Source organism: Chlamydiales bacterium (assembly GCA_016185065.1).
In the GTDB taxonomy this organism is placed as follows: domain Bacteria; phylum Chlamydiota; class Chlamydiia; order Chlamydiales; family Rhabdochlamydiaceae.
This window is the reverse complement of record JACPOL010000008.1, coordinates 173,015-634,387: the sequence shown is the minus strand read 5'-3', so window position 1 is coordinate 634,387 and position 461,373 is coordinate 173,015. Positions and strand designations below refer to the sequence as shown.

Below are 461,373 nucleotides of genomic sequence, written 5' to 3'. Positions count from 1 at the left end.
ACAGGTCTTCAGTCACAAAGTTCATAAACGGGCAGGAGAGCACCGAGCGTTTTGTTTTCGACTCATTTAAAAGACCGGTAGCCCAGACGGATGCTCTTGGATTTCTAGTTGAAACTCTCTATGACGAGAACGAGCGCAATGCTCAGGGACAGCGGGTTCTTAAGAAGAGAGTGATCGACGCGCGGGGAGTCTCCACTACCACGCTTCACGATGCGCTTGGCCGCGTGACTCAAACCGAGGGAAGAGGCGCATCTGATGAGCTTCTCTCTCTGGAAAAATTCTTTTACGATCTGGGAGGCAAGTGCTGCAAGCAGGAGAGCACTCTCATTTCAGCGGCAAGACCACTCTCTACCGTTACGACGGTGTGGGAGCATGGCGTCATGGGGAGGCTCTTAAGTTTAACAAAGGCTGCTGGGAGTGTAGATCAGCGCGTTGAGAGATATAGATACGATGAGGCGGGCCTCCTTCGAGAGATCATCAAGCCCGATGGAGTGCATCTTATTCATGAGTATGACGCTCTCGGCCGCAAGGTGCGCCTCTTCTCTTCAGACCAGTCGATCGACTACGCCTATGCCTACGATCCGCTTGGACGCATGGTTTCAAATGAGAACCTGCTGAACCATAAAGCGACCACCCGCATCTATGATAGAAGGGGTTGCCTCACCCAAGAGGTGCAGGAGGGCGGAGCCTCAATTGCTTACAAGTACGATCCGCTGGCTCGCCGCACAGCTCTTCTCTTGGCAGATAGATCTTCGGTTAGCTACCACTATGACGCTCTCTACCTCAGAGGGGTAGAGCGTTTGAGCGCAGATGGCGATCTCCTCTACACGCATAAGTACACCGAGTATGATCAGGCGGGCAATCTTCTGAGCGAAGAACTCGCAGCTGGAGTGGGAGCGCAAACCCGCACAGTTGACATGTTAGGAAGAGCAGTCTCGCTCTCCTCGCCCTATTTTACCTACGCGATTAGCGAGTTCGACCCCTCGGGAAACATTCTGCAAATCAAGCGGGCAGAAGAGAGGCGTTCATTTGCCTACGACGGACTCTCGCAGCTTACACGCGAAAAGGATCACACCTACGTCAGCGACTCGCACCAGAATAGGCGCGTGCAGGATGGAGTGGCCCACACTCACAACGCATTAAATGAACTTCTGAAAACCGAAGAGGAGCACTTCTCCTACGATGCGAATGGTAATCCCATCTTGCAGCAGATGAAAGAGGAGCAGGTTCGCTATTACTACGATGCGCTCGACCGCCTCATCCAGGTGATCTCTCCCGAACGCTACTGGGTGATTTTTACATATGATGGACTTCATAGACGCACCTCTAAGGTCAGCTACCTCAAAGAGGCTGGCACGTGGAAAGAGAGCCAGAAGCTCTACTTCCTCTACGATGATCAGAATGAGATTGGAGCGATGGATGATGCGCACACGCTCTGCCAGCTGCGCATTTTAGGATCCGTCCCCAGAGCAGAGGCCGGCGCGGCAGTCGCTCTCGAGCTCGACGGCCTCCTCTTCATTCCCCAGCACGACCTGCTGGGGAATGTTGTAGGCCTCATCTCTCCCCAGACCCGCACCCTCGTCGAGAAGTATGACTACACCGCCTTTGGGGAGGAGATCGCAAACACAGAGGCCCCAAGATCCCCCTGGCGCTACCAGTCCAAACGGACAGATGAGGAGACACACCTCGTCTACTTTGGCCGCAGATACTACATGCCCTCCCTAGGCCGTTGGCTCACAACCGACCCCAAGGGATACACCGCCCTCAGCAGCCTCTACGCCTTCTGCAGCAACAACCCCCTAACCCGCTTCGACCTCTATGGTCTCGAGGACCTCCTCGAAAAGGATCTCCCCCAAAAAAGCGAATCCCGCACCCGCTCTTTCCTCTCCTCCCTTGCTTCCTTTGCTAGAAATCTCTATGCTTTTGCCACCGAAACCTCCGGCACCTATAGCACAGATCCTTCTTCTAAACCTTCTGGTGCTATGTATGTAAATGGGATCTTAACTACACAAGAACAAGCATTCACTGCGGCAAAAACATTTAGCGAGCTCGGAAATGGAATTCAAGTCACTCTTATGCATAACGCATCTAATGGGCCTTTTTTTGATATTGAAAACTGCATAGAAGAATACATGGGAAAGATAACGAGAGAGCAGATCCTCTTGAAAAAAGAATGGGAAGGGTTTGTCGAAAACAATCCTCCTGGCGCAGAAATGCTAGTGGTTAGTTCGAGCGGAGGAAGTATCATTGTGCATGGTGCTTTGCAACGCTCTTCTCCTGAAATTAGAGATAGAATTACTTCGATATCGGTTGGAGGAGGGAAAATTATTCCTCGAGGGTTGTGCCATAGATCATACAACTACATGAGCAAGCGCGATTTCGTCTCAAGAATAGACGCCACTATCCGTTCTGAATATGCGGATCAGTTGATTGTGCTTGATCCACATGAGGATGCGCCTTTTCACGATCACTCAATTTTGAGTCCTACGTTCAGGAGTGTGATTGAAGGCCATATTAAGGACTATCAGATGGGGAATCGAAGGGAATGAAAAAGATCTGCTCTTGGATAGTTATTCTTCTGCTTACAACATTTTTTAGCTGCTCTTTCTTTCATAAACAGAGAAAAGATTCTAAAATTGTGGACCAAATGAATCTTGAAACTGCGAAAAAACTCAAAAGTGAAAAAAAACTCCATCTCGTAGGTGATGGGGCCCAGATGATGACAGATATTAAGATGCTGGCATTGAGTTTTTCATACTACCATGATGTGGATCAAAAAAAAGCGAGAGAGCTACTCCTTTCTGCAATTCATGAGTATCTTGCTGTTATAAATAAAAATGAGCAGATACAACCCTACCTTTACAACCGTCCATTCACAGCTAATAATGTTGAAATTAGAATTTTTGTTCGAAAGCCAGATCATTCAGATATTGACAGAGGAAAGATCTGCGCTGCGTCTGCTCTAGAGGGTGCTATTAGATACGATATTAGAGATCCTGAGACTGATCGCTTGAGGACGATTGCCACCGAGACCTACGAAGAGGCATTGAGTAGAGCTCAGTTTTGATCGAGCGGATAAGCGAGATCCCTGGAGTGCGGCGCTCTGCGCCGCCCTGGTTTTCAGGATTAAAAAAACAAGATCCGCTTCGCTAGCAGGATCGTCGCTGACCGCGACGGCAGGATTTCCGGAATTTCCCTATCCTGCCGCCCCCGGCGCTTAGCAAGGGGGGCGATCCTGCAAGCGAAGCGGATCCTGTTCTGCTTCTCTTCCAAATCTTACCAAATCAAGGCGGCGCAGAGCGCCGCACTCCAGGGATCTCGCTTTGCTCGATCAGGGGCGGGGAGTTGTGGACTCGCTACCGCGGCTCTTTTGTGTTTGGAGGGCGTGTTTTCCCCACGTTCCGCTGGCGCTACACGCGGGGCTAGCGCCTTATGCCACTTCCGTGGCTCGGAATTGTTTATCAAATTAAAATTATATTTAAGTGTTTTTAATCTCTTGTTTTTATTGAATTTTTTTTATATAATTTAGTTTTTTAAACAATAGGATTAAATATGACAACAGAAAGTGGATTAAACGCGAAACGAACTGAGGATGCTAGTCGCTTATTAACGGCAGCGTTTCCTCAACGTGCTCAAACACAAGGAGTTGCTGCAGCAGTCGCTGAGCATGTAGGAGATGCATTTATGCGGACTGTTATTTCAGAGCAACTGCTAACTTCGACTGAGGGAACTTCTATTTCCTCTCATTCTCCAATGTTACGCAAAGTCGTTGATGAAAAATTACTAGATGATTCTTCTTTTCTTATAGACTTTTTTAAAAAAGCCTTTGGCAGGGAGCCTACGCAAGCTGATATTGATCTCTTGAAAAGGTCCTACCGTTCAAGAAAAGAGCATGAAGAAGACAAGATGCAGAGAAAATATCCTGATGGAGTGAGCAGCGAAAAATTTCAAAAGATGGCCGATAAGAGCCTTCAAAAAAGAGTCAAAGAACTTTCTAAAGAAGGCGTGATAGAATGCTCTAATGGATGTGATACTTGGGCCAAAATATTCCCAAAATGCACAAGATGCTTCAATGTGGCGTATTGTTCAAAAGCGTGCCAAAAAGCGCACTGGCCCGCACATAAGGCTGCGTGTGTTATTCCGGCTGGAGCAGGAGCCAAAACAGCTGGTGCCGGTGCTGGCGCTGGCTCGAAAAGCCAAACTCTCTCTTTAACCCAAAATTCCAAAAACCGGCGCTCCTCAGAGCGCCGCTTTTTTTATGCTTATTACCAGAACCGCGGAAGCGGTGAAAGGGACCTCTTTCGCCGCTGCCGCGGCTCTTTTGTGTTTGGGGGCGCGTTTTCCCCACGTTCCGCTTGCGCTACACGCGGGGCTAGCGCCTTACGCCACTTCCGTGGCTAGGAGTGGGATCTCGCCTGCGCGCTTCAGAAAAGAGAGCGGGTGGCTACTTTGTTGATTTTTCCCAATAACGATCGTTTAGGCCTTGGTGGTCTGATACTCCCTTATTTTGAATGGCCTTTATGCACTCCTCAATGCTTGTAACGACTACAAGAAGATCGAGGTGTTTCTGCTTGAGAGCCTTCTTCTCTACCATGACCTTAAATTGTTCAAGTAGGTGGTCCCAGTAGTGGTCTGTGTTCAATAAAATGATCTTCTTTTCCATGAGACCCCACTGCTTAGGAACCATGAAGTCCATAAGTTCATGTAGAGTTCCGAAGCCGCCAGGTAAAATCACCATTGCATCGCACTTTTCTTGGAATACTTGAAGTCTCTCATGAATGGTATCTGTCCACACTAAATTGCATTCTGGAATCTTGGGATGGCGAACGTTATAGTTTTTAAATATTGCTGGGATAACTCCCTTCGAGTGAAGCGGATCTGCTTTTTTCGTAAATCCATTTACAACAGCACTCATGAGTCCAGTGTTGGCGCCGCCTGTGATGAGGCCGTGTCCCGACTTAGCAAGCGCTGAGCCAAGTTCAAGGGCCTGCTCTTTGTAGAGATCTGGAATTGCTTCGTCTGAGCCGCAAAAGACACCGACCATGTGTTTGGATGCGGCCGATGCTTGTAAAAAGGTCATAGGCAGCAGGCTAAAAATCGAGAGAAAAATTACTGAGAATGCTTTTCTACTTGTCATATCTCTCCTTGTTACGAGGATTTTGGGGGCAGAGTACTGCGGCGGAAGGCGCCGCGGAGTGCGGCGACGGCGACATCGAGCGACTCTTGGGCTTGGGAAGAGGCGCGTGCGCCGCTACCTGCGAGGTGGCCGATATCCCACTGAGTGTAGATATTGGTTCTTACTCCTGCGGCGCGCAGGCGGTCTGCGTACTTCTGGCCATCTGCACGCAGGTCATCCTTTTCAGCTAAGAGCACGAGAGCTTCGGGAAGTCTGCTAAGATCTTTCGCAAGGATGGGCGAGACGTAGGGGTTGTTTGCATCGGCAGGATTTGCGAGGTATTGAGTAGCATACCAGCGGATGATATCCACCTTGTCATTCTTTCTCTCTAGGGTGCCGCCGCCGGTAAGGTCGGGGGAGGGATTAATCAACACTTGTAGATTGATGGGAGGGCCGCTTCGGTCTCTAGCCAGGAGGCAGAGGGCTGCAGTGAAGTTGCCGCCGGCGCTATCGCCAACGACGGCGAGTGCCTCTTTTCTTCCCCGGAGCTCACTTGCGTGTTCTACCGTCCATAAAAGCGCCTGATAGCACTGCTCAAGGGGGAGGGGAAATTTGCCTTCAGGCGAGTTGAGGTAGCCGACAGAGACTACTACTGCCTGTGCTCCTCGGCAGAGATAGCGAGCTAGGTTGTCGTGCGTGTCTAGACTTCCTGCAACCCAGGCGCCTCCATGGATAAAGAGGATTATCGGAAGCTCTTTGGAGGAGCTATCTGGCGTATAGATGCGCAAGGGGACGGAGACTCCTTCTCGCTCTATCGTTAGATCCTTCGAAGAGTAGACCTCAGGCTGTTCTGCCGGGATCGACATGATCTTCTCATTGATCTGCTTGCGCACATCGTGCGGATCTATCTCCCAAATCGTTGGCTGATTAGATGTGCACTGGGCAAGCGTTATCGATCCAAGCAGAGAAAGTGAGAGTAGCAATCGACTCTTCATTGTGTTACTCCGCGGGTTCTACTTTGTAGTCGAGGATGAGGCGGTCTTTCTCTTTGCGCCCAATGAGCAGGAGGTGACTGTGGGGCGGGATCTTTCCTGCGAGGAGGGCGTTGGCAAAGAGGTTGACGACCTGGGATTGGATGAGCCGCTTGAGAGGGCGTGCGCCAAAGTCTGGGTCGTAGCCCTTCTCCGCGAGGTATTCGACGACTTTGGGCTCCCACTTGAGGGTGATGTGTCGTTCGGCAAGTCTGTCTGCAACGTGCTCGAGCTGCAGGACGACGATCTTTTCCATGTCTTCGAGCTTGAGGGGCAGGAAGGGGAGGATGTCGTCTAAGCGGTTGATGAACTCGGGGTTGAAGTGGGCTTTGATGACGGGGTCTAGGATCTCCAAGAGCTCTTCTTTCGTGTCAGCATGCTTCTTCAGAAGAAGATCTGAGCCGAGGTTGGAGGTCATGATAAAGAGGGCGTTTTTGCAGTTGACCCTGCGGCCTTTGCTATCTGTGATGTGTCCCTCATCAAAAATTTGCAGAAGAATATTGTAGACGTCGCGGTGGGCCTTTTCGATCTCATCGAGTAGCACAACGGAGTAGGGTCTGCGTCTAAGGGCTTCTGTGAGCTGTCCTCCCTCTTCATAGCCAACATATCCCGGAGGAGAGCCTACAAGGCGAGAGATGCTATGCTTCTCCATGTATTCGGACATATCGAGCCTGACGATCGCCTCTTCGTTATTAAAGAGCTGCTCGGCAAGGGCTTTTACAAGTTCTGTTTTACCGACTCCTGTGGGGCCGACAAAGAGGAAGGCTCCGATGGGTCTATTTGGGTCATTGAGTCCTGCGCGCGACCTGCGGATCGCTTCAGAGACTGCTCTGATCGCAATGGGCTGTCCGATGACGCGCTCTTCTAGAAATTTTTCGAGATGGAGGATCTTCTCTGCCTCTTTCTCGAGCATTTTTTCAACGGGGACGCCGGTCCATTTTGCGACGATCTGAGCGATGAGGTTCTCGTCGACCTCCTCTTGCAGTAAGCGCTCGGGAAGTTTATTCAGTTTATTCTGCGCCTCTTCGATCTGCTTTTGCGTAGCGGGGATCTGGCTATAACGGATCTCGGCGACTTTATTGTAATCGGGTTTGCGTTCGGCTTCCTCTTCTTGGAAGCGGAGCTTTTCAAGCTCGTCTTTCTTCTCTTTGAGGATCTGTATGAGTTTTTTCTCCTCGTTCCACTTTCCGCGGAGTATCGAGAGCTCCTCTTTGCGCTGAGCGATCTCCTTTTCTGCCTCTTTTGCTTCGGCATCCATGCCTTCACGTTTGAGCGCCTCTTGCTTGACGATTAAAGAGGCGAGCTCGCGCTCTTTTCTCTCGATGGGTAGAGGGAGGCTTCCGATCTGCATGCGGATGAGGCTTGCTGCTTCATCGATGAGGTCGATCGCTTTATCAGGAAGGCGGCGGTCTGTGATGTATCTAGCGGATAGGGTGACTGCGGCATGGAGAGCAGCTTCAGTAATCCGCACGCCATGGAAGATCTCATACCTCTCTTTGAGTCCGCGTAGAATGGCAATCGCATCTTCAACGGAGGGCTCAGAGACGAAAACGGGCTGGAATCTGCGCTCAAGTGCGGGGTCTTTTTCAATGTATTTCTGATACTCTCCGAGGGTTGTGGCTCCAATGCAATGGAGCAGGCCTCGTGCGAGCGCGGGCTTCAAGAGGTTGGCTGCATCCATCGATCCTTCTGTTGCTCCCGCTCCGATTAGAGTATGAACCTCGTCGATGAAGAGGATGATATTGCCCTCGCTCTTCTCGATTTCAGTGAGGATTCCTTTGAGCCTCTCTTCGAACTCACCGCGGTACTTGGTTCCGGCAATGAGGCTGCCCATGTCGAGGGCCATGAGCTCTTTGTTCTTAAGCGAGTCGGGGACGTCATCTTGGATAATCTTATGGGCAAGGCCTTCTGCTATGGCTGTTTTTCCAACGCCAGGCTCGCCGATGAGCATCGGGTTGTTCTTTGTGCGGCGCGAGAGGACCTGCATGGTTCTTCTGATCTCTTCATCGCGGCCGATGACGGGATCCAGCTTTCCTTCTCTTGCGAGGTTGGTTAGATTTTTGCAAAATTTTTCTAGAGCTTTCAGATTGCCTTCGGAGTTGGGGGAGTCCATATGTCTTGAACCTCTTAGATTTTTAATTTCAGCTTCTACATCTTTGAGGGTTTTTTTCGAGAGCTTTTTCCAGGAAGCGAAGGGCTCGATGGGCTTCTCCCAAAAACTTAAAAAGAGGTGGTCGCTGCTGATGTAGGTGTCTTTCCAGGCTTTGGCTATTTTTTCTGCTTCTTGAATTCTCTGCTGCAGGCCCATTGAGGCTCTCGGCTCGCTCGGAGAGCCTGTGTAGGTTGGTAGCGTCTTCATCGCTTCTTCAACCTGCCTGAGTAGCAGTGATGGATCCGATCCAACGACTTTGCAAATGGAGACAAAATATCCTTCAGAATCGAGGAGAAGAGCTCTGAGAAGATGGTTTTCAGTAATTTCAGTATGCCCCTGCGTCTTTGCATAGGAGAGAGCTTCTTGGATCGAGTTTACAACCGCTTCTGAAAATTCCTGTGTCATAAGAGAACCCCATTAAGAAAAAACTTGTCAAAGTTTTCAGAATAATAGCACATTAGGACAAATTAATTCTCTGGTTGAGGTGTCCATATGAAGAAGCTGCTCTCGTTAACGATTCTCGCGTTTTTCTATTTTTCCCAAGTTCAAGCAGAACAAGAAATTTTTCCGAAAAAAATTCAGAAGCAGAGTCTGTTGCATAAAGCAAAGAGCATCTACTCCCAGTTTGGAGAGGAGGGAATCCTAGAGGAGATCTTAAAACGTCTGGATATCAAGAGCGGCTTTTTTGTGGAGTTTGGAGCTGCCGATGGACGCTACCTTTCAAATACGAGATTTCTTGCCGAGAGGGGATGGAGAGGTGCATTCATCGAAGCGTCGCCGAGTCTTTTTGAGAAAGCAAAGGAGAATTGCAGGGATATTCCGCAGGTTATGCTGATCAACGAGTTTGTAAGCTGTGATCCCTTGGATTGCAGAGGAAAGATGTTCGATCTGATAGCTGCTCAGTACTTTCCAAAAGAGGAGATCGATGTTCTCTCGATCGATATCGATGGCTCAGACTATCTGATTCTTGAAACGCTGAGATGCAAACCGAAGATCATCATTGTCGAAGGGGGCGTCTACTGGTCGCCCCATTTGACGACTCGAATTCCCGATGAGGTTGCAGCTCAAGATCTAAATCAGCCTCTGCCAGTTGTTTTTGAAGAGGCGAAAAGGTTAGGGTATAGGCCCGTCTGCTTCACGATAAATACTTTTCTGGTAAGAGAGGATCTCTATCCCGTATTCCAAAAGATAAAAAACGATCCAGTAACCCTCTGGACAGACTCCTGGATCTACTATAGCAAGCACTATCCGGGGCATATTGAATGGGTGAGAAATGCTCGAAAGACTCATCCTCTGATCCGACAGTTTGATCACCTGCTGACTCCTCCTTGACTATATATTCTCGCTTGGGTACATCGAGACAATGCCTATAACAAGACTTCTCTGCGCACTTCTATGTTCTATGCAGATCTGCCTGATTGCAGAGGTTCGCATTGTAGCGACGGAGAATTTTTACGGAGAGCTCGCAACCCAGATCGGTGGGCCTTACGTCAAAGTGCTCAGCATCATGAGCAATCCAAATCAAGATCCTCACCTTTTTAGCAGCAATGCAGATGTAGCCAAAGGGGTTGCAGATGCCCAGATGCTGGTCTACAACGGCATCGGCTACGACGCCTGGATGAATAATTTAATTTCGGCGAATTCAAAGAGGAAGAGAGTGACCATCTGCGTAGCTGATCTTGTCGGAAAGAAGATGGGAGACAATCCCCACATCTGGTACGACCCTGCTACGATGCCAGCCTATGCGAAGGAGCTTGCGGTAAAGCTGGGGGAGTTGGACCCCGAGCATAAGGAGTACTTTAATCAGAGGCTCGGCGAATTTAATACCAGCTACACTGAAATAACAGATCAGATCGAGCGGATGAAAAAGAGTTACGCAGGGAGTCCGATCTGCGCAACAGAGCCCGTGTTTAATTACATGGCAGACGCCCTTGGTCTGAAGATGTTTGGAGAGGGGTTTCAGCTGAGTGTAATGAATGACACCGAGCCAAGTGCTAAGAATATCGCAGATTTTGAAAACAGGCTTAAGACGCGCGCAGTGAAGGTGCTTATCTACAACAACCAGGTCTCTAATCCGATCACGGAACGGATGCAGAATCTGGCAAGGCAGTCGAAGGTTGCAGTTGTTGGCATAAGCGAGACGCAGCCGGTGGGAAAAGATTATATCCAGTGGATAACGGGTGAATTGGATCAACTAGAAACCGCCTTGAGAGAGGAGCGCTGATTGGGTTCAATTTCATTTGAGAAGGTGACCTTTTCATTTCATCATAAAGCGATCTTAAAAGAGGTCTCTGGCGAGATTCGTCCAGGCGAATTTATTGGGATTTTTGGTCCAAATGGCGCTGGCAAAAGCACTCTTTTGCGTCTGATTTTAGGGCTCATCAAGCCTGAGAGCGGAACTCTACTCGTAAACAGTAGACCGCCAGAGACTGGCAATTGCGATATCGGGTATATGCCGCAGGTAAGAAGAGAGGCGCAGATGCTGCCCCTATCGGGAAGATCATACCTCGCTGCCACCCTGCATGGAACGGGATGGGGAGTGCCTCGCGTATCAAAAGAGGATGCTGAACAGATCGAGCGGGTGATCGAGCTCGTCGGCATGAGGGATTACGTAGATAGGCCCTTCTTTGAGTGTTCTGGAGGGGAGAGGCAGAGGCTGGCTCTTGCTCAGGCCCTTCTGGGAAAGCCCAATATTCTTCTTCTGGATGAGCCGCTGAGCAACCTCGATCCTCACCAGCAGGAGAATATTATCAACCTGGTTCAATCGATCCAGAGGCAGCTCAAGATCACTGTTCTATTTACCGCACACGATATCAATCCACTGCTTCATATCATGGACCGAATCCTCTATCTCGGAAATGGCAAGATGGTAATAGGCGCGGTAGAGGAAGTTGTAACAAGCGAGATACTGAGTGAACTATACAATACCCACATAGAAGTGGTTCACTCAGGCGATAATATTTGGGTCATGCACAAAAATACAGGCTGTTTTAACGTACACCACCCCCACTTCAATGATGGATACCACACTCACAACAAGTAGTCTATTTGCCTACGAGTTCATGCGCAATGCGTTCATTGCGGGTACGCTTGCTGCTATCGTCTCGGCAATTGTCGGCTATTTTATCGTGCTACGCAGCCAGAATTTTGCAGGCCATGCACTAAGTCATATCGCCTTTGCCGGCGCAGCAGGCGCGGGACTTGTCGGCCTCTCTCCGAGCACGGGTCAGCTTATTTTAACTCTGCTTGCCGCGATTGGAATGGGGAGCATTGGCGAAAGGGCGTCAAAAAGCGATGTGGCCATTGGAGTGACGCTCGCTTTTTCTTTGGGACTTGGGGTTCTCTTTCTCCACTTTTATACAAACTATGCTGGACAGGCGATGGCGATCCTGTTTGGCGATCTATTCGGTGTATCTAACCATCTAATCAACATGATGCTGATCTATTCGGTTGTCAGCATTGTGGGGATTGCTCTACTTGCAAAACGCATTCTTTTCGTGAGCCTTGAACCTGAACTTGCCGAAGCAAAAGGTCTCTCTCTTCGCCTGGTCTCTATTCTATTTCTTATGCTAGTGGCAGTTGCTGTAACAGAGGCGAGTCAGGTGGTGGGGATCCTACTGGTATTCACCCTTCTGATCGGCCCTGCGGCCGCAGCGCTCTGCTGCACGCGTAGGTTCTGGAGCGGGATCTGGCTCTCAATTGGAATCGGCATCGCTGTGGTCTGGGCGGGTATTATTCTTGCATACTTTACAAACCTGCCGGTCTCGTTCTGGATCAGCGCTCTCAGCTTTGGCACCTACATTGGCCTCCGCCAGCTCTCCCTTTAAAAGAGGAGAGAAGGGAAGAGAGGAAAGGGAGGAGAATTTTACACAGAGATCACAGAGAAAGAAGAGAAAAAAATTGCCGCGAAGCGGCAGAGCATCCATCTTTTCTGCGGAGAGCAGAAAAGACGATCTTCTCCTCTTTCTCTCTGTCTCTGTGATCTCTGTGTAAGTTTCTAGCTTCTTCTACTGGTACTTGACCTGTTCGGAGAGGTTCTCTTTGGTGATGAAGAGGGGGCCGGTGAAGATAGCTCCCTTCTGCGCCTTTTCAAAAGAGAATGATTCGGGTGGGGTGAACTTAAAGCCGGTCTTTTCTTGGAGTTTTTTGATCACTTGATCGACATCGATTACGCCAGATTTATAAGAGGCTATAGCAACAGCTAAGTAGCCTTCCAGATAGGGCTGCTGAGCGACAGCGAACAGAATCTTTCCAGCTTGGATTCCATCGCGGACATGATCCGATAGATCGAAGGTTGCAAAAGGAAGCTCTCCATACTTGCCATGCTCTTTTATCGCATAGATAGACGGAAGGGCAGCAGTGGCGCTCATCGCAATGATGCCATCGATATCGAGGTCGATAGAGAGTGTTGTGGCAATAAGGGCAGCAGCAGTGGAGGGAGAGTTGTCGCGGATCGCAACTGTTAAGGCGGTTTTACCGGCCTTCTTAAATGCGCTTTTAACTCCTTCAATCTCTCGTTTATCTGAGATGTCGGTTTCAATGTCATGTACGCAGAGCAAGCGGCTTACTCCAGCCTTTAACATCCGCTCGCCTGCGATAACTCCTGCTTCAAAAGAGTCCTCTCCAATAAAGGTATTGATGCCGAGACTCGCATACTCATCAAAGCCTGAGCCAATTGCGATGACTGGAACTCCTTTTCCCTGAGCCTCTTCAATACTTGGCCTCAGAAGTTCTGAATCCGGTATCGAAATGATTAGTGCACTTGGACTAGCTTTTAGTGCTTTAGAGATATAACCAGGCATATTTTTAACTTGAGGATCGAAGAGTCCGTAATAGACCGGCTTAATTCCCATGTCGCTTCCAGCAGCGTTCATCCCTTCATAAACAAGGCTCCAGAAAGAAGAGGTTCCGCTGCTATGGGTACAGACTGCAACGGTTTTCTGATCTGCGTGCGCAGCAGAAGCAGAGAGGAGAGTCAGCAGGGCGATCTGGATAATACTATTTATCAAAAATAACTTCATTTTATGACTTCCCCGGCAATCCCATATTTTAAACCCGCTTGCATCGCTCAACTTGTTCAAGTTGAGCTGCTTCAGCGCCGACTGCGTCTGGTTTAAACTCTGGGCGCCGGCTTTGTCAAAAATGCAGTTATTTTTGATAAATGGTATTACTTTTTTTATCATGTGAGCCTAGTAGTATAAGAGTAGAAGAACGACTCCAAGGGCAGCTCCTATTGCAAGGAAAATCAAGCTGCAGATTCCCGAAACCATGGCCCTCGCTGCTAAAGGGAAGGTCGTATTGTCCATGTACATAGCAGCCTCATCGCCGCTCATCTTATTGTTGATCAACTTATTTAGAGCTGTCTCTGCGGCATGCGCCTCTTTCATCGAAAGGGCATTGGTAAAAATCAGGGTAACAGCAGAAGTGAGGCAGCCGAGCATAAATACGATGATTGCCGAAACGCACAGCCAGTGCACAACAGGGGGTTCATTTCCTGTACGGAAGATGCCCAGGATAAATCCGATGCCGCCGGCATTGCCAAAGAGTAGGAGCTGCAGCGAGGAGGCGAGGAAGCGGTACATGGTCCCGCGTCTATTCGAAAGATTCTCCTGAAGCTTGAGCTTCCAAAAGGTGGCGTCCTGAACGGTCAGTGAGTTTTGATCACTCATTTTTATTCACCTGTATTTCAGACGGTGTAATAGGGGCGGTTGTAGTAGGTAGCTCCTGGTGCATGGGCCTGTGGTATAGCTCTTCGTGGCCACCGGCTCCTGGTGCGCGGTCGGTAGATGTCTCATAAATAGTTGGAGGAAGGAGGAGAGCTGGAACTTCTGCTTTTTTCTCCTTTTTACCCTTCGCTTTTTTTGCTACTCCCTTCGGCGGAGAGACCTGATCCATTAGGTTCATTTCCAGCTGAGCGCCCTGGCCAGGTCTAATCACGTAAACATCGGCTTGAGAGACAACCTTGCTCATTGTTTTAAAATACTCCGAGAGCATCGTCTCTTCGGGATCTCGTTTATTCTCGGTGAGGAGGAAACGGAAGCGCTCCTCTGCTCCATGAGCCAGTTTAACGCGGGTGTAGGCGTAGGCTTCGGCATCTAACATGACGCGCTCAGCAAGTCCCTGGGCTTCGTTAATCGTCTCGGTCTTATACTTTTCTGCCTGGTTAATCGAGAGGTAGCGCTCCTCCTTTGCCATGAAGACGTCTTGGAAGGCGGGAACTGCAGCGGGAGGGGGCATCACCCAGTCCAGGTTAAGAGATACGAGTTCGACACCAAGCTCTAGAGGTTCGATGAGGATCTTCAAGTTTTTCAGCAGTTTTTCTTGTACGATCTCCTTATCGCTCCCGAGTAGACTATCGACATTGTAGCTGCTGATGGAGCCGATCAGAAGCTCTTGGAGGTGATCGAGGATGATCTGCTCTGGAAACTCCGACTGGAAGAGGTAGTGGGGAGAGCTGCTTATCTGGTACTGGATCGAGCAGCGGATGTCGATCAGGTTCTCATCTCCAGTAAAGTACTCTTTTCCCGAGATCTCTTTATCCTCTTTACTACCGGTTAGTTCGAATGTGTGCACCTTTTCCGCATCCACAATGATCACCCGGTCGATTCCCCATGGAAAGCGGAAGTTAAGCCCCGGCTCTCTCATCTCGCCGACATACCTTCCAAAGCGGCGCACGACACCGATCTGTCCGATGCTGACGCGGTAGGGGACATCGCAGAGACTAAGCAGAATAAAGATCCCTAAACCGATGAGAGCGGAGCGAACCGGATGATTGCGCATCCGAGCAAAGAGAGAGCGGATAAAGATGACATTTTTGGGCAGTTGAGTACTCATGAGCCGCTTCTAGTTTTTTTGTAGTTGTTGCGCTTCGGTCCCATTGAAATATTTTAGCAGAGGGGAGTTCGATTCCAGGAAGACGGTGCTCTGCGAACCTATAATCGCCTCATAAGATTCTAAGCTGCGGATGAATCGGAAGAATTGAGGGTCCTGCGCATAGGCGTCACCTAAAATTTTGAGGGCTTCTGCTTCACCTTCCCCGCGGATAGCTGTTGCCTTCGCATGAGCTTGTCCCAAGATCCTCTCGTGTTCGGCAACTGCCTGAGCTTCGATGGTTAGAGCCTCTTCAATACCCTGAGAGCGGTAGACTGCGGCGATCCGCGCTCTTTCAGCATTCATACGCTGAATAACACTGATGCGGTTCTGGATTGGAAGGAGGAAGGATTTTATTCCCACTTCATTAACTTCTATACCAAATGAACGAGCGAGCTGGCTAACTTGGGCTTCTGTTTTCGCTAGAATCTTGTGAATTTCGATATCGCTCGATTCTAAATTGATAAAGGCTTTGAACGGATAGCCGCCAACGGTGTTTGCAAGGGCTGCGATCGCAATATCACTTAGGCGACTCTCTGCTGTCGCGCGGTTCTGCATAGAGGAGACAAATTGAACGGCATCAGTGACCTGCCAGATCATGAAGGGGTTAACCATCACGTTGTTCTCGTCGTAGGTGAGGAGCGACTGAGGAGAGAGGTCGAGTACGAGGAGGCGCTTATCGACGCGGACGACCTCGTCGATCGGCCAGGGGAACTTCAGATGAAACCCCGACGTACGCACCTTCTCTAGAGGCCTTCCGAAACGGGTGACGACCCCCCATTGTGTTTCGTCGATGGTAAAGATAGCTGAGTAGATTGCAAACATGACCAAAATGATCAGAACGATATTCAGCGCCAGCCGCTTTTTAGATCTGGGCAAAGATTCATGATGATTTTTTGGATCCATGATTACTCTCTTCTTTTTTGCTTTTTTCTTCTTTGTACGAGGTCTCTTCTTCCGTATTTACCAGCGCATTTTTCCAGAGCGAGAACTTCTGTGGAGGGTAGCCAGGTGGCAGTAGGTAGAGCTCCTGTTTAGAGAGAGCCCGTTCGCTTGTCTCCAGCCACAGGAGCTCTTCGAGGAGCTCTCGATATCCTGAGACGATCTCTGCACGGGCTTTGATGCTGATCGTTTTCCCTTCTGCTTTAAGTCTCTCTGAAAGGGCGAGGGCGGTGGCTCTTTGGACTTCTACTTGGGCGTCACCGCGAGTCCGCAGCACAGTTTCGGTTAAAAATTTAAGCGCTTTTAAGTCGGCAGTTTCTCGATCTTCGCGCGCTGAAACCACATCTCTAAATGAGAAGAGGGTCTCCACAGGAGGATGTAAGTTGGTCACGTTCACAGAGATTAGGTGTGCGCCCAACTCTTCAAGCTTTGAGGTCAGATCCTTGGAGATCATCTGGTTGTACTCTTCGCGATCTGCACTCAGCAGCTTCATGATGGCGCCCGAAGCTGTTGAATCAAAAATACTCTTACGCAGTAGGTCCGCAATCACGACCTGCTGATCGCTCACTTGATAGAAGTACTTATAGGGGTCGCTGATCGAATATTGAACGGATGCTGAGATATTTAAGAGGTTCTCATCGCCAGTAAAAAAGTCGGAGCTGATGGGTTCTGAATAAGAGAAGACCGGGTCCGCCTTAGCTTCGAATGCAGTGGGCATCTGGTGCTCTTTTTCTTCAGCTTCTGCCACCTGTGCAAGTTTTGAAGAGAGCTCCGGCTGAGTGTGTTTTCCTGTTGCCATTTCGGCAAGAGGCACTCCTATCGTAACCTGATAGGGGTGAGCGTGGTACCAGAGGTCCATCTTGGCAAACGGCGCAGGAGGAATGTAGTGGAGTCCGGGCTTGAGATTGCGATCAGTTACCTTGCCAAAGATCTTCACATACCCCACCGCTCCAGGTGGAACAGTTGTCAGGCCAGAAGCTAGATAGACGAGAAAGGCGATTGGCAGCGCATAGAGAAGAGAGCGCCCTCTTACTGGAAGAAGAGCTCTCATGTTTTCTAATAGCTCTTGAAACTCTCCGCGTAGGTTGCCCTTCCAACTTCTCCAGATGATCAGTGTAATTAAAGCAGAGGCGCTTGCCCACTGGATGATACCTGTGATGCTTCCATGAGTCGGCGAGACGTTGGCAACGACATGCAGGTCGAATGCGTGTAGAATCCTATCGAAGAGCATACCAGATACCACGCCTCCGACCATCACACTAAAGAGGTAGACATTGAGAAATCTCGCGCCAAAATAGCGTCCCAAGATCGTGATCGTCGTCGTGTTGGTTGCGGGTCCTGCAAGTAGAAAGACCATTGCAGCGCCGGGACTCACTCCTTGATAGATAAGGGCAGCTGCGATGGGAGTGCTCGCGGATGCACACACATAAAGAGGCATTCCTGCTGCTAGCATAAGAAGATAAGAGAAGAACCCCTGTCCTAAGCCATATTTGGCCAGATTTTCTGGAAGAAGAAGGAAGATCAGGAAGGCGAAGAGCATACCGATAATGAGGCCGGGCAGCACCTCATCGGCGAGCTGCTTGTATGAGTAGTTAAAGATCCGGCTCCAGATCTCTCTAAGAGGAAGTACAGGACCTTCTTTGGGCGTAAGAGTCTCCTGAGTTTGCGGGGGAAGTGAAACCTCGGGTCTATACCAAGAGTAGAGGGATGAGCTATGAGAAACTCTATGCCACACTCTCTTAGGGGCGTGGACTAGGGAGTTTTTCAAGCAGTGGAAGCCGACAAAGTCGGGCTCATTCTCTTCTAGGTGCTCTGCAAGCTCGCAGCTGTGATGCTCGTGATCGTGAGGGTGGGAGCATTTAATTGGCTGATCGCTTTTGAGTGGCTGGTCCGCATCTGTGAGAAGCCCGATGCCAAAAAAGCCTCCGATAATTCCCATGCAATAGGCAAAAATCGGTCGCGCGATGGCCATTGCCGGGCCGAGCAACCCGAAGGTGACCATGATCGCATCAACCGCAGTTTCGGGAGTCGTGATCAGAAAGGAGATGATCGCGGGGCGGCTGGCTCCCTTCCGTTTTAACTCGACTCCTACTGGCGCCACTCCACATGTGCAGACAGGGATGGTGATCCCAAGTGCTGAGGAGATAAAGACCCCCTTCATTCCAGGATCGCCCACCATCGCTGAGATCTGTTTTTTTGAGACGAGGACGTGGAGGAGCCCTGCAAAAAAGAGGCCCATGAGGAAGAAAGGAGACAGCAGTAGAAACATGTTCCACAGCTGGAAAAAAGAGTAAATGATTTTATGCAGCATAATTTAAATGCAAACCCCGCCTTAAGAGTCACATAAATTAGCCTGCTTAAATTGTCAAATTTTTATTTTAATTCTTTTTAGAGGGTGAATTGGAGGCGGAGGGTGAAGACGGTAGCGTTGGGCAGGCCTTTACCGCCGGGATGCACAATGTATTGAAAGTCTGGCTGTAGGAAACCCCAGAAGGCGAATTCGTAGACATAGAATGCTTCGATTGCTGTTTCGAATCGCTCAGTGTATTCCGCTTCTTTAGCCCGCGTGAAATTTACACTGCTGATGCCAATTCCAAGCATGTCTTTAGGACGCTTACGAGGAAGGCCTTGCCAGATCGCTCCTGCTGCGTAGTAGTTATGTGCAGGGCTGATTTTTGGGTCTGCCCATCCATAAAGAAGAAAAATTGCCCCCTCTTGTTCGGGATCGTGATAGACGACCTGGTCTAAAGTCGCATAGCCGCCGCTTGTCCCTCTTTTTTTGCCCCCGCTGAATCGCTCGAACTTAGCTGTGCTATTCCATCCGCCAATCCCTAACGTGCCCTTATAGACGGAGTTGAACTCCCAAGATCCATCCAGCTCGCCAATTGTAAATGCGTGGCTGCCCAGATGGTCAAAAAAACGTCCGATCACGCCATGCTTCCCCGTAGAGTAGCCGTCGGCTAAAGAGCCGTCAAATAGACCTAGGGTGAGAGAGAGGTTGTTTAAAAAGCCGAACGATGCCAGAGCTGACATTGCTGGATGAGGATAGACTGGAAAAAAGGCAATTGTAGGGATCGCTGTAAAGGCTCCATTGATAAAAAACTGGGCGTGCTCCACCACGGTGAAGTGGTCATAGGCGTCGCTCTTGCCTAGTTGCAGCCAGTAGCGCTCGTCATAAAAGCCCTGTCTATACCAGAGGGCGTAGATCGTATCGAAACCGGGCGCTTCCATCTCATCGACAGGAACGAATGAACCAACTTGTTTCGAGGGCTGCTTCCCATGGTGGCTGAGAAACTGAGCGACAAAAGTGCCGCCTGAATAGTGAAAGAGAGGTTTGCTTTTTACTACTGCCCCAGCGGAAAAAACGTATTCAGGATTGCCCAGTGCGTCAGAGCGCTTTCTGCCGCCGTGCAGGTTCCATGTATCGTCTAGTTTAAGATAAGAGACGATATCGATTCCATACTTCTTCAAATACTCGCGTCCATTGCCCCACTGACCAGTCATCCCAAAGCGATCTTCTGCGATCGTCTCTTCGGAAAAAGCAAAAACGGGGAGGAGGAGGCAGGTGAGCAGTTTTTTCATTTTTTCTAGAGGGTTTTTCGGGGGAGAGATATACGCTTTCTTTTTTTTGAGCAATAAATATTGACCGATAGGCTAAATTCTACGTTTTTTCAAAACAAGGAGTCTTTTATGAGAAACTATATTCTGATTGCAGTCACACTTTTTGCATGTTCTACCATTTCTGCCGAAGAAGCAGAAAGAGTAGAGTCTCTCTCTTCAAAAGTAATTATGAAGGATTCAACTGGATATTTTGTTCTCTCCGATAAAAGCTGCTGGAAGGCGATCGGTTTCTCCAGAAGATGGAGAAGCTTGAGCGAGTGGTGGAACAATGTCCAACTGGCGCCTGAAACCCATGAGTGCGTTCCCAACGACTGGTATTTAGGTACTGAGATCGAGGTCTATCCGAAACGCGATAATATGCAGGTCAAAGAGGCCGATGCAGCCAACCAAGATGCAATTAAGCAGTGCACCCATATGTTTGTGAACAGCAGGACAGGGCAGGTTCTGTTTGCGATCGCATTAGAACCCTCCGTATGCATCATTCAGCTCCATAAAGAGGCTTATCAAGATGGCCATGCTGTCGGTTTTAATGAGGGCCGGATGAAGAGCACAGAAAATGCTAGAGAGATCCGCAACGCCGCCTATACAGAAGGTCATACTATCGGCTACCGCGAAGGCTTCCGCGCTGCCATCGAAGGTGAGCAGCCTGGAGCTAGTGGGTTGAATAATAGACGCTAAAATGATACGAAGAGAGCATGGCTAAAAAATACGATGAGAGTACCGTTGTATCCCTAGACGCGCTGGCGCATATCCGTCTGCGCTCAGGGATGTATATCGGCCGTCTCGGCGACGGTTCGCATCCTGACGATGGGATCTATGTCATGCTCAAAGAGGTCATCGACAACGCTGTCGATGAATTCATCATGAGGAATGGGACAAAGATCGTCATCGAGCTAAATGAGAAGACATCGACCGTCTCAGTCCGCGACTGGGGTCGGGGGATTCCGCTCGGTAAGGTGATCGAGTGCGTCAGCCAGATTAATACTGGTGCAAAGTATAACGATGATGTCTTTCAGTTCTCCGTCGGATTAAACGGCGTTGGAACAAAGGCTGTCAATGCTCTCTCCTCTCATTTTGTCGTTAGAAGTATGCGCGATGGCGAATTTGTCGAGGCGCGCTTTTCAAAGGGGATTCTTCAAGATAAGAAGAAGGGAAAGACGAAAGAAGAGAATGGCACCTGGGTAGAGTTCACTCCTGATAGTGAGATCTTTAAGAAGTTCGCCTTCCAGAAAGAGATGATCATCAAGAGACTCTGGCACTACGCCTATCTCAATACTGGCCTTACTCTGATTTTCAATGGGGAGGAGATCCGTTCTGAAAACGGGCTTCTCGATCTTCTCAATGAAGAGGTCAAAGAGGATCGCCTCTATGAACCTCTGCACTACCGTGGCAAAAATGTCGAGTTCGCCTTTCTCCACTCTTCAAGTTACGGAGAGACCTACTTCTCATTCGTAAACGGTCAGTACACCCAAGATGGTGGTACCCACCTTTCAGCCTTCCGAGAGGGGATACTGAAAGGGGTTAATGAGTACGCGAAGAAGAACTTTCAAGGGGTGGATGTACGAGAGGGGATCGTTGGGACTATTCTGATTAAAGTGAAAGATCCCGTCTTCGAATCTCAGACCAAGAACAAGTTATCTAACAATGAGATCCGCGCTCCCATTGTACAGGAAGTTAAGGATGCTGTTCAAAATCTGCTTTATAAGCATGAAGAGACTGGCAAGAAGATTGTCGAGCGAATCTTATTTAATGAGAAGCTTAGAAAAGAGCTAGCAGCTGTAAAGAAAGAGGCAAAAGAGAAGCAGAAGAAGATCTCTTTCAAAATTCCGAAACTGCGCGATTCTAAATTTCATTTTGGCGATGGATCAAAAGAGGGAGAGAGGTCGGTGATCTTTCTCACAGAGGGCGAGTCCGCCTCTGCCTCGATTGTCATGACGCGCGATCCTCTTACACAAGCCGTATTTTCTCTACGGGGCAAGCCTCTCAACGTGCATGGAATGAAGCTGGAGCAGCTCTATAAGAATGAAGAGATGTACAACCTCATGTCAGCCCTCAATATCGAGGATGACCTATCCAATCTGCGTTACAATAAGGTGATCCTCGCCACCGATGCGGATGTCGACGGGATGCACATTCGCAATCTGCTTGTCACCTTCTTTTTAACCTATTTTGAAAGCCTTGTATTGAATGGACACCTTCATATTCTTGAAACGCCTCTCTTCAAAGTGAGAAATAAAGAGAGAACGATCTACTGCTACTCGGAAGAGGAGAAAAACAGGGCTGCCGAAGAGTTGAAAAGAGGGGTTGAGATCACACGCTTTAAAGGCCTGGGAGAGATCTCTCCAGATGAGTTTAAACAGTTTATTGCAAAGGATATACGTCTACTTCCCGTCATCATCCAAAATCTCTCAGACGTAAAACCGACGCTCGAATTTTACATGGGCAAGAATACCCCGGCTAGAAAGGCCTTCATTATGCAAAACCTGGTGAAAGAGAATGGATGATCTAAAGCACCAGATGAAGGATCACTTCGTCAAATACGCTTCATATGTGATCCTCGACCGCGCAATCCCAAACGTCGTTGACGGGCTTAAGCCCGTACAGAGGCGTATACTCGAAATACTTTGGAGACAGAGCGACGATAAGCTACATAAGGTCGCAAACATCGTCGGTCAGACGATGCAGCTGCATCCTCACGGAGACGCTCCAATCTACGAAGCGCTTGTCAGCTTAGCGAATAAGGGGTTTGTTCTAGATCGGCAGGGGAATTTCGGAAATATCTATACTGGAGACCCCTCCGCTGCTGCGCGCTACATCGAAACACGGCTTTCACCTCTTGCGAGAGAGACGCTCTTCAATCCCGATATCACAGAGAAGATCCCCTCCTATGACGGCAGAAATTTTGAGCCGGTCACACTCCCAGCAAAGATCCCTCTGCTGCTGCTCCAAGGCGCCGATGGAATTGCAGTCGGAATGGCAACGCACATCCTGCCTCACAACTTCACAGAGCTCCTCGAAGCTGAGATCGCCTGCCTCGAAGGTAGAAATTTTAAGATCTTCCCCGACTTTCCAACTGGCGGAATCATGGATAAGAGCCAGTATGATAAGGGAAAAGGAAAGGTAAAGCTACGCGCCAAAATCGAGATCAAAGATCCGAAGACTCTCGTGATTCGAGAGATCTGTTACGGAACCACAACAGAGAGCCTCATCCGCTCTATCGATGAGGCGGCCAAGAAGGGCAAGATCAAAATTGAGGCGATCAACGACTACACAGCACAAGAGGTCGAGATCGAGATTAAGCTGCCAAGGGGACAGTATGCGGAGGAGATCCTCGATGCCCTCTATGGATTTACCGAGTGCGAGGTCTCTTTAAACTCCCAAATCATCGTCATCAAAGATGATCTTCCTTGGGAGACGGACGTCCATGAGATTCTCTCTTACAATGCGAATAAACTCGTCGAGTTTTTAAAGAGAGAGCTCGAAATAGAACGCGACAGATTACAAGAGAAGATCTTCTACAAGACATTAGAGAGAGTTTTCATTGAGAACAGGCTCTACAAGAAGATCGAGACGGTAAAGACGCTCGAAGGAATCCACGAAGCGCTCCAAGAGTCGTTAAAGCCCTACCGAAGAAAGCTTTTAAGAGAAGCCACTCACGATGATCGCGAGAGGCTCCTTCAGATCCCCATCCGTCGCATCTCTCGTTTCGATATCGATAAGAATCAAGAGGAGATCTCCATACTCCAGCAGACTCAGCATGAGGTTGAAAAGAGCCTAAGAAACGTGAAGAAGTATGCGATTAACCACTTAAAGGCGCTTATTGAGAAGTTTGGAAGCCAATACCCCAGAAAGACGCGCGTCAAAGCAATCGAGGAGATCGACCGCAGAGCCATTGCGACAAAAGAGATCAAGGTGGGTTTCGATCCACAGGCCGGTTTTGTGGGAACGAAGGTCTCTGGACCCATCCAATTCTCTTGCACCAATTACGACAAGGTTCTCATCTTCTTTAAAGATGGCACATATAAAGCGATCAATATTCCGGAAAAGCAGTACTTTGAGAAGATCGCTTGGGTTGAGATCGCCGACAAGAAGACTGTTATCAATGTCATCTACAAGAATAAAGAGACCGATCAGGCGTGGGCTAAACGCTTCATCGTCGAGAAGTTCATTCTCGATAAGGTCTATCGCTACCTAGACGAAAAAACAGAGCTTCAGCACATCTCAAATAGCCCAGAAGCAGCCGTTGAACTCCACTTTGCTCCTCAAGCCCGCCAGAAGGTGCAAAAGCAGGTATTTGCACTCAAGAATGTTCTTGTAAAAGGAGCTCAGACGCGAGGCATCCGCATCGCGACACAAAAAGTCAAAAAGGTGACAAGAGCCGATTAAAACAGGCAAAGGGAGTGAAGTGCTCGCTTGCATAGGCTCGGGCTCGAGATGAGAGCTCTCTGCGCAGTGTAGGTGAGGAGGCGAGCCTCTGGATCGCCTCTGCAAACTCCACTGCCGTATTCGCAACGAGAAATGAGCGTCCCGCCTCCTGCAATAATCCATCGGCTCCTACGCTCGTCGTTACAAGCGGCACACCATGAGCAATCGCCTCCACTGTTTTGATCTTGAGCCCTCCACCTCCGTAGAGCATCGGATTAATTGCGATGTCGATTGTCGGATAGTAGCTGGCAAGAGAGGGGAAGAGCCTCCCTTTAGAGAGATGAGGAAGAAACGCGGAAAAGGGCGAGCAGAGAAAGGCTCCTTGAATCAGACACTTTTGAGAGAGAGGGCCTAGAAGAGGGAGTACAGCATCGTGAAACCACTGGATGCTATCGACATTTGGCCATGAGGGACCACCGAAGAAGCTGATCGATTCCACCTCCTCGCGAATTAGAGGCTCCACTTCTGGAACTACGGGGTGAGGGCAGTAGAGCAGCCTATCTCTTTCGATGTGCACCGCTATCTTTTCCAGCTCTTCTTTCTGCATAAAGATCAGTTTGTCGAAGCGGCGCATGCGCTCGATCTCCTCTTCAAAGGTGATGGCGCTGCAGGCGCGATTAAACTGCTGAAAGCTCGCAGCTCTTTCTGAGATCAGATCGTGCACATCAAGATAGAGGGGAGACTTAAGCCCCAGATCGACGATCCAGTCGAGATGCAGCTTCTCGACGATGATAAAGTCGTGCTCTACACGTTTAAGAGCGTCTAGGCTGCCCTCCTCTTCAAGATAGTAGAGAGTGAGCTTGCAGTGGTTTTGTAAGAAGTCGTGAAGCGCAGAGATCCTTGCATTTTGGCCAGTGCCCGCCTCCCAAAATGCGATATCTGTGACAAGGCCTACGTTTTTCACACGTTCTTCCTGCCGCCATCGATGACGAGATCTGCCACTGTTTTGCCCTCAGTAATCACCGCTTTCCTACCCACCAACCTTCCTGCCAATTCTCCCTCCAGTGATAGGATTTTATTTCCCATACATATTGATATGTCGTATTTTGGTCGCGACTATTTTACGACACATCGTATTCTGATCGGAGATAAGTCGTTATAGTTCAGTAATATAAGATAATTAAAATAAATATTTTATATGTTTAGAAGGTTGGCTTACTTGCGATGATGCCAATGCCTTCTCTCCCATCGAGACAGAGGGTTGGAATAGTTTTGCGCCGATCGATGTATTCGACCTTTTCAACAAGAAACCCCGCCGACTCTAGAGCCTTTCGAAGTGGTCTCTCATCCATCACATGTAAGAAGGGATTGAGATTGCTCGAAAGCCCTGGGGCATTAGAACCGTAGTTTTCTACATACCCTGGCCACGAGATGCCATCTGCCCACCTCTCTTCGTAGACGGAGACAAACTCGGTTATATTTCCTTGATAGGGTGTAGAAGTAACAATAAAGAGTTTACCTCCAGGAGCAAGCCAGCTGAAGATCTTCTTCAGTCCCTCTTCGATCTCTTCTCCGCGAAGGAAGTGGAAGACCCTGCATATAAGAACTCCTCCAAGGCTATTAGGCTTAAAATCAAGCTCTTGTGGAAAGCGCTTCTGATTTAGATAGAGGCGCTCTCGATTTTTTTTATCGACCTGCTTTTGGAGAATAAGAAGATTTTCTGAGCCGATATCATCAGCGATTACTGCGCAAGTAGAGTGGTCGAGCGCTGGGAGTGTCGCAACGCCATAGGCGGCTCCAATATCTAAAACAGGGTAAGAGCTTGTCTTAGCAAATTCGATAAAAGCGCTGCTGATCGGGTCTAAGTGAATTAACATAAACCCTCCGCCAAAATTCAACGTCTTCACAAGACCAGAAGGGGAAGCTGGAGGTATCTCCAGATCTCTACTCAACGCATCGAGTTTTATATCCGTGGCACAAACTCCGTAAGGGTGTTCTGAAAAGGGTAGTTCAGCAGCGTTCCCCTGAAAAGAAAAAGTAGAAGCGATTACTGATAGCAATATGTAAGATAGTTTCATTACAATTCTCCCAAACGAGTAAGTAAAGATGAAGACGATTGAAACACAGAGGCTGATTTTACGGGAGTGGAAACCGGAAGATTTAATTCCTTTTGCTGAGATCAATCAAGATCCTAAAGTCATGGAGTGTCTTCTAAAACCTCTCACTCTAGAAGAGAGTGCTGCAATGATGGAGAGGATGCAAAATCATTTTAAAGAGCACGGTTTTGGACCCTTTGCATGCGTTGTTAAAGAGACAGATGAGTTAATCGGGTTTGTAGGTTTATACGTACCAAACTTTGAAGCTCACTTTACTCCTTGTGTAGAGATCGGTTGGCGTCTCTCTTCAAAAGCATGGGGAAAGGGCTACGCAACGGAGGCTGCGCGCGCGGTGCTAAAGGCCGCTTTTGGGGAGTACGGACTTCGGGAGGTTGTCTCCTTCACTGTTCCAAAAAATTTGAGATCGATTGCAGTCATGGAAAAGATCGGAATGAAGCGCGATATGAAAGGGGACTTTCTCCACCCCAAAATTCCTGCAGGACATCCTCTACACCAGCACATTCTCTATCGCATCACCAGAGACGAGTACAATAAACAATTTGGGTGATCAAAATTTTTGATAGCTGATATAACTCAACAGCAAAAAGGAGTTTTTTATGGAGTGTATGCCAAAAGTAGGTGAATTCTGCTGGACAGAGCTTGCAACATCAAATCTTCAAGCTGCAAAAGACTTTTATGGCAAGACTTTTGGATGGAAGTTCATCGATAAAGAGATGGGTGATGGAACCTATACGATGATCAAACGAAGCAACAAAGAGTTTGGCGGGATCTGGTCTATCCCAAAAGGGAAAGAGAAAGAGATTCCTCCCCACTGGATGTCCTACATTCTGGTTGAAAATCTAGACGAGTCGCTGGAGAAGGCGCGCAAAAACGGTGCCTCGATAGTCAAGCCCGCCTCAAAAGCTGGGGATTTTGGCCTTTTTGCTGTGATTGCAGATCCAACAGGAGCCTGTGTAGCTCTCTGGCAACCATTAAAGTGCTAAATTAAATGTCTGATGAGCTGGAAGATAAGGTCGTAGCTTACAAAGAGCTCTCTAGGCAGATCAATGAACTAGAGAGGCAGCGAAAGGCGCTCGGTGCAGAGATCTTGCCTATGCTTCCGAAGGATGCAAAAACTTTCTATATAGCCGACTACCGCGTCCAGCGCTACGCGAGGCTATCTATTAAGATCTCTCTAGAAGATGCAAAGATGTTTAGCGCCACCAAGGTGGAAGAGGTCGTAGATAAAGCAGAGATCAAACGCTTGCACAAGTTAGGACACACCCTTCCCGATGTGCAAGAGATAGAATCGCTCATGATTTTGCATTCAAAGAGAGATAAGGCGGCTTCAGAAGAACTTCCTGCTGAGACCCACTAAAAGAATGAGGCAGGCGAGAAGCATTGACACGCCTCCAAGAATTAGAGGAATGCCATAGCTCAAATTTAGGAGCCCTCCTCCCAAAAATGGAGTGATGGCAAAAGCGAAGGCTTGGAGGGATTGAAAAACTCCCAAAGTTTCACCCTGCTGATCCGGCGAGGTTAAATCTGAAACGATTGCAGTTCCGATTGGAAAAATCAGTGCAATCAGAAACTGCTGAATGCCGATGTTGACCCAGTAAGATTCGATCTTTGCGCCGATTAAAAGGAGAAGGAAGAACCCCAGAGCTCCTAGAGAGCCGAAGAGAATAGTAGAGGCTTTAAATCTATTCAGAATTGGCCGAATAAGCACACCGCTGCTCACGACGTAAACGAGAGAGCCGAAGGCGTAGAAGTTGCCAATCTGTGATACGTTCAACCCGTAGTTCTTGATCCATGTTACTGGAATAAACTCCCAATAAAACGACCAGCCAAAGCAGAAGATAAAAAAGACAGAAAATATGATGCGAAATTTGGGAGAGAGCGTGGTCTTCCAGAGATGGTGCAATTGAGCTGCAAAGCGGACCGCGCTGCGCTTCTTCTCAACCAGAGTCTCAGAGAAGAAGAGGGTGATTAAGATGTAGTTTGCCACCGTCAAAAAACCCGCAAAAATAAAAGGGATCTCAAAGCCTGAGCTAGATAACTTTCCTCCAACAAACGGCCCTACAGCGAACCCGATTCCATTTGCCATTGCGACGAGTGCAAAATTCTTTGTTTTCACAGTTTTAGAGCTAAAATCGGCAATGGAAGAGTTGATGACTGCGATGTTTCCCGCTCCGATTCCCGTTGCAATGCGCCCGAGGATGAGAAGAGAAAAAGATCTCTGCCAAACCCCCAGTACAGATAAAAGAGCGCCAACAACGATGAGCAGAGTTGTCATCTGCATGACGGGCTTGCGCCCCTTGCGGTCTGAAAGTCCTCCAATAAAAGGAGAGCTAAAAAATTGGGCGAGAGGGCATGCGGCGAGAAGGATTCCTAAAAGAAGACCTCTTAGCGCGTTTGAAGCTGAACCGAGAAAGATCGCATCTTGATGAAAAATAGAGGAGGCGAAAATGGGATAGACAAGACCGTAGCTCATCCAGTTGAGGAAGGCCCCAAAGCAGAGGACAAAAAGAGAGATTGCAATGAGAGGCTTGGGCTTTGACATATACTCTCCTAGAAATAAGAGAGAGGCGATTTTAATTCTACTTTCACGAAAAAATAAAAACGGATACCTTCCAAAAAAAATTGGAAGGAGAAGATTATGAAGATATTAGACCTCTTTCGAAATTCGCTTTGTTCGGAAAAATTGAGGATTTTTGTGCAGATTTGCCGCAAAATTTTGAGAGCATGTGTAAACACATGGTCGAAAAATTTTGTGGCAAAGATGCCAAAAAGACCAATTTTAACGAGCAAATGGAGTTTCGAAAGAGGTCTATTACTGCTTCTGCTGACAACTGCTAGCTTCACCTCACTCTGTGCTGCTGCTACACCACCGAAGCCCTCTGATGCAAAGGCCCTTGGAAAAGAGCTGATGAGCAACCTGCCTGGGATATTTTCTCTCGATCAAGATAACAAAGAGAGGGTGGGAAGTTATGAGGTGCCAGCTCTCCGAAATGGAAACTGGGTCCTCAGAGCGCAGCCGATACCACTTGTAGATAGTTTCTCAGAGCAGACGGGTGCGGTCACAACGCTCTTTGTGAAAGTGCAGGATGAGTTTGTGAGAATTTCTACTACCGAGCCAGGCGAGAAGGCTGGCGCCGCTCTATCCCACTCTCATCCCGCCTACAAGAAGATGATCGGAGAGCTGCGCTACACCGATAAGGTCACCCTAGCTGGTAAAGAGTATATGGCCGACTACGACGTCTTCCGCGATAGACAGGGAAGAGTGATCGGCGCCTACCTCGTCGCGATCCCCATCGAAAAATAGCTATTTACGCATGCAGGCGCGCGCGACTACCCAGATTGCCGCCAGTCCGAAAGAAGTATAGAGAAGGTGCTGAACCATGGGCATGGTAATAAACACCCACATGAGCCCATTGAAGTCGGCGACACCCACCGTTCCCCAGTTTAACCCAGCAATAATTAAGAGAGCCTTTGCAATGCCATCCACTATCTTCATACTACCTCTACATTTTCTCTAGAGATAATAGGTAAGGGTGTGGATGTCAATTACAAGTTTATTCAGCCTCATTTTGGTCGGAGGGAAGTGGCTTATGATCCCAAACAGAGCAGATGGTTTTTTTGCTATTAATCTCATATTTAGAGATGCAGCCCTCAGCTTTAAGAAAATCTAGCGCTATCTCTACGAGGCTCTTGCCACCTGCAACCCGAGCATTCATCGCGTGTCTCATACTGGGGCTGTATGTAGAGGGAAACTCAAGAGGCCCAATATAAGTTAAGGAGTGGAATTCAAAGTATCCCTCTGAATTTCTCTCGTACGGGTCTCTGAGTTTATTAACTATGCAGTCGAGCACATCTTCCAACTTGATTGCTCTAGAGAATGTCTTCACTACCATCTCTTCATCATCTGGCTTTTCTAATACGGGATGTTCAAAGACGCCCTCCACAGGAGTCGTTAGATCTAGCTTATCTGCTGAAGGTAGAGTTCTCCATTCAAAGTAGGGATCGATCTCAACTATCTTTGCAGCTTCTGGCTCGATCTCCTTCTCTTCAGTTTTTACCTCTTGCTCAGGCTCAACTTCTTGCTCATCTGGTTCTTGCTCTGCGTGAAGGATCGACTTATCGTCCCAGACAAAGTATCGGTTATAGCTCTCTTCATCTCTTTCATATCTAACGATAATGCCTTCGTGTTGAAGCGCTTCAAAAACGATCTCCGCAAAATTTCTGCCATCGCCTCCCGTTGCGTTCACTGTAAATCGAAAGTCGAATCCAACTCTTGCAAGATGGAGATGATCGAAGGTAAATGTGCCACCTTGGTCATCATCGTTTCTGTAGAGTCCACACTTTAGGTAGCGAATGAAAGAATCGAAGACCTCTTCTAATCTTATCTCTCTCGTGAACCGTTTTTGCACACGAAACATGTTTTCAATCACTTCCGAAGTGAAGGTGCTTGGTACAGGAGTTGTTAAATCAAGCGCTGCAACTGAAGGGAGGCTTCTCCAGTCAAAGTTCTGGGTAGTTGGTACTTTAAAAAAGTCGTTGTAGGTGGAGCGCATGATCAGTTTCACAATAAACACGATGAGCGGGATCACAAGGGTAAAACAGAATGCTACTTTTAAAACGGTGGATAATGACCATTCGAAGGGCTCAGCATCGTAAATGTTTATTATGTAGTAATTAGCAGCAGAGGCAGGACCTGATTTGGGATCAACAACTGCAACTTTGTCGCTGAAAATACTGAAGAAGGCGTCCGCTTCCTGCAGAATCGCCTCTCCCCACGATAGCTGCTCCATCGGCCAGCGAAAGAGGATCGGCATTCCAAAAGTTAGTGCATCAGTCATGTTATGCTCTCATTGTTGTTGTTTTGTGACTTGTGGTCCCAGACAGTATACTGGTCATACTGGCTATCTTTCTCATACTTAACGATACAGCCCTCGCTTATGAGTGTATCAAAAACGATCTCAGCAAAATTTCTGCCATCGCTTCCTTTTGCATGAATTGCATATCGAAAGTTGCACCCCATGTTTGCAAGACGCAAATCATCGAAAGTAAATGTGCCACCCTGATCGTCATCGTTCCTATTGTACTCAGATTTCAGGTAACGAATGGAATAATCGAACACCTCTTCTAATATTACTCGTGAGGTGAACTGCTTCAGCTCAGCTCTGCCATTCTCAAATACTTTTCCGGTGTATGTGCTTGTTACAGGCGTTCTTAAATCAAGCGCTGCAACTGAAGGGAGGCTTCTCCAGTCAAAGTCTCGATCAATAGTGACTTTTTTAGGCTGGGAGTGCTTCTGTTCTCCTTTAGCAGATCCAGAAAGTAATATAAAAGAGTCTTCATAGTGAGTGCGCATCGCAAGTTTCACGATAAACACGATAAGAGGGATCACAAGGGTAAAGCAGAAAGCTACTTTCAAAACGGTAGAGACAGACCACTCGAAGGGTTCAGCATCTTCTATTTTTATAGGCCAAAATCCATCGGTTATCTTGGTGGTATCTACAACTGCAACTTTGTCGCTGAAAATACTGAAGAAGGCGTCTGCTTCTTGCAAAATCGTCATTCCCCAATCGAGCTCTTCATCTTCATCTAGGGTTTGAAAACGGATTGGTATTCCCAAAGTGAGTGCGTTAGTCATGTTTCCCTCTTAATGAGCTTTTCTGTTTTAAAGAAGATATATTATAACCAATTTTTGCATAAAAAACGCACAAAAAAGAGCCTCTCTTCGCTCGCTCAAAGAAAGAAAACACTTGTCTTCTTATTTATTATTTTAAAGGCCCTTCATAGCTATTAAATACTTCATTAATTTCTGTGACTAGAAGCTCGTCGTTGCAGCGCAGAATCACGAGGGTATTCCATACGCCCGCCTTTTCGGTATGGACGAGAAAGCGCACAACAACAGTTCGCTCGTCTTTTCCTGGGATAACATCAAGCGATTCAATGCTCCAGAACCCTACCTTTTCTCCTGTCGACAGCAGCTGGGGGAGAAACTTCTCCCGCCTTTCGAACCAGAGGGCGCCATTGACAATCTTTTTGCAATCAGGCGAGCAGAGGGATAGAACATCCTTTTCGTGCGAAAGATTCTGACTTGCACCAATGCGATTTAGGAGTGCGATATACTCCTGACCTACGCTTTTAACTGTTTTCACATTCTCTTCCTCAACTTGTGTGATATTGATAACTTGCGGCAGGGATAGATTTTTTTCGCCAGCTTGAAGAGAAGCAGAAACTAGCAAGCAGGCATGAAAAACGACAAATCTCATAGGGCCATCCAATTTAAAAAAATTCGAGGAATATTAAGAGAGAATAAGTTAGAAGAGAATAGGAAAATAAAAAGGCAGGGGAGTTATGAGTACAAAGGATAGTTTTGGGAATCCTCTCAGTGAAGGGGACTCTGTACAGGTTATCAAAGATCTAAAGGTAAAGGGATCTTCGATGACCCTGAAGAGGGGCACCAAGTTTAAGAACATCCATCTGACTGACAACGAAGAAGAGGTGGAGTGCCGCGAAGGTAAATCCACCATTGTTCTCAAAACCTGCTTCTTGAAAAAAGCCTGATATCCTGGCTCTGCGCAAAAATGCAGAGAGTATCGAGGCTTGTCTTAAATTCGCGTTTTCTCGTAATTTTTGCGCATGAAAAAAATATCTTTAGCATGCGCTCTGCTCACGAGCGCATCTCTTTTTGCAACAGACGCTCCTTCGCTGATCAACTCGTATAATCCGGCTGTTAAGGATGGCGCAAACATCTGGATAGCGGTGGACCTTCTCTATTGGAAGCCTTGGGAGCGAGCACTAGTTGCAACGAACAAGGCCTCCGATGTTTTTACTACAGATAACTTCACTAAAGCCCCTGTGATTCATCCCCATTTCGAATGGGACCTAGGCTACCGCGTAAGAAGTGGCTATCTCTTCTCTTGCAACGTCTGGGACGTAGAGGGGAGTTGGACCCACTTCGCCTCGCGCGTTTCTCAGCATCGTTCATCGCATGGAAGTGCATTCATCGGCATGTTCCCTATCTGGTCTCTTGCTGATGATGTGATGGCAGGTGACTATGTCTTCGAGTCCGATCTGAAGTGGAAGATCACTGTAAATCTGCTCGATGTGCAGTTTGGTAGATATCTGAAAGTGTTTCCGAGGCTTGAGGTGAAGCCCACATTTGGGGTGCGCTCTGCGTGGATTAAGCAGCACGGCGATATCACTTATGCTGGAGGAATGTTTTTAATTGGCATCTTGCAGCCAGGCGTCTCTCTCAATGGCACCGATTTTATCAAGATGGAGAACAACTACTGGGGCATGGGCCCTCGCTTGGGCCTTGCACCGAGAGTTATTCTAGGTAGAGGCTTTAGCCTAAACGCAGATGCGGCGCTATCTGGCCTTTACGGCTTTTTTAAGATCAGACAGAAAGAGACCTATCTCGACACCACCCGTTTTTCCAATCACGAGCACCTGAATCGTTTCCGCTGGATTGGAGATCTCGCTGCTGGGGTAGAGTGGAAGGCTCCTCTCTGCCAAGAGCGCTATGCTCTCACCTTCAAAGCGGATTGGGAGTACCACATTTTTTTTCGTCAATTTGAACTAAAAAAAGACGATTTTGACCTCATTCCCAAAAATCGAGATCTCTCTATGCAGGGCGTCACTTTTTCCACGCGCTTCGATTTTTAAACTTAAAGGATCCACATGAGAACACTTCTCCTCCTGCTCTCTACACTTTACATAGGAGCGGCTAATGCTCTTCCTGCGCAAGTGATCATCGTCCGGCATGGAGAGAAGAACACTGTAACTGGAGAGCTCACTGGTGCGGGCATAGAACGCGTAGAGGCGCTCTCTTCCTACTTAACGCAGCCAAATAACGGGCCCGGTTTTGTCGGGTTGGCGGGCCTTAGTAATGTGGTCCTCTTCAACTACGGCCTTCCCGCTGGCCTCTTTGCAGCCAGGCCTGTGCACCACTCCGATGACTTCACCGTCCGCTGTATTCAAACTCTTGTGCCAACAGCGTTAAAGCTTAATCTTCCGATTCATTCGCCCTACGGGCCAGGGCAAGAGCAGCAGCTGGTGCAGGCTATTTTCAATGAGCCCAGCTATAACGGGAAAAATGTCGTGATCTGCTGGCACCACACCTTCATCGCCGCACTGATCGAGGCCTTCGGATACACTCCACCCGCAGGCATTCTCCCCAACTATCCCAACCGCTTCGATCTCGTCTGGGTGATGACCTTTCCAGCGCCGGTTCCATCCGTCGTCCTAAACCCAATTCTGCAAGAGCTTCTCTTCGGCGATCCCACCACGTTTCCGTAACTTGATCCGAGTTGAAGTAAATTCTTGCGTGCACTCATAATAAAAAAAAATTATTCACGTTTTTTCAAGTGGAGCACATGATGCGTAGATTGGTCTCTATTTTCTTCTGCTTTCAAATTGCCTCTCTACTAGCCGTCTGTCCAACGCCACTTGCGCCGCTGCCCCAGCTTCCAGTGCCAGCTGTTGTTCCGCCTCCCGTGGCAACCTGCTCTACTCCAACGCCAGTTACTGTAACCGGCTACATGCCGATTACCTTTGTGAATAATAGCGGGCTTGCCGCCTCGGATATCTACATTTCCGTACTGGTAAATTCAAGCACGCAGTACCTTTCGTTCAGCGGCCCAACGCACAAGTTGGCAACAATATCCAACTTCACTCCAGTTACCTATCTTTCAGCTCCGCAGTACTCTTATCCATTAAGCTTCTTTGAACTTATTGCTCCAAATACCTACACCTTCTACATTCCGAATGATGGGAATAATGGCGTGCCTGGCAGCAATGTCATGACCTCTTCTAGAATTCTGCTCTCTTTGCAGCAGCCCTTGACCTATTTTATTAACAACGTAGGTGCTCTGGAGCTGCCTGCGGAATTTGATGCGACGAATGATAACTACTACATTCTGAATGATAAGATAGAGTTTGATTTGGGGAGTAATGCGCTCAATCGTCTGAATCTAAATCTTACAGGCGTTGATTTTTTTGGCCTTCCTCTATCTGTCCAAGCTAACTACATGTTCTTCTTCGGCAGCTCATTTACCAACGCTTGTGCTGTAACGGGTATGCCACCCGCTGTGAGTCTTGCAGACGTGTTTACGCAATATAACACGGCGTTAAACTCGCTCTCTTCTCCCTTTAATGGATACTGGCAGAGCTTGATAGCGACCTACACCAATCCTCCCTCGTCTGGAGGAGCTGTTTGCAATCTGCGAATCTATGCACCGGCAACTGCGATGGGAAGCACTCAGACTCAGTCCAATCCAAGCATGGTTACCTTTCCTACAAACTACTTTCTGAATACAGCTTCTTCCAACCCCGCCTGTACCTGGTTTAACGCGGTCTGGAGTGGTAAAACGCAGTCGGGAGCACAGGCCTTTTATCAGCAGAATCCAACACCTTATCTTGTTCTCGATGCGACGACAGCTGCCGGTGCTGCAACTGCAAAAGGGTGCGAGGTCGGTGACGGGAGCTTTAGATTTTCGATATCGGGCGGTCCTGACGCAGGAAATGTAATTATTTTTCCTTCTCCTACAAGCTCAAAGGCGTTTTTCACAGGTGCTGTAAGCGATTATGAGCCAGCAATTACCGGGAACGCATCAGCTGCGACGATGGCACAGGTGTTCAAGGTCTTTGCCACGTCCATTATTTCGGGATTTTTTCCCATTAATTGCCAGTATCCAACCCCGATTACAATAACTAACACCTATGTGCAGAACAACTCCTCCAACTACTTTCAGAACAATTCTAGATTGGACGGCCTGTTAACTAGCTGCCCATGCGTGGACAACACTCCCTGGTATGATTTCTACTCTCGCACTCTGCTGACGATCGGCACACCCAATATTTTTTATACCTCTGCCTACTCCGATTTTTTGGGCACCGATGGGACAATTGTCATCGTCAATTTAGCCACGAACAACTCTGCAGCTACAATCACTGTTAATCTGAACGATCTATCCACGGGAGTTAACTTCCCAGATCCCTACTCAGATACAGCCTCCTACAACATCACAGTTAATATCCCGAGCACAGTGACCGCGCTATTTGGGACGTCAGCATCAGGCCCATTTGGAGCGATTCCCCCAACTGCCAATGGAAATGCATTTTTCCTGCAAGTCACCTATAACTCTGGAGTCTATAACGGCCAGACATTTGTGACTCAGATCGCACCGCTGGCGCAAATTTACCATCCGATACTTCCAGGGCAGGGAGTTGTTCTAACCAATGGTACAAACACAACGGTAAACTTAGGCGCAAGCCCATGAAAAATATCTTCCTCTTTACAACTTAGAGGGCGTCTGCAAAGTCAGAGACTTTGATTTTTTAAGAGTTTTTGGCAGAATTTAAATTGTCTTTCGCAGGACATACTTGAGAAAGTAGGCCAAGAAAGACAATTTGAATTCCGCCGAAAAGACTAAAAAAGCATGTGTCTGCCTTCGTAGACACCCTCTTAAATTAAGGAAATAAAAATGCGTTTTAGAACACTTGCACAATCTGTTTTCTCAACTTCTCTTCTTGCTACTTCGCTTGTCTTAGGTGATCAGTCTGGATCTGGAGTAAAAGATACGAAGATGCAGACTGGGTACAACTCTCCGTGCCGTATCAGTGTGGATAGACCCTATGATTTTTTCCTTTCCGGCAGCTTTATCTACTGGCAGCCAATCCAAGAGAATATGCAGTTGGGAGTTGTCTCTAAGACAAGTTCTCAGGACCTGGTCAACGGCCATGAGATCGATTTGGACTTCGACTATAAGCCCGGATTTAAGGTGGGCTTGGGAATGAATTTCAGCCGTGATAATTGGGATACCTTTATCGAATACACCTGGTTCCGAGCAACCGAACATGTCCGCAAAAAACTCAATCCAAATAACACTCAGACCACCCTTCTTCCTGCGTGGCAGATCCCCGACTTTCTCAATCCCAAATACAGTTCGGGATCTGAAAAGTGGAAGTTGAGGATGGATCTAATCGATTGGGATCTAGCCAAGAGTTATAAAATTGGAACAAAGCTCTGTTTGCGCCCCTTCTTTGGCGTGCGCGCAGCACTCATCGATCAGAAAGTAAAAGTGGATTATGTAAACGTCACTTCTTCCGCTCTGCTGATTTCGCCCTCTACTTCCATTCGCCAGTCGTCTGATTCTTGGGGAGTTGGGCCAAGAGCGGGTCTGAGTTCTCATTGGAAGTTCTGCAAAAACTTTAGGCTGTTCAGCAGCGGAGAGGTAGACATTCTCTTCACGCAGTATGACCTAAAGAGTTCTCAAACGGGAGATCCAACCGTTGCAAACCGCTATATTGTGAAGAAAAATGATGCGAACTACTTAAGAACACACCTCGAACTTAACCTCGGTTTGGGATGGGGAAGCTACTTTGCAAGCGATAGATACCACGTCGATCTCTCAGCAGGCTATGGCTTTCAAGTCTTCTTCGATCAGAATATGTTCCGCAATACCAGCAACACTGATGCAGTTGGTAAGGGCACTTGGCCAAACGGTAACCTCTACATCCAGGGGCTCACAACCTCCCTACGCTTCGACTTCTAGCCGCTCTACTACCAAGCCGGGAGGGAGACCTTCCGGCCGTTCAAGAATACTTCATTATTAAAACAGTAGGCGTATAGAGTGAGATTTAGAATCAAAGAGGATTGCCATGGACACTACTCTTATGCACCCCTACTCTACCCACCTGGTTCCCTCTGTGGCTGCAGCTATCCATACTGGGATGCTCTGGCCTAACTCTTCGATTCTAGAACTTGGATGCGGCCACTACTCGACGCCGCTCCTTTCATCGATTGCTAAAGCGCAGGGAAGAAATTTTGAGCTAATCACCTCGGACCCTGAGTGGGCTAGGCGATTTCAAAATGATGCTAACGAACTGCACTTAATAGAATTTTCTACGTGGCCCGACTTCTCATTCAAAGGGGAGTGGGGCATGGTTCTTGTGGATAACGAAGAGCTTGTCATCGATAGATTTGCGCAGCTGTTCAAATTGAGTGAGAAAGCTAAGGTGATAGTCTTCCACGATGCAAATCGCATCGAAGAGCAGGGGATAAGCTGGGGTTTAATTCATACCATCTACCGGCACATCCATTTTTACGATCGCTACTCTCCAAAAACCGCCATCCTCAGCAACTACGTCGATCCGAGCCTCTGGTTTTAAAGCGATGAACAGCCTTTCGCCGCAATCCCGTTTCTTTAGGGCCGGGTCTAGGCGGGATTCATATTCTCCTTTATCTTTAGCCGAAGAGAATCTCTTTTCTTTAGAAAGGAGTTCTTTAAAGCAGAGTAGTAGAGCTATTCGCTGCCAGGATATCTTACGATTACGCCGACCAGCTGGGGTACATGGACGAGCAACCTTTGCTTCTCTAGCCTTTCTGTTAGATCGAAGAGGTCGTCGTCACTAGCTTCACGGACTAGATGTCCACTCGGTGAGGTGACAAAAATAAACTCCACATGAAAGCCGTTGCGTGTAAGAAGTTCAGAAAGCGTTCTGGTGCTGTACATACGGACCCAGCTCTTTGAAACTTTCACACTTCCTTCAGGAATCTGTTTGAGAAGATCTTTGTGTGCTTCGAATGCTTTTAGAATTTTAGGCCGAAGAGTCGTATCTAGCTTGTTAAATGCCTCATTATCTACTTGCCATTTCGAGCCTAACTCTTTTTGATATAGGTATTGAGTCTCTAATTTTTTCGTCACTAGATCATCTGAGCAGCTCTGTACATCATAATAGAAGCGCGCAACAGGGCCTCGTTTGCTGTCAGTGATAACGCCTTGCTCCAAACAAAAAGATGTGGCGTTAGGAGAGCTCTTTGATAGGTTTCTCATTTGCGCATCGTGATAGATCGCATTAACAGTAAATATAGCGCGTGCACCTGGCCTTAGCACCTTTTTAAGCAGTGCGAAGAACTCCTTTTGTTCTTCATCGTTTAAAAAGTGGATGAGGTTTCTACAGAGAACAAGGCCCACTTTTTTTGCTAGTGCAGGCTTAAGTTTCAATAGATCGAAGCAGCTTCCGCCGATCGACTCCAATTTTTTAGCCACTTTTGAAGGAAGCGACTTTCTCGTCTTTTCAAACTCGACAATCTCTTCAGGGCAGATATCATTTAAATAGACGCGCACTGCTTCCGAAAATGCTAAAATAGCGCTGTTTTCTCCTGCTGCCCCTGCAATCTCGAGAACAGTTTCTCCTCTAGCGAGCTGCATTGCATAAGCGAGGATCTCTGGGTGCATAGAAAATGCGCTGCCATACTTTGCCTGAGCAATTAAGCGCATGGGAGCCTCATAGATCCCTGCTGCAATTGCTCCTGCCGAGGTTAGGTGAGCTGGCGCTCTGCACTGGGGTGCGAAATACTCTTTCAAAACATTCCTATCTTTGAAGTTAATAGCCCGAGGCATGTTTAGATAGAGAGCTAGAAGGTCGACCTCTTCATCGGAGAGGTAGTCCGCAACAAGGTGCCTGTGGTGGCGCGTGAGCATACTCTCCCTACCAAAAACTTCTACTAGAAGCTCAACGATGGATACTACCTGCTCCTGATCGCTTTTTAACGCGGGGAGAAGCTGGGGACCGTTTGAGGGATCCTGGAGGAGTCTGGCTTCAACGAGCAGAGAGATCATCTTTTCACGGGAAGTAGAGGGTAGGCCAACCGTTTGCTGTTCGAGAGATTGTGAGGTAGAGGCCTTTCTTTCGCCTACAAATGAAGTCATGATACCCTCCAATTAGAATATTGGGTTTGTTTTGATAGAGAGATTTTACAATTACTCAGTATTATTTTGCATGGTTTTTTGTTCTTAATAATTTATTAAAAACATTCTTAGATCTGCAGATTTTTGCGCGCGCTTTTGCAGAAATTTTAATTGGGAAAAACTTTCGGTTTAAAGTAAGCTACCTTCAAATTAGTTATTTAATAGTGATTTTATGGTCGAATTATCTTTAGAAAGTCGGTTTTCTTTAAAAGAAAATATTTGTGTTAAGGTTTTAGAAAAATTTGGGGATGTAGGGCAGTATGCTATTCCAGCAGTGATAGCAGGGCATGCTCTGCTTACAGGTAGCGCGACTGAAGCGATCGCAATGGGGGTGCTAGGCTACGTTCAAAAGTTGGAAGTGTTTTCAATAAAACACCATTTTCCTAGAAACCGCCCTGAACCTTATGTTTTCGGCAAGGTCAGTCGAGAAGATACTGAATCTTTTCCTTCTTCGCATACAGGTGGAGCGTTTTTGGGGGCTGGCTTAGCGTGCGGTCTATATGGTTTAACAAGCCCTATTACTGTAACAACAATTGCACTTGCATCCCTAGTGGGAGTAAGTCGTTGTCTGAGTAAGAAGCACTGGCCAACAGATGTAATAGGCGGAGCTGCTATAGGCAGCATTCATGGACTAGTCGCAGCTGGTTGTAGGCAGCTCTTCTTTTTTTGATTGGGAAAAATAGAAAAATCTATTTAATCTCAAATAAAAAAGGAGAGGGTATGGCGATTATCGATCAGATTAACGAGGGCATCAAAGAGGCGATGAGAAGCCGAGATCAGACAAGGCTTAACACGATGCGTATGCTCAAATCAAAGATACTCGCAGTGGACGCCCGCGCAGGCCTCTCTGATGCTGAGGTGGTAAAGCTATTCAAAACGTATTACGGCAGCCTCCAAGAGGCTCTAGAGCAGGCTCAGGGAGCAAATCGCCCCGATATCGCAGATCAGCTAAAGAGCGAGCTCGTAATCATTCAAGAGTTCTTACCAAAAGCTCCCTCTCCTGAAGAGACTAGAAAAATTGTCATGCAGGCCATTGCCGAATCTGGAGCCAAGTCGAAAAAAGACCTTGGCCTTGTAATGAAAGCCGTTAGGCAGCTGAACAGCTCTGTCGATGGAAAGCTAGCCAAAGAGCTAGCAGACGAGCTTCTCTCTGACTAGATTTAAGTACCGTCGGGGTATTTTACGATGACGCCAACTAGCTGAGGTGCATGGTCTGAGGACCCTTCCTTGGTAAGCCTTTCTGTTAGATCGAAGAGCTCTTCGTCACTAGTTTCATGGATTAAATGCCCCTTCTGTGAAGTGACAAAGGTGAACTCCACATGAAAGCCGTGACGTCTAAAAAGCTCAGGGAGAGTTCTGGTGCTGAACAGAGCGTGCCAACTCCTTACTGCTTTCACGTATCCTTCTGGAACCTCATTAAGAGCCTTTCTGTATTCTCCAAATGCTTTTATAATTTTGGGGCGAAGAGCTTTATCCAGCTTGTTAAATGCCTCATTATCTACTTGCCATTTCGAGCCCAACTCTCTTGAGTATAGCACTTGACCCTCAAAATTGTGGGAAACTAGATCCTCTGAACAGCTCTCTATGCCATAATAGAAGAGCTCAAGGGTGGTATGATTCCTGTCAGTAATCACGCCTTGCTCAAAGCAGAATGATGTGACATCTGGAGCTCTTTTTAATTGCTCTCTCATTTGCGCATCGTGATAGACCGCATTAGCAGTAAATATGGCGCGTGCACCAGGCCTTAGAACCTTTTTGAGCAGAGCAAAGAACTCCTCTCTCAGTTTGCCGTTAAAAAAGTGGATCACGTTTCTGCAGAGAAGAAGGCCCACTTTGTTTGCTAGTGCAGGTTTTAGTTTCAATAGATCGAAGCAGCTTCCACCGATCGACTCCAATTTTTTACCCGCTTTTAAAGGAAGAAACTTTCTTATCTTTTCAAACTCTGCAATCTCTTCAGGACAGATATCATTTAAATAGACGCGCACTGCTTCCGAAAATGCCAAAATGGCGCTGTTTTCCCCCGCTGCTCCTGCAATCTCGAGAACAGTCTCTCCTCTAGCAAGCTCCATTGCATAAGCGAGGATCTCGGGATGCATGGGAAATGCGCTGCCATATTTGGGCTGAGCGATTAAACGCTTGGGAGTCTGATAGAACCCTGCTGCAAGTGCTCCTGCCTTGGTTAGGTGATCTGGCGCCCTGAACTGAGGTGCAAAATACTCCTTTAAAACAACCCTATCTTTAAAATTAATAGCCCGAGGCATGTTTAGATAGAGAGCCAGAAGGTCGACCTCTTCATCGGAGAGGTAGTCTGCTACAAGGTACCTAGGATGGCGTGGAAGCGCGCTCGCGCTACCAAAAAACTTTGCAAGAAGCTGGGTAATTGATGCGACTTGACTCTGGTCACTTTTTAACGCGGGGAGAAGCTGAGTGCTGTCCGAAGGAGCTTGAAGAATCCGTGCTTGAACTAGCAGAGAGACCATCTTTTCACGGGAAGTAGAAGGTAGGTCAACCGTTTGCTGTTCGAGAGATTGTGAGGTAGAGGCCTTTCTTTCGCTTACAATTGAAGTCATGATACTCTCCAATTAGAATGTAGTATTTGTTTTGCTGGAGAGATTCTAACATGATGAAACATTGTTTTGAATGTTTAATGTTTGAAATAATTGTTACTATATTATTTATTGGAAGTTGTGAAATAACAATTATTTTGAGAAGGGGAAGTGGTTTTGTAACTTGATTTTACAAAGCGTTCGAGAGTTTTTGAGTAGAGGATCTAAAACTTTGCAAATCGTTCCTCAGATGAGGGAATTCCTGTTCCATTTTCTTTTGAATGAGCAGGAGTTCATTCTCATCAAGCTCGCAATCATATGCATGCCAGATGAATTGACGGAAGGCTCTGATTTTATCTAGAAAAAGGAAGCTCTGGCGTGATACGACTGCAGGACGAATCTTGGGGACTTCGGTATTCATGCGGGATAGAAGTTCTTTATGGAAGTTGCTCATCGTGTCAATATGGTTTTCAAACGACTTTACAATCTGTTTCATGAGATCTTCAAGGGCAGTATAAAATTGCTGAACTCTCATCGCGAATAAGAAGCGATTTTCGTATATCGATACATCGACACGCACGATTTCCTTGTGGAGTCTATCGACGAAAACAAGTTGTTTATCGAAATATCCTAGCAAAATTGAATACTTTTCCATGCTAGCTAGACTACCTTAAAACCTCCCTTTAAAACAAACTCTTGAAATGAACACGTCTCGAAGAGGATTATTTCCACTTTTCTGCCTAGTTTTCTCTCTAGTTTAGCCCAGAAATCAAAACGATCATCTTTGTAGTTTTTGAGTACAATATCGACATCTGACCTAGACGAAAACCCAAAAGGTTTTAGGATAGACCCAATTAAATAGACTTCGACAGAGGATCCCTTAAACTCCTTTTCGAGGATCGCAACCACTTTCGGAAGCACGGAAGTTCTTTCTTCCTCTCTTTGCTGTTTTTCTCTTTCTTCCCGGGCCAGAAGAAAGTTCTTAGCTTCTTCGCTATCAAATTTGTTGTTCATGCTATTTTGTGTTATAGCACAAAAGGACTTTATCAAAATATCCAACATTTAAAGTGTTATTTTAATGCTGATTTTGGGTTCTTGTTTTTAAAGGATTTTTATTGTAGAATCGTCCCTTGCCCAAGGGGAGGAATAATATCATGGAAAGCTCGAGTGGAAATGCGCAGCTTGGTTCTAAATTGCTAATTACTTTTCCTAAAAGTAATGAAGATCATAGGCTGCAATTGGTAGGGATTAATGGCGCTATTTTTGCCATTGTTTACTCTCCTTTGGAGTCGCAAGGGCCGATCCGTTTGAGCTGTGAAGAGTGGAGCCTTGTTCTTTTAGCTCCTCTGAAAAGCAGGTCGAATATTCTAGTTTCAGCAACCAATGTCATCTGTCTTAGTGAGATCGCCTCAGAAGAGGGGAGTGTGAACATACACGCTTCTAATCGACTGGTAAAATTTGCAGGTTTATTCAAATCTCCCAAGGAAGTTTGCGAAATGGGTGAGTGCGGCGAGTACCAATTTGTCGATGATCCCGGAGCCTTTCTCTATTACTACCGACTGTTTGAGGGTATCGTCAGCAGTGCGCATGGTGGCAGCCCCGATGCGCTTTCTCAAGCGCAGCAGCAGGTTATCACAGGCCTCTGCACATTAGCAGATAAGATCGAAGGCAAGCCCGAGAATCTGGATCTCCAAAAGGTCTTCGACATTTGGAACATCCCTCACAACTCATTGCAAAAAAATTTATATTAATTCACTATTACCTCTCTTTAAGAAATCCGGCTTTTTTCGAACTGGCGGATATAAAACGGAGGGAGTGGAATGGAGCAGAAGAAATCAGGGCGCGACTATGAATTTGGAGGACCGATTGGCAATTGCATTATCATCGCGTTTTCACACTGCCTAGTCTACTATCTTTGGATCTGTCTAACCTACTATAACGGCACTCTTGCTTATCCCTCCTCTCTTCAGGATTTTCTTCCATTTCTCGGCAGAATGGGTCAGCATATCAGTACGGGCGCTGCCCCCACCTATTCTGCAGCAGTGATATATCTCGGTTTTATAGGAGTTCAATTTGCGCTTGCTTGGATCGTGCCGGGAATTCTGATCAAGGGCCTTCCTGTTCCTTCTGAAAACAACCAACAGCGAACCTATCTCTGCAATGGAATCGGGTGCTGGTATGTAACCTTGGCGCTTGTTGTGCTTTTGCAATATACAGGACTCTTTCCTATTTCAAGATTAGGGGATGAGATGGGATCCTTGATTACCATCGGAATGATTTCAGCCAATTTCTTGGCCGTCTGGTTGTATCTCGTTGGAACCTTCTCTCGTAGTGGAAATTCCTCTTCTGGTAATCCAATTTACAATTTTTTTATGGGAGTCATTCTCAACCCACGGATTGGGAAAGTCGATCTCAAGTTTTTCTCTGAAATCCGTATCCCTTGGATTTTGCTCTTCTTGCTTACCTTGTCTGCTGCTGCAAAACAGTATGAGCTCTACGGAATGATCTCTGGGCCTATGGCCTTCATGATTGTGGCGCATGGACTCTACACAAATGCTTGCATGAAAGGAGAAGAGTGCATCCCGACCACATGGGATATCTTCTATGAAAAATTTGGGTGGATGTTGATCTTTTGGAATTATGTCGGCGTCCCTTTTGTCTACTGCTTTCAATCGTTTTATATTTTAAAGAACAACCCTCAACACTCCTCTCTGTTCATGTGGAGTCTATTCGCAACTCTGTTTTTAGCGTATTATGTTTGGGATACCGCAAACAGTCAGAAAAATCGCTTTCGCATGCAGTTAAGAGGAACCTTTTTTTCACGAAAGACATTTCCTCAACTGCCATGGGGAACACTCAAAAATCCTAAAGCCCTTGAGACGGCTTCCGGAGATCTGCTCCTAGTTGATGGCTGGTACAAATATGGAAGAAAGATCCACTACACTGCAGACACGGTGATGGCTATCACCTGGGGCCTTAGCTGTGGATTTGGAAGTGCGCTGCCCTATCTCTATCCTCTCTTTTTTATCAGCATGATCGCTCATCGCTATCATAGAGACCGGGTCCGCTGTGCAAAAAAGTATGGGAAAGACTGGGAGCGTTACTGTGAGACAGTTCCCTATAAATTCATTCCCTATATCTACTAAAAAAGCGGAAGCTTTTAAAGAACTACTTCCTAAAGAAAGGAGATCCTCTTCGGTTTAAGGATAAAAGAGAATATGAATCCCGCCTGGACCCGGCCCCAAAGAGCCGGGATTGCGGCGAGGGGCCGTTCATTTTCCGTCCGTTTTTCTTTAACCGGCTTTCACGGTTACAGTAGCGGGAGAGCTATCCCCTGAGCTGTTCACAGCGATCACTTCGTAGGTATATGTTTTGCCCTTTTTTCGATGGTGATCTTGAAAGGTCAAAGGAGAGGTGCTCGCCACTGTGCCGATCTGGGTGCCATTTCTTAAAATTTTGTAGCTTGTGACGCTGCTAGAGGGGCTGGCAGTCCAGTTTAAAACGATGAAGTAATCAGATTCTGTTAAGAAGATGTCTTTTCTTGCTTTCGCAGAGAGGTGCATGGGAGCTGAGGGAGCTTGGAGCCCTTCAAAGATGGTGAGTGCAAAAAGATCAGCACCAGGAACAGGAATCGTCGCTTCTACCGTGTTGGTCGTTGTATCGATGATGAGAACTCCACCTCCATTTCGAAGAGGTGCAACCAGCTGGGTTTTGTCAGGAACAAAAGCAATGTTATCGCATCTATTTCCAAGAGGAATAGTGGCAATAACCGCATTTGAACTAGTATCAATGACGCTCATCGAGCCATCTGCGGCAACTACATAGACCTTTGTCCCATCTGGAGATGAGAGAGCAAAAAGGGGAAGTCCTCCCACTCCAACTGTGGCCACAACTGCATGTGAAGTGAGGTCGATCACAGATACGTCATTAGAGTTAAAGTTGACGATGTAAGCTCTATTTTCTAAAGCCGAAAAGGTTGTAAACAGCGGTTCTCCTCCCACATCAATTGTTGCAACTACAGCATTAGTCGTTGCAGAGAGAACGTTTACTGCGGCTGCATTAAGGCAGGCAACATAGACCTCCTCCCCGTTAGGAGTAGTTTTTATTCCATAAGGAAAGGCCCCTACTGGCGTTGTTGTAATGAGTGCATTCGTTGCGGCATTGACGATAGCAACAGAGTTGTTGTCTATGCTGATAAAGGCCTTTCCCTTCGCATAGGTGATAAATTCAGATGTCGATCCGACATCGATAGTTGTGATCAAGGTGTCTGTTATTGTATCGATAACGACGATATTGTTATTGGTAGTGCTGTAGTTTGTGACAAACACTTTAGATCCGTCAGGTGTGACGGCAGGAAAAAAAAATGCAGCTCCCGGAAGAGAGACAGAAGCAGTGACAGTGTTTGTTCTGGTGTCGATTACATCCACAACACCGCTATCTAAGGCGACATAGACCTTCGCCCCATCGGGAGTGATGGCAATTCCTGGATATTCTGAGGTTGAGGAGACGTTGATCGTGGCGATCACGCTATTTGTTACTGTGTCGACAGCATACACGCTATTACTCGAAGAAAAATCGGTTATATACGCGACGGGGTCCTGCGCGTGAAGATCGTTTCCCACAAGACTCGAAACGTAAAGCGCCATGAGTGGAATGCAGCGTTTCATCTTCTCTCTCCATTTTTTCTAAAAAAATATTGTGTTTTCAAATGATAAAAGGTGCAAGCAATTTCTAAAACAAAAGTTGACAGCAAGCGAAGTCCATTTTCCGTCCGTTTTTCTTAGCGGCGCTTTTCCAATAAAAAAGGCCGGGCTTTTGGCCCGGCCTGTGTATTGGAGGTGGAGAGAAGCCCTCGCGCTAGGGGCGGTGCCCCAAGTCTGCCGGGCCGGCAGTCTCGCTCTGTTTCACTTCGCTCAACTCGATTCTCTCACGCAAGGCAAACTGTTGCCTTGCTCACCTCCAATAAAAAAGGCTAGGTATTAACCTAGCCTTTTGGATTGGAGGTGGAGAGAATCGAACTCTCGTCCTTAGCAAACTCCCTATTAGCGCCTACATGCTTAGCGTCTTTAGTTGTACATTGGCTCTGATGAAAGACACCACACTACGAGCCAACGCTCTTCTTCTTGTCTCGGACTCTCCCTCGAAGAAGGGAAGAAGTCGGGAGATCCACACCAGGGTTGATGACGACAGTTCTAACGCTCCTGGTCAGGCATCAGACTATCGGACGCTAAAGGCGGTTAGACCTTAAGCAGCCTCTAGATAAGAAATTTCTTCTTTATCAGTTCTTGTTTAACCGGATTTTTTAGGAGGCCAACCGATCATCCTCCGCATGCCACTAATACTTTGTTTCCAAGTCGAAACCTTTACACCCCCACAACAGATCTTATCAAAATCTCCAATAAAGTGCGAGGGGGAGTTTAAAAACGATTTTTTACACATGCAAACAGCTTGTTTTTAGAGGTTTGAAGAGTGTAATGGGGATATTTTAGGCTTCTAACAAATTCTATTAAAACGGTAAAATAGATGGTCTAACTTATTGAAAACAACAAAGGTACAATAATGGCGTCAAATATTCATGGGCTTTTTGACAGAGTTCCTAGCCGAGATGATGTGGGTCAACTTATTGGAGGATTAGCGGATTTATTCATTCAGGCTGGAAAAGAGGTGCGTTCAATACATTTCATTACAAAAGAAGTTATTGGGAGCAGCACTGCCCTCACTTCAGCGCTTTTTGCGGCCTGTGGGCCGGTGAGCGAAGGGGATTTTATGACTCCTCGAGGCAAGTATGTAGAGGTTGGATTTATCTCCTTTGTTTCTACAATCTACAACCTTTTTCTTAGCGGAATCTTTGCGATCGCTTATCTGTTCACTCGTATTACGAATGGAGAGAGCGAAAGAATGGGATTCTTGTGCAGAAAATTTCTTGTAATCGCTGGGGCATCAAGCGCGCTTATTGGAGCAGGTGTTGTGGGGGTGTTTAGTCCAGAATATGGAAAAAATACTGTTCAGGCGGTATACAATGCAATTTTCGAGGGTGCCACGCCTCTTAGAGACTTTCTGCTCTGGTCAGAAGGGGCTCCTCGTCCCGCTGCGCCAGGTGGACCCAGGGGAGGATATGTCCTCGGAGGCAGATAGCCTTAAACTGACTTGCTAGCTTAAAACTCTAAAGATCGGCTACGATTAGCCGATCTTTTTTTTATTTTATGGTTATATGTTTGAGACGGAGACTCACGAGACTTTTCCTGGTAGAGAGGAGAAGGTTTTAGAATTCTGGAAGCGGGAGAAGATTTTTGAAAAGTCTCTTGCACAGAGAGAGGGGGCTCCGCTCTTCTCTTTTTACGATGGGCCTCCATTTGCAACGGGGCTTCCTCATTACGGCCACATTCTGGCTGGCACGATCAAAGATGCTGTTCTTCGCTACTGGACGATGAAGGGGTTCTATGTGCCTCGCCGCTTTGGGTGGGACTGCCATGGTCTGCCTGTGGAGAACGAGATTGAGAAGGCGAAGGAGCTCTCTGGTGCTGTCGCCATTGAGAAGTTTGGACTCGCTGCTTTTAACGAGGAGTGCCGCAAGATTGTTCTGCGCTACACGCAGGAGTGGGAGCGCACTGTAGACCGCATGGGCCGCTGGGTGGACTTCCGCAATCCCTACCGCACGATGGACAAGGATTTCATGGAGTCGGTCTGGTGGGTCTTCGGACAGCTCTACGGCCGCAACCTGGTCTACGAAGGTTTCAAGGTGATGCCCTTTTCTGCAAAGCTGGGAACGCCGCTGTCTAACTTCGAAGCGAATTTAAACTACCGCGATGTGGATGATCCTTCGCTTACGCTGATGTTCACCCTGAAGGATCAGCCAGATACAAAAGTGCTGGTCTGGACGACGACGCCCTGGACTCTACCGATGAACCTGGCACTGATTGTGAGAGGGGATCTCGACTACGTAAAAGTGAAAGAGCTCAAAAGTGGAAGCCACTATATTCTCGCAAAGTCGCGTCTCGGTGAGTACTTCAAAGATCCGGAAGCAATTGAGATTTTAGCGACCTTCAAGGGTGAGTCTCTTGCAAAGCTAGCTTATATTCCGCTCTTTCCCTACTTCGACACAAAGAGAGATCCACGCGCTTTCCACATTCTTGTCGACGATTGCGTGACAGCGGAAGATGGAACGGGAGTTCTGCATGCAGCGCCCGGCTTCGGCGAAGCGGACTTCTTTGTCTGCACCCGCGAGGGGATCGAGGTGGTCTGCCCTGTAGATCACAACGGAAGATACACACACGAAGTGCCCGACTACGAGGGGATCTACGTCAAAGATGCAGATAAAGAGATCATCAAGAGGCTGAAGCAGGAGAATAAGGTCTTTCATCACGGACAGATCCGCCACCGCTACCCCTTCTGCTGGCGCTCGGATACTCCGCTGATCTACAAAGCTGTAAAGACCTGGTTTGTCGGCGTGGAGAAACTAAAGCATGAGCTCATCGCATGCAATGGAGAGATCCACTGGGTGCCGGAGCATATCAAAGAGGGACGCTTTGGAAAGTGGCTCGAGAATGCGCGCGACTGGGCGATCTCTCGCAATCGCTACTGGGGCACACCTATTCCGATCTGGCGGAACGATAGAGGCGACTGCATCGTTATTTCAAGCGTTCAAGAGCTTGAAGAGCGCACGGGAAAGAAGATCGACGATCTCCATCGCCACTTTATCGACGACTTGACCTTCGAAGAGAATGGAAAGACCTTTAGAAGAATTACCGAAGTTTTTGACTGCTGGTTCGAGTCGGGCTCGATGCCCTACGCGCAGAACCACTTCCCCTTCGAACAGAAGGAGAGCACGATGCAGGGCTTCCCCGCCGACTTTATCGGCGAGGGGCTCGATCAGACGCGCGGCTGGTTCTACACACTAAACGTTCTCTCTGTTGCGCTATTTAAGAAGCCCGCGTTTAAGAATGTGATCGTGAATGGAATCATCCTGGCCGAAGATGGCAATAAGATGTCCAAGCGTTTGAAGAACTATCCGGAACCAGAGATCGTCTTCAACCAGTATGGAGCAGATGCGCTTAGGCTCTATCTTCTAAATAGCCCTGCAGTTCAAGCGGAAGATCTGCGTTTCACAGAACGCGGCGTTGAGCTTGTGATGCGCCAGGTGCTAATTCCACTCTGGAACTCCTACCACTTCCTTGCGACCTACGCTGAGATCTACGCATGGAAGCCGAAAGAGAAGAGCTCGCTCTCTCCGAAGGCGGATATCGATCGCTGGATTCTCTCTCTTCTGCAGAAGCTGACGCAGCAGGTTACAAGCGCGATGAATGAGTATACGCTTGGAAAGGCGGTGCTGCCGTTTGTCGAGTTCATTGAGCAGCTCACAAACTGGTATATCCGTAGGTCGCGCCCGCGCTTCTGGGCGGATGAGGCGTCGCAGGATCGCGATGAGGCGTTTGGTACGCTCTACCATGTGCTTCTAACTGTGTCTCAGATTGCGGCTCCTTTTGTTCCCTTCTTGAGTGAGGCGATCTATCTGCGTTTAAGGCATGAGAAGGCGCAGCCTTCTGTGCATCTAAACGACTTCCCGCTTTACGACTCTAAACTGCGAGATGAGTCGCTTGAAAGAGAGATGGCCTCCGTGCAGACCGTGGTAAGTTCAGGACATGCTCTGCGTAAAGAGCAGAAGATGAAGGTGCGCCAGCCTCTTGCGAATGCGCATGTGATCTGCTCGGATGAGGCTGTTCTTTCTGCTTTGAAAAAGCAGGATGGACTCATTGCAGATGAGCTCAATGTAAAGAAGGTAACTTTTCTGCCTGATGAGTCCTCCTTTGTGGCCCTTGCTGCGAAGCCAAACTTCCGCATTCTGGGCAAAAAAGTTGGCAAGCTGATGCGCGAGGTGCAGAAGGCGATCGAGGCGTTCGATCAGAAGGCGCTGAAGACTCTCTTCCGCGGCGAGACGTTAACACTTGAGATTGAAGGAGAGAAGATCGAACTCACGCCTGAAGATATTAGCGTTGAGCGCAAGGTGCGAGAGGGGATCGTCGCTCTCACAAGCGAAGGAATTACTGTTGCACTCGATCTAGAGCTCTCTCCGGAGCTTCTGATGGAAGGGCTTGCGCGCGAGCTGATCAGCAAGATCAACGCGATGCGCCGCGATCTAGGCTTTGCTGTGACAGATCGCATCTCCATCACAATCCAGACGACAGACCGAGTGAAGGCCTGCTTTGAGCAGTTCCGCGGGATCATCGTAAACGATGTGGCGCCGCTTTTTCTTAAAATCGACTTGTCGATTTTCCCAAAGAGAGATCGCCAGGTCGATCTCGAGAAAAGCGGCGCCGAGTCGCCGCACTCCAAAAAAGAATTAGAATTTGAGGGGGAGCTTGTTGCGGCGGTGGTGGACGATGCCCCAAGCGCCGAGGAGGATACCTGCGACTGTCCAGACGACAGCTCTTGGTAGATTCATGAAAGGGTAGGGGGGCTGGTTTGGAGCTCCCCAACGGGCGCCAGGTGGCCAGAAGATGAAGCTCGGTCCACCGCGAAGATTGCCCTGCGGAACAAAGCCGAAGTCGCGGCTGTCAGCGCTCATCGCGTGGTTATCACCAAGCGCAAGATACATCTGTGCAGGAACTGTTAAACCATACTTAGAGATCAGCTCTTGATTTAGCGATCCATCCTCTTTCAGAGGAGCTCCCAGATCTATGAAGGGCTCGTAAGAGGGATTCACAACCTGCTTCTCATGCTCTCTTGCGAGGAAGTCGATTAGAGTTGAATCCTCTTTTCTAAAGATGGGAGCGCCGAGAAGGAAGAGGTCTCCACCTCGGAAGTAGGCGTAGCGCGAAGGAAGGAGTCTCTGCTGTCTCGTCTGCGGAGCAAAGTGCATATCCATCTCGATTCCCACGTTGTAAAAGAGCTGAACTCTCTCTGGCGAGAAGGAGTAGATAGGGTGAGATGGTGGTAGCTCTTCTGTGATTCCCTGCCACTTTACCTCGTATGCTTTTCCAAAGTAGAACTCATAGCAGCCGTCGGGAACGCCAGGTAGCTTTGGCAAAAAGGGGTTGCCGGCTATTTTTCTCTGGTCGAAGCCGTAGCGCATCGCAACGCCATCTTTTACACGGAATCGAGCTGTGTACATGTTATCAAAAATTGCGCGCACTTGGGCTTCGGAAAGAGGAATAATAGAGGAGCTTAAGCCCAGAAGTGGACGGATTCTACCATACTCATCTCGTCCGATGCTAAGAGAGCTCAACGTGGGGTGGTGCTTGATTTCAAGATAGAGTGGCGCTTCAGGAAGGTTTTGCAGAGACTGGTCTGTGCACTGGAGGAGCTGCTCTTTTGTGAGAAGGCGCGTCATTCCATAGTTTTTAAAACCCCAGAGATCTCCATACGAGGAAACGGAGTTCAGCATCTCGCCTCGCGGCTGGCTCGCGCCTGAAACATAAAGCCGTGCAACGGGCTCATTCATCTGATGGAGAATAATCGGAGTATAGACTCCCTGAACAGGGGAGTGGGGCGTTGTAACCTTACCGTCGAAGTGGAGGAAGGGGATGTGCTCGATCTTAGCGAGTTCTGGGCTCTGAAGCTGAGAGGAGATGTCGCTGCCATTTTTATCGAAGCCATAAATCTTGCCGCCATAAAAATAGAGAGTATCTCCCGGTCTTCCCATGAGGCGTTTGATATACTGCTTCTTTCCAGGAAAAAGGTAGAAGTAGAGAGTGTCTACATCGCGAATGTCCATATCTTCGCCAGTAAAGATGAAGATGCTGCCTCGCTGCACGAGTTCAGGATCGAAGTAGAGCTGTTTTGTGGTGAGCGGAATGTTGATGCCGAAATCTGTTTTCGAAACGACGAGCCGGTCCTGCTCTTTCAGTGTAGGGCGCATCGATCCGGAAGGAATCTCGTAGAACTCAAACCAGACCTGGCGCACGAGTATCGCAACGACAAGTGCAAATCCGAGCGCGAAAACGAGATCGCGTAGCTGTGCGCTTGAGCTCTTTTTTAAGTGCTGCTTTGCGAGAATTTGCACATGCAGAGCAAGTGCGTGTGCTTCGACGCGGTCTTCTTGGAGAATCTTCTCTTGTAGTTCGAGCAGAGCCTTTTCAAGTTGGCTAGAAACAGAGGTGGGCAAGTTTTTTCGGCGGCGCATGTACTGGTGATAGGTGTGACGCAGCACCGCTCGCGATTTTTTGAGAGAAGAAGTTCTGTTAAAGATTGACATAAGGCCACGCATTGTAAAGGATTTTTCACCATTTCGCAAGGAGATCTACCAAAGAAGGGAGTCGTCGCTCTCAGCATAGAGGTGTGGATCCTGCTCGGAAGCGAGAATCCAGCGATACTTGTGCCCCTTTTTGAGAATAGGCTCGAGTGTTTTTAAAGGGGTTGTAAGGAGAAGCTCCTTTTTCTCATTTCGCGTTAGAGAAAAAGGGATCTGTTTTGGAGGCTCAACATAATCGTCTAGATCGAGAGCGTAAAGCGTGAGCTGAGAAAAGGGGTATGTGGACTTCAGAGAGAGTTGCAGAGTATCTCCAGTTCGTTTTCCTGTATCGATGAATGTAGGAGGTCTGTGAGGGACGGCCATTGTAACTGGAGAGAGAGAGCCCCGCCCACAGGCAACTGAACGGATTTTAAGGGTGTAGTGTCCATTGCTCGTTTCGATCCAAAAGGGGAAGGGGAAGTCGGGAAGAAAGTAGAGCTCGAGATGACATGCAGCAAGTTGTGACTGATCGTCTGGCCAGCGCGCGTTAAAAACTTCCAGCGTCGGTTTTTTTAGCTTGCTTCCTTCAAATACTACTGGGGGAGTCCAGAGCGCGCGCATATCCTCCTCGCCCTTCTGGGGAGAGGGACCCACTCTTTTGCGCTGCTCTTTGGGAGTGGCTGTGAGAGGAAGAGCGAGCATTTTGGGGAGAATTGGTTCTTCGACGTTCATCCACCCTTTTTGTGAAACGGAAAAACACTCTAGAAGCTCTCCAGTTTCAAGGTCGATCTCATAAAGCAGCCAGGCGCTATGTCCAGGAGCTCCTTTTCTTAGCCAGTCTGGCCAGGAGGTGTCTGAAGTTTCGAGAGTCGACTCAGGCACCGTCACCTCTTCGAGAACAAGGTGAGTCTGGCTCTTTTCACGTATTCTAAGAAGAGAGAAGCTCTTGTCCTGAACTGTGACGATGTAGTCGCCAGGCGATCCCTTTTCCAACTTTGCCTTTAAAGTTGGAGTGGCGCTCAGCTGCGCGCAGGATATGATAAGCAGCAGGATGAAGAGTCTCATAGAAGACCAGGATAGCAGATCACCTAATAATCCAAGGAATCAAAACTAATTTTTTACAAAGTGACAGTTGTGGGCCATTTAGTTAGACTGGTGTGAAAAACTAGAGGGCATGGCGTCACAATGCAATTGAATTCAATCTACGGTCTTTCGCTTGCGCTTCTAACCGATCTATATGAGCTAACGATGGCCTATGGCTACTGGAAAGAGGGGATTGCAGAGCGCGAGTCGGTATTTCATCTCTCTTTTAGAAGAAAACCTTTTAAAGGCAGTTTCGCTGTTGCAGCTGGGCTTAAAACCGCTGTCGAATTTATACAGAATTTTCAGTTTGACGAGAGCGATCTATCTTATCTAGAGGGGCTCCGAGGCAGCAGTGGAAAACCACTATTTGAGCAGGGCTTCCTCGACTATTTAAAAAATTTCTCCTTCTCCTGCGATCTAGATGCGATGCCAGAAGGGACCCCTGTATTTCCCTATGAGCCAATTCTTCGCGTTCAAGGGCCGATTATTCAAGCGCAGCTTCTGGAAAGCGCACTTCTTAATATCATCAATTTTCAATCGCTGATTGCAACAAAAGCTGCAAGGATCTGCTGGGCTGCAAAACCCGATCCTGTTGTTGAGTTTGGACTCCGCAGAGCTCAAGGTATCGATGGAGCTCTTTCTGCGAGCCGTGCAGCATTTATTGGCGGCTGCGAATCCACTTCGAGTGTTCTCGCTGGAAAGCTCTACGACATCCCCGTTCGGGGAACACAGGCGCATAGCTGGGTGATGGCATTCGACGATGAGGAGAGCTCTTTCAGAGCCTTTGCAAAAGCTCTTCCCGATAGCTGCATGTTCCTGGTGGATACTTATGATAGCGTAACGGGCGTAAAAAACGCGCTTACGGTTGCAAAAGAGCTGAGAAAAGAGGGTGTCGAGATGCTAGGAGTGAGACTCGACTCAGGGGATCTCGCTCACTTAAGCATTCAGATCCGTAAGATGCTGGACGATGCAGGCTTTCCTCATGCGAAGATCATGGCAAGCAATGAGCTCGACGAGCAGATCATCAGCGATCTCAAGCACCAGGGCGCTAAGATTAGCATCTGGGGTGTTGGAACCAATCTCGTTACAGCAAAAGATCAATCTGCACTGGATGGAGTTTATAAGCTCTCTGCAATCAGAGATGAGAAGGGCGACTGGCAGTATAAGCTTAAAATTTCTGAGCAGATCGCCAAAGTCACGGATCCTGGCATTCTACAGGTGCGACGCTTTTACAATAAGAGCGGGGCCTTTGCCGACATGGTTTATGATCCAGCTAGGTTACCAAAAGAGGGGCAGGTCTTTTTAGATCCAGCCGACCCAACGCACTCGAGCAAGGTGCGTCCAGAGATGGAGTATAAAGATCTTCTCGTCCCGATCATGCGCAAAGGAAAAGAGGTATACAACCACCCCTCATTAAAAGAAGTGCAGAGCTACTCTCAGCAGGAGCTGGACCGCTTCCATCCCGCTATTCGCAGGTTTTTAAATCCGCAGCCCTACTTTGTGGGAATGGAAAAATCTCTGTATGAGCTGAAAGTAAAAATGATCGAAGAGATCAAAGAGAAGCTCTCATGAGGGCTCTACTCATCGTAGATATGCAGAACGATTTCATGCCTAAAGGGCCTCTAGCAGTGCCTAATGCCGACCGCACTGTCTCTCTCATCAACTCTCTAATGCCCAAATTCTCTCTGGTCATCGCCACGCAAGATTGTCACCCTGCCGACCATGTGAGCTTTGCGCAGAATCATCCAGGAAGGAAGCCTGGAGAGATGATCAAGGTGAGAGGGATCGAACAGATTCTCTGGCCTGTCCACTGCGTTCAGAAGACCCTTGGGGCTGAGCTCACAAAAGATTTAGATAGGAGTAGGATTGAAACAATTTTTTATAAGGGCACTGATAAGTGGATCGATAGTTATAGCGCTTTTTTCGATAATGCCCGCAAAAGGTCCACAGGTCTCTTTGACTTTCTGAAGTTGAAGGGGGTGACCGAGCTCTTTGTATGCGGAGTTGCAACTGACTACTGCGTTCTCTATTCTGTGATCGATGCCCTCGATCTCGGCCTTTCTGTTACTGTCATAACCGATGCCTGCTCTGGGATCGATCTCTCCCCCGGGGATGTCGATGCCGCCTATGCGACTATGAGCGAAAAAGGAGCTCATCTGGTCACTTCAAAAGCCCTCTTTTGATTTTTTTTCACTCTGCCTCTTTTAATTCTTTCATTTTTTTTCGAATCTATCTTCAATATACGCATTGCTTTTTTGTAAGGATCCTTTTCGAAGAGAAAACCAGAATAAAAAATATTTTTTTAGGCTAGCTTCATGAGTCAAAGCACAGTAGCAGTAGGAAGGCAGAGCCTTTCTAAAATTATTTCTGGAACTCTAATGATCGCAGGATCTGCGATCGGCGCAGGAATGCTTGGAATTCCTCTGCTGACAGCAGAGGCTGGCTTCTGGCCCTCTCTCGTCATCACCGGGATCGTCTGGCTCTTCATGCTATGCACAGGCCTCCTCTTTTTAGAGGTGACGCTCTGGATGCCGGGAGGATCGAACATTCTCTCGATGTCTCAGAGATTTCTTGGCAAGAAGGGCAAGGTCATTGCTGGGTTCATGTTTATCTTTCTCTACTACAGCCTGATGGTCGCTTACTTTGCAGCTGGAGCCCCTCTTGTATCTGGATTTATCAATGCTACCTTTGGCCTAAATTTATCTGGCATTCTTAGCTACGCTCTATTCGGAGTGATTTTTGGAGGAATTGTAGCGATCGGGGCCAAAGCGATTGAACGCGTCAGCGTATTCTTAACTATAGCAATGGTTGTCGACTATTTCATCATGGTGGGAATGGGCTGTTCCGACGTCGATATGGGCAATTTTCAAATTAGCGAGTGGTCTGCTGTCGCCTTCTCTCTTCCAGTTCTTTTTAGTGCGTTTGGCTACCACAATATTATTCCTTCTCTATGCGACCACATGAGCCGCGAGCGGAAGACGCTAAAGCTCTCCATTATTCTGGGAACCTCCGTTCCCTTTCTGATCTATGTCGCATGGCAGTGGCTTGTGATTGGAGCAATTCCACAAGCAGCAGTACTTGCTGCTCGCGAAGCGGGACAGCCCGCTACTCAAGCGCTTCAATCGATCTCTGGTGGCTCTTCCATCTTTCTCGTTGGTCAATACTTCGCCTTCTTCGCGATCGTGACATCGATGCTTGGCGTCGCTTTCTCTCTCGTAGATTTTATTGGGGATGGACTCAAGGTTAAGCGTGAAGGACCCTCTCGTCATTTTCTGGTGTTTCTTACCTTCTTCCCGCCATTTCTCTGTGTGGTGTTTGATCCCACGCTCTTCGATCGAGCGCTCGGCGTTGCTGGGGGATTTGGAGAGGCCTTTCTAAACGGCCTTCTTCCTGTGATGCTCGTCTGGATGGGTCGTTATGCTATGAAGCTCCCATCCGATGATGCGCTTCCTGGAGGGAAATGGACTCTTGGGCTTCTTCTGCTCGTAAGTCTTTTTGTTATCTGCCTCGAGCTCTTCCTAATCTTCTCCCACTAGGAGAAATAGGTTCTTTTTTGGAGTGCGGCGACTCGGCGCCGCTTTTCTCGAGATCGACCTGGCGATCTCTCTTTTGGGAAAATCGACAAGTCGATTTTAAGAAAAAGCGGCGCCGAGTCGCCGCACTCCAAAAAAGAACCTCTCTGACACAAAATTCCCTTATTATCGGGTTAGGGTGAGGCTTCTTTTCACGGGTGAAAGGGTGCAGGTGACATAGTCTAGGAAGCTGAGCTTTGGCTGTGTGGAGAGCTCGCTTAGATAGTCGGTGCACTTCTCTGTCGTAAGAGGGGAGGCGAGCGCCTCTCCCGGTTGTCTCACTTCTATCGACTTCAAAGCAGGAAGAGTTTTAACCAGAGTCGTCATCGCAATCTTATACTTGCCAGCCTCATCGCGGTTGATGATAAGCGTCTGCACATTGGGGAAGTTCTGCCCAATCTCCGCTGTCTGCTCTTTGCGCAAGGTGGCCATCAGGTTGAATTCCAGAGAGGTGACATGCGCCGAGGAGAGGCGCGGGATGCGGAAATTGCCGCAGACAAATTTATGCACTGGAGGGAAACAGAGAAGTAGTGTTCTCACTCGAACCTGCTCTCCTTTCAAGGCTGCAGCGAGGATTTTAAGCGCGCTGCACGGAACATTTTCAGAGAGTGAAAGAGTTTGTAAATTCAATACTGAGACTGCTCTCATTAAATTTTGCGCAATCTCAATGTCCTCAGTTGGATGCAGAGTTTTTCCAAAAGAAAACATACGTAGATTTAGATGACGGCCTCCAAGAGCTGCTAAGTATTCCCTAGCAAAGGGCTCTTCATTTTCTACGCGATCTTTTCTCGACTGGTTCATGAGGAGTTCGTCAGTCGAGTAGGAGTGCCTCTTGCTGCTCCACTCTCTGCAAACGGTTAGAGCCGTGCAGGTTGTTCTAGGATCGAGATAGGTAAAAACTGTTTCTATTGTATCAAAAGGTAGTTCGGGTGTCGCTCGAGAAGGTTTCAGTGTGGTGCTGGTCATAAGAGTAGTGCAAATTTTAGTAGATAGAACGCTAAATTTTAAATTTGCGAACAATTATGGTCAACTAAACTATTTAGAAATGCGAAGATTTCTTTTGTAACCTGAAATTTTTAATTTGCTTCAAATTAAAAACTTTAATTACGCAGGTATTCAAAGAGAGAGACCTGCTCTACGGCAGTATCCGGTGTGTAGGACTGGGTTTTGTAGTAGGTGTAGGCAGCCTGTTTTTGTGCAGGTGAGAAGCGTATGTAGCGCTTGCGGTGAAAGTCAGAGAGGTTCGAAGCGAACTCTTCTTCTGAAACGATCTGCGGCTCCGGTCTCTTGTAGAGTTCGCTTGCAGGTGTCCAGCAGTTTCTGTGTCCAGCTGAGAGAGAAGAGAATAGCAGTGTCAGAGTAAGTAGTGTTAAAAGGCGCGTTTTTTTCATATTAACCTCTTTTTTTTCGGATTGTATTTAAATTCTATTATTTTATCCAGCTTCCGTCCCAGTAGTGAATCGCATAGGATTCATCCTCTGCCCAGGTCTCTTTAACTGATCCTTGGAAAGTCCCGTTGCGCTCCGCAGAGGGAAGTGGATAGAAGTAGCTTGAAGGAAGAGCGACATTTTTGTGCGTATCATCGCTCATTGAAGCGAGAAAGATCCGCGTTACAAGACCTGGTCCCGTGCGGGACTGGATGAGATCGAAGTTGTCTCGTGGACCTTCTCCAGAAATCGACTCTATGCACTTTTTAAGAATAGGATGCCTTGGAGCAGCAGCGATAAGCGCATTTGAAAGGCGAGGAGACTGAAACTTTTTTTCGATGCTTTCAAGTCCGATGTAAAAGTCGCAGAGCTGGTGGAGGAGATCCATCGGCCGGAGGCATTCAAAATCGGTATCGACATAGAGTCCTCCAAACTGGTAGAGAATCTCATAGCGAAGGATGTCCGCCTTTTCTCCCCAGTTGACAGCACTCTCAAAGAGATCGCGGTTTTGCATCTTTAGCGCTTTAGCGCTCTCATCTGTCCAGAGCCTGTACTCCCAGTCGGGATGGTGCTTCAGCCAGCTCTTTTGAATCTCTTTATACTTTTCTGGGAGAGGGCCGCCTAACCAGATCTGGTGGATGATCTTGGGAATCCGCGTCTCACCAGTCGCTTTACCATCCAGAATATTTCTCTGGTAGAGCTCTCTGAGCGTCTTCCAACGCGAATCTTTACGGAGTTTTTTAGAAATAATCTTAGTGACAAAGGAGGGGTCGCGTTTTGCCATGCTCGCTTCAAAAGGGATGAGGCGCTCCTGCTTTAGAAAAATGTTGTGCTCGACGTTGCGCATGAAGTAGAGCGAGGCGGCTCCTCCCACAACAAAGAGAAGAATGGATGCAACCTTCCAATAACGAATCATTTTCATTGAAGTAGCCCTCGGATTTCAGCTTGAAAAATTGCGTAGGCGAGGAAGGGGTCGCGCAGGGGGATCTTCTCCTCTTCATCTTGCTTATTAATGATGATAAGGTAGCCCTGTTTAAAGCCCTTTTTAATTTCTGCTAAAGAGAAGGCGTCGATCGACGCGATCGCTTCCGACTCTTCAGGTGTCGCTTTATCTTGCTTTACCACTTGGGCCATAAAAATAGGCACGATCGAATTTGTAAATCCCGTGTCAACTGCCATTTCCCCAAGATTGTGTAGTTTTGATATCTGCATTCCGGTCTCTTCTTTGACCTCTCTTCTCGCGGCATCCTCGCTGCTCTCACCAGTATTAATCCCTCCGCGGGGCAGCTCATACTCCCAAGAGCGTGTCGCGTGCCTGTAGTTGCGATTTAGCGCGATCTTACCATCTGCAAGAAGAGGCATGACAGCGATGCCAGCGGGGCCCGAAAGAGACTTCACCCAGAGGAATCTCCCGTATACTCCCTCTTTACCAGAGGGGAATTTCACAGGATCATTAATCCAGATCCAGTACCTATCCTGAGCGACAATCCCGACCTTGCGGCCGCTGCTTTTTTCAATCTCTTGCATGCGAACAGGATCGCGCACGATCTCAATTTCTCCCTGCGTAGCATCTCCATCCGGACCAAGTGCAGCGGGGTACTTGTCTAGAAGCCGGAAATAGCTTTCTGAAGCAGTTGGCTGGCTTGCAGCGCACGAAGAGAGTGCAAAAAGGAGATAGGGAAGTAAAAAGCGCATTTGAGTCCTCCGAAAGAAGGGGTATTTTCATAAGAAGATCTTAAAAAGTAAAGTCGAGTTATAAGTTGTTAATAATAAGAATGATATGGTCAAATTATTTGTTTAAAAAATGTTTAAAATAATTAGTTTATATGATATAATTAATTTTAAATAACGAAGGATGTGTGATTATGACAGGTTTTATTAAGCAAGAGACCCTAATTGAGCCAGGTCTCTCTTTAACGCCAATTAAAACAAAGACCGAGGCCGAGCTTCTGGCAGACAAGGCTTCAGATGCTGCCCAGAGAGCGCTCGATGCAACTCCCGTAGCAAAAAATACACAGGGTTCAGTCTTTACTTTCGACCCTCCTGAAGCAATAGCGGGCGTAACTGAGCTCCACACGGCTTGTGATAAAGGCGATATAGAGCGCGTGAGAATGCTGCTCAGCACAGACTTCGGCAGATCGATGGTAAACGCCTTAGATGCCCAGGGCCTCTCTCCGCTTCACTACGTGGTCTATGGAATTAATAGAAAATCGACTTGTGATCAGCGAAGAGCCTCTTTAAAGCTTGTGAGTCTTCTTCTTCAACGCGGAGCGTTAGTGGATCAGCGAGACGGTTTTAAAAAGACACCTCTGATGCACGCCTGTGAAATGGGCTGGGTTGAAGCGGTTGAACTCTTTACCTCTTTTGGCGCCGATACAAACTTGAGTACAGGAACGGGAGAGACCCCTCTCATATTATGCGTAGAAAATGGTGAGGATGAGATCATTCCAATTCTGATAAAGCATGGTGTTAAAGTAAATGAAGTAGATCCCATTCTAGGACGGACGGCGCTGAGCGTAGCCTGCAAATGCAACTACACGTCGATAGTCAGGGTGCTGCTCGCAAGCGGTGCGGACCCGAGTCTTGGTATTTCTGAAAAGGAGCATCAGCCCTTTCCTCCTCTGCTCCTGGCCTGCATGAACGGGAATTTAAAGATGGTAAAGCTTCTTGTGGAAGCGGGTGCGGACGTCAATGAAGGGTTCACCCGTGCAAAAGAGGCTCACACTGCCTTTTCTGCAGCCTGCGGTGTCGAAAAGAACGATGAGGTGATTCAGTACCTGATTAAAAGCGGCGCCCGTCCTGAGCTTGGGTCTGCTACAGGTGAGTTAAACAAGGTGATTGCAAAGCATCCTCAATACCAGAAGTATTTGAAATCTGAAAAAGATGCTCAAGCTCTCTATGCAAAGAGAGTTGCTCTATCCAATTCTATTGGTAATCGCGCAGGTGCAAGCATCGCCTATGAAGCCTGGTTTTCTCAGATCTTCTTTCACGATTTCGCAGAGACATTAAGAACAGCTGAGATCGATGCGCGTATTTCGCTCAAAGAGGTTTCGCGGGCTTTTTCAAGGGCTTCGCATCGCACCTTAAATCCAGTTACAACAACAGCCCATATCCAGCGCGGAGAGCTTGTGATCATTCCTGCAGGATGGCACGGTCACGCCATCTCTCTGGTTTTTTACAAGGGGTATCTTGCAGTGATAAATCGAGGTGAGGGAAGCGAGGATCATAGCACGGCTGAGTTTTACAAGATTGATAATAGATTGATGAATCAGAAGCTTCTTGCAAACATCGTGAAAATGAAAGAGACGGGCTCCGTAAAAAAAGGAGTAAAGCTCTACTACCAGGATCTGCCTAAAGCGCTCTCGCCATCTTCAGACGGAGAGATTGTGCGCGATAAGCTCTGTCTTGAACTCAGTAAAGAGGTGGCTCTGCCCTCACAAGAGGTGGGAAACTGTCCTCAGGCCTCAGCCGAAGGGACGATTCCCGCTGCACTCGCACTTCTTGGAACCGTGGGTAACTACCGCAAATCGCTTGAGCCCGAAACTCTTGCTGCAGTGATGAAGACAACGCATGAGATCACGCTGAAGAAGAGATTAGACTATCTCGAAGCCTACCTTGCCGCTCATACAGAAGAGAGCACTGTTGACACCTACCTAGTAAAGACCGCATGGGCAAAGATCATGAGCGATCTGAAACGCAACCCAGTATCTCTTGCTAGCTATCCGCTCATCAAAGAGAGGCTCTTCGATCCAGAAACGCGCACATTTAGGCAGAAGGCTTCCGCCTCTATCCGTTCTGGCCTTTCAAGGCTCAGAAACGGGCTTGAAGGCGCCCTCGTGAGCGTAGTAGAGCAGATGGTTCCTGCCTACTAGTGTAGCTTACTGGCGATCTCGATGAGAATCCCATTCGGATCGCGGACGTAGCCGACTGTCTGTCCCCAGGGCTTCTCTTTTGGAGGGGCAAGCGGCGCAGCACCTGCCTTCACAGCCTTCTCATATGCTTTTTCAACGTTATCTGCAGTGAAGGTAATTTCGCATGCAAATGGTCGTTTTTTAGGGTCGTGTTTAAGGCACCCTTCTGGAAGGTTGCTCTCTGCAAGCTCTTCCGCTGCAAAGGCGATTGATGTCGCGCCCGTCTCGAGCTCGGCATAGGCGCCGCTCTCATGAAGAAATCTCGTTTTAATGCCAAATGCGCGCGCATAAAAATCGATGGTGCTCTGCACCTCTTTCACGTAGAATATCATGTGAGAAAAACTAATCATTGTGAACCTATGTCTAAATTAATTTCTGAGCTAGAGAGAGCCTTTGCAGCAGCTGCAGATCCCCAGAGCGCTAAAAAACAGTCCGCCTATCTTCGCAACTTATTCCCTTTTTGGGGAATTCCAAAACCGCAGCGCGCGCTAATCGAGAAGAAGATTTTTGCAGAGATCAAAATGAGAGATTCGGAAGAGCTTGAGCGCACTCTTGCGCTTCTCTGGCAACGAGATGAGAGGGAGTTTCAGTATACGGCGATAGCACTTGGAAAGCGGTATAAAAAATTCTGGAGCCTCAAGACGCTTGATCTCGTTGAAAAGATGATTCGAGAAAAGTCCTGGTGGGACACTGTTGATGATCTCGCCGCGAATCTAGTGGGGCCTCTTGTAAAGGCGCATCTTGAGCTCGCTTTGCGGATGGACGCTTGGATAGAAGATCCCTATCTCTGGATTCGACGCACAGCTCTAATTTTTCAGTTAAGATGGAAGAAGGAGACCGACACCACGCGGCTCTTTGGCTACTGCAAAAAGACAATGCATGAGAAGGAGTTCTTCATGAGAAAGGCGATCGGATGGGCTCTTCGCGAGTATTCCAAGACGGAGCCCAAACAGGTCTCAATATTTATCAAAGAATCTAGCACGCTCCTCAGTCCTCTCAGCATCCGCGAAGGCTCTAAGTATCTATCCTGTTAGAGGATGGGGTCGGGATAAAGGCTGACTTGAGAGTTTAAGAAGGTCATCTGCTTCAACGTCACAATTGAAAATTTGCCGTTTTTAATCTGTTGGCCAAGATTGTTTAGCCGGATTCCGAACGCGCTGCTTTGAGCATCAAAAGTGCAAGCCTCATCTGTAGACGCAGCTTTTAAGAACTTCATATGAGCGTCTATCGCTACGGATGCAGCATTCCAGATCTCATCTTTCGAGCAGAAACTTGATCCGATGCACTGAGAGTAGAGTAGGCCATAACGCGGTTGTTTCCTAATGAACTGCTTCCTTAACTCCTCAATTTGCAGGTTAAACCTAATTTCAGCGATATCGTTTGAGAAGAGAGTGGTATCTTGGGCTGCCGACTTAGCTAGCTCTTCCTTCCTTCTTATTTTCAATAGCCGGAGAAGCTCGATGTAGCTATCTCCGTATTGTGGTGTCAAACTAATCGCTCTTCTTAAAACTTTCTCTGCGAGAGCTAAATCATACGGAATAAAATAGGGGCTATCCGCAGCAGGCCTTGTTTTTGTTGGATTCATTAAATAACGTGCATATTCGCAGAGAAGCTCTCCAGACTTACTTAGAAAATTCTCTGGACTCTCCACGAGTTTAAGAATCTGGCAGAGCTGCAGATTTTCATTGGGCCTCTCCCCTTGTAGAAGTTGGGAGAGAAGAGCCCAATACGCTCCCTCATTCATGTGATCTTTCTGACACAAAGCCACGGTCTTTAGCGCCTCTTCATTTAAGCCTTCGCATGCGAGAAAGAGGATGAGCTGTTTTTTTACAACCCAGAGCTGCTGTCGGATAGACCGCGCGGTTTTTACTTGAGGAACAAACCCTCGAAGATGCTGCTTAGCTTGATCCGTCCGCCCGTGTAGCTCGTAAAGAGCAGAAGTTCCTGCAATGCACACCGCTTGCTGGTTGATAGGCACATCTCTACTTTGTGTGATTTTTGAGAGAAGCGGAGAGATCTCTGAAAAAGGGGCTCCTTTCAAAGTGAGAAGAGCTGCGTGCTGGAGATCGACCTTCCATTGGGCGCTAGCAGGTGCGTGGAGTCTGGCGCTTTTAAGAGCTTTAAATGCTTTATCCCAATTCATGTTTTTTGCGTAATGGTCGGATAGAAGAAGAGGCCAGTTTAAGAGGTCTTCGGCGCTCACAGACTTTGTTGCAACCTCAATTACAGCAGCGGAAGATGTTTTTAATGCGTTATGGATGTGGAGCAGAGCTGCAGAGTGAGCATAGACTCTTTGAGCCAGGCGAGGCAATTTCTCTATGTAATCGATAGCGGCTTCATATTTCTGAGCCAGGACTCTATCGACAATCCCTCTATTTTCTACGTCAGTCAGCGAAGTTTTCTCTCGACCTATGGGGCTCGACTCTAAAGAGAGTGCAAAGCTAGATGGAGATGCAGCGCCCTCCCTTTCTGGGGAAGATCCTCTTGAGGGAGTGCTTTCTGAGGAACTTTGGGGGGAAAAGAGAGGGGAGGTAGACCTGCTGGAAAATGGGGAGTAGGTCGGAGAAGAGGCATTTTGCACAGGGGTGCGTGAGATGACACGGCTAAAAGCTCTCTGTACCAGAGGCTTCTCATCCGGAAAGAGGGCTTTGGCCATGAGCTGCCTCGGCGCAGCATCTGGTTCCTCCTGAGACTTTGTCTCCTCTTTTTTGGCTTTAAAGAGCGTTCTACGATCAACAAAAAAGGTAGGAGCATCCTGCTTTGAAGAGTCGGGAGGAAAATTTTGATCATCGATGATCTGTAGAGAGCTGAGAGGCGTAAGGAATTGCAGTTGAAGAGGTCGAGTTGGAGTTGTTGACATTTTTTTTATCCAGAATGTTTTTGAAAACCAATACTAATGTTTGTTGATAAAAACAAACAATATAGAAAATTAAATTAACTAAATTAAAAAATATGGATTTAATTTAAAAATTTAATAAATATGCAGTAAAAAATAGACTTGCAGTAAAAAGCTGTAGGAAATAAAAAGTTTTTTTACGCTTTGAAAGAGGTTGCGCATGAAAAATGGGATATTTAGATCGACAACGTTAAGCCTTGGAACACTGATTTTCTTGGGAACCAATCTCTCTGTTGAGGCGCTGCTGGCTCCTCGCGTCTCTGGCGGAAACGCGGAAGTGGTGGCAAGAACTTTAGATGAGATTAATCCCGCAGCCGGAACCGATCTAGGAAATATCGTGGGGATATTAAATGGGCTGAGCAATGCCGGGCTAAAAGTTGCGCTAAATCAGATGCAGCCCTCTCTTTTCAACGCGATGGCACTTTCACAAGAGAATAACAGCATTCGCGTCTCTTCAGCGGTAGACAAGCGGATGGAGAAGCTCTACCTCACAGACTGCACGCGTGATTGCAGTCCCAATAAAAGGATCGCTTTTTGGGGAGATCTCTTTGGAGATCTGGCTAAACAAGAGAGCATTCAGAGTCAGACTGGATTCCATACAAGCACAGGCGGAGGCCTTGTGGGGATGGACTACGGCTGCCTGAGCAATTTTTTTGTAGGCGCAAACCTGGCCTACACATGTAGCGATGTAGATTTCAGAAGCTCTGCAGGAAGCGGACACATCAGTAGCTATTACGGTGGTATCTACTCAACCTGGTTTAACGAGCTCGCCTACGCTGACGCCTCATTTATCGGGGCATACAACCACTATAGAGCTTCGCGCAAAATTGAGTTCACAGGGGTAGATCGAAGGGCAAAAAACCAGCACAATGGGGGAGAGTTCGATGCTCGCATAGAGGCTGGAATCTTCTTTCCGTTAAAGGGGTTAGATCTCCGACCCTTCGATACACTTGAATATATCTACGTCCACGAGGGGAGCTTCTCCGAAAAAGGAGCTCGGAGTTTAAATCTCGATGTAAAGGCAAAGACATCAACACTACTGCGCAATGAATTAGGTCTTGGAGCCGCAACGTGCTTTACCTTTAACAGATGGAGCCTAGCTCCTGACGTGAAGCTCAGCTGGATTCGCGAGGTGCGTTTTGGTGGTGGCCGCACAAGAGCAGAATTCGATGATACAGATGTCTCATTCGGAGTAAATGGGATGAAACCCATTCGAAGCCTACTGGGCACAGGAGCAGGTCTCACAGGCCTGTTTTTGCAAGAGAGACTCGCAGCTACCGTTCGTTACAACGGTGAGTTTCAAGAGCACTATTGGGACCAGAATATCAATCTGCAGGTCTCTTTCGCGTTTTAAAAACTTTAGTTTTTTTGAAGGATTGAGAAGGCATTTGCTTTTTCAACGGTTATTTTTATTGAAAAATTAGGAGAGCTATTAATGAACAGAAGATCGCTGACACTTAGCATTGCGACGCTTGCACTGCTCGGTGTGTATTTCCCCACTGAAGCTGCCCAAATCAACTGGAAATCGCTACCTGTAAACGGAGTATTAGATAGCAGCAGCAACTGGGCTACAGGAGTTGTTCCAGGAGCATCGGATCAGGTTGTCTTTTCAACCTCATCGATTACAAATCCGACAACAACACTCAATCTCCCCGTTGGAGAGTTTCACTTTACAAGCAGCGCGCCATCTTACCAGTTCTCTCTGGTGGGAGCGCACGCGTCGCTACGCTTTTCTCAAGCTGGGGTGACTTCAGATCCCGGAGCTGTCCTTCAAAGATTTACCGTTCCTAGTGGGGGGCAGATCTTTTTTAGCAATAGCGCCTCTGCAGACTCTTCTGCAGCCGGGATTGTAGACTACGTGATTCAGAGCGGGGATATTCAATTCACAGATGCGAGCCATGCTGGCAAAGCCACTTTTGATTTGAGCAATTCGGGAGTCGTGAGCTTTCATGGAACTGCGTCTGCAGGAGAGGCGCGTTTTAACAGCGTAAATGCCGGGCAGATCATCTTCGGAGATAGCTCCTCTGCGGGGAGCTCCGAGATCAATGTCACGACAAGTTCGGGTTCTCAGAATAACTTCATCCAATTTCTTGAAAATTCAACTGCCGGTGATGCGACGCTGACTCTAAGCGGGAATAACTGTCTGGTCCAGTTTCTTCAATCGGCATCTGGAGGCAGCTCCTCTATTAATCTCAATTCAAATGCTAGCTTGCAGATTCTGCAAAACAATAGATTTGGTTCGATTAACTCAGATGCTACGAGCAGCATTCAGTTTGCGCACCGCACGCTCCAAACAGGGAGCGATAACAGCGATGCGACGCTAGCGGGGGTTCTCAATGGCGGGAATTTAACAAAGGTGGGGACAGGAGTCCTGAATATCACAGGAAATAACCCCTCTTTCGAAGGAACCGTTACTATCAACGACGGAACGCTTGCGCTTGCTGGAAATCTCGGAGGCGCAACAGGCGGCAGTTTTGTTGTGAACTCCACTGGAAGACTCCGCATCGATCAGAATAGTACACTCGGATCACTTGCAAGTGATGCCACTGGCAGCGTTGACTTTCAGAATTTTAATCTCCAAGTAGGAGGCAGTGGAAGCAGCACGACGGTTGCTGGGCCCTTTGTTGGACCCGGAAATCTAACGGTAGTCGGCGGCGGTCGATTGAATGTCACCGGAAATAATCCAACATTTTCTGGAGAGGTTACAGTCGATGGAGGAAAGCTTGCTCTGAATGGAGCGCTTGGCGGCAATTTTTCCGTGAAGAGTGGCGGCGTTCTATCAGGCACGGGCGCAGCTCATGGGCCGGTTGTAAACCGAGGAGTCGTCTCACCAGGGAATTCGATTGGAACGCTCTCTGTGGGCTCCTATGACGCAGCAGCAGGATCCATAACAATGATAGAGGTTGGGGAGACAACTGCTTCTAAAGTTGCAGCGACAAACGCACTGGGTACAGGGATAGTGACGATTGAAAATGGAGCTGAACTATCTCTTATTTTTGAACAGGGAGTGATCTACCATCCAGATACGGTCTACCCAATCATCACCGCGACAAATGGATTCACCGACGCAACCCATTTTTCGACAGTAACGGGACTTCTTCCAGGTTATATTACCGAGGTGAACTACCTGCCGAACGAGGTGCAGCTCGCACTCGCTCGCTTTCATTTTGCGGAGATGGATCCTATGGGGGATGCTCCAGAGATTACCGCTGTTCTCGATGAGTTAAATCTTCCTTTTGGTTCCGATCTCTCCAGCGTGATCGGCGCTCTTCAAGTTTTAAATGGTGTAGATCTCAGAGAGGCTCTCGATCAGATGCGCCCCGCGCTTCTGAATGCGCTTGCGCTCTCTCAAGAGAATAACAACACACGTGTGACGCAAGCCATTTCGAGCAGGATGCAAGAGCTCTATCTCACCAAGTGCACACGGACATGCGACCCAGTAAAACGAGTTAGCTTCTGGGGCGATCTGTTTGGCGATTTCGCCAAGCAGCAGGCGATTCAGAAACAGGTGGGCTTTAACGCAAACACTGCTGGACTAGTCACAGGAGTCGACTATGGCTGCTTGAATAACTTCTTTGTGGGTGCAAGCGCAGCGTACACCTACACGGATATCGACTGGAAAGCGTCGCGAGGTAACGGAAGCATCAGCAGCTACTATGCCGATCTCTATACAGCCTGGTTTAATAGTTTTGCCTATGCCAATGCTTCTCTTCTCGGCGGCTTTAGCCACTATGAGGCTTTCAGAAAAATTGACTTTTCAAACTTTCATCGCAAAGCAAAGAACAATCATAATGGCGTCGAGTATGATGCGCATATCGAGGGGGGCTTTCTCTTTGGCTTTAAAGGGATAGAATTCAGACCCTTTGACTCTCTAGACTACATCTATGTACACGAGAGGGGCTTCTCGGAAAACGGAGCTTCAGGCTTTAATCTCAAGCTTAAGTCGAAAACCTCGAATATGGTGAGGAACGAGCTGGGGCTTGGTATTGCAAGATGCTTCGCCTATCAGAAGTGGAGCCTGATTCCAGATCTTAAGCTTAGCTGGATAAGAGAAGTTCGCTTCAAAGGCAAGCACTACAGTGTGAAGTTCAAAGATGCAGGCGACTCATTTACCGTGTCGGGAATGAAGCCCAACCGCTCTCTCTTTAGCCCAGCGCTTGGACTCTCTGGGCTCTTCTTGGATAAGCGGCTTATCGCCAATCTGCGATACGACGCTGAAATCCAGGAAGACTACTGGGATCAGAACGTCAACGCCCAGCTCTCCTACGCCTTCTAATCATGAGCCCTCTTTGTGGAAGAGGGCTTGCGCAATTTCGGCCTCCTGCTTAAATTTATTATTTTTCAGGAGGCTTTCTCATGTTCAAAAGACTATGTGTAGTTTTATTGCTTCTCATCGCTGGGTTGGATGCAAAGCAGAAGATCTGCCTAAACATGATCGTCAAAGATGAGAGCAAGGTGATTACCCGCTGCCTAGACTCGGTAAAGCCTCTGATCGACTACTGGGTGATTGTAGACACTGGGTCGACGGATGGGACGCAAGAGATCATTCGAAAGCATATGAAGGGCATTCCTGGAGAGCTTCACGAGAGGCCATGGAAGAACTTTGGAGAGAGTCGCAGCGAGGCCTACGATCTGGCAAGAGGGAAGGGGGACTACATCCTGTTCATGGATGCAGATGACACTCTGGAGTATAAAAGAGGATTCAAGTTTCCAGAACTTAAGCACGAAATCTATGACATGTGGAGGGGATCCAAAGAGTTCTCCTATTTAAAGCCTCAACTTGTGAAGGGGGATCTGCCCTGGAAATGGGTTGGAGTTACCCACGAGTATCTGGGCGGAGATTTTCCTCACGTAACTGACGTTCTGAAAGATATCAGATACGTTTCGGGAGATGGAGGAGCACGCTCCAGTGATCCTAAGAAATTTCTCAAGAACGTGCAGCTCCTAGAAGATGGCCTGAAAAAGGAGCCATGGAATAGCCGCTATGCTTTCTATTTGGCAGAGAGCTATAGAGACGCTGGAGAGAAGGGGAAGGCTCTTGAATGCTACCAGAAGAGAGTAAACATGGGAGGTTGGGAAGAGGAGATCTTCTGGTCAAAGCTTCAGATCGCGCACTTGATGAGAGACATCGGCCTTTCACCCCACCTTGCCATTGAGGCTTATAAACAGGCGCACGCCTATCGTCCGCACCGGATGGAGCCGATCTACTATCTCGTTCAGCTCTATTGCGATCAGGGCGACTATAAATCTGCATATGAGTATCTCAGGCTCTGTGATTTCATCCCAAGGCCAGAGCAGCGCGACGCTCTCTTCAATGAGAATTGGATCGAGGATTACGGCCTTCTCTTTCAGAAGTCGATCTGCTCATATTATGTTGGCAACTATCAAGAGTCGATAGACCTCTGCGACAAGCTTCTGAAGATATCAAACCTGCCCGCCGAGCTGCGCAAGCAGGCTAAAGCAAACCGCGTCTTTCCCGTTGAGAAGCTCCGCGAAAAGAAGACAGCCAAAGCAGAGTAAGAGATTTTCTTTCTTTGACCGAACGAAGAGAGGTCCCTGGAGTGCGGTGCTCTGCACCGCCTTAATTTTTTAAGGTTTCACTGGCGATTCTGCTTAAGAAAAACCCAGGGCGGTGCAGAGCACCGCACTCCAGGGATTTCGCTTCGCTCAATCAAAGAGTAAAAAGTGTTTTTGGAAGAATCGGGAGAAGGCAGAGCCCATTTGGCTGAGTTCCAGGGTGGGATTTGTTCTAATCATGTAGATGTCCTGAGTCAGCTGCTTTTCTAAGAAGACCTCTTCATTTTCATACTGGTGATTTATGATGATTAGGCCGAAATCTAGCTTTGGAAAACGCTTCTTAAGTGTCTGATAGAGTTTAAGAGAAAAGTCCTCATCGATTTCAAGGGTATGAGTGAACTTGAAAAAGCGGTGGGGATCTTCGAGAGAATAGGTAGATGCCTGTCTGATGAAGAAGACCTTTCCTTTATAATCACTTAGGCTTCTAAATCTCTCGATCCTTCTCTGATATTTGGATCTCATCTTTTCTAGGTTTGCAGCGTAGCGCCCCTCTCTCCAGTCTCCCTCATGCAAGAATTCGAGGTGGTAGTAGTTGTGCAAGAGCGGGCCTCCACCGATCTCGTAAACAACAAGATACTTCTCATTTAGAAAAACGAGAAAATCCTCCTCTATGATTTCAAGGAGCCTCTCTCCATCGACGGAGCAGATCCAGTCGAAGGGGAAAGCTGCCTTTCTCAATCCGCATTCTTGCAACATCAGTACGGGCCGGCAGTGGGAACCCAAACTGACAAATAGAGGCTGCTGCAGAGCGTTAGCTGAGATAGTTGTGATAAGAAAAATAGAAAAGAGAATCCAACTACTCATATTTCGCTTCGATGTCGAACCACTCTTTGGGACACGCATCTTGTGTTGGAAAACCCTTAATCCAGAGGCTGGGGCATATGACGATCTTGTTCGGGTTCTGATTTAGCCAGGCGCTCCACCAGCCAAAGCTCGAGTTGGTGATGATATTATGTTTACAAAAGCTCAAGAGATAGAAGTCGATGTAGTGTGGCTCATTTTCAATAAAAACCACATTTTTCACCCAGTGAGGGATGCTCTTCTTTGCGAAATCCAAGTTATTGCTGCTCACCACAAATAGTGCGGATTTAGGAAATACGGCCATCGCCTTTTCCAAGTAGTCTCTCCCATACTGGGGATAGAGATCTTCTGTAGGAAATTCAAACTTGTAATAGCGGAGCTGCACGCCCACAGTGTTTGGATGCTCAAAGAGCCACTGGTACTTCTGCTTCATATAAGCAAGATCGTCTGGATGAGGAGCAAAGAGCTCCAGGAGGCGCTCCCTGTGGTGAGCAAAGTACTTTTCCGACTGAAAATACCCGATCATCCGCATGTTGGGCTGATAGGGGATAGGAGTGTAGGCATAACTCGGCTCATTCCATTCAAAAGAGATATTCTGGTGTGGAGGCCTTCGATTCACTCTGAAGAAGACGCGCTGGTAGACAGGAGAGGAGGATCTGAAGCTAGGAAAGTAGGGATCAACTCCATTATCCCATGCGAGGGCGCTTGCAGCGGCCACTTGGAAGAGGTTATTTCCTAGTTGTCCATAGATATTGGCAATGACGAAGCCCTTCTCTTCTTCCGCTCTGCAAAAGCTAGAAATGCATAGGAGGGCAGCTGCGATAAGCTTAAGCTTCATGGTTCTCCAGAGAGAGGCGCTTGTTTCCAGAACGTCTCGCAGATCTCAGGGTAGTTTGTCCGGATAAAGTGCTTGATAGTGTTATCATGCTCTTTATTGAACTCGTGATAATGCTGCCAGATATCGCGCTCTTCGATGCCAAAGCTCTTATTTCTCGGGAGGCGGATCTCGTGGAAGAAGTTCTCGTCTCTCATGGTATAGTGGTTGATGCGTATGAACCTGTCACAAACAAAGCGATCGATAATTAAGTCATGAACATAATAATCAACGTTATCTAAGTAGATCTCTTTATGCCTTATCGGCTCTCCGTCTCCATTCAAATATTGATCCTCTCCTAGAAGAGTGTAGTGGTGGATATTCCAGATGTCATTGACATCCGAATACTGGACGCGGTCTGGTTTTACGATGCTCTTTCCCACAGCATTTCGCGGATGCCACCTCTCTGCACATGCAGTGAGTTTAAAGAGGATAGGCTCATCCTCTTCCAGATAGACCTTGCCAGTCCCGAAGACGTTCCAGTTGATGTAGACGCCTGAAGCATGAGAGAAGTGTTTGGATAGACACTCCGTTACGGTTTTCTCTTCTTTTGGCAGGAGAAACTCATCGATATCGATAAGAGCAAGCCACGTTGTAATGCCGCTACTTCTTCCAAGTGCATCGCGATACGCCATGCGCTGATAGTGGATAAAGTCGAGGGGAGTCGGAATCGGCCAGTTGATGATTTCGACAAGCCCCTCTTCAATGTAGGGCTTGAGTACCTCTTCCCAGTTGTCTCTGCTCGAATCGTTATACATCCAGAAGTGCTCAACACCGACCATTTTGTGGTATTCGATCCACTCTTTTAGATAGGGCCCCTCGTCGCGAAAAATTGCAGCAATTGAGAGTTCGTACGTGGAGGAAAAACAGGTAGAATTTCCGAAAATGAAGAGAAGAAGAGAAAGAAATAGTGATTTCATGGATAAAAATTGACGAAGAAATTTTTTTTTGTCAATTTGTTCCGTATTAAAGAACTCCTTCCTAAAGAAAGGAGATTCTCTTCGGCTAAGGATAAAAGAGAAAATGAATCCCGCCTAGACCCGGCCCTGAAGGAGCCGGGATTGCGGCGAGGGGCCGTTCAAGAGGTAAAAATAACATGTTCAATCGATCACTCGCAGCGCTAGTACTCAGCTCTTTTTTTACACTTCTCTCAGCAGGAGAGAGCATCACAGGTGCAGATAGAATCTATCGGGAGACCTGTCTTAAAGCTGTTCAAGATGGCTACGTCTTTCAAAACTTTCGCTCTCTTTCAGATTATGCGCACGTTTTAGAAGTAGGTGCAGGAGGAGATTTTGCGACACATCTTCTTCAGAATGGTTCGAAAGAAGTTCTGGAAAAGATGCCGGCATTTCAAAGATTAGAAGAGTTCGGAAATCCTGCAGTTAACTTCTATCCAGGAATTGGGAGTTTTTCTGGGACAACTCTGCGCTACATTGCGATTGCAGACCAGATGCAAAAGTTCTTCTCTCTGCCCGAGAATGCAACAGCAGTGGAGATTGGAGGAGGCTTCGGCGGGCAGTGCTTCATCCTCTCTCAGCTCCAAAAGTTCTCGAGCTATTACATCTATGACCTTCCCGAGGTTACACCCCTCGTTGAAAAGATGATGCGCTCCCTCTCAGTTTCTCATGTGATCTGTATGCCAATCCAGGCCAATATCAATGAGGAGAAGATCGATCTTTTCATCAGCAACTACGCCTTTTCCGAGTGCGATCGCCAAACTCAGCTCGACTATTTTGAACGAGTGATCAAAAAGGCAGATCGTGGATATCTCATCTATAACCAGATCGCAGAAAGAGTCTATAGGCTCGACTCCCTCTCTCCCGCAGAGTTTATCAATCTGTTAAGAAAGAATGGCGTCCAGGCAAGAATCTACAGCGAACCTGTGCTTACCGATGTCGACAATCTCGTTATCATCTGGGATAAGACGCGATGAGGGTTTTGTTATGCTTTCTGCTCTTCTCTTCCACGATTAATGCAGATAAAATAGACATTCTTGCAAATTTTACACTAGATGAGCTCTGTCCTGGGTCTCAAATTGCTGAGACGACGGGGTTTGATACGCTCTCTTGCTACATGCCGTTTAGCAGATATATCTATTCGACCTACTCGCCAGACGTGAAGAAAATTTTTCTTATGAATAATTTCTGGTCTGTTTCCGAAGTAGCAAGTCTGCCAAAAAAGAAGTTGGTTCTTTTTATTTGGGAACCCGGGGGTGTCTCTCCAACCTATTGCAACTTCTTTTCGCGGGTTTATACCTACAATGATAATCTTGTGGATGGAGTGAAATACTTCAAATTCTTCTACCCTGTCTTAACTCCCATGTGCTCCGATCTTCCAACCTTCGATCAGAAGAGACTCTGTGTGATGGTCGCTCATAGCAGCACGAAGGAGCGCGTTGATATGGTCAGATTTTTCGAGACCAAACCCGAAGATGAGTTTGAATTTTATGGGCTAAATCCGATCACTCTTAGCGATAGATATCGTGGAGGCATTCCAGGTCATCCTCTTAGCCAGACGAAGTTTGAAGTAATGAAGCAGTTTCGCTTCTGCGTATGCTTTGAGAACTCATTTATCAACGGCTACATCACAGAGAAAATTTTTGCTTGCTTCGCAGCAGGATGTATTCCGATCTACTTAGGGGCACCGAACGTAGAAAAATATATCCCTAAAGAGTGCCTTATCGACTACCGCGACTTCCGGGACAACGAGGAGCTCTACAGCTTTATCAAAACGATGCCAGAAGAGGTCTATGAGCGTTATCTGAGCAACATTCGAAAGTACCTTGCGAGCGAGAAGGCGCATCTCTTCTCCTCTGAACACTTCAGTGAAACCATTAAAAAAGCTGCGCTAGCAACTGGTCGGTAGTATGCGATTTTTGATCTGCTGGATCGTTGGTGTAATGACGCTCGTGTTTGGGAGCGCAACTTCATACGCCGATATTTATAATGAGGAGGGTGATCTTTTACATAGTGCAGATCCTATTGTCGTCACATTAGGTTGCGATTGCATGATTGCACTGCAGCTTAGAGCCGCAAATTTGCGAAGCGCAGCTTTTCCCTTTGACTGGAACTTTTCCTTTATTATCGACAGAGTTGTCGAGCTCCTCGATGAAGATTTTGAGCACTACTTATCTCCCAACTATCTATGTTTAAAAAAATCTGAAGTTATCAATACTCGTTATACGATCGAGTTTAAACATGACGGCCAGTTTTTCGATCCAGGAAGCGGGAAGATCTCGAATGAGATTTATGACAAGTACCAGCGAAGAATTGCTAGGTTCAGAGCACTAAAAAATTATCCTGGAAAAGTGATTTTTATGCGGTCCGCCTTTGATTACCACCGCTTTCCTTTTCATGATTATGGAGATGAAAGAATGGGTAAAATCGATGCGAAAGAGGCTGAGGCTTTAAGAGATGCATTAGCTCGATATTTTCCCAATCTCAACTTTGTTCTTGTTGTGGTGAATTATGATAGATCGCTTGCTGCTCCAATATCAGGAATCGACAGGGTTATCGAGTACAGAATTTCTTCGTATCATAAGCGAAAAAGTTACGAGCGAATTTTAACCGAACTTCTCTCTCCCAACTTATTTCCCTAGCTTTAGAGGTACGAGAGCTTTTTTTAGGGCTTCTTTGTCGAGTGTTGCGATCCACATCTCGCAATCGTCTTTGCCGTAGGCCACGTGGATGTGGGAGCCTGATGTGACAAATCCTCCTGGAAAGATCACCCTTTTTAAATGGTTGGATTTTGTGTAGAAATCCTTGCCGACAATCGGAAGCGTTGTGATCTGGGTGAGTCCAAAGGGAGGAGACGCTGAAAAGGTGTATGCCCCCATGAAGTAGTGCCAGCACTCTTCGCCCCATGAGACGTCTGAGTGGGCAAGGATGCCGGAGTGGAAGAAGGCGAGATACTCACCATCCACTAACATGGCTGGGGTGCTTCCTCGGAGGGTCCCAAACTCCCAAGTGATTGGAGCTTCGGTCTCGTATATGCGGTAGCACTCTCCACTTTTTAGATTTGGGTAGATGATCTCATGGGGATTGATCATATAGCTGAAAAGCAGGGTCTTATTCCACTCAAAAGGGGTCCAATTTTTTTGCCAAAATTGCTGATTGTATTTTTCTGTGTGGATGAGTTTGAGAGGAAGAGAGAGAGAGTCTGCTTTTTTCATACTTTAGCTCGGCGATATACATGTCGCGCCGGTCGCCATAGGTTGGATTTACTTTTTCTGTGCCGTCGTTGAATACGAGAAAGATCCTGTTTCTGTAGGAGAAGATCCGTGCATCTTCAGACTGAGAGATGGTCTTGCTGTACAAGGGGCGTGTAGTGAGGATCTCAGGACGGGAGATGGGTTCAAAAGAGCGGTCTAGAAGGACGACTCCAATATAGGCGAGCCAGGGCCTCGATTCGAGGTCTGGGCAGTGCCTGAAGCTCATCAGATACCCATCTTCCACTTCAAAAATTGAGGGGTTAAAGGCATTTGGGTAGTTTTCTAGTTCGATCTTTTTTGTCGCTACAACGATCTTCTGTTTTTCTGAGATGTGCTCTAGAGGAAGGAGTGCATGCGCGGCAGAGCAGAAGAGCGAGAAAACTGTTAAGAGAAGAGTGAAATTCATAAATTTAATTAATTCTGAGTGTGTTTAAAAAAAGTGGCTCCGCCACCCTCTGCTATCGGATAGAGCATCGATCTGATACTTTCCAGATTAAGGGAGCAGAGATAGGCTTCGCGGTCTTCGATTCCCACGGCTAAGAGAAGTTCTGTTGCGGTGTGATTTAACGACATGCTGCAGCAGAACTCGACGCCATTATGCAAGAATGTAAAGAGCTTCGAGAGCTTTTTAACTTTCAAGTTTTTGTCGAGATAGAGGAAGCGGTGCAGATAGCAGCGGTGGTAGTCGGCCGTCAGGATAACTTCATGCGTGAGCATTAGGTATCCATCGTCGAATTCTATCGGTGCCGCAGATCCTCTGAAACGGCCAAAATCACTGGCGTACTCTTCACTCACAACAGTTTTGCACTCTCCACTCTCCAAATCGGGCTTGTAGATGATGAAGGGGTCATAGGAGTAGATGAGCAGCAGTTCGCCATTCTTGATGAAGGGGAGCCAGTTCTTTTCACATCTGTAAGGGTCGGGTCCCTTTAGAGGAAGAAGCTTTTCGACTTGAATGACACCTTTCTCAGCACGATCAGCTAACTTGCAGAGAGAGATTTGAAAGTTTCCAGCAGGATTTGTATCCGAAGTTGTGCAGGTAAACCAGGAGGCCTGGTTATATCCAAAGATGCGGCAGTCATCCATTCCTTCGATATTGAAACTGTGTATGCGTTCACGAGGTAGATTCTCGATAATCTCATCCTGCGAGAGGAGCTTTAGATCTCTATCGTAGCGCGCAAGAAAGTTTCTCGTTTTAAAGATGCCGGTCTCATCGATCGTATTGAACTCTTTTGCTCCCACTTGAGTGTAGTTCACTGTTCTGCAGATAACCTCATATCCCGCTTCTGTCTTTCGAATAGAGGGGTTCATGGGATAGTAGCGCTCATCAGATCCCTTCTGAATAAGAGGTCTTTCGATAACAATAGGTTGGAAGCGCGCATGGGGAATGTTCTGAATATAGAAGAGGAGGTTCCTATAGGCCTGGTCTTTGCTCTGCCATGGTGCATTTTTCTTTAGTATGAGATCGTTTGCTGCATCGCCGCCCTCTTCTTTAAATCGCGTATAGTAGGCTGCGATCGAGATCTCCTCAGCTAGCTGGTAGTCTGAGAAGGGGGGCCAGCCAGAGAGTTGGAAATCGTGTCTTGGAATGCGAGCTCCATGCTTTGCGAAGAGATAGGCCAGATCGTTCTGACCCTTATGGCGATAGTAATTTGCTACTTTAAGCAGAGAGTCGGCACGCCCGGGGTTGTACCTAAATGCATCTAGGTACCAGAAGAGGGCGGGCTCCCACTGTCCCATCTCCTGATAGCACTCGCCGATCATATACCTTGAACACCAGGCCTCGTCGAACATTTCAGACCCGTTCAAGCGCATTTTATACCAGCCTATTGCGTCTTCGTAATGTTTCAAGGCTTTGTGTGTTTGTGCGAGATAGAACTGGTAGTGGAGGTTGTCGGGTTCATCCTGTATGCCTCGAACGAGGAGGGCCAGCTCACGCTGGAGCCTTTCTGCTTTGTAAGCAGGCGAGCCATGGTCTTCTATCGATAGAGTATGTAATTTTTCACTCTTATAGCTTCCCTTATGATCCCAATATCCGTGCACAGCGCCGATACTCTCCCAAACAAGCGAAGCGCGCAAGAGATGGGCATTAAAACTGCAAACCGAGAGAGTAGAAGACTTTTCAAGTAGGAGATATGCGTCTTCTTTTAGAGCCTCTTTTTTAAAGCCGGATCCTAGATTCAGCTTCATGTCTGCATTGAGATCCAAAAGGTAGGTGCTCCCTAACGGAAAACCAAGAGTCTTAACCACCTTCTGCGCAGCTTTTATCGAGAGAGTCTTGTCATGTGCTATGTTGCGCTGCTTTCCTTTGTGAATCGTGCCTGGAATACCCGTTTCAAGCAGAAAGTCCTCGACGATCCTAAGAGTCTCATCGGTGGATCCTAGATCGCAGATCGAAATGCAGTCGACGATATCTTTGACGCTATTTAAACAGTGCTCAATCACCGCCTCATCATCTTTTACGACCATCGTCAGGCAGATCTTTTTTTCAGGTTGAGAGGGGATGTCGGATCTAAGGTGAGGTTGAAAAACAAGAGAGAAGATAAGCAGCAGATAGGAAATTTTTTTAGACATAGGTCATTTTCGATTTCTGGTACATTCGAGTGCATATTTTTTTAAGTCTTGAGCGATCTCTTTATACTCTGGACTGCGGCTTACCCAAGCGGTTGTGCCGGCTCCTTTTGGGATGTAGATCTCTTCATAGTTGTCAGGGGTCTGAATCCGGCCATACCCGTAGATGTCATCCTTTTCGCCTGTTAGTCTGCAGTGCGTATTGCACGCCAAGACAACGGGGACTTTCCCAAGCAGTAGCTGAACAAGATCTCCTCTAATATAGCTGCCGCTATCTACAAAAGCCGCATCGATATGATTAGAGCGCATCAGGTTGAGAATAAAGGCATTCAGCTCGACTAAATAGAAGTCGTCGATGGGCGCATAATTTTTATGAGTAGCGGCTTGATAAGAGTTCGCCTTGTAGACGCTCTCCGAGCCCTGATGCTTGTAGGGCGCCCAGCTGGTATCTCCGATATAACCGGTAAAAAAGGCGAGAGGAATCCAGTTAGAGTAGCCCTTGTAGTGTTCCAGAAAGTTTTTCATTCCTTCTGGGCCGTAGCCGTTAGTGATGAATTCAACTGAGATCACCTTATTGCAAGAGTCTAGAAAACTCTTCGTCGCAAAACCGACCCCGAATTCAAGGAAGGTTCTCACCTTCAATTTTTTAAAGAGCCTCTGAAAGTGGTGCGTGTAGTCGATGTACTCTGCTCTATCCCCAATCTTAGCAAGCCAGGCGGGATCGATTTCAGTTGGCTCTCCAGCAGATAGCGCGCTGCTTCCAATGAGAAGAGAGAAAAGAGAAAATTTTCTAAAGACCTTTAGCATATTTTTTTAGAGAGAGTATGAGGTTTTTGAATGGCTCTTTCTTAACGATCCAAGCGGTAGTTCCACTGCCGTGAGGGAAGTAGATCTCTTCATAATCTTCAGGCACTCTAATGCGCGAGTATCCATAGACATCTTCTGTATTTCCTGCAGCGCGACATGAGGTGTCGTGTGCGAAGATCACGGGGACTTTCCCAAACAGAAGTTGAACGAGATCTCCACGGATGATAATCCCTTCATTGATGAAGGCGACATCTATCGGATTTGTCTGTGTTAATTTTAGAATAAAAAGATTGAGCTCCGTCTGGTAAAAACTATCAAAAACCGCGTAGCTCTGGTGTGTGGCCGACTGGTAGGAGGTCGCTTTATAAACACCCTCAGTCCCTCTGTGCTTGTAGGGAGCCCAACCCATGTCTCCCTGGTAGCCCGTGAAGAAGATGACCGGCATCCAGTTCTCGTAGTTTTCATAGAGCTTAAGAAAGTTTTTAATCCGCTCAGGACCATAGCCGTAGGTGATAAACTCCACTGTAATAACGTCGTCGCAAGAGTCGAGGAAGTACTTCGAAGCGTAGCTTACTCCAAACTCCAAGAAGGTGCGGACATCTAGCTCTTTGAAGAGCTTTTTAAAATGAAGGACGTGATCTGTAGATCCCGAATCATCACCCATCTTCACAAGACGGTCATAGGTGATCTCGTCTGCTGTTTTAATCTCTGCTGGAGCTGCAAAAACTCCTCCACAAACCAGCAAAAATACAGAAACTAGTTTTCTCACAATATTTACCTATTTTTTATCTAAGTAGAAGGGGCCACCATTATCCGAAAGCGCTTTTGGTAGGTTGGAGACGACATCGTCCCAAACTGCATAGAGATTAATTCCACGTGGAAGGATGTAGTCCATGTCGTAGGGAAGAAAGATCTGATGGGCATGGAAGAACTGAAGCAGTTTTTTCATTCCGCTTCTGCGGACGATCATCGAGTGGGCCCCATAGCGTGCGCCGATCTTGTAGAAGTCGGAGCTTACGCTCGCTTTTAGCGCATAGTTATTGCTCTGCGAGAAGAGGGCGTAGTCTGGGCGTCTTGCGGCCCACCAGGTCGTGGCATAGTTCCCATTCGCGTCGCGCAGATCTCGGTCTGTAAAGAGCACATCCCAGTTCTCTTTTCCCACCTGCGCATCAAGCCTATCGATTAGATCGGAGAGAATCCGCGGGTCGCGTCTCACTTCAATGTCATCTTCCATCACCCAGATCGTCTCATATCCCGAATCGTATGCGTCCTGAAGAATCGAGATGTGACTTAAAGCGATTCCAATTGTTCCCCTTGCCATGCAGTGGCAAAAGTAGGTCTGGCCATATTTGCAAAGGTTATCGTGGACGGGCATGTAGTCGCCAATCGGAAGGTAGCTCGTAGCCATGAAGTTTCCCTCCATTTCTGGAGAGAACTTAAGGCCCACATCGTTAATCGTATCAAGGCTCAGCTCCCACCCGTTCACAGCAGAAAAACGGTAGGGGACAATTCCGAATGGAACTAGCTGGTTCAGCGACATCCTCCACTTTTCTGGCCTCTGATCCATGTTGATCATGTAGATGAAGTCGATATTGCGCATCTCATGGACTCCCTCCTCTTTGCCCAGAGGTTTCTTCAGATGCTCCTGTAGATCCGCACAAACAAGTGAGGATGTAAGCATCAAGGCGACCAAGAAGGAGGAGTGAGATCTTTTCATACGGCTCTATTTAATAAATTTTGTGGAAGGCACATACTCGCGATTTTTCTGATCTTGTCTATGTCCACCATTCGGCCCATTTCCATAGGTAGGCTTCCGGTAGAGCTTCTCCACGTCGTTGACGTTCTTGAAGAAGAGGTTCTTCTCTTCTAAAATATCGTCGCGGACGAAGAATAGGTTAACCCCTGCGCTCTCTGCATAAACCAGGGAGTAGCCTTTAGATCTTCCCAAATTGTAAAGAGCGAGAATACTAGCGCCAAAGTAGTTGTCCCCACCTCCTGTAAAAAAGGGGCGGTATTTGACGATCTTGTCCTGATCTGGCAGGTGGTAGCCGTTATACTCGATTACGACAACAGCAGGTCTGTAATGCTCATCTAAGGCGTTCCAGATATAGAAGTCGTTATAGTCGATATCGATGGAGATCAGATCTAGATCGAAGGGAACCCCATACTTTCGCATCAGATCATTGATGTTCTCGGCAGTGATGAACTCCTTTCTCTGCTTATATTCGGGGATTTCAAAGGTTCTATCTATTAAAAGACAGTCCCAGCCCTGTCTTCTGAGAAGGTAGGTGTTGCTCCCTGTAATTCCATCATAGGCCCCGAGCTCTACGCAGAAGCGCGAGTTTGGCTTGATGAGTTGAAATAGCTTAGCGAGAACCCCATCTTCGCCATTTTGGCTAAAAAAGGATCTCTCATAGAGGCTGAGATCGATCTCTTCAGCGCTTGCTGAAAGAGTAGTGGTAACAAACAGAAGAGAGAGGAGAAATTTTTTCATGTGTAGACCTATCTTTTCCTAAATAGAATACAGTTGCCATTATCGATCAGCTTGACTGCGTCGCACTCTTCCATCAGAAGATCAATCGCAGGCTGCACCTCTGTCCAGAGAGTGTCGTTAATCCAGATATACCCACCAGAGCGCACTTTAGGCAGGTAGAGCTGAACATCTCTTGTAAAGCCAGCTTCGCTGTGGTTGCCATCTAGATACAGAATGTCGATCTTGTTAAGAATGGGAGCAGCTCTTTCAGAGGTAGAGCGGATAGTGATGCACTGCTCTTCCAGTCCGAACATCTTCACCATTCCGAGATATGAGGCGTAGATGCGATCGAAGTTCACCTTGCTCCACCAGTTTACGTGAGCTGCTGCCGCTTCGGGATCCATATTTTTGATCGTCTCACCTTTATCCCAGGGATCGATTGCTACTACGACGCCTTTTCCTAAAAACTGGAGCGCAGAGGCTACAGGAAATATAGATGAGCCGCCAAACACTCCGACTTCAACACAGATCTCAGGCTTAACTTCAAGGACGAGGTCGATAAAGCTTATCGCCTTTTCTACAGTGCACCAGCCGTGTAAAGAGGGGAGGGTGCTGCAGACCTGCTGTTTAACCTCTTCTTCTGTTCGCTCTGCATGAAGAGCCGAAGATGCGCAGAAGAAAATTAATGCTAATGATGCGAGTTTTGATCTTTTCATGGTTTCACCCAAATTCCCCATACGCACGAGTCGCTAAATTCTGCAAATTTTATGCAGTGCTCATCTAGCCACTCAACTGCGCGTGCTGTTGTGTATTTATTGTTTTCGTACCAGGTCATATCGTCGAAGATAATCCAGCCTCCGCTGTTGACATAAGGCACCCACTTAAGCACATCAAAATAGGAGGTCTCATCGGAGTGGTTGCCATCGATATGCAAGATATCGATGTTTTCGATAGGTGGAGCTTCCATAGAAGAGTTTCTGATTAAAACAACTTGCTCTTGCAGCCCAAACTGTTCAACTTTTTGGATGAGACCTTGCATGATCGCCTCATGGTCGACAGAGGCCCAGAAGTGCTTGTTCTCTTCATTTTGCACCCACTGTGTCGATTCGAAGTTACTCCAAGGATCGATTCCATAGATCTTGCCCTCGCGAAGAACTTTCAAGGCGTATGCCATTGGGATTACCGACTTTCCTCCATAGACACCAATCTCAACGATCACTTTTGGCTTTGTCTTAAGAACCATGTCAACAAGGATGGTCCCCTTCTGAGGAGAGCACCAGCCTGCCATCTGGTTCATTAAACTCAGTGCATGCAGCTTGATCTCTGCATTAGAATCGCGGTTGTTGACTTTGGCAACATATTCGAAGTGCGAAGCGGGCTGTCCATTTTCTGGCAGTGCCTGATCCATGTTTATCTCCTGTTTCTGTAATTTGGAACGCCATTGTCTGAGAGCGCTCTCGGTTCTGTAGATACGAGGTCACTATTCACACAATACAATCGAATGCCTGGTGGCAGAGTATAGTCCATATCGAAAGGAAGGTAGACGTGGTAGTTTTTAAAAAAGCGCAGCAGCTTTCTCATTCCTGATCTTCGGACGATCATCGAATAGGCTCCATAACGTGCCCCTACTTTTGTAAAATCTTCGCTAACAGTTTGTCTCTGACCAAATTTATTTGGGTTAGGAGGAACGCAGTTTGGTCTCCAAGCATATGAGGTGCAGATCACATACTCGCCTTCAGTGTTCTTGGTATCTCGGTCGGTAAAGAGAATATCCCATCCATCTTTGCCCACAACGTTATCCAGTTTTTCAATAAGATCAGAGATGAGGTGGGGATTTTGGATCACTTCGATATCATCTTCCATCACCCAGATCGTCTCATAGTCTGAGTCGTAGGCATCTTGAAGAATGGAAAGATGGCTGAGCACAATGCCAATTGCTCCTGGGGATAAGAAGTGGCCAAAATAGGTCCTGCCCGGAGTACTGACCATTTCATATTGCGGCTCTCTATTGTTCTCAAGAAGGTAACAAGTTCCCATTTGTCCACTTGACATCCAGGGCTCATACTTGACTCCCACATCATTGATCGCTTCGAGTGAAAGCTCCCAGCCGTTAACAGCAGAAAAGCGGTAGGGGTCGATTCCATAAGGAGTGAGCTGCTTTAGACAGCTCGCCAGCTTTTCCGGACGCTCATCGAGATTAATCATGTAGATAAAATCGATATTTCTTATCTGGTGCGAGCCAGACTTATCCGAAATCGGTTTGAAATAGTCTTCAATCTCGCCACAGAAGGCGCTGCAATTCAATGCGGTAAGCAGTAGAAGAGCGCGAATCATTGTTTATGGCTTTTTGTAATTTGGGGCCCCATTGTCAGAAAGAGCTCGAGGTTGTGTAGAGATCACATCATCGATCACAGTAAACAGACGGATTCCTTCCGGCTGGGTATACTCCATGTCGAAGGGTAGGAAGATGTGGTAGTTTTTAAAGAAGCGCAGGATCTTCTTCATCCCTGACCTGCGCACGATCATCGTGTAGGCTCCATAGCGCGAGCCGATGCGCCTGAAGTCTGGGCTCATATCTTTTCGATCTGCAAATCGATAGGGGTTTACAGGAGCAAAGTTTGGCCTCCAGGCGTATGAGCTGCAAGGGACGTAAGCTCCTTGGCTGTTTTTAGTGTCTTGGTCTGTAAAGAGAATATCCCACCCATCTTTGCCGACGAGAGCATCGAGCTTTTCAATTAAATCAGAGAGCACATGAGGATTCTGAATTACCTCGATGTCATCCTCCATCACCCAGATCGTCTCATATCCCGAGTCGTAAGCATCTTGCAGGATCGAAAGGTGGCTGAGTGCGATGCCGATGGCTCCTTTCGACATGCAGTGGGAAAAGTAGGTCTTTCCAACCTCTTCAACGATAAAGTGCTGTGGAGTCCCGTCGCCGCCAATGGGGTAGCAGGTGCCCCACTTTCCGCTTGTCATCCACGGCTCATATTTAATGCCCAGTTCATCGATCTGCTCTAAAGTGAGCTCCCAACCATTAACAGCAGAGAAGCGATAGGGGAGGATGCCATAAGGCTCAAGCTGCTCGACACAGGAGGCGAACTTTTCAGGTCTCTGGTCCAAATTGATCGTGTAGATGAAGTCGATATTTTTCATCTTGTGAACATCGGACTTATTGAGCGCTGGCTTGAAGTGGTCTTCGATATCGGCGTGCAAGCTGCTGAAACATAGCGCAAAAATAGGAAGCAGAGCTCTCATGTTATCTCCCCTTAAAAAACAGAGTGGCCATGCTAGATTAAAATGGAAAATTACTGAAAGAAAAAATTTAGTAGTAGGCCGAAAGACCTCTGTTATCTCTGTGTGAAAACTCTTCGTTTTACTCCCACTTCCAAGTGGAGTTGAAGCCCATGCGTTTCAGCATTTCGGGAATGAAGCGATGGATCACGCGCTCTTGATCTTCAATCTCATAGTTCCCTTGAAGAAGCTCTCTCGTTCTACTATCAGAGAGCATGCGATTGTCGATATACAGCTTGTTTCTTGCAGCCGTAAATTGAAGGTATCCCATGTAGCGATTCGCATAGTGGTTGATGCGTACGTCGCTTCCATTTAGCGCGATGGCTTCCTTCTCATCGATGAAGTTGCACTTGTAAGGAGCCCAGGAAAAGCTAGTAACAAGCGCTGGCTTGAAGATCGTCTTCTCAACGCTCTTTTGAATATTCATCTCTGGCTTGCCGATCATCTCCACTGTTTCGATAACCAGATTTCTCTTGGGAACGATGTCGATTCTCGATGCATCGAAGAAGTCACTTCGGAGAGTTACGCCTGGGTATTCGCTGTATTGCTCGAGAAGATCTGTAAGCTTCATCGATTGGATGGGAACGAGAAACTCGCTGATATCTAAGATTGCAAGCCATTCGGTCTCATTCTTCGCTGTGCAATGGATCGCATTCTCGTAGACGGGAATCTGTGTTGAAAGCGCCCACTTGTAGGCGTTTTCTTCATCGACTTCTCCTAAAAAATCTGGCCAGTATACCAGAGTTACAATCCCTTTTTTGATATAGGATTTAAGGATGTTAGGAGAGCGGTCTACTGTGTTGTTGCTATATAGGTAGAAGTGGTCTACACCGACAAGGAGGTGGTACTCAAGCCACTCTTTTAGATAGCGCGCCTCATTCTTAAAAATCGCACAGACAGAGAGATTATACTTTTTCGCATCGGCTGCTGCTTCATCAGCGGCCTCTTCGGCATACATCGATACAGAAAGGAGAAGTGATCCGAAAAGTGCGATTGAGAACTTTTTAAACATGTCTCTCACTGGCGAGTTTTTCAATTCTGAATTTTATTCATTCGTTAGAGTATCAAGCAATAAAATTTTTAGTAAGAGCTTTGTTCTTCTTAATTAATTTCCCTGGTCCGTGTATAAGAGGTCTACTTTGTGCGGAGTTAGCGCATGCGTTGGATGCTTCTCTTTCTGTTCTTGTTAGGGAGTTTGTCGGCAAAAGAGTCGAAGAAAGCCCCCATCTTTGTAAGTTTAGGAGCTGATTGCGAAGTCGCCAATCTGCTGAGGGAGAATCAGCTCTATCCAAAGAGCTATCCCTTCGACTGCATACGCATGTTAAACAACCAGTGTCTCATTCGAGTGCTTGATGAGGATTTCTTTCAATTTCTCGATGAGGAGTGCTGCTTTCAACACCCATTTCACAACTCGATCTTTGCCAACTCTCGCTTTGAGATCGAATTCGAAATGGATAGACCGTTTGATAGTGAGTGGCAAGATTTCGGAAGCTTTAGGCACCAGATAGAACATCTCGACTGCCATTTTAAGAAGAGAATCTCTCGCTTTAGAAAGCTCGCACACTCTTCTCGAAGAGTCTTTTTCATCCGCGCTGCCTTTGATTCTGACGGTGGCGTAGCGCCACTCTGGGGAAGCGAAAGTCATGTAAGAATCAACGATGAACAGGCCTGGTCTTTAAGAGAAGCCCTCGACCGCTTCTTTCCCAATTTGAGATTTACCCTCGTTGTGATCAACTTTACTGAAGAGAGCGCTCCTAAGATCAGAATATTAAATGGAATCATCGAGTGCAAGATCCGCAGATTTCATAAGCGCGAGGATTTTAAGCGCCTATGTAATATTCTTCTTAATCTGCGTAAATCTCACAGATCCGATCTGGCGTTCTGATGAAACTTTATCTCTTGGGGTTCACTCTTCTTATTGGCGCTCTTAATGCTGAGAGCCCGCCGCTTTTTGTCAGCTTAGGATCTCACTGCGAAGTCGCTGTGAAGTTAAGAGAAAACGGTTTGAGATTGAAGGCCTACCCGTTTGATTGGATAACAACTTTTGATGCGAAGGGATTCATACAGCTGCTCGATGAGGATTTTCAACATTTCGTATCTGAAGAGCAGATCATCCAACATCCATATCGGCCCGACTATTTAGAAAACACTTGCTATCAGGTTGAGTTCAGGCACGAGTGGCCATTTCTCGATCACGAGAGTAGCATTCTAAGATTTGTCCAGCAGCTAAGCTACATCCAGAACAAGTATGAGAGGCGAATTGATAGATTCAGGCAGCTTGCAAGCTACCCGGGAAAGGTCTTTTTCATCCGAACCGCTTTTGATTTTGAGAATGACCCTCACTCCTACTGGGCTCAAGAGAGGCATGCGCGCATTACAAAAGAAGAGGCTGAGGCTCTCAAAGAGGCGCTACAGCGCTACTTTCCCTCTCTAGATTTTACCCTCGTGATCATAAATTATACCGAGGAGTATGCGCGCGATATTACGGGAGTAGACAGAGTTATCGAATGCAAAATACGCAAGTCCGACAAGCATGGTGACTACCGCAGGCTCTTCGAAGCCCTAAATCTCTTCGCCCAACCCATGGATAATTGACTCTAGATTTTTTTTTGTGGAGAAAGGGAGATTTACACAGAGATCACAGAGACACAGAGAGGGATGAGAAGAAAAAATGCCGCAAAGCGGCAGAGCATCCATTTTTTTCTGCATCGCAGAAAAGATGATCCTCTCTTCTTTCTCTGTGTCTCATCTTTCTCTGTGTAAAATCTCTTTTTCTTTCTAAAAGAAGAAGCGGCGAGGGCGATTGATGTAGGTGAAGGCGACTCCAGCGATCACTGCGAGAATGCCAATGATCAGCATGACCGTATCTGGTGCGTCGTGTGCTACTGGTTTCATCTGAGGGGTGCCGCCGAAGAAGGTGATGAGCGGGTTCCACATCGGGTTCTTCGTGAAGAAGTTTGTGATCTCCTCACCAGTTCCCTTGACAGCATTGAATCTGTGCATCCCGCGTATAGCAAGGGCGATGAGGGCGATGCCTATGGCGAAGAGGAGGCCGCCCAGAAGGCTTTTTAAGTTTAGATAGGCTTTCATGCGAGTGGTTTTCTCAAAATGTACATTTTTGAATCTTTATCAAAGCCTTCACGGACGAATTCGACCTTATACCCCAGCTTTTCATAGAAGGGGTGCGCTTCCCAGTCCATCGTGCTAACCGAGGCGAAGGTGCAGCCTCTCTTCTTGCCGAGCTTTTCAGCCTCGTGGAGAAGCTGCGTGCCCCATTCTCTCTTTCTGTGGTCAGGGGAGACCCAGAGGGAGTCGATCTCGAGGCATCCGTAGAGGGTGTGACCAGTAACGCCAGCTAAGACCTTGCCCTCAGAGTCCTTAATCAGAAAAGCGAAGGGGACGATCTTGGCCATCTCCTTTGCTTCCATCGACTCTAGGTTGATCCCTTCGAGGATGGCATTCTGCTCATCTGTAGATGCGCACTCTTTAAAGCGAAGCTCGTAGGTCTCTTTCTTTGCCATAAAATGCCCTCTAAACATAATAATTAATTAAGTTTGTTATTAATTACAATAATTATTTTTTAGTTTACAAATTAAACTATAATTATAATAATGAAAATATAGATACTAACGCTTATTAAGGAGCGAAAAAATGATCATGGAAATAATAGTGGGGGCGATCGCTCTTACCTTTGCTCTCCTGGTAGTTTTTCTGATCCTTACTTTGCAAGACACGCGCAAGACGCTGAAAAAGACCGACCGAATTCTCACCGACCTACACAAGACACTAGAGGCGATCTCTGAACCCTCAGCAGAGCTGATTCACAACGTGAACAAGCTCACTCTCGACATCAAGAAGAAGTCGGAGGGTCTAGATGTCGTTTTCCGCCCGCTCTATGCGATGAAGAAAGAGGCCGCAGAAGGCAAGAATAGTTATGAAAAAATCTCTGAAATCGTCGGATGCATTGCAGATGGCATCAGACTGTTTAGCAGGGTCAAAGATGAGATAAAAGACTATGTCAAATCAAGATAAAGATTCGAAACTCTTCGTCGGCCTTCTGGTTGGGGGAGTGATTGGGATTGGCGCACTCTCCATCTTCTTGGCAACAAGACGCAGCGGAGGCTCATCTCTAAACACAGTAGGCGAGGCGATCGCCCGCGTAGGGGAGATCCTGGATAGCCATGGCATCAATGAACCCGACTCGCTCAAGTCTGTTGAGAAGAAGATCCACAGACACGAGAGCAGCGTCTCAGAGGTTCTGGAATGGGTAGCTACAGGCCTGCATCTCTGGAAAAAATTCAATAACTAAGGTTCAACTAGGGTTTTTATGTTTAAATCAAGACAGCACTCTTACGCCGATTTCATCGAAGGCATGCTCATCGGGGGCTCCCTCGCAGCATTCACTACCTTCATGTTTGGCACAGAAAAGGGAAAGAAGCTCCAGAAAGAGCTCGTCCAGAAGTATAAGAAACTGGGACACAAAGTAGAGCGCTACCGAGGCAGCCTCGAGCGCGCTGTGAAAAGTCCCGCAGCTCGTAAATTAAAGCGCGCTGTCAAGAAGGCGATTGAGAGCAGACCAGCTCGAAAAATCGCCCGTAAAACTGCACGCAGAACAGCAAGACGCACAAGACGCGCAAGCCGATAATTAGTATGAGCGGAAAGGATAGGAGGCGGGCAGTGTCAGGAAAGATCCTCTGCCAGTATCGGGATGAGTCCATTTAACCTGTACTTCATCGTGTATCCTTTCTAGCTCACTATCATCTGCTGTTTGTACTGCTCTTGCAAAGTACATAGAGAAGGCGTTGTAAAGCACCCTCCAGTCGCGCTGTCCGGTCCCTTCTTCATAGAAGGGCTTTGCATGCGCATGGGGGATCTCATATCCCAGCCCGCCACGAGGTTCTCGCCCTGCGCTCCAGCAGTCCGCCCTTGCACTTCCCTCTCCTCCTGTCCAGAAGGCTCCTCGAACCAAGTGGTAGGCAAGCGGCAGCGTGTAGAATGTTGTGTAACAGTAGGAGTCTAGTCGCGATAGAGCATAGGCTTTCGTTCGTTCATCTCCTGAGTTCTTTAGCCTTTTTGTGAATTCGGCAAGGTCCTCAACAGTAGAGTTGCTGATCGCATACGCTACTTTCATGAGCGCATCAGCCGCCTGTAAAACCTCCTCCTGGTTCCAAGCCTCTTCTGGAGTGTACTTGCTAAGCGCAGCAAAAAATGCGGGTTTTTGTACCTCTTGATACATGCGGAACATTCGTGAGATCTCTGGGTTTGTAGGTCCATGAGGCACGCTTGAGCCGAAGTCATAAGGGCGTATATCTGGACGCTTTCCCAACTCTTGCTTCGCAAAGACGACCGCATTATATGTAACATCCCCTAACTTGGATCGCTGAGGTATGGAAGTTGAGACCAGCTCTTGCATTCTCTGGGCCATCTGATCTTGCGCTCGTATGCTAGGTTGATCTGCGCGCGGGAAGATGCAATCGATAACGTGGTAGACCGCGAGGGGCACTCCAAATGTCAAGATGTGGAAGACAACAACCGCAATTTTTACCAGCAGCTCCTGATCCTCGCAGAGCGGGGAGACAAAGAGGTGCTCCATGATCGTATGGTTGCTAATGCACTCCGGACAGCTTAGAACTTTAGACATCTCTTCTCTCCTGTTTTTTTATACTGTAAGCATCTGGATCGAGCTCGAATGAGTTTACACCCGTGTCAGGCTCCGACCAGTTTTGGCTATAATGACTTAAGAACTCTACTCCCTGGCCATCTGAAGTGCGCAAGGCTATGGCTACTTCCAAGCTGTAGCTGTTGTAGAGCATTCTCCATCGATTTTGCATTGTGCCTGGCTGATAGAAAGGTTTTGCATGGGCATAAGGGATGTTTTCGCTAGGCTTTAACCTCCCTTTCGTGATCACCCAGATGGTTCGAGCGTGACGGTAGGCGAATAGAAGCTGTTGGGATGTCAGGTTTAGGTAAGAGTCCTTCTCTGTCAAGGTCCTTGTGCTACTCCAATAGATTCCCTGTGTTTCCAGTTTTTCTAAGAATGCAGGAATATCCTGAATGGTGAGATGGGCAAGCGCATATGCCACTTTGATGTAAGCGTCAGCGGCTTCCAAAACCTCTTGCTGGCTCCAAGCGGTTTCGGGGGTATATTTGATAAGTGCGGTATGAAATGCAAGGCTGTGTACATCATTGCACATGGCGTACATTCGAGAGATCTCTGTATTGACCGGCGTGTGTGTTTTATTAAATTGAAAGGGAGCTATGTCGGGAAGTCTTTCCAGTTCTGCTCTTGCAAAAGCGATAGCGCTTTCGCAGATCTCTCCGCACTCTCTCTCCTCTTGAATAGAACAGAGAGCAGCCTCTTTCAATCTCTCGGTTAGCCGGGTCTTCTCATCTGAACGCGGCGCAGGAGAGGCGGGAAAGATGCAATCGATCACATGGTAGACTGCAAGTGGCACTCCAAACGTCAAGATGTGGAAGACAACAACCGCAATTTTCACCAGCAACTCTTGATCCTCGCAGAGAGGGGAGACAAAGAGGTGCTCCATGATCGTATGGTTGCTAATGCACTCGGGACAGCTCAGAACTTTAGACATCTCTTATCCGAATTTTCAAGTTAGGTTGGCGTCGTGTCAGGTGAAGAGAGAACGATTTCACGTTTGTATCGGGGCTAGACCAGTTTATGTGTCGCCTATCGTATAAGTTCTCAACTTCATTGGTTGTACCCACTCTTAACGCCTCAGCAATCTCCATGCAGTAGCTGTTGTAAAGTAGTCTCCAACCATGCTGTGTGGTGCCCGGTTGAAAGAAGAGCCCTACATGTTGTTGCGGAATTTGCTGGAGCTGACCATAGGCAAGCTCTCCTCTCTCATTGAGCCCGATTGCTCCACGAGCCCAACGGTAGGCGAAAAGTAGTCGATAGAGAGTGCGATACTGGTACGAGTCTTGTTCTGATAGCGCATTCCCCCTACTTCTTCTTTCAACTGTGTAACGTTGATCTTCTGGACGACGCTCGTTTTTCGCAGTCTCATCCACATACAACTTTTCAATAAAAGCGGGAAGATCTTGGAGCGTAAGATGGCCAATTGCATAGGTCGTTTTGATACAAGCATCCGCGGCTCTTAAAACGCCCTCTTGGCTCCATGCGGTTTCAGGAGAGTGTTTGGCAAGTTCAGCCTTGAATGCTGGTAGGTGTACTTCATAGAAAAGGGTCCACAGTTGAGAGATCTCAGCATTAACTGGCTGCCGCAGATGTCCCCAGAAGCTTGCAAATACCACTGGTTTAAGCGTCGGATATTTTGAGAGCTCTGTTCTGGCGAAGGTAAGCGCTTCCTGACGGATACGCTCTCTCTCACGGTTCTGCTCAACAGAAAGCAGCACAGTTTCTTTTAATCTCAGAGCTAGTTGGGCCTGCTCATCTAATTGAGGTGCGGGAGCGGCCGGACAGATGCAATCGGTGATATGGTAGACGGCAAGTGGGATCCCAAGAGTCAAGATATGGAAGACGACAATGGCAATTTTTTCCAGTAGATCTAGATCGTCGCAAAACGGGGTGACGAACAGGTGGTCCATGATCGCGTGGTCATTAGAACAGCTCAGAACTTTAGACATCTTTCCTCCAGAATTTCCAACGATTATACCACAGAAAGTCGTGCGCATGCACCACTAAAAATTTTTGTTGAAGTTGAGTGTGAAAAGGTTAAGTTATTACTTTAGAAGGGGTCTGTACTGGGAGCAATCCAGAATGACCTGGTGCTGGTGTCTGGCTCAGACCTGTGGATGACATAAAGTTTTTTCTTTATTTTTTAGGAGAGGCGCTGCTTCCTGCGAGGATGCCGCCATCGACGGTTATCTCTGCGCCTGTGATGTAGCTAGACTCGTCTGATGCGAGAAAGAGGGCAGCGTAGGCCACCTCTTCGGGCGCTCCTAGTCTTCTCATCGGGATATCCTGTGCGATGCGCGCAAGCTGTTTTTCGCGATCCTCTTCTTTGTTCAGCATCTCTTCCCACATCGGGGTTAAAATAGCGGCTGGATGCAGAGAGTTGCAGCGAATAGGATACTGCTTCTGACAGCAGTAGAGCGCGACGCTCTTGGTGTGATTTCTGACACTGGCCTTGCTGGCTGCATAGGCAGCGGCTCCAGGTATGCCGACCACGCCTGAACGCGAGGAGAGGTTTACAATTGCTCCTCCCTTGGTTTTCATCGCCTGAATCGCGTATTTGCAGCCGAGAAAGGTTCCTTCGGAGTTGATCGCCTCTACCTTTCGCCAGCTCTCAAGAGAGGCCATTTCTGGGTCTTGTGGGCCGAACCCCTCCTGAAAGCCGGTGATACCAGCGTTGTTGATCAGGATATCGAGCCTTCCCTTCTGCTTTAGGATCTGGCCGGTGATCTGTTTCCACTCTTTTTCCGACTGAACATCGAGGTGGACGTAGCAAGCTCCCGGGCCTATCTCTTTTGCTAAGGCTTCACCCTGAGCATCTTGAATATCAGAGATAAAGACGAAGGCTCCTTCGCGGGCAAAGAGCTCTGCGCACGCTTTTCCGATCCCTTGGGCGGCTCCGGTAATGAGAGCCACTTTTCCTTGAATTCGACCTGCCATACAGATCCTCATAACAGTAAAAAATAAATTTAAAAAGACTTATCTTAAGTTATTTAATATCAATAAGATGCGTTTTTAAAACATTTATTGATATTAATTAATATTTTAGTTATAATAGTTATAAATTTTTTAAATAAGAAGGTAATTATGACTTCCTCCGGTTTACGTGTTGTTGCAAAAGAAGCATTAAAAGCAGAGGTTCATCAGCTTGGACGAGTTCAACGCGGTTACATGCGGATAAAAGGCGTGCTAAGAAGCTGCTTTAATATCCTCACCTCCTTAGGGGAGGTTGTTATTATCGGCAGCGAAACCCCAGTCAGAGCAACAGCCGGGAAGGCCTTTCGCAGCGCCCTAACAGCTATTGTAAGAGATATTCAAGTAGATGGGTATAATGACTTTGGTAGAATTCAGAGGTCTGGATCAAGAACTACGATTAGTTCAGGTGGCGGGCTTGTGAATTTCCCTCTCATCCGCACTCTCCAATCCGACGCTCGTTATGGAATGGGACTTAAAGGCGGTGTGGTTCTGCTTGGGCCCGATGTAAGCGGAGTCCTTACCTCTCCAAAATCCTTCTCTTTTTCTGAAGATCTACAGATCTCTTGTGCTGCGCCTCTCTTCTTCGATTCTGAAGTCGTGCAAAGAATGGCGCTCCGCTTAGAAGACCCGCGCGAGAGAAGATCTATCCATGCACTTGTAAGCAGACACGAGTATGGCCGCTTTCACGGTGTACAGGCACTTGCCTTCATAAAGATGAATGGCAATCTCATCATTCAAATTGCAGAGCTCGCAACCTTCTATTTGGCAAAAGCAGCAGGCGATAGCGCTGCCAAGAATTATGAGATCGATCCTGCAACTTGGACCTTCGCGATTCTCACTGGCTTATGTGCCAAAGGAGTTTCAGAACTAGTAGGCGCGATTCTTACACGTGCGCTCTGCTACCGCGCCGACCGCATGGCAGTGGGTGTGACGAGGGATCCGAGATCGGCTGTCGAGTCACTCAAGATCTTAAAGGCGATTCCACAAGAGAGAAACTGGGCTGAAAGAGCTATTCTTCCTCTGGAAATTTTATTTACCAGTAACTCCAAGAAACTCATGCTTCTCCCTTCCATGGAGAGCCGCATCAAAAATCTAGATCCTCAAGGGGAGTATTCCGAGTGGGAGATCCCGAGCCTCGCATCATTAGAACTCGCAATTAGCGATGAAGAGCAGCTGAAGGTTCTCGTTGCGATGAGGCAGGATCTCAATCAGGAGCTTGCTATTGCTCTAGCTCTTAAACAGAATGGAAGCCTTCTATTAAAACTCGGCCGCAGCGAAGCAAAGCGCCTCTTAAAAGCGCTTCTGCTCGGCTACTTTGTCAGATCCCACTTTGGATTGAAAGCGGTGGCTATCGCTTCTATGGCAACGATCCTTACAAACCTCTATCCAGGACTCTTAGAAGAGACTAGCGTGGTCATTCCTCCAGCTGCACAGCGCGCTCTTAATCTCTCTCCTTCTATCAGAAGTTGGGGAGAAGAGCTCGATGTCAGCAGAATTGCAAAAGAGATGGGCATCAAAAAACAGATTCAAGTGCGCAGTCGCTCTCAAGGTGGCTGTGGTTCACAGCAGACTTGTGAGGCAGAGAGTGCATATGCTGCCAGAGGAACTTCTATGGGTCCTGGGCGAGCGCTAGTCTTCTCTTCTTCCACCCCAATGCCTGCTTTTTATAAAAGGTTTATTCTACGACATGAACTTGCGCATATTAAGCATGGCGACACTCTGATGGTCGACCTGGCATATCTCGTCACCACGCTTGCTGCAAATACGCTTCTCGACGCCTGCGGCTGCGCTCCAACTGGAGTCTTCGAGGCTGCACAGCAGGGCATGCTGATCCGTTTCGCTGCACAAGGATCGCAAACTTTAGCGCTAACTAGAATTGAAGCGCGCGCAGATAGATTCGCTCTTCTCTCCACTCCGCAAGAAGAGAGAGCTCAGCTACGTGTAGAGGGAGAGAGCTCGATTAAAGAGCTCCAAAAAATGCTGCTTCAAGTGCGAAATGATCCGTCAGCTCCGCTTCTGATGCGTCTATTTCGTAAGATTCAGATCTCGCGAGAAGGCGACCTCCGTTTTAATTTCACACACCCTTCGTTTTCAGAAAGACGAAAGATGTTCGCTGCACTGTAGATCTCATTTGATTAAAGAACTCCTTCCTAAAAAAAGGAGATTCTCTTCGGCTTAAGGATAAAAGAGAATATGAATCCCGCCTAGACTCGGCCCTGAAGAGCCGAGATTGCGGCGAGGGGCCGTTCAACAAAGAGAGGTCCTCGGAGAGGCGCTCGGAAAAAGAAATGGACACAAACGGACGAAGAACGGACACGCGCCCAAGAAAGAAATTCTTTTCCCCACTCTCGCCCGCCTGTCCATTTCCTGTCCGTTCTTCGTCCGTTTGTGTCCATTGACGTCCATTTTTCTTTGCGGGCTTTCTCCTTTTCCGAGCGCCTTTCCAGCTAGATCTTGTTAAAATAAATTTTATCCTTTAGACTCTGGCGTTTCCAGATGTTTGGAGGATATATGATTAGATCTCTTTTTTTCTGTTTTGCGCTGTGCACAACTTATCTTATCCATGCGGAACCTATCAAGGTTCCTACGGAGCTGTATAAAGGCGAAAGCGATAAAGATAGCCCCGGATTGTACCCTCTGATTGGCCACCTCACATTTCGCAAGATGTGCGATCTGCGCATCGACCAGCATACCGAGTGGTTCGATCCAGAGATGGTGAGACAGGGAGATACGATCTACCTCAACCTCTGGTATCTAGGCTGGTTCGCAAACGAGGTGCACGACAAGATCAAGGTTCCCTATATTCTCGTCTGCGGAGATGTCGGCGCTTGGCAGCCCGATCCTGCAGTGAAGAAGCTCCTCTTTGATCCCAAGCTGGCAGCCTGGTTTTGCCGGAACATCATCTTTAGCAACCATCCAAAGGTCTTTCAACTCCCCACGGGACAGGATCTCGATCTCTTTATTGGGGAAAAGGCACGAGTTGAGCTGCTCAGAGCCATTTCTAGAAAAGCTATCTTCTCAAAAGACCATCTCCTCTACATGAGTCACTTCCCTCGGCCCTATGGCGATCGAGATAAGATCGTGAAGCTCTTTGAGGATAAACCCTACTGCTTCAGCAGAAACACAAAAACAGCCGACCGCGAAAGTTCAGACAATTACAACGGTTGGGGAGGGACAAGCAGACCCCAATTTTACGAAGATATCTCGGCTTCTAAATTCGTTCTTTCTCCTATTGGCTTGGAAATGGACAGTATCAGAACTTGGGAGGCTCTTGTTTTAGATGCGATCCCTATTGTCGAACACACCTTCTTGGATCCTATTTACGAGGGTCTGCCCGTTGTTAAAGTTCACAACTGGGAGGAGATCGATGAGCAGTTCTTAGCGCAAAAATATGAAGAGCTTCAAGGAATGAGCCTTGAGAAGGCGCACTTCGACTACTGGCGCGATCTCATTCAAGGCGTTCAGAAGAGAGTGAAAAATGGCGATCTCTCTTTCGCCAGGTTGGAAGCAACTCAGTTCAGCCCTCTTGATCAATACGATCTAAGAATGGTTCTAAATGAGTATGGAAAAGGAGAGCCACTTAGCCTGATCTACAAGGGGAGTTTAACGGGTGTGCGTCCATTGCAGCTCGCCTACTTCCTCGAATTTGTCTCTACGGTCTACGTCTATGATCAGTGGATGGACCAGGAGCAGTTTGTCTCATTATGGAACCATCTCAACGAGAAGCACCTCTGGATTAATAGAGGAAAGGTGACCATCTTTAAGGAAGATGAGTTTAACAAGATCTTTTCAATGGGAAAGCCCTACCCCATTTTTCTCGATCTGACCCACTTTAGAAGCAGCGTCTACATCGACTTTGCCACCTTCCGCCACAGCTTGCAAAAGGATCTAAAAGACATCTACGTCAGATCCTATCCTGGAAGCCTGATCTGCGGAAATATGGCAGGCGACGAGTATGTGAGCGAAGTGCTGGAGCGCTTCTCCAAAGACACAGGCGTCACCATCCAAAGAAAGGGCTCTATCTGGTTCTTTAACCGGTAGGAGCTTGTAGTTAAATTAAGAGGGTGTCTGCGACATCCTCTTAAGAGGATTTCTTTTCAAAACTATTCCGTTTTCGGGTTATCCTATTTGTCCTTTAACAAACATTGAGGGACAATTATGTCAGTTGCACCAGCCGCAAAGAGAGCTAAAGTTGAGGTGTCAGCATTTGATCGTCTGCCAGTTGCCTTACTTGGGAAGGTGTTCGCTTGTATTGGGCAGCCCGAAATCACAGCCACGCTATCAAAAGCTTGCAAAAAGGCCACTTACATTCTTGGAGAAGTTGATAATTCGACTTATTACGTGTTGTGGAGATCGTATGAACGTGCTCCTGCTTTAAGAGGGCGTATTACAGCAATGCTAGAAGAGCTGCCCGCTGAAAAGAGATCTTATGAGCGTGTACCATTTCTTTATACATTGCTTTCTTCCGAAATGGCTCCAGTTTTTGGCCTTTCTCCTAAGATTGCGCTCTTCTCACCTGCAAAAACAAGAGTGCTTAATCTCTCCAATTTACCACGTTATGTTGAAGCAGTAGATCTTCACGTCTTTCTGCTCAAATTTGTAACCAGTTTGAAAGAAGGAAAGGAATTTCTAAAGCAGATACATGCCATGAACGATATCTTTGAAAGAGCGGCTGTGATTGAAGTCTGGCTGGAAAAAAATAAAGGCGAGCTTGCTGCAATCGAAGAGCTTGATCTACAAAATTCAAACCTCAGCCATCTGCCAAGACAAATTGGTCTATTCACAGGGCTAAAAAAACTAGATCTAAGTGAAAATCAGCTCGGTCTGGTTCCTGATGAGATCGGAGAGTGCAGAGCTCTGGAAATTCTCGACCTCTCGGACAATTTTTTAACAAGTCTAACGCCTCGAATCGCCCTCCCACTTTTACGCATACTTCTTCTGACAAATAATAGATTGAAGGAGATCCCCAAAGATATTGGCAGATGCACTCAACTGTTTGAACTTTGTGCAGGACTTAATGAATTGACTGCGATTCCAAAAGAGATTGCAGGCTGTGAGGCAGTAGAAGAGCTCGAGTTTCAAGACAATCAGCTTGAAACAGTCACGCCTGCAATTGGCAGTTTAGTTCATCTGAGACATCTCAATTTAAATGGTAATAAAATCAGAACGCTTCCACCTGAAATCGGAGGATGCGTGAAACTCCAAGGGATTCTTATTCAGCGGAATCCTCTTGAAATCAGCCGTGCGCAGATCATCCAGCTGCTTTCTAAGAAAGGCGGAATTTTCCTGGAGTGCCCCGAATAGAATGCATTCCCTATCTCTTCTTAAAAGAGAGCGGCGTCACCTCCAAAAAAGGGCTCTATCTGGTTCTTTAACCGCTAGATACCAAAAAGTCGTGGCTCAAAGATAGGCTCACTGCTATATAGCGGTGAGTCTCTATTTTAACCTGGACGCTTATGGACTACTTGCCTTCGTGGGTGATTTTCATCCTCACAATTTTGATTTCTGTATGCCTGTTTGAAGGAGGTTTCCGGTTAGGAAATTATCGAAGGAAGCGCTCCAAAGCAGAGAGCAAAGCCCCCCTCTCTTCAATCATGGGAGCGACGTTGGGGCTGCTCGCATTCACACTCGCATTTACATTTAGCCTAGCTGCTTCGCGGTTTCTTGAGAGAAGGGACCTGGTCTTAACCGATGCGAATGCAATTGAAACAACTTACAGACGCGCAGAGTATCTTCCAGAGCCCAATCAGACGATAATCCGCGATCTTCTTAGAGAGTATGTCGCTATTCGGAATCCGAGTGGTGATCTTGCGCAATTAAAGCAGATAATAGAAAGGTCTGAACAGCTGCAAAATAAGCTCTGGGCTCAGGCCGTAGTCATTGCAAAAAGTAGTCCCAACTCGGTTGTTGCAGGGCTATTTATCCAATCCCTAAACGAGATGTTTGACCTGCACGCAAAGCGTGTGATGACCGGGGCAATAATACGCATTCCCGATTTGATTTGGGCCATGCTCTGTTTTGTAGTTGTCCTCTCCATGGTTGGAATGGGCTACTACTCGGGACTTACAGGGGCCAGGAGCGTGATAATTAACCTTGCGATGATCCTCACCTTCTCCGGAGTGGTATTTCTTATCGCGGATCTCGATAACTCTCAAGGCGGATTTGTAAGAGTGAGCCAGCAGCCGATGCTCGACCTCTTAAAAAAGATCTCGCCTTCTTGATGCCGAGGACTAGATAAGTAGTATGGGTCGAAAAAGGAGATTAGCTTACCTTTTCTGGTCTATTGTAATTTTGGTGAGGGAATGGGTGCAGCAACTGTACCGGGTGGGTTTTTATACCAGCCTGGATCATTGTAATTTGTAATTCCATCTCTGACTTTTAAGATGGTGAACATTCCGCCCATGTCGATTGCGCCAAATGGCCCCGGAGAACTTTCAGAAGAGGGGCCTTTCATTCCCGTCATCTCCATGCTAGAGCCTCCGTTCTTACTATGACTCATACCGCTTGTTGTGTGGTGAGTTTTATGACAGTGCAGAGCCCAATCACCCGGCGCGTTTGCAACGAATTCAATATCATGAGTGTTTCCAACCACAACATCCAAAGTGGTTCCTAAATGTTGGGCGCTTTTGGGAATAGCCCAGCCGCCAAATCCGGTGATGTTAAAAGCATAACCATGAAGGTGCATTGGATGATTATCCATGCTCAAGTTCGCAAAACGGATGCGCACTTTTTCACCCTTTTTAACAACAAGAGGGTCTGTTCCCGGATAGACGCGTCCATTGATCGTAAAATAATTAAAATCCAGCATCTCCATGGGGTTTATTTCGCTGCTGCCCTCCGGAATGGCCCACTCGTGCAAAAAGAGTGCAAAGTCTCTGTCCACAGACTGCTCGCCGCTATTTTTGGGGTGAATGATAAAGAAACCCATGAGCCCTAACCCTAACTGCTTTACCTCGTCGCAATGGGGGTGGTACATATAGGTTCCATGCTGTTTCAGTGTGAACTCATATTGAAAGGTCTCTCCAGGCATAATTGGGGCTTGGCTTAAGCCGCAAACACCATCCATTCCGCTCGGCAGAAGGATACCATGCCAGTGAATTGAGGTTGGTTCAGGGAGATTATTTGTAACGAGGATTCTCACCTTGTCGCCTTCTACAGCCTCGATCATAGGTCCTGGGCTTCGTTTGTTGTATCCCCAGCAGTTCACAACAAGACCTGGGGCAAACTCCTGCTTTACAGGTTCTGCAACTAAGCGGAATACCTTCACATCCTTGTCCATGACATAGGGGAGAGTCTCTCCGTTGAGCATAGTTACAGGCGTATACTTAGCTTCGAGCTGAACAAAAAATAGAAAAACCGAGATGATAGTGAAAATGACTCTCATATTCTCTGTCTAACAAAGAACCCTAAATTTGTTGACTACTTTTTAAAGGTGTAAATAGGAAGGAAAAGATAGATATGATCTCCCCTCGTCACCCGGAAATGATGGCGTACATAAGTGAATTTCCTCTTTTTTCAGAATATCATGTAAAAAAAGTTCCCTGTTCTGGATATGAGGGATACTTCTATATCGATGCGATAGAAGATCACATTAAAAATTCGCTGGAGGAGGGATACGCTTGGGAGACTCACATCTCCAAATTAATCTCTAAGTGTGCACGTAGAGGGAGTGTTGTTCTGGATGTAGGGGCTCACATTGGAATCCACGCTTTAACAATGGCCCACTGCGTTGGAGAGCTAGGTCGTGTTCACGCATTCGAGCCGCAGCCCAAAATCTTTCGCGAGCTCTTTTTAAATATGAAGTTGAATGAGATGGAAAATGTCTCATGCCACTGGGCTGCTGTAGGGGATACGACTGGAACTATCGAAACCCATCCCTTTACACCAGGCAATGAGGGCGGCACTTCGTTAATTGCATCGAACCTCACCGGGGGCAACTGGACATACAGAGCTGCTGGAGGAACTGGAGTGTTTGTGGACTTAATCACGATCGATTCTCTCCATCTCAATGACGTTTCGCTCATGAAGATCGATGTTGAGGGGATGGAAAATGCTGTCATCGATGGAGCAAGAGAAACAATCTTAAGAAACAGGCCTATGATAATTCTTGAGATTATGGGCGGTTCCACTCTCAAAACAGCGCCAGCAGAAATCGCTGACCAGATCGAATTCTCCAAACGCAAAGTAGTCGATCTAGGTTACAACCTCACTCACATCTTCGGTTGGGACTACCTCGCAATCCCTAAGTGAGATCTCAAAAGATCTCGCTTAGAAAGTTTATGGTGGCACTCCAGGCTCTTGCAGCGGATTCTGGATTGTATTGCAAGCCAGATTCAGGCACATTTACGTTTGGCGAGGCGAACGCGTGCAACGTGTTGCCATAGAGATGTACTTGCCAGTCGATTTTAGAATCGTCCATTTCTCTTTCAAAAAGCTGCAATTCGCTTAAACGCACTTGTGGATCGTTATACCCGTGAAGGATGAGAATTTTGGCCCTTATTGGTCTGATCAGTTGAGAGGGCGGGGGATCAAAATGCCCATAGAAGCTTACCACGCCTCTAATGTCTGCTCCGCTTCGAGCAAGGTCGAGCGCGCACAGGCCGCCGAAGCCAAACCCAACTGCTGCAATCCTCTTGCTGTCGACGTAGGGGAGTCTGGAGGCCACATCAAGCGCTTTCAGTACTCGTCTTTGAAGGAGAGCCCTATCTTCAAGAAATGGCCTCTTTAATGAGGCGTTCTCTTCTTTCGATCTTCCTAGAATGCCTTTTCCATACATATCGAGCGCAAAGCTTGCATATCCTGCCTCGGCAAGTGCTCGGGCCTTTTCGCAGATAAACTCATCCCTTCCTCTCCATCCGTGACAAAGCAGCACAAGGGGCCGCTTTTCCTCAGACGAATAAGCAGCAAAGCCCTCTAGGGCCGCACCGCCATCCTCATATGCAACTAACGCTGAATGCATGTACTATCTCCAAAATTCGAGCGGATTTGCTTCTTCGTTTTGATGTTTTCTAATTGGGATTTAAACAGGGTTTGCATTATCAATAAAGCATGGTTTTGCGACATGTGAAGTCCCATCTTTTTCAAGCACTTCCTAAAGAGTCTGAAGATGTTAAGCAGATTCTGTCGGATTATCTTAAGTGCGCAGAAAAACCCATCGAAGAGATCTATCAGAGCCTTGGCACGTCGGAACAAGGGCTTGAGCACAGAGAGGAGAGGCGTCGACTTAAGCTTCATGGTCCAAATGAGATCTCTCATGAGAAGCCTCTATCTTGGTATGTTCTGCTGCTCAAAAATTTCACCAATCCCTTTATTGTCCTGGTCCTGGTTCTAGGATGTATCTCTGTGTTGTTCCGGCAGTATGATGCAGCTTTTATTATCGCATTCATGGTTGTTATCAGCGTGCTGATGCGCTTCATTCAAGAGTACCGTTCTAATAACGCTGCAGAAAAATTAAAAGCGCTTGTCAGCACCAAAGCGACGGTGATTCGACACAATGGCGGAGGCTCTAAGAGCTTCGAAATCGATATGAAGCAGCTCGTGCCAGGAGACATTGTGCACCTTTCGGCCGGTGACATGGTGCCTGGCGATGTAAGATTGATCTCCGCCAAGGGGCTATTTGTCAGCCAGTCGGCGCTCACTGGAGAGGCGATGCCGACAGAGAAAGAGGTGAAAGTTTTAGAGAAGCCTCCAAAAAGCCCCTTCGATCTACCGAACCTCTGTTTTTTGGGAACGAGCATTCTCAACGGCACCGCTTTGGCAGTTATTCTTAAAACGGGAAATCACACCTATTTTGGTAAGTTAGCCAGAAGTATTGCCTGCCGCCGGCCACTCACAAATTTTGACATCGGGGTCAACAAGGTGAGCTGGCTACTAATTCGTTTTATTCTGGTCGTTGCTCCCTCTGTTTTTCTGATTAACGAGCTATCGAAAGGAGACTGGCTGCAATCTCTTCTTTTTGCACTTTCTGTCGCAGTTGGGCTTGCTCCAGAAATGCTCCCGATGATTGTCACAACGAACCTAGCTCGCGGAGCCATTAAGATGGCTGAGCGCAAGGTGATCGTTAAGCAGCTGAATGCCATTCAGAACTTCGGAGCGATCAACATCCTTTGCACAGACAAAACAGGAACGCTCACTCAGGATCGTATCATTTTAGAAAAGCATCTAGATCCAGAGGGTAGAGACAATGAGGAGGTTCTTCTCTATGGATATCTGAATAGTAGTTTTCAGACAGGCCTTAAGAACCTGCTCGATATAGCAGTTCTCCAGCACGCTGAAATGAAGAAACATTTAGAAACCTATCATAAAGTCGATGAGATTCCTTTTGACTTTACGCGCAGGCGCATGTCTGTTGTTCTTTCAAAAGACTCCGAAAAACATCTTTTAATTACCAAAGGCTCGATCGATGAGATCCTAGCTCTTTGCACTAGTGTTAAATTAAACGGCGCTGCTCGTCCTCTCACTTCTGAAAGCAGAGAGAAGATCGCGGCGATAGAAAAAAGCCTAGGGGAAGATGGGCTGCGCGTACTTGGAGTAGCTTGCAAAGAGATGCCGCCTGTGAAAGAAAAAGAGTACCAAGTGAAGGATGAGACGGATCTTACTTTTGTGGGTTTTTTAGCATTTCTAGATCCTCCTAAACCATCAGCAACGGAGGCTATTGCAAGTCTCAAGACGGCAGGGGTGGAGGTCAAAATTCTCACTGGAGACAATGAGATCGTCACACAAAAGATCTGCAAGTGGGTGAATTTGAAGATCGAAGGCATGCTTCTGGGCGCAGAGGTAGAAGCCATGAGCGACGAGGAGCTCAAAAAGGCGGCTCCTCGAATGACCATTTTTGCGAAGATGTCCCCCTTGCAAAAATCGCGCGTTATCCTCGCACTAAAATCGTGTGGAAATACAGTTGGATACTTAGGCGATGGGATCAATGATGCCCCAGCTCTTCGAGCTGCGGATGTGGGAATTTCTGTGGACACTTCAGTCGACATCGCAAAAGAGTCCTCCGACATCATCATGCTTCAGAAAAACTTGGTTTTTTTGAAAGAGGGGATTCTGCTCGGGCGCAAGACCTTCGGAAACATCATCAAATACATCAAAATGGCTTTCAGCTCTAATTTTGGAAATGTATTTTCTATCGTAGGGGCGAGTCTTATTTTTCCATTTTTTCCGATGCTTCCCGTGCAGCTTTTACTGCAAAATCTCCTCTATGATATCTCCCAGGTTGCAATTCCATTTGATAACGTCGACCGCGAGTTTTTGCTCAAACCCAGTAACTGGAATACAAAGGGGATTGCCCAGTTCATGATTTTCATCGGGCCCATTAGCTCTATTTTTGACTATGCGATCTTTGCAGTGATGTGGTTCGTTTTTGGAGCCAATACTCCTGAAAAGCAGTCCCTTTTTCAAGCGGGCTGGTTTATTGAAGGGCTGCTTTCTCAAACATTGATCGTCCATATGATAAGAACGCAGAAGATTCCCTTCTTTCAGAGCTGCGCCTCGCTTCCTCTTCTCTTAACTACCGCCTCCATTATGGGGCTCGGCATCTTTATTCCCTATTCCCACATAGGAAAGAGCATTGGATTAAGCCCCCCTCCGGATACCTATTTTTTCTGGCTCATTGCAATTATTTTGGCCTACTGCTTCCTCACCCAAGCCATCAAGGTCTGGTTCATCCGAAAGTTCCACTACTGGTTGTGACACCAATTTAGTTGGTCGCTTTTTTCAACCCCGTGTACAATACCAGTCTCTAAATCAAAATTTCCGGAGAGAACGATGAGAAACGTCCTAATTGGCCTGCTCAGTTTTTTAAGTGTTACTTCTATGCATGCAGATATGGCGAAATCCTCTGAATATGGAGATGTGCCTGTCTGCGGGTATTACGACTCAAAAATTATCGGGTCGGGCTGTTTAGAGATGATCGAGCTTATCGATCAATTTCCTTATGGAAACTACTCTATTTTTGATGTTAGAGAGCATGGACAATTTTATCTCGATCCCATCAACGACTTCGTTAAGAACCATCTTCGAAGAGGCGGTTCATGGGAGCCTTTCATCAGAGTGATCATCGATAGTGAAGCCGCTCCTGGCTCTACGGCCTTAGATCTTGGTGCACATATTGGGCTGCATACAATTGTTATGTCGAGGGCTGTTGGCCCGAATGGCCGGGTGATTGCCTTTGAGCCGCAGCCTAAGATCTTTAGAGAGCTTTTCATGAACATGGCTCTCAACCAGGTTTCCAATGTCCACTTCTTCTGGGCTGCCGCAGGAGCGAGTGTTGGAAAGATTGAGCTTACTCCGCTGCCCTTAACAGGCGCTGTTGAAGTGAATGAAGCGGGAACTGCGATAAATGGAGGGTCCGGAAAGTTTGTCGATCTCTTAACCATCGACTCTCTGAATTTGAACAACGTCTCTCTGATCAAGATGGATGTTGAGGGTCAAGAAAATGCAGTATTGGATGGAGCAAGAGCCACTATCTTAAGAAACAAGCCCGTGATCATCATCGAAATCATGGGCGGTACAAACTTTGACACCGCTCCAAAACACATTAGAAAGATGATTACAGCCACAATCCGGAAGCTCAAGTCTTTTGGATGCACTGTCGAGAGACTGAGGGGACACGACTACATCGCCTTCTTCCCTAAAGATGCTCCAAGAATCTTGCCCCTTATCGCCAAGTCAAAATCCCTACCCGACTGGTAAGAGAGGGGAGTTCTTTAAGCGAGGCCGTAGGCTCCAAACTTGAGATCGAAAGGAAGCGCATCAAATGCATAGACAAGGCCGCCCGTGCCAACACCTATAACTGCTGCTGCCACTAAGCTAATTGTTTGAATGGTGCCAGCATCCATGCCGTCAAATATAGAGATCTTATTATCAGCAAGTGTTGTAAGCAGGAGCTCAGTTGCGAAGTAGGTCAACATCGCAAGTCCTATTGCATAGATTGCGATAATAGCTGTTTTTAATGCTGAGATCGATTTGAGGATGACAACAGTACCATCAACAGGTCCATCAAAAGAGACTACAGCTCCTTGCAGTTGAATTTGAGTGGGATATTTTGCCATGAGCTCTGACAAGTCTATCCAATTCTCAAGAAAATTTTTGTCGAAGAATGCTCTAGCAAAGGAAGTGGAATCAATTCTTACCGTATTTCTAATTATGTAGCTCAGAGCGCTCATGAGGGTGATTTTCCCGTGTATTTAAAGCGTGTATTTTATATATTTTTAGTTAAAAAATCAATAAATAAAAAGAATTATAGATTTTTATAGTAAATATGAAGTTCTGCTATAAAGATTGGAAAATAGAGAAAAACAGCACATGAAATCCCACTCCTCAAACGAAAAAGATGCTCCTAAACTAGTAGCAGAAACTTATGCTCATCAAATATGGGATGAGAAAAATCTAACAGCCATAGATGAACTCATTCATCAAAACTGTGTGATTCATAGTCTGCTTGGAGACTTTTACGGACCTGGGTCTATGAAAAATGTTGTTCAAACATGGCTCAACGCATTTCCTGATCTGGTTGTGAAAAACAGATCACTCATTTGCGACAAAGATCTTGTTGCAATTCAATGGCAAGCTCAAGGGTCACATCAAGGAGAGTTTAAAGGAATTAGGCCAACAGGAAGATCCATCTCCTACGCGGGAGCTACCGTCTACCGCGTATCCCAGAACCAAATTGTAGAATACTGGGCATATCTCGATATGAAGCACCTCCTCGATCAAATTAGCTAGCCAGATCCTCATTACATTTCCTGAGCATGGTTGGTCTGAGCTTGCAGCCTAGCCTTGAGAAGGGGGATGTAGGGTTGCATGGATGTGTCTTTGACAGCATTAAGGGTGGTGTTGTACTTGTCGAATTCTCTCCGAGAAGCGTCGCTTAACTCTTCGTAGGAATAAGCTCCAAGCCTTTTTCTTAAACACGCCTCTTCTGTACGCGTCCAGTAGTGGTTAATTCTGCAGAGATCGCGCGGCATCTCTATTTGAATGTATCTGTTAGGAAGTGAGACGGGATTATGCACCCAGCAGTCTGGAAGCGAGGGGAGTGCTTTAAGGCGATAAAAAGTTTTCGGAATCCGGTTCCACTCATGGGATTTTTCAGTGCACAAGTGCAGTTTTTCCACCATTAAATCTCCTTCACTAAGACTCCAGGTGTTTGAAGTTCCAAAGATGTGCCAATAGACTGAGAGGGCGCCAACTTTATGAGGCAGATTATCCAAAAAAGCAAAGAAGCGTGAGATGCCTTGCAAGGGCATAATGAATTCATCGATGTCTACAATTGCAAGCCAATCTGCCTTCCTAAACGCTCTTCTGACCATATCATTGTAAGCTTTTACAATGGTCCCTTCTGGAGTTGTGGGATTAAATCTATAATCGATATTTGCAGGGATAGAGGGCCAATCTGTAAGTTCTACAACTCCACTTGCAATGTAGGGATCTAGAACCTGCAAATAGTTGTCCGAACTCTCGTTGTTATACAAATAGAAGTGTTCGACTCCGATCAAGCGGTGGTACTCTATCCACTCCTTAAGCCACGGAGCTTCATTCCTAAATATCGCCCCGATCGCCAATCGATACTGCGCAAAGCAGTCAAGCGGAGACAAAAGAAGCAGAAGAGCAACAAACAACTTTTGCATCTAGCTAATTCATAACTTGAGCGCTTGAGTCTGCTAATACGCTTGAGTTAACCGGACGGTAGTCTCCTCCTAGGTATTGAGACAGAAAACGCTCGGCATGATCTAAATACATCATCTTATTGGCAAACTTAGCGAATCGATGTCCCTCATCTGGGAATAAAATGTACGTTACTTTTTTGTGGTTGGATTTCATGCTTTTATAGATCTGCTCAGACTCTTTTTCGGCGACTATATGGTCATTTTTACCATGTACTAAAAGGAGAGGGGCTTTAATGGCTTCCAAGTAATTTAAGGGAGAGCACTTCTGTAGATATTGGGCTCCTTTTGGATCGCCGGGATTGCCCCCTGTGCTGGTGATAAAAGCTTGTTTAGTAAAAAACATGGTCTTATCCGAAAGAGGAGCTGAGGTAAACTCCCAGAACTTAGGCACATTATCTAGAACGGTCTTGAGATTGGAAGGGCCGCAAATAGCCACACAACAGGTGAAATAATCAGGAGAGAGGGTGAGGCAGGCGAGTGATTCATATCCCCCATAGCTACCACCAAAAACCGCTAATTTCCCCCTTTCTGTAATTCCTTTGGAGATACAAGCCTCAACTGCATCAATGACATCGAAATGTGCTTTTCCTCCCCATTCACCATTACCCGCATTGACGAACGCTTTTCCAAACCCGGATGAGAGGCGAAAATTGACGCTGAGTACAGCATAACCACAGCTTGCCAGCCACTGGTGATAGGGATTGAATCGGAATTTATCTCTCACTTTGAAAGGTCCGCCATGGGGGACTACAACAAGAGGAATGGCCTTGTCGACGTATCCGCCTTTATCGACTCCCTTGGGCAGGGTGTAGTAGCAAACGAGTTTCTGCCCATCTCTAGCAGTGACAACCATTGAGTACATTTTTGAGAAGCTGCTGCTTACTGACTTGGAAGCATGCAGTGGAGAGAGAGTTTGAGCCTTTATGTCATAGATCCAGAGCCCTCCTCCTGCGTGAGGGGAGCTTTTTGCAACAACCCACAAGTTCCCATCGCTGCTGCTGCTAGTTACATCAAAATCAGGGCCTAGGTGATCCTCAAGAAAAAGAAGATCCTTCTCAATAGCAGTATCGATCGCATGCCATTTTTTCTGCTCGTAATAAGAGGCGTATGCTCTGGGCTCTCCTCTGATGAAAAGAACATCGTCGACGTCGCTATTGGATTGAGCGCCCAATACCTTTTCATCACCTGAAGTAGACAGGGATTTAACCACTAGCTGATTTGTATCTGAGAATCGATTATCCAATAGATAAACAGATCGGGTTTTTTCGTTGTAGGAGAGGAATTCGGTCTGGAATGCCTCAGAAGAAGTTAGCTCCATAAAAACAGCATCATTGGAGTCGAAAACAGTCCAAGAGCCATCTTCATCGTTGATGCGCATTTTTAATATGAGATCTAAATTGTCGCTAACCAGAAATTTGGCGTAGGAATCATTCTCAAATAGCAGTTTAAAATCACCAGAATCCAAGTCGAGAAGATAGAGATCGTGGAAGTGGGGATTCCTGTTGTTTAATCCGATAACAGCGCTGTTCTTTTTAGAACTGATCTGGATGACTTTCGCATTAACCTTGGGAAATTTCTCTGTGTAAACGAGATCATTCTTCGAATACACGTGAATGCCATGTAAATTCAATCTTCCCGTCCCATTCTCATCCTTCAAAACCAGGACTCTCTTGCTATCACCAGACCAGAAGAATTGAATGATTTCAGGAGTAGTAAAAAAGCTGATCTGTTCACGGCTGGCTGTGGAGCCATCCTTTGCGCTAATGAACACATTGGAGATGCCCTTTTCATCGGCTCCTACATAAGCGATAGTGGTTCCATCAGGACTGATTTTTGCTGAAATCAGCGAGGGGTTAGCGAAGAGCTCTTCTTTTAAAATTTCTCCACAAAGCTGCTGCTGTACAATTCCAAAGGACATAATCACCACTAACCATTTACAAATTGAAGTGTTCATTGCTTTCCACCTTTTGCTTTTTTCCTTCCGATTTCATAGACAGGATAGATGTCTATTACGGTCTCTTCGTAAGGATGAGCCTTTTTGATCTCTTCTAGTACATGCTCCAAAATTGAGCGGCTGCAGATCGCTTCAATGCGCTCTTCTGCAACTTCTTCCATTACTCCTTCTTTTCCGATAAAAGGATTCGAGCCCTTGCTAGGCATAAAGCGTCCAACGCCCTTCACTGAGAAGCTGCAAAAGGAGTAATTTCCCACCTTGCCAGCTCCAGCTCGGCCCATCGCCTCTCTCACCGCCCCAGCATGCGTTTCTGGCACAGTGGTGACGATCGTCACGTAGTCTGATTCTTCCAAATGACAGAGCTCCTTTCGGTTCCAGATAACCGCACTATTCGAAATTACAAGCCGCTTCTTAGTAGCTAATTTCGTGAAGTTATAGCGGAAATTGATTCTTTTGAGCCACTGCGAATTATCGCACTTTCTTATTGAAGTGGCTCATCAAAGGCCTGCTGAATTAGAGTGATCTGTAGGCGTGAAGAGCCTCTTTTGCGCTCTTTTCGTGATTGGTCATTGGAGCTGGATAGCTTCTGCTGCCAGCGCGATATTTTTCCTCGTGCCATGCATGGATAGCTTTAGGTGGCAAATCTCGAAGTTCAGGAATCCATTTCTTAATGTAGGTGCATTCAGGATCGAATTTTTTCTGCTGGTTCCAAGGGTTGAAAATGCGAAAATAGGGCTGAGCATCGCTTCCAGTGCTAGCGACCCATTGCCAATTCCCATTGTTAACAGCAGGGTCGTAATCGATTAGAGTTTGAGCGAAGTATCTTTCACCCCATCTCCAATCGATGTGTAAGTCTTTGACAAGAAAAGAGGCTGCAATCATTCGCACGCGGTTATGCATAAAACCTGTTTCGTTCATCTCTCTCATACCAGCATCTACAATCGGAAAGCCGGTAGAGCCTTCGCACCATCTTTGATAAGCCTTTTTGTTATTGGACCACTTGAGCTTATCAAATTTGGGACGGAAAGCACTTTTGAAAACGTAAGGAAAGAAAAATGCAATCGATGTAAAAAAATCTCTCCAGTAGAGAGAGCGGATCAGCTCGTGGTGTGGATTTAAATTGTGGCAGATTGCCGCATACACTTCTCGAGGAGAGCAGACGGTGAATTTTAGATAGGGAGAGAGATTTGTAGAGTACTCTTCTGATGGGTAGTCTCTAAGTTTTCCATATTTATTAAAGGAGCCCAATTTTTTGAGAATTTTGAGAGCCTCCGATCTTCCTCCAATCAACCCATTTTCTATAGTTTGCTTGGGATAGATCGACCTATCTTCTGCAAAGGGGATCTGTCCATGGAAGTAGTTGGTTCCTCGGTTCTGCACGGGAGGCAGAACTTTCTGTTTTGAAGCATTGCGAAAATAGGGTGTGAAAATCGTGTAGGGCTTCCCATCTTTTTTCAGAGTCTCCTCGGGCGGATGAAGGAGAGCATCATCGAAAGAGTAAAATGGAATTCGACCCATTTTACAGACTTTTTCAAGCTTTTCGTCTCTCTGCTGGCTATAGGGAGTATAATCGCGATTTACGATCAGAGCTTCGATGTTGAGCTCGCGCGCACATCTACTTACAACTTCTTCTGACTTTCCCTTAAAAAGGAAGAGTCTACCTCCTTTTTTCTTTAGCTGACTTTCGAGATCTTCGAGAGATTCAATCATAAATTTCAGGCAGTGATCGCTTCTAAATGGATTTCTCTCGATCTGCTCTGATGTAAAAATAAAGGCGGGGATGACAACCTCAGAGGACTTCAATGCAAAAATGAGACCTGTATTATCCTCAAGCCGTAAATCGCGCCTGAATAAAAAGAGGGATCTTCGAAACTTCATCTTCATTTCTATCCTTTTGCGATCTGCTTTGCCATTTGGCTGAAAATGAGAACATGAAACGGATAAAGACTATACCAGTAAAATCTACCCCAGAGCCCATTGGGGCGGAAGGATGCCGTCTGTTTCAGAACTCCTCCTGTTTCATGAGGGATGATCTCAAATTCAAGCCACGCTTCACCTGGCAATTTCATTTCAGCATAGAGAAGTAAACGTCGATTCTTTTCATCCGCTAATAAAACGCGCCAGAAATCAAGAGCATCTCCCGCTTTCAGCCGCGTCGGATGAGTCCTGCCTCGACGCAGTCCAGGTCCTCCTGCTAATTTATCCAAAAAGCCCCTCAATTTCCAAGCCCAATTCATTGTGAGCCAACCTCGGTCTCCGCCAAGAGACCAGATCCGTTTTTGCACTTGCTGCACAGGACAAGAAAAAGGAGCGGTGCGTCTATCGCTCAAGATGCCGAATTTGGGAATGTGGACATAAATCGAAAGGTCTGGATTTAAAGAAGAGCCGCTTAAAGTATCTTTCCAGCTTGAAGGAACCCAATCTTCCTCGATACGAGTGAAGGCCAGTTGCAGAGACTCTTCATAAGAGAGCAACTTTCTGGGAAAGAGCTTGTGAATTTGATTTTCTTTGCAAACTGCATTATTAATCAGGCTTTCGACAAGCAGGCGCGCAAGTGGAAAGCTGGTCCTAGTCACAAAAAATAACCAGTAGGAAGAAAGCCGCGGTGTAAGTACGGGAACCGTGAAAATTTTCCGCTTCAACCCTCGCATTTTAGCAAAGTTTAATAGAAGGTCTTTATAACTCATGACATCTGGGCCTCCGATCTCAAAGGAGTGGCCAAGGCAGGCAGGATTACCCAAAACAAGCGTTAGATAAGTTAGGACATCGCGTACAGCGATCGGTTGAGTTAGCTGCTTAAGCCATTTTGGGGCAACCATAACGGGCAGCTTTTCAACAAGATCTCGGATAATCTCAAATGAAGCACTTCCCGAGCCGATGATGATTCCCGCCATCAGAATAGTCACAGGAACCTTTCCCATTTTAAGGATTTCTCCTACCTGTTTTCTCGAGGCCAAATGACGAGAGAGGTGGACTTCGTTTGAAAGGCCGCTTAGGTAGATGATCTGTTTTGCCTGTGTGTTTTCCAATCGACTTACAAAATTTTTTGCTGAAGCAGCCTCCAATTCGGAGAATTTTTGCGAAGAGCTCATTGAATGAACTAGATAGTAGGCTGCATCGATCTCGTTAGGAATTTTCAACAAGGAGGAGGGATTAAGGAGGTCAGCTTCAATGATATGAAGTTGAGATTGAAATTTCTCGGGAATCTCAATTCGAAAGCGGCTTCTTACTAGCGCGTATATCTCATGCCCCTCATCTGCCAAGCGAGGAAGAAGACGCGTTCCAATGTACCCGTTAGCTCCAGTAAGTAAGATTTTCATAATGCTCTCTTAAAAAACTTCTATAAACTAATACTCCATGAGTAATCTATGAAAATTGTTGTGCTTGAAATAGCTGACGATAGGCAAGAGAATATTGAGTTGAAAAGTGGGGCAACATGGGTTTGAACCATGGACCGACGGATTATGAGTCCGCTGCTCTAACCACTGAGCTATTGCCCCAAAGATGAGCTCCCAATCCTAACTCAGGTGTGTGTAAGAATCAATCCCTACAGTTGTTTTTCTCTTTGCGACAAAACGTGGTGTTTGTTTATACCTTGCAAATCGTCAAAAGAAATTTTGTGAGTGACTGCAATGAAAAAACGATTGTTGACCCTTCTGACTTCTACTCTCTGTCTCTCCCTGTATGCCGATGCGGCGGTTGATGAGGTGCAAGATGCGCCTGATCTAGTGGCTGCAGCTAAAGTGGATATCTATGCGCTGACACGTGCGGATAGCCTTCCTGAAGGGGAGTATGAGGAGATGACCGACACCTATCTGGAGGGGTACATCCAGGCGCTTGTCGACATGCACTACTATGAGCAGCGCGTGCGTGTGATCGTGAAAGATCACCATGTCTACTTGTCAAACCTGCCTCACAACGACCTCTTATCAAATAGTATTTTAGCATTTGTCTCGGGTGTGCCGGGAGTGAAGTCGGTTGAGGTGAAGGAGCCGTCAAAAGCGGAGCTTGAGCAGAGCAAGAAGCTCACAGAGCCTCGTGTGGGCGGTGTCTGGTTCCCGCAGTCGACCGTACTCTATCCTCCGATGATCGCAGATCCTCGCGAGCCGATGTACTATGTTGCCTACCGCGGTGCGGATAAGGTGGTAGGGAAGGTAGCTGCGGCTGTTGCAATGGGGGATGACTTCCCTCTGTTTCGCTGGAGAGATGTCTTCCGCTGGCACGGCGATCTTCAGATTGGCATCCAAGCGGGCATTTGGGCTGTCTTCAACTATCAAGACGTCCCGCACAAGAGTAATCATGAGACGTCGGAGCTTATCAACACCGACTATCTAGTGGGAATCCCGCTCTCTTATGCTGCGGACAGATGGGCCTTCCGTGCGCGCATCTACCACATCTCAAGTCACCTGGGCGATGAGTTTCTGGTCAACCATCCCTCATTCTTGCACAAGAGAAAGAACCCGAGCTTCGAAGCGATCGACTTCTTTACATCGTATCAGTTCTCAAAAGATTTCAGGGGCTACTTTGGTCCCGGCGTGATTGTGCATAGCGACGACTCATTCCCGATGAAGACATTCTACGTAGAGTATGGAATGGAGCTGCGCCTCTTTGGAAAGAAGCTCGACTACCATCGACTGTATGGAACGCCGTTTCTTGCGATCCACTTAGAGAACTGGCAGGTGCGTAACTGGTCCCTCGATACGACCATCAAAGCGGGTTATGAACTCAGTAAGCTCCAGGGTGTAGGCCGAAAGATGCGTATCTATGCGGACTACCACCAGGGCTTCTCGTATGAAGGACAGTTCTTTAAGAAGCGCGTGAAGTACTACGAGATCGGCCTCTCTTGGGGCTGGTAGGCTAATATCGCTTCCCTCTTTTTTGGAGTGCGGCGACCTGGCGCCGCTTTTCTCGATATCGACTTGTCGATATCTCCCTTCGAAGAAACATCGCCGAGTCGATGTTAAAAAAAGCGGCGCCAGGTCGCCGCACTCCAAAATAGATCCTGTTATTATTTTGTATGGTTATTCGTAGATGGCGAAGCCATCTTTGTGGATGGGCCCCTGCTTGCCAATGGCGAGCTTGCCGGACAGGAAGTCTCTGTAGACCCTTAAGGCAGCTGGGGCGTTTCTTACGCAGATAAAGCAGTTGCTAACCCACTCTGAGCCGGCGATGGTGCCGTTTGCTAGGTTGCACTGGAAGCGCGAAGTGATCTTCTGACGCCAGTACTCTGGCTCTCCAAAGAGAAGCACGGGCGTCGCTGCAGTCGAGCCCACCTTTCTTCTCACCTCTTCAAGCGTATACTCAAAATCGGTGCCCATGCCTCCCGTTAAGAAGATGGGGAAGTCGAGGTGGAACTCCGCTTGACGTTCAACAAGGCGATCGATGCGGTAGGTCATCTTGGCGTCGATGTAGGGGTTCTGCTTCTGCTCGTTGACGACGCCTCCATTTTTGGGGCGGAAGTCGACGATGTTTGCACAGGAGAGAATGTTAAGCGACTTGGCAACTCTATTGCCCAGCTCCATAACGCCTGGGCCGCCGCCTGTGATCATCGCAATCGGCGTCTCTCGATTTAGCGAAGGGTGGTGGCTCTCTCTGCGCAGCTCTTTAAGGCCGTTGAAGAGGGCGATGAGCTCCTGTTCAAAATCAGCCCCTGGCATGAGATTCGATCCGTAAACGCCAAAGGAGACAGCCTTCAAGAAGGTCTCGACAAGAGGAATAGGAACGAACATCCCGCAATCCTTCTCGGGCTTGGGCACATATTGCAGCACCTTGCCGCTTGTGCGGTCGGCCCAGAAGATCGGGATTGCAAACTTTGCAAGGTCGAGAAGCATCGAACGGTCTTCGTGCGAGAAGAAGTCTCCGGAAGAGTAGGAGGGGTTCTCAAAGTAGATTCCCTTCAAGTTGCGCTGCACCAGATCGCCGATCAGCATCTTCTTCATCAGAGGGGAGGGGAAGTAGCGGACAAAGAGGATTCCTTCGCTCGAGATGATGCCATCTTCAATGCTCTTTAAAATGGGATAGCTGGGCTGCTGATGGATATACCGCTCTACCATCAGTGCTTGCCTGCCAGGGTGAATTAAGCCCGGAAATTCGCTTTTAACAGGCTCTCTTGAGACCCAGTCGGTGGATTTAAGGTTGAGAAGCTGCTCGCCTTTGACGATGAAGGCAGCAGCATGGAGGTTCTTTTTTGGCGGCGCGGTGTCGAAAGCGCGGAAGATGTAGGTCGGGTCTTCTAAACAGCTCTGCAGCTGGTCGCGGTCGGCAAAAAAGACGTGTTCTCGGTGTGGCTCCAGTGTGTAAAACTCAAGAGGAATGTCTGTGAGCTCTTTGGGGGATGATCCATACAGTTCATAGACATCTCCGGAGGCGCGTGTTGTCGGATCTAAAATCGACGCTGAGGTGTGGTGCAGCCCATGCGGAAGCAGCTCTTCTGCGACCCTTCCAAATACGGTTCTAACGTGTAGGGGGAGTGTATGGACGAGAAGGATTTTGCCCTCTTCGACAACGCGGTTGGACTCAGTATTCCAGACCTGCATCATCTGCAGCAGTGCGCGCAGGCTAAATTCCGGACGGTGAAGGGCTTTTGCGATTACGGGGAGGAAACCATAGACTTTATCATCATACTCGATCGTGCCCTCTTGAAGGGTTAAGAAGGCGACAACGCGACCCTCGATCGTTTCCAGAATGAGCTGATCGCTGCCCTGCAATCCTCCAAGAGATAAAAGAGGGCGTCCCAATCTATCCGACCGTCCGAACATGCGCAAAAGATACTCTGGTGTGCGCACGCGCCTTCTGGGGTCTGCGGCAAAGAGCTTGCCGATGTAGGCCCCCTCTGTGATGAGAGGCAGCATCTTCTTGGCAATGTCGCCAATCGCAAAGAGCTGCACGCGGATCTCTGCAGTATTCTTCTTAGAATCGAGCAGACACTCTTTGCCTACGGCATTTAAACCTAGCTGGGCGAGAGTGCTCTTGAAATTGAAGATGACGTGTTCGCGGTCGATGCGGAAGCCCGCAAACGTCGGGGCGATGTTCTCAATCCGGACGTGCGCCTCCACACTTCCATCCGCAAGAGGCTTGAGCTCTTTGATGAAGCCGTCTGGCGACGCCAGGTCGTAGTGGGCTGAGTAGAGGTATCTTTCCATGAGAGCCTATTTGCTCTCAAAATAGTCTTTTCTACTTAAAAAGATCTACTCTTCTTTGTGCTCGGCCTTGCTCTCGACATACTCGGTGATCGTTCTTTCGATAGCACGCGCCGTTCCCGGCTTGAGGGTCGTGTGTCTAGGAACTGTCACTTTGAGTCCATCGTTGTTATCGAGTTGAAAGTGAGAACCACTTATCCTTACAGCACATAGGCCATACTCTTTTTCCAGGCGGCTGAAAAGATCTCTCAGTCTCATGTTTCTGTCGATGATGCGCACTCTCTTTTCAAATTTAGGAGCTTCTCGTTTTGGCGCTGCCCCGGCTGCGTCAAGAGAGAGAACAGCAGCTCGCGCTGCGGCCGTCTCTACTCTAACGCGCACTGGAACTCTCACTACTCTTCCTTTTAAATCTTCGCGCATCGGAAGGCCTGGCTTTGCTGAGACTTGTACTGCTCCAGCGGCGCTAGCCCCAGCGCCTGCACCGGCACCGGCACCGGCACCGGCAGATGCTGCTACTTCAACGGTTGCTGTTGTTACAGAAGATGCTGCTGCTTCTGCGTCCTCTTTTCCATCTTCGTGCGACGCGGCTGTATCGGCTGTAGCGCCAGCTGCTGGGGCAGTAAGGCGGTCGACAAGATCTGCAACCCCTTCACCCAACATGTAGCTTAAAAGTTCGGGTTGAAAGACGCTCTCTTGAGAAGAGGGGCTGCTCATCTGCAGCGTAAGCACCGCGTCCACATCATCTCTAAGGATATCCAGAGAGCAGAAGTCCACGCTCGCATGGAAGAACTCCTCTTCAAAGAAGGCGATCCACTCCTCTTTGTGTGCAGCGAGCTCTGCGGCATCTAGTGTTTTTAAAAACTCTTCAATGCGCTGAAGACAGAACGGTCTCAGTTTTTCCAGAACAGGAATCTGATTATCGAGTGCTTTGATATATTTCTGCATCTCCCCAAGAAAGGGGAACCAGATTGTAAAAGCGTGGCCTTGACCACATTTGTTGATCATTGACCAGCGATGGTAGAGCATGGTCAGAACTTCTGGCCTAATTGTGAATGTGCTATTGAAAACCATATGGTGCGCTTCTTGACGCATCGTCGTAAGAAGTGTGCGAAGCTCCTCTTTTTTTGCGGTCGAAAGAGAGGAGGGCACGCCTGTTAGAGCTGGATCAGTAATAGAGAACTCTTCTTCAGCTCTTCGGAAGAGATAAGCCATATTAAGATTAACTCTATGCATGCCTGTATTTGTAAGGACAGAGCCTCTACCAACGAAGATCTGAGTATCTAGAATGTGGAGAAAATCTTGAACAAAAGAGCAGAGAATTCCCTGCTGTGAATGTTTAAAATAGAGAGAGTGCACAAAAAGCCTTTGAGGTTTTGCTTGTTCAATCTGCATGCCTGCTCTTTTTGCGAACTGCTCATGTGTGAGCTTACCTGCCATCGCTGAAACAAGATTTGAGAAGAGATCTTCTGACGTTGCTCCCATCATCATCAGCATTTCGGCAAGCACACCTCTTAATTTTGAATCCGCACCCACTTTATTCTGCTTTTTTGCAAAAGAAGCGAGCTCGTCAATGAAGGGCTTTAAGAGAACGCAGTCCACAGAGAGTCTTCTCTCTTTACACCCATCGGAAAATCCTTTAGCCACAAAGTTAGAGTAGGCTAAAAGATCTGCGAAGGCTTTTTCGCGGCCCCCCTCTTTTAAAGCCTTGGCTTGAGGAAAATACTCCCACAATTCAACAAGCGTGTTGTCGCAAAGAAAGAGAGTGGCCTGAGGATGGAAGAGAAACTTGATTCCAAGCTCTAATCTCTTTTCTACAGCTTTAAAGTATCCCTGTACTGTTTTCGATCTGCCTCTTACTTGCAATGTAGCTTGGGAGATTCCCTTAAGCAGATCCTCATAGATGCGGGTAGTCTCTTTACGTGAGGCCACCATGTAAAACTCCCCCGCCTTCTCCTTCCCTTTTTCTAAGAAGGGCATGTCAGGGGTTGTTTCCGGGAGCTCCCTTCGACATCTCTCTACCGAGAGGCTCACGTAGGTGTACATAAAGTGGGCGCAAAAGTTCCTCAGAAGGAGCTCTCTTACGTTTTCTGGCACATATTTTAGTAGAGTCTCTAAAGACTTGAAGAGATCAAACTCCCAGAGATCATAGAGACAGATCGCATCGTGAAGTGCATAGCTTTTAAACATCTCCTCTATCAGCGCCCGTTCAGCCGGTTTCAGATCTAGTTTGAAGGGAGTAACTTTTTTTGGGCGGTAGTCCTCTCTAGAAGTTAAATTCATCGCGGCAGTAAATATGCGCGCTTTCTCCTCTTTAGAGGGCTCGTGTGCCGGGTCTAGGCTGATCGATACTGTTTCAGAAAGTCTTTGAACCAGCAGAGAGGTCGCTTGCTGCTGAGCAGCTCCTGCTCCTTTTACGTCGTTTTTATCGGAGCCTGCGGCGCCAGCGCTGCTGCCAGCAGCAGGGGAGGAGCTTGAAAGTGGGCGTGTGCTTGTCATGATCGTTTACCTTCTTTGCCTTCGTTGAGTTTCTTTTCATAAGAATGGAGCATTCCTGGCTTGAGATGCTTGTGGCTGCCGACTGGGGCGAGGAATGTGGCCATCCGTCCGGTCTCTTTGTTCTGCATTTGCATGTGAGAGCTTTCTTGCCTTTTTGCAAAAAACAGCTCTTTTACGAGTGCAAGGATCTTGCGGTTCTTCATGCCTCTGCGGAGCTTGATGGTCTGTTCACGTGTCAAAGCTTTTGCGGCTTTTGCTGCGGCCTTAGCAGGTGCTGCGGTAAGCGACATGAGCTGCGCTCTCTCTGCGGCCGATTCGGTGCGCGCTTCAGGAGGTGCGGCTGCGCCGGCTCCTGCGCCTTCTGCAACCTCTTGTCTTGCCCGAGGCTCCCGATGTGGGCGGCCAGTAGTATCCTCGCGCATCGGCTTGAACTTCGCAGCTCTTACTCTCTCCATGACCTCTTCGATTCCGTCGAGAGTCATGAAATTACTGAGCTCTTCAGGAACCAGATGTCTTCCGGAGGCGCTATTGATGGTGGGGTTTAAGCTGAGCAGCCCCTCCATGTCCTTCGCAAGCATGGATGCGCGGCAGAAATCTAGGCCGACGCTGAAGCAGTACTCCTCGAAGAATTTGCACCAGGCGGGGCCGCAGCTTAGAAACTCCTCTGCAGAGAGGCCCATTAAGAACTCTTCTATACCTTTTAAATTCTGCTCTCTTAGCTCATCGAGCTTTTCCAGGAGACCGTCATAGTTTTCTATAACATGCATGAAGTTGTCGCGAATGAAATTTCTCCAGACGCCATACATTCCTTTTGCATCTTGCAGCATGCTTTGAAACTCTTTAAATATCTGGATGAACTCGCTAGTTTTTGGCAGGAAGGGAAGCCACAATCTTGCAAGCTTTTCATCAAAACCAGGCAGGTGAGCTTTCACCTTGTCTGCTTGTGGCAGCATGGAAGTAGAGAGGGAGGCGAGGGCGCTTTGCAGATGAGGACGCTCTACAATCTGTTCAGGTCCGCATTGGCGGAATAGCCAATCGAGGTTTGTGTTGAGTCTGAAGTAGACAGCTTCGATAGTCGCGTAGGTCTCAGGAGAGCGAGCGACAAGAACGCGCCTGTCATAGATGTGCATAATATCTTGGATAAAGCCCGTTGTTAAGGCACATTCCATAGCAGTCATAAAGAGCTGTCCAATGAACTCTTCCTGGCTCTTCGCTCGTATTGTTTCGATATTAAACCCTGCGAGCCACTGTTTATGGGTTAACCTTCCCTGGTGTGCAAGAATGAGACTTACGCAGGCTTGGTCGTGGATTTTAAAAAGCTCGTCGATACTCCAACTTAACTCCTTTTTGAACTTCTGAATATCCTCCTCTTTTGACTGGTCAGGGGCCTCGTCTAAGCATTTTTGCAGCCCTTCAAATGCGATGGGGTTGCAAGCGAGATATCTTAACTCCCTGGCAGAGACGAAGATAGAAGAGACGAATTTAATAAAACTTCTTAGAGCTAGTAAGCAGGCTTCTGGAGAGCCCTTTTGGAGATCGGCCGCAGTGGGGAAGTGTTTTTTTAGCGTTCTTAGGTCTTGGTTAAGAAGAAGAGGAAGAGCCTCGCTGCTTTTAAGGATTTTGCACAGGAGATCGATCCTATCTACCACCGCATTGAGATACTGTTTTTTGCCTTTAAGTTGAGGTGAGACACCCGCGATCTCTTTCACCATTTTTTTCATCAGATCCAGCTTACCTGTCCAGCTGATTCGATCTAATCCAAGAACCCACTTACTCTTGCTGCTTGCATCTGTCGTCACGTGTTGCGCAAAATCGCTTTGTCCTTGAACGCGATTATCTTCTACCATGAGGGTTACATAACCTACTGCCATCTCTGCGTAACAGCGCTGAAATATCTCATCTAGAGTGTGGACTACTCCACCAGCAGCGGCGAATTTCATCTTTGTGTGGTAGGCGGAAAGAAGCGGTCTGATCTCCTCCAGGTGGTAGAAGAGGTCGAAAAGGAGGATGTCGGCAAGAGACAATCTGTTTGTTAAAGACCATCCGAAGATCCTACTGAGTAGTGTGCGGTCTCCCTTATCTAAAAATCTCAGATCGACTTTGGGTGTGTGGGGAAGCTGGCGCTCTACATCTTCCAGACCAAGGGTGCTCTGAACTTCTGCAAGAACGCGCGACGAGGCGCCCTTTCCTTCCAGAGTTCTCTGCGCAAGAGCTGCTACGACTTGGCTGGCTTTGCTGTCGGCTTTGCCTTCTGCAGGAGCGGCAGTGGTCTCATCAGGGCCTGCGGCGCCGGCGCTGCTGCCAGCAGCAGGGGAGGAGCTTGAAAGTGGGCGTGTGCTTGTCATTTTAAACCAAAAATTTAAAAAAATAATATAGATTTTAACATTAAGTAGAGAAATGGTCAACTTTTAGTATCTGTTTAATTCATGTTTTGAAAATTAATTTTTGATGGGAAATTTGCTAGAAAAGGGGGTGATCTCTATATTTTCCGCTCTTTTCCCTAGTTTTCTTAATAGAATGTAAATTAAAATTTTAATTTTACATATCGATGCAAGGAAGGTCGACTCTATGCCAGCTTTACGCAGTGTGGGGACTCATGATGGCTCTTTTCATGCTGACGAGGTAACAGCATGCGCTCTGCTCATCCTTTTTGGTCTCGTAGACAGAGATAAGGTGGTGCGCACGCGCAGCGAAGAGCTGCTCGCACAATGTGAATATGTCTGCGATGTAGGCGGCATCTACGATCCTGCAAAGAAGCGCTTCGACCACCACCAGATCTCCTACAAGGGGGATATGAGCAGTGCTGGGATGGTGCTTCTCTACCTGAAAGATAGCGGAAAGATCGACTCTGCGACCTACGACTTTTTTAACCGCTCTCTGATTTTAGGTGTGGATGCCCACGACACGGGAAGAAGCTCAACACCTGTCGGCACTGCGACCTTCTCGATTGTGATTGCGAATTTCGTCCCCCCAACTTATGAAGCTGAGGAGGCCATTCAGAATGAGGCATTCAACCAGGCGCTAGAGTTTGTACTTGGACATCTTAAGCGTCTGCTCGAGCGCTACCGCTACATTCTCGCTTGCAGAAAGCTCGTAGAAGAGAGCATGGCAGCCTCTCTGCCCTACCTTTTCTTCGAAAAACCGATTCCCTGGCTCGAGAGCTTTTTTGAGCTTGGCGGTGAGCGCCACCCAGCCCTCTTTGTCATCATGCCCAGCAGCGAAGGGTGGAAGCTGCGCGCCATTCCTCCCAATTCGGAAGAGAGGATGAAGCTGAGAAGAGCTCTTCCTGAGCCTTGGGGAGGCTTGCGCGATCAGGAGCTTGAGCGCGTCTCTGGAATCGATGGAGCGGTCTTCTGCCACAAGGGTAGATTCATCTCGATCTGGAAGACGAAAGAGGCTGTTTTCAAGGCTCTTGAAAAAAGTTTGAAAACTTGAGAGGTAAAATGGTCAGTATCTTTTCTAAGATCATCCGAGGTGAGATTCCCTCGAAAAAAGTGTTCGAAAACGAGCGGATTCTCGCGATTGAAGATATCGCACCTGCAGCTCCTGTGCACATTCTGATCATGCCAAAAAAGGAGATCACCTGTCTGCATGAGGTGAAAGAAGAAGACCTCCCTCTCATTGCTGAGATTGTCCAAGTGGCGCAGAAGCTTGCAAAAGAGTTTAAAATCGAGGATGGCTACAGGCTTCTTACGAATAGTGGAGCGGATGCCGGCCAGACTGTCTTTCATCTCCACTTCCACTTATTAGGTGGAGAGCGCATGTCCCATTTTGGAGTGGGGTGATATTGCAATGAGGGCACTTCTCTCTGTTGTGTGTTTCGCCATTCCGTGCTTGCTCATCGCATACGATCCCGATCTAGGCACGCCCGAAGAGGCGGGCCGGAGAGTCTCTGCCCATCTTCTTTTGCGCGATCCCTACTCGGCAGTTGAAGAGGCAAAGCGCGGCAAGCTCCTCTTTCCTGAATCCAAGATGCTCCAGATTTCCCTGATTCGCGCACTTTGTGAAAAGGGGGATGAGATCGATGCGATCGAAGAGTGGAAAAGAGCGACGACCCAGTTTGGCATGAAGCCCGATGAGAGATTTATGCTGGAGATGCTCGCTTGGGGAGTGCTCAACAAGGGGGACACCTCGTCTCAGCCGATGGTGAAGTTTAGCTCTCTTCTGGGAGCCTGTGCGACGCGCGATGCTAAAGCGGTTCCTCTGCTATTAAAAGAGCTGCGCAGCACAAACTCCTGGCTACGTGCCATGACCGTGCGACTTGCAGCGGCTTTTGGAGATGCGCCTCTTCGAGATGAGCTCCTTCGTATGCTTAAAGAGGAGAAGGTCTGGTATGTGCGACTTGAGGTGATTAAGGCGGTGGGGCAGCTGAATATTGCCGCTGCGCAAGAGCTATTAAAAGAGCTTATCGCCAATCCGAGGACGTTAATCGAGGAGCGCGGCTACGCGATGCTTGCTCTTGTCAATATGTATGAGAAGGTGGAGAAGGCCGATCTCGATCAGCTACTGCGGAGCAAAAGAGCTGGCCTTAGAGAGCTCGCCTGTCAGATTATCGCCCACCTAGAGCTTCACGAGCGCATCGAGGATCTCTTTCCTCTTTTGAATGACACCTCATTTGAGGTCAGGCTTGCCGCTCTCAACTGTTTAGGGCTCCTTGATCTGCGCGGCTCTCCAAAGCCGATCCTTGAGATCATTACACCCTCTCTCAACGACTCTACACCCCAGGTTGCAATCACAGCGGCATGGGTGGCGCTCGTAAATGGAGAGAAGGTGGGAGAGGAGCGCCTCAGAGCGTGGATTCAGGAGCGCGATCCGCAGATGCGGCGCCTCGCGTCCGCTGCTGTTGCCTTCTCTGGTGTGCAGGGACTGGGGATTGCAAAAGATCTAATCAGACAGAGCAGCGATCCCTACGTGCAGGTCAATCTGGCTATGGGGCTTATCGGGCTTAGGCAGGAGACGAAGCAGGCGTGCGACGTGCTCTACTCCCTTTTTGCAAAAGAGCAGAAGGAGCTCTGGATGTGGGATAACCACCTCAATCCTCTCTTTCGCACTCTCAGCCCTTCTAGAGTTAGCCACATCGAACACATCCCGCACTACCCGATGGTTGTCGACCAGCTTGTGAAGCTCGATCTTCTCTCGGTGCTCAGCATCATGCGCTATCCCAAAGCTGTCGACGCGGTAAAAGGATTTTTGAAAAATCAGACTTGGGGAGTGAGTGGAGCGGCAGCTGCCACTCTGATAGAAGAGGGGAGTGATGAGTGTTTAACCCTTGTCGAAGCGCTGCTTGAAGACTCCGATCCGAAGATCCGTATGCAGGCGGCCTTCATCATGGCCATCCTGGGCGGAGAGAGCTCTGCCATCAAGGTGCTGCAAGAGATCTACCCGCGGATGAACCGCGAGATGAAGCTCTATATATTAGAGGCGATAGGCCACGTCGGAGACCGCAGCTCTATCCCTTTCCTTCTTGAGATTCTGAAGGAGCCGTTCCAGGTTCAGCGCCTTGTAGCGGCCTCAGCTCTGATTCAGTGCTTGTATCACTGACATCTAAAAGTTCTTTTGTGATCTCGTCGATCGCCAAGTTTGCTACGCGTTCTCTTAGAAGTTGTTTCTTGTCGCGAGTCTCAAGAAAAACGGGAAAACGCAGCGGGACCTGTAAAGATGCAGAGAGTCCGCGATCGTGCACCAGAAGTGGAGCTGCAATTGGATCGATCGTGCAGAGAGCGCTTGGGTCTCTCGCCGCTCTAGAGACGTTTGTATGGATATCACCCTTCAGATAGGGGTTGATTACGATCGCACGGAAGTAGGCTGCATGAACCTTTGCGATCAGCATGTTCTCACGTGTTGCAATAACTTGAGTGCGCAATTTTAAGTCTGCCTCAAGTTCATTGTGATTCGCAATCGGTTGAGCTGCAGCGTTTTCAACTTTTTGAGTTAATTGGAGCTGCTCTTGGAAGAGCTTATCATGGCGCTCGGTCCAGTAGAGGGCCCTAGCGATAACAGGAGCTAGCGTTTCAAGTTTGCCAGATCGAAACTCTAGCGGTGCAGAAACTTTCATTTGGGCTATGGCGACATAGCAATCTGTTTTTAGTTTCTCATGAACTCCGCACTCTACCTCAGCCATTCTCTTTTCTGCTGCAGCGAGCTGATAGAAGAAGCCAGCTCCTTTAGTGTAGATATCTTCCGCATAGATCAGTGCCAACATGCCAACGAGGGGTATATAGACGGGCTCCAAAAGCCCTGCGAGGATTGTCGCTGCAACAGCAGCAATAATATAAATAACTTGAACGGCGAGACCAGCCCAGTTGTAGGTCGACTCCCACCAGAGGTGGTCGAGATTGGGCAGAAGCTCAACGTAACGGTTAAATGTGGGTGTAGCCATTACGCCTGCACCTCCACCGCCTTTAGAATCGCCAGAGTGGTCTTCTTCTACGCGTTTAAAATCTAAATTTAGATTTCTAGCGGTTGGGTCCAATGCAGGAGTCGCTGTAGCCATGATTAACCTCTATTAAAGTCGTTATATAATAATGAAAAATCGGTTAAAAATACACGTCTAACTTTTGTGTGTGAGTAAAAACTTTACTGCCTCTCTCTTCATGCGGAGCAGGATGCTGGATAGTCCGTGCGAGCGACCAGGGGTGAGGGCAGTCTGAATACCGAGCTCTTCGAGAAAAGTGGGTGGGCAGCCGATTACTGCCTCTGGCGGTTCCATATGATAGGCGGCGAGTAGTAAGGCGACGAGGCCTGCTGAGATCAGCGCTTCGGATGAGGCGTAAAAAAATAGTTTATTTTCTTTCAGCTCGACGTGGAGGAAGACCTGGCTCTGACAGCCAGCGACGAGATTCTCCTCTCTCTTCCACTCTTCTGGAAAGGAGGGGAGCGCGCGGCCCATCTCAATGATTTTTTGATACTTCTCTTCAGCCGTTTTGCAGCTTGAAAAAAGTTTTTTAATCTCGCTCTGCTTTGTTAAACAGGATTGAAAGGTCTCGTTCATGCAAGTATTATACCTTGCGTCAACAATAATCAACAATGGGGGAAGGAAGAAGACCGGGCGCGGGCACGCACACGGGCGCGTTCACGAAAGAGAGCGAAGAGTGAGATCTATTAAATCTTTCTTTAATCGTAAACGTGCCCGCGTGCGTGCCCGCGCCCGATCTTCTCTTGCGCTTGCTTCTTCTCAAGATGCTTGACTTAAATAGCTGGAATCCAGTTTCATCTTTGCAATACGCGTATTTTAAGAATTATTTTTGTATGCCCAAAGAAGACACAATTAAAATTGACGGGAAGATCGAAGAGCTTCTTCCTAATATGACCTTCCGAGTCGTCCTGGAAAACGGGATGACGGTCTTGGCGCATCTGTGCGGAAAAATGCGTATGCGAAATATTCGCGTCCTTGTTGGAGACGTCGTTACTGTGGAAATGTCTCCTTACGATTTGACAAAAGCGCGCATTATTTATCGCCAGAAGTAGCTGGATTGGAAAATTTTTTAGGCCCTAGGAATATTCGCCTTGATTTTATTTTCTTTGGCGACTAATCTTGGCAGCTTTCAATGACAATTTAATGTTTTGCATTGCTTCGAAGTTGGTAAACAGACTCTAGGACAGGCCCCGAAGGATAGCAAATTTAGGTGCACAGCAGAAGATGGAGTTAAGCCGTAAACGCCCAGATAGCTCAGTGGTAGAGCACTTGCATGGTAAGCAAAAGGTCGTAGGTTCGATTCCTATTCTGGGCAAAGGCGTAACGCTTAAGTGTTTTTATTCACTCTTTTAACTACAGACAGGATCCCTAACGGAGGATGCTATAATGGCAAAAGAAACGTTCCAAAGGAATAAACCGCACGTCAATATCGGAACCATCGGTCACGTCGACCATGGTAAAACCTCCCTTACTGCGGCAATTACAAAAGTATTAGCGGAAGGCGGAAAAGCAAAATACCGCGACTACGCATCGATCGACAACACGCCTGAAGAAAAAGCGCGTGGTATTACAATCAACGCCAGCCACGTGGAATACGAGACAGAGAAGCGTCACTACGCTCACGTAGACTGCCCTGGCCACGCCGACTATGTTAAAAACATGATCACAGGTGCCGCTCAGATGGACGGCGCTATTCTCGTGGTTGCTGCAACAGACGGCGCGATGCCTCAAACGAAAGAGCACATCCTCTTGGCTCGCCAAGTAGGCGTTCCTGCTATCGTTGTCTTCTTGAACAAGATGGACATGATCGGCAAGGGCGACGAAGAGCTCGTTGAGCTCGTAGAAATGGAGCTCACAGAGCTTCTCGAGTCTCGCGGCTACAAAGATGTACCTATCATCCGCGGTTCTGCTTTAAAAGCTCTCGAAGGTGATGCGAAGTATGTTGAGTCTATTAAAGAACTGATGAAAGTTGTGGATGAAAAGATCCCAACTCCAACTCGTGAAACAGACAAGCCATTCCTGATGCCAGTTGAGGACGTCTTCTCTATTTCTGGTCGTGGAACAGTAGCGACAGGTAGAGTTGAGCGCGGTATCGTAAAAGTTAACGATAAGCTCCAACTCGTCGGAATTCGCGAAACACGAGACACTGTTGTTACAGGTCTTGAGATGTTCAACAAGCTTCTCGACGAAGCTCGTGCTGGTGAGAACGTCGGTATTCTTCTCCGTGGTCTTGAGAAGAACGACATCGAGCGCGGAATGGTGCTCGTAGCTCCAGGAACATGCAAGCCGCACACTAAGTTTAAAGGGACGATCTACGTTCTGAATAAAGAAGAGGGCGGTCGCCACAAGCCATTCTTCACCGGATACCGTCCGCAATTCTACTTCCGTACAACTGACGTTACAGGAACAGTCACTCTGCCAGAAGGCGTAGAGATGGTGATGCCAGGTGACAACGTTGAGCTGATCGGTGAACTGATTCACCCGATCGCGATGGAAGAAGGAATGCGTTTTGCGATTCGCGAAGGCGGCAGAACAATTGGTGCTGGTACAGTTACCAAGATTCTGCAGTAAGCAGCTGAGATATTTCTTCGCGGTCGTAAAGGCCGCGAAGAGATTTAACAAGCTGTGCGCTTGTGGGTGTGTAGCTCAGTTGGTAGAGCAGCGGTCTCCAAAGCCGCTGGTCGGGGGTTCGAGTCCCTCCGCACTCGTTTTAGGTGAGTGAAGATAGTAGGGTAAAATTAAGTAGTGAACGATGATTGATACAGAATTTCAAGAGACCACAGTGAAGTCAGAGACAACCCGGTCTAAAATTGTATCGGTAGTTCGCGAGTTCAAAGAAGAACTCAAGAAAGTAAGCTGGACAACAAGAGAAGAGCTCAAGTTCTTTACAAAGATTGTTCTTCTTACAACCTTTTCTTTTGGACTTGGTATTTACGTAGTGGATCTCGTTATTAAGGGAAGTCTGCAATTAGTTAGTCGAGTAGCTCACTTGATTTTCGGGTAAAGAGGAAGAGAAATGCATAAATGGTATGTGGTCCAGGTCGTCTCCGGTCAAGAGAAGCGCGTGAAAAAGGCGCTGGAGGAGAACCGTGAGTCAAAGGGGATGGCGGAACTAGTAGAAGAGGTTCTCGTTCCTACAGAAAACGTCTCTGAAGTGAAGGGCGGCCAGCAGAAAGTTAGCGAAAAGAAGCTCTGGCCCGGCTACATCCTCGTTAAGCTGAATTTGACAGATGACTCTTGGATGTATGTAAAGAACACAAATGGTGTTTTAGAGTTTTTAGGAGGCGAGAAGCCCTCTCCTCTCGCTCAGCATGAGGTCGATCAGATCCTGCAAGAGCTCGAAGAGAAGAAGAAGGGCGTCGTTTCTAAACATAATATCGCCCCAGGCGACAAAGTTAAGATTACAGACGGCGTATTCGTCAACTTCATCGGCGTTGTAAGCGAGATCTTCCTCGACAAAGGAAGACTCAGCGTAATGGTCTCAATTTTCGGAAGAGAGACACGAGTTGATGATTTAGAATTTTGGCAGGTAGAACTGGTTCCTGCAGAAACAGAAGTGAGTTAATAAGGAAAGAGTAAAATGGCAAAAAAACTCGTAAAAACGATCAAACTGCAGATTCCAGCAGGAAAAGCCAACCCGGCCCCACCAATCGGTCCAGCATTGGGCGGCGCAGGTATTAACATTATGGCTTTCTGCAAAGATTTCAATGCTAAGACACAGGACAAGGCAGGAGATATTCTCCCTGTCATCATCTCCGTTTATGCGGACAAGTCCTTTACCTTTGTCACCAAACAGCCTCCAGTCTCCAGGATGATTTTAAAAGCCTGCGGACTCGAGTCGGGTTCTAAGGTGCCTAACCGCGATAAAGTTGGAAAGCTGACTAAATCGCAAGTTAGACAGATCGCTAAACAAAAATACCAGGACATGCGCGTTACTTCTGAAGAGGCAGCGATGCAGCTAGTCATGGGAACAGCTCGTTCGATGGGTGTAGACATAGTAGAAGGTTAAACATGGCGCATAAAAGCAAGCGATTAAAACAGATAGCTAAACTCGTAGAAGTCGAAAAGACCTACAACCTCGATGAGGCTATTGAAGTACTAAAGAAGTGTCCAGGAGTGAAATTCGACCAATCGGTTGAAATTTCATTAAAAACTGGAATCGATATCCGCAAGTCTGATCAGCAAGTACGCGGAACAGTCTCACTGCCTAACGGCACTGGTAAAAAGACAGTTCTCGTTGTTATTGCGCGCGGAGACAAAATTAAAGAAGCACTAGATGCTGGTGCTGACTTTGCAGGGCATGATGAGCTCGTAGAGAAGATCAAGAACGGTTGGACCGATTTTGATGCACTAATCTCTACTCCAGACATGATGCGCGAAGTAGGAAAGCTGGGTAAGGTGCTTGGGCCGCGTGGGTTGATGCCAACACCTAAGGCCGGAACTGTTACTGCCGACGTAGCTAAAGCTGTGGTTGAAGCTAAAGCCGGCAAGATCGAGTTTAAGAGCGATAAACACGGTGTGGTCAACTCACTCGTGGGAAAACTCTCATTCTCGACTGATAAGTTAAAAGAGAACGCGCTCGCACTGCTGACGGCTATCTCGAGAGCGAAGCCGCCAACAGCAAAGGGCCATTATCTCAAATCCCTGTCGCTTGCCTCAACGATGGGACCTGGTTTGAAGATCGATCTAAATTCAATTTCAGAGATTTGAAAGGCTAAGGCGATATGAGACCAGAAAAACAACTGCTTCTAGATGAAATTAAACAGAAGATCGACAGCTCTAAAGCTTTCGTTCTAACAAAGTATAGCCGTTTGAGCCCAAACGTATCTGCTCATTTTAGGCAGTCGCTTGGTAAGTCAGGTGGTAGCTTTGAAGTCGTACGCAAACGCATTCTAATAAAAGCTGCACAGGCCGCTGGGATTAGTTTGGATGGTGAGACTCTCAAAGGTCATATCGGGGTTGTCTTTGCAGATGCTGACGTTGTGCAAACAACAAAAGCTTTCTACGAGTTCTCGAAAGAGAATGCAGAGGTATTTCAAGTTCTCGGTGGACAATTTGAAGGGAAGATCGTTTCTGCTAAAGATGTAGAGCAGATTTCGAAGCTCCCATCTCAACTCGAGATGCGCGCGCAATTCCTAGCTACACTGGAAGCTCCATTAGGTCAGACTCTTGCCGTTATGCAGGCACTTCTGACAAGTGTTATTTATTGCGTAGAAAACAAGAGTCAAAGCAGCTCATAAATTTATTTTTTTTAATCAAGTGAGGTAATTCCGTGAGTACACAAAACGTAGAACAACTGGTAGAAGCTCTAAGCCAACTCAGCGTGTTGGATATGTCAAAACTGAAAGCAGCTTTAGAAGACAAGTGGGGCGTAAAAGCCGCTGCTGCTGCTGCACCGATGATGGTTGCTGCTGCACCTCAAGCTGCTGCAGGCGCTGCTGCTTCTGAGTCAACTGAATTCAAAGTGACTCTCGAAGAGACTCCAGCTGACAAGAAGATCGGCGTAATTAAAGTCGTTCGCGAAGCTACAGGTCTTGGACTGAAAGAAGCGAAAGATCTCGTCGACGGCGCTCCAAAAGTTCTCAAAGAGAGCTGTGCGAAAGCTGAAGCTGAAGAGATCTCTAAGAAAGTTGCAGCTGCTGGCGGAAAAGTAACGCTAACTGGTCTGTAATTACTTAGTTTTTAGAGAAGTTAATGGGTGAGTAGGAGCACTTTGCTCTCCTACTCACTTGTGTATTTAAAAATTTGCAGTTTGATCTTTTTGGTGAGTCACTACTTAGGAGCCATATCGATGTTAAAAAGGCCCCCTCAACGGGTAAGTTCTAAAGCTACGGAAGAGATCATTGATCTTCCTAACCTGATTGAAGTACAGATTAAATCCTACCATCAGTTCTTGCAGGCGCATCTGCTGCCGCATGAGCGTTTAAATGTAGGGCTTCAAGAAGTTTTTACAGAGATCTTCCCTATCAAGTCCTATGACGAGAAGACGATTTTAGAGTTTCTCGCTTATAGCCTAGGTGTTCCTAAATACACCCCAGAAGAGTGTATCCGTCGCGGAATCACTTTCAACGTCACACTCAAAGTCAAATTTCGGCTTACAGATGAGACGGGTATTAAAGAGGAAGAGGTCTATATGGGAACTATTCCCGTAATGACCGACAAGGGTACCTTTATCATCAACGGAGCTGAACGTGTAATCGTATCTCAGCTGCACCGTTCTCCTGGTATCGCTTTTGAGCAAGAGCGTCATCCGAAAGGAATGATGATCTACTCCTTTAGAATTATCCCTTATCGCGGAAGCTGGCTTGAAGGCGCGTTTGACACTAATGATCTTATTTACATCTATATCGATCGCAAAAAACGCAGACGCAAGATTCTTGCTACCTCGTTTATCCGTACTCTTGGTTACTCATCAGATGCAGATATTATTGAAGAGTTTTTTAGCACAGTTAAGGTCAAGATCCGTTCCGATAAAGACTTTCCTAAGCTGGTCGGAAAAATTCTCGCAGAAGATGTCGTCGACGAAGAGAGCGGCGTAGTCTATGGAAAGGCTTCTGAGAAGCTGACAACAGCAATGCTTAAGCGCATGCTCGATGCGTCGGTTGCCGCTGTTCGTATCGCTGAAGATGCTGATGAGACTAGCCCTGTTATTAAGATGCTTGCAAAAGATACGACAGACTCCTACGAGTCGGCTCTAAAAGAGTTCTACAGGAAGATCCGCCCAGGCGAGCCTGCAACTCTATCTAACGCAAGATCTGCAATTATGAGACTCTTCTTCGATCCTAAACGTTACAATTTAGGACGCGTAGGAAGATATAAATTGAATCGAAAACTCGGACTCGAAACTTCTGACGAAGAGCTAGCAAACGTCACTCTGCGTAAAGAAGATGTTATCGGCGCGATCAAGTACCTGATTCGCTTAAAGAAAGGCGATGAGGCAGCAAACGTCGATGACATTGATCATTTGGGCAATAGACGTGTACGTTCTGTTGGAGAGCTTATCCAGAACCAGTGCCGTATCGGCCTTGCGAGAATGGAGAAGATTATTAAAGAGAGAGTCAACCTATTCGACTTCTCTTCCGATACTCTGACTCCAGGCAAGATCGTCTCTGCGAAGGGACTTGCTGGCGTTCTGAAAGACTTCTTCGGCCGCTCTCAACTCTCTCAGTTCATGGACCAGGCCAACCCAATTGCCGAGCTGACGCACAAACGCCGTCTCTCTTCTCTCGGGCCAGGCGGTCTTAACAGAGAAAGAGCTGGATTTGAAGTGCGCGACGTTCATCCTAGCCACTATGGAAGGATCTGCCCGATTGAGACCCCAGAAGGTCCAAACATCGGTCTTATCACCTCTCTCTCTGCGTTCGCTAAGATTAACGAGTTCGGCTTCATCGAGACCCCTTATCGCATGGTTCGTGACGGGGTTGTCATCGATGAGATCGAGTATATGACAGCTGACCAAGAGGAGAACTGTGTGATCGCTCAGGCCTCTGCGCCTCTTGACGAACATAACATGTTTGTCGAGCCGATCTGCTGGGCACGCTTTAAAGGCGAGTCGTTAAAGATCGAGACTGAAAAAGTGACGCACATGGACGTCTCTCCAAAGCAGCTCGTATCGATTGTAACGGGTCTAATTCCCTTCCTCGAGCACGATGATGCGAACCGCGCGCTGATGGGATCGAACATGCAAAGGCAAGCAGTGCCTCTACTCATCACTGATGCGCCGATTGTAGGAACAGGTCTTGAGCTGCGCTCAGCGCGCGACTCCGGAGCTGTTGTCGTTGCGGAAGAGAATGGAGTTGTAGAGTATGTCGACGGCTACAAGATCGTCGTCGCATCTGCTGCTAACCCGCTCAATAAGAAGACCTATGTTTTAAGAAAGTTCCTTCGCTCCAACTCAGGAAGCTGCATCAACCAGACGCCGCTCTGCTCAGTAGGAGACAAGGTAAAAGCAGGGGATGTCATCGCGGACGGACCTTCTACAGATAAAGGAGAGATCGCTCTCGGTAAGAACGTGCTTGTGGCATTCATGCCCTGGTGCGGTTACAACTACGAGGATGCGATCCTTATCTCTGAGAAGCTGCTGAGAGAGGACTACTACACCTCTATCTACCTCGAAGAGTTTGAACTTACTGCACGTGATACTAAGCTCGGCAAAGAGGAGATCACACGCGATATTCCTAACGTTTCGGAAGAGGCGCTTGCTAACCTAGGCGAAGATGGGATTATCCGCATCGGCGCTGAGGTGAAGACAGGGGATATTCTCGTTGGAAAGATCACACCGAAATCTGAGACAGAACTTGCTCCTGAAGAGCGTCTTCTCAGAGCGATCTTCGGCGAGAAAGCAGCTGATGTTAAAGATGCTTCTCTTACAGTTCCTCCAGGAACTGCCGGCGTTGTAATGGATGTTAAAGTCTTCAGCCGTAGAGATCGTCTCTCTAAAACGGATGACGAGCTCGTTGAAGAGGCGAGCCGCGTGAAGGATATCCACCACGACTACAAAGCAAAAGAAGCTGAACTGCTAATCGAGTTCCACGAGAAGCTCGGAGCTCTTCTCCTCGGAGAGGTCTCTCCTGGCCACATCATGCATCGCAAGACTGGAGAGGTCCTCATTAAGTCTGGCGAGACGATTACTCAGGATATGATCGAAACTCTTGAGAGTGAGAAAGCAGAAGACCTGCTCATGTCAGATCATGAAGTGTACAATACGCTTAAAGCTCTGCTCCGTGAGTATGATGTCGCACTGCAGACATTGCAGTCTCAGCACAAGACAGAAGTTGAATTTACCCGAAAAGGGGATATCGAGCTCGATCCTGGCGTCATCCGCCAAGTGAAGGTCTATATCGCTTCGAAGCGTAAGCTCGAAGTGGGCGATAAGATGGCAGGACGCCACGGTAACAAGGGCGTTGTTTCCAAAATTGTCCCCGAAGGCGATATGCCATACTTATCAAACGGGCAGTCGATCGAGATGATTTTGAATCCTCTCGGCGTACCTTCTCGTATGAATATGGGTCAGCTTCTCGAGACGCACCTAGGTTTTGCAGCTAGAAAGGCTGGAATCTATGTGAAGAGCTCGGTGTTTGAAGGCTTCCCAGAGTCGCGCATCTGGCAGATGATGCGTGAACAGAACCTTCCAGCTGATGGAAAGATGTTCCTCTATGACGGAAGATCAGGCGAGCGCTTTGATAACCGCGTCGTCGTTGGATACATTTACATGCTCAAACTGAGCCACCTTGTCGCAGACAAGATCCACGCTCGTTCGATTGGACCCTACTCCCTTGTTACCCAGCAGCCGCTCGGTGGTAAGGCTCAGATGGGGGGACAGCGATTCGGGGAGATGGAGGTGTGGGCGCTCGAGGCTTATGGAGCAGCGCATCTTCTCCAAGAGATGCTAACGGTTAAGTCGGACGATGTCGCCGGCCGTACCCGCATCTACGAGTCGATTGTGAAAGGGGATAACATCTTGTGTGCTGGAACACCTGAATCTTTCAACGTACTTGTGAAAGAGATGCAGGGTCTGTGCTTAGATGTACGTCCAGAGCACGCAAAGAAAGATTAAAAGAGCTGTCTGCAGGGCGGATGTCCTGCAGACACACTTTAAGCCCGATTGGGTAAAAAAAAGTTCAATTTTAGGGGATGTTCATGGCAGAAGAAGAGTTTAAAACGTCTCAGTTCGACCAGCTCACCATTAAGATCGCTTCCGAAGATGTGATACGCAATGAGTGGTCGCGAGGTGAGATCAAGAAACCGGAGACCATCAACTACCGCACATTTAAACCTGAAAAAGGCGGGCTGTTCTGCGAAAAGATTTTCGGTCCTACACGCGACTGGGAGTGTGCTTGCGGAAAATACAAGAAGATTAAACACAAGGGCATTGTCTGCGACAGATGCGGCGTCGAGGTAACACTCTCTAAAGTTAGACGCGAGAGAATGGCTCACATCGAGCTCGCAGTTCCTGTTGTGCATATCTGGTTCTTTAAAACGATGCCTTCTCGCATCGGCAATATTCTCGGTATGACCACGAGCGATCTCGAGCGCGTCATCTACTACGAAGAGTATGTCGTTGTCGATCCAGGTCGTACGACTCTGGAGAGAAAGCAGCTTCTGAACGATGCTGAATACCGCGAAGCTCAAGAGAAGTGGGGCACAGATGCCTTTGTCGCAAAAATGGGCGGCGAGGCTGTAAGCCAACTTCTTGAAAAAGAAGATTTGGACGCTCTCGTTACGGATCTGAAAGACAAGCTGCGCAAGACCAAGTCTATGCAAGCGCGGATGAAGCTCGCAAAGAGACTGAAGATTGTAGAGGGATTTACCTCATCTCCTAACCGTCCAGACTGGATGGTTATCGCTGCAGTTCCGGTCATTCCACCAGATCTACGTCCTCTCGTTCCCCTAGATGGCGGGCGTTTTGCGACCTCGGATCTGAATGATCTCTATCGCCGCGTAATCAACCGTAACAATCGTCTAAAATCGATCTTGAAGCTCAAAACTCCTGATGTGATTGTGCGCAACGAAAAGCGCATGCTCCAGGAAGCTGTCGATGCTCTCTTCGATAACGGTCGTCACGGGCACCCTGTAATGGGCGCAGGTAACAGACCTCTTAAAGCTCTTTCAGAGATGTTGAAAGGTAAGCAGGGTCGTTTCCGTCAGAATCTACTCGGTAAGCGCGTAGACTATTCTGGCCGCTCTGTAATTATCGTCGGTCCTGAGCTGAAGTTTAACCAGTGCGGTCTGCCAAAGCAGATGGCTCTTGAGCTTTTTGAACCGTTTATTGTTAAGCGTCTTAAAGATCTCGGTTACGTCTACACAATTCGCTCTGCGAAGAAGATGATTCAGAGACAGGCCCCAGAGGTATGGGACGTTCTTGATGAGATCATTAAGGGACATCCGGTTCTTCTAAACCGAGCTCCAACACTTCACAGACTGGGTATCCAGGCTTTCGAACCTGTTCTGATCGAGGGACGAGCGCTCCGCATTCACCCTCTCGTTTGTACGGCCTTTAACGCCGACTTCGACGGTGACCAGATGGCGGTTCACGTGCCTCTATCTATTGAAGCACAGCTAGAAGCTAAACTACTGATGATGGCGCCAGATAATATCTTCCTGCCTTCATCAGGTAAGCCAGCAGCAGTGCCTTCGCAGGATATGATCTTGGGTCTCTACTACCTGATGTACGATCCAACCTATGTCCCAGAAGAGCATGGCCAGAAGACAAAAATCTTTAGAAATGCGGAAGAGGTTCTCCTCTCTCTCCACTCGGGCGGAAGCTATAACCGTTTTGAGAAGGGAATAAAAGAGGGAGAGAGACGCGACGAGTTAGGCAGAGGTCTTCGCATTCATGAGAAGATCAAGTTGAAGCTCGAGAGCGGCATTATTGAGACAACCCCAGGGCGCGTTCTTTTCAATACCATTGTTCCTAAAGAGCTCGGCTTCCAGAACTACTCTCTTCGCAAGAAGAAGATGAGTGAACTGGTACTCGAAACTTATAAGAAAGTGGGTCTTGAAGCGACTGTTCGTTTCCTTGACAATCTCAAAAACCTAGGCTTCGCGGAATCGACAAAAGCTGCTCTCTCAATGGGAGTCTGCGACGTTCGAATTCCTGCAAACAAAGCGAAAGTTATTGAAGCTGCCTATGCGAAAATTGAGCTGGTCAAGCGCCAGTACGAAGATGGTATCATCACAGATGGCGAGCGCAAATCTAAGATCATCAGCGTCTGGACGGAAGTTTCGGATGTTCTTTCAGAGGAGCTATTTAAGCTGATCTCTGAGCCGAAGGCTGCGGAGTTAAACCCGCTCTTCCTGATGATGGATTCTGGTGCCCGCGGTACAAAAACGCAGGTTAAGCAGCTTGGAGCGCTTCGCGGTCTGATGGCTAAGCCGTCAGGGGAGATTATCGAATCTCCGATTACAGCGAGCTTCCGAGAAGGCTTGCGCGTTCTTGAGTACTTCATCTCCTCGCACGGTGCTCGTAAGGGTCTTGCCGATACCGCTCTTAAAACAGCTGACTCTGGCTACTTGACTCGAAGACTTGTCGACGTTGCACAGGATGTGATCGTAACAGAAGCAGATTGCGGAACTCTCAGTGGTATCGAAGTAGCTGCAATTAAGCAGGGCCAGGAAGAGCTTCTTCCAATTAAAGATAGAATCTTTGGACGTACAGTCTGCGACGATCTCTATCAGCCCGGCGATAGCAAGAAGATGCTCGCAAAAGCTGGCGATGTAATCACAGTTCGCCAAGCTGAAGCGATCGATGATGCGGGAATTGAGTCGGTGAGAATCCGCTCAGCTCTCACTTGCGAATCTAGACGCGGCGTCTGCACCAAGTGCTACGGCATTAACCTCGCTGTCGGCTCTGTAGTTGGTCTGGGTGAAGCGGTGGGTATCATCGCTGCTCAGTCGATTGGAGAACCTGGAACGCAGCTCACGATGAGAACGTTCCACTTGGGAGGTATCGCTTCTGCAAACGTAAGCCCAGAGCTTATTGTCGAGCAAGAGGGTATCCTCATCTACATGAATCTGCGCGTTGTGCAGAACGAAGAGGGCGCATGGCTTGTACTCAACAAGAACGGCACTCTCCACATCGTTCGCGATGAGGGACGCAGCTTAGATGAGTATAAGAAGCTTCTCAGCACGAAGTCGATCGAGCCTCTACAGACCTTTACCGTTGAACTCGGCACGAAGATTCTTCTGACCGACGGCGCTAAGGTGAAGAAGGGTGTTAAGATCGCCCTTTGGGAGCAGCATAACGTTCCAATTATTTGCGAACGCCCAGGTTATGTAAAATATGAAGATCTTGTTGAAGGGATCTCGACCCAGCGCGATGTGAACAAGCAGACCGGTCAGACCGAGCTGGTTGTGAAGCAGCACCGTGGAGAGCTCCATCCTCAGATCGTCATCTACGCAGATCCTGAATGCACAGAGCTCGTTGGAACCTATGGAATTCCTTCAGGAGCCTTCATTTCGGTTCAAGAGGGGCAGTATGTTTCAGCAGGTATGCTGTTGGCAAGACTCCCTCGCGGCGCGATTAAGACAAAGGACATCACCGGGGGTCTTCCTCGTGTGGCTGAACTCTTTGAAGCTCGCAAACCTAAAGATGCGGCAGAAATTGCCAAAATCGATGGCGTTGTCGACTTCCGCGGCATCCAGAAGAACAAGCGTATTGTCGTTGTTCGAGATGAGGAGACGGGAATGGAAGAGGAGCACCTCATTCCGCTCACAAAGCACCTTATCATCCAGCGCGGCGACCACGTTGTGAAAGGCCAGCAGTTGACCGATGGTCTTGTTGTTCCTCACGAGATTCTGGAAATTTGCGGAGTTCGAGAGCTTCAGAAGTATCTCGTTAACCAGGTGCAAGAGGTCTATCGCCTACAGGGTGTGGACATCAACGATAAGCACATCGAGATCATCGTTCGCCAGATGCTCCAGAAAGTCCGTGTTACCGATCCGGGCGATACTACCTTCCTGTATGGTGAAGATGTGGATAAGAAGAACTTCCACAACCAGAACAGAAAAGTTATCGAAGAGGGTGGAAGACCGTCACAAGCGGCACCAGTTCTCCTCGGTATCACCAAGGCTTCTCTTGGAACCGACTCGTTCGTCTCTGCGGCATCGTTCCAAGAGACAACACGTGTTCTTACAGAAGCTGCGACAGAAGGTAAGACCGACTACCTGCTCGACTTTAAAGCTAACCTAATCATGGGACACATGATTCCTGGCGGTACCGGCTTCTGGGAGTACCAGAACCGCGTCAAGAAGAACGTCGACCGCGATGTGGAAGAGCGCCTGGAGTTTGCTTTCGAAGACTAAAAACACTCTTCGATTCAGAGCAAAAAGCCCTTTCGATCTAGCGATCGAAAGGGCTTTTTTTTATAATCAAGGATCGGGAAAAGAGGAGGGGAAGAAGATCGGGCGCGGGCACGCACACGGGCACGTTCACGAAAGAGGGGGCGGGAAAAGAGGAGGGAAGGAAGATAGAATTCTTTCCTTTCCTTCGTGAACGTGCCCGTGTGCGTGCCCGCGCCCGATCTCCCTTTTCTTTAAACGCAGTTTTGTTGGTAGAACTCGGCGAGGAGGCCTAAACCGACGTAAGATACGATCATTGCAAGCGAGAAGCCCGCACCCACTTGGAGAGAGAGCTTAAATCCCAGTAGCGCCACAACCGCTACTGCAGCAAAGATAGCGGCAAGAAGGGGAAGAGCGACTCTGATCGCTCTCAGGACTGGGCTGTCTCTTAGGTGGCCTTGAAGCGCGATATCTGTAAGAATTTGTACAAAGTAGAAGGTGGCTCCGAAGATAGCACCTGGAATGACTGCAACAGAAGTAAATAGAGAGGTGGTGGCTGCGCCTACAAGCGTTCCTACTGCGGCGTGAACAGCCACTGGGTTTTGACGATAAAATTCATTGTTGAGAGCGAATGCCATTGTAATCTTCCTTTTTTAAAGCATCTGTTCGATGAGTTTTTCGAGCTTCACGATATCCTTGCTAAAGTTGCGAATGCCCTCTGCGAGCTTGTCGTTGGCCATCGCATTCTCATTAAACATCCAGCGGAAGGTCTTCTCATCCATCTCGATCTTGTCGATGTTCATTTTTTTCGAAGCTTCGGCATCGAGTTTTCTGTTGATGGTGCCCTCAGCCTTCTGAAGCTCTTCTAAAAGCTTTGGAGCGATGGTAAGCAGGTCGCAGCCGGCTAGTTCGATGATCTCATCGACGTTGCGGAAGCTAGCCCCCATGATCTGAGTTTTTACACCCATCTTTTTATAATAGTTGTAGATCTGTTGTACGGAGAGAACGCCTGGGTCTTCTGCAGGAGGGTAGGACTCCTTTCCCTCGTGTTTTTTATACCAGTCGAGGATTCGGCCGACGAAAGGGGAGATAAGGGTCGCTTTCGCATCTGCACAGCCGATCGCCTGTGGAAGGCTAAACATCAGGGTCATATTGCAGTGGATGCCCTCTTTCTCCAGCTCAGCACAAGCTTGGATCCCTTCCCAAGTGGAGGCGAGCTTAATAAGAACGCGTTTGCGATCGATTCCCGCAGCTTCGTACAATTTAATGAGCGTTCTCGCTTTTTCAACGCTTCCTTTCACATCAAAAGAGAGGCGAGCATCGACCTCTGTTGAAACTCGTCCAGGGACGATTTTTAGAATTTCAAGACCAAAGTTGACAAAGACCTTATCGAGCACGAGTCTCTTCTGCTCATCTCGCGTTTTGCCGAGCTTCTTTCCATAGGCAACTGCGTCCTTTAGAAGTGGCTGATACTCAGCCATGGAGGCGGCAGCGAAGATGAGGGAGGGGTTTGTGGTGGCATCGGTGGGGTGGTATTTTTTGATCTCTCCAAATTCGCCAGTATCTGAAACGACGACGGTCATCTTCTTGAGCTGCTCTAACTTGTTCATAGTGGCCTCCAAATATTTCCCTTCATTGTGCCAAAAACTCCTCAAAAATCAAAGCTTTCAAAACGGGTGGATAGTTCCTGTAGGCGCGAGGGGTGCTGCATCTTCTCGAAATTTTTTGAAAATCCTTCGGGTTCAATAGTTGCTATGTAACCGGGAATTTGAAAAGTAATAGAGTGTCCATTTTCAAGAGTTGCAAGGATGAATGGGTAGATCGATTCGGGGAGAAGGAGTCTCTGGCCCCCAGAGCGCCGATGGGCGAGAATCACCTGTTTTCTATTTTTTGTAGCGATTCTTACAAGGGCTTTCTGGGTGTCGCCTTCGTAGGCTGGAACTGCTTCAGAATGAACATTTAAATAGATGCGTATCTTTTCACTCGTGGAGAGGAGTTCGAATCCAATTCCATTGATCTTATCTTTTGCAGGATAGCTGAGTTTTGTAGAGCTAAAAGGTGCGCTTCCACTTCTCACGCTATTTAGCGCCCAATTATCCTCTTTTGCACATGCAGTCGCAAAGAGGAGGCCTAGAAGCAGAAAGAAGGTATAGCAACATCTAGTGGTGATGGTGCTTGTGGTGTTCATGGTCTTTGTGATGACGAGAGACAAGAACGAGAGTCACAACAGCGATGATCACAGCACCAGCTGCAATGGCATACTTGCTCCACTTCTTTGGATTGTACTTGTTTTCGGGAGGGAGCTTGCTGACCCGTTTAGGTCCGCGTATGGTTTCGCCCTCGGGGCTGGTAGCAGCATAACTTGTGTTAGACAAGAGAAGAGTGCAGGCGATAAAAGTAGAGATAAAACCTCTGCCCATGAAAAACCTCAGTTAAAAAGTTCTTGTTGCGTCTCAAGGAGAAAAGCGAGCTGGCCGTAAGGGCCCCATTCGCTCGTCTCATTCGCGATGCGCTGTTGAAAGGGGATCCACACCTCTTTTTGGAAGGTCTGGTCTGTAAAATGTGTTTCGGATGAAGAGAACTTCTCTCGACTATCATTCCACTGCTTGCGAAGTTGATTTTTTGCAAGAATGCACGCCTCTTTTTTAGAGGGATCCTGCAGGGAGTCCAAAAGGTCATCAACGAGGCGGACGGAGCGAAAGGTCTTTTCAAAATCCTTGTAGTAGTCGAAGAACTCCTCTTTGGAAACAGCGGCAGTAAGTGTATAGGCCTTCTTGTCTCTTAAGAGGATGAGTTGCAAAAGTCTCGCTTCGCCGTTTTTTGCTTTAGTGTCTAGTGAGGTGAGGTGGGCTTGTCCTGCCAAAGTTGAAAAGGAGCCCAAGTCTCTCCATCTTCTTCCTGGCTCTTTTTCGTGGAGGGCTTTAACAGATTTTAAATACTCTCCAATTTCGACCTCGACGCCATCTTCGATAGAGAGATTTAAAGAGGGGCGAAAATTTTTACGGAGCTCTCCGATGAAGCCGACGACGACGCGTGGGGAGAGGTAGGTTGGATCAGCAAACTCCCACTTTTCTGGTGGAGTAAAAAGGCAGTGAGCGGAATAGGCGTTAACAGAGAGAAGAAGAGCTGCAAAAACAAAGCCAATTTGCTTAAGCATAATTTAGTGGCACTGGCCTTTGGAGCTGTCGGAGTGGTTGTGGCCCGATTTGCTCTGATGGAGGACTGCAGCTAGGACTGCGATTCCGGCAACGAGACCTACACCCCAGCCAAACATTGAAAGGGAGATAGCCGAGTAGCCGCCATCTTCAGCCCCGGCTCCTTGACGATAAAGGGCGTCTGTATTTTTTTGGTGTTGAGTAAGTGGATCGGTGGAGTATAGAGGGTGCATGGTGAGGAGAAGGACCAGCAGTGTTGCGATAGACTTTTTCATCATCCAGCCAGTAGTGTGTGAGTTGAGTGTTTAGATAAGCTTTATGTCACAAGCTGGGACTTTCGTGCAATTTTTTCTTGCTTTTCTGAAATTGCATTGAAAAATATGCGAGTGCGGGCAATAAGTTATGGCGAAGATCGATAATTTTTTTAATCTTGGGATGATCCATGAAGGGTATAGAATCCGGTAAAGAGAAGGTGAAGAAGATCTGCGATGCTCTTAGAAAAGAGACTCTTGAGCCAGCATTACTAGAAGCGGAAGAGATCGTTCTTAGAGCGCGAGAAGAGGCTGAGAAGATTATTGCTCATGCCAAGAAACAAGCCTCTCTTCTTTTAGATGAAGGGAAAGAGAAGCTTGTACGCGAGCAGGCGACTTTTCAATCAGCTTTAAATCAGGCTAGCAAGCAGACCTTGCAGTTTCTAAGACAGACCATCGAAGAGAAGCTCTTCAATCGCGAGCTGTCACACCAGCTCTCCAAACCCCTGCAAAATCCTCAAGTGCTTGCAAATCTTATCTCTGCAGTCATCAAGGCGATAGAGAAAGAGGGTAAAGAGACCGACCTCTCCGCTTTCATCGCTTCTTCTATTCCTGCAAAGGAGGTCAACGCTCTACTCGCAAAAGAGATTTTAGAGAGGTTGAAGGAGAAGAGCGTTCTCATCTCCCAAATTGGTGGGGGTGTTGAGGTGAAACTTAAAAAAGAGAACATCACCCTTGATCTGTCCGATACAGCACTATATGAGTTGATTGCGGGCTACATTCGGAAAGATTTCCGAGAGACTTTTTTTGAAGGCGTTTCTGGACACAAGAAATAGCGTATGGGAAATTACTACTTTGTAGCAGCCTCTCTTCCTCCTCTCGTTTTAGGTGAGAAGCCTGAGGTTACCTTTGAAGAGCTTAAAGCCAGGCTCGAGATCAATCTCTCTAAAGAGGATCTCGAGAAGACTGTCGTGTTAAGACGAATTGTCGATCTTCAAAACATCCGCTCGCTGCTGCTTGAGGAGCCGATCGATTTACGGGGGAATCTAGATGAGCAGGAGCTGGATGAAGCTCTTCTTATTCACAATATTCTTCCCTCTTACGTTTTTGATTTTCTCGATCAGTATGAGACCGTAACGGAGCGGCTTAAGCACTTTTTTGGGCTCCTCTCAAAGTTTTTTGCTGAAGAGACGCCCAAGCAGAAGGGTTTTCTTCGCAAGTATTTAGCTTTTGAACACGACTGGAGGCTTGTGATGGCAGCTCTGCGTGCAAAGGAGCTAGGTCGGGACATTGTCCATGAGTTGCAGTTTGAAGATTTCTCAAACACCCTTGCAGCGCAGATACTCGCTCAGAAGGATGCTCCCGTTTATGAGCCTCCTGTAGAGTGGCAAGAGCTTAAGGAGCTGATTCTATCGTGCGGCCCAGATCCCTGGCAGAGGTATAAAGTATTTGCGACTTGGCGCTTCAAGAAGATTGAAGAGATGGTCGAGCGTCCACTTTTTTCAATCGACTGGATTTTAGCCTATATGGCGCAGCTAATGATTGTTGAGCATTGGAATGAGCTCGACGAAGTTAGAGGAAAGATGATTCTGGAATCACTTAAAACTGGATAATAGGTTCATAGAATGACGCGAGAGCTAGCATCTGGAAAAGTAGTTAAGGCATTTGGCAACCTTTTACACGTGGTGTTTCAGGGAGATATTCGGCAGGGAGAGGTGGCAGTCATCCGCCTTGGCGAAGTGGGTCTGAAAGCGGAAGTGATCGAGATCGTGGGGAACGAAGCCAAGATCCAGGTTTTTGAAGATACCCGCGGAATACACCTGGGTACGCCTGTTGAATTTACTGGACACCTTCTGGAAGCAGAACTCGGTCCGGGTCTTTTGACCTCTATTCTGGATGGATTACAAAATCCTCTTGAGAAGGTGGCAGATGCAACGGGCCTCTTTCTCTCAAGAGGCGTCTACATGCCTCCTCTAGATAGAAACAGGCACTGGGACTACCACCCATCGGTGAAAGTTGGCGACACTGTGGTTCGCGGGGATTATCTCGGATTCACAATGGAGGGCAGATTCCACCATCAGATCATGGTTCCCTTTGCACTGTATGGTGTATACACGGTGACTTGGGTGATCAAGCCCGGCTCTTATTCGATAGATACTGTCATCGCAAAAGCTGTCGATGAGAAGGGTGGAGAGCACTCTTTCACGATGGTGCAGAAGTGGCCTGTAAAGATGCCGCTTTCTGAAGGCGAAAAAGTGAAGCCGACAAAGATGATGGATACCGGGATGCGTATCATCGATACGGGCTTCCCTGTGCTTAAAGGCGGAACTTTCTGCTCTCCTGGTCCGTTTGGAGCTGGAAAAACAGTTCTACAACACCATCTCTCTAAATACTCTTCTGTTGATATCGTCGTTATTGTCGCATGCGGAGAGAGAGCCGGAGAGGTTGTCGAAGTTCTGCGTACCTTCCCACATCTCACGGATCCGCACACTAACGAGCCGCTGATCAATCGCACCGTGATTATTTGCAACACCTCATCTATGCCTGTTGCGGCACGAGAAGCCTCCATCTACATGGGGGCCACCATTGCCGAATATTATAGACAGATGGGCTTGGATGTCCTTCTGCTTGCAGACTCAACTTCGAGATGGGCTCAGGCGATGAGAGAGATGTCTGGCAGACTTGAAGAGATTCCTGGAGAGGAGGCCTTCCCAGCCTATCTCTCTTCTAGAATCGCAGCTTTCTACGAGAGAGCGGGCGTTCTGCTTATGAAGCATGGGAAGAAGGGGTCTCTTACGATTGGAGGAGCCGTTTCTCCTGCTGGGGGAAACTTTGAAGAACCCGTTACTCAGGCGACTCTTTCAGTTGTAGGCGCATTCCTGGGCCTTTCAAGGGCGAGGTCGGATGCGAGGCGCTATCCTGCAATTGATCCTCTCATCTCTTGGAGTAAGTATATCGATGTCGTTGCCGCCGAGCTCGGCCAGCGCGTTGAGGGATGGGACAGGATGGTTAAAATAGCTGCCAAGATCTTGCGAGAAGGCGACGAGATTGGCAAGAGAATGGAAGTTGTGGGTGAAGCGGGGATCTCTCTCAATGATATGTTGACCTATCTGAAGAGTGAGCTTTTTGAATTCTGCTACCTGCAGCAGAATGCATTCGATAAAGAAGATACCTACTCTCCTTTAGAGAGGCAGATTCCTCTTTTCAAGCTAGTGAGCCGCATTTTTGAGATCCCATTTGATTTTGATAATCACGATCAGGCTCGCAACTTCTTTTTAGAGCTGCAGAATGAGATAAAAAACACCAACTTTATGCCATTCAAATCTGAACACTACCGGAATACCTTTGCAAATGCTGAAAAGCGCGTTGAATCGGTAAAGAGGAAGGACCATGAAAAAGATCTATGACAGAATTGTAGACATGCGAGGCAACCTTCTGACAGTGTTAGCAGAAGGGGTTAGCCTGGGAGAGGTCGCTCTTATTCAGAAGCGAAGCGGGCAGAGCACCTATGCCTCAGTGCTGCAAATCGATAAGGACCGCGTCACTCTTCAATGCTTTGAAAATACGCGAGGCCTCTCTACGAATGATAGAGTGACATTTCTGGGTAAAGAGATGCATGCGACCTGCAGCGATGCCTTGTTGGGACGGAGGCTTAATGGAGTAGGGGAGCCGATCGATAATGGCCCCGCAATCATGGGAGAGGCGATCGAGATCGGGACTCCGTCATTCAATCCAGTGAGACGTATCATCCCTCGTGATCTCGTAAGAACAAATATTCCGATGATCGATGTGTTTAACTGCCTTGTGAAGTCTCAGAAAATACCGATCTTTTCTGTTGCTGGAGAGCCCTATAATGCGCTGCTCATGCGTATCGCCAATCAGACAGATGCTGATGTGGTCATTATTGGGGGAATGGGGCTCCGTTTCGATGACTACCAAGCGTTTATCGATAATGCTGAGAAGGCGGGCTCGTTAGAAAAGACGATCATGTTCATCCATAAAGCCACCGACCCAGCTGTAGAGTGCGTGCTCGTGCCAGATATGGCACTAGCTTGCGCTGAGAAATTTGCGGTGCAAGACAAGGATGTCCTTGTTCTTTTAACCGACATGACCGCTTTTGCCGATTCGATTAAAGAGATTATGATCACAATGGACCAGGTTCCCTCGAACCGCGGCTACCCGGGCTCTCTCTATTCGGATCTTGCTTCACGCTATGAGAAGGCTGTTGATATCGATGGAAGCGGCTCTATTACAATTATTTCTGTAACGACGATGCCTGGAGGCGATGTCACCCATCCTATTCCGGATAATACCGGTTACATCACTGAGGGGCAGTTCTATTTACACGGTGGAAGAATAGATCCTTTCGGCTCTCTTTCTCGTCTTAAGCAGCAGGTGATTGGAAAGGTAACGCGCGAAGACCATGGCGATATTGCGAATGCGCAGATCCGTCTCTACGCAGATTCGAAGAAAGCGCGCGAGCGCGAAAGCATGGGATTTAAGCTCTCGAGATGGGATGAGAAGCTGCTCCAGTATGCCAGTCTCTTTGAAGAGCGGATGATGAATCTCGAAGTTAACTATACGTTGGAAGAGGCTCTAGATTTAGGCTGGAAGACGCTTAGTGAGTGTTTTGAGATGCATGAAGTGGGAGTAAAGCAGGCGTATGTCGACAAGTATTGGCCGAAGAAGCGATAGGAGATAGATGGCCCAGATCAAGCTCACAAAGACAGAACTTAGGTCTCAGCAGGTCAGATTAGATCAGCTGAAGAAGTATCTTCCTACTTTGCAGCTGAAAAAGGCTCTCTTGCAAGTAGAGGTTTTTCAAGCTCAGCAAGAGATCGAAGATCTTACTATTCACTTTGGCAGAATGGAAGAGCGCGTCAAGCGCTTCTCTGTGCTCTTGTCTGATAAGAACGCCTCAGATCTCTTCTCTGCTGTAACTGTCGTAGAGGTGAAGAAGCGCGTGGAGAATATCGCAGGTGTTGAGATTCCCTACTTTGAAGAGGTGGTCTTTCACGAACCCACCTACTCGCTCTTCGACACTCCTGTCTGGATGGAGCCTGCAACTGAAGGGGTGCGTGAACTTATTAATATTCGAGAGAAGATCCGCATAGCCAGAGAGAAGAAGACCGCTCTGGAAAATGAGCTGCGCGAGGTGTCGATTCGAGTAAACCTTTTCGAAAAAATCTTAATTCCTCGAGCTCAGGAAAATATCAAAAAAATCAAAATCTTTTTGGGGGATGTTCTGCTCGCTGCTGTTTCTCAAGCAAAAGTTTCTAAACAGAAAATTCTGAAAAAGAAGGCTGCTTCATCGTGATTATTCCACTTAAGAAGTACCTTTTTTTCGGAGTAAAAGATGTTATAGACGACTTCTTTTCGCGCGCTCAACATCAAGGATATATCGAATTTATCCATCCAGCTGGTCGTAAGCCTGTTGAGCTTCCCAATGACATCCAGATGCTCCTGTCGGCGATCAAAATTTTGCGCAAGCTCCCTGTTAAGAAGCCCTATGTAGGTGGTGGCTCATCGGCTTTTGCTATGGAGATTGCAGAGAGAATTCTCTCGCTTAAAGCGGAGATTGATAAGCTTTCGGAGGAGATGCGAATCCTTGAAGCTGAGATCTTGCGCGTTGCTCCCTTTGGTGACTTCTCAATGGAAGATGTCGAGCTTATCGAAGAGCTTGGTAAAAGAAAGGTTCAATTCTTCTGTATAAAGACTGCAAAGAGTCTTCAGACCAGTTTTCCTGATGAGGTGATCTATGTCGACACCGTTTACGATCTCGACTACTTTATCGCTATTAATCCAGAGAGGACCTCATATTCCGGAATGATCGAAATGCGCATCGACCGCTCTGTGGGACAGTTGCAGAACCACCACTCTTTCATCCAAGAGTCTCTACACCTTCTAGAGGCTGAGTTAAAAGGCCTGGCAGGGCATATAGACTTTCTTCACCATGTCCTTGTTGAAAAACTAAATGACCACGATCTCATTGCAGCGAAGAAGGAAGTGAGCTTTCCTCTCGAGAAGAATTTTTTTGCAGTTGAAGCTTGGATTCCAGAAAATAAGGTCGCCTCAGTTTTTGCAATGATGGATGGGATGACGATAGGCGCGGAGGAGATCTCGATCGAAGAAGCTGATCGTGTGCCCACCTATATGGAAAACAAGGGGACCAACCGCATCGGAGAAGATCTAGTAAGAATCTACGATATCCCTTCTACCCGCGATAAGGACCCCTCCGGGTGGCTTTTCTGGGCTTTCGCCCTCTTTTTTGCCATTATCGTAGCAGATGGTGGATATGGCCTTCTCTTCCTTGCCACTGCCGTCTTGCTCCACTACAAATTTCCTCAAGCGAAAGCTATGGCTAAGCGCTTCATTAAACTTCTTGGCGTGCTTGCCATTAGCTGCATTCTATGGGGAGTCGCTACCTCTTCATTTTTTGGCATTGATTTTGCGCCGCACAGCTCTGTATCGAAATTCTCGCTTACCGGTTTCCTGGTTGAGAAGAAGGCCGCATATCATTTCGCTAAAAAAGATGATGTTTATAAGTACTGGACAGAGAAGTTTCCTCAAACCGCTACCGCGACAAATAGTGAAGAGTTTTTAATGCGGGCAACTGAGACGAAAAATTCCAAGATAAGTTACGAGATGTACGATGAGTTTAAAGATAACATCCTGCTCGAATTCTCCCTCTTGATCGGAGTGATCCACGTCGCCACCTCTTTTTTCCGCTATCTCAGAAGAAACCTAGCTGGAATTGGCTGGGTCGCTTTTATGGTTGGCGGCTACCTCTACTTCCCCTCGATACTCAAGTGCACCTCTCTTCTTCATTTCACAGGCATTATTCAGCCGGAAGAGGCAGCGAAGATCGGCCTTCAACTGGTTTATGGTGGAATGGGCCTTGCCGTTGTTCTCGCCCTCATTCAGAAGCGGCTCAAGGGAATTTCTGAGATTGCAAATCTAATACAAGTCTTTGCCGATGTCCTCTCTTATCTTCGTCTATACGCTCTTGCTCTTGCCGGATCGATGATGGCTCTCACTTTTAACGATCTGGGGATGAATATCGGCCTGGTTCTAGGATTTCTCGTGATTCTATTCGGACATGCAGTGAATCTCACTCTATGCAGCATGTCAGGGGTGATTCACGGCATGCGTCTTAATGTCATCGAATGGTACCACTACTCCTTTGAAGGAGGGGGGAAGCTGTTCAGACCTTTAAAAAAACTTAAACCTTAGAAAGTAGAATGGAGTTCATATGGATTTTGCAATGGTAGGACCCGCCCTTGTGTTGGGAATGGGATGCGTCGGAAGCTCGATCGGTTGCGGTATTGCGGGGATGGCTTCACATGCGGTGATGAGTAGAGTTGAAGAGAACCATGGAACATTTATCGGTATGTCGGCGGTCGCCTCATCTCAGTCGATCTATGGATTCGTACTCATGATTCTGATGAAGAACAGCATTCAAGCTGGAACTCTAAGCCCACTTACAGCAATTGGAATCGGCTTTTCCGTTGGACTTGCTCTTCTCGTCTCCTCGGTTTATCAGGGAATGTGCGCGGCGTCAGGAATTCAAGCCTCTGCCAAACAGCCCGCGATTATCGGAAAGTGCTTTGCAGCGCTTGGAATCGTAGAGTCGTTTTCACTCTTCGCATTCGTCTTTGCCCTTCTCTTGATATAGCCTTTCGAGGTAATAAGAGGGTAAATGGAGGAGTTAAGCCGTGAAGAAGAGGGTGGAAACAGATAGCCTGGGCCAAGTAGAGGTGCCTGTGCACAAGTATTACGGCGCCCAAACTCAACGCTCCATCGATAATTTTCCTATCGGTACCGAGAAGATGCCCATGGAGCTCATTCAAGCTCTCGGCATCGTGAAGAAAGCTTGCGCGATCGTGAACTCCGAACTGGGACTCCTCCCTCGAGAAAAAAAAGAACTTATCGTTGGCGTCTGCGACGAGATTATTGAGGGGAAGCTTCACGACCACTTTGAACTCGTCGTCTGGCAGACGGGTTCTGGCACTCAGACAAACATGAATGTCAACGAGGTCATCAGCAATCGAGCGATTGAAATGGTCGGTGGAAAGTTAGGGTCGAAAGACCCGATCCATCCGAACGATGATGTGAATAAATCGCAATCCTCGAATGATGTCTTTCCCACTGCCATGCACATTGCGGCTGTTTTAGCTATTCGAGACCAGCTCCTTCCAAAGCTTGAAACCATCTGTAAAGGCTTTGAAAAAAAGGCAGAGGAGTTCAAGGGGATCGTTAAAATTGGACGCACCCATCTCATGGATGCAACACCCCTTACACTTGGTCAGGAGTTTTCAGGATACGCCTCGCAAATTGAGCATGGGATCCGCGCGCTTAAAGCAACCCTTGCAAGCTTAAGCGAACTCGCCCTTGGGGGAACAGCAGTTGGAACAGGGATTAATGCTCCCGCCAAATTCGGAGAGCAGACTGCAGCAGTGATTGCAAAGCTCACCAGCTATCCTTTCATTACCGCTCCAAATAAATTTGAAGCTCTTGCAGCTAATGATGCTATTGTCGAGGCCAGTGGCGCTTTAAAGAGAGTCGCCTGCTCTTTCATGAAGATTGCAAATGATATCCGCTGGCTCGCTTCGGGCCCAAGAAGCGGCCTCGGCGAGATTTTTATTCCTAGCAATGAGCCCGGCTCTTCGATCATGCCAGGCAAGGTGAACCCCACACAGAGCGAAGCGATGACGATGGTTGCAGCTCAAGTGATTGGGAATGATACGACCATCGCAATTGCAGGCTCGCTTGGAAATTTTGAGCTCAATGTTTTCAAGCCCGTCATGATCTATAACCTCCTCCAGTCGATTCGACTGCTTGGAGATGTCGCGTTGAATTTTCACAAGCGCTGCCTCGTGGGCATCGAGCCCAATAAGAAGCGTATTGCTGAACATCTGAATAACTCGCTCATGCTTGCCACAGCACTCAATCCTGCCATCGGTTATGACAAGGCAGCAAAAGTTGTCCAGAAGGCGTACACCGAAGGAACCACCCTAAAAGAGGCCGCGGTATCCCTCGGCTTTCTCACTCCCGAAAAATTCGATGAGATCGTCGATCCCAAAAAAATGATCTGAAGAGAAGAGAGGGAGAAGATCGGGCGCGGGCACGCACACGGGCTCGTTCACGAAAGAAAGAAACGGGAGCGGGTAAGAGAAGAAGAAAGGACTTCTTTCTTTATCTTTTTTTTCGTGAACGAGCCCGTGTGCGTGCCCGCGCCCGATCTTCTCCCTCTTTCTTAGTCGGAGTGGTTGAGGTGGATGCCGAGCTTGGTGAGGAGATATCTGCCGACGAGTATCGGGTGTTGGAGGAGGAGCTTCACGAGGATGAAGTAGTTGACGTCTTCAATCTTTTTGCAAATGAGTTCAGGTTTATTTGCTAAGGCGTCATCGATCCAATTCTTATAAAAAGGGGGAAGCAGCTTGGGAAGCGCTCTGACATCGAAAAAAGCCACTGCTTTTGTCTCCCTACTGCTTCTCGCCTCACCACTTGCAATTCTGCACTCGAAATAGTGGGTGCGCTGCGTCAAGCGGTTGACTGGAAGGTATTCCGCAATTTTCCGAACGATCTTCACTTCAAAACCCGTCTCTTCAAGCGCCTCTCTGAGAGCTGCCTCTTCTGGAGACTCGCCGCGATCGATTCCTCCTCCTGGAAGTACCCACACTGGAATGTCGCGTCTTTTTACAAGCACAATAGAAGTTTGCTCCTCATTCAGGATGATCACAGCAACGGCTTCTTGCGGCTTTTCGGGCATGAAAATATCTCGAGAAATTAATTACGACGGTACATAATAAGCATTCATCAAAAAAGAGCGCCAGTGTTTAAAAAAATTCTTTGCGCCAGCCTTCTAATTCTGCTCGCGTCCTGTGGGGGAAGCTACCTCTCTGTCAGGCAGGAGTGGATCGACGCTCGCTACCTTGCCAGTACCTACGTAGCCACGCCCGACCCACGGCAAGCACATCCTCCGACTGGGCAGAAGCTTGTCATTCACTGGTGGGTTCCCTCTGCACTTCTAGAAAAGAAGCCTCAGCTCATCATTAAAATCATCTATTGGAATTTTACAGAAAAGACGATCACACTCCCTCTCAATAGACGCACCGGTTACGAGACCTGTTCAGTCCTAGACAAGGAGTATGAGGAGACTCAGGGGATCTTAACCTATCGCGTTGAGATCGTCACTGACGACAACCAGATTTATAAAGAGTGGACGCACAAGCTCTGGGTCAATCTGGTTAAGATCGATGATCAGACTTTCCCTCCTATCGAAAATGTCGAGCTCGAGCCAGAAGAGAGGCCCGATGATCCCGATGCGTTCGATGAAGAGCTATATGCGCAAGATCCCTACTTTGAAGAAGAGAGCGAACTAATTGGAAAAATGGAGAAGGATCTGTTTAGACAGTCGACAGAATGAGCTCTTCTGTTGAGATCCAGTCGAGGCAGGGGTCTGTGATTGAAATGCCATATTTAAGTGGTGAACCGTCGAGATCGAAGCGCTGGCTGCCAGCATGCAGGTGGCTTTCTAACATCACTCCCATGATCCGATCGCTTCCCTTTTGCACCTGCTGTATTACGGCAGCAAAAACTTCTTTCTGTTTTTCATAATCCTTTTGGCTATTCCCATGCGCGCAATCGATTAGGAGCCTAGGAGAGAGGCTCTGCTCTTTTAGGCTTTCACATGCTCTATTCACAGACTCCTCGTCGTAGTTGGTTCCACTTAAAGACCCTCTGAGAACGAGATGAGAACACGGGTTGCCAGAGCTCTGTTTAGGCGCAAGCTTCCCTTCGTTATCGACATATAAAAAAGTGTGCGGCGCTTTTGAAGAGAGGATGCTATGAAGAGTCTGGTCCAGATCCCCATCAAGACCATTTTTGAAACCGATGGGAAAGGGGAGAGAAGAGGCTAGCTGTCTATGTGGTTGTGAATAGGAGGTTCGCGCTCCGATAAAGCCCCATGTGATCAGGTCGTCGAAGTAGAGCGATACGAGCGGGTCTACAAACTCAACGGCTATTGGAACTCTTAACTTTGCAAGCTCAATAAAAAGTTGTCGGGAGAGGCGGAGGCCCGCTTCAATTGAGGAGGAGCCATCCAGGTGTGGATCGTAAAGAAGACCCTTCCATCCCACACCCGTCCTGGATTTCTCCACGTAGACGCGCATGACCAGAAAAGAGCTCTCCTCTATTTTTAAGGAGAGCTTCTTCAGCTCTCTTGCATAATCTAGGGCGCCTTCTATTTCGTGGATTGAACAGGGACCTGTGATGATCGCGAGGCGTCCATCTCTTCCTGAGGCGATCTCTTGGGCTGCTTTACGGCTCCCTTCAATAAACGCTCTCTCCTCATTTTCCAGGGGGAGTTCGGCTTTTAAATCTGCAGGAGATGGGAAGTTCTTATATTCAAACATAATGTAATAACTTACCACGGCTCGCCAAAAATTCAAAGGATCGATTAGTATGGTCGGCCATGATTTCAACCTCTATTGTCTCGTTTCTAAATCACATCGACAGCTGGATGTGGAACTACTGTCTAGTCATCCTCTTATGCGGGCTTGGAGTTTTCCTTACTGTCCGCCTAAAAGGGATGCAGTTTCGCTACCTCGCCTACTCTCTTAAACTCGCCTTCACCCGCAGCGACGACAATGCTGAGGGGGATATTAGCCAGTTCCAATCGTTAATGACAGCACTTGCTGCGACGATCGGCATTGGAAGCATTGCTGGAGTTGCAACTGCAATCGTGGCTGGCGGCTTTGGCGCGATCTTCTGGATGTGGGTGATCGCCCTCATCGGAATGGTCACAAAATTCGCTGAGGCGATCCTCGCAGTCAAATACCGCATCGTGGATAAGCGCGGAGAGATGTGCGGCGGTCCCATGTACTACATCACTCAGGGACTTGGTTGGCGCTGGCTAGGCGTTGTTTTTGCGGTCTTTGGCGCCCTATCGGCATTTGCTGGCGGCAATATGACCCAGTCCAATTCGATTGCAGCTGCGATGCACGACCTCATTGGCCTCTCTCCGCTCTGGTGCGGTATCATTCTCATGATGTTTACCTCTGTCGTCATCCTAGGCGGCATTAAAACCATCGGGAAGGTGAGCTCATACCTCGTGCCCATGATGGCACTCATGTATGCAATTGGAGGAGTCATCATCCTCTGTGCACATTATGAGCGCATTCCCGCAAGCCTCATGAATATCGTCTCCACGGCTTTCACCGGACAGGCCGCCTTCGGAGGCTTTTTGGGCGCCTCGGTGATGGCTGCGATCCAGATGGGAGTTGCAAGAGGCGTCTCTTCGAATGAAGCAGGCCTTGGAAGCGCTCCGATTGCGGCAGCCGCCGCAAAGACCGATGTCCCCGGAAGACAGGCTCTTATTTCCATGACTGGCGTCTTTCTGTCGAGCATCGTCGTATGCACCATCACAGCCCTCGTTGTCTCAGTAACTGATGTTCTCGGCATGGTTGGCGCAGATGGCAGGGCACTGAATGGTGCGCCTCTTGTGATGCAAGCCTTTCGATCTGTCATTCCCGGCGGGGGAGCGATCGTCGCCATCGGCCTCGTCCTCTTTGGTTATACAACCATCATCGGCTGGGCCTACTACGGAGAGAAGTGCATCGAGTTTATGGCAGGGGAGCGGACGCTAAAAATCTACCGCATTCTTTTCTGTCTCATGGCCTTTTTTGGCGCTATCATGAGCTTTGATATCGTCTGGCCTCTTGTCGACATCATGAATGGTCTGATGGCCCTTCCCAACCTCATTGGACTCTTCGCTCTTTCTGGCGTCGTTGTCGCAGAGGCTAACGGCTTTTTTGCCCTCTTGAAACACGAGAAAAAAGAAGCTGAGCTGTCGTGAACAAAGATCTTTTTCAGCCGCTCGATGAGAGTCATCTCCATGAGGCTCACCATTTCCGCAAGGGCGTGATTCTCATGCTCATCTTTGGCCTCTTTTCGACCTGTATCGTAGCTCTTGCGCGCAAGCTGCAAGAGAGCACTGAGATCCCCACTATCATGCTCTTCCAGAATCTGGTTGGACTTCTCTTTACCTTGCCCAGCGTGATAAAGCACCATTTTAAGGATGTGAGGAGAGCCCCTTTTCGCCTACTGCTGATTAGGTGCATTTTTGGTCAGTTGAATACTGTGATGGTTCTTATGGCCATCAGAAGCATCTCGCTTGCAAACACCGTGCTTCTGAATAATACGGCACCGATTTTTGTCCCTCTTGTTGCCTACTTCTGGTTGAAAAAAAAGATTGAGAAGAAGATCTGGATCGGAATTTTTCTCGGATTTCTCGGCGTAATGCTCATTTTGAAACCCACCTCCGAAGTCTTTAACTACGGCGCCACTTATGCGCTCATCGGGGGAGTCTTTCTCGCAGTCGTGATGATTACAATTAGACTGCTCTCATCTAAAGAGAAGAGCCGCGTTGTGATGTTCTACTTCTTTCTTACTGGCGTTCTGCTCGCCCTTCCATTCTCTATTGCAACCTGGACCGCTCTCTCAGCTCAAACTCTAATTCTGCTCATCGGACTCGGGCTAATCACCATCATCGCTCAATCGATTTTTATGCTCGCCTTCCGCTATGGAAGCGCCACGCAGCTCAGCCCCTTTACCTACACCGCAGTTGTCTACTCTGCACTCTTCGACTGGTTCTTCTGGGATAAGATACCCACCTACCTCTCCATCATCGGCATGATCCTCGTAGCCGCAGGCGGCATCTACGCCATCTTCTACACTCGTCCCATCAAGCCCGCAAAACCCACTTAAAAAAGCTTCCTGACTCTACATGACGGCGCAGCAGTTTTGCCCCTCATCTTTTGCTCCTGGCAGATAGCAGCAGTCGCACCACTCCTCTTCGACTTCTCTACCTTTTTTAATAAAAGTGGTGTGTCTGCACCCCTTGTGATCTAAATGGCAAATATGCCCGGTATCCTTGCGGCCATTTACAAAGCGCCCTTGGAAATAGCAGTTGTCATTATAGCGCATTTTGCCATGACCATCAGGTATATTGTTTTCGTTGACCTCTCCATGGTATATGCTTCCATCATCATAGGTAATTGAGATGCACTTTCTTGTAGGAGCTTCTTCTCCCTCATCTGCAAGGCTTGAGATCGAACTTGCCCCTTCTCCAGCAAACCCTTGCCTGGCTGGGGCCGCTCTTGAAGCTGCGCCTGCACCGCGGTATACTGGTTCACTTGCAACCCTTGCACGCAGCAGCGGTTCCGAAGCAGATGTCGAGGTCATAGAAAGCTCCTGTGATTAATCTGGTCGGAACGAGACTATATCGAATGTGAAGTAAAATTTAAATTTAGATTTGCACCCCTCTCCTTTTTCTAGAAGAGAAGACCCGCCCGGGAAAATGGACGTTAATGGACACGCGCTGAAGAAAGAATTCTTTCCCCTCTTGCCCGCCTGTCCATTTCCTGTCCGTTCCTCGTCCATTAATGTCCATTTTTCTCGGCGGGCTCTTCTCCGAGCGCTCTTCTCCTAGATTTTGGCGCGGTGGAGACGGAGGGCGTTCCAGACGACGGAGACGGAGCTGAAGGCCATAGCAGCGCTTGCGATCACCGGGCTGAGTAGAATATCGAATGAGGGATAGAGAATGCCCGTGGCGATAGGAACGCCGAGGGCGTTGTAAATAAAAGCGAACCAGAGGTTCTGACGGATGTTGTGCATAGTGGCGATGCTGAGGTTGCGGGCTCGTGCGATACCGCGCAGATCTCCGTGAACGAGAGTGATGCCGGCGCTTTCAATTGCAGCATCGGAGCCTGTCCCCATGGCGATGCCGACGTCTGCTTGAGCAAGCGCGGGTGCGTCATTGATTCCATCTCCTGCCATTGCGACGATCTTGCCACGCTCTTGAAGCTGCTTTACAATCTTGCCCTTATGCTCAGGAAGTATCTCCGCTTCCACTTCATCGATATTCAACTTTTTAGCAACGACGCGCGCTGTTGTGAAGTTATCTCCTGTAAGCATCACGATCCGGATTTTAGCTTCATGAAGCAGATCGATCGCCTCGAGAGTGGACTCTTTAATCTTATCAAACACTGCGAGGACACCAATCGGCTTTTTATCTACAGCCACAAAGATCGCTGTCTGGGCCTGCCCCCTATAGCTCTCTGCCATGTCGTGGAGAGCCGAGACGTCGAGCCCCAAAGTGATCATCAGCTGCCTGTTGCCAACTGCCACGCTCTTGCCGTCGATGACGCCGGTTACTCCAAGACCCGCATGCGACTGAAACTCTTCTACCTTCTCAAGAGCGAGCCCCTTCTCTTTTGCCGCCTCGACGATGGGTTGAGCAAGAGGATGCTCGCTGCCGAGCTCTAAACTCGCGGCATAGCGAAGAAGGCGATCTTCACCACCACTCTCAATCGAGTAGATCGTGTTCAGGCGGATCTTACCTTCGGTCAAGGTGCCCGTTTTATCGCAGATGACGGTATTGACCTTTTCAAGCTGTTCAAGTGCCTCTGCATTCTTGATCAAGATCCCCTCGCTTGCTCCTTTTTCAACTCCAACCATGATCGACATCGGGGTTGCAAGACCAAGAGCGCAGGGACAGGCGATAATCAGCACCGAGACGGCATTAATGATTCCGTTTGCGAGCGCAGGCTCTGGCCCTACCAGATACCAGATCCAGAAGGTGAGAATTGCGATCATGACAACTGCGGGGACAAAATAGCCCGATACTCTATCTGCCAACTTCTGAATTGGAGCCCTGCTTCGTTGAGCTTCACTTACCATCTGCACAATGCGTGCAAGCAGGGTTTCGCTGCCCACTTTTTCTGCGCGCATGAGGAAGCTGCCGCTCTGGTTTAATGTGGCGCCGATCACTCTGCTTCCAACTCTTTTATCTTGTGGTAGCGGCTCTCCAGAGATCATCGACTCATCAACACGGCTGAAGCCCTCGATCACCACTCCATCCACGGGGATCTTCTCTCCGGGTTTAACGCGCAGGATATCTCCTCGGGTAACCTGATCGAATAGAACCTCCTGCTCTTGGCCGTTTCGCGATACGAGAGTTGCCGTTTTTGGAGAGAGGCCCAGAAGCGCTCTAATTGCATGGCTCGTCTTGCTGCGGGCCCTAAGTTCTAGGACCTGTCCCAAAAGCACAAGCACAGTGATTGCAGCAGAAGCTTCGAAGTATACGCTGACGCCTTCTTTTGGTGCTGCTACATCGATTGATGTCGGAGAGGGGAAGAGCTCAGGAAAGAAGAGAGCGATAATGCTGTAGATATATGCGGAGCCCACACCGATCGAGATCAGTGTGAACATATTGAGCTTCCCATTGATGATCGACCGGCCTCCGCGTACAAAAAAGGGCCAGGCGCCCCAGAGGACAACAGGCGTTGCAAGGAGCGCTTCGATCCACATGCTGCTGGCAGGGGAGAGAAGGTCTCCAAAAAGAAAGAGGAGCATGAGGGGAAGTGTCAGCGCAAGGCAGACGCCAAAACGCCTTGTCATCGAGCTGAGCTCACTATCTTCCTGCGTTTCGGCAGAAAATCCTCTCGATTCAAGCGCCATTCCGCAAATGGGACAAGAGCCAGGAGTATCCTGAAGCACCTCGGGGTGCATCGGACAGGTGTACTGATCTGTCATTTACTCGTTCTTAAGTAGAAAATTTCTTGAGCTTGCTCATCACTTCTGCGAGCTCTTTATCTGCTTGCACAATAGCAGCTTTCAATTTTTCTACAAGTTCTGCGGGGGCTCTCTGAACAAATTGTGGATTAGCCAGCTGCTCGCGCGTCTTATTCTGCTGCTGGATTAGCTTCTCCTGCTCTTTGGTAAGGCGGATCAGCTCCTTCTCTCTCATCTCTGCAGGGAGTGGGATAACAAGCTTGATGCTGCCTACCACTGCGCTGGCCGAGAAGGAGAGGGGCGTCTCTTCTGTTTCAAACTGCATGTTCTGGATGCGCACAAGACTCTGAACCAGCATCTGATTCTCTTTTACGATCTTAAACTCCGGATCGTTTGAAGAGCCGATGAGGATCAGGTCGGTGGCAGTGCCGGGAGGGAGCTGCATCTCTGCACGAATGTTGCGCACAGCGTGAACGATGCTATCCATCAGCGCAAAACGGCGCTCGATCTCAGCATCGATATCGCTTGCGCGTACAAGCTTGGGATAAGACGCAACTGCGCAGGCAGCAGTGCGAAGAGCTTCTGAAGCTGCTTTCACATACGGCTCATGAGTGAGAGGGGCATCAGAGCTAAAGCGCTCTTTCAGAATCTGGAAGAGCTCTTCAGTCACAAAAGGCGCCATCGGATGCAAGAGGCGCACCATGTGGCAGAGAATTGTCACAAGCACTCTCTGCTTGTTTACGCGCACATCAGGAGTTCCCACCTTTCCAAAAAGGAAGGGCTTCACAAGTTCGACGTAGTAGGCGCAGAACTCTTTCCAGAAGAAGTCGTAGGCGCAGGTTGCAGCCTTGTCGAACGCATAACCCTCTAAATGTCCCTCTACCTCTTGAGTAATTTTATTCAGAAGCGAAAGAATCCAGCGGTCTTCGAGTGTAAATAGAGCTGAATCCAGACCTTTTGCAAAAGCATCTGGGGTGAGATCCTCTACGTTCATCAGCACAAAACGCGCGCCGTTCCAGACCTTGTTGGTGAAGTTCTTAAACTCTTCAAAGCGTCTGCGGTCGAGGTCGATCTGCCTCGCGTGAGTGGCACTTGCACAGAGCGCCATGCGCATCGCATCGGTTCCGTAACTGTCGATGATTTCGATCGGGTCGATGACGTTTCCCTTCGATTTGGACATCTTCTCCCACTTGGAGTGCACTTCAGGAGGTGTGGGCTGTCCGAGATCGTATCCATCGCGCTCTTTGCCGGTGACAAAAGAGGTGGAGCCATCCTTCTGATACTTCCAGTAGGACTTTCCGTAGATAAGGCCGTGGATGAAGGTCTCGGTAAATGGTGGCTCGTCGAGAGCATATTCTCCCATGAGAATCATGCGCGCTGCCCAGAAGAAGAGGATGTCGTGTCCGGTAACAAGCGTGCTGTTGGGATAGAACTTCTCCAGATCTGGCGTCTTCTCGGGCCAGCCCAGGATGCTGAAGGGCCAGAGAGCGGATGAGAACCAGGTGTCGAGTACGTCCTCGTCTTGAGCCCACTCTTCGGGCGCCTTCTTAACTTCAGGGGGAAGATCTGTGCCTGCATAGCAGATCATCTCTTCCGGGTTCGCCTTTTTGTACCAGATGGGAATGCGATGTCCCCACCAGAGCTGCCTCGAGATGCACCAGTCGCGAAGATTCTCAATCCAGTGGAAGTAGGTGTGATCCCAGTGAGCCGGAAGGAGCTTAACGCGTCCCTCTTTTACGGCAGAGATCAGCTTCTCTTTGAAGGGCGCCATGCGAACAAACCACTGCTTAGAGAGGTAGGGTTCGATGATCGCTTTTGAGCGGTAGGAGAGGCCCACTCTGTGCTTATAGGGCTCTACGCGCTCTAGTAGTTTTAGCTCTTTGAGCTTCTGCACGATGATCTCGCGCGCCTCTTCTTTTGGAAGCCCTTGAAACTCTCCGCCATTCTCATTGATGTGCCCGTCGGGAGTGAGGATGTTGATAAGGGGAAGATTGTGTCTGTGGGCGATCTCATAGTCGTTTGGATCATGAGCAGGAGTAATTTTAACAACGCCAGTGCCAAATGTCGGATCGACGTGGTGATCTGCAACCACGGGAATGCGTCTTCCCATCAAAGGAAGGATCAGTGTGCTGCCGATAAGTGAGCTATATCTGTGGTCGCTTGGTGAAACTGCAACAGCGACATCTCCGAGCATCGTTTCTGGGCGCGTAGTGGCAATAATAATCGACTCGCGGCTTCCTTCAACCGGATAGCGGATATACCAGAGGCTTGTTGTTCTCTCTTCATACTCCACCTCGTCGTCGGCAAGAGCGGTCTGTGTGATCGGGTCCCAGTTCACGAGGTAGTCGCCGCGGTAGATGAGCCCATCGTCAAACATCTTCTTGAACATCGTGCGCACGGCAAGGTTGCGCTTCTCATCCATGGTGAAGGCAAGGCGCGACCAGTCGCAAGAACAGCCAAGACGTTTGATCTGCGAAAGAATCTGATTTTCGCTCGTCTCTTTCCAAGCCCAGACGTGCGAGAGAAACTCCTCTCTAGAGAACTCTTTACGGCGCTTGCCCGTTTTTGCGATCAGCTGTTTTTCAACGACTGTTTGTGTGGCGATGCCCGCATGGTCCGTCCCAGGAACCCAGAGAGCCTCATAGCCGCTCATCCGCTTCCAGCGGATCAGCACGTCCTGCAGAGTGTCGCCAAGCGCATGCCCCATGTGGAGCACACCTGTGACGTTTGGAGGAGGAATAGAGATCGAGTAGGCGGGCTTTGTGCTCTTCGCATCTGCCTTAAAAAAACCGCCCTGCTCCCAAAATTGGGACCACTTCTCCTCAACCTTCTTCGGATCGTAAGCTTTATCGAGTTCTGCCATAAGGCGCCCACATTTTATAGTTCTGTAAAAGAGCGCTCGGAGAAGAAGCGGACGTAAATGGACGAGAATGGACAGGAAACGGACGAAAACGGACACGCGCTGAAAAGAGAAAGAATTTTCTCTCTCTCTTGCCCGCCTGTCCGTTTCCTGTCCATTTTCGTCCGTTTCCCGTCCATTAATGTCCGTGTTCCCAGGCGGGCTTCTTTCCGAGCGCCTTGACGGAGTTAAGGCGCAGAAGTGTAGCAGAAAGCGCTGAGATAGTCCAGCAGGTGCTGCTGGTTTAGCGTGCGGCTGCGGTAAGAGATGTAGCCGTCGGGGCGGATGAGGAAGAGGCTTCCTTCCTTTGCAGAATAGACTTTTCGTACGGTTTCACCCTCTGCTAGGAGAGTGGCGATGCCGAGGGATTCAAGTTTTTCTTTGATGTGTGCCGGCAGGGGAGCAAAGGTAAGAAGGAGAAAATCTTTTTGACGCAGGGCGTCAAAGAGCTTCGTCCGATCTGCAAGCTCAGCATCCGGGGCTCGCACGCCTACTTTTGGTGCGCACCAGAAGCGGTCCCAAAAAGATTGAGAGCGAATGGAGTTTCCCTTGTAGCGGATGGAGATGCCAGCCATTCCTCGCAGAAGAATCATTCTTGCAGGAGTTTTAAGAAGAAGGCGCATCACAAAGCTTGCGACATCCTTGGTCCACTTTACTGGAGAGGTGATGATCTCTGTTACGAGCGTCGTTGAAAAGAGAACGCGTTTTGCAACCGGATGGCGCTCCTTCTGATAACTATTTAGAAGAGAATCGGGAGCTCTTCCACTCTCCACAAATGCTAGCTTCCATGCGAGGTTATAGGCGTCTTGCACGCTCATGTTTAGCCCCTGTCCACCCGCTGGGCTGTGGATGTGCGCCGCATCTCCCGCCAAGAAGATATTTTCAAAACGCATCTGAGAGACGATGCGTCTATGCACATGAAAGAGAGAGATCCAGGTGGGGTTTTTAATGTGAAGATCTCCAAATCCGATCCGCTGGCGTGCCATCTTTTCAAAGAAGTCCAGATCGAGAGTTTCTGCTGTGATCTTTGAATCTTCAGGAAAAGGGGCGATGAGACGGAACTGGTTCGGTTGAGGAAGAGGGACAAAACCAAAGAGCCCCTCATCGCTGAAGAAGAGGTGAGCTTCATCGTGCGCATAAGGTCCCTCAACGGTGAGATCTGCAAGAATGAATACCTCGGAGAACTTCGTTCCTTTGAATGGAACGTTCAAACTGTGGCGCACGCTGCTGTGAGCTCCATCGCAGCCGATGATCCAAGTGGGAGCAATCAGCTCCTCTTCTCCCGTTTTTTGGGAGAGCGTCGCACACCCGTTTCTTATCGAAGAGAGCTTCACTCCCCGTTTGATCTTCTTTCCAAAGCTCTCTAGATGCTCGGTGAGAATGCGCTCTGTTTCAGCTTGAGGAATGCTCAAAATATAGGGGAAGGGGGAGTCTATCTCCCGCAAGTTCACTTCAAGTAGCTTTTTTCCATTGCGATAGACGTTGAGCTGTCTTACCGGAAGGCCATGTTTAAGAAAGGGTTCGATGATTCCCATCTTCTGAAAGGTCTCAAGTGTTCTCGGCTGGATTCCAAGAGCCCGCGACTGCATCGTGCGCCTTTCAAGAGGTTCGATAAGACGAAGATCGATCCCTCTCCTTGCAAGTTCGCACGCCAGCGTAAGACCCGTCGGGCCCGCACCAGCAATTAGTGCGACTCTGCTTTTAAAAAGCTGGATAGGTTTTTGAGACATATTTTAACTCTTGATTTAAGCGCTTCTGCCAGACACTTCTGTCGGGCGATTGAGCAGAGTGTAGAAAGAGAGAGAGCTGCCTTAAAAGTTGGACTTTTTTCCAGTAGAATGCGCGCCTGCTCCACCCTTTTTTGAAGTCGATCTTTCCTTTTAAAAAGAAGGCGAGAAGTGCGCTTGTCGGAAGGTAGGAGAGCTCGTCTATCGAGGAGAAGTGGTCGAGCGACGCCTTTTTTCCTTCGAGTTTACGCAGGAGGCAGCCATAGAGAGTAAATAGCGGAGAGTAGGGATTTGAGAGTTCAGATAGTGAGTAACGAGAGAAGAGAGCTGAAGCCGCTTCCCACTTCTTCTCATGCAGCAGAACAGTTGCAATGAGGTCATCCATGCCGCTCTCTTCTATCACTTTCAGGTAGGGGAGCAGCAGAGAGGATCTCTGTCTATCCAGAATCTTTCTAAATAAGTAGCGGCAGGCTCTCTGCTCGCTAAATCCACGAGGGGTCGGATAGATGGCAAAGAAGTTCTCCAGCGCTTTTTTCGGGCTCTCATCCACCATGAGAAGGGGAGAGTCTGGGGGGAGATGCTCTTTTGCAAGAGCCGTGCATCCGAGATAGAGAAGGGCAAAGAGAGCGTTATCCGCGATCTCTTTGGGCGGATGGCTCTCCAAAATTTCAATCAGCGTAATCGGCTTCGCAAGCCAGAAGGCGAGCTGAACCGAGAGGTTAGCGAGAAAATCTATCTGGTCAGCGCTCTCATCGATGAAGGGGAGCGGCTCTAGGTGGTTTTTCAAACTCTCGAGAAGTTTCTGCCCATCCTGCGTCGAGAAGATGTGGGGAAGTTGTCTAAGCGCAAGAAGTGCAAAGTGGTAGGCGGAGACTTTATCTTGAGCTGTGCTCTCATGCAGGCGGAAGGTGATCTCTTCCGTTAAAATAGGAAGCAGAGGGTGCCTCGGGTATTTGCGCAGTGCAAGCTCGAGGCACTTGACCTCGTCTTCGATCTCACCCCACACTTTGTACACAAGAGACTTTCCTAAATACTCCAGGGGAGCCCCAGGCGTTGTTCTTAGCCTGCTAAACTCTTCAAGCGCCAGTGAGAAGAGGAGTTTTTTTCTCGTTTTTCTCGTCTCAGAGGTCGCCTCTTCTAGAAGTGTAACGCCCGCGCGGAAGAGAGCCTCCCTTCCCTCAGCCCTTCCCGGAAAGCAGTAGCCGATACGCCGGTATTCACTCAGCGCCTTGCCATAGAGGCGGTTCGCCAAGAAGGCATCTGGAACCGCTAAGCAGTTGACTTCGACGCTTAAGCTTCCCACAAAGATTTTTAACGCCTCCATCTGAAGGTCGGCATCGCGCAGAAGCAGTCCCACGTGCGTGCCTATCACAGGGCGATGGCTCAAATAGTGCATCTGCAGCTTGCCATCTAGAAAAAGGCGAACGTTATTGTCAAATTTTTCAATGCATAGCGTGTGCTGCTGGCCCCGCTTTAACACAACACCCGGAAGAGCCATCACCTCGATGCCGCTGCGGAAGAGCCTTGAAGAGGCCTCCTCCTCTGCACTTAGCCAGAAGGAGTAGCCCTCATTGAGTCCTACGCGTTCAGAGCGCTCAGGCACGCAGAGAAGAATGCCAACTCCTCTTCCGCTTGCGCCAAGCGAGATCTTCGTCTCCATGCGAATATTTCCCGGAAAGGAGCCCTTTGAGATCATCAGGTTAACCCACTCCATCACGTCGGGCTGTCTTGTGATTGCAAGATGTTTTGCAACCAGGATATTCTCTTCAAACTCCCAGTCAGCTTTTTGCCCCAAGTTCAGCTCCGCTGCGGGGATCCACTCGGGCCTGCCCTCGCTATAGTTTTGAAGCTCTTCAATCAGGTCGGTTACCTTTTGGTAGCGATCCTCTTTTTTGGGAGAGAGGCACTTCTTTGCAATTGCCGCCAGCTGAAGCGGGATGTCTCGATAGGGCGACGCCTCCACTGGATCTAGAATCTCCTCGCGGGCCATCTGCTTGCGGAACTCGGGAAGAGTCGTGCGGTGAAAGGGGAGGCGTAGCGTTAGCAGCTGGTAGAGGATCACGCCAAGCGCATAGATGTCGGTAAGAAGCGAGGGCCTCTCTCCCTGCGCCCTCTCCGGCTCCATGTAGACGAGCGTGCCCGGGATCTTTCCAGGCCCCGTGATCTCTGGATGTGTGTGCTCGATTGCTGGAGCGGGTAGGTCGTCTCCATTTTTGCCTAGAAAATCGGCAAGACCCCAATCGAGGATCACCACCTCGCCATACTTTCCAATGATGATGTTCTCTGGCTTAAGATCGCGGTGGAGCACCCCCCTCGAGTGGACGTAGGCGATCGCCTGGCAGATGTGCAGAAAGATGCGCATGAGGGCAGGAACGGAGCTCCCCACGGGGTGCTGAGGCTCTCCCTTCTTCTCCTGCTGGCGCGTGGTCAGGAGGATCTCTTTTAAGGTCTCTCCCTCCACGTAGGGCATCGTATAGTAGGAGCTCTCCGCACTATCGCAGATCGCATAAATAGGGATGATCGAAGGGTGGGTAAGCTGAGCTGCGATTTTTGCCTCTCGCAAGAAGCGCTCGTGCATCACCTTGTGTTTGGCAAGGTCTGGCCGGATGCGCTTTATCGCAATCAGCCGCCCGCAGCTCGGGTCCCTGCCCAGAAAGACCTCTCCCATGCCGCCCTTTCCAAGGCTGCCCACCAGTTCAAAAGGTCCAATTTTAGTAGGAGATTGATGCATATGAGGCCATCATTCGAAAATAGCGAATTTCTGGATAGACAATTTTTTTAAGTCGTTAATAATTAAAGCGATGTAAATTCTAAATATAAATTGAAATTAACTAAAAAATTTAGTAAACTATTTGTAATTATTTTTTAATTTTATGGAGTTTTTATGACATCAACAAGTTTAACAACATCTCAGAGATTAAATGAGGAGTTCTACTCGTGGACACGCCTCGTTACCGAGTATGCGAGTAGCGACAAACCTGCGGAAGTATCCGAGCTTATTCGCTCCCATTTTCAGACCCGAAGAGCTGCTCAAGCCTACATCTCATCACTCACGGAGAGAACCCCTCCTAGAGATGGATCCCCTTATCCTCGAGCGGGTGTATTCAAAATTCCAGTAAGCATGTTCTCTTCTCCCTATCGAGGTCGAGGAGATAGTTTCTATCCCATCGTGCATGAAGCGTTAACAGAGATGGCGCTGGTGCCTGAGGAGAGAGCGCTGATCAGAGCAGTTGCTTCTGAAGCTGACAAGAGGAAGGCACAAGTAGTCTTTGAGAAGGCGGTTACAGACCCCTTCGAACAGATGTTTGCTAAAATGGGAAGTAAGCTTTTAGGTGGTTTTGGTAAAGAGGCCGCTCATGAGTCGTGCGCGCAAGCTGGAATAAAGGAGCTTAGCCATTTTGAGAGGTATATAGGTGCAGCAGAAGAGATCCATACAGTTACATTGGATATAGATCGCACTTTTTTCACGTTAATGGAGGATGGAAAGGGTGAGCGTCACCTAGAAAAGCTATCTCTCCGCCGCACTCTCGCACATGAACTCGTCCACGTTTTCCACGCTTTAACCAGAAGGTACGAGGCGTTTGAGAAGCTTCCCAAAACCGTTCGCTGGACAAATGGCCATGAAGAGGCTGCTATTGCTGGAACTTGCGAAGGTGCCGTTTTCGAATTTTCTGAAAACGCCTTTGCCAGAGCGCGCGGAGAGATGCAGAGGCTCACACACCAAGGATGGTGGCTAGGCGATTCTAGAGAGGCTCTCTTTCTGCAAGCGCTTCAGGTTGGCGCTTACGGAACCATGCATACACTCATGCTAGAGTGGTTAAAGCGCAAAGTAAGTAGAGACTTTTGCGAAGAGCGAGTTGCACAGACTAAGAAGGTAGGTGCAGCGCTAGAGCAGGTGTTTCAAGTTCTTCCCAAAGATCTGGTCGCTAAATCGTTTGCAGGCGTCACTGCAGCTGTCGAAAAGCAGATGCAGGGAGTGCAGGAGGATCTAGGCGTATCCAAACTTTTCGATCTCGATCGCGTCCTTGATGAATATATTATCAAAGCCCGCACCATGCTGCCAGTGGAAATGCCAGCTCAAACCAATAAGTTAGATGAAGCCTTTTTTGATGAGCTTGTGAAACACAGACACGTTGCTTACGGCGTATTAATCGAATTTTTTAAGAATAACGGAAGAGAAAAGAGAGTAGAAGTCATCGAGAGAGAGATCGGAAAAATCCAGAAAGAGCGAGAAGATTTCCACCAGCGCCTCATAAAAGCCGGAGAACCTCTCTTTCGCATGCAAGCTGAGTTACAAGCACAAATCGCCAAAGATAATGCTGAGCGAGCCGAAAGTAAAAAGCAAAAAGCCGAAGGCAAAAAGGAGGGCTCGTCATGACAGCAGCATCTATGAGTCTTATTTCTTATTCTCCGACGGGGCTCGATACTCCCAAAAGAGCTAGAGTAGAGGCAGGGGAGAACCGCTTCAAGAGGTTCTCAAAAGCGCTTTTTAACTATGTTCACACCTTTCTAGATCCTAGAGAGCTCGCTGAACTGCTTCCAACTTGCAAGCGCCTCTATAAATCCGCAGGTGATATTTACCTGATGTCTTCAAGAGAAGTGAGAAGCGTGGAAGACGTTCTTGGCTGGTTGAAATTTTCAAATGAGAGTTTAAGAGTTCCCAGAAACTACACTCAAGTAGTCGATCTGATGAAAAACCTACGCTTCTTGAAGCTGAATGGGAAGGGTCTATTTTCCGCTAGAGCTCAAAGAGAGCAGGTCAGGCAGATTCTCGCTTCAAAAGTTGTTTCACAGCTCACTGAACTACACGTTAGTTCGGGGCTTTCCAACGCTACTGCTTATGACATCGCCACTAGGTGTTCCGAGTTAAATACACTCCATCTCAACTGGTGCTTCGACTTAACAGATGAGGGCACAACAAGGCTTACAAGACTTACAAAACTGCATACGGCCTCTTTTTACGGCTCTCCTAGAGTCTCTACAAAGACCGCCGAGCGTCTTGCTAAGATGCCCTCTTTAACAGGCGTCAATCTCATGGGATGCCTCGGCATGACGCATGAGGCGGTAAGCGCTCTTTTAGACGCCCCAAGTTTAAGAAGCCTAGAGCTGGGCGGCATCAACGGCGATCACGACTACCAAGAGCAGCAGAGAATTGCTGGTGTGATTGCAGAAAAGGGCGGAAATCTTACGCATCTAGTTACACTTCACACGCAGTATGAACCGGCTAGATTCATTCAGATTGCAAGTGGATGCCAGCAGCTGATTCAGCTCGACATGAGAGCCTTCGACCTCCCAACAGCTTCCCAGCGGGCTTCGCTGCGCAGCGCAATGGAAGAGCAGAATCCCCGCCTTACAATTTTAGGCCTTTGTCCCCCAGCTGATGCTGAGTCGGACTCTGACGAGTTTTAAGACTAATAATTTTTAATAGAGAGTTTTTATGACAACAATAGCAGCATCGATGAGTCTGGTTCCCTCTTCTCAGGTGGCCGCAAGGGTAGCTAGGGTAGAGAGTCGCTTTGAAAAGCTTCCGGATGTGCTTTTCAACAAGGTCCACGCCTTTCTTCTTCCGGAAGATCTCGCTAGCATCTTCTCGACATGCAGGGGTTTACGCGCAGCTGCAGATGTAAGCGTACGCACGCTTTTTCGCGGGATAAGAGAGTGTAGTTACATTTCAGATTGCTACCATCTCGCTTCAAAGAGTTCAAGAGTCGTTAAAGACTATGCGCAACTATTTGGAATAATGCCAAACCTCCGTTCGTTAACTTTAAGTTCCGAGTCGCTACATCTTGTAAGATTCCTACAAGATGGCTCGCCACACTCTACAAGAAACTTGTTCAAACGCGTACGCACCTTTACAAAACAGGATATTTTAGCGCTCGAAGGAGTAACTGTGGAAATTTTGGGTTTTAGCAGAATTTCACAGCTCACAAGTTTACATGTTCAAGGCCATAATTTGGGATTCTCCGATGAGAGTGCACAGAGAATTATCTCTGGATGTCCCCGATTAAACACGCTTACTTTTTCTGGCTGTGAAGAGCTAACTGATGAGGGCATAAGAGATCTTGCAAAACTCAAACAACTTGAAAGCGTATCTTTTGAAAGTTGCTGTCGACTGTCTCAGAGGAGTGCACAGGTACTCGCAAAAACACCCTCGTTGACAAGCGTGACTGTTGCTGATGGGTGTGTAGGAATAAAGCATGGATCCTTAGACGTTCTTCTAGACTCGCCAAGTTTAAGACGACTATCAGTGGGCTCCTTCTTAGGCCAAAATGAAGGCGATCAATTTCGTGTCATGGGTGTGGTCGCAAAAAAAGGGCGGAATCTTACGCATTTGTCTTTCAAATGGTACTTCCGAGACATCACCACTTGGGGAGCTGAGTGTCTTTGTGAAGTTGCGGAAGGATGCAAAAAACTGGTCTTCGTGGATCTCTCAAGCTTCAATAAAATAAGCAGCGGGCGGGCAGCGCAGATAACTTTGGCTTTTAAAGGCGTTGACGTTCGAATGCCGCGCATCGCCGCCGACATGGTAGATTATGATGAAGATGAACGCCCATAATTTTAATAGAGAGTTTTTATGACAACAGCAGCAGCATCGATGAGTCTGGTTCCCTTTTCTCAGGTGGCCACAAGCTCACCCAAAAGAGCGAGAGTAGAAGAAAGGGAAAATCGCTTTAAAAGGCTTTCTGCACCGCTTTTCAACTACGTTCACACCTTTCTTTGTCCGATGGAGAGAGCTTCGGTTCTGCCAACTTGCAAGCGCTTGCGCGAGAATGCAGAGGCTATCTGGCGTATGTCTCTACATGGAATAAGAAAAGTTGCCGATTATAGAACTAGCCTTTCGTCTCACTACCATTTCGCAAATGGAATAGGTTGCGCGATGGGCTGGGCGACGAATTACACAGAGCTAACCGATGAGATGCATAGCCTTCGCAGTCTATACTTGAGAGTGCGTTACACTTTAAGCACTCCGGTAAGCATGGAACGGCAAAGTCAAATAGACTACCCACGTGACTGGAGGGGGCTAGTTGCCGACTGGGAAGAGAGAGCTCATGCTGGTTTTAGACAAGCAGTAGTAGACATTTTGGCCTCAACAAGAATCAAACAGCTCACAAGTTTGAGTATTATTAGTGACAAGCAAGATTTGGGGCTTTCCGACACTCTCGCAAGAAGAATCACTACTGGATGTCCGGAATTAGAAGAGCTAACGTTAATGGAAGCACGTCACGCAATAGATCCACACGTAACGGATGCGGGACTTGCGGGCCTAGGAGCCCTTACAAAGCTCCGGAGCGTCCGTTTTGAATGTTGCCATGGGCTGACTAAAAAGACCGCAGTGGTGCTTGCAAAGATGACCTCTTTAACGAGTGCTGATCTTAGGGGATGTAAAGGAATAAAGCATGAATCGGTAGATATTCTTCTAGACTCGCCAAGCTTAAGGCGTTTGGGGGCAGGCGACTACTGGCATGATCAGTTCGAGCGGGAGAGTCTTACTAGAAGAATCTTGCAAAAAGGTGGGGAACTCACACACCTGTTTGTTGGAACAGAATTAGGTAAAGAAGTTCTTATTGAAATTGTCAATGCATGCGGAAAGCTCATCCATCTCGATATCTCAGATATCTATCAGTATAGTCGCTCCCAAAAAGACAATTTTGTCTCCGATATAAGGTGGTCTCTTAGAAATAGAGAGCTGGAAATTGTGGAACCTTGTTTCAACGAATATGAACCTCCTCGCGAGCTGGAGTACCACAGCGACGATGATGAAGGCTGCTAATTCCCCATAAGGAGATATTATGACGGCTGCATCGATAAGTCTATTTTCTAGCGATTGCCTACCTCCTTCTGCGACCAAAAGGGCAAAAATAGCCGTTAAAGAGGAGAGGCTGGAGCTCCTTACAGATGGGCTGTTTAAGCACGTGCTCTCATTTTTGGGAGCAAGAGATACGGCTGGGGCCTTACGCGTCTCTCGACGTTTCGTGTTCGCGTCGCACCTGTTTCTGAAGGCGAGGACCTACGTTACAACTCTTGTCGAGCGGGGTCTATTTACTTTTAAAGCTGCTCCCTACTTTGCTCGCTATCAGGGAGAGAGCTTCCCGCTTCTTGTGAGAGAAGGCCTGATGGAGATGGGGATGGAGCCGAAAGAGATGGCTCTACTTAAGGCTATTGCTTCCGAGGCAGAAGAGAGGGGCGCGCAAATTGGATTTGAGCAGTCCTACCCAGATGTTTCACCCGCATTTGCCAAACTCCATAATGTTAAGCTCAAGTCGTGCGCGTGCTACGAAACAGGGTCAAAAGGAAAGATACACTGGGTCGCTTTAGATCCCGATACGCCTAATACTTCATTGAAATTAATGGGGGATAGTCGCGGCGCGTGGCACTTAGAGCCCACCTCGTTTCGCCGCACCTTAGCTCATGAGCTGCTTCACGTCTACTGCGCCATAACGGGAAGGCATGTGGGGTATGAGAGGCTTCCCAAAACAGTACGCTGGACAAATGCACACGAAGAGATGGCGATCACCGGTGCCTGCGCAGGAGAGTCTATAGAATTTTCAGAAAATGCTTTTGCGCTTGCAAGAGGAGAGATGCATAGAGTTTCGCACTTAGGAGTAGCAACTGTTTCTAAAGAGGAGCTCTTTGTTAAAGCATTCATCTTCGGCGCTGATGGAACCGTTAGCAGATTACTAGCAGAAGCTGCTCGTCGAGAGGAGCTTGAAAAGTGCTTTGCTTCACGCCAGGCCATTGACAAATTCGCATTTAGAAGTTTACAGCTGACAAGTCTTTTCTTTCTGGATGGAGTCTCGGATGAGAGGCTTATTAAAGCTTGCGCGCATAACCCTTTTGTGGAAAAGTCTCTACCCGCTCAGACCGATCTTGTCTTTTTTCAAGAAATGACAAAGAGAAGGAGCGCCGCCTTTCAGCTCTTCATTAATACACTTAAATCTCTTGGCCGAAAAGAGAGAGCTGAACGCATTGTCTGGAACGTCAGACTGGCCTCATTCTCTCTTTGATTGTGCGAAGCCGAATCCCGACAGTAATATTTTTTAACCCGACAGTAATAATTTTTAATAGAGATTTTTTTTATGACAACGGCAAGCTTAACTCCATCCCAAAGGCTAAATAGACACTTCTACTCATGGGCAGATACCATTGCAGAGTATGCAGGTAGCGATCACCCTAAAAAGGTAACAGCGCTTGTCATCTCAAGCTTCCAAGTCCAGCGTGAAGCTCAAGCTTATATCACCTCTCTTACTGAAAGAACGCCTGCTACAGAAACTGCGTATGCTCGAGATTGCATATTCGTTATTCCCACAAGACTCTTTTCTAGTGCGCCAACAGGAAAGGATTTCGGCCTCCAGGTCTTTGAAGCCCTCACAGATATGGCGATGGTTCCTGGAGAAAGAGCGCTGATAAAAGCAATTGCTTATGAAGCAGGCAGGCGGAGTGCACAAGTGAGGTTTGAAAAAGTAGCTGTGGATCTTCACGAACAGAAGAGTGAAAAAAAATCTGGTTTAAACATAGCTACTCAATCGTGCGCATATCGTAGAACGCAAGAGACATCTACTGCTGAAGAGATACATATTGTAGCGCTCGACACGAAACGCACCTTCATGAGTTTAATGGTAGATGAGAGAGGGAGGTGGCATCTAGAGAAGCTATCATTGCGGCGTACTCTTGCCCATGAACTCATTCACGTTTTTAACGACTTGACCAGAAGATACGAGGCATTTGCTAAGCTTCCAAAAACAATTCGCTGGACAACTGCCCATGAAGAAGCTGCAATTTCTGGGAGTTGTAGCGGAGCTGTCATAGAATTTACCGAGAACGCTTTTGCCCGTGCTCGTGGAGAGCTGCAGAGAGTTTCCCACCATGGTTGGGAGGCTAGCAATTCAAAAGTGACTCTCTTTTTGCAAGCGCTTCAAGTGGGTGCAAGTGAGACTGTCACGAAACTTGTTGAAGAGTGGAGAGAGCGCAGAAGGAGTGAAGAGCTGTGCAAAAGGGTCAGAAAAGCTGCAAAAACTGTATATGCAGCATTAAAAAGCATGCAGCCAGCCGAACTTGCCGGCTCTTTTCCAACGCGGACAGAATTCTTGAATAGAGCGACTCAAAATGTGATGAGCAGTATTTGCACATTCGATCACTTTGATCTCGATCAGGTTCACTATCAACAAATCATTGATGCGCGCACCTTGCCTCCTTTAGAAATTCAAACTTCATCCTCTATAGCTGGTAAAGAATTTTTGGAAGAAGTTGTAAGCCGCAGAAATGCGGTTTATCAAAATCTGATTAAGATTCTCAAATCAAATGACCGTAAAATGAGAGCGGAAATGATTGAGCAAGAGGTCGAGAAGTTCAATAAGAAGCGTGAAGAGCCTTCTGAACTCATGCCAGTAATTGAGGGATCATTCGCAGAATCAACTGAACGCGCCCTTCTCTAGTATTAAGGATTTGACAGCCGTCTTGATCAAGCTATCGTTGAAAAGATTTGACGATAGCTCCAAAGTTTGGCAAGATCGCCACTCTTATGGACAAGAAGACTATCATTTTAACTGGCGATAGGCCAACCGGATGTTTGCATCTCGGTCACTATGTTGGTTCACTTAAAAACCGTGTGCAGCTCCAAGAGAGCTGTACTCAGTATGTGATGATTGCAGATCAGCAGGCGCTAACAGACCACGCCGAACAGCCGGAGAAGGTGCGTGAAAACGTCCTGCAGGTCGCTCTCGACTATCTAGCGGTGGGCATCGATCCCAAAAAGACCACCATCTGCATCCAGTCGCTTCTTCCCGAGCTTCCTGAACTTACCCTCTACTACCTCAATCTCGTTACTTGGAACCGGCTTAAGCACAACCCTACCGTTAAGCAGGAGATCAAACAGAAGGGATTCGGCGAAGCAGTCCCCGCGGGCTTTATGATCTATCCAGTTAGCCAGGCAGCCGATATCACCGCCTTTAAAGCCACGCTCGTTCCCGTTGGCGAGGATCAGCTTCCCATGATCGAGCAGACCAACGAGGTGGTTAGACACTTTAATCGCATCTACAAGTGCGAGGTCCTTGTTGAATCTAAGCCTCTGCTTTCCACTACTGGAAGGCTTCCAGGTACCGACGGAAAGGCCAAGATGAGCAAGTCCCTTGGCAACTGCATTTACCTTTCAGATTCCGCCGACCTTATCGTTAAAAAGGTGAAGGGGATGTACACCGATCCTGGCCACATTAGAGTGGAAGATCCGGGCAAGGTTGAAGGGAATACCGTCTTTACCTATCTCGACGCCTTTGACCCCGATAAAGAGGCCCTAGAGGCCTTAAAAGCCCATTATACGAGGGGCGGGCTGGGGGACATGGTGGTTAAGAAGCGCCTCATCGAGGTGCTGGAGGCCTTTCTAGGCCCTATACGCAAAAGACGCGAAGAGCTCGCAAAAGACCCTGACGCGGTGATGCAGATCCTCTTTAACGGCACGAAACGCGCCCGCGAGGTCACCTCTCGCACCCTCCTCGAAGTCCGTAAGGCGATGCACCTAGACTACTAATAACTCTTTTTTGGAGTGCGGAGACTTGTCTCCGCTTTTCTTAAAATCGACTTGTCGATTTTCGCTCAATTAAGAGAGATCGCCAGGTCGATCTCGAGAAAAGCGGAGACAAGTCTCCGCACTCCAAAAAAGAGGCTGCTCTATTTCTTCTCTTGCTGCTCTTCTTCGATCTCTTCGTTTAGATCCTCTTCGGACTCATCCTCGGGAGGAGTCGTGCTTTCGATATACTCGCGGAAGGAGAGGTAGATGGCTCCTACAATAAAGAGCACAGGAAGCAGGTAGCGCTCGGAAAAGCTGAAGAGTGCAGTGAAAAAGACCCCCAAAAAGACAAAGAGCGTTACGCACATGTCGTAGTAGCGGCCCAGTGAGAATTGGCGCACAGCCAGAGGAATGCCAATGACGAGCATGATCCCAGGCCACCAGTCGTTAATAAGAGAGAGAACTAGCAGTCCCATCAGAAACAGGACAAAAGCGAAGACTTTGGCTTTCTTTTTAGATACGAATAACTTGTGCATGAACCTACCCCTTTTTTTTCACCCTATCGAAAAGGTGAAAAAAAAGAGATCAAAAGTTATTAAGCGTCGGGAAAGTTACGGATCTCGACCTGGCGGCTATAGCCGAGCTGGTCTCTAATGAGGGTGACGATCGGCTCGACGGTATAGTTGAGGAGGAGGTTTATTCCAAAGCTTGTGAGGTTGATGGCTAAAAAGGCAAAGTTAAGAAATACAAAAGGTAGCGCGAGTAGAAAGCAGGGAATCGCTAGGAGTTGCATATAGAGGGGGTTACTAGATCTGGATAGCTCATTTGCTGGGTAGCTGAGCATTTCTAGATAATCAGTGCAGGGAATGTAGGGAATATTGCAAGTATCTCTAAACCAGATGAAGAAGGGCACACTTAGGAGCTGCCGAGGATCGAGGCCCATATACGCACCTCGGTAGTAGGTATCAAGTCTTGTGTTCATAGGATTCCAGTGCATGGTGCGCATAGAGGCGTGCCAGAAGTAGGAGGTGAACATGTTTACCTGACTTCTTCTTGCGAGATCGTCGGGAAGAAGAGGCATTGAAGCTTGGTCGGCGCTCGGATGGAGGTCTCTAGCTAGAAATCGCTCCATTGCGGTAATTTCTCCTGCCGATATCCTATGGGGGACCGTTCTGAAGCTATTGAAGATCACGGCTCCTTCCGGGTCGGCAAGTGCTCTGGTCTTAAGATCTTCAAAATAGGGCCGGAGTGTTGTAGGTTCTGCACCTGCTGTTCTTAGAACATTTCCTGCCACTCGCTCTTTAATACTGAACCGCTCAAAAAAATTGTAGGTGTGATTAACAAGCAGTTGATGTTCGACTTCAGTCTCATCTGTGAGATGAGTTCTGGAGTGTTCGCAAGCTTGGAGCTTCAGCGTAAGTTTGTCATAAAAAATTGAGAGTCGCATATCGACAAGCTCATTATTTTGCGTAGACCCAAAATCTCTTCTAAAGTTCCAGAACTGATCGTGTTTTGCGCGACCAAAAGTAGAAAACGTCAAGCAGGTGTGAATAGAGAAGCATCTCCTTGAAAGTTCTGAGACTTTTGTAGCTGCAGGTTCCGTACCAAACTTTTCGCGGTATTCTGCTTCCACTTCATCGTGACAAGGGGTCAAGTTGAGCTTGGTTGCCAGAAGCCGAATGAACTCGCTAGTTGCGGCATTGAAAGCTTTTGAAACCCGGCTGAGTGCAACGAGATCGTCGGAATTCGTAAAGTCGCAGATTACGACAGAGGCGTCTAGACCATCTCTTATTGATTGTTCTACTGTTCTTAATGTCATGACAAAGCTCCTTGCTCAGGGAAGGTGTGGATATGGACCATGCGGCTATAGCCGAGCTGGTCTCTAAAAAGGGTGACGATCGGCTCGATCGCGTAGTTTATGAAAAGATTCACTCCCATGATGGCGATATTGAGGGCATACAGGGCCACGAAGGAAAGAGCGCCGAGTGTAGCCAAAGGCAAGCAGGGAATTAAGTATATGGCATCTAAGAAAATAAAATTTCTCGTGAGAGTGTTAAAGATCTCCGAGAGGTGATTTAACCCCTCAAAGACGGGAATGAGGGGAATGTTGCTCTTATCTCTAAACCAGATGAAGAAGGGGATGTCGGAGAGCTGATGAGGATCGAGGTTCATATAGGGGATGTTATTATTATTGGAACGATGGGCATTGGCAAGAAGGCCATTTGCCTGCGTTCTTCTTGCGAGATCGTCTGGGAGCACGCGGATCGGTTTTTTCTGATGGATCACCAAGCAAGAGAGAGCTGTGGCACTTGGGGCAAAGGTGGGCGTGCGATCAAATCTGCTGCCATAGATAACTAGACTGGTAAGATTGCTAAATGAGAAGGCTTCAAAATCCGGGCTGGCTCTTGACGCCGCTGAGAAGTGGATCTCCAGAGTCTCTAGGCTTGTGAGTGCATTGATCTCTCGAGGCACACCCGTTACATTTTGCAGTATAAGATGTTTTAGCTGTCCAATAGCCTCTGCAGCACCGCGGAAAGTTGCGCGAAGAGTGGCATCAGGTTGCGTTACGTCTAAGTTCTGACCACGATAGTTGAGAGCTTCGCATAGCCGTACGAAATTCTGCTCTTTATCCCGATTGTGTGCCGTATCGGTGATAAGGAATTCTTCTAATTGAGTAATGCCTGGCAGAGAGAGCCTCTGAGGATCTCTGCGGAAGGCTTGAAACCGTTGAAAACCTGATTGGGTTTCAGTTGCAGCGCTTCTTAGATCTCTCATAAAGGGGTGCAGGCCCGGAGTGCCTCTTCTCATCACCGCTTCAAAACGCTGTGCTACCAGCTCCCTTACACAAAACTTCTGCGCGAAGGTAAGAGCTCGATCAAGAAATACCTCTTGAGCAAAAAGAATCTGGTCTCTTTGAAGGGAGATAGCACCTCTTCTCGCTGCTTGCTCTTCCGGAGTTAAAGCGGCAAAGGTATCAGTTTCTCCCTCCGCTGCCAATTTTGCAGTTATCCAATCCTGCTGTAAAGCCCACTGGCGCGCTTCAGGGAGCTGGCATGCGCGCAGTTTTGGCATGAGGTCGGAGTAGAAGAGAGCAAATCGTTTGTTTGTCAGATTGCTACTTTGCATCTCGTTAAAAATAGCAAAGAGGGGCTGCGCCCGCGTGCGCATGGCGCTCCGGGCATTTAGATTTGGTCCAAATGCGCTTCTCACTAAATCAGAGCACCCCTGCGCCAGTGCTGGGATGTGTGTAGAAGGAAGGTCTTCGTTAAATAGATCGCTGTAGCGTCTGTCCACCGAATCTGCTTCCAAAGTCTGATCGAGTTTGGATATCAGAAATCTAGTGACTTCGCGCGTTGCATCGCGGAAGGCTTTTGAAATGCGGCTGAGTGCAAGAAAACTATCTGCATCTGCCATCTCGCAGAGTGCGACATAAGCGTCTTGATCGCTTCTTAATGCGTGATCTACTGCTCTTGATGTCATAATGGAGCTCCTTGTTCAGGGAAGTCGCGGATGTGGACCATGCGGCTGTAGCCGAGCTGATCTCTAAAATAGGTGACGATCGGCTCGATCGCGTAGTTAAGAAAGAGGTTTACTCCGAAGATCGCAAGGTTGATTGCGAAAAAAAACGGGCTAAGAAAAGCAAAAGGGAATGTGAATAGAATCGCAGGAATGAGGAGATGGTAGTCACCTGCGTAATAGAGAGCTTTTGCAGGGGAGGCGAGCATCTTAACATAGTCGAGAATAGGGATGTAGGGAGCGGTGCAGTTATCTCTAAACCAGATGAAGAAGGGGATATCGGAGAGATTTGCAGGTGGAAGATCCATAAATCCCAAGTTGTAAATGCGGTAGCTATTGTGTGCCTGCGGATTCCATACTTGCATGTGGAACCAGGCGTCTTGAGCAAAAGCCCTAAAAGTATTCGCCTGCGTTCTTCTGGCCAGATCATCTGGAAGCACGCGGATGGGCTCCGGTTGATCGATAACGACTCTTGAGAGAGTCTCTCCATTCTCTGGAAGGAGAGGTAGCTGTGAGAGCCCAGCATTTCTGATGGTTAAGGTTGCGAGCTCAGTGAATGCGCTAAAATCGAGGCTAGTGAAGTTGCAGCCCGCTTCGAAGATGATCTGCAGCTCCCTTAATCCTTTACATAAGCGCAGCTCTAGAGGGATGCCAGATAGCTCCTGCAATAATCTAAGACTCCCAATCTGCGCAATTTGAGAAGCGAGATCTGGGGTGGCAAACAAAGAGCGCAGGCTTTCATCGGATTCGTGAGCGTCAAAAGGAATCTGTTGGGCGCTGAGTGCATCTCGAAGTTCAGAAAAATTAATACGCCTCTGATCATTGTGTTCCAAATCAGTAAGCAGAAACTCTTCGAACTCTGTGATCTTCTCTAGAGAGAGGCTTTTGGGGTCTCTGCGGAAGGCCTGAAATCTTTGAAGCCCAACACTGGTCTCACTTGCAGAGCTTCTTAGATCTCTCATGAAGGGATCCAACTCCGTAGAATTTTCTCTCATCGTAGATTCAAAGCGCCTTGTCACTATCTCTCTGAGATAGAACTGGTGGCAGAGAAGGGAGCAGGCAGCAATCAGCCCCGTTTTAGGAGTAACAATTGCAAGCCTTTCGATTTCAATCGCAGCACTACGGTCTCTTCTTTGATTATGCGTTAAAGCGAAGAAGGCCTCTTGCTCTCCATGTGTTCTTAAGTATTCATCCAGAGGATTTCTAGCAATAGCCCACTGCTGCGTCGCTGGAAGTTGGCACCGCTCCAGCTCTCTTTTAAATTCTGAGAAAAAAAGTGCACGCCGCTTGTTTGAAAGAGCATTCACCTGCTCAACGAGAGGAAGTGCAATGAGGCGCTCCCATCGCTCCTTTAACACTCTGCGCACAGCTCCATAACTAGCCCCTAGTGCGCTATCAATTAGATAGGTGCACTCAACAACTTGCCCCCTCATCATCCTCGCATAATCTCCTCTAAATTGGGTCCTAAGCACCTCTGAAAATTGAGCGTTGTAGCTTCCTTCAGTGACCTCTCTATCCCAGGTCTGATCCAGCTTAGTTCCCAGGAGTCGAATGACTTCGCGCGATGCAGCATTGAAAGCTTTTGAAACCCGGCTGAGCGCGACAAGGCCGTCAGAACCCGCACACTCGCAGATTTTAACGTAGGTGTCTTGAGGAGTTGCATACTCTACTCTTGATGTCATAATGCTGCTCCTTGTTCAGGGAAGTTGCGGATGTGGACCATGCGGCTGTAGCCGAGCTGATCTCTAAAGTAGGTGACGATCGGCTCAATCGCGTAGTTGAGGAAGAGGTTTACTCCGAAGATAGCGACGTTCAGAGCAATAAAAGTAATGCCGAGTAGCGCTGCTGGTACTGCTAAGAGTAGCGCCCAAGGAATCAGAGCTGGATTGTTCATCAGAGAGTAGAAGCGTCCGGTGAATAGATTCTCAAGCATAGTGCTGACGTCGCCGATGAAAGGGTAAGAGGCATTCCTTGCCCACATACCCAAATCGAGGATGGGAATATGTGGAACGTTGCAGTTATCTCTAAACCAGATGAAGAAGGGGAGGTCTGAAAGATGACTAGAATCAAGACCCATGTATCTGAGTGGAGCGAAGCCTATCTGATTGTTAGGATCCCAAAATGCGGAGTGGACAACGGCCTGATAGAAGTATGCAAGAAGGCTGTTTGCTTGAGTTCTTCTTGCAAGATCATCGGTAAGCACGTAGATGGGCTCTTGCTGAGAGATAGTGACTTTAGAGAGGGATGTAGCGCTTTCGGAGATGAGCGGCACCTCGTTAAGTCCAGCCTTGCTGATATGTAGGTGCGTAAGTTGAGTAAATGCAAAGGCTCTAAGATCTAATCTGTCTAGCCTCGTGCCGTCTTTGAAAAAGATGCTAAGTTTTTTAAGCCCAGTTAACGCGCTCAGCTCTGGAGGAATATCCGTGATCTGAGACAAAGAGAGCTCTTCAACTTGAGCGATTCGAACAGCGATGTCTGGTCGTGCGAATGCTGTACGCAGAAGATCTATTACCACCGACACGTCTTGCTCAGTAAAAATTCCTTTCGAATGCAAAGCTATGCAGAGCTGGCGAAAATTCGAGTCTCGCGCCCGGTGAAGCGGGTCGTTAAGCAGGAACTCTTCAAGCTGGTTGATTTTTGTCGTCGATAGCCTCTGAGAATCAGCACAGAAGGCTCTAAATCGAGCAGCGCCAGCGGAACTTTTTTCCGCATCGGCTTTTAGGTCTCTCATGAAAGGAGTTAAATCTGTGGAACCCTCTTGCATGGTCTTATGAAAGCGCCTAGTTACAAGCTCTGGGATATAGTAAAAAGTTTCAAAGGTGTTGCAAGCAGTTTTAAGACGCCCGCTTTGAAGCATCAAAATAAATGTTCTGTCAACCGAGATTTCTGCTTCTCTTGCGCTTCGCTCTTCTGCAGTTAAGAGTGGATGAGAGTCGGCTTCTCCACTTGCAATAAGTTTTGCTTGTAGCCAATTTTCTTGATGAACCCATGCATTTTGTTCCGGCAGCTGAAGATCGTTTAAATCCTTGAAAAAGCGCGAGAAGAAGAATAAGAGCCGTAAGTTTTCGCTTCTGCTGGGTTGCACCACCCCAAAGACATGTATAAAGCGGACCTGCTGCCTCAGTCTAACCACCCACTCTTCTCCGGCAGGAAGATTTCCTGGAGGCTGGCGTCCTATGGCTTTTGTTAGTAGGGCATCGCACGCCTTCACATACGTCGTAAGAGCTTCTTCTATAGGACGATCTTTAGGATAATCATTCTTCGCATACGCCTCTTCGAAAATCAGCGTGCCCCTTACCTGCTTTAGCTCGTCCGACAAATAGCGAATGACTTCGCGCGTTGCGGCGTTGAAAGCTTTTGAAACCCGGCTGAGCGCCACAAGGCCGTCAGAATCCGCCCATTCGCAGATTGCGACGTAGGCGTCTTGAGGAGTTCTCTGTGCGTAGTCTGTTCTTGATGCCATAGTTCTATTTGGTACCGTGTTGAAAAAATCTTATTTTCTTTGATTGAGCGGAGCGAAATCCCTGGAGTGCGGTGCTCTGCACCGCCCTGGCTTTTCTAAAGACGAATCGCCAACGAGATATTGAAAAATCAAGGCGGTGCAGAGCACCGCACTCCAGGGACTCTCTTCGTTCGTCAAAGAAAGGAGTGCTTTCTGCATACTCTACTCTTGATGTCATAATGCTGCTCCTTGTTCAGGGAAGTCGCGGATGTGGACCATGCGGCTGTAGCCGAGCTGATCTCTAAAGTAGGTGACGACCGGCTCAATGGCGTAGTTAAGAAAGAGGTTTACTCCGAAGATAGCGACGTTCAGAGCAGCTAAAGCAGCGCCGAGAAGTGCCGCTGGCACCGTTAAGAATAACGCCAAAGGGATCGCAAGGGGATTGTTCATCAGAGCGGCGAAGCGTCCAGCGAGCAGATCCTCAACCACATAGCCGACGTTTCCTATGAAAGGGTAAGAGGCTTCTTGTAGCGACCTGCCCAGCTGAAGGATAGGGATCTGTGGAACATTGCAATTATCTCTAAACCAGATGAAGAAGGGGATATCAGAAAGATCCCAAGAAGAGAGGTTCATGTACGCCTCTGAGTTGTGGGATCTATAGTTACTAGACCACAACGAGTAGCTCCATGCATTCTGGTAGTATGCATAGAAGCTACTCGCTTGAGTTCTTCTTGCCAGATCATCCGGGAGCACGCGAATCACTCCTCTTTTGACGTTATGGAAAAAGCTATAATCGATAACGAGTCTTGAGAGCTGTGGTGCGCTAAGTCCGAAATCCGGCACGCTTCTGAGGCCAGCATCACGAATAGTTAAGGTTCTAAGTTGAGGGAATGCAAACTCTTGGAGATCCATAGACACGATATTCCCTCTAGCAGGGCCTGTCGCGTTAATTAAAAGCTCTTCAACACCTGTCAATTTGTTAAGTTCTTCTGGAAGAACTCCGGAAATATTTTCAAAGCTAAAGTGTTTTATGCGTGCAATCTCAGAGATCACATCAGCATTTTCAAGGCGGGCGCGCAGCTCTCCGCTGCTTCTTGTTATGTCGAGTGAGACTCCTCTTGCGGCCAGCCCCCTGCAGAACCCCATAAAATTCTCCTCTACTCGATCTTCCACAGGAATATGAATATTTAATTGAAGAGTGATGATTTTTTGGACTGAAAGCCTCATGGGATCTCTACAGAAGTTTTGAAAGGCGCTGAGGAAGCCGTGCTTTTGCGCAGAGATTCTGAAAGCTATCATGAAAGGGGTAAGATTGCTGCCACCAGCTCTCATAGTGATCTGAAAGCGTCTAGTTACTGCTTCTCTACTTTGGAAGTCTCTATAGAGAGTTTCGATGTCGAGAAGATTTTCATTTAGGCTTATAAGAATGCGAATCCTCTCCTCCTCAATAGCCCTTCTTCTAACAGTCTGCTGTTCTTCCGTTGAATCATTATATAGCTCCAGCTCTCCATCTGCGACTAGCTTCGCACCTAGCCAATTTCGCTCAAGCACCCATAGCTGCTGCGGAGCCTGACTCAGCCTTTTTTTTATGGCACAGTAGAGATTTGCGAGACGCTTGCTCACAAGTTCGTTACTATCAGGTACGCCAAAGGCTGAGAGAAAGCGCTGCCAGTTTGTATGTCGCAGTTGATACGTGCCAGGATGAGGCCCAGGTCCAATTACAGCTGTATGAAGTGCATTGCACTCCGCGGCTAGAGTAGGGATTACCTCTGCTGGGGGACGCCTTCCGAATAGCTCGGTGTAGCGCGCTTCATCGGAGTCTGCGCTCCAGGTCTGATCTAATTTTGTAGATAAGAGGCGGATGAATTCGCGAGTTGCGGTATTGAAAGCTTTTGAAACCTGGCTGAGCGCGACAAGGCTGTCAGAATCTGCAAACTCGCAAATTGAGATGCGAGTGTCATGGGGAATTCTCTCTGCAAGTGCTGCTCTTGATGCCATGGATCTGCCTATGTTTAATTTAAAAACTCGTTAAATTTTAACATAATTAGATATTTATTCGTGTGATTGATATTTTTTTATTGTGTTTTTAGTTAAAATAAAAATGTTTTTTATGCGTGTTAGAAAGCGGGGTCAGATAGACATATTTTGAGCGAGGTATCTGCCTGTCAAAGAATTCTTTTTAGTGGCCAGCTCTTCGGGAGTGCAGGTGGCGACGATCTTGCCCCCTTTTTCGCCAGCTTCGGGGCCAATTTCGATGAGATAGTCGGCATTTGCGATGATATCGAGGTTGTGCTCGATCACGATGAGCGTATTTCCCTTATCGACCAGGGTCTGGAAGATGGGGAGGAGTTTTGCGATATCGTCGCTGTGGAGGCCTGTGGTGGGCTCATCGAGAAGGTAGAGGGTCTTGCCGGAGGAGCGCTTGGCAAGCTCGCGGCTGAGCCTTAAACGCTGAGCTTCGCCACCAGAGAGGGTGGTGACCTCCTGGTTGAGTTTGAGGTAGCCGAGTCCAACGGAGATGAGAAGGTCGAGGAGGCGGCTCACTTTGGTGAGGGGGATCTCCCACGCCTTAAGCTCGCTCACTGTCATGTTGAGGATCTCGCCCAGCTGCTTGCCGCGGTAGGTTACTTGAAGGCTGACGGGGTTTAAGCGATAGCCATTGCACGAGTCGCAGACGATTTTAACGGGGGGAAGGAACTGGAGCTGGATGCTCTTTGTTCCGAGGCCCCAGCAGGAGGTGCACATCCCTTTCTTGTGGTTAAAGCTAAAGTGTCTGGGCTGTAGGCCGCGCGCCTTGGCTAGTTGTAGATCGGCGAAGAAGTAGCGCAGGGGAGTGAGGAGATCCGAGTAGGTGCTCACGTCTGCGCGGCTTGTCTGGCCGAGGGGGTTCTGATCGAGGACGACGAGCTTTTCAAACGCGTCGAGTCCCTCTACTTTTCCGTGTGCTAGCGTGACCTCGGCTTTTCTTTGAGAGAGGGCCTCCGAAGCGGCGGGTCTGAGCAGGTCGCCGATAAGTGTGGATTTCCCCGAGCCAGAGACTCCGGTAATGCAGGAGAAGATTCCAACGGGGATCTCTACGCTTACGTTGTGCAGGTTGTGAAGAGATGCATTCTCGATCGAGATCCACCTCTTTGGCTTGCGCCGCTTTTCTGGAATGGCGATCTTCTTTCTGCCGCTGAGGTAGGCACCAGTGAGCGAACGGGGATCGGCCTTGATCTGCTTGAGAGTCCCTTGAGCGATGATCTCGCCTCCCTCTTTTCCAGCGCCAGGGCCAAAGTCGAGGATCTCATCGGCGATCGCCATGGTCATCGGATCGTGTTCGACGAGGATAAGGGTGTTACCGAGGTCGCGCAGCTGGATGAGTGCCGAGTTGAGTTTTTCATTGTCGTGAGGATGCAGGCCGACTGTCGGCTCATCGAGAACATAGATGCAGCCTGTGAGGCCGCTTCCCAGTTGCCGGCTAAGGCGGATGCGCTGCTCTTCGCCGCCGCTAAGCGTGGGCGCTGTGCGATCGAGCGAGAGGTAGCCGAGGCCGATCGTCTTGAGGAAGTGGAGGCGCTTGCCAATTTGTCTTAATGGCTCTTCAAGGAAGTTTCTCGCTTTGTCAGTTAGGGTGATCTCAGAGATGAAGCTCTCCGCGCTTTCAATGGGGAGGTTGCAGAGGTCTGCAATCGAGAGTTTTCCGATGCGCACATTGCGCGCAAGCGGATTTAAGCGGCTGCCTTTGCAAGAGTGGCAGGGGGATTGATCGAGCAGGGGGGCGATCTCTTCGCGGACGGCGCGTGCAGCCGACTTCGCGGCCTTTGCAAAGACGGGGCTGATTCCGCGCCAGCGGAAGAGGGGCCCTTTTCTTTCGAGGCGGATCTCTTTTTCAGATCCGGAGAGGAGGATCTGAAGCTTATCGGAGGGTTGCTCGTCGAGGCGTTTTCTCGCGTCGATCTTCTCCTCTTTCAAGAAAGCGCGGAAGAGATCGATGGCTTCGTCAGTTGCATAATCTTTCCAGAGCAGGTAGGCGAGGCCGAGAGGGGTGAGTTTTGCAAACTCTTTGTAGCGCATGAGGTCTGCGCCATACTGCACGCCGAGGCCGAGGCAGTCTAAACACATGCCCGCATCGGTGTTAAACGAGAAGGTGTGAGGAGTGATGGGCGGATAGGACTTTCCCGTCGAGACATCTGCAAAGGAGAGGTTGAAGAAGAGATCTTCGCTATCGAGTGCTGCAACGATGATACCGCCGGAGAGAGAGGCTGCCTTTTCAATTGCTTCTAGAAGGCGCCCGCGGATCGAATCTGCTGTTTTTAACCTGTCGATGACCAGCTCGATGCTGTTTTTTCGGTGCTTGTCGAAGGGGATATTCTCGTCGAGCTCGTAGTAGGTGTTGTTGAGGCGGACGCGCAGATAGCCGGAGGAGAGCAACCGGGCCTGCAGCGCCTCCCACGACTCGTTCTTGCGCTGTTTGATGGGTGCGAGGAGTCTGAAGGCAGTTCCTGCGGGAAGCTTTAACAGCTTCTCTGTGACATACTCTTTGGAGATCGACCGAATCTCTTTGCCCGTCTCTGGGCTGTAGGGGGTTCCGAGATGCGCAAAGAGGAGACGGAGGTAGTCGTAGACCTCGGTCATGGTGCCGACGGTGCTGCGCGGGTTTTTGCCATGGCCAGACTGTTCGATTGCAATCGCAGGAGAGAGCCCCTCGATGTTATCCACCTTCGGCTTGGGCATCTGGCTGACAAACTGCCTGGAGAAGGTAGAGAGAGATTCTACGTAGCGCCTCTGACCCTCTGCGTAGACGGTCTCAAATGCAAAGGAGCTCTTTCCAGATCCGGATGGGCCGGTGCAGAGGGTGATCTTCTCTCGCGGGATCTTCGCGTTTACCGATTTTAGGTTGTTCTGCGAGGCGCCCTCGACGAGGATAAAGGGTGAGGAGGTAGCTGCGCGCGCCTTCTGCTTTTTTACAGCCGCATGCGATGCAGAGAGCATCTGGTTTAGTGCAACGCCTGTGGGCGATTTAAGCTTTGCGATCTTCTCGGGCGTTCCGGTTGCGACGATCTCGCCTCCCTCTTTTCCTCCTTCGGGGCCGAGGTCGATGATCCAGTCTGCGCACTTGATGAGATCCATGTTGTGCTCGATCACAAGAAGCGAGCTTCCTCGGTCGACAAGCGCTTGTAGAACGCCGATAAGCTTATTCAGATCGTGGAAGTGGAGTCCTGTTGTCGGCTCGTCGAGGATGTAGAGTGTGCGCTCGTTTGACGGGCGAGAGAGCTCTTTTGCCAGCTTGATGCGCTGCGCCTCTCCGCCTGAAAGGGTAGGGGAGGGCTGTCCAATTTTTAAGTAGTCGAGGCCGACGGCATTTAGCGTCTCCAGTTTTTTGCGGATCGCGGGAAGTGCTGAGAAGAAGTCTAGAGCTTCAGCAACGGTCATCTCTAAAACATCGTGGATGTTTTTTCCACGCAGCAGCACAGAGAGGGTCTTCTCATCGAAGCGTCTTCCCGCACAGTAGATGCAGGTGACCCACTCATCTTCCATGAAGTCCATGTCGATGCGCGTCATTCCCATGCCGCCGCAGTGGGGGCAGGAGCCCTCTTGGACGTTAAAGCTAAAGCGTCCCGGACCAAAGCCGCTGGCTTGGCTTTCGGGAAGCTCTGAGAAGAGCTTGCGTATCTCGTCGAAGAGTTTAACGTAGGTGGCAGGGTTGGATCTCGGCGTGCGCCCGATGGGAGACTGGTCGATTGCAATCACCTTATCGAGCTCTTCAATTCCCGTGATCTTTTTGTGCTTTCCTACAGGGAGTGTGGAAGCGAGAAGTTTGTTAGAGAGCGCAGGGTAGAGTAGGTCGGTGATAAGAGAGGATTTACCGGAACCGGAGACGCCAGTGACTGCAACGAAGACTCCCAAGGGGATTTCAGCAGTTACGCTTTTGAGATTGTGGTGCGTCGCCTTCTCGATGACAAGCGCTTTTTTCGTGCTTGTTCTGCGCTTTTTTGGAATCGCAATCGTGCGCCTTCCCGAGAGGTAGGCGCCGGTGAGTGAGTGTGGCGCTTTTAAAAGATCTGCGAAGCTGCCGTTTGAAACGATCTCACCGCCTCTCTCTCCCGCTTCTGGCCCGACGTCGACGATATGGTCCGCTTCGCGGATCGTCTCCTCATCGTGCTCCACAACGATCACAGTGTTTCCCTTGTCGCGCAGCGCCTTCAGAGAGGCGAGCAGTTTTAAGTTGTCGCGCGGATGGAGGCCGATTGAGGGCTCATCGAGAATGTAGGTTGCTCCCACGAGTCCCGAGCCGATCTGCGAGGCGAGGCGCACGCGCTGGGCCTCTCCGCCAGAGAGTGTGGGAGCTGTGCGCTCGAGTGTGAGGTAGTGGAGGCCGACGCCGTAGAGAAATTGTAGGCGTTTGATGATCTCTTTTAGTAGCTCGTCAGCGATGAATTTCTGTTCGGCAGTCAGCGAGAGTTTTTGAAAAAATGTAAGAACCTCTTCCACCGAGAGCGAGGTGAGCTCAGAGATCCGTTTTTTACCGATCGTTGTGGCTGCGGGGTAGGGTTTGATCCTCGCACCGTGGCAGTCGGGGCAGATCGTCTCCTCCATCAGCTCTTCCATGTTGCGGCGGTAGGTGTCGCTCTTCGCTTCTAAGTAGCGCACCTTGGCCTCATGCAGCACGCCGCGCCACTGGACGTAGTCGGTCCAAGTGGTGTGCTTGGTTGGGTGGACGAAGCGCATGCGCAGCCACTTCTGCTCGCTTCCATAGAGAAAGACATTTTTTGCTTTTTCAGAGAGCTTCTTCCATGGCGTGTTAACCTTGAAGCTGTAGAGGCGGGCGAGATTGTCGTAGATGTTCCCAAAGCGGACGGTCTGGTAGGAGCTTGCAACGCTGCAGCAGTCTTCATTGATGCTCTTTTCGGGGTCGATGATCTTATCGAGCTTGAACTCGAGGTGTGTTCCAAGACCCATGCAGGTGGGGCACATTCCAGACGGGTGGTTGAAGGAGAAGTCTTGTGGACTCAATGGACCGTAGGAGAGGCCCGACTTTGGAGAGAAGGCGAGCTGAGAGAAGAGGGTCTCTTCCTGTGTCTCAGCATTCTGGACGCTCATCACTCCTTTGCCCTTTTCAAGGGCCTGGGCGATCGCCTCTTCAAGCCTGCCCGTTTCAGATGGATCTACCACCAGTCTGTCGATGAGGATGTCGATGTCGTGGGCGATCTTGCCATCGAGGGAGATCTCCTCGTTCAGATCGACTATACGGCCGTCTAAGCGCACGCGCGTAAATCCGTGGCGCAGAAGCTCGGCAAAGTCGTCTTTAAACTCTCCCTTTTTTCCGCGCGCATAGGGGCTGAAAATATGTAGCTTTGTTCCTTTGGGAAGAGCAAGGATCTCACTTGCGATCTCTTTAGCGCTGCGCGGCTTTACAGGTTCAAGGCTGACAGGGCAGTGGGGAGTGCCGACGCGGGCGAAGAGGACGCGCAAGTAGTCGTAGATACCTGTAATCGTTCCAACCGTCGAACGCGGGTTTCTTCCCGAGGTCTTCTGCTCGATTGCAATGGTAGGAGAGATCCCCTCGATTAGCTCAGCATCTGGTTTGGGATAGTCGGCGAGGTGGCGTCTTGCGTATGCCGAGAGCGATTCGATGTAGCGGCGCTGGCCCTCAACGTAGATCGTATCGAAGGCGAGAGAGGACTTGCCAGACCCTGAAACTCCTGTAAAAATGATCAGCTGGTAGGGTTCAAGGGTGAGGTCAACCCCTTTTAGATTGTGAACGCGGACCTTCTTTAAAACAATTTCTCTACCTTGCATGCCAGAGATGATAGCTCCGCTCCTCGATTCTGGCAACCAGTTGCAATCTGCTTGTCACTCGAGTAAGCTAGAATAAATTACACTTCGAGGCAAATATGCGGACCAGAACCAAAATCATCTGCACGATGGGACCGGCCGTAAGCTCATACGAAAAAATTTTAGAGATGATCGACGCCGGCATGAATGTGGCGCGGATCAACTTCAGCCACGGCACCCATGCCGACCATCAAGCTGTCATCGAAAAGTTAAAGAAGGCGAGAGAGCAGCGCAAGATGCCGCTTGCCATCATGCTGGATACCAAAGGCCCCGAAATTCGCCTTGGCAAGATGGGCGCGCCAGAGATCCCAGTTACAGCAGGCAAGAGGGTGCTTCTTGTTAAGGATGAGATTGAGGGAGATGAGAAGCGCTGGCAGATCACACCCTCCATCGTTCTAGAGACTTTAAAGCCTGGCGTGACCGTTCTTTTTGATGATGGATACATCTCTTCAAAGGTCGTAGAGAAAAGCGATAAGGGCGTCCTTGTTGAGATCCAGAACAGCGGCGTGATCAAGAGCTTTAAGGGCGTCAACATCCCCGGTGTTTTTCTAGACATTCCCGCCATGACCGAACAGGACGTGCAGGATATCATCTTCGGCTGCAAACAGGATGTGGATATCATCGCGGCCTCATTTATCCGTTCTGCAGACCATGTTCTGGAAATTAAGCAGCTTCTCGAAGATCAAGGTAAGGCGGACACGCTTGTTATTGCGAAAATTGAAAATAGCCTTGGTGTGCAGAATTTTGAGAGCATCGTTCAGGTGGCAGACGGCATCATGGTAGCAAGGGGAGATCTCGGCGTTGAGATGCCTTTAAAGCAGGTCCCTTCTCTGCAGAAGATGATGATTAGTAAGTGTATCGAGGCGTGCAAACCCGTTGTGACTGCTACACAGATGCTAGAGTCGATGATTAAGAATCCGCGCCCTACGCGCGCAGAGGTCTCCGATGTGGCTAATGCGATCTACGATAGCACTTCTGCTGTCATGCTCTCGGGAGAGACAGCGGTCGGACAGTATCCGATTGAGGCGATCTCTCTCATGCGCAGCATTGCAGAAGAGGCTGAGAGAAACTTCGACTACAGAGAGTTTTTCGAGCGGCTTCCCGCAACCGACTCACATGACATCTCCTCTTCGGTCTCTCTTGCCGCTGTTAAGACGGCCTACAGCGCAAAAGGGCGCGCGATCTTTGCCTTCACAAACAGCGGATTCACCGCGCGGCTTATCTCTCGGTTCAGACCGCAGATGCCCATTATTGCCCTCACCCCTCACAAGAAGACCTACAACCAGATGGCCTTCAACTGGGGCGTCGTCCCAGTAGATCCCGCGCACACTAGCAACGTGCAAGAGGCCTTCTCTATCTGCCGCGATTTTGCGATGAAAAGAGAGCTGGTCCAGTATGGAGATCTCGTCACTGTGACTGCAGGCTCTCCCTTTGGAATGAGCGGTTCGACCAACATGATGCTCGTCGAAAGTGTAGGGGATGTTCTATTGCGAGGAGACCCCTCTGAAGGAGCGAAAGTAGAAGGAAAGATTACCATCATAGCTACGTCTAGCGAACAGAAGCGCAGATCTGCAAAAGATCGCATTGCGCTCTTATCGCGCTGCGATGAGAGCTACCTCTCAGTCCTCAAAGGAGCCCTCGCGATCATTCTTCAAAATCTTCCCACAGATCGCGCTTCAGAGAAGCACGCCGCGCGCATCGCACGCGAACTGGATATCCCTCTAATCACAAGAGCCGAAGGTGCCGCACATGCCATTCCCGACGGGCTTCAGGTCACCATCGACCCCGAGAAGGGTATCGTCTACAAAGGCTCTCTCTCCTTGTGAACAATTGTTAGGAAGTGGACAGGCGGAGAAAGAATAGTTTAGAGATCTAGTACCTACGTGGAGAGCCAGCGCCTACGGGTAGTGAGGGTCTGCCTTTTTTCCAGCCAATTAGCTGCACGGGAGCGTCTGCATAGCAGACCACGCCAGATTCCGCTTTACTACCTGGTGATAGGTAGCGCGTTTCAATTGCAAATACACCTACGTAGGCGTCGGTGCCGAATCCCTCTGCTACTTTTGGATCAAAAGTGAACTCGGGGAAGCGCGCAACTTCGCCAACCTGTCTTTGAGCTTCGACTTCAGTAGGGCGACCTACATCAGTATTGACGGGTTTACCACCTGCAGTCTCACTCTTTAACATTCTGGTCAGTTGAGATGAGTTACATCCACGCCAAACAATTGCGACGCTCGCATCACCAGGCTTAGGTCCCGGTTTGGGAAGTCTATTGTAGGTGGCTTCCAGAGTCTTCTCTATTTTGGGCAGCAGGTTCTCCTCTTCCTTTTCAGGGGCTCCAGCAGCTCTAATTTCGCTTAGAATATGAGCTGGAATCACAGAAGATTTTGATCCAGAAGTGCTGCCAGCAGTAATTGGCCGATTTTCTTTGGAAGAAGATGTCCCTGAGGTTTTCAGAACGGGCTTCACTACAGCAGTGACCTTTTTTGAAAGGGAGCCATCTACGATGGTTTCTGCACCGGCACCGGCAATGGTAGTATCGCCATGCATCTTTTCTGATATTGTCGTCATTATTACACCTCTTATTATTATAATTATTATTATAATACAAATTGGTGTAATAGTAAATATTTTACTTCATAAGTAAAAATAACGCAAGTTGTTAATTTCTAATTAGTTAGAAAATCTTACAACTTTAGTTTGTCCATTCTACCAGGTGAAGTCGAGGCGGATGTTCCCTTTTTGCGCAAAGAAGCCGCTGCCAATCTCTGACATGTACTGCATGGTAAGTGCAAAATGGGGCAGAGAGAAGGTGAATCCGACGCTCGGTGCAAAGAGGTTCCAGGTGTGGTTCCACCCGACGATTTCAAAGGGAATGGTTTGGCCAACAAAGGTGGTTTTGTACTTGTCGCGATGTATTGGCACGTCTGAAATCCAAGAGAGGGAGACGAGCGGAGTGAAGCAGTAGGGCTTATCTCTATCCCCTAAACGGTAGCGGAAGCTCATGCCAGTTTCACTTCTAAACGTTTCGCTTGCATAAGAAGAGACATTGAGGTTTAGGCCTCCTGCTTTCTTCTCGGTAAATTTATTCTCGTGCAAGTAGATGTAATCTAAATTCACGTAGGGAGAGGCAACGAAACGAGAGGTACCCCAGAAGAGTCCGCCCGAGAGCTGACCTACGATATCATACCCGTTATAGTTGCTAATTGCGTGGCGATTGGTCGTTACAAAGTTGATGCCGCGTGAGACGTGGTATCTATCTTTTCCAGCTAGAAGAGTTGCCCCCAAATAAGCTTTCGACGTTTTATAATCTGTATAGACGGCTCCGTAGTAGCTGTTTACATCGGCATGGCCGCGATTAAATCTCCATTTGATCCTGCTATGGTCGTAGGCGCCGCCAAAACCGACGACCCAGTTGTCCATTACTTTTGCATCAAATCCAGCGGCAACGCCTCCGATTTTTGCGCGAAAACCAGTCTGCTGACCACGATCATCTATCTCAAACACGTTTCCGAAGGGCTCTATCCAGATATCGTAGGGTTTAAATTCGCTACACTTTCTATTCGGTCTATTATGAAAGATAGATGCGATTTCAGCTCCGACTTCAGTGTTAAGCTCTGCCATCGCGCTGTACTGAGAGGGCTCCATCTCGGTAAGAGCGTCGTTTACAACGGCATCGCTCTGACCTGCTAGAGAGTCGATAACGCTTGCAAGATCCGGATCTGTTGTTAAATCCCCAGCTGCGTTTAACGCATTGATGTTGTTTTTAACACTATTGGCATTCGATCCGAAGATGGTAACGTTGTTAAATAAACTGCCTCCGGAGCCGATTGTGAGCTCTACAAACGTAGGAAAATAGAGCACTGAAACTGTGAAGTTGGGGTTGGTTGCAGAGATAGAAGAGAAGGTGCCAGTGACATTCGAAGCTGTGAGAATCGTATGCGTTTGAGATGATTGATAGGTACCAGCATCATCCACAACAAGAAGGGAGCCATTAAGACTTGCAGCTCCTGTAACCGCAATTAAATCGTTTGAACCAGAAAGTGGCGCCACCTCGATCTGTGTGGTAGCGGATGAGTTAAGTGTTAGAGTTCCGTTGATGTTAATTGTTCCAATCGAGTTGCCAGGGCTGATCTTGCCGCTGCTAGTTACTGAGCCTACGGGGCCGGTTCCGCTCAATGTTCCGCTTACGCCGATGACAACGGAACTTGAGAGAGCGGCTCGAACGTTCAACTCTCCATTTGTAATGGTCGTAGTTCCTGTGTAGGTATTAGGAGTGTTGTAGATGACCTTTCCCGATCCGAGCTTTTCGACGCTGCCCCCAGTTCCTCCGCCAATTCCTCCATCTTGGATCACTCCATCGAGTGTAATGGAGGGTGTAGAGGTTCCAAATTGTAGAGTTTTGCTTCCGAGAGCCACAGTGCCTGAATTGTTCAGATCTCCAATCTGCGTGCTTCCCGCAGTAAGACTGCTAATATCAAAAGTCCCACCGCTTACCACCTGCACTTGTCCTGCGCTATTTAGAGCCGCAGTGTTTGTAAGAGCGAGTGTTCCGCTGTTAATCGTCGTACCTCCCTGATAGGTGGTGGAGGGAGTGGTTAAAAGAAGCGATCCAGTATTAACTCCATCGTTGACTGTCAAGGAAGCTCCAATTGCTCCATCCAGCGTGCCATTCACCGTTAAGGCGGCGCCACTATCTGCGACAATTGTGCTTCCGAGATTAATAGTGACATTTTTCGATGTGGAAAAGGTCGCAGCGGCAATCAGCTCTCCGGCTGATCCAACATTGATGTTAGTTCCAGTTCCTAACTGGTTATCAGCGCCTACAGCTAACTCCCCAGCATCGATGAAGGTATCTCCACTGTAGCTACTTGCTACAGAGAGGGAGAGAAGGCCGACTCCCTTTTTATGGAATGCAACTCCTGGTGGAAGCGCCAAACTATCCGTGAAGGTAGCATCCCCAGAAAAGGTGAGGGTTGTAGAGTCTATGACGTAGAGATCTCCTCCCTTTCCTTGACCATGTGCACCTCCACCGACAGTCGTTCCTCCAAAGGCGTTATTGCCACTAAAAGAGCAGCCGCTGCCGATATCTAAAATACCGCCATCGCGTACAAAAAGTGCGCCTCCAAGACCTGCGCCTCCACCACCGCCGCCGCCTGTAGTACCTGAAAAGGCGCTTCCAGCGCCCCCCTCGGTCCCGCCTGCGCCCGGAGAGTTTCCTGGTCCGCCGCCGCCACCGCCACCGCCAAAACCTCCTGTTCCTCCCTTGAGAGTACCCGGTCCTCCTCTGGCACCACCACCGCCTCCACCACCAAAGGAGCTGCCGCCTGTGGATCCGCCGACTGTCGCACTATTTGCTCCGGCACCACCACCGCCTCCAAAATCGCCACCTGCTCCCCCTCCGCTTGCAGCGCCTGTTGAAGAGCCTCCGCCACCTCCAAAGGCACCCCCAGCTCCTCCTCCACCCGCGCCAGTGGTTAGTGGAGAGTTAGTTCCTGATCCGCCACCGCCACCGCCAAAGCCACCCGCTCCTCCAGATGTAATAACTGGGCCATTATTTCCACCACCTGCTCCTCCGGTTCCTGGGCCCCCCGCAGCTCCATTGCCATTGGTTCCTACAGCTCCTCCCGTCGAATTTAAGTTGCTCCCTCCATCGCCTCCAAGTCCGCTTGAGGTGGTTGCTCCACCCGTCAAAGTGCCTCCTCCTCCTCCCCCCGAATTGGTGATACTGTTCGAGGATCCTCCATCAACAGTGCTTAACCCAGGTACCCATCTTCCACCGGCGCCGCCGCCGCCACCTGAACTTCCCGCCGATCCTCCGTTGCTACGAAATCCGCCGCCTCCGCCTGCACCCCCTCCGTTACTGCCACTGCCGGCGCCACCTCCTCCATAGCCTCCTCCTCCTCCTGAACCTCTTGCAGCGACGGTAGCTCCATTCGATCCTGTTCCACCAGTAACCGTACACGATGTAAATGCGGTATTAGTGACACCAACGGTCGCATCCTTATCCACAAAAATGCCAGCTCCAGCTCCCAAGCCGCCACCTCCACCACACCCTCCGGATCCGCCCTGACCACCTAAGATCCCGCAATTTTCAATGGAGAGATTGTCGATATTTACAGTGATGCCCACGCCTGAAGGCTTACTATAGCTGTAGATCGGTGTGATAAAGAAGGCTTGATAATTAGCAGGCACCGACGAGTCAAATCCATCGATTGTATTGGCATTTCCATTAATCGTGATCGTAGATGGCGTGGAAGAGGATACCGCATTGGTTGCCAAGATCGGAAGGTCATCAGTAAGAGTGATCGTACCAAGAGCTGCGTTGAAGTTGATTGTGATATTTGGATCTGTCTCACTCACAAGAATCTGTTTCATTACATAGCGCAGAGATCCGGTATTTCCACTGCCCATTGTAATATCATCACTGTTCGTGTCGACCGTGTAAGTGACAGCAGCATCTACACAAGGTACAGCGAGTAGAGTGAAGTAGATGTAGCCAAATGCGCAGGCTAGACTCTTTCTTTTCATAAGCAGCTCTCCAAAATTTTTTTATCTTTTTCGCACCATATCAAAAACACAATTTGCATCTCAGAAAAAAACTTTCACTCCCAAGAAAGGCAGAAGACAGAAGAATTTTACACAGAGCGCCTCTTCTTTCTCTGTGTAACTCGCGCTCTTACGCTCTTCAGCGGTCGATTTTAATAAGGGGTTTGGGGTATAAGAGCCCTCATGGAGAATCAAGAAGCAATTAGAGAAGCGGTTGCCAAGCGGCGCACCTTTGCCATCATCAGTCACCCTGATGCGGGAAAGACGACGCTTACAGAGAAGCTGCTGCTCTATTCGGGAGCGATCCAGACAGCGGGGATGGTTAAGGGACGCAAAGGCCGAAAGGCCGCCACCTCCGACTGGATGGCGATGGAGCAGGAGAGGGGCATCTCGATCACCTCCTCTGCGATGCAGTTCACCTACAAGGGAACGATCATCAACGTTCTCGACACCCCGGGCCACGAAGATTTTTCGGAAGATACCTACCGCACGCTAACGGCTGCCGACTGCGCGATCATGGTTATCGACGCCTCAAAAGGCGTTGAGAAGCAGACTCGAAAGCTCTTCGAGGTCTGCCGGCTGAGAAGGATCCCCGTTCTTACTTTCATTAACAAGATGGATATGCCTGCGCGCGAGCCGCTCGAACTCATGAATGAGGTCGAGAATGTGCTCCAGATTCGCTCGTCAGCCATGAACTGGCCTATCGGGATGGGAAAAGAGTTTCGAGGTGTGGTGGATAGAGAGACAAGTGAGGCGCTCTTTTTTACGAAGACATCCCACGGGGGCGCACAAAAGGCTGATATCGCAAGAGTTCCTTTAGATAGCGCAAAAGAGAAAATCGGAGAAGAGGCCTTTCAGGCGCTTAAACAGGAGCTTGAGCTTCTAGAGCTCGCGGGCAATCCCTTCTCTCTTCAAGAGTTTCTCTCAGGTGAAGTCACTCCTGTCTTTTTTGCTTCAGCTCTTACAAATTTCGGGGTAGAGCCCTTTTTTGACGCTTTTATCCATTTGGCTCCTTGCCCGCATGGGCGCCTTGCCGATCGCCCCGATGGAACCGAGGTGGAGATCGACCCGATCACGACCCCATTTAGCGGCTATGTTTTCAAGCTGCAAGCCAACATGGATAGACGCCACCGCGATAGCATGGCCTTTATCCGAATCTGCTCCGGTAGGTTTGAACGCGACCTCATCGTGAAGCACCACCGTTTGGGTCGAGAGATCCGCCTCTCTCGTCCGCATGGAATGGTAGCTGGCGAGAGAACGACTCTAGATTTTGCCTATCCCGGCGATGTGATTGGCGTTATTAACCCCTCTCTCTTTCTGATCGGAGATACACTCTCCATCACAGGAGGCTTCAATTTTAAGCCCCTTCCGCAATTCCAGCCTGAGATCTTCGCGCGCCTCTATCCCAAAGATGTGGGAAAGAGGAAGTCGTTTGATAAGGGGCTGCTTCAGCTGATCGATGAGGGAGCGATACAGATGCTAGAATCCTATGAGCGCGAAGGAGATTTTACCTTTGCTGCAGTGGGACAGCTCCAGTTCGAGGTAATGCAGTATAGGCTGAAAGATGAGTATGGCGTAGACACCACCCTTACGATGCTTCCCTATCAGTGCAGCGCGTGGATTTTGGGGGATATGAAGACCTTCGTGAAGTCGACGAGCTCCGCTCTAGTCAAAGATAGGCAGGGGCGCCCCATGGCTCTCTTTACCAGTCAATGGGATAAGCAGTACACCATTAAGCAGAACCCCAAGCACGAACTCGTCGACGTCCTCGTTTAAACCTGATTACTGCACGGTGCAGAAGCGCGTTTCTGTTTTTGCACTTGCAGCAGTTGCCACGGGTCTTGCAACTACAAGTTGAACTTCTCTCTTAAGTCCAGTGACTTCGAGCCTTGGATTATGTCTTTTAAGTGCAGCAGCAAGCTCTAAAGGGTTGAGATCCAGATCTCTATAAAACTCTCTCTGTCTGTATCCACCGACTGCCATACGGACCAGCTTTTTACAGTTTTGCGCAATCTCTACGAGATGAGCGGCGTGATAGAAGCAGGGTTCGAGTGAGAGGCTCTCTAGATTCTTTCCATGCCTTGCTATAGCCATAGAAATTGCCCAGGATGCATCTCCTCTTCCGCCACCGATATCACCTCCTGCTTCAAAAAAGCGGAGTTTAGGAAGGGTTTGTAAAAGGTGGTCCACGCCAGTATAAGCAACTCTACTGCAATTCGAAAGAGAGAGGTACGTCAAGGAGGGTATTCCTCCGAGCATAACACAGCTGGTGTCGGTAATTTGCCGATTTGAATGGAGAGAGAGCGATTCTAGTTTAAGCCCTACGAGGTGAGAGATTCCAAAGTCTGTGGTTTGCCGGCAGTTTCGTAGATCTAATTTAGTTAAGGCGGTGCAGGTGGTAGCTAATTTTTTCACTTGAGCATCTCGAACATCCAGATACAACCCAGCGTTAACTGTAAAAGAGGTCAGTTGATCCGCTCTTTTTGAAGCCAGTGTTTGATCAACGAGAGTTAGTGTGCGATGAGAGGTGCCATTGCGAGACTCTGAGCAGAGAGTTAAGTGCCGCATGCCTTCCATGCTATCGAGAATATGAGTGTAAGTTGTGCTTTCATTAAAGCGGTTTTTAGAAATGCGCTGAAACCAGAGAACATCAAAATTGTCGGCCTGTCGAAGCGTCCTTATTGCAGAGCGATAGATCGCTTGTGTATTAACATCTTTACAAATTGTGAAAAAGCCATCTCTTCGAAGTTCTTTTAACGGAAGATAAGAGAGAATATAGGCGATAAGCGGAGTAGCAAGAGAGGTGAGGCGGTCCAAGCTCACCCTTCTTCTCTTCGAAGAAGGCTCGCTCCCAGTTTCTGCAACAAAAGGCAGAAGTCCAAATTGCACGCATGCTGTTGACATAATTAACTTTTTGTTAAAAATAATAGTTATTTTATTATTTTTTAAATCAAAAGTCAATTAATCAATAAATTAATTGCTAGCTAAGTAGTCTTCTAAGTTCTTAGAGGCCTCTTTTAAAGCAACTTGATATGCAACTCGCTGCATTTTAGGGTGCATGATAGGCACTTCTGTAAGATCGATCACCGCAGAGATCAAGTTCTTCTGATTAGAAGCGATTTTGGGGTGGTACTTCTGAATAAGCTCAAAGGCTCTAGCTGAATAAGCATCTAGTTCAGTGCGGTTAGGGGTATACTTCTCATCCTTCTGCATTTTTATGAGCATCTTGTCGATCTCACCTTTAATCTGCTGCAGTCCCTTGTTGAGAGGGGTCTCTTTTCTCTTGGGTTGCATAGGGGAAGGCTGTGGCTGTGCCATGAGTGTACTCCTTTAAATCTCTGTTAATCTTCATCCTATTGATTCAAATTATTATTTTAAACACTTATTTTTTACTTTAACTTTTCCGCGTCTTAAACCGCTGATTATTAGTAGTTAATATAGCATGTTAATTTAAATATTAAACTTGATAATATTAAAGTTTTTATATATAATTACATATATAAAATTATAATATGTGTTTAATATGACATTTTTATCACTTGCTCTTTCTCCGACCGCAGGATCCCTTTCTTTAGGTGGAGAATCCTCTAGTCCCAAATTGGGAGCAGAAGTCAGCACCCCTAAAATGGCAGCGCAGAGAAAACAGGTCTCTCACTTACAAAAGCATATAAAATACTATTCGAAGTTCTTAAAAGGCTTTTTGAACCGCGAGGTTGTAAAAAATCTCGATGGGGAACTCACAGAGCTAGCAGTAAAAGCTAAGCGCTGCTTAAGACATATCAAGAAAAACGAGAAGCTCTCTTCGGTCTATCTCCAGAGCGAGAAGGGGATCATGAAGGTGGCTAAATTTCTTAAGAGCTGTTTAACGATACAGGCCTACTGCCTCAGAAAGGTCTCTCAGGACCCTGAAAACGAGTCCATTCAAGATACAGCCGAGTTTCTTAAAGTTCTTGAGAGGCTTGATAAAGCCTTGGATAGAGGTGATTCTGTAGTTTTTAATGAGCTTCTTGAATTCATCACCTCTTCCGTAGTATCCGTCGATGCTCTCCCTACTAAGAAGAGTGGAAGCGGCACAGCATGTGCCTCCTACTTCGTATTCGAAAAAGAGAGTGAAGAGCGCATGATGCTTTTTAAACCTCTAAGCGGGGATGCCGGCGTCTTTTCTACGATTCCAAAGGGCCACGCTTTTAAAAGACAGATTGGAGCCTACCTCTTAGATCGCAGCTATGGAAGCAGAGGAAACGTTCCTCTTTCGGCGCTTGGAACACGTCAAGAAGAGCTTGGATCCTTGCAAATCTTTAGAAAGAATCAGGGAGCGTACACAGATCTGCCTCCGAAGAAGCGTTTGGAAATTGCTCCAGATGCTCTGCAGATGACTACGCTTTTAAGAATGCGACTCTACGACTTAGATGGACACACTGGAAACCTCTTATGGAAAACAACACGTGAAGGTGAGATCCAGCTGATTCCGATCGACCTAGACTATACGCTTCCGCATATCACTGACGAGGATTCTGCAAAGAAGAGTAGGCTTCGCATCGGCTGGCGCTTTGCACCTCAGCTTGATCTACCAATGGATAAAGCAGTTCTGGAATATATCGAGAAGCTCAACCCTGACAATGATGCCAAAACTCTCGCTAAGTTGGGTCTTGCTCCAGAGTGTATCTTTCTGATGAAGGCCACGACTTTTGCGCTTCAGATCGGCGCCAAATCTTCTTGCACGACCGGCGAGATATTAGATTATCTCCATGCACCTCTTTTTAAAGAAATTTTCGTCGAATGCCTTGAGAAGTGCCGCGATGAAGAAGGGCTTAACGAAAAGTCGTTTGATTCTCTCATGCAAGAGGCTCTTGAAAAAGGCTTCGCAGCTCTTCCCACTATTAGAGAAGAGTCTCTCACTCTATTCAAGCAGGCTCAAGTAGCGCTGGAAGCGATGAAGGATGCAAGTGGCAAAGAAGGCGATGAGCACCCAGCAGAGCAAGCAGTATACATTGCGCGCGTGCTCTTGCAAGCGGGTGAGTATAGGCTCGCATTCAAAATCGGCCGCCAGCTCATTGAGATGGATGCGCCAAGTTCAAGCTTTGAGAAGCTTTTAGACTTCTTTAAAAGTAACATAGGTGTCGATAAAGCGATGATGCTAGATGGCTGTCGTTCGCTTCATGATAGCTTTATTCTCATGGGTAAAGAGAAAGAAGCTGCTGCAATCAGCGAATGGATCAAGAACGTATCCGAATAAAATGCCCTATGAGATTTCGGAAGATTTTGAGACAAATTTTCTAAATTTTTCCGAACGCAGTATTGGAGAAACTACAGCCGAGGAAAAATTTAGGAGATTTGGCCAAAATGGCCGAAATATCGACGGGGATTTTATTCGGATAGGTTAAAGTCTGAAGCTAGTTAAAAGCCTGAAGAAGGGTTAGCCCCACAACTCCCGCGGTTTCAAAGCGCAGCACGTTAGCATGCAGGTGAATTCCAAGAGCTCCTCTCTCGTTTTCGAGAAGTAGGAGCTCTTCTTGTTTAAATCCCTTTTCAGGACCAATAAATAGAGTAAATGGAAGCGGTAGGTCTGGCTTTTTTTTCCAGATTTCTAGGAGCGTAGGAGCTTCAGGTCTGAGGTCGCCGAAGAAGTTTGTTCCTTCAGCTTTGGGAAGCTTATTTAGAGAAGGGAAGATCTGAATCGAGGGAAGATCTAATCTGCCAGACTGTTTCATTGCAGAGATGCAGATCTGTTTAAGTCTTGCGGTTTGCGAGGGAGTGGGCGCTTTTATCTCGCTTAGTGCTGAAGGAAATAGCCAGAACTCGGTAGCGCCAAGCTCGACAGCTTTTTCAATCAGCCACTCAAGGCGCGGCATGCGCGTCATCGCCTGCGCTAAAATTAACTTTGGTTTTACCCTCTTCTCCTTTTCAACGGAGAGCAGCTTCAAGCTTGCAGAGCTCTTGGAGATCCTCTCAACGCGAGCGAGCGCGAGCTGATCTCTTCCGTTGACGAGCTCGATCTCCTCGCCAACTTCGGTGCGCATGACGCGCACAAGGTGGTGAAACTCCTCATTTTCTAAGGCGAGACTCTTCTCTCTTTCCAGCGGTGCATCGATATAAAAACGGCTATGCGGCATAGATTTTTTTTATTATGTGCGTAAGAGGGCGGTTTTGAGGATTTGGGAGAGGGGCGCGCCATGTGGAGCGGCTTTTTGCAGCTGCTTGAGGTCGACGACGTCGAAGGCGCTAAGTGCACAGAAGTGCGCTTTTAAACCGGTGTGGGAGGAGAAGTTGAAGATCATTTTGAAGCGGAAGTCGCGGACGAGGAGATCTTTTTTGCTTGAGTAGGTGCGCTTTTCGACATTTTCGATGAGAGGTGAGTTCTCAAATTTTTTGGGAATGAAGAGAGTGATGAACTCATGCGGGTAGATCTCTCGGAGTACGCCGAGCTCACTTGCGATCGCTGAGAAGCTCTCCTCCTCTTCGGGGAGAATAACAGCAATGGAGTCGTGGCGGAAGCGGCGCTTCAGCCTATCTGGCGTCTGCTGCTTCCAGCGGTTGTGCTGCCAGAGCCACTCTCCCGGGTTTTCTATTATGCTCTCTTCAAAAAGCGAAAGGCTCTTCTGCATCAGGCGCGGGATCTCCTGTTCTGCAGGCTGGGTCTGATCTGGCCAGATCGGGTCTGAGTAGTGAATGAGATATCTGCCGCCCACGCGCTTTGTCGAAGCGACAATGATGGGTCTTCCAGTGCGGTGAGCAAGAAGAGCGGGGAGGGGAGAGGTCCAGGCTTGTCTACCAAGAAAGGGAGAGGAGAAGCCGCTATCCGGCATCCCCTGATCGCCAACGATGCCTAGGAAGCAGCCTTTTTTAAGACCGCGTAGTCCCTCCTTTACGGCCTCTTTTGGAGAGATGATTTTGCCGCCAAACTTCTGACGAATAGAGAGAACCCAGTTGTAGAGCATCATGTTTTTAACTGGCCTTCCAATTGCGACTCCAGGCATCCGGGTTGTGCCTTCGAGAAAGAGGATCTCCCAGTTCGACTGGTGGCCGCAGAAGAAGATCACTCCCTTGCCCTCTTTCATGATCTCTTGGGAGGCTTCTGGATTTACGCAGGTTGCAATACGGGAAATGTCGCTCTCTTTGTCCAGCTTGGCATATTCGAGGCAGGTGATCATTAAGTTTTGAAACGATTGAATAGCAAGTCTTTTAATCTCGTTTTCGGAGAGCGATAGAGAGGATGCGAGTGCAAGATTACTTAAGGCTCGTTTTCTGAAGTTGGGCAGCAGAAAGTAGGAGAGAGTTCCAAGTGCGCGGCCGAGGGCGTGGATCTGAGAGTAGGAGAGGAGTGTGACGGGAAAGGTTACCGCCCGCAGCAGGTAAAAGGAGGCTCGGTTAACTAAAGACATTCTTTGACGATCTGATTGAGCTGATTGGAAAAATCCAGGTGTTTAATACTCTCGCGTATCTCTGATGCACTCTTCTCGGTTTTTCTTCTATTTAAAGCTTTTTTTAGGGCGGAGGCCATTGCGTCTGGGGAGTTCAAATCTTCAATTGTCAGACCGCTCTTTTCCGTGAGAACCTCATGACCACCATTCGACTTTGAGGAGACGACAAAAAGGCCCATGGCCAGGGCTTCAACGGTCACATTGGCAAAGGGGTCGTAAAAAGAGGGGATAACGAGTGCGTCAGCCAGCTGGTAGAAGGGGAGGATCTCTTTGCGGCTTCCAAAAAAACGGACCTTTCTCTGGAGGTTTAAATCGGCAGCGAGCTCTTCGTACTCTTTGAGGTTCTTATCGTGACCTACAATTGAGATGTGCAGCTTCTCATTGGGTAGAAGAGAGGCTCCTCTCAGTAGTTGCTCCACCCCTTTTCTGCGAAAATTATGCCCAACAAAAAGAAAGTGAAATAGATCCGAATCTAAATCGAATGCAGACATTATGCGGGCTCTCTGCTCTGCCCATTTTTCGAAAGGGGAGCTCATCTCCTGCCACTCGACTCCATTGTGAACAACAGAGATTTTTTTGGGGTCTGTACTGTAGTAGCGAAGGATCTCCTCTTTCACCATGTGCGAGTTTGTGAAGAGGCGCTCAAGAGCTGGGTGTTCAAACGCTTCTTTTTCAATTTTTAATAGAGCGCGGTGGAGGGGATTCAGCTCGAAGGAGACCTTTTTTAGTAGACCTTCAGATGTAGAGCGCATCTCAAGGTAGGCAGCGTGCACTCCATTTCCGGCTCTCAAGTGAGTTTGAAAGCGGTTTCTATCCATACCAAAAACAATCTCAGGCGAGGTCTTATCAACTCTTTTTTGGCAGAACTGATCGAACTGTTTCAATTTACGAAAGCTCAGCTTGCTCGTCGAAGAGAGTGTGAAGGTCTCTAGGCCTGCAGGTAGATCTTTAGGTGTTCCGCTTGTAAGCAGCGTGACCGAGCACCCCTTTTCCAGAAAGGCTTTCGCAAGCCTAGAAGTGTATTTTTCAAGGCCTCCGCTCTGCGCCTCGCGGGCGCCGCTCTTCAATATCGCAACGCGTCTATTTGGCATAATCAGAGATGTGCTGTCTCTTTGATAGAAACAGTCGTGCCTTCGAGTTCAGCTTTGAGGTTGACGCGCGTGTCGTCTGGCCAGGCAAGTTGAAGGCGATTCATGTAGTTTCGGAAGCGGTTTCTTAAATACTCCTCTCGAAGTCCTGGCTGAATACCTTGAACTTCGCTATCGGATGTGTCGGAGAGCATCATGGAGACGTAGCGCTCTTCCATGGCGCGAGGGTTGATGAACTGCAGGCTTACCTCTAGAGTGCTCTTCTCGCTGCTCGGAACGACAATTACCATCAGCTCCATCATCTCCCTTACCACTTTTAAGAAGGGTAAGCTAACTCCTTTTGCACACAGCTGAGTCTTTAAGAAGTAGAGGCTTCCGATTTTTTCTAGAATCGGAGATGGCGACAGAGTAAGGGTCTTCGCGTCGATCATCGCTGCATATTTGGGGGGGACGTAAAGTGAAATTGGAATCGGTTTTTCGATGGGCAACAGATTAGAACGGACGAAATCGATCCTGAGACCTTCAGCTTGTGGATCATTGATCTCAAGTGGTTGATCGGAGAGAAGGGGAAGTTGAATCTGCTTCCAGAGATCTGGAACGTAGAAGCTGACGACATCTTTGTTGTTCTGGTTCTGTTCAGAGGCGAGTTCATCGAGGTGCGATTTTGAAATCTCGTGAAGATTGAACGTTAACTTAACCCCTTTCGCTTTTAAGTGTTTAACCATCTCCTCAGGCCCCGAGACTGTCATGTGGAGCTGGTAGGGCCACACGTCGAGGAACTGGTAGTCTCGAGGAGCCTCACCGACAGGGCGAGTGATGAGAACAGGAATCTTTTCGCTGACAAGCTTAGTTAAGCGAATGATAAAGCTCTGGTGAGAGATGCGCGAAATGCCTGATGAGAGATCTATCTCTGGGTTTAGAGAGACTAGATTTTTTTTGGTGAGAGATGCGATCCACTCTTCTGGTTTATCTGCTGCATCAACCACGACTTCCAAGTCGTGAGAAGAGAGGTCGTCGAGTAATTTTTTATTGCCTACTAGGCTGAGAGTGATCCGTCTTGAGAGAAGGCCATTATGCTGCAGTCCTTCCACGGTTTTATTAGAAGGGACGTTAGCAATACGCACAGGAATGTTGCTGAGCGTTTTGGTGGAGGTAAGCGAGAGGTGGACAGAGAACCAGATCACGATCGCAAGGACGACCGAGATCAATTTTCTCTGCCAGTTCTGCAAAACAAAAGCATTTAGAAGCGATCTCATGTTTCTCATGTTACCCGCGCAGCCAATTTAGGATGTTGAAGCCCTCTTTATGAGTTCCTTTAATCGGTGGAGTGAAGATACTGCGCACAATTCCCTTGAAGCGATCGATCTTAACCCCGCGCGTCATCACACCGTCCCGCGCGATGGAGACCTTTCCGGTCTCTTCAGAAATCACAATAATTAACGCATCTGTAATCTGGCTAATTCCAAGGGCGGCGCGGTGGCGCGTTCCGATCGATCCAGTGACTTGAGAGCTGTCTTCTGCAAGCGGCAAGATTACAGCAGCAGCGAGAATCGTCTGGTCGCGGACGACAACAGCACCATCATGAAGTGGAGTTGCAGCTGTAAAAATAGTTTCGAGTAGCTCTGAGGAGAAGCTCGCATTTAATTTGACAGCTTTGTTCGCATACTCAGAAAGCGAGTTCTGATTTTCTAAAACAATCAGCGCTCCCGTGCGTTTTTCAGATAGGCGGTATGTCGAGTTTGCGAGCTGATCTAAAAACTTATCAAACTCGGTGATCTCCTTATACCGCTTTCCCTTCAGACTAAGCTTTGAAAGGGCAACGCGCAGCTCTGGTTGGAAGATGATAAGTACGGCGATAACTGCCACGTTGACGACCAGGTACATGATCTTGTGCAGGATCGGCAGGTTGAACCAGGATGATGCAGCAAAAATCAGAAGAAATGCTCCTAGCCCTAAAACCAGATCCATCGAGCGGGTATTCCAGAAAAACGAGAGCAAGTAGTTGAGCATGATGGCGATGATCATCATCTCGAAGAGAGGGGTAAGAGATTGGAAGAGAGCAAGGAAGCTCATGTAACCCTTAAAAATAGAAATTATTATATGGAAGAGGCACTTAAGTAAATGAGATCAGGTAAATCATAGGATCGCGGTGCACGCGAACTCTATGAAGCGCAGAAATGAGAGAGCTCCACCAAAAATGTCATTGTAAGCATAAAAGGTGTTGCCGGCAAACTAAATCAAGAGCGCTGGGAGAAGAAATGGACGGGAATGGACATTAATGGACGGGAAAAGGACGGAAACGGACACGCGCTGCAGAAAGAAAGAGAGTCTATTCTTCGTTCTTTCTTGCCCGCTTGTCCATTCTCGTCCGTTTCCCGTCCATTAATGTCCGTTTTCTTCAGCGGGCCTTCTTCTCCGAGCGCGCTTTCCTAGCTCCGCCCGGGGAATCCGACGACGGTCTGGTAGCAGAGAAGTAGGTGTTCGACGCCTTTCATCGCGCGGTGGGGTTTGCCCTCTCCGGGAAGGGAGGAAGCTGCGGCGATTTTATCTTTGGAAACCCCTGTTTTCCATGGAAAGAGTTCGGGATTGCTCTTTCCCTTTTCCATGCTGCGCGCCCAGTACATGGAAGCAAGGTCTAACCAGTGGTAGGGCCAGAGAAGCTTCTCCTGAAGGTCTGGATCGATCAGTTGAGAAAAAAAAGCGCGGTCAAAAGATGGGTTCTGGCAGATGAAAACAGCTTCGCCTCGTTTAATTGAATGGGCAGCGAGTAGTTCTAAGATCTTGCTGGCAACAAGGTCGGGCTTCTCTCCCTTCTCGATCTCTTCCCATGTGAAGCCGTTGATCTTTAAGCTCTCTTTGTCGCTTTTTTGCCACTGCTCAGGAGTTTGGTAGATGACGCTATGAAATTGAGCTCTGACTTCGCCCGAATAGACATCGACGATTTTGAACGCGATCTCAAGCAGCCGGTGCTTAAGAGCATTGAGGCCGCTCGTCTCTGTATCTAGAAATATGCCTAGCATATCACCGACTAATTAAAGTTAATCTGCCAAGTCTACGAACTGGTTGAGAATTTTTCTATAGTTTTATCCCTTCTCTTCTGTTATTAAAAAAATAAAACCAAAATGAGAGAGGTGAATTATGGAAATTAGCTCAGGAATGAATGAGAAGAGCAGAAAAGTAGTAAGCGATGGCCTCTCTAAACTTCTTGCAGAAACTTATGCTCTCTATTTAAAAACACAGAACTTTCACTGGAACGTCGTAGGTTCCGACTTTTTTGCACTTCATCTGCTATTTGAGAAGCAGTATGAGGAGCTGAGCGGAGCGATCGATGAGATCGCAGAGCGCATCCGTGCTCTGGGCGCTCATGTGGATGCCACCTTCTCTGGATTTAAAAAATTAAGTTCTATTTCTGAAGAGGGGAAACTCAAGAGCTCGAATGAGATGATCAAACATCTTGTGAAAGCCAACGAGTGCGTCATCTGCCTAGCTAGAAAATTAACAGAAGTTGCAGAAAAAGAGAGAGATCAGGCCACCCTAGATCTACTGGCGCGAAGGCTAGGCGCGCATGAGAAATCCGCTTGGATGCTCCGCAGCCATCTCTAATTTGTAATAAAATTTTTGCTATTGCTACCTCCAGTGGTTAATAAAGTGCCATCCTGCTATGATAGTCCGCATGGCGCTTTCAAAACAAAAATTTAGAGAGATCGTTTTTCAGCTTCTATTTAGTCGCGACTTTTCGGAAGAGACCGAAGGGGAGACGAGAGAGATGCTCATGCAGCAGCTCGAAGTCCCTAAAAGCGCTCTTCGGGAAGCAGAGGCGCGACTTCAGCAGATTGTTGAACATCTTCCAGAGATAGACCGCACTATCGCAGCTCTTTCTAAAGACTATAACTTCGACCGCATTCCTCGCGTCGAGCGCTCAATTCTACGCCTCGGGCTTTTTGAGCTGATGTACGAGCCAGAGATGCCCGGCACTGTTTCCATCTCTGAGGCTATCCGCCTCTCTCGGAAGTTCGCAACAGCCGAAGCCTCCTCTTTCATCAATGCCATCCTTGATAAGGCCTATCAGGGAAAGCAGGCGACTCTAGCATCTGTTTGATCAAAAACACTCCCCGTACTACACTGACGTCCAATGGATATATCTGGACGTTTTATACAAGGCAAACTTTTAAGCGAACTATCGACCTTTGGAATCGGTGGACCCGCACGTTTTTTCTCTGAAGCCCGTACAATTCCTGAAATGCAAGAGCTTCTCGCCTACTGCTCTTCTCACTCACTACCATTTTTGATCATTGGCAAAGGCTCCAACTCCCTTTTTGACGACCGGGGTTACAACGGTCTGGTTATTCTCAATAAAATTGCTTTTTGCGAAGAAAAACCCGAGGGGCTTTTTTACGTTGGCGCAGGATACAGCTTCTCGCTGCTCGGAGTGCAGACCGCTCGCAATAAGTGGTCGGGGCTCGAGTTTGCCTCTGGCATCCCAGCATCAGTGGGGGGTGCTGTTTACATGAACGCCGGCGCAAGCGGCCGCGAGACAAAAGAGTCGCTTGTTGAGGTCTCCTACGTAACAGAAACTGGCGAGCTGCAAAGGCTGCAAAAAACAGACTTAGAATTTGGTTATCGCTCCTCCATTTTTCAGAAAAAGAGGGGTGCGATTGTTGCGGCGAGTTTTCAGCTCACTCCTTCGCAGGATGCGCGGGAAAAACAGCTCGGTATTGTCGAATATAGAACGCGCACGCAGCCCTACGGCGATCCCTCTGCTGGGTGCGTCTTCAGGAATCCTTCAGGAGGCGCAGCTGGTGCGCTGATTGAGCAGTGCGGGCTTAAAGGAAAAGAGATCGGGGGCGCAAGAGTCTCTACGCTTCATGCAAACTTCATTATCAATGCTGGTGGCGCAAAGGCCCAAGATGTTCTTGAACTTGCAAAATTTGTAAAAGAGACGGTCCATCAGAAAACGGGACTCGACCTCGAGATGGAAATTCGATACATCCCTTACCAAGCTGTCCAATGACTTTTCGAGCGGATCTACACTGCCACACTACCTGCTCTGACGGCTCACTTACACCAGTTGAACTTGTAAGACTCGCAAAAGCGGTAGGGCTCTCAGGCCTTGCAATCACAGATCACGACACGATAGACGCTTACCAGACTGCAAGAGAAGAGGCTGAGAAGCAGGGCATTCTTCTTGGCTCTGGCGTGGAATTCTCCAGTGTATTTAAGAAAGTAAGTGTTCATATCCTCGCCTATGACTTTCCTATTAACTCCTCTACTATCCACACCTTTTGCGCGAGACATCAGGAGCGTAGGATTAAACGAAATCTGAAGATCTTAACGAAATTGACAGCTCGAAAAATGCCCGTAACCCCCGAGGAGCTCTTGCGCCTGTGGCCAGACGCAAAGACGATTGGCAGACCCCACATTGCAAAGCTCATGATTGAAAAGGGGTACGTCTCTTCCATTAAAGAGGCTTTTAATCTTTACATAGGCGATGGAAAGAGCTGCTTCGATGAGGGTGAGGCCTTCTCATCTGAGGAGACACTCTCAATCATCCACGAAGCCGGAGGTAAAGCCTTTCTCGCACATCCCCATCTGCTGGATCGTTCAGATATTGTTAATGAACTGCTTAAACTTCCATTTGATGGGATCGAGTGCCACTATGGAAAATTCACTCCGGATATTGAAAAGAGGTGGGTGAAGCTGGCAGAGAAAAAAGGTCTTCTAATCAGTGGTGGTTCTGATTTTCATGGGGATGATAAGCAGTATCTCGCTCTCGGTTCATCTTGGGTTAATGAGGAGAGCTTCCACAAGATTTTTCAGAGGCGAGCATGAATCACATCTACGAGCGTCTCTTTCGCATGACCTCCGATGCGGTAAAACTCAATCTGGAGATTCCGCGTCTTCTCACTGCTTTTCTTAATTTCCCACACCAAGCCTACTCTACAGTTCATATCGCTGGTACAAACGGGAAGGGCTCCGTATCTACCAAGATCGCAAAGGCTCTCCAGCTCTCTGGTTTAAAAGTGGGGCTCTACACCTCTCCTCATCTTCAAGATTTTCGCGAACGCATTACAGTCCAGGGAGAGTGGATCTCAGAAGAGGCTATTACCGCGGGAATTGAAGCTCTCTTTAAATATATCGATACAAATGCGATTCCAGCGACCTTTTTTGAGCTAACAACAGCGCTTGCTTTCGACTACTTCAGGCAGCAGAAGGTCGACGTGGCAGTTATCGAGACAGGCTTAGGAGGACGCCTTGATGCAACAAATGTAATCGATCCTCTCCTCACTGTGATTACCTCTATCAGCCGCGACCACGCGCATATTCTCGGGGATACGCTTGATGAGATAGCCGGAGAAAAGGCGGGGATATTGAAACCCAATGTACCTCTGGTTCTTGGCTCAAAAGCCGTTTTTGCACCAATTCTAAAAAGGGCGCAGGATCTAGGTGCTCCTTGCCGTATCGCTCCTGAAGCTTCTGGTTTTTATGATGCTGAGAACTCGTCGACGGCGCGCACAGCACTAGAATGGTTGAAAGAGCTTCTTCCCGTTACAGATGAGGGAATTAACGAAGGGCTACGATCAAGGCCTCCTTGCCGTTTTGAAAGAAGAGGAGAGCTTATCTTTGACGTTGCGCACAACCCTGACGGCTTTTCCCGTCTTTTCGAAGCAGCTCAGCACTTCTATCCTGAAACCAAATTCTATGTTCTTTTGGGAATGTCCAGAGATAAAGAGTATGAGAGGTGTTTAGAGCTCGCCTCTGAGCGAGCGGAGAAGATCTTCTTGGTGCAAGCAAAGGGAGAGCGTTCAGCCCGAGTTGAGGTGCTGGGTGAGGCTCTTCGTAAAAGGGGATTCACACGCTTTGTTGAGGGAGAAAATGTCTCCTCTACAGCTGAATTGGCTGCAGAGGAGGCAAAAGATGCTGGCGCAATTCTTCTAATCTGCGGCAGCTTCTTCATTATGCAAGAAGCCCGCGAGGCTCTATTAAACGGGACTACCGCGGCTCAGCTCTAAGGCGAGAGCTAGAAGTGCTGGGGCGTAGAGCTGATCTGAAGAGTGGCCGAAGCGCTCTTCAAGCTCTCCCTTAAGAACTTCTAGTCGTCTTTGCAGAGCTGGGTGGAGCTGCTGCTTTCTTCGTACCGCATTGCAGCTGCCAGATTCGAAGAGTTCTGCGACCTCAAAGATCTCCATGAGCAGTTCTGCTGAAACGGGATCTCGTTCGAAAACACTCAGATTCTGGCTTAAATTCGCCCTCTGCATATCACTCAGCTGCAGATTTTCATGCGCCTCTTGAGCCATTTCGATGAACTTTTCAACCATCGAAACAAAGCGTTCAACTGAACCAATAATGGTTAAGTTTTTTCTTGAGAGCGCGTTGTCATGCAGCAGATTTGAAATATGCTGTTTTAAAGAATCCACCTTTTTCGCGACGTTTAAAAGATTCCCGCTTAATAGAGAATTTTGGAGGTTTTCAGCTTCGCTTTTTATTTCGACCACTTCACGATCGACCGCCAGCGAGATGAGCTCTCCAAAAATAGTTGGAGCTTTCTGCTCGATCAAGCTTAGGCGTTCAAGAAACTTTCTTCCGTAATTCTCTAAAGTCGCGGCACCTTTTTTTAGCTCTTTAATAGGTTTAAGAGCCTTGTCGAGGTCGACAAAGAGCTGGTAATAATCTTGCGATGAATGAGGCAGTGCGAGCTGATGCTCGATCTCCTCAAAGCTCTTTTCAACCTGTTCTACTTCCACGTCCAGCAGCTGCATGCTGCCGAACAGTTGTACATCTGTGATTGCCATAGGTTTTTCTCATATTATTTTTTATTATATTTTGTATACAGGAGATTCTCATCTCTTGTACTATAATTGTACTCCTTTGCTAATTAAGAGACAATTTATGAAGCGTTATTTTTATTCTGAATAATAATAAGAGAAGGAGCTAGGTTGCGATTAAGCCATTTATGGTGGCATACGCTCCATGCAGAAGAGGGGAGAGGTGTAAGTAGTTGAAGAAGAGCTTCTTGTTCTAACAAGCCCTCTTCATGACCGGGATAACAGGTCACGCTAATGACGCCTCCAGGCGCCAAAATTGACAAAGATTTATTTAAACTTTCAAGCGTGCTCTCTGTTTGTGAAGTAATTTTTTTATCTCCACCAGGCAGATAACCGAGATTGTAAACTATAATTTTAATTTTAAGTTCATTTGCGAGGGGTGGAAAAGCTGCGTGCGACTGGCGAAAGAGAGAGACTCTTTCTAGCTGTTCAGGTGTAAGTTCGCCTTTGAGAAGTTCTCTCGTTTTGGCGAGGGCCTCTTCTTGTATATCGATACCGATCACTCTCCCTCCTTCAACAATATGCTTTGCAAGAAAGAGCGTGTCCTTCCCATTGCCGCATGTTGCATCGATCGCTGAGTCGCCCGGACCCAAGATCTTCTTCCAGTAGGAGTGGGCGAGATCTGTCGGTTTAGAGAATAGAGCAAAATTATCAAACATCGGAAGGGAGTATAGATGATTATGTTTGCTCCTTGCAACCAATCCTTCTTTGATGTAAGATCTCTAATCGTAAATTTTTTTATTATGGGGTATTAGCTCAGTTGGTTAGAGCGCCACGTTGACATCGTGGAGGTCAGCTGTTCGAGTCAGCTATATCCCAACACTTATAGAAGAAATGGAGACATTAAACTGTTCGCTTGAAGAGCTCCGGCAGGCTGCCTCAAAGGTGCTGGCCGCCGCCGTAATGGAGCTCTTTCCCAATACTCTTCTCGTATCTTCTCATCTCACCCCGCACGGTTTCTGCTACGACTTCGTCTTTCGCGTTCCATTCACTTCCGAGCTCCTTAATTTGCTTGAAGAGCGGATGGGGCAGATCGTTAGAGAAAGACGCCCCGTCAAATTTTTAGAGATGGTCCCGCTCTCAGCGGCCGCCTACTTCAACCACAACAGGCAACAGGTTCTGGCCGAAAGTGCAGGAGAGAGTCCAGCTCAGCTTCTCACCCTTTTTCAGATGGGGGAGTTTACCGACCTGTGCGCGCACCCATTCACTGCAGAGCAGTGCTGGGATGTGAAGATCTTCCGCCTGCTCTCCTCTTCAAAGAAGCAGCGCTACCGAGGAGAAGAGGTGACGCGGATTAGCGGAACCGCATTTTTTGAGCGCAGTGAGTTAAAAGAGTTTTTAAAAAGACGCGACGAATTTCCGCAAAGAGACCATCTAATTGTTGGTGAAGAGATCGATCTCTTCTCTTCGATAAATGGAAATTTAGTCTGGCATGCGCGCGGCGAGAAGGTGAAGAAGAGGCTCATCGATCTCTGGAAAGAGGAGCTAGCTCTACAAAATTTTGAGTGTATTTCCACTAGAAGTCTAGGGACTGACGTTACCAAAAACCACAGCAAATATTTTCTTCACAGACAGAAGAGTCATAATCGGTTCGTTGAGTTTTGGGTGGAAGATGAGTGCGATATTGAGGAGTGGGAGAGGGGGCTGCTCTCCCCTGAGTCACAGTTTGTCGATCGCGCCCACATCTTCTGCGGTAAAGATCAGCTTTTAAATATATGTATTTCTTCCTTGCAAATCATCTGTAAGATGCTTAAAATTCTCCATTTTAAGTCCAGATTTCTACTTCGCTTCTCTTGCGATGAGCAGTCCGGAGAAGGAGATGCAAGGCGGCTTCTTGAAGAGGCTATGAGAGCTTTGAGCATCCCCTTCGATGTAGAAGAGAGCTTAAAAAATGAGACGGGTCCTACTGTAGAAGTGAGGATCCAAGATGGAATGGGACAGGAGTGGGTGGGGCCATTTGTAGGTATCGACTGCAGAGGGCTCTTGACGGAAGCCACACTGGTCTTTTCTTTCTTTAACTCTCTGGAGAGGCTGATAGCCCTGGTGCTGGAAAACTGCGCCGGAGAGCTCCCTCTCTGGCTCGCACCCGAACAGGTGAGAGTGATAGGAGTAAAGGAAGACGAGTATGCCATGGAGATTTTTCAGCTTTTACGTGAAGCAGGTCTCGAGGCAACTCTAGACACGAAAGACGAGAAGCTGGCAAAGAGACTGCACGGAGCGTTTAGCAGAAAGATCCCGTGGGTCGTAGTGTTAGGTGAACGAGAAAGAAGAGCTCAACTGATTACCGTGCGCTCTTTCTCTCCCGAGAACACAGAAGAGATGAGTATAGAAACCTTTATTCAGAGATTATACCAAACGAGTAGGACTAGCAGCGCTTGAGAATCAATAGAGAAATTCGTGCACCTCGCGTGCGAGTGATCGATAAAGATGGCGGCCAGTTAGGCGTTCTCCCTCTTCTAGAGGCGCTAATGCGTGCAGAGGAGGTAGGTCTTGATCTGGTGGAAATTTCAGCTTCGTCCGACCCACCAGTATGCAAAATCATCGATTTCGGAAAGTTCCGTTATCAGCAGACTAAAAAAGAGAAAGAGAGCAAAAAATCTCAGCACCAAGTGAAGGTTAAAGAGATTAAGCTTAAGCCTAACACCGACGATCACGATATCCAAGTTAAGCTGAAGCATGCTCGAGAGTTTATTGTAAAAGGTAACAAAGTTCGCATCGTCTGCGTATTCCGCGGAAGAGAGATGATGCACACAGAGTTCGGCGAAAGAGCGATACAGCGCATGTGCGAAGATTTATCGGACATCGCTGCACCAGAGTCTCCACCCAAGATGATGGGCAGAAGCCTTGCTGTGATCCTAGCGCCTGGAGCTAAGAAAAAAACGCATAAAGAGATGGAAGGAGAGAGTCACCGTGCCAAAAATGAAAACCCGCAAGTCGGTTAAATCGAGATTCAAAGTTACTGGGACTGGCAAGTTGTTACGTCAGCGTCCTGGACGTCGTCACAAGTTGACGAAGAAATCTGCAAAACGCAAGAGACATCTGCGTAAAGATGCTGTTGTGGATGCAGGACAAACAAAGATGTACAGACGTTTAATCTGTGTATAAAAAACGCTTAATCAATACCAATAAAGGAATACTATGGCTAGAGTAACAAATGCCGTAGCTGCGCATCGTTCGAGAAAAAGACTTCTCAAGCAAGCTAAAGGTTTCGTCGGCGATAGAAAGAACCACATCCGCTTATCTGCAGATGCTGTTCTTTCAGCAATGGCGTTTAACTATCTTCACCGTAAACAGAAGAAGAGAGACTTTCGCTCGCTTTGGATCACTCGCATCGGTGTAGCTGCTAAAATGAATGGACTCTCATACAGCAGGCTCATAAACGGCCTCAAGAAAGCAGGATGCCTCTTGGATCGTAAAGTGCTTTCTGATATGGCAATTAACGACCCTGCAGGATTCGCGGCTGTTGCAACCAAAGCAAAAGAAGCTCTTGCATAAAGAGAAGAGAAAATGAATAGAGGCGATGAAGCTGGTTCGGAGACCCTGTCTGCTAAGCTTGCATCGCTTCGTCATGCCTTTCAAGGCGACCTGAAAGCTGTTAAAGAAGGCAGAGATGTCGAACAGCTCAAGGTTAAGTATCTCGGTAAAAAAGGCCCTGTCCAAGAGCTCCTTTTAGAACTGCGCAATGCTTCTAAAGAGGAGCGTCCTCTCTTCGGTAAACTCGTCAATGAGATTAAAGAAGAGATCGAACAGCTCTGCGAACAAGCAGCAGCTGGCCTCAAAGAGATCCATTTAAAAGAGCAGTTTGAGCGGGAGAAGTTGGATGTCACAGAGCCTGGCAGACGCCAGTTCTTAGGCAGAAAACATCCCTTGACTCAGATGATGGATGAGCTAATAGACATCTTTTCAGAGATGGGCTTCTCAGTTCAGCTCGGCCCTGAGATCGATTCGGACTACTACAACTTTGAAGGGCTAAACTTTCCTAAAGACCATCCTGCCCGCGACATGCAGGATACTTTTTATATCACCCCTGACCTTCTCTTGCGCACCCAGACCACCAACGTGCAGCTGCGTGTAATGGAGAGCCATAAGCCTCCGCTACGCATCATCTGCCCTGGTGCCGTCTACCGCAATGAGAACATCAGCGCCCGCTCCCACGTCTTCTTTCATCAGATCGACGGCCTCTATGTCGATAAGGGCGTCTCCTTCGCAGATCTCTTTGCGACGATGAACGAGTTCTGCAGTAAACTTTTTAAGAGAGATATTCCAACCCGCTTCAGACCCAGCTTCTTTCCCTTCGTAGAACCCGGGATGGAGTTAGACATTCAGTGCACCGCCTGTGAAGGCAAAGGATGCAGGCTCTGCAAGCAGACGGGCTGGTTAGAAGTGCTCGGCGCCGGCATGGTGCACCCAGAGGTCCTCCGCAATGGCGGAATCGACCCAGAGGTCTACAGCGGCTTTGCATGGGGCATGGGCATCGAGCGTCTCGCCATGCTGCGCTACGGCGTACGCGACATCCGCCTCTTCTTCGAAAACGACATGCGCTTCCTTAACCAATTCTAATTTGGATTGCGGAATTTTCTCCCTCGAATTAAACTAGTGTGCATTCTTAAGGAAGAGTGGCAGAGTGGCCTATCGCGGCTGTCTTGAAAACAGCAGTCGGGCAACCGACCGTGGGTTCGAATCCTACCTCTTCCGTCCTAAGCCATGAGACCTCCGGGCCTCATGGCTTTTTTATTTCCCTGATTGAGCGAAGCGAAATCCCTGGAGTGCGGTGCTCTGCGCCGCCCTGACTTTTTCCTCAAGCATAGTTGTCCTTAAGATCTTAAAAAATTAAGGCGGTGCAGAGCACCGCACTCCAGGGATTTCGCTTCGCTCAATCAAAGAGTCTTCGGCTTAGCGCGCTCTTCTCTTGAGGAGGAAGAGGAAGGGGAGGACGGCGAAGAGGAGCATGCCACCGATGAGCATGAGCTCGTAGGCGAGGATGTTCTGGATGGGTGTGTGTGAAGGGGGGATGAAGCCGAGGCCGATGACGAAGATGCAGCTGAGGATGCCGATTGAGGCTATGATCCAGATGCCGATGCGTCCTCCGGGGATCTTGAAGGAGCGATAGACGTGCGGTTTCTTGTGGTGGAGGATGAGGGCGCTTGCGAACATGAAGATGTAGACGACGAGGGCGAGTTGTGCTGTCATGAGGGAGAGGAGCCAGAAGGAGCCGCTGACGGTTGGCATTAGAACAAAAGCCGTAGATAGAAGTGTGACGATAATGGCCTGTAAGATGAGAACGTTGATGGGAACTCCATGGCGATTCTCCTTCATGAGAATGCGCGGCAGAGAGCCATCTTTACTTGCCACCATGAGCCCCTTCGATGGGCCGATGATCCAAGCTGCAGCACCTCCAAGACCTCCAAATGCGATGAAAAGCGCAGCGAGTGGCAGTATCCAGGAGAACTTGAGGATATCAGCAAAAGTTGCAAAGGCTTGCAGTGTGCCCGTAACGAGGCTGAGCTCTTTATCTGGCACAACGATGGCGATCGCAAGAGAAGAGAGGATGGTGGTCGCAAGAATGATGAGTGCAGAGAGGAAGAGCGAACGGGGATAGTCGCGTTCTGGGCTTCGCATCTCCTCTGCGTGTACAGCGGACATCTCAAGCCCGATCAGACCAAATAGGACGTTCGTAAGATAGGCGCCATTTGCGTAGTCGAATGAGGAGGGAAGAAAGTGCTCCCAAGAGAAGCTGATCTGCATCGGCTCTTTTTTGACGATCCACCAGACTGCAAGTAGAATGATTCCAAGCATGGGCAGCAGCGTGCCAAAGATTGCAGCAAACGAGCTGAACTGGCTAGAGAGTTTCATCCCGAAGCAGTTGATAAGGGTGATTCCCCAAAAGAGAGCGACGACCGTGCAGGCCATGTAGATCTTGTTTGTTGCAAGAGCTGGATCGAAGAGATAGGTGATTGCTCCTGCAATGAGGGCCATGATTGTGGGAAACCAGAAGAGGTTGTAGAGCCAGTTGAGCCAGAGGATCACAAGGCTGACCTTTTTGCCAAAAGCTTCTCTCACCCAGATGTAGAGCCCTCCAGTTGTCGGCCAGCCCGTTCCCATCTCTGCTGCTACAAGTGCTGCAGGTAGAAAGAAGAGAAGCCCAGCAGCGAGATAGAAAAAGACGAGTGTAAATCCGTAGGTGGCTGCAAAGGGGAGGTTGCGGATGCTATCGACGGCAATGACATTGATCATCACCACTTGAAAAAAGGTTAAAACTCTGCGGCGCATGTACTATTTTTTCTGGTTCATATTCTTCAGCTTATGTACATTCTCCGCCTTTCTATTCAAGTCTATACATGAAAAGAAGTTCTCTGTTTCGCGCTCTTGATGGATATGAGAAGTTGAGCCAGGATTTTTTTGCTCAATTTGCAGAAGAAGAGACTCTTAATCGCATGCGCTCTTTTGCGGAAGCTCATCCAAACTGCTTGGATCGAGAAAATCTCGACGGCCACTTCACAGCTTCAGCTTTTATCCTCTCGCCTGATCGGAAAAAGGTGGTGCTCACATTTCACGCTAAGATTCAGAAGTGGATGCAGCTGGGAGGCCATGCAGATGGCCATCCGCTCATGCATGAGGTTGCGATGCGTGAAGCGGAAGAGGAGTCTGGTCTTTCTGGGCTCTCTTTTTTCTTCAGCGAAGAAGAGCCTCTTCCTTTTGATCTGGATATTCATCTGATTGCTGCACACAAAGGAGTTCCGGAGCATCATCACTACGATCTTCGCTACCTTCTACTTTGCAAAGATGAGTCTAAAGTCCGCATTTCCGATGAGTCTCTCGATCTAAAATGGATCGAGCTCGATCAGATCTCTTCTTATACTCAGGAGAGCTCAGTTCTACGACAAGTTCAAAAATCAAACATACTAACAGCGAAAACACTATGAGTACTACAAGCAGCAAAATAGTTGGGGCAGGTGCAGGAGTTTCAGTTTCACAGGTGGGTGCTTCACTTCCGCCGGCAGGGGGCGTAGAAGACCTAAGTTTGGCAAGAGTAAATAGTGCAAAGAAGAGAGCTTTTTCTCCTCCGCTTGAGTCGAAGAAAGAGGCCTCTCGCACACCCACAGACTCTCCTCGTGGAGCTGCAGGTGCCGGAGCAGGCGCTGCTGGCAGCGCAAAGTCCGACTCTTCTGATTCTTGGGAATTGGGCGACTTTGAAGAGATCTCTACAGATGAAGATGATGATGAGGAGAGTTCTGAAGCTTCGGGCGCTTCTCGAAGATCGACTCCCGAAGATCTCGCTCCTCTTCCGGACTCAGCTCGAGCTTTTGCTCAGTTTAACACCAGAGGTTTCGAAGAAGATGACTTTGATGAACAGCCAGTAAAGCCCAAGCCTTCTGCTTCTGGAGGAGAAGAGGCCACTCCAACGCCGGTGCGGGAGGTGATAGGAGCTCTCGGGACGGAGGCTCTAGATAGCGAGCTTACTCCTACAACAGGAGCAGCAGTTGCTAAGGGTGCGAGGGTGTTAAAGAAGATGGCTGAAGATCCTGCCCGCGCAAGAAAAGCTCACGAGTATGGAAAGAGGGCGTTTAAGGCGATGCAGCAGAACTTAACTCAAGGTGCAGCGCCTGGCTCTCTAGAGTCCCACCGGAAGGGGGTGGCTGGGCTTAAGGATTCAGCCGTGTGGGTGGATAGGCTTCTGCCCTCGCTTGGAAAAACGCTAACCCTTTCGCCAGCTGGGCATGGCGCAGGTGGTAGAGTGGAGGGTGCGGGCGGCGGAGCAGGTGCTGCCGGGGCCGGAGCAGGAGCGGGAGTAGGAGTGCGTGCTGCTCCAGTCGAGCAGAGGCGTTTCTGGAATGAGGAGCACATCTGCAAAGCGACGGTAAAGTCAAATGGAAAGACACTCGTGGGGCTCCACCTCATGAAAGCAGAGGTATTTCATAAGGCGTATAAGTGCGAGTTTGAAGTGATGAACCCGCATAATGGAGTGGTGGGAAGGCTTTGGAGCGATGGAAAGGCGAAGCCCAAATACTCCAGTTTTTTCCCTGACTGGATCGAAGACTTTCAGCATCTAGTTCAATTGGTGGATAGCTCTCCTATGCTTGCAGCTGCGGAGAATCGCCAGCTGGTGAGGGTTCCTTTTAAAGATCGAGCACTCTATGTGGAGCTCTTTTTGCAAGAGCGCGGCTTTCTGGTTCACGGCTGTCACCCCTTTTTCGCTTATTTTACGCTGAGTAAAGAAAAGATTTATACAGCAGCTGATAAGATTATCATTACTAAAGATAGGTTGATTGAGCTGTGCAAAGCTGGATTTGAAGCCGTTGACCCTAACGCAATCACTAATGATTGTCCTCTGCGCTATATCATTCGGAATAAAGATGGAGGCCTGGATCTTGTGTTTGATGTTGCGCGCATGCTTGCAAAGGAGACGGGAGTAGAATTGGGGATCTTGGTTCAGGTGCCAAGTGAATTTTTTGATCACCATTCGAAGTTAATAGAGATTTTAAAAAATCGCTTACATTGGAAGCTGTAGGTAATATTTTATTTTCCCCTCTGGCCTTCTATTTGAATATTATTTATCATCTCATGGCTGATACAGCATAAATTCAAAAATTTATAACGTATCAGCTTTTTATTTAACGTTGTAGTTTTAATTAAGTTTTATTTATAATTGTTGTCACATTTGAAAGAGATTCAATTAACAACTAAAGATTGTGGGTTATTATGAGCACAAGCGGAGTTTCAGAATTCAGAGTTGAGATAGCGCCGAAAAAAGTTTGCCCCGTGCACGCTTCCTCGGAAGGCGTAACTCCTTTAGATCCTGAGTATGCAATATTCCGAATGAACGAGGTTTTTGCCGGGCTCGAAGACCGTATTCCTGCAACAACTCAAGCTTTAACTGATCCTCATTTCCAGCCGCCTGTGGTTCTTGTTGGGGATAGTGGAGAGGTCAGACACACCTATCAAGAGTGGATCCGAGAAGCTGAAACTCAATTATTGAACAAGCTTCCTGCAGAAGAGACAGAACCAGGTCAGGCTGACGCTCCAAGACCTCCACGCAATCCTCTTAATTACATCCCTCAGCTAGTTGCATTAAAGTCTAAAGAGGTCGATCTGCTCCTGCAGCAGCTGATTGCTTTAAGATACCGCACTGGGCAATTTACGGAGAGCCAGACTCAGATCAACCAGCAAGCTCGTGCTCTCTATGTCATGGATAACGGGATGGTCGTTCCAGACCAGGTTATGCCGGAAGCAGATGCCGAGGAGCAGCAAGCTCAGGATAAGGTTGATAACCGCTATAATCAGCTGGCTCCGATCATTAAAAGATACAAGGCCTCTACTTCGATCTATCCTAGAGAGAAGACGACTCCCGCTCCAGAGCTCACTCAGCGTGATGTTCAGCAGCTTAGAAAACTTTGCATGAGATACCCTCTTTTTGCAGACCTGCTTATTGCGCGCAACCAGGGCGAAAATGCGGGAAAGGATGCGTTGAGCGCAGACTGCATTAAATTCTGCTTTCGCTCTGGCTGCTCTGTAGGTGTCTTTGTAAAAGCTCCCAATACCCGCGTTGAGATCAGTTATGCTCACTTAGATAAACGCACAGGAGCTGTTGATAGTCATAGGGGAATTAAATTTGCAAAACAGACGCAAGATGCCCACTCTCCGCGCGTTGTCTGTATGAAGATGAACCGAGAGTTTGTCCCTATTCAGGGAAGCCAGAATAAACAGAGAGTTGTTCATCTTCCAAATCTTGCAGACCCTACAAAAGATGACTACACACCTACTGTTGCAGACATTCTCAAACAGTTTAAAGAGAAGACCACTCTCTACGGAAATGTCGAATATATTTGGGACCATGGAGTTGCCAATTTCGATGCGATTAAACTCGGCTCCTACGATCCAGTTTCTAAAAAAGTGATTCCTCTTGCTGTGAGCGTGGAAGGTACACCGAGAGCGCAGAGAATAAAGCTTTTGGAGACTCTTCCCGCTCTAACAGTGATTACAGAAGAAGAGTTAGAACAGCGTTATGCAGGCCAGCGTATCCCTGGTAGAAATGAGTTTGGTTTTGCTGTAAAAGCCACGCGCACTAGACCAAATCGAGATATTGCTGACAACCATGCCCTAGTGGAGCTTGTTGTTCGACAGACGAATGGAACTTACAAGATCTACGATATTGGGATGCAGCCGCTTGTCATGCCGCAGTGCACATTAGATAAGGCGCTCTCTCTTGGCGATACGCAAGAGGCGGGGATTCACATTGTCGATGAGTCGGGCTACTTGTCCCAGAGAGAGACCCACGCTGTTATGCACATCTTTAAAGAGGACAAATTTAACGATCTCGTGCTCAAAATTCGAGACAAGATCGTCGCGGGGAGAAACGGGAATTTAGTCTTTCAGCCTACCGGGGAGAACTGCGCTCACTTCGTAATGAGCCTTGTGTATGAGTTTATCACGATTCATCTTAAGAGACCGTTAGATACTGTTGCGCGTGCAATCATGAACCGTGATGCGGGATGGGATCAGAATGAGGTCGGTGATCTCATTGAACAGGCCCTCTTCTATTTTAATGATGGAGCCTTAGAAAAACTGCTCGATACGATTCTTACTTCCACTCTTGGAAACACTTCTCTTACTACGGCAAACATCGGACATCTCATGATGCTCGTAGGTGGAGCTATAGATCTACTAAGTGTCACAGTGATGAAGGATGAAGAAACATGGAATCCCAAAGTAAAAAAAGAGGAGCTCAAGCGTCTGCTTGAAGAGTTCCAGAATGCTGAAAAAATAACTCCTGAAGAGAGACAGGCCTTCGCTTCAGAGCTAAAGGGCTGGTTAAAGCAGCTGGTAACACTAGCTGTACGTGGACAGCAGTACTATAAAACAGGGATGTTTGAAGCCGAATACAACAACTTCATCGGCTATCTGATCACAGGAATGGGCATGATCCCCTGGATCTGGTTAAGAAATGCAGTCTGGGAGGTGTTCACATTTCTTTTTCTCTGGTCGTTCAGATGGCGCAATGTTACCTACCAGAAGGTGGTCGGAGAGAAAACGGTAGATGTAGCTGGGAGCAAATCTGTGAGAACCAGTGGGTACTGGACGCAGGATGAGCTCATCTTCAACCTGCCGGCTAGTCTATTTGAATATAACAAGAAAGCTCCTGTTATGAGAAGTGAGGTTACGGAGCTTACCTCTAAATTTGCCTTGCGGCATTTTCCTCAGAGTCACGTGCGTGCGCCTTCAGAAGGAAGCGCAGAAGCAGCTGGCTTGGGGTTAGAGAGAAAAGAGTCGGGGCCAGCGCTACCGCCAGGGTCTCCATTAGTAACAGCAACAGCATAATACAGGAGTAGTATGAGTAGTGAAACAAAAGCAGCGATAGGCGCAGGACCTGCAGCGCAACTTTCTTATTTAGACAGTCTTGCCATCAGAGCAGCTCAATTTGACGTCGAAGAGGCGCGTTTAAGTGGTGGTTCAGGAAGTGTAGTTGCAGTAAATAGCGTCGCATTAGGTTGCATAGATCAGCTCGTCCACTTCGTGCTGCGCTATATCACCTACATCGTCTATCCCTACTACGATGAGTTCTACGAAAATACAAAGTTTGCACGTTTTGATAGTGCACACTTGCAGCGTCCAGTTTTTCAAGAGTCTCTCTACAGAGATGCGACTCTCTTCATCCACAGATTTATCGCAGATCCTACAGGGATCGGGTCGCTCTTCCCGAGCTCGAGCGGCCTTGTTGCTGCTATCACAAGAAAGATCTCTGAAAAACAGGCAGAAAAACCTGGAGGCATTCGCATCTGTGAAGCGGGCGCAGGCTCTGGATCTTTCACGCAAGGGATTGTAGACAAGCTAAGACCTCAAGATTTTGCAGATATTATCGAGTTTGATAAAGATCTAGCAGCACTTCTCGATAGAAAATTTGGCCACTTGCCAAACGTAAAGATTCATCATGTGGATATCTTAAAGTTCAAGCAGGCTAACTATGATTGCGTAGTTTCTGGGCTTCCTTTGAATACACTGTCTGGGGAATTTGCCATTGCAGCGCACGACAAGTACGAAGCGCTTGTCAACGAAGGCGGCAGCGTCTCTTATTTTGAGTACATGCTTCTTCCGAGAATTAAGCAGCTGTTTCTCTCGTGCTTCTGCGCTTCTGCAGACTTTGACCGCGTAGTTAATGATAAAGCGCGGTTTATGGAAGTTCACAATGCAGAAACCGATGCGGTCTACTTGAACATGACACCTGCATGGGTTCAACACTGCACAGTGACCCTAACTGACGACGTTAGAAATCCATAACTTGTAAGTCTCAAAAAGGCCTATCTCAACTCTTGAGATAGGTCTTTTTTGTTTCATATCAGTCTTATTTGATCGATTACAAAGATTAACGCCAAGCCGCAGAGGCGCAGAGACGCGGAGAAAATCGAAAATTTTTCAGAAAAATATAAATTTTTGCGTCTTCGCGGCTTGGCGTCTTTGCGTTTTTTTTCTAATCGCTAAGTTTTTAAATAAATACTTTCCATGTCTAAAAATTTTAATAGTTAATAACAAATTGTTACATTTGTATAATTATTAGTTTAATTGATTTTGATATTAGTGTTAGCTTAGTCTGTGTTATTATTTATTAAAACAACCAGGAATAGACCATGTCATACGACTCATCTCCCATAGCTCCAAGATCTCGCGATACCGGTGGAGCGCGCGTCCCCCTTTTCGAACCTCTTCCTCCTTCGGCACAGTCGGCTCAGGGGGCCGGAGCCGGAGCGGGAGCAGGATCTGCCGCTGGATCGGCCGCGGATCGCACAGCAGTGGCTGCTGCCTCTCCTCTTGCACGCCTACGCAGCCAATCTTCTGGCTCAGACAGCTCTCCTGGTACACCTCATGGAACAAAACGCAAAAGAGAAGGAACAGGTGTAGAAACTTCTCCCGACGAGCGATCTGCACACAGGTTAAAGTTGGAAGATGGCTCTTATGCTAGCGACTACACAGACAAGGGAAAAGATGAGATCTTCGAACCCAGCAAGTCAAAAGAGGTAGATCCACGAGCATTCGCAGGTTTTAGAGGGATGGCTCCTGTTAGACGAACTATTATGCTCTCACCAGCAGGATCGTTGGCAGGGTCTCCGGCAGGAAGTCCGCAAAGGCTTCAAACCTCTCCTCAAAGCAGCTCAGCTGGAGCAGCTGGTGCAGGCGCGGGAGTTGGAGCGGGTTCGCTCGTGTTTAACCAAGACTGGATGAATTCTACTGATGCCGACGAGCAAGATCCTTCTTCTCCAGTTCGAGGAAAACAGAAGACGATCGTCCCGGAAGGATTTCAAGCTCCTCACAACTCCCCTGTAGGTCCATCTGCTCCCCAAAGAGGAAATCCTTCCTACAAGGTTCCTCAGACGCCAGAGCAAGTAAGAAAGATGGTCTCCTCGTTAGATGACTTTGATATCGATGATGATGCCGATGAGCGCATGCCTCCACCTGTTTCAAGAGTTACTGGAGGAAGCGCTGTTAAGATTAGAAGGACGCTGTTAGAGGATCCTATGCCAATGGATGTAAGTGCAGGCTCCGGCTCCGGTGCTGCAGCAGCAAGTTCACCTGCAGGAGCCGCATCAGCTCCGCGTAAATATTGGGACTCTGCTCTTGAATTCAAAGAGACAAAGTTTTTTGGCAGTCCGGACTCCTCTCCGACCGCTTCATCTGCATCGGCTAAACCAGCAGCAGCTATGCAGACGCCGCCTAAAGTGAAAGATCTAATGGCCATTTTAGGGGGAGCGGATTTTCAAAAGCCCTTCACTCCTAAAACGCATAAGAAGGTCAAAGATGGAATGGGTGAGCTTGCAGCACTACAGAAGCAGGGCACTGTTCGAGATCTAATCGAGAGAACTCAGCAGGTTGTCTACAAGAACTTTGGAGGAGGAGCTGCTGCAGGGTCCGTTGAATACCATAGACAGGGAGTGAAAGCGCTTCCAGCTGCTCACAAGATGGTCAAAAATGAAGTTCTGCGCGCACTAAAAGGGCTGCGTACTGCTGGCCAAGGGGCTGGAGCCGGAGCGGGAGCAGGCTCTGGATCTGGCGCGGGTTCAGCTGCTGGTGCGGAGATTCCTCACTTTTTTAATGTCGATCACATCATTTCTGCACAGAAGAAGGGAAAGGCGACACTTGGATTGCACTTCATCACAGATGCCGAGTTTAGAGAGAAGTATGTAGCTACATCGCAAGTTGTAAGCGCAATGTCAGGTGCAATTGCTAGAGACTTTATCATTAAAGGGGACTCTGCACCTGCAAAATTCTCTACATTCTTCCCAGAAGGAATGTTCGGAACTTTCGGCGAACTCATGGAAGCTGTCTATGATGGTGAAGTTGTTGCACTAGAACAGAATCGAATGTTGCTCTCTCTAGATGCTCCTGAGGGACACCTTCTCTCAGAGATCTACCTGCGTGGGAAGGATGAGACGGGAACTGGGCAGGATATCTTCCCCGTATTCGCCTACATCAACTATCTCGACAATCAGAGCTACACAATCGCTAACGGAGTTACTGTAAATTCTGATATGCTGTTTAAAATGGCGTGCGATTCCCTTATGAGAGTATCACTTGTGATGAGCAAAGAGTGCCCGTTAAAGTACCTTACAAGAAATAAGGACGGAACCGCTGACCTTATTTTTGATATTGCGCCTCTGCTCAAGACTGTGAAATCGGGTATCCTTCTCCAGATCTCCAGCGAGCAGTTCTCTGGTGATAAAAAGCTGAAAGCTCAGATGAAAAACATTCTCGAGTTCTGGGGCACCGAAGACGATTAGTGTGGGCCCGCCTGGGAAAATGGACATTAATAGACAGGAAATGGACGAAAAACGGACAAGAAATGGACAGGCAGGCAAGAGGGAGGGAAAGAATTCTTTCTCTCTTAAGCGCGTGTCCGTTGCCGTCCGTTTCCTGTCCGTTTTTGTCTGTTTACGTCCATTTCTTTTCCGAGCGCTTCCCCTAGGCCGCAGGCCTTCTTCTTCGCGTGGGCGGGCCGAAGTAGGTCGAGATATCCTGAGGGTGGTTGATGGTTCTTTTTAAGATCTCATCGACCGCCTTTTTTGTCTCTTCTGTCACATGCCAGTTAAAGAGCTGATCGAGCGGCGCTAGTTGCTCGGGACGTCTTGCTCCCCAGATGGCAATCTCAACTCCCTGATCTAATATCCAGCGGATGGCGAGCTCGAGAAGAGTCTTGTTGTGGTTTTTTTTGGCTAGCTCGGCGAGCTCTTTTGCCGCTTGAAGATACTCTTCGAATGCAGGGGATTGAAACTTGCGGTCGAAATCTTTTCTAAGATCATCTCCATGAAAGACGCGTTTTTGGCTCATTTTTCCGCTAAGTAGACCGCGGCAGAGCGCGCTGTAGGTCATCAGAGTGATCTTCTCTTTTTTGCAGTAGGAGAGAAGTCCGCTTTCGATCTCTCTTTCGAAGAGATTGTAAGGGTCTTGACAGAAGTGGCACGGAGCGATCTTGCGAAACAAAGAGCACTGCTCCTCGTTGAAGTTGCTTAAACCGATCGAACGGATCTTTCCTTCTTGGTAGAGGCGTTCGATGAATCTTGCTGTCTCTTCAATAGGCGCCAAAGGATCGGGCCAGTGCAAAAAATAGATGTCGATATAGTCGGTCTGAAGCCTTTTTAACGAGTTGTGAAAATCTCGTTCTAGGAAGGCTGGAGTTAGGTTGCGCACGACATTGTGGTCTGGAAGAAATTCGAGGCCGCCTTTTGTCGATAGGACGATCTTATCGCGTTTTTTGCTCTCTTGGATCGCTTTGCCAACAAACTTTTCGGAGACCCCTGCTCCATAGGCTGGAGCTGTATCTAGGACGTTAATGCCCCGTTCAAGAGCTGAAAGAATGGTGGCAATAGACTCTTTTTCGCTTGTTCCTCCCCATGAGGAGCCTCCAATCGCCCAGGTTCCCAGGGCCACACGAGAGAGCTTTTTTTCGGGAAAGAGGGGAGAGGAGACGTACTCCATATTTTACCTATTTTTTCTTTTCTTGGCTTCTATCACTCAATGACTTAGGAGTCAAATTAAAATTTTAACTTTATTGACTTATATGGAAAATTAGGGTAAACTGATGCCCTTTAATGAAAAACGAGGCCTTATGAAAGTAGAACCAAAACAGCCCCCTTCGACGTTTACTCGCATATGTGCGAGAGTAGTCGATTATTGCCTGTTTTTCGGCTTTGGGCTGCTATTTTCCCTCTCATTGCCCATAGAGGTGGATAGGCTCTCTTATCTCTTTTACGCCCTTCTAGTGCCCTCCCTATTCGTTCCTGTAGAAGCTTGGTTATCAAGCACTTGGGGAAAAACCCTCGGTCAGGCCCTCCTCGGCATCTCCGTCCATAAGAAGGATGGCTCGATGCTCTCGTTTAAAGAGGCATTAAATAGAGCGATGTTTAAGAAGCAGGCCCCTGGTCTGCTCACTCAAAAGGAGCCAGGGCTGCTCCGCAAGCTTAGCGTTTACGCGATTGCCGCCTCTCTTCTCGTTATTTCTATTTTAAGTAAAGAGATCACCGATTCAACGATCGGGGGAGAGCAGCAGCAGAAGATCTCTGGTTGGGTTCAATACACCTCGAAAGAGGCGGGTTTTAAGGTCGAGTTTCCCAATAAGCCTAAAGTAGAAGAGGTGGCTATTGAGGTTACAAACTCAGACAAACCTGTTAACTACAGCGAGATTAAGAGCGAGGGCTCTTCTAAAGTGACCTATGCAGTCAGCTATATCGATATTCCCAAGAAGTGGGGATTTGTAAGCTCAAAGCGTATTCTTCGGGGCGTAATGGATGTGATCTTGAAGCTTCAGCCTGGAAGCGAACTTGTAAGTCGCGAGTTCACTTCGCACAAAGAGTTCTCTGCAATGGATTTTAACTACAAGAGTGGAGATGAAGTGGTCTCCGGTAGATTAATTAAAGTGGGCCTCAGGCTGTTTAAGCTGACGATCTCCTATCCGATGAACACCGAAGAGAAGCACATCTCTCGCGAGTTCCTAAACTCTTTTGATACGGAAAAGCAAGCAGCTGAAACTGCCGCTGTCTCTAAATAGTTTTAACCCAGAAGACCATTGGCTTGTCGGAGTTTTTTTCTGTTCCGATATCTAACCATCCCATCGGGTTTGTGAGTTCTGGGTGTTTGACATAACCTCTTTTTTTCCAGAAGTCGTCTAAAGGAATGTAGTCATCGGGCTTAAGTGTATCTTGCTCTGGGCGCAAGACTGTGCAGAAGCAGATCTGCTTATATTTTTGGAGGCTTTTGACATGAGCTTCACGGACGTCGAAGAAGTGGTGTCCGATTCCGCGTCCTCGATACTTCTTAAGCAGCATCGATTCGCTGAAGTAGTAGTAGGGGGAGGGGTCTATTTTGCGATCAGTAAAGACCTTTTTGACCTCGTCGCTCTCTTCTTCCAAAGGAATTCCGGTTGATGCACCTACAATTTCAGATCCATCAAAGACGATTACAACCATCGCTTCTTTACAATTTGAGTATTTTCTTAAATACTCAGTTTCAGAATGGATATCATCCTCATAAAGGTAGGGGTAGTCGCGAAAGATTTCAACGCGCAGCCTTGCAATTCCTGGAAGATAGGTCTTTATTGCAGAACCAGTGAACTTGCAGATCTTTATGGTTGACTGTGGCATAACACATACTTTTAAGTAGTTTCATAACTTATCCAGAGAGAAAATTATGGCCAAGCTTTATTTTAGACACGGTACTGTCGGAAGTGCAAAGACACTTAATCTTCTCGCTGTAGCGCACAACTATCGCCAGCAGGGCAAAGAGGTTCTTCTATTCAAACCGGAGATGGACGAGCGATTTGGCCGCAATACGATTCGCTCCAGAGCGGGTTTGGAGATGAGTGCAGATCTCCTTATCAATCAACAGACAGATCTCTCTAATGTCGAATTCGATGGAATTAGCTGCGTTCTTGTAGATGAAGCGCAATTTCTCTCAGCTAAAATTATCGATCAGCTTCGTGAAATTACACTCTCTAAGCGTATTCCTGTTATCTGCTACGGTCTAAGAACAGATTTTCGTTCAAAACTCTTCGAAGGTTCAATGCGTCTAATGGAGCTTGCCGATTCGATTGAAGAGGTGAAAGCGACCTGCCATTTTTGCGAGAGAAAGTCGATCATGAATCTAAAGCATGTCAATGGCACTGCAACGCTTGACGGGCCGACCGTTCAGCTCGGCGCCGAGGAGAAATACTACCCCGCTTGCTTCAACTGCTACAAGCACCAGCTCTGCAACTTAGCTGTAAACTAGTAGAGTATAGGAGGAGTTTACACAGAGATCACAGAGAGAGAAAGAAAACCTAGATTTTAACAAGATCCGCTTCGCTGGCAGGATCGACGCTCGCCGCGCCGGCAGGATAGGGGAAGGTCCGGAGATCCTGCCGCCGAAGGCGATCCTGCCAGCGAAGCGGATCCTGTTTTTTTAAATCTCTTTTAGAGGAGGTCGTTGAGGATGGCAGCGCGGTAGCGCTCCATCAGGCGAACCATGAAGTGTAGATTGTGGAGAGAGGCTAGGGTGAGAGCTGTAACCTCGCGCGCTTTGAAAAGGTGATGAAGATAGGCGACGCTATACCGCTTGCACGTAAGGCACTCGCACTCCTTGCATGGTGGGCCAAAGTTTGTGGCTGCTTCGCCTTTGGTGACATTGAGATTGCCGTTTTGTGTAAGGAGGAGGCCATGCCTTGCAGCGCGCGTGGGATAAGAGCTATCAAACGTATCAATACCTAGAGGGATCGACTGCTGGATCGATTCGAGGTCTCCAATCCCCAATAAGTGAACAGGTCTTTCGGGAGGCAAGTGGGGCATTGCAGTGGAGAGCATCTCATGCATCTCCATGCGGTTTTTTCCCATGCTGCCCCCGATGGCAAAGCCATCGAACTCCATCGAAGAGAGCACGTTGCAACTCTCTTTGCGCAGCTCAGGATCTACTCCTCCATGAACCACCCCATACATTGCCTGATTTTGAGGGTTTTTGAGGTGCGCTTCAAGTGAGCGCGCCTCCCAGCGGTGGGTTCTCGCAAGAGATCTCTTTAGGTTTTCTGGAGCGAAGTGGTAGGGAGGGAGCTCATCGAATGGGATGATGATATCCGCTCCTAGATCCTTCTGCGCCGCAATAGAGCTCTCTGGGGTGAGCAGGATCTTCTTTCCATCTCGGTAGGAGCGGAAGAGAACTCCCTCTTCTGTAATTTTTAAGACGCTGCCGCTCTCTTTCTTTGTTCCGCGGCTTTTGAGCTCGTCTGCAACGGAGCCGTAAGCGAGACTAAAGACTTGAAATCCCCCAGAGTCTGTGATGATCGGCATCTGGCGGTTGATGAAATTATGCAGCCCTCCAGCTTGCCTTACAACCTCTGTTCCCGGTTGGAGCATCAAATGGTAGGTGTTGCAAAACATAAGCTGCAGGCCGATCTCACTTACCAGTACATTATCGAGGGCTTTCAGAGTGCCATTTGTTCCAACAGCCACAAAGTTGGGCGTATCAATAACTCCGTGCGGGGTGTGAATCTTTCCTACACGGGCCTTAGATTTTTTAGAGGTGTGTAGGAGCTCAAAGGAGAAGCAGAGTGTACTAGTCATAAACCCAGCGTTTAAGAAGTGAAAGAGCAGGCATCATCACGAAGATGATAAGCAGTTTAATAAGGAAGCTAAATAGAAGAATGTCGCCCGCTGAGGTAACGAGGCCATAGAGCCCCAAAAAGGTGAAGAGCGAGGTATCTAAAAGTTGAGAGATAATAAGAGTGAAAGTGTTGCGAAAAGGAAAGGAGGCGGAGGGCATGAGGTTCTTTGTCCAGCCATAGAGGCGGACGTCGAGCTGTTGAACGATCAAAAAAGTGAGTAGGGAGGCGATTAAAAGCCGGGGTGTTGCGCTAAGTACTGTGAGGAAGGAGGCTTGCGTTGCATCTCCCGAGCTTGGTATGTAAATGAGGTGGAGCCCTGCCATGAGAGCAAAGAAGATCATGACGAAAAAGCAGATCCATGCTGCGCGCTTTGCGCTCTCTTGGCCGAAGTACTCTTGAATGAGGTTTAATCCCAGAACGCTTCCGATAGCATAGACATCGCTGCAGGTTACCGTGAATCCGAAAAGGGATGTCTGCTTGATTACAAAAAGGTTGGCAAGTACAGCCTGCAGAGCAACCCAGCTGATCAGCGCCTCTTTGCCTAGCTTGAGAGCTCCCCAAGCAAAGATGAGCACGATTATCAGATGCGATAGGAATAGAATTTCATTCATACAGGTATCCCTCGATTATCCGAGAAATCAAATGCTGGAGAGTATAACATCTACGCGAAATGTAGGAGACATATGAAAAAATTTTTTACTCTTTTTAGTGCACTTTTTGCTTTAACAGCTTCCATTAATGCCGAACAGACCCTCTCAATCATTAAACCGGATGCAGTAGCAGCAGACCATATTGGCGCGATCATCGACCGTTTTGAGCAGAATGGGCTTAAAGTTGTGGCTCTTAGAATGGAGAAGCTCTCAAAGAAGCAGGCTCAAGAGTTCTACGCGGTGCATAAGGGCCGTCCCTTCTACAACGACCTCGTCGCTTACATGACATCGGGTCCTGTTGTGATTCAGGTTTTAGATGGTAAAGATGCCGTTGCTGTAAACCGCAAACTGATGGGAGCGACCAATCCCAAGCAGGCGGAGAAGGGGACGATCCGCGCCGACTTTGGCACGGGAATCGAGCAGAATGCAGTGCACGGGTCTGATAGCCTAGAAAATGCAAAAAAAGAGATTAGCTTCTTCTTCAAACCAGACCAGATCTATAAGAACTAGCCTCTAATCGCTCTTAAAAATTTTTATATATAAAAATTTTTGCGTCTTCGCGACTTGGCGTCTTTGCGTTAATCTTTTTAGTCGATCAAATTTCAAAGAAATCTATTTACGCAGCATGACGATGACGATGTCGGCAATCACAACTAACAGGACATAGAGGAAGGCGAACCGCTCTAAATATTTTAAAAATTTAGAGTGGGTCTGCTTCTCTTTATGCTTAGAAAGAAGAGTGCTGGCTATCAGAATTAGGACGAAAAGGGTGATAAGAGCCCAGGTGTAAAGCGAGTAGCCTACCAGCGGAGATTCGGATTGAGGGAAGACGGGGCAGTCGGTCAAGCAGAACTGTCTCCATGAGATCGCAGCTCCAAAAAAGCAGCTTAGAAGCGAGATCCCGTGGTGCATTAACTTCACGCCAAAGCGGAAGTTTAAGAGCTGTCCTACCGCTACACCAATCATCGCAACTCTCTGTAAAAGACAGAGAGGGCAGGGCGCTTCATTTCTAATGGCTTGATAGCCAAATCCTGCGGTCACAACACTTGCGAGAATAATGACCAGTAATACGGAAAGAACTCGGCTTGCATTTTGAATTGTGAATTTTTTCATCGTATCCTACCAGTTAAAGACGTAGCTGACGCTGAGAATGCCCGAGATGAATTTGCTGGTATTGCGTCCATAGACATCAAACCAGACGCCGCCAATAAAATTGAGATTTGGGCTCGGGTTATACTCTAAGGCAGGAGCTAAGCTGAGCTGGTCGCTGGAGCCGCCACCCACTTTCGCAACAGTGCCATCGGCATTTCTTCCGCGCTTTCCACTAAAAGTTGTCTTATTTGCCCAGACGTAGACGAGGTCTGTTGCGAAGACCCATCGCTGTGTGAAGCTATACTCAAATGCCGCGTTTGCAGATGAGTTGTTTCCTGGATTTACCTTTCCTCGCGTTCCATAGCCTCCGCCATAGCTGTTGAATCCGTGCACTTCGACTCTTGATGGAACGGTATAGGTGTAGGTTGCTCTAAGGTTCATCGGATGCTTAAACGACCAGAAGACGAGCTTGCTAATTCTAAGACCAAATGCGCTCTGATAGGAGCCTCCGCCTGTAGAGTCGAGGCCTAATTTATGAGGACTTAGTCTCTGGTAGCGGCCAGTGGGGAAGGTCTCTGTGAATGTCGCCTTAATTGCTGGTGTATGGAGTCCTTCGACCATGATTGGGAATCCGAGAGAGATCGAGCTGTCTCCAAAGCCTCCACTATGTTTATGTCTCTGCCAGTTAACATCACCTTGGATGCTGATGCTCATGTCCAGCCAGTCTGTGATTCCAAATTGAAATGGAGAGATAGAGGGGTTGAAGTTAACTCTGCTCGGTGTGTCCACTGTCTTGCGATCCTCATCCCAAACAGCATAGTTGTCCGTAACAAAGACGTAGGGCTGAATCAGGGCTGAACCAGGGGCCATCATGTGGGCGCCGCCGGTGAGCAGTGGGCCCGCATACCAGGGGTTGAACATCTCCTGGGCCTCTTTAAACAGCTTCTCATCGTATGAGAGCTCTTGCTCGATCTCTTCAGGGGTCTTCTGGTAGCCCTGGTCTGCGATTAGAAAAGAGGGCAAAATTACGAGTCCAGCCAAAATAGATTTCATAAAACCTCATTTTTTATTTGATTCTAACGGAATTTTTTGAGAAGTAAAGAGGAAGATCAACAAAAAAAAGGTCGAACATGTCAAATATTCAAGGGCCCGGTAAACCAGACCATCACGATATTCAAATGTACGCTCAAGAGTATAAACGGGGAATCGATCTATTTCAGCGCGCACTCATCGAATATAACTCTGCAGATGAGGTTCACAAGAAAGACGCGTTTCGCGAAGTGATGGATAGAGCTCTCCAAGTTCTTAACGAGACGGCTCAAGGGATGAAACGCGATGATCTCGTCGCGCAAAATCAGAAGATCGCTCAAGATTTTCAGACCTACCAGAACTCTCATAGCCCTAAAGATGAGAAGGTCTTAGAAAAAGATCTCAATCAGGCGCGCCGCGCCCTCTGACCTTTTTACAAGAGAAGAAGAATAAAGATATTACACAGAGATCACAGAGAAGAGTAATGATTTTCTTCTCCTCTTTCTCTCATGTCTCTGTGATCTCTGTGTAAATTCTTAACTCTCCTTAAAGTGAGCCTGGAAGGGACTTAAGCGGTTGGTAGGGGAGTGAAGCGCGAATTGCGTTTGCACACTGTTCCTGAAGGGCAAAGTTGACCTTATGGTCGTTTAAGGGATTTGTGCGGTTGTAGAGATAGAGGATGTCTGAGACAAACTGTGCATGCCTACCCGACATCTCTAGTAGAGGGAACATCATTGCAAGATCTCCGGCCATCGGGTAGAAGTTGCCTTGATATAGGAGATCGTCGTATTTAATCTGTTTGAAGAGGCCCGCATAGAAGGTTCTTAAGTGTGAAGAGACCCAGGGTGCCTTTCTAAAACTATTCTGCTTTACAACTTTATCGGGAATTTTCTTGCAGCTAACAACCGACTGTTTGTAGGTGGGGTAGTCTAGGTAGTTTCCGTAAGTCATCCAGACATCGCCTTTCGAATAGATCCGATTGAGTTTAACTAGCACCTCGTCGTGCGCTAAGAAGTCGTCTCCATCCAGCGCAACGATAATCTCATTATCCCTACAGGTGTGAATCGCATGATAGAAGTTTGAAAGTGCGCCTCTATTCTTTTCATTGCGGATGAGAGTAAAGCGCTCCTGCTGTCCACTCTTTTCTACTAGATCTTTCGCCTTTGCAAAAGTGTCATCAGGAGAGCAGTCGTCGATATAGATAACGCGATAATTTTTGTACTTCTGCTCAAAAACTGAGCGTAGATTTTTTTCGCAAAAGCTGCTGTTTTTATATGAGGGGATTACAATAACAAAGGGCTTCTCTTCCAATACAAGAGAACTTTTTGAACGCGAGGAGACTTTTTTTTCTGTCTTGAAGAATCGAGCTCCTTGCCAAACAGCCGCAGCTGCAACAAGGAGTATAAAGACGCCTAGTACGTATCTAATCTTTTTTGCCCACATGAACCTGTCCTACTATTTCAAACTGATGATTTTTTAAACGGCCCCTCGCCGCAATCCCGGCTCTTTAGGGCCAGGTCTAGGTTCATTAGGCCTCTAGATTATTTTTTTGGATCTGGAGTTAACCAGTGTCCTGTCTTTGGATCATAGTAGCGCTTGCCGTAGTAAACGAGGCCGGTCTCACTATCCATTCGCTTGGATGCAAAACGCCAGGGTTGTGAAATACGCGGAGCGCGCTTCTCTTCCGCAAATAAGCTAATCTGATAGCTCTCTACGAGGGCGCGTTTTTCCGGAGAGACAACCGCGCTGAGGTTGCCTTGCAAGTCGTATATCGTCGCATAGGTCTCTCCTGGGAGCTCAATGGCGATAGAAGTAGAGACATCTCCTTGCTGCGTCCTGCCCGAGACGCGTAGTTCGATGAGTTCTCCTGCACTATTTGCCGCTGCGATCTCAGCCATATCATCATAGAGAAAGGCCACCTTCTCTTTTTCAACCCATTTTCCACCCTGCCAGACGTAGGCAACTTTATCCTGTCTGCGGTCCATGCTGTCGTAGCTAAAGCTGAGTCTCCAAGATGAAGGAGCAGTAACCTCAACGAGACGATCTAACGCGTCATAACGGAAAAGGGTCTCCTCATTCAACGAGCGTTTGGAAGTGAGATTGCCGCACTTATCATATTGATAGGTCGCATCTGGCGTTGAAAGAAGCTGATCTAAAACATCAACTTGGTAGCTAGAGCCATCTTTGCTTAGACGACTCTTTTGAGAGTCGTAAGTATAGGTGTGTGAAAAGGCTCCCTCCTCACGCACGAGCTGTTGAAGGCTATCGTAACGATATTCTGAAGAGCCCTCATTTTTAGGCGATCTCCAGCTGATTTTTTGGATATTCCCATTGACGTCGAATGCAGAGACCTTCTGTTCAAGCCAGGGTGAGGTGAGGCTAGATTTATGTCCCAAAGGATCGTAGGAGTAGACGACCCTTCCTATCATGCCACCTATCGGTCTCTCTTCTAGGAGATTCCCTGCAAGATCGTATTTGATAAAGTGGTGCATATACATCAGAAGGCCTTCTGTAGAGTGGCGGATCACTCTCTTCAGATATAATGGATCATAACCATACCGGATCAGAGAACCATCTGAAAGAGCCGAACAGGTCTTACGTCCCATGACATCATAGGTGCTTCCCAGTGTTAACCCATTCTCCTGCTCTTCCTTCAGAACCTTGCCATGGTGATTGAGCTCGCGTTTTGTAATCCGTCCACTATTCATATTTGAAGAGGTTAAAAGTTCTCCTCTTCGGTTGTACTCAAATGCGTAGTGGATGGATCCATCGGAAGATTGCAAGCTGATTAAGTTGCCCAGATCATCATAGAGATGCTCCAGGATGACCCCATCAGGCTTGATTTTCTGATGAACTCTTCCTTGAGCAGTGTAGGTATAGCGAGTGGTGCGCTCTACATTCGACCCGTAGCCTTCTATTAATGTAGCAATGCGGTTTAAAGGAGTATATTCCCAACGAGTTTCGACAGATTGAGGAGATCTATCTGCGGCAAACAGAGTGCTGATCTGCTTTGTTAAGTTGTTGGTAATATCATAAAAAAACTCCTCTTTAGAGAGAGGCGAGCCGGAGGCATCCTCCTTTTCGTGGCTGACACGCCTGCCTAGTGCGTCGAAAGTCTCAAAAGTTCTGATGCCTTGAGGCTCTGTAGTGCATTTTCTTAAAACGCGCTGACCTAAGCCATTTTTCCACTGATCATCATATTCGATTTTTGTGACGTGCCCTAGCGCATCAACTCTTTCAATCAGACGATTGAATGCATCGTAAAGGAAGCTCTCTCTAGCCTCCTGGTTGTTTACATAGCGTATGATCGCAGAGGTGTTGCCAGCTCCATCATATTCGAAGCGGACGAGAGAGAGGAGTTTTCCTCTCCTGTTTTCGACGCGCTCTTCGATAAGACGGTCCATAAGATCGTATGTTTTATAGGTTAGCTGGGTGATGTTATCACTTCCTTTTTGGATGCAGCCGACCCTTCCTAAGTTGTCGTAGGAGAATAGAGTTTTCTCATCTTCTACCTCTTCAACAATTTTTCTGCCCGCCCCATCGTATTTATAGTAGGTTACCACTCCCTCGGCATCGGTCTTTGATAGGAGGTTAAATGCATCGTAGGTCATCTCTTCTTGGGCAAGAAGATCACCAGCTGCCGATTGAATTTTTTTGCAGACTACTCGACCCGCGTAGTCATAAGTATAGTGGGTCTCTACTCTGCCAGCATTGATATGGGTTTTCAACTTCCCATCCAGAGTGTAGATGAATCTCTCTTCGCTCTTGTCAGTGTAGATGATGTGGATTGGCTCACTACGAGAGTTGTAGATTGTGGTCGTGAGCTCTCTTTTTGAATTAGTCACATGAGTGGCATTTCCAAGAGCATCATACTGTTTATATAAGGTTGGGTTGGATGCCTTATTGTCATCCTCCTGGACTAAAGGAGAGAGCTGAATAAGCTCGTTGCCACTACTGTCATAAACAGAGCGCGTCTCATTGCCCTGCGGGTCCGTTGTTGCAACCCTATTTCCCTTCATGTCGTACTGATATGAGGTCGTTCTAATTAGGCCATCAACATTCTGTTCATTGATCTGTGTAAGGCGGCCAGCAAAGTCGTATTCGAATCCCTGAGAACCCTTGCCGCTGAAATCTTGACTTAAGATCTTATTACCGCTGGAGTCGTAGATGTACTTTGCTACTTGTCCAAGAGCATTGGACTCTTCTAGAAGGTTACCCACGGAGTCGTAACTCTTATTCAATGTATAAACGAGTGTGTTTGATGCATCGTAAACATCTTGACGCGCAACTTCCCCTTCAGGAGAGTAGTGGAAATCTGTGCGTTTCAGTAGTTTTTCTTGCCCGGTGGCGATATCTAAGTAGCGCTCTTCGATTCTCTCTGCAAATCCGATAAACGGTTCACTCTGCTTTGGGACAGTCACTCGAATTTTTCGGGTTGTGACGTCTGTTAAATCTTTTTTATCTACACTGCTGCCGTTATCGGAAATTTCACGGACAAGGATCTGATCTTCATCATACTCATAGAAGTCGCGCTGTTTAATTTTTCCATCTTCCCAAGTCAGTTTGCACTGAACTTGGTCGGTGTTGGAAAGGTAGGAGTAGGTCTCTACACGTCCAGACTCTTCTGCACTTTTTAGTAGAAGGTTGCGCCCGTCTTGAGAGTAGCTGAAATGTTTGGCAGAAAACTCGGCGCCGCTCTCATCAGGAAGACCCTTTGCGTTTAAAGTGACCGGCGTATTTTTCAATCCTGTAAGGTTTCCGTAAAACTTCTCTAGGACTACGTTCCCGTTTGCGTCATACCAGAATCTGCGGCTGTAAACGGGTCTGTTGTTCTGATCCAAAAATGTGCGGCAGAGAAGGAGGCTCTCTTCGCTCGTGCCATCTTCTCCCCATGTGTACTGCTCTGTTGAGAGGAGGTGAACCCCCTTATCGCTGTTTACATGGTTCTGTATTGAAAGAATGCGCAACTTGGGTGAGTAGGTATACACCTTTTTACTCCCGTCGCTCTCTAGTACTTCTGTAACGCCATTGTGCTTCTGCGCAACTGGAGTTTGGTAGATAAAGCTATGTGTTGTGACAAGCGTTTGATCCGCTCCCAGGGGAGCCATGAGAGCTCTGACGCGGTTATATCTTGGATCGCTTCTGCCATCGACGAGAATGTCGACGCCATTCACAAAATTGTGCCTGTTAGTGTAGTAGGCAGCAGCAACAGTCTGGCCTTCGATTACGTGGCGCTGGCTGAGCAGGGGGCTTCGCGCCTTTCGCAGTCCGTGATAATTTATCTCATCCTCTGGAAAGCCTCCAGAGGTGACATGTTCTAAAACAAAGGCTTCGGCTTTTGTCTGATCGTCAACTTTTTTAAATTGATACTTTAGCTTCTTGTTGTTGCTTGTTTCCACTTCGATAAAGCGCGCAAGCTCGGGAGTTTCGATATATTGGAACTTTGCCCAAGCGTATGTCTTAGTGCCCGATGGGTTTGTCGTTCTAATCTGTGTGAGCCTGTTATCTTCATTGTAGTCATAGCGGATGGTGTTGCCATCGGAGAGCCTCTCCCACAGAAGAAAGAATTGTATTGTTTGAAACTCCTTTTCCACATCGGAGTTGTCCTGGTTTGGCATGACGCCGTAGCAGCGCTCTGCGCCGCCCGCTGTATAGATTTTGAGCTCATCCTGGTTTGGAGAGAGGACAACTCTATTGTTTCGAAGGTTACTACGGCCAGAAAGCTCTCCGTGGGCAGTATTTGTAAGCCCTCTTCCATAGAGGTTGACATTGAGTGGGTTGAAGGTGATCTCAGAGCCCTTTTTAATCTTTTTTGTCGTCGAGTAGCTGAGGATGGCACCAGAAGGTTCGGGGATGTGAACCATGTTCCGTGCTGGGTGGATAAAAGTGTAGAGGTGGGGGTGCAGAGACCATTTTGCGAGTTTGCCCTCTGCGTGGCCTCCCATGTAGGAGCGGCAGAGATGGATCGGCTCCTGTCCTTCGATCGTCACATCCTCTTGGATAACAAAAAAGTCTCCCGTCATAGCATTTACACATGAGGAGACGAAGGTCGAGGGTTCGCCCTCTGCGACAGCGACGATCTGGGATCTGTTTGGTCCACAATATCCATCTAATGTGAGAGAGAGAGCGATTGAGCAGGCGAGGAGTTTGTGCATAGCGGTACCAAATTGAGGATGAGGAGAGAGAAAATTAAAGATTCGAGCTAGTTTTTAGCAAGCAATCTTCACCATAGGTCTCTAAGAGCTCGGGATAGTGGTGCTTAAGCCATCTCTCCAGACGGGAGGTCAGCTTTCGGATTTGGATGCTCTGCTCCTCTCTATTCATTGGCTGTTTCTGACGAATAAAGGAGCCTACATCCATAATTAGAGCCTGATCGCCTATTACGCCGAAATTCCGTTTAAATGAGGAGTCTGTAATAAGAATGCCCTTCTGATACTGCTTTTTAAGAGAATCCATTAAAGAGTGGATCTGCTTTTTAGCGCTCTCAATAGCGTGCTGCTGCATCTTTTTATCTAGGGCTACGCAGAATGGTTCTGCCTTTTTTTGTAGTAAAAACTCTGTCGAATCTAAATCAATAGAATGAGCGATTCCCAGTTTATCGTAGATAGTAACTGTTTTATAAACAGATCTGCTCTTGTTTAAATGAAGAGTAATTAACCCGCTCTCCTCCTTTAACTCATCAAATGCGAGTTTTGCGCTGTCAAAAAGCGGGGAGAGGTCATAGCGCGACTTGTATGATAGGAGCGCTGATTTAAAGGATGCAGGGAGTGGAAGATAGCGCAGAAGCTGTCTTGGACTTAAGTAGTCGTGTCTAAAAAATTTGAGTACACTCTTCTGATCCCTTCCCAAAAAGGCGTAGAACTGCTCTCCATGTCCTAAATAGGTGAAAGATTGATTTAGAAGTTTGGCCCGCTCGGTTGCGGAGAGATGTGGGGTCTCCCACCTCTCGCGGTTTGGCATGTTGCTGAGGATCTCATGAATGCGGAAGCCATCTGTCTGAAGATTACAAAAATAGCCAGCTGCCCAGGTGGACAGAAGAAGCAGTAGCCCTCTACTGAGTGATTTTTTGGACAGTTTCATCGTAATAGTTCGATAGCTCGGGGTCGCTCTTCTTTAGCCAGCGCGCCAGGCGCAAACTCTTCTCTTTTACCTCTTTCTCCATATTTGCACGAAGAAGAAGATCTGGATTTTTTGAGAATGAGCCGATGTCGATAGAAATTGCGTGTGTATCTAGGAGGCCCATATTGCGTCTCAGGCCGCTATCACTATCTCCAACTCCTTTTTGGCAGCGAGCAGCAAGAAGGCTTATCATTGAGGAGATCGTCTGCTTCGCCTCCTCTCTCTTTCCCTTTTTAACTAGGGATTTTAAAGAGCTCAAAGCAAGCGATGCCCGCTTCTGCAGCGCAAACTCGAGCTGATCTAGCTCTAGAGTGTGGGCAATTCCAAGCTTGTCGATGAGGGTGATTTTTCTATTCCAGTGAGTAGACTTGTTCAATTGCAAATAGAGAAGCCCCGTCTCCTCTCTCATCTCTTCGAAGGAGATCCTGCAACTCTCAAAAAATCGCTCCCTTTTTTCCTCTCTCTGTTTAGCAAATGAGGAGAAGGGACCTCTCTTCAAGTAGGGAAAGGTAGAGAGGTGGTGGTATTTAAAGAGTTTTAGCACGCTCTTCCCATCTGCGCTTAAGAAAGCATATGCCTGCCCGCCGCTTCCTAAAAATGTGAAAGGCTGTGAGAGAATCTCCGAAACCTCTCTCATCTCGCTCTCTGCAAGAGGAGAGACCTCTCTTCTGGGATCATATGACAGATCCGAGATGACGTTAGAAACTTTGAACCCCTCGGTCTTCTGATGGCAGAAGCGTTCAACACCTCTAAAGACTAAGCAGAAGCAGAGAATCTTAATCCAGACCTTATAGCGCATTAAAACCCTGAAATTGCTTTTTCGAACTCTTCATTAAAGTAGGGGAGAAGTTCTGGAAACTCTCTTGAGAGGAGGCAGCGGAGAGGAAGGGTTTCATAGAAGAGCTCGCGTTTATAGATCTGAGGGTTCTGCAAAAAAGCGTTTTTAGAGAAAGAGCCCACATCGATCACTATAGCACGATCATCCAGAAATCCGTAATTTTTACATAGAGTTGGGTCTCGATCGGCGATCCCCTTCTGGCAGCGCACTCTGATTAGTTCAAAGAGAGCGGCGATCCGTCTTTTAGCGCTGCTGCTCCCTTCTTTTTTTAGATCGTTACTTAGAGCGGGGATAAGTAGGTCCGCCTTTTTCTGCAGGATAAAATGCACCTCGTTAAGTGCGACCTCGTGCCTGATCCCCAGCTTGTCGATGAGTGTTACAACGGGGAGGGAGCCCTCCGTCCTGTTTAGGTGTAGAAAGAGAAGGCCCGTCTCTTCTCTCATCTCCTCGTAGGCTAGCTTGCAGCTGGAAAAGGTGCTAAGAAGCCTCTCCTGTTTCATTTGAGTCAGCTTAATGAAGTAGGGGAGGGGAATCAGCTTTGCAATGAGGTCTGCCTGGCGGATGTGCTGATGCTTAAAGAGCTTGAGCACAAGCTTTCGATCTTCACTTAAGAAGGCGTAGCACTCGAGCCCGCTATCCAAGAAGGTAAAGGGCTGTGAGAGAAGGGGAGCGATCTCCCTCTCATCAGAGGAAGAGGCGGCATACTCAATTGAATCCGAGTAGATGTTGGGTAGCGAGAACCCACGCGTCTGCTTGTGGCAGAATCTTTCGATTCCAATCACTGCGCCTACGGCGAGAAGGAGCTTAAAAATTCTGAATAGCAGCTTCGATCTCATGGTCCACATCAGCTAAAAGTTCTGGGTAGTGCTCCTCGGTCCACTCTCTAAGTCTTGAGAGCTCTCTTTTCACCTCTTTTCTGTAGGGGTGAGAGCTTCGTTTTGGCTCCTGCTTTTTATAGGATCCAATATCAACCTCTATGGCCCGATCTCCAATAAACCCGATGTTTCGCTCAATGCGAAGATCGAGATTTAGTACGCCTTTTTTGCAGCGCATGGCAATCAGTTCAACAAGAGATTTTAGACGCTTTTGCATCTCTTCCTTAGGTCCGATCTTTTCAGGCAGCATTTCAACCCTCTTTTGCAATACAAAAGCCGTTGTATCTGCATCGATCTCGTGTGTAATGCCCAGCTTGTCGATTAGAGTGATCTTCTGCTTCAGAGAAGTTGTCGGTTCCAAGTGGATGCCGATAACACCCGTCTCTTCTTTAAATTCGTGCCCAGCGATCTCGCAGCTTGAGAAGATCGCATTGAGCCTTCTCTCTCTTCGCTCCCTGATCGAATCTCTCCACTTTTCCAGTGCAGAAGGGAGAGGAATCGTCTTTACAAGACCGGTAATCGGCATGTTGTGATAGTGCTTGAATACCTTCAGAACGGTTTCATTATCCTCACCCAGAAACGCGTAGCACTGCACGCCGCTTCCTAGGAAGGTGAAGCGCTGCTGTAGTAAACTTCCGAAGCTCGCTTCTTCCTTAGAGGCGGTAAGAGAGGGGTGAAAGACAAAGTCGGAGTGGAGTTTATCTAGGCGAAAGCCCGCCGTCTGCCAGCGGCAGAAGCGCTCTATAGCAAAAAGGCAGAGCAGGGTGCAACCCGTGTTTAAAATAATTCTTTTACTAAACTTCATGGCCATAGTTTACGCGATAAGCGACTTTTCCTAACGGAAAACTACAAACACGGTAAAATAATATTTAATTTTGTCTGGTCTAGCGCAGTAGGTGGAATAGATGGTTTGAAATAATATTTAAAATGGAATTATTCGTAATTAATTGTTATAATTTACATCTATTTATGATGTTTGTTTGCTGAAAATGGCTAAGCAAAAGTCTTGTAAAAAGAGTGCATAGAAGTATAGGCTGTAGCCTCAAAAAATTAAACGGGAGAAGAATCTATGGTATTTGAAATAAATCCAGGTGGGTTACGAAGCTGGTCTCACGCAGACACGTTGCTCCTTCCCCTTACTTATCGCGCGATGGACCTGGTAACCCAGGAGATTTTGAATCCTCAAGAGCCGAAGCGTCTAGTGGATTCAAATGGAAATCTAATAGGAGTAACTGCCCGTACCAAGCAAACAATAATGGTAGATGCTCAGATGGAATGCCTAGAGAGCATGGCGCGCAGAGTTGTCGGAGCGCTCTGCTACGCAGGGCTTCTCGTTGCAGTCGTTGCAGAGGAGATCGTGCGAATTGCCCTTGCCTTTGCAGTTCTTCCATTTACACTGCCACTTCTCGCTTGGCAAGAGTGTGAAGAGTCTTGGGCTATGTTTTGTGTAGCTCAAGTTGTTGTTGGTGTATTGTGCCTGATCGATGCGCCTGTGCGCACAATCTCGGCCCTCGTGCAGAAGTGTCTAACCGACCAGACTAATTGGATGGGAAATCGCAAAGAGTGGCACGAGCTAAACATCTGCTGAAAACTAAAGCAAAAAAATCAGGCAGGAGAAAAAACCATGGCTTTCGAACTACATCCCTATTCAATAAGAGGCTGGTCCCACCCGGACACGTTATTCACGCCCCTTGCCTATCGCGCGATGGATCTTATGACCGAGGAGATCTTGAATCCCACAACGACAAGGCCTTGGGTAGATGATTATGGACATACAACCAGACAAATGGTGACGGTTCCTGTTGAGATGGAGTTCATGGAGAGTATGACGCGCAGAGTGTTTGGAGCGCTCTGTTATGCAGGGCTTTTTGTAGCAGTTATCGTAGAAGTGATTGTACGTATTGTTCTTGCGATTGTAGCTCTTCCATTTACACTGCCACTTCTCGCGTGGCAAGAGTGTGAAGAGTCTTGGGCTATGTTTTGTGTCGGTCAAGTTGTTATTGGTGTAATGTGCCTGATCGATGCGCCTGTGCGCACAATCTCGGCCCTCGTGCAGAAGTGTCTAACCGACCAGAGACTTAAGTACGGATCTCGCAAACAGTGGCACGAGCTACACATCTGCTGAAAACTAAAACAACAAAATTAGACAAGAGAAGAATTCATGGCATTTAAAATATCTGGAACCGAAATGCGGACTGCAGGCGAGCTCTTTCCCTTTGTGTACCATGCAGTGGACTGGGTAACCGAAGAGATCATGAATCCTAAACAGCTGAAGCTGGATAAGGACAGAAAAGCAGTTAATGATGGTTATGGGCAGCCTGTGATGGAGGATGCTCCGATGGAGTGTCTGGAGAGCTTGGCTCGCAGAGTTGTCGGTGCGCTCTGCTATTCTGGGCTTCTCATCGCAGCTGTTGCAGAGGCGATTGCACGTATTGCCCTTAGCCTTGCAGCTCTTCCATTTACGCTGCCGCTTCTTGCCTGCGAAGAGTTTGAAAAATCTTGGACTGTATATTTCCTTCTTCATCTCATTTCTGCTGTAACAGTAGTGATCGACGCACCTGTGCGTATGGTCTCTGCCCTTGTTCAAAAGTGCCTACTCGACCAGGTCGATAAATCTGGAAACCGCCTACGTTTCAGCCAGCTGCATGTCATAAACTGCTGATAAGCAACAAGAGCTCTTTTTTGGAGTGCGGCGACTCGGCGCCGCTTTTTTCAACATCGACCTGGCGATGTTTCTTTTAGTAGAGATCGCCAGGTCGATCTCCAGAAAAGCGGCGCCGAGTCGCCGCACTCCAAAAAAGAAGTTCACTCTTTCTGGTTTTTGGAGAGGCTTGCGCACTGCTCGCTTAAGAAGAGAGCGAGGCTGGGATCGCGCTCAGAGAGCCAGTTTTTCAAGCTCTGTGTAATTTTCTGCATCTCTGCATCCAGAGCTTCTGGGGATTTGGGCTCGCTGCTTTTTGAAAAGGGGCCTAGGTCTAGAAAGGAGGCTTTCCCGTCAATGAAACCGATGTTTGTGCGGATAAGAGGGTCTCTATCATTGAGATCTTTTTTAAAGCGCGTCTGCACAAGCGCCACGAGAGAGGAGATCCCTCTTTTTGCAGCCTCTATATCGCCTTTTCCCAGCCACTCTTCAAATTGAGGATAGGCGAGCTCGCCTCTCTTTTGTATGATAAAGGCTGTCGAATCGAGGTCGACCTCATGGCAGATTCCAAGCCTATCGACGATTTTCACGCGCTGCTTTAAGTGGCGGCTTCTATTTAAGTGAAGATAGAGAACTCCGGTCTCCTCCTTGAGGTCTGTATAAGAGATCTTATAGCTCTCGCGTGTGAGCTCCATCTTGCCCGAGTAGTAGCTAAGCTCCCTTTTCTGCCATGCGCACGGGCCCAGCATGTTTAAGAGAGCGATGCGGCTCTGGTAGTGGTTGTTAAGAAGCTTTAGCACCCACTTCCCATCTTGTGAGAGGAAGACGAAGCTCTGCTTTCCGCGCGCTAGATAGGTGTAGGGCTGCGACAGGAAATTGAGCGCGCGCGCCTCTTCTTCAGAGGAGCAGAACGAGGAGTCTGTTTCAAAGGTGTTGTTCTGGATTTTTGTGAGATAGAATCCATCTGTCTGCTTATGACAGAATTTTATGGTTCCAGACAGAAGGAGAAGGGCGGCAGCTCCCTTGGCAATGGTCTTAATCTTGAGCAAGCAGCTCCTCCAAGTAGTTCGCGAGTTGGGGCTCCTCTTTCAGCAGCCACTTATTGAGTCTGTCTGTAATCAATTTTAGATCCTGCGCGTATACCTCGGGATTTTTTCGTCTATCATCTCGTTTGAATCTGCCCACATCGATGAAGAGGGGAGAGTTCATCGCGATCCCTAAGTTTTTATGTAGGCGCGGGTCCTCGTCAAAAATACCTTTTTGGCAGCGGCGTACGAGAAGGTCGACCGTCTGCTTAAGGGCCAGCTTTGCTTCCTCAATATGGCCAGCGCGTATCTCGTGCTCGAGATATGTGAAGAGTGGCTCGGCCCATTTTTGCAGGATAAAAGCTGTCGAGTCGAGATCTATCTCATGCGCGATGCCAAGCTTATCTCGGATGGAAAGTCTCTTGTTCAAATCAGAGGTGTGCGAGAGGTGCACAGCAAGGAGACCGCTCTCTTCTTTGAGTTCAGAAAGAGCTAGCTGGTAGCTGCACTGATCTCTCTGCCACTTGCTCTCTACATAATCTGCTCGTTTTGCGACGGCTCTTTTCACAAAGGCCGGAAGGGGAAGGTCGAGCAGAAAGGTGGGGGCTACCCCTCTACTTAGTAGCTTTATCACATACTTTTCATCTTTGGAGACAAAGGCGAAGCACTGCCCCCCACTTCCTAAAAAGTGAAAAGGCTGATTTAAAATCTCTCTATCAAATTCGGAAGGCCCATCTACGTTCTCAGGAAGCGCAAATGAGATCTTTGAGATAGAGAAGCCCGCCGTCTCTCTCATGCAGAAGCGGTAGAGAGGGAGTAGCGAAGCGAAGAATAGGAGGTAGACAATCAACGTTTTCTTCATAGAGGATCGCCCTGCTCGGCATTTTCCAGCTCTCTCTGCAGGCAGGGGAGGAGAAGGGGGTGTTTCACTTCAAGCCAGGATCTAAAAGGAGCTGCGATGTTTTCTATCCGCTCTTTCTTACCAACAGGCTTCTGCAGCTTCTCTCGTTTTATGAGAGCGCCGACATCGATCTTCACCGCGTGCTCTCCAATGAATCCGCAGTTGGTGCGAATGTTGGGATCTCGGTCGCGGAAGCCCTTCTCTTTGCGCTTTGCGATCAGATGAAAGAGCTCTCTAATTGCGCCCTCTGCTTCGCTTTTTTTACCTTCACTCATGAGGCGATCGATTCTCTCGTGTACGAGTTCAGCTCTCTTCTGAATGATAAAGTCGAGGTTGCCTGCGTCTAGCATGTGCCGGATGTTCAGCCTATCGATAAGTGCGATCTTCTTTTTCCACTCATGTGTCTTGTTGAGATGTACATAGAGGAGGCCTGTCTCCTCTTTGAGCTCATTAAACGCATCTTTGTAGCTTCCAAATTCTCTATCCACTTTACGCATGCGAGAGAGAGTTTTTTTCGAGCGATACTTGCTGAAGAGTGGGAGCTCGAGCCTCTTCTGTCTCATGAGCTTTAATACATAACGCCCATCTTCACTAAAAAAGACAAACGCCTGCCCACCCTTGCCGAAGTAGGTGTAGGTCTGATCTAAAGCTCTATCTACCTCTTCTTTTTCTGAGGCGCTGACTTCTTTCACTTCCCATGCGGAGTTGTAAGGTCTTGAAGAGAGGACTTCAGCGATTGTAAATCCATCTGTCGCACGCTCGCAAAACTCTTTAACTCCCCAGAAGGCCAGGCAGAAAAGTGCGCACCTAAAGAGGTAGACTCTTCTCATTTTTTAAGCTCCAAGAAGAAGTGGAGTAGCTCTTCGCTCTCATCGGCCAGCCACTGCTCCAAAGAGCCCGACTTCATCGACTCTCTCTGATCAGCGCGCTCGGTTGAGAGGCTTCCACAGTCGATAAGAAGCGCTCTGTTTTCAATGAAGCCGAAGTTCTTTGTCAGGTGGGGGTCTCTGTCGTAGATGCCTTTTTCGCTGCACCTGCGTGCGAGAGCAACCAGAGAGGTGAGGCACTCTTTGGCAGCTTGCAACTCCTTTTTTTCTAGATGGGACTTAAGCGTAGGAAGGACCAGATCTGCCCTCTTCTGCAGAATGAAGGTCGTCTCATCCGCCTCGATCTTATGTTCGATGTTAAGCGGGTCGTAGATCGAAATTTGCGCGTTAAGCGAGCTTGAGTTGTCTAAGTGAGCAAAGAGAAGACCGCTCTCTTCTTTAAAGGTATTAAATGCCAGCTTGTAGCTTGCTAAGAGAGCCTCCGCTTCCTCTGCTTTTTTCGCTCTCTTCTCTTCAATCCAGGTTTTTAACGAACCCGGCATAGGTAGAGCCTCTACAAGTGGAGGGAGGCGTAGGTGTTGAAATTTAAAGAACTTAAGGATGTATCTTCCATCTTCCGAAGCAAAGACATAGCTTTGCGCCCCTTTTCCAAAGTAGTGGAACTTTTGGGAGAGGATCGAGCGCGCATTTGCCATATCCGCGCCACTGATCTGGGTGGGCTCACAACTTGCGTGGATTGAAGAGCGGATGTTCCCTAGTTGAAATCCATCTGTTGCATGGTGGCAGAGTCTCTCAACTGCAGCAGCAGAGAGGATGAAGGCAGATAATAGAAGAAGCTTTTTATATGCCTTCAATTTCAGCCTCGAGATGTTCTGCGAGCGTAGGTGCTCGTCCTTTTAGCCAGCTCTTAAACTCATCTGTGATGCGTACTACCTCGTTCTGGAAGGGGTCCTCCTTTTGAGCAGACTTTCCTATTTTAAAGCGCCCGATATCAAACTGAATCGCCTCCGAGCCCACGAGGCCAAAATTTGTTTTAAGGTCGGGATCCTTATCTGCAAGACCCGCCGCATGGCGTTTTGCCAGCAGTTGAATGAGGTGGGAGATAGACGCTTTTGCTTCATCAAATTTTTTCTTCTCGATCATCTCCTCCATTGCTGGATAGAGGGGCTTTGCCCTTTTCTGAATGATGAACTCCATCTGATCCAGATCGAGGGTGTGGCTGATGCCTATCTTATCGATGATCTGAATCTTCTGGTGGAGATCTGAGCTCTTGTTTAAGTGGAGGTAGGTGAGGCCCGTCTCCTCTTTAAGCTTCTCATAGGCGAGCTTGTAGCTTAGAAAGTCCTTCTCTCTTTTGCTCTCTTTTACCGCTACCTTTTTCTCGCGCCACTCTTTTAAAAAGGCGGGCAGAGGGAGAGCCGTAAACCACTCTGGGGCTTGGATGTGGCTGACTCGAAAGAATTTGATGACATGCTCTTGATCTTGAGAGGCGAAGACGTAGCACTGCGCTCCTTTGCCCAGGTAGGTGAAGGGACGAGCGAAGAGCTCTTTACCCGGCGCTGGCTGAGGGATCTCCCAGCGAGGATCGAAGGCGATGTGTGAAGAGATCTTGCCAACTTCGAACCCATCCAGCTGCTTATAGCAGAAGCGCCTCACTCCCCAAAAAATAGAGAGCGATACGAGGAGCCATCCCACTTTTCGTAAACTTTTTTTCAAGGCGTGCAAATGTGTAAGAGTAAAAAGGGGAATTGTGCAGCTCCAGCACAATTCCCTTCCAGCAGATTTTAAAGCGGGAGCCCGCTAGAGAGAAGAGGCGCTCGGAAGAAGAAATGGACGCAAGTGGACGAGAATGAACAGGAAACGGACGAAAATGGACACGCGCCAAAGGGAGAAAGAAGAAGAGAGGGCACTCTTATTTCTTCTGTGCGCGTCCATTCCTTGTCCATTTTAGTCCATTTCCTGTCCGTACCCTCTCTACCGTCCGTTGCGCACGATCCGGATTTTTAGAGGATTTTGAAGGTGCGGTCGACCGAGTTAAATGCTCCTGGGACTGGGGCGTTTGAAGAGTCGATGAGTTGGAGGTGGATCGTATGGGACCCCTTCTTTAGTCCGTAGATATAGTAGGGTACCCAGTTTGAGATCACGCGCTCTTTCTTTCCATCGATGGAGACCTCAACCTTGTAGCCATCTGTTGATAACTGGCAGTTGGTGATGTAGAAGTCGAGAAGAATTGGAGTTGCAGGGTGAAAGTCATACTCACCCTGAGGCTCGTTGTAGGTGATGTATGGAGCGGAGAGGTCGATATCCTTCAGCTCCTCTTTTTTGCCCATGTAGAAGGTGCCAGAAGCAAAGCAGTTGTCGCCCTTTAAGCTTTCGTTGAAAGATCTTACTGGAAAGACGCGAATCGTGTGGGCGCCTGGCTTGAGTTTAAAGGGAATGTTGATCTCCAGTGTCTGGTCGTAGTAGGTCTCATTGTTGTCGAGAGCGTCTACGAAGGCCTCATTGATCTCAAAATAGGGCTGGTTATCGATCACGACGTGCATCGACTGGCCGGCAGGGTCGTTGTAGATCTCTTTCGCACGAGGGATCTCAGTGTTTGTGCCGATCGGATAGCCCTGCACGCGGAGCTCGAGCTCTACCGGATTCGAGGTCTTAATATCTCCCTCTTTCGGGAAGACGATGAAGGTTTGAACGTTGTCCGATTCAGCCGTCGGAGTGATGGGAACGAGGCGCACCTCTCCCAGGTTGGGGCTATGAGGATTGATTTGAGCTGCAGTAGCAAAGTTCGAAGCGAGCATTAAGAGAGAGCAGAGTTTCCATATACGCATGAGAGGTCCTCCAGTATTAAAACCCAGATTTACTATTTAATGATTTTTTAGTCCAAAACAAAACTTGATATCACTTGTTCTGGAATTAAATTTTTAATGTGTATTAAACTCTTCGCGTTTAAAGAATTCCTTCATAATGAAAGGAGATTCTCTTCGGCTCAAGGATAAAAGAGAATATGAATCCCGCCTAGACCCGGCTCTAAAAGAGCCGGGATTGTGGCGAGGGGCCGTTCAAAATTTTTGCTAAAGGAAAAAACTATGACATCGCGAACGAACTCACCTACAAACCGACCAGCATTTAATGTACTAGCAGAAAGACTCGCCGCTCAAGTTAGAGAGAGCGAGAAGGAGAATCAGATCCAGTTCGCCTATCTGGAAAAGCAGCTGGGAGCTGATCTTCTAAAGAGCATTCCCACTGTCAACGTGCAGCTGAATGAGGGGGAGGATCCCTGCCCTTGGAAGAGCGCAAAAGAGCTTCCTGCCGACGTTGTAAAAGGCGTCTCTTCAGGTAGAGCCTATCTAGCTCTTCGTTATGCCACGATGGATAGAAACTATGCTCTCGCCTTTATTTATCAGAAGTTCCCCAAGAGCACTCCTCATAGAGTTGAAACAGCTCTGGGGGCTAGAGGGGGAGTGACCCTCTATGTACAAGTCGGGATAACCGTCGCTCATAAAGTCAGCACCTGGATCGCTACGCATCGATTCGCGGGTGAGTATCCGATCTGTAATGAGGGAAAGATCCTTACAGAGAAAGAATTTGCTCTAGTCAAAGGGATCATTTTGGGTGCTTCAGAGTCTGAGACGGGAGGACGTTATCAGCTAGTTGTGGAGCAGACGAAGGTAGCTGATGGTGACGACAAAGAGGAGCACAAGGGAGCTTCTTCTTGATCCTATTTACCCCTTGCGCTATGCAGGGGGTGTGAATGAGATCGTCCTGCTAATTATTATTTTTGGCCTGATTTTCGATTATACGAATGGCTTTCACGACGCTGCAAATGTCGTGGCCACCGTAGTGGCAACGCGCGTCTTAGCGCCGCTTACTGCAATTGTCCTGGCAGGGATCTTAAACACCATTGGAGCGACCCAAGTTAGCGGAGTTGCTAAGACGATCACCTCGGGGCTTATCTCTCCAGAATTCACAACCCCGCTTATGGTTCTTGCCGCTGTCGTGGGGGCGATCACCTGGAATCTAATTACCTGGCACTTTGGACTGCCGAGCAGCTCCTCGTATGCGCTCATTGGCGGTCTTGTTGGAGCTGCGTGGGTAGCGGGAGGCCCCAAGCTGGTCTTGTGGGGTGGAATTATTGGTAAAGTTCTAATTCCTCTTATCGTCTCGCCAATCGTCGGCTTCTTTCTCGCTTTTCTTCTCATGAAACTCCTCGCCAGGTTTGCCCATGGTAGGAAGAATGAGAAGCTCTTTGGCTACCTTCAGATGGGCTCTGCTTCGCTCGTTGCGCTCTCTCACGGATTTAACGATGCGCAGAAGAGCATGGCGCTAATCACAATGGGCCTCTTCTCAACAGGTCTTGTCACCTCGCTTGCGATTCCAATCTGGGTCATCCTGCTCTGTGCCCTCATGATGGGGCTTGGAACCGCATCGGGCGGCTTCCGCATCATTAAAACGGTTGGGTATGACATTGCCAAAATCACCCCTGTTCAGGGCTTTGCAACAGAGCTTAGCGCCTCGTGCGTCATCCTCACTGCGAGCTTTCTCGGGATGCCCCTTAGCTCTACACAGATGATTGTGGGCAGTGTCACGGGGGTAGGGGCTGCTAAGTCTGCTAAAACCGTCAAATGGCTCACAGCTAAAAAGATCGCCCTTGCTTGGGCTCTGACCCTTCCGGGGTCTGCTCTGGTCTCGGGCGCCCTCTTCTACGCTCTTTCTAGATATCTCTAATCACCTTATTTCCAGTTGTTTAATAATTAATTATAATTAATTATTTATAATAGTTTTTTAATTAAATTAATTAATTTATAATTCAGAATAGATAAAAAACAATAAAAGTAGGTGGGTATGGCCAGCAAGCAACCGCAAGAAGGGCTCACTCTAATGGAAGCTGTGGACAATCTCTCCACGATGGCAGAGCTCGAAATCCCTTCCACTCCTTTCGACGAGGAGTTGCAGAGTGCAAACTTTCTCGACTCTACTCATATCTCTCAGAATCCAGAAACGGTTAAAGAGACCTTTCGCGCGATCAATAACTACCTAGAGCACATCTATCAGAAAGAGAAGGGTGAGCTAAAAGATGCCGAGATGCAGAGAGGCATCGAAGCGATCATGGTATTAGCCGGAGAAGCGGCTCAGAAGCTAGACAAGTACACCTCGCTTTTTAAAGGAGCGCGCTCCTCTGATAGTGTCCTCCAATTAAAAGAGTATAAAGATCTACAAAACTTCTACCTTTCGAAAATCGTAAAACGTTTTCATGGTGCAAGCGTGGTCCAAGAGGTTTTTAAGCAGGAGTCGGAAGCTCCACAAGAAGAGGGCGCTATCGATCTCCAGAAACGGGGCTTAAAAGATCTTGAGACCGTCCGTCGTGATAGAGAGTATGAGCTCTTCTATATCCGCAAGGAGAATGGGCAGCCCTTTTTCAATCCAAACCTGCTACGGCATGTGCGCCTCGTTGGAGAGTTTGACGAGACAGTTAGCGATCCTGAAGGCGATGATCCACTGCTTAAAATAAAGATCGTAGAAGATGTCGATACCCACACGGCAGCAAAAGAGATCCTGCAGCTTGCTTCGCAACATCTCGACGACTACTTTAAAGATGCGATGCACCACAAAGATAGAGAGTGTATTTCGGCTTTGAATGGGGCCATAATGGCCCTCATGCTCGCTGCCAATCCTCGTAACCGGATGAGCGAAAACGCGACTAAGAACTGCATAAGCTACTTCTCCGACTTTCACGCATTTTTAAGACAAGCGCTCAATTCGGAAGAGTACAGAAAATACATCGCCACAGAAGCTAGTTCAAGAGAGAGCTTCATACACGCTGTAGTCAATTTAAGCCTTGCGCTTAGCAGCGGACTATTTATGCATGTGGGCAATCGGAAGGCCGCGACCTCTTTTATCCAGCGACTCATTGAAAAGGGCGAAAGCAAAATCAAGCGAAAGAAGAGTCATACGGTCTGGGAAGAGCTGTTAGAGGATGATGAGAGAATTCGATATGTTCTCAAGCGTTATCCAAACGGCCCACTACTTAAAACACTCGACCTCTTTAGAGAGGGGGATGAAAGAATGGGTTTCGATCCATTCTCTCAAGAGAATTTTCCCTCCCAGCTCTACACAGTTGTTTCTGAAGATCTGCATGTAACTGCGCTCAGATTTCCCGCCCCTATCCACCAAGAGGTGATTAACAAGGTAGAGGTCGTTCCCGAGTTCCAAGGCTTTCTACGCTCTCTTCAGCAGCAGATGAAGGGGCAGCGTCACCTCCTCTTTAATTTACAAGACCGCACCTCTTGGCAGGAGCACGCACGCTGCAGCGTTCTTGAGAAGATGCAGAATGAAGCTGAATTTTCCAAGGCTCTTACCGTAGTGACTATCTGCAAAAATACCGAGTTCTACAACCAGAGCGGAGCCTATCAAGCAGAGGAGGATGCCGAGGGATTTATAGTAAGCTTCAAAGAGCAGATAGCTAGCGGAGAGTCTTGCGGCTTCTTCTTTCCTTCTTCTCTGGATAGGGAGGAGATCGTGAGCTTTACTGAAGGCGCGTTACACACGATCCATGAAACTTTTTTCGACTCTAAAAAGGCTCTTTCAAGAAAAGAGCGTCTCGATTTTATCGAGATCTTCTATCAATTTCTCTTCATGAAGCTCATCTTGATGATTAAGCCAGATTCGATGAGTTTCACGTGCAAAGATTCGATCGACATTGGCGAAGCGACAGCAGCAGGCTTCTTTGCCTTTGTAAAAATGCTCGAAGGGAGAATTGAGTGGAGCGCAAGTGAGAAAGAGTTTCTTCTCTGGATGCTCTACTCGCCAGCCCTTCAGGTACGAGAGCGCCCCATCGATACTGCAAGATTTACTCGGATGGTGAGCGCAATGTCACAAGCCGATGAGAAGTTTAGTGCGAATAAAAAAGCATTTTTGGAGAAGGCTAGAAAGCTTCTCGGTCAACCGCTTTTAAACAAATTAGAAATTAAACCAGCAGCGTAAGTGTTATATGAACTTTAGAAAGATCTTAGGAATTATCGTTGTTGTCTGTGGTCTTGGTATGATCGGTATGTCGATGTACATCATGGGCCAAGTTGAAGAAGGGGAGCAGCAGATCTCAAGTGCCCAGAAGAAAGTAGATGTTGGAACAGGGATCACTTCTCTCAATCCTGCGACCAAAGAGATTGGCAAGAGCCTGAGTGGCTCTGTCCAGAAGAAGATCGATGAGGGCAGCATGGAAGCTGCGCACTATCGTCAGATAGCCGGATGGAGCAAGATCGGCGGTATCGTGCTCATCGCCCTCGGCGGCATCATCTTTCTCATCCCTCGAAGAAAGTAGACCTCTGAATTGCCCGGCTCCTTTTTCTTAATAAAAGAGTAACAAGATCCAGCTTCGCTGGGAGGATCGCCGCTACTTGCGTCGGCAAGATGTGCAGGATATCTTTTTTCATCCTAAATATCCTGCCGGCGCCTAGCGCCGATCCTACTTATCCTGTTCTATTCCTTTACCTCTACAGTAAAAAAACTTGCCGCGAGTAAGTGACATAAATTGTTCTTCGGAATATAAAGATTTCATCAAGATTTTTCTTGATGGAAAAAACGGAGGACAATATGTCAGCGGTAGCAGGTTTAGGTGTGAGTGGATCAAATGACAGTGGATTGAAGACAGCAGGAAAGGTTGTTGTTGCATTAGCAGGTGCAGCTCTGCTTGTGTATATTATTTACGAGGCTTGCAGGCGCAATCAAGTACAAGAAGAGTGCAGTAGCGAAGATGGTGTTGTGAGCAGAAGATGTCTAAGTGCAGTTGTAACAGCTGGAGCCGAAGTGGTGCAAGATTTTACGCCCGTTGCTGTAGCATGCGCTGCACAGCCATTCTCTGTTCCTTGTGCATCGGCAGCAGGACAGCTCCTCTATAGACGTGTTACAAGCCACACTTAATTGAGAGAGAGGTCGTCGGGAATCATCGATAGGGTGGCGTACTTGCCACCCATATCTCTAAGCACTGTCTGCCAGACCTTCTCATAAGGAGTTTCAAAGATGTGTTTTGCAGAAGCGGGATGGACGAACCAGCCGCCGCTCATAAACTCCCTTTCTAGCTGACCTGCTCCCCATCCGGCATAGCCAAAGCAGAGGCGAATATGAGGGCCGCTTGCGCTGCCCACAGCCTCTTGAAGAAACTGCAGATCTCCGCCAAGGTAGACACCCTCGCAAATTTTTAGCGTCTGGTCGGGCAGCTGATCGGAAGAGTGAAGCAGCATCATCTGATTGGGCTGGATTGGGCCTCCAGCGCGAACCTGCACTCTGGGATTCAGCGTCTCTTTAATATTCAAGATCTCTTCCGGAATATCTACGTCTAGGGGCTTATTGATCATCAGGGCGAACGAGCCCGTCGTGCTGTGCTCGCAAATAACTAGCACGGCTCTGAAGTAGAGCCCTTCATCGATGTCGGGGCTTGCAATCAGAAAGGTGCCCTTAGAGAGCTGAGAGTGAAGATGATCCATTACTTCATCGACTCCACTAGCTGCTGGTTATAGAGTCTTAAGTTGTCGGCGAGCTCATCGGCTTTTCTGAGTAGCTCTGCAAAATCCTCTTTGAAGAGCTCATTCTGTAGAATCTTCTCTTTTTCTGGTGTCTGCTCAGCCCGCTCGATAAGCATCGAGATGCGCTGCATAGAGCTGTTAACTTGGTCTACCTCTTTTACGAAGTAGTCTTTAAAGCTCTGTGGAGTGTCTAAAGCGGTTAGCAGAGTGGCTCTCTGGGCGTGAGTGCGCTGCCAGCCCTTGTTCAAGTGGAAGAGAATTCCATACTGGTTCACATCATTCATCAGAGTGTCGACTTTACTCATTACAGCTGTAAAGCGCAGGTAGAGGTCATCATTTTTAATCAGCTTACCAAGAGTGCCTTTTCCATCTGCGAGATCTTGGGAGATGATATCAATTGAACCCGTTGCTTGTTTTAGGTTTTTGCATGTGGTTGCAATGTTCTCAAATGTGCCGCCCGCTTCGAGGATAAGAAGAGCGTCGTGTATTTTTTCAAAGGACATTTTTAACTGATGGACCGCACCATGGATTTCGGGGATCAGCTTGACCTCGTGGATCTCTGCAACGACCTTATCTACCTGGTGCATCGCATCGCCGAAGTTTTTCACTGCGCAGGCGACGGTATCGCCATTCTCTTTTAACCACTTAGTGACCTCATCTAGCGTCTCATCCATCTTTCCTGCAACCCCTGAGAGCTCATTGAAAGCATTTTCAATCGGATCGACAGAGTTTGCATAGACAGGCTGATTTGAGATGATTTTAGGCGTGATGCCCTTCGGAGGGCGTCTTGGAATAATTGCAACGGACTTCTCTCCCAAGAGGCCTGAGGTTTGCAGAGAGATCTCATCAGTATTGTAAACGACTACGTTTGAGTCGACTTTTAGTGTTAACTGGTAGAAGTAGAAGCGTCCGATCGTATCTATCGGTTGGGATCTTGCTTGATAGATCTCGTTAATGGCTACCACTTCACCAACGGGCTTTCCTGCGTAGGTGACCCTAGTGCCAATATTGATCTTGCTGATGTTTGCGAAACGCACGTAAAGTGTCTTTTTTCCGTCGCCAACGGAAGGCTTTAGAAACATCACGATTCCTACGAGAAGCGTACAAGCCGCGATGATGAAGACTCCAATGAGCATGTTCTTTGCGGAATTACCCATTAAACGCCTCCCTCAATTTTCGTGGATCTTGTGTGATTGTTTTTCTTAGGAAATCTATAATTGGATCTTCTATTTTCATAAATGTCTCTGGATTGCCAATGTGCGCAATTTTTCCATCTCTTATTAGAGCTAATCTATCTCCTACAAAAAGAGAAGAGAGAATATCGTGTGTAACTACAATACTAGTTGCCTTTAGCTCACGTTGAGTTTTTACGATTAGAGCGTTGATCTGCATCGCTGTAATCGGGTCGAGCCCCGTGGTGGGCTCATCGTAAAGAAGAAGAGAGGGTCTATACACGATTAACCTTGCAAGAGCGGCTCTCTTCCTCATTCCACCAGAGAGCTCAGAAGGCATCTTATTTTGACTGCCTTGGAGGTCGACCATTTCTAAAGCATTAGCGACTAGGTCTTTGATCTCAGCGTCGGTGTACTTTCTTCCAGTTCTTGGATCTCCATGCTGCTTGAGGTAGAAGCCGGTGTTCTCTTCGACATTCATCGAATCAAAGAGAGCAGCTCCCTGAAAGAGCATGCCCATATGCTGGACGGCTTTGTATAGTGCAGGACCAGAGAGTTCCGAGATCATCTCTCCATCGATATCGATAGTTCCTGCATCAGGCTTGGAGATTCCAATGATATGCTTGAGGAGAACGCTCTTCCCTACACCAGATCTGCCGAGTACAACGATCGTCTCTCCGGTATTGATATCGAGGTCGAGGCCAGCTAAAACTTGTAGCTTGCCATACTTTTTCCATAGATTTCGGATGACGATCATTCGACAAACCTCGCGATCTTCTCCCTCATCACGTTCATGGCGACGGTTAAGAAGAAGTTGGAGAGAAGGATACAGCAGTAAGCGATTACCACTGAATTTGTGGTGGAACGGCCTACACCTTCTGCTCCTTCAGTTGTTGTCATCCCCTTGTAGCAGGCGATAGTCATGATCAAGATTCCGAAGATAAAGGATTTTACGATCCCCGTCGTCAGATCGAAGAGCGTAATATGAATCGGCATCGGATCGAAGTAGCTCCCGGGCGCCATATTAAAGAAGTAGACAGCGATTAGATATCCGCCAAATACACCCATTGCGATACTGAAAATCGTAAGCAGGGGCATCATAAAGATCCCAGCAATGAGGCGAGGTGCGATTAGGTAGCGATTGGGATTTACTGCCATCGTCTGAAGAGCGTCTACCTGCTCGGTTACCCTCATGGTTCCGAGCTCTGCGCACATTGCAGCTCCTACACGGCCTGTCACCATGAAAGCCGTAAGCACAGGCCCAAGCTCAGTGATCATCGCTTTTGCCACCATGAGTCCGGTTACGCTTGCAAGCCCTTTATCGGCGAGCTGATAGAAGGACTGAGCTGCAAGAACCATTCCCGTTGAAAATCCGGTAATGGCAACTACGGGTAGCGAGGCGACTCCTACATCGTAGAGCTGCTTCAAAACTAGTACAGGAGCTGGCGGTCTCTTGAGCGTAGCGATCGTGACATCCACGATCATGGTGATATACTCACCAGTCGCAGTGAACCATGAGAGCTTCTTGGCGGCTCTAGAGAGAATAGAGTTGTTGTTGCCGTTTCCGTTATTGTTCTGCGGTAGTGTCATGAGAAGCCAGTTTTCCGTGGAGCTCTTAAAGACCGTCCACAAACCCATTCGGCTTGCCTTTTTTGCCTTTTCGATTTCTGTGTCTTGTTCGATTTCACTGACTTTACCCAAGTCACCTACAATCTCCACAAGACACAGAAATCGAAAATCCTAAAAAACTCAAGCCAAAGCGGTTTGTGGACAGTCTCTTAAAACGCGATCTTAGTAGATTGATTCTTTAGGGTCAAATTAGAATAATGGGTCAACTTCTTATGAAAAAGCTACTCTCTTGCGCTCTTCTTTTGTTTTCTCAAATTGCTCCGCTTTATGGAGAGGAAGATGCGGTAACATACACGTTTTCGGGAGGTAGGTTTGGAGATAACATGCTCGCTTACTTGCATGCGAAGTGGGTCTCTTATCAATACGATATTCCTCTGCTCTATAAACCCTTTACCTATTCAGATCAGCTGGCTCTTCACGATGTCGAGCAGCTATACAGCAAAGATACTAAGAGAAAATTTGCAAAGAGTAAGCTTCTTGGACCTCCTATAGAAATCAATAAATACGATCCTCTTTCAACCTTGTATATTCTTCCCTATTTTCCAGAGTCGCTTAATGATCGCATAGCCGATCCGCGATACATGTATATTCCCATTGATTGGAAAGAGGAGAAATTTCACGCTTTATTGAAGCAGCTTGTTAAGCCAAGAAGCCCGTTGCCTACTTTGAACTTCCCGTCTAACTGCATCACCGTTGCCGTGCACGTGCGGCGAGGAGGCGGTTTCGATGTTGCCAACATCCAAAGGACACAACCTCTGCGCTTTCCTCCAGATAGATTTTATATCGATCAGATTAGATACCTCTACGAGTATTTTCAGGGACAGCCGCTATACGTCTATCTCTTTACTGATGACCGTAGTCCAGAGACGATTGCAAGGAGTTTTCAGCAAGGACTCAGAGGCTTAGATATACGTTTTGATTATCGAAGGCAGGGCAATCGTCACAATTCGAACGTCGTGGAAGACTTCTTTGCCATGATGCAATTTGATTGCCTGATCCGCCCGCAATCCAACTATTCGATTGTTGCAGAGATCGTCGGTGATTTTAAGGCGGTTATCTATCCACTTCACTACCATTTAGAGGCGGGGTGGCCAGTGATCGATCAGATCGAAGTTTATCACAAGCCAGAAATTCAAGAAAAAACAGGATGAGAGGAGCGGCGCCTAAGCGCCGGCAGGATAAACAGGATGAAAGAGGCCGCTATCCTGCATATCATGCCGCCGCAGGCGATCCTCAATATCCTGTTGCTCTTTGTAGATTTTTTGTTGAGCTAGCCGCGGATCTGGAATTGTTGATCCTCTTCCCGCGCAAGCTGTCCGAGCGCCTCTCCGAACTTGCGGAGCGACTCTGTTGCATCGCGCTCAAGCCCGTCTAGGATCTGCTTAACATGCTCGCGATTTTCAGAGATCTCTCCTTCGAGAAGCACCTCTTCACTGCGAATGAATGTGTTTGCAGCTTGGCCCGCGTTTGGAAGCACTTTGCCGATGGCTTCTAGGACGTCTTTAAGGTCGCCGCCGATTGCGGCACCTGTAATTTGTGAGACTCCGCCTCCAAGGGAGAAGCAGACATCGTTCATGCCCTGCCAGAAGACCTTCCATGACCGGTCATCGAAGAGCCCCTTTAATTGCGCCATTCTGCCACTCGACAGCTCTGTGTGTGTGGATTGAATGTTGCGAGTGACCTGAGATAGCTCTATGTAGACCTTTCTGAGCTCGTGAACTGTGCCCATATATTTCTCCTTAATTAACCTTGTATTGCTCTCTGGTAAGAGTGCATGGAAGTTTGAATGATTTTCGAGACTTGAGAGGTGCACTCGCTGAGAATGTGCATCATCTCCCTCATCCCGTTTGAAAGCCCTTCTGATTGATGCTCGGACTCAGCAAGCCCTTTTTCAATGAGTATCTGGCGCATCTCTGATTGAGAAACTTTATAAGCAGTGACCCCTTTTGCCATGCTGGCCACGCCCTGAGTTAGCGATAGAGCCGTCTGGCTGATGAGAAGAAGCTGCTCTGCCCAGTCGAACTGGTTCTGCATATTCCAGAGCTGCACTGTTCCTACAGCGCCCACAGCTCCGGCAACGAGGCCAATTACGCTCGGAAGAATCGCCACAATCTGTTTTGCAAGTTCCTCATTTTCTCCGGCGATCTGGTCGGCGAGCCAGTTCCAGAAGCCGCAGGAGGAGAAGGCGAGGTTCGCTACTTCGATGAGGCCTGCAGCGACCATCATCCCGCCTACGACCGTGCTTCCCTGAGTGATTAAAAAGACGCCGAGCACGGCATTGATAGCGCTCAAGATGTAGGAGGCGACTGTCTGAAGAACACCCCACGCATCACTTGTTTGCGCTCTTTCTGCTGACTCTTTCAATTCGACGAGCTCCTTCTGTTGAAGCTCTTCAATCGATTTCTGAGCAACTGCAAAACCCCTCGCTTGGGTGAGATGCATCTCGTGGCCGGTGGCGTGCATTAGTGAGAGGGTTTCTAGAATCTGGGAGATAACACTATTGTAGGAGAGAGAAGCTGGAGATGTTTTAGATGCTCCAGGTGCCTCTAATACTGGCATCGAGGGTCTGAAGCTCACCTCTTGCGCTTGACCTGCTTCATAGATTCTATCGGTCTGGTCAAGGGGAGTGCGATGAACTTCACTCTGAGATAGAGAGGTCTCTCTACTCTGGAATAGAGGAGCGGGCTGAAGAGAGATGCTAGAGAATTCACTGCCCATTGGCTCTCCTTAACAGTTCGATCTTCGTTTTAAGCTCAGAGGCCTCTTCTTTCAAGAGACGTTCAGACATATTTAACGCTTTTAGCGCGTCTGTGTGCTCTTTTAAGCTGGTAAGACACTCGGCAGCATGGAAGTGGGGCATCGGGTCGTTTTCCGCAAGGAGAGCGACGAGAGACCAGGCTCTCAGCGCCTCATGATAGCTCCCCTTCATCTGCTTTGTCGAGGCCAGGCCCCTCCAGCTTCGCTCTTCATACGGATTTGCGAGCACAAGCGAAGAGAAGAGAGCATCGGCCTGCTCGAAATTACCAGCGAGGTAGCAGCCGTATCCCATAGAGTAGAGTTCTTGCGTATCTGAACCTATCCGAATAAAATTCCCGTCGATATTTCGGCCATTTTGGCCAAATCTCCTAACTTTTTCCTCGGCTGTAGTTTCTCCAATACTGCCTTCGGAAAAATTTAGGAGATTTGTCTCAAAATCTTCCGAAATCTCATAGGGCATTTTATTCGGATAGGTTCTTGTCACGTTCTTATCCTGCAACCTGTTTTCTTACCGCATAGGTGGTAGATTCGCTGTAGAGCTTTACGATCGCTGCGATGATCTCATGCACCTTATTATTATCGCTAAACCACTGCTGCTGTTTCTGGTTTTCGGGGTCGAAGCTCGCAAACAGTCTCTTTTGTAGATTGACCAGCTTCTGCTTCTCAAGAGACCAGTGCTCTGGAGTGAAGTCGTGGAAGTTCTCCATGAAGTCGTGGAAGTTGAGATCTGGAAAGGTCTCATTGATCGCATACACGGTGTCTAGAAGCTTGGTCTGGTTGACCTCTTTCTTCTGCGATAGGTCGATCATGAGAGTCATCATCTCATCGGTGATTTTGAGCTGATTTGTCGTCTCTCTCTGTCTCTGGCTACCATCTAAGATGAGCTGCATCTGGTGCGACTCATACTGGTTACCGAGTTCGATGAGTAGATAAGCGGGATGTGGTCCTGATAAGTAGTCGCGAGAGGAAGCTTCAATTACTTGAACTGACATGAAATTCTCCGTGTGCGACATAAATGTTACAACACACGCAACTTTTTCTAAACAAAATTCACGCTTAGTAATTCTTATTCCACTTAAGTGTGAACTTGCCCTCTTCCTCTTCTTGTGTTTCTGCGATGAGGACGAATCCGTTTTTCAGATCGACCTCAACTTGTACCTGGCTGGATGAGGTTCCTTGCACGAGAGTGACGAGCACTCCGCGCGTGAGGTATTTTCCAATCTGCACAGAGACGCTGTCGCTGCCCTCTTGTCCTGAGATGATGCTAAGCCTGTCGACGCCCAAGCTCTTGCGGATCGCCTCGAGCACGTTAGGTCCTGCTCCACCCGACATCGAGACGATCGTCTGAGCGATCTGTATCGCTTGAAAAGGAGAGATCTCTGAGATGTCTTTATTAAAGAGGATAAGCGAGAGCAGGGAGCTAGTCGGAAGGTGGGGGAGAGATTCGAAGGTCAGTGTGGGGGAGAGAACGGGCCCTCTAAGGTGGGCAAATATCGTCGTCTCATTCAGTGCAAGGGTACCCGTAAGATTGAGATGCGAGGAGAGGTTGGCCTTATCTGTAAATGCGACCTCTCCCTGTGTCAGTTCGAACACCTTGCCGGCGAACTCATACTCTCCTTTCACCAGAGTCAAAGTCCCCGATCCAGTGAAGATCATGTTAGTTCCCTTGAGGTGCACGTCTCCCTGCCACTCAGAGTTTAACCCCTTTCCTCTGATGTAGATCTTGCCAGGCGCCGAGAGATTAAGGTCGAGCTTGAGAGGGAAGATGGGCGGCAGATCAAAGGCCTGAATGTGTGGAGGTTCATTGATAAATGTCATTGGAAGCACAGGAAGATCCATGGGAAGTCTCTCAGGAATATTTAGGTTTGCCTGGGCAATATTCAGAGTTCCTTTAACGAGAGCTCCATTCAGATCTCCCTCCATGACAACAGGCCCTGTAAATTGAGCGCTAATCGTATCGAAGTTGATAAATCGACAAGCAGTTAAGTCCGCCTCAAAGCGGTAGGGGAAGCGCTTATCAGGTTGGAGGTAGACCACTCCTCTTGCATCGATCGTGCCTCCCTGTGCGTCTTTGCCCTTTGCAAATAGAATATCCAGAGACCTTCCGCTGGCAGATGCCGCTGCTGAGATCTCTCTTAAGTCTGTGCCGATGAAGTAGTTCTCATAAGAGCCATTTTCTACTTCAATACTCCCGAACAGGCGAGGGGAGGCGAGTGTATGAGAGAGAAAGAGCCTAGCCGAGAGTTTGCCTGTAGCTCTCTGGGTGTGCGCACTCATAAAGTCGAAGATCTCTTCCACTTCACCTTCAACGGTGAGCTCGCTTGCAATCGGTTTCTCGCGATTGATCCTGATAAAGTAGGGTGAGAGTCCATACTCGAGTGGCAGCGTTGCTGTCAGCTCTAAGAACTGCTCGCCATTTGCGCGCAAATGGGCGTGAACTTGAAGCTGATTGGAATCGACATTGGCAAGAAGTGTTCCCTTTGTGCGCAGAGGATCCCTCTTCCCTTGCTGAGATAGGACCGCCTCTTCTAACACGAGACTTGCTCTGCCTTCGATCTTCTCTCGAGTTCCTTGCAGATAGCCATCAAAGGTCGCAGGCCCTTTAAATGTCACCTTGGGAAGAGCGAGGAGTTCAAGAGGAAAGTGTTCTGCCGCAAGGCGAATTGAGCTCTGCTGCTCATTTAACAGTAGATCTCCTTCTAAAAATCCCTGGCCGCCATGAAGCTTGAAATCTGAAACTTTAAACGTCTCTCCTCCAAAAGCACAAGTAAACGGCTGTTTGAGGAAGAAGGCATTTTTCCTCATGAAGCCAGATAGTTTTTCCATCGTTAGCTCTACGCCTTCGGGTGCGCTCTTCCATTTGCCAGCTGCATTCAGCTCGAAAGACTCCTCCCACTCTCCTGCGGAGCTCACTTCAAAGCTTCCAGCCTCCTCTTCAAAGCTTGTGCTTGCAGAAAGAGAGCTAATTTTCGCGTCGCGGTAACGGAGCTGCTCCGCTTCAATTGTGGCAACAGCTGCCGGATTACCAAAGAGGTGGCTCGCTTTGCCGTCGATCGAAAGATCGGTCGCCTGTAAGGCCCCTACATGAAGCTCTCTCAATTGGAGGTGCAATTGCAACTGCTGACCGAGCTCTCTGCTCGTCCCATCGTCAATTGCAGAGATAAAACGGCACTCTAAACCGGCGCTGCCTTCAAGAGCTGCTTTGGGAAAGAGAGGTCTAAAGTGGCTCAGATTGAGTGAGTGGCCAAAAAGAGATCCGCTCATTGCAATCGGAGCAAGATGCAGACTTAAGCTCCCTCCCAGCTGCGTCTCAGGAGCTCTGATCAAGATCTCCTCGAAGTTTAAGGCTCCCTCTCTTGTTAAATTAAATAGGGACTCTGCAGAGATAAGAAGAGAGGAGTGCTTCGCTGTGAGATCGACCCTTCCTCTCCAGATCTCATCGCTCTGTGTGGCGGTTACTTGTGCGGATATCGGGAGGATTAATCCACCTACAACCCTAAAATTGGAACTCTCGAGCCGCCCCTCCAGCTTTCCCTCACTAATAACCACTTTCGACTGCATTGAGCCTTGAAAAGGGGATAGGAGCTTCAAGTCGGGGATCTCAAATGAGAGCGCTCCTTCTTGAATTTTTCTATCGATCAGCAGGAGATTCTCTCCGCGCGCTTTTCCAATTTGACTCTCAAGCTCAAGACTTGCGACTTTAACCTGCATCCTCTTCTCAGGAATTAAGGTGAATGATGAGGCCGCATGCCAGGGAAGCGAGAGCTTTTCATTTTGAGGAAGAGTGAAAAATGGCGAGAGCAGCTCGGTCTCATTTAGGTCGATGGTGAGATTTCCCGAGATCTCCTCTCTCTGACCTTGTAGAAAGAGTGAAGCCGAGTTTGTGCCGCTAAGTTTAAATAGAAGGGAGAAGAACCTTCCTCTGTTTTTTATAAGCACATTTGCGCTTAAATCATAAGATGCACTCTTATCTGATGCTCTATTTACAACTTGGAAGTGTGGTGCTTTCAAGGTTCTGATGCGTATGTTCCATGGAAGAGAGGAGAGCGAAGTAAGAGCCTCTCTCATCTGCTCTTCTGCAGGCACATCTGAGGCTTTGGAAAAAGAGAGAACCCCCTCTCTGATGAGCAGAGAGTTAATTGAAACAGCGCGCCTAAAGAGCGCAAAAAAATCAAAGCCGATCTCCGCTTTCTCAATCTTTAAGCTCTCGCTCTCGCTCCACTTCAAAACAATCTTATGGATCGTCCAGCTGAAGGGGAGACCCCCTTCGATCGATTCAATTGAGAGATCTACCCCCTTCTCTTTTGCGTAGGCTGTTGCAACTTTGCGGATCTTCTCTCGCACGCTCTCGGTTTGAAGCGATGCAAAAAAGACGCTGATCAGCAGGAAGATAGATCCCACTCCAATTGCGGATATTGCGAGTAGTCGCCTGCGGAATTTTCTAGTTTTTTTCATAGTGTTAGAACATCTGTCCTATGCTTACAAAAAGTCGGTATTTCGAATCGAGACCTTTTCTGCGATTCAAGGGAACGCCCACGTCAAAACGCAGTGGGCCGATAAAGGAGAAGATACGCACGCCGAGCCCCACAGATTTTCTCCACTTGCCTCTGAAGGTAGGGAGCATTGTGCGGTAGACATTACCCGCATCAAAAAAGGGAACCAGGCCGATCGATTTGCTCACGCGAAAGCGCGTCTCCAGAGTGTAGTAGACTGCAGATCTTCCTCCAATCGGCTTGTGATGGTGAAAGAGGGGGCTCACAGTTAGATACTTGTATCCGCGGAGATCCTCTTCCGACCCTCCCAAGAAGCGTTTAGGTACTGGCACATCGTCGAGTCCTCCACTAAAGATCGATCCCAGCGTGACCTTCTGAGCCAGAACTACTTTTCTGTTTTTTGTGAGAGGCAAGTAGACGCTCTGGATCATCTCTTCATAAAGATAGAACTTTGCTGACCTTCGAACATTCACAGTTGGCGTAGCAATATACTGCCAGGTAGCCCCAGAAGTTGGATCGAGAAGATCATCCGCCGAGCTCCAGCGGAAGTAGAGAGGGAGTTCAAATAGAGGAAAGTTCCCATTCTCTACGCTATCGCGCACGATTAACTCCTCTCCTTTTAAACCGATAGAGGCGCGGAAGCGCTCGCCAAACTTGCGCTCGATGCGCCCCAGTAGGTTGTAGGAGCGCTCCGAGTAGGCGGTGATCGACTCATGCATCGCTTGCGCTTGTCCCACAAACTCCTGGTGTGGGTTGTGGAAGTCGGGGATGTTGTAGGTCGCCATGCCGGAGTGGCTAATGCGCGTTACCTCTCCGTGGATGCTTAGCTTTCTTCCAAGTCCGTTGATGTTGCGATGCTCCCAACCGAAGGTTCCGCCCGGTCCGAATACCGTCTGGTAGCTGATACCCACATGGACGCTTCGATGCTTATTCTCGGTGACATCTATCCGCATTGGAAGCTCACCCGCCTCATTTAAAGCATCCTCATGCGTAATCATGACAGCACTGAAGAGCCCCGTATCCAGAAGAGCGCTTTGAGTTCTCTCCACCTTCGTGTCCTGGTAGAGATCTCCCTGCTTCCAGAGGATCTTCTTTTCGATGAACTCGGGTCTTACCCGCCGCTGTCCAGAGAGCGATGGGAGGCCAAAATGGGTGAGGGGACCCGTATCCACTTTAACTAGGATCTCAACGCTCTTCTTCTCTCCATCAGCAACCATCTCCCGTTCAACAATTGATGCCAGGGGGTAGCCGCAATCTGCGAGAAGCTCCAGGATTTTTAGCTCGGCTTGCAGGATCTTTGGCGCCTCAGCACTCTTTCCTGGTGTCATCTCCAAAACTTCTGGAGAGATCTGAGTGCACTGGACGCACGCCTCAGGCACCCTGCAGTAGAGCCTCACCTCGTAGCTGCCGATCGTGTAGATCGGTCCTGGCTTGATGATCATGGTGACGCGCATCTCATCCATCACCTCTTCCATCCGCACAGTGACCGCAGCTTCATAGTAGCCGCGTCCATGCAGGACTTTGACGATGTCGGCAACGTCTGCGTCGGCGCGGTAGCGCAGGGCACCAAGTGAAGAGGGGCGATGTTTTTTTAAAGCGATGAGCTGCGAGACCTCTTTAACAGAGCGCAGCGCATCACTGTCATAGAGCCCCTCAAACTCGACAGAATAGGAGAGCTCTGCCGCATTTAGAAGCAGAGGAAGAGCGAGCAGAAGAGTAAAAAAAAGAGTGAGCGCTCGTTTCACAGATTGTTTTTTTAGATTTTGAGAGATTATACTCCAAGACTATGAGCATGACTGCAAGAAAAAAAAGCGAAGCCCTCTTTGAACGCGCCTGCAAAGTGATGCCAGGAGGGGTGAACTCTCCCGTGCGCGCCTTCTTCGGCCTGGAAATGACCCCGCTCGTCGTCCAGCGCGGATTGGGCGATAGGATCTGGGACGAAGATGAGCGAAGCTACATCGACTTCTGCAGCAGCTGGGGCTCTCTAATCTTGGGGCATGTCCACGCGGAAGTTGCAAAAGCTGCAATCTCGCAGATCAGCCTAGGCTCCTCATTTGGAATTACAACCGCCATCGAAGAGCGCTTTGCTACCCAGATCACAACCCACCTTCCTTCAATAGAAAAGCTCCGCTTCGTCTCTTCGGGAACCGAAGCGACAATGAGCGCCCTGCGCCTCGCGCGCGGATACACAGGAAAAGATCTCATCGTAAAGTTTGATGGTAACTACCACGGGCACGCCGACCACCTCCTCATCGGTGCAGGCTCAGGAGTGAGCTATCTTCCACCTGGCTCTGCCGGAGTGCCCGTAGAGATGGTTCGCTTTACCCGCTCCCTCCGCTATAACGACCTCTACTCCGTCCGCAAGTTCCTCTCCGAAAACTGCAATGTCGCGGCCGTTATTCTAGAGCCGATTGCCGCCAACATGGGCCTTGTGCCTGCTACCATCGAATTTCTGCAGATGCTACGCGAAGAGACGAGAAAGAGCGGGGCTCTTCTCATCTTCGACGAGGTAGTCACCGGTTTTAGAGTGGGACTCGGCGGAGTGCAAGAAGCCTCAGGCATCCAGCCCGACCTCACCTGCCTTGCGAAGATCATCGGAGGCGGCTTTCCTGCCGCGGCATTTGGAGGAAGAAGAGAGATCATGGACAGGCTTGCGCCACTCGGCGACGTCTATCAAGCCGGAACCCTCTCGGGGAATCCAGTAGCGATGGCCGCAGGTCTTGCTGTATTAAACGAACTTGAAAAGCCGGGTTTCTATCAGGAGCTCGAAAGAAAGACCCGCCTTCTAACGGACCCAATTGCAGAGCTCATCCGGAAGAAGAACATCAATGTTTACCTCGCTCAAAGAGGCTCGATGTTCTCTTTGTTTTTTGGAGTGAAGAGCGTCTCTTCAAAAGAGGATCTCAAAACGCTAGACCATGCGCAGTTCAGACGCTTCTTCTCCTTCCTCTTTGAACGGGGGATCTACCTCTCGCCATCGGCCTACGAGACCTGCTTCGTCTCGAGCGCGCACACAGAGGAGCACCTTCTCTACACTCAGCAGCAGATCTGCGACTTTTTAGGTAAGTTGTAGGAATATCCGTTTTGTCAGGCTAAGAAGGAGCTGTTCTACTCCGGTTAAAGGGGCGCTGTGTGCTCGTTGTTCCCCCTCGTTTTTAACAAATACGAGGTCCAGATAATCAATTAGCGACTGATCTTGGTCTATTCTCATTGCTGTAGAAGCGAACTTCATCGAGGCAAAATGGTGGATTACCTCATCGTTGCCTTCAGGACGAGATATAATAAGCCTTCGGCCTTTTAAGCTTGCAAATGCTTCCGTATTGTTTAGCCCAGCCCATCCCGTCCAGCGGATCCCTGCTGCTGCTGCGGAGGCGATGACTCCATCACCCCAGAAGTATTGTACGGTAGTGTCCAGCTTGCAGAACGAGCGCTCGTGGACGATGCCAACTGGCTCTGTAGGATTCTCTGCTTGAATGCGCGCAGCAGCGAGAGTTCCGTATGAAGCTCCTAACGACATTCCGTGAAGAAGAATATGTCTTGGTTGAATGCGCATCACATCCATTCCATAACGAAAGGCGGTGTAGGCGTCTTGGGCAAGCCCTTCAGCGGAAGGAGAGCCTGTGCTGTCGCCGCTGCCGCGCGGATTAAAAGAGAGTGTGGGGACCCCTAACGCTAGTGCCTCATTTACGTAACGTACTAAAGCGTACTCGTAATAGACGGCATTGCCTCCTGTGTGAATAAGAAGACGGTCTCTTCGCGCACCGTTTGGAATAAAGAGCGCCCCGTCAAGAGTGCACCCATCTTGAGTGACGAGTGTGAGTCTCTGGATGCTTCCCAATCCCTTGTTCTGAACCTGAGAAAAAACGTCATCTCTCTTCGCGCTTCTATCAGTTGAACCTCCAAAAAATGGTCCTGCAGAAACAAGCATAAAGATGTTTGCTCCCCATACCACAATTACTGGAAGAATGAGAGCTGTACAGATGAGGGTAAATAGTAGATCCAGCGCCCAATGGTTCTGAAAATTAAAAGCAAAGTAGAGAAAAATCTCAACAGGTGCAACCAGCGGACTGAAGAGAATAGCGAAAACTGTCAGCACAACTCTAAAAGTGTCCATGTTAAAGGAGGTCATGAGAACAAACTTGCCAGCGACCCAGTGAACTGCGGATTGCGCGATGTCGTGCAAGAGCGGAAGGACGAGCAGCGTCCTTAAAACGAAGGTCCCAACTCTCCAAGCTGTCTCTTCCCAGGGCTCTGAAGGGCCCGGAGGGCACTCATAACGAGCAGCTGGTAGTACAACTGGAGCTTGAATAGGTGCTAATGCAGTAGTAGTCATAGTGCGTCAATTATAACAATTCTGCTTCTAAAAAATAATAATTAAAATTATTATTAGTATTTTAAAGTGGTTTTTGCGAGCTAGTTTTGTTAATTGATTTTTTTATTGAGTCAAATATCATCTTTTAATGTAAAATAGACGTCAAGTTTATTTAATTTTAGGTGATAAAGATGAGCTGCTGTAGCCTCCCTATTACATCCTGTCTTCCTAGCTGCATCGTGGGCGATGCTCCCCATTGGAAGGAGGTCGACTTTTACAAGCTTGATGCAAATGGCGATAGAGTTCTGCTCTCAGGGACAAAGACAAATTCAGATGGAAGCAGAGAGCTTGTGCTAAAGTATCTAGAAGATTGTCACACGGGGGATCTCTACTCTTTTAAAGATGGGGAGCCGATGATTGTTTTAAAGAGCTCACTTATCTTTATCTTTAATCCATTATATTGTGCAGGCGACTTCATGTTTGCACTCGTTCGCCTGGTCTATAATGTTGCCGAAGCGCTATTCAACACGATCAGCCTTCTCAATCGGGACTACTACAGTGAAGGGCTAGGCTCAGCTCTCGTGGGTTTTCTGCCTCATCTTGCGGAAGAGGTGGTTAATGAAGCCTGGCCTACTGTGCGCCATATTCTTGTTGCTCCTCTCTTCTTTTTAATGAATCAGACAGGGGCGCTTGTCGGTTTTTTCTCTCAATATGATGGAAGGAAGATTATCGTTGCGGCACAAAGGCTTCTTTTTAATGGCGCGACACATAAACAGGATTTTCGCTATCCAGCCGAAGCAAAAAGAATTTATGGGGGTGAAAGTGAGGAGTATAAACAAGCCTTAGCTATACCGCTCAAAGACAAGGTCTTCTTTATGGCCTTGTGTTTTATGCCCTCCCAGCATACCACTGAAAAGATCCGTTCAGCTGATGGAACCGAACGAAATAAATTCGAGCGCAGAGCAGAAGGCGTAATTTATTAATTGTTAGACAAATCGAGCTCTTCGGTGTATATCCCACTGAGATATGAACCATCGATTATCTGTTGAGTTTCACCACTTAGCGCACACCTGCCAAGAGAAGGATCTCACTTTAAAAGAGCTTGTGGGGCTTCTGCATACCCGGACTCAGGCGCTAATCACGCTGGTTCTCTCACTTCCCTTTGTTCTCTTTGTTCCCATTCCAGGTCTTTCAATCCTTTTCGGTATCTTCATCTGTTTCAATGGAATCAGAATTGCTAAGGGAACGTCTCTCTGGTTTCCTCGTTTTCTTTTAAAACGCAAGATGAGCGGTGCGACCTTAGCAAAAGGGTTTCGCACAGCTGCAAGGGTGATGAAACGCGCTGAGAAGCTAATAAAGCCGCGCGGGAAGTTTCTTGTGAGACATCCGCATCTTCAAATTTTACACGGGGTGATGCTCGCTGTATGCGGCTTTTTTCTAGCTCTGCCGCTCCCGCCTGGCACCAACTTTCTGCCAGGGCTTACAACAGCGCTCGTTTCAATTGGCATCATGGAGGAGGATGGACTCTTTATCGTCCTCAGCTACATCTTTTTTGTTCTGACGCTCGCCTTCTTTACCATCTTGCCCTTCTATGGCATCCAAGAGCTCTTCTCCACCTTCAAAAAAACCTAGCCTGTCCGAAGCTTTTTTTGGAGTGCGGCGACTCGGCGCCGCTTTTCTCGAGATCGCCTCGGCGATCTCTCTTAATTTCAAATAAATATGATAAGAAGCGTTCTTGCTAGAAAAAATCGACAGGTCGATTTTAAGAAAAGCGGCGCCGAGTCGCCGCACTCCAAAAAAGAGTTTTTTAAGGGGGTTAGTCGAGTTCTGGAGGGAGTTCGATGTCTGCGAGTCTGCGCACTTCCAGCTGCGACTCTGCGATAAGAACCTGCTTTCCTTGAACTTCGATGAGGTAGAGAACAGACTTCTGGCTTAGGGGGCGTCTTTCGAGGATTTTAATCGACTGACCAGATGCGCTCCCAGCTTTGCCAGAACCCAGCTTCTTCAGCATCCAGACTGTCAGAATAATCAAGACGATTAAGCCGAGCAGGGTGAGCAGCATCTTTCCGAGGGCATACTCATATGTCGGTGTTTCTGGAATGGTTTCATCCGGAGTCTGATCCAAGGATGGCACTGTAGGTTGACCTGGAACTGGAGGCTGCTTTGTTGGAGCAAGAGCTGGTGGATTGGCAGGGGCTTTAGATGGCGCATCTGCATACGCAACTAGAGAAAAACAGATCGCAATCAGAACTAAACCAAATTTGCGCATAAATAGACTCCTGAATGTTTTTTGCTCAAAATAGCATGAAGCTTATTTAAAGTGAGAGAGAAGATCGGGCACCGGCACGGGCACGCACACGTTCACGAAAGAGAGAAAGGGCATCGGGAAGAGAGGAGCAGGCACGGGCACGCACACGGTCTCGTTTACGAAAGAGAGAAGAAGAGTAGACTCTCTCTTTCTTTTTCTTTCGTGAACGTGTGCGTGCCCGTGCCGGTGCCCGATCTTTTCTTCTTCTTTTCCTTCTCTATTCTTAGAGGAGGGTGGGGCTGTCGACGGAGATGCCCATCGCGTGCATTCCGTTATCCACGTAGAGTGTTACACCGGTGATTGCAGACGCAGCAGGGGAGACTAGGAATGCAGCACTCGCACCGACCTCTTCGGCGAGCATCTCTTTTACAAGAGGAGCGTTCGCGCGCGAATAGTCGATCATCTTTTCAATGAAGCCGATCGCTTTTGCAGCGCGGCTGCGCAGAGGTCCTGCGGAGATTGTATTAACTCGGAGGTTCCACTTGCGGCCAGCTTCCCACGCGAGCACGCGTGTGTCGCTCTCAAGAGCAGCTTTTGCCGAGCTCATGCCGCCGCCATATCCAGGCACGACGCGCTCAGAGGCGATGTAGGTGAGTGAAAGTGCAGAGCCGCCTTCAGCCATGTGGGGACCGAAGTGGGCCACGAGGCTAACAAAAGAGTAGGATGAGGAGCTCATTGCAGAGAGGTAGCCCGCTCTAGAGGTCTCCATGAGGGGCTTCTTTACTTCTGGTGCGTTCGCAAGAGCGTGAACGAGAATATCGATCTTGCCGAAGTCTTTTGCTACAGCTGCAGCCACTTCTGAGATCGTGTAGTTTGAGGCGTCCTGATAGCGCTTGTTTTCACGGATATCTTGAGGAACGTCTTCAGGCTTGTCAAATGCGGCATCGAGAGCGTAGAGCTTAGAATACTCCATCATCTTCCCGCTTGATAGCATGCGCGATTCGTCGAATTTGCCTTGAGACCAAGCTGTGGTAAAAATTCTTAGGAGGGGAGTCCATGTGCCGATGATGATCTCAGCGCCCTGCTCTGCTAGCTCTTTAGCGATGGCCCAGCCATATCCCTGGTCGTCACCGATTCCTGCGATAAAAGCCTTTTTGCCCTTTAGGTTTTTCATAAGCACGATCTCCCACAATTAAAATAAATAGTGTGCAAGAGCATAGCAAAAAGGGGAGAATAATACCAATTACTTCTGCTTTTTCAGCATAAGACGCCTCCACCCCTCGGCGGTCATGATTCTGCCGGGAGCAAAGGGTTTTACTCGTTCAAAGGTAGGTGGAGCCTCTTCTTTTGGAGCAGCTGCAGGCTTCGCTTTTGGAGCTGCTTTTTTAGGCTCTGCTTTTTTAGGTGCTGCAGTGCGGCCAATAAGTTTTTTTGCGGTTTTTTTGAATTTGCCAAACATAGTTTTTTCTCTTTTCTTTAGATTCTATGTCGCAAAACGGCTAGGTGTCAATAATTTACTTTACTTTGCCAATAGAGATCTCTCTGGAGTATACCATTCTTTTAAAGCAGAGGAGTTGAAAATGACAGAGGTTGAAATCGTCTACGAGGGTGGTTTGCGGACGCGCTGCGTGCATGAAGAGAGCGGCGAGGCCCTCCGTACAGATGCGCCGAAGGACAACCAGGGAAAAGGGGAGTTCTTCTCTCCAACAGACCTCATAGGAGTGGCTCTCGGCTCTTGCATCCTCACAATCATGGGCATCTATGCGAAGCGCCACAACTTAGATCTCACTGGAACCAAGGTCAATGTCTCGAAGGAGATGAAGAGCGGCCCGAGAAGGATCGGCAAGATCACACTCAACTTCACCTCGCCTCACAAATTTGATGCAGAGGTGCAAAAACAGCTAGAAAAAGCCGCCACCGAGTGTCCTGTGCACGCCAGTCTCCATCCAGATTTGGAGCAGATCGTAACATTTGAGTGGGGGAAGTCTTGAAATACCAGAGCGCTAGTGCATTCGAGAAGCACTTAAAAGAGGCCTTTCCTGGGAACCTCTCCCTGGCCTACATGGTTGTCTGTCCCGATGCAGTAGAGCGTATGGATCTGCTTGAAAAAGTCGCAACTCTTGCGATGAATGGAGGGGGAGAGCAGCGCACCTTTCGATTAGATGAGAAGCAGAGCTTTGAAAGCTGCTTTGAACTGCTTGAAAGCAGGCCCCTTTTTGGAAGCCACTGGGTTCTTATTCTCGATGGTGTTGAGCAGTTAAAAAAAGCTGAGATGGAGAGGCTCTCACTCTACCTGGAGAAGCCAGCTCCTTTCGTCTATCTGATCATGGGAGCTTCTCAACTTCCTGCCCAAGCAGGCTTCTACCAGCAGGCAAAAAAAGAGCTAATTCTGCTCGATATGAGCGGTGAGAAGCCTTGGGAGAAGAAGAAGCGAGTGAAAGAGTGGCTCGTCTCGGAAGCTGCTGCGGAGAAGAAGACCCTTTTTGAAGATGCCGCTCTTCTTCTTATCGATAGCCAGGGAGTGGAGAGAGGAGTGCTCACCCAAGAGCTCTTTAAGCTGATCACTTTTGTCGGAGAGCGCAAGAGCATCACTCTCTCTGATGTGCAGACGATGACCGCAAAGGCTCAATCGGCAGGTCTCTGGAAGCTCGCAGAGAGCCTCGTTTGGGAAGAAGAGCCTCTGCCTCGACAGCCCATTGAAGATCTATCTGCACTCATTGCCATGACATCATTTTTGCGCAATCAGCTGGATATCGGCCTTCGCCTGAGCTCGTTAATTGCAAAAGGCTGCTCGCCGAGTGAGATCGCAGGCCACTTTCCAGCGCTTAGGCCCCAGGCCTTCGATCGTTGTTATGCTGTAGCAAGACGCAGGCAGCTCGACTTTTTTGCTCAGGCGCAAGTTTTGACCTTTGAAATTGAACTCGATGCAAAAAACCAGCCCCCATCAGCAGAACTCCTCTGGGATATGCTGATCTCAAAAATCACCTACTTGAAGGCAAAGCATGCTTCTCCTCCTTCCAAATCTTCTAGATGAGACGACCTCTGTAGCTCAGCTGCTTCCAGCTAGCGTAGGAGAGGCTGTAAGGACAATTCAAGGATTGATAGCCGAGAGTGAAAAGGGGGGTAGAGCCTATTTGAAGCTCTTTGGAGTTGCACCTCAGAAGATGCCCATCCGAGTTCTAAGCGAACACACAACCAAAGAAGAGCTCGATGAGCTCCTATCGCTTCTTAAAAAGGGTGAGAGGTGGGGACTTGTTTCCGATTGCGGTCTTCCATGCCTCGCAGACCCTGGAGCAGACCTCGTCCTTCGCGCGCGCCAGATGAACCTGCCTATACAAGCCTTCGTCGGCCCCTCATCTATTACGCTCGCCCTCATGCTCTCAGGCCTCTCAGGACAAAAGTTTACCTTCCACGGTTATCTCGAGCGTGAAGAGGAGAAGCTCTCGCGCCAGATCCGCGCTTTAGAAAAGCTCTCAGCTCAAGAAAAAGAGACTCAGCTCTGTATCGAAGCCCCCTACCGGAGTCCCAAGCTTCTCGGGCAGCTGCTTCAACACCTCAGCGATAAGACGCTCCTCTCCGTTGCCTGGGATCTGACACTTCCCACCGAGACCGTCATCACCCAGCCTGTTTCCGTCTGGAAGAAGAAGCCCCTTCCCGACCTTACAAAAAAGCCCGCCATCTTCCTCTTCTTCTCAAATTAAGCGCATGAAAATTAAAGAACTCCTTCCTAAAGAAAGGAGATTCTCTTCGGCTTAAGGATAAAAGAGAATATGAATCCCGCCTAGACTCGGTCCTGAAGAGCCGAGATTGCGGCGAGGGGCAGTTCAATTGTAGTTGATTGCACCTGCCACAATTTTAGTAAAAGTGTTTAGGCTTGAGATAAATTTTTTGTTGTTTGAAAGTGAGTTTTTAAAAAAGAACTCACGGGAGAACTGCGATGCTAAAGAAGAAACAATTTCCTAAAGGTTTTCATAGAGAGATCACAACTGCTCGATTTGCGAGATCGAGCATCTGCTTTTTTACAGCCTCTTTTTGTTGTTTCTCTCTCTCTTTGCAGGCTGCAACATTTATTACCGTTGATCATCAATTTGACGGCGGCGTATTGGATGTGGGAAGTCTGAGCTGGGCGATCGACCAAGCGAACAATACGGCAGGTGACAACATTATCGATTTTTCAGTGCCTACTGTTTCTCTCGGAGGGTCTCTACCTATTATCGATCCCATTTCTACCGTCATCTCATATACTATCGAAGGTGGATCGGGTGTAACGATCGATGCGCAATCTAATGGCCAAGTTTTTTTCGTTAATCATAGCACAGTGGCAAACCCCATCGTTTTGAATAATCTAACGGTTCAAAATGGATTGAGCCAGGGTGGTACTGCTAACTTACCTGTCATTCCTCCAGGTGGCAATAATGCGGGAGGTGCCCTGGGAGCGGGAGGAGCTTTATTTGTAAACAGCGGTGCTGATGTTGAGATATCTAATTTCATCTTTGATAGTAACGCGGCCGTAGGGGGTAATGGCGGTGATGGTAATGCTGCTGGCTTCATTAAAGGAGGAGGAGGCGGTGGCGGATTTAATCTAGCGAGTGGTGGGATTGTTTTTGAGAGAGGCGGCGTCACAGCTACCAATGCTGGTGCTGGTGGTGGTGGATTTGGGGTAGATGGAAGTGGTGGTTCGGCTTTTTTGCTACCAGGAGCTGGAGGAGCGCCGAAAGGCGGAACAGGGGGAGGGGGATTCAATGACCCGGGGGTTGATTCAATGAATTCTACGGATGGCACCAATGGTGGTGGTCCAAGCCCTGGTGCCGGTGGTACGACTCTCGGAACAGTAAATGGTGGTGCGGGAGGAGTGTTTAGTGGCGGCGGCGGCGGTGCTTTTGATGCCGACAATGGCGGAGTTGGCGGTGCGGGTGGAGATTTTGGTGGAGGCGGCGGCGGTGGCGGTGCTTCTAATCCATCTGGGGTTGGTGGTGACGGAGGGCCAGGTGGAGACTTTGGTGGCGGCGGAGGTGGCGGCGCTGTAGACCTTGGCGGTGGGGCATGTGGAAGTGGAGGAGCTGGAGGCTTCGGTGGTGGTGGAGGTGGTGGCGCTAGTAATTTTAACGCATTACTGGCAGTTCAAGGTGGCAACGGCGGAGCGGGCGGTTTTGGAGGAGGAGGTGGTGGTGCCGGTTTTTCAGGTGGAGTCCAAGGATTAGCTGGGCCCGGTGGTAGTGGCGGTGGTGATGGAACGGCAGCAAGTGTCATTCCGAATGTCTCTGGTGCAGGCGGCGGTGGTGCGGGATTTGGCGGGGCTGTTTTTGTAAGACAGGGCGGAACGTTAACTACCAATGGACTTACCCTAAATAATAACACGGTCACCGGTGGCACTGGAGGCACTAGCGGCGCAAGTTCAGCGGGAAATGGTGACGCCGATGGGCAAGACTTTTATCTGATGACCGGCAGTACAACAACAGTCAATGTTAGCGATAGCCTTACTGAGCAGTTTTTTGTTGCGGGTTTCGATAGCACCAATAACGGGGGTACGCTAAACAAAACAGGCACGGGGAGTTTTAAGCTTCAATTACAAAATGCAAACTCATACAACGGCGATATCATTGTCAATGAAGGGACCTTTATTTTGGACAACTTCATCCCCAGCTTCTTCACCATAAATTCTGCAGGGACCCTTACCGGTAACGGTACTGCTAGTGCAATATTAAACTCTGGGAATGTAAGTCCTGGCTTAGGCCTGCTGACAGTTACCAATTTATATCAACAAACTTCGAGTGGAACATACACCGTAGACGTTGCGACCAGCTCTTCATTTAGCTCTATCAGCGCAGGTAGTGCAACGCTTAACGGGAAACTAAAAGTCGTGGCATCGCCTGGTTTCAACGTCCCGCTTGGAGAAAAACTGACAATTCTCACTACTTCTAGTTCTAGTATTTCGGGGACCTTTTCCGATGTGCAGGGTGTAAACCTTCCCGATTCTTTCATACCGATGGTCTCGTATCTTCCAAATAGCGTTCAACTTTTCTTTGGTCTACGTCCAACTTCAGCAAGTTCTTCGTTGTCATCCTATGTTGGTGGCTTTCAACAAACAATTTTTTCATCGGTGAACCATATCAACATCCATTTGGAAATAGAGATGGAGAGATTGCGTAAGCGTTTCAGGAGCAATAAAGAGTCCAGCGAACCTGTAGCTCTTTCTTCCAAATGGGATCAGGGCGTCCTTTTGGCTTCGAATAAAAATGAGATCGTCTTAAATCCGCAAGTCCCAGAAAAGCAAGAGCAGCTAAGACGTGTTATTGTCTCTCCTACGCAAGAAAGACGCTGGAACTTTTATGCAGGACCACTTGGCACCATCGGCGATGTGCAATCTAGACATAAACAACCGGGATTTGATTACTGGTCGGCGGGTGCTCTTGTCGGCTTCGACTATGCCTTTTCTCAAGTAGGAGTAGGATTGCTCGCCGATTATGAGAAAATCCATGCCGATGTCGACCATCATTGGGGGAAGTTCGATATTGATGAAGCGCACGCTAGTCTCTATGCTACCTATGCCCCATCCCGCCTGCCAGAGCTTGCCTTTAACGGTATCGTCGGAGGTAGTTATGAATGGTACGATATCCGTCGTAATGTGAACTCCTCTAATACCGCTGAAGGTAGTCCGCACGGAAACGAGTATGATCTTCTCTTTGGAGTAGAGTATGCTTTAGCACATAGACAGATCAAAAAAATGCCGAAGAAGTTAGAGGTAATTCCTCTTGCAAATCTTCAGTACATCCATCTTCAAGTAGATGACTATAAAGAACATGGTGCTGGCGATTCTGATTTGTCGTTTAGGCAGCAAAAAGCAAAATCTCTGCGCTCCACCTTAGGTACAAGAATTAACTATAGTTGGGAAAGCACTAACCTTGTTTTCACACCGGAAATTAATTTGGGCTGGCAAAGGGAATATTTAGATAAGCATCGCTCTTTGCATTTTACTCCAATAAGCGTGGCCGGCCCCATTTCTTCTATTGGAATCAAAGGTGCTGGACGTAACACGGCTCTAGCTGGCATTGATCTTTTATTCACCCTTTATAAGAGATACGGGATCGAGGCGAGCTATGATTTTGAATGGAATGAGCTCTTCCAAGATCATTTTTTCTATACGGGATTTAATGTTCGTTTTTAGAGAGCCGAAAGGATTTGTGGATGGTCTTTAACAGTCTCTAAGCCCCGACTTTTTCTTTCGGGGTTTTGTGCTCTTCTTTGCACTCCACGAGCTCTGGCTTTTTGCTGGAGCCTGTTTTGTCTATCGAGGCGTCGAATCTTTTAATGAGCTTAGCGAGCTCTTTTCTCCAGGGGTGGTCGTTGGATTTGGAGCTGCCGCTCTGCTTTCTTCGTTTGGCCCACTCGCTCTCCCAGTCGGAGCTCTTCCAGGGTGCGGCGATCTCTTCAAGAGAGAGTTCAGAGCCCTCTTTAACACTTACTTTCACAAATTTAAAGCTCTCTTGAGCCGCTTTTCTTAACTCCTCGTTTTCAAATGTGTGGCAGAGTTTGAAAGCTCTTCGCACTTCTGAGTGGGTGAACTTCTCGTTAAGTTGCTTCTCTTTTGAGGTTAAGCTCTCGCTCGTGGCTTTATGCTTATTGCCGTCGATATCGATGCAGAAGAGGATGGGAATGAGCGGTAGGCCTAGCTTTTTTCTCGCGTAGTTTTCAAATACAATGTTGGTGAGGCCGGCTTTACAGCTACGGGCCATCTCTCTTTCGCTATAATCGACAGGTATGCGTGTGAGAATGCTGCCTTCAAGAGTTGTGAGCTTCTCGCTGCATACGATCTCTTCGGTTCCTATCATGAAATCGAAGACTTTTTTTATCTGGGTAGATGAAGGTAGAAGTCTTGCAATTTTCCCGTAATGACAGCTGCGGAAGCCATAGACCATCGCCTGTTTGCTGCTGCCGCAAATCTTAGAAACTGAAGAGGCGTTGAGAGTGAAGGTTGTTGCTGTCATATTAAAATTCAGTATCGAGTTTGAACATCTCTTCTTCACGGATTCGGATTCTCTCTTCCTCTTCTTTTTTTGAAGCGGCTTTGTGATCTTCTTTCCCTTCTTTTTTGTGCTCGACGTTCTCTTTACGCTCTTCGCGTTCACTTTTTTTCGATGAGTGTATTCCTAGTGAGTCGTGGAACTTGTCGATGAGTTTAGTGAGCTCTTTTCTCCAGGGAAAGTCGTTAGATTTAGAGCTGCCACCATGTTTTTTTCTCTTGGCCCACTTGCCCTCCCAGTCGGAGCTCTTCCAAGGGGCTGCGGCCTCTTCAAGTGCATACTCAGCGCCTTTGCCTGATTTAGCGTGCACCTTTACTTTTACAAATTTAAAACTCTCTTGAGCGACTCTTCTTATCTCCTCGTTTTCAAATGTATGGCAGAGCTTATAGGCCCTTCTGAGTTCTGAATGCGTAACGATCTCGTTTAATGTTTTTTCTTTTGAAGTGATGCTAGCGCTAGAAATTGGGTGCTTGTTGCCATCTACATCGATGCAAAAGAGGATGGGGATAATTGGAAGTCCCATCTTCTGTCTTCTGTAGTTTTCAAATACTAGATTTGTAAGACCAGCTTTGCAGGCGCGAGATATTGCGCGCTGTTCGTAATCGACAGACACGCGGGGAAGTTCATTGCCTTCACAGGTGACGAGCAACTCCTCATCGACAATGTACTCTTGGCCTATTCGCCAGTCGAAGACCTTTTTTATCTGAGTGAATGTGGGCAGAAGAGCTGTGATTTTAAGATAGAGGCAGTTGCCAAACCCATAGACCATAGCCTGTTTGCTGCTACTTCCGCAGATCTTTGAAACTGAAGAGCTGAAATCAACTGAAAGAGATGTCATAATTCCATATTAATTAATAATTTATAGAAATTATTATAATATAAAAACTATTTTAATTCAATTAAATAACATTAAATGAGTGATTCCGTAATTCGTTGATTGTTAGCTGTTTAGATCTAAAGAATTTCGGAGGCGACCGAGTCGTAGAAGAGGATGCCCTCTTCTGTGAGGTGGATTCTATCCCCTTGCTGGGATAGCCAGCCCTTGGCCATGAGCTCAGAGAGCCTAGCCAGGGCGTCAGGGGGCAGGGGAGCATGGCGAGTCTGAAACTCGCTAAGAGAGACGCCTCGCAGGAGGCGTAGCTCAACTGCAAGCAGTTCTAGTAGATTGTCGGGGTAGGTGAGCTTCTCTTCGAAATCGACTGGAGAGGAGCCCTGCTGTAAAAACTGGCTATATTTGCGAAGGTGGGCGATGTTTCTAAACCTCTTTCCCTCCCAATAGCTAAAGGCGGAGGGGCCAAAGCCTAAAAAGGGGCGGGCGGTCCAGTAGCCGACGTTGTGGACGGAGGCTTGCCCCTCTCTTGCGAACGCCGAAATCTCATACCGCTTAAGCCCCATCTCTTCTAGATGCGCAACTGCTGTCTGAAGGAGTTTTAAGCTCTCATCTTGAGAGGGGAGGAGGGGGACGAGCTGAGCTCGTTTTTTAAAGAAGATCGTCTCAGGCTCGATTGTGAGATTGTAGAGGGAGAGGTGGGTAATTGGCAGATCTCTTAACTCGCGGAGGGTCGCTTCAAGCGAGCTCACAGTCTGCTCGGGCGTGTCGTACATGAGGTCGACTGATAGGTTGGTGATGCCGGCGCGTTTAGCAGATGAAAGTGCGGAGAGGGCGTCCTCTTTTGCGTGGTTCCTTCCCAGAAGAAGCAGGGTGGGGGAGTGGAGCGACTGCAGCCCTAGGCTTAGCCTATTGATGCCGACTTCAGCAAAAGCCGCGAGCTTCTCTCCATCTTCAGGATTTGCTTCTATTGTGATTTCGCATGCAGGTGAGAGCTTAACGGAGCTTCTAATCCAATTTAGAACGGTGCCGATCGCCTTTGGTCCAAAAAGAGAGGGGGTTCCTCCTCCAAAGTAGATGGAGGTGATTTCGCAATCTACAAGCTGAGGCAGCCTCCACTTCCATTCGAGCTCGAGAGAGCGCAAGAGCTCTACCTTATACTCCTCCTTATCTGGCAACACATAGAAGTGGCAGTAGGGGCACTTGCGTCTGCAAAACGGGATGTGAAAATATAGGCTTATACCCTTCTTACCACTCACCGGAATCCGGGTCTTCTAGAATGCCGCGCTTCCAGCGGTTGCGGTCTGAAAATGGATCCTCTTCTTCCTCTTCCTCTTCGACGGGGGCAGCAGCTGCGGCGCCTTCGCCCTCTTCGCCTTCGGCTTCACTCTCTGTCTCTTCTCCCGAGCTAGTCTCCATCTCGAAGGATTCGGTCTCCATCTCGAGGCCAGCCTCTGTCATTCCCTCATCTCCGATCTCCATGTCGGGCATGCTAGCCTCTTGGAAGGCGGGTCTGCCGTGGGCGGGACGTTTTGGGGGGCCATACTCTTCGACCTCGCCGCTCTCTTTCAGGAAGCGGAGGCGCTCCTTCTCTTCGGCGATTCTATCTTGGAGCGCACGGATCTCTTCTTTGTGCTTCTCCATATCCTTTTTAGGGACGAGTCCGAGCTTGAGCCACTGCTGGAGATCTTGAATCTCAGTCTCAAGTTTTTTCAATCTTTCGCTTTTAATGTTCATCGCGTCTCTTTTCGTTATTTTCAATTTTGCATACTTCTTATGGTTTTTGCTCTTTTTTGACAAAGATAAAAGAGTGTAAAAAATTCTTTTAACAAACAAGGGGGAGTGTGCTATATACCGAATGGGGGTACTTCCATGAGCCAAGACGTCTTCTCATTTGCCAATTTAGCCAATCTTCCTGAGATTGAAGAGCTCTATGAAAAGTACCTGCGCGACCCTAAAAGTGTAGACCCCTCCTGGAAGCTCTTTTTCGATGGGATGCAGTTTGCCTCCTTTGGGCGCCAGCCTACCATTGCTGCCGCCGGTAGCTCTGACCTCCGCATCCACCTTCTCATCAACGCCTATCGCATTTACGGGCACTTAATGGCGCACGTTAACCCTCTTGCGACTGAAAAGCCCGCCCAGGTTCCCGAGCTAGACCTGCAGAAGCTGGGTTTTAAACAGGAGGAGCTGGAAAAACCCTTCCCGACAGCTGGCTTTTTAAAAGAGAAAGAGGCTCCGCTGAAAAAAATAGTTGAAGCTCTTGCAAACACCTACTGCCGCACCATCGGCATCGAGTATATGGATCTTGGCGAGAGCGCCGTTGAGAGTTGGCTTCAGCAGAGAATCGAGCCCAACTTCGAGCTGCGCCTGACTCCCGAAGAGAGAATCGACATTCTCCACCATTTGAATAAAGCCGAGATCTTTGAGTCGTTCATCCACACCAAATATGTGGGACAGAAGCGCTTCTCTCTAGAAGGCGCCGAGACGATGATCCCCCTACTGCTCGCCCTAATTGAAAAAGGGGCCGAAGAGGGGATAGAAGAGGCGGTTGTCGGGATGGCACACAGAGGCCGCTTAAACGTCCTAGCCAACATCTTGAACAAGTCCTACTCGATGATCTTCCATGAGTTTGAGGATCACTATACGCCGGATCTACTCGAGGGAACAGGCGACGTGAAATACCACAGGGGATTTAAGGGCGAGCTGCGCACAAAATCGGGCAAAGAGGTGCATGTCGCGTTAACTCCAAACCCAAGCCACCTGGAAGCTGTCGATCCGATCGTCGAAGGCCACGTGCGTGCCCTTCAAGAGCTTAAAAGAGATAAGGCGAAGAGGAAGACGGTTGTTCCTATTTTAGTTCACGGAGATGCAGCCCTTGCGGGACAGGGCGTTGTCTACGAGACGATTCAGCTCTCCCGCCTAAATGGCTATGGCACAAGCGGAACTGTCCATATCGTCATCAACAACCAGATCGGCTTTACCACTCTCCCGAAAGATAGTAGATCCACGCGCTACTGCACAGATATTGCAAAGGCGTTTGGAGCTCCCGTTTTCCACGTCAATGCCGAAGATCCCGAAGCGTGCGTTGCAGTTGCAAAACTTGCAATTGCACTCCGTCAGACTTTTGAATGCGACGTCTTCATCGACCTCATCGGCTACAGAAAATATGGACATAATGAGAGCGATGAGCCCACCTTTACGCAGCCGCTAGAGTACCAGCAGATTCAGAAGAGGCAGTCGATCCGTTCGATCTACCGAGAGCGGCTCATTCAAGAGGGGATCATCGATCAAACAAAGGCCGACTCCCTCGAAAAAGAGTTCAAAGAGGGCCTTCAGAAAGCGCTCGAGATGGTGCCGAAGAAAGCGGATTCGGAATCTGTTCAGCCTCCTGCTAAGGAGAATGGATCTGAAAAGGTAGAAACAAAGATCTCTGTTCAAGCGGCGCAAACCCTTGCAAAAACATTCTGCACCGTTCCCGAAGGGTTCAATATTCACCCTAAAGTTAAACGCCTACTTCAAGAGCGACTAGCTATGGTGGCAGACGCGACAAAACCGCAGATCGACTGGGGAATGGGAGAGCATCTCGCTTACGCCTCTCTTCTCGTTGAGGGCACTCATATCCGCATCTCAGGTCAAGATGTGCGCAGGGGGACCTTCTCGCATCGGCATGGGATGTGGATCGACAATCAGAATTCTAACAAGTACTTTCCACTCTCGCATCTTTCAAAGGATCAAGCGCTCTTCGACCTCTTCAACTCTGCGCTTTCAGAGTTTGCAACGCTTGGATTTGAGTTTGGCTACAGCCTCTTCTATCCCAACTCACTTACCATCTGGGAGGCGCAGTTTGGCGACTTCGCCAATGGCGCGCAGGTGATCATCGACCAGTTTCTCAGCTCATCGGAGCAGAAGTGGAACCATGGCTGCAACCTCACACTCTTTCTACCTCACGGCTATGAGGGGCAGGGGCCAGAGCACTCATCCGGAAGAATCGAAAGGTTTCTGCAGCTCTGTGGTGAGGAGAACATGCAGGTGGCAAACGTCACAACACCAGCTCAGCTCTTCCACCTTATCCGTCGTCAAGCAAAGCGCAAGGTGCAGAAGCCGCTGATCCTCTTCACTCCCAAGGCTCTACTGCGCCATCCACTGTGTGTTAGCTCGCTAAATGACTTTGCAGCAGGCGGCTTCGAGGAGATGCTCGATGATCCACGAGATCCAAAAAATCCGCGTCGGCTCATTCTCTGCTCTGGTAAGGTCTACTACGATCTAGTCGCTGAACGAGAAAAGAGAGCTGCTTTTGATGTTGCACTTGTGCGCATCGAACAGTTATATCCACTAAACAGCGAGCGCCTCAAACAACTAGTTGAAAAGTATAAAGGGTTTAAAGAGTGCTTCTGGGTGCAGGAAGAGCACCAGAACATGGGCGCTTGGGAGTACATCCGCGCGCATATCGACGACCAGTTAAATAACATGCGCGTCAATTATGTTGGTAGAGGCCGCAGTGCAGCAACAGCTGCTGGCTCCTACGCGCTCCACAAAAAGCAGCTCGCTCAGCTCCTCGAAGAAGCTTTTAGATAGCAAACAGTTTATGGTTTTTTTATTAAACATTATCAGAAGCCAAGATAGACATGTCGGATGGTGTGCGCTGACGCCACACCTCCCGCGACCACCTTGCGCTTCACCTCGCTTTGCCAAACCGTGTGCTCGAAAACAGAGTGGGCCACTGCCCTACCCTGCACGCCTTCGGCTTTTCTGTGCTACGGTTTTGCTGTGCGATCTGAATCGATCGGCTGCTCATGCGCTCATACCCCGCCGGACTAACGTCTCGGGTTGCGGGGCCCCTTTCGCGTCAATCGCAGGGCTAGGCAAAGAGTTTGAAGAGAAAGGTCTTCAGTCTCTTTATCTGCAACTGCGACTGGACGCGAAAGGGACCCACGACGAAGGAAGTGGGATGAGCGCCTCGAGCAGCCGATCGATTCAGATCGCACTGCAAAATCGCACCCACAGGAGAGCGCGGTTAGCGCGTCGGGGGGTAGTACTGTGTACACCCCTTCTCCGAGGACGCGATTTGGCAAAGCGAGGTGAAGCGCAAGGGGGTCGCTGGGGGGCTTCGAGAGAAGGCCGAAGGCCTATCTCCCAGCCAACCCGACATGTCTATCCTGTCAATTTATTATAATAAAAAATCTAAAAACTATAAAAAGCAAAATAAAGGTAGAAAATGAAAAAAGAGATCAAGATTCCCGCGATGGGAGAGTCGGTGAATGAGGCGATCGTTAGCAATATTCTGAAGCCGACAGGAAGTTATGTGAAGGCGGATGAGGAGATTCTGGAGCTCGAAACCGATAAGGTCAATCAGGTGCTCTACGCTCCTGCTGCTGGTGCAGTTACATTTACTGTCTCGGCAGGACAGACTGTCAAAATTGGCGATGTGATTGGCTACGTCGACACCGATGCAAAAGGTGAAGCTGCACAAGCTCCTTCTGCTCCGAAAGCGGAAGCTCCAAAAGCTGCGGCAGCACCTGCTCCTGCACCTAAAGCCTCACCTGAAGGCCCCTCTTCGCGCATCATGGCTCAAGATTTTGTAAATGAATTGAAGACACCAGCTCCTGCGCCAGCTTCAACTCCGTCGTTTACACCAGCGCCCGCTCCGCGCATCGTAACTGAAGAGGGCGTTGCGACAAGAAAGAAGATGAGCAACTTGCGCAAAGTGATCGCGCAGAGGCTTGTGGAAGCGAAGAACACGACCGCGATGCTCACTACCTTCAATGAGATCGACATGACACAGATCATGGAGATCCGGGCAAGGGAGAAGGATAGTTTTACAGCTCGCTATGGCGTGAAGCTGGGCTTCATGTCCTTCTTCATCAAAGCGGTGGTGCACGCGCTAAAGGCGATTCCGCAGGTCAATGCGATGATCGATGGAGATGAGATCGTCACCTTCCAGACCTACGATATCGGTGTTGCTGTTTCAAGCGAAAAGGGGTTGATGGTGCCCGTCATCCGCGGCTGCGATAAGCTCTCCTTCGGCGGCGTGGAAAAGAACCTTGAAGAGTTTGCGAAGAAGGCGCGTAGCGGTACTATCTCTGTGGATGATCTGCGTGGAGGAAGTTTTACTGTAACGAATGGAGGAGTCTTCGGCTCGCTCCTTTCTACGCCCATTCTCAATCCGCCTCAGAGCGCAATTCTCGGAATGCACACGATTGTCAAAAGACCCGTGGTAGTTAACGATCAGATCGTCATCCGCCCGATGATGTATGTTGCACTCAGTTACGACCATAGAATCATCGATGGAAGAGAGGCTGTTCTCTTCCTCGTACAACTTAAACAGACTCTGGAGGATCCTGCACGTCTCCTCCTCGAACTGTAGGAGCTGGGTATGAACCTATCCGCAAACTCTAAATTTTTGCCTTTTGCGTCTTTTTCGCCATATTCTTGTGCTGCTTCTTGGCCTACTTATTTAAGTATGTCCTGCGAAGCAGCACAAAAATCTGACGAAAAATCCATCAAAACTCAAAAACTCATAATTTGCGGATAGGTTCATGGACCCTTTTGATCTCATCGTTATCGGCTCGGGACCTGGCGGCTACGTCGCTGCCATTCGCGCGGCTCAGCTCGGCCTAAAAACCGCCTGCATCGATAAAAATGCTGCGCTTGGAGGCACCTGCCTAAACGTCGGCTGCATTCCATCGAAGACGCTGCTTCACTCGACAGAACTCTTCTGGAAGCTTCTGCATGAGGGGAAGGAGCTTGGAATCCGCGGAGAGAAGCTCCTCTTTGATTTTGGCGTCGCGATGCAGAGAAAAGAGACGGTGATCCGCAATTTCAATGAGGGAATCGCAGCTCTTTTTAAAAAGAATAAGATTTTATCTTTTACTGGTCATGCAACGCTTCTTACTCCTACAAGTATACAGGTTGGATCTGAGACACTCTCTGCCAAAAATATTCTTCTAGCTACAGGTTCAGAGCCCATACCTCTTCCCTTTCTTCCCTTTGATGAGAAGAAGGTTCTCTCTTCTACGGGCGCGCTCGCGCTCGACCGCGTGCCAAAAAAGATGATCGTCGTCGGTGCAGGTGTGATTGGAGTTGAGCTCGGCTCAGTCTACCAGAGGCTCGGTTGTGAAGTCGTCTTTGTCGAATTCATGGATCGCATCTGCCCTATTTACGATGAGATGCTATCTAAAGGCCTTCAAGACAGCTTGACAAAGCAGGGGATGCAGTTCCATCTAAGCAGTAAGGTTGTCTCGGGTCAGAACACAGACAAGGGAGTTGAGCTTCAGATTGAGAAGGCAGATAAGAGCAAGCTCACTCTCTCTGCAGATGTTGTCCTCGTCTCTATCGGCCGTCGCCCCTACACACAAAATCTCGGCCTCGAGCGCGTCGGCATCACTCCAAATCCGAAGGGGTTCATTCCAGTTAACGGCTCATTCCGCACCTCGCAGCCCACCATCTTCGCAATCGGCGACCTCATCGATGGCCCCATGCTTGCGCATAAGGCCTCAGAAGAGGGGATCGCTGTTGCGGAGATCCTTGCCGGTCAGAAGCCTCGCGTCGAGTATCTCGCTATTCCCAGCATCGTCTACACCTATCCTGAAGTCGCCTCTGTCGGAATGACAGAAGCCGAGGCCAAGAGCCTTGGGCTCACAGTGAATTCTGGCCTCTTCTCTTTCAAGGCCTGCTCGCGTTCGCGCTGCAACCATGAAGAGGAGGGGTTCGTTAAGATGATCGCCGATAGCTCCACAGGAAGGCTCCTCGGAGTGCATATTCTGGGAGCTCACGCCTCAGAGCTCATCGCTCAAGCGGCCGTTGCCATCCAGAAGCGCTTAACCGCGCTGGATATTGCCCATACGCCGCACGCCCACCCCACACTCGCAGAGGCGCTCAAAGAGGCAGCCCTCGCGCTCCACAAACGCGCCATCCACAAGTAGCGTCCTCTTTTTTTGGAGTGCGGCGACCCGGCGCCGCTTTTCTTAACATCGGCTTGACGATGTTTCTCTAAAAAAGAGAGATCGCCAGGTCGATCTCGAGAAAAGCGGTGACGAGTCACCGCACTCCAAAATCGGAAGGTTAGTAGCTTTGGGACTTGCCGCAGCCGCAAGAGCCTTTGGCATTCGGATTGGTGATCTTAAAGCCGGAGCCGTTCAGGCCGTCGACGTAGTCGATCTCAGAGCCGAGCAGACGAGAAGCCATCTGGCGGTTGACGTGGATCTCCACACCGTTTGAGTGGAAGGTCTCATCATCCGATTTCGCCTTCTCAGAATAGTCGAGAACATATTCAAAGCCGCTGCATCCAGCTGCTTTGTCTCCAAAGCGCAGACCCCAGCCCGCTTTTCCATCTTCTGTCAGAATCTGCTTATACTTCTCAGCCGCACGACTTGTCATGCGGATGGTAGAAAGATCCACAGGCTCTGAGAGAACATCATTCAGACGCTGAACCAGGCGGTCGATCGCCTCCTCTGGGAAGCCGTGACCGAGCATACCCGCTTCGAGAGTCTCCCAAGTAGCTGCCTGGCAGCCTACGCAGTGAAGACCTGCATTTGTGATCTCTTGTGCAAGCTTCTGGCTCTTTTGAGGAAAGCCACCTAAGATCTCCTCAATGGTCATGTCGCGATGAATTAGATCTTTTGCTGTTTCTTTCATGGTTTCTTTCCTCTTTAAAAGTTAATTTTTACGGTGCCGCACTTAATCTTGCACTGGCAAGCTAGCCGCTCTTTATTTGGCTCACCCAGAAAATCGCGCTCTTCCTGTGTGAAGTCGGAGAGGTTTTCCATCCCCTCTTCTACCTCGATTACACAGGTGCCGCATACCCCTTCTGTGCATGCAAAAGGAACGCCAGCCTCTTCGCATATCTGCTGCAGGGGAGAGTCGTCTTCGATCTCCTTCTCTTCGCCAGTAGGTTTAAAAATGAGTTTTGCCATACTACCTCGGTAAATGAGGGTGCAATGTAGCAAATCTAGAGATAAAAAGGAAGGGTGTTAAAAATTTTTTTATATTTAGAAATAAAAAAAGTCCATGCTCTTTCGAGCATGGACTCCGTTTTTAGCAAACCTCAGCTAATTAAACAGCTGACGCTGCTGCCGCCGCTGGTTTAGTTGCAGGGCGGAAGAACACGAAAGGCTCTGCTGCCTTAACTGCTGCACCAGCTGCTGGTCTTGGAGAACCGATTGCTGGTCTTTTAGGACCTTCTGCTTGAGTTCCTTGGCCTGCGCAAGATATGCTTAATCCGGCGCTTGCTGCTACAGGAGAGTCATAATCAGCCGCAAGATCCAGAAGATCTGTACCTACTGATACAGGGGCTGCTGCTTTTGCAGGCTTTAGAGAAGTTAGCAAGCTGTTGCAAAGCTCGACTAGCTGTGCGTTTCCAGCACGAGTTGCACCGTTGAGTGCGCGCTCGATGACGGCTTTCTGTCCACCATCAACGTTAGGAATCAGAGCGAGAATCTCTTCGTTTGAAGGTTCTTCTTGCTCTTCTGCAGTTGCGATTCGTAGAGCCTGTACTACTTGAGACATTGCCATGCTCTCTTTCTCAGCGCTACCTGCGATAGCTCTGCAGATGTTGTGGATTCCTCTGCAGATTAGGCAGATGAGGCTGTAGATTCCAAGCGCCACTGCGCCTAGCGCTTTAGCGATGAGCTTCAGGATGTTCCAGACTAAGAGAAGAGTAAATGCTACTGTACCTACAGCACCACGTACGATAGGAGTTACGATTGCGTTAGCAACGCCCACTACAAATGAGGCTGCAAGATCTGCGCCGAGATAAGCAGGAGCGAGGAAGTTGGCAAACTTTTTAACTGCGAGGAAAACAAAGTTAACCGCAGTAGAAACGTCTACAGCAACTGCATCGGAATCAGCCATCATCTCGTGAATTTTGTGGCCGAAAGTTTGCAGTTTTCCTGCATCTTCTCCGAGTGCGGCAGGCTGGTTAACTAGTCTTGTTTCTAGAGCGCGGGTCATCTTTTGACCGAAGCTAAGAATCGTGGTTGGAACTGTTACTTCGATTAACTCTTTTCCTGCTGCGCTGTTTACTGCCAATACTGCTTTCGTCGCAACTGGTTGCACGAAGCGGTTGTAGATGCGCTCTGATTGAGCAAGTCTTGGGAGCATAGATAGATCCAAGTCCATTGATGCTGCTGCTGATTTTGTTGATTCGAGTGACATAGTTTTTATCTCCTGATATTTTTATTACGTAATTATTTTTCTGTTCTTCTTTAACAGTCTTTTCTGTTAAACATGGTATAATTATATTATTATTATATAATATAAGTAAAGGTTTTATTAACTAGTTTGTAAATTTTTTGTTTTTTCTCTGATTTTCAGCGTTTTGCGCCTCGCGATGGGCGATATGTATATCGAGCATCTTGCGGAGGTCTGCTCCACGTTTCTTTTTATAGACTCCATGAACCCACTTTAATACTGCCGCATCCTCGTGTTGCCCCAATCTTTGGATGAGGGCTTCGAGCTGGGCTGGTGTTTGGATCTGGCTATAATACCCCTTAAATCTCTCCCAGCGCCTTGTTTCCGTACTCATTGAGTGGGCTGCCTGAGAAACACGGTCGCTAAGGGGTTTAAGAGTGGCGCGTGCGAGAGCAGTAGGTTGGGCGGCAGGGGAGCCGCTTCCCGAAGCAGCTGCTGCAGATGCGCTGCGAACAGGCTCTTCTGCATCACTTAAATCATCACCGGAAAGAACTTCAACAGTGGGGGCTCTTCTTGGGGATGTTTGAGAGCTTACTGAGGCTCTTTGGCTGCGTGAGCTATGGCTAGCAGTTTGTAGGATGAGTCTTTCGAACTCTTCCCAGTCTGTTCTCTCTTGATCGTTGTGCGCTTCTGGAGGGGTGCTTCCGAATTGAGCTCCAATTTTAGAGAATTGAGCATCGGCAAGCGAAGGGGCTTGGCTGCGTCGGCTGATATGCGAAGTTGCCATGGCAGTAAAGTGTCTGATCGCCGCGGTTTTGATCTTTTCTAGATCGACCTCTCCGGCACCTTCAACGGTGACGACGAGTTCAAACAACTTGTCTGTACCTAAGTTTATTTTTCCGAAGTTTATTGTATTTGTCATAGTATGTATTTTGGTTAAAAATTAAATAAATTGTATGTAATTTGTTGTTTAAATTCAACAATTTATTACTAACTTGCAAGTTGTTGATTGTAAGATGGATAGACGAGGGTCTTTACAATAATCAATTGAAGGCGTTGAATGTCTATTCTTTACAACATTGTTAGAGAGATCCTTCCATGTCCGCTCCACTCATTGAAGATGTGCACCAGCCATTTCGCAGTATTCTAATTTTTGGACCTCCAGGCTCTGGAAAGGGGACTCTGGGCAAGTTTCTAAGCAGCGCGGGCAACCATTTTCACCTCTCTTCAGGGGATATTTTTAGGGGCCTAGCACCCGAGTCTCCCGCCGGGAAGCTCTTTCACACCTATGCTAGCAAGGGGCACCTGGTGCCTGACGAGGTTACTCTTCAGATCTGGCGCCACTACGTAGAGGGGCTAATCGCCACCAACCGCTACTTCCCTCACCAGCAGTTTCTGCTGCTAGACGGAGTGCCTCGCACTTCGCACCAGACGGAGCTGTTTGCTCCTCATATCAAGATCATGCACATCATCGTGCTGGATACGGGCAATTATGAGGCGCTAATCAAGCGCATCCAGAGAAGGGCGATCATCGAGCGCCGCATGGATGATGCGGATGATAAGGTGCTTAGAACTCGTATGCAGGTCTATGAGAAAGAGACGATTAAGCTTTTGGAGCGCTATCCAAAAGAGCTGATCTCTCGCTTTAACGCAGACCAGCGGCCGCTCGAAGTCTTTCGGGATGTGCTCGTGAAGCTCTGCGGCCTCCTCAGCCACAGCGAAGAGTAATACTCTTTGATTTCGCTTCGCTCAATCAAAGAAAGATAAGCTTCTTAGAATCAATCTGTTATAGAATTATTTTCTGTGCAACCCGCTTATTGTTAGTGTTTTGTTAAATATTCAAAAATTAATTGTTACATAAAATTAGTTTTAATGTATAATCAGAATGATTTTTAACAAAATTGATTAATAATGGTGCTTGTATGAGTACACCCAGTATCTGTCGCCAGGATAGCCCAACTGCTCAAGTCTCCTTAGGGAAGGATTTTGCCGAGTTGAGAGCGAGCCGCGGGCATATTCAAGCTTATGCGCAGGCTCTGCTTGGGGCTTTGCCGAATCCGACGGTGCGCTGTGCTTTGTCCTCAAATAACGTACGATATATCGGCCTAGCAGGCCCAACTACTGACATTGCAACGGACGTCTCCTATCTTATCCGTAATCCGCTGGGATGCGATGCGCTCGATGCGACGATAGGTTTTTCTACAACGCTTAATGCTCCGCTTGCAGTCGATGGCTTCATCAGGGCTAAAGGACGTATAGCTGCCGCAGAAGATGTGGGCTATGCTGAAGGTGCTCAGGTCGCTAAGGTCGATGCTGCAAGATGCGTAGTTCAGGCCGTCGGTGGTACATCTTATATCGGGGTGAGGGGTCTTGCTCTCGCCTGTGTGATAAAAAAGGTGGATACTACTCCTGCAGCTCCAACTCTTCTTGGACGTATAACTAATGTTGTCTCAGCGGTAGGTGGTGCGATCTGGGGATTCTTCTACCTGCTTCTCGCTGTGGTGTGTGCAATGGAGATTCGCAATGCGTCGAACTTCCGCACAGAGCTACTGACGACTATGAAAGATAAAGATCTAGTTGAACGCGTCCGCTTCCTGGAGAAGTACACCGGAGTGGAAGAGGTTATCGCAACTGATAAAGAGAAGCGAAATGAGGCTCTTTCAAATCGAATAAAGGCGATTAAAGCGGCGATAAAAGACACGTTAACAGAGAAAGAGTACCGCGCAATTGCAATGGAGATGCTTGCGATGGAAGCAGCAGCAGAAGAAGATCCTGCTTCTTACCTCTCTACCTACTTGGAGCTGGAGGGAGCAGCGTTACTTCAGCAGAAAGCAGCAGCAAGATCTGAATTAAAGCTATCTAATCTCGTGGGTGGAGCTATGGCTCAAAAGTTTCTCGCGGTTAAAAACGATTTAATTCATGAGGGCGAGCTGCTCTCTAAACGAGTTGCAGAAGGCGACAAAGAGGCGATCCAAAAGGCAAAAGATCTCTTGGGAATGATCGACCCTCTGGTTACAGAGATGGAAGGGGCTCTGGATAAGAGCATCCTGATGAATGCGGGCTACATGGTTGCTTGTATCGTGGGGATCGTCGCAACAGTTTTAGGATTTATCGCCCTTGGCCCGCTTGGTCCAATTATCATCATGGCAGCCTTCGTCATCGTAACTGTCTTGATGACGGTTCTCGACGGCTACCGTCTGCATCAGAGCCTCAAAGATGTGGCTCCGGGCAAGTATGACACTACGATGCTCAAAATTAGCACAGCTGTGGGTGCTCTCTCATGCGCTGCAGGGATCGTTCTTGCAAGCGTTCTTTCACTGGGGATTGTGCCGCTTCTTGGAGCGATTGCTATCGGGCTGATCTGGCTCTCGGTGAATGCGAAGAGCTGGCATGCTGTGAACGCGCATCAGAAGAGAGCTCTTGGTCTTGAGGGGAGGGTTGTTCCTCTTCCTCAGTTCGATACTAACCAGGCTCTAGCTTCTGTAGTGTAATATTAAAATATTTAGTATTATCAATATTTTAATTTTATTACCATATAATTAATATTAGTCTATAATATAAGCAAATTTACTTTTGTTTATATTATGGCTATTTCATTAGAAAGCAACAGCTGCTCATTTTGTACAGTTTCAGACCTTGGGGTTCGAAACGGCATGGAGACGCCTTTTGGCAAGGTCTGTTTAGGCTGGGCTGATATCACATCTGATACTTCCGGTATTTTCAGAAATGCCGTGAGTACTCTTAGCGCAATACATGAGCAGAATGACCCCATTGCTACTTCTACACTGGGGATCACCACCACGTTTAGCATCGTCGGAGGGGTCTTGGGCTTCCACAAGGGATGGCACGAGAGCATCCTTATGCAGCGTATCAGCGATGCGACTGGAAGCGTGCTAGCGACTCTTAAATACGTGAGAGGAGCTGTGCAGACGGTTGCAGGTCTCTTCTTTGTGCCCGCACGCGCTTTTAGCATAATGGCCTATGCAAAGGCTTCCAAATCGATGGAATCTATTGCGGGTAGCTGCGGCACGATAGGTGGTTCGCTTTTTGGTGTAACAAGTCTTCTTCTCGGTGCAAGTTCGGTGATCGATCTCACAGAAGAGATCTCGCTTAGACGCGAACTTAATGCAAGTTACATTGGCAAAAATGAAGCCGTAAAAAGTGCGTCAGTAGTTGCTCTTTTAAGAGAGAAGCTTGAGGTTACATTGTGTGAGCAGATCGATGCCGACAATGATGCTGATGCGATAGAGGCTCTTCGTCAGAAAAAGATAAGCGTGCTCAGTCGCGCAATAGGCAGCGATTCTGTGACTGCAGTGCAGAGCGCCTCAACGGAGCATATTCAGGCAGTAGCTGCGCGTGTTTTTTCCGAAAACGCAAGCAGGATTCTGCTCTCTTCAGTTTCGCTTGCTTTATGTGCGATGGGGGTTGCGGCAGCTATTATCCCGCTAGTCACTGCTGCGCCTTCAGCTCTCGTTGCTGCTGCGCTTCTCAACACTCTTGGCGCGCTCGGCTGGCTTGCAATCGATATCAACCAGCTCATAGAGTGCTCTGCAAATAGCTTGCCTGGTAGATATGACCATCTCTTGATGCTCATGCTCACTGCTGTGTGCCTAGCTGCAGTTATCTCAACAGCGCTTCTCGAGGTAAGCTTCGCCTTGCAGCTCTCAACTGCCGGAATTGCCCTTCTCTGGACCCTCATGCTCGGCTACTGCCTCACCCAGCGCTACACCTAGATTTTTTCTTTTCTTAATCGCGGAAGCGATGTAAGGCGCTAGCCCCGCGTGTAGCGAAGCGGAACGTGGGGAAAGAAGATCCCCCCTATCAAAAAGCCGCGGTAGCGGCGACACAAATCTCTTTCACCGCTACCGCGGCTCTTATGTATTTAGGGATGCGATATTCCCCACGTTCCGCTTCGCTACACGCGGGGCTAGCGCCTGTCGCCGCTACCGCGGCTAAATCCTGTTTTCTAATCTTTTCTTATCTTGTCTATCCTGTTACTCTTTGCCTTAAAAGCTAGAAGTGGAGCTTGGCGCTGAGAACGAGGCCCTGGAAGTTCAGGTTTCCTCTTTCGCGTATTCCTACTCCGCGCATGTCGCTAGATGTAAAGAGGTAGAGCTGATTCTGGTTGAACCAGACGATATACTCCCATCCCAGATCGATCTCTAAGCGGTAGCGATTTTTGCTGCTGCCTGGCTCTAAGTGAAAGCCGAGCATGATTTCGACCTCTGGTGCGAGGTCGAAGAAGTGGTCGTGTAGATTGACATAGACGCCTCTTCTTGGAGGAAGGATAGTATTGAGAGTTTCAGTAAACTCTTCTGTTACGTGAAACTTACCTCCGACGATTGACGCTGAAATATTTCCAAAAAAACCAAAATGCGGGGTGATTGCCCACTGGGAGTCTAAACCTGCACGCAGTCCGAGTCCGCTGAAATCGTTGTCCATGTCTTGATCATGAGCAATGGAGCCCGATCCGTTGCTATAGAGATAGTCGATATCGTAGTCCTGGTTGATCCATGCGCCTCTGAGGCCAATCTGGGGACGCAGTTTAAGTTTTGGAAGGATCTCATAACGACGTCCAACTTCGAAATCTAAGGTGTTGTACTGCATCTTTAGCTTAGCTGAGCTCGATTGAACCTCACCTAAAACAAACCCCTGGTTATCCAAAACAGAGTAGATGGGATTAAGGGCAGGATCTCCAGAGTGAGAGGCAGATTTTTTTCCTTCAGTTCTAAAGCGTGTCCAGTTCAGCCAGAGGTCCCATGTTCGTTCTGGAACGATGTATCCTGCTCCCACGCGAAATCCGGGGTCCCACTTGAAGCTCGGCTTATAAGCTTTTCCTTTTTTTACGGAATTGGGGCTGGGGTTAGAGGATCCCTTTACACCCGAAACTGCGAACTCGAGCCCCTCTTCATGCATCTCCCAATAGAGAAAATCCGCGTTAAAGAAGAGGCCGATCTCTTTATTCACAGCTTCTTCGTGTGTAGCATCAGCATATAGCGCAGATGTCAATAGAGTTGCAGATGCAAGAAGAAAACGGGTATGCTTCATTTGAGTGCACTCCTTTAGAAGTTTAAGCGCTGGTTATAACTCAACTAAAATTTTTATGAAAGATCTGGTTTCAGATTTTCTCTCTTATCTCGCTTCAGAAAAGGGGCTCGCAAGAAACACGCTCATCGCTTACGAACAGGACCTTGAGCACTTCTTTTCCGTTCTTGAAAAACGGAAGATTGAAGAGATCTCGCTTGTTACAGAAGAGACGATCATCGCATTTCTCGCTTATCTTAAAGATAAGCAGTATGCCAGCAGCACGATCTGCAGAATGCTCGTTGCGGTGAAGGTCTTTTTTCGCTTTCTAAAGCGCGAGCGCAAAATTGCGCACGACGCGACGAGCTATCTCGATAGCCCAAAAATGTGGCAGCTGATTCCAGAGGTGCTCTCCATCGAAGAGATGAGAAGGCTTCTTGAAACTCCGGATGTCACTACCATGCAAGGAGCGCGCGATAAGGCGATACTAGAGGTTCTCTATGCCTCGGGTCTGCGCGTTTCAGAGGTGTGCGGGCTCAACATCCAGGATCTGGATGATCTTTCAATCCGCGTAAAAGGAAAAGGGGGGAAGGAGCGGATTGTGCCGATTGCCAAGGTGGCAGTGGATGCGGTCGACCACTACTTGATCAACTTTCGCAAAGCTGCAGAAGATGAGAGTGCGGTATTTGTCACGCCAAAAGGAAAGCGGATCGATAGGATAGAGGTGTGGAAGAGGGTAAAGTTCCACGCAAAGGCTGCACAAATTCTTAAGGAGATTTCGCCACACACCCTTCGCCACTCGTTTGCAACGCATCTGCTTGAAAACGGAGCTGATCTGCGCGTCATCCAAGAGATGCTCGGGCATGCAAGCATCGCCACAACCGATCGCTACACCCACATCAGCCAGAAGCATCTGAAAAACGCCTTCGAATCCTTCCACCCCCGCCCGTAAGAGGAGAGGGGAAGAAGATCGGGCACCGGCACGGGCACGCACACGTTCACGAAAGAAAGAAAAAAAGGATGGGTAGATCTATAGAAAACACTCCGAATTTTCGTGAACGTGCCCGTGTGCGTGCCCGCGCCCGATCTTCTCCCATTCTTTTCTTTTTCCTTATCCCTTTGCTTCTTTCTTTTTGAGTTTCTCTTTGAGGAGTTCGAGGTAGACGTAGATGACGGGAGTGAGGTAGAGGGTAAGGATCTGAGAGAAGATAAGGCCGCCAACGATGACAACCCCAAGTGATTTTCTGCTCTGTGCTGTCATGCCGCCAAAGCCGATTGCAATCGGCACGGCTCCCATCATTGCCGACAGTGTGGTCATGAGAATGGGGCGGAAGCGGACGAGACACGCATGTAGAATTGCATCGTGCGGGGCCTTCTTCTCTTTGGCTACAGATTCATTTGCAAAATCCACCATGATAATTCCGTTTTTCATCACGATGCCAAGAAGCATGATGATCCCGACAAAAGCATAGAGAGAGAGCGTGTAGTTGAAGATTACAAGAGAGAGAAGTCCTCCAAGCGCTGCGGGGGCAAGAGTTGACATCACGGCAATTGGGGGCAGGAAATTCTCATAGAGAATGCCGAGAATGAGATAGATCACGAAGATCGTGATGAGCAGAAGGAAGTTTAAGGTGGCAAATGAGGAGGTGAAGACGTTCGCAGTTCCTGCAGCAATGCCGACAAGAGTCGTTGGAAGCGTCTCTTTTGCGACGCTGTCTAGATTTTTTAGTGCGTCGCTTAGAGAGACTCCAGCAGCGAGGTTAAAGGTAATCGTCACAGAGGGGAGACCATTTAAATGGTTCTCTGTGAGGGGTCCTACTCCTTCTGTTGTCTTAATGACAGCTGAGAGGGGGACGAGATCTCCCTTCGAGGAGCGGAGCCAGATCTGCTTTAGATTGTCTGGAGCCCGATAAAACTTTGGAATGGTCTCCATGATCGCATAGTACTGGTTTTGGGGCTCATTGATTGGGGAGAGGTAGGTGCCGGCATAAGCGAGGCCAAGCGCATTTTCGATCTGCCAAGCAGAGATGTTGAGGATCGAGGCGCGGTCGCGTTGAATTTCAACCTGTAGTTGCGGCTGGTTCATGTCGAGGTCTGAAGTTACGCTGGTAAAGCCTTTCAGCCCGCGTATTTTTTTCTCCATGATATCGCCATACTTGTACACATCGTCAGCGTTTATCCCCTGAATGACATACTGGTAATCTCCTTTAGCCGTGCTCGTTCCCACATCCAGGTTGATGAGAGGTAGAGGCCTTAAGAACATCTGAAGCCCAGGAATGGGAGCGAGCTTCATGTAGAGCTCTTTTGTCACTTCTAGAATGGGGCGGCGCTCCTTAAATGGTTTGAGCTTAATGAAGGTGATTCCCTGGTTGTCCTGCGGATTTGCACCGATGCTGACTACAGCTTCGACGTTGGGATCATTCATGAAGAGCTCTCCAGTCTGACGCTGAAATTTTCCGGTCAGAAAGGGGGAAGTTCCATCTGTGGTTTTTGTGAATCCCTGAATAAAGCCGACATCATCTCCAGGAAGGAAGTCCTTGGGTAGAATGGCAATGAGATAGAAGGTTCCGATGACGCTTAAGACTGCCGCTGTCAATACACTCTTCTTGTGTTTAAGTGCCCACTCAAGCGTAGGGCGGTAGTAGCTAACGAGTTTTTCGTTGAATCTTAATGAGAAGCGCTCCATGCGGCTCTCTTTCTCCCTCCGTTGAGGAATCATTCGGCTGCAGAGAAGTGGGGTTAGAGAGAGGGAGACGAACCCGGAGATTAAAATGGCCGTCACGATAGTAACGGCAAATTCATTTAAGATCCTTCCGACGATGCCTGCCATGAAAACAAGGGGAATAAAGACGGAGGCGAGCGACAGGGTCATTGAGAGAATAGTGAAGCTGATCTCTTTAGATCCATTTAATGCGGCGTCGTAGGTCTTCTCTCCCTGTTCAACGTGACGCACGATATTCTCTAAAACGACGACGGCATCGTCGACCAGAAACCCGATCGCAAGGGTGATTGCCAGCAGTGAAAGAACGTCGATCGTAAACCCCATGAGTTTCATCACAATGAAAGTTCCGATCACTGTAATCGGGATAGTAATGGCGGGGATAAAGGTGTTCACCACTCTTCCGAGGTAGATGAAGATAACCGCAACGACAAGGCAGAGGGCGATGAGTAGCGTCCACTTCACATCGTCCACGGCTTCGATGATATAATCTGACTGGTCATACATATTATAAAGAGAGACCGATGCGGGCAGCTGTTTTTCCAGCACTGGAAGAGCAGCTTTAATCCGCTTGATTACATCGAGGGTGTTTGCGCCAGCCTGCTTCTGAATCCCGAGCGCTACCATATCCTGGTTGACTTCCGAGGTTAAGAAGCGAAAGGTGTACTTATCATTTTGGAGACTGTCGAGCGCGTAGCCGATGTCGCTAAACCGGACGAAGGAGCCATTATCGTTTTTGATGATGATGTTGTTGTACTCTTCTGCCTCATACATCTGGCCATTGGCTGAAATTGTGAACTCGTCGTTCTGGCCGAAGAGCGTTCCTGTAGGAAGGTAGACGTTTGCTGTACGAATAGTATCGCTTAACGAGTTGATATCGATTCCTCGCGCTGCGAGTTTCTGAGGATCGACACGGAGACGCACTGCGTAAGGAGAGCCGTAGGTCTGTACTTGGGCAACACCTTCGATGATGTTGAGCTGTTGAGCAAGAACGCTATATCCATAGTCATAGAGATGGTAGAGAGGAACTGTAGGTGAAGTAACGGTGAAGATCATGATCGGCGTCGCTGTCGGATTCACCTTGGTATAGGTCGGAGCATAAGGCAGGTCTTTGGGAAGGTGAGGAGTAGCCGCATTGATCGCAGCTTGCACATCGGGCGCTGCGAGGTCGATCGAGCGGTCGAGATGGAAAGAGAGGACGATAACCGCGCTGCCCGAATAGCTTGTGGATGAGATCGTCTGGATGCCTTGGAGCGTCGTGAACTGCTGCTCGAGAGGCACGATCACGTTATTAGTGATCGTTTTTGGATCGGCACCAGGATAGGTGACATTAACCTCAATGGTGGGGAAGTCGACGCTGGGAAGGTCACTCACAGGCATCGACTGGTAGGCCAGAATTCCAAAAAATGTGATGGCAACCATCACAAGAGTTGTCATTACAGGTCTTTTAATAAACGTTTCTGAGATGTTCATTCATTACTCCAGTAGGAAGATAGGCAGCAAATAGCTTGCTGCAGCTTTGCAAAATTAATTTTCAAATTGCAGGCCGTAGTGCAGGAATACTGTCCTGCAATTTGAAAATTGATTTTGCTTTGCTTCGCTAGCGCTCTTTGTTACCTATTTTCCTCCTGGAGTAATGCTCACCACTGCAACTTTAGCACCGGGATAGAGGTTGATCTGCCCTTGAAGAACAACGGTCTCTTGAGGCTGCAGCCCCTGAAGAACGATTGTGTTATCCTCTTCGCGTTGACCGAGCTCTACTGGTCTTAACTCCACAGTCTGGTCGGATTTCACCACGTAGACATAGTGGCCTTGTTGGCCGAGCTGGATAGATTGAGTAGGCAGGAGAATCGCATCCTTTGCTACTCCTAAAATTAGCCTAACGTTTGCGAACTCTCCGGGCCAGAGACCCATCTCTGCATTTGGAAAGGTGGCTCGCAGCAGGATGGTGCCTGTGCTCTCGTCAACCTGGTTGTTAATCAACGTGAGCTCTCCTTCGAAACAGGAGTTTAGATCTTCGTTCAAGTAGGCAAGAGTCTTCAATTGGCCGGTGCGCTGGAGTTTCTGGATCTGAGGAAGGTCCTTCTCTGGGACATAAAAATCCACGTAGATGGGGGTTACTTGATTGAGAACCATGAGGGGGTTCGAGCCTCCCTTGTCGACATAGTTACCCACTTCGACATTAAGCACGCCCGCAATCGCATCCATCGGAGCATTTATGTGGCAGTAGCCAATGTTGAGTTTTGCAATTTCAATGTCGGCGAGATTCTCTTTGATGGTTCCCTTATCTTCTAAAACATTTGTCACATACTGGTCGTAATCGAGCTGGGAGACAAACTCCTCTTGTACAAGAGAGGCGTATCTGTGTGTCTTCTCCTCGTTAAATTTTAAGCTTGCGATGGTGCGCGAAAGAGCGCCCTCTGCTTTGTGAAGATCTGCGATGTAGGGACGATCATCGATTAGGAGAAGAGGAGAGTCTTTTTTAACCAGCTGCCCTTCTGTGAAATATTTGGCCATGATCGTGCCGGCAATTTGAGAGCGGACTTCGACCGTCACAAATGGAGTGACGTGCCCGACATACTCTTTATATAGCGCGACATCAGTCTGGGTGGGCTGAACAACAGCAACAGGTGCAAGACGAGGCGCCTGTGCTGGCGGCTTAGAGCATTGGGTAAGAGAAAGGAGGCATAGGGAAGAAAATATGAGAGTTTTTTTCATGGGAGCTCCTCCGAGTTTGGATGCTCGCTGCACTTTGGATAACCGACCTCTTCAATCGTCGAGGCTCTAATGGCAGGAGCTGGTTGAACGATACTGTCGACAACATTTTGAGTATGAATGCCCGTTGCATAGGCAAGGGTTGCAAGTGATGTGTACCACTGCTGCTGGCCGTTTGCGAGTTTTGCACGCGCATCGGAAAGAAAGCTCTGAGCTGAGATCACATCGATAATGTTTGCTGTGCCGGCCTTGTATTTGCTGAGAGAGACTCTGTACTGTTTGGCCGCAGCTTTAAGATACTTGTCCGCGTAGGTGAGTGCTTGATGAGAGACTTTTACATTATAGTGGGATGTGGTGATCTCTTTGATAATTGAGAGCTGCTTCTGTCTTAAAGTTGCTGACGACTCATCTCTTTTTGCGCGCGCTTGACGCAGATTGTTAATAGTCTGAAAGCCGCTGAAGAGAGGGAAGTTGAGCGAGAGGGCTGCGATGTAGTCGTAGTTATCGTGCACGCCTCCTGTAAAGTAGGTGCGGCCGATGTTGAAGTTGAACTGGACCGTCGGATAGAAGGCCTGCGTTGCAGCTTTTACCGCGTACTCCTTCGACTTCAGATCAGACTCTCCTGCTTTTAAATCGTATCGCTCTTGCAGTGCAAGAGTTAGTAGATCGTCGACATTCTTAATCATCGGCTCGTTGGGGAGGTCTTTGGGAAGCCCTTCAACATTGAAGCAGAAGGTCGCTGGAAGTCCCATGTCGTTTAAAAGTGTGGCGTAGGCATTTTCCACTTCTTGCTTCTGCTCTACAAAGAGGGTCTCTTTCTGCATTAGATCTGTTGTAGCTTGCAGCACGTCGGAGACGTCGGCAACACCGCTCGTTAGCTTCTGATCTGCCGATTGAAGTGTCGTCTTCGCTGTCTCAACATCTGCCTGATAGGCGTCAAGAAGCTGCTTCTGGTAGAGGTAGCTGTAATAGTCGAGGGTAATCGTCTGCAGTACATTTTGGATGGCGCGGTTGTGAGTGAAATCCGCGTAGTAGAGCGCTTCTCGCGCTGCAAGGCTGGTGAGCCGCGTCTGTCCAAAGTCTAGAACCTGGTAGGAGAGTTGCAGCGCAGGGCCCCACTGGCTGTAGATGACCTCTTGGAGGTTGGTAGGGGTTGGAGCGGTCTGCAATCCTGGAGGGTTAAAAGCTGGGCTAATAAAAATTGGGATGCGTAGGTGCTCGTAGTTAAAGACGCCAGTGGCTGTAGGAAAGAGAGGGCTTTGCGACTGTCCATACTTCGCAGCAGCCTCTCTGGCCTGCGCCCATGTCAGTTGCGTTTGGGTGTTGTTGCGAAGTGCGATATCGACCAGCTCAGCTAGTGTAAGTGGCGACTCTTGTTCGGGATAGGTAACGGGGAAAAGTCGACGAAGTTTCGGCTCTTCACGTGGCGTCCAGTACTTATCCGATGTAGTTGGCGCAAAGCTATTCGGCGACAAGACAGCGCTATCGGGCAAGCAGCCCGTGCACAACAATAAAATACCAAAAGTAGAAGATAGAAGGGTTGTATTTCTCATACAGTAGAACCCTTCTTAGAACGCTTTCAAATTCCGTTCAACTAAAAAAACTCCCCACGTTCCGCTTTGCTTCACGCGGGGCTAGCGCCTTGCGCCACTTCCGTGGCTCGGAGAGAAGGAGGGGAGGGCTTCCATTCCCCACGTTCTGCTTCGCTTCACGCGGGGCTAGCGCCTTGCGCCACTTCCGTGGCTAAGAGAACGGGATCCTTTTCTTAATCGCGGAAGCGATGTCAGGCGCTAGCCCCGCGTGAAGCGAAGCGGAACGTGGGGAACAATAACACCCTCCACCTTATTCTTAGCCGCGGAAGCGGCGTCAGGAGTTTGCGAAAAATAAAGAGTCATCCCAGGACAAATCGATCGTCGTATTTTACTCTATGGCACGCTAGAAATTTAAGATATTCTTCCTCGAATGACATCGTCGAATGATGTTGTTTCTGATTCTGAATATACTTTTTTACTTCTTCCAAACCTGAAAAACTAACAGAAAAGGATCCATAACCTTCTTGCCATGCAAAATCTTTTAGATCATGAGACTGCTTGTGAATCCAAAGTGATGAGCTTGCTTTTACATCTCGAATGAGGTGAGAAAATTTATCCAGATTACTGACCTCCACTAATAAATGGATATGATCAGACATTCCTCCAACTTCTATCAAATGGCCGTTTTGTTTCTTAACGATTCCTCCTATGTATGAATAGAGAGAAGATTGAAGTCCGGAGGTAATCCAGCAGCGCCGCTCTCTCGTGGACCAGATAAGATGGAAAAAATGAATTCTATACGAATGAGACATGCTCTTTCTTTGCTTGATATTTCACAGAAATTTTATAATAAAATATCTTGTTTATATCGATTTTTTTCTCAACAGCCCTCTTTCGCCACTTCCGTGGCTCGGAGAGAAGGAGGGGAGGGCTTTCATTCCCCACGTTTCGCTTCGCTTCACGCGGGGCTAGCGCCTTACGCCACTGCCGTGGCTAAGAGAACGGGATCCTTTTCTTAATCGCGGAAGCGATGTCAGGCGCTAGCCCCGCGTGAAGCGAAGCGGAACGTGGGGAACAATAACACCCTCCACCTTATTCTTAGCCGCGGAAGCGGCGACACAAACTTCTTTCATCGCTACCGTGGCGAAATCTCTATTTGCAGGCGAGTTATTTCAGCTTTTTGGTGAGCAGCTCGCCAACAACAGTGGGAGAGGCCTTGCCTTTGGTCTGCTTCATCACTTGTCCGACGAGGAAGTCGAAGGCGCGGCCCTTGCCGGCCTTGAAGTCTGCAATCGATTGCGGGTTGTCTAGAAGCACCTGATCGACGATCGGCTCGATCGAGGCGGTCTCGTGTACGGGGAGGAAGTCTGGATTCTCTTTTACGATCTCTTCGGGATCTTTTTCTGGGTGCAGCATCATCTCGTCTGCGACGAGTTTTGCGATCTTACCCGTAATTGTTCCCTTGTCGATTAAGTTGACGAGCTTTGCGACATACTCGCTGCGGATGCCAGCTTCTTGAATCGTTCTGCCGCTCTCTTTTACGCGGCCTGCGAATTCGATGGTGATCCAATTGCATAGGCTCTTCGCATTGGAGCATTTTTTTAGCGCCTCTTCGAAGTAGTCGGATAGAGGCTTCTCATTGATGAGAACCGAAGCAGAGTAGGGGGTAAGTTTTAGCTCTTCGATGTAGCGCTTAAACTTCTGATGTGGCAGTTCTGGGAGCGATCCGCGTATTTCTTCGATGTAAGCATCAGAGAGAAGAAGGGGAGGAAGGTCTGGCTCCGGGAAGTAGCGGTAGTCGGCCGCCTCTTCTTTCTGGCGCATCAGAACCGTCTCCTTTTTTTCTAAGTCGAAACGGTAGGTTCCTTTGGAAATTACCAGATCGGGATTCTCATGAGGCTGGAGAGTGTAGGCGCGGATCTGGCGGCGAATTTCAGATTCGATCGCCATCTCCATGTGAGTAAAGGAGTTGAGGTTTTTAATCTCGATCTTGTTGCGAAGAGTGCTCTCATTTTTTGGCCGAACTGAGATGTTCACATCAAAGCGGAGCGATCCCTCATCCATGTTGCAGTCTGAGGCGTCGAGATAGAGCATGATGGCGCGTATTGCCATCGCATAGCTCGCAGCTTCCTTAGGAGAGTGTATGCAAGGTTCTGAGACGATTTCGAGAAGTGGAACACCTGCACGATTGTAGTCGACACCTGCGAAGTTGCTAAAGTGTTTCAACATGCCAGCATCATCTTCTAGATGTGCGCGGTTGATAAGAAAGTGCTTTGTTACTCCCTCAACATCCGCCGTAATGGCACCACCTAAAATAATCGGCTCATCATACTGCGTGATCTGAAAATTTCTTGGGCTGTCAGGGTAGAAGTAGGATTTGCGGTCGAACTTGCTGAAGTGCTGCACACGCGCGCCTACTGCGCAGCCGAATTGTACGGCTTTGCGGACGGCCTCCTTGTTGATCACGGGAAGAGAGCCTGGCTGACCTGTGCACACCTCTGTGATGTTGGTATTGGGCTCGTCGCCAAAACGGTTCGGAGCTGTGCTAAACATCTTCGACTTCGTGTTTAGTTGCACATGGATCTCAAGGCCGATAACGGGCTGCCAAGATTCGTAGAGGATGTCGGTCATGAGAAGACTCCAGAAGCAGCTGGTGGATTGTAAGAGAATTTTGTCTGTTTCTCGAAAGCGTGCGCAAGACTTAAGATGACCTTATCGTGCATCACAGGCCCGAGTAGCTGAATTCCCAGAGGTTTTTTATCTCTGCTAAGACCGCAAGGAACGTTGATAGCTGGGATGCCTGCCAGATTAGCGCAGATCGTATAAATGTCCTGTAGGTACATCTGTAGCGGCTCTTGGATAGCGCCAATTGTAAACGCAGGGAAGGGGCATGAGGGCATTGAGATCGCATCGCAGCGGGTAAAGGCCTCTCTCAGTTTTTTAATGATAAGCGCGCGCACCTTCTGCGCCTTTTTGTAGTAGGCGTCCTGGTATCCTGAAGAGAGCACGTAGGTCCCAAGTAGGATGCGATTTTTCACTTCAGGGCCAAACCCCTCTTGTTTAGAGAAGTCGTAGATCTCATCTAGGGTCGTTGCACGCGGAGAGCGCACTCCGTAACGGATTCCATCGAATCGCGCCAGGTTGGTAGAGGCTTCGGCGGTTGCGACGATGTAGTAGGTGGCGATCGAATGCTTAAGCACGTTAAGGTCGATGTCGATGATCTCAGCGCCTAGGCTTTTAAATGTTTGAACAGCCTGCTTGAAGGCCTCTTGCATCTCGGGATTTAAATCTTCGAGAAAGCTCCATGGCACCCCGATCTTCTTTCCAGACATGTTATCGGAAAGGTGTTTCGAATAGGGCTCTGCTGGGTGATTGATGCTTGTTGAATCCTTTTCGCAGTGGCGTCCAATGACCTCCATCATGAGAGCCGCGTCCTCAACAGAGTTCGCAAGAGGGCCGATCTGATCCAGAGAGGAGGCGAAGGCGACTAGTCCGTAACGGGAGACTCTGCCGTAAGTAGGCTTAAAACCAACAGTGCCGCAAAATGCTGCGGGCTGGCGGATAGAACCGCCTGTATCGCTGCCTAAGGCCAGAGGGCAGAGGCGCGCTGAGACGGCGGCTGTTGAACCTCCAGACGAGCCCCCTGGAGAGCAGGAGAGATTCCAGGGATTTCTAGTTGGGTGAAATGCAGAATTTTCAGTTGAAGAGCCCATCGCAAACTCATCGAGATTTGTCTTGCCGATGAGAAGAGCATCCTCCTCTTCCAGAAGAGAGGTTACAGTCGCATCAAAAACGGCACGGTAGTTAGCAAGAAAGCGAGAACCACAGGTAGTCAGCTCTCCCTTCACATGCATATTATCTTTCAGTGCAACAGGGACCCCCGCCAGCTTGCCAAGAGGCTTGCCCGCCTTGCGCTTCTCGTCTAGAGCCTCTGCTTTTTTACGAGCGCGCTCTTTAAAGACGGCTAGAAAGGCCTCTGTTTTTGGGTCGATCTTCTCTATGCGAGATAGGCTGTTTTCAACGATTTCAACAGCTGAAAGAGCTCCGCTTTTAAAAGCAGATGTTAGGGCGGTTGCTGAGAGTTCGTGAATTTTTGTTTTATCTGTCATGGTTTCATCACCGGGGGTACGCGTACCATTCCTCCCGTGTGGGCAGGGGCGTTGGATAGAAAGAGCTCGCGGCTTAAAAGGCCCTCCACTCTATCCTCGCGGGTCACATTAACTTGGGTTTCAAGTACGCTTCTGCATGGCGCAACATCTTCAGTATCAACAGCTTTTAACTGATCGATGTAGGAGAGAATATTTCTCAGGCTGTGTAAAAGTTTTTTTTGCTCAGCCTCAGAACACTCGATACGACAGAGTTTTGTGAGCTTCAGCAGGTCCTTTTCGTCGAACTCGGTCATAGTGGTATTTACAAAATAAAGATAATGGTGGATATGTTAATCATCTTAGAGGGAATAGTCAAGTATGCGCGATATCATTGTCTATGTAGACCAGGGAGTTTCGGGAGAAGCCCTGCGTCAGACTGTTAAAGGCCTCCAGCAGGAGGTTGATCTAACCCAGCACACTATTAAGCGCATGGATGCCAAACAGCTGATTACCGATCCTTGGGAAAAGGAGACGGCGCTTGTAGTTATGCCTGGGGGAAGAGATGTCTACTACCACTCTGCACTTGATGGAATCGGGACACAGAAGATACGCAGGTTTGTAGAGGCGGGGGGCTCCTATTTGGGACTCTGCGCGGGCGCCTACTTCGCATCCGAATCGATAGAATTCGAAAAAGGGGGCAGACTCCAAGTTTGCGGAAGAAGGTCTCTCGAGCTCTATCCGGGCATTGCCGTTGGCCCCGCTTATGGTCCTGGGAAGTACAGCTACGAAAACGATCAGGGGGTCGAAGCTGCTCACATCTCTTGGGGAGATGAAGAGTGCTTTGCCTATTTTAACGGAGGCTGCTATTTTGAATCTCCGCACCAATTTTCGAATGTGCGGATTTTAAGTTCATATCTCAATCTCGAAGAGCGTCCCGCAGCGATGATTGAGTGTAAAGTTGGAAATGGAAGAGCACTTTTAAGTGGAGTGCATATCGAATTCAACTCTGCTCTGCTCGGACGCGGAAGCCGCTATTTTGAGCGTGTCTATCCGCTTCTTGAGAAAGCTGAGAATAAGAGAAGAGAGATCTTCCAAGAAGTTTTGAAGAGACTGAACATAAATCTCAAACAATAGAGGATTCTATGAAGAAGTGTGTTAGTACTGTTGCTATGTTTCTCGTTGTAATTGGTGCTCTTAACTGGGGACTTTGGGGCTTTTTCCAATTCGACCTAGTTGCTTGGCTCTGCAAAGGCAACACCAACTGGATGAGCCGTGTGATCTACTCGATCATCGGTCTAGCTGGCGTCTGGAGCCTTAAACTCTGCTGCTGCAAATCCTGTGGATCAGGCTGCTCATGCAAATCCGACAAGAAGGGCGGCGGCTGCTGCCGATAGGCCCCTAATCAAGCCTCTTCGGGTTTCCCGAAGAGGCTTCTACATTTAATAAGCTGTAAATATGTAATTTCGCTGAGGAGACATGTCGGGTTGGCTAGGAGATAGGCCTTCGGCCTTCTCTCGGAGCCCCCCAGCGACCCCCTTGCGCTTCACCTCGCTTTGCCAAATCGCGTCCTCGGAGAAGGGGTGTACACAGTACTACCCCGTTGACGCGCTCACCGCGCTCTCCTGTGGGTGCGATTTTGCTGTGCGATCTGAATCGATTGGCTGCTCGAGGCGCTCATCCCACTTCCTACGTCGTGGGTCCCTTTCGCGTCCAGTCGCAGTTGCAGATAAAGAGACTGAAGACCTTTCTCTTCAAACTCTTTGCCTAGCCCTGCGATTGACGCGAAAGGGGCCCCGCAACCGAGACGTTAGTCCGTCGGGGTATGAGCGCATGAGCAGCCGATCGATTCAGATCGCACAGCAAAACCGTAGCGCAGAAAAGCCGAAGGCGTGCAGGGTAGGGCAATGGCCCACTCTGTTTTCGAGCACACGGTTTGGCAAAGCGAGGTGAAGCGCAAGGTGGTCGCGGGAGGTGTGGCGTCAGCGCACACCATCCGACATGTCTATTTGGGCTCTTCGAAAAGGTTCGACAAATAGCTTTATGGCGTAGGCGTTATTTTTAAACTGAAGAAAAATATGAAAATACTTGTTAGTGGTTCAAGTGGGCTTGTGGGGTCTGCTCTAGTTTTGCGGCTAGAGGGGGAGGGACATGAGGTGTGGAAGCTTGTGCGCGCGAAGCCGCAGGCGGAGGGCTCCGTGTTTTGGGATCCGCAGACGGGGCAGTTTGATAGAGAGCAGATGGAGGGCTTCGACGCTCTGGTTCATCTCGCTGGAGAAAACATCGCCGCGCACAGGTGGACTCACGCACAGAAAAACAGGCTCTTCCTCAGCAGATGCCGAGATACCTGGCTTTTAAGCCAGGCTCTAACGCGCCTAAAACAGCCGCCTCACACGCTTATTACAGCCTCCGCCTGCGGATTTTATGGAGATCGCGGTCTGGAGCCTCTAACCGAGGAGAGTCCCAAAGGAAATGGATTTCTTGCTGATCTATGCGGCAGGTGGGAGCAGTCGACAGCCACCGCGGAGGAGTCGGGAATACGCGTTGTGCATGCGCGGTTTGGAATAGGTCTAAGCCCTAAAGGAGGCGCTCTTCAGAAGATGCTCACTCCATTTCGTTTAGGTCTCGGAGGTAGATTGGGAAGCGGCTTGCAGATCATGCCCTGGGTGGCAGTAGAGGATATGGTCGGTGCAATTTCGCATCTTCTGCAAAAGCAGGATATACGGGGAGCTGTAAACATCTGCTCTCCACATTCTGTGCCACAAAAGGAGTTTGCAAAGCTTCTTGCCGAAAAACTGCATCGGCCTGCTTTCTTTCACATTCCAGCTGCAGTGCTACGCCTTCTTCTTGGAGAGATGGCAAATGAGCTTCTTCTTACAAGTGCAAATGTAGAGCCTAAACGCCTCTTGAAGAGCGGCTATGTATTCCGCTATCCAGACTTAAAGGGCTATTTCGACTCACTTATTATATGAATCGAGCTCCTGCTTCAACTTCTGTGTCATGTTGTAGCAGTGGCTGATCTTCGCCTCATCTATCCAGCCCGATGCGCTGTGCACGACGGCATCTACGCTGTTAAGGTACTCTTCAACCACTTCAGGAAAGCTCCCACCCGCCTGCTCAGCCAGTTTTTGCATCTCAGGGCCAAACTTGATGAGATCCCTCTTAGCCTTCTGGTTGGCTAGAGTGACCTGCTCTTGAGAGCCCTCTACCATCAGAACGAGAAGCGAGCCGATATCGATGCTAAACTTATGCTCGAGGTCGCCGATCTGCTGGGTCAGTGAGGAAGAGCGTGGCTCTTTCGGGTTATTAGGCTCTTTTCTCTTTTTAGGGGTGGTCATAGGGGGCTCCTTTTTTAGGTTTACTCCTATATATCCACTTTCGAGATACGGCTCAAATAATTTTTTACATTGCAAAGCCAGAGGCGCTTAGGTTAATTTGGGAGGGCAGAAACAATATAGGTAGACCGATGACATCACTTTTCATGCTTAGCGCCCTCTTCTTGGGCGACATTACTCCTGCAGTGCAGCCAGCTGCTGTGGCCCAAGCCCCAGTCGCGCCGGTTGCTGCTCCAGCCGCCGCTCAAGCTACAACTGCCCAGAATCCAGTTGCTCAGGTTTCTCCATCAGAAGATCTCGATGCTGATGAAGACTTCCTTGAAGGCGAAGACACCCTCGACGAAGAGATCGCTCTCCTCGATGGCGGCGACGACCTCATCGAAGACGACGAAGACCAGTAATCCTCCCCTTTGATCAAGCGAAGCGAGATCCTTGAAGTGCGGTGCTTTCTGCACCGCCCTATTTTTTTACGCCTTTAAATCCGTAGATATCCTAATAGATTAGCGCCATTTTCTTGCCATTATGGAGAGATTCTCTCTCTGATCTTTTTATTAATAAAATTAATTTCTTATAATTACTTTTTAATATTGTAATAATAAATATTTTATTTGTAAGATAAGTCCATGGGGCGGAAATAAGAAGTTAGAGGCCCTCGAGAGGCGCGGGCTATCTGGATAATTACATATCCAGAAGCCTAATTAAGGAAGGGGTAGAGAGATGGCAAAACAGATGAGCAGCAGTCCATGGGTGAAGATGTGGACAAAACCTCGTGAAACGATCCGATCGATCGTCTCCATTGATCCTAACTATCAGATCTGGTGGCTAGCTGCTGTGTATGGTTTTCCAATGCTGCTCAACATGTCTCAGAACATGTCGTTTGCAGCCTCTATCCCTTTATTAATGATTCTGCTGATCGCAGCGATCTTTTGCGCGCCGATCGGGATGTTGGGTTTTATGATTACAAGTGCTCTTGTGCACTGGACAGGTAAGTGGCTGGGAGGGGTCGGCACATTTCAGCAGATCCGAGCAGCAATCGCCTGGTCGAATGTAACTAACCTTGCGACAAGCGCTTTATGGCTGCTGCTTGTTCTTGTGTTTGGCACAGATGTATTCTTTAAAACCTTTCCTCAATTGCCGTTTGAAGGAGCAAGTCTTGCAGTAGTGACGATCATCTTTCTCCTGCAAACAGTTCTATCGATCTGGTCGTTTGTCCTTCTTTTCCAGTCTCTGGCTGAGATCCAAAAGTTTTCAGTCTGGAGAGCCATTCTGAATATCATATTGCCTTTTGTCATCGTGACAATCGCACTCTGGGCAGTATTTGTGTTTGTGTGCTGGGCTATAGGAATGAAAAGTTAAAAGGAGAGATATGGGCAATCTATCTATTAAAAATATAAAAAATCTGATCATCGTAAGCGCAATTAGCTGCATGGCTCTCGCACAGTGCAATCTGTCTGCTGCAGAAGCTCCAAAGGCAAACAGATCGAAAGATAAGAATCTAGAGATGAAGACCTCCTGGCAGGAGTACCACTCTACAATCGGTAGCTGCTCAATGCTCTTTCCGCGTTCTCCTGAGCACGTGAGCGAGAAGATGAGCGATGGTAATAAAGAGGGGTTTGATCTGAAGTATGACGCCTACATCGCAAATGTAGATAAGAAGAGCGTCTTCATGCTTCTTATCGCCCAATACCCAGACTTCGTTGATGAGAGCTATGCGCAGATTAGTTTGGAGAGCTTCTTAAATGGGCTACTCTCACACAACCCTGCTAACCAGCTTATCTTCGCAGACCTCGTTCTCGTTGGGGGAAGAGAGGCTCTCGACTTCTTCATTCGTACAGGCAGCGTCTTCTTCAAAGGACGTGCGATGATGGTGAAGAACAGCCTCTACCTAATGGCAATGGAGTGCGAGATGCAGCACTACGACGAGGCCGACTTCGACCAGTTCATCAACTCATTCAAGCTGGTTAAAAAGTAGCCGAGAAATTTGTAGGTGATTGAAGAGGCATGTCGCAGGGAGGCCCCGAGAGAAAGCGCAGCTTTCCCCTGGCCTACCCGACATGTCTCTTCAGCTAGTAAACTTGCTAAGAGAAATTTTTATAAGAATTGGTTAAAAAGTAGCCGCGAGGTAGACCTTGCCGTAAGCGGCATCGTCATACTTGTAGTATTTTGGGTGGTGGTTGTCTCTGTCTTTAATGAGGATCCAGCCACCAAAATTCCAACCGCCGCCAATTCCAGCTAGAAAGTTTGCTTTGTAGTTATAGTTCAAGTCTAGTTCTGCTCCAGAAGCATAGACTTCAAAGATACCATCTTTAAATTTTCCAATTCCGCCATGAATGCGCCACGGGTGGCGATAGGGCCGCCCGAAGGTCGCATACTTTAATGTAAGCGACCAAGAGGGGTTCATCAGGTAGGAGAGCGAAAGGTCGATCGGGTAGATCGCATTGAGCTGCCACTTCTCTCCAATTCTTGAATCAACACCAATCACAGGCTGCACATACCCATTTTCCATTCCATAGTGGCCATACCAGCCGATGTGAATACCGGTGGTAGCGCTATAGGCGTATCTGCCCCACATAAAGCCGTAATAGACCCCATCCTTGCCGAAATTGAAGCTTCTGGTGTCAACGGTTGCCGAACCTGTAAAAACCCAGCGCCAGCGGTCGATAGAGGTCGAGACCCACCCGAGAGAGCCAACAGCGATATGGTAGTCATCCCCTTTAAAGCGCGGGTTATCTTTCCAGTCGAACTTCATGGCAGAGTAGCCAGCCTCCCAAGAGAGGTAGTTGTTTTCAGAGACGGGGTGGGAGAAGTAGAGGGAGCCAAAACCATCGGCATATTTGACGTGGGAGCCTTCCACAGACTCTGTGCGGAACTTGGCTTTGCCAACCTGTCTATACTCAGATTCGAAATAGAGGCTGGGACGATTTTTTAAAAAGCTGTAGTCGGTGAGCAGGACGTAGGAAGAGGTCGCGAGTTGAATGGGGATAAGTGCGAGTGCGGTATATCGATGCATTTTGAGATTCATTTTGGAACTTTTTCTCCTCCGAGCATTCTGATGAGTTCTTTCTCTTTTTCTAATGAATTGAGCGTCTGGATAGTTGTTGTCGTGCGTCCATCTAGCTCGCTCTTGCGAAGACGCATGTGCTGCTCTGCGAAGCGGGCCAGCTGAGGGAAGTGGGTCACGCAGATCAGCTGTCTAACTTGAGCTAGAGCCTTTAGATTCTGGCCGATTAAAGTAGCAGTCTCTCCACCCACATTCGCGTCGATCTCATCGAAGACGAGGATAGGAGTCTGATTTTTTTCAGCGAGCGTAGTTTTTATCGAAAGAAGTAGACGCGATAGCTCTCCTCCGCTTGCGCACGCCTGTACAGGCAAAAGAGACTCTCCCTTGTTTGCTCTCATTAAAAAGACGAGGAGATCATCTCCAGAGGCGCTTCTCGCTTGCGGCTGAATCTCAAGTTTAAGCTCCGCTGAGGGCATGTTCAAGGCTTGCAGAGAGGTGGTGAGCTCTTTTTGCCATTTTGCAGCACTCTTCTTGCGCTTTTCAGTGAGTTTAGAAGCGAGCGATTCTGTCTCCTGTTGAACTTGAGTTAACTGCTCTCTTATGCTTTTAATCTCTTGATCGAGAGAGTCGAGCTTTTCTAGCTGATCTGACAGTGATTTCTCGTAAAGGGCGATCTCTTCTCTTGTGCTCTTGCCAATTTTACGCTTTAAAAGGTGCATTTTGGCTAGGCGCTCATCCAGGTAGAGCAGTCTTTTAGGATCGGCCTCTTTCTGGTCTAAGCAGCTGTTTAATAGCTCTCCTACCTCTCTGAGCGGGATGAGAGCCTCTTGGAATAGAGGAAGGGTCTTCTCCAGTTCAGGATCGATTTTTGCTACCGACTCAAGTGCGCTCTTAAGTTTAGATAACTGGTTTAGAACCGCGTGGGGAGAGTCTGAAAGGGCTCCCTGAATATTATGAACCTTTTCAAGCAGCTCTTTTCTGCGCGCAAGGAGCTGATATTCGGCAAAGCAGCTCTCTTCTTCGTGCAGGCGCGCCTCTTGAAGCTCCTCAAGTTGATAGGAGAGGAACTCGCTCTCCTGATCTCTCTTTTCGGATAGCTTAACAAGTTTTTCATGTTCTGCTTTAAGAGCGTTCTCTTTTTCCCAAGAGCCTTCAAACTCTTTTCGGAGGTCTACCGCTTCGGCATAGAGATCTAAGAGCTCGCGCAAGTTTTCGATCTGTTTTAGCTCTTGATGTGAGCTCTGATCGATGAGATCACAGAGGGAGCAACCCACTTTTTGTAGAACTGGAAGAGGCACTGTCTGGCAGTTGATCTGCGCCCGACTCTTGCCATCGGCGGTGAGCTGGCGGCTGATGATGAGCATCTCACTGGGATCGTAATCGATCCCAAACTCTTCAAGAATTTTCCAGGTTGGCGACGAGTCGTCGAGTTGAAAGGTCGCCTCTACGCTCGCTTTATCGGCGCCCGTTCTCAAAAGATTAGTCTGCGCTCTTTTTCCCAGAATGAGACCAAGCGCGGTTAAGACGATCGTCTTGCCCGCTCCCGTCTCACCAGTGAGCACATTCAGCCCTTTTTCAAAAGAGATCTCTGCACTTTCAATCAGAGCTAGATTTTTGATAAGAAGACGGTAGATCATAGAAGGGTGCGGAGGATGTCGTCTCGGGTTTTAAAGTGGAGCTTAGCAACTTTTCCAAGCGCTTCTTCCCCTAGTTTGTGCACGATGATTCTTCCCGTTTCAAGAACCTTCTTTGAGGCTCCTTTTGGCAGGGGAATAGCTATCTGCTGCCCCAGCTCTTCTAATCCCTGCAGAAAGGCCGCGCGCGCGAGGATCGATGCGGCAGCGACGACAGGATCGCTCTCCGCTCCATGGCGTTGAGTGAGGTTGACATCGAGCTTTTTACTTTTTAGTGCCGAGATAACCAGGTGTTCGCTTGCAAACTGGTCGATGATCACATTCTGGCAGCTCGTCTTTGTTACGAGCTCGCCAATTGCAGTCGCATGTCCCCAAGCGAGAAGGCGATTTAGATTCTTGAAATTCCCGTAGAGCTCATTGTACTTCGGAGGCGAAATTCTGACGATGCTGTGGGCGAAATTTTGACGGATCTTCTTGCTTAAAGCGATCACCGCAGCGTCGCTCATCTGCTTGCTATCGCGCACACCAATCGAAATTAGCTCTTTGACCTTCTCCTCGCCAGCTTGCACTCCAGCGATGCAGAGAGGGCCGAAGAAGTCCCCTTTGCCGGCCTCATCGATACCAATGCGCGGTGTGAGATCCACATTGACTTCGGGGTAGCTGTAGGAGACGTTTTTTAATATCTCCGGTTCCAGGTAGTAGGTGATGAACTCATCCATCCCTTTGCCCTGCACGGTGAGCTTCCCAGAGGTGTAGAGAGTGCAGGAGACCCCCTCTTTTACCGCAGAGAAAAAGGTGTAGGGGGGCATGGTCAGGGTGAACCCCTTTTCAGCGAGATCCTCTCGCATCTTCTGAGCGAGGCTAGTGTCGATTGTAGCTACAAAACAAGATGGCATTTGGCAGACTTAAGCGCTTTTTTCCGCCATGTATAAACGAAACCCTCCAAAACAATCCAAGGAAATGTTGTTGCGCTAACAGGAGATGGAAAGGTCCTCTTTGATTGAGCGAAGCGAAATCCCTGGAGTGCGGTGCTCTGCACCGCCTTGGCTTCTCCCGAGAAGAATATTCTCAATAAAACCCAAAAAATTAAGGCGGCGCGGAGCGCCGCACTCCAGGGATTTCGCTTCGCTCAATCAAAGAAAGATGGATATTATAAAATGGTGCAGAAGCAGGAGGCTTTTTTAGGGGGAGTGTAAGATTCGATAAGACCTAAGAGTTCTTGGCGCCAGGGGTGCTCCTTCTTTCGAGGTTCTGCCCATGTACTGGTGCTATCGCTACTGCTGCTGCTTTCGCTCTCTGAACTTGTGGACTCTGATTTGCTCTCTTCGCGCTGCGATCCTTTCTTCTCTTTTCTAAGCTCCCAGGCCTTGGCCCAGGCGCCCAATTCCCAAGGTGCAGGGATCTCTACGTAGGATAACGGGCCGTTTTTAATAGAAAGATCCTCTTCGACTCTAACAAATTTAAAGGTCTTTTTGGCGACAGATCTCACTTGCTCATCGGGGAACTCTTCGCAAAGTTTATAAGCGCGTCTCATTTCAGAGTGTGTAACGAGTGCATTTAAATTATGCTTTTTTGACGCTAGATCTTCTGCGCTTGTGGGAGGGATGTCATTGTAGGCGATGCAAAAGATAAGAGGGATGAGTGGCTTTCCCTCATGTTCTCTCTTGTAATTTTCAAAGATAAGGCTAACTAGCACAGCCTTGCAGGATCGAGCAATTGCGTTTCCACCAGAGTCGATAGGGACCTTTAAGAAAGGCCTGTTTTGAAGGTTTTTCTGCCCCATTAGAGCATAATCATAGACTTGTTTGATTTTGGGGTCTTTTCGAAGAATAGTCTTCGCATGGACGTAACGACAGTGGCTGAAACCGAAGACGACAATTTCTTCAGCGCTTCCACAAACTTTTTGAATAGAACCGAAAGTAGATGTCATTTTGTTTTGTTTGTTTTATTAAATTGTTAATTTGTAATTACAATTATATATAAAAAATACTTTAATTTCAATAAATTGCTTGATTGTGTAAGTTGTTGGTTTTTAGAGTGTTGTGGAGGGTTGTGAATTAGGTTTTGCATATTTGACGCATGTGGTAAAGATAGAGGACTGTTTTTAGACAGGTTTGGAGGGTTTTTATGAGTGAAGAGTTAAAGCGCGTAGGTGCGCTTTTGAAAGGGAAGAGAAAAGAGCTTAATCTCTCGTTAAAAGAGGTTGAGAATTCAACGTCGATTAGGTCCTCCTACATCGAGGCGATCGAAGAGGGGCAGATTCAGCAGCATGTGGCTGGGGTCTACGCAATGGGCTTTATGAGGCAATACTCCTCGTTTTTGGGGCTAGACACAGAAAAGATCATGAAAGAGCATCCACACGCGTTTAAAGTGCCTGCAGAGAAGCATGACTTCTCCTATGGAATCGGGACTTTAGAGGTCAGAGGAAGCATGGGAGGGGGCGTAAAGTGGTTTCCCAATCTCGTCTGGGCGGGAGCCTCAGCACTCGTTCTAGTTGTAGCGTGGTATCTCGCTAAGTATCTAGGGGTTATCTAAAAGGGCAGATCTCTCATGGCCACACCCCCCTATACCAACCGGCTAATCCACGAGAAGTCTCCCTATCTTCTCCAGCATGCGCACAACCCGGTTGACTGGTACCCTTGGGGGAGAGAGGCCTTTGAAGCGGCAAAAACCGCCGATAAACCGATTTTTCTATCTATTGGCTATGCCACCTGCCACTGGTGCCATGTGATGGAGCGCGAGTCGTTTGAAAATCCCGAGCTTGCAAAGCTGATGAACGAGACCTTCATCTGCATCAAGGTCGATCGGGAAGAGCTCCCACATGTGGATAGCATCTACATGGAGTTTGCCCAAGCTCTCATGGGAACGGGGGGAGGATGGCCTCTCAATGTGATTTTGACGCCAGATTTAAAGCCCTTCTTTGCGGTTACCTATCTGCCTCCCAACGGGCGGCAGGGATTGATCGGCTTCGATCAGTTCATACTGCAGATTAAGCAGCTCTGGGCAGGAGAAGAGAGGCTTCAACTCGTAGAGCAGGCGAGCCGGCTTGTTCAGACCTTTGCAAATGCAGTTGAAACAAAAGGCGACGAGCTTCCCGACGAAGAGCAGATTTCAAATGCGATCGACGTGATCTTTCAAACTGCAGATCCAGTTTTCGGCGGGGTGCGCGGAGAGCCAAAGTTTCCCATGGGCTATCAGGCCGACTTTCTTCTCTCCTACGCAAAGACGGAAGAGGAGAGTCGCGCGCTCTTCTTTGTTGAACTCACGCTTGAGATGATGCACAGGGGTGGAATCTACGACCATCTCGGCGGTGGCTTTTCGCGCTACTCTACCGATGAGAGGTGGATGACTCCTCACTTTGAGAAGATGGCCTACGACAATGCTATTCTCGCTAAGACCTACCTTCAAGCGTGGAAGTTCACTGGAAAACCAGTATTTCGCCAGATTGTTGAAGAGACGCTTACCTATGAGCTTCGTGAAATGTGCAGCTCCGAAGGAGGGTTCTACTCGGCTCAAGATGCAGATACAGATGGACACGAGGGGCTCTTCTACACCTGGACACCCGCAGAAATTCGCGAAGTTCTATCTCCAGAGGATGCCAACCTCTTTTGCAAGTACTATGGAGTTACCGAGGCTGGAAATTTTGAAGGCAGAAATGTTCTCTATATCGAAACTCCTTTAGAGCAGCTTTTAGAGGGTAAAAAAGATCTCATTGATGCCGCTTCCGCGCGTCTTGCAAAAGCGCGAGTCGCGCTTTTTGAAAAGCGTGCAAAGCGCCCAGCGCTGTTTAAGGATGATAAGATTCTCTGCTGCTGGAATGGACTCATGATCGATACGTTTGCTCATGCAGGTGCAGCTTTGGAAAGAGAGGATTTTACAGCGGCCGCAGTGAAAGCAGCAGAACTGATTCACGGTCAGCTCTGGAAGGATGGAAAGCTGCTAAGGCGTCTGCGCGAAAAAGAGGCGGGATGTGCGCCTGCGCTTGAGGACTACGCTTTTCTAATTAGAGGCTTATTAACTCTTTTTGAATATGGCCGTGGCGTCCACTGGCTTGAGTGGGCGATAGAGCTCTCTGAAGTTCTCTTCCACCGTTTTAAAGCACCGAAAGGAGCCTTCTATCACACGGAAGAGGAGATCGTTGTTCGCAAGTGTGAGTTCTATGATGGAGCAGAACCTTCAGGGAACGGGGTCCACTGTGAAAACCTTCTGCGTCTCTACCAGCTAACTAAAGAAGAGACCTACTTGAGGCAAGCTGAGGACATTCTGAAGGCAGCAAAAAATTATATGGAGACATATCCACCTGGCGCCTGTTATCTTCTGATGGCGCTTCAACGCTATCTCGATCTACGTGCCCCCACACTCGTTGTAGCACTTGATGAGAAGCGCTCTCTTGAAAAGGAGATCAAAGGGTGGCTGGCAAAACGGTTTTCTCCTCATCTAGAAGTGATCTGGAAGTATGGAAGCGAGCTCGATCTTCTTCTGCCAGAGGAGTCTGAAAAAACGCCTATCGATGGTAAGACGGCAATTTACATCTGTAGACAGAATCTGTGCGAAGCTGCGATCACTGAAAGAGACAAGATAGAAAAAGCGATCCTAAACTTATAATTTGCGGATAGGTTCATGGAAAGAACACTTGGCGACTATCAGATTTTAAAAGAGATGGGAGTAGGTGCGCTCGGTGCGCTCTATCTCGGACACCACAGTTTTCTGAAACGCTCTTTTCTCCTTAAAGTCCTACCTGAAGATTTAGCCGCGGACCAGAACTTCCGCAAGAGATTTGAAGAGCTGGTGGCGGCTCTTGCGAGCATCGACCATCCGCACCTTGCAAAGGTGCATAACATCTCATTCTCTTCGGGCAAATACTTTCTTGTTAGCGACTTTATTTTTAGCAGTCGGGAAGATCTCAGTACGCTTTCCGATTTTCTTGCGGCGCGAAAAGATCCTCTTAATGAAGGCGAGCTCTTCTCTATCGTTGAACAGATCGCCTCGGCACTAAACTGCTTGCATGAGAAGGGAGTTTCTCATGGGTCGATCTCGCTTAATAACGTTTTCATCTCGAACGATGGGAAGAGCCTATCCGTATCGCTTGCGGATGCGGGGCTTAGCTCTCTTCTTAGTGCAGATAAGTTGCTGCGCCGCACTTATGATGTTTTATTAAATGATGCTCATTTGAGCTTCTTTTCACGCCACTTCGCCTTCCTGCCGCCAGAACAGAGAAATCTAACAAGTGTCGACGCAAGAGCAGGTGATATCTATGCGTTTGGAGTGCTCGTCTACTACATGATCATGGGCTTCTATCCAGAAGGCTTCTTTTCGCTGCCGTCTCAGGCACATCCGGAATATAAACTCGCATGGGACCATCTAATCATCCAGTGCTTGCAGCCCGATCCTGTAAAACGACCTCTCTCTTTGAACGCTGTTGTCAAAGCTCTTCATGGGCAAGATGCGAAGACCGAGGGCACTGCTTTAAAGCCAAAAATTAAAGAGCCAGAACTCATAAGGCCAGAGTTTGATGAGGATCCAGGTGCCATCTTCCAAAAAGATACAAGCGTTGCCCAGTTTCGCCCAAAACCTCAAGAGATAAAAGAGCTCGATCCTATTCTTTCAGAGATGGTGATTATTAAAGGTGGTAACTTCCACCGCGGCAGCAATAATGGCGGGCGCGATGAGATCCCTCGCCACATGATCACGCTTGATAGCTTTGCAATCGACATCCATCCCGTAACAAACGAGCAGTTTGTTCGTTTTCTGCAGGCGATGGGTGGAGAGAAGGATGCGCAGAACAGCGACATTATTCGCCTTCGAGAGTCTCGCATCAAGCGCAGCGGCGGTAAGCTGAATATTGAATCGGGCTACAGTAAACACCCTGTTGTTGGCGTCACCTGGTATGGTGCGATCGCCTATGCCAAGTGGGTGGGTAAGCGCCTTCCAACAGAAGCGGAGTGGGAGGTCGCCGCATGCGGAAACTTAGAAGATTCTACATATCCTACAGGCGCAAATATCGAGCGCTCTCAAGCGAACTTCTTCAGCTCGGATACGACAACTGTGATGAGCTATCCGCCCAACAGCTGTGGTCTCTATGATATGGCTGGCAACGTGTATGAGTGGTGTAGCGACTGGTATGGCTACCACTACTATGATGTCTCCGTCCAAGAGCCAAACAATCCTCCTGGTCCAGCTCAAGGGATCTACCGCGTTCTACGCGGCGGCTGCTGGAAGAGCTTAAAAGAAGATATGCGCTGCTCTCACCGCCACCGCAACAATCCCGGCACCATGAACGGCACCTACGGCTTCCGCTGCGCTGCCGACGTTCAATAAAAAAGGTCCATGCCTGTGAAGGCATGAATTTTTTTGGTCACGAAGATAGAACAGGATAAGGAAGATCGCAAGCGGCAGGATATGCAGGATGGTGCAATCTTTTATATTCCAACTTCCTCTTACCAAAATTTACTAATAATCCAAGCTGGATACCCGTCACCTTTAAATAGTTGATGAGCTGCGCTTGATGTTCAGCTAATAGGTGCTCACAACACTTCAACTCAATAATTACTGTTTTTTCAACAATAAGATCTGGGATAAATAGACCAATTTTTCGGTTTTTAAAGATCACCTCAAAGCCTTTTTCGCTAGTTATCTGCAAACCATCTTCCATCAGTGAGATAATTAGCGCGTTTTTATATACAGACTCAAGAAAACCGGCTCCTAGAGTATTCATTACCTCGAAGCAGCATTTGAGAATGTTTTTTGTTAAATTGTAATGGGGTAAATCCTGCATATCCTGCCGCTTGCGATCCTCTTTATCCTGTTTCTCTTAGAATCTTACAGAATTATAAGAATAACTCTGAATGGTTGTTAGAGAAATATTTTGTCTGAAAAAACATGATGTGAGCGGCAAAAAATAAAAAGGTCCATGCCTGTGAAGGCATGGACCTTTTAGTTGGGTGGAGAGGAGCTGGGTTACAGCTCTTCCATTCCTTTTTCGCTTACTGGTTTTGGGGTAGCGTCGACCTTTTCAGGTGGGAGGTTTGTGTAGTGGAGGTAGATCGGAAGCACGGGTATTGCAGTGGCGAGGAGGCAGAGTAGAAACGTGCCCGAGACCACACCTAAGTAGAGAGGGATTCTAACAATTAGAGAGAGCGTTAGAAAAAGTCCTCGCGCAAAAGCAGCGATTGCACCATCTTCAAAAAAGGTGCCCTTAATCGCTTCAATAAATTTATCATCGATGAACTGAACACCTGCTGAAAAGTTGTAGCAGACTACATCTTTAGCAGCAAATGGTGCGCTTCTTATAAAAGCTTCGTATGAGCGTGTATCGATCAGTGTCGGCTCCTCTTTGCAACTTCTGTTGTTTGCCATGTTCTCATGAGTTGCAGATACCGCCGCATGGACGAGGCCGCTTCTGGTTGTTAATCCTGCTGACGATGCCATAAAACTACTCCGTTTTTTTACTATCTTAGTTAAAAAAAGATCCATGCTCAACTAAAGAGCATGGATTTTTTTGTCTGGTATAGACTTACAGCAAGTCGTATTTGCTGCCGAGGCAGTCGACAGGGTAATTGTTGTAAGCATTGTGAGCGGCAACCCCTATGCCAACTAGGCAGGCTGCTACTGCTACTGCCACAAAAATTGTAGCAAAAAGTGCAGCTCTTAAGAGCGCAGAAATTGTAAGTAAAACACCGCGTGCGAAAGCCGAAACCATACCACCCTCAAAATAGGTGCCTTTCAGCAGTTCTACGAATTTGGTGTCTAGACACTCAACAGCTCTAGAAAAAGGTACGCAGACTCTATCTGTTGCTGCAAAAGGTGCGCTCTTTACAAATGCCAGGTAGCTAGTAGTATCGAGCTTTGTAGCTTCTGCGCTATACTCTTCAGTATTTGCCATATACATGTGCGCTTCATCAATCAATGTGTGCGCAAGGCCTGTATTGCCAATTGCAATTGATGCGTTTGTTGCTGTCATAAATGTTCTCCATTTTTTAAAAATTAATATGTTTAAACATGTCTTTAATCTAATTAAATATTGCCAATATTATAGTAAAAGAATTAATAAAATAGAATGTATTTTTTACTATAATCTGAATTAAAATAATTACTATTTACTTGTGTAAAGTAATTATTTTAAACTACTCTTCTACCACGTTGCTGTATGTGCGGCCATAGGGATCAGTTACAAGCATAGGGACCGGGAGATCTTCCGCGGGTGCAGAGTCGGGTTTTGGCTTGGTAAAATGGAGGTAGGCGGGTAGCGCGAGGGTAGCAGTTCCAAGTATACACAGGAGAGTTACAATTACGTAGACGGGGAAGAAAATGAAGGTTCTAATAGCTGCAGAGATGACGAGAAGCGCTAAGCGTGGAGTAATTGAAAGTGCCGTCCAGTCGAAGTAGGTGCTGTCGAATCTTCTTAGAGATTGGCAGAGGGGAAGGCTAAGCCTGTTTGCAATTGCAATCGGAGCTGTTTCTACGAAGCTTGAAAGGCTACTTCTGTCGATTTCTGAAATTACGCCCTCTTCATCAAAACCTGCACCCAAATAGGCGTGTTTAGTTTCGATAAAGGTAAGAATGCGGTTTGTTAAACTTGAGAGTTCGAAGTCTCTTTCCAAGTCAACCTCAACGGATGCGTACTGTGACTGCGACGCGTTGAATCTGCTCTGAGCAGCTTCTGGGGTTAAAATTTCAGTTAATTCAATTGACATAACTTTCAGGCTCCTAAAATTATTATTAATTTGATTCTGTAATAACTAATTCGACAGGCGCTAGAGCTCCTGGTGAGAGGTCGACTGTTTCTTCTTCTGGAATCTCTGGGAAGAAGTCATCTCCATCATCACCCGGGATCTCGAGTGCGGGAGGTCTACGGTCGCCCTCTACGAGCCCCATAAACTCGCCTATTTTTAGAATAAGGGAGGCTGCCCCGAGAAGCAGAGATAACAGCAGTGCAAACGCAAGTACAAAGGCTCCGCCGGCAAGAACTCCAGCGCCTACAACAAGTGAAGCTGCTGTGCAGAGGATAAGCGAAGGGAGAAAGATCACAGTAAAGACTGCAGCTCTCTGAACAGCTGAAATTATAAGGATTGCAGAGCGAAAAAGGGCCAGACAGATGCCAGGCTCAAACTGCTTAAGTAGTGCGATATCTAGATTTAATAGCTTTTCCGACAAAAAGAGACTGCCCTGATCTGCTAAGGCATATGGAGCTGTCGTAGACATAGTCACTATAGATTTTGTATCAATAGAGAACACGTAGCGCTCTCCCAGATCGATCGACTCGCCGCCATCAAGCCCAAATCCTACATACCCTTGCACTTCGCTAATTAGGCGATGAACGTGGTGAATCGCGGTTGGGTGAAATGCTTCCTCTGGAAGAGTCTCAACGCTTGCTATGGGCGCAGCTGAGGTCTCTTCTCTTGGAAGAGCCTCTGGCGGTCTCGGAAAGTAATTTTCATTAAAGACGGCTATTTCAAGTGACATGTTAATGTTCTCATGTGTTTTAAAGTTTATAGTAACAATTATGATTAAAAGTTTGATTAAATGGAATTAATATTTGTTTAATATTAATAATTTTCGCCGAATCATATAATTTAAAATTTAATATATATATATATTTGGCAGGGATGCTGTTGCATAACTCAGTAGTTAAGAAGATCAACGCAAAGACGCGAAGCCGTTAGTGTGTAAAGATATTTCTTTAAAAGCTTTCGGTTTTCTTCGCGACTTGGCGTCTTTGCGTGACTCTTTCTGATGGCTGAGTTTCTATGCATTTAAACACTGGGGAGAGGCCATTGACAGAAGGGTTTTCTTGGTTTAAGCTGACTCCTCTGATTTTAAGGAGTGTCTATTATGAAGCTTCTTCTTTCTAAGCCGCGTGGGTTTTGTGCTGGGGTTGAGAGGGCGATCGAAACGGTCGAGCGCGCTTTAAAACTATGGGGTGCTCCGATCTACGTGAAGCATGAGATCGTGCACAATAAGCATGTGGTAGAGGATCTCAAAAAGAAGGGGGCGATTTTTATTGAAGATCTCGAGTCGGTCCCAAGAGGGGCTAGGCTGATCTACTCTGCACATGGGGTCTCTCCTGAGGTGCGAGCTCTTGCAAAATCGAGAGAGCTGATTGAGATCGATGCGACCTGCGGGCTTGTAACCAAGGTCCATTCTGCTGTGAAGCGGTATGCTGAGAAGGGGTACCATATCATCTTGATCGGGCACAAAAAGCATGTGGAGATTATCGGCACATTTGGCGAGGCTCCCGATGTCACAACGATTGTCGAATCGGCAAAGGATGTGGAGGCGTTAAGATTTCCTCCTGAGCAGAGGCTCTTCTACACGACTCAGACTACCTTAAGCCTAGATGATGTGAAGGAGATTACAGATGCTCTCAGCGCCAAGTATCCACATATCGAAACGCTTCCGAGCTCATCCATCTGCTACGCAACCACAAATAGACAGCTCGCTTTAAGACAGATCACTGCCGAAGCTGATCTCGTTCTTGTTGTGGGCGATCCGCGCAGTTCAAACTCGAATCGCTTGCGCGAAGTGGCAACTGTGCGCGGAGTAACGGCCTACCTGATCAATGGCGAAGAGGAGATCGATGCTGCCTGGCTCATCGGCGTGCAGACGATTAGCTTAACAGCTGGGGCTTCAACACCTGAAGAGGTGGTTCAGCGCTGCATTAAGCGTCTTCAAGAGCTCGGTGTCTCTTCGGTCGAAGAGGTCACCTTCACTGAAGAGAACGTCTTCTTTCAGCTTCCCCGACAAGTCCTCGTCTAATGCATCTTTAAGCTTGGCAAAAAGTTGCTAAAGAGGTCATACGTAGCTTAAGAATAGGAGCTGCGGAATGAAGCGTATTTTAAATCGTGCAAAGCAGGTGGCTCAACTCGATCGCGGAGCGCTCAAGAGGGTGCTCGGTGTTACGGATCTTTTTGCAATAGGATTTGGCGATCTCGGGTCGTCGATCTACTACGCTCTGGGGATAACAGCACTTTATGCGATGGGGGCAACACCGATTGCGCTCGTGCTGGCGGGTGTTGTCTTTGTGTGCACGGCGCTCACCTATGCTGAACTCGCCTCCACATTTCACGAATCGGGAGGAACGGCGAGCTTTGCGAGACACGCGTTTAACGATCTGATCTCTTTTATTGCCGGATGGGGACTGCTCTTCGACTACATTGTTACCATCGCTATTTCGGCATTTGCAATTGCCCCCTACCTCTCCTTCTTCTTCCCAGTCATGAAAGAGGTTCAACTGGTCCACCTCGCCTTTACGGTGGGGATAATTCTCCTGCTTCTCTTGATTAACACGCTTGGCGTTCACCAGTCGACGCGGATGAGTTTTGTGCTCGTTTCGGTTACGATTGTGACTCAATTAATCATCGTCGTAATTGCTATCTTCTGGCTGTTTGATCTTGAGAAGATTATCGATCATCTGAGAATTAACGTGCCCAATGTATCCTGGTCGCCCACATGGCCAGAGTTCTGGAAGGGAACTGCGATGGCGATGGTGGCATACACGGGAATCGAGTCGATTGCGCAGCTGGGAGCGGAGGCGAAGAAGCCTTCGAAAACAGTTCCGCGCGCAATCATGATTACGATGGCGGTTCTGGTGCTCATGTATATCGGGATCTCTCTTTCTGCTCTCTCTGTCGTCTCTCCGCTTGAACTTGGAACGACCTATGTAGACGATCCTGTTGCGGGAATCGTCAACCATCTTCCTTTTGGAAATGTAGCCTTGGGAGCATGGGTGGGGATTTTTGCAGCTGTTCTTCTCTTTGTGGCTTCAAATGCGGGTCTTGTAGGAGCTTCGAGGCTCTCATTTAACATGGGTGAGTACTACCAGCTGCCGCGCTTCTTCTACAAACTGCATAAGCGTTTCCGCACTCCTTACGTTGCCCTTGCATTTTTTGCAGTAGTGGCAATTATCATCGTGCTTGTGAGTGAGGGGAGGATGGTCTTTTTGGCCGACCTTTACAACTTCGGTGCGATGATCGCCTTCTTCTTTGCGCATCTTTCGGTAATCATGCTGCGCATTAAAAAACCAAACTTACACCGCCCCTTTAGAATCCCATTCAACATCAGAATTGGAAAGCATTCGATCCCGCTAACTGCGGTAATCGGTTGTCTTGCTACGTTCAGCGTCTGGGTTCTAGTCGTGGTCACAAAGCCTGCTGGTCGCTACATCGGGTTTGCTTGGATGATCTTCGGGGTCTGCATGTATCTCTACTACCGCAAGAAGTATAAGCTCACATCTACAGGCCAACTCGAAATTGAACGCGTACACGTTCCCGATTACAAGCCGCTTGAAGTAAAGAACATTCTTGTTCCGATCTTAGGCCGCACACAGGTCGAAACGCTTCAGATGGCGTGCGAGCTTGCGCACCTCCATGAGGCGAAAATTTCAGCGATCCACGTGATCGAAGTTCCCGCTTCGATGCCTCTGGATGCGACACTCGAATCGAGAACGCTTATCGCGGAGGCTGTTCTTAAAAGGGCTGAGGCGATTGCGCGCGAATTCAACCTCACCATTGAACTGCGTGTGATCCGTGCGCGTTACACCGACAAGGCGATTTTAGAGATTCTCAATGAAGAGAAGGTAGATCTTCTCGTAATTGGTGCAGCTCGAGAAAAAGATGAGCAGGGCGTTGGACTAATGGTGGAGAAGATTCTCCGCAACGCACCTTGCAGAGTCTGGGTCTGCAGCGGCGAGAAAAAGAGCGATGGTCTCTTCGGCGAAGATCGCCTCCTCGTCACCTACTAATTTTTAGGGATTTACACAAAGAATTACACAGAGATCACAGAGATACAGAGAAAGAAGAGAAGATCATTTTTTCTGCTCTCCTCCTTCTCTGTGTCTCTGTGATCTCTGTGTAAAATTTTTCTCTTTCTGTGCAGTTAAGGGTGGAGGTGGCAGGAGGTGAAGTGGCCGGGAGAGCTCTCTTTCCAAGAGGGGCGCACGCGGTGGCAGATCTCGGTTGCGTGCGGGCAGCGAGTGGAGAAGATGCAGCCTGCTGGCGGATTTGAAGCGTTTGGAACCTCGCCTGTAAGGACGATGCGCGTGCGGCTTCTTTCGATTTTGGGGTCGGGAATAGGAATCGCAGAGAGCAGCGCCTGTGTGTAGGGGTGAAGGGGTTTTGCATAGAGCTCATCTGAAGGAGCGAGCTCAACTAGGTGGCCTAAATACATCACGGCAACACGAGTTGAGAGGTATTTAACCATCGCAAGGTCGTGTGCGATGAAGAGGTAGGTAAGTCCCATCTCTTCTTGGAGTCTCTTTAAAAGAGTAATGATCTGAGCCTGCACCGAGACATCAAGCGCAGAGATCGGCTCATCGCATACGAGAAATGAGGGGTTAACTGCAAGGGCGCGCGCAATTCCGATTCTCTGTCTCTGGCCGCCGCTGAGTTCATGGGGAAAGCGACCCGAGTAGTTACCGCTTAAGCCTACGAGATCTAAGAGCTCCTCAACTCTCTTCTGCCTCTCTTGCCTTGTGTAGATTCCATGGATGTCAAGGGGTTCTGCAATGATCTCTTTTGCCATCATTCGTGGATTGAGTGAGGCGTAGGGATCTTGAAAGATCATCTGTATCTTTTTTCGAAACTCTTTAAGCCCCTGCTTGGAGAGGGTAGAGATATCTTCTCCTTCAAAATAGATCTCTCCTGAGGTTGGCGTTTCAAGGCGCACAAGCGTCTTACCCAGAGTGGATTTTCCGCAGCCGCTCTCTCCTACGAGCCCTAATGTCTCTCCTGGATAGATCTCCAAAGAGGCGTCATCGACAGCTTTTAACGTCTGTTTTCCGACGATGTAGTGCTTCTTTAAGTTCTTAATTTGAACTAGAGGATTTTTCATTTTGAGACTCCTCGTGGATCGTGTTTCCAGCAGAAGCTGGTATGATCTTGGCTAATTGAAAAACCCTGCGGATCTTGCGAAAGGCAGATGTTCATCGCTCCAGCGCAGCGACTACAGAATGCGCATCCTTGAGGCGGAGAGAAGAGGCTAGGCGGAGTGCCCTCAATCGGGATAAGAGGGTGGTCTTTTCTCATGTTTAGGCGAGGAATGGACTGGAGGAGCCTCTGTGTGTAGGGGTGCTGGGGATTTTCAAAGAGTTTTTCCACGGGCGCATCTTCGACTATTCGTCCGGCATACATTACAAGTACTCGGTCGCAAAAGCCGGCAACAACGCTTAAATCGTGTGTGATTAGAATTACGCTTGTGCGCGTCTTCTGCTGGATGTTTTTCATTAGATCTAGAATCTGGGCCTGGATGGTAACGTCGAGCGAAGTTGTTGGCTCATCTGCAAGAAGAAGTTTTGGCCTGCATACGAGCGCGAGTGCGATCATCGCCCGCTGTCTCATTCCTCCGCTCAAGGTGTGAGGGTAGGCGTTTGCACGCTCTTTTGGCTGTGCAATTCCCACGAGCTCTAGCATTTCAATGGCGCACGCATGCGCCTCTTGGTAGGTCGCTTGGGGGTGGTGCCTCAGGTAGCCTTCGATGATCTGCGTTCCTATCTTTAGTGTGGGATTAAGAGAGGTCATCGGATCTTGAAAGATCATTCCGATCTCTTTTCCTCGGATCTTCTGAAGCTCTCGTTCGCTGTACGAAAGTAGATTTTTACCATCAAACCAGACCTCGCCTCCAACTTTAGAGTAGTGGGAGGGAAGGAGTTGAATAAGTGCTTTTGCCGTTGCGCTCTTGCCACAGCCCGACTCTCCGACAATACCAAGCCTCTCTCCCTCATTTAAAAAGAAGGAGATCTCGCGCACTGCATGAAGGCTCTTCTTATGAACTTCGAAGCTAACGCTTAAGTTTTTGACTTCAAGGAGTTTTTTCACGAGCGCAACCTCGGGTCAAAGGCGTCATGCAGTCCGTCGCCAAGCAGGTTAAAGCTGAGCATGGTGAGGCTAATGAAGATGGCGGGGAAGAAGAGGCGCCAGGGGTAGTAGCGCAGTGCAGCAAGGCCGTCGCTTGCCATTGTGCCCCAGCTGGCAATCGGTGCCTGCACGCCGAGTCCTAAAAAGCTTAAAAATGCCTCTGCAAAAATTGCGGTGGGGATTGTGAGAGTTACCGTTACAATGATGGGTCCCATCGCATTTGGTATGAGGTGGTTTAAAAGGATTCTGCGGCGGCTAGCTCCAATTACGTAAGCTGCTTTAACAAAATCGAGCTCTCTAATTTGGAGGATCTGCCCGCGCACGATGCGCGCCATGCCAATCCATCCTGTAATTGTGAGGGCGATGATGATCGTAGTGAGGCCCGAGCCGATTACCACCATGAGCAGGATCACTACGAGTAGATAGGGGATCGCATACAGAATATCTGCAACGCGCATCATCAGCTCCGCTGTTTTCGATCCCACAAAACCTGCTACTGCTCCGTAAAAGACGCCGATCACCAGATCGACAAGAGAGGCGGAGATACCGACGAAGAGAGAGATTCTTGCTCCCCACCAGAGGCGGGTAAAAAGATCCCTTCCAAGCTCATCTGTACCAAACCAGAACTGCCAAGAGGGAGGCTGATTTTTAAGATGCAGGTGGGTCTCATAGTAGGTGTATGGCGTGAGGAAAGGTCCAACGATTGCAAGCGCAAGAAGTGCCATCAGTATGCAGAGGCCGACCATCGCCAAGCGATTTGCGCGTAGTCTTGCCCACGCATCTTTCCAGTAAGAAGATGAGTCGTACTTCTCTTTTTCTTTCGAGAGGCGAGCAGCTTGTTCAGGTGCAAGCGGAGAAAAGAGTTCTTGATCCATTACGTCTCTCGGCTCCCAAGTTTGATTCTAGGATCGATAAAGCAGTAGAGGATATCGACAAGAAAAACTGCAAACATCAGCAGCGCACTATAAAAAACTGTTGTTCCCATGATAACGGTGTAGTCGCGATTAGTGATGCAAAGCACGAACCACTGGCCCAAGCCCGGGATCCCGAAGATCTTTTCGACAGCAAAGCTGCCCGTGAGCACCGCGGCAGTAAGAGGGCCTAAGTAAGTAACAACAGGAAGGAGTGCATTGCGCAGCACATGCTTCCAGACGATCTGAAAGGAGTTGAGCCCCTTCGCTCTAGCGGTCTGTATAAACTCCTGCTGCAGCACTTCAATCATATTTGCGCGTGTGAGCCTTGCGATAAACGCCATTGGCAGTGCTGCAAGCGATAGAGCTGGCAGGATAGATTGGCTGAATGTTCCCCATCTAGCAACGGGGAATAGGTCGAGTTTCATGGCTAGAAGGTACTGCAGAAATGTAGCGAGAATAAAGCTTGGCACTGAAATGCCAATGACTCCGAAGATCATAGAGAAGTGGTCCTGCCAGCGCTGATGCTTCAGAGCCGCAATCGTGCCGAAGGCGATTCCAAATGCGAGCGCAATCAGCAGGGCTTCAAGGCCAAGAGTGAGAGAGATGGGGAACCCCTCGCTAATGATATCGTTAACTGTTCTGCCTTGATACTTGAAGGAGGGGCCCAGATCGAGGGTGAATAGTCCTTTCAGGTACTTTCCATACTGAACGTGAAGAGGTTGATCCAATCCATAATGCTTGTGTAGGGCTTTCAGAATCTCTTCTGGGACGGCCCTCTCTTGCACAAAGGGGTCTCCTGGAATTGCATGCATCAGAAAAAAAGTGAGCGTAGAGACGAGGAAGAGAGAAACAAAGAGGATACACGCTTTTTTGATCAGAAAACGAAACATATTCACTCTTTCTCGAGATAGGCGTGTTTCAGATCTAGTTCGCTGAGCTCAGAGACAAAGACATCTTTTAAGTAGGGCTTTTTCAGAAAAGCTCCGGTGTAAAAATAGATGGGAGCAATCGGCATCTCCTCGATCAAAATTTTCTCCGCCTCTCTAAGTATGGCTTTGCGCGTTTCGGCATCTTTTGTCTGCTCGGACTTATCCATAAGAGCCGCATAGCGCGGACTATACCACTGCGACTGGTTTCTGCTAGAGGGATAATAGCGGGATGCCTCTAAAAAGTCAGCTGGATCGTTGATGGCTGCAATTCCACCCATCCGCGCGATCTGAAACTGGTGGTGGTAGACCTCATCTAAAAAGACCTTCCACTCTTTATTTTCTAAGTGGACCTGGACGCCGAAGGCCTCCACCCACTGCTGCTGGATCGCCTGTGCAATTTTATGGTGTGCCGCACTTGTGTTGTAGCTGAGTGCAAGAGAGGGGAGCTCGCTTTTAGTGATGTTGAGCTCTTTAAGCGCCTCTGCAAACAAGCGGCGCGCCTCTGTGATATCCGCATCTTTAAAGTAGGAGATCTCCTCTTTCCACATGGAGGGAGGGATAAGGCTGGTGGCGGGCTTCTGTCTGCCCTGCGTAACATTTTCAATGATCGCCTGGCGGTTGATAGCTAGAGAAAACGCTCTGCGCATCTTCACGTTGTTGAAGGGAAACTCTCTTGTATTAAAAATAAAGTAGTAGACGCCGGATAGGTCGTAGAGGTTAACCTCTTTCTTTTTCATAAGGGTAGGTAGCGCATCGATAGGAAGCTGAGAGAGCGGGCTTCCCGCCCAGTCGAGCTCTCCATTTTCAAACATGGCAAGTTCTGTGTTCTCATCTTCGATGATCGCCAGTTGGATCTCGTTAAGCTTAACTGCTTGAGCGTCCCAGTAGTCTGGGTTCTTTTCTAGCGTGATCTGGTTGTAGTGCTTCCACTCTTTAAGTTTAAAAGGTCCCGAACTTACATAGTGCTTCTCATTCTCAGCCCAGTTGGGATAGGCCTCTGGAATATGACTTGGAACCGGAAGGAAAGTGTGGGATGTGACCATAAGCAGGAAGTGGGGATGCGGGTAGGAGAGCTCCACCTGCAGTGTGCGCGCGTCCACCGCTTTTACTCCCACTTGATCAAGCGGAAGTTTTCCCTCTCTTGCCGCCTTCGCATTTTTTAAAATGTAGAGGTCGAGACCGATCTCCGAGGGAAAGCTGGGATCCAAAATCGTCTTCCAGCTCTTCTCAAAATCCATGGCGGTGATCGGCGTTCCATCCGACCAGCTCGCCTCTCTTAATGTGAATGTATACGATTTTCCATCCTCTGAAATTAAAACTTGGTTTGCAAGAGCGAGCTCTGGAGCGGATCCTTGTCCCAATCGCATTAATCCTTCGAAGCACATCCGGATCACAGAGATCGATGTGGTGTCGGTGGCTTTACGCGGATCTAAGGAGGGGGGCTCCGAATGGATGTTAAAACGGGCGGTCTGTTTGCTTCTACGCTCTACACTTGTTGTGGAGTTTGAGCAGGCAGTTAATAAAAGAATTGAGGTGATAAACAGTGCCGAAGGTAGTTTCAAAGTTCTCTCCAGATAGAAGTTGTGCGAAACAAAATTTTAAACGAGCGACCTTTCCTGGTAAATAAAGAAAATTCAGCGTACAATTCGTCTCTTTTATGAGAGGTTGAGATGCTGCATAGCGGAAACAAGATCCATTTTACGAGTTTAGGCTGCGCGAGAAATCTGGTCGACACTGAAGTGATGATCGGGATTCTTCTCCAAGCTGGCTACGAAGTTGCAACAAGTGTGGAAGAGGCGGACTTTCTCGTGGTTAACACCTGCGGCTTTCTTGCTGCATCGAGAGAGGAGTCTCTCGCGACAATCGGGCAGCTCTTTGAAGAGAAAAAGGCGTCCGCAAAGCTCATCGTAGCTGGGTGCATGGTCCAGAAGCACAAGGATGAGATTACAGCGAGATTTTCTGGGATCCACTACTTTATCGGGTCTGGCGATATGGAGAAGGTTCTCGATGCCGTTCGCTCCGCATCTCCCGGCGATGCTGTGACCTCTGCTCGTAGCTTTCTGCAGTGGGGAGAAGTTCCTCGCGTCACATCGACTCCTAAACACTACGCCTACCTAAAGATTGCTGAAGGCTGCGCTAAGAGATGCGCCTTCTGTATTATTCCTACGATTAAAGGACCTCTCCGCAGCAAGACGGTCGATCAGGTGGTTAAAGAGTTTAATGCACTCTTAAATCAGGGAACGCACGAGGTGATCCTCATCGCTCAGGATCTTGGCGACTTTGGAAAAGAGCGCAAAGAGGTGAATGCTCTTGAAGGTCTACTCAGCGAGATGTTGAAAGTTAAAAAAGAGTTCTGGCTCAGGCTTCTCTACCTCTACCCGGATGAGATCACAGACGAACTCATTACGCTCATCAAGTCCGACAAGCGCCTATGCCGTTACCTTGATATGCCGATTCAGCACATTAATGACACGATGCTGAAGGCGATGCGCCGCAAGACGTCGAAGCAGCAGATTATTCAGATCATTGAAAAGCTTAGAAATGAAGTTGAAGGCATCACCATCCGCACAAGCCTTATGGTTGGTTTCCCAGGAGAAACAGATGAGCAGTTTGAAGAGCTTGTGGAATTTGTGCAGAAGCATCCTTTAGATAACGTCGGGATCTTTAAGTTCTCGGCTGAGGCTGGAGCACACGCCTCTACTCTGCCGAATCAGATCTCTGAAGAGGTAAAAGAGGAGCGCTACAAGCGCCTCGCAAGCGTTCAGATGGAGGTTGTCGAGAAGAGAGCAGCCCGATTTATCGGCAAACGCATGCAGGTGATGGTAGAGGGCTACCACCCAGAATCCGAGCTCTTGATGCGTGGCCGCTACTCTGGTCAGTGCCCCGAGATCGACGGACAGGTGATTATCAATGATGGTCGCAAGGTCACCGCGTTTGGGAAGCTCTATGAAGTTGAGATCACAGACGCTGCAGGCTACGACCTGATCGGCCGTGTGATTAAAGCCTCTCCAGCAGCAGCTCCTGTTCAGCCCGAGAAGAAGATGCAGAAGTTGGCTCTTGTATGACCACTACTTATCCTCGCGCAGTGGTTCTGAAAGCCGGTAAAGAGCGCTCTCTCATGCAGAGGCATCCCTGGATCTTCTCAGGCGCTGTTGACTCCTTGCCGCAGATTACACCAGGAGAGATGCTCCCTGTTTTAAGTTCTACAGGGGCTTTTCTTGCACACGCCTACTTTAATCCGACCAACTCCCTTGCGGGAAGAGTGCTTACTTTTAAAGATGAGCCCGTAGACCGCGCGCTTGAAAGACTCCTCCAGGAGGCGTACGCGCTGAGAAGAGCGCATATGCAGTTGGGAGAGGCTGCAGCTTACAGGCTTGTGAATGCAGAAGGGGATGGCCTGCCAGGTCTTGTGGTCGACTGCTATGGCGAGCTTGTTGTAGTGCAGATCAATACGTGCGGAATGGAGCGGCTCAAGCCTCTGATCGTTCAGATCCTCAAAGAGGTGATTAATCCCAAGAGCATCTATGAGAAGTCGACCTCAGCCGCAAGACGCCTTGAAGGACTAGAAGACTCTGAAGGGCTGCTCTACGGAACACCGATGGATGAGGTTGTGATCGAGGAGAGGGGAGTTCGATTTATCACTTCTGCTTCGACAGGCCAGAAGACCGGCTTCTTCTTAGATCAGCGCGAGATGCGCACGCTTGTGATGCAGCATGCAAAAGGGCGCAAGGTGCTCAACTGCTTCTCTTACACTGGCGGTTTTGCCCTCTTTGCTTTAAAAGGTGGAGCCGAATATGTAGAGAGCGTTGACTCATCAGCAGAGGCGCTTCAGTTTGCAGCGCGAAACACAGAGCTCAATGGATTTGCAGCTCATAAGCATAAGCTTATTCAAGAGGATGCTTTCAATTATCTAAAAAGATCTGCCTTCGACTTTGATTTTGTGATTCTAGATCCTCCCGCTTTTGCAAAAAAGCGCAGCGATGTCGATGCTGCCTGCAGAGGTTACAAAGAGATCAATAGACAAGCCCTAGAGAAGATGCCTGCCGGCTCGCTCTTGCTTACAGCCTCCTGCTCGCACCACATCAGTGATGAGCTCTTCCAGAACCTTCTCTTCCAAGCATCTGCTGAAGCTGGCCGCAACGTGAAGATTCTCTCTCGCCACCATCAAGCCCTCGACCATCCGATCTCCATCTACCACCCCGAAGGCTCCTACCTCAAAAGCCTCCTCCTCTACCTCCACTGAATAGCCCGCCCAAAAGAGTGGACGTTAACGGACATTAATGGACGGAAAACGGACAAAAAATGGACAGGCGGGCAAGAAAGAAGGAAAAAAGTAGGGCTGCTCTTTACCTCTTTGGCGCGTGTCCATTTCCTGTCCATTCTCGTCCATTGATGTCCGTTTTTTGTCCATCTCTTCTCCGAGCGCTCTTTTCTTTTCCGCGTGCTTGTTCACTATAGTGTCGGTGTGGTAAGGTGCGGAAATGGACCTCTTGCGTAACCTGCTTTGTTTGAAAAGATCGGAGATTTTTTTTGCCGATTTTTAGAAACTGCTTGCAGTTTCGGATCAAACGAGCGAGTCGACTCTAAAGAGTCGGCGAGAGAGAGCGATAAAAATCCGCGAAAAAAAAACGATTTTGTCAAATAAATGAGGTTGGGCAAGAGGTCTAAAATGATGAAATTCTGCTTCATCACTCCCGACGATGTTGAGTATCCCCACGAGCTGATGCTTAGATGGGAGGTTCTCCTCAAACCTTTGGGTCTTCCTCCAGGAAATGAACTTATAGATGAAGAGAAGGGAAGCCTGCACCTCGTTGCAGTTGAAAAGAAGAAGCTCGTAGGCTGTGTTCTCTTTTTTCCGGAGGGTGAGAGCTCTGGAAAGCTCCATGAGATGGCTTTAAGTGAGGAACATCAAGGCAGAGGCTTCGGCAGAAAACTCATCTCCACATTAGAGCAGGCTCTTATTAAAAAGGGTTTCACAGAAATATATCTCTTTGCGCCGCAAGACAAGGTGGGCTTCTATGAGCGCATGGGTTATAAAAGCGAGAGTGAACTTAAGAAAGAAAAAGGCGTGCTTTTACAGCGCATGAATAAGAGGCTACAACCGGCATGACACGAGCAAAGAGTTCTGAAAGGCTTTCAGCATATGGCTGGATCGCAATCGTTACAGTCTCACTAGGTGGATTTCTCTTCGGTTTCCATTCAGCTGTAGTCTCGGGAGCGCTCGGAGTGCTCCAGAAAAAATTCCTACTCACACCTTTGCAAGAGGGATTAATCGTCAGCCTTCTACTTCTAGGAGCGGGAGTCGGCAGCATTTTTGCTGGGACGCTCTCCGACTACTTCGGTAGAAAGCGGATGATCCTCATCACTGGGCTTGTATTCACAATTGGTGCAGCTACCACCGCCTCCGCTGCTGATCTTACGATGATCTTGCTGGGACGCCTTTTAACCGGTTTTGGGGTGGGCTTTATCTCGCTTGCAGCACCACTCTATCTCGCAGAGATCTCTCCGCCCTCTAAGAGGGGAGCGATCGTTGCAACCAACCAGTTTGTCGGCACGATCGGGATTCTCACTGCGTATGTGGTGAACTACCTTTTTCTGGATACGGGAAACTGGAGAGCGATGTTCGCGGTCGGAATGATTCCTTCAGGACTGCTCATGCTGGGAATGATCTTTCTTCCCGACACTCCAGAATGGCTGCTTGCCCACCGCACAGAAGATAGTGCTAAAGATGTGCTGCAAAAGCTTCGCAAGGATAAGTCGTGGGAGTCTCATCTCGCTGAGATGAAGAGAGTGGCCTCTCCGCGCAAAGACTCCTCGTGGCACCGACTTTTTACGCCTAGCGTCAAGTTCGCGCTCTTTGTGGGAGTCATGTTAAGCGTTCTTCAACAGATCACCGGGATCAACGGAGTGATCTACTACGCACCAAAGATCTTTATCGAAGCTGGATTTGGCTCCGATGCGACCTCGGTGCTTGCCACAATGGGCATTGGTGTCATTAACGTTTTAACTACCTTCCTCGCTTTAAAACTGCTCGACCGCGCAGGAAGAAGACCTCTACTTCTCATCGGGGTTCTAGGGATGCTTATCAGCCTACTAATTTTGTCGGGATCCCTCTTCATGAAGCTGCCTCAAGTAGGCCCCATCGCCGTCGTCACGCTGATGAGCTACGTCGCCTTCTTTGCACTCGGCATGGGCCCAATCCCTTGGCTGATTCTTGCTGAGATCTACCCTCTCTCTGTCAGAGGAAGAGCGATGAGCATCGCAACAGCGGCCAACTGGTTTTTCAACTTTCTGATTGCGATTACCTTCCTGGATATGATTAAGTTTATGGGGAGCGCAGGAGTGTTTCTGCTCTTTGCAGCCATTTCGCTGATCGCTTTTTTTGCAATTAAGAGATATGTTCCTGAGACGAAAGGCAAGAGCCTAGAAGAGATCGAACTTCACATGAATGAGATGAGAAATAGGAGATAGACCGTGTCAAAAGAGAAGATAAGCAAGCTACTTGGACCCAAAGCAGATCTACTTTTGAACCACGTCTGCAAGACTGTGCCAAAAGAGAAGCTACACATTCCAGGACCAGACTGGATCGATCGCATCTTTGCACCGTCCGACCGCAACATCCGCGTTTTAAGAAGCCTTCAGGCGATGTATAACCACGGAAGACTTGCAGGCACTGGCTACCTCTCTCTTCTTCCCGTCGACCAGGGAATCGAACACTCCGCTGGCGCCTCCTTTGCTGCAAATCCCGACTACTTCGACCCCGAAAATATCATCAAACTTGCCATGGAAGGGGGCTGCAACGCTGTAGCCACTACACTCGGCGTGCTCGGCTCTGTAGCGCGCAAGTATGCGCACAAAATTCCCTTCCTCATGAAGTTCAACCATAACGAGCTTCTCACCTACCCAAACAAGCACGACCAGATCATCTTCGGTTCGGTTAAACAAGCGCATGAGATGGGCTGCGTGGCAGTAGGTGCAACCATCTACTTTGGCTCCGCTGAAAGCGACCGCCAGATTGTCGAGGTCAGCAAGGCCTTTGAAATGGCGCATGAACTCGGCATGGCAACCGTCCTCTGGTGCTACCTCCGCAACTCTGCATTCAAGACACCCGCTGCCGACTACCATGAAGCTGCCGACCTAACGGGACAAGCCAACCACCTTGGCGCCACAATCAAAGCCGATATCGTGAAGCAGAAGCTGCCCACAAACAATGGCGGGTTCAAGGCTCTGAAGTTTGGAAAAGAGACGCCCGACATGTACACCAAGCTCTGCACCGACCACCCGATCGATCTCTGCCGCTACCAGGTTGTTAACGGCTACATGGGACGCATCGGCCTCATTAACTCCGGCGGCCCTTCTGGCAAGGATGATCTAGCCCAAGCCGTAGAGACTGCCGTCATCAATAAGCGCGCAGGCGGCATGGGCCTCATTTCAGGCCGTAAAGCCTTCCAGAAGCCCCTCAAAGAGGGCGTAGAGCTCCTAAACGCCATCCAGGACGTCTACCTCTGCAAAGAGATCTCTCTGGCCTAACATCCTAATTCTCAAACGCTTAGGCGTCTTTTTGGAGTGCGGCGACCCGGCGCCGCTTTTCTAAGAGAGCGACCTGGCGCTCTCTCTTAAATTGAAGAAAATCGACAAGTCGATTTCAAGAAAAGCGGCGCCAGGTCGCACGCACTCCAAAAAAGAGAGTTTAGGAGCCGAAGAGGGCAGTCCAAAGCCAGCGGAAGCAGGCGCTGAAGGCGTCGAGGAGCTGAGTGAAGAAGGAGCGCTCAGGAGCTCTTTGTGGAGGGGCAGCTTGAGGAGGGGTTTGAGGTGCAGCCGGGCGAGGAGTTTGAGGTGCTGCAGGAGGTGCTGCAGGAGGCTGGACAAGTTGGGGTCTGACGGATATCAAGGGAGCAGGCGCTACGCGTGAGTGTTTGCGCTCCAGTGACAGTGAGGACTCCCTCAAATCTATCAGCGGTAGCGGAGTGATCCTGTCGCTCATCATTTGCGAGGCGTGGGCTTCAAATGTAAATGAGCGTTCACGTGCTTTTGAGGGGTCTCTCCAATCTCTCCACAATGATGAAGAGGCTCCCCAGGGAGTGGGGATTGCTTTTAGCATTCTTTCGGTAAACTCAAAGGGAGGTGCGCTATCTACGTCTGTAAAATCGGGCCGGATTCCTTCGAAAAGAGCTAGATTAAGATCGATACAAGTATCAGCGTCAAGAAAAGGATAAATTCTTAGAGTACCGTCAAATAGCTCAAAAAACTCAAAGGAGTTTTCTTTTTTAAGACACTCTTCGGATTGAAGAAGCTCTCTTCTCTCTCCAGTTCTTGTGTTGTAAATTGAAAGGGTCTTTCGTCCGAGCAGAAGCAGGTGCTCTTCGCCTAGCTTGCATAAATTAGCTCCCTTCTTTTTCCAATTTTGTTCAAAGTAGTCGCGTTCATCAATGGGTAGTATTTTGGCGGGCGTATTAGGTTTTAAAGGATTGAAGAGGAGCAGAGACTCTGTGAGTTTTTCATTCTGGTACTCGGTGACTCGCGCTACTACAAAATTCCGATCTATTCTCACCACTTGTCCAAAGCGTAGATCCTTAAATGCTCTTTCGCGAGACATTGTTCGAAGATTAAAAACTTCTGTAGAAAATCCCTCTGCATCGAGTTGTGGGTGTATTGATTGAGATGTAATTAAGAATACCCACTCTTCGAAGGAGGATGTCCAAGAATTTTTCCATGCTGTACAAGGAATGCTGCCCAGGGGCTTTCCTGTGTTGGGATCGCGCACTTCAAGTCTGTCCGCTAGAGGAATTACTAGCTTGTCATTTGAAACTATATATTCAAATAGGCTGGTTAATGCATTGAAGTCACCGCTTTCTGAATTAAGAAGTAGCCCCTCCGGGGGGGCGGAGAACTCGTCCGAAGAAAAGCCACTAATTCTGAACAGATGTGAATCTGTGGTGAGATCGCGTGATTGAATTCTAGTAAGAGCTCGAAAACCACCTGGACGGTAAGTCTGGAAAAGCTTTCCCTTAAATAGCTGGTAGTTGTTTGCTGGCGTTTTTTCTGTTCGAAACTCTCTAAGTATCTCACCAGTTTTAAAATGGCGTATGCGAACTCTTTCATAGTGTTCATCTAGAGGAGAGAGATACCAAGTGTGTCTTTGTGCATTTTCGGTAACAGTCATTACCATCTTTTGAGTAAAAATGGGGAGAGCAGCAGATATGGTGAAGCGCCCTGCCAGCACGTTGCGCGCCATCATCGCTTGCCAGTTTTTGCAGCGAGTTGGGATGTCGCCCTCTCCAGCTGGGAGCGAGGGGAAAGCGCGCTGCATAAGCCTATTCCAGCGCACAAAATCTGCTTCTCTTCTCCAGCTTTTGCAGACCGCTGCAAAATGGACGGGTTGGAGAGTCTGCTCAGTGAAGAATGTCTCGGCTCTTAGCAAGAAAGAAAAAATCTTGTTGAGAAGTTCAGCAGGAAGAGTGTCCGCGGGGCAGGAGTCTCCTGTGGGCTCTGCTATAGCGGGTCCTTTTGTCTCGTGTAAGACTAAACCTGTGCTCATTGATATTTCGCTCTTGTTTTGTCGAAAATTATAGCAATTTTTACAAAAAAAGTAAAAAGCTAAGGCCTTTCAAAATGAATAGTATATCGAAAAGCACCTAATTAAATTTTAGATTATATCTTTTTTGGAGTGCGGCGACCAGGCGCCGCTTTTTTCGAGAGCGACCTGGCGCTCTCTCTTAAATTGAAGAAAAATCGACAAGCCGATTTTAAGAAAAGCGGCGCCGGGTCTCCGCACTCCAAAAAAGAGGGGCTACTTGAGGATTTTGAGGAGCTGCTTGAGGGGCTTGTCCTCTTTGCGGACGCCGCTCTTCTTTTTGGAGGGGGAGGAGGGGCTGCTTCTCTTGCGCTCGGGGGTGGCTGGTTTGCCGCTCTCCCAGGGGAAGGGGTGTTTGGCTGGTGGGGTAGGCGAGTTGCTATCGGGCAGGGTTGCAAGCTTGCCCAGGAGATCTCCTGCGATTCCGGGTAGGCCGCCGCCAAGCGACTTCTGCTGCCAGATGAGGAGGGCTGCGATTTTAGCTGTTGCGGCCTTTGTATTGATCTGGACGTCGTTCATCTTGCCCTTCATCGGAATCTGCATCACATAGTCGGGGGGAAGGTCTTGAATGGAGAAGGCCTTGCTCAGGCACTGGCTGGTGAGTCCGAGGATCATGTCGACATTCTCATCGATCAAGTTGAGCTTGCCCCACATCGCCACTTCAAATGTTTGGGCGATGAGGATCTCTGTGCGCTCAATTATAGCGGCTCCCTCTTTTATGCTGAGTTCGATGGGTGCGAACCAGAGGTGGAGCTGCTTGTCTCCCGAAAACTGCTTTGATTTGAGCAGCCCTAACGTCACCTGGAAAGCTCCCTGATTCTCACACTGGATCTGGCCGAGCTCGATCTTAGCTTTGGAGAGCGACAGTTTTTTCCAGTTGTCTAAAGGAAGAGAGAATCCATCTGGTTGGACTTCAAGCGTTAGTGGGTGAGAAGAGGTGATCGACGAGATCGAGAGTGGATTGACCTCTTTTAACATTGGGCGTGTAAGCTCCTCTGTCATTAGCACCTGGGCGTGAATGGGCTCAGAAAGAGTTAGAACTCCACTTGTAACCACTCCTGCAATTGAAAAACGGCTGTTGGGGGATTTGAGATTGAGCTGGACTGGTCCCGAGCCATTCTTTAGAGAGACGTGTGCTTTGGCATCAAGCGCATTGCCAAATAGTGGAGCGAGTGAAGAGGAGTTAGTTAGCTGCGCAACGAGATCGAAGATCGAGCTGGGGAGCTGCTCGATGGTGGCATCTAGCTCAAGCGAGGGGCGTTTAAGGTCCGAACTCTCTTGCAGGCTGCCGATGCACTCGATCTTTCCTTCGGCTGCTTTCCCTCCTAAAACCTCTTTCGTTGAAACTTGTGAGGTGAGCTGGAAAGAGAGAGGCGAGAGCTTCTCTTTTTTTTGCAGCTTCAGGATGAGCTGATCAAATTTCACACTCTGCCCGCTTCCCTTCTCTTGGAAGGCGAACTTATCGATGCCGCCATTTGCGACGATCTGCAGATCTTTCCAGGATAGGTCTTTTGTGAGAGGGATGTTTAGACTTGAAATTGTGAAAGAGCAGATTGAAGGCTGAAGTAGCTCGACTGTTGCAGGAGTCTTTGCAAGCCAGCTTTTAATGCGGGAAAAACCCTCTCCATTCAGTGTAAAAAAGAGCTCCATCGGCTCGCCCACGAGAAAGAGGGTGTTGTTTTTTGCCGAGAGTGTCCCGTGCAGATTTAAGTTTGCGCTCGTTGCCTTTACTTCTACTTTTTCTTTTTGCGCCTCGAGGTGAACATTGAGGGTAGGACCCAGAAGAGAGGTAAAAGCATTCTGCTGCTGAAGCAGCTTATCGAAGAGAGAAACAGAGAGCTCTTTGGCATCGAGCGTTACTGTCCAGTTTGGAACGGGTGCTGCAAGCTGTTTTCCATCGAGTATCAGACTCAGGTTTCCAGCATTTACGTCTTGGAGGGAGAATGAGATGTTGGATGAGGAGTGAAACTCCGATTTTTTACTGTCGAGTGCGGCTTGAGTTGTGATGTTAAGAAGCGCGCAGGTCTCCTTCTTCTGGCTGCAGGGAGAGAGGCTCATCTGCATCAGCATCGATTTTAATGAGTTTATCTCCAAGCGGCCCTGGCAGCTATCGACGCTGAGAGGTCCGAACTCGCCGAACTTATCAAAGATAAGAGGCGAGCTGCGTAGATCGGCTTTAAGGGTTAACTCTTCGATCTCATTCACTGGAAATAGGAGCTCCTGGATGTTCATCTCGATCCAGCTTGGCTGCATAGAAAAAGCAGCGGGAAGGCATGCCGTTAATAGCTCTTTTGAAGGGGCAAATCGTAGAGTTGCTGGGCTGGTAAGCGTGAGCTTATCTGCGTAGGTAAACGTTGCAGGCGAGAGGGAGAAGTTGGGAGCGGTCATCTGAACAGTAAAAGCAAGAGCCTTCCGCTTTAACTTGAAAGAGCCGCTTGCATCGAGTGTGGCTCCGAGAAATGGCGCGATTTTTGATTTCTGTTTTGCGAGTTCTTCGATAACGCCTAAAGAGAGTCTGCTTGCGCTCCATGAGCCCTCTCCTGAGAGCTCAGGATCGAAGAGCGAACCGACCTTGCCCTGCGCCGATATAGTGCTTACAAAGCCATCGACTTTGGCAGAGAGAGCGAGATCTGCCTGCGCGCCTTGATCTAATCTCTGGCTAGTCACATGCAGCTCGAGTGAATCGAGGTCGATCTGCTGCGTGGTTGCCTTTGAGAGTAGGGTTGTGGGGGAGGTTTCAATGCCAGCTGTGAAGGAGAGCGATGCGAGATCGAGCTTCTCATCTTTGATGGGTAGCGAGAGTGAGGAGATAGTGATCGTGCTGTTTAAATTTTTTTTCAGACTTAATTCAGAGAGAGCAGGCGCGATCTTCACAAGCCTTGCTGCAAAGTCTGGAGTGAGGGTAAGAGAGATCTTGCCTGGAGCTAGAAGTGTGATGAGACCATCTTTAAAAGCTGTTTGCACGGCCGCTTGTAGTAGTGCTGAGCTTGCATTCAAGTTGAAGCTCAAGCCCGCTGCTGAGAGGTCTCCCTGCATCGTTAGATTGAGTGAGGGGCCGATCGCGCTTGTCAGAAGCCCCTGGTACTCGGGATGGGCAAGAGATAGAAGGGCGTCGAGGCCGCTTAAAGGGAAGTTATTGAATTCGCTTGAAAGAGCGATGCACTCGCTCGGAGCTACCGACTGCTCTGCAAGCAGGTGGAAGGTGCCCTGGATCTGCTCCTCTTTTGTTGAGCCCGAGAGGTCGATGCGCAAGTTGGAGCCAGGAGAGGGGAGATCTGCGTCTACTTGAAGGTTGTAGTAGCGCACGACAGGGATCTTATTGTTGTAGAGTGAGAGCTCTCCATCCTTTAACTTGATATGCCCAGAAACTGGCAGTGGAGAGGCCTTCCAGGATAGGGAGGGAACGAGAGACCCTCTCTGCATCCCGCGCTTATACTGCTGTCTGTAGGAGATCGTGGGGCTAATTGCAGAGGCTTCCATCGCCGCAACAGGGCGTGTGATCTCAAGGTCTTTAAACTCTTTTTTAAAGAGTATCTGGATAAGAGAAGCAGAGGAGTGGATCTCTTCGCAGCTTAGCCGCGCCTCTCCTTCACGTTCGACGATTTGAACTCCCTGAATCTTTTGCGGTCCCAGCCAGCTTAGCGAGAGCTCGTTAACGGCAATCTGATAGGGGAGTTTGCGCTCTAAATATGTAGTGATCTTCTCCTTTCCCCAGGAGGTGGAAAGAAGTGTGGGCAGCGCAATAATAGCGAGAATGAGAAGGAGAAAGATAAGAGCGAGTAGTGTGGGGAGTTTGCGTTTCATAGATCTATTTTCCATGTATCTTTAGCCAGCGCTCGTAGCGCATGATGCCAGCTATCGTCTTTGCGTCGCAGATAGTGCCGCTGTCGATCATCTCAAGTGCGAGTTTAAGGCTGACAGGAAGGAGGTCGATCCCCTCATCATCATCGGCCTCGAGATAGGAGGGGGTCAGCTCTCTTGCAATGAAAAAGTGGATATACTCTGTGCAGAAGCCTGGCGCGGTAAAGAAGCCTCCGAGGCCAATGAGCTCTTGGGCTCTGTATCCCGTCTCTTCTTGCAGTTCTCGTTGAGCGCAGACATCGGGCGGCTCTCCTGCATCTAGAGTCCCAGCTGGAAGTTCGATGAGGATTCTCTCTGCTGCGCGTCTCCACTGTTTAATCAGAAGAAGCTCGCCGTCTGAATTGATAGGAAGGATGGCAACAGCGCCTGGATGGAGAATGACATCCCACTGTCTCTGCTTGCCTTTTAGGATGAAGGTGTCGACGCGAATATCGAGCGTGTGTCCTTTGTGGACGATTCTACTTTCAACCTTTGTGCTCTTTTCCAGAGCAGCCTGTTTTTCTGATTTAGATTCCATGTAGGCGGGAGTATCGCACGGGGTGGCACCTCAAGTCAATCGAATGGCAGAATCGAATAGACGGTTACCATCTCTTCTCGGCCAGTGAGGGGCATCTGACCTAAGTTCTTATATTTAAACAGGTTAGGCGGAAGTGCTTTAAATGTATTTTCGCTAATCAGAATGTGCGCTTTCAAGGTTTTTGTAGCAAATTCAAGGCGGGAGGCGACGTTTACCGTGTCTCCAATCGCAGTGTACTCGGTGCGGATCTCCGAGCCGATGTTTCCTACGATTGCAAAACCGGTGTGGATGCCGATGCCCATCTCAATGCGCGGACGCCCCTCTTTCTCCCACTTATCGCAGAGTTTTGAGAGTTCTCGCTGCATTTCAAGAGCAGCAGAGACCGCGTTGATCTCTTGCCTTGCATCTTCAATCGGGGCTCCAAACTCGACCATCATTCCATCACCGAGAAACTTATCCAGCGTTCCATGGTTACGGAAGATCACCTCGATCATTTTTTCGAAGTAGGCGTTTAAGATGCCCACTACCTGTTCAGGGGGAAGTTTCTCAGAGAGGGTAGTGAACTGGCGGATGTCGGAAAAGAGCATCGTCACTTTCCTGCGCTCGCCTTCAAGTTTTAAATAGGATTCTGATTGCAAGAGCTTCTCCATGGCATGATGTGAGACATAGCGAGCAAAGCCTGTTTTTAAACGCTCCCGTTCTTGCAGGCCCTTAGCCATGTCGTTTATGCCCATTCCGAGTTCATTGAATTCATCGTGAGTTTTGAGTGTAACGCGCGCTCCTAAATCGCCCTGTTCGATTCTTTTCACGCACTTATGCAGGGTTCCAAGAGAGTGGGTGATGCCTCGAGCTAAGAGGTAGCCGAGTCCAATTGAGACTGCCGAAGAGATGGCAAGGGCTGTGATTCCAAACATGAGGAGTTTATGCAGCAGAACGAGGATATCGTTAGCTCTGATATCGGCTTCGACTGCGCCTACAATTTTTCCACTATTATCACGGATTGGAGCAGTCGCCATGAGCCACTGTCCCTCTACGTCGCTGATGAACTCTTCTGGAGCGTAGTATGACCGGAAGTGGCGAGCTAGATCGTAGCTAGGAGCCTCTATGTAGACATCTCCTGGAGGGGAGTAGTCCTTTCCGCTCTCTTCAGTGTCTACTACGTAAAAGAACTGGTCCGGATCCTCTTCAGACTGACGAAATGTGTAGAACCACTTAACGTAGATGTCATCTCGACGATTCGCATTGCGAGCCTTTTGGAGTTGGCGCCGGAGCTTTGCGTATTCTGGTAGGTTTACATCCTCTTTTCCGCGGATTTTTTCCAGCGCATCGCCATCGATGAACGCAGCTGCAGTTGCCGCAATGGAGAGGACCTTGCTGCTATACTCTTTGATGAACTGTTTCTTGGTCTCATTATAGACAACGCCGAGCGCGAGAAGAATGCTGATAAACGAGATGCTTAGCAGCGCAAGATAGAGTTTTGTACGATAGCGCATGATCTTTCTAAGTGCTCCTATAACGCACTTTTAGATCAATACCCTATTTAGCGCAATCATCGCGTCTTAGTCGACTTCTTCGACTATAGGATGTACCTCTTCATCTGCAGGAGGTCGAGGTGTGATCGCGCGCAACCGTTCGATGATTTGACTTGTTGTGGGAAGGCTTCTGGCATTTTGCAGCCAGTGTAATGCATTTTCAATAGTGATTTGATCTGGTTCTGTCGGATTTAACAAGAGCTGCAGAATTAGAGTTCCAAGTGGCTGGTTTCTATTTAGAAGTTCTCTTAGCGCTTGCTGCAGAGCTTCTAATTGTAATGAGGAATCTCTTTCAGCCTCTTTTTCAACTTTATATGCACCCAGAGCTGTGAGGAATTGTATCAACCGCAGATCCAAGATGAATGGGCTCATTGTGATCTCAGCTGAGCGTGCTACACGCACTGCCAAGAATTCTGCTACCTCTCCCAACGAAGTGAAGCGTTTAACACATGCATTTTCATGCCCATTGATATCTTTATGAGAATGGGAATCGAAGTAAACAGCCTCTGTTAGGCTCCCATTTTGATCCTTGTAAATTTGAACGCCGAAGCTCTCTCCTTGATCATCGGTAATGCCGACAAAAACAGAAGAGTTGCCCCCAGCCGCTCTTAATCTCTCTAGCTGCTGTAGAATTTCATTTTTGGCGCCTACATTAGAGAGGCGCACTGTCGTTGGATCTCCTCGCTGAAGAAGTGGAAACCAGTTGCTGTTATGAGCGTCGTAAAAACTTGTTATACCAGCTTCACTTTCCGGTCCTTGCATGCGAGGTCGGATCCCATCGCCATGTTTTCTTTGACCTTGTTCAAGCACTTCATCGATAAATGAAGCGTCAATATTATCTCCGTTCTGAGAAAGAAGAAGAAGAGCCTCTTGTGCGAATTGTAAATTGATCGCTGTGCAAGCTCTGTGATATCTCTCGTCTTGAATTAGAGGAGTGTTTCCCTGATGGTAGTTGCCATACACTGTCTTGAAGCCGAAGCTTTTCAGGGCGGGCCTTCCCGTTGAGGTTTTTAGAGCGCGAGAAAGAGCCGTGAAGTGTTTTTGGGTTAAACGTCCAACTTTAAGAAATTGTGGTGTCTGAGCAGATGTAGATTGACCCTGAGAGTTTAGAATAACCGTCGAGCGACCTTGGAAGTTGAGCTCTACCTCTTTTATCGCTTCCGGATTGGCTAGTGTGGGGTTCTCAGCCTGCATCTCTTCCCAGAGCTCTTTAAGACTACTTGCACAGATCTCATTCCACTCCTGTTGACTGTGGGCCATCTCGACGCCATCTCTTAAGTGAGTGACGTAGAATGACTGCGTTCCAAAGGTCACATAAGTGCCTAAAAGGAGAGGGGCGTAAGGGGTGCTGCTAGCTGCGGGAGTATTAGAACTACCTGGAGGAGTAGCCACTTCACTTTGTGAAGTTGGTCTTAATCTTGCTGTAACTGACATAGTTGTGAACCTTTAATAATTTATTTAAAATAATTTTATAACAATTTGTCTTTAATTTCAATAAATATAGCTTTGTATAAAGCATTGATCGTAAGCGTTTTGTGATAATTTTAAAAAAATAGTTGATGGAACAAGATTCATTGTCTACAGTGAGTTTTTTAAGAGGAAAAGAGCTCAATGCGCGCCTTCTTTTGTCTGTTTCTACCCTTTTTAGTTCAATTGAGTGCGGTTGAAGCCCGCACTGTTCTTATCTCCAAGAGTGTTAACTACATAGAAGAGATTGATTTTCAAGGGGTTGGGAAGCTAATTATCAGAGAAGGGGAGAGGGCAGGTCTTCAAATCGAGGGGGATGAGGAGATCGTCCACGACACCAAGATTAGGGTTCAAGCGGGTGCATTGAGAATTACCAGAAGAGACACAGGCTTCAGACAGCCCTCATCTTCTCTCGTATGTACAGTTACTGTTACCCACGATTTTCGTAAGCTTACACTCAAAGGAGATGCTCTTCTTGAGACAGAAAGGCTGGTGCTTCCTAATCTTCAGGCCGATCTTCACGACAGGTCTTCCGGCTTGTTATTCCTTACGGGGGGTAATTTCTCATGCAGGATCTACGATGCTGCGCGTCTCACAACTCAAGGAAGTGTGAAACGTCAAGAGGTTCTAGTAGAAGACATGGGAGAGTATCGCGGTGCGGGGCTTGATAGCAGAGTCTGCGAAGTGAAAGTAGTGGGGCAGGGGGTTGCTGATGTTGAAGCTGAGGAGAAGCTCTCGGCCTTCGTGCTGGGTCAAGGGAGGGTTAACTACACAGCGGAACCGCGAGAGCTCGAAAAGCGTGTTTCAGGAACAGGCCAGATCACATTGAGGTCTAAAACTTGAAGAGCATCATCTTTCTCATGATCTCTGCGGTTTCACTTGTCTCTGCTCAGACAAAGGCGATTCCCATCGAGGATGTCGACCAATTTTTATTCCAAGGAAATGGAGAGTTGGTCATTCAGCAGGGCTCCTCATCAGAGGTTGTGCTAGAGGGTAGTGAAAAAGAGCTTCAAGGAGCCTCCGTTTTTATCTCCGACCATATGCTTGTAGTTAAGGAGAAGCGTGGATTTTTAGATTTCTTCCGCTCTCGTCCTTCTAATCTTAAATGCACAGTGACACTGCAGGACCTTACCTCTCTTACTCTCGAGGGTGGATCTCGCGTTAAAATCGATGGTTTTAAAGTGCACGACTTAACAGCTATCGTGCGAGATAATGCCGAGCTCAACATGGATATCCAAGGTAACTCGCTAGCGCTCTATCTAATCCGCGATGGAGAGGTGACAGCCTCTGGTCATGTGGGCAATCAGAACATCTTGATCAGTGACGGAGGGCTCTATCGAGCTAGCGACCTTTCGAGCGAGGCGTGTGAAATTGTCCTTGAAGGATCCGGAGTCGCCTACGTGCAAGCCACCGAAACTCTAGATGCCACCATCACAAGCAGCGGAGTAATCAACTACTCCGGCAGTCCCCGCAAAATCCAGAGCAATATCACCGGCACCGGCCAGCTCCTCCTCAAACAGTAACCCGCATAGACGCGCGAAAAGACCCCGCCGAGAAAAACGGACATTAACGGACGAGTCACGGACAGGAAATGGACGAAAATGGACAGGCGGGCAAGAGAGAGGGAAGGAATTCTTTCTTTGGCGCGTGTCCATTTTCGTCCGTTTCCTGTCCGTGACTCGTCCGTTGACGTCCATTTCTTCTCCGAGCGCTTCCTTAGCGGGCTGCTTGTTATTCGACGGTGACCGACTTGGCGAGGTTGCGAGGCTGGTCGATGTCGGTGCCGCGTTTTAAGGCGACGTAGTAGGCGAAGAGCTGAGCTGCAACCGAATAGGGGATGCAGGCGAGCTCATCGATGACTGGCGGAAGAGAGATCACGTCGGTTGCAATCGCGCCGATCTCTTGGGCATCTTCGGGTGCAAAAGCGAGAATTGGCGCTCCGCGGGCTTTAACTTCCATGAGGTTACTAAGCATCTTGTCGTAAGTGCGCTTATTGCCGCACATTCCGATTACGGGGAGCTGTGGATTTAGAAGGGCGATGGGTCCGTGCTTCATCTCGCCAGCGGGATAGCCAAGAGCATTGAGGTAGCTGATCTCTTTCAGTTTGAGCGCAGCCTCAAGACCCGTGGTGAACATGTAGTGTCGTCCCAGGAAGAAGAAGTTCTCATATGAGGCGTACTTATTTGCAATGCGCTGGATCTCTTCTTTTTGCGCTAAGATCTTCTGGATTGTTGCAGGCAGCTGCTGAAGCTCAGCGAGAAACGCCTGACCCTCTTCTTTACTCATGTGGCGAAGACGCGCCATCAGGAGCGTAAAGAGAGAGAGCACGGTGAGCTGGCTTGTGAATGCTTTTGTAGAACAGACGCTGATCTCAGGACCTGCTCTTAAGAAGATGCAGTAGTCGGCTTCACGAGTAAGAGTCGAGTTGCGCACGTTGCAAATTCCAAGCACTTTTGCGCCCTTGTTCTTCACTTCGCGCACTGCGGCAATCGTATCCAGTGTTTCGCCAGATTGGCTGATTGCAATTACGAGCGTGTCTTCGGAGACGATCGGGTTTTTATAACGAAATTCTGAAGCGATCTCAGCCTGAGTAGGAATGCGCGCTTTATCCTCTAGCAGGGATGCGGCAACGGAGCCGGCATGCCAAGATGTCCCACAAGCGAGGATAAGAATCCTGCGCACCGAGAGGAGCTCTTTCGGGCTGATTTCGAGATTTTCAAATTCTGCAGTGCCATACTCTTCGATGCAGCGGTTGTGAAAAGCCTGTTGGATCGTGTGTGGCTGCTCGAAGATCTCTTTGAGCATGAAGTGTTCAAAGCCATTTTTTGTGATCGCATGCTGCTCAATTCCAAGTCGGTTCATAGTTACCGAGACCGGAGCGGAAGAGGAGTCGAAAATCTTCACATGCTCTTTTGAAACGAGTGCAACCTCATTATTTCGCAGGAAGACGATGTCGAGATCGGAACTTGAGAAGGCGTTTGCGTCTGAGGCGACGTAGGCCTCAGTGCGCGATGCATTCAGCGCGATCGCAATCGGATTTTCTCTGGCAGCTGCAACGATCTGGTCTGGATGGTCTTTATGAATAATCGCAAGGCCCCAGAAGCCCTGCAAAAGAGCTATCGCCTTCTGAACAGCTGCTAGAAGATCGCCTTCATAGAGATGAGAGATGAGCTGTGCAATGACCTCAGTATCGGTGTCCGATTGAAAGACAAATCCCTTCTTTTTAAGCATCTCGCGGAGCGCATTGTGGTTTTCAATGATCCCGTTATGGACGACAGCTAGGGTGTTGTTCTGATCGAAGTGGGGGTGGGCGTTCTCTTTTGTAGGTTTGCCGTGGGTGGCCCATCTGGTGTGAGAGATGGCGATGTCAAAACTCATTGGAAGAGCATTGACGATCTCTTCGAGAGCGCCAATCTTGCCGATCTCTTTGTAGGAGACGAGCGCCCCTTCATGGATGCCAGCAAGACCTGCCGAGTCGTACCCGCGGTACTCGAGGCGTCTTAATCCTTCTATGCATATTTTTGCCGAGTTGCGCTGTCCGAGGTAGCCAAAAATGCCGCACATAAGAACCGATCCAGGAGGGGTGTGTATTTTAGTTGGAATGTAACAGAAAAGCCGATAAATGTTAACTAAAGTAGAAGACAAGAAATTATTTGAGGTTCTTATGGAGAAGGTGGCATCAAAAAAGGTGAGTGATTCGGCAGTCAATGACCATACCTACAAGGTCTTTCCAAACGATCTCAACTCCAATAAGACAGTGTTTGGAGGCCTAGTCATGGCTATTCTCGACCGAACCGCGCTTGTGGTGGCTGAAAGGCATAGTGGAAGCACTTGCGTTACCGCCTCTGTAGACGCGATGCACTTTCTAGGGCCAGCTCAGGAGGGTGACATTCTCATCTTTAGGGCCTCTGTCAATCGCACCTGGAGGACCTCTATGGAGATTGGAGTTAAAGTTTTAAGTGAACACTATAAGACTGGGGAGAGGCACCATATTCTATCGGCCTACTTCACTTTCGTTGCCGTCGACTCCCAAAAAAAACCTACCCCAGTTCCCACGATTATCCCCGAAACCCCCCTCGAAAAACGCAGGTTTGCCGAAGCCGAAGATCGCAGAACGCGCCGCCGCACAGAATCTGAAGAGCGCCTGAAAAAGCGCGAAGCCTTCAAACTCTGATTTATTCGAGGAAGAAGAGGAGTATGAAGAGAAGGATGAATGTAATAGGGGTAATTAAGCGCATCAGTTCGTCGAGCTTTTTTGCTCGCTTCTCGTTTTTTGGTGACCAGAGCTTCTCGAGAACACTGACTGCTACTGTCACGCCGATGCAGATATAGGAGACCACGAAGATCTTATCGATGAAGGTCATGTAGCCTATCTGGGGCAGATCCTGGTTAATCATAAACTTGGTAGCAATGAAGACCAGGAAGGCAGTCAAGCTCACCATAATGCGGTCTAGGAAGGGCTCTTTATGGGCAAAAAACACTGTGCAAGCGATGCCGAGAACTAAGAAGAGCGGGATGAAGATCTGGTAGACAAAGAATCCATACTTCCTTTCGGTCTCGATCACAACTTCATAGGTCGAATACTCACTGGTATTTCCTAAGTTTTCGAGGATAGGTCCAGGTGTTGTTCCCGCAATGTCGTGTAGTCTCAAGATGGAGGCTTCGTTGCGCGTATCTTCAAGAGCTTTATGAAAAAGCACCTTTCCCTTAGCTGGAACGAACTCTAGGATGTTCTTATCCCATAAAAAGGAGTCGATCTTTATATCCAGAGTTTGCGTGTCAAAAGGGAAGCGTTTGAAGTCGAATCGGGTGCGGAAGTTGCCTGTCACTGCGATGTAGTATTCGACATCTCCATCGGGAAAGATAAATACAGAGCGGTTGTTATAAATCGGGAGGCTCGCTGTAAGAAATTCGATCTGTGGCCACCAGATCTCTTTAAGTATTGCTGCGGCGCGCTCTTCGAGATAGACCTTGGGCTTGTGATCTGTGGCTCCAAATACTAGACGCGGGTCGTTCCATTTAAAGCTGAAGTAGACGTCGGCGAGAAAGGTCTCTGCCTTTTCATCAATGGTAACGAGGTCGACAAGGTAGAAACTGGTCTCCACCTTAACAGGTAGGTTAGGAGGAGGTGAGGTAAAGGTCTCCTCAGCATTCGATTGCGCTTGTACTCGCGAAAAAACGAGCAGGAGTAGAAGGATTAGAAGACGTCGCATAATCCTCATATGCAATAGCCTTCATTTATTTTCAAATAATAGTTTAACAGCTGGGAGCAATGAAAGGGATGCGCTTAATTGCTGGTGAGGATGGGGTAGGTCTCGTTTCTTCTTTTTCTCCTTAAGTTCGAATGCAGGCGAGGGCGAGGAAGAGTGGAAACTCCTGCCTGCTCCGGTTCTCCATTGTAGCTGTAGGGCCAACGCTCTTCTTGTCCGACAGCCACTCCTCCATCTGCTCGATAACAAAGCCCGCCTCTTTTAACCAGAGGCTATAGCTTGAGAGAGGGTGGTGGTAGGTCCAGGTGGAGGCGGACTCATCGCCATGGCTTGGATTTGTTTGAATCGGGATCTCCAGAGGGGAGTAGTACCTGTCGATGCGACGAAATTGGATTTTTTTCTGCTGATCGATTTGCCAAGAGGATTGTCTGGGAATACGGAAGCAGGGGTGGCTGAGAACGAGGATAAATCTCCCGCCTTTTTTTAATAGACTGGCGGCGTTTTTCAACACCATCTGAGGTTCCGCTATATTCTGCAGAGCTAGAATAATTGTGGCGTGTGAAAAGTCGCGCTCTTTGATGGAGAGGGGGAGTTTTAAGTCGGCGACTTTAAAATGATGGGAGGCCTCTTGCTTCTGCCTTTCAGCAGCTTGTATTAGCGAGGGGGAGGCGTCTACGCCTAAGTAGCCAGTCCCGCGCGGAAGGTGTCTTGAGAGGACTCCTTGCCCACAGGCGAGGTCGAGGAGTTTGTTCTCAGATGTTGCAGAGAGGTTAAGGAGCTTCATCACGCCAGGTAGGACGACTCTCTGATGGTAGTAGTGCCCCTTCGGGCCTACGATCTTGTCATACCAGCGATTTGAGCTCTCCCAGGAGTCTTCTCCTCTTACTTCCTTTTTCATGATTTTTCTGGGTGGCTCCACGACGGCTTTCTAAAAGAGAGAATGATAAATGGGCTGATGCAGACTAGAAGCACTCCGACCATTAAAAAGGTGACGTAAAAGCTAGGACAAGCGGTAGATCCTTCCTGAGTAAAAGAGGTGGGAGGAAAGAAACCCACGGTAAAGGAGAAGACTGAGCTTAAAATTCCTATCCCAGCGACGATCCACATGCCCACATTGCCTCCTGGAACCCTATAACTTCTCTCTACTTCTGGACGTTTGTAACGCAGCTTGATTGCCGCTGCAAACATGAGAAAGTACATGATCAGATAGAGCAGGCTGACGAGGACGGTGAGGATCCAGTAGGCGGAGTTAACAGTGGGAAGCAGGATAAAGAGCAGTGAGAGGATGGAGACGATCGCTCCTTGGCAAAGGAGCAGAGTTGTTGGCATCCCATGGCTGTTCACTTTTCTGAAAAGGGGAGGAAGATCTCCAGATTGAGCCGCTGCAAGAAGCCCTCTTGTTGGACCAATGATCCAAGTGCTGACAGCTCCCATGGCGCCAATTGCGATGCAGACGGCGATGTAAGGAGTTAGAAAGCTTAAGTGGCTGCTCTCCACAAAGATGGAGAAGGCTTGAAGCGAGCCGGCTACCAGGCTGATCTTTTCATGAGGAATGACACTTGCGATCGAAAGAACTCCTAGAAGTGTTAATCCTACAATCAGCAAGAAGGTGAGCATGATCGCTTTTGGATAGTCTTTCTGGGGGTTTTTTACATCGCGTGCGTGGATTGCAGACATCTCGATTCCAGCAAGAGTCAGAAGAACTCCGGTAAAAATAATCCATGGCTGCAGGCTGCCCATGTTGGGAAAGAGGCTCTCGGGTGTAAAGTCGATTTGAAGGGGCTTGCCACTAAAGAACCAGGCGATTCCAAGGCCGATAATCAGAAGGCCAGGAAGGAACGTGCCGCAGATCACGCTAAACGAGCTTACCCAACTTGAGAAGCGCATTCCGCGTAGGTTTGCAAGTGTTGCAATCCAGTAGAGAATTAAAATCATTGCTCCAGTGTAGATGCGGCTATGAGCAAGAAGGGGATTGAAGATGTAAGCGATTGTTGCAGCAACAAAAGAGAGTATAGTGGGATACCAGATCACATTCTCAAACCAGAGAAGCCAGATCGCAAGAAACCCCGTTCTGTGGCCGAACGCCTCCTTTACCCAGACGTAGATGCCTCCAAGTTTTGGCCATCCCGTGGCAAGTTCCGCTGAGACGAGTGAGATGGGTAGAAAGAAGACAAGAGCAGCGAGTAGGTAGAAGAAGATAGCTGAGAAGCCATATTCAGCAATAAGCGGCCAGTTTTTTACACTTCCTATTGCAGCCACGTTGATCATGGCAAGAGAGAAGACGCTTAGCGTGCGGACGATTCTAGGTGTAGTACTGGTCATTTAATTTTAAAAATGTGAAAGTAATTTTAGGAACCAGAGCATACCCGTATGAGCAAATTTTCACAGCACATTTTCATTACAAGAAAGATCACTCCTGTAGCTAGAGAGCTGCTCTCTAACCACTTCCATGTGGAGGAGTTCGCTGGAGAGAATGTGATTACAAAAAAAGAGTTGATAGAAGCCGTTAAAAATTGCGATGGATTACTTACAACTTATGTGGATCTTATCGATGAAGAGGTGCTCAGAGCAGGAAAGCGACTCAAGGCGGTCTCCAATTGCGCCGTTGGTTTGGATAACATCGATGTCGCTTCTGCACGTAAGATGGGAATCGCGGTTTATAACACTCCGGACATTGTTACAAATAGCACCGCCGACCTTACACTCGGGATTCTCCTTGCGATGATAAGAAGAATTCCTGAAGCGAGCGCCTACGTCCGTGCCGGGCGGTGGAAGCAGTTTGAACCGATGCTCTTCCTTGGAGAAGAGCTTCAAGGAAAAACATTTGGAATTTTTGGATATGGAAGAATTGGAAAAGCGGTAGCAAGACGTGCTGCAGGCTTTGGACTTAAGATCGTTGTCTATCACAGATCGCAAGTCACTTTTGAGCCCGAGATGGGAAGGTGTATAGAACAGGTTGGCCTTGAGGAGTTTTATAAACGAGTCGACTACTTGTCTCTCCATGTGCCGCTTACAGCTGAGACAAGAAATCTAATCGATCTCTCTTCCATGAAAAAAATGGTTAGAAAACCCATTTTGATCAATTTAGCTCGAGGTGCAATTGTAAACACCGACGATCTCTACAAAGCGCTTACAACAGGGATTCTGCGTGGAGCAGCACTCGATGTAACAGACCCAGAACCTCTTCCTGCCCAACACCCTCTTCTGCATCTCGACAACTGTCTTGTTCTGCCTCATCTGGGGACAGGCACCGAGGAGTGTCGTTATGAAGTTGCAAAGAAAGCGGCCGAAAGTCTTGTTCACCACTTCTCAGCAGCAGCAAGATGATCAATAAACGCTCGATTGAACTCGTCGATGCATCTCACTTCTCTAAGAGTTTTCGCAAGCCTCTATACGACTCCTACTGTTTTTCACGCGTTCCAGGAACCATCAGAGCTCTTCTTGGTTTAGAAGAGGGCCTTCTTCCTGCACTACCAGCCGAGGCTGTTGGTGGGTCTTATGGATCTCACGACCTCGTTATCCTTCTTTTTGTAGATGGTTTTGGCTGGCAATTTTTTGAAAAATACGCCGACAAGTATCCCTTTCTAAAGAGATTTAAAAAAGAGGGTGTTGTTAGTAAGATCACCTCTCAATTTCCTTCGACGACAGCTGCTCATGTGACGACGATGAACACGGGGCTTCCTGTGGGCCAGAGCGGCGTGTATGAGTGGTTTTACTATGAGCCCAAATTAGATTGCGTAATCTCACCTCTTCTCTTCTCTTTTGCCGGAGATGGAAGAATCGAAACTCTAAAAAAGACGGGCATCTCGCCCAAAGAGATCTACCCAACTCACACCTTTTACGAGCAGCTGCACAAGGAGGGTGTGAGAAGTTTTGCGATGCAGCACTATACGATTTCACAATCTGTCTATTCGCAAGTCATGCTTAAGGGAGCGAAGGCTCTCCCTTACGGGAAAATTGGGCAGGCGCTTGAGAATCTCGTGGAGATCTGTAGTGAAGTCAAAGATGAGCCCCACTACGTCTTTCTCTATTTCAGCGACATCGACTCGATGGGACACCGTTATGGAGTTGGTTCAGAGGCTTTTGAAAAGGCTATGGACGAGTTCTGGAGTGAGATGGAGAAGAGTTTTTGGCAGAAGCTGGAAAATAGCGACCGAAAAATTGCGTGTGCAGTCATCTCCGATCATGGGATGGTCTCTGTAGATCCCAAAAAGACCACCTACCTAAATCTAGAAATGCCAATCGAAAAGCATATTCAGCGCAACCGCAAAGGAGAGCTTATCGCGCCTGCGGGGTCGTGCAGAGATTTCTTTCTCCATATCAAAGAGGAAGATCTGCTTGAAATGCAAGAGACTTTAAGAAAGTTTCTGGATGGTCGGGCAGAGGTTTACCTTACAGATAGCTTGATTCAAGAGGGGATTTTCGGACAGCTGCCACTCTCTAAAGAGTTTTTAGGACGCGTGGGAAATCTGGTGATCTTGCCATATAAGGGAGAGGCTGTCTGGTGGTATGAGAAGAACCATTTTGAGCAGCACTTTTTTGGAGCGCATGGCGGGCTTACGAAAGAGGAGATGGAGATTCCCTTCCTCTTTATAGAAAAATAGGACACTGGAATCCCCAGTGTCCTATCTCAAGGACTATTTCGCTTTTTTCTTCTCGAGCTTAGCAGCGCGCTTCTCTTTAAGCGTCTTCTGCGGCTTTTTGCGATCTTCTTTGCGTACTTCTTTTTCTTTTACCATAAATTCCTCCAAAAAATCAGACACCTCAACGGTAGCCGATCAAATTTTTTCTGACAAAAGAAAACCTTTTGGAGTGCGGCGACTCGGCGCCGCTTTTCTTGAGATCGACCTGGCGATCTCTCTTAATTGCAAACAGGTATAACAAGAAGCGTCCATGCTAGAAAAAATCGACAAGTCGATTTTAAGAAAAGCGGCGCCGAGTCGCCGCACTCCAAAAAAAGAGCTTCTCTATTCTTTCTTAGGGGAGGCAGGAGCGGAAGAGATTAAGACCATCAATGGCCAGGTTTGCACCGAAGATGATCACAACCGGAACGGCGATAGCTGGCCATTCGATCACTAGGAATACGCCGAAGAGGGCAAGAGCGCACATCCCAACAAGCTGGGCCGTAAACCAGAAACTAAATCCGGAACAGTTCTGCTTGCCAATTGTTTCAGCATCCGCCGTGAACTCTGGAAAGTTGAAAGTGTGGCTAGAAGGAGTAAGATGAGCTGCTTGTGTCATTGGAGGTCTTCCTATTTGTGTAGTTTTGCTCTTACATAGTGGTTCAGGTTCACGTTATAGAGAATAAACTCGTACGTTCCAAACCAAGCGTTGCTTGCGCCGATAACTATATGGTCCTCATAGAGCCACTCTTGTGAAAGCCAACGGTCGCGCCTATCGATTTCGAACCCTACTCGATTTTCCAGGTAGATGATTGCGCCATCTTCTGAATGGGTAGATACGAAATGAGAGTGCTCGCCGCGGTCGTATGGTTCGCGAATGACATCCACGAGAATATAGGTCTTAGTGCGTAGGTTTTTGAGCCAGTACAGGTTTGAAGAAAATGGCATGTAGTTTGGAGAGAGGAGAAGAGGGTCTCCTGGGATCCAAGAGGCCGCTTCGCTGCGGTATGATGGTTCAACACGCCAGTTTGACCCATCTCCAAGGCCGATATCTCTTCCCTCAACTGCACTCTCTCTTAACCAGTTGTGTGTGAGCGCAAAGAGGGGAAGATTCTCTGGGTTCTCTTCCGGAACTTGGGAGATCTGCGGTGGAGCAACAGGGTGAGGCGTAGTTGATGTGGAAAAGGCGCTATTTACGATAAGAAAAGTGAAAGCTGAGGCCAGAAGAGTTTTCGTAAAGGAGGTCATATCGCATTCCTAGTGGTAGTGTCGGCAAGTTGTGCATAGAGGTTAACAGAGGAATCCTATTTGAAAAAACTAGAAAATTGAGCCGCTGAGGTATAGCCACCGTCCTTTTAGCTTTTCAAAGCGACTTCTCTCGGTAAATGTCCTGTCTTGTCCAGCCTGTCTTAAATGGGCTGTAAAGGTAACAAATCCGACCTCGCTTCCCTCTTCGGCGCCCAGTATCTCTAGGCGTTCAAAGTCGGTGTTTGTTGAAAAGGCTAGAAGCTGTTTTTTCCAAGCCTCTCTATCTTGTCCCCAGTCGTGGTGCAGCGGGTGGGTCGTCTCAATGATATAGTCGATAACTCCCAATGCGTAGGCAGAGTAGCGGGAGCGCATGAGCTCGAGGGCTGTTTTGGGGAGTTCTCCTCTATGGAAGGGTCCGCAGCATTTTGAATAATCTCTACCTGTTCCACAGGGGCATGATTCGTTCATGTATTAAGGGTTTGTTAAGATTTTTGTTTTGTAAACAAGTAATAATAAGAAGTTAAAAATTTGTAATTAATAATAACCAATTAATTTTGACAAACTAATGTTTTATTATATATTATAAGCATAGAGGCGTAATGTTAATTATAAATATCGCCTCTCGCTACCTGGAATTTCTTCCGGGTGGCAATTGTTGCAAAATCGGGGGTATCTATGCAACCACATGTGTTGACAAATGGACAGTCTGACGCACATCAAGCCACTTTCTCTGTAGATGGTCACGTTAACGGGGCCCATCTTCAAGAGACAGTGCTAGCTCAGCCCGTTAGAAAGAATTTTTCTTTAGAAGAGCGCGCTGGCTTTTATTCAGGAGAAGATCGCTTAACACTACAGAACCATAACGTTCTGCGTGTACGCGAACTCCAAGAGATGAACGATAATCTTCAGAGAGACATTGCTAGAAAAGAAAAGCTCATTTCGGGCGCTTCTGATCCTTTAGCACTTTCTGCTGATATCGAACATGCTAAAATCATGATTGCTCGCAATACAGGCGAGGTCTTGAAAATCCATACAGAAGATGAAGAGCGTCGAAGACGTATTGCTGAACTTGAAGCACAAAATATCAAATTGCGTGCTGATATGGTTACAATGCAGAGCAGGTTCATCACAGACCACGATCCTCATTCTCGTACAAGACATGCTGCGGACTTCTTCCTTAGCAAGTCGAAGTTTGAGAACAATATCGCGGAACTTATTGAACTCGGCCAGCTGTAACGCTAGTGCACCAAAAGTGCAACAGCACAGCAAGGGGATAGCCTTCGGGCTATCCTTTTTTTTATGTTTTAATTTTTTTCTTCTTAGTTGAATAGACATGTCGGATGGTGTGCGCTTGCGCCACACCTCCTGCGACCTCCTTGCGCTTCACCTCGCTTTGCCAAACCGTGTGCTCGAAAACAGAGTGGGCCATTGCCCTACCCTGTACGCCTGGCCGGCTTTCCTGCGCTTCGGTTTTGCTGTGCGATCTGAAGCGATCGGCTGCTCGAGGCAGCTCATCCCACCCCTGTCGGTGCGGGCCCCTTTCGCGTCCAGTCGCAGGGCTAGGCAAAGAGTTTGAAGAGAAAGGTCTTCAGTCTCTTTATCTACTACTGCGACTGGACGCGAAAGGGACCCGCGCACAGCAAAATTGCACCCGCAGGAGAGCGCGGTGAGCGCGCCAACGGGGTAGTACTCTGTACACCCCTTCTCCGAGGACGCGATTTGGCAAAGCGAGATGCAGCGCAAGAGGGTCGCAGGGAGGCCCCGAGAGAAAGCGCAGCTTTCCCCTGGCCTACCCGACATGTCTATTCTGCTAATTTATACATTCTAAAAAACAATAAAGAATATTACAGGGGCTATTTCTTCTTTTTGGAGGTGAGTTGGTGGATGGTAGGGAGGATGCTGTCGGGGTTGAGCGAGAGGGAGTCGATGCCTGAGGAGACGAGGAATTCGGCGAAGTCCGGGTAGTCGCTTGGCGCCTGGCCGCAGATACCGACCTTTCTGCCTTTTCGGTGGGCGACTTTTATCAGGTCGGAGATCATCTTTTTCACAGAGGGATTGCGCTCATCGAAGAGGGGAGCAAGCTCTGCCGAGTCGCGGTCTATCCCTAAGATAAGCTGAGTTAGATCGTTCGATCCGATGGAGAAGCCATCAAAGCGGTCTGAAAACTCTTCAGCCAAGATGATATTGGAGGGGATTTCGGCCATGACATAGACTTGCAGACCCTCTTCGCCTCTTTTCAGGCCATTTTCAGCCATCACCTCAAGAACGCGGTCGGCCTCTTCAAGAGTTCTGCAGAAAGGGATCATAGGAAGTGTGTTGGTGAGGCCCATCTTTTTTCTCACCTGGCAGAGGGCGGCGCACTCGAGGTCGAAGCCTTCGCGATAGCGGGGATTGTAGTAGCGAGAGGCTCCGCGAAAGCCCAGCATTGGATTCTCTTCTTTCGGCTCAAAATACTCGCCGCCGATCAGATTGGCATACTCGTTTGTCTTAAAATCGCTCATGCGGACGATCACGGGATGGGGATAACGCGTAGCTGCGATTTTTGCGATGCCCTCTGCGAGCTTATCGATGAAATACTGCTTCTTATCTTTATAACCCGCGGTTAGCTTCTCGATAGTTTTTCTTGTTTTTGCATCTTTAACCCTTTCAGGATGAACAAGAGCCATCGGATGGATCTTGATGATGTTGTTGATGATAAACTCCATCCTAGCAAGTCCAACCCCCTTGGCGGGGAGCTGCCAGGTGCGGAAGGCAGCTTCAGGACTTGCGATATTAAGCATGATCTGAACAGGCGTCTCGGGGATCTTATCAAGGCTGATCTCGTTCTCTTCAAAATCCACTTTTCCAGCGTAGACGAAGCCGCGCTCTCCCTCTGCACAGGAGAGTGTGATCTGCGCTCCATTTTTTATCGTTCTGGTTGCACTGCCGCAGCCGACGATAGCGGGAAGACCAAGCTCTCTACTGACGATAGCCGCATGTGAGGTGCGCCCTCCGTGATCCGTAATGATCCCTGCGGCCTCTTCCATGATCGGCACCCAATCCGGGGAGGTCATCGGAGTCACAAGAATCGATCCCTTCTTGAACTTGCCTATCTCTGAAATTGTCTTAATCACCTGAGCGGGAGCCGTCACGATCGCCTCGCCAATTGCGAGCCCCTCGGCTACTACTTTTCCTCTACGCTTAATGTTATAGCTCTTGTAGGTCGCACCCTTCTTCTGCGAGTGGATCGTTTCTGGTCGCGCTTGCACGATGTAGAGCTTTCCGCTCTTGCCATCTTTTGCCCACTCGATATCCATTGCTCGCTTATAGTGGCGCTCGATTTGAGCTGCCCATTTTCCTAGCGTGAGGATCTCCTGGTCGCTCAATACGTACGCAGCCTGCTCTTTTTTAGAGGTGGTGATGTTTCTGGTGCGTCCGCCCTTTGCATAGACTAGCTTCTTCTCTTTCTTTCCCAGAGTTTTTTCTAAAATAGGCAGCAGTGTTTTCTTGCCGAGAAGGGGTTTAAAAACCAGGTACTGATCTGGCACGATGGCTCCCTGGACCACATTCTCTCCAAGCCCCCATCCGGCAGAGATCATCACAACGCCTGGGAAGCCGCTTTCTGGATCTAGCGTAAAGATCACGCCTGAGCCCGCAAGGTCTGCACGGACCATCTTCTGTATGCCAATGGAAAGCGCCACCTGCATCTGGTCGAAGCCCTGGGTGTGGCGGTAGAAGATGGCTCGATCTGTAAATAGGGAGACGAAACATTTAATGCAGGCGTCGATCAGATCCTCTTCACCCACGACATTCAAGAAGCTCTCCTGCTGTCCCGCGAAGCTCGCAGTCGGCAGATCTTCCGCGGTCGCGCTGCTTCTTACAGCGACATCTATCTCTTTTCGAGAGTCCTGCTTTGAAAGTGTCTTGTAGGCTGTCTTGATTGCGGTGGTGAGAGAGTCGGGGAGGGTCGACCTTCCGATCATGCTGCGGATAGCTTTTCCCGTGCGTCTAAGGCCAGCCTCGTCGCCCTTCCATCTCTTTAGCTCGTTTCGGATCTTCTCTTTTAAATGGTTATGCTTAAGAAAGTCCCAATAGGCGTCTGCAGTGGTTGCAAAGCCATCTGGAACAGCGATTCCTTGACTGCTTAAGTTTGAGAACATCTCGCCTAGAGAGGCGTTTTTTCCGCCAACTAAGGGCGTGTCCGTAGCTTTAAGCTCTGAGAACCAGCGGATGTATTTTTCGTGCATCTATATTTACGACCAATTCAGAATAACTTTCCCTGACTGCCCTGCGAGCATGACATCGAAAGCTTTCTGGAAGTCGTCTGCCGCGAATGTGTGTGTGACCACAGGTTTGACGTCCAGCCCGCTTTGCAGCATGCTAGCCATCTTATACCAGGTCTCAAACATTTCGCGTCCATAAATACCTTTAATGAAGAGACTCTTAAAGATCACTCTTGTCCAAGCGATCGAGGCTCCATCAGGAAGAATTCCCAAGAGGGCGATCTTGCCCCCGTGATTCATTGCGTCGATCATGTTCTGAAAGGCAGATGGGCTGCCAGACATCTCAAGACCCACATCGAAGCCCTCTTTCATCCCGAGCTCTTTCATCACCTCGGTGAGGTTTGTCTCTTTAACGTTAACGGCGCGTGTAACGCCCATCTTCTTAGCGAGGTTGAGGCGATACTCGTTGATGTCGGTAATTACAACGTGGCGAGCGCCTACATGACGAGCAATTGCCGCAGCCATGATTCCAATTGGGCCGGCGCCAGTGATCAGTACGTCTTCACCGACAAGATCGAAAGAGAGGGCCGTGTGAACTGCATTTCCAAGGGGATCGAAGAAGGAGGCGATCTCATCGCTGATATCTTCTGGAACGGGGAAAGCGTTAGACGCAGGGATGGCGATATACTCAGCAAAACAGCCCGTACGATTTACTCCCACTCCCAGCGTGTTTCTGCAAAGGTGGAACTTGCCGGCTCTACAGTTTCTGCACTGGCCGCAGATCAGGTGGCCTTCTCCAGAGACGCGATCTCCGCGATTGAAGCCAGAGACGGCGCTTCCAACCTTCTCAACAGTGCCCACAAACTCGTGTCCCACAGTCATTGGAACAGGAATAGTATCTTGAGCCCACTTGTCCCACTGGTAGATGTGAAGATCGGTTCCGCAGATTGCGGTCTTTTTTATCTTGATGAGCAGGTCGTTGGGTCCAACCTCTGGCATCGGAGCGTCATACATCCAGAGACCCGTCTCTCTCTTCAGTTTTCCAAGCGCTTTCATATGATTAAATGACTCCGAGTTTGCGGCCTACTTTTGCGAAAGCGGCGAGCGCGTGTTCAATGTGTTTTTTCTCGTGTCCCGCTGAGATCTGCACGCGGATGCGCGCCTTATCTTTAGGAACAACAGGGTAGGAGAAGGCAATCACGTAGATTCCCTCGTGAAGAAGCTCGCTTGCAAGTTCACTTGCAAGCTTTGCATCGCCGAGCATCACAGGGATAATCGGGTGACTTCCTGGAACCAGTTTAAATCCTAGCTTCTCCATTCCTGTGCGGAAGTGGATCGTATTTTCTTTAAGTCTCTTTCTGAGCTCTCCGCTCGATTCGAGAAGATTTAATACTTCTAAAGAGGTGGCTGTAATCACAGGAGCGAGTGTGTTCGAGAAGAGGTAGGGGCGCGAACGCTGTCTAAGCCATTCGATGATCTCTTTTCGTCCGCTTGTGTATCCACCGGAGGCGCCGCCAAGTGCCTTGCCAAGCGTCCCGGTGATGATGTCGACTCGGTCCATCACCTTGCAGAGCTCGTGCGTTCCTCGTCCATTTTCACCCACAAAACCCACAGCGTGAGAGTCATCCACCATTACGAGCGCATCATACTTATCTGCTAGATCGCAGATCGCTTGCAAGTTGGCGATGATCCCGTCCATCGAGAAGACGCCATCTGTTGCAATCAGGCGAAATCTGCAATCCTTTGCTTCGCGCAGTTTGCTCTCGAGATCCTGCATATCATTGTTGCGGTAGCGGAAACGCTTTGCTTTGCAGAGGCGGATCCCGTCGATGATGCTGGCATGGTTGAGCTCGTCGCTGATGATCGCATCCTCTTCAGAGAGGAGCGTTTCAAAGAGGCCTCCATTGGCATCGAAGCAAGAAGAGTAGAGAATGGTATCTTCTGTTCCTAGAAAGTGGGAGAGGCGCTTTTCTAGCTCTTTGTGAATCGTCTGTGTTCCGCAGATAAAGCGGACCGAGGAGAGGCCAAAGCCGTAGGTTGAGAGGGCTTCTTGCGCCGCTTTTACAAGCGCTGGATGGTTTGAGAGGCCAAGGTAGTTGTTGGCGCAGAAGTTGAGAACATCGCTCGTTCCGTTTTTTACGTGGATCGCAGCCTGTTGAGGGGAGGAGATCACCCTCTCGCTCTTGTACAGCCCTGCCCCCTTCAGCTCTTGAAGTTGAGAGCTTAAGCTTTTTAAAAGATCATCTCTCATCGCGCGCTCCATTAACAAGAAATGCCCAGGATAGGACTCGAACCTACATACCTTGCGGCACCAGAACCTAAATCTGGCGTGTCTACCAATTTCACCACCTGGGCAGGTAGGCTGGTAACTGTATGATTTTCAGCTCCTTTTCGTCAAGTTGTTAACTCATATTTTTAATTCTACGCCTTCCTTGAGAAGAAACAAAATTTCAGTTAAAATAACTGCTCCAAACAGGAGATTTTATGGCCTTTTTAACTGGTATCCTTCCCATCTACAAAGAGTACATCTACCTTAATGACCAGAATGAGTTACAGACTCGTCAATTAAATATTTTAGAATACATTTTCAGGCAGGTATTCGGCTGGTACGAGGAGACTCACCTTAAAACCGTTCTTGAGCAGGCATACCCGTTGACTTTTGATCATGACTGGAAGATATCGGATGAAAATTCGCAAAAGTTACTAAGGCTCATTGAAAAAGCCAATGCTTTAGAGCAAGTAGGAGAGATAAAAACGTTCGTCGGCAGCTTTAGTGACGAACCTGATAACTACACCTCTGAGGTTACAGCTCAATACTCAATGGTGGCTCGGAGAGACCCAGCTGCTCCTACGCAGATCTATGCAGTTACGTTTGATGTGAAGATTAAGGACTTCTTGGATCGTGAAACAAACTGCAGATTTGGAATTGTCAAAGATCGAGAAGATCGCCTTGTGGTCAAGATGCCCTGGAATGCTTTCCAAGGTTCCCGACTCTCATCGTCGATAGATTCTGTTGCAGAGGATTTAGCTAGCCCGGTTGCTAAAATCATAAATGGTGTGCTCCGAGGCGTTCTAACTGGCAGCCAGATGCCCAAGTTATATACCTATCTTGTCTGGCACGAGCATTCATACAACGATGAGATTCAAAAAGATGGCATGAGTGCAATCGGCTGGTCTTCTACGAATGATTTTGGAACTGATTATGGAACTATAAGAGATGGCGTTTCAAAGTACCGTCAATATTCTACTGGAGCTGCAGGCGGCGATCCCTACCCACAGCTCTCTCTGCAGTTTGCATTTCAAAACATGATACAATTAGAGAACGGCTACAACATTTTTGTGTAAGTAGGCGTGCTTCCCATAATAAAACGAGGATTTTATGGCCTTTTTATCTTGTGTTCTTCCCACGTACGACTACAGCTACTTCAATGATGCAAATCAGCTGCAGACGATGCAGCTCAATATTCTCCAATGCATCTTCCGCAGACTATTTGGCTGGTATGAGGAGACCCATATAAAGAATGTCGTAAATGAAGCCTACATGCGGACCTTTGAAGGTAGAAGCATTGGGGACGCTGCAGAAGATCAGCAGTTTCTTCGACTCCTGCAAAAAGCAGATCACGCCTATGGCGAGTATTATGCGCCTCTGAGCCGAGTTAGCACTCCTCAAACACCATTTTTTGCTCGCTATAACCTCGCCTATAGAAATCCGGAAGGCGGAGGGGACTTAAAGATCGTTCATTTAATTTTCTATATTGGAAATCGAGCGGTTGCATCTGCAAATCACAATGGGTCGAAGTTCGCTCCTAACAATGCTTATGATGAGAGGGAGCGACTTGTGGAAGAGAAGCGCACAGAAGCGACCTTTGGAGGATATATAACGGAGTATATGCAAAACAGAGATGTGTCCGATGTTTCAGGAGAAGTAAGCAGGCTTCGAACAGAAGGAAAGCATCTTAATGCTCGTTTTGCTGATTTTATAAAATCCGGAGAGCCAGAAGATATTGTGAATATCTTTAAAAACCGGCTCTCCTTCAAATTTGCTGTTTCCCAGTTCTAAAATTCGTTGTTTATTGCCTTCCGTTTTTTGTAGGGGTGGTAGGGCGCCTAACAGGCGACCTTCCTCGCTGGGATGCAGTGCCGGCGGCTCCTGCCCCGGCTCCAGTAGATAGTGCTGTTTTTGCAGGGGATTGAGACGAGGGGCGTCTCAATGTTGACTCTTTCTTGGGAGAACCTCCCGATGATCCAACTGAAACAGAGATCTCGCTAAGTTCTGCGGCTCCTTGCGGTGGCTGAAGAGCAAAAGCTTTAACAGGAGCAAAGGCGGGCACGGGTCCGCTTGCTGGGCTGCGCCGTGGAAGGACAGGAGGGGACTGCTGTCTACCAAAAGTAGGCGCTGCTGCCGGTGCCGCCTGTTTACCATCCCCCTTAAATTCGAGTCCAAGTCCAGCAGCTCCGGCTCCAGAGTTTCTACGAGTGGGGCTCGTGGCTATTGAGGCGGGATTATCTAATCTCTCTCGGAAGCGTCTCTCTTGACGACTACGTAAAAAATGAAGAACAGGAAGCATTGAATTTTCATCTAGGAGTGCAATCTCTTCCGCCTCGGTAGGAAAACTTGCTGTGGTATCTAATCTAATGGAATTAACTGCGTCAAGAAATGGTCCGATAACAGAAATAACTTCCTTCTCCGAAGAGAGAAACCTTGCGAGCGACTCTTTTAAATGACGTTTTCCAGCTTTTTCAAATGTGTCTACATTTTTTAAAATCAGAACTCTTAGCGCCTGCTTATTAGCTTGATCACTTAACAAGCCGAGTTTTTCCATTTTTGTTAGTTGTGTTGGCCTCTCGTGGCAAGGAGAAGAGTTGATCCAATCCCTTGTCAAGCTAACGGCAACAATTCCAATGCGCGTTCTTTCACTTTCTAAAGTTGCAGCGATTCTGCTTCGTGAGAGCGCCATTGGTTCGCTGTATGTCGTTGTTGTGTAGTTCTTGAATAGGATAGAGAGTGCGCTAAAAACGGCCCAGGTTGATGAGAAGACTTTGGTTATCACTAGAGCTGATGCCCATCCTGGAGAGCCTTCGAAGGTCACGACATCTGAAGGAATCGAATTGCCGATAATATACAGAACGCCAAAGACCACTGCTAGCACAATTACTTTTCTATTTAACAGCGCTGGGTGTTGAAGAAGGGCTTGAAGGCAGTTGGGGTGTTCTATCTTTCTGACGCACTCATCTACCTTAGTTCTATCCTCGAGAAGCTGCTGGCTAACCTCACCAGCAAAAAAAGAGCTGTCGAGCTGAAAGCGCAACATCTTCATGTGCTCTTTAGAGTACGTCTTTTTTAAGAATGACTCATCGCGCACAAGCGCTCTTGCTTGGGGGCTTGCTTCTTTGGGAAATAGGAGTTGTAGATCGCTCTCTTCTGCTGATGAATCGGAGGAGTCGCGCATTGTGTGTAGAGAGGGAAAAGTGGCTGCTGTGGCGTCTGCTGGTCGAACTGACATAAATTAATTCTCCATAATAAATATTCTGAATAATATAATTATCGAAGCATTAAAATAGAACTAAAAAATCTTCTGCAATAGAGTATTTAATTTATCTTTTTTGGAGTGCGGCGACTCGGCGCCTGCTTAAAATCAGAGGAGATCGCCAGGTCGATCTCGAGAAAAGCGGCGCCGAGTCGCCGCACTCCAAAAAAGAGAGCTAGAAGGAGGAGCTTTTTTCGCTGGGTTCGTAGACGGGATGGATGATGAAGCCCGCATCGCGGACGGCGAAGATGACCTCTGAGATCGGCGCCCACTCCGCGTGTCTATCGATGTGGAGGAGAACCTTAGTCTTCTCTTTTTCTTTGGGAAGGAGGCCTAGATCTTGTTGACGGATGAGCTCGTGCTGAATTGCTGCGATGTTCTCCATGAGGAATTCGCTCTCTTCAGTAAGCCACTTATAGTTTCCATCGCCAGTTACGGAGAGATTAACGGTGTAGAACTCATTCTGCCCACGTAGCGGGGAGCTCTTATCTTGAGCACGCACCTGAACTAGAGCAACTTCGCTATCAAAGAGAGCAGCGCGTGTAACTGCCAGCGCTGCAAAGATGGCGATCACAAGGAAGAGAAAATCCACCATCGGGGCCAGATTCATTCCGTTGTTTTTGCGTAGCTCTTCCTCAGGAATCATGCTCATTGTTGACCTATTTTTCTGATGATGAGGTAGTTCTAGGATCCATGAGTGCTGCCATAGACTGCGCCTCATCTTCAATGTGAGTTAATACGCGTACAACGCGGAACTTCGCAAACGAGTGAAGCATCATCGCCATGATGGCAACGATAAGGCCTGCAACTGTGGTGCCCACAGAGATGCCTAGGCCGTCGAATAGGGTGTTTACGCTCTCTTGCGATCTATTGAGATCATAGAAGGCGTAGAACATGCCGAGTACTGTGCCGAGCAGACCAAGCATTGGAGCCACAACTGCGATATCGTTGAGGAGACTAATGCGCTGCCAGAAACCAACAGTTGCGCGTTTGCCTTCTGCTTTCATCGTCTCAACCATATGAGCAAAACCGAGCTTTCTAGCTGCAATTGCAGAAGAGAGAACTCTTCCAAAGAGCTGGTCATTTTTTAGGCAGAGATTAAGAGCCTCTTCATACTGGTTGCTTAAGAGCTTCTGTCTAACTTTGCGCACAAAACTATCAGAGGTGGCGCGTAAGCTGAGGACGTTGTAGAGACAGATAAAGAGCGCAAATACTGATAAGCTCGCCAAGAGGGAGTAGATAATAGGGGAGCCGGCAAACACTTGCGCAAGATTGATTTTAAGCATAGGGCCTGTGTGCACTGGCATGCTAACTGGAATCTGAGCCACTGTTTTGGCTGGTGGAGTGACCGCTGCAGTAAGCGCTTTTTGCGCCTTCTCTTTTTGTGTAAATGTAGGTTTAACTTCAAAGAGCTCCTGCTTGTCGATCTGTGAAATAACAGGCTTGCTGAAGACCTCTGAACGCTCTAAATCGGAGATCTCAAAGGAGTCCTCCTCTTCGAGGGAGGTGGAGAGAGCTCCAGTGTTTTCTGTATTTTCTATCGATTGAGAGACCTCAAACTTGTGGGCAGCTGCCTGCTCAGTTTGGAGCATATCCGCGTCGCTTGTATCTGGGAAGCTCTGATCGAAGGTGAGAAGTTCGCCGATCTCAGGGAGCTCTTGATCGATGATCATCGGATCTTCTTTTGTGATAGAAATAAGTTGAAAGGGTGAGCTTTCAATCTCTTCGGCAGAAAGTGGTGCAGAAAAAGCGGCTAGTATGCCTAGCAGTAGCAGAGGGTTGTGTCTCATTGCTCTCCTATGGAGTTCAAAAAATTAATTCCTGAACATAACAACGTGTAAGGAAATATTCAAGCAAAACTGGAAATGGTGTAGAATGTTCTGCACTTCTACCACTGGTAATCCGATGCTTGCAAAAGGAAAAGATCTAAAGTACCCATTCTCTTGGGAAGAGAGGAGGCCTACGATTCACAATCGGGTGCTCTTTGTTCCGAAGCATTACGACCAGCACTCAGATTGGAAGTTTCCCAATTGGCATGAGCCTGAACTCTTCGGAAGAGAGGGAAGAGTCTTCATCGAGTTCTGCAGTGGCAATGGAGCGTGGATTGCACAAAAAGCAAGAGTTCAATCAGAAGATCACTGGGTTGCAGTCGAGCAGAAGTTTGAGCGTGTACGTAAGATCTGGGCAAAAGGCGTGCTTCTTCCTAACCCCAATCTATTTGTGATCTGCGGTGAAGCGCTAACATTCAGCTCCAACTATCTCCTCTCTCAAAGCGTGGATGGAACCTTTATCAACTTCCCTGATCCTTGGCCCAAAGCAAAACATGCGAAGAACAGACTCATCCAGCCTCCATTTGCTCAAGAGCTTGCGCGCATTATTAAAACTGGTGGAGATGCCGTTTTTGCTACTGACGACCAGCCCTACGCGATGCAGATTCGCGAGGTGATGCTGCAGAATTCGGCTTTCACTTCAAACTTTCCAGAGCCCTACTACTCCCACGAGTGGCCAGATTATGGCGCCTCCTACTTCGACTCGCTCTGGCGCAGCAAGGGAAGAGTTATCTACTACCTCTCATTTAAACGAGGCGCATGATAGAGGGCTCTCAACACGGTTTTTCTCTTGATGCCAACCCCTTCTTCCTGCGCATAGCAGAGAACTCATCAATATTTGATAAAGAGAAGCATAACGCCATCTCTATTCTACTGCCTGCGCGTTTGAATGATGAACTCAGATGGAAGGAGGAGATTGAGAAAGCGGAAGAGTTTGTCCAAAATGGCACGCTGATCTTCTGGCAGCTGGACCTTGGGCTGGAAGAGGGCGCTCTGATACTTACAGATCCGGCTCTCTTCTTCTCATTTGGAATCGCGCTTGAACAGTTTACTCAGCAGCTCTGGCCAGCTTTTAAAGAGAAGAGCCTGGGTGTCTCTCTTTATCGAGGTGCGTTTACCACTACTGAAAGACTGGTTTGGGATGCGGGCTTAGAAGAGCACTATGCGCAATATAGAAAAGGCTCTCTTCTCTCTGAACCAGTTTCCAAGCAGCTCTTCTCAACAAACATCTTCGCAGAGTTCTTGCACAGATTGATCTCCTACCTTCCAGTTGAAGTCGCCCCCTTCTGCCAGTTCGACACTGAATCTATTAAGAGTCTTGCTCTGCAATCCCTGCTATTTTCTAGGGCTCGTTTTGAGTACCTGCATCTTGGAATTAAAGGATGCGCGCTTCCTCTTCGAGGTTTAACTTGGGAGAGAGGCTCTTCGATCGGAGGATGGATAGGAGAGTCGGCATATAACTCTTTGCATAAACCTGCAGCTCAGATAGGGCTGATCATTCCACAAGATGCGAGCCTCTCTTGCGAGATCATTGAGAAGCTTGAAGAGACGCTGGCCTATCTATTAAAGCAAGACGCTTCGTTTCGCATGATCTCAGAGCTACACCTAACTGAAGAGTGGGATGGCATCGAAACGCTCATCTCCATTCCCGAAGCCATTAGCCCACAAGGCGTGAGAATGCTGAAGGGGTTTGCTGCTACGGGCGGAAAAATTGTGGAAAGCGCTACTTAGTGGAAGGGGAGAGTGAAAAGGAATCGGAGCAGAGGGATTCGAACCCCCGACCCACTGCTCCCAAAGCAGTTGCGCTAGCCAAACTGCGCTATGCTCCGATTCAGGGGCGATTCTAGTCTAAGTTGCAGCTTTTATGCAAGTCAGCTGCTTAAGTTTTGAAAAATTCTTGTTGTCAGAATGGTTTTTATGAGATGCTAGGGATGGTGATACACTAGTGGAGATTACGCATGCCTGCTTTTGGAGAACTTAAAGCTGTTCAAACGCTTAAAGAATTGTCAAAAAATCCTTTTGATTTAACTCAAGAGGAGGCTCTATCTCCGAAAAGGATAGAGGCGATGCGCCTCGACTCTGTGGGTTTTAAGCTCTTTTACGCCACTGAACGCGTCGATGAGAAGACGCTAAATGCCCTTGTAGATCTAGCTAACGAGACCCAAGCGGTTGATAAGATGCAGGCGATGCAAGCCGGCGAGCATGTGAACTTAATTCGGGGAGTAGAGAGTGAAGATAGGCCAGCTCTTCATACCGCCATGCGCGATTTTTTCGAAAAGAGAAATAGCTCTCCTGCTGCACAGGAAGCGACCAAGCTAGCCTATGATGAGCTCCAGAAGTTAAAGGCCTTTTTGGAAGAGATTGAGAAGAAGAATGAATTTACTGACCTCATCCAGATTGGGATTGGAGGCTCGGAGCTAGGTCCGAAGGCTATCTATGTTGCGATGAATGCCTTTAAGAAACCCGGCAGACGTGTGCACTTTCTCTCAAACGTCGATCCTGATGAAGGCAGTGCGATCTTCAGGGAGGTCGACTTTCAAAAGACTCTGGTTGTAGTTGTCTCAAAATCGGGATCGACGCTAGAGACGATGACGAACGAGCAGTATGTGCGCGAGCGCTTTAAAAAAGAGGGAATAGATCCAAGAAGTCGCATTCTAGCTGTAACGGGCAAGGGGAGCCCGATGGACAACCCTTCTGAATACCGCGCCTCGTTTTACATCTGGGACTACATTGGCGGACGCTACTCAGTAACTTCGATGGTTGGAGCTGTGGCTCTTGCTTTCGCCCTCGGTATGGACCGTTTTCTTGAATTCTTGCGCGGCGCAAATGCGATGGACAAGGCAGCGCTTGAAAAGGATCCGCGGCTAAACCTTCCACTACTTTCTGCACTCTTTGGGATTTGGAACCGCAACTTCTTAAATCATCCCACCACAGCGATCATTCCCTACTCTCATGCGCTTTCAAGGTTTCCAGCGCATCTTCAGCAGCTTGACATGGAGTCGAATGGGAAGAGAATCGATAAAGAGGGCAAGCCTGTTAATTTTGAAACGGGCCCGATCATCTGGGGAGAGCCCGGTACAAATGGACAGCACTCCTTCTATCAACTGATCCATCAAGGCACAACTGTGGTGCCCATGGAGTTTATCGGCTTCTTTATGAATCAGTACAGTGAAGATCTCTTATATAAGGAGACCTTCTGCCAAGAGAAGCTGCTTTCGAATCTATTTGCTCAGGCAGTCGCCCTTGCAAAAGGGCAGAAGAGCCCAAACCCCAATAAGGTATTTCCCGGAAATCGGCCGAGCCACATTCTGCTTGGGCAGCGTCTCGATCCTTATACAATCGGAGCTCTTCTTGCTCTTTATGAGCACAAGGTGGCTTTTCAGGGATTTATCTGGAATATCAACTCTTTCGATCAGGAAGGAGTCCAGTTGGGAAAAGTCCTCGCCTTAAAATTCATCGATCTCTTTGCCGCTGCAAGAACCGGCGGAGATGGCAAAAACTTCCCCATCGGCGAGGCCTTCCTAAAGCAGCTCCGCTAACCTGAGATTTTTTTCTTTCTTAATCGCGGAAGCGATGTCAGGCGCTAGCCCCGCGTGTAGCGAAGCGGAACGTGGGGAAAGTAGATTCCCCTATCAAAAAGCCGCGGTAGCGGCGACACAAATCTCTTTCGCCGCTACCGCGGCTCTTTTGTATTTAGGGGTTCGATGTTCCCCACGTTCCGCTTCGCTACACGCGGGGCTAGCGCCTATCGCCGCTGCCGCGGCTAAATCCGGTTTTCTGTGTTTATGGAAGCGCGCCTTCTACGCTGATTTCTGAGCCGGAGTGGATGAGGATCGTGGCGTTACAGAGGAAGGTGGGATCGGTGGGATTGGGTGTCGTAAGAAAGACCTGACCGAGGCCTTGGATCTGCTGCTGGACGAGCGCATAGCGCTTCGCATCGAGATGGATGCCGAAGTCGTCGATGCCAAGCAGAGGGGCGTAGCCCGTGTTCTCTTTTAAACTCTGCCATTCTGAGAGTCTTAATGCGGTGACCGCTCCTCTTTTCTGTCCTTCGCTTGCAAAGCTCTTCGCTTCCTTCCCGTTAATTAAGATTAGTAGATCATCTCTGTGGGGGCCAATGAGGGTCATTCCTGCTGCGAGCTCTCTTCTTCGGCTCTTGCGCAGCTCGTTATAGATCGCTTCTGGCTCCCAAGGACACTCTTCAGGAAGAGTTGGCTGGTAGTGGAGATCGAGCTCGTCGGCTCCATCTGTAAGCTGTAGAAGAGAGGCTTGCGCGATGGGTAGGAGCTGTTTTAAGCAAGCGCTTCTTCTTTCGAGAATGTATGAGGCAGAAGTGGCCAAGACTCTTTCCCAGGCTTCAAGCGACTCTTCTTTATTCTGTTTTAAAAGGGCATTGCGCTGCTTAACGGCCTTCAGGTAGCGACCTAGATGGTGAACATAGAGAGGATCGCTTTGAGCAAGGTGCATGTCGATGAACCTCCGGCGGTCTGTTGGTGTGCCAGCGACAAGAGCGAGATCTTGAGGAGAGATCAAAACGATGGGGATCAGGCCAAGTAGGTGTGAGAAGGAGGAGAAGGGAGTGCTATTATGATAGAGCTTGCGCGTCTGCCCATCAAATGAGGCCTTAATCGTTCCAGAGACGCCATCTTTAACATAGTGCGTTTCTACATGAAAAAAAGGCTTTCCGTAGGGGATAAAATCGGCAAGATGATGTGTGCGAAAAGACTTGCCAGTGCAGAGAAAGAAGAGCGCCTCTAAAAGATTGGTCTTTCCTTGCGCGTTTTCACCGCGGATTAAGTTAACCTCGGGTTTAAAGGAGAATGTGACACTCTCGTAGTTGCGAAAGTGCCACAAGACGACTTTTTCAATTCGCATCTAGACGCATAGGCATCAGAACAAATGATGCATTTGAAGAGTCTGTAATTAGGCCTGGATTGTGCGCATTACTAATAGAGAACTGGACGGTCTCATCCTTACTATGTCTTAGAATATCTAAGAAGTAGTGGGGATTAAATGCGATCTCAAGCTTCTCTCCGCCATAGTTGACTGGCATGCTGACAACCCCTTCTCCAATCTCGCCGCTGGTTGCAGAGAGGTGGAGCGCGCCATCGGAAAAAGTGAAGCGCACAGAGCTGCTCGCCTCTGTTGTAAAGAGAGAGACCTGTCTTAGCAGTGAGATGAGCTCTTCGCGATGCAAATTGATAGGATTTGGGCGCTTTTCGGGAATCACGCGCGTTACGTCTGGGAACTGGCCAGCCAGAAGTTTCGTAATCAGCGTTGTACTGCCAGTTTCTAAAGCGATCTTATCAGGCATGAAGGTGAGGTTGCACTTCTCCTCTTTCGTATCGAGAATTTTAATCATCTCTTCTACGGCTTTTAAAGGAACGAGATAGGGGCGAGGTGAGGATGTGCCATTCTCGATAGGAATCTGAATCTTCGCTAAGCGTTTGCCATCTGTGCCGATGCATGTGGCCTCTCCTTCTGTTTTAGAAAAGAGAATCCCATTTAATACCTGGCGGCTGTCGTCACGCGCTGCAGAAAAGGCTGTACGGGCGAGCATCTCTTTAAACTTATCGGCTCCAATTGCTAAGTGAACCCCATCTGCAAGATCGGGGAGCGAGGGGAATTCAGCCTTATGCATGCCTTGAATTTTAAAGTGTGAGCTGCCTGCATTGATGAAGGCTGTTTCGGGGGTTTCTGCATGGATCTCAATCTGAGGCGTTGTGAGCTCGCGCACGAGTTGAAAGAAGCGTTTTGCAGGAAGAGTGATGCCGCCCTCTTGAACAACTTTGGCGCTAGCAAAAGCGCGCATGCTAACTGTGAGGTCGGTTGTGCTGAGGATAATCTGGTCCGCCTGAGCCTCGATTAAGACGTTGGCGAGAATAGGGATAACAGGTCTTGGAGAGACGACATTCTGGATCTTTCCAATTAGCGAAACAAGTTCGAGTCTAGAGATGATAACTTTCATGTGAGGTCTCCTTGCTTTGCAGAAATCATAGCTGATTTTTCATTGCTCTGTCGATCGACTTTTTATGTTCGCGCTCCTTAATTGAGGCGCGCTTATCATATGCGCGCTTTCCACGGGCGCAGCCGACCTTGACTTTAGCGATTCCATTTTTGAGATAGATAGCGAGTGGGATAAGTGCAAATCCTTTTAGATCAGAAAACTCTTTTAGTTTGGCGATCTCTCTTTTATGTAGAAGTAGTTTTCTCTCGCGTTTCTCTTCGTGATTAAAGACGCCGCCATACTTATAGGGGGAGATTGAGGCGTTTTTAAGGATGACAGTAGAGTTGGAGACGAGGATATACGCATCTTGCAGGCTGCCGCCATGAGCTCTAAGCGACTTGATTTCGGTGCCTAGAAGCACGATGCCGGCTTCATAAGTCTCTAAGATCTCATAGTCGTGAAAAGCTTTGCGATTGGATACGAGGTCTCCCTCTTTTTTTGGTGCCATATCTCTATATCATAAGTGATAGAGAGGTTTTTTAGCTGCCAAAAATAGACTGACCAAAGGGGGTAACGCAGAAGCACTCTTTCTCGTCGTGAGTTCCAGTTGCAACCATTCCAGCGAAAAAGAGCCCTTCAAAGATCGCTGCTCTAATGAGAGCGAGCTCTTCTGGTGAGTAGCTAGGAAGTGCATACTTCCAAGTCTTTCCCGTTTTTTTTAGGGTAATTGCAGAAGTTGGGCTGAGTGCCACATAGACTCCATTCATAAAATCGTCGAAGTAGACCCATCCAGAGTCCAGCACGCGAGAGATGCTCTTTTCCGCCTCCCGCACATGGCGGTCGGTTGCAAGAGAAGGGGGAAGATCCACAGAGGTGATCTGATTTAAAGGGTGGCGGTAGAGATAGATGGCGCGCGCTTCAGCGTCTAGGGTAAACCAGCTTTTTGCAGACTCTAGGGGGCAGAGCTGTCCGTCTACGATATCGGCGAGCTTGAGCTGACAGAGCTTTGTGATCAGTTGATGAACGTAGGGGAGGAAGTCGCTCTTATCCGTAGACAGGTTATTGCAGCTACCAGCAAAAGCTTCGCAGAGAGCAGTAGAGGGGAGCGGAAGTCCTATCGCATTCTTTTTTGAAAGGGTCATCGTCTGCTTTTTCGCAAGGGAGAGCAGGCAGTGCATATCTTCAACAAAAGAGAAGTCCTCTTCCCGGGTTCTCTCAATTTTTGCTTTTTTGGGAATTGATGGGGTCTTTGAGTCTCTCTGAAAGAGGAGATACTCACGCCACTCGTGGAAAGGAGTGACTACCTCTTCCCAAATGTCATCATTTTTTTGATAGCCTAAGCAGCAGAGAAAATTGAATTCCAAAAGCAGGATCGACTCTTCGAACTGTTGAGGAGTAAGATTAAATTTTTCAATAAGCTCATCGGCGCGCACTTTATAGTCTGGGGAGTTATAGACCACTTCGACGATAGAGTTAAGAAGAGGATCTGTCAAATTGAGTTCAGAACAGTACCTAAGAAAAATTTGAGGTGTCTGTAGGTGCTTTTCAATAATAGAATCAAAAATATTGTTCGATGTGCGAGGGATCGAGTACCAGGTAGGAAGGATGTGAATAGGCACCTTACGGAGTAGGCCGAGTAGGTACTCTATGCCAGGGCAGAAGTCCTCATCGAACTTATCGATCTGCGCCTCGTAATATTTGCGCATCTCTTTGTCTACGGTGATCACGTCCCCATCAAGTGTTAGAAGACCTGTCTGGCTTAGCTTCTGAACAATAGGCCGCACCTCTTTTTCACTAGCAGAGATGTTCTTAGCGAGCTTTTTCAGTGAAATACTTAATGAACTGTATAGGATCTCTTCTAAAACGGAGATATCGAGGGAGGAGAATTGAGCCATGAGCAAGCGATTCTCAATATCTCTCTGGTAGTTATAGTCTGAAAGAACAACTTTATTTTTCTTAAGAGCGATTGTTTCTAACATAAATCGACACACCGTTTGTAAAAACAGATCCTTTGTGGATCCATAATAAAGTAAGATAACGACAAGAATCATTTATGGCAAATATTTAAAGCGGAAATTCCAAGATCTTGTTATATTAGCGGGTTTGTAAAACATATTGTGAGAAAGAGATGGACAGGCCGCGCTACGACCATATTCGCATAGAGAAGAAGTGGCAGAAGTTTTGGGAAGACCAAGAGACCTTTAAAGTCGACGTCGACCACTCAAAACCAAAGTACTACATATTAGATATGTTCCCTTACCCATCCGGGGCAGGTCTGCATGTAGGTCACGTCACTGGCTATACCGCGACCGACATCTTAGCCCGATATAAGAGGCAGCAAGGGTTTAATGTGCTCCATCCAATGGGGTGGGATAGTTTTGGCCTTCCTGCCGAACAGTATGCAATTAAAACGGGCACGCACCCTTCCGTTACGGCTGAGCAGAACATCAACACCTACCGCCGTCAGCTCAAATCGCTCGGCTTCAGCTACGACTGGAGTCGCGAGGTGGCAACAAGCGACCCAAAATATTACAAGTGGACCCAGTGGATCTTCACAAAGCTCTATGAAAAAGGGCTGGCTTATGAAGCCGAGATGCAGGTTAACTTCTGCCCATTTCTTGGAACAGTCCTTGCGAATGAGGAGGTTGAAAATGGCAGATCCAAAGAAGGCGGCTATCCCGTTGAAAGAAGACCTCTGCGCCAGTGGATCCTTAAGATCACAGCCTATGCCGATAAGCTTCTTGAAGATCTAGATCTTTTGGACTGGCCAGACCACTTAAAAAAGTTGCAGGTCAATTGGATTGGCAAGAGCCGTGGATCCAAGGTGAACTTCATTGAGGAGAAGAGCGGCTCGGCCATTCCCGTCTTCACAACCTGCCACCACACTCTTTTCGGTGTCACCTTCATCGTCCTAGCTCCCGAGCATCCGCTCGTACCTTCAATTACCACGAAAGAGCAGAGAGCAGCTATCGATGCTTATCAGAAAGAGGTGGTCAACAAGACCGACTTTCAAAGAGGAGAGGTCAATAAGGACAAGAGCGGTGTCTGGACTGGTGGATATGCGATTAATCCCGTTAATGGTGCGCGCATTCCGATCTGGATTGCAGACTACGTATTGATGGGGTATGGAACAGGCGCTGTAATGGGCGTCCCAGCTCACGATGAGCGCGATTTTGAGTTCGCAAAAAAATATAACCTTTTAGTGCAGCCCGTAGTCGATCCAGAGCCTTCAAGCGATGAAGATTTTGCACCCGAAGGACTCACCTTCGCAAACGTCCGCGTAGAAGTATTAGCTGGCAATAGATGCTGGTCAAAGGGTGGGCTATTAATCAATAGCGCGCATAAGGATCTCTCATTAAATGGCCTCTCTGCCGAAGATGCAAAAGAGAGGGTATTAAATTGGCTCATTAAAAATGAGAAAGGGGAAGAGGCGATCAACTACAAGCTCCGCGACTGGCTCTTTTCTAGACAGCGCTACTGGGGCGAGCCGATTCCAATTATCCACCTTGAAGGCGGAAAGCAGAGAGCACTCGGACTTGATGAGCTGCCTCTCTGCCCTCCGCAACTTGCAGATTTTAAGCCGAGCCCAACAGGCGAGAGCCCACTTGCACGCGTGCAAGAGTGGGTGCACATTCAAGACATCAAAACGGGAAAGAAGGCGTGGCGTGAGACCAACACAATGCCGCAATGGGCTGGCTCCTGCTGGTACTATCTGCGCTTCTGCGATCCGCTAAACGACAAAGCTGCATGGGATAAAGAGATCGAAAAGTACTGGATGCCTGTCGATATGTATGTGGGAGGCGTGGAGCATGCTGTTCTTCATCTTCTCTATGCCCGCTTCTGGCACAAGGTTCTTTATGATAGCGGCCTTGTAAGTACTCCTGAGCCTTTTCAGACCCTCCGCAACCAGGGGCTTGTGATCGCTAAGTCATTTAGGCTTCCAGGCGGCGCCTATATCTCACCCGAAGAGGTGAGGGAAGAGAAGGGGCGCTACTTCCAGATCGGCACCGATCAGGAGCTCGAAGTCCTCACCGAAAAGATGTCCAAGTCGAAGTTGAATGGAGTAACACCCGATGAGATGATTGAAGAGTTTGGAGCAGACTCGCTCCGCCTCTACGAGATGTTTATGGGGCCGTTTGACAAAGAGAAGCTCTGGAACACCGATGCTGTAACTGGCTGCAGGCGCTTTTTAAGCCGCTTCTACGACCTCCTTCACTCCGAAAAAGCTTCGGATGAGGAGACAGAAGAGGCGATGAAGCTCACCCACCGGTTAATCAGCCAGGTGCAAAGGGATATCGAAGCGATGCAGTTTAACACAGCGATCGCCAAGATGATGGAGTTCATGAACAATTTTGCTCCACTTCCCAACTATCCCAAGAGCGCTCTCAGAATATTAGCTCAGCTGCTCTCACCATTTGCTCCACACATTGCTGAAGAGGCGTGGCAGCATCTGGGCGGCAAAGAGACGCTGACTTTTGCTCCATTCCCCAAGGTCAACCCCCTCTATCTTATCGATGAGATGGTTACCTACATCATTCAGGTGAATGGTAGGCTTAGAGGTCGCTGGGAGCTTCCAAAAGATAAGAGCCAGGAAGAGCTTCTTAAGTTTATCGAGACGCAGCCGCAGATCGCAAAGCATGTGAAGGGAGAGATCCAGAAGGTGATCTTCGTGCCTAATAAACTCATGAACCTCGTGATTGCAGATGCTTCTTAGTTTTATTTACGATCTTCTACTCCTGCTGCTCGGGTTAGTTGCCCTGCCAAAGCTTCTCTGGCATCGCATTAAACTGGGGAAGTATCGCAAAAGTCTAGGAGAGCGTTTAGGCTGGAGGCTGCCACCTGCAATCGAAAAGGGAGAGGGGAGAGTAGTCTGGATTCACGCCGTCTCGGTAGGTGAGACAAAGGCGGTTGCTCCTCTCTATAAGAAGATCCGATCCGAGATGCCAGATGCAAAAATCGTTATCTCGTGTGTTACAGAGACCGGCCTTGCAGAGGCCGGGCGTTCGCTTCCAGCAGCGGACAGCTACTTCTTTCTGCCGATCGACTTCTCATGGCTTATCAAGCGTATCTTGCACAGAATACAGCCCGATCTCTTAATTCTTGTAGAAGGGGAGTTCTGGTACCACCTGTTAAAATTTACAAAACTCTCTGGCGCGCAGATCGCGCTTGTAAACGGGAAGCTCTCGGAGCGCTCATTTAAGCGATTTAAACTCTTTGGATTCTTCTCAAAACTTCTCTTCTCTTATTTCGATAAGTTCTGCTTGCAGAGCTCGCGTTATTACGAGCGCTTTCTAGAGCTGGGCATCTCTCCAGAAAAGCTGCTCATCACTGGAAATCTAAAGCTCGACATCTCACCCGTAGAGCTCACAGACGCAGAACGTGCCACTTGGCAAGATGAGCTTGGAATAAAGAGAGATGACCGCGTCCTAGTCATCGGTTCATCGCACGACCCCGAAGAGGAGTGGCTCCTCTCCGCACTGGATAAGGTCTGGATAGAAATTCCTAAGCTAAAAGTCCTTATCGTGCCGCGACATCCCGAGCGCTTTTCCAAAGTTGCAGCCCAGTTAAAAGCACGCGGCCTTTCAATTATTACCTATACTGAGCGCGCATTCAAAAAAGGGGATGAGAGGGTCATTCTCATCGATGCGATGGGAAAGCTGCTTAACTGCTTCCAGCTAGCCGAACTCGCCATCATGGGTGGAAGTTTCGTCTCCCATGTAGGTGGACACAATATTTTTGAACCCGTTCAAGTGGGCGTCCCTGTTATTTTTGGCCCTCACATGCACACCCAGCTGGACCTTGTCGATCTCGCTATCACCTCAGGCGCTGGGATTCAAGTTCCACTAGCCAGCCTTCCTGAAACGATCCTTGACCTTCTCCAGAATCCAAGCAGATGGAAGCAGGCCCACCACTCATGCCTAAACGTCACCCGAGAAGCTCGAGGCTCCACCGAGCGCACCTGGCAGACCCTAAAGCCCCTCCTCTGATCAGAGGCGCTGTACTCCAAAAAGAATAACTTTGAGGTTAATGGCTCTCTTTGTTACTCTACTCTTTCTTTCTACCGCGGGGTGGAGCAGTGGTTAGCTCGTTGGGCTCATAACCCAAAGGCCGGAGGTTCGAATCCTTCCCCCGCTATTTTTTTCCTCTTGGGCGGTATAGCTCAGTTGGTTAGAGCAGCGGAATCATAATCCGTTTGTCGTTGGTTCGAATCCGACTACCGCTACTTTCTAGATTGTGTCACAATAATTTAAAATCACACACACCTATGACATCCACATCAGTACCACCGCTAGTGCTATCTTTAACCTATATACATCCATTACAAGAGCATAGCTTGAGAGAAAAACAGATAGAGAAAACCCTCAAGGCGCGCAAGGTTGTTGAAGGCCAAGCTTTTTGGCAAGTAGAGGGCCTCTGCTCTGTGCTCGTCTCCTACCTCGATCCCACAACTGGCTATGAAGTTGCAAATCACTTTCATCCCAATAGATGGCAAGAGGTTTTTACAGCTGCTTGGCACAGGCATATTTTTAAAGATACGAGTGCAGCGATCGATTTTGCAAAAGATCCTTGGGGATGTATGCTAATTAATATTAGCAGAAATATGCTTCACTCTTGGAAACTTTCAGACCACGAGAGAATAGTCTCTGTTATTAAAAAGACTATAAGTGTTCTTCCAGAAAAGGGTCTTCCAGATCTAGAAAGAGAAGACTCTTTTTTCAGTTCCGGTACTCTTACTACAAACTTCGATTGGGTTTTAGGAATGAAACAGCAAAAAGAGTTCAGCCTTCTAGAATCTAAAACAGCTTGAACTTCTCTTTTTGCTTCTGTTTTTCTGTTTTTTTTAAAATTTTGAAGTGGGCATTATCACTCTTTTTTTAAAAGGAGTGTCTGATGCAACAGAGTAGATGGATCTTCTGCCTTCTGGTTTTGACTGTTACGAGCGTTTGCGAGGCCGATTTTTCTAGTCACTTTAAAAAGGTGGGGGAGAAGAGGCCAGAAGAGTGCGCTGTCAAGAATGTCGATCTCATCTACCTCATCAATCTTGATAAACGTCCAGAGAAGCTCGAAAAGAGCCTATCGCAGCTTAAGCCCTATGGTATCACTCCTCATCGCTTTTCTGCGGTTTCTGGCTGGGATCTCACGGCCGAAGCTCTAAATGAGCTAGGAGTAAGCTACAAACCGGGGATGTTGGATAGCGCATGGGCGGCCCACTTTCCCAGTCGCGCATCCAACTCTCCTGAGATGGACTTCTTAAGAGATGAGTGTTTTGGAAAGACCTTCTTCTCTCGCTGGATGACTTTAGGCGCAATCGGGTGCACGCTCAGTCACCTCTCTATCTTGCAGGACGCCTATGATTCGGGGTATGAGACGATCTGGATCATGGAAGATGATATCGCCATTCAAGAGGATCCTCGAAAGATATCTACACTCATTGAGCAGCTGGATCGGCTCGTTGGAAGAGAGGGGTGGGACGTTCTCTATACTGATCTAGATACTTCCGATGCTGCTCTCTATACCGAAGCAAACGACTTCCAGAGCGATTTAAAGGGGGATCTCTGGTTTTTCTGGAGGCCAGATATGGACCTTTCGGACCGAAGTGTCTTTGCTAAGCGAACAATTCTAAATGACGATTTCATGAGAGTGGGCAGCCGCATGAGAACCCACTCAATGATCATTCGTCGTTCAGGCATGAAAAAGATCTTGGAGCATGAGAAGAAGCAGCACATCTACATTCCCTACGACCATGAGATTGCGACTGTGCCTGGAATTCAGCTGGTTAGTTTGAGACGCAATCTAGTCACGCATGTGCCATCGCCATCTGATACGCAAACCAACCAGTTCGATCAAAAGAGCAGCTGGGAAGAGCACAAAGCGCGAGTGCTCGGCGAGTTGTCGAAGATCCCCGGATGGTACAACCCGAAAAAAGCTGAAGTCGTGATGGAGTTCGTCCGTGAGAATGCTCCTAAACTCTGTGTCGAGATTGGCGCTTTTGGTGGAGCTGTTACCTATCCCATCGCAAGCACGCTTAAATTTTTAAAGAGTGGAGAGGTGTACGCAATTGACGCTTGGGACACTCCTGCTGCCATTGAAGGAATGGAGAACGAGAGAACCATCCTCTGGTGGAAGAATCTCAATATGGAGGAGATCAAGAAGAAGTTCTTAGAGCTGCTCTCTCTAAAACAGCTTCAGCAGATCTGCCACCCAGTTCTTGGACGTTCAAGAGATGCACTTAAACTCTTCCAAGATGGATCTGTGGACCTTCTCTATCTAGATGGCAACCTCTCCAAAAAAGGTAGCTTGGAAGACGCCCAGCTCTACTACTCTAAAGTCAAAAAGGGCGGATATATCTGGCTCGACAATGCGGACTCTGAAAATAAGAAGCAGTCGATCGCATTCCTTATGAAGAATTGCAAATGGATTAAAGAGAGGTCGATTGGCATCAACTGCATCCTTTTTCAAAAAACACGAGAGAATCTGGCTCAAAATCTGGTCCATGAGCATGGCTATTGGATCGGGACGGATATCCTGCATGAACATCAATTTGATAGACCTCTTGCTGCAGCACTGGCTGAGTTTTTTAAAACAGAGCAAGCCACAAGTGTTGTCGACTTTGGGTGCGGAACGGGGGAGTATGTCGACCACTTCTTAAAAGAGAAGATCAACTGTGAAGGTTATGATGGCAACCCCGACAGCGCGAAGATCTCAAACGTGCCGGTGAAAGTCGTCGACTTAAGCCAGCCCTTTAACTTGGGCAGGCGCTTTGACTGGGTGCTCAGTATCGAAGTTGGAGAGCACCTGCCTAAACAGTTTGAGCGCACATTCATTGAAAATCTGCACCAGCATAACGCCAAGGGAGTCGTTCTCAGCTGGGCAGTCAAAGGCCAAGGAGGCTTTGGACATTTCAACGAGCAGGATAATAGCTACATCAAGTCGATCATGCTCGAGCAGGGCTACGAGAACGACCTGGAGGCTGAAGGAAAGCTAAGACAAGCCGCCAAGCTCCCCTGGTTCAAGAACACGCTCATGGTCTTTCGAAAAAAAAGTTAGCTTTTGAAGAGTTGGCGGGTGACTATGCCCCAGTGTGGGTCACTGATTCGATCTTCGGTGAACTGACCGCTTGTATAGACATTAATCACGTCGCGCCAGAAGGTTGCAGCAACCTCTGCTCCCCAGATCTGCCTTACCTGCCAAGGGCCAGGAAAGAGGTCAAAAATGTGCGTTGCGAGGAACCTTCCTAATCCCCGTTTGCGATAACAGGGGAGAATGTAGAATTCGGCGATATCCCAGCGCCCTTTTACTTCTGATACGATTACAAAACCGGCAGGCTTCTCTTTGAGCATCAGGTAGAAGCCTTTGTACGGCTCTTGCCAGCTCGCCTCCAGACTAAAGAAGCCAGAAAAGTCGGGTTCTTTATTTGTAAGAGCAGAAAATTCCGCCTCATAATCTTGAGCCAGGATATCAAAAATATGGGCGTTACTTTTCGCGATGGCAACAATAGTCATACATTTAGTGAGATCATTAGAGAGAAGAGGGTGACTACGGGAAGGGAGAAGAGAAAGACTCTGCGGGCCCAGAGCTTCTCGTCAGCTTGCTTACGCAGGCAGAGAACGAGCCAGATGAGGGCTGCAAGTGAGGTTACAGCGAGGTAGAGATACCCCGTGTAGCCGAAAAGGGTGAGTAGGGGAGTGGTTAATGCGAAGATGGTGGCATAGATTACTATCTGCGCTCTTGTGGCCGGCACACCTTTGCGTATCGGCAGAACGGGGATAGATGCTGCTGCGTAATCTTGGAAGCGGTAGATCGCAATCGCGTAGAAGTGGGGCATCTGCCAGAGAAAGAGGATAGCAAACAAGATGAGTGCTGCAGCGTCAAGTCTACCGGTTACTGCGCAGTAGCCGACAACGGGCGGGGTTGCTCCAGCGACAGCTCCAACAAGCGTCGCGTGAGTGGAGTGGTATTTCAAGAGGCTGTAGGCGGTGACATAAATCACGAAGCCAATAAGAGCAATCAGCAGAGTCAACAAGTTGGTAAAGAGCGCTAGAATGGCAGCCCCAGCGCATCCCAAAATGAGCGCAAAAATCAGCGCATGAGGTGCCGAGATCGTCTGCTTTACAAGCGCTCGCTCTCTCGTTCTTTCCATCTTTGCATCGGCGTCGCGATCTATATAGTTATTAAAGACGCAGCCCGAGGCGATGATAAGCGAAAGTCCACCGGCTGCTGCCAGAAGGAGCAGAGCGTTGATCTCACCCTTTGAAGCCAGAATAAAGCCACCAATACAGGTAACCAGATTGCCAAAGATGATACCGGGCTTAATCAGTTTATAGTAGGTCTTGATCAATCTGTCTTCTCACGGTTATTGATGCTGCATGTCCATCATTGGCATCATGCGGTAGTTTAAGTGGTACATGATCCAGAGCGAACCAAAGACGATGACAACTAGCACTGTTAACATGAAGAAGAAGGCGAGCATATTCCAGCGCGGCTTCGACTCTTCTCCCAAGTGGAGAAAGAGAACGAGCTGAATAACTGTTTGAACCAGGCCAAGACCGACGATGGTGTAGATAAGGCTCGGGCCGGTGAGCAGCTTCTGATCGACAGCAAAAAAAGCCGCAAGTGTGAGAATAACCGAAAGGAGAAATCCCCAGATATAAGTCTTAACGGTTCCTTGCAGTTTGTAGTCGCGGATTGAGCTCATGTTACTCTATTACTCCCATCAGGTAGACAATTGTGAAGATAAAGATCCAGATCACATCTAGGAAGTGCCAGAACATTCTGAGGCAGGAGAGTCTGCGGAAGACGGTCTCTGTTACGCCGCGCTGCATCACCTGAAACATCATGACGGCCATCCAGATAAGACCTACTGTGATGTGAAGGCCGTGCGTGCCTACTAGTGTAAAGAAAGCAGAAAGAAAGGCGCTTCTCTCCCAGCTATTTCCTTCACGAACAAAGTGCGCGAACTCGCTAACTTCGAGATAGAGAAAGGTCGCACCCAGGATGAATGTCGCAATGTAGCCCAGCATCAGCTTTGTCCTGCTTGTATGAGCTGCAAGCATGCCAAGGCCGCACGTAAAGCTGCTCAGCAGTAGAACAAGAGTTTCTGCAAGAACAAAGGGAAGGCTAAAGAGCTCTTTGCCGGAAGGCCCGCCAGCTGTGCCCTTGTGCACAACAGCGAAGGTGGCAAAGAGGGTTCCAAAGAGAATGCAGTCGGTTAAAATGTAGACCCAGAAGCCAAAGTTGGTCTTATCGTAGACCTCTTCAGATAGATGGGAAGATAGGGAGTGTGCCGTTTCTTTCATTGACCACCTCTTTTTGATAGCTCCATCTCCGCTCTTTCAACTTCATGCGCGGGAATTGTGTACTCATAATCATCATTGCAGAGGCGCACGATGAGACAGATGACTGCTCCCACGAGGCTTACGATGGCAAGCCAAGTGATGTACCAGACGAGTGCGAAGCAGAGGGTGAGTCCGAATCCTCCGATGATGATTCCGGCAGGGCTGTTCTTCGGCATGTGGATATCCTCATAACGAGGCTCCTCAGGATTTGTCGGCTTGTTCAATTTATCATACCAGTAGGAGTCGTGATCGGAGACTTGAGGTGTGATGGCGAAATTGTAGAGCGGAGGAGGGGAGGAGGTTGCCCATTCGAGCGTTCTGCCATTCCATGGGTCGCCTGTTGTGTCTAGATTCTGTTTGCGCTCTTTTATGCTCACATAGAGTTGAAGGAGCTGAAATCCAATTCCAAGAGAAACAAGAGCGACTCCGACTCCTGCGATTGCAAAGAGGGGAAACCAGCCAGTCGAGGGGTCGTAGTGGTCGAGACGTCTTGTTGCGCCCATGAGTCCCAAAATATAGAGGGGGAGGAAGGCGAGGAGGAATCCGACGATCCAAGAGATGCTGGCGTACATTCCCCACTTCTCATTGAGCTTAAATCCCGTCATCTTGGGGAACCAGTAGGTAATGGCAGCAAAAACACCAAACAGAACGCCGCCGATGATCACCGAGTGGAAGTGAGCAATAAGGAAGAGGCTGTTATGCACCTGGAAGTCGACGGGTGCAATCGACATCAGAACCCCTGCCATTCCTCCCACTGAGAAGGTAAGAACAAAGCCGAGAAACCAGACAACGGGGGTGGTAAAGAGGATGCGCCCTCTATACATCGTGAAGAGCCAGTTGAAGATCTTCACCCCTGTAGGAATTGCGATGAGCATCGTCATCACACCAAAGAAGGCGTTGACGTTCGCACCTGCACCCATTGTGAAGAAGTGGTGCGCCCAGACGATAAAGGAGAGAAAGACGATGATGCCGATTGCCCAGACCATCGAAGCGTAGGCGAAGATGCGCTTCTGTGAGAAGGTGGCAACGAGCTCGGAGAAGACACCAAAGGCAGGTAGAATCAAGATGTACACTTCGGGATGGCCCCAGGCCCAGATAAGGTTGATGTACATCATCGGATTGCCGCCCATATCTGGCGTGAAGAAGTGCATCCCCAGATATCTATCGAGTGTAAGCAGGCCAAGCGTTGCAGTCAGAATAGGAAAGGCGAAGAGAATGAGAACGAGACATCCTAGCATGCTCCATACAAAGACGGGCATCTTCATGAATGTCATGCCCGGACAGCGCATCTTAAAGATCGTCGCGAAGAAGTTGATCCCCGCAAGTAGACTTCCAATCCCTGCAATCTGCACGCTCCATATCCAGTAGTCGACTCCCTCGCCCGGGCTATACTTTAGTCCCGAAAGGGGAGGATAGGCAACCCAGCCTGTAGCAGAGAAGTCGCCGATGATCATCGAACCCATCAGAAGCATTGCGCCAGCAGCAAAGAGCCAGTAGCTTACAGAATTCAAAAAGGGGAAGGCGACATCGCGCGCGCCGATCTGCAGCGGAATGATCCAGTTCATTAAAGCAAAGATCGATCCCATTCCCACGAAGAAGATCATTGTGGTGCCGTGCGCTGTAAAGATCTGCTGAAAGTGGTCTGCAGTTAAGAGTCCTTCTGCACCACCTAAAGCTGTCACCTGCTGAAAGCGCATTAGTACAGCATCAGAGACTCCTTTCAGGAGCATGACGATCGCGACGAGTAGATACATGATCCCGATCTTTTTAGGATCGAGGGAGGTGAGCCACTCTCTCCAGAGCCACTTCCAGCGCTTGGTGTAAAATAGAAGAGCCACAAAAAAAACGAGGCCCAGTACAACAGAGACGCTTGCGCCAGTCTGTATTGCATCGTGTTTAAAAGCGTGAAGAGTCAGTCGTCCAAATAGCGTACTGTAGAGTTCATTTGACATATTTCATGATTATCCGTTGGTAGAGATCCTCTTCTTTTAAAGAGTAGGAGGCTACTGGGTTATTTTCGCTCGGTTCTACAAGCTGCGTATACTCATCAAACGTCAGGACCTTTTGTGAAGCTTTAGCCGATGCGACCCACTGGTCAAACTCCTCTTGAGTAGACGCCTTTGCAGTGAAGGTCATTCCCGCAAATCCGCGTCCGCTTAAGTTGGCAGAGGAGCCTCTAAATGTGCCTGGCTCGCTTGCGATCAGATGCAATCTGCTATCCATTCCCGGCATCGCATAGATCTGACTTCCCAATTGAGGAATCCAGAAGGAGTTCATCGGAGCGTCAGCCGTGATCTCAAAGTTTAAGGGGGTCTTCTCTGGGAAGTGGACAAAGTTCACAGTGGCGATATTCTGATCTGGATAGATGAAGAGCCACTTCCACTGTAGAGCAACAACTTGTATACGCAGCGGCTTATTCTCATGAACAAGAGGTCTAAATGGATCGAGCTCGATGCAGCTCTTCCAGGTGATCACGCCAAGGGCAATCACGATTACGAGGGGAACGCCCCACCAGATCGACTCGATCAGATGGCTCTTATCCCAATCTGGAGAGTAGGTGGCCTTCTTATTGCTCGCCCTGTATTTCCAGATGATATAAATCGTCAGAACAAACACCGGAATCACCACGATCAGCATCAGCCAGGTGGCCGTAAAAAAGAGGCTGCGCTCGGCATCGGCAATGGCCCCTTTAGGGTCTAAAACCGCTAGCTTTGACTCATAGAGTAGCCACATGCCCCAGAGCAGAGATCCAACTACAAACACTAGAAGAAGGGTAAACTTAAATTTTTTCTGCATAGATTTCTCCTTTTACACAACCCGATTTCTTCTGTATAGAAAAAATTTCCGCCCCTTTAACGACAACTAAAAAATTTAGCATGTGTTTGCTAGTCTTTATGTTTGTTTTTATACTTAATTTTCTATAAAATTTATGACACTAAAACACTACTAGAGAGAATTAAATGTCATTAACAATTGGTACGAAACAGGCAGTTCTCGAAGACAGAAATATGATGGGAACGATCATCGCCTTCAACCCATCTGCCAAACAGCTCGCTGCTATGAGCTGCGTTGCCAAAAAATGGAAGGCGGCTGTGGAGAGAACCTTTCCATTAACTCTTGTTCGTCTCATGGACTGTTCAAGAGTCCGCGTGCTTGAGGCAGGTCCAAATATTAGTACCTGGCGTGGTTTTCATGAGGGCGCAATTATGGGTAGTGGGCATGGCGATCTCTGGAATCCTCGCCACCCCGCAGTTGGCCGCGACTTTTTTTATAATGTCTGGAGTCACATGGCAACGGTGGCGCCAGTGCTTTCAATAGATAGGGGTGTTGTGGGAATTGCAGCAGGTAGCGATAGAATCCATCCCATCCATGCACTTGCAGGACACATGACAGTTTATGATCTTCAGAGAGATACATCTGTATTGACAGAAGAATTAAGTAATGGAAGAGCCCCGGTTGTGGTGAACAGAGATGGAGTCATAACGCTAAGAGACTACCAAGCTGGCTACTCCTCTTTTTCCCAAAACGCAGAGGGGGTCTGGAGCCGCGCCGAACACAGAATAGCTCTTCCTGAAGAGACCTATCGCTATTTAACCTATGAGGGTCAAACGGTTATTACCCGGCGTGACCTTCGTCAAGTCGAGATTCTGGACCAGAATCTGACCTCGCGGCTCACTTTACAGGATCCGGAGATGGATGCGGGTGATGCTCAGCGCGGCACACAGCACAGCTTTGCTTTTAGCGGCAACCATCTTGTGATCCCCCTTACAGGCAATAGATTGCGCGTCTACGCGTTAGAAGAACAAGGAGCAGGAGAGCCTCTTATAGCAAGACTCGTTTCTACAACTGAACCTTTTGAAGAGACATTCTATTTTGTGCGTATTCAGGGATCTAAAATTGTTTCTGTTTTTGAAAATGGCACAGCTCAACTCGTCGATGCACTTGCAGGAGAGAGAGGAGCCTATCTACCTATCGACTGGGGTGATCTTCCCGAAACTGTAGTGGGAGCATCGAATGGTGCTATCGAGCCTCGCCGCAAGATCATCATGGGGCGCTACTTGGATCAGAACAAGATCGCTCTTACGTTAAATACAGGAAGCCTACAGGTCTTTAACATAAGCAGAAGTGAGATTTCAAGACATAGCTTGAATGTTACTGGACACTCAAACATCACTAATTTGGCACTAAAGAATGACTTTATCGCAATCTCGAGAGAGCAGCTTGTAAATGGAAAGACGAAGTGGTTCGTCGAGCTCTGGAACTGGCGCCTCTGCCAGAAGCTTCGCTCCTGGGATTTCAAAGATCCGGTCTACAGCTTGGCTCTCGACATCACAGCCTCACGATCAGATATAGTCGTCGGCATCTCTGGCGGCGAGACGCGCCTCCTCTCCTCCGAAACCCGCAAGCTCACCACCGTCGAGCAGACAGTAGAAACCGTCTGGGAGTGCATCTGCTCCTTCTTCGAAGGCATCTACAACTGCCTGCGCGACTGCTTCAACTGGCTCGACAACTTCTAAGAGAATATAAATGGCACTCCCTCCTACAGCCCGCACTTCAGTTCTGTCCAATTCAAGCATGCTAGGAACTATTGCCCTCTTTAATCTCGCTCCGGAAGAATTAGCTAAGATGCCATGCATCAGCAAGTGCTGGAAAGCTGCAATCGAGCGCCACTTTTCTACAAGTCTCGTGCGCCTCTTGGGCTGCTCAAGAGTTCGGGTGATCGTTTCTTCGAGTTTCCTTGAAGAGGGTCTAATGTTTCAAAGAATACGAAGCCTTATTGGAATTCGAGATCTTTGGAGCCTGCAAGACCCAGGCACCCAGCAGCAATTTCAGTATTATCAATCTTTTATGAGAAAGACTACTCCTGTTCTTGCCATAGATGGGAGCGTTCTTGCGATCGCAGGTGGTGGCGATTTTCGTGGTCAACAAATGAGAAATCTAACTATCTACAGTCTAGAAAGCGACAGGCAAGTATTCACGCATGAGCTCCAAACGAACTCACTACCACAACCATTGGTCTCTAATGGCTCCGTATTACTACATGATTCGGTAACGGGTCTTTCTACTTTTTCTGAAAATGCTGCCGGGGTTTGGAATCGAACGGCTCATAGAGAAAATATTCAAGGAGATCTTTCTCTTTGCATCACAGAAGGGGATAGAGCAATTGTTGTTCGTCAAGATCCTCTACGTGTTGAGGTGTTAGATAAAGATCAAACTCTTCTTTGCGCCGTGTATGATGCTGAGATAGACACCCGACCTGCCACACCTTGTTTTGCACTTAGCGGCTCGCTTCTTACTCTTCCTCTTATAAACAATAGACTGCGCGTATATGCCCTGGAAGGGCAGACAGCGAAACTTATCTCTACTACCGAGCCTTTTATTGAGACGCTTTTGAGTGCTCGCATCCAGGGATCTACGATTTTTACTCTGCTTGCAAATGGTAGAGCTCAACTCTTAGATGCGAAGACTGGAAGGAAGTGGAACGATCTACTTATTGACTGGGAAGATCTACCTGAGGAGTTTCGAAGAATAGAGATGTTAAGTTACCTAGATGAGAATAAGATCGCACTCGCTTTAAATACAGGAAGCCTTCAAATCTTTGACCTGAGTAAAAGCCCGATTACACGCTATACACTAAAAGTAACGGGACAGTCGCGCATTACAAGCATGTCATTACAAGCTGATTTTATGGCTCTTTCCCGATTGCGTAATGAAAACACAGGGGAGAGTTGGCGAGTAGAACTCTGGAACTGGCGCTTGGGCCAGCGCCTACGCTTCTGGGACTTTCAGTATCCAGTGGAAAATTTGGCCCTAAAAATTACTCCAACAAGGGCAGATCTAGCCGTCGGCATCTCTGGCGGCGAGACGCGCCTTCTCTCCTCCGAAACCCGCAAGCTCACTACCGTCGAGCAGACAGTAGAAACCGTCTGGGAGTACATCTGCTCCTTCTTCGAAGGCATCTACAACTGCCTGCGCGACTGCTTCAACTGGCTCGACAACCTCTAAGAAACTTTTGGAGTGCGGCGACTCGGCGCCGCTTTTCTCGAGATCGACCTGGCGATCTCTCTTAGGGAAAATCGACAAGTCGATTTTAAGAAAAGCGGCGCCGAGTCGCCGCACTCCAAAAAGATAAGATCAGAGAGATTTGGGATTCACTCTTGTCACAAGGCCGTTATGGTCGCTGATGGCGTGTTCGGGTCTTGAGATCTCATGCATCTGCAGGATGCTGGTGCTTATCTCATACTGGTGGCAGACATTCTCCTTATTACATAGAGGCAGAGATTTGAGAAGGAGGGCGTAGTCCAAAATCTCAAAATTCGGAGTAATCTCCTTGATCGCACCACGAGACGCTAAGAGGTAGTTGGTGAAGTAGTCGGTGCAGGTTCCATTCGCTTCAGATATGTGCCCTTGATTCTTGTTATAATCGTCGTGGAAGTATTTTTTTATTATCGCCTCTCCTGGCTCGTCTGAGCCAAGAGGGATATTTAAGTCTCCACAGAGGAAGAAGGGGATCTCCTGCTTCTGCGCATTAAATTCAGTTTCCATTCTCTCTAGAAGTTGAGTGAGCTGGGAGGCGCGGATTTCAGGAAAATGCAGATAGTTTAGCGATTGAAGGTGTGTTGTAAAGATATGCGCTACCGGTTCATCTCCATTCTTTAAGATGAAATCAAAAAAGCCGTAGTTCATCGGAAAGCCGGCGGCCTTAAAAAGGGTGAACTCTGGTTTTTCAATGGCGTATTTGCTTGCGACAAAAAGGCCGCTAGGTAGACCTAGGGTACTAAGTGAAAAGCCCAAGAAGCGCGGGCCAATTGCAGCATAAAAGTGTGTGTATCTGCCTTTTAGCTTCTCATAAAGAGCATAGGAGGCGTCCTCAGCATGTACCTCCTGCAGACAGACGACGTCGGCATCGGCGGATAAGATCTTATCTCCGAGCGTCTGAACTCGTTTCTGCCAGGGGAGAAAGACCCCTCCAAAAATATAGGGAAAGTCGCCTGGCACAAAGCAGGTGTTAAGAGTTAAAATTGTAAGGCCGCTTTTAACCTCTTCTGCACTCGCCATTTTTTCAGGAGTTTGGCTTTTTAAATAGATGAAGGGCTTCTTCTCCTGTTTAGCATTCTGATCTAACAGCATCCGAAACTTCACCTGCTCTGCTTGTGTCAGAGAGTCTTTTACCCCTTCGCAGCTGTTAAGAAGGCAGGAGATCTCGTAGTTTTGATAGGGAGAGAGGGGCTGCTCGCTTCCAATAGCTTTCTCTGCGTAATTTAATATCGAACGGAAGAGCTCAGGGTTTTGAATGAGTGACTTAGAGAGGAAGCTCTGATGATCCTGTATAGCTTGCTGCGCACTTGCTTTAGACGGTAGATCTGTGCCAGCAACGAAGGTGAGCATACCGAAATCGGTGATAAGGTCGTTTGCAAGGCGATTCCAAGGGCGAAGCATCGTCTCTGGCGTCTGGCTCTCTCTGGGAGTGGAAGCTAGCTTGCTGAGGGTATGCTGGATCTTCTCTTGGGAGTGTTCAATATATTTTGCGACTTCATTTGAAGTGGTAGGAATAGGAGTCAGCTCATCCGATTTTATTGCGAGAAGCGCAATCGGAAAGAGGAGCGTAGCGCCGACTATAGTTTTGAGAAGTTTAGGCGAACGTAGGAAATCGCGATTCATAAGCTCCTTGAGAGGTGTAGAATTTTTCGCAGAATAAGAATTTGTCTAATTTATTGATAGCGTTCTTGACGCATTTCATCTCCTGTGGCACAAGATCTTTAATGAAAAAAATATTTGCCAAAGGTTGGGAGATCTTATGAAAGCTGCATCTATCTTATTCTTAAGTTGCACACTGGTCTACTCTCTATCGGCAGAAGAGACTAGCCTTCTTCTTGTGGAAGAACCTCAAGTCTCCTACGAGGAGCTTATGCAGCTTTTTGACGAGCAGAAGCCAGCTCCAGCTGCTACCAAGAAAATTGAGGAGAAGCAGGAGTATCTCATTGTAGTTGAGGAGCAGCCTGAACCTAAAATTGAGCAAGAACAGCAGCCTGTTGTTGCAAGGCCAGCTCCTAAACAGACGCATCATAAGAGGTGGCTTGCAGATGCAGAATTTCTCTACTGGAAGGTAAACAAGGGAAACACCTACTACGCTATCAAAAGAGAAAATCTATTTCCGATGGATGTTAACAATTCAGACAGCGAAATTGTCGGCAATATTTTAGGGGAGATGGAGCGCCCGGATATGGATCTCACTCCAGGAGTTCGCGCATCTCTCGGCTACCGCTTTGATCGAGATGCTTGGGAGCTTTCAGCCGCCTACACCTATTATAAGACGAGTAAGTCAAACCATGAGAGCATCAAGTTTCCGGGTGGAGATGATCAGCTGTTCGAAACCCCAAATGTGATCGTGCCGGCATTTGATATCGTACTACATGGCTATGCGAGCGACGTCTTCTCAAAGATCAAATTCGGCTACATGATCGAAGATCTAAGACTTGCTAGACTATTTAAATTAACGCCCTATATCGATCTGCGCTTCTACTTCGGCCTGCAAGGAGCCCAGATTTCGCAGAAGTGGGATGTGGATTTCGCCTTTCTTCAAAATCCGACCTTCGCCAAGATTCTGGACAAAAACAAGCTCAACTGGTCTTTCAAAGGACTTGGGGGAAACATAGGATTCGATACCTCATGGCGCTTTTGGAGAGGGCTTGGATTTCTCACAAAGGCATCTTTCTCTGCTCTGTACGGAATTCATAAGACGCGCCTACTCGGGGAGAGCAATAATAATAACTTTGAAACAGATCCAGGACATTTCGACCTTATTGCTGATTCAAGGGCGATCGATCATCGTCCCATCTATGCTGCGCAGTTCGCTTTCGGCCTCTCTTGGGCGCAGAACTTCAATCGGGTAAATGCAAAGATCTTTGCCTGCTACGAGTCGATCACCTGGTGGAACCTTAATGGAGACATCTTTACTCAATCTTTCCCTGGCAATCCCACTGCGAATCTCGATGGACCCAATGCATCGCACGCTCCAATCGTTAATGATACGCCATTTAATCTTTCAGGATTAACAGCAGGGGTCCTTTTTGAGTTCTGATCTCAGAAAAAATGCCCTGAAGTTTATCATCTTTTTGGGAGTGGTGAGTCTGTTTGCTGACATCACCTACGAAGGAGCTCGAAGTATCACGGGTCCCTACCTCTCAATTTTAGGAGCAACTGGTGCTGCCGTCGGTACAATTGTTGGGATCGGCGAGCTCGTTGGTTATGGTTTTAGGGCAATTTCTGGTTATATCAGCGATAAGACGGGACGCTACTGGACACTCACTTTTATTGGCTATGCGATCAATCTTCTTGCAGTGCCGCTTCTGGCGTTTGCAAACAACTGGAAGGTAGCTGCCCTTCTTATTGTTGCCGAGCGTTTTGGCAAAGCGCTGCGCGCGCCTGCACGTGATGCGATGCTCTCATATGCTACTAAACATACCGGCAGGGGATGGGGATTTGGATTACATGAATCTCTCGATCAGATCGGAGCAGTTCTAGGACCCTTGATCATCACCGCAATGCTCTTCTTTAATGAGAGTTACAAAGTTGCATTTGCAGCTCTTTCCATTCCTGCACTACTCGCACTAATTACACTATATCTCGCACAGAGATCCTTTCCGAATCCCCGAAAGATGGAAGCAGAGACTGCGCCTCTTAAAACTCAGGGGCTTAATTCAAAGTATTGGGTCTATCTTCTAGCAATCGGCCTTGTAGCAGCCGGCTATGCCGACTTTGCGCTAATCGCCTACCACTTTCAAAAATCATCATCGGTACCAGGCGCTTGGGTTCCATTTTTCTACGCCGTGAGTATGGGTGTTGGAGGGCTGGCAGCGCTAATCATGGGCAGGCTCTTTGACAAGAGGGGAATTGCCACCCTCGCGGTCGTAACTGGAGTTTCCGCGCTTTTTGCGCCGCTCGTCTTCCTGGGAGGCTTTTATGCTTCTCTCATCGGGATGGTCTTTTGGGGGATTGGCATGAGCTCTCAAGAGTCGATCATGAGAGCTGTGATTCCACTGCTCGTGCCTCCCAATAAGAGGGGTTCAGCTTATGGAGTGTTAAACCTCGTATTTGGTGGATTCTGGGCAGTCGGGAGTGCGATTATCGGTATTCTTTATGACGTTTCGATCATTTACGTGGTCGCCTTCTCCCTGCTTGCACAGCTAGCTGCTATCCCGCTCTTCTTAAAGCTCAAGAACTACTAGAGAGACAGAAGCTGTTATCATCAGGATCTTTAAAGAGGGCAAAAGTCCCCCAAGACTCCTCTTTTGGGGGCATGATGAATGTAACGCCCTTGCGGCTTAGCTCCTCATAGGTCTTTTTAACATCGTCGCATGAGAAGACGATGTTCGAGAATGTGCCGATTCGATTCTCATGGCCATCAGGAGTAAAAAGGACGATCTGCGTCTGAGCTCCTGGGATTTTTAGTTCGATCCAGCGCTGGCTCTCTCCAAATGGCACGTCGCAGACCACCTCAAAGCCAAGTTTTTTTGTGTAGAACTCTAAGGCCTTGTCTTGATCTTTTACGGCGATGGATGCGTGTTTTACAGCTTTAATCATGTCTTATTCCTAAGTTTTTCTTTGCCAGTTCGCAATTTGCGATTACATGGGGTCTAATTTCTGCAGGCAAGTTGGGGTTGGCTAGAAGCTGCATACAAGCTTGTAGTCCCTCCTGGAACTTTCCAGAGAGAAGCGTGCAGTTTGCAAATTCAATAAGAAGGGCGTAGTCGTAGGTCATATATTCTACGCACACATCGTAAGTAGGGTAGGGGATAGTGAGGGCATATTTTGACAGGAGATATCCAAGTAGAAAATTCCCTTTTTTTCGATAGATGGTTGCAATGCGAAAGAGAGGCTCAGCTCGCGTCGGACGACACTTGTAGGCTTTGAAAAAGCTCTCAATTGCGGGATCTAGCTCTTCTAGCTTCTCTTGAGCAAGTCCTAAACTATAGAAGGAGCGATAGGTCTCTTCAGGATCAGGGCTCTGCATCGTAACCCGCTTCTCAAAAGCGAGCTTTGCCAGCTTATACTCATCCGCTGCAAGGTAGCTCTGTCCTAGAAAGTAGGCATAGCGGCTATTGTCCGGTTCAGTTTTGAGTGCTTTTTCAAGCACTTTTGCATCTTTCAGATACTTCTCTTTTTGGGGAATTTTAGACCGTGCACCTACTGCTGCATTGCAGATATTGATCACGCCATTTAATAGCCCGTAAGTTTTGGCTTCAGGAGTCTCGATGACCTCATGAAGAACGCCTCGCCATTTCCAATTGAGATGGTTATTTACAAGTCCCGTGCGCTTCACGTCAGCAGCTCCCAGTTGCCGAACTGTGATGTGATAGTAGTCCTTATCTAAACTTGGAAGAGAGAAATCTTTGGAATACTGAAGAATTTCATCGGCATCAATTAGAAGAAGGTAGTCAGCTTTACCTTTTGCGAGCTGCAGCGCCTCATTGCGGTTGTGAGCAAAGTCCACCCACTTACGTTCATGAAGCTCTCCAGGAATATCCTTCATGAATTTTTTCACGATCTCTTGTGTGCCATCTGTTGAACCTGTATCTACGATCACCCAGTAGTCGATGATATTTTTTACTGAGCCTAGACACCTCTCGATGACATCTCTCTCATCCTTGATGATCATGTTTAAACAGACTCTCTTTTTCTCTGGCAGCTCTTTTTGAGCACTTATTACGCCAAAGATGGGAAGTAAAAAAAGGAGAAGCAGGCTAATTGTCTTTTTCATGAGAAGCGGCTGGATTAATTTTACATAAAAAAATAGTATGAAGAGCAGATTTTTACAACCAAAGAAATTGCACTTATGGACTTGAAACTGCAGGGAAAAAAGGTGCTTGTTCAAGGCTCGTCAAGCGGGCTTGGATTTGCAATAGCACAAGCATTCGCAAATGAGGGCGCGCAAGTTGCGATCTGTTCCAGAGATAAGGAGCGGGTTATGAAAGCCGCCAAAGAGATTCCGGGAGCAACGGGCTTTGTTTGCGACTTAGACCAGAAGGGTGCAGCAGCTGCTCTTGTTAAAGATGTGGCCGCCAAATTCGGAGGAATAGATATCTTGGTTACAAATTCGGGCGGCCCTCCAAAAGGTCTTTTCACCAATCTTTCAGCTGCGGATTGGCAGCAAGGGTTTGAGAGGCTCTACTTAAGCGCTATTGAAAGCATCTCTGCTGCACTGCCATTCATGAGAGAGCAGAAGTGGGGAAGAGTTCTCATGAGCACTTCGACAGCAGCTAAAGAGCCCATTGCAAAACTGACTGTTTCAAATAGCCTTCGTTCGGGGCTTCTTGGTCTGATGAAGAGTCTTAGTCAAGAGGTTGCTGTCGAGGGGATCACAGTAAATGCTCTACTTCCTGGCTACACACGCACCGAGAGGCTTGCCGAGCTTGGAGCTGCAGAGAAAGACCTGATTAAAGAGATTCCAGCAAAGCGCCTTGGTGAGCCAGAAGAGTATGCTGCCCTGGCCATCTTCCTAGCCTCCCACCAAGCTGCCTATATCACCGGACAAGCCATCGCTTGCGATGGCGGCCTCATCAAAGGCCTCTAACAAGAGCGCGCAGAAGAGGAGGAGGCCTTCGGCCTGGCCCGCGGGAAGCATGGACTAAAATGGACAGGAAACGGACGAGAACGGACAGTAAATGGACAAGCGGGCAAGAAAGAGAGAAAAGAGAGTCTCTTTCTTTGGCGCGTGTCCTTTTTTTGTCCGTTTCCTGTCCATTCTCGTCCATTTTTGTCCAAGCTTCCCAGCGGGCCGGGCCGAAGGCCCCTCTTCCTCCGAGCGCCTCTTTAGTAGCTCATGTGGTCGAGGCGGACCTTGCCGTGGAAGACGCGGTAGAGGTAGGAGAAGTAGAAGAAGGTGAGGGGGAAGCCAGCAAGGGCAACAATGGTAAGCACCGTAAGCGCGAGCTTAGAGGCAGAGCCATTAAACAGGGTAAGAGAGTTGACCGCTGGATCGATAGTTGAGTAGACGATATAGGGAAAAGTACCGATCACAAAGAGCGTAAGTAGCAGACAGATAGAGAGACATGAGGCGATAAAAGCCCAGCCGTCGAATCTCTTCTTTACGAAGTGCGGAATCGCGCAGATCGAAGCAAAACTGAGGAGCGCGAAGATTCCGAGAAGCGGCCTTTCGATAATCGGTTTGGTCATATGGGGAACATAGACAAATGTAGCTGCAGTGACAGCAGCCCAAAAAACCAGAAAAATTACAATCAGACGCTTTACCCAGACTCTAATGCGGTTGTAAAACGCGCCCTCAGTTTTCATTAATAGATAGACGCTTCCATGCATCATAAAGAGGGAAAGAGCGAAGAGCATCACAAGAACAGGGTAGGGTCTAACAAGACCGAATGTGCCTCCAACAATATTTCCCTGAGCATCCAGAGGCAATCCATCGATCAAGTTTCCAATCATGAGACCGAACACGAGCGCTAGGAGAATAGATGCAAAAAAGAAGCAGAAGTCCCAGGCGCGTCTCCAACCAGGAGCCTTCTGTTTGCTTCTAAATTCCACTGCGGCTCCGCGCAGCATAAAAGCAAAAATAAGCAGCATGACAGGTGTATAAAGCGGCGGCATAATTGTGGAGAAGATCTTTGGAAATCCAGCAAATAGAACGCCGCCGCCAATCACAATCCATGTCGCATTTCCATCCCAAACTGGGCCGATTGCATTTAACATCAACCTGCGCTCCTGGTCTGTACGGGCAAAGAGGTGAAGAGAGCCCACTCCAAGGTCGAAGCCATCGAGAGTTGCGTAGGCTATGACCGCTCCGATAAAGACAAAGTAGATGATGTACTGTAGAACTTCCAGGCTAAACATATCTTACTCCTTGTCGGTTTTAAATGGATCGCGGTAGGGCATCTGCTCTTCTTCTACGTTGGGACCATGGCGAACCTTCTGGTCCAACAAGTATAGAAACAGGAAAAAAAAGAGGAGGTAGAGGAAGACGAACATCGTGAGAGATCCGATCATCTGTCCTTTGGTAATTGCAGCAGAAAAGGCGTCTTTTGTCTTCAGCAGCTTATACACTGTCCAGGGTTGACGCCCCATACAAGCGGTAAACCAACCAGAAATATTAGCTATCTGCGGAAAGAGAACTGAGAAGACGAGAAAGCGCATCACGAATTTATTCATCATCCAGCGATTCTTCCACCACATATAGACGCCTGTGATTCCAGCCAAGAACATGAGCACCCACATGATGATCATTAGATGGTACATCTGAAAGACAACTGGGACATTACACCACTGATCTTTTGGAAACTCTTGTAATCCCGGCACCGGCTTTTCGAAGTCACGGTAGGTCATAAAGCTAAGCAGTCCAGGAACTCCAAAGCCGTGAACCTTCTCATTTTCCATGTCCACCCAGCCAAATAGATATGCGGGTGTGTAGGGTTTTGTTTCAAATACGCCTTCTAAAGCGGCAAATTTTTCTGGGTTATGTTTCGATACTTTTTCAGCAAGGTGGTCTGCAGAGATGAGTTGTAGTATTGTCGAAATAAAAGTAATTACAATCGCAACTTTCATTCCTTTTCGAGCAAAATCGATATACTGCTTTTTCATCAGGTAGTAAGCAGAGACGCTCAAGACGAGGAGGCCGCCTGTCATCCAGCAGCCAAGAAGAACGTGTGTAATGTGGCTCATGTTGGACGGGTTCAGAAACATCTCCCACCAGTTTGTTACCTCGGCCACTGTGACGCCATCTGGCTGTGTGACTAGCCGATAACCTGCTGGCGTATGCATCCAGGAATTGGCACTTACGATCCAGATCGCGCTAAAGTGTGCGCCAAGCGCTACCATGATGGTTGAAAAAAAGTGGACTTTGGGTTTTACACGATTCCATCCGAATAGAAGGATTCCCAAAAAGCCCGCTTCGACTAGAAAAGCGAAGAAGCCCTCTGCTCCGATCACGCTGCCAAATACATCACCTACGAAACGCGAGTAGCGTGCCCAGTTTGTTCCAAGAGAAAATTGAAGGGGAATGCCAGTTCCAACTCCAAGCGCGAAAGTGAGAGCAAATACCTTTAGCCAGAACTTCGTGAGCTTCTCCCAGATCGGATCTTTCGTCTTAAGATACATTCCCTCCATCATGATCATGGCAATCGAAAGTCCGATGCTTAAAGGCGGGTAGATGTAGTGAAAGGTGAGTGTGAATGCAAACTGAATCCGCGAAAGAATTTCGACATCCATGAGAACCTACACGAAATAATTTAGTGCGCTTCACCATACTGCAAAGAACTTTTTTAGTCGAAACATACCGTCATAAAAATTCCTTCTTAATAGGAATGAGTATATTTAAATGTAAAGCGGCAAGAGAGACATGTCGGGTTGCCTAGGAGATAGGCCTTCGGCCTTCTCTCGAAGCCCCCCAGCGACCCCTTGCGCTTCATGCGAAAGAAGGGGATCGGGCACGGGCACGCACACGGGCACGTTCACGAAAGAAAGACGGGAGAGAAGAATCGGACCCGCTCTTCTCTTTGCCTCTCTTTCGTGAACGTGCCCGTGTGCGTGCCCGCGCCCGATCTTCTCTTCCCTCTCTTTATCTACAACTGCGACTGGACGCGAAAGGGGCCCCGCAACTCGAGACGTTAGTCCAGCGGGGAATGAGCGCCTAGGGGCAGCCGATCGCTTCAGATCGCACAGCAAAACCGTAGCACAGAAAAGCCGGCCAGGCGTACAGGGTAGGGCAGTGGCCCACTCTGTTTTCGAGCACACGGTTTGGCAAAGCGAGGTGAAGCGCAAGGTGGTCGCGGGAGGTGTGGCGGAGCGCACACCATCCGACATGTCTATCTTACCTACAAGTAAAGCATACTTAAAAAATTATAAGGATTTTTCGTTAGAAAAATCTCTACCGCAGCGGGCTTTTTGTTGGGCTTCGGCGAGCTTGAGGTATTTGTAGAGGGTGGTGTGTGCGTTGTAGAGGGAGATGATGAGACCTTCGCGTCCGGCAAGAAAGCCGCGCTTAAAGATGTAGCTCTTTACAAAGGCCCACCAGCTGTGCGCAAGAGCAGATCCGAAGCTCGCGCGTTTACTGTTTTTGTGCTGAATTGCAAAGAGAGAGGAGTAGCTCTGCATCTTTGTGAGAAAATCGCCAATCTGCAAATAAGGGAAGTGAAGAAGTGGGTTTTTTAGAGTTATCTTTTTTAAATCTGCGTGCATGACCTTCTCATGAACTTGAGCATTATCAAAAGAGGTCTGCTTTCGATTATACAAACGGACTACATAGTCTGGATCCCAGCCGCTGCACCCTTTGATGCGCTTACCTGAGAAAAAGTTGTGACGCCGAATTTCATAGACGTGGATTGGATCCAGCTTTGAAGAGAGAATTTCGGCTGAGAGCTCGGGCGTAACCTGCTCGTCGCTGTCGATAGAGAGGATCCAATCATAAGAGGCGAGATTCGATGCAACATTGTGCGTTGGTCCAAATCCGATGAACTCGCCGTTATGAATACGCACATTGGAAAAATTTTTAGCAATTTCAAGTGTGCTATCGGTAGATCCAGAATCATAAAGAAGAACTTCAGGAAAGCTCGAGAGCGACTCCAGAGTCTTCTGGAGTGTCGCTTCGCCATTTTTGACAAGAATTGTTACGCTGATCATATAAATCACTCTAGCATATCTATGTTAAAATTGATACTCTTGGCCTAAAAGTCCAAATTCAAGAAAAACTATGAAAAATGTCTTCTCCTTCCCTAAAGCCTATACTTTTGACGATATTGCACTAGTACCTCAGTTTAACAACGTCCCATCCAGAACCGAACCTGTGCTAGAGACCTGGCTCACCAAGAATCGAAAAATTCAGATCCCCCTGATCTGCGCCAATATGGATACTGCGATTAGTGAAAATCTCGCAGATCTATTAATTGAAGAGGGGAGTCTGCCCATCTTTCACCGCTTTACCGATTTCGAGATCCAGAAGAAGTGGGTAAAAAAGTATGGAGAGAACACCTTTATCTCATGTGGAATTCAGAAGCTGGATGAGACGCGAAAACTCCTAGATCTCGGAGCTGCTGGTGTCTGTATCGACGTTGCCCACGGCCATTCAGACCGTATGTTTGAATTTATTCATGAGCTCAAGCGGACCCATCCCGACAAAGAGATCATCGCGGGCAACGTCTGCACAGCGATGGCCTACCACGACCTGGTGAACGCGGGCGCAGATGCAGTTAAAGTGGGCGTGGGCCCTGGCGCTGCCTGCACAACGCGCATGGTCACCGGTTTCGGCGTTCCTCAATTTACAGCAATCTATGACTGCGCACAGATCGCAGAAAAACTCAGAGTGCCTCTTATTGCAGACGGCGGCATCCGCACTAGCCGCGATCTCGTTCTAGCCTTAGCAGCTGGAGCTAGCACCGTCATGATTGGAAAACTATTCGCCCTGACTGAGGAGAGTGCAGCATCAAAGAGAAAGTCGGATAAATCTCCCACAGGAAGCGAAGCGAAGTTCCGGGGACAGGCGAGTGCCGATTTCCAGAACGACTTTTATGGCGGTCTCAAAGACAAGACAGTAGCCGAGGGCATCGATTTCTGGGCTCCCGTGACGGGAAGTGCGAAGCAGCTCATCCGCGACCTTCTTGGAGGCCTGCGCAGCGGCATGACCTATGGCGGCGCGAGAAACCTTAAAGAACTGCAGAGAAAGGCGGAGTTCGTCGAGGTCACCTCAACCTACATGCAGGAGAGCAAACCTCGTCCAGAGACCCGCCATTTCTAATAAATGAGATTACGCAAGATGTCTAATGATGAAAATGAAACCGAATAGAAAGATCTACGACCCCGTTCATGGTTTTATTCATTTTAATGATCTAGAACGCGATCTAATCGACTCGGCCCCATTTCAAAGGCTCCACTACCTACACCAGCTGGGTATCGCCTACCTCGTCTACCCTGGAGCTAACCACACGCGCTTTGAGCACTCGCTTGGCGTCATGGAGCTCGCGAGCCGCATCTTCGACCGCATCACCTCCAAAGAGACCTTCTCTTGGAAGAAGGAGGATCTAGCCTACTGGCGTCAGATCATCCGTCTTGCAGCTCTCTGCCACGATCTCGGACACCTGCCATTTTCCCATGTTGCCGAAAAGGCGCTGCTCGGAAAAGAGGGGCACGAAGGGTGGACCTTACAGATCATCCGCAGTCCTGCCCTTGAGCCCATCTTTGAGCAGTTGCAGAAGGCCTATCCCGATCGCGACAGCACAAGCGATCTGCTTAAAATGTCTATCGGAGAAGAGAAACTCGCAACCTTCTCTTCAACGAAGGTAGAGTTCTCTCCCTGGGAGCGCGTCCTCTGCCAAGTCATTACAGGCGACTTCTTCGGAGCCGATCGCATCGACTATCTTCTCCGAGATGCCCAGTGCACAGGAGTCTCTTACGGCCTCTTTGACTACCATCAGTTAATTGAGATGCTCTGCATCGTTCCTTCAAAAAACTCTTTAGAGCTTGGCATCGAAGAGAATGGAATCGAAGCTTGCGAAGCGCTCCTGCTTGCTCGCCACTTCATGCACAAGCGGGTCTATCAGTACTCTTCAGTAAAGGCCTACTCGTTCCACCTCTCCGGATTTATGAAGGCGATCGCAGCCCAGCAGGGGCTTTTTCAAGACCTTCAGAGCTACCTATCCCTCACAGAAAATGAGATTCTCACCGCTCTACGCAAGGCAGCCGATGATCCAGCAGCTGCAGGACACCAGGATGCCAAAAGGCTTTCACAGCGAAGCGAGCGCTTCCGCGCTGTAAAAATCCCGGATACAATTACCGAGACCGATCTTCAAAAGATCAAAAAAGAAGTTAACGTCCCTGATGAGGCCGTGGTGTGGGAGCTCTCAAAAAAGAAGGCCCAGCCCTACCGGCTCACCTTTCCCGTGCTCACAGCAAAGCAGACGATCACCTCTGCAGAAAACTGCTCCGAAATTGTAATTCCCTTAGGAGCAGCGAATTGGCTCTATATCTCACCTGAGCATGAAGAAAAATTTTGCAGGTTGTTAGAAATGCTTTAGAGCATTTTTTTCTAATCAGCTATACTCGCTCCATGTTTCAAGCCCTAAAAAAAGAAATTAGCAGTTTTTCAGGCAGAGAGCTCCTATTCATCATGAGCGCCATGCTCTGCAGCTTCCTCATTGCTGCTGACTACGCGATCATACGTCCTGTTAGCAACTCGCTCTTCATTTTTTCTTACGGCTCCAGCTTCTTCCCCTACGCCTGGCTGGCAACTGTTCCCTTGAATCTTCTCGTTGTCTACCTCTACAGCCGCTTTTTGCCGCGTTTTGGCTGCCTCAAGATGTTTCTCATTATCGCGCTCATTATTGGCGGCGGCAACCTCTTCTGCGCACTCTTTATTAAAAAGATCTCAATCCTTCCTTTCATCTTCTACATCTGGAAAGAGATCTACATCCTTCTGATGTTCCAGCAGCTCTGGTCGGTTATTCACTCAACGATCGATACAAAAAGAGCCAAGTATCTGTACGGGATTATCTTCGGAATCGGCGGAATTGGAGGGGCTTTAGGAAGCCTCGTTCCCGGCTTCTTGGCAGTGAAGTTCGGCTCAGAAAACCTCCTCTTCTTCTCTCTGCCGATCTACGCGCTCCTCTTCTACTTCTTCATGCAGTTTTTAAAGCGCAGCTCAATCAGCGGAGAGATCCAGAAAGAGATGCCCGTAAAAGACGCATTTGAAGCTGTCAGAAACATCCGAAGCTCTCCCTTTCTGCTCTTTATTCTTCTTATTGTCATCTTCATGCAGATGTCATCTACGCTCATCGACTTTCAGTTCAACTCAACACTTGAACAGAACATCTTGGGCAAGGACCTACGCACCGAGTATACGGGGCGTATCTTAAGCATCGTCAACCTCATCACGATAGGCCTACAATTTGTCGGCTCTTATCTCCTCGTTCAATTCCTTGGAATGCGCCTCAGCCACTTCGCCATTCCCGCGCTCCTCTGCCTTAATGCTGCAGCGTTCCTCATCACACCCGCCTTCGGCGTGATCTCCTTCTCCTACGTGACCATTAAATCTTTCGATTTCTCTCTTTTTAATATCATCAAAGAGATGCTCTACATCCCTCTTAAAACCGATGAGAAGTTTAGAGCAAAGGCATTTATCGATATCTTCGCTTACCGCTCTGCGAAGGCCTTCGCCTCCTTTCTCATCCTATTTTTACAATTTGCCGCAGGCACTTCGCTTCTCAGTTGTATTAGTTGGGGAGTGCTGCTCCTCTTTATCGCCTGGGGCATTACGGTGATTAGACTCATGGAACGGGATCCGATTAAAGAAAAAGGGCTATAATATGACACAACAACCACGACCGATGAATGGCAAAGTCCTTCAAAATCCTACGTCGCAACAAGGTCCAGCTGGGCCCTCAAAACCGAGTGGTGCAGAGGGGCTTCCCGCGGTGAGAGATAGCCTAGGTTCTGCCGCACTAGATGCTTCTGGAAGCGAACCCTCCTCCCCGGGCTTTTGGGATTCAATTGCGAGCTTTTTTGCCGCGATCTTTAACTGGTTTCTTAGCCTTTTCGGTTTTGGAGAACAGCCACCGGCCGCATTTGATTCACCACCTGCCACCACTTCACCAGTTTTAACTGAGCCTCTTCCTGAACCTGCAGTTAGAATCGAGAAACCGAAGGTTGCAGCGGCAGCAGCAGCTGCTGCCCTGCCAGAGCCTGCAGTCAGAATCCCGATGCCAATTGCGATGCCCAAGGCCCCATCAGCCACAGGTGGTAACAGTGAAGAGAGGAAAGCACCTGCAAAAGTAGTTGAGCAAGAAAGAAAGCAGCTCGAAGTAGAAGTAGAGGACGACTCGGAGACTATCACTCCAATTCAAACAGCAGGTGTTTCTACTAACACAGCTCAGACCATGAATCTAAAAGAGTTTATTGATAAGTGGAGCGTGCATCGAGAGAACTGGTCGATGTATGAAGAGGGGAGCGAGTATCTAGCAGATTTTAGAAAATTACCCCCACATATCCAGTTACAGATAGAACAAGAGCTAACCCTTAACCGCTGGAAAGGCAAGGTAAAAACACAGGCCGATGAGCTTGCCGCGCAAAGCGGAACTCCAGGGAGATCTCTCGGAAAATTAGGAACGGCTTTTGAAATTCAAATGCGCGAAAACCCTCCTTCTGACGCTGATATTAAATATTTCCTTGAAGTCTTAACAGGCGAAAAATAAAACTAAATATTTAAATATTATATAATTAATTGTGCAGTTGATCTCTCTTATAATTTTTGATATTATAGACGAGATCAATATAGGTATTACTTATGTCAACACCTCCTATCCGGGGAGCTTCTGGAGCCCCAATAGCTCCACCAGCTCAGCCTCAGTTAAATGGCGGCTCTAATCCCGCACCTCGCGCACCCGATTGCCTAACTTCAATGAGTAGCGAGTGCGAAAGCTGCTGCTGCAGCTGCTTGGAAGCCTGCTACAACTACTTAATAGACTTTCTCAAAGCGGCTTTGGGGTGCATTCTATCCTGCATTTTGGGCGAAGAGCCTGCTCCAACGAGTGAGCTTCCCGAGGTTAAGCAGAGTGGACCTATCATCGAATGGATCTCCAATCCAGAAAATCAGATGTTAGTAGAAGGAGAGGAGCGCCAGAACCCTACTCAGTTAAATGAGTTTGTAAGTAAGTGGATCACAAAAAGAGCATCAATGCAATGGACAGATGTATCGCGTAGAGAGTTCGCTAGAGACTTCTCTCAATTGTGTGAACCTCTACAAACGCGCATGCAGAATATCTATAGAACTCCTAAGTGTCCCAGTAACTATGAAGAGCGCGCGCTTATGAAAGAGTATTTTAACAGAATAAGCAACTCAGACGCTTTAAGAGCACGGGCCTCCATTGATGGACAATTTAATCTTAACGCTGCAATCAAGCTTGCGCTACATATGATACTGGAAGAGAGAACTCCCTCAAATCACTTCGTTTTCCAGATATTAAACTTTGAGCTGCCCTACGCCGAAGATCAGCTAAAGCTGAATTAAATTCAGTAAGCTGATAAAGAAGAGAGTAACAACTCTTTTTTATCAGCATGAAAAAAACAGCTCTCTCTATTGAACCCGAACAGATCCTCTCAACTCCCTTTCTAAATAAGGGGAGCGCCTTCACTCAGCAAGAGAGAGATGAGCTCAAACTTCACGGCCTCATTCCCTACCACATCTCCACGATTCAAGAGCAGGTGATGCGGCGTTATGAGAACTTCTGCGCTCAACCCGATGCGATCTCGCGCTACACCTTCCTTACTTCGCTTCAAAATCGGAATGAGATTCTCTTCTACAGATTGGTTAGCGAGCATATCAGTGAGATGCTACCTCTCATCTACACTCCAACGGTAGGCCATGCCTCTCAACACTTCAGCGTTCTCTACCACGAGGGGCGAGGTCTCTATGTCTCCTACCCGCTCAAAGATAAAATTCCCGAGATCATCGCGCGTCTACCTGAAGATGAGGTTGATATCGTCGTCGTCACGGATGGAGAGAGAATTCTCGGATTGGGAGATCTTGGAGTAGGGGGGATGGCGATCCCCGTTGGCAAGCTTGCACTTTACACCGTTTTTGGCGGCATCAAACCGACGCGTACTCTGCCCGTTCACCTCGACGTAGGAACCAATAATCCCGATCTCCTTAAAGATCCACTATACCTTGGCTGGCGCCACAACCGCATCTCGGGGAAAGAGTATGACGAGTTTGTAGAGTGCTTTGTACAGGCCCTTAAAAAGCGCTACCCGCGAGTACTGCTCCAGTGGGAGGACTTTGGCAGGGAGCACGCTCATCCTCTCCTAGAACGCTACCGCGACACGCTCTCTTCTTTTAATGATGATATCCAGGGAACAGCCTCCACTGTGCTTGCAGCAGTGCTGGCTGCAACACGCGCAAGTGGAAGAAGTCTAAAAACACAGAAGATTGCGATGCTTGGCGCAGGATCTGCAGGTCTTGGCATCTGCAGAGAGCTTCTTGCCGAGATGGTAGAAGAGGGGATGAGTGAGAGCGAGGCGCTTGAGAACTTCTACCTCGTCGACATCGAAGGCCTCATCCATACCAAACTGCAAAATGCCAGAAGCGGGCAGAAAATGTTTGCGCAGAAGCATGAAAAAATAAGCATGTGGAAAGTGAAAAATCCCGCCCATATCTCTCTGCTAGAAGTGGTAGAAAATGCTGAGCCCTCCATCTTAATTGGAGTCTCAACTCAGGCCGGCGCATTCACCAAGGAGATTGTACAGGCGATCTCTCGGGCACACCCTAGACCAATCATCCTTCCACTTTCGAATCCCACCAGTAGATGCGAAGCCCATCCCAAAGATCTGATCGAGTGGACCGATGGGAGGGCGATCGTCGCTACAGGAAGCCCCTTTGAACCCGTCGAATACAAGGGAAAGAGCTATCCCATCGCCCAGTGTAACAACGTCTACATCTTTCCAGGGGTTGGGCTGGGCGTCGTCTCTTGCCAAGCCAGAAAAGTGACCGATAAGATGTTTCTGAAGGCAGCGCGCGTCTTAAGCGACCACGCTCCCATCCTAAAAAATCCCAAAGGTGCACTCTTCCCCGATTTCGAAAGTCTGCGCGCAATCTGCTTTGAGATCGCACTCGGCGTTGCCGAAACTGCGCTTCACGAAGGAGTTGCAAACTCGATCACTCCAGCAGAGCTCAAATCCCGCATCCAAGCAAACATCTGGACTCCCGACTATCCTCTCTACACAAAAGGCTAAGCTTAATTTATAAAATAAAAACAGGATCCGCTTCGCTGGCAAGATCGGTGCTCGCCGCACCGGCAGGATGCCAGAAAATCCGGAATCCTGCCGCTTCTTGTCTTGCAATAGCAAGACCTAAAGCGATCCTGCCAGCGAAGCGGATCCTGTTTTTTACTTTCTTCTCTTTGTTTTTTTCTGCAAAACTATGAGAGGAGAGCTTTGATCGCTTTATCGTAATCTGGCTCTTGAGCAATTTCAGGAACAAGCTCTCGGTAGACCACTTTGTTCTTCTCATCTAGAACAAGTACAGCTCTTGCCGTGATGCCTGCTAGCGGGCCGTCTACGAGAAGAACTCCATAGTTTTTTGCAAAATCCTTCGAGCGCATCATAGACAGTGTGAGGACATTCTCAACTTTTTCTGTTTCGCACGCTCTTTTTTGGGCAAAGGGGAGATCTGCAGAGACGACCATAAATACGACTTCGGGGTGCTTCTTGGCTGTCTCATTAAACTTTTTTGTAGAGAGAGAGCAGACGGGTGTATCCAGGCTTGGGACAATAGAGATCAACTTGCGCTTTCCTTGGAACTCTTTTAATGAACGATCTTTAAGTGAGCTGTCTGTAAGTAAAAAATCTACTGCAACACTACCTTGTGCAGGAAGCTCGCCCGATGTGTGTACAGGGTTTCCTTTCAAAGTGATTTTCGCCATCTTCTTCCTATATGTAAAATTCCTATAAAGAGGAGAGAGTAGAGCATCAAAATCTTTCTTGCAATCACCGATTAAAAAAATTGCATGAATTTAAAGATCGTGTTAAAATCTTGTAAATTTTTTTACGATTGGCTCTTTAACATGAGTAGTAATAGCTCGCTGAAGCTGGAAACAAAAAAGGTGCGCGGTCTCATCTCCGACTCGAAGCAGCCTCTTTTGCAAAAGGCAGTAAGCAGCTTTCGCACACACAAGTTCTTTAGGCTTCCTCAGATCAAACCCTTCAAACAGAAAGAACCAATTTCAAGAAAACAGCTGGTAACAGTCGACCTACTCCACATTGAAGACCAGGAGAGAAAATCTGGCTCCAAGGCTTGGAGCCTAGCTGCGGTTCACGCCCACCAGTGCTGTGCCAGCCAGAAGCATCCAGCTTTCGTCCACCTGCAGCAGCTCATTCAGAAGGGGAGTAAGCTCAATGGAGAGCGGGTCTGCCAGTGGCAGTGCAAAGAGTACCTTATCGTCGCTCGGAAGCTCAAAGCCTTCGTCAAAGAGCAGCTTGAAAAGCCCCTAGATGCTTCAAAAAAACACTCCATCTCTCTCATCGAAGATCACATCACAGAAGCCCAAGCCGAAGAGAAACCAGAAAACCTCTGGGATGAGTTCTCTTCCAAACACTCCTCACAACTCTTCGAAATCCGCCACCCCTAACGCCCTTCTTTCTTTGATTGAGCGCAGCGAAATCCCTGGAGTGCGGTGCTCTGCACCGCCCTAAATTTTTATCAGTTCTGCTCGAAAAGAAATCAGGGCGGTGCAGAGCACCGCACTCCAGGGACCTCTCTTCGTTCGGTCAAAGAAAGAGACCTATTGTCTTTGTCCATATCCGATATAGCCGGTTACTAGCGAGCGCGTGAACTGGAACTTGAAGTTTTCGGGCACTCTTCTAGTCAAGAGCATCCGCGGAAGCGCAGGGGAGAGAAGTTTAGGAGAAAGACCGTGAATCTCCTCGATCTCTACTCCCACGCTTGCACACATCTCCCTTAGCTCTTTCGGTTTAATAAAGAGGTTATAGACGTGCATCCGCGGAGGAGTGTTTCGAACAGCCCACTCAACCCCTTTAATCACGAGAAGCCAGCTCAAAAAATTTCGGTTGAAAGTGTGAAAAAAGAACCTTCCACCTGGCTTTAATACGCGCCTTGCCTCTTGAATAACCAGAAGAGGATTCTCCACATGCTCCAAAAGGTCGAGCGCAATTGCGACATCAAAGCTCTCATCTGCAAACGGCAGCTGCTCTGCACTCGCCAAGATATAACTTGCACTGCGGGTTAGATCTTGCTCCCTAGCGATAGTCAAACTCATGGGGGAGAGGTCGACTCCCGTCACTTTATGGCCAGCTTGGACAAGAGGATTAGACAATAGACCAGCTCCGCAGCCGATATCCAGTATCTTGCAAGGCCCCTGATACTTCGAAGCAATCGTCTTAATAACCCAGGGCGTGCGTATCTCATTCTCCTTTCGAAGAAGCGCAATCGGATGGTCGTTTGCGGTATACCACCTCTCGCCAAGAGCCTCGTAGAAGCTATTGTTTATCTCTTCTCCTGCCATATGAAATTCCAGTAGATGATTTGATAGAACATGAAAAATGCAGCAAAAGCCACCTGCGTCGTTAGAAAAAAGGAGAGGAGAGAAGGGGAGGGGAGGAGCTCAATCAGCCACTTCGGAGCCGCCTCTCCACCCATCGCAGCCCACATCAGCCCTGCAGAGGCCAGCATGATCGGGTGGTTAATAAAGAGAAGCGCATGCAGCCAGTGCTCGCTTGCCGGACAGTGGTGTTTATGCACAAACTCATCTTTAGTCACCATCAGACAGGAGAGGATCGCAAGTGCAGCATAGATCTTCACCATCGGCATTGAGAAGGGAACAAGAAGGGTAAAGAGGAGGGTGGCAACTACGCTCAGCGTATCGATCGGGTGTCCAATGCGCTCCCACTTTGGGAGCCCTCTCTTCTGATGAAAGTAGACCTCATCAATCCCAATTGCAATTGCTTGGATAAAAAAGGGGATAAAAAAAGGTATTCAAACATGAGGAGCTCCCTTCTCAAAAATAGCCCCGCAGGCTGTAAGCCCCGGACCAAATGCTAGACTTAAAACTGCGCTTCCAGGTTTAACGTTCTCATCGCAAGCGATCTTCTCCCAGACGTGAGGAAGGGTGGCTGAAGACATATTTCCCATCGTTTTTAAAACCTCTTTACTGTGATAGACCTGCTCATCGGAGAGTTTGAGCATCTTCTGGATCTGGTCGATAATTTTTGGGCCGCCTGGATGGATCGCAAAGAGAAGCGGACTCTCCGACCTCCCGCTCCAGTTGGATCTCTTTTGAAGACGCTCAATAAAAGAGGGGAGCGCTCGGCTCAGCACAACAGGCACCTCTTTAGCAATCGTCATGCGCATCCCCCAATCTTCAAGCCTCCAGCTCATTAGGTCGCAAGTCTCAGGCAGAATCTCTTCATGTAGACCCAAAATCTTATAAATATCTGGCTCTTGCGACACCGAGTATTTGATAAATCCATCCGCAAAGAGGCTCTGCACTACCAGCTGCTCAGTCTCGTGAAGAAGGGGATTCATGTGAAGCGTGCAAAGTTCAGTATGCACGAGATCGACAATAGAACGCATGCCAGTAGCCATACGCAAGGCGGGAATAGAAGCATAGCAGCCCATGTGGTAGGCGTGAGTAACAACTGTTTCAGCCCCAAACCCGCGTTTGGAAACAATGTGCTGAGCGCCGCTTGGCGAAGCGTACCCCGTGCATGTGACGTGAATAAGATGAGAAGGAGCTATACACCCCTCAGGATAGAACTCTTCAAAAAGCTGATTCACCGCTGTCTCAAAGAAGCTCATCCGCTTCTGAAGGCCCGCGCCAACTGCGCTCTCACTCTGATCGTAGATCTCCCGAACCGAATCCAGGCTTGTCACTTCTTTCAGAAGCGTGCCACGCCTCTGTATCTTATCACTTCCCATTCCAACGCGCATGAGCCGCTCTCGAATCTCCTCATAAAAACCCAGCTCTTCACCACTCTTAGCCTGCGCACTCGCATGCTCATGCGCAATCCACTCAAGGATCTCTTGCTGGCTAAACTCATGAGGCGGACGAATAAGATGAAAACGACCTAAATAAAAAGACATGCGCGCCACAGTAACAGGGCGCGCATGATGCGTTCAAACGAAAAAGATAATAAATGAGACTTGGTTTACGGTTGCGAATCTATTATCGCATCAAAGAGTTCTCGCACCTGTCGTTCATTTTTCCAAAGTGGCATCTCTTCAGATATTTTAAAACCTTCACAATCTGGCCCGTATTTTAGCCCTCGAATCAATCGATTTATTAGATCATCGTTGAACTGGTGAAATGTCTTTCTCAATACCTGTCTCATTTCTGATTCTTTAAGATCAGGATACTTTTGCAGAATGTTAAGAATTGCTCTCTCGCATCTTCTGCACTCATCAGCAAAGACATTTCTACGTGCCTGTTTAGGTTGTGTTACTCCCGACAAGCCCATCATATCTCTTGCATCCTTCATCGCCTTTTCTTTAGCTGCGCTTGCTGCTGCTTCCACGACTACAAAACTCTCGTCCTTGTCACCGGAGGCAAGGCAAGCGTCATATGCTTCGTCACCAATAGCTAGAATCTCTTCTTCTTGGTTTTTACTTACGTCAGTAAGATCTTGATCAATCACTGTAAAGATAAGGTGAACTGGAGAGGCTTCTAATCTTCTAGTGGTCGACTCCTTTGGAGATCGCATGAGCTCTCTACGAGGTGAAAATGGTTTTCGAGGCTCATCGGCACTTCTAGTAATGTGGAAAGTTGGTACGACAAGACGATCTGGAACATCAATGTAATCGCGCACCTGCTTTGCTCCAGTAGCAGCCACTTTTTTTGTTGCTATTCTGGCGTCTTGAAGAATCCTCTTATCTTTGCAAAAGTCTTTAAGTTCAGCAGACCAGAATTTTTTCCATCCTGCAGATCCATAATTACTCAAGCAGATGAGGACATCTAGAATAATCTCGTGGTACCAAGAGAGCTTTTCGCTCTTCTTTTTTGGACTAAAGAGACCTTGGGAATAGTCTGTCTCTAAATGAACTACTTTTGGGCCTACTAGTGGAGGTAGTGATGCCATATATAATCTCCTAAACTAAAATTTTTATTACTTTATAATAATAATTATAAACAAAATATTAATTATTATCAATTAAAAGCTTTAAACTGAAATATTACAAACTGCTGCAGATAAAGAGGTTAGAATAAGAGCATAATTATTCCGATCGCTATCAGGGCGATTCCAAAGATGCGCCTTAGATGAGCAGGGGAGAGGCGAGAGGTGAGAAATGCGCCATAAATAGCTGTAATTGAGGACGTTACACTTATAATGATGAAGGCGGGCAAGTAGAGATATCCGACGCTGTAGGGGAAGGAGATCGCATCAAGACCGTAATAGAGGTAGAAGATGGCCCCGAAGAGGCTCACAACCATCCCTGTGGCTGCGGAGGTGCCGATCGCCTTCTTTTCAGGCACCTGGTGATGTAGAAGAGTGGGTACGGTGATGATCCCCCCTCCAATCCCTAGAATATTCGAAATAAAGGAGATTAAAAGGCCATAGAGGCCTAGGCGACTCTTTCCAGGAGCCTTTTGTTGATGCGCCTTCGGATTGAAGAAAGGTCGTAGAAAGTGGATGCCGAGCAGGCAGGCGAAGAGGCCGAAGATCATCTCGAGGATTACACTAGATAAGCGGTCGGCGAAAAAAGCTCCTATCAGAGAGCCAAGAACGATCCCAGGAAGCATCCCTTTAAAGATCTCCCATACGACCCCATTTCGCTTCTTGTGCGCGAGCGTTGAGGATACTCCATTGAAAAACATTGCAGCTAAGGAGGTTCCGATCGCAAGGTGCATTGAAAAAGCCTGAGGAAAATCCAGAAAGCGGAAGATAAAAAAGAGGCAGGGGACTGTGATTACACCACCGCTAATGCCAAGCAGCCCTGCAAAGAGGCCAGCTGTTGTTCCAATCAGCGCATAAAGAAGCAGTGCCACGAGCATCATTTTGCTCTCCTGTTTTTCTCTTCCTATACCAGAGCAAACATATATTTAAAATTTTATATTTGTATCATTAAAATTTTAGTTATATCGAAATAGAAATAGACTTTATTTTAATCAAGCAATTTTTATGATAGTAATTGAAATTTAAATACTAACAACTTAAAATTTTAGTTGTTCGTGGAGTTTTATATAATAATAAAAGGTAATAAAATGAACAGACTAGAAATCGCAAACACACTGCGATCTCTGGGTTATGAAAGTGTGGAACAATCAATTGACATCGAGCATGTGGCCGATGTTGTTGAAGTCAGGCTAGATGGCCTTGGCGCACCAGGAGAGATCCTTAGCGGAGATCAGCTCACATTAGTCGGTAGAAAAATTTCTACTTTAGACTTAGGTGATCACTTCTACCGTTTGGTTCTAGACCTCATTCTCGATCTCGTTTCCCATGCGGGAAAAACAGGGATCTGGGCAAAGAGGGAGCTCGCTATTCTCGGTGAAAGAGGATTGCGAAACTTTGTCTCCGAAAACGCTGAACATCTAGATTTCCACAAACCTGGAGATCACGATACAAAAACCGGAAGGGTCATACGCTTCCAATTTGTATCAAACGTTAGAGAACGTGAAGTTCGATAACTTTTTGGCCCGGTCTTCTGACCGGGTCTTCTTATTTTAAGCAGGGCAGCCCCTTCCTCTTACCCCAAACAACGTCTGATAATTGATCTTATGTTGATGCCTTAGGTAAGCCTTTCCAGAGGGATCTTCTCCTCGGTCTCGACGATTGAGCTGATATAGCTTATCGCCTTCTCTCTATCCTCTTTGGGCAAGAGAGTCACAGTCAGGGTCTCTTTCAGCCCCTTCTTGGGAACGAAGATCACCCGGTGGAACACCGAGTATGGCGCAATCGCCTCATCCTTCTCCTTCACAGATTTTGCTGTATAGTCTTTATGAATTCGATAGTGCGTCTTCATCGTTGCAATCGAGTCCAGCGTGCTTGGAATCATAAAGGGCCAGAAGAACATGCTGGCAACCCTAAGGCCTATTGAACGCGGAAGCGACTTGGCTGAAATGGATAGCGCCACCCTATTTGGAGAGGCAGTCGGAAGACTGATCCCATCCCTGGAAAGCTCGTAGGTCGTGCTTGTATTATTTTGAATAGTGATCTGGATGGGCTGGTAGCCCAGTTTTAATAGGTTCTGGTCTAAATAATCGCTGCTCTCGCTAGAGGTGTATCTCTTGGCCGTGACAGTTAACCCCTTAGACTCGACCGCAAAAGCGTGCTTCTGGCTCTCTAAAGAGTTCATGGCACTGTGATTAAAACTTTCAAAGCTCATTAGAATGGTTGCGAGCCCCAGGATCCCTAGACAGCTTAGCCCATTTCTAGAACGGAGCCACTGTTTGGACTGGGTCAGCAGCCTACTTCTCTCCTTGCGGCTGAGGAGCTTTGACCAGTCTATCTTCTGACTTTTCTTGTAGAGTTTCAGGAGGGACTTTTTAGAACTTTCAGCAAAAGACTTAATTAACTTAATTTCTTTCTGCATAACACTCCATTTGTTTAATTGCGAAAAGCATAAACAAAATGGAGCTATTATTCAATTAGTAAAAACAAAAGAACCTAGGCAGATTTCTTTCGGTTTTTTAAAGAAATTTCTACAATTCTTTCCAGACACTCTTGCGCCTCATCTCTGGTCTTAAACTCTTGTCTACCAGTGATTTTGCTACAAGTCTCATCGGCATAGACAATAGCCTCCCAGTGCAGCTTTGAACCAGAATCCTGCACTCTCATGACAACGAGATGCTCAAAATCTTTTAGATAGTAGTAGTCATCATAGCGCAGATCCTGGATCCAAGAGTATCCCGCAATACCACGACCTTCTATCACATGCACACCATTTTTATATTAGAAATACTGATAATTTCAAATTATCATAATTAAACATTATTAACACAGATCATTTAATTATATGATTAATTTGAGTGCATCGCCAGGTCGATGCAGAGAAAAGCGGCGACAAGTCGCGCGCACTCCAAAAAAGAGAGGCTATCCGCCCAGGAGGTCTCGGATCCAGTTGAAGAGGGTTGTGAGGCATTCGAGGGCGCTATCCCAGAAGCTCTGCTGCGGCGCTGGTAGCGGCTGAGCTGGAGGAGTGGGAGGCGCTGCAGGAGGTTGAGGCTGGGAGTTAATAGGAGCAGATCTAGCTGGGGGCAGATCCAAGGCAGGAAGAGAAACATTAGAAGCTAAAGGCAAACGAGGCGGAGAGGCGGGCGCAGCTGTCTCGAGGGCTGGAAGCGCAGGAAGCGGCTCAGATGGAGCAGCAGGAAGTCTTGCAACTGGCTGGTCCGCTGCGGGCTCTAGTGAGCGAGCAGGGGTCTCTTTGCGTTCGATAGGAGAAGCTTGTCTGCGAGATTCGGCCTCTTTTTGTTCTTTTTCAAGTAGAGCCCGCTGCTGCGCTCTTCGCATCGATTCCCGCTCGGAGGCAGAGAGTTTCTCTTCTTTTTCAAGTAGAGCCTGCTGCTGCGCTTTTCGTATTGACTCTCGTTCGGAGGCGGTGAGATTTAACTTGATGTCTATAGGTGTACGCACTTCTCTTCCAGCTGTTGGTTTGCTTCTATAGATTCTTAAGATCCCATCGAAAATCTGAAAGTCGGCAAAGGAGTCGCCTTCAGCTGCTACAAAGATCTCCACTCTCTCTCCCTTATCAAGGGAGTAAAGCGACACCGCTTTAGAACCTAGCACCAGGGCTCTCTCTCCTACAAGACGCAAATTTGATCCATTTCTAGAGTTCCAGTGATTTCCAAGCTCGTCGCGCGGGTGGATCGTTAAATTCCGTATCAAGTTAAAGCTTGCATCAAGTATCTGCAGCACCTCTTTTGTTGCGTTACCATCAGAATCAAAAAGCGTTGCGCGCATTAACATCCCCTCTTTTACCCTGAGCATATTTCCACATTGGGTCTGGGGAATAATGGTTGATCTCATGACTTTAGGATCGCTAGAGAGGTCAACTACTCGTGTAAATCTTCGTGTATATCTGAATTTAGATGAGTCATAACCGCCACAGAGATTTAGAAAGAGTCGATGCTCATATATAGAAGACCCCTCCATAGAACATTCCGGATCAAGTTCACCAAACTTTTTAGTCGTTCCAGAACAGAGCCCCACTACATTAAACCCCCATTTGAAGTTCCCGTAAGCTAGAAAAAAATCAGAAACCGCGAATGTTTCACGAGCGTCACGCGTTATCTTCCCAAGCGTTCTACCCTGGGATTCAGAAAGCGCTAGATCTCGAACTCTAATCCAATGCAAGTTCTTTCCATCCGTCTCAATCAATCTCCTGTCGAGAATTTGTGTTTTATTATCAAAAAAACATGAACTGCTGAAATCAAATCGACTCTCTTCATTACAAAACCCTAGTACGCTCCAGCCTGAAGTCGTGTTATGACTCCAACCTGATGTTCTGGCGGCACAAAAGTCCTCATCTCCGATGTAACATGGATGTCCAGCATAACGAGGAGTTCCATCCGCAGAAAATACTGCTTTTTCCACTGCACAAAACTCTCGCGATTCGAGCACTGCGAGCATGTTGGTTTGCGCAGCTGCGTAGAGCGCTCTATCTCCGTGCAGGGAGGGAAAGGTTCTTCGGATGTACAGCTCGAGCTTACAGTTACTTAGATGTTCATCATTCAATGCATCTCGAAAGCACCTACTCACTCTTCGCAGTAATCGATACTCCCTTTCGAAAGTCGAACTCTGGTTCTCACGGCCGCAGGCAAAAATTGAAATCATTTCTATGATCGAATCAGGAAGTCGAGCAAAAGCTGTCGGCGCTGCGCGCTCCCCTTTTGACTCAGAAGTGATAGGCTTGGAAACTGCTTTTACGGACATTGCACACCTTTAGTAGTGCAAGTATTTTATCAAAAAGCGGCTAATTGCTAAATATCTAATTTCCCCAGAATAACTAAATAGTAAATTTTTTACTACACGCTCAGGAAAAGCGTAAAGATGTCATGAAACTATGCACTTTGTTGAAGGGGGCGGACCGGCAGGTGGCCTTCCTTGTTCGACAGAAAAAGCCGGCATTCTGGACCTTCTGCGCTCTAGATCAAGCTGAGCCTGACGGGCTGCGCGTATCAGTTGCCGTTCGGAAGCAGAGGGATTCAACTTTATATCTAGAGGTGCACAGTTGTGTCTATGGACCCTTAATACAGCATCATGAATCTGAAAACCTATGTAGGATCCTCGACTACCAGCCTCAAGGATTACCTGGCGCTTTCCATTATCCAAATTGTAAAGAGAAACCGTCTTAGGACCTAGCACCAGAGCTCTCTCCCCTACAAGGAGGAGGTTTGATCCATTTAAGGAATTCCAGTGTTTATCCCAAACTGGATCAAAATTATCATGTGGTTCGATTGGAAAACTTCTTAGAAGCTTAAAGCTTACCGGATCAAATATCTGCAACGCCTCTCCAGCCATTTTTCCGTCGGCACCCCAGAGTGTTGTGCGGATTAAAACCCCCTCCTTCACACCTTCTATTTTTACTCTGGCCATATTTCCACAAGTGGTCCTCGGAATAACGACGTTTGGCATAGATTTTGGATCGCTGCGAAGGTCAAATACGCGTGTAAATCCTCTCTTCTTCTCTCTAGATTGTACAATTCCATACTTGTCTAGGTGAGCTTCTTCGTAGCAGAGATTTAGAAAGAGTTGATGTTGATATATTGAAGATCCGAGAGACTCGTAAGGAGCATCATCAAAACCTTCCAATGCTCTCGTTTTTCCCGAGTGCAGACTTGTTACATTTATCTTTATTGGATATTTTCCTTGAATCTTTTGATCCTCATAGAACTTTCCATAAGCTAAAAAAAAATTGGAGACTGCGAAACTCTCCAGGCTATAGTGGCGTGATATTTTTCCAAGCACTTGGAATTGGGACCTGGAATTCGTTAGATCTCGGACTTCAATCGCAAGCTCACGCTCTCCTGCAGTTCGAAAGAATCTTCTATCGAGAACTTGTGTTCTTTCGCGAAAAACAGATGAACTAGTAAAAGAGAACTGTTTTTCTCCTTTATGAAATTCTCGCACATCCCACTGTTCATTTTTGTCATGACGTCCTTGACCTTTAGTTAATGTAGCAAAAAGGCCCTCATCTCCAACAGGACGTGTATGCTTTCCTCTTTCGAAAAGATCTACTCTCTCTACTACAGAAAATTCTCCTGATTCGAGCACTTCAAGCATAGTTGCTTGCGTAGCTTTGTAGAGAAGTCTATCTCCGCGCAGAGAGGGAAATGTTCTTCTAATAAACAGCTCTTGCAGCCTATCTCTCAGAAGCGAATCGGTTAACGCATCTCGAAAGGATCTACACACCCTTCTTAATAGCCGGTACTCTCGTTCGAAGGTTGAACCCTGGTTTTCACGGCCACAAGCAAAAATTGAAATAGCTTTAATAGTTAAATAAGGAAGAAGAGCCAAACCTACAGGCTCCTCACGATCTCCTCTTGACTCATGGCTGCTGGGCTGGGAAACGACTTTTATTTTCATTGCGCACCTCCTCAATGCGATTGATCTTACAAATTTTTCGACAAAAATCAAATAGTAAAAACTTTAATTCGCGTCGAGGGAAAGCGCTTTTAGAAAATCGCTGCTATAGAGGAAAATAGCTCTCAATGAGCACATTCACACTGGATACGATTCATTCTTTTGATAGGATGAAGGCCTTTTTAAGCGCGGAGCGGGAGGTTGAAGAGATCCTTCGATCTGCTGAGAGCGACGAGCCAAATAATTTGGCTGGCTTCTGGAATGTAACCCGGCTCGTGATTACCACCCCACTTGCTCTGATTTTGGCGCTATTCCTCTACTGCATTTCGCTGATTCTCTCAAGCGTCCAGGCAAGCTCTCTATCGATCCAGTGCGAGATCCTCTCGAAGCATGCGCTTAGCGGCCTCATCGAACTCACAGCGGTGATCGGATATGGGTCTAAGATGATCGCTCCCCTCTACAACATGTACGCCCTATCTGCAAGCGATGTCTACCTGCAGCCTCCTCTCACCCTCCCCTCCCCTTCTCTGGACGAGCGGATGCAACAGGTTGTGAAAGATCAGAGGGAGATTAGATTCTACTCACCGGAGGGGGTCTGCAAAGGCCTTAACACCTGGTTCTGGCATCTCTACTCTCAGACGAAGGATCGAATTTCGGGTACGGATCGCTGTTTGCGCTGTGTAGCAAAGAGCTTCTATCCGGGAGCCCAAAGCCAGCCTTCATCCCTACATGCGCTCTATTACCCAGAAAAGAACCTATTGGGTATGAATAGGCCCGACGTAGATCAGTCACCCTCACATCCACCTTCTGCCCCTTTAACGGATCGCTCTAATCTGACTCGAGTCATCGGTAGTTTAGAGCCGGGAGTTTATGAGATCTGGTTTCACTTCCATCGAATGGGCTACTTAAAAGAGGGGCCTGAATTAGGCTACTTAGTGGATTTCAACTCTGGGGTGATCAAGTTTGAAGGCAGCGGGATGCCTTCACAGGTCTCACGCTACCTCGACTACTACAATAAGCCCGAACTTCTCAACGGAAACAGGGCCACCTTTATCCGAAATCTTTTTTCCTCGTAAAATTTTCCTAGATCTATAAGAATGCGCTTTTACACATGAAAGGTAGAGGCATGACTAAAAAGACGAAAAAAACACCGTGGGTTGTATTTGCTGCAATTGCTCTGGGAATGATCATCGGCCCCTTAACCGGCACCACAGCTGGTGTTTTTGGCATCTCTTTCTATTCGATGTACGATCTCTTCGGAACGCTCTTTATCAAGGCTCTTACTCTTATCGTTGTGCCACTCGTTGCCTCATCGATCATCAGCGGCATTGCTCGGATGGGAAGCGACAAGACATTTGGAAGGCTGGGCTTGAAGACATTTGGCTTCTACGTCTCGACAACTTTTCTCGCTGTTTTAACTGGGCTTCTCTTCGTGAATATGATTAAGCCGGGCACAGATGGCCTCTCAGAGGCTATGGCAAAACAGGCGCTTGAATACTCGACAAGCAACGCGCATCTCGCTGCTGGAAAAGTCAACACTGTCGTTGATATTTTCCATCAGATCATCCCCTCCAATATCGTCGATGCATTTGGCAAGAGTAACATGCTTGGCATCATCTTCTTCTCAATCTTATTCGGCTATGCGCTTTCAAAAATCGATGCGCACGCCACAACACTACTCAGCTTCTGGCAGGGTGTTTTCCAAGCGATGATCTACGTCACACATCTTGTGATGAAGGTCCTTCCTTTTGGAGTCTTCTGCCTGGTCGCGAAGGTGTTTGCCACCACGGGGTTAGAATCACTGAAGTCGCTGACACTTTTCTTCGTTACAGTCGTGCTAGCGCTCGGCTTCTTCATGTTTGTCGTGCTTCCACTTGTGCTAAAGTTTATCGGAAGAGTAAGCCCCCTCTCTCACTTCCGCGCCATGGCTCCAGCGCTAGTTACTGCTTTTTCAACTAGCTCATCATCAGCCTCTCTTCCTGTAACACTTGATTGCGCAGAGAAGCGCGCGGGCATCTCAAACAAGATCTGCAGCCTTGTGTTGCCGCTTGGTATCTCACTAAACCTCGCAGGCTCGGCCCTCTACGAGTGCGTCGCTGCGATGTTTGTGGCTCAGGTCTATGGCATTGAGATCTCGATAGCAACCCAGTTTATCGTCGTCTCCCTCGCCCTCATCACCTCGATGGGTGTAGCGGGAATCCCCGCTGGAAGCCTCGTTGCAGTGATTGTGATTTTAAAGGCTCTAGGCCTTCCAGCAGAAGCGATAGGCCTCTTCATCGCAGTAGACAGACTCTTAGACATGTGCCGCACTACCGTCAACGTCTTCAGCGACAGCTGCTGCGCAGCGCTCGTAGCCCGCTCTGAAGGCGAGAAGATCCTCACCAAAAAGAAGTTTTCTTAGAATAAAAAAACGCCATGTGTTTTGCACATGGCGTTTACCTCTAAAAAACCCTTTGTTAAAATCTTAAGGGTTCATTAAGTCAGCAGTGAACTGATCAAGATCTGCCTGAAGAGCAGCTACCGCTTTATTCATATCATCTTGACTCTTCACATTGTGAATAGCATTAGTGGCATCAACAAAGGCTTGTAGGCCTCCTGCTGCTGTCATTTGCAAATCTGTCATGAGCTGGTTCTCCTTCGCGAAGTTCCATGGAGCTGGAGTGGAATACCATGCGTTAGTTACATCTGTCACAAGCTTAATTTCAAGGTTTTTAAGCTGCGTTCCAAGACCTTGGGGACTAAAGAAGTGATCATACCAGTTCGGGTCGTTTTTGTAGTTATCTGGTATCTGATTTAGAACTTTCTCTATCGCCGTGATGTCATTGTAGATCGCTTGAATCACTGGGGAAATCGGATAGGGATCATTCTGGATCGGATCCTGCCCATAGAATGGGGAAAATTTGGAATAAGGCACATGGATCGAAGATTCATGGGGGGTTCTGGTTACCATATTATTATACACTCCTACGTTATTATAATATTTATTATATACTTTATTATATAAAGATTCAATAAATATTTTGATACATTAAGCTGTTAATTATTAACTACTTAAAAAGCTTAAAGAAAGCGTCTGGGAGAGGGATTGAGAAGCTGTGAGACTGTTTGGTAATAGGGTGGATAAAGCCTAGTTTGCAGGCATGGAGACAGAGCCTTTTTGCGGGGTTGGTCGTTGCCCCATACTTCTTGTCCCCCGCAATGGGGTGCCCCGCCTCTTTGCAGTGAACGCGGATCTGGTTCTTTCGCCCCGTTTCCAAGCGAAAACGCATGAGGCTACGCCCTTTTGCCTCTTGCACCACTTCGTAGTGGGTTACGCTAAGTTTTCCCTCATCTTCCGAGTGCGTGCTTCTAACGAAGAAGTTGCTATCTTCCTTGAGGTAGCTCTTCCACACGCCCTTCTTTTCTGCCAGAGTACCCTCGATGATCGCGCTATACTCGCGTTCGATCGAGTGCTCCTCGAACTGCTTCTTAAGCCCATCCCTTGCGGCTTCCGTGTAAGCAAAGACCATGATTCCGGAGGTTTCGCGATCGAGGCGCTGGACGGGGTAGACTTTTGGGCTTGGTGCGCGTCTTTTTAAAATCTCATGGGCACTGATGGTAGCATCGGTGTCTGTATCTACGCTTAAAAGGCCTTCGGGCTTATAGATTACAACTAGGTGAGCATCCTCATGAAAAATACGGACATCGTAGTTGATAAAATGAGCCTTCTGTCCCATCTCTACCGTCTCCCCTACCCGCACGATCTGATTGCTCTTTTTTGCAACTCTTCCATCCACGGTGATGCGCTCTTTTTCCACCCAGGACTTAAGGGTGTTGTTAGAGCTGTCGGGAAACTGTTTTTTGAGGAGCTCCAGAAGGGAGATCTCTTCTGTGATTGTGATTTTCATAGAGCCGAAATTCTACCATGAACTCCGCCTTAATTGCTACCAACTTGAAAGAGCTTACAATCAACATCTTAAGATAAATTCGCCTAAGAAATTTTTTTGTAGACTAGCTCACCTCAATTCATTTATATCTGTAACCTTTAAATCCCGGAGGAATTTATGAAAGACAGCAGAGAAAAAGCAAGCTATTGCATCGGACTTGAAACCGGCAAACAGCTGCGTCAGCAGTTTAAAGAGATGGACGTTAACCTTCTCGCAGAGGGTCTACAAGATGGATTCACCCAATCTCAGCCAAAGCTCACAGGCGATGAGATCACAGCGGTATTAACCGCGATCCGCCAGCAAGTGGAGACTCAGCAGAAGCAGTTCCTCTCAAAGCTCGCACAAGAGAACAAGAGCAAGAGTGAAAAATTCCTAGAGCAGAACAAGAAGCATGAGGGAATCGTTACCCTTCCAAGCGGATTGCAATACAAAGTGTTAAAAAGCGGAAGCGGCGCATCTCCAACTCTACTCGACGTAGTAAACGTTCACTACAGAGGCTACTTCATCGACGGAAAAGAGTTCGAAAGCACCTATCAGCGCGAGAAGCCTCAAACATTTCCGGTCAACCGCGTCATTCCAGGTTGGGCGGAAGCTCTCCAGAAGATGAAAGTGGGCGATCAGTGGAGGATATTTATCCCTTCCTATCTCGCCTACGGCGAAATGGGCTTTGGACCCGAGATCGAGCCCAACGTAGCTCTCATCTTCGACATGGAGCTCCTCTCCATCAACCCATAACCTAACTGAAGAGGAGGGGCCTCCCCTCCTCTTTTACTCCGCAAAATTTCCATTACGTTTTATTCAACAGCCCAGATAGACATGTCGGAGGTCCAGGTGAAAGCTTCGCTTTCGCTCGGGGACCCCCAGCTGCCCCCTTGAGCCTAACTATGGCTTTGATCACCGCTCACTGACGTGAGCTATCGCGTCTCGGGTTGCTCGCCGTGCGGAGCACTGCTCTTCGCAACTTCGACGCAATTGCTCTTTGCCCTAGCGGCCATCGGCTGCTCGAGGCGCTCATACCCCGCCGGACTAACGTCTCGGGTGCGGGGCCCCTTTCGCGTCCAGTCGCAGGTGCAATTGAGAGAGCAAGAACTTCCCTCTTCAATCTCTCTCTTCATTGCGGCGAAGCCGCATCACTTCTGCGCCACGCAGTAAGGCGCAGGCCTTCGCTTCAGATCGCACAGCAAAATCGTAGCGCAGAAAAGCCGGCCAGGCGTGCAGGGTAGGGCAAGGGCCCACTCTGTTTTCGAGCACACGGTTTGGCAAAGCGAGGTGAAGCGCAAGAGGGTCGCAGGGAGGCCCCGAGAGAAAGCGAAGCTTTCCCCTGGCCTACCCGACATGTCTATTCTGCTAAGAAGCAACTTTAATTAAATCTTATTGAAAAAGAAGAGGCTTCTCCCTCTTCTTCCAGTAGTCTTCGCCGTAGTCGTATGTGAGCTGCTGGCCTTTTTGTATCCAGGTGCGGGTTAGGAGGATTACGTGCATCACTCCGCCTGAGAAGACGGAGATAGGCTCGAGATTGGGTGTATCGCTGTGATTGATAAAGCGGGTGATATTCCCCTTTTTTTCAGCGTCGATGATGTAAGAGCTCTTCTTCTCGTCGCCGATTAGATAGGTAAAACAGTAGCTGTTTCTCTTATCATCTCTGACGCGCTTTCTCACTTCGCCTGTATACTCCCCGACAAAGGCAAAAGGGGCCATATCCTTCGTTGCAAAGACACCATACCCGACCTTGCCATCAATCCACCGAATAACGAAGTCGTTGTGAGCGCCCCGTTCGATATCATCGGCGAAGAGGGCGCCGAGCCATCTCTGGCGCCGTTCAATCGCCCCCTTTTGATCTGCTTTCTTGCATAGTTTTACAACTTTATCGAAGACTTTCGCCTCGGGAAATGCTAGATTCGGAAGGAATGAGAGGTTCATAGCCTTCTCAAATTCGAAGGGCTGGTAAACCTTAACCTCACTCTCAGTTGGATGCAGGATCTTAATGCAATGAGTATCTCTAAATTTACTGTCTGGCAAAAGGAGGCCTCCTCTGCAACTTACCTTTCCCTTAGTGAACTCGAGTTGCTTTTAAACTTCCACTACCTTTCTCATCTGGCTTTTGCTAAAGGGGAGAATCTATTGGAAAAGGGCATTCAGAAACACGCGCGCAAAGAGGTGCTGGATGCTCATATCGCAAATGGAGTGCGTTACAAAAACGAGATCAAGAGCGGCTATCTTCCTAGCGCCTCTGTACGCTGGTGTTCAGACCAGGTTGGCTGGGGGCTCTTTGCCGAAGAGGGTTTAGAAGAAGGGGCTTTTGTCGGCGAATATACTGGCCTTGTGAGAAAAAACGATGATCACACCTCGATCAATAACTACCTTTTTCGCTACCCGGTTCCAGACCCGATTGGAAGGGATTATACAATTGATGCAACCTCTGGTAATCTGATCCGCTTTGTCAACCACAGCTCTGCACCTAATACCAAACCCATTTACGCCTTCATCGATGGCACTTATCATGTGATCTTAGTGGCGATTCACCCGATCCCCAAAGGAGTTCAGTTAACCTATGACTATGGCACTAGCTACTGGTATGTTCGCTCTCCCCCTGCTCATCTGTAACCTTTTCTTGATTATAGGAGTTGTGATAGTAAGCCCATTAACAGGAGCAGAAATGCCGATACAAAAAAGCCTGCTGCTAGTCGACATAAGCGGCCACCCAACAAAGCCTCTTTTAGAGCTGCTTGAGCTATTTGATGTAAAGCATGACGGAACGCTCTCCTCAATTGTGGAAGCGACACAGAAACTCTGGTACCAAGCCGGAAAAGAGCGCTGGGAATTTGAGGTTCGTTACCCAGACAAACTCGACGCAGCTATTCCTCTTCTCAAAAAACTTGGATACATCGATGAGGTTTCAGCATCGCGATCTCACTATAAATACGCGCTGCTGCTTGGCGGCTATACGATGCGGATGCAGGAGCGAATAGAGTGTTTGATTAAAGAGTGGAATCGAGGTGTGAGATTTGACCAGATCGTTGTATTAACAGGACAGAGACCTCTGGACTCTAAAACCGAAGGGCATATCGAAGGAATAGAAACTGAAACACAGATGTTGATGCACCTCTTTTCAAATGCCGATCTTCCAAACCTGCTAAGATCCATCCCGGTTCTTCTCGTCGATGTCCCCATGCGTGAAAAAAGGCCTACAACACTAGATACGATCAATGCATGGATGAGATTTAATCCAGAAGCTGGAAGCTGCTTGATTTTAGCAAATCAGCCCTTCGTCAACTACTTCGACCTCGTTTTCAGAACCTACATGCCGACTGATTTCGATCTGGAGTGCGTTGGAAACAGGGCCCGAGTTAAGGATGAGAGTGCCCTCGGCTGCTCACTCTTTATTGACAATTTAGCGCGCTGCCTCTATACCGAACTCGGCTCTAAACCTGGAAAATATCGTGGAAACTAACGGAAAGAGGATCTATCTCATAAGGCACGGGGAGACTGAATGGACGCAGACGGGACAACACACCGGATCTACTGCGGATATCCCCTTGAATGAGAATGGAAAACGGGAAGCTGCAGCATTAAAAAGACACTTGCAGCCCATCGTCTTTTCCAACATCTACGTAAGCCCGCTTAAGAGGGCTCTAGAAACATGCAAGCTTGCCGGCTTTGAAAACAGGGCAGAGATCGATTCAGATCTCGTCGAGTGGAACTATGGAGACTATGAAGGGCTCACTACAGATGAGATTCATCAGACGAAGCCCGACTGGGAGCTCTTTAAAGATGGAGCTCCGCACGGCGAGACCTTTGCACAAATTGGTGCACGGGCAGATCGATTTCTGAAAAAGATAGATGAGTGTTCAGGCGATGTTGCACTCTTTTCGCATGGCCACTTTTTACGTGTGCTTGCAGCGCGATTTCTTAACCTTTCTGCATGCGAGGGAAGATCTTTTTCTCTTGCACCAGCATCGATTTCAATTTTAGGCTATGAAAGAAAAGAGCCTGTCATTCTATTATGGAACGTAAGCGTATTTTTAACGCTTTAGAGGGTGTCTGCCTTTGTAGATACATTCTTAACTACTGGAGCTAGATTATGTCGATCGCTTGGATGTTTCTTCTTCTCGCTGGCTTTTTTGAAATCTGCTTTACCATCGCGCTAAAATATAGCCAGGGATTTAGCAAACTCGTTCCAAGCATGATTACCGTCATCTTCATCGTGCTCAGCTTCTTTTCCGTCTCTCAAGCAATGAAGACAATTCCCATCGGTACAGCCTACGCTGTGTGGGCGGGAATTGGCGCTGCTGGGACTGTCATTTGCGGAATCGTCTTTTTTGGAGACTCCTATCACATTGTGCGTCTAATCTCGATCTTCCTAATCATCGTTGGGATCATTGGACTTAAACTCGCACATATTGAATAGATGCTCACATTTATCTGCTTCTCCATTGCGCTTGTGCTCGCGCTGCGAGCGCTTCTTTTAGCGATATTTGAAAGACGCGGCTGGCTCGCTTGCCTCACCCAGTGCGGCTTCTTTCTCTTCTTTGTCCTCTGCTCTCTTCTACTTCTTTCTGAAGACCTCTTTCAGAAACTCTGGCCAGAGAAAACTATTTTTTTTCTAACGGTTTCTGCAATTACAGCCCCCCTTCTTTTTCTCCGATTAAAACGGGGCCCGCGCCACCCTTTTCTAAAAAGCTTGGGACTTCTTATCTTTCTTCTTTTCTTATTCCTTATCCTGGCATTTAAAGGTTTTATCTCCGTGCAAGAAGATCAGCCGCTTGCTCGTGTGACCATTCCCGGGATCCACTCCTCTTCGGGCTATCTCGTAAAACTCCACTCCACTAAGGGAGAGCTGATTCTAGAAAGCTCGGTGCATGGAGACCTCATGGGTGTGCGCGCAAGAACCCTTCGCGTTAAGCCACTGCTCTCTTTTTTTGGCGTCCACACTCTCTGCCGGATAGAGCTCCTACACAGCAGCTACCTAACCCCTGAAAGAATCGAACTGCTGCCTCACTCTGCTCAACCCCTCTCCTTTTCTCACGCTCGCAAGCTTCCTGCATTTGTTGAAAAGTTTTGGGAGGAGCTCTTCTTTGAGAAGGCGAGCTCGTTCTGGATAAAAAGCGCTACAATTGAATCGACCTACTTCCCCCTTATCGATAAGAAAGGGATGCCATTTCACGGCTCGTTCCTCCTTACTCTCAACGCCTCAGGGCTTTCTTCCCTTGCGTTTTCTGATTAGGAGCCAATATAGTTATCTTACTAACACGGAAAAATTGATATGCAAGTCATCAAATCCTTCGGACATCTCTTTGGCGGAACCCTTCTAGTTACTGGAACCAGTTTGGGAGTTGGAATGCTCGCCCTTCCAGTTGCCACTGCAGCAGGGGGCTTTCTTCCCTCGCTTTTTATCTACCTCATCTGCTGGCTCTTCATGCTTGGAACCGGCCTTCTCATCCTTGAAGCGTGTATCTGGATGCCAAAAGATGCCAATCTCATCACCCTCTCTCACCATCTTTTAGGACGCGGCGGTAAAGTCGCCTGCTGGATTCTCTACCTCTTTCTCTTCTTCTGCCTAATGGTCGCTCACCTTGCGGGTGGAGGAAGCGTTCTTACTCAACTCTCTGCCAACTCCATCACCTCTTGGAAGAGCATCATCCTCTATCTCATCCTCTTTTCTCCTGTGGTCTATTTAGGCACTCGGTGGGTCGATCGATTAAACCTTCTACTTATGGCAGGCGCCATTCTCACCTTCTTAATCTTTGTGGGAACCTCTCTTTCTCATGTGGAAATGGAGAAGTTAATGCCGATGAATTGGGGCAAAGCCTGGGGCGCGCTTCCCATTGTTTTCACAGCGTTTGGCTATCAGAGTCTTATTCCTACTCTTGTTACATACATGGATCGCGATATCAAGAAAGTGCGATGGGCGATTATCGTAGGCTCTTCTCTCCCCTTCTTGATCTACGTTATCTGGGAGATGTTAATCCTGGGAATCATCCCTCTTGAAGGCCCTGGAGGCTTGAAAGAAGCACTAGCACTCGGACAGAATGCCGTCCATCCCCTTGGCGCATTTGTTAAAAATCCCACACTGATCACCATCGGACAGGCCTTCGCCTTTTTCGTCCTTACTACCTCCTACATGGGCATTGCCATTGCATTTGTAGACTTTCTTGCAGATGGATTAAAAGTGCCCAACAAGGGATGGAATAAGGTTGGAATCTGTGCAATTATCTTTATCTTGCCAACCTTGATCGCTCTCGTAGACCCCTCGATCTTTCTTCAGGCGCTAAACTACGCAGGCGGCATTGGAGTGGCGCTTCTCCTTGGAGCTCTGCCTATCATGATGGTCTGGAATGGAAGATATAAACAGAAACTCTCTCTGAAACAGCAGCAGCTACCAGGCGGAAAAGCCCTGCTCTGCTTCATGATGCTCTTCATCGCGATCGAACTTGTAATCACCCTGCAAGGCATCTAAAAAAATAAGGCTTATTTGTCTTGGAGAGTGGCATGGTGGAGGCGATTCATGAGGCCTGCGCTGCTCTGAATCTCCTTGTCGCAATAGACGAGAATCTCCTGATAGCCCTCGCGATCAGAAAGGCGCAGCGTCTCGTAAAGAGCTTTTGCTGTAAGCGGAAAGAATGGAAGATTTTTTGTCTCATCAACTCTATTGCGTGCAAGTAACATGCGTTTTTTTGCGGGCGCACTGGCTAGATGCTCCTGGATATCTTTCTCCGACGTGTATAGGTGGATGGGTGCCTTTGGAGCGTAGTGTCTATACTTCATGCCCGGAGAGGGAGTTTTGCCATTTTTAATATGCAAGCAGAGCTCTACTGGCATTTCAAGAACTCTCTCAATCTCCTCCCTTGTGATCGAACCTGGTCGCATCAGCAGCGGCCCCTCGGAAACAAGATTGACTACTGTGGATTCGATCCCCAGATCTGAACTCCCTCCATTGATAACTGCAGCAATTCTCCCCTCGAAATCTTCTAAGACGTGTAGGTGTGAGGTCGCACTTGGTCTACCCGATAGATTTGCAGAGGGGGCCGCAATAGGCTCTCCCACCATTTCGATCAGCGCTTTAGCGATAGGATGCGAAGGCATGCGAATGGCAATAGTCTCGAGGCCTGCAGATAAAATGGAAGAGAGGTGTCTCCTCTTCTTTAAAATCACAGTAAGTGGACCTGGAAAAAAAGCCTCTGCAAGACGGTAAAAAATCTGAGGGATCTCCTCTGCAATCTCCTCGATCTGCTGCAGCGACGCCACGTGAATGATTAGAGGGTTATCAGCCGGCCTATTTTTTGCTGCGAAGATCTTTTTCAAAGCATCTTCAGAATAGATCCTTGCTCCGAGACCATAGACCGTCTCAGTAGGAAAAGCCACGATCTCTTCCTCTTTTAATAGAGAGGCAGCAACCTCAACCTGATCTGGGGATAGAAGGAGTGTAATCATTTAATTTTGAGAATAAATTAGGTAAAAGCCTATACTGGCCTCTTTTCACAGTCAAGTGAGCGTATTATGTTTATTCTTATAGTTTATGCGATTTTGATCATTGCAGGGGGAATTGTCGGCTACGCCTCTGCTGGCAGTAAACTCTCTTTAATTATGGGGTGCGGATTTGGGCTTATGCTCCTTGGCAGCGCCTTTGCTTTATATAAGAAAAAGAAGGCGGCCACCTGGATCGCAATCGCTCTTATCCTTCTTTTGGACGCTTTTTTCTCCTATCGTTACGCTCAAACACACAAATTTCTCCCTTCTGGACTGCTAAGCCTGATCAGTTTAGGGGTCTTACTCTTCTTTGTTCTACAGACCAAAAAGAGCGAATCTAAGAGATAAAAAATATTTTTAATTCTTCCAAACAGCGTAATTAAATAAATTATTACGCTGTTTTTTATGTTTTAATACAAAATAAAATATTCTCTATATTTTTATAAATTATTTAATCCTTTAAAATAGTTCTATTAATTAAAAAATAGTTATTTATGAGCATTAGACTCACCCACACGACCCAGAGCTACATGCACACGGCAGAAATGAGCAGCGATCCATTTCTGGAGATGCAGCCATCTCCTGATGAGCTACCTTGCAGAAAAGCTTTAAGAGTACGCCATTATGAAGCCGGGCGTATTCACCTCCCTGCGATGAGCAATATCATCTTCACTCCTATTGATATCATCACAACTATTCTCGCCTGGACGAAGGCTAAGGTCACTGGCGATGACGAGGGACAGTTCGATGCTCAGCTACGGATGGCAGGGATGCCTCTCTCTCTCATGCATGCTGCCTCGGCACTATTCAGCATATGCGTACAGATTGGACTTGCCCTTGAGATCTCTTTTGCAGGTCTAATGAAACCTTTTACAGACCTTCTTACCACTCCAACTCTTCTTTTTGGTTTAGGGCTCTGTCTTATCGAAACAGGCTATGAATCTGTTTGGATAAAACGCGCGCGAAAAGTAGTTAATTTTGCCAATAGAGAGGAGAACCAGCAAGATCAGCAGCTTATTGCCACCCTCTCCTATTTCGACCAGAAGTACCTCGCTTTAACGCCTGCAGAAGAAGGGAAAATTCGTGTTTTCGTGCAGACAAACTTTTCCAAAATGACAGAAGAAGCACAGAGACAGAAAGAGGTTGAATTTGCAGCTAATCTTCTGGGTGTAAAACGTGTGAATCTCGAAAGACGCGTCAGGCCCTGGTGCGCAGAGAAACTCAGCGTTGAACTTGAGCCTTTAATTGAAGTCTTAGGCAGCAAAACCACAAGTTTTGCAAAGCGCATGCAGGCACGCGCAGAGGCTGTTCAACTCATTAAAATGATAGACATGCAAGGAAAAAAGAACATGCTTGTGCATGTCATTGGGGTTACCGCCCTTGCTCTCTCAGGAGTTGGTTTTGCTTGTAGCATTATCGCCTGCCCATTCATTGTTCCTCTTATACTGCTTATTGCAGGAGGAGTTATTGGAATCGTAGGCTTCTTCTACGGTCAAGGGATTATCGATGAAAAAGACTGGTCATTCTCATGGAAGAGTTCTTTCGGACCACTTTACGAGCTTATTGGAAACATCACCTCCAAGCCCCCCTCCCCTACTCAAGAAATTGAACTCCTACCCGTAAAAGTTTAATATTAAAATTATAACTATATTGTTTTCAAAAACTTATATAGGTATAATTACCCTATTAAAAGCAAAAATTTTACATGACAACACACTCAGTTAGATCTATTAGCCCCCCTCCTTCCCTAGAGCTCATACAGCCTCATGAGGCCATGCCTCTATTGCAACCTGCTGAGGGTAAGCCCTTTCCATGGACAAACACTCCGGGATGTTTAAACATCATCTGGGTTCCCATGATGTTTATGGATACATTCAACGGGTGGATGCTTGCAATTGCAACTGGAGATAGAGAGGGACAGATAGATAGTAGCCTGCGTCTTGCCTCGATGCCGCTTTCCATTGTGCATGCGATTAGTGCTACCCTTACCCTACTTGTCCAGCTTGGCAGCGAGATCCACGCCTCCCTCACTGGTATTTTAGAACCGATCATACGCGCAATTCCCACTCTCATCTTCGGACTCGTGATCTGCATTATCGAGGGAATCTACGAGATAATTTGCGTCGTTCGTTCAATCGTCCTGATTGAGAACTTAAGCACAGAAACAGATCAAGATCTAGCGCGCAGTCTCGAGTATCTACATGCCAACTACTTCTCTCTTAATCAGAGTGAGGTAGAGAGAATTGAGGGCATCGTAAGAAGCAAGTTTGATGGCGACCGCTGGGATGAAGAGAGACTTAAGATGCAGGAGAGCCTGCTGGACGTTAAGCGCACCAATCTCGAAAGGCGTGTAAGGCCCTGGTGCGGAGGTGCTGTACAAGCGAGCGTGAACCGCCTCCTGGGTGCACTACGTAATCCTCCCGATTTAGATGATGGCTCTTATCGCGCAGTCTATGAAGCAAATGTCCTTGAAGCTAGAGCCCTTGTCCAGATGGTAAAAGATCAAGGCAAAAAAGAGCTGATCATCCACATTGTGGGCATCTTAACGCTGGCAATTTCAGCAGCTGGTTTTATCCTTTCGATGATCGCCTGCCCGGCGCTTATCCCCATCCTGCTTCTCGCAGTCGGTGGAGCGATGAGCACGATCAGCTACTTCTTTGGAAGAGGAGTATTGGATCACGCAGGGTGGGATTTCGATTGGAGAGCAGCGTTTCCACCTGCTGCTTGGGTCGTAGACGCACTCGATTGCACTGAAAATGCTCCGAGATCGATCGAAGCTGAGCTACTTGCGCGCAGCTGAGACGACCCTTCTAGCACCATAATTCCCAAGTTTGGCACATGGATCTCTCGGTCATCTATTTTGTAGAGATGCCCCGCGATCGCTCGCATAACAAACCCGTGAGTTACCACAAAAACAGTCTGACCCGGATGCGCCAGCGCGATGCGCTGAAGCGAAGGAAGCACGCGCTTGAGAATTTCAGCGCGGCTTTCAGCGTCAGGTACCACCTTAAAATGGTGAAAGTGATCTGCGTGGAGAGCCTGGCTCTTTTCGAGGGCCTCTTTGAAGTGAGCTCTAAACTCAGTCGTGAGCATCCCTTCAAGAGAGCCGTAGGCCGCCTCTTGAAGATCGGGGTCGTATGCAAGGGAGCAGTTTTGAAAGGAGGCGATGATCTCAGCCGTCTGGCGAGCGCGGCTAAGAGTCGATGCGTAGATCGCATCTGCGCGCATGCTAGATAAAAGCTCTCCAACCTGGCGAGCTTGCTGCCTCCCCTTCTCATTTAGGTGGCGGTCGACGCGGCCTTGAATTCTGCCTTCAGCATTCCAATCCGTTTCGCCATGTCTTACGAGATAGAGAGTTGCTTGTTTTTTTTCTTCTTTCATTCTTTAAAAAAATTTTGTAACTTTAACGAAGTATATAAGAAAGTGGGGTAATTATGAATAGAGATAAACTGAGTCCTGAGATTTTAGCAAACCGTAAGACCGATTACCCTATAGATCCTCTGATTCAGAACCGCTGGTCGCCAAGATCAATGACTGGTGAAGAGCTCAGTGATGAAGAGCTACTGCCTCTCTTTGAAGCTGCGCGCTGGGCCCCCTCTTCTTACAATAATCAGCCCTGGCGTTTCCTATACGCTAAGCGCAACACTCCATCCTGGGAGCTCTTCTACAACATCCTAGGGGACTTCAACAAATCGTGGACTAAAAACGCGGCAGCTCTCGTGGTTGTTATCTCGAGAGTCAACTTCGAGCACAATAATAAGCCTTCAGTGACTCATAGCTTCGATGCAGGGGCTGCTTGGATGAGCCTTGCACTTGAGGGTACAAGCCGCGGCCTAGTTACACATGGCATGGAGGGTTTCGACTATGAAAAGGCCAGAAAAGACCTAGAAGTGCCAGCCGGCTTTGAAGTGTTAGCTATGTTAGCCATCGGCAAGCGTGCGCCTAAAGAGAAGCTCCCTCCCGCGCTTCAAGAGCGCGAGGCGCCAGGGCCGCGTAAGCCATTCAAAGAGAGAATCTTAGAAGGAAAGTTCCGCTTCTCCTCCTAACTCCCTAACAAACAGCACGTTACACCATGATTAATCTCAACTAATTAGTTGAGATTAATCTTTATATTATATATAATTAAAATTGAGATAATACAACTATAAGGAATTACATGGAAATCAGATCTTCGTATCTTGGCGGCGTAAATCCAGATATTCAAAACATACTGAACGACCAGGACCAGTTAGAAAAGATCGCGCAGCAAATTGCAAATGACACAGGAAACCAGACGGCAATAAACCTGGATATCGCTAAGTATAATTCGACTTACGCTCAGTTCAGCAGTGATCAATCGAAAGCGATTGCGGATGGGGCCCTTCCCCCTCTTACTGATCCTTTCTGGACACAGACTAATAATGACATGTCAGCTTTTTCAAATTTAGTAGCTAATGTCATTGATGATGCCCGAGCTGGTAACAAAGACAAGGCTAATACTGACTATTCAACTGCTAGCCAACAGTCGGAGCAAGTGATGATAGATTACCTAAATTATCACTCACCTGTATAAAAAAAATCGAGCAGGCCCTGGACCTGCTCGACACCTTGAAATCAATGAAGCTTAAACTAGCGTTTAAGCTCTCAGGGTCAATTACTTACGTGCAGAAGACTTTCTGCGAGCAGAAGTCTTGCGACGAGCTGGAGCTCTCTTCTTAGCAGAAGATTTGCGAGCTGTTTTCTTAGAAGCTTTTCTTTTTGCCATGACTTTTCTCCTTGTTATCATAGATGAGAGGAGACATTTAATTTAGGATACAACCCTAAAAGTCATTTCCTTCTCATACCTTCAATATACAAATAGACGAATTAAAAATAAAATATTTTTTATTTGTTTATAATTTTTAGAGTTTTTTAAAAAATCAAAATTCCTGCTTATATGCATTGTGGAGGGGTTTTTTACACTATTTCAAACTGAAAAAAATTTTTTATTTTTAAGTAAAAAACTTTTTGAATTATTGAACTTTCGAACTTAAAACGGGATTTATTTGATGAAATTACAAAAGAAAAAGCGAGCAGAAGATCTGCTCGCTTTAATATTTCAACAACTAGAGTCTAGCGTTTTCTTTCTGGATTCTGAGGTTGCTGCTTCTGCCATGGCTGGCCTTTCTGCTGTTGCTGTTGTTGCTGTTGCATTGGCTGCTTAGGAGCAGGCTGTGCAGGCTGCTGAGGATTCTTGTTCTGTTTCATGGTTCTCCTGATGTTCTGTTAAAAGGCTACTACCGCCTTCGTCCCCACTCTACTCTTTTGCTGAAAAAATTAAAGTATTTTTTAATACTTATGCTCATCTAGCTAATTTTAAAAGACTTAAGAAATATCTTCACATCTTTCTCTCAGTTCATTACAAAGACCATAAAGAACAGGAGAAAGCTATGCACGAACCTGCAAAATCCAATAAGAGACGCGTTGTAAGTGTCTTCGTACTGGCAATGCTAAACGTCTCTATTATGGCCAGCCTTAGAAATCTGCCTCTCGTTGCAGAATATGGTCTGAGCATTATCTTCTTCTTCGCAGTTGTCGCTCTCTTCTTTTTAGTTCCCTGCGCGCTTGTCTCTGCAGAACTTGCAACTGGCTGGCCTAAAAGCGGCGGTATCTACATATGGATTAGAGAAGCATTAGGCGACCGCTGGGGCTTTTTTGGAATCTGGATGCAGTGGGTGCACAACGTCGCATGGTATCCGGTTATCCTCTCCTTCGTCGCTGCTACATTTGCCTATATTGTCAGCCCCTCACTCGCTCACAATAAAGTATACGTCCTCTCAGTAATACTTGGATGTTTCTGGGGAATGACTCTACTAAACTATCTCGGAATACGCACATCGAGTCTTTTTAGCACTCTTGGCGTAATCCTCGGCACGATTGCACCTGGAATTTTCATCATCGGCCTTGGATTAACCTGGCTGATGGGTGATCAGCCAGCACAGATCAAATTCAATGCTGAATCTCTTATTCCCGACCTCTCTAGTCTCGGAAATCTCGTCTTTCTTGCAGGGCTTTTTCTTGCTTTTGCGGGACTTGAAGTGACCGCAGCTTTTGCGGGTGAGGTAGAAAAACCTCAAAAAAACTACCCTCGCGCTATCCTCCTCTCTGCTATTATTACTTTTGCTCTCTTTCTACTGGGCTCTCTTGCAATCGCAACAGTAATCCCAAAGGAGCAGATTAGTCTTGTAGCAGGGCTTATGGATGCATTTAAGGTCTTCTTCGAGTCGTATAAACTCGGATGGATCCTTCCTGGTATTGGCGCTCTTCTAATTCTCGGAGCTATAGCGGAGGTAAACTCATGGATAGTAGGCCCGGTAAAAGGACTTCATGCAACCTCCATACACGGAAATCTACCTCCCTTCTTTCAGAATCAAAACAGCCATGGAACTCCGACTCACCTCCTTCTATTTCAGGCGATCATCGTCAGCATCACCTCTTGCGCCTTTTTGTTTATGCCTTCGCTTAGCAGCTCCTACTGGCTGCTCAGCGCTCTCAGCGCGCAAAGCTATCTGGTGATGTATGTGCTGATGTTTATCGCAGCTATCCGCTTGCGCTACTCTAAGCCGCACGTTCCGCGGGTCTACGAAATTCCATGGAAAACAAAGGGAATGTGGTTTTTTGCCTCGATTGGAATTCTCGCTAGCCTCTTTGCGATCTTCCTCGCATTCGTGCCACCCTCTCAGCTAGATGTGGGAAGCCTCTTCTTTTATGAGGGCTTTCTTATCGTAGGACTTCTGGTCATGATCGCTATTCCCCTGATCATCTACCAGTTCCGCAAGCCTCACTGGGTGCGTAAAGGTTAGGTTTTTCTGGGCATAAAAAAACCCTCCGCCATCTTACTGGCTGGAGGGTCTGAAGCTATCTTTTTCTCAAACTGATGGATGAAGGGCTGCCAATTACGCTACACCCTAAATCCCTTTTCCTCTATTAGAGGCCTTGGTACCTTGAGAACTCCTTGGCGCCTCACGGGCCTCGGAAGACAGCTTCTCTCGAGGGGTCCTACCCCTCTCTACCTTTAATATAACATTATACTATTTATTTGAACAGCCCCCAAATCCACAACCTGCTCTACCTCAATAACTTAAATATTTTACTCAGGGGAAAGAGTTTCTTTTTTGGAGTGCGGCGACTCGGCGCCGCTTTTCTCGGGATCGACCTGGCGATCTCTCTTACCTGCTAAAAAAATCGACAAGTCGATTTTAAGAAAAAGCGGCGCCGAGTCGCCGCACTCCAAAAAAGAAGCCTCTATTCTGTTAATCAGTTGAAGAGCTGGGAGGAGATATCGGGGCCATCCTCTGTCGAGAGGTAGCTGAGCAGGCTTTCAGCGCGTTCACGCACCTTGGGGTGCTTTAGACTTCCAAACCAGATCGCCCAGGGGATGTCGTCTGTAGGAGCATTAGCTTGAGTAGACATGATTGAAAAAGAGAACCAGCCACTTCTCGCTGTTTTGAAAAAGTAGGTGGCGCCAACCATCTCTTTGTCCATTTGAGAGCAGCTGAGAGCCTGGTCGATAAGGGTGTGGGGATATTTTGCTCTTTCAGCGTCGTAGATCTTAAGCTGATCTAAACTTCTCTTCTCACGCCCGCCTTCGGGATAGACGATGTAGAGGATTCCACCTTTGCTGAGATAGTCGCGAATGATCCCAGGGCGCTCCTTCACGGTGTAGAGCCTCTTCTCATCCCCCTCTAGTGAAGGAGCGACAAGAGAAGAGGAGATCTCGCCAGCTGTACAGAGCGGTGTAGCGGGCATGGGCGTGTGGATCACTCCCACAAGATGAATGATCTCTTTCTGATCGAACAAGTAGGATAGAACGCGTTCAATCTCAGCCTGAGCCCCGACAAACGGAGGCCTGACATCTGCGTCTTTGCCTCTCCTCATTACAAATCCCGTCTTCTGAACCTCGTCGATGAGAGAGAGGATTTCAGGCTTAGCATTGGATCTGCCAGCCAGCGTCATCTCTTTCGTCTTTTCGAGGAAATCATAGGCAGTAAGATCTGCTGCCAGAGGCATCTGATGCTGGCAGATCTCAGCAAGTGAGATCTGAGAACCCTTCTGCACCTGAGCGGAATAGGAGTGGCCATAGTGGGTATATAAATGGAAAACTAGACCTGTTGCAACGATAAAAAAAGCACCAGAAAAGAACTTCTGGTTATAAGTTTTTGGCTGCTGATGTTTCAACTTCACTGGTTGTGCTCTCCGGTTCTACCCATCTTCCGTGCGCTTTAATGAGATCGATGAGCCTCTCATCTGCGTTTGCAAAGTCGATATCTCTTTCAACGCAGGTCTTTCCTACGTAGAGATCGATCTTCCCTTTTTTGGATCCTACATATCCAAAGTCGGCGTCCGCCATCTCTCCAGGTCCATTGACGATACACCCCATGATGGCGATCTTAACGCCTGGAAGGTGCGAGGTCTTCTCGCGGATGCGTTTTGTCACGGCTTGCAGTTCAAACAGGGTGCGGCCGCAGCCCGGACAAGAGATAAACTCAGTTTTAGAGGTCCGCATTCTGACAGCTTGAAGAATGTTAAAGCTAAGACCTCTGATGAAACTACTCTCATGCGGTGTATCTAATACGATCCCCTCACCAAGGCCATCTGCGAGAAGAGCTCCACATTCTGCTGGAGCATGGATAACAAGATCGTGTGGATCGCAATCATAAGAAAAGTAGAGTAGCACGGGCGTCTCAATCCCCTTCTCCTGCATCCACTCAAAAAATCTTCTCCCCTCATGCAGCCGAGAGCGCTTCGGTGCAAAAAGAATGAAAGCTGGTTTTAGTTGCACCAGGCGCTCCCACTCCTCTTCTCGGTCTGTAGTCACAATTACAGCAGAACCAGGAGCCGCTTTCTGTAAATCTTCTACTATCTGTACGCCAGGAATACCCTTCGAGCGCGAGAGGATGCCGATGCCGGCCATTTTTAACTTCTGAACTACTTGCAGATACCTCTCATCTCCGGGAAGCTCGTCTATCAAGAGCGCATCAGGAGTGGCAAGCGTCCGCGTAACAAGACCGAGCTGCACCTTGCAGGCTAGATCTGTAAAGAGCTCTTTTGCAAGAAGCTCTTCCGCTCTCATTTTAAGGATAACGGTGCCGTCGCGGTGGAGTGGAGCATCTTCGCGCAAAAGAGTCTTGCGGCGAACGATATTTTTCACAGTACGGTGCTTCTCTTCAAATGGAGCTACACCTTGGCCTCTGTACTGCTCAAAAAATCCTTTCAGCCGTTTGCAAGGGTCGATCTCTTCCCAAGGATCTTCGGTTAGAGAGACGCGGATCGTATCGCCGAGCCCATCTAGAAGAAGAGCTCCAATGCCAACTGCAGATTTCACCCTGCCATCTTCACCCTCTCCAGCCTCCGTTACTCCTAAATGTAGAGGATAGTCCCATCCTAGTTTTATCATCTCCGCAGCGAGAAGGCGGTAGGCCTGCATCATCACAAGCGGGTTGCTCGCCTTCATCGAAAAGATGATCTCATGATAGTCCACCATGCGGCAGACGCGCGTAAATTCCAGCGCCGACTCTACCATCCCAAAGGCGGTATCTCCGTAGCGATTCATGATGCGGTCTGAGAGCGAACCATGGTTGGTTCCGATGCGCATTGAGCGTTTTAAGCGTTTGCACTTTTCAACGAGTGGAAGAAAGCCCTCTTGGATCTTTTCGATCTCTTCGCGATAGGAGGCGTCGTCATACTCGAGAGTTTTAAAAGTGGCGCGCTTGTCGACAAAGTTGCCAGGATTGATGCGCACCTTATCGACAAAGTCGACGACACGCATTGCGGCAGGTGGATAGAAGTGGATGTCGGCAACAAGCGGAATGTCGTAGCCGCGCTTTAGAAGGCCATTTTTAATCCCCTCGCAAGCGTCGGCCTCTTTCATCCCCTGCACAGTTACGCGCGCAATCTCGCACCCGATATCTGCAAGGCGAATGATCTGTTCAACTGTCGCTTCAACATCGCGCGTATTTGAAGTGGTCATCGACTGGAGGCGAATCGTATTATCGCCGCCCACGCCAACCTTTCCCACCTTCACTTCGCGCGTCTTCCAGCGCTTTGTTTCAAAAATGTGTTCATTGTATTTCATGCTGGGCAAGCATAGCCAAATCTGATAGAAAATACAACATGTTACGAAAAGTTTTAATCCCTCTTCTTGCTGCTGCACTGGCCCTATCGGGCTGTAGTTCCAACCCCGTAACGGGCAAGTCGGAGCTCATGCTGATGTCCGAGGGGCAGGAGATCCAGCTCGGCGAGCAGTACTACCTCTTGATGCAGCAGGCCGAAGGAGGCGATTACATAACCGACCCCGAAGTGCAAAAATATGTGGATGGCATTGGGCAGAAGCTCGCAAGGGTGAGCGATAGACCCAAGCTCCCCTACGAATTCGTCGTCTTGAATAATTCGGTTCCTAACGCCTGGTCTCTGCCCGGAGGCAAGATCGCAATCAACCGCGGCCTCCTGCAAGAGCTTAAGAGCGAAGGAGAGCTCGCTGCAGTTTTGGGGCATGAGATCGTCCATAGCGCTGCACGCCACACTGCTCAGAGAATGCAGAGAGGCATGCTGCTGGAAACTGGGATGATCGGCCTTTCGCAGCTTCTAGAGGGACACCAGTATGAAGACCTTCTGATGCAAGGAGCGGGTTTGGGAGCTGGCCTCATCTTCTTTAAATATAGCCGCGAAGATGAGAGAGAAGCCGACTTCTATGGCATTAAGTACATGGTTGCTGCAGGTTACGATCCTCAGTGCGCGGTAGAGCTACAAAAGACCTTCGTGCGCCTATCTCATGAAAGAGGTCAGAGGGGCTGGGCCGATGGACTCTTCGCCTCTCACCCCCCTTCCGAAGAGCGGGTCGAGAATAACACCATCGCAGCTGCACGCTATCCAGCTGGTGGCAAAGTCGAGGCAAAAGAGTATGAAAAAGTGATGGCCCGGCTGAAACGAGACAAGCCCGCCTATGAGGCCTTGGATAAGGGGTATCTTGCACTAGTGAAGGGAAATGCGAGGGAGGCCTTATCGAGCGCCGAAGAGGGAATCCGCATCGAGCCGAAAGAGGCACACCTCTTCAACTTGAAGGGAAAGGCGGAACTGAAGCTTGCAAAAAAGAGCGAGGCGATGAGCTCGTTTAACCGCGCAATTGACCTCAATCCCAACTACTTCGACTTCTACCTCCAGAGAGGTCTTTTAAAGTATCAGCAAGAGCTCTTCGACAAGGCGGAGGAGGACTTAAAAAAGAGCATCGACCTCCTTCCGACGGCTGAGGCGCATAACGCCTTGGGTAACATCGCTTTACGCCGCGGAAACAAACAGGAGGCGCTGGACCACTTCAGAATCGCAGAGAGCTCTCCCAGCATAGCGGGAACAGAAGCTAGAAGAAGCGCCCAGAAGCTAGACAAGGAGCTAGACAAGGAGCTGCAAAGCGGCATAAAAAGTCGCACCTCCCTCCCCCAAGTGAATGTCGAGGTCGAGCTCTCCGCCTCTGGCCACCTAAACTTCTATATAGAAAACCGCTCTTCTCAGAACTACCCCGAGCTCCTCATCGAGCTCACTTTTTATGGGGAAAACCAGCGTGAACTTGGCAGAGAGAGGGTCCGGCTGATAGAGCCCCTTAAAGCCAGACAGAAGATCTTCTTCCCCTCCTCATTTCTAGCCCCTAAAGGAACGTTGAATATCAACGCCTTAGCAATTAAATAATTGTAATTGTTTTTATATATTTTTATTATAAAAACATATATAATATTATTAATTAATTTAATTAAAAAAGGTGTAAATATGACCTCGTTATCTCCAGCCGCTTCCATAAAAATCTTACTCAATGACCAACCTGTTCAAACTCCAGCAGCAATCGAAAGCGCTGCACCCTCACCTAAGAGATACTCCTTAGGAACATTAAAGTTGTCTCCTACTCTAAAAGCTTTGACCGACAGAGCAATCTTCATCGCTAAATGCACCCTTTCAAAAAAATCACTCACGTTAACAGAGGGAGTTAGAAACTGGAACATGATTGCTAGACATCTGAAAGAAATGACGGTGGTTAAGCACGATTTCGCACATCTCTGCTGGGCAGCGATGAAAAAATGCTTCTATAGCAGGCCTGAAAATAAGAAACGTGAATTCATGCCTTTCTGTGAATTCTTTGCGAAAGCATTCCCTAACATCAAGAAATTTGCCATTGCTATTGATACAGAAGTCGGAGATCTTGACGAATCGGATCCCAACAGCTACAGCCAAGTAAGCGTTGATGTAGAAATAGACTGCTTCATCGCAAATTGCAAAGACAACTCCATTCTAAAAAGTGAAGCGGACTATGTGCCCTCGTTCGACTGTTCCGTGGAGAGAAAGAGCAGCGGAGCCGGTGCTGGAAGCGCTTCAAGCTCTTGACATCTGCGCGATCGTAGCATTATAGGTTTCGACTGTCGGTTTTATTCTGCACGCAAAAGCATTTAGCGCTTTATACTTTACGAGAAACTCTTCAAACGCGGAGAGAGTCTCTGAGCTCTCTTCGAGCATGCCTCTGATCTGCCCCTCCTCTTCTGTTGAACCATCGATACCTGCACCACAAATGTCGCTAACGAGGTCTCTCATCTTTTTCACGCGGCGTAGAGCATACCACTCATCATCTGTTGGCTCCTCTTCCTGGTCCGGGCTGCTACCCCTGGCAGCACTGGCGGGAAGCACCTCGTCCTTCCGCTCAACTAACTCCCCTTTGCTCTCCTTTGATTCAGCTGCAGACTCTTTTCTCTCTGAAGAGGCTTCTCCTGGTTGGCTAATCTCACGAAAACGCTCACCGCTTACTCCTTGCTCTGCGCAGACGTCTCTTGTAAAAAGCTCGATGAAAGTAGATGTTGCACTACGCATTCTTAGAAGCCCTTCGAATGCCGCAAGAGTGTCCGGCTCCTCTCCAATAATGGCTCTGATATCCTCTTCTTCATATGGGGAACTCTCCGTACTGGTGATAACACCAATAAGGCTTCTCACCTCTTGCACGCGCTGTAGAACATAGCGCTCACCTAGAGCGAGCTCCACTCCTTGGCTCGTTTTACCGCTTGGCTCAACTGGCTCTTCTTCATCCTCTTCTGATCCAGCTGCGGATGCCTCGTCGTCTGAAGAGGCGGCCTCATATTCTTGGTCAATCGCTTTAAAACGCTCTAGAGTGATTCCTCTCTCCTGGCATACCTCTCTTGTAAAAAGATCCAGAAATTCTTCTTTAGCTTGTATGGTGTTCTGAACAGGAGCATTGAATAGATCAAAAGCTTCACTCAATCCTGTGAAAGAAGTGAAAGATGGACCTGCAAATTCTATTAAAAGGTCTGCGATCTGCAGCATACATAGAATAGCCCAACTTCTCTGAGCGCCCTTTGGATTATCCGCTTCACCTATCAGTTTAAATAGGGATCCAATCAGAGAGAGAGGAAGAGCCACTACGGCTAAAATAGAGAGGGCAAATTGATAGATGATAGAATCTGAAGCTTCCAGCTCAACAAAGGTCCAGAGCATCGGGAAAATTAATGTATTCCCAACACTCTCTAGCCCATTGAACTCATATCGAGGGTTGTGCAGCCCCCAATTCTCAGGCTCCGGAAAATTCTTAGCCTGATCTTCAATTTCTTTAATTGGCAAACTCCATTTATCTTCTGGAAAGGAGTAGCTACAATCAAAATGACTACTTAAAACAAAATTCTTGTAATTTCCAAAACAGGACATCGGATCTCCGGATTAGTTGTTATTAGGCAGAGCGGCGCACTACTGGCATTCTTGCAATCACAACCATAATAGCTTTTGTCAGCCTCTCATGCTCTGTTTCGTAGGTGAGCAGTTTTTTATTTTGTGCAATGAAGAGCTCAGCTTTTTCCTGCGTTTCAAGCGAAACTGCTCCTTCCCTTCTTCCTGTCTCAATCACATTTCTGAGCACACCTTCTTCTCTAAGCATCGCCTCTTCTCTAGAGACATGGACATTCTCATCATCAAGCAACTTTTCAAACTTCTCTAGAGACTGTTTGAATAAATTAATGCTATCTATGAATAGATTTTCATAAGGAGAGCAGGTTTTTGTTCTGTGTATCTCGGCCAGACGTTCTCTGCTTATTCTATGTTTTTTTAGAAGATCATCCTCATAAAAGGTAATAAGCTCAGCTTTAGCAGTATCTACACCAGAATTGAGCTCTTGAGCTATAGACATTGCCTCTCCAAGACCTCCAAACGGTCTGCCAAGCAGATTTCTTGGCAAGTCAGAGAGAGCATATGCGTGTGTTAACAGCTCGAGCCTGAGCGCGCTTTGTGGATTCTCTACTTCGCCGATCTTTTTAAAAGCTGCGCCGATTAGAGAGAGGAATGCTGGAATGATCGAAGCCACATAGAGCGCGAGTTGAATAAACGGATTCTCCACATAGTCGAGTGCATAAAACATCTGCTGCATTGGAAATATCAGCATGTTTCCTGCTGTCTCCAAGCAGTTGAACTCGTAATGAGCCTCTAATTCCGCCTCAATGCGAGTCATTGCTCCTGCAAAAAGAGTCTCTGCGCCATCTGGATTATCTAAAGCCTGTTTATATAAAGCTTCGAGCTCCTCTTGAGGTTTCTGCACGTATGTACATGCATTGTCAGCGTATAAAATAAAATTTTTGTAATCTCCATAGATGGACATTGGGATCTCCGGATTAGTTGTTATTAGGCAGAGCGGCGCACTACTGGCATTCTTGCAATCACGTCGGCGATAGCTTTCGATAGCCTTTCATATTCAGTTTTGTAAGTGAGCAGTTTTTTATTTTGTGTAATGAAGAGCTCAGTAACTGCTCTTCCTCTTCTTTCTCCCCAAATCACGTTTCTGAGCACACCTTCTGCTCTGTGCATCGCCTCTTCTCTAGAGACATGGACATTCTCATCATCAAACAACTTTTCAAACTCGTTTAGATCTTGTTTGAATAAATTAATGCTATCTATGAATGGCTTCTCATGAGGAAAGCAGGTTTTTGTTCTGTGTATCTCGGCCAGACGTTCTCTGCTTATTCCATGTTTTTTTAGAAGATCATCCTCATAAAGGGTAATAAGCTCAGCTTTAGCAGTATCTACACCAGAATTGAGCTCTTGAGCTATAGACATTGCCTCTCCTAGACCTTTAATCGATCTGCCAAGCAGATTTCTTGGCAAGTCAGAGAGGGCGTATTCGTGTGTTAACAGCTCGAGTCTGAGCGCGCTTTGTGGATTCTCTACTTCGCCAATCTTTTTAAAAGCAGCGCCGATTAGAGAGAGAAATGTTGGAATGATTGAAGCCACATAGAGCGCGAGTTGAATAAACGGATTCTCCACATAGTCGAGTGCATAAAAGATCTGCTGCATCGGCAGAATCAGCATGTTTCCCGTTGTTTCCATGCAGTTGAACTCGTAATGTGACTCGACGCGAGTCACTGCTCCTTCAAATAGATCCTCTGCACCACCTGGATTGTCTAAAGCCTGCTGATATAAAGCCTCGAGCTCTTCTTGAGGTTTCTGTAAACATCCACATGCATTGTCAGCATTTAAAATAAAATTTCTATACTCCCAATAGATGGACATTTGGATCTCCGGATTAGATGTTTTTAAGCAGAGCGGCGCACTACTGGCATTCTTGCAATCACGTCGGCCATAGCTTTCGATAGCCTTTCTTGTTCTATTACAAAAACGAGAAAGTTTTTGTTTTGCGCAATGAAGAGATCTGCTTTTTCTTGCGTCTCAACCGAAACTACTCCTTCTCTTCTTCCTCTTCCAATCACGTGTTTGAGCAAACCTTCTGCTCTGAGCATCCTCTCTTCTCCAGTCAAACCATCATCCTTATCTTCCAACACTTTAAACTGCTCTAGCTGCTGTTTCAAATTTTGCAAATTATCTATGAATGGCTGTTCGCTAGAATGATACTTCCGTGAAAGATCACGCTCAAAAAGTCTAATAAGCTCAGCTTGTGTATTATCTAAAACGGCAAAAAGTTCTTCACCTAGGGACAATGCTGCAGCTGCACCTGTAACTGATCTGCCTAATTGTTTTAATGGCAAGTCAGAGAGAGCATAAGCTTGTGTCAGCATCTCGAGCCTGAGGGCGCTTTGAGGATTCTCTACTTCGCCAATCTTTTTAAAAGCAGCGCCGATTAAAGAGAGAGCTACTGGAATGATTGAAGCCGTATAGAGTGCGAGTTGAATAACCAGATTATCAGCGGAATCTAGCGCTGTAAACATGTACTGCATAGGAACAATCAGCATGTTTCCCGTCTCTTCCAAGCAGTTAAATTCGTAATGAGGCTCTAATTCCTGTGCTAAGTGAGTCATTCTATCCATAAATAGAGTGTCCGCAGCATCTGGACGAGCTGAGATCTGGTCGTATAAATTATCAACCTCTTTCGGAGGTAGACTCATGCACTTATCAGCAGCAAAAAGAATAAAATTTCTATAATCTCCATAGATGGACATTTGGATCTCCGGATTAGTTGTGGAGAGAATTTTAGCAGAACCGCGATTAATTTATTTTATACTAAAATTTTTATTGGCTGCGAAAAAGCGGACTCTTTCTTTGATCGAACGAAGAGAGGTCCCTGGAGTGCGGTGCTATGCGCCGCCATAATTTTTTGAGGTCTCATTGGCAGTTCTGCTCTAGAAGAAACCAGGGCGGCGCAAAGCGCCGCACTCCAGGGATTTCGCTTCGCTCAATCAAAGAAAGAAAATCAGATTGCGGCAGCAGCGGCGGGAGCGGAGGCGGCGGCTCTCATGTGATCTATTATCTCATTGTGTCTGATCATGGCGGGCATCGATTTTCTTCTGTAAGCTTGCCACTTCTGCGACATTTCTATTAGCTCTTCAACAAGCGGTGTTACGGCTACATCTCCCGCATAAAACCTTCTGAGCTCTTCATGCTCCGGAGAAAAATTTATCATTCCCATCTCATCGCTTTTCACCTTCGCGAAGTAACGAAGAGTAAATTCAGAATAACCTAAGGCAGCTTCCACTACAGGCCTCTCATTTTCAGAGCACTGCATTTTTACTTTATCTCGAACATTCTCAACAATTCTCTGTAATCTATCCTCAGATATCCCTTGTCTTTTGGCTAGATTATGTACAAAACGGTCGAAGCATAAAACGAACTTATCTGTGATTGCTTCATTGTGTAGAAACACCCGTGATGGAAAAATTTCAGCACCAGGACAAAATTCTACGCACGCATCCCAAATTTTGTACTGCTCAGCTAGAGCCTCTTGCCGTATAGCGAAATTGGGATTGAACTCTTCACCAACCTTTTTAAAGAGGATTCCAATAAGAGAAAGCGCTGCAGTAGCAACACCGACAACACCAAGTATAACTTGAAAGAGGGGGTTTTCTATCGCATTACATAAGCTAAATATAAACACCATAGGAAGAACCAGAGTGTTTCCGATCTCTTCTGAGAGGTTGAAAGTGTAGAGAGGCTTGTAACTCATAATCCTTCTCATAGCTGCAATATCATTCTCTTTTATAGCAGTGATGTACTGCTTTTCAGCCTCTGATGTGAGGTCTATGGGATATAGGCAGCCACACTCAAAACCACTATTCAAAATAAATCTTCTGTAATCTCCGTAACAAGACATTTGCAACCTCTTGGTAATTATTAAGCTAAAATTTTAACAGATTCGAGATTAATTTAAATTATATTAAAATTTTGATTGATAAATATTTAGATAAATTTCTGTCGTTCCCCAAGGAAATTGGGATGTAAAAATTTTTTGAATCGAAAAAGAGGGGTCATAGTCGCTTAAGGGGTAGCTCACGGTGAGGATTTTACAGGACAAAGGGAGCTGTTTAAAACGCTGGATAAGCGCGAGGATCGTCTCATCTTCAAGGCAGGTTCCGTAGAGGTAGATCACCGTAGCTTGAGAGAGGTCTGCATCGAGGATGTTCTGGGTAGCAAAAAATGCCCTCTTTCCAGCGATCTTATTTGCATTGTTTGTAAACTCGGAGATCCAGTCGATGCCCACTACTTTGCAGCCAAACTCTTCTGCTAGGAAGAAGAGGCCTCTACCTGTTCCGCAACCGAGGTCTAGGAAAGTATCGGTCTCGGAGAGGCCGCACTCTCTTCCAATCTCTTCAAGCACGGTTAGCGGGGTCTCGCCATAGGCGTAGATCTCTGGATCTCCCCTTCTCTGCAGAAACTCTCTGCTAATCTGGAAGGGGTCTCGAGAAGAGTAGATCTGTTTAAGCCTCTGATCTATCTGCTTAAAAACGGGGTTTTTGTAGTAGCGAGCTTGAACCTGCCTCTCCTCTTTCCATGCCCGAAAGGCGACTAGAGCTTTAAGAAGCGGCAGATAGAGCGCTTCACCAATTGATCTCATGGCCTGGCTCTAGTGCAAGAAAGGTTGCGGGGTTAAGCCTCTCCTCCCTCATCGCGTTAAGAAGATCAAATGGAGGCTGAGAAGCCCCTTCATCCGAGAGGGAGGGGAAGGTCTTCCAGTGCATGCCGATGCTCAGCTTTGCGCTCACCTCTTTGTGAATGAGCACAGCCTCTTTGGGGCCGATATGCACAGGAGACATGAACTTCCGGGGCTGGTAGGCGCCGATGGGAATGAGGCTGAGGTCGATCTGAGGCCAGAGTTTGCCAATCTGTTTAAAGTCGTGGGGATTATAGCCGGTATCTCCGACGAAATAGAGGGATTTGGGAAGCTCACTTTCTCTTCGGAACTCGACAATCCAGCCGGCCCAGAGAGTGGTGTTTAGATCTCTTGCACTTCTTCCGGAGTAGTGCTGTGCGGGAACTGCTGTGGCTTTCAGATGCAGCTTTGGGAAGGCGAGCTCCAGATCCTCCCACCAGCTGCACTCGCACACGGAGGCGATCTTCTGCTTATCAAACCAGCGCTTCACTCCTTTGGGAACGAGCCAGATGATCTTGGGAAATCTTCTGGCGAGCGCACGCACTGTTCTCTTGTCGAGATGGTCGTAGTGGTCGTGGCTGATCAGGACGAGGTCGATCTGAGGAAGCGCAGCGATCTCGATGGGAGGGAGGTGCTTTCTTTTCGGGCCTAAAAACGAGATGGGAGAGCAGCGCTCGCTCCAGATGGGATCGGTGAGGATGTTTAAGCCATTAATACGAATTAGAAATGTGGAGTGGTTGATCCAGGTAACGGTTGGAGCGGATGGATCTAAAGGCGCATTTGGAATGGGATAAGAGAAGCCTTCTGGTGCGCGCGGCTCTTTTACAGGAGCGTCGTAGTAGCCCACCTTCCAGAGAAAGACGTCGAGTAGCGTGCGTTTTGAATCTGGGCAGTGAGGATTATAGTAGCAAGGCCGCCGGCCTCTGCGCTTTGATAGCTTGGGACAGGCTCTTTTTTCCATCTACTCCTCCCTCATTGAGTGTGGTATGGAATCGGTAAGCTCAGCTTCTCCGAAAAACTGAATAGGACCGGGATACTTGTAGAGGTCGCTAGCGAGCCAGCTCTCTCTTGCTTTCTGAAACCGCTTAAATGCGCCTCCTTTGAGATCTACGAGCGCCTTTTGAATTAGAGGCTTCTCTCTTCCTCCTCTCATTTCTAGGTGCATCAGCATGGTGAGAGGCACTCCGACAGGCTGCCAATTTGAAACGGGCTGACGCAAATTCAGTAGTGCGGCCATGTATCCCGTGTGACCTG

Annotated in this window: 406 protein-coding genes, 9 tRNA genes and 1 other RNA gene (2 of these 416 only partly in view); 194 read left to right on the top strand and 222 right to left on the bottom strand. The window is 48.2% G+C overall.

Annotated elements, in window-relative coordinates; genetic code table 11:
* The 3 genes from HYX48_06840 to HYX48_06830 all read left to right on the top strand — a co-directional run.
* Window positions 1-2,549: the 3' portion of an RHS repeat-associated core domain-containing protein gene (locus tag HYX48_06840; protein MBI2743616.1), read on the top strand. It extends 2,725 nt beyond the left edge of the window; only the last 2,549 of its 5,274 coding nucleotides appear in the window; its start codon lies off the left edge, out of view; it ends in the stop codon at window positions 2,547-2,549.
* Between the two features lie 98 nt (window positions 2,550-2,647).
* Window positions 2,648-3,067: a hypothetical protein gene (locus HYX48_06835; GenBank protein ID MBI2743615.1), complete on the top strand. Its 420-nt coding sequence runs from the start codon at window positions 2,648-2,650 to the stop codon at window positions 3,065-3,067.
* 485 nt (window positions 3,068-3,552) lie between these two features.
* Complete coding sequence (locus HYX48_06830; GenBank protein MBI2743614.1) at window positions 3,553-4,401, top strand: zinc finger MYND domain-containing protein; 849 nt, start codon at window positions 3,553-3,555, stop codon at window positions 4,399-4,401.
* Between the two features lie 43 nt (window positions 4,402-4,444).
* Here the strand turns inward: HYX48_06830 and HYX48_06825 are convergent, their stop codons facing one another.
* Genes HYX48_06825 through HYX48_06815 form a run of 3 tightly spaced genes read right to left on the bottom strand, consistent with a single transcriptional unit; the run spans window position 4,445 to window position 8,704 of the window.
* Complete coding sequence (locus HYX48_06825; protein MBI2743613.1) at window positions 4,445-5,137, bottom strand: TIGR00730 family Rossman fold protein; 693 nt, start codon at window positions 5,135-5,137, stop codon at window positions 4,445-4,447.
* 11 nt (window positions 5,138-5,148) lie between these two features.
* Window positions 5,149-6,111, bottom strand: coding sequence for an alpha/beta hydrolase (locus tag HYX48_06820; GenBank protein ID MBI2743612.1), 963 nt, complete (start codon window positions 6,109-6,111; stop codon window positions 5,149-5,151).
* Window positions 6,112-6,115: 4 nt separating this feature from the next.
* Window positions 6,116-8,704, bottom strand: coding sequence for an AAA family ATPase (locus HYX48_06815; protein MBI2743611.1), 2,589 nt, complete (start codon window positions 8,702-8,704; stop codon window positions 6,116-6,118).
* A gap of 87 nt (window positions 8,705-8,791) precedes the next feature.
* Here HYX48_06815 and HYX48_06810 point away from each other — a divergent pair, with 87 nt between their 5' ends.
* Genes HYX48_06810 through HYX48_06795 form a run of 4 tightly spaced genes read left to right on the top strand, consistent with a single transcriptional unit; the run spans window position 8,792 to window position 12,126 of the window.
* On the top strand, window positions 8,792-9,631 hold the full coding sequence (locus HYX48_06810; protein ID MBI2743610.1) for an FkbM family methyltransferase: 840 nt from the start codon (window positions 8,792-8,794) through the stop codon (window positions 9,629-9,631).
* A 31-nt stretch (window positions 9,632-9,662) separates the two neighbouring features.
* Entirely contained in the window at window positions 9,663-10,523 is an 861-nt protein-coding gene (locus tag HYX48_06805) for a zinc ABC transporter substrate-binding protein (protein MBI2743609.1), read from the top strand.
* Entirely contained in the window at window positions 10,524-11,342 is an 819-nt protein-coding gene (locus HYX48_06800; protein MBI2743608.1) for an ATP-binding cassette domain-containing protein, read from the top strand.
* The gene (locus tag HYX48_06795; GenBank protein MBI2743607.1) at window positions 11,314-12,126 is read left to right on the top strand and encodes a metal ABC transporter permease; all 813 of its coding nucleotides are present in this window, start codon (window positions 11,314-11,316) and stop codon (window positions 12,124-12,126) included. The genes HYX48_06800 and HYX48_06795 overlap by 29 nt, the downstream gene beginning before the upstream one ends.
* 180 nt (window positions 12,127-12,306) lie before the next feature.
* Here the strand turns inward: HYX48_06795 and HYX48_06790 are convergent, their stop codons facing one another.
* The 6 genes from HYX48_06790 to HYX48_06765 all read right to left on the bottom strand — a co-directional run bounded on the left by HYX48_06790 (window position 12,307) and on the right by HYX48_06765 (window position 19,693).
* Window positions 12,307-13,482 carry a substrate-binding domain-containing protein gene (locus tag HYX48_06790; protein MBI2743606.1) on the bottom strand — a complete coding sequence of 392 codons (1,176 nt, stop codon included), beginning with the start codon at window positions 13,480-13,482 and terminating at the stop codon, window positions 12,307-12,309.
* Between the two features lie 6 nt (window positions 13,483-13,488).
* Window positions 13,489-13,968 (bottom strand): hypothetical protein, encoded by a 480-nt coding sequence (locus HYX48_06785; GenBank protein MBI2743605.1) that lies wholly within the window; start codon window positions 13,966-13,968, stop codon window positions 13,489-13,491.
* Window positions 13,961-15,133: a protease modulator HflK gene (locus tag HYX48_06780; GenBank protein ID MBI2743604.1), complete on the bottom strand. Its 1,173-nt coding sequence runs from the start codon at window positions 15,131-15,133 to the stop codon at window positions 13,961-13,963. The genes HYX48_06785 and HYX48_06780 overlap by 8 nt, the downstream gene beginning before the upstream one ends.
* A 9-nt stretch (window positions 15,134-15,142) precedes the next feature.
* A complete protein-coding gene (locus tag HYX48_06775) occupies window positions 15,143-16,075 on the bottom strand; it encodes a protease modulator HflC (GenBank protein MBI2743603.1) in 933 nt (310 codons plus the stop codon).
* Complete coding sequence (locus HYX48_06770) at window positions 16,053-18,380, bottom strand: SO_0444 family Cu/Zn efflux transporter (protein MBI2743602.1); 2,328 nt, start codon at window positions 18,378-18,380, stop codon at window positions 16,053-16,055. The genes HYX48_06775 and HYX48_06770 overlap by 23 nt, the downstream gene beginning before the upstream one ends.
* A 119-nt stretch (window positions 18,381-18,499) precedes the next feature.
* The gene (locus HYX48_06765) at window positions 18,500-19,693 is read right to left on the bottom strand and encodes a carbohydrate porin (GenBank protein MBI2743601.1); all 1,194 of its coding nucleotides are present in this window, start codon (window positions 19,691-19,693) and stop codon (window positions 18,500-18,502) included.
* Between the two features lie 108 nt (window positions 19,694-19,801).
* On the opposite strand from HYX48_06765, the gene HYX48_06760 reads away from it, so the two are divergent.
* The 3 genes from HYX48_06760 to HYX48_06750 are packed head-to-tail and all read left to right on the top strand — an operon-like array spanning window position 19,802 to window position 24,118.
* Complete coding sequence (locus HYX48_06760) at window positions 19,802-20,410, top strand: hypothetical protein (GenBank protein MBI2743600.1); 609 nt, start codon at window positions 19,802-19,804, stop codon at window positions 20,408-20,410.
* Between the two features lie 17 nt (window positions 20,411-20,427).
* Window positions 20,428-22,236, top strand: coding sequence for a type IIA DNA topoisomerase subunit B (locus tag HYX48_06755; protein MBI2743599.1), 1,809 nt, complete (start codon window positions 20,428-20,430; stop codon window positions 22,234-22,236).
* Window positions 22,229-24,118: a DNA topoisomerase IV subunit A gene (locus HYX48_06750; protein MBI2743598.1), complete on the top strand. Its 1,890-nt coding sequence runs from the start codon at window positions 22,229-22,231 to the stop codon at window positions 24,116-24,118. Before HYX48_06755 ends, HYX48_06750 begins: the two co-directional genes overlap by 8 nt.
* Here HYX48_06750 and HYX48_06745 read toward each other — a convergent pair.
* Together HYX48_06745 and HYX48_06740 are read right to left on the bottom strand one after the other, a co-directional pair.
* Window positions 24,093-25,061: a glycosyltransferase family 4 protein gene (locus HYX48_06745; GenBank protein ID MBI2743597.1), complete on the bottom strand. Its 969-nt coding sequence runs from the start codon at window positions 25,059-25,061 to the stop codon at window positions 24,093-24,095. The genes HYX48_06750 and HYX48_06745 overlap by 26 nt on opposite strands.
* 238 nt (window positions 25,062-25,299) lie before the next feature.
* Complete coding sequence (locus HYX48_06740; protein ID MBI2743596.1) at window positions 25,300-26,175, bottom strand: class I SAM-dependent methyltransferase; 876 nt, start codon at window positions 26,173-26,175, stop codon at window positions 25,300-25,302.
* Window positions 26,176-26,203: 28 nt separating this feature from the next.
* Between HYX48_06740 and HYX48_06735 the strand changes: the two genes are divergently transcribed.
* Genes HYX48_06735 through HYX48_06725 form a run of 3 tightly spaced genes read left to right on the top strand, consistent with a single transcriptional unit; the run spans window position 26,204 to window position 27,571 of the window.
* Window positions 26,204-26,761: a GNAT family N-acetyltransferase gene (locus tag HYX48_06735; protein MBI2743595.1), complete on the top strand. Its 558-nt coding sequence runs from the start codon at window positions 26,204-26,206 to the stop codon at window positions 26,759-26,761.
* Window positions 26,762-26,810: 49 nt separating this feature from the next.
* A complete protein-coding gene (locus HYX48_06730) occupies window positions 26,811-27,197 on the top strand; it encodes a VOC family protein (GenBank protein MBI2743594.1) in 387 nt (128 codons plus the stop codon).
* Window positions 27,198-27,202: 5 nt separating this feature from the next.
* Complete coding sequence (locus tag HYX48_06725; GenBank protein MBI2743593.1) at window positions 27,203-27,571, top strand: hypothetical protein; 369 nt, start codon at window positions 27,203-27,205, stop codon at window positions 27,569-27,571.
* Here the strand turns inward: HYX48_06725 and HYX48_06720 are convergent.
* Window positions 27,542-28,756 carry an MFS transporter gene (locus tag HYX48_06720; protein ID MBI2743592.1) on the bottom strand — a complete coding sequence of 405 codons (1,215 nt, stop codon included), beginning with the start codon at window positions 28,754-28,756 and terminating at the stop codon, window positions 27,542-27,544. The two genes, HYX48_06725 and HYX48_06720, sit on opposite strands and share 30 nt — an antisense overlap.
* A 219-nt stretch (window positions 28,757-28,975) precedes the next feature.
* Between HYX48_06720 and HYX48_06715 the strand changes: the two genes are divergently transcribed.
* Entirely contained in the window at window positions 28,976-29,518 is a 543-nt protein-coding gene (locus HYX48_06715; protein ID MBI2743591.1) for a Cache 3/Cache 2 fusion domain-containing protein, read from the top strand.
* Here HYX48_06715 and HYX48_06710 read toward each other — a convergent pair whose 3' ends face one another.
* The 4 genes from HYX48_06710 to HYX48_06695 form a co-directional block, all read right to left on the bottom strand.
* Window positions 29,519-29,710 (bottom strand): DUF378 domain-containing protein, encoded by a 192-nt coding sequence (locus tag HYX48_06710; GenBank protein ID MBI2743590.1) that lies wholly within the window; start codon window positions 29,708-29,710, stop codon window positions 29,519-29,521.
* 58 nt (window positions 29,711-29,768) lie between these two features.
* Window positions 29,769-31,052 (bottom strand): hypothetical protein, encoded by a 1,284-nt coding sequence (locus tag HYX48_06705; protein MBI2743589.1) that lies wholly within the window; start codon window positions 31,050-31,052, stop codon window positions 29,769-29,771.
* The gene (locus tag HYX48_06700) at window positions 31,049-31,849 is read right to left on the bottom strand and encodes a hypothetical protein (protein ID MBI2743588.1); all 801 of its coding nucleotides are present in this window, start codon (window positions 31,847-31,849) and stop codon (window positions 31,049-31,051) included. The genes HYX48_06705 and HYX48_06700 overlap by 4 nt, the downstream gene beginning before the upstream one ends.
* 127 nt (window positions 31,850-31,976) lie before the next feature.
* A complete protein-coding gene (locus tag HYX48_06695; protein MBI2743587.1) occupies window positions 31,977-32,474 on the bottom strand; it encodes a hypothetical protein in 498 nt (165 codons plus the stop codon).
* An 85-nt stretch (window positions 32,475-32,559) separates the two neighbouring features.
* Here HYX48_06695 and HYX48_06690 point away from each other — a divergent pair, with 85 nt between their 5' ends.
* From HYX48_06690 to HYX48_06665, 6 genes are all read left to right on the top strand, one after another.
* Entirely contained in the window at window positions 32,560-32,769 is a 210-nt protein-coding gene (locus HYX48_06690) for an alkylphosphonate utilization protein (protein MBI2743586.1), read from the top strand.
* A 75-nt stretch (window positions 32,770-32,844) separates the two neighbouring features.
* Entirely contained in the window at window positions 32,845-33,873 is a 1,029-nt protein-coding gene (locus HYX48_06685; protein ID MBI2743585.1) for a hypothetical protein, read from the top strand.
* Window positions 33,874-33,888: 15 nt separating this feature from the next.
* Window positions 33,889-34,506 carry a hypothetical protein gene (locus HYX48_06680; protein MBI2743584.1) on the top strand — a complete coding sequence of 206 codons (618 nt, stop codon included), beginning with the start codon at window positions 33,889-33,891 and terminating at the stop codon, window positions 34,504-34,506.
* Between the two features lie 77 nt (window positions 34,507-34,583).
* Window positions 34,584-36,488, top strand: coding sequence for a hypothetical protein (locus HYX48_06675; protein ID MBI2743583.1), 1,905 nt, complete (start codon window positions 34,584-34,586; stop codon window positions 36,486-36,488).
* 204 nt (window positions 36,489-36,692) lie between these two features.
* Complete coding sequence (locus HYX48_06670) at window positions 36,693-37,763, top strand: hypothetical protein (GenBank protein MBI2743582.1); 1,071 nt, start codon at window positions 36,693-36,695, stop codon at window positions 37,761-37,763.
* 106 nt (window positions 37,764-37,869) lie between these two features.
* Window positions 37,870-38,379, top strand: coding sequence for a hypothetical protein (locus HYX48_06665; GenBank protein MBI2743581.1), 510 nt, complete (start codon window positions 37,870-37,872; stop codon window positions 38,377-38,379).
* Window positions 38,380-38,513: 134 nt separating this feature from the next.
* On the opposite strand, the gene HYX48_06660 is transcribed toward HYX48_06665, so the two are convergent.
* Window positions 38,514-39,923 carry a class I SAM-dependent methyltransferase gene (locus HYX48_06660; protein MBI2743580.1) on the bottom strand — a complete coding sequence of 470 codons (1,410 nt, stop codon included), beginning with the start codon at window positions 39,921-39,923 and terminating at the stop codon, window positions 38,514-38,516.
* A 211-nt stretch (window positions 39,924-40,134) separates the two neighbouring features.
* Between HYX48_06660 and HYX48_06655 the strand changes: the two genes are divergently transcribed.
* Together HYX48_06655 and HYX48_06650 are read left to right on the top strand one after the other, a co-directional pair.
* Window positions 40,135-40,632 carry a phosphatase PAP2 family protein gene (locus HYX48_06655; protein MBI2743579.1) on the top strand — a complete coding sequence of 166 codons (498 nt, stop codon included), beginning with the start codon at window positions 40,135-40,137 and terminating at the stop codon, window positions 40,630-40,632.
* A 50-nt stretch (window positions 40,633-40,682) separates the two neighbouring features.
* The gene (locus HYX48_06650; protein MBI2743578.1) at window positions 40,683-41,120 is read left to right on the top strand and encodes a GatB/YqeY domain-containing protein; all 438 of its coding nucleotides are present in this window, start codon (window positions 40,683-40,685) and stop codon (window positions 41,118-41,120) included.
* 2 nt (window positions 41,121-41,122) lie between these two features.
* On the opposite strand, the gene HYX48_06645 is transcribed toward HYX48_06650, so the two are convergent.
* The 3 genes from HYX48_06645 to HYX48_06635 all read right to left on the bottom strand — a co-directional run bounded on the left by HYX48_06645 (window position 41,123) and on the right by HYX48_06635 (window position 43,522).
* The gene (locus tag HYX48_06645) at window positions 41,123-42,532 is read right to left on the bottom strand and encodes a class I SAM-dependent methyltransferase (GenBank protein MBI2743577.1); all 1,410 of its coding nucleotides are present in this window, start codon (window positions 42,530-42,532) and stop codon (window positions 41,123-41,125) included.
* 166 nt (window positions 42,533-42,698) lie between these two features.
* Window positions 42,699-43,004 carry a hypothetical protein gene (locus HYX48_06640; GenBank protein ID MBI2743576.1) on the bottom strand — a complete coding sequence of 102 codons (306 nt, stop codon included), beginning with the start codon at window positions 43,002-43,004 and terminating at the stop codon, window positions 42,699-42,701.
* 164 nt (window positions 43,005-43,168) lie between these two features.
* Window positions 43,169-43,522 carry a nucleotidyltransferase domain-containing protein gene (locus HYX48_06635; GenBank protein MBI2743575.1) on the bottom strand — a complete coding sequence of 118 codons (354 nt, stop codon included), beginning with the start codon at window positions 43,520-43,522 and terminating at the stop codon, window positions 43,169-43,171.
* A gap of 140 nt (window positions 43,523-43,662) precedes the next feature.
* Here HYX48_06635 and HYX48_06630 point away from each other — a divergent pair, with 140 nt between their 5' ends.
* Both HYX48_06630 and HYX48_06625 read left to right on the top strand, forming a co-directional pair.
* Window positions 43,663-44,259, top strand: a complete 597-nt coding sequence (locus HYX48_06630) for a hypothetical protein (protein MBI2743574.1) — start codon at window positions 43,663-43,665, stop codon at window positions 44,257-44,259.
* Between the two features lie 69 nt (window positions 44,260-44,328).
* Window positions 44,329-45,654 carry a delta(24(24(1)))-sterol reductase gene (locus HYX48_06625; protein MBI2743573.1) on the top strand — a complete coding sequence of 442 codons (1,326 nt, stop codon included), beginning with the start codon at window positions 44,329-44,331 and terminating at the stop codon, window positions 45,652-45,654.
* A 147-nt stretch (window positions 45,655-45,801) separates the two neighbouring features.
* Here the strand turns inward: HYX48_06625 and HYX48_06620 are convergent, their stop codons facing one another.
* On the bottom strand, window positions 45,802-47,175 hold the full coding sequence (locus tag HYX48_06620) for a hypothetical protein (GenBank protein ID MBI2743572.1): 1,374 nt from the start codon (window positions 47,173-47,175) through the stop codon (window positions 45,802-45,804).
* A gap of 330 nt (window positions 47,176-47,505) precedes the next feature.
* Window positions 47,506-47,881: a transfer-messenger RNA gene (ssrA, locus tag HYX48_06615) on the bottom strand.
* A 186-nt stretch (window positions 47,882-48,067) separates the two neighbouring features.
* Between ssrA and HYX48_06610 the strand changes: the two genes are divergently transcribed.
* Both HYX48_06610 and HYX48_06605 read left to right on the top strand, forming a co-directional pair.
* Window positions 48,068-48,643, top strand: a complete 576-nt coding sequence (locus tag HYX48_06610; protein MBI2743571.1) for a hypothetical protein — start codon at window positions 48,068-48,070, stop codon at window positions 48,641-48,643.
* A 76-nt stretch (window positions 48,644-48,719) separates the two neighbouring features.
* Window positions 48,720-51,941 (top strand): isoleucine--tRNA ligase, encoded by a 3,222-nt coding sequence (locus HYX48_06605; GenBank protein MBI2743570.1) that lies wholly within the window; start codon window positions 48,720-48,722, stop codon window positions 51,939-51,941.
* On the opposite strand, the gene lepB is transcribed toward HYX48_06605, so the two are convergent.
* The gene (gene lepB, locus HYX48_06600) at window positions 51,846-53,699 is read right to left on the bottom strand and encodes a signal peptidase I (GenBank protein ID MBI2743569.1); all 1,854 of its coding nucleotides are present in this window, start codon (window positions 53,697-53,699) and stop codon (window positions 51,846-51,848) included. The genes HYX48_06605 and lepB overlap by 96 nt on opposite strands.
* A 45-nt stretch (window positions 53,700-53,744) precedes the next feature.
* Window positions 53,745-54,740, bottom strand: a complete 996-nt coding sequence (locus tag HYX48_06595; protein ID MBI2743568.1) for a hypothetical protein — start codon at window positions 54,738-54,740, stop codon at window positions 53,745-53,747.
* Between the two features lie 120 nt (window positions 54,741-54,860).
* Between HYX48_06595 and HYX48_06590 the strand changes: the two genes are divergently transcribed.
* The 3 genes from HYX48_06590 (at window position 54,861) to HYX48_06580 (ending at window position 58,294) form a co-directional block, all read left to right on the top strand.
* On the top strand, window positions 54,861-56,330 hold the full coding sequence (locus HYX48_06590; GenBank protein ID MBI2743567.1) for a nicotinate phosphoribosyltransferase: 1,470 nt from the start codon (window positions 54,861-54,863) through the stop codon (window positions 56,328-56,330).
* Window positions 56,327-56,941: a bifunctional nicotinamidase/pyrazinamidase gene (gene pncA, locus HYX48_06585; GenBank protein ID MBI2743566.1), complete on the top strand. Its 615-nt coding sequence runs from the start codon at window positions 56,327-56,329 to the stop codon at window positions 56,939-56,941. The genes HYX48_06590 and pncA overlap by 4 nt, the downstream gene beginning before the upstream one ends.
* A gap of 132 nt (window positions 56,942-57,073) precedes the next feature.
* Window positions 57,074-58,294, top strand: a complete 1,221-nt coding sequence (locus HYX48_06580) for an amino acid permease (protein MBI2743565.1) — start codon at window positions 57,074-57,076, stop codon at window positions 58,292-58,294.
* A 162-nt stretch (window positions 58,295-58,456) separates the two neighbouring features.
* Here HYX48_06580 and HYX48_06575 read toward each other — a convergent pair whose 3' ends face one another.
* The 4 genes from HYX48_06575 to HYX48_06560 form a co-directional block, all read right to left on the bottom strand.
* Entirely contained in the window at window positions 58,457-59,296 is an 840-nt protein-coding gene (locus HYX48_06575; protein MBI2743564.1) for a hypothetical protein, read from the bottom strand.
* Between the two features lie 134 nt (window positions 59,297-59,430).
* Window positions 59,431-59,721: a hypothetical protein gene (locus tag HYX48_06570; protein MBI2743563.1), complete on the bottom strand. Its 291-nt coding sequence runs from the start codon at window positions 59,719-59,721 to the stop codon at window positions 59,431-59,433.
* A gap of 37 nt (window positions 59,722-59,758) precedes the next feature.
* Window positions 59,759-60,679: a hypothetical protein gene (locus HYX48_06565; GenBank protein MBI2743562.1), complete on the bottom strand. Its 921-nt coding sequence runs from the start codon at window positions 60,677-60,679 to the stop codon at window positions 59,759-59,761.
* Window positions 60,676-61,452: an NUDIX hydrolase gene (locus tag HYX48_06560; protein ID MBI2743561.1), complete on the bottom strand. Its 777-nt coding sequence runs from the start codon at window positions 61,450-61,452 to the stop codon at window positions 60,676-60,678. Before HYX48_06560 ends, HYX48_06565 begins: the two co-directional genes overlap by 4 nt.
* Before the next feature lie 170 nt (window positions 61,453-61,622).
* Here HYX48_06560 and HYX48_06555 point away from each other — a divergent pair, with 170 nt between their 5' ends.
* On the top strand, window positions 61,623-63,629 hold the full coding sequence (locus HYX48_06555; GenBank protein MBI2743560.1) for an ankyrin repeat domain-containing protein: 2,007 nt from the start codon (window positions 61,623-61,625) through the stop codon (window positions 63,627-63,629).
* Here the strand turns inward: HYX48_06555 and HYX48_06550 are convergent.
* Window positions 63,626-64,015 carry a VOC family protein gene (locus HYX48_06550; GenBank protein ID MBI2743559.1) on the bottom strand — a complete coding sequence of 130 codons (390 nt, stop codon included), beginning with the start codon at window positions 64,013-64,015 and terminating at the stop codon, window positions 63,626-63,628. The genes HYX48_06555 and HYX48_06550 overlap by 4 nt on opposite strands.
* Window positions 64,016-64,027: 12 nt before the next feature.
* Here HYX48_06550 and HYX48_06545 point away from each other — a divergent pair, with 12 nt between their 5' ends.
* The gene (locus HYX48_06545; protein MBI2743558.1) at window positions 64,028-64,702 is read left to right on the top strand and encodes a DNA alkylation repair protein; all 675 of its coding nucleotides are present in this window, start codon (window positions 64,028-64,030) and stop codon (window positions 64,700-64,702) included.
* On the opposite strand, the gene HYX48_06540 is transcribed toward HYX48_06545, so the two are convergent.
* Complete coding sequence (locus HYX48_06540; GenBank protein MBI2743557.1) at window positions 64,699-66,528, bottom strand: hypothetical protein; 1,830 nt, start codon at window positions 66,526-66,528, stop codon at window positions 64,699-64,701. The two genes, HYX48_06545 and HYX48_06540, sit on opposite strands and share 4 nt — an antisense overlap.
* Before the next feature lie 196 nt (window positions 66,529-66,724).
* On the opposite strand from HYX48_06540, the gene HYX48_06535 reads away from it, so the two are divergent.
* From HYX48_06535 to HYX48_06525, 3 genes are all read left to right on the top strand, one after another.
* Window positions 66,725-67,918: an autotransporter outer membrane beta-barrel domain-containing protein gene (locus tag HYX48_06535; GenBank protein MBI2743556.1), complete on the top strand. Its 1,194-nt coding sequence runs from the start codon at window positions 66,725-66,727 to the stop codon at window positions 67,916-67,918.
* Between the two features lie 81 nt (window positions 67,919-67,999).
* Window positions 68,000-70,840 carry an autotransporter domain-containing protein gene (locus tag HYX48_06530; protein ID MBI2743555.1) on the top strand — a complete coding sequence of 947 codons (2,841 nt, stop codon included), beginning with the start codon at window positions 68,000-68,002 and terminating at the stop codon, window positions 70,838-70,840.
* A gap of 80 nt (window positions 70,841-70,920) precedes the next feature.
* Window positions 70,921-72,084 carry a glycosyltransferase gene (locus HYX48_06525; protein ID MBI2743554.1) on the top strand — a complete coding sequence of 388 codons (1,164 nt, stop codon included), beginning with the start codon at window positions 70,921-70,923 and terminating at the stop codon, window positions 72,082-72,084.
* A gap of 147 nt (window positions 72,085-72,231) precedes the next feature.
* On the opposite strand, the gene HYX48_06520 is transcribed toward HYX48_06525, so the two are convergent.
* From HYX48_06520 to HYX48_06510, 3 genes are read right to left on the bottom strand one after another with little or no spacing between them, the layout of a single operon-like run.
* Window positions 72,232-72,945, bottom strand: coding sequence for a hypothetical protein (locus HYX48_06520; GenBank protein ID MBI2743553.1), 714 nt, complete (start codon window positions 72,943-72,945; stop codon window positions 72,232-72,234).
* Window positions 72,938-73,780, bottom strand: coding sequence for an alpha-1,2-fucosyltransferase (locus tag HYX48_06515; GenBank protein MBI2743552.1), 843 nt, complete (start codon window positions 73,778-73,780; stop codon window positions 72,938-72,940). Before HYX48_06515 ends, HYX48_06520 begins: the two co-directional genes overlap by 8 nt.
* Window positions 73,777-74,736 (bottom strand): glycosyltransferase family 92 protein, encoded by a 960-nt coding sequence (locus HYX48_06510; protein ID MBI2743551.1) that lies wholly within the window; start codon window positions 74,734-74,736, stop codon window positions 73,777-73,779. The genes HYX48_06515 and HYX48_06510 overlap by 4 nt, the downstream gene beginning before the upstream one ends.
* Before the next feature lie 176 nt (window positions 74,737-74,912).
* On the opposite strand from HYX48_06510, the gene HYX48_06505 reads away from it, so the two are divergent.
* From HYX48_06505 to HYX48_06495, 3 genes are read left to right on the top strand one after another with little or no spacing between them, the layout of a single operon-like run.
* Window positions 74,913-75,749: a putative sugar O-methyltransferase gene (locus HYX48_06505; protein MBI2743550.1), complete on the top strand. Its 837-nt coding sequence runs from the start codon at window positions 74,913-74,915 to the stop codon at window positions 75,747-75,749.
* On the top strand, window positions 75,746-76,681 hold the full coding sequence (locus HYX48_06500; protein MBI2743549.1) for a hypothetical protein: 936 nt from the start codon (window positions 75,746-75,748) through the stop codon (window positions 76,679-76,681). Before HYX48_06505 ends, HYX48_06500 begins: the two co-directional genes overlap by 4 nt.
* 1 nt (window position 76,682) lies before the next feature.
* On the top strand, window positions 76,683-77,414 hold the full coding sequence (locus HYX48_06495; GenBank protein MBI2743548.1) for a hypothetical protein: 732 nt from the start codon (window positions 76,683-76,685) through the stop codon (window positions 77,412-77,414).
* Here the strand turns inward: HYX48_06495 and HYX48_06490 are convergent.
* The 12 genes from HYX48_06490 to HYX48_06435 all read right to left on the bottom strand — a co-directional run bounded on the left by HYX48_06490 (window position 77,403) and on the right by HYX48_06435 (window position 88,180).
* Complete coding sequence (locus HYX48_06490; protein MBI2743547.1) at window positions 77,403-77,987, bottom strand: hypothetical protein; 585 nt, start codon at window positions 77,985-77,987, stop codon at window positions 77,403-77,405. The genes HYX48_06495 and HYX48_06490 overlap by 12 nt on opposite strands.
* Window positions 77,893-78,432: a hypothetical protein gene (locus tag HYX48_06485; GenBank protein MBI2743546.1), complete on the bottom strand. Its 540-nt coding sequence runs from the start codon at window positions 78,430-78,432 to the stop codon at window positions 77,893-77,895. The genes HYX48_06490 and HYX48_06485 overlap by 95 nt, the downstream gene beginning before the upstream one ends.
* Window positions 78,433-78,440: 8 nt before the next feature.
* Window positions 78,441-80,600 (bottom strand): hypothetical protein, encoded by a 2,160-nt coding sequence (locus tag HYX48_06480; protein MBI2743545.1) that lies wholly within the window; start codon window positions 80,598-80,600, stop codon window positions 78,441-78,443.
* Between the two features lie 3 nt (window positions 80,601-80,603).
* On the bottom strand, window positions 80,604-81,404 hold the full coding sequence (locus HYX48_06475; GenBank protein MBI2743544.1) for a hypothetical protein: 801 nt from the start codon (window positions 81,402-81,404) through the stop codon (window positions 80,604-80,606).
* Window positions 81,388-82,173 (bottom strand): hypothetical protein, encoded by a 786-nt coding sequence (locus HYX48_06470; GenBank protein MBI2743543.1) that lies wholly within the window; start codon window positions 82,171-82,173, stop codon window positions 81,388-81,390. Before HYX48_06470 ends, HYX48_06475 begins: the two co-directional genes overlap by 17 nt.
* Window positions 82,174-82,182: 9 nt before the next feature.
* Window positions 82,183-83,121, bottom strand: coding sequence for a glycosyltransferase family 25 protein (locus HYX48_06465; protein ID MBI2743542.1), 939 nt, complete (start codon window positions 83,119-83,121; stop codon window positions 82,183-82,185).
* Between the two features lie 6 nt (window positions 83,122-83,127).
* Window positions 83,128-83,898 (bottom strand): hypothetical protein, encoded by a 771-nt coding sequence (locus HYX48_06460; GenBank protein MBI2743541.1) that lies wholly within the window; start codon window positions 83,896-83,898, stop codon window positions 83,128-83,130.
* 8 nt (window positions 83,899-83,906) lie between these two features.
* Complete coding sequence (locus tag HYX48_06455) at window positions 83,907-84,593, bottom strand: class I SAM-dependent methyltransferase (GenBank protein ID MBI2743540.1); 687 nt, start codon at window positions 84,591-84,593, stop codon at window positions 83,907-83,909.
* Window positions 84,590-85,285 (bottom strand): class I SAM-dependent methyltransferase, encoded by a 696-nt coding sequence (locus HYX48_06450; protein ID MBI2743539.1) that lies wholly within the window; start codon window positions 85,283-85,285, stop codon window positions 84,590-84,592. Before HYX48_06450 ends, HYX48_06455 begins: the two co-directional genes overlap by 4 nt.
* A gap of 2 nt (window positions 85,286-85,287) precedes the next feature.
* A complete protein-coding gene (locus HYX48_06445; GenBank protein ID MBI2743538.1) occupies window positions 85,288-86,211 on the bottom strand; it encodes a glycosyltransferase family 25 protein in 924 nt (307 codons plus the stop codon).
* A 3-nt stretch (window positions 86,212-86,214) separates the two neighbouring features.
* The gene (locus HYX48_06440) at window positions 86,215-87,132 is read right to left on the bottom strand and encodes a glycosyltransferase family 25 protein (protein ID MBI2743537.1); all 918 of its coding nucleotides are present in this window, start codon (window positions 87,130-87,132) and stop codon (window positions 86,215-86,217) included.
* A 118-nt stretch (window positions 87,133-87,250) separates the two neighbouring features.
* Window positions 87,251-88,180: a glycosyltransferase family 92 protein gene (locus HYX48_06435; protein MBI2743536.1), complete on the bottom strand. Its 930-nt coding sequence runs from the start codon at window positions 88,178-88,180 to the stop codon at window positions 87,251-87,253.
* 144 nt (window positions 88,181-88,324) lie between these two features.
* Between HYX48_06435 and HYX48_06430 the strand changes: the two genes are divergently transcribed.
* On the top strand, window positions 88,325-89,053 hold the full coding sequence (locus HYX48_06430; protein ID MBI2743535.1) for a hypothetical protein: 729 nt from the start codon (window positions 88,325-88,327) through the stop codon (window positions 89,051-89,053).
* The gene (locus HYX48_06425) at window positions 89,053-89,763 is read left to right on the top strand and encodes a hypothetical protein (GenBank protein MBI2743534.1); all 711 of its coding nucleotides are present in this window, start codon (window positions 89,053-89,055) and stop codon (window positions 89,761-89,763) included. The genes HYX48_06430 and HYX48_06425 overlap by 1 nt, the downstream gene beginning before the upstream one ends.
* Window positions 89,764-89,946: 183 nt before the next feature.
* Here HYX48_06425 and HYX48_06420 read toward each other — a convergent pair whose 3' ends face one another.
* On the bottom strand, window positions 89,947-90,258 hold the full coding sequence (locus HYX48_06420) for a hypothetical protein (protein ID MBI2743533.1): 312 nt from the start codon (window positions 90,256-90,258) through the stop codon (window positions 89,947-89,949).
* Window positions 90,255-90,689: a GNAT family N-acetyltransferase gene (locus HYX48_06415; protein ID MBI2743532.1), complete on the bottom strand. Its 435-nt coding sequence runs from the start codon at window positions 90,687-90,689 to the stop codon at window positions 90,255-90,257. Before HYX48_06415 ends, HYX48_06420 begins: the two co-directional genes overlap by 4 nt.
* 130 nt (window positions 90,690-90,819) lie before the next feature.
* On the opposite strand from HYX48_06415, the gene HYX48_06410 reads away from it, so the two are divergent.
* Genes HYX48_06410 through HYX48_06400 form a run of 3 tightly spaced genes read left to right on the top strand, consistent with a single transcriptional unit; the run spans window position 90,820 to window position 91,813 of the window.
* Window positions 90,820-91,200, top strand: a complete 381-nt coding sequence (locus tag HYX48_06410; protein ID MBI2743531.1) for a DUF948 domain-containing protein — start codon at window positions 90,820-90,822, stop codon at window positions 91,198-91,200.
* Window positions 91,184-91,477: a hypothetical protein gene (locus HYX48_06405; protein ID MBI2743530.1), complete on the top strand. Its 294-nt coding sequence runs from the start codon at window positions 91,184-91,186 to the stop codon at window positions 91,475-91,477. Before HYX48_06410 ends, HYX48_06405 begins: the two co-directional genes overlap by 17 nt.
* Before the next feature lie 18 nt (window positions 91,478-91,495).
* A complete protein-coding gene (locus tag HYX48_06400; protein MBI2743529.1) occupies window positions 91,496-91,813 on the top strand; it encodes a hypothetical protein in 318 nt (105 codons plus the stop codon).
* Here the strand turns inward: HYX48_06400 and HYX48_06395 are convergent, their stop codons facing one another.
* From HYX48_06395 to HYX48_06380, 4 genes are all read right to left on the bottom strand, one after another.
* Window positions 91,814-92,809, bottom strand: coding sequence for a hypothetical protein (locus HYX48_06395; protein MBI2743528.1), 996 nt, complete (start codon window positions 92,807-92,809; stop codon window positions 91,814-91,816).
* Window positions 92,802-93,761: a hypothetical protein gene (locus HYX48_06390; GenBank protein MBI2743527.1), complete on the bottom strand. Its 960-nt coding sequence runs from the start codon at window positions 93,759-93,761 to the stop codon at window positions 92,802-92,804. Before HYX48_06390 ends, HYX48_06395 begins: the two co-directional genes overlap by 8 nt.
* Window positions 93,754-94,776 (bottom strand): hypothetical protein, encoded by a 1,023-nt coding sequence (locus HYX48_06385; protein ID MBI2743526.1) that lies wholly within the window; start codon window positions 94,774-94,776, stop codon window positions 93,754-93,756. The genes HYX48_06390 and HYX48_06385 overlap by 8 nt, the downstream gene beginning before the upstream one ends.
* 187 nt (window positions 94,777-94,963) lie before the next feature.
* Window positions 94,964-95,764 (bottom strand): glucose 1-dehydrogenase, encoded by an 801-nt coding sequence (locus HYX48_06380; GenBank protein ID MBI2743525.1) that lies wholly within the window; start codon window positions 95,762-95,764, stop codon window positions 94,964-94,966.
* 147 nt (window positions 95,765-95,911) lie between these two features.
* Between HYX48_06380 and HYX48_06375 the strand changes: the two genes are divergently transcribed.
* The 4 genes from HYX48_06375 (at window position 95,912) to HYX48_06360 (ending at window position 102,021) form a co-directional block, all read left to right on the top strand.
* Complete coding sequence (locus HYX48_06375) at window positions 95,912-97,924, top strand: hypothetical protein (GenBank protein MBI2743524.1); 2,013 nt, start codon at window positions 95,912-95,914, stop codon at window positions 97,922-97,924.
* Window positions 97,925-98,311: 387 nt separating this feature from the next.
* On the top strand, window positions 98,312-99,841 hold the full coding sequence (locus HYX48_06370; GenBank protein MBI2743523.1) for a hypothetical protein: 1,530 nt from the start codon (window positions 98,312-98,314) through the stop codon (window positions 99,839-99,841).
* A gap of 117 nt (window positions 99,842-99,958) precedes the next feature.
* Entirely contained in the window at window positions 99,959-101,104 is a 1,146-nt protein-coding gene (locus HYX48_06365) for a leucine-rich repeat domain-containing protein (protein ID MBI2743522.1), read from the top strand.
* Between the two features lie 152 nt (window positions 101,105-101,256).
* On the top strand, window positions 101,257-102,021 hold the full coding sequence (locus HYX48_06360; GenBank protein MBI2743521.1) for a hypothetical protein: 765 nt from the start codon (window positions 101,257-101,259) through the stop codon (window positions 102,019-102,021).
* Window positions 102,022-102,080: 59 nt separating this feature from the next.
* Here the strand turns inward: HYX48_06360 and HYX48_06355 are convergent, their stop codons facing one another.
* On the bottom strand, window positions 102,081-103,184 hold the full coding sequence (locus HYX48_06355; protein MBI2743520.1) for a copper oxidase: 1,104 nt from the start codon (window positions 103,182-103,184) through the stop codon (window positions 102,081-102,083).
* Between the two features lie 74 nt (window positions 103,185-103,258).
* Between HYX48_06355 and HYX48_06350 the strand changes: the two genes are divergently transcribed.
* Window positions 103,259-104,050, top strand: a complete 792-nt coding sequence (locus HYX48_06350; protein ID MBI2743519.1) for an FkbM family methyltransferase — start codon at window positions 103,259-103,261, stop codon at window positions 104,048-104,050.
* Between the two features lie 4 nt (window positions 104,051-104,054).
* Here the strand turns inward: HYX48_06350 and HYX48_06345 are convergent, their stop codons facing one another.
* On the bottom strand, window positions 104,055-104,759 hold the full coding sequence (locus tag HYX48_06345; GenBank protein MBI2743518.1) for a dienelactone hydrolase family protein: 705 nt from the start codon (window positions 104,757-104,759) through the stop codon (window positions 104,055-104,057).
* An 89-nt stretch (window positions 104,760-104,848) separates the two neighbouring features.
* On the opposite strand from HYX48_06345, the gene mgtA reads away from it, so the two are divergent.
* Both mgtA and HYX48_06335 read left to right on the top strand, forming a co-directional pair.
* A complete protein-coding gene (gene mgtA / locus HYX48_06340; GenBank protein ID MBI2743517.1) occupies window positions 104,849-107,491 on the top strand; it encodes a magnesium-translocating P-type ATPase in 2,643 nt (880 codons plus the stop codon).
* A 75-nt stretch (window positions 107,492-107,566) separates the two neighbouring features.
* On the top strand, window positions 107,567-108,493 hold the full coding sequence (locus HYX48_06335; protein MBI2743516.1) for an FkbM family methyltransferase: 927 nt from the start codon (window positions 107,567-107,569) through the stop codon (window positions 108,491-108,493).
* A 14-nt stretch (window positions 108,494-108,507) separates the two neighbouring features.
* On the opposite strand, the gene HYX48_06330 is transcribed toward HYX48_06335, so the two are convergent.
* Window positions 108,508-108,852: a hypothetical protein gene (locus HYX48_06330; GenBank protein MBI2743515.1), complete on the bottom strand. Its 345-nt coding sequence runs from the start codon at window positions 108,850-108,852 to the stop codon at window positions 108,508-108,510.
* A gap of 253 nt (window positions 108,853-109,105) precedes the next feature.
* On the opposite strand from HYX48_06330, the gene HYX48_06325 reads away from it, so the two are divergent.
* On the top strand, window positions 109,106-109,525 hold the full coding sequence (locus HYX48_06325) for an ester cyclase (GenBank protein MBI2743514.1): 420 nt from the start codon (window positions 109,106-109,108) through the stop codon (window positions 109,523-109,525).
* Window positions 109,526-109,536: 11 nt separating this feature from the next.
* Here HYX48_06325 and HYX48_06320 read toward each other — a convergent pair whose 3' ends face one another.
* The 6 genes from HYX48_06320 to HYX48_06295 all read right to left on the bottom strand — a co-directional run bounded on the left by HYX48_06320 (window position 109,537) and on the right by HYX48_06295 (window position 115,920).
* Window positions 109,537-110,427 (bottom strand): glycosyltransferase family 92 protein, encoded by an 891-nt coding sequence (locus tag HYX48_06320; protein MBI2743513.1) that lies wholly within the window; start codon window positions 110,425-110,427, stop codon window positions 109,537-109,539.
* Window positions 110,428-110,431: 4 nt separating this feature from the next.
* On the bottom strand, window positions 110,432-112,384 hold the full coding sequence (locus HYX48_06315) for a S9 family peptidase (GenBank protein MBI2743512.1): 1,953 nt from the start codon (window positions 112,382-112,384) through the stop codon (window positions 110,432-110,434).
* 32 nt (window positions 112,385-112,416) lie between these two features.
* A complete protein-coding gene (locus tag HYX48_06310) occupies window positions 112,417-112,755 on the bottom strand; it encodes a hypothetical protein (GenBank protein ID MBI2743511.1) in 339 nt (112 codons plus the stop codon).
* Between the two features lie 178 nt (window positions 112,756-112,933).
* The gene (locus tag HYX48_06305; protein ID MBI2743510.1) at window positions 112,934-114,304 is read right to left on the bottom strand and encodes a deoxyribodipyrimidine photo-lyase; all 1,371 of its coding nucleotides are present in this window, start codon (window positions 114,302-114,304) and stop codon (window positions 112,934-112,936) included.
* Window positions 114,305-114,306: 2 nt separating this feature from the next.
* A complete protein-coding gene (locus HYX48_06300; protein ID MBI2743509.1) occupies window positions 114,307-115,740 on the bottom strand; it encodes an SDR family oxidoreductase in 1,434 nt (477 codons plus the stop codon).
* A gap of 107 nt (window positions 115,741-115,847) precedes the next feature.
* A tRNA-Ile gene (locus tag HYX48_06295) sits at window positions 115,848-115,920 on the bottom strand.
* A 132-nt stretch (window positions 115,921-116,052) separates the two neighbouring features.
* Here HYX48_06295 and HYX48_06290 point away from each other — a divergent pair.
* The gene (locus HYX48_06290; protein ID MBI2743508.1) at window positions 116,053-117,276 is read left to right on the top strand and encodes a DUF1207 domain-containing protein; all 1,224 of its coding nucleotides are present in this window, start codon (window positions 116,053-116,055) and stop codon (window positions 117,274-117,276) included.
* 165 nt (window positions 117,277-117,441) lie between these two features.
* Here HYX48_06290 and HYX48_06285 read toward each other — a convergent pair whose 3' ends face one another.
* Genes HYX48_06285 through HYX48_06275 form a run of 3 tightly spaced genes read right to left on the bottom strand, consistent with a single transcriptional unit; the run spans window position 117,442 to window position 124,400 of the window.
* The gene (locus HYX48_06285) at window positions 117,442-119,562 is read right to left on the bottom strand and encodes a hypothetical protein (GenBank protein MBI2743507.1); all 2,121 of its coding nucleotides are present in this window, start codon (window positions 119,560-119,562) and stop codon (window positions 117,442-117,444) included.
* 45 nt (window positions 119,563-119,607) lie between these two features.
* Complete coding sequence (locus HYX48_06280; GenBank protein MBI2743506.1) at window positions 119,608-122,055, bottom strand: type II toxin-antitoxin system HicA family toxin; 2,448 nt, start codon at window positions 122,053-122,055, stop codon at window positions 119,608-119,610.
* Window positions 122,052-124,400, bottom strand: a complete 2,349-nt coding sequence (locus tag HYX48_06275) for a hypothetical protein (protein ID MBI2743505.1) — start codon at window positions 124,398-124,400, stop codon at window positions 122,052-122,054. Before HYX48_06275 ends, HYX48_06280 begins: the two co-directional genes overlap by 4 nt.
* A gap of 223 nt (window positions 124,401-124,623) precedes the next feature.
* On the opposite strand from HYX48_06275, the gene HYX48_06270 reads away from it, so the two are divergent.
* Genes HYX48_06270 through HYX48_06260 form a run of 3 tightly spaced genes read left to right on the top strand, consistent with a single transcriptional unit; the run spans window position 124,624 to window position 127,596 of the window.
* Complete coding sequence (locus tag HYX48_06270) at window positions 124,624-125,490, top strand: MYG1 family protein (GenBank protein ID MBI2743504.1); 867 nt, start codon at window positions 124,624-124,626, stop codon at window positions 125,488-125,490.
* 8 nt (window positions 125,491-125,498) lie between these two features.
* Window positions 125,499-125,840, top strand: a complete 342-nt coding sequence (locus HYX48_06265) for a histidine triad nucleotide-binding protein (protein MBI2743503.1) — start codon at window positions 125,499-125,501, stop codon at window positions 125,838-125,840.
* 7 nt (window positions 125,841-125,847) lie between these two features.
* Window positions 125,848-127,596 (top strand): HEAT repeat domain-containing protein, encoded by a 1,749-nt coding sequence (locus tag HYX48_06260; protein MBI2743502.1) that lies wholly within the window; start codon window positions 125,848-125,850, stop codon window positions 127,594-127,596.
* On the opposite strand, the gene HYX48_06255 is transcribed toward HYX48_06260, so the two are convergent.
* Window positions 127,505-128,548, bottom strand: a complete 1,044-nt coding sequence (locus tag HYX48_06255) for a hypothetical protein (protein ID MBI2743501.1) — start codon at window positions 128,546-128,548, stop codon at window positions 127,505-127,507. The genes HYX48_06260 and HYX48_06255 overlap by 92 nt on opposite strands.
* Window positions 128,549-128,605: 57 nt before the next feature.
* Window positions 128,606-129,046, bottom strand: coding sequence for a SufE family protein (locus HYX48_06250; GenBank protein ID MBI2743500.1), 441 nt, complete (start codon window positions 129,044-129,046; stop codon window positions 128,606-128,608).
* Window positions 129,047-129,303: 257 nt separating this feature from the next.
* On the opposite strand from HYX48_06250, the gene infA reads away from it, so the two are divergent.
* The 12 genes from infA (at window position 129,304) to rpoC (ending at window position 142,273) form a co-directional block, all read left to right on the top strand.
* The gene (gene infA / locus HYX48_06245) at window positions 129,304-129,522 is read left to right on the top strand and encodes a translation initiation factor IF-1 (GenBank protein MBI2743499.1); all 219 of its coding nucleotides are present in this window, start codon (window positions 129,304-129,306) and stop codon (window positions 129,520-129,522) included.
* Between the two features lie 191 nt (window positions 129,523-129,713).
* Window positions 129,714-129,785: transfer RNA gene (locus HYX48_06240), tRNA-Thr, on the top strand.
* 71 nt (window positions 129,786-129,856) lie between these two features.
* A complete protein-coding gene (gene tuf / locus HYX48_06235) occupies window positions 129,857-131,041 on the top strand; it encodes an elongation factor Tu (GenBank protein ID MBI2743498.1) in 1,185 nt (394 codons plus the stop codon).
* Window positions 131,042-131,105: 64 nt separating this feature from the next.
* A tRNA-Trp gene (locus HYX48_06230) sits at window positions 131,106-131,178 on the top strand.
* A 44-nt stretch (window positions 131,179-131,222) separates the two neighbouring features.
* Window positions 131,223-131,474, top strand: coding sequence for a preprotein translocase subunit SecE (gene secE, locus HYX48_06225; GenBank protein ID MBI2743497.1), 252 nt, complete (start codon window positions 131,223-131,225; stop codon window positions 131,472-131,474).
* 12 nt (window positions 131,475-131,486) lie between these two features.
* Window positions 131,487-132,035 (top strand): transcription termination/antitermination protein NusG, encoded by a 549-nt coding sequence (gene nusG / locus HYX48_06220; GenBank protein MBI2743496.1) that lies wholly within the window; start codon window positions 131,487-131,489, stop codon window positions 132,033-132,035.
* Window positions 132,036-132,050: 15 nt separating this feature from the next.
* The gene (rplK, locus tag HYX48_06215; protein ID MBI2743495.1) at window positions 132,051-132,479 is read left to right on the top strand and encodes a 50S ribosomal protein L11; all 429 of its coding nucleotides are present in this window, start codon (window positions 132,051-132,053) and stop codon (window positions 132,477-132,479) included.
* A gap of 2 nt (window positions 132,480-132,481) precedes the next feature.
* Complete coding sequence (locus tag HYX48_06210) at window positions 132,482-133,180, top strand: 50S ribosomal protein L1 (GenBank protein ID MBI2743494.1); 699 nt, start codon at window positions 132,482-132,484, stop codon at window positions 133,178-133,180.
* 14 nt (window positions 133,181-133,194) lie between these two features.
* Window positions 133,195-133,710 (top strand): 50S ribosomal protein L10, encoded by a 516-nt coding sequence (locus HYX48_06205; protein MBI2743493.1) that lies wholly within the window; start codon window positions 133,195-133,197, stop codon window positions 133,708-133,710.
* 32 nt (window positions 133,711-133,742) lie between these two features.
* A complete protein-coding gene (gene rplL / locus HYX48_06200) occupies window positions 133,743-134,141 on the top strand; it encodes a 50S ribosomal protein L7/L12 (GenBank protein ID MBI2743492.1) in 399 nt (132 codons plus the stop codon).
* Between the two features lie 120 nt (window positions 134,142-134,261).
* The gene (rpoB, locus tag HYX48_06195) at window positions 134,262-138,026 is read left to right on the top strand and encodes a DNA-directed RNA polymerase subunit beta (protein ID MBI2743491.1); all 3,765 of its coding nucleotides are present in this window, start codon (window positions 134,262-134,264) and stop codon (window positions 138,024-138,026) included.
* 77 nt (window positions 138,027-138,103) lie between these two features.
* A complete protein-coding gene (gene rpoC / locus HYX48_06190) occupies window positions 138,104-142,273 on the top strand; it encodes a DNA-directed RNA polymerase subunit beta' (GenBank protein MBI2743490.1) in 4,170 nt (1,389 codons plus the stop codon).
* 230 nt (window positions 142,274-142,503) lie between these two features.
* Here the strand turns inward: rpoC and HYX48_06185 are convergent, their stop codons facing one another.
* From HYX48_06185 to HYX48_06160, 6 genes are read right to left on the bottom strand one after another with little or no spacing between them, the layout of a single operon-like run.
* Window positions 142,504-142,887 (bottom strand): hypothetical protein, encoded by a 384-nt coding sequence (locus HYX48_06185; GenBank protein ID MBI2743489.1) that lies wholly within the window; start codon window positions 142,885-142,887, stop codon window positions 142,504-142,506.
* A 15-nt stretch (window positions 142,888-142,902) separates the two neighbouring features.
* Window positions 142,903-143,859, bottom strand: coding sequence for a transaldolase (gene tal / locus HYX48_06180; protein MBI2743488.1), 957 nt, complete (start codon window positions 143,857-143,859; stop codon window positions 142,903-142,905).
* Window positions 143,860-143,900: 41 nt separating this feature from the next.
* Window positions 143,901-144,437, bottom strand: a complete 537-nt coding sequence (locus HYX48_06175) for a hypothetical protein (GenBank protein ID MBI2743487.1) — start codon at window positions 144,435-144,437, stop codon at window positions 143,901-143,903.
* Window positions 144,409-144,669 carry a hypothetical protein gene (locus HYX48_06170; GenBank protein ID MBI2743486.1) on the bottom strand — a complete coding sequence of 87 codons (261 nt, stop codon included), beginning with the start codon at window positions 144,667-144,669 and terminating at the stop codon, window positions 144,409-144,411. Before HYX48_06170 ends, HYX48_06175 begins: the two co-directional genes overlap by 29 nt.
* Window positions 144,670-144,677: 8 nt before the next feature.
* Complete coding sequence (locus HYX48_06165) at window positions 144,678-145,406, bottom strand: hypothetical protein (protein ID MBI2743485.1); 729 nt, start codon at window positions 145,404-145,406, stop codon at window positions 144,678-144,680.
* 3 nt (window positions 145,407-145,409) lie between these two features.
* A complete protein-coding gene (locus HYX48_06160) occupies window positions 145,410-145,682 on the bottom strand; it encodes a hypothetical protein (protein MBI2743484.1) in 273 nt (90 codons plus the stop codon).
* 164 nt (window positions 145,683-145,846) lie between these two features.
* On the opposite strand from HYX48_06160, the gene HYX48_06155 reads away from it, so the two are divergent.
* The 8 genes from HYX48_06155 to fumC are packed head-to-tail and all read left to right on the top strand — an operon-like array spanning window position 145,847 to window position 154,750.
* A complete protein-coding gene (locus HYX48_06155; protein ID MBI2743483.1) occupies window positions 145,847-146,491 on the top strand; it encodes a V-type ATP synthase subunit E in 645 nt (214 codons plus the stop codon).
* Between the two features lie 3 nt (window positions 146,492-146,494).
* Window positions 146,495-147,268, top strand: a complete 774-nt coding sequence (locus tag HYX48_06150) for a DUF2764 family protein (protein ID MBI2743482.1) — start codon at window positions 146,495-146,497, stop codon at window positions 147,266-147,268.
* A gap of 12 nt (window positions 147,269-147,280) precedes the next feature.
* Window positions 147,281-149,062 (top strand): V-type ATP synthase subunit A, encoded by a 1,782-nt coding sequence (locus HYX48_06145; protein MBI2743481.1) that lies wholly within the window; start codon window positions 147,281-147,283, stop codon window positions 149,060-149,062.
* Window positions 149,046-150,350: a V-type ATP synthase subunit B gene (locus tag HYX48_06140; GenBank protein MBI2743480.1), complete on the top strand. Its 1,305-nt coding sequence runs from the start codon at window positions 149,046-149,048 to the stop codon at window positions 150,348-150,350. Before HYX48_06145 ends, HYX48_06140 begins: the two co-directional genes overlap by 17 nt.
* A gap of 7 nt (window positions 150,351-150,357) precedes the next feature.
* Complete coding sequence (locus HYX48_06135) at window positions 150,358-150,972, top strand: V-type ATP synthase subunit D (GenBank protein ID MBI2743479.1); 615 nt, start codon at window positions 150,358-150,360, stop codon at window positions 150,970-150,972.
* Window positions 150,969-152,888: a V-type ATP synthase subunit I gene (locus tag HYX48_06130; GenBank protein ID MBI2743478.1), complete on the top strand. Its 1,920-nt coding sequence runs from the start codon at window positions 150,969-150,971 to the stop codon at window positions 152,886-152,888. The genes HYX48_06135 and HYX48_06130 overlap by 4 nt, the downstream gene beginning before the upstream one ends.
* Before the next feature lie 19 nt (window positions 152,889-152,907).
* Entirely contained in the window at window positions 152,908-153,330 is a 423-nt protein-coding gene (locus HYX48_06125) for an ATP synthase subunit C (protein ID MBI2743477.1), read from the top strand.
* 40 nt (window positions 153,331-153,370) lie between these two features.
* Window positions 153,371-154,750: a class II fumarate hydratase gene (gene fumC / locus HYX48_06120; GenBank protein ID MBI2743476.1), complete on the top strand. Its 1,380-nt coding sequence runs from the start codon at window positions 153,371-153,373 to the stop codon at window positions 154,748-154,750.
* Between the two features lie 161 nt (window positions 154,751-154,911).
* On the opposite strand, the gene HYX48_06115 is transcribed toward fumC, so the two are convergent.
* The gene (locus tag HYX48_06115; GenBank protein ID MBI2743475.1) at window positions 154,912-155,427 is read right to left on the bottom strand and encodes an NUDIX hydrolase; all 516 of its coding nucleotides are present in this window, start codon (window positions 155,425-155,427) and stop codon (window positions 154,912-154,914) included.
* Window positions 155,428-155,490: 63 nt separating this feature from the next.
* On the opposite strand from HYX48_06115, the gene HYX48_06110 reads away from it, so the two are divergent.
* Window positions 155,491-156,084 carry a hypothetical protein gene (locus HYX48_06110; protein MBI2743474.1) on the top strand — a complete coding sequence of 198 codons (594 nt, stop codon included), beginning with the start codon at window positions 155,491-155,493 and terminating at the stop codon, window positions 156,082-156,084.
* Here the strand turns inward: HYX48_06110 and HYX48_06105 are convergent.
* Window positions 156,065-157,072, bottom strand: a complete 1,008-nt coding sequence (locus tag HYX48_06105; GenBank protein MBI2743473.1) for a 3-deoxy-7-phosphoheptulonate synthase — start codon at window positions 157,070-157,072, stop codon at window positions 156,065-156,067. The two genes, HYX48_06110 and HYX48_06105, sit on opposite strands and share 20 nt — an antisense overlap.
* A gap of 59 nt (window positions 157,073-157,131) precedes the next feature.
* Here HYX48_06105 and HYX48_06100 point away from each other — a divergent pair, with 59 nt between their 5' ends.
* Window positions 157,132-158,514 carry a sodium:alanine symporter family protein gene (locus tag HYX48_06100; protein ID MBI2743472.1) on the top strand — a complete coding sequence of 461 codons (1,383 nt, stop codon included), beginning with the start codon at window positions 157,132-157,134 and terminating at the stop codon, window positions 158,512-158,514.
* Window positions 158,511-159,425, top strand: coding sequence for a DMT family transporter (locus HYX48_06095; GenBank protein ID MBI2743471.1), 915 nt, complete (start codon window positions 158,511-158,513; stop codon window positions 159,423-159,425). Before HYX48_06100 ends, HYX48_06095 begins: the two co-directional genes overlap by 4 nt.
* Before the next feature lie 15 nt (window positions 159,426-159,440).
* Here HYX48_06095 and HYX48_06090 read toward each other — a convergent pair whose 3' ends face one another.
* The 5 genes from HYX48_06090 to HYX48_06070 all read right to left on the bottom strand — a co-directional run bounded on the left by HYX48_06090 (window position 159,441) and on the right by HYX48_06070 (window position 169,590).
* Window positions 159,441-159,902 (bottom strand): hypothetical protein, encoded by a 462-nt coding sequence (locus HYX48_06090; protein ID MBI2743470.1) that lies wholly within the window; start codon window positions 159,900-159,902, stop codon window positions 159,441-159,443.
* 243 nt (window positions 159,903-160,145) lie between these two features.
* A complete protein-coding gene (locus HYX48_06085) occupies window positions 160,146-162,254 on the bottom strand; it encodes a copper-translocating P-type ATPase (protein MBI2743469.1) in 2,109 nt (702 codons plus the stop codon).
* Between the two features lie 10 nt (window positions 162,255-162,264).
* A complete protein-coding gene (locus HYX48_06080; protein ID MBI2743468.1) occupies window positions 162,265-165,096 on the bottom strand; it encodes a valine--tRNA ligase in 2,832 nt (943 codons plus the stop codon).
* Window positions 165,097-165,320: 224 nt separating this feature from the next.
* Entirely contained in the window at window positions 165,321-166,862 is a 1,542-nt protein-coding gene (locus tag HYX48_06075; protein ID MBI2743467.1) for an FAD-dependent monooxygenase, read from the bottom strand.
* Complete coding sequence (locus HYX48_06070) at window positions 166,834-169,590, bottom strand: protein kinase (GenBank protein ID MBI2743466.1); 2,757 nt, start codon at window positions 169,588-169,590, stop codon at window positions 166,834-166,836. Before HYX48_06070 ends, HYX48_06075 begins: the two co-directional genes overlap by 29 nt.
* Before the next feature lie 153 nt (window positions 169,591-169,743).
* Here HYX48_06070 and HYX48_06065 point away from each other — a divergent pair, with 153 nt between their 5' ends.
* From HYX48_06065 to trpS, 7 genes are all read left to right on the top strand, one after another.
* Window positions 169,744-171,237: a hypothetical protein gene (locus tag HYX48_06065; GenBank protein ID MBI2743465.1), complete on the top strand. Its 1,494-nt coding sequence runs from the start codon at window positions 169,744-169,746 to the stop codon at window positions 171,235-171,237.
* A complete protein-coding gene (locus HYX48_06060; protein MBI2743464.1) occupies window positions 171,234-172,268 on the top strand; it encodes a hypothetical protein in 1,035 nt (344 codons plus the stop codon). Before HYX48_06065 ends, HYX48_06060 begins: the two co-directional genes overlap by 4 nt.
* 28 nt (window positions 172,269-172,296) lie before the next feature.
* Window positions 172,297-173,415, top strand: a complete 1,119-nt coding sequence (locus HYX48_06055; protein MBI2743463.1) for a hypothetical protein — start codon at window positions 172,297-172,299, stop codon at window positions 173,413-173,415.
* Between the two features lie 18 nt (window positions 173,416-173,433).
* Window positions 173,434-174,630: a hypothetical protein gene (locus tag HYX48_06050; GenBank protein ID MBI2743462.1), complete on the top strand. Its 1,197-nt coding sequence runs from the start codon at window positions 173,434-173,436 to the stop codon at window positions 174,628-174,630.
* A 19-nt stretch (window positions 174,631-174,649) separates the two neighbouring features.
* Entirely contained in the window at window positions 174,650-175,864 is a 1,215-nt protein-coding gene (locus HYX48_06045; protein MBI2743461.1) for a hypothetical protein, read from the top strand.
* A 72-nt stretch (window positions 175,865-175,936) separates the two neighbouring features.
* Window positions 175,937-177,292 (top strand): hypothetical protein, encoded by a 1,356-nt coding sequence (locus tag HYX48_06040; GenBank protein ID MBI2743460.1) that lies wholly within the window; start codon window positions 175,937-175,939, stop codon window positions 177,290-177,292.
* Between the two features lie 86 nt (window positions 177,293-177,378).
* Window positions 177,379-178,380, top strand: a complete 1,002-nt coding sequence (gene trpS, locus HYX48_06035) for a tryptophan--tRNA ligase (protein ID MBI2743459.1) — start codon at window positions 177,379-177,381, stop codon at window positions 178,378-178,380.
* 140 nt (window positions 178,381-178,520) lie between these two features.
* On the opposite strand, the gene HYX48_06030 is transcribed toward trpS, so the two are convergent.
* The 7 genes from HYX48_06030 to uvrA all read right to left on the bottom strand — a co-directional run bounded on the left by HYX48_06030 (window position 178,521) and on the right by uvrA (window position 193,099).
* Window positions 178,521-178,895 (bottom strand): hypothetical protein, encoded by a 375-nt coding sequence (locus HYX48_06030; GenBank protein MBI2743458.1) that lies wholly within the window; start codon window positions 178,893-178,895, stop codon window positions 178,521-178,523.
* 59 nt (window positions 178,896-178,954) lie between these two features.
* Window positions 178,955-180,178 (bottom strand): hypothetical protein, encoded by a 1,224-nt coding sequence (locus HYX48_06025; GenBank protein MBI2743457.1) that lies wholly within the window; start codon window positions 180,176-180,178, stop codon window positions 178,955-178,957.
* Window positions 180,175-181,839: a hypothetical protein gene (locus HYX48_06020; GenBank protein ID MBI2743456.1), complete on the bottom strand. Its 1,665-nt coding sequence runs from the start codon at window positions 181,837-181,839 to the stop codon at window positions 180,175-180,177. The genes HYX48_06025 and HYX48_06020 overlap by 4 nt, the downstream gene beginning before the upstream one ends.
* Complete coding sequence (locus HYX48_06015) at window positions 181,836-183,557, bottom strand: hypothetical protein (GenBank protein ID MBI2743455.1); 1,722 nt, start codon at window positions 183,555-183,557, stop codon at window positions 181,836-181,838. The genes HYX48_06020 and HYX48_06015 overlap by 4 nt, the downstream gene beginning before the upstream one ends.
* Window positions 183,554-185,338: a hypothetical protein gene (locus tag HYX48_06010; protein MBI2743454.1), complete on the bottom strand. Its 1,785-nt coding sequence runs from the start codon at window positions 185,336-185,338 to the stop codon at window positions 183,554-183,556. Before HYX48_06010 ends, HYX48_06015 begins: the two co-directional genes overlap by 4 nt.
* A 213-nt stretch (window positions 185,339-185,551) precedes the next feature.
* Window positions 185,552-187,315: a hypothetical protein gene (locus HYX48_06005; GenBank protein ID MBI2743453.1), complete on the bottom strand. Its 1,764-nt coding sequence runs from the start codon at window positions 187,313-187,315 to the stop codon at window positions 185,552-185,554.
* A 132-nt stretch (window positions 187,316-187,447) separates the two neighbouring features.
* Window positions 187,448-193,099 (bottom strand): excinuclease ABC subunit UvrA, encoded by a 5,652-nt coding sequence (gene uvrA / locus HYX48_06000; GenBank protein ID MBI2743452.1) that lies wholly within the window; start codon window positions 193,097-193,099, stop codon window positions 187,448-187,450.
* A gap of 95 nt (window positions 193,100-193,194) precedes the next feature.
* Between uvrA and pyk the strand changes: the two genes are divergently transcribed.
* Complete coding sequence (gene pyk / locus HYX48_05995; GenBank protein ID MBI2743451.1) at window positions 193,195-194,961, top strand: pyruvate kinase; 1,767 nt, start codon at window positions 193,195-193,197, stop codon at window positions 194,959-194,961.
* Window positions 194,962-195,007: 46 nt separating this feature from the next.
* Here pyk and HYX48_05990 read toward each other — a convergent pair whose 3' ends face one another.
* Window positions 195,008-195,703 (bottom strand): DUF4765 family protein, encoded by a 696-nt coding sequence (locus HYX48_05990; GenBank protein ID MBI2743450.1) that lies wholly within the window; start codon window positions 195,701-195,703, stop codon window positions 195,008-195,010.
* A gap of 138 nt (window positions 195,704-195,841) precedes the next feature.
* Window positions 195,842-199,663 (bottom strand): autotransporter domain-containing protein, encoded by a 3,822-nt coding sequence (locus tag HYX48_05985; protein ID MBI2743449.1) that lies wholly within the window; start codon window positions 199,661-199,663, stop codon window positions 195,842-195,844.
* Between the two features lie 201 nt (window positions 199,664-199,864).
* Here HYX48_05985 and HYX48_05980 point away from each other — a divergent pair, with 201 nt between their 5' ends.
* Window positions 199,865-201,457, top strand: a complete 1,593-nt coding sequence (locus HYX48_05980) for a peptide chain release factor 3 (protein MBI2743448.1) — start codon at window positions 199,865-199,867, stop codon at window positions 201,455-201,457.
* A 6-nt stretch (window positions 201,458-201,463) separates the two neighbouring features.
* On the opposite strand, the gene HYX48_05975 is transcribed toward HYX48_05980, so the two are convergent.
* Both HYX48_05975 and HYX48_05970 read right to left on the bottom strand, forming a co-directional pair.
* Window positions 201,464-202,585 carry a hypothetical protein gene (locus HYX48_05975; GenBank protein MBI2743447.1) on the bottom strand — a complete coding sequence of 374 codons (1,122 nt, stop codon included), beginning with the start codon at window positions 202,583-202,585 and terminating at the stop codon, window positions 201,464-201,466.
* Between the two features lie 69 nt (window positions 202,586-202,654).
* Window positions 202,655-202,999 (bottom strand): hypothetical protein, encoded by a 345-nt coding sequence (locus tag HYX48_05970; protein ID MBI2743446.1) that lies wholly within the window; start codon window positions 202,997-202,999, stop codon window positions 202,655-202,657.
* Window positions 203,000-203,204: 205 nt separating this feature from the next.
* Here HYX48_05970 and HYX48_05965 point away from each other — a divergent pair, with 205 nt between their 5' ends.
* Window positions 203,205-204,917 (top strand): hypothetical protein, encoded by a 1,713-nt coding sequence (locus tag HYX48_05965; GenBank protein MBI2743445.1) that lies wholly within the window; start codon window positions 203,205-203,207, stop codon window positions 204,915-204,917.
* Between the two features lie 157 nt (window positions 204,918-205,074).
* Here the strand turns inward: HYX48_05965 and HYX48_05960 are convergent, their stop codons facing one another.
* From HYX48_05960 to HYX48_05935, 6 genes are all read right to left on the bottom strand, one after another.
* Complete coding sequence (locus HYX48_05960; protein ID MBI2743444.1) at window positions 205,075-205,794, bottom strand: 16S rRNA (uracil(1498)-N(3))-methyltransferase; 720 nt, start codon at window positions 205,792-205,794, stop codon at window positions 205,075-205,077.
* A gap of 12 nt (window positions 205,795-205,806) precedes the next feature.
* On the bottom strand, window positions 205,807-207,063 hold the full coding sequence (locus tag HYX48_05955; GenBank protein ID MBI2743443.1) for a hypothetical protein: 1,257 nt from the start codon (window positions 207,061-207,063) through the stop codon (window positions 205,807-205,809).
* The gene (locus HYX48_05950) at window positions 207,054-208,193 is read right to left on the bottom strand and encodes a glycosyltransferase family 4 protein (GenBank protein MBI2743442.1); all 1,140 of its coding nucleotides are present in this window, start codon (window positions 208,191-208,193) and stop codon (window positions 207,054-207,056) included. Before HYX48_05950 ends, HYX48_05955 begins: the two co-directional genes overlap by 10 nt.
* Window positions 208,194-208,195: 2 nt before the next feature.
* On the bottom strand, window positions 208,196-209,446 hold the full coding sequence (locus tag HYX48_05945; protein MBI2743441.1) for a hypothetical protein: 1,251 nt from the start codon (window positions 209,444-209,446) through the stop codon (window positions 208,196-208,198).
* Window positions 209,447-209,456: 10 nt separating this feature from the next.
* Window positions 209,457-210,263, bottom strand: a complete 807-nt coding sequence (locus HYX48_05940) for a TIGR00159 family protein (protein ID MBI2743440.1) — start codon at window positions 210,261-210,263, stop codon at window positions 209,457-209,459.
* Between the two features lie 356 nt (window positions 210,264-210,619).
* Entirely contained in the window at window positions 210,620-211,210 is a 591-nt protein-coding gene (locus HYX48_05935; GenBank protein MBI2743439.1) for a 3'-5' exonuclease, read from the bottom strand.
* Between the two features lie 118 nt (window positions 211,211-211,328).
* Here HYX48_05935 and HYX48_05930 point away from each other — a divergent pair, with 118 nt between their 5' ends.
* The 5 genes from HYX48_05930 to HYX48_05910 all read left to right on the top strand — a co-directional run bounded on the left by HYX48_05930 (window position 211,329) and on the right by HYX48_05910 (window position 215,200).
* Complete coding sequence (locus HYX48_05930; GenBank protein ID MBI2743438.1) at window positions 211,329-211,793, top strand: DNA starvation/stationary phase protection protein; 465 nt, start codon at window positions 211,329-211,331, stop codon at window positions 211,791-211,793.
* Window positions 211,794-211,863: 70 nt separating this feature from the next.
* Window positions 211,864-212,289, top strand: coding sequence for a transcription antitermination factor NusB (gene nusB / locus HYX48_05925; GenBank protein ID MBI2743437.1), 426 nt, complete (start codon window positions 211,864-211,866; stop codon window positions 212,287-212,289).
* 33 nt (window positions 212,290-212,322) lie between these two features.
* Complete coding sequence (murB, locus tag HYX48_05920) at window positions 212,323-213,201, top strand: UDP-N-acetylmuramate dehydrogenase (GenBank protein ID MBI2743436.1); 879 nt, start codon at window positions 212,323-212,325, stop codon at window positions 213,199-213,201.
* Window positions 213,198-214,019: a PHP domain-containing protein gene (locus tag HYX48_05915; GenBank protein ID MBI2743435.1), complete on the top strand. Its 822-nt coding sequence runs from the start codon at window positions 213,198-213,200 to the stop codon at window positions 214,017-214,019. Before murB ends, HYX48_05915 begins: the two co-directional genes overlap by 4 nt.
* Window positions 214,016-215,200 (top strand): bifunctional folylpolyglutamate synthase/dihydrofolate synthase, encoded by a 1,185-nt coding sequence (locus tag HYX48_05910; GenBank protein MBI2743434.1) that lies wholly within the window; start codon window positions 214,016-214,018, stop codon window positions 215,198-215,200. Before HYX48_05915 ends, HYX48_05910 begins: the two co-directional genes overlap by 4 nt.
* On the opposite strand, the gene HYX48_05905 is transcribed toward HYX48_05910, so the two are convergent.
* The gene (locus HYX48_05905; protein MBI2743433.1) at window positions 215,171-215,980 is read right to left on the bottom strand and encodes a hypothetical protein; all 810 of its coding nucleotides are present in this window, start codon (window positions 215,978-215,980) and stop codon (window positions 215,171-215,173) included. The two genes, HYX48_05910 and HYX48_05905, sit on opposite strands and share 30 nt — an antisense overlap.
* Window positions 215,981-216,075: 95 nt before the next feature.
* On the bottom strand, window positions 216,076-216,672 hold the full coding sequence (locus HYX48_05900; GenBank protein ID MBI2743432.1) for a methyltransferase domain-containing protein: 597 nt from the start codon (window positions 216,670-216,672) through the stop codon (window positions 216,076-216,078).
* Between the two features lie 86 nt (window positions 216,673-216,758).
* On the opposite strand from HYX48_05900, the gene HYX48_05895 reads away from it, so the two are divergent.
* From HYX48_05895 to HYX48_05865, 7 genes are all read left to right on the top strand, one after another.
* Window positions 216,759-216,832 (top strand) — tRNA-Val (locus HYX48_05895).
* A 15-nt stretch (window positions 216,833-216,847) separates the two neighbouring features.
* Window positions 216,848-218,392 (top strand): hypothetical protein, encoded by a 1,545-nt coding sequence (locus HYX48_05890; GenBank protein MBI2743431.1) that lies wholly within the window; start codon window positions 216,848-216,850, stop codon window positions 218,390-218,392.
* Window positions 218,389-218,955 (top strand): translation initiation factor IF-3, encoded by a 567-nt coding sequence (locus tag HYX48_05885; GenBank protein MBI2743430.1) that lies wholly within the window; start codon window positions 218,389-218,391, stop codon window positions 218,953-218,955. The genes HYX48_05890 and HYX48_05885 overlap by 4 nt, the downstream gene beginning before the upstream one ends.
* Window positions 218,924-219,118 (top strand): 50S ribosomal protein L35, encoded by a 195-nt coding sequence (gene rpmI / locus HYX48_05880; protein ID MBI2743429.1) that lies wholly within the window; start codon window positions 218,924-218,926, stop codon window positions 219,116-219,118. Before HYX48_05885 ends, rpmI begins: the two co-directional genes overlap by 32 nt.
* A gap of 33 nt (window positions 219,119-219,151) precedes the next feature.
* Complete coding sequence (rplT, locus tag HYX48_05875; protein ID MBI2743428.1) at window positions 219,152-219,508, top strand: 50S ribosomal protein L20; 357 nt, start codon at window positions 219,152-219,154, stop codon at window positions 219,506-219,508.
* Between the two features lie 12 nt (window positions 219,509-219,520).
* Window positions 219,521-220,573: a phenylalanine--tRNA ligase subunit alpha gene (pheS, locus tag HYX48_05870; GenBank protein ID MBI2743427.1), complete on the top strand. Its 1,053-nt coding sequence runs from the start codon at window positions 219,521-219,523 to the stop codon at window positions 220,571-220,573.
* A gap of 50 nt (window positions 220,574-220,623) precedes the next feature.
* Window positions 220,624-220,708 (top strand) — tRNA-Ser (locus tag HYX48_05865).
* Window positions 220,709-220,906: 198 nt separating this feature from the next.
* Here HYX48_05865 and HYX48_05860 read toward each other — a convergent pair.
* Window positions 220,907-222,283 carry an amino acid permease gene (locus HYX48_05860; protein ID MBI2743426.1) on the bottom strand — a complete coding sequence of 459 codons (1,377 nt, stop codon included), beginning with the start codon at window positions 222,281-222,283 and terminating at the stop codon, window positions 220,907-220,909.
* Between the two features lie 68 nt (window positions 222,284-222,351).
* Here HYX48_05860 and HYX48_05855 point away from each other — a divergent pair, with 68 nt between their 5' ends.
* The 5 genes from HYX48_05855 (at window position 222,352) to HYX48_05835 (ending at window position 230,778) form a co-directional block, all read left to right on the top strand.
* A complete protein-coding gene (locus tag HYX48_05855; GenBank protein MBI2743425.1) occupies window positions 222,352-222,936 on the top strand; it encodes an NUDIX hydrolase in 585 nt (194 codons plus the stop codon).
* Window positions 222,933-224,522 (top strand): hypothetical protein, encoded by a 1,590-nt coding sequence (locus HYX48_05850; protein ID MBI2743424.1) that lies wholly within the window; start codon window positions 222,933-222,935, stop codon window positions 224,520-224,522. Before HYX48_05855 ends, HYX48_05850 begins: the two co-directional genes overlap by 4 nt.
* A 251-nt stretch (window positions 224,523-224,773) precedes the next feature.
* A complete protein-coding gene (locus HYX48_05845; protein ID MBI2743423.1) occupies window positions 224,774-227,329 on the top strand; it encodes a hypothetical protein in 2,556 nt (851 codons plus the stop codon).
* Window positions 227,330-227,341: 12 nt separating this feature from the next.
* Window positions 227,342-228,286, top strand: a complete 945-nt coding sequence (locus HYX48_05840; GenBank protein MBI2743422.1) for a hypothetical protein — start codon at window positions 227,342-227,344, stop codon at window positions 228,284-228,286.
* 347 nt (window positions 228,287-228,633) lie between these two features.
* Window positions 228,634-230,778 (top strand): hypothetical protein, encoded by a 2,145-nt coding sequence (locus HYX48_05835; protein MBI2743421.1) that lies wholly within the window; start codon window positions 228,634-228,636, stop codon window positions 230,776-230,778.
* A gap of 181 nt (window positions 230,779-230,959) precedes the next feature.
* On the opposite strand, the gene HYX48_05830 is transcribed toward HYX48_05835, so the two are convergent.
* A complete protein-coding gene (locus HYX48_05830) occupies window positions 230,960-231,973 on the bottom strand; it encodes an aldo/keto reductase (protein ID MBI2743420.1) in 1,014 nt (337 codons plus the stop codon).
* A 130-nt stretch (window positions 231,974-232,103) separates the two neighbouring features.
* On the opposite strand from HYX48_05830, the gene HYX48_05825 reads away from it, so the two are divergent.
* Window positions 232,104-233,042, top strand: a complete 939-nt coding sequence (locus tag HYX48_05825; GenBank protein MBI2743419.1) for an RDD family protein — start codon at window positions 232,104-232,106, stop codon at window positions 233,040-233,042.
* Here the strand turns inward: HYX48_05825 and HYX48_05820 are convergent.
* Window positions 233,035-233,634, bottom strand: coding sequence for a GNAT family N-acetyltransferase (locus HYX48_05820; GenBank protein MBI2743418.1), 600 nt, complete (start codon window positions 233,632-233,634; stop codon window positions 233,035-233,037). The genes HYX48_05825 and HYX48_05820 overlap by 8 nt on opposite strands.
* Before the next feature lie 46 nt (window positions 233,635-233,680).
* Here HYX48_05820 and HYX48_05815 point away from each other — a divergent pair, with 46 nt between their 5' ends.
* Window positions 233,681-234,259 (top strand): thymidine kinase, encoded by a 579-nt coding sequence (locus HYX48_05815; GenBank protein ID MBI2743417.1) that lies wholly within the window; start codon window positions 233,681-233,683, stop codon window positions 234,257-234,259.
* Between the two features lie 182 nt (window positions 234,260-234,441).
* Here HYX48_05815 and HYX48_05810 read toward each other — a convergent pair whose 3' ends face one another.
* Both HYX48_05810 and HYX48_05805 read right to left on the bottom strand, forming a co-directional pair.
* Entirely contained in the window at window positions 234,442-235,581 is a 1,140-nt protein-coding gene (locus tag HYX48_05810) for a tRNA-guanosine(34) transglycosylase (protein ID MBI2743416.1), read from the bottom strand.
* Window positions 235,574-236,233, bottom strand: coding sequence for a queuosine precursor transporter (locus HYX48_05805; GenBank protein ID MBI2743415.1), 660 nt, complete (start codon window positions 236,231-236,233; stop codon window positions 235,574-235,576). Before HYX48_05805 ends, HYX48_05810 begins: the two co-directional genes overlap by 8 nt.
* A 72-nt stretch (window positions 236,234-236,305) precedes the next feature.
* Between HYX48_05805 and ndk the strand changes: the two genes are divergently transcribed.
* Window positions 236,306-236,782: a nucleoside-diphosphate kinase gene (gene ndk, locus HYX48_05800; GenBank protein MBI2743414.1), complete on the top strand. Its 477-nt coding sequence runs from the start codon at window positions 236,306-236,308 to the stop codon at window positions 236,780-236,782.
* 102 nt (window positions 236,783-236,884) lie between these two features.
* Here ndk and HYX48_05795 read toward each other — a convergent pair whose 3' ends face one another.
* Together HYX48_05795 and HYX48_05790 are read right to left on the bottom strand one after the other, a co-directional pair.
* Window positions 236,885-237,385 (bottom strand): disulfide bond formation protein B, encoded by a 501-nt coding sequence (locus HYX48_05795; protein MBI2743413.1) that lies wholly within the window; start codon window positions 237,383-237,385, stop codon window positions 236,885-236,887.
* 6 nt (window positions 237,386-237,391) lie between these two features.
* A complete protein-coding gene (locus tag HYX48_05790; GenBank protein MBI2743412.1) occupies window positions 237,392-238,417 on the bottom strand; it encodes a transporter in 1,026 nt (341 codons plus the stop codon).
* Window positions 238,418-238,494: 77 nt separating this feature from the next.
* Between HYX48_05790 and HYX48_05785 the strand changes: the two genes are divergently transcribed.
* Entirely contained in the window at window positions 238,495-238,821 is a 327-nt protein-coding gene (locus HYX48_05785; GenBank protein MBI2743411.1) for a hypothetical protein, read from the top strand.
* A gap of 118 nt (window positions 238,822-238,939) precedes the next feature.
* Here HYX48_05785 and HYX48_05780 read toward each other — a convergent pair whose 3' ends face one another.
* From HYX48_05780 to HYX48_05755, 6 genes are all read right to left on the bottom strand, one after another.
* Entirely contained in the window at window positions 238,940-239,836 is an 897-nt protein-coding gene (locus tag HYX48_05780; GenBank protein ID MBI2743410.1) for a glycosyltransferase family 2 protein, read from the bottom strand.
* 98 nt (window positions 239,837-239,934) lie between these two features.
* Window positions 239,935-244,548 (bottom strand): RHS repeat protein, encoded by a 4,614-nt coding sequence (locus HYX48_05775; GenBank protein MBI2743409.1) that lies wholly within the window; start codon window positions 244,546-244,548, stop codon window positions 239,935-239,937.
* A 34-nt stretch (window positions 244,549-244,582) separates the two neighbouring features.
* Window positions 244,583-245,473, bottom strand: a complete 891-nt coding sequence (locus HYX48_05770) for a hypothetical protein (GenBank protein ID MBI2743408.1) — start codon at window positions 245,471-245,473, stop codon at window positions 244,583-244,585.
* On the bottom strand, window positions 245,445-246,311 hold the full coding sequence (locus tag HYX48_05765) for a hypothetical protein (protein MBI2743407.1): 867 nt from the start codon (window positions 246,309-246,311) through the stop codon (window positions 245,445-245,447). Before HYX48_05765 ends, HYX48_05770 begins: the two co-directional genes overlap by 29 nt.
* Window positions 246,311-247,186 (bottom strand): hypothetical protein, encoded by an 876-nt coding sequence (locus HYX48_05760; protein MBI2743406.1) that lies wholly within the window; start codon window positions 247,184-247,186, stop codon window positions 246,311-246,313. Before HYX48_05760 ends, HYX48_05765 begins: the two co-directional genes overlap by 1 nt.
* Complete coding sequence (locus HYX48_05755; protein MBI2743405.1) at window positions 247,155-248,036, bottom strand: hypothetical protein; 882 nt, start codon at window positions 248,034-248,036, stop codon at window positions 247,155-247,157. Before HYX48_05755 ends, HYX48_05760 begins: the two co-directional genes overlap by 32 nt.
* A 258-nt stretch (window positions 248,037-248,294) precedes the next feature.
* On the opposite strand from HYX48_05755, the gene HYX48_05750 reads away from it, so the two are divergent.
* The 3 genes from HYX48_05750 to HYX48_05740 are packed head-to-tail and all read left to right on the top strand — an operon-like array spanning window position 248,295 to window position 249,887.
* The gene (locus tag HYX48_05750) at window positions 248,295-248,813 is read left to right on the top strand and encodes a hypothetical protein (protein ID MBI2743404.1); all 519 of its coding nucleotides are present in this window, start codon (window positions 248,295-248,297) and stop codon (window positions 248,811-248,813) included.
* Between the two features lie 36 nt (window positions 248,814-248,849).
* Window positions 248,850-249,350, top strand: a complete 501-nt coding sequence (locus HYX48_05745) for a hypothetical protein (protein MBI2743403.1) — start codon at window positions 248,850-248,852, stop codon at window positions 249,348-249,350.
* Between the two features lie 36 nt (window positions 249,351-249,386).
* A complete protein-coding gene (locus HYX48_05740) occupies window positions 249,387-249,887 on the top strand; it encodes a hypothetical protein (GenBank protein MBI2743402.1) in 501 nt (166 codons plus the stop codon).
* 143 nt (window positions 249,888-250,030) lie between these two features.
* On the opposite strand, the gene HYX48_05735 is transcribed toward HYX48_05740, so the two are convergent.
* From HYX48_05735 to HYX48_05710, 6 genes are all read right to left on the bottom strand, one after another.
* Window positions 250,031-250,915, bottom strand: coding sequence for a hypothetical protein (locus HYX48_05735; GenBank protein MBI2743401.1), 885 nt, complete (start codon window positions 250,913-250,915; stop codon window positions 250,031-250,033).
* The gene (locus tag HYX48_05730) at window positions 250,902-251,753 is read right to left on the bottom strand and encodes a hypothetical protein (protein ID MBI2743400.1); all 852 of its coding nucleotides are present in this window, start codon (window positions 251,751-251,753) and stop codon (window positions 250,902-250,904) included. The genes HYX48_05735 and HYX48_05730 overlap by 14 nt, the downstream gene beginning before the upstream one ends.
* Window positions 251,750-252,622 (bottom strand): hypothetical protein, encoded by an 873-nt coding sequence (locus tag HYX48_05725; GenBank protein MBI2743399.1) that lies wholly within the window; start codon window positions 252,620-252,622, stop codon window positions 251,750-251,752. Before HYX48_05725 ends, HYX48_05730 begins: the two co-directional genes overlap by 4 nt.
* Window positions 252,619-253,473 carry a hypothetical protein gene (locus tag HYX48_05720; protein ID MBI2743398.1) on the bottom strand — a complete coding sequence of 285 codons (855 nt, stop codon included), beginning with the start codon at window positions 253,471-253,473 and terminating at the stop codon, window positions 252,619-252,621. The genes HYX48_05725 and HYX48_05720 overlap by 4 nt, the downstream gene beginning before the upstream one ends.
* A complete protein-coding gene (locus HYX48_05715; GenBank protein ID MBI2743397.1) occupies window positions 253,460-254,335 on the bottom strand; it encodes a hypothetical protein in 876 nt (291 codons plus the stop codon). The genes HYX48_05720 and HYX48_05715 overlap by 14 nt, the downstream gene beginning before the upstream one ends.
* A 287-nt stretch (window positions 254,336-254,622) precedes the next feature.
* Window positions 254,623-255,447, bottom strand: coding sequence for a hypothetical protein (locus HYX48_05710; GenBank protein ID MBI2743396.1), 825 nt, complete (start codon window positions 255,445-255,447; stop codon window positions 254,623-254,625).
* A 258-nt stretch (window positions 255,448-255,705) separates the two neighbouring features.
* Here HYX48_05710 and HYX48_05705 point away from each other — a divergent pair, with 258 nt between their 5' ends.
* From HYX48_05705 to HYX48_05685, 5 genes are all read left to right on the top strand, one after another.
* Window positions 255,706-256,335 carry a hypothetical protein gene (locus tag HYX48_05705; protein MBI2743395.1) on the top strand — a complete coding sequence of 210 codons (630 nt, stop codon included), beginning with the start codon at window positions 255,706-255,708 and terminating at the stop codon, window positions 256,333-256,335.
* A 31-nt stretch (window positions 256,336-256,366) separates the two neighbouring features.
* On the top strand, window positions 256,367-257,344 hold the full coding sequence (locus HYX48_05700) for an inorganic phosphate transporter (protein ID MBI2743394.1): 978 nt from the start codon (window positions 256,367-256,369) through the stop codon (window positions 257,342-257,344).
* A 117-nt stretch (window positions 257,345-257,461) separates the two neighbouring features.
* Window positions 257,462-259,600, top strand: a complete 2,139-nt coding sequence (locus HYX48_05695; protein MBI2743393.1) for a hypothetical protein — start codon at window positions 257,462-257,464, stop codon at window positions 259,598-259,600.
* Between the two features lie 7 nt (window positions 259,601-259,607).
* Complete coding sequence (locus tag HYX48_05690) at window positions 259,608-259,937, top strand: hypothetical protein (protein ID MBI2743392.1); 330 nt, start codon at window positions 259,608-259,610, stop codon at window positions 259,935-259,937.
* Between the two features lie 272 nt (window positions 259,938-260,209).
* Window positions 260,210-260,536 carry a hypothetical protein gene (locus tag HYX48_05685; protein ID MBI2743391.1) on the top strand — a complete coding sequence of 109 codons (327 nt, stop codon included), beginning with the start codon at window positions 260,210-260,212 and terminating at the stop codon, window positions 260,534-260,536.
* On the opposite strand, the gene HYX48_05680 is transcribed toward HYX48_05685, so the two are convergent.
* The 4 genes from HYX48_05680 to HYX48_05665 are packed head-to-tail and all read right to left on the bottom strand — an operon-like array spanning window position 260,533 to window position 263,795.
* A complete protein-coding gene (locus HYX48_05680) occupies window positions 260,533-261,099 on the bottom strand; it encodes a YqgE/AlgH family protein (GenBank protein ID MBI2743390.1) in 567 nt (188 codons plus the stop codon). The genes HYX48_05685 and HYX48_05680 overlap by 4 nt on opposite strands.
* Entirely contained in the window at window positions 261,099-262,295 is a 1,197-nt protein-coding gene (locus HYX48_05675) for an MCE family protein (protein MBI2743389.1), read from the bottom strand. The genes HYX48_05680 and HYX48_05675 overlap by 1 nt, the downstream gene beginning before the upstream one ends.
* Entirely contained in the window at window positions 262,288-263,067 is a 780-nt protein-coding gene (locus tag HYX48_05670; GenBank protein ID MBI2743388.1) for an ATP-binding cassette domain-containing protein, read from the bottom strand. The genes HYX48_05675 and HYX48_05670 overlap by 8 nt, the downstream gene beginning before the upstream one ends.
* The gene (locus HYX48_05665; GenBank protein ID MBI2743387.1) at window positions 263,064-263,795 is read right to left on the bottom strand and encodes an ABC transporter permease; all 732 of its coding nucleotides are present in this window, start codon (window positions 263,793-263,795) and stop codon (window positions 263,064-263,066) included. The genes HYX48_05670 and HYX48_05665 overlap by 4 nt, the downstream gene beginning before the upstream one ends.
* Window positions 263,796-264,262: 467 nt before the next feature.
* On the opposite strand from HYX48_05665, the gene HYX48_05660 reads away from it, so the two are divergent.
* Complete coding sequence (locus tag HYX48_05660; GenBank protein ID MBI2743386.1) at window positions 264,263-265,090, top strand: hypothetical protein; 828 nt, start codon at window positions 264,263-264,265, stop codon at window positions 265,088-265,090.
* 119 nt (window positions 265,091-265,209) lie between these two features.
* On the opposite strand, the gene HYX48_05655 is transcribed toward HYX48_05660, so the two are convergent.
* From HYX48_05655 to HYX48_05630, 6 genes are all read right to left on the bottom strand, one after another.
* On the bottom strand, window positions 265,210-265,668 hold the full coding sequence (locus HYX48_05655) for a hypothetical protein (GenBank protein ID MBI2743385.1): 459 nt from the start codon (window positions 265,666-265,668) through the stop codon (window positions 265,210-265,212).
* Window positions 265,669-265,682: 14 nt separating this feature from the next.
* On the bottom strand, window positions 265,683-266,657 hold the full coding sequence (locus HYX48_05650) for a hypothetical protein (protein ID MBI2743384.1): 975 nt from the start codon (window positions 266,655-266,657) through the stop codon (window positions 265,683-265,685).
* Window positions 266,647-267,180, bottom strand: a complete 534-nt coding sequence (locus HYX48_05645) for a hypothetical protein (protein MBI2743383.1) — start codon at window positions 267,178-267,180, stop codon at window positions 266,647-266,649. Before HYX48_05645 ends, HYX48_05650 begins: the two co-directional genes overlap by 11 nt.
* 4 nt (window positions 267,181-267,184) lie before the next feature.
* Window positions 267,185-267,688 carry a hypothetical protein gene (locus HYX48_05640; GenBank protein MBI2743382.1) on the bottom strand — a complete coding sequence of 168 codons (504 nt, stop codon included), beginning with the start codon at window positions 267,686-267,688 and terminating at the stop codon, window positions 267,185-267,187.
* Window positions 267,689-267,752: 64 nt separating this feature from the next.
* The gene (locus tag HYX48_05635; GenBank protein MBI2743381.1) at window positions 267,753-271,151 is read right to left on the bottom strand and encodes a translocation/assembly module TamB domain-containing protein; all 3,399 of its coding nucleotides are present in this window, start codon (window positions 271,149-271,151) and stop codon (window positions 267,753-267,755) included.
* 4 nt (window positions 271,152-271,155) lie between these two features.
* The gene (locus HYX48_05630) at window positions 271,156-272,934 is read right to left on the bottom strand and encodes a BamA/TamA family outer membrane protein (GenBank protein ID MBI2743380.1); all 1,779 of its coding nucleotides are present in this window, start codon (window positions 272,932-272,934) and stop codon (window positions 271,156-271,158) included.
* A 47-nt stretch (window positions 272,935-272,981) separates the two neighbouring features.
* On the opposite strand from HYX48_05630, the gene hemL reads away from it, so the two are divergent.
* Window positions 272,982-274,262 (top strand): glutamate-1-semialdehyde 2,1-aminomutase, encoded by a 1,281-nt coding sequence (gene hemL / locus HYX48_05625; protein MBI2743379.1) that lies wholly within the window; start codon window positions 272,982-272,984, stop codon window positions 274,260-274,262.
* On the opposite strand, the gene HYX48_05620 is transcribed toward hemL, so the two are convergent.
* A complete protein-coding gene (locus HYX48_05620) occupies window positions 274,248-275,522 on the bottom strand; it encodes a hypothetical protein (GenBank protein MBI2743378.1) in 1,275 nt (424 codons plus the stop codon). The two genes, hemL and HYX48_05620, sit on opposite strands and share 15 nt — an antisense overlap.
* A gap of 170 nt (window positions 275,523-275,692) precedes the next feature.
* Here HYX48_05620 and HYX48_05615 point away from each other — a divergent pair, with 170 nt between their 5' ends.
* Together HYX48_05615 and HYX48_05610 are read left to right on the top strand one after the other, a co-directional pair.
* Window positions 275,693-276,484, top strand: a complete 792-nt coding sequence (locus tag HYX48_05615) for a hypothetical protein (protein MBI2743377.1) — start codon at window positions 275,693-275,695, stop codon at window positions 276,482-276,484.
* A 43-nt stretch (window positions 276,485-276,527) separates the two neighbouring features.
* A complete protein-coding gene (locus HYX48_05610; protein MBI2743376.1) occupies window positions 276,528-277,133 on the top strand; it encodes an exopolysaccharide biosynthesis protein in 606 nt (201 codons plus the stop codon).
* 184 nt (window positions 277,134-277,317) lie between these two features.
* Here the strand turns inward: HYX48_05610 and HYX48_05605 are convergent, their stop codons facing one another.
* The 3 genes from HYX48_05605 to HYX48_05595 form a co-directional block, all read right to left on the bottom strand.
* Window positions 277,318-277,770, bottom strand: coding sequence for a flagellar biosynthetic protein FliO (locus HYX48_05605; protein ID MBI2743375.1), 453 nt, complete (start codon window positions 277,768-277,770; stop codon window positions 277,318-277,320).
* Window positions 277,771-278,032: 262 nt separating this feature from the next.
* Window positions 278,033-278,929 carry an enoyl-[acyl-carrier-protein] reductase gene (locus HYX48_05600; protein MBI2743374.1) on the bottom strand — a complete coding sequence of 299 codons (897 nt, stop codon included), beginning with the start codon at window positions 278,927-278,929 and terminating at the stop codon, window positions 278,033-278,035.
* Window positions 278,930-278,992: 63 nt separating this feature from the next.
* Window positions 278,993-279,208, bottom strand: a complete 216-nt coding sequence (locus HYX48_05595; GenBank protein ID MBI2743373.1) for a hypothetical protein — start codon at window positions 279,206-279,208, stop codon at window positions 278,993-278,995.
* Between the two features lie 121 nt (window positions 279,209-279,329).
* Here HYX48_05595 and HYX48_05590 point away from each other — a divergent pair, with 121 nt between their 5' ends.
* From HYX48_05590 to HYX48_05575, 4 genes are all read left to right on the top strand, one after another.
* Complete coding sequence (locus HYX48_05590) at window positions 279,330-279,740, top strand: OsmC family protein (protein MBI2743372.1); 411 nt, start codon at window positions 279,330-279,332, stop codon at window positions 279,738-279,740.
* Complete coding sequence (locus tag HYX48_05585; protein MBI2743371.1) at window positions 279,737-280,783, top strand: hypothetical protein; 1,047 nt, start codon at window positions 279,737-279,739, stop codon at window positions 280,781-280,783. Before HYX48_05590 ends, HYX48_05585 begins: the two co-directional genes overlap by 4 nt.
* Window positions 280,752-281,450, top strand: coding sequence for an SAM-dependent methyltransferase (locus tag HYX48_05580; protein ID MBI2743370.1), 699 nt, complete (start codon window positions 280,752-280,754; stop codon window positions 281,448-281,450). Before HYX48_05585 ends, HYX48_05580 begins: the two co-directional genes overlap by 32 nt.
* Window positions 281,451-281,686: 236 nt before the next feature.
* On the top strand, window positions 281,687-284,914 hold the full coding sequence (locus tag HYX48_05575) for an autotransporter outer membrane beta-barrel domain-containing protein (protein MBI2743369.1): 3,228 nt from the start codon (window positions 281,687-281,689) through the stop codon (window positions 284,912-284,914).
* A gap of 37 nt (window positions 284,915-284,951) precedes the next feature.
* On the opposite strand, the gene HYX48_05570 is transcribed toward HYX48_05575, so the two are convergent.
* The 4 genes from HYX48_05570 to HYX48_05555 form a co-directional block, all read right to left on the bottom strand.
* Entirely contained in the window at window positions 284,952-285,734 is a 783-nt protein-coding gene (locus HYX48_05570; protein MBI2743368.1) for a hypothetical protein, read from the bottom strand.
* Window position 285,735: 1 nt separating this feature from the next.
* On the bottom strand, window positions 285,736-286,608 hold the full coding sequence (locus tag HYX48_05565; GenBank protein MBI2743367.1) for a hypothetical protein: 873 nt from the start codon (window positions 286,606-286,608) through the stop codon (window positions 285,736-285,738).
* Between the two features lie 116 nt (window positions 286,609-286,724).
* The gene (hemW, locus tag HYX48_05560) at window positions 286,725-287,864 is read right to left on the bottom strand and encodes a radical SAM family heme chaperone HemW (GenBank protein ID MBI2743366.1); all 1,140 of its coding nucleotides are present in this window, start codon (window positions 287,862-287,864) and stop codon (window positions 286,725-286,727) included.
* Window positions 287,848-288,330, bottom strand: a complete 483-nt coding sequence (locus HYX48_05555) for a hypothetical protein (GenBank protein ID MBI2743365.1) — start codon at window positions 288,328-288,330, stop codon at window positions 287,848-287,850. The genes hemW and HYX48_05555 overlap by 17 nt, the downstream gene beginning before the upstream one ends.
* Before the next feature lie 141 nt (window positions 288,331-288,471).
* Between HYX48_05555 and HYX48_05550 the strand changes: the two genes are divergently transcribed.
* The 3 genes from HYX48_05550 (at window position 288,472) to lpdA (ending at window position 294,521) form a co-directional block, all read left to right on the top strand.
* The gene (locus HYX48_05550; GenBank protein MBI2743364.1) at window positions 288,472-291,174 is read left to right on the top strand and encodes a 2-oxoglutarate dehydrogenase E1 component; all 2,703 of its coding nucleotides are present in this window, start codon (window positions 288,472-288,474) and stop codon (window positions 291,172-291,174) included.
* 640 nt (window positions 291,175-291,814) lie between these two features.
* Complete coding sequence (gene sucB / locus HYX48_05545) at window positions 291,815-292,963, top strand: dihydrolipoyllysine-residue succinyltransferase (protein ID MBI2743363.1); 1,149 nt, start codon at window positions 291,815-291,817, stop codon at window positions 292,961-292,963.
* Window positions 292,964-293,135: 172 nt separating this feature from the next.
* Window positions 293,136-294,521, top strand: a complete 1,386-nt coding sequence (gene lpdA / locus HYX48_05540) for a dihydrolipoyl dehydrogenase (protein MBI2743362.1) — start codon at window positions 293,136-293,138, stop codon at window positions 294,519-294,521.
* 139 nt (window positions 294,522-294,660) lie between these two features.
* On the opposite strand, the gene HYX48_05535 is transcribed toward lpdA, so the two are convergent.
* The 4 genes from HYX48_05535 to HYX48_05520 form a co-directional block, all read right to left on the bottom strand.
* Window positions 294,661-295,233, bottom strand: a complete 573-nt coding sequence (locus HYX48_05535) for an iron-sulfur cluster assembly accessory protein (protein ID MBI2743361.1) — start codon at window positions 295,231-295,233, stop codon at window positions 294,661-294,663.
* Window positions 295,234-295,247: 14 nt separating this feature from the next.
* Window positions 295,248-295,511, bottom strand: a complete 264-nt coding sequence (locus HYX48_05530) for a (2Fe-2S)-binding protein (protein MBI2743360.1) — start codon at window positions 295,509-295,511, stop codon at window positions 295,248-295,250.
* 139 nt (window positions 295,512-295,650) lie between these two features.
* Complete coding sequence (locus HYX48_05525) at window positions 295,651-296,751, bottom strand: hypothetical protein (protein MBI2743359.1); 1,101 nt, start codon at window positions 296,749-296,751, stop codon at window positions 295,651-295,653.
* Between the two features lie 121 nt (window positions 296,752-296,872).
* Entirely contained in the window at window positions 296,873-297,649 is a 777-nt protein-coding gene (locus HYX48_05520) for a hypothetical protein (protein MBI2743358.1), read from the bottom strand.
* 176 nt (window positions 297,650-297,825) lie between these two features.
* On the opposite strand from HYX48_05520, the gene HYX48_05515 reads away from it, so the two are divergent.
* From HYX48_05515 to HYX48_05505, 3 genes are all read left to right on the top strand, one after another.
* The gene (locus HYX48_05515) at window positions 297,826-298,455 is read left to right on the top strand and encodes a nucleoside monophosphate kinase (protein ID MBI2743357.1); all 630 of its coding nucleotides are present in this window, start codon (window positions 297,826-297,828) and stop codon (window positions 298,453-298,455) included.
* Window positions 298,456-298,649: 194 nt separating this feature from the next.
* A complete protein-coding gene (locus tag HYX48_05510) occupies window positions 298,650-300,218 on the top strand; it encodes a hypothetical protein (GenBank protein MBI2743356.1) in 1,569 nt (522 codons plus the stop codon).
* A gap of 93 nt (window positions 300,219-300,311) precedes the next feature.
* Window positions 300,312-301,460: a hypothetical protein gene (locus tag HYX48_05505; GenBank protein ID MBI2743355.1), complete on the top strand. Its 1,149-nt coding sequence runs from the start codon at window positions 300,312-300,314 to the stop codon at window positions 301,458-301,460.
* A gap of 280 nt (window positions 301,461-301,740) precedes the next feature.
* Here HYX48_05505 and HYX48_05500 read toward each other — a convergent pair whose 3' ends face one another.
* The gene (locus HYX48_05500) at window positions 301,741-302,775 is read right to left on the bottom strand and encodes an autotransporter domain-containing protein (GenBank protein MBI2743354.1); all 1,035 of its coding nucleotides are present in this window, start codon (window positions 302,773-302,775) and stop codon (window positions 301,741-301,743) included.
* Between the two features lie 55 nt (window positions 302,776-302,830).
* Here HYX48_05500 and xerD point away from each other — a divergent pair, with 55 nt between their 5' ends.
* Window positions 302,831-303,703, top strand: coding sequence for a site-specific tyrosine recombinase XerD (gene xerD / locus HYX48_05495; GenBank protein ID MBI2743353.1), 873 nt, complete (start codon window positions 302,831-302,833; stop codon window positions 303,701-303,703).
* 159 nt (window positions 303,704-303,862) lie between these two features.
* Here xerD and HYX48_05490 read toward each other — a convergent pair whose 3' ends face one another.
* From HYX48_05490 to gatC, 7 genes are all read right to left on the bottom strand, one after another.
* Complete coding sequence (locus HYX48_05490) at window positions 303,863-306,943, bottom strand: efflux RND transporter permease subunit (GenBank protein MBI2743352.1); 3,081 nt, start codon at window positions 306,941-306,943, stop codon at window positions 303,863-303,865.
* A gap of 144 nt (window positions 306,944-307,087) precedes the next feature.
* The gene (locus HYX48_05485; protein ID MBI2743351.1) at window positions 307,088-308,188 is read right to left on the bottom strand and encodes an efflux RND transporter periplasmic adaptor subunit; all 1,101 of its coding nucleotides are present in this window, start codon (window positions 308,186-308,188) and stop codon (window positions 307,088-307,090) included.
* The gene (locus tag HYX48_05480) at window positions 308,185-309,738 is read right to left on the bottom strand and encodes a TolC family protein (GenBank protein MBI2743350.1); all 1,554 of its coding nucleotides are present in this window, start codon (window positions 309,736-309,738) and stop codon (window positions 308,185-308,187) included. The genes HYX48_05485 and HYX48_05480 overlap by 4 nt, the downstream gene beginning before the upstream one ends.
* A 338-nt stretch (window positions 309,739-310,076) precedes the next feature.
* On the bottom strand, window positions 310,077-310,529 hold the full coding sequence (gene tnpA / locus HYX48_05475; protein ID MBI2743349.1) for an IS200/IS605 family transposase: 453 nt from the start codon (window positions 310,527-310,529) through the stop codon (window positions 310,077-310,079).
* A 355-nt stretch (window positions 310,530-310,884) separates the two neighbouring features.
* Window positions 310,885-312,348, bottom strand: a complete 1,464-nt coding sequence (gene gatB / locus HYX48_05470) for an Asp-tRNA(Asn)/Glu-tRNA(Gln) amidotransferase subunit GatB (protein MBI2743348.1) — start codon at window positions 312,346-312,348, stop codon at window positions 310,885-310,887.
* Window positions 312,345-313,808 (bottom strand): Asp-tRNA(Asn)/Glu-tRNA(Gln) amidotransferase subunit GatA, encoded by a 1,464-nt coding sequence (gatA, locus tag HYX48_05465; GenBank protein ID MBI2743347.1) that lies wholly within the window; start codon window positions 313,806-313,808, stop codon window positions 312,345-312,347. Before gatA ends, gatB begins: the two co-directional genes overlap by 4 nt.
* Before the next feature lie 14 nt (window positions 313,809-313,822).
* Complete coding sequence (gene gatC, locus HYX48_05460; protein ID MBI2743346.1) at window positions 313,823-314,119, bottom strand: Asp-tRNA(Asn)/Glu-tRNA(Gln) amidotransferase subunit GatC; 297 nt, start codon at window positions 314,117-314,119, stop codon at window positions 313,823-313,825.
* Window positions 314,120-314,183: 64 nt separating this feature from the next.
* Here gatC and HYX48_05455 point away from each other — a divergent pair, with 64 nt between their 5' ends.
* The 4 genes from HYX48_05455 (at window position 314,184) to HYX48_05440 (ending at window position 316,774) form a co-directional block, all read left to right on the top strand.
* A complete protein-coding gene (locus HYX48_05455; protein MBI2743345.1) occupies window positions 314,184-314,939 on the top strand; it encodes a hypothetical protein in 756 nt (251 codons plus the stop codon).
* Between the two features lie 8 nt (window positions 314,940-314,947).
* Complete coding sequence (locus HYX48_05450) at window positions 314,948-315,199, top strand: DUF378 domain-containing protein (protein ID MBI2743344.1); 252 nt, start codon at window positions 314,948-314,950, stop codon at window positions 315,197-315,199.
* An 82-nt stretch (window positions 315,200-315,281) separates the two neighbouring features.
* Entirely contained in the window at window positions 315,282-315,755 is a 474-nt protein-coding gene (locus HYX48_05445) for a hypothetical protein (protein MBI2743343.1), read from the top strand.
* A gap of 125 nt (window positions 315,756-315,880) precedes the next feature.
* Window positions 315,881-316,774: a TIGR01777 family protein gene (locus tag HYX48_05440; protein ID MBI2743342.1), complete on the top strand. Its 894-nt coding sequence runs from the start codon at window positions 315,881-315,883 to the stop codon at window positions 316,772-316,774.
* On the opposite strand, the gene HYX48_05435 is transcribed toward HYX48_05440, so the two are convergent.
* Window positions 316,760-317,140, bottom strand: a complete 381-nt coding sequence (locus HYX48_05435) for a hypothetical protein (GenBank protein ID MBI2743341.1) — start codon at window positions 317,138-317,140, stop codon at window positions 316,760-316,762. The genes HYX48_05440 and HYX48_05435 overlap by 15 nt on opposite strands.
* A gap of 128 nt (window positions 317,141-317,268) precedes the next feature.
* Between HYX48_05435 and HYX48_05430 the strand changes: the two genes are divergently transcribed.
* The 3 genes from HYX48_05430 (at window position 317,269) to HYX48_05420 (ending at window position 319,109) form a co-directional block, all read left to right on the top strand.
* Window positions 317,269-317,538 (top strand): hypothetical protein, encoded by a 270-nt coding sequence (locus tag HYX48_05430; GenBank protein MBI2743340.1) that lies wholly within the window; start codon window positions 317,269-317,271, stop codon window positions 317,536-317,538.
* A gap of 316 nt (window positions 317,539-317,854) precedes the next feature.
* On the top strand, window positions 317,855-318,493 hold the full coding sequence (locus HYX48_05425; protein MBI2743339.1) for a YIP1 family protein: 639 nt from the start codon (window positions 317,855-317,857) through the stop codon (window positions 318,491-318,493).
* A gap of 10 nt (window positions 318,494-318,503) precedes the next feature.
* Window positions 318,504-319,109 (top strand): hypothetical protein, encoded by a 606-nt coding sequence (locus HYX48_05420; GenBank protein ID MBI2743338.1) that lies wholly within the window; start codon window positions 318,504-318,506, stop codon window positions 319,107-319,109.
* A gap of 132 nt (window positions 319,110-319,241) precedes the next feature.
* Here the strand turns inward: HYX48_05420 and HYX48_05415 are convergent, their stop codons facing one another.
* The 4 genes from HYX48_05415 to HYX48_05400 all read right to left on the bottom strand — a co-directional run bounded on the left by HYX48_05415 (window position 319,242) and on the right by HYX48_05400 (window position 323,702).
* On the bottom strand, window positions 319,242-320,159 hold the full coding sequence (locus tag HYX48_05415) for a hypothetical protein (GenBank protein ID MBI2743337.1): 918 nt from the start codon (window positions 320,157-320,159) through the stop codon (window positions 319,242-319,244).
* Window positions 320,156-321,775, bottom strand: a complete 1,620-nt coding sequence (gene recN, locus HYX48_05410; protein ID MBI2743336.1) for a DNA repair protein RecN — start codon at window positions 321,773-321,775, stop codon at window positions 320,156-320,158. Before recN ends, HYX48_05415 begins: the two co-directional genes overlap by 4 nt.
* Window positions 321,772-322,668 (bottom strand): ribonuclease HIII, encoded by an 897-nt coding sequence (locus HYX48_05405; protein ID MBI2743335.1) that lies wholly within the window; start codon window positions 322,666-322,668, stop codon window positions 321,772-321,774. The genes recN and HYX48_05405 overlap by 4 nt, the downstream gene beginning before the upstream one ends.
* A gap of 254 nt (window positions 322,669-322,922) precedes the next feature.
* Window positions 322,923-323,702, bottom strand: coding sequence for a hypothetical protein (locus tag HYX48_05400; protein ID MBI2743334.1), 780 nt, complete (start codon window positions 323,700-323,702; stop codon window positions 322,923-322,925).
* Between the two features lie 197 nt (window positions 323,703-323,899).
* On the opposite strand from HYX48_05400, the gene HYX48_05395 reads away from it, so the two are divergent.
* Genes HYX48_05395 through HYX48_05385 form a run of 3 tightly spaced genes read left to right on the top strand, consistent with a single transcriptional unit; the run spans window position 323,900 to window position 328,090 of the window.
* Window positions 323,900-324,307, top strand: a complete 408-nt coding sequence (locus HYX48_05395; protein ID MBI2743333.1) for a helix-turn-helix domain-containing protein — start codon at window positions 323,900-323,902, stop codon at window positions 324,305-324,307.
* A gap of 15 nt (window positions 324,308-324,322) precedes the next feature.
* Window positions 324,323-326,377, top strand: a complete 2,055-nt coding sequence (locus HYX48_05390; protein ID MBI2743332.1) for a thioredoxin domain-containing protein — start codon at window positions 324,323-324,325, stop codon at window positions 326,375-326,377.
* 15 nt (window positions 326,378-326,392) lie between these two features.
* Entirely contained in the window at window positions 326,393-328,090 is a 1,698-nt protein-coding gene (locus HYX48_05385) for an SUMF1/EgtB/PvdO family nonheme iron enzyme (GenBank protein MBI2743331.1), read from the top strand.
* A 37-nt stretch (window positions 328,091-328,127) separates the two neighbouring features.
* Here the strand turns inward: HYX48_05385 and HYX48_05380 are convergent, their stop codons facing one another.
* The 5 genes from HYX48_05380 to HYX48_05360 form a co-directional block, all read right to left on the bottom strand.
* A complete protein-coding gene (locus tag HYX48_05380) occupies window positions 328,128-328,547 on the bottom strand; it encodes a GxxExxY protein (protein ID MBI2743330.1) in 420 nt (139 codons plus the stop codon).
* Window positions 328,548-328,729: 182 nt separating this feature from the next.
* Window positions 328,730-329,200, bottom strand: a complete 471-nt coding sequence (locus HYX48_05375) for a hypothetical protein (protein MBI2743329.1) — start codon at window positions 329,198-329,200, stop codon at window positions 328,730-328,732.
* A gap of 85 nt (window positions 329,201-329,285) precedes the next feature.
* Window positions 329,286-329,732, bottom strand: coding sequence for a hypothetical protein (locus HYX48_05370; GenBank protein ID MBI2743328.1), 447 nt, complete (start codon window positions 329,730-329,732; stop codon window positions 329,286-329,288).
* A gap of 163 nt (window positions 329,733-329,895) precedes the next feature.
* The gene (locus HYX48_05365) at window positions 329,896-330,465 is read right to left on the bottom strand and encodes a hypothetical protein (protein MBI2743327.1); all 570 of its coding nucleotides are present in this window, start codon (window positions 330,463-330,465) and stop codon (window positions 329,896-329,898) included.
* A 25-nt stretch (window positions 330,466-330,490) separates the two neighbouring features.
* Window positions 330,491-331,234 carry a hypothetical protein gene (locus tag HYX48_05360; protein MBI2743326.1) on the bottom strand — a complete coding sequence of 248 codons (744 nt, stop codon included), beginning with the start codon at window positions 331,232-331,234 and terminating at the stop codon, window positions 330,491-330,493.
* Between the two features lie 369 nt (window positions 331,235-331,603).
* Here HYX48_05360 and ispH point away from each other — a divergent pair, with 369 nt between their 5' ends.
* On the top strand, window positions 331,604-332,527 hold the full coding sequence (ispH, locus tag HYX48_05355) for a 4-hydroxy-3-methylbut-2-enyl diphosphate reductase (protein ID MBI2743325.1): 924 nt from the start codon (window positions 331,604-331,606) through the stop codon (window positions 332,525-332,527).
* 67 nt (window positions 332,528-332,594) lie between these two features.
* Window positions 332,595-334,511: a universal stress protein gene (locus tag HYX48_05350; GenBank protein MBI2743324.1), complete on the top strand. Its 1,917-nt coding sequence runs from the start codon at window positions 332,595-332,597 to the stop codon at window positions 334,509-334,511.
* Window positions 334,512-334,645: 134 nt separating this feature from the next.
* On the opposite strand, the gene HYX48_05345 is transcribed toward HYX48_05350, so the two are convergent.
* The 5 genes from HYX48_05345 to HYX48_05325 are packed head-to-tail and all read right to left on the bottom strand — an operon-like array spanning window position 334,646 to window position 340,026.
* Window positions 334,646-335,599 (bottom strand): ATP-binding cassette domain-containing protein, encoded by a 954-nt coding sequence (locus HYX48_05345; protein ID MBI2743323.1) that lies wholly within the window; start codon window positions 335,597-335,599, stop codon window positions 334,646-334,648.
* Window positions 335,596-336,582, bottom strand: a complete 987-nt coding sequence (locus HYX48_05340; GenBank protein ID MBI2743322.1) for an ABC transporter ATP-binding protein — start codon at window positions 336,580-336,582, stop codon at window positions 335,596-335,598. Before HYX48_05340 ends, HYX48_05345 begins: the two co-directional genes overlap by 4 nt.
* Window positions 336,579-337,496 (bottom strand): ABC transporter permease, encoded by a 918-nt coding sequence (locus HYX48_05335; GenBank protein ID MBI2743321.1) that lies wholly within the window; start codon window positions 337,494-337,496, stop codon window positions 336,579-336,581. The genes HYX48_05340 and HYX48_05335 overlap by 4 nt, the downstream gene beginning before the upstream one ends.
* Entirely contained in the window at window positions 337,496-338,425 is a 930-nt protein-coding gene (locus HYX48_05330; GenBank protein MBI2743320.1) for an ABC transporter permease, read from the bottom strand. The genes HYX48_05335 and HYX48_05330 overlap by 1 nt, the downstream gene beginning before the upstream one ends.
* 2 nt (window positions 338,426-338,427) lie before the next feature.
* Window positions 338,428-340,026: a peptide ABC transporter substrate-binding protein gene (locus HYX48_05325; GenBank protein ID MBI2743319.1), complete on the bottom strand. Its 1,599-nt coding sequence runs from the start codon at window positions 340,024-340,026 to the stop codon at window positions 338,428-338,430.
* A gap of 108 nt (window positions 340,027-340,134) precedes the next feature.
* On the opposite strand from HYX48_05325, the gene rimO reads away from it, so the two are divergent.
* The 5 genes from rimO to HYX48_05300 all read left to right on the top strand — a co-directional run bounded on the left by rimO (window position 340,135) and on the right by HYX48_05300 (window position 345,994).
* Window positions 340,135-341,529, top strand: coding sequence for a 30S ribosomal protein S12 methylthiotransferase RimO (rimO, locus tag HYX48_05320; protein MBI2743318.1), 1,395 nt, complete (start codon window positions 340,135-340,137; stop codon window positions 341,527-341,529).
* A complete protein-coding gene (locus HYX48_05315) occupies window positions 341,526-342,707 on the top strand; it encodes a class I SAM-dependent rRNA methyltransferase (GenBank protein MBI2743317.1) in 1,182 nt (393 codons plus the stop codon). Before rimO ends, HYX48_05315 begins: the two co-directional genes overlap by 4 nt.
* A 426-nt stretch (window positions 342,708-343,133) precedes the next feature.
* Complete coding sequence (locus tag HYX48_05310; protein MBI2743316.1) at window positions 343,134-343,574, top strand: GNAT family N-acetyltransferase; 441 nt, start codon at window positions 343,134-343,136, stop codon at window positions 343,572-343,574.
* Window positions 343,571-344,935, top strand: coding sequence for a sugar porter family MFS transporter (locus tag HYX48_05305; protein ID MBI2743315.1), 1,365 nt, complete (start codon window positions 343,571-343,573; stop codon window positions 344,933-344,935). Before HYX48_05310 ends, HYX48_05305 begins: the two co-directional genes overlap by 4 nt.
* A gap of 3 nt (window positions 344,936-344,938) precedes the next feature.
* Window positions 344,939-345,994: a class I fructose-bisphosphate aldolase gene (locus HYX48_05300; protein ID MBI2743314.1), complete on the top strand. Its 1,056-nt coding sequence runs from the start codon at window positions 344,939-344,941 to the stop codon at window positions 345,992-345,994.
* 160 nt (window positions 345,995-346,154) lie between these two features.
* Here HYX48_05300 and HYX48_05295 read toward each other — a convergent pair whose 3' ends face one another.
* The 5 genes from HYX48_05295 to HYX48_05275 all read right to left on the bottom strand — a co-directional run bounded on the left by HYX48_05295 (window position 346,155) and on the right by HYX48_05275 (window position 355,382).
* Window positions 346,155-348,002 carry an F-box protein gene (locus HYX48_05295; protein ID MBI2743313.1) on the bottom strand — a complete coding sequence of 616 codons (1,848 nt, stop codon included), beginning with the start codon at window positions 348,000-348,002 and terminating at the stop codon, window positions 346,155-346,157.
* A 252-nt stretch (window positions 348,003-348,254) separates the two neighbouring features.
* Window positions 348,255-351,842 (bottom strand): hypothetical protein, encoded by a 3,588-nt coding sequence (locus HYX48_05290; protein MBI2743312.1) that lies wholly within the window; start codon window positions 351,840-351,842, stop codon window positions 348,255-348,257.
* Between the two features lie 4 nt (window positions 351,843-351,846).
* A complete protein-coding gene (locus HYX48_05285; GenBank protein ID MBI2743311.1) occupies window positions 351,847-352,416 on the bottom strand; it encodes an NUDIX hydrolase in 570 nt (189 codons plus the stop codon).
* A gap of 35 nt (window positions 352,417-352,451) precedes the next feature.
* A complete protein-coding gene (locus tag HYX48_05280; protein MBI2743310.1) occupies window positions 352,452-353,909 on the bottom strand; it encodes a HAMP domain-containing protein in 1,458 nt (485 codons plus the stop codon).
* A 66-nt stretch (window positions 353,910-353,975) separates the two neighbouring features.
* A complete protein-coding gene (locus HYX48_05275) occupies window positions 353,976-355,382 on the bottom strand; it encodes a hypothetical protein (protein ID MBI2743309.1) in 1,407 nt (468 codons plus the stop codon).
* Window positions 355,383-355,559: 177 nt separating this feature from the next.
* Between HYX48_05275 and HYX48_05270 the strand changes: the two genes are divergently transcribed.
* Both HYX48_05270 and HYX48_05265 read left to right on the top strand, forming a co-directional pair.
* On the top strand, window positions 355,560-356,258 hold the full coding sequence (locus HYX48_05270; GenBank protein ID MBI2743308.1) for a DUF2807 domain-containing protein: 699 nt from the start codon (window positions 355,560-355,562) through the stop codon (window positions 356,256-356,258).
* Window positions 356,255-356,938 carry a DUF2807 domain-containing protein gene (locus tag HYX48_05265; protein MBI2743307.1) on the top strand — a complete coding sequence of 228 codons (684 nt, stop codon included), beginning with the start codon at window positions 356,255-356,257 and terminating at the stop codon, window positions 356,936-356,938. Before HYX48_05270 ends, HYX48_05265 begins: the two co-directional genes overlap by 4 nt.
* Window positions 356,939-357,146: 208 nt before the next feature.
* On the opposite strand, the gene glmS is transcribed toward HYX48_05265, so the two are convergent.
* Window positions 357,147-358,979, bottom strand: a complete 1,833-nt coding sequence (gene glmS / locus HYX48_05260; protein ID MBI2743306.1) for a glutamine--fructose-6-phosphate transaminase (isomerizing) — start codon at window positions 358,977-358,979, stop codon at window positions 357,147-357,149.
* A 100-nt stretch (window positions 358,980-359,079) separates the two neighbouring features.
* Between glmS and HYX48_05255 the strand changes: the two genes are divergently transcribed.
* Entirely contained in the window at window positions 359,080-359,589 is a 510-nt protein-coding gene (locus tag HYX48_05255; protein MBI2743305.1) for an acyl-CoA thioesterase, read from the top strand.
* A 1-nt stretch (window position 359,590) separates the two neighbouring features.
* Here HYX48_05255 and HYX48_05250 read toward each other — a convergent pair whose 3' ends face one another.
* From HYX48_05250 to HYX48_05240, 3 genes are all read right to left on the bottom strand, one after another.
* On the bottom strand, window positions 359,591-360,628 hold the full coding sequence (locus HYX48_05250) for a hypothetical protein (protein ID MBI2743304.1): 1,038 nt from the start codon (window positions 360,626-360,628) through the stop codon (window positions 359,591-359,593).
* A gap of 121 nt (window positions 360,629-360,749) precedes the next feature.
* On the bottom strand, window positions 360,750-361,523 hold the full coding sequence (locus HYX48_05245) for a class I SAM-dependent methyltransferase (protein MBI2743303.1): 774 nt from the start codon (window positions 361,521-361,523) through the stop codon (window positions 360,750-360,752).
* Window positions 361,520-362,947: an amino acid permease gene (locus HYX48_05240; GenBank protein ID MBI2743302.1), complete on the bottom strand. Its 1,428-nt coding sequence runs from the start codon at window positions 362,945-362,947 to the stop codon at window positions 361,520-361,522. Before HYX48_05240 ends, HYX48_05245 begins: the two co-directional genes overlap by 4 nt.
* A gap of 48 nt (window positions 362,948-362,995) precedes the next feature.
* Here HYX48_05240 and HYX48_05235 point away from each other — a divergent pair, with 48 nt between their 5' ends.
* Both HYX48_05235 and HYX48_05230 read left to right on the top strand, forming a co-directional pair.
* Window positions 362,996-363,952 carry a D-glycerate dehydrogenase gene (locus tag HYX48_05235; protein MBI2743301.1) on the top strand — a complete coding sequence of 319 codons (957 nt, stop codon included), beginning with the start codon at window positions 362,996-362,998 and terminating at the stop codon, window positions 363,950-363,952.
* Window positions 363,949-365,229 (top strand): alkaline phosphatase family protein, encoded by a 1,281-nt coding sequence (locus HYX48_05230; GenBank protein MBI2743300.1) that lies wholly within the window; start codon window positions 363,949-363,951, stop codon window positions 365,227-365,229. The genes HYX48_05235 and HYX48_05230 overlap by 4 nt, the downstream gene beginning before the upstream one ends.
* Before the next feature lie 373 nt (window positions 365,230-365,602).
* Here HYX48_05230 and HYX48_05225 read toward each other — a convergent pair whose 3' ends face one another.
* The 3 genes from HYX48_05225 to HYX48_05215 all read right to left on the bottom strand — a co-directional run bounded on the left by HYX48_05225 (window position 365,603) and on the right by HYX48_05215 (window position 366,963).
* Window positions 365,603-365,866: a hypothetical protein gene (locus HYX48_05225; GenBank protein MBI2743299.1), complete on the bottom strand. Its 264-nt coding sequence runs from the start codon at window positions 365,864-365,866 to the stop codon at window positions 365,603-365,605.
* Window positions 365,867-365,877: 11 nt separating this feature from the next.
* Window positions 365,878-366,495 (bottom strand): hypothetical protein, encoded by a 618-nt coding sequence (locus HYX48_05220; protein MBI2743298.1) that lies wholly within the window; start codon window positions 366,493-366,495, stop codon window positions 365,878-365,880.
* Window positions 366,496-366,564: 69 nt separating this feature from the next.
* Window positions 366,565-366,963: an SEC-C domain-containing protein gene (locus HYX48_05215; GenBank protein MBI2743297.1), complete on the bottom strand. Its 399-nt coding sequence runs from the start codon at window positions 366,961-366,963 to the stop codon at window positions 366,565-366,567.
* Window positions 366,964-367,170: 207 nt separating this feature from the next.
* Here HYX48_05215 and HYX48_05210 point away from each other — a divergent pair, with 207 nt between their 5' ends.
* Entirely contained in the window at window positions 367,171-367,731 is a 561-nt protein-coding gene (locus tag HYX48_05210) for a hypothetical protein (protein ID MBI2743296.1), read from the top strand.
* 617 nt (window positions 367,732-368,348) lie between these two features.
* On the opposite strand, the gene ppsA is transcribed toward HYX48_05210, so the two are convergent.
* From ppsA to HYX48_05190, 4 genes are all read right to left on the bottom strand, one after another.
* Window positions 368,349-370,721, bottom strand: a complete 2,373-nt coding sequence (gene ppsA, locus HYX48_05205; GenBank protein ID MBI2743295.1) for a phosphoenolpyruvate synthase — start codon at window positions 370,719-370,721, stop codon at window positions 368,349-368,351.
* A gap of 6 nt (window positions 370,722-370,727) precedes the next feature.
* Entirely contained in the window at window positions 370,728-371,753 is a 1,026-nt protein-coding gene (gene tdh, locus HYX48_05200) for an L-threonine 3-dehydrogenase (GenBank protein ID MBI2743294.1), read from the bottom strand.
* A gap of 4 nt (window positions 371,754-371,757) precedes the next feature.
* On the bottom strand, window positions 371,758-372,948 hold the full coding sequence (locus HYX48_05195) for a glycine C-acetyltransferase (GenBank protein ID MBI2743293.1): 1,191 nt from the start codon (window positions 372,946-372,948) through the stop codon (window positions 371,758-371,760).
* A 22-nt stretch (window positions 372,949-372,970) separates the two neighbouring features.
* Window positions 372,971-373,052, bottom strand: a tRNA-Leu gene (locus tag HYX48_05190).
* Between the two features lie 129 nt (window positions 373,053-373,181).
* Between HYX48_05190 and HYX48_05185 the strand changes: the two genes are divergently transcribed.
* Window positions 373,182-374,042 (top strand): hypothetical protein, encoded by an 861-nt coding sequence (locus HYX48_05185; protein MBI2743292.1) that lies wholly within the window; start codon window positions 373,182-373,184, stop codon window positions 374,040-374,042.
* Window positions 374,043-374,076: 34 nt separating this feature from the next.
* Window positions 374,077-374,757, top strand: coding sequence for a hypothetical protein (locus HYX48_05180; protein ID MBI2743291.1), 681 nt, complete (start codon window positions 374,077-374,079; stop codon window positions 374,755-374,757).
* Window positions 374,758-374,767: 10 nt separating this feature from the next.
* Here the strand turns inward: HYX48_05180 and HYX48_05175 are convergent, their stop codons facing one another.
* From HYX48_05175 to HYX48_05165, 3 genes are all read right to left on the bottom strand, one after another.
* Window positions 374,768-376,201: a hypothetical protein gene (locus HYX48_05175; protein MBI2743290.1), complete on the bottom strand. Its 1,434-nt coding sequence runs from the start codon at window positions 376,199-376,201 to the stop codon at window positions 374,768-374,770.
* Between the two features lie 199 nt (window positions 376,202-376,400).
* Window positions 376,401-376,877 carry a hypothetical protein gene (locus tag HYX48_05170; GenBank protein MBI2743289.1) on the bottom strand — a complete coding sequence of 159 codons (477 nt, stop codon included), beginning with the start codon at window positions 376,875-376,877 and terminating at the stop codon, window positions 376,401-376,403.
* A 7-nt stretch (window positions 376,878-376,884) separates the two neighbouring features.
* Window positions 376,885-378,015 (bottom strand): MotA/TolQ/ExbB proton channel family protein, encoded by a 1,131-nt coding sequence (locus HYX48_05165; protein ID MBI2743288.1) that lies wholly within the window; start codon window positions 378,013-378,015, stop codon window positions 376,885-376,887.
* Window positions 378,016-378,100: 85 nt separating this feature from the next.
* Between HYX48_05165 and HYX48_05160 the strand changes: the two genes are divergently transcribed.
* Together HYX48_05160 and HYX48_05155 are read left to right on the top strand one after the other, a co-directional pair.
* On the top strand, window positions 378,101-378,817 hold the full coding sequence (locus HYX48_05160; GenBank protein ID MBI2743287.1) for a tRNA (guanine(46)-N(7))-methyltransferase TrmB: 717 nt from the start codon (window positions 378,101-378,103) through the stop codon (window positions 378,815-378,817).
* Window positions 378,814-379,785 (top strand): hypothetical protein, encoded by a 972-nt coding sequence (locus HYX48_05155; GenBank protein ID MBI2743286.1) that lies wholly within the window; start codon window positions 378,814-378,816, stop codon window positions 379,783-379,785. Before HYX48_05160 ends, HYX48_05155 begins: the two co-directional genes overlap by 4 nt.
* Before the next feature lie 23 nt (window positions 379,786-379,808).
* Here HYX48_05155 and HYX48_05150 read toward each other — a convergent pair.
* Window positions 379,809-379,883, bottom strand: a tRNA-Pro gene (locus HYX48_05150).
* 129 nt (window positions 379,884-380,012) lie between these two features.
* On the opposite strand from HYX48_05150, the gene HYX48_05145 reads away from it, so the two are divergent.
* Window positions 380,013-381,593 carry a glucose-6-phosphate isomerase gene (locus HYX48_05145; protein ID MBI2743285.1) on the top strand — a complete coding sequence of 527 codons (1,581 nt, stop codon included), beginning with the start codon at window positions 380,013-380,015 and terminating at the stop codon, window positions 381,591-381,593.
* Between the two features lie 244 nt (window positions 381,594-381,837).
* Here HYX48_05145 and HYX48_05140 read toward each other — a convergent pair whose 3' ends face one another.
* Genes HYX48_05140 through HYX48_05125 form a run of 4 tightly spaced genes read right to left on the bottom strand, consistent with a single transcriptional unit; the run spans window position 381,838 to window position 385,980 of the window.
* The gene (locus tag HYX48_05140; GenBank protein MBI2743284.1) at window positions 381,838-382,929 is read right to left on the bottom strand and encodes a DNA replication/repair protein RecF; all 1,092 of its coding nucleotides are present in this window, start codon (window positions 382,927-382,929) and stop codon (window positions 381,838-381,840) included.
* On the bottom strand, window positions 382,919-384,022 hold the full coding sequence (gene dnaN / locus HYX48_05135) for a DNA polymerase III subunit beta (protein ID MBI2743283.1): 1,104 nt from the start codon (window positions 384,020-384,022) through the stop codon (window positions 382,919-382,921). The genes HYX48_05140 and dnaN overlap by 11 nt, the downstream gene beginning before the upstream one ends.
* Before the next feature lie 25 nt (window positions 384,023-384,047).
* Complete coding sequence (smpB, locus tag HYX48_05130) at window positions 384,048-384,509, bottom strand: SsrA-binding protein SmpB (protein ID MBI2743282.1); 462 nt, start codon at window positions 384,507-384,509, stop codon at window positions 384,048-384,050.
* Between the two features lie 31 nt (window positions 384,510-384,540).
* Window positions 384,541-385,980 (bottom strand): hypothetical protein, encoded by a 1,440-nt coding sequence (locus HYX48_05125; protein ID MBI2743281.1) that lies wholly within the window; start codon window positions 385,978-385,980, stop codon window positions 384,541-384,543.
* 149 nt (window positions 385,981-386,129) lie between these two features.
* Between HYX48_05125 and HYX48_05120 the strand changes: the two genes are divergently transcribed.
* The 6 genes from HYX48_05120 (at window position 386,130) to HYX48_05095 (ending at window position 393,049) form a co-directional block, all read left to right on the top strand.
* Window positions 386,130-388,715, top strand: coding sequence for a leucine--tRNA ligase (locus HYX48_05120; GenBank protein MBI2743280.1), 2,586 nt, complete (start codon window positions 386,130-386,132; stop codon window positions 388,713-388,715).
* On the top strand, window positions 388,705-389,988 hold the full coding sequence (locus HYX48_05115) for a 3-deoxy-D-manno-octulosonic acid transferase (protein MBI2743279.1): 1,284 nt from the start codon (window positions 388,705-388,707) through the stop codon (window positions 389,986-389,988). Before HYX48_05120 ends, HYX48_05115 begins: the two co-directional genes overlap by 11 nt.
* A 75-nt stretch (window positions 389,989-390,063) precedes the next feature.
* Window positions 390,064-390,136, top strand: a tRNA-Met gene (locus HYX48_05110).
* 14 nt (window positions 390,137-390,150) lie between these two features.
* Window positions 390,151-390,224, top strand: a tRNA-Met gene (locus tag HYX48_05105).
* Window positions 390,225-390,335: 111 nt separating this feature from the next.
* The gene (locus tag HYX48_05100) at window positions 390,336-390,809 is read left to right on the top strand and encodes a hypothetical protein (GenBank protein ID MBI2743278.1); all 474 of its coding nucleotides are present in this window, start codon (window positions 390,336-390,338) and stop codon (window positions 390,807-390,809) included.
* An 83-nt stretch (window positions 390,810-390,892) separates the two neighbouring features.
* Entirely contained in the window at window positions 390,893-393,049 is a 2,157-nt protein-coding gene (locus HYX48_05095) for a class I SAM-dependent methyltransferase (protein ID MBI2743277.1), read from the top strand.
* On the opposite strand, the gene HYX48_05090 is transcribed toward HYX48_05095, so the two are convergent.
* Genes HYX48_05090 through cyoA form a run of 6 tightly spaced genes read right to left on the bottom strand, consistent with a single transcriptional unit; the run spans window position 393,046 to window position 398,133 of the window.
* Window positions 393,046-393,504 carry a GNAT family N-acetyltransferase gene (locus HYX48_05090; protein ID MBI2743276.1) on the bottom strand — a complete coding sequence of 153 codons (459 nt, stop codon included), beginning with the start codon at window positions 393,502-393,504 and terminating at the stop codon, window positions 393,046-393,048. The genes HYX48_05095 and HYX48_05090 overlap by 4 nt on opposite strands.
* A complete protein-coding gene (gene cyoE / locus HYX48_05085) occupies window positions 393,501-394,340 on the bottom strand; it encodes a protoheme IX farnesyltransferase (protein ID MBI2743275.1) in 840 nt (279 codons plus the stop codon). The genes HYX48_05090 and cyoE overlap by 4 nt, the downstream gene beginning before the upstream one ends.
* A 15-nt stretch (window positions 394,341-394,355) precedes the next feature.
* Entirely contained in the window at window positions 394,356-394,697 is a 342-nt protein-coding gene (gene cyoD / locus HYX48_05080; GenBank protein MBI2743274.1) for a cytochrome o ubiquinol oxidase subunit IV, read from the bottom strand.
* Between the two features lies 1 nt (window position 394,698).
* Window positions 394,699-395,298 (bottom strand): cytochrome o ubiquinol oxidase subunit III, encoded by a 600-nt coding sequence (gene cyoC, locus HYX48_05075; GenBank protein MBI2743273.1) that lies wholly within the window; start codon window positions 395,296-395,298, stop codon window positions 394,699-394,701.
* A complete protein-coding gene (gene cyoB / locus HYX48_05070) occupies window positions 395,295-397,289 on the bottom strand; it encodes a cytochrome o ubiquinol oxidase subunit I (GenBank protein ID MBI2743272.1) in 1,995 nt (664 codons plus the stop codon). Before cyoB ends, cyoC begins: the two co-directional genes overlap by 4 nt.
* Window positions 397,279-398,133 (bottom strand): ubiquinol oxidase subunit II, encoded by an 855-nt coding sequence (gene cyoA / locus HYX48_05065; GenBank protein ID MBI2743271.1) that lies wholly within the window; start codon window positions 398,131-398,133, stop codon window positions 397,279-397,281. Before cyoA ends, cyoB begins: the two co-directional genes overlap by 11 nt.
* A 164-nt stretch (window positions 398,134-398,297) precedes the next feature.
* Here cyoA and HYX48_05060 point away from each other — a divergent pair, with 164 nt between their 5' ends.
* Both HYX48_05060 and HYX48_05055 read left to right on the top strand, forming a co-directional pair.
* Window positions 398,298-399,854, top strand: a complete 1,557-nt coding sequence (locus tag HYX48_05060; GenBank protein ID MBI2743270.1) for a hypothetical protein — start codon at window positions 398,298-398,300, stop codon at window positions 399,852-399,854.
* Window positions 399,855-399,864: 10 nt separating this feature from the next.
* Window positions 399,865-401,343: a hypothetical protein gene (locus tag HYX48_05055; GenBank protein MBI2743269.1), complete on the top strand. Its 1,479-nt coding sequence runs from the start codon at window positions 399,865-399,867 to the stop codon at window positions 401,341-401,343.
* Window positions 401,344-401,472: 129 nt separating this feature from the next.
* On the opposite strand, the gene HYX48_05050 is transcribed toward HYX48_05055, so the two are convergent.
* Window positions 401,473-402,999: an endonuclease/exonuclease/phosphatase family protein gene (locus HYX48_05050; protein ID MBI2743268.1), complete on the bottom strand. Its 1,527-nt coding sequence runs from the start codon at window positions 402,997-402,999 to the stop codon at window positions 401,473-401,475.
* A 136-nt stretch (window positions 403,000-403,135) separates the two neighbouring features.
* On the opposite strand from HYX48_05050, the gene HYX48_05045 reads away from it, so the two are divergent.
* Together HYX48_05045 and HYX48_05040 are read left to right on the top strand one after the other, a co-directional pair.
* The gene (locus HYX48_05045) at window positions 403,136-404,419 is read left to right on the top strand and encodes a hypothetical protein (GenBank protein ID MBI2743267.1); all 1,284 of its coding nucleotides are present in this window, start codon (window positions 403,136-403,138) and stop codon (window positions 404,417-404,419) included.
* Entirely contained in the window at window positions 404,409-405,566 is a 1,158-nt protein-coding gene (locus HYX48_05040) for an MFS transporter (protein ID MBI2743266.1), read from the top strand. Before HYX48_05045 ends, HYX48_05040 begins: the two co-directional genes overlap by 11 nt.
* On the opposite strand, the gene HYX48_05035 is transcribed toward HYX48_05040, so the two are convergent.
* Window positions 405,553-405,921, bottom strand: coding sequence for a VOC family protein (locus HYX48_05035; protein ID MBI2743265.1), 369 nt, complete (start codon window positions 405,919-405,921; stop codon window positions 405,553-405,555). The genes HYX48_05040 and HYX48_05035 overlap by 14 nt on opposite strands.
* Window positions 405,914-407,098, bottom strand: coding sequence for a glycosyltransferase (locus HYX48_05030; protein MBI2743264.1), 1,185 nt, complete (start codon window positions 407,096-407,098; stop codon window positions 405,914-405,916). The genes HYX48_05035 and HYX48_05030 overlap by 8 nt, the downstream gene beginning before the upstream one ends.
* A 75-nt stretch (window positions 407,099-407,173) precedes the next feature.
* Between HYX48_05030 and HYX48_05025 the strand changes: the two genes are divergently transcribed.
* Entirely contained in the window at window positions 407,174-407,911 is a 738-nt protein-coding gene (locus HYX48_05025) for an SDR family oxidoreductase (GenBank protein MBI2743263.1), read from the top strand.
* Between the two features lie 239 nt (window positions 407,912-408,150).
* Here the strand turns inward: HYX48_05025 and cydB are convergent, their stop codons facing one another.
* The 3 genes from cydB to HYX48_05010 all read right to left on the bottom strand — a co-directional run bounded on the left by cydB (window position 408,151) and on the right by HYX48_05010 (window position 411,963).
* Window positions 408,151-409,182, bottom strand: a complete 1,032-nt coding sequence (cydB, locus tag HYX48_05020) for a cytochrome d ubiquinol oxidase subunit II (protein MBI2743262.1) — start codon at window positions 409,180-409,182, stop codon at window positions 408,151-408,153.
* A 3-nt stretch (window positions 409,183-409,185) separates the two neighbouring features.
* Window positions 409,186-410,553: a cytochrome ubiquinol oxidase subunit I gene (locus HYX48_05015; protein ID MBI2743261.1), complete on the bottom strand. Its 1,368-nt coding sequence runs from the start codon at window positions 410,551-410,553 to the stop codon at window positions 409,186-409,188.
* Window positions 410,554-411,183: 630 nt separating this feature from the next.
* On the bottom strand, window positions 411,184-411,963 hold the full coding sequence (locus HYX48_05010; protein MBI2743260.1) for a glycosyltransferase family 2 protein: 780 nt from the start codon (window positions 411,961-411,963) through the stop codon (window positions 411,184-411,186).
* A 70-nt stretch (window positions 411,964-412,033) separates the two neighbouring features.
* On the opposite strand from HYX48_05010, the gene HYX48_05005 reads away from it, so the two are divergent.
* The 6 genes from HYX48_05005 to HYX48_04980 all read left to right on the top strand — a co-directional run bounded on the left by HYX48_05005 (window position 412,034) and on the right by HYX48_04980 (window position 419,058).
* Complete coding sequence (locus tag HYX48_05005; protein ID MBI2743259.1) at window positions 412,034-413,074, top strand: guanosine monophosphate reductase; 1,041 nt, start codon at window positions 412,034-412,036, stop codon at window positions 413,072-413,074.
* A 34-nt stretch (window positions 413,075-413,108) separates the two neighbouring features.
* Window positions 413,109-414,350, top strand: coding sequence for an HD domain-containing protein (locus HYX48_05000; GenBank protein ID MBI2743258.1), 1,242 nt, complete (start codon window positions 413,109-413,111; stop codon window positions 414,348-414,350).
* Between the two features lie 32 nt (window positions 414,351-414,382).
* Window positions 414,383-415,636 carry a hypothetical protein gene (locus HYX48_04995; GenBank protein ID MBI2743257.1) on the top strand — a complete coding sequence of 418 codons (1,254 nt, stop codon included), beginning with the start codon at window positions 414,383-414,385 and terminating at the stop codon, window positions 415,634-415,636.
* Window position 415,637: 1 nt separating this feature from the next.
* Window positions 415,638-416,522, top strand: a complete 885-nt coding sequence (locus HYX48_04990) for a hypothetical protein (GenBank protein MBI2743256.1) — start codon at window positions 415,638-415,640, stop codon at window positions 416,520-416,522.
* Window positions 416,523-416,614: 92 nt separating this feature from the next.
* On the top strand, window positions 416,615-417,337 hold the full coding sequence (locus tag HYX48_04985) for a hypothetical protein (protein MBI2743255.1): 723 nt from the start codon (window positions 416,615-416,617) through the stop codon (window positions 417,335-417,337).
* Between the two features lie 47 nt (window positions 417,338-417,384).
* Window positions 417,385-419,058 (top strand): NAD-dependent malic enzyme, encoded by a 1,674-nt coding sequence (locus HYX48_04980; GenBank protein ID MBI2743254.1) that lies wholly within the window; start codon window positions 417,385-417,387, stop codon window positions 419,056-419,058.
* 185 nt (window positions 419,059-419,243) lie between these two features.
* Here the strand turns inward: HYX48_04980 and tpx are convergent, their stop codons facing one another.
* A complete protein-coding gene (gene tpx, locus HYX48_04975) occupies window positions 419,244-419,747 on the bottom strand; it encodes a thiol peroxidase (protein ID MBI2743253.1) in 504 nt (167 codons plus the stop codon).
* A gap of 141 nt (window positions 419,748-419,888) precedes the next feature.
* Here tpx and HYX48_04970 point away from each other — a divergent pair, with 141 nt between their 5' ends.
* The gene (locus HYX48_04970) at window positions 419,889-420,452 is read left to right on the top strand and encodes a hypothetical protein (protein MBI2743252.1); all 564 of its coding nucleotides are present in this window, start codon (window positions 419,889-419,891) and stop codon (window positions 420,450-420,452) included.
* Window positions 420,453-420,605: 153 nt separating this feature from the next.
* Here HYX48_04970 and ubiG read toward each other — a convergent pair whose 3' ends face one another.
* The 5 genes from ubiG to HYX48_04945 all read right to left on the bottom strand — a co-directional run bounded on the left by ubiG (window position 420,606) and on the right by HYX48_04945 (window position 424,832).
* Window positions 420,606-421,346 (bottom strand): 3-demethylubiquinone-9 3-O-methyltransferase, encoded by a 741-nt coding sequence (ubiG, locus tag HYX48_04965; GenBank protein ID MBI2743251.1) that lies wholly within the window; start codon window positions 421,344-421,346, stop codon window positions 420,606-420,608.
* Complete coding sequence (locus tag HYX48_04960) at window positions 421,328-421,651, bottom strand: hypothetical protein (protein ID MBI2743250.1); 324 nt, start codon at window positions 421,649-421,651, stop codon at window positions 421,328-421,330. Before HYX48_04960 ends, ubiG begins: the two co-directional genes overlap by 19 nt.
* Before the next feature lie 165 nt (window positions 421,652-421,816).
* A complete protein-coding gene (locus HYX48_04955; GenBank protein ID MBI2743249.1) occupies window positions 421,817-422,923 on the bottom strand; it encodes a naringenin-chalcone synthase in 1,107 nt (368 codons plus the stop codon).
* Between the two features lie 65 nt (window positions 422,924-422,988).
* A complete protein-coding gene (locus HYX48_04950; GenBank protein ID MBI2743248.1) occupies window positions 422,989-423,915 on the bottom strand; it encodes a hypothetical protein in 927 nt (308 codons plus the stop codon).
* Between the two features lie 119 nt (window positions 423,916-424,034).
* Window positions 424,035-424,832: a sulfite exporter TauE/SafE family protein gene (locus HYX48_04945; GenBank protein ID MBI2743247.1), complete on the bottom strand. Its 798-nt coding sequence runs from the start codon at window positions 424,830-424,832 to the stop codon at window positions 424,035-424,037.
* A 207-nt stretch (window positions 424,833-425,039) separates the two neighbouring features.
* On the opposite strand from HYX48_04945, the gene HYX48_04940 reads away from it, so the two are divergent.
* On the top strand, window positions 425,040-425,465 hold the full coding sequence (locus HYX48_04940; protein MBI2743246.1) for a hypothetical protein: 426 nt from the start codon (window positions 425,040-425,042) through the stop codon (window positions 425,463-425,465).
* 101 nt (window positions 425,466-425,566) lie between these two features.
* On the opposite strand, the gene HYX48_04935 is transcribed toward HYX48_04940, so the two are convergent.
* From HYX48_04935 to HYX48_04920, 4 genes are all read right to left on the bottom strand, one after another.
* Window positions 425,567-426,370 (bottom strand): hypothetical protein, encoded by an 804-nt coding sequence (locus HYX48_04935; protein MBI2743245.1) that lies wholly within the window; start codon window positions 426,368-426,370, stop codon window positions 425,567-425,569.
* A 74-nt stretch (window positions 426,371-426,444) separates the two neighbouring features.
* Window positions 426,445-426,711 carry a hypothetical protein gene (locus HYX48_04930; GenBank protein MBI2743244.1) on the bottom strand — a complete coding sequence of 89 codons (267 nt, stop codon included), beginning with the start codon at window positions 426,709-426,711 and terminating at the stop codon, window positions 426,445-426,447.
* 159 nt (window positions 426,712-426,870) lie between these two features.
* Window positions 426,871-428,712: a hypothetical protein gene (locus HYX48_04925; protein ID MBI2743243.1), complete on the bottom strand. Its 1,842-nt coding sequence runs from the start codon at window positions 428,710-428,712 to the stop codon at window positions 426,871-426,873.
* A gap of 120 nt (window positions 428,713-428,832) precedes the next feature.
* A complete protein-coding gene (locus tag HYX48_04920; protein ID MBI2743242.1) occupies window positions 428,833-430,365 on the bottom strand; it encodes a hypothetical protein in 1,533 nt (510 codons plus the stop codon).
* Window positions 430,366-430,490: 125 nt separating this feature from the next.
* Between HYX48_04920 and HYX48_04915 the strand changes: the two genes are divergently transcribed.
* Window positions 430,491-431,438, top strand: coding sequence for a hypothetical protein (locus HYX48_04915; protein ID MBI2743241.1), 948 nt, complete (start codon window positions 430,491-430,493; stop codon window positions 431,436-431,438).
* 50 nt (window positions 431,439-431,488) lie between these two features.
* Window positions 431,489-432,763, top strand: a complete 1,275-nt coding sequence (locus tag HYX48_04910) for a dicarboxylate/amino acid:cation symporter (protein MBI2743240.1) — start codon at window positions 431,489-431,491, stop codon at window positions 432,761-432,763.
* Window positions 432,764-432,826: 63 nt separating this feature from the next.
* Here HYX48_04910 and HYX48_04905 read toward each other — a convergent pair whose 3' ends face one another.
* Entirely contained in the window at window positions 432,827-433,312 is a 486-nt protein-coding gene (locus HYX48_04905; protein ID MBI2743239.1) for a hypothetical protein, read from the bottom strand.
* 97 nt (window positions 433,313-433,409) lie between these two features.
* The gene (locus HYX48_04900; GenBank protein ID MBI2743238.1) at window positions 433,410-434,249 is read right to left on the bottom strand and encodes an RluA family pseudouridine synthase; all 840 of its coding nucleotides are present in this window, start codon (window positions 434,247-434,249) and stop codon (window positions 433,410-433,412) included.
* Window positions 434,250-434,405: 156 nt separating this feature from the next.
* On the opposite strand from HYX48_04900, the gene HYX48_04895 reads away from it, so the two are divergent.
* Window positions 434,406-435,023, top strand: coding sequence for an FKBP-type peptidyl-prolyl cis-trans isomerase (locus HYX48_04895; protein MBI2743237.1), 618 nt, complete (start codon window positions 434,406-434,408; stop codon window positions 435,021-435,023).
* Between the two features lie 636 nt (window positions 435,024-435,659).
* Here HYX48_04895 and HYX48_04890 read toward each other — a convergent pair.
* Window positions 435,660-436,208: an SET domain-containing protein-lysine N-methyltransferase gene (locus tag HYX48_04890; protein MBI2743236.1), complete on the bottom strand. Its 549-nt coding sequence runs from the start codon at window positions 436,206-436,208 to the stop codon at window positions 435,660-435,662.
* 69 nt (window positions 436,209-436,277) lie between these two features.
* Here HYX48_04890 and HYX48_04885 point away from each other — a divergent pair, with 69 nt between their 5' ends.
* From HYX48_04885 to HYX48_04860, 6 genes are read left to right on the top strand one after another with little or no spacing between them, the layout of a single operon-like run.
* Window positions 436,278-436,892 carry an SET domain-containing protein gene (locus HYX48_04885; GenBank protein ID MBI2743235.1) on the top strand — a complete coding sequence of 205 codons (615 nt, stop codon included), beginning with the start codon at window positions 436,278-436,280 and terminating at the stop codon, window positions 436,890-436,892.
* Window positions 436,840-437,739: a hypothetical protein gene (locus HYX48_04880; protein ID MBI2743234.1), complete on the top strand. Its 900-nt coding sequence runs from the start codon at window positions 436,840-436,842 to the stop codon at window positions 437,737-437,739. The genes HYX48_04885 and HYX48_04880 overlap by 53 nt, the downstream gene beginning before the upstream one ends.
* The gene (locus HYX48_04875; GenBank protein ID MBI2743233.1) at window positions 437,729-438,322 is read left to right on the top strand and encodes a histidine phosphatase family protein; all 594 of its coding nucleotides are present in this window, start codon (window positions 437,729-437,731) and stop codon (window positions 438,320-438,322) included. The genes HYX48_04880 and HYX48_04875 overlap by 11 nt, the downstream gene beginning before the upstream one ends.
* Before the next feature lie 53 nt (window positions 438,323-438,375).
* Window positions 438,376-438,696, top strand: a complete 321-nt coding sequence (locus tag HYX48_04870) for a multidrug efflux SMR transporter (protein MBI2743232.1) — start codon at window positions 438,376-438,378, stop codon at window positions 438,694-438,696.
* Complete coding sequence (locus tag HYX48_04865; protein ID MBI2743231.1) at window positions 438,697-439,512, top strand: hypothetical protein; 816 nt, start codon at window positions 438,697-438,699, stop codon at window positions 439,510-439,512.
* A gap of 39 nt (window positions 439,513-439,551) precedes the next feature.
* On the top strand, window positions 439,552-440,745 hold the full coding sequence (locus HYX48_04860) for a tyrosine transporter (GenBank protein MBI2743230.1): 1,194 nt from the start codon (window positions 439,552-439,554) through the stop codon (window positions 440,743-440,745).
* A gap of 11 nt (window positions 440,746-440,756) precedes the next feature.
* On the opposite strand, the gene HYX48_04855 is transcribed toward HYX48_04860, so the two are convergent.
* A complete protein-coding gene (locus tag HYX48_04855; protein ID MBI2743229.1) occupies window positions 440,757-441,719 on the bottom strand; it encodes a threonylcarbamoyl-AMP synthase in 963 nt (320 codons plus the stop codon).
* 66 nt (window positions 441,720-441,785) lie between these two features.
* Here HYX48_04855 and HYX48_04850 point away from each other — a divergent pair, with 66 nt between their 5' ends.
* Together HYX48_04850 and HYX48_04845 are read left to right on the top strand one after the other, a co-directional pair.
* A complete protein-coding gene (locus tag HYX48_04850; GenBank protein MBI2743228.1) occupies window positions 441,786-442,103 on the top strand; it encodes a TMEM14 family protein in 318 nt (105 codons plus the stop codon).
* Between the two features lie 146 nt (window positions 442,104-442,249).
* Complete coding sequence (locus HYX48_04845) at window positions 442,250-443,386, top strand: hypothetical protein (GenBank protein MBI2743227.1); 1,137 nt, start codon at window positions 442,250-442,252, stop codon at window positions 443,384-443,386.
* A 1,045-nt stretch (window positions 443,387-444,431) separates the two neighbouring features.
* Here HYX48_04845 and HYX48_04840 read toward each other — a convergent pair.
* Window positions 444,432-445,136, bottom strand: coding sequence for a histidine phosphatase family protein (locus HYX48_04840; GenBank protein MBI2743226.1), 705 nt, complete (start codon window positions 445,134-445,136; stop codon window positions 444,432-444,434).
* Window positions 445,137-445,189: 53 nt separating this feature from the next.
* Here HYX48_04840 and HYX48_04835 point away from each other — a divergent pair, with 53 nt between their 5' ends.
* The 3 genes from HYX48_04835 (at window position 445,190) to HYX48_04825 (ending at window position 448,576) form a co-directional block, all read left to right on the top strand.
* Window positions 445,190-445,801 (top strand): nitroreductase family protein, encoded by a 612-nt coding sequence (locus tag HYX48_04835; GenBank protein MBI2743225.1) that lies wholly within the window; start codon window positions 445,190-445,192, stop codon window positions 445,799-445,801.
* Between the two features lie 110 nt (window positions 445,802-445,911).
* On the top strand, window positions 445,912-446,307 hold the full coding sequence (locus HYX48_04830) for a hypothetical protein (protein ID MBI2743224.1): 396 nt from the start codon (window positions 445,912-445,914) through the stop codon (window positions 446,305-446,307).
* A 913-nt stretch (window positions 446,308-447,220) separates the two neighbouring features.
* Window positions 447,221-448,576 (top strand): amino acid permease, encoded by a 1,356-nt coding sequence (locus HYX48_04825; GenBank protein ID MBI2743223.1) that lies wholly within the window; start codon window positions 447,221-447,223, stop codon window positions 448,574-448,576.
* A 454-nt stretch (window positions 448,577-449,030) separates the two neighbouring features.
* Here the strand turns inward: HYX48_04825 and HYX48_04820 are convergent, their stop codons facing one another.
* Both HYX48_04820 and ispG read right to left on the bottom strand, forming a co-directional pair.
* Window positions 449,031-449,957 (bottom strand): hypothetical protein, encoded by a 927-nt coding sequence (locus tag HYX48_04820; protein ID MBI2743222.1) that lies wholly within the window; start codon window positions 449,955-449,957, stop codon window positions 449,031-449,033.
* On the bottom strand, window positions 449,923-451,848 hold the full coding sequence (ispG, locus tag HYX48_04815; GenBank protein MBI2743221.1) for a (E)-4-hydroxy-3-methylbut-2-enyl-diphosphate synthase: 1,926 nt from the start codon (window positions 451,846-451,848) through the stop codon (window positions 449,923-449,925). Before ispG ends, HYX48_04820 begins: the two co-directional genes overlap by 35 nt.
* 38 nt (window positions 451,849-451,886) lie before the next feature.
* Between ispG and HYX48_04810 the strand changes: the two genes are divergently transcribed.
* Both HYX48_04810 and HYX48_04805 read left to right on the top strand, forming a co-directional pair.
* Window positions 451,887-453,452: a M48 family metalloprotease gene (locus tag HYX48_04810; protein ID MBI2743220.1), complete on the top strand. Its 1,566-nt coding sequence runs from the start codon at window positions 451,887-451,889 to the stop codon at window positions 453,450-453,452.
* A gap of 78 nt (window positions 453,453-453,530) precedes the next feature.
* Complete coding sequence (locus HYX48_04805) at window positions 453,531-454,139, top strand: hypothetical protein (protein ID MBI2743219.1); 609 nt, start codon at window positions 453,531-453,533, stop codon at window positions 454,137-454,139.
* Here HYX48_04805 and HYX48_04800 read toward each other — a convergent pair.
* From HYX48_04800 to HYX48_04765, 8 genes are all read right to left on the bottom strand, one after another.
* On the bottom strand, window positions 454,128-455,462 hold the full coding sequence (locus HYX48_04800) for a hypothetical protein (protein MBI2743218.1): 1,335 nt from the start codon (window positions 455,460-455,462) through the stop codon (window positions 454,128-454,130). The genes HYX48_04805 and HYX48_04800 overlap by 12 nt on opposite strands.
* Before the next feature lie 22 nt (window positions 455,463-455,484).
* A complete protein-coding gene (locus HYX48_04795; GenBank protein ID MBI2743217.1) occupies window positions 455,485-456,402 on the bottom strand; it encodes a hypothetical protein in 918 nt (305 codons plus the stop codon).
* Window positions 456,403-456,425: 23 nt separating this feature from the next.
* Entirely contained in the window at window positions 456,426-457,310 is an 885-nt protein-coding gene (locus HYX48_04790; protein ID MBI2743216.1) for a hypothetical protein, read from the bottom strand.
* A 23-nt stretch (window positions 457,311-457,333) separates the two neighbouring features.
* The gene (locus tag HYX48_04785) at window positions 457,334-458,194 is read right to left on the bottom strand and encodes a hypothetical protein (GenBank protein MBI2743215.1); all 861 of its coding nucleotides are present in this window, start codon (window positions 458,192-458,194) and stop codon (window positions 457,334-457,336) included.
* Between the two features lie 251 nt (window positions 458,195-458,445).
* A complete protein-coding gene (locus HYX48_04780) occupies window positions 458,446-459,342 on the bottom strand; it encodes a hypothetical protein (protein ID MBI2743214.1) in 897 nt (298 codons plus the stop codon).
* A 63-nt stretch (window positions 459,343-459,405) separates the two neighbouring features.
* The gene (locus HYX48_04775; protein ID MBI2743213.1) at window positions 459,406-460,083 is read right to left on the bottom strand and encodes a methyltransferase domain-containing protein; all 678 of its coding nucleotides are present in this window, start codon (window positions 460,081-460,083) and stop codon (window positions 459,406-459,408) included.
* Window positions 460,067-461,080, bottom strand: coding sequence for an MBL fold metallo-hydrolase (locus HYX48_04770; GenBank protein ID MBI2743212.1), 1,014 nt, complete (start codon window positions 461,078-461,080; stop codon window positions 460,067-460,069). Before HYX48_04770 ends, HYX48_04775 begins: the two co-directional genes overlap by 17 nt.
* A protein-coding gene (locus HYX48_04765) for a diphosphate--fructose-6-phosphate 1-phosphotransferase (GenBank protein MBI2743211.1) crosses the window boundary here: on the bottom strand, window positions 461,081-461,373 show its end. It continues 1,309 nt past the right edge of the window; only the last 293 of its 1,602 coding nucleotides appear in the window; the start codon falls outside the window, past its right edge; the stop codon is at window positions 461,081-461,083.

Excerpts from the sequence above, each read along its gene's own strand:
- tdh (MBI2743294.1), bottom strand. The coding sequence starts at position 371,753 with ATGAAAGCGCTTGGAAAACTGAAGAGAGAGACGGGTCTCTGGATGTAT.
- infA (MBI2743499.1), top strand. The coding sequence starts at position 129,304 with ATGCCCAAAGAAGACACAATTAAAATTGACGGGAAGATCGAAGAGCTT.
- HYX48_06405 (MBI2743530.1), top strand. The coding sequence starts at position 91,184 with ATGTCAAATCAAGATAAAGATTCGAAACTCTTCGTCGGCCTTCTGGTT.
- dnaN (MBI2743283.1), bottom strand. The coding sequence starts at position 384,022 with ATGAAAGTTATCATCTCTAGACTCGAACTTGTTTCGCTAATTGGAAAG.
- HYX48_04795 (MBI2743217.1), bottom strand. The coding sequence starts at position 456,402 with ATGTCCATCTATGGAGATTACAAAAATTTTATTTTATACGCTGACAAT.
- cyoC (MBI2743273.1), bottom strand. The coding sequence starts at position 395,298 with ATGAAAGAAACGGCACACTCCCTATCTTCCCATCTATCTGAAGAGGTC.
- HYX48_06720 (MBI2743592.1), bottom strand. The coding sequence starts at position 28,756 with ATGTCAAAGCCCAAGCCTCTCATTGCAATCTCTCTTTTTGTCCTCTGC.
- HYX48_06560 (MBI2743561.1), bottom strand. The coding sequence starts at position 61,452 with ATGCGCTTTTTACTTCCCTATCTCCTTTTTGCACTCTCTTCGTGCGCT.
- HYX48_04845 (MBI2743227.1), top strand. The coding sequence starts at position 442,250 with ATGAGCATTAGACTCACCCACACGACCCAGAGCTACATGCACACGGCA.
- HYX48_05235 (MBI2743301.1), top strand. The coding sequence starts at position 362,996 with ATGAGCAAATTTTCACAGCACATTTTCATTACAAGAAAGATCACTCCT.
- HYX48_05695 (MBI2743393.1), top strand. The coding sequence starts at position 257,462 with ATGGCCAGCAAGCAACCGCAAGAAGGGCTCACTCTAATGGAAGCTGTG.
- lepB (MBI2743569.1), bottom strand. The coding sequence starts at position 53,699 with ATGTCAATCTTTAACAGAACTTCTTCTCTCAAAAAATCGCGAGCGGTG.
- HYX48_05810 (MBI2743416.1), bottom strand. The coding sequence starts at position 235,581 with ATGACTAGTACACTCTGCTTCTCCTTTGAGCTCCTACACACCTCTAAA.
- HYX48_05950 (MBI2743442.1), bottom strand. The coding sequence starts at position 208,193 with ATGCCAAATAGACGCGTTGCGATATTGAAGAGCGGCGCCCGCGAGGCG.
- HYX48_05305 (MBI2743315.1), top strand. The coding sequence starts at position 343,571 with ATGACACGAGCAAAGAGTTCTGAAAGGCTTTCAGCATATGGCTGGATC.
- HYX48_04810 (MBI2743220.1), top strand. The coding sequence starts at position 451,887 with ATGTTACGAAAAGTTTTAATCCCTCTTCTTGCTGCTGCACTGGCCCTA.
- HYX48_05515 (MBI2743357.1), top strand. The coding sequence starts at position 297,826 with ATGTCCGCTCCACTCATTGAAGATGTGCACCAGCCATTTCGCAGTATT.
- HYX48_06730 (MBI2743594.1), top strand. The coding sequence starts at position 26,811 with ATGGAGTGTATGCCAAAAGTAGGTGAATTCTGCTGGACAGAGCTTGCA.
- HYX48_06580 (MBI2743565.1), top strand. The coding sequence starts at position 57,074 with ATGAGTCAAAGCACAGTAGCAGTAGGAAGGCAGAGCCTTTCTAAAATT.
- rpoB (MBI2743491.1), top strand. The coding sequence starts at position 134,262 with ATGTTAAAAAGGCCCCCTCAACGGGTAAGTTCTAAAGCTACGGAAGAG.
- HYX48_06135 (MBI2743479.1), top strand. The coding sequence starts at position 150,358 with ATGGCCCAGATCAAGCTCACAAAGACAGAACTTAGGTCTCAGCAGGTC.
- HYX48_05390 (MBI2743332.1), top strand. The coding sequence starts at position 324,323 with ATGGCCACACCCCCCTATACCAACCGGCTAATCCACGAGAAGTCTCCC.
- HYX48_05965 (MBI2743445.1), top strand. The coding sequence starts at position 203,205 with ATGACATTTTTATCACTTGCTCTTTCTCCGACCGCAGGATCCCTTTCT.
- HYX48_06125 (MBI2743477.1), top strand. The coding sequence starts at position 152,908 with ATGGATTTTGCAATGGTAGGACCCGCCCTTGTGTTGGGAATGGGATGC.
- HYX48_05350 (MBI2743324.1), top strand. The coding sequence starts at position 332,595 with ATGAAGCGTATTTTAAATCGTGCAAAGCAGGTGGCTCAACTCGATCGC.
- HYX48_06040 (MBI2743460.1), top strand. The coding sequence starts at position 175,937 with ATGACAACGGCAAGCTTAACTCCATCCCAAAGGCTAAATAGACACTTC.
- HYX48_05755 (MBI2743405.1), bottom strand. The coding sequence starts at position 248,036 with ATGGCCATGAAGTTTAGTAAAAGAATTATTTTAAACACGGGTTGCACC.
- HYX48_05675 (MBI2743389.1), bottom strand. The coding sequence starts at position 262,295 with ATGGGTAATTCCGCAAAGAACATGCTCATTGGAGTCTTCATCATCGCG.
- HYX48_04995 (MBI2743257.1), top strand. The coding sequence starts at position 414,383 with ATGTTTCAAGCCCTAAAAAAAGAAATTAGCAGTTTTTCAGGCAGAGAG.
- HYX48_06010 (MBI2743454.1), bottom strand. The coding sequence starts at position 185,338 with ATGGCATCAAGAACAGACTACGCACAGAGAACTCCTCAAGACGCCTAC.
- HYX48_06375 (MBI2743524.1), top strand. The coding sequence starts at position 95,912 with ATGACTTCCTCCGGTTTACGTGTTGTTGCAAAAGAAGCATTAAAAGCA.
- HYX48_05295 (MBI2743313.1), bottom strand. The coding sequence starts at position 348,002 with ATGAGCACAGGTTTAGTCTTACACGAGACAAAAGGACCCGCTATAGCA.
- HYX48_06490 (MBI2743547.1), bottom strand. The coding sequence starts at position 77,987 with ATGAAAAAAGCAGACTCTCTCTCTCTTCCTCTCAAACTCATCCACACA.
- HYX48_05780 (MBI2743410.1), bottom strand. The coding sequence starts at position 239,836 with ATGTGGGCAAAAAAGATTAGATACGTACTAGGCGTCTTTATACTCCTT.
- HYX48_06755 (MBI2743599.1), top strand. The coding sequence starts at position 20,428 with ATGGCTAAAAAATACGATGAGAGTACCGTTGTATCCCTAGACGCGCTG.
- HYX48_06540 (MBI2743557.1), bottom strand. The coding sequence starts at position 66,528 with ATGTCAACAACTCCAACTCGACCTCTTCAACTGCAATTCCTTACGCCT.
- HYX48_05975 (MBI2743447.1), bottom strand. The coding sequence starts at position 202,585 with ATGTCAACAGCATGCGTGCAATTTGGACTTCTGCCTTTTGTTGCAGAA.
- ispH (MBI2743325.1), top strand. The coding sequence starts at position 331,604 with ATGAAGCTTCTTCTTTCTAAGCCGCGTGGGTTTTGTGCTGGGGTTGAG.
- HYX48_05765 (MBI2743407.1), bottom strand. The coding sequence starts at position 246,311 with ATGCGCTATAAGGTCTGGATTAAGATTCTCTGCTTCTGCTTAGTCTTT.
- pyk (MBI2743451.1), top strand. The coding sequence starts at position 193,195 with ATGCGGACCAGAACCAAAATCATCTGCACGATGGGACCGGCCGTAAGC.
- HYX48_05050 (MBI2743268.1), bottom strand. The coding sequence starts at position 402,999 with ATGAATCGCGATTTCCTACGTTCGCCTAAACTTCTCAAAACTATAGTC.
- HYX48_06380 (MBI2743525.1), bottom strand. The coding sequence starts at position 95,764 with ATGGCAGGTCGAATTCAAGGAAAAGTGGCTCTCATTACCGGAGCCGCC.
- lpdA (MBI2743362.1), top strand. The coding sequence starts at position 293,136 with ATGGACCCTTTTGATCTCATCGTTATCGGCTCGGGACCTGGCGGCTAC.
- HYX48_06820 (MBI2743612.1), bottom strand. The coding sequence starts at position 6,111 with ATGAAGAGTCGATTGCTACTCTCACTTTCTCTGCTTGGATCGATAACG.
- HYX48_06710 (MBI2743590.1), bottom strand. The coding sequence starts at position 29,710 with ATGAAGATAGTGGATGGCATTGCAAAGGCTCTCTTAATTATTGCTGGG.
- trpS (MBI2743459.1), top strand. The coding sequence starts at position 177,379 with ATGGACAAGAAGACTATCATTTTAACTGGCGATAGGCCAACCGGATGT.
- HYX48_04910 (MBI2743240.1), top strand. The coding sequence starts at position 431,489 with ATGACTAAAAAGACGAAAAAAACACCGTGGGTTGTATTTGCTGCAATT.
- HYX48_05160 (MBI2743287.1), top strand. The coding sequence starts at position 378,101 with ATGTTCTGCACTTCTACCACTGGTAATCCGATGCTTGCAAAAGGAAAA.
- HYX48_05270 (MBI2743308.1), top strand. The coding sequence starts at position 355,560 with ATGCGCGCCTTCTTTTGTCTGTTTCTACCCTTTTTAGTTCAATTGAGT.
- HYX48_05960 (MBI2743444.1), bottom strand. The coding sequence starts at position 205,794 with ATGCCGCATAGCCGTTTTTATATCGATGCACCGCTGGAAAGAGAGAAG.
- HYX48_06155 (MBI2743483.1), top strand. The coding sequence starts at position 145,847 with ATGAAGGGTATAGAATCCGGTAAAGAGAAGGTGAAGAAGATCTGCGAT.
- HYX48_06260 (MBI2743502.1), top strand. The coding sequence starts at position 125,848 with ATGAGGGCACTTCTCTCTGTTGTGTGTTTCGCCATTCCGTGCTTGCTC.
- HYX48_05525 (MBI2743359.1), bottom strand. The coding sequence starts at position 296,751 with ATGTCACTCGAATCAACAAAATCAGCAGCAGCATCAATGGACTTGGAT.
- HYX48_05045 (MBI2743267.1), top strand. The coding sequence starts at position 403,136 with ATGAAAGCTGCATCTATCTTATTCTTAAGTTGCACACTGGTCTACTCT.
- HYX48_06425 (MBI2743534.1), top strand. The coding sequence starts at position 89,053 with ATGAAACTTTATCTCTTGGGGTTCACTCTTCTTATTGGCGCTCTTAAT.
- cydB (MBI2743262.1), bottom strand. The coding sequence starts at position 409,182 with ATGTTTAGCCTGGAAGTTCTACAGTACATCATCTACTTTGTCTTTATC.
- HYX48_06675 (MBI2743583.1), top strand. The coding sequence starts at position 34,584 with ATGATGCGTAGATTGGTCTCTATTTTCTTCTGCTTTCAAATTGCCTCT.
- HYX48_06530 (MBI2743555.1), top strand. The coding sequence starts at position 68,000 with ATGAACAGAAGATCGCTGACACTTAGCATTGCGACGCTTGCACTGCTC.
- HYX48_05840 (MBI2743422.1), top strand. The coding sequence starts at position 227,342 with ATGAGTAGTGAAACAAAAGCAGCGATAGGCGCAGGACCTGCAGCGCAA.
- HYX48_05730 (MBI2743400.1), bottom strand. The coding sequence starts at position 251,753 with ATGAAGAAAACGTTGATTGTCTACCTCCTATTCTTCGCTTCGCTACTC.
- HYX48_06440 (MBI2743537.1), bottom strand. The coding sequence starts at position 87,132 with ATGAGAGCTCTGCTTCCTATTTTTGCGCTATGTTTCAGCAGCTTGCAC.
- HYX48_05855 (MBI2743425.1), top strand. The coding sequence starts at position 222,352 with ATGAAAAGAAGTTCTCTGTTTCGCGCTCTTGATGGATATGAGAAGTTG.
- HYX48_06060 (MBI2743464.1), top strand. The coding sequence starts at position 171,234 with ATGACAGCAGCATCTATGAGTCTTATTTCTTATTCTCCGACGGGGCTC.
- HYX48_05955 (MBI2743443.1), bottom strand. The coding sequence starts at position 207,063 with ATGTCTTTAGTTAACCGAGCCTCCTTTTACCTGCTGCGGGCGGTAACC.
- HYX48_06605 (MBI2743570.1), top strand. The coding sequence starts at position 48,720 with ATGTTTGAGACGGAGACTCACGAGACTTTTCCTGGTAGAGAGGAGAAG.
- HYX48_06300 (MBI2743509.1), bottom strand. The coding sequence starts at position 115,740 with ATGAAAATCTTACTTACTGGAGCTAACGGGTACATTGGAACGCGTCTT.
- HYX48_05290 (MBI2743312.1), bottom strand. The coding sequence starts at position 351,842 with ATGAAACGCAAACTCCCCACACTACTCGCTCTTATCTTTCTCCTTCTC.
- HYX48_05785 (MBI2743411.1), top strand. The coding sequence starts at position 238,495 with ATGTCAAATATTCAAGGGCCCGGTAAACCAGACCATCACGATATTCAA.
- HYX48_06055 (MBI2743463.1), top strand. The coding sequence starts at position 172,297 with ATGACAACAATAGCAGCATCGATGAGTCTGGTTCCCTCTTCTCAGGTG.
- HYX48_06465 (MBI2743542.1), bottom strand. The coding sequence starts at position 83,121 with ATGAAAAGATCTCACTCCTCCTTCTTGGTCGCCTTGATGCTTACATCC.
- HYX48_06105 (MBI2743473.1), bottom strand. The coding sequence starts at position 157,072 with ATGTTTGAATATAAGAACTTCCCATCTCCTGCAGATTTAAAAGCCGAA.
- HYX48_06325 (MBI2743514.1), top strand. The coding sequence starts at position 109,106 with ATGAAATCCCACTCCTCAAACGAAAAAGATGCTCCTAAACTAGTAGCA.
- HYX48_05635 (MBI2743381.1), bottom strand. The coding sequence starts at position 271,151 with ATGAAAAAAACTAGAAAATTCCGCAGGCGACTACTCGCAATATCCGCA.
- HYX48_05275 (MBI2743309.1), bottom strand. The coding sequence starts at position 355,382 with ATGTCAGTTACAGCAAGATTAAGACCAACTTCACAAAGTGAAGTGGCT.
- HYX48_05230 (MBI2743300.1), top strand. The coding sequence starts at position 363,949 with ATGATCAATAAACGCTCGATTGAACTCGTCGATGCATCTCACTTCTCT.
- HYX48_05385 (MBI2743331.1), top strand. The coding sequence starts at position 326,393 with ATGGAAAGAACACTTGGCGACTATCAGATTTTAAAAGAGATGGGAGTA.
- HYX48_06545 (MBI2743558.1), top strand. The coding sequence starts at position 64,028 with ATGTCTAAATTAATTTCTGAGCTAGAGAGAGCCTTTGCAGCAGCTGCA.
- HYX48_04925 (MBI2743243.1), bottom strand. The coding sequence starts at position 428,712 with ATGTCCGTAAAAGCAGTTTCCAAGCCTATCACTTCTGAGTCAAAAGGG.
- xerD (MBI2743353.1), top strand. The coding sequence starts at position 302,831 with ATGAAAGATCTGGTTTCAGATTTTCTCTCTTATCTCGCTTCAGAAAAG.
- HYX48_05375 (MBI2743329.1), bottom strand. The coding sequence starts at position 329,200 with ATGGCATCGTCAGCAGGATTAACAACCAGAAGCGGCCTCGTCCATGCG.
- HYX48_06445 (MBI2743538.1), bottom strand. The coding sequence starts at position 86,211 with ATGATTCGCGCTCTTCTACTGCTTACCGCATTGAATTGCAGCGCCTTC.
- HYX48_05315 (MBI2743317.1), top strand. The coding sequence starts at position 341,526 with ATGACCACTACTTATCCTCGCGCAGTGGTTCTGAAAGCCGGTAAAGAG.
- HYX48_05155 (MBI2743286.1), top strand. The coding sequence starts at position 378,814 with ATGATAGAGGGCTCTCAACACGGTTTTTCTCTTGATGCCAACCCCTTC.
- HYX48_06075 (MBI2743467.1), bottom strand. The coding sequence starts at position 166,862 with ATGTCTCAAAAACCTATCCAGCTTTTTAAAAGCAGAGTCGCACTAATT.
- gatB (MBI2743348.1), bottom strand. The coding sequence starts at position 312,348 with ATGACCGACATCCTCTACGAATCTTGGCAGCCCGTTATCGGCCTTGAG.
- HYX48_06835 (MBI2743615.1), top strand. The coding sequence starts at position 2,648 with ATGAATCTTGAAACTGCGAAAAAACTCAAAAGTGAAAAAAAACTCCAT.
- HYX48_05240 (MBI2743302.1), bottom strand. The coding sequence starts at position 362,947 with ATGACCAGTACTACACCTAGAATCGTCCGCACGCTAAGCGTCTTCTCT.
- HYX48_05980 (MBI2743448.1), top strand. The coding sequence starts at position 199,865 with ATGGAGAATCAAGAAGCAATTAGAGAAGCGGTTGCCAAGCGGCGCACC.
- HYX48_05145 (MBI2743285.1), top strand. The coding sequence starts at position 380,013 with ATGCCTGCTTTTGGAGAACTTAAAGCTGTTCAAACGCTTAAAGAATTG.
- HYX48_05890 (MBI2743431.1), top strand. The coding sequence starts at position 216,848 with ATGGAGACATTAAACTGTTCGCTTGAAGAGCTCCGGCAGGCTGCCTCA.
- cyoD (MBI2743274.1), bottom strand. The coding sequence starts at position 394,697 with ATGAGCTCAATCCGCGACTACAAACTGCAAGGAACCGTTAAGACTTAT.
- HYX48_05550 (MBI2743364.1), top strand. The coding sequence starts at position 288,472 with ATGAGCCAAGACGTCTTCTCATTTGCCAATTTAGCCAATCTTCCTGAG.
- HYX48_06565 (MBI2743562.1), bottom strand. The coding sequence starts at position 60,679 with ATGAAAATGATTCGTTATTGGAAGGTTGCATCCATTCTTCTCTTTGTT.
- HYX48_05210 (MBI2743296.1), top strand. The coding sequence starts at position 367,171 with ATGCAACCACATGTGTTGACAAATGGACAGTCTGACGCACATCAAGCC.
- HYX48_04915 (MBI2743241.1), top strand. The coding sequence starts at position 430,491 with ATGAGCACATTCACACTGGATACGATTCATTCTTTTGATAGGATGAAG.
- HYX48_06460 (MBI2743541.1), bottom strand. The coding sequence starts at position 83,898 with ATGAAAAAATTTCTCCTCTCTCTTCTGTTTGTTACCACTACTCTTTCA.
- HYX48_05420 (MBI2743338.1), top strand. The coding sequence starts at position 318,504 with ATGGGCAATCTATCTATTAAAAATATAAAAAATCTGATCATCGTAAGC.
- HYX48_04985 (MBI2743255.1), top strand. The coding sequence starts at position 416,615 with ATGTCAACACCTCCTATCCGGGGAGCTTCTGGAGCCCCAATAGCTCCA.
- HYX48_06140 (MBI2743480.1), top strand. The coding sequence starts at position 149,046 with ATGAAAAAGATCTATGACAGAATTGTAGACATGCGAGGCAACCTTCTG.
- HYX48_06495 (MBI2743548.1), top strand. The coding sequence starts at position 76,683 with ATGCGATTTTTGATCTGCTGGATCGTTGGTGTAATGACGCTCGTGTTT.
- HYX48_05530 (MBI2743360.1), bottom strand. The coding sequence starts at position 295,511 with ATGGCAAAACTCATTTTTAAACCTACTGGCGAAGAGAAGGAGATCGAA.
- HYX48_06420 (MBI2743533.1), bottom strand. The coding sequence starts at position 90,258 with ATGAAAGCCTATCTAAACTTAAAAAGCCTTCTGGGCGGCCTCCTCTTC.
- HYX48_06485 (MBI2743546.1), bottom strand. The coding sequence starts at position 78,432 with ATGAATTTCACTCTTCTCTTAACAGTTTTCTCGCTCTTCTGCTCTGCC.
- HYX48_06700 (MBI2743588.1), bottom strand. The coding sequence starts at position 31,849 with ATGACTAACGCACTCACTTTGGGAATACCAATCCGTTTTCAAACCCTA.
- ndk (MBI2743414.1), top strand. The coding sequence starts at position 236,306 with ATGAAAAAATTTTTTACTCTTTTTAGTGCACTTTTTGCTTTAACAGCT.
- HYX48_06065 (MBI2743465.1), top strand. The coding sequence starts at position 169,744 with ATGACATCAACAAGTTTAACAACATCTCAGAGATTAAATGAGGAGTTC.
- HYX48_06330 (MBI2743515.1), bottom strand. The coding sequence starts at position 108,852 with ATGGCAAAATATCCCACTCAAATTCAACTGCAAGGAGCTGTAGTCTCT.
- HYX48_06285 (MBI2743507.1), bottom strand. The coding sequence starts at position 119,562 with ATGGAAAGATACCTCTACTCAGCCCACTACGACCTGGCGTCGCCAGAC.
- HYX48_05935 (MBI2743439.1), bottom strand. The coding sequence starts at position 211,210 with ATGCTAGGCATATTTCTAGATACAGAGACGAGCGGCCTCAATGCTCTT.
- rimO (MBI2743318.1), top strand. The coding sequence starts at position 340,135 with ATGCTGCATAGCGGAAACAAGATCCATTTTACGAGTTTAGGCTGCGCG.
- HYX48_06205 (MBI2743493.1), top strand. The coding sequence starts at position 133,195 with ATGAGACCAGAAAAACAACTGCTTCTAGATGAAATTAAACAGAAGATC.
- HYX48_05565 (MBI2743367.1), bottom strand. The coding sequence starts at position 286,608 with ATGACATCTCTTTCAGTTGATTTCAGCTCTTCAGTTTCAAAGATCTGC.
- HYX48_04825 (MBI2743223.1), top strand. The coding sequence starts at position 447,221 with ATGCTAAACGTCTCTATTATGGCCAGCCTTAGAAATCTGCCTCTCGTT.
- HYX48_04830 (MBI2743224.1), top strand. The coding sequence starts at position 445,912 with ATGGAAATCAGATCTTCGTATCTTGGCGGCGTAAATCCAGATATTCAA.
- HYX48_04775 (MBI2743213.1), bottom strand. The coding sequence starts at position 460,083 with ATGAGATCAATTGGTGAAGCGCTCTATCTGCCGCTTCTTAAAGCTCTA.
- HYX48_05850 (MBI2743424.1), top strand. The coding sequence starts at position 222,933 with ATGAGTACTACAAGCAGCAAAATAGTTGGGGCAGGTGCAGGAGTTTCA.
- HYX48_06050 (MBI2743462.1), top strand. The coding sequence starts at position 173,434 with ATGACAACAGCAGCAGCATCGATGAGTCTGGTTCCCTTTTCTCAGGTG.
- HYX48_04990 (MBI2743256.1), top strand. The coding sequence starts at position 415,638 with ATGACACAACAACCACGACCGATGAATGGCAAAGTCCTTCAAAATCCT.
- HYX48_05915 (MBI2743435.1), top strand. The coding sequence starts at position 213,198 with ATGACTTTTCGAGCGGATCTACACTGCCACACTACCTGCTCTGACGGC.
- HYX48_05770 (MBI2743408.1), bottom strand. The coding sequence starts at position 245,473 with ATGAAACTGTCCAAAAAATCACTCAGTAGAGGGCTACTGCTTCTTCTG.
- HYX48_06355 (MBI2743520.1), bottom strand. The coding sequence starts at position 103,184 with ATGAGAGTCATTTTCACTATCATCTCGGTTTTTCTATTTTTTGTTCAG.
- HYX48_06410 (MBI2743531.1), top strand. The coding sequence starts at position 90,820 with ATGATCATGGAAATAATAGTGGGGGCGATCGCTCTTACCTTTGCTCTC.
- HYX48_05615 (MBI2743377.1), top strand. The coding sequence starts at position 275,693 with ATGAGCTGCTGTAGCCTCCCTATTACATCCTGTCTTCCTAGCTGCATC.
- HYX48_06290 (MBI2743508.1), top strand. The coding sequence starts at position 116,053 with ATGAAAAAACGATTGTTGACCCTTCTGACTTCTACTCTCTGTCTCTCC.
- ppsA (MBI2743295.1), bottom strand. The coding sequence starts at position 370,721 with ATGCACGAAAAATACATCCGCTGGTTCTCAGAGCTTAAAGCTACGGAC.
- HYX48_05195 (MBI2743293.1), bottom strand. The coding sequence starts at position 372,948 with ATGAGAGATGATCTTTTAAAAAGCTTAAGCTCTCAACTTCAAGAGCTG.
- rplT (MBI2743428.1), top strand. The coding sequence starts at position 219,152 with ATGGCTAGAGTAACAAATGCCGTAGCTGCGCATCGTTCGAGAAAAAGA.
- HYX48_06365 (MBI2743522.1), top strand. The coding sequence starts at position 99,959 with ATGTCAGTTGCACCAGCCGCAAAGAGAGCTAAAGTTGAGGTGTCAGCA.
- HYX48_04960 (MBI2743250.1), bottom strand. The coding sequence starts at position 421,651 with ATGCCGATGGTGAAGATCTATGCTGCACTTGCGATCCTCTCCTGTCTG.
- HYX48_05405 (MBI2743335.1), bottom strand. The coding sequence starts at position 322,668 with ATGCCATCTTGTTTTGTAGCTACAATCGACACTAGCCTCGCTCAGAAG.
- HYX48_05125 (MBI2743281.1), bottom strand. The coding sequence starts at position 385,980 with ATGTTAGAAACAATCGCTCTTAAGAAAAATAAAGTTGTTCTTTCAGAC.
- HYX48_05245 (MBI2743303.1), bottom strand. The coding sequence starts at position 361,523 with ATGAAAAAGGAAGTAAGAGGAGAAGACTCCTGGGAGAGCTCAAATCGC.
- HYX48_04790 (MBI2743216.1), bottom strand. The coding sequence starts at position 457,310 with ATGTCCATCTATTGGGAGTATAGAAATTTTATTTTAAATGCTGACAAT.
- HYX48_06320 (MBI2743513.1), bottom strand. The coding sequence starts at position 110,427 with ATGCAAAAGTTGTTTGTTGCTCTTCTGCTTCTTTTGTCTCCGCTTGAC.
- HYX48_04840 (MBI2743226.1), bottom strand. The coding sequence starts at position 445,136 with ATGAAAGAAGAAAAAAAACAAGCAACTCTCTATCTCGTAAGACATGGC.
- rpoC (MBI2743490.1), top strand. The coding sequence starts at position 138,104 with ATGTTCATGGCAGAAGAAGAGTTTAAAACGTCTCAGTTCGACCAGCTC.
- HYX48_05450 (MBI2743344.1), top strand. The coding sequence starts at position 314,948 with ATGAAGAAGTGTGTTAGTACTGTTGCTATGTTTCTCGTTGTAATTGGT.
- HYX48_05090 (MBI2743276.1), bottom strand. The coding sequence starts at position 393,504 with ATGACTATTGTTGCCATCGCGAAAAGTAACGCCCATATTTTTGATATC.
- HYX48_05380 (MBI2743330.1), bottom strand. The coding sequence starts at position 328,547 with ATGCAGGATTTACCCCATTACAATTTAACAAAAAACATTCTCAAATGC.
- HYX48_05425 (MBI2743339.1), top strand. The coding sequence starts at position 317,855 with ATGGCAAAACAGATGAGCAGCAGTCCATGGGTGAAGATGTGGACAAAA.
- HYX48_04905 (MBI2743239.1), bottom strand. The coding sequence starts at position 433,312 with ATGGTAACCAGAACCCCCCATGAATCTTCGATCCATGTGCCTTATTCC.
- HYX48_05990 (MBI2743450.1), bottom strand. The coding sequence starts at position 195,703 with ATGACGACAATATCAGAAAAGATGCATGGCGATACTACCATTGCCGGT.
- HYX48_05055 (MBI2743269.1), top strand. The coding sequence starts at position 399,865 with ATGGCACTCCCTCCTACAGCCCGCACTTCAGTTCTGTCCAATTCAAGC.
- HYX48_04895 (MBI2743237.1), top strand. The coding sequence starts at position 434,406 with ATGAAAGACAGCAGAGAAAAAGCAAGCTATTGCATCGGACTTGAAACC.
- HYX48_04900 (MBI2743238.1), bottom strand. The coding sequence starts at position 434,249 with ATGAAAATCACAATCACAGAAGAGATCTCCCTTCTGGAGCTCCTCAAA.
- HYX48_06505 (MBI2743550.1), top strand. The coding sequence starts at position 74,913 with ATGTTCAATCGATCACTCGCAGCGCTAGTACTCAGCTCTTTTTTTACA.
- HYX48_06805 (MBI2743609.1), top strand. The coding sequence starts at position 9,663 with ATGCCTATAACAAGACTTCTCTGCGCACTTCTATGTTCTATGCAGATC.
- HYX48_05640 (MBI2743382.1), bottom strand. The coding sequence starts at position 267,688 with ATGTCAGTTCAAGTAATTGAAGCTTCCTCTCGCGACTACTTATCAGGA.
- HYX48_06005 (MBI2743453.1), bottom strand. The coding sequence starts at position 187,315 with ATGGCATCAAGAGCAGCACTTGCAGAGAGAATTCCCCATGACACTCGC.
- HYX48_06150 (MBI2743482.1), top strand. The coding sequence starts at position 146,495 with ATGGGAAATTACTACTTTGTAGCAGCCTCTCTTCCTCCTCTCGTTTTA.
- HYX48_06345 (MBI2743518.1), bottom strand. The coding sequence starts at position 104,759 with ATGCATTCAGCGTTAGTTGCATATGAGGATGGCGGTGCGGCCCTAGAG.
- HYX48_06670 (MBI2743582.1), top strand. The coding sequence starts at position 36,693 with ATGCGTTTTAGAACACTTGCACAATCTGTTTTCTCAACTTCTCTTCTT.
- HYX48_05415 (MBI2743337.1), bottom strand. The coding sequence starts at position 320,159 with ATGAATCTCAAAATGCATCGATATACCGCACTCGCACTTATCCCCATT.
- HYX48_05665 (MBI2743387.1), bottom strand. The coding sequence starts at position 263,795 with ATGATCGTGGATGTCACGATCGCTACGCTCAAGAGACCGCCAGCTCCT.
- HYX48_05740 (MBI2743402.1), top strand. The coding sequence starts at position 249,387 with ATGGCATTTAAAATATCTGGAACCGAAATGCGGACTGCAGGCGAGCTC.
- HYX48_05335 (MBI2743321.1), bottom strand. The coding sequence starts at position 337,496 with ATGGATCAAGAACTCTTTTCTCCGCTTGCACCTGAACAAGCTGCTCGC.
- HYX48_05750 (MBI2743404.1), top strand. The coding sequence starts at position 248,295 with ATGGTATTTGAAATAAATCCAGGTGGGTTACGAAGCTGGTCTCACGCA.
- HYX48_04945 (MBI2743247.1), bottom strand. The coding sequence starts at position 424,832 with ATGATGCTCGTGGCACTGCTTCTTTATGCGCTGATTGGAACAACAGCT.
- HYX48_05655 (MBI2743385.1), bottom strand. The coding sequence starts at position 265,668 with ATGGGCACAGTTCACGAGCTCAGAAAGGTCTACATAGAGCTATCTCAG.
- HYX48_06750 (MBI2743598.1), top strand. The coding sequence starts at position 22,229 with ATGGATGATCTAAAGCACCAGATGAAGGATCACTTCGTCAAATACGCT.
- HYX48_06175 (MBI2743487.1), bottom strand. The coding sequence starts at position 144,437 with ATGAACACCACAAGCACCATCACCACTAGATGTTGCTATACCTTCTTT.
- HYX48_05905 (MBI2743433.1), bottom strand. The coding sequence starts at position 215,980 with ATGGCAATCACAGATGTACAACTGTTCGGCAGCATGCAGCTGCTGGAC.
- HYX48_04970 (MBI2743252.1), top strand. The coding sequence starts at position 419,889 with ATGAGTAGTAATAGCTCGCTGAAGCTGGAAACAAAAAAGGTGCGCGGT.
- HYX48_05860 (MBI2743426.1), bottom strand. The coding sequence starts at position 222,283 with ATGCGCCGCAGAGTTTTAACCTTTTTTCAAGTGGTGATGATCAATGTC.
- HYX48_05170 (MBI2743289.1), bottom strand. The coding sequence starts at position 376,877 with ATGAGCATGATTCCTGAGGAAGAGCTACGCAAAAACAACGGAATGAAT.
- HYX48_05580 (MBI2743370.1), top strand. The coding sequence starts at position 280,752 with ATGCTTCTCCTCCTTCCAAATCTTCTAGATGAGACGACCTCTGTAGCT.
- HYX48_04860 (MBI2743230.1), top strand. The coding sequence starts at position 439,552 with ATGCAAGTCATCAAATCCTTCGGACATCTCTTTGGCGGAACCCTTCTA.
- HYX48_05360 (MBI2743326.1), bottom strand. The coding sequence starts at position 331,234 with ATGTCACTTGAAATAGCCGTCTTTAATGAAAATTACTTTCCGAGACCG.
- HYX48_06090 (MBI2743470.1), bottom strand. The coding sequence starts at position 159,902 with ATGACCTCGACATCTGCTTCGGAACCGCTGCTGCGTGCAAGGGTTGCA.
- HYX48_06655 (MBI2743579.1), top strand. The coding sequence starts at position 40,135 with ATGGTCGAATTATCTTTAGAAAGTCGGTTTTCTTTAAAAGAAAATATT.
- HYX48_05440 (MBI2743342.1), top strand. The coding sequence starts at position 315,881 with ATGAAAATACTTGTTAGTGGTTCAAGTGGGCTTGTGGGGTCTGCTCTA.
- HYX48_04920 (MBI2743242.1), bottom strand. The coding sequence starts at position 430,365 with ATGAAAATAAAAGTCGTTTCCCAGCCCAGCAGCCATGAGTCAAGAGGA.
- HYX48_06715 (MBI2743591.1), top strand. The coding sequence starts at position 28,976 with ATGCCAAAAAGACCAATTTTAACGAGCAAATGGAGTTTCGAAAGAGGT.
- HYX48_05095 (MBI2743277.1), top strand. The coding sequence starts at position 390,893 with ATGCAACAGAGTAGATGGATCTTCTGCCTTCTGGTTTTGACTGTTACG.
- HYX48_06475 (MBI2743544.1), bottom strand. The coding sequence starts at position 81,404 with ATGCTAAAGGTCTTTAGAAAATTTTCTCTTTTCTCTCTTCTCATTGGA.
- HYX48_04855 (MBI2743229.1), bottom strand. The coding sequence starts at position 441,719 with ATGATTACACTCCTTCTATCCCCAGATCAGGTTGAGGTTGCTGCCTCT.
- HYX48_05685 (MBI2743391.1), top strand. The coding sequence starts at position 260,210 with ATGTCAGCGGTAGCAGGTTTAGGTGTGAGTGGATCAAATGACAGTGGA.
- HYX48_04890 (MBI2743236.1), bottom strand. The coding sequence starts at position 436,208 with ATGAACCTCTCATTCCTTCCGAATCTAGCATTTCCCGAGGCGAAAGTC.
- HYX48_06535 (MBI2743556.1), top strand. The coding sequence starts at position 66,725 with ATGAAAAATGGGATATTTAGATCGACAACGTTAAGCCTTGGAACACTG.
- HYX48_06210 (MBI2743494.1), top strand. The coding sequence starts at position 132,482 with ATGGCGCATAAAAGCAAGCGATTAAAACAGATAGCTAAACTCGTAGAA.
- HYX48_06100 (MBI2743472.1), top strand. The coding sequence starts at position 157,132 with ATGATTTCAACCTCTATTGTCTCGTTTCTAAATCACATCGACAGCTGG.
- HYX48_05505 (MBI2743355.1), top strand. The coding sequence starts at position 300,312 with ATGGCTATTTCATTAGAAAGCAACAGCTGCTCATTTTGTACAGTTTCA.
- HYX48_05760 (MBI2743406.1), bottom strand. The coding sequence starts at position 247,186 with ATGAGATCGAAGCTGCTATTCAGAATTTTTAAGCTCCTTCTCGCCGTA.
- HYX48_05280 (MBI2743310.1), bottom strand. The coding sequence starts at position 353,909 with ATGCGCTATCGTACAAAACTCTATCTTGCGCTGCTAAGCATCTCGTTT.
- HYX48_05610 (MBI2743376.1), top strand. The coding sequence starts at position 276,528 with ATGAACCATCGATTATCTGTTGAGTTTCACCACTTAGCGCACACCTGC.
- HYX48_04980 (MBI2743254.1), top strand. The coding sequence starts at position 417,385 with ATGAAAAAAACAGCTCTCTCTATTGAACCCGAACAGATCCTCTCAACT.
- HYX48_05510 (MBI2743356.1), top strand. The coding sequence starts at position 298,650 with ATGAGTACACCCAGTATCTGTCGCCAGGATAGCCCAACTGCTCAAGTC.
- HYX48_05445 (MBI2743343.1), top strand. The coding sequence starts at position 315,282 with ATGTCGGGTTGGCTAGGAGATAGGCCTTCGGCCTTCTCTCGGAGCCCC.
- HYX48_06165 (MBI2743485.1), bottom strand. The coding sequence starts at position 145,406 with ATGCTTAAGCAAATTGGCTTTGTTTTTGCAGCTCTTCTTCTCTCTGTT.
- HYX48_05620 (MBI2743378.1), bottom strand. The coding sequence starts at position 275,522 with ATGACTACTACTGCATTAGCACCTATTCAAGCTCCAGTTGTACTACCA.
- HYX48_05910 (MBI2743434.1), top strand. The coding sequence starts at position 214,016 with ATGAATCACATCTACGAGCGTCTCTTTCGCATGACCTCCGATGCGGTA.
- smpB (MBI2743282.1), bottom strand. The coding sequence starts at position 384,509 with ATGGCACCAAAAAAAGAGGGAGACCTCGTATCCAATCGCAAAGCTTTT.
- HYX48_05430 (MBI2743340.1), top strand. The coding sequence starts at position 317,269 with ATGACATCACTTTTCATGCTTAGCGCCCTCTTCTTGGGCGACATTACT.
- HYX48_06185 (MBI2743489.1), bottom strand. The coding sequence starts at position 142,887 with ATGGCATTCGCTCTCAACAATGAATTTTATCGTCAAAACCCAGTGGCT.
- HYX48_06625 (MBI2743573.1), top strand. The coding sequence starts at position 44,329 with ATGGAGCAGAAGAAATCAGGGCGCGACTATGAATTTGGAGGACCGATT.
- HYX48_05035 (MBI2743265.1), bottom strand. The coding sequence starts at position 405,921 with ATGATTAAAGCTGTAAAACACGCATCCATCGCCGTAAAAGATCAAGAC.
- HYX48_04955 (MBI2743249.1), bottom strand. The coding sequence starts at position 422,923 with ATGTCTTTTTATTTAGGTCGTTTTCATCTTATTCGTCCGCCTCATGAG.
- HYX48_05485 (MBI2743351.1), bottom strand. The coding sequence starts at position 308,188 with ATGAAAAAAACTCTCATATTTTCTTCCCTATGCCTCCTTTCTCTTACC.
- HYX48_04850 (MBI2743228.1), top strand. The coding sequence starts at position 441,786 with ATGTTTATTCTTATAGTTTATGCGATTTTGATCATTGCAGGGGGAATT.
- HYX48_05805 (MBI2743415.1), bottom strand. The coding sequence starts at position 236,233 with ATGAATGAAATTCTATTCCTATCGCATCTGATAATCGTGCTCATCTTT.
- HYX48_06825 (MBI2743613.1), bottom strand. The coding sequence starts at position 5,137 with ATGACAAGTAGAAAAGCATTCTCAGTAATTTTTCTCTCGATTTTTAGC.
- HYX48_05365 (MBI2743327.1), bottom strand. The coding sequence starts at position 330,465 with ATGTCAATTGAATTAACTGAAATTTTAACCCCAGAAGCTGCTCAGAGC.
- HYX48_06500 (MBI2743549.1), top strand. The coding sequence starts at position 75,746 with ATGAGGGTTTTGTTATGCTTTCTGCTCTTCTCTTCCACGATTAATGCA.
- HYX48_06250 (MBI2743500.1), bottom strand. The coding sequence starts at position 129,046 with ATGAACGAGACCTTTCAATCCTGTTTAACAAAGCAGAGCGAGATTAAA.
- HYX48_04805 (MBI2743219.1), top strand. The coding sequence starts at position 453,531 with ATGACCTCGTTATCTCCAGCCGCTTCCATAAAAATCTTACTCAATGAC.
- HYX48_04950 (MBI2743248.1), bottom strand. The coding sequence starts at position 423,915 with ATGGCATCACTACCTCCACTAGTAGGCCCAAAAGTAGTTCATTTAGAG.
- HYX48_05400 (MBI2743334.1), bottom strand. The coding sequence starts at position 323,702 with ATGACATCTACTTTCGGTTCTATTCAAAAAGTTTGTGGAAGCGCTGAA.
- HYX48_05285 (MBI2743311.1), bottom strand. The coding sequence starts at position 352,416 with ATGGAATCTAAATCAGAAAAACAGGCTGCTCTGGAAAAGAGCACAAAG.
- murB (MBI2743436.1), top strand. The coding sequence starts at position 212,323 with ATGGATATATCTGGACGTTTTATACAAGGCAAACTTTTAAGCGAACTA.
- HYX48_05930 (MBI2743438.1), top strand. The coding sequence starts at position 211,329 with ATGGAAATTAGCTCAGGAATGAATGAGAAGAGCAGAAAAGTAGTAAGC.
- HYX48_05835 (MBI2743421.1), top strand. The coding sequence starts at position 228,634 with ATGTCATACGACTCATCTCCCATAGCTCCAAGATCTCGCGATACCGGT.
- HYX48_06520 (MBI2743553.1), bottom strand. The coding sequence starts at position 72,945 with ATGAGTAGTTGGATTCTCTTTTCTATTTTTCTTATCACAACTATCTCA.
- HYX48_04780 (MBI2743214.1), bottom strand. The coding sequence starts at position 459,342 with ATGTCTTGTTACGGAGATTACAGAAGATTTATTTTGAATAGTGGTTTT.
- tal (MBI2743488.1), bottom strand. The coding sequence starts at position 143,859 with ATGAACAAGTTAGAGCAGCTCAAGAAGATGACCGTCGTCGTTTCAGAT.
- HYX48_06390 (MBI2743527.1), bottom strand. The coding sequence starts at position 93,761 with ATGTCTAAAGTTCTGAGCTGTCCCGAGTGCATTAGCAACCATACGATC.
- HYX48_05500 (MBI2743354.1), bottom strand. The coding sequence starts at position 302,775 with ATGAAGCATACCCGTTTTCTTCTTGCATCTGCAACTCTATTGACATCT.
- hemL (MBI2743379.1), top strand. The coding sequence starts at position 272,982 with ATGACTGCAAGAAAAAAAAGCGAAGCCCTCTTTGAACGCGCCTGCAAA.
- HYX48_05970 (MBI2743446.1), bottom strand. The coding sequence starts at position 202,999 with ATGGCACAGCCACAGCCTTCCCCTATGCAACCCAAGAGAAAAGAGACC.
- HYX48_06830 (MBI2743614.1), top strand. The coding sequence starts at position 3,553 with ATGACAACAGAAAGTGGATTAAACGCGAAACGAACTGAGGATGCTAGT.
- HYX48_06660 (MBI2743580.1), bottom strand. The coding sequence starts at position 39,923 with ATGACTTCATTTGTAGGCGAAAGAAAGGCCTCTACCTCACAATCTCTC.
- HYX48_05820 (MBI2743418.1), bottom strand. The coding sequence starts at position 233,634 with ATGCCACAGTCAACCATAAAGATCTGCAAGTTCACTGGTTCTGCAATA.
- HYX48_06025 (MBI2743457.1), bottom strand. The coding sequence starts at position 180,178 with ATGACATTAAGAACAGTAGAACAATCAATAAGAGATGGTCTAGACGCC.
- HYX48_05790 (MBI2743412.1), bottom strand. The coding sequence starts at position 238,417 with ATGAAATCTATTTTGGCTGGACTCGTAATTTTGCCCTCTTTTCTAATC.
- HYX48_05015 (MBI2743261.1), bottom strand. The coding sequence starts at position 410,553 with ATGGATGTCGAAATTCTTTCGCGGATTCAGTTTGCATTCACACTCACC.
- HYX48_05115 (MBI2743279.1), top strand. The coding sequence starts at position 388,705 with ATGCTTCTTAGTTTTATTTACGATCTTCTACTCCTGCTGCTCGGGTTA.
- HYX48_05690 (MBI2743392.1), top strand. The coding sequence starts at position 259,608 with ATGAACTTTAGAAAGATCTTAGGAATTATCGTTGTTGTCTGTGGTCTT.
- HYX48_06265 (MBI2743503.1), top strand. The coding sequence starts at position 125,499 with ATGGTCAGTATCTTTTCTAAGATCATCCGAGGTGAGATTCCCTCGAAA.
- HYX48_06620 (MBI2743572.1), bottom strand. The coding sequence starts at position 47,175 with ATGAAACGCTGCATTCCACTCATGGCGCTTTACGTTTCGAGTCTTGTG.
- HYX48_04865 (MBI2743231.1), top strand. The coding sequence starts at position 438,697 with ATGCTCACATTTATCTGCTTCTCCATTGCGCTTGTGCTCGCGCTGCGA.
- HYX48_06360 (MBI2743521.1), top strand. The coding sequence starts at position 101,257 with ATGGACTACTTGCCTTCGTGGGTGATTTTCATCCTCACAATTTTGATT.
- HYX48_06085 (MBI2743469.1), bottom strand. The coding sequence starts at position 162,254 with ATGACAGATCAGTACACCTGTCCGATGCACCCCGAGGTGCTTCAGGAT.
- HYX48_05005 (MBI2743259.1), top strand. The coding sequence starts at position 412,034 with ATGAAAAATGTCTTCTCCTTCCCTAAAGCCTATACTTTTGACGATATT.
- HYX48_06815 (MBI2743611.1), bottom strand. The coding sequence starts at position 8,704 with ATGACACAGGAATTTTCAGAAGCGGTTGTAAACTCGATCCAAGAAGCT.
- cyoA (MBI2743271.1), bottom strand. The coding sequence starts at position 398,133 with ATGCAGAAAAAATTTAAGTTTACCCTTCTTCTAGTGTTTGTAGTTGGA.
- HYX48_05680 (MBI2743390.1), bottom strand. The coding sequence starts at position 261,099 with ATGGATCATCTTCACTCTCAGCTCTCTAAGGGCACCTTTCTGATTGCA.
- HYX48_06455 (MBI2743540.1), bottom strand. The coding sequence starts at position 84,593 with ATGAAAAGATCAAAACTCGCATCATTAGCATTAATTTTCTTCTGCGCA.
- nusG (MBI2743496.1), top strand. The coding sequence starts at position 131,487 with ATGCATAAATGGTATGTGGTCCAGGTCGTCTCCGGTCAAGAGAAGCGC.
- HYX48_05025 (MBI2743263.1), top strand. The coding sequence starts at position 407,174 with ATGGACTTGAAACTGCAGGGAAAAAAGGTGCTTGTTCAAGGCTCGTCA.
- HYX48_05815 (MBI2743417.1), top strand. The coding sequence starts at position 233,681 with ATGGCCAAGCTTTATTTTAGACACGGTACTGTCGGAAGTGCAAAGACA.
- HYX48_04935 (MBI2743245.1), bottom strand. The coding sequence starts at position 426,370 with ATGCAGAAAGAAATTAAGTTAATTAAGTCTTTTGCTGAAAGTTCTAAA.
- HYX48_06270 (MBI2743504.1), top strand. The coding sequence starts at position 124,624 with ATGCCAGCTTTACGCAGTGTGGGGACTCATGATGGCTCTTTTCATGCT.
- HYX48_06415 (MBI2743532.1), bottom strand. The coding sequence starts at position 90,689 with ATGGCAAAGAAAGAGACCTACGAGCTTCGCTTTAAAGAGTGCGCATCT.
- HYX48_05000 (MBI2743258.1), top strand. The coding sequence starts at position 413,109 with ATGAAACCGAATAGAAAGATCTACGACCCCGTTCATGGTTTTATTCAT.
- HYX48_06045 (MBI2743461.1), top strand. The coding sequence starts at position 174,650 with ATGACGGCTGCATCGATAAGTCTATTTTCTAGCGATTGCCTACCTCCT.
- HYX48_05660 (MBI2743386.1), top strand. The coding sequence starts at position 264,263 with ATGCTCGCTTACTTGCATGCGAAGTGGGTCTCTTATCAATACGATATT.
- HYX48_06525 (MBI2743554.1), top strand. The coding sequence starts at position 70,921 with ATGTTCAAAAGACTATGTGTAGTTTTATTGCTTCTCATCGCTGGGTTG.
- HYX48_06555 (MBI2743560.1), top strand. The coding sequence starts at position 61,623 with ATGACAGGTTTTATTAAGCAAGAGACCCTAATTGAGCCAGGTCTCTCT.
- HYX48_06280 (MBI2743506.1), bottom strand. The coding sequence starts at position 122,055 with ATGACAAGCACACGCCCACTTTCAAGCTCCTCCCCTGCTGCTGGCAGC.
- sucB (MBI2743363.1), top strand. The coding sequence starts at position 291,815 with ATGAAAAAAGAGATCAAGATTCCCGCGATGGGAGAGTCGGTGAATGAG.
- HYX48_06370 (MBI2743523.1), top strand. The coding sequence starts at position 98,312 with ATGATTAGATCTCTTTTTTTCTGTTTTGCGCTGTGCACAACTTATCTT.
- HYX48_05435 (MBI2743341.1), bottom strand. The coding sequence starts at position 317,140 with ATGACCACCCCTAAAAAGAGAAAAGAGCCTAATAACCCGAAAGAGCCA.
- HYX48_05590 (MBI2743372.1), top strand. The coding sequence starts at position 279,330 with ATGACAGAGGTTGAAATCGTCTACGAGGGTGGTTTGCGGACGCGCTGC.
- HYX48_06115 (MBI2743475.1), bottom strand. The coding sequence starts at position 155,427 with ATGCCCGAAAAGCCGCAAGAAGCCGTTGCTGTGATCATCCTGAATGAG.
- tnpA (MBI2743349.1), bottom strand. The coding sequence starts at position 310,529 with ATGTCTCATTCGTATAGAATTCATTTTTTCCATCTTATCTGGTCCACG.
- HYX48_05825 (MBI2743419.1), top strand. The coding sequence starts at position 232,104 with ATGAAAGTAGAACCAAAACAGCCCCCTTCGACGTTTACTCGCATATGT.
- HYX48_04800 (MBI2743218.1), bottom strand. The coding sequence starts at position 455,462 with ATGTCCTGTTTTGGAAATTACAAGAATTTTGTTTTAAGTAGTCATTTT.
- HYX48_06740 (MBI2743596.1), bottom strand. The coding sequence starts at position 26,175 with ATGAAACTATCTTACATATTGCTATCAGTAATCGCTTCTACTTTTTCT.
- HYX48_05705 (MBI2743395.1), top strand. The coding sequence starts at position 255,706 with ATGACATCGCGAACGAACTCACCTACAAACCGACCAGCATTTAATGTA.
- secE (MBI2743497.1), top strand. The coding sequence starts at position 131,223 with ATGATTGATACAGAATTTCAAGAGACCACAGTGAAGTCAGAGACAACC.
- HYX48_05120 (MBI2743280.1), top strand. The coding sequence starts at position 386,130 with ATGGACAGGCCGCGCTACGACCATATTCGCATAGAGAAGAAGTGGCAG.
- gatC (MBI2743346.1), bottom strand. The coding sequence starts at position 314,119 with ATGACCGAGTTCGACGAAAAGGACCTGCTGAAGCTCACAAAACTCTGT.
- HYX48_06305 (MBI2743510.1), bottom strand. The coding sequence starts at position 114,304 with ATGAAGATGAAGTTTCGAAGATCCCTCTTTTTATTCAGGCGCGATTTA.
- HYX48_06810 (MBI2743610.1), top strand. The coding sequence starts at position 8,792 with ATGAAGAAGCTGCTCTCGTTAACGATTCTCGCGTTTTTCTATTTTTCC.
- HYX48_06665 (MBI2743581.1), top strand. The coding sequence starts at position 37,870 with ATGGACACTACTCTTATGCACCCCTACTCTACCCACCTGGTTCCCTCT.
- uvrA (MBI2743452.1), bottom strand. The coding sequence starts at position 193,099 with ATGCAAGGTAGAGAAATTGTTTTAAAGAAGGTCCGCGTTCACAATCTA.
- HYX48_06680 (MBI2743584.1), top strand. The coding sequence starts at position 33,889 with ATGAGAACACTTCTCCTCCTGCTCTCTACACTTTACATAGGAGCGGCT.
- HYX48_06275 (MBI2743505.1), bottom strand. The coding sequence starts at position 124,400 with ATGACAAGCACACGCCCACTTTCAAGCTCCTCCCCTGCTGCTGGCAGC.
- HYX48_05185 (MBI2743292.1), top strand. The coding sequence starts at position 373,182 with ATGGCCTTTTTAACTGGTATCCTTCCCATCTACAAAGAGTACATCTAC.
- HYX48_05745 (MBI2743403.1), top strand. The coding sequence starts at position 248,850 with ATGGCTTTCGAACTACATCCCTATTCAATAAGAGGCTGGTCCCACCCG.
- HYX48_05345 (MBI2743323.1), bottom strand. The coding sequence starts at position 335,599 with ATGAAAAATCCTCTAGTTCAAATTAAGAACTTAAAGAAGCACTACATC.
- HYX48_06640 (MBI2743576.1), bottom strand. The coding sequence starts at position 43,004 with ATGAAACAGATTGTAAAGTCGTTTGAAAACCATATTGACACGATGAGC.
- HYX48_05480 (MBI2743350.1), bottom strand. The coding sequence starts at position 309,738 with ATGAGAAATACAACCCTTCTATCTTCTACTTTTGGTATTTTATTGTTG.
- recN (MBI2743336.1), bottom strand. The coding sequence starts at position 321,775 with ATGATCTACCGTCTTCTTATCAAAAATCTAGCTCTGATTGAAAGTGCA.
- HYX48_06790 (MBI2743606.1), bottom strand. The coding sequence starts at position 13,482 with ATGATAAAAAAAGTAATACCATTTATCAAAAATAACTGCATTTTTGAC.
- nusB (MBI2743437.1), top strand. The coding sequence starts at position 211,864 with ATGGCGCTTTCAAAACAAAAATTTAGAGAGATCGTTTTTCAGCTTCTA.
- HYX48_05165 (MBI2743288.1), bottom strand. The coding sequence starts at position 378,015 with ATGAGACACAACCCTCTGCTACTGCTAGGCATACTAGCCGCTTTTTCT.
- HYX48_05985 (MBI2743449.1), bottom strand. The coding sequence starts at position 199,663 with ATGAAAAGAAAGAGTCTAGCCTGCGCATTTGGCTACATCTACTTCACT.
- HYX48_06735 (MBI2743595.1), top strand. The coding sequence starts at position 26,204 with ATGAAGACGATTGAAACACAGAGGCTGATTTTACGGGAGTGGAAACCG.
- HYX48_06795 (MBI2743607.1), top strand. The coding sequence starts at position 11,314 with ATGATGGATACCACACTCACAACAAGTAGTCTATTTGCCTACGAGTTC.
- HYX48_06435 (MBI2743536.1), bottom strand. The coding sequence starts at position 88,180 with ATGTTTAAAAAGTTCTCAATCGCACTTTTCGGATCACTTCTCCTTTCT.
- HYX48_06080 (MBI2743468.1), bottom strand. The coding sequence starts at position 165,096 with ATGGCAGAACTCGATAAAGCTTACGATCCGAAGAAGGTTGAGGAGAAG.
- HYX48_04835 (MBI2743225.1), top strand. The coding sequence starts at position 445,190 with ATGAATAGAGATAAACTGAGTCCTGAGATTTTAGCAAACCGTAAGACC.
- HYX48_04880 (MBI2743234.1), top strand. The coding sequence starts at position 436,840 with ATGACTATGGCACTAGCTACTGGTATGTTCGCTCTCCCCCTGCTCATC.
- HYX48_06335 (MBI2743516.1), top strand. The coding sequence starts at position 107,567 with ATGAGAAACGTCCTAATTGGCCTGCTCAGTTTTTTAAGTGTTACTTCT.
- HYX48_05455 (MBI2743345.1), top strand. The coding sequence starts at position 314,184 with ATGCGCGATATCATTGTCTATGTAGACCAGGGAGTTTCGGGAGAAGCC.
- HYX48_04785 (MBI2743215.1), bottom strand. The coding sequence starts at position 458,194 with ATGTCCATCTATGGAGATTATAGAAATTTTATTCTTTTTGCTGCTGAT.
- pncA (MBI2743566.1), top strand. The coding sequence starts at position 56,327 with ATGAGGGCTCTACTCATCGTAGATATGCAGAACGATTTCATGCCTAAA.
- HYX48_05215 (MBI2743297.1), bottom strand. The coding sequence starts at position 366,963 with ATGAACGAATCATGCCCCTGTGGAACAGGTAGAGATTATTCAAAATGC.
- HYX48_05535 (MBI2743361.1), bottom strand. The coding sequence starts at position 295,233 with ATGAAAGAAACAGCAAAAGATCTAATTCATCGCGACATGACCATTGAG.
- HYX48_06145 (MBI2743481.1), top strand. The coding sequence starts at position 147,281 with ATGACGCGAGAGCTAGCATCTGGAAAAGTAGTTAAGGCATTTGGCAAC.
- HYX48_06255 (MBI2743501.1), bottom strand. The coding sequence starts at position 128,548 with ATGGCTACAGCGACTCCTGCATTGGACCCAACCGCTAGAAATCTAAAT.
- mgtA (MBI2743517.1), top strand. The coding sequence starts at position 104,849 with ATGGTTTTGCGACATGTGAAGTCCCATCTTTTTCAAGCACTTCCTAAA.
- HYX48_05060 (MBI2743270.1), top strand. The coding sequence starts at position 398,298 with ATGTCATTAACAATTGGTACGAAACAGGCAGTTCTCGAAGACAGAAAT.
- HYX48_06515 (MBI2743552.1), bottom strand. The coding sequence starts at position 73,780 with ATGAAGCTTAAGCTTATCGCAGCTGCCCTCCTATGCATTTCTAGCTTT.
- HYX48_06015 (MBI2743455.1), bottom strand. The coding sequence starts at position 183,557 with ATGACATCAAGAGTAGAGTATGCAACTCCTCAAGACACCTACGTTAAA.
- HYX48_06780 (MBI2743604.1), bottom strand. The coding sequence starts at position 15,133 with ATGAGTACTCAACTGCCCAAAAATGTCATCTTTATCCGCTCTCTCTTT.
- HYX48_05330 (MBI2743320.1), bottom strand. The coding sequence starts at position 338,425 with ATGTTTCGTTTTCTGATCAAAAAAGCGTGTATCCTCTTTGTTTCTCTC.
- HYX48_05225 (MBI2743299.1), bottom strand. The coding sequence starts at position 365,866 with ATGACACAAGCAGCTCATCTTACTCCTTCTAGCCACACTTTCAACTTT.
- HYX48_06350 (MBI2743519.1), top strand. The coding sequence starts at position 103,259 with ATGATCTCCCCTCGTCACCCGGAAATGATGGCGTACATAAGTGAATTT.
- HYX48_06695 (MBI2743587.1), bottom strand. The coding sequence starts at position 32,474 with ATGAGATTTGTCGTTTTTCATGCCTGCTTGCTAGTTTCTGCTTCTCTT.
- HYX48_05030 (MBI2743264.1), bottom strand. The coding sequence starts at position 407,098 with ATGAAAAAGACAATTAGCCTGCTTCTCCTTTTTTTACTTCCCATCTTT.
- HYX48_06400 (MBI2743529.1), top strand. The coding sequence starts at position 91,496 with ATGTTTAAATCAAGACAGCACTCTTACGCCGATTTCATCGAAGGCATG.
- HYX48_06395 (MBI2743528.1), bottom strand. The coding sequence starts at position 92,809 with ATGTCTAAAGTTCTAAGCTGTCCGGAGTGCATTAGCAACCATACGATC.
- HYX48_06775 (MBI2743603.1), bottom strand. The coding sequence starts at position 16,075 with ATGGATCCAAAAAATCATCATGAATCTTTGCCCAGATCTAAAAAGCGG.
- HYX48_05520 (MBI2743358.1), bottom strand. The coding sequence starts at position 297,649 with ATGACAAATACAATAAACTTCGGAAAAATAAACTTAGGTACAGACAAG.
- ispG (MBI2743221.1), bottom strand. The coding sequence starts at position 451,848 with ATGAAATACAATGAACACATTTTTGAAACAAAGCGCTGGAAGACGCGC.
- tuf (MBI2743498.1), top strand. The coding sequence starts at position 129,857 with ATGGCAAAAGAAACGTTCCAAAGGAATAAACCGCACGTCAATATCGGA.
- glmS (MBI2743306.1), bottom strand. The coding sequence starts at position 358,979 with ATGTGCGGCATTTTTGGCTACCTCGGACAGCGCAACTCGGCAAAAATA.
- HYX48_06030 (MBI2743458.1), bottom strand. The coding sequence starts at position 178,895 with ATGCACAAGTTATTCGTATCTAAAAAGAAAGCCAAAGTCTTCGCTTTT.
- HYX48_06450 (MBI2743539.1), bottom strand. The coding sequence starts at position 85,285 with ATGGATCAGGCACTGCCAGAAAATGGACAGCCCGCTTCGCACTTCGAA.
- HYX48_04885 (MBI2743235.1), top strand. The coding sequence starts at position 436,278 with ATGAGTATCTCTAAATTTACTGTCTGGCAAAAGGAGGCCTCCTCTGCA.
- tpx (MBI2743253.1), bottom strand. The coding sequence starts at position 419,747 with ATGGCGAAAATCACTTTGAAAGGAAACCCTGTACACACATCGGGCGAG.
- HYX48_06770 (MBI2743602.1), bottom strand. The coding sequence starts at position 18,380 with ATGTTTCTACTGCTGTCTCCTTTCTTCCTCATGGGCCTCTTTTTTGCA.
- HYX48_06765 (MBI2743601.1), bottom strand. The coding sequence starts at position 19,693 with ATGAAAAAACTGCTCACCTGCCTCCTCCTCCCCGTTTTTGCTTTTTCC.
- HYX48_04770 (MBI2743212.1), bottom strand. The coding sequence starts at position 461,080 with ATGGAAAAAAGAGCCTGTCCCAAGCTATCAAAGCGCAGAGGCCGGCGG.
- HYX48_05830 (MBI2743420.1), bottom strand. The coding sequence starts at position 231,973 with ATGGAGTACGTCTCCTCTCCCCTCTTTCCCGAAAAAAAGCTCTCTCGT.
- HYX48_05900 (MBI2743432.1), bottom strand. The coding sequence starts at position 216,672 with ATGTTTGATAATTTTGCTCTATTCTCTAAACCGACAGATCTCGCCCAC.
- pheS (MBI2743427.1), top strand. The coding sequence starts at position 219,521 with ATGAATAGAGGCGATGAAGCTGGTTCGGAGACCCTGTCTGCTAAGCTT.
- HYX48_05220 (MBI2743298.1), bottom strand. The coding sequence starts at position 366,495 with ATGACCTCCTTTACGAAAACTCTTCTGGCCTCAGCTTTCACTTTTCTT.
- cyoB (MBI2743272.1), bottom strand. The coding sequence starts at position 397,289 with ATGTCAAATGAACTCTACAGTACGCTATTTGGACGACTGACTCTTCAC.
- HYX48_06070 (MBI2743466.1), bottom strand. The coding sequence starts at position 169,590 with ATGCATCAATCTCCTACTAAAATTGGACCTTTTGAACTGGTGGGCAGC.
- HYX48_05795 (MBI2743413.1), bottom strand. The coding sequence starts at position 237,385 with ATGAAAAAATTCACAATTCAAAATGCAAGCCGAGTTCTTTCCGTATTA.
- HYX48_05710 (MBI2743396.1), bottom strand. The coding sequence starts at position 255,447 with ATGCGTATATGGAAACTCTGCTCTCTCTTAATGCTCGCTTCGAACTTT.
- HYX48_05175 (MBI2743290.1), bottom strand. The coding sequence starts at position 376,201 with ATGTCAGTTCGACCAGCAGACGCCACAGCAGCCACTTTTCCCTCTCTA.
- HYX48_06630 (MBI2743574.1), top strand. The coding sequence starts at position 43,663 with ATGGAAAGCTCGAGTGGAAATGCGCAGCTTGGTTCTAAATTGCTAATT.
- HYX48_05010 (MBI2743260.1), bottom strand. The coding sequence starts at position 411,963 with ATGATCAGCGTAACAATTCTTGTCAAAAATGGCGAAGCGACACTCCAG.
- HYX48_06690 (MBI2743586.1), top strand. The coding sequence starts at position 32,560 with ATGAGTACAAAGGATAGTTTTGGGAATCCTCTCAGTGAAGGGGACTCT.
- HYX48_05370 (MBI2743328.1), bottom strand. The coding sequence starts at position 329,732 with ATGACAGCAACAAACGCATCAATTGCAATTGGCAATACAGGCCTTGCG.
- HYX48_06385 (MBI2743526.1), bottom strand. The coding sequence starts at position 94,776 with ATGTCTAAAGTTCTGAGCTGTTCTAATGACCACGCGATCATGGACCAC.
- HYX48_06595 (MBI2743568.1), bottom strand. The coding sequence starts at position 54,740 with ATGAGACTCTTCATCCTGCTGCTTATCATATCCTGCGCGCAGCTGAGC.
- HYX48_06725 (MBI2743593.1), top strand. The coding sequence starts at position 27,203 with ATGTCTGATGAGCTGGAAGATAAGGTCGTAGCTTACAAAGAGCTCTCT.
- HYX48_05940 (MBI2743440.1), bottom strand. The coding sequence starts at position 210,263 with ATGAGCTTCCTTGCTCTCTTCCAATCTCTTACCCCTCTCTTCGAGATG.
- HYX48_04940 (MBI2743246.1), top strand. The coding sequence starts at position 425,040 with ATGAACAGACTAGAAATCGCAAACACACTGCGATCTCTGGGTTATGAA.
- HYX48_05180 (MBI2743291.1), top strand. The coding sequence starts at position 374,077 with ATGGCCTTTTTATCTTGTGTTCTTCCCACGTACGACTACAGCTACTTC.
- HYX48_06590 (MBI2743567.1), top strand. The coding sequence starts at position 54,861 with ATGCAATTGAATTCAATCTACGGTCTTTCGCTTGCGCTTCTAACCGAT.
- HYX48_06575 (MBI2743564.1), bottom strand. The coding sequence starts at position 59,296 with ATGACCAGCACCACACTGAAACCTTCTCGAGCGACACCCGAACTACCT.
- HYX48_05670 (MBI2743388.1), bottom strand. The coding sequence starts at position 263,067 with ATGATCGTCATCCGAAATCTATGGAAAAAGTATGGCAAGCTACAAGTT.
- HYX48_05575 (MBI2743369.1), top strand. The coding sequence starts at position 281,687 with ATGCTAAAGAAGAAACAATTTCCTAAAGGTTTTCATAGAGAGATCACA.
- HYX48_06570 (MBI2743563.1), bottom strand. The coding sequence starts at position 59,721 with ATGAAAAAAACGCGCCTTTTAACACTACTTACTCTGACACTGCTATTC.
- HYX48_06610 (MBI2743571.1), top strand. The coding sequence starts at position 48,068 with ATGGCGTCAAATATTCATGGGCTTTTTGACAGAGTTCCTAGCCGAGAT.
- HYX48_06685 (MBI2743585.1), top strand. The coding sequence starts at position 32,845 with ATGAAAAAAATATCTTTAGCATGCGCTCTGCTCACGAGCGCATCTCTT.
- ubiG (MBI2743251.1), bottom strand. The coding sequence starts at position 421,346 with ATGGCAGGAGAAGAGATAAACAATAGCTTCTACGAGGCTCTTGGCGAG.
- rplK (MBI2743495.1), top strand. The coding sequence starts at position 132,051 with ATGGCAAAAAAACTCGTAAAAACGATCAAACTGCAGATTCCAGCAGGA.
- HYX48_06760 (MBI2743600.1), top strand. The coding sequence starts at position 19,802 with ATGAGAAACTATATTCTGATTGCAGTCACACTTTTTGCATGTTCTACC.
- HYX48_05255 (MBI2743305.1), top strand. The coding sequence starts at position 359,080 with ATGGAGAAGGTGGCATCAAAAAAGGTGAGTGATTCGGCAGTCAATGAC.
- HYX48_05595 (MBI2743373.1), bottom strand. The coding sequence starts at position 279,208 with ATGTTTGGCAAATTCAAAAAAACCGCAAAAAAACTTATTGGCCGCACT.
- HYX48_06785 (MBI2743605.1), bottom strand. The coding sequence starts at position 13,968 with ATGAGTGATCAAAACTCACTGACCGTTCAGGACGCCACCTTTTGGAAG.
- HYX48_06480 (MBI2743545.1), bottom strand. The coding sequence starts at position 80,600 with ATGTCTAAAAAAATTTCCTATCTGCTGCTTATCTTCTCTCTTGTTTTT.
- HYX48_06430 (MBI2743535.1), top strand. The coding sequence starts at position 88,325 with ATGCGTTGGATGCTTCTCTTTCTGTTCTTGTTAGGGAGTTTGTCGGCA.
- HYX48_06645 (MBI2743577.1), bottom strand. The coding sequence starts at position 42,532 with ATGACTTCAATTGTAAGCGAAAGAAAGGCCTCTACCTCACAATCTCTC.
- HYX48_05725 (MBI2743399.1), bottom strand. The coding sequence starts at position 252,622 with ATGAGAAGAGTCTACCTCTTTAGGTGCGCACTTTTCTGCCTGGCCTTC.
- HYX48_06160 (MBI2743484.1), bottom strand. The coding sequence starts at position 145,682 with ATGATGAAAAAGTCTATCGCAACACTGCTGGTCCTTCTCCTCACCATG.
- HYX48_05650 (MBI2743384.1), bottom strand. The coding sequence starts at position 266,657 with ATGGGCAGTGAATTCTCTAGCATCTCTCTTCAGCCCGCTCCTCTATTC.
- HYX48_06635 (MBI2743575.1), bottom strand. The coding sequence starts at position 43,522 with ATGAACAACAAATTTGATAGCGAAGAAGCTAAGAACTTTCTTCTGGCC.
- HYX48_05570 (MBI2743368.1), bottom strand. The coding sequence starts at position 285,734 with ATGACAGCAACAACCTTCACTCTCAACGCCTCTTCAGTTTCTAAGATT.
- HYX48_05310 (MBI2743316.1), top strand. The coding sequence starts at position 343,134 with ATGATGAAATTCTGCTTCATCACTCCCGACGATGTTGAGTATCCCCAC.
- HYX48_05250 (MBI2743304.1), bottom strand. The coding sequence starts at position 360,628 with ATGCGACGTCTTCTAATCCTTCTACTCCTGCTCGTTTTTTCGCGAGTA.
- HYX48_06170 (MBI2743486.1), bottom strand. The coding sequence starts at position 144,669 with ATGGGCAGAGGTTTTATCTCTACTTTTATCGCCTGCACTCTTCTCTTG.
- HYX48_05140 (MBI2743284.1), bottom strand. The coding sequence starts at position 382,929 with ATGCGAATTGAAAAAGTCGTCTTGTGGCACTTTCGCAACTACGAGAGT.
- HYX48_06315 (MBI2743512.1), bottom strand. The coding sequence starts at position 112,384 with ATGTCCTTTGGAATTGTACAGCAGCAGCTTTGTGGAGAAATTTTAAAA.
- HYX48_06705 (MBI2743589.1), bottom strand. The coding sequence starts at position 31,052 with ATGACTGATGCACTAACTTTTGGAATGCCGATCCTCTTTCGCTGGCCG.
- HYX48_06020 (MBI2743456.1), bottom strand. The coding sequence starts at position 181,839 with ATGACATCAAGAGCAGTAGATCACGCATTAAGAAGCGATCAAGACGCT.
- HYX48_05395 (MBI2743333.1), top strand. The coding sequence starts at position 323,900 with ATGAGTGAAGAGTTAAAGCGCGTAGGTGCGCTTTTGAAAGGGAAGAGA.
- HYX48_05490 (MBI2743352.1), bottom strand. The coding sequence starts at position 306,943 with ATGAACATCTCAGAAACGTTTATTAAAAGACCTGTAATGACAACTCTT.
- HYX48_05605 (MBI2743375.1), bottom strand. The coding sequence starts at position 277,770 with ATGCGCAAATTTGGTTTAGTTCTGATTGCGATCTGTTTTTCTCTAGTT.
- HYX48_05945 (MBI2743441.1), bottom strand. The coding sequence starts at position 209,446 with ATGAGATCGCTTCTAAATGCTTTTGTTTTGCAGAACTGGCAGAGAAAA.
- HYX48_06650 (MBI2743578.1), top strand. The coding sequence starts at position 40,683 with ATGGCGATTATCGATCAGATTAACGAGGGCATCAAAGAGGCGATGAGA.
- HYX48_06510 (MBI2743551.1), bottom strand. The coding sequence starts at position 74,736 with ATGAAATCACTATTTCTTTCTCTTCTTCTCTTCATTTTCGGAAATTCT.
- HYX48_05775 (MBI2743409.1), bottom strand. The coding sequence starts at position 244,548 with ATGCACAAACTCCTCGCCTGCTCAATCGCTCTCTCTCTCACATTAGAT.